We start from the raw sequence: 461,373 nt of genomic DNA, 5'->3' as shown, positions 1-461,373 counted from the left end.
AAAAACCAAATAAGAACAAAGTGATGTAAAGAAAGATAAGTTGCTGACCTGCCGCCAGGCAATATAACAGCAAGGCATACCCTATAATTGATATCAATGTAATGCCTTTGCTTCCGAACCTGTGTACACTCCAACCTGCGAAAGGCAATGCTGTAATGGAGCCCAGTGGTAACATGAAAAGAAGGGCTCCGAGCTCGGCTTCGTTCAGCGAAAATTTATCTTTTATTGCGGGAATACGCGCCGCCCAGGAAGAAAAAATCATCCCGCATAAAAAAAAGTATACGGAAATAGAAATCCTCATGTTTCTATCCTGGGCAGCTTTCAATATCTGTTTGGTATTAAAGAAGAAAAGCCCTCACTGGACAGGAGAGCTTTTCTTCGTAGAAAAAAATTAAATCAATTTTCAGTTGCACCTTCCACCAGCACGGTGACCTTGTTATTCAGGACCTCGATAAAACCTCCTCTTACTCTGAAATTGGTAACATTCGATCCCGTTTTATCCATCAGTAATTTGATATTTCCTGCACCCAGGGCACTTACCATCGGCGCGTGCTTTTCCAGTATTTCAAATGATCCGCTGATGCCAGGCAGCTGTATGCCGTAAACATCTCCGGCATAGAGCCTTTTCTCCGGTGTTAATATTTCAAGATGCATTTTGTACGTTTTACGTTTAACGTTGAACGTTCAACGCTAGACCCTGATAACTATAAACTATTCACTTATACTTCTCACTTCTTACCTCTAACCTCTTACCTGTATTCACTTCGACCTTCGCCATTCGGCCTTACACCTCAGCCTTTAGCTGCACTCAACATTTTCTTACCTTTTTCGATAGCATCTTCGATGGTACCTACCAGGTTAAATGCTGCCTCCGGATATTCGTCAACTTCACCGTCCATGATCATGTTGAAGCCACGGATCGTGTCTTCGATACTCACGAATACACCTTTCAGACCAGTGAACTGCTCAGCAACGTGGAACGGCTGGCTCAGGAAACGCTGTACGCGACGAGCACGGCTAACCACCAGTTTATCATCATCACTCAATTCATCCATACCAAGGATCGCGATGATATCCTGCAATTCCTTATAGCGCTGAAGAATACTTTTAACACGGTTTGCGCAATTGTAATGTGCTTCACCCACGATCAACGGAGTCAGGATCCTTGAAGTTGAATCCAATGGATCCACCGCAGGATAGATGCCAAGGTCAGCGATCTTGCGGCTCAATACCGTTGTCGCATCCAGGTGGGCGAATGTAGTTGCCGGAGCCGGATCGGTCAGGTCATCCGCAGGTACATATACCGCCTGTACGGAAGTGATTGAACCGTTTTTGGTTGAAGTGATACGTTCCTGCATCAGACCCATCTCAGTAGCAAGTGTTGGCTGGTAACCCACCGCTGAAGGCATACGACCTAACAGCGCTGATACCTCAGAACCTGCCTGTGTGAAACGGAAGATATTATCTACGAAAAACAGAATGTCTTTTCCTTTACCCTGGCCATCACCATCGCGGAAATATTCAGCGATCGTAAGACCAGAAAGTGCCACGCGTGCACGTGCTCCCGGCGGCTCATTCATCTGTCCGAATACGAAAGTTGCCTTAGATTCTTTCAGACCTTCCATATCTACTTTCTCCAGGTCCCATCCACCTTCTTCCATACTGTGTTTGAAAGCATCACCATATTTCATGATACCAGCTTCGATCATTTCGCGCAGCAGGTCATTTCCTTCGCGGGTACGCTCACCTACTCCTGCAAACACGGAAAGACCACCATATCCTTTCGCGATATTGTTGATCAGCTCCTGGATCAATACTGTTTTACCAACACCCGCACCACCGAAAAGACCGATTTTACCACCTTTTGCATAAGGCTCGATCAGGTCGATAACTTTAATACCTGTGAAAAGTACTTCAGAAGCAGTACTCAGGTTTTCGAACAATGGTGGTTTCGCATGGATCGCACGGCCGTTCTTTTTCGATACAGCTGGCAAACCATCGATTGGGTCGCCGGTTACATTGAACAAGCGGCCATTGATCAGTTCGCCGGTTGGCATAGCAATAGGAGCGCCTGTATCAATTACTTCAGCACCGCGGATCAAACCTTCGGTACCATCCATAGCCACACAACGAACGCTGTCTTCACCCAGGTGCTGCTGCACCTCCATAACAAGGTTTTCTCCGGAATCTCTTTTGATCTCCACTGCATTGTAAATTTCGGGCAACTGACCCTCAAACTGTACATCCACAACCGCGCCGATGATCTGTTTGATTTTCCCCTTGTTAGCCATATGAAAAAAATATTTAAAGTGACTTTGAATTAATGCCGCAAAGGTAATACGTGACGGTTTATTATCGTCATGCCCGGGCAAGTTTTTTCCGACGTTTTACGTTAAACGTTCAACGTTAAACGTCACTCGCGTGCATCGTTGATCTCGATCCAGTAACCGTCGGGATCTTTAAGGTAAAGCTGCTTCACACCATCTACCCTCGTCGTTATCGCGTAAGGTTTACCAGGCCAGTCTTCATAATAGATTTTTCTATCGTTAAGCTTTTTCGCGAAATCTTCTACTGATGCAACAGTAAAGCACAGATGTGTGTGCTTGTGGTGTTCGAATCTTTGTTTCCCGCCAACGATAAGATGCAAATGACTTTTGGGTCCGATGAGCAGCCAGGTATGGAGGCCATCATGAAAAGGCTCGGGTATCGAATCCAGCCCGACGAGATTCATATAGAAATCAGTACTGACTTTCAGGTCGGTCACATAAAAAGCAATATGGTTCAGCCGGGCTTTGGCTTCCTGCGCATAAACCTGTGTCGCGGAAAAGCAGAAAATGCTGATTGCAATTAAAACAGTACGCATAGACAAAAATTAAAACGTTGATAATCAAAATATCTTAACATAATCACCCCCGGGGGGTACCCAACCTTGGGGGTCTAAGACCTCCCAGGTTTAAGACCTCCCAGGTCTAAAAAACCTGCCAGGTCTTTAGACCTGCGAGGTTTAAAGAACCCGAAAAAGCTGCGCCGCCAAAACACCTCCTGCCAACGGACCCAGCACCGGTATCCAGGCATACGCCCAGTCAGTCGTTCCTTTACCGGGTATCGGCAAAATGGCGTGCATAAGCCTGGGACCAAAATCACGGATGGGATTGATGGCGTAACCCGTCGGGCCGCCGAGACTTAAACCGATCCCCAGCACAAGTAATGCAACCGGGAGTGCGTCCAGCGCGCCGATCTTCATCTCAGGCTTAGTAATCAATAAAATGCTCAGGATAAAAATGAAGGTCGCGATAACCTCGGTGACAAAATTATTCAAAGGATTTCTGATGGCAGGCCCCGTACAAAATACTGCCAGTTTTAAACCTGCATCTTCGGTGACTTTAAAATGAGGCATATATGCCAGCCAAACAAGTGTGGCTCCGATTGCAGCGCCCAACAATTGCGCCAATAAATACATGGGTACATCCTTCCAGGGAAAATCACCGAGTGACGCCAACGCAAACGTTACCGCCGGATTGAGATGTGCCCCGCTGGAAGGCGCAGAAGCATACACCCCTGTAAATACCGCTATCGCCCAACCGAAAGTAATGACGATCCAACCGCTGTTAAAGCCCTTGCTGTGTTTTAAAAGTACGTTGGCTACAACTCCGTCACCCAGAGTAATCAGGATAGCAGTTCCGATGCATTCACCAAGGAATGGACTCATAGCAGGCAATTTTGATTCTGTAATATGGCAAAAAATAATGAGCTTTTAATAAGGCAGGTATCCTTTTACAAGCTCTGAAAAACTTTCGAGTTCTTTTTTCTTCCAGTGTTCATCCCGACCAAGCCATTTCATCATTTCATCTGCTATTGCAGGCGCTGCTTCCAGCGCAGCTCTTGCATCAAGAAATAAAAGTCTCGTTCTCCGTGCCAGTACATCTTCCACCCTCATCGCCATCTCTTCTTCAACAGCCCAGAAAACTTCCGCCATGGTATCAGGAAATGAAGGATGAATTTTCTTTTTCAATTCCGGATCGTCTTCCAATGATTCAATTGCTGGTGCATCACTGCCATAGTTTTTAAGATAGGTCTCCGATTGAAAATTATCTGTCCACCCATGAATTTTGAGATTTTCTGTTACGCAATTCTGTGGCTTTAGTTTAGCAACAAAAACTGCATTGTCGACGGCATCCTTCGCCATCTTTCTGTAGGTAGTCCATTTTCCTCCCGTAATTGTTATCAATCCTCCGGTGGAAACAACGATCGTGTGGTCACGTGAAAGCATAGCTGTTTTTCCGGTGTTCGATGATTTTACCAGCGGTCGCAGGCCAGTGAATATGCTCCTGATGTCGGATTCGCCGATGTCTGCATTCAGGTATTTATTGAAATGATAAATGATAAAACTGATCTCCTCACGGAATGGCAAAGGCTCTCCTGCGATGTTGTCTACTGGTGTATCCGTGGTACCCACAACAACACGATTATACCAGGGCACTGCAAATAAAACACGTCCATCGGCAGTTTTTGGAATCATTAACGCAGCTTTCCCAGGAAAGAATTTTTTCTCCAGAACAAGATGTATTCCCTGCGAAGGCGAAACCATACCCGGCGATTCATTGTCTTCCATCCTGATAATTTCATCCACATAAACACCAGTTGCATTGATCACCGCCTTTGCCTGGATCTCATAATTCTTTCCGTTAACAGAATCAGTTGCAATAACTCCACTTACTTTTTTACCGGTCTTTATCAATTCTTTTACCGGAAAATAATTCAGCAGTACAGCACCTTGTTCAGCAGCGGTCTGCGCCATATTGATCGCCAGGCGTGCATCGTCGAACTGACCATCAAAATAGCCGATGCCACCGGAGAGTTTTGAATTCTCGGCTACGGGTATATGCTGGATTACTTCTTTTGACGACATGATCTTTGTTTTGCCAATGCCGGATTTACCGGCCAGCAAATCATAAAAAGTCAGGCCCGACCCATAATACCATTTCTCCCACCATCTGTAAGAAGGAACAATGAACAATTGTTTATGCGAAAGATGGGGCGCATTTTTTAGCAGGAGACTTCGCTCTTTTAATGCCTCTTTTACGAGGCCAATATTTCCCTGAGCCAGATACCGAACACCACCATGTATCAGCTTTGTGCTTCTGCTGGATGTACCTCCGGCAAAGTCTTTTTTTTCGAGTAACAAAGTGTTGTAGCCGCGGGAAGCAGCATCAATAGCAATGCCCAACCCGGTTGCGCCACCACCGATCACCAACAGATCCCACTGCCGGCTGTTACCCAGTATTTCGAGCATCGCCTCTCTTCTCATATAGTATCCATCTTCATTTAAACATCGGTCCAGGCCTTTGCCGCATGAACTGCCTTACTCCATCCTTTTAATAAAGTATCTCTTTCCTGTTCTTCCATTTCCGGTGTAAATTCTTTTTCTCTCTGCCATTGTTTGGCGAGGTCGGTAGTGCTCGTCCAGAAACCAGTAGCAAGACCAGCAAGAAACGCTGCTCCAAGTGCAGTTGTCTCGGTTATGCGTGGACGTACTACATGTACATTCAGTATATCACTCTGGAACTGCATGAGCAGATCATTGGCAGTTGCGCCACCATCAACCCTTAGCTCACGTATAGGAATACCCGCATCTGCTTCCATAGCCCTAAGTACGTCATGAGTCTGAAAGGCAATACTGTTAAGTGCTGCGCGGGCAATATGCGATCTGGTACTTCCCCTGGTAAGACCAACAATGGTTCCACGGGCATGCTGGTTCCAGTGAGGCGCACCGAGTCCGGCAAATGCCGGCACTACAAAAACGCCTTCCGCGGAAACCACTTCCCGCGCGAGCTTCTCTACATCTGCAGAACTGCGGATAATACCGAGCCCGTCCCTCAGCCATTGTACAACCGCACCCGCAATGAACACACTTCCCTCCAATGCATATTCAACTTTATTCCCCAGCTTCCACGCTACTGTTGTTAATAAATTATTTGTTGAAAAAATCGGTTTATCACCTGTATTCATCAGCATAAAACAACCGGTACCATAGGTGTTTTTTACCATCCCCGGCTCAATACATTGCTGTCCGAAAAGCGCAGCCTGCTGATCACCTGCAATTCCTGCAATCGGCACAGATGATGGTGCGAGAACGCGTTGCGTTATCCCGTATACTTCGGAGCTGCTTTTTACAAATGGCAGAACGTTTCGTGGAATATCAAACAGCTTCAAAAGATCATCATCCCAGTCCAGCGTTGTAAGATTGAAAAGCATAGTTCGCGACGCATTACTCATATCGGTAACGTGTACCTGTCCCTGGGTCAGCCGCCATAAAAGCCAGGTATCGACTGTACCAAAAGCAAGTTGGCCTGCAGACGCTTTTGCTCGTGCGCCAGGAATATTATCCAGTATCCATTTCAGCTTGGTTGCGGAAAAATAAGCATCGATTACCAATCCGGTTTTTTCCCCGATCATTTTCGCCAGGCCATCGTTTTTCAGCTGATCACAATAATCAGCGGTACGACGATCCTGCCAGACGATTGCATTGTACACCGGCTCGCCTGAGACACGATCCCAGACGATGGTTGTTTCACGCTGATTGGTTATTCCGATCGTATGTATATTCTTTATACTGATTCCCTTCCTTGAAATCACTTCAGCAGCAACACCCAATTGTGTGGCCCAGATTTCCATCGGATCATGTTCCACCCACCCGGGTTGAGGAAATATCTGCGTAAACTCTTTCTGGGCAACATCTGCAATGGCTCCTGAAGAATCGAAGAGGATTGCTCTGGAACTGGTCGTTCCCTGGTCAAATGACAAAACATATTCAGGCATAATCGTTTGGATTGTTTTGGCGTTCAGCAATTACAAGATAGGGCTTACAAGTTAGCCGATACCCGTTTCCAGTTGCCAAATTTTCTTAATTTGCCGCTTTATGGAAAAATTCATTGTTTCTGCGAGAAAGTACCGTCCCCAGAATTTTTCTTCCGTGGTGGGTCAGTCGCACATCACTACTACATTAAAAAATGCTGTCAGACAGAATCAGCTTGCGCACGCCTTTCTTTTTACAGGACCGCGAGGTGTGGGTAAAACGACCTGTGCCCGCATATTAGCGAAAACCATCAATTGTGAAAATCTGCGTGAGGATGGGGAAGCCTGCGATCAGTGCCAGAGTTGCGTCACTTTCAATGCTGGCACATCGCTGAACATCCACGAACTGGATGCAGCAAGTAATAACTCTGTTGATGATATCCGAACACTTACCGAGCAGGTAAGGTATGCTCCGCAATCAGGTAAATACAAAGTGTATATCATTGACGAGGTTCATATGCTGAGTGCGGCAGCGTTCAATGCGTTTCTTAAAACGCTGGAAGAACCTCCGCCATATGCAATTTTTATCCTGGCAACAACAGAAAAATACAAGATCCTTCCGACGATTTTGTCGCGTTGCCAGATTTTTGATTTCAGAAGGATTACAACGGAAGATACGGTCGAGCATCTCGAAGAAATTGTAGATAAAGAAGAACTTTCAGCAGAGAAATCAGCACTGCAGGTAATCGCTCAGAAGAGTGAAGGATGTATGCGTGATGCACTGAGCATTCTCGATAAGATCGTGAGTTTTACCGGCGGAAAAATTACTTATTCAAATACACTCGAGCACCTGAATATCCTGGATGAAGAATATTATTTCAGGTTGCTGGACATGCTTAATTCGCAGGATCTTGCCGGCGCCTTGTTGCTTTTCGATGAAATCAACAGAAGAGGTTTTGATGGCGAAATTGTAATCGCAGGATTCTCTGAATTTCTTCGGAACCTGATGGTCTGCCGTGATAAAAGAACACTCTCATTGCTGGAAGTGGTGGAAAGTTTCAGGGATAAATACCAGGAATCAGCGTCAAAAATTTCACTCGCATGGCTCATCAGTGCAGTAAACATGCTGAACGATGCTGATATCGGTTACAAACAGGCGAAAAACAAGAAGCTGCATATTGAATTATTGCTTGTGCGACTCGCTTATCTGCAGCAGGCATTAACGATCGAAAGTTCAGGCGAAGGCGCTGTCAAAAAAAAAAGGATTGATCAGTTCCGGGCAGTAAGCATTCGGAAACTCCAGGAAGCACCCGGTGCGCAAACAAAAGATGCAGCGCCAAAAACCAATTCGGCTCCGCCTCAGCAGGCAGGTGAGATGAAGGCCAGGCTGGTTGTGGAGACAGAAAAAGAAGTGAAATCTATCCAGGCATTTCCAAAAAAAGAAAATGCACCGGTTGAATCGGAGGCACCTGCCGAAAAAAAGGAGCGGCCAACTATGGGCGCACTTCAGAAGATCAGGGCGAAGATGGCCAACAAGTCGGGAAGAGAGGATAGCACGACGCCGCTGGATGGCGAAAATCTGAGAAAAGCCTGGGAGGAGTATATTGAGAAACTTACCGAAGACAAAAATCATTCAACTGCTGATAATTTCAAAAGGTCTGAGTTGGTGATTACCAGTGATAGTAGCTTTGAAATCTATACTGAAACCAATATCCAGCAGAAATTTATTGAACAGGAACGTGGGGCGCTGATCAATCATCTTCAACAGTTTTTTAATAACAGGTCACTCAATTACCAGGTGATCGTAAAAGCAAGCGAAGAGCCGGACACCCCGGTAGAGCGACCGCTCACTGCGCGTGAACAGTATTTAAAAATGATACAGGCTTATCCATTGATCCAGGAATTGAAAGAGAGACTGAACCTCGACCTGGACTACTGATTTTAAGGCGCTTTCCTTCAAGGGATGAATTGATCAATTTACCTTAATTTCGACCTTCCAAATCGATTTTAAAAACTATTAAACCGATAGCTTCTATATGGCAGAGGTGATACGAATGCCGCTCCTGAGTGATACGATGACTGAAGGCAAGATCGTGAAGTGGAACAAAAAAGTTGGTGATAAGGTTAAAAGTGACGATGTTCTCGCAGACGTTGAAACAGATAAGGCTACCATGGAAGTGGTAGGATATGCTGACGGAACACTGCTGTATGTGGGCGTGAACGAAGGTGATGCGGCGAAAGTGAATGATATTATAGCGATTGTAGGTAAGGAAGGTGAGGATTATAAAAAACTGCTTTCTGGTGATTCAGGAGGTTCAGCGCCTAAAAAAGAAGAAGCTCCCGCCGCAAAACCAGCTGAACCATCTGCAAAACCTGCCGCTCCCGCACCAAAAGGTCCTTCTGTTACTCCCGAGCAATTAGGTGTAACCGTTATTCGCATGCCTTTATTGAGCGATACGATGACCGAAGGAAAAATTGTTCATTGGAATAAGAAAGTTGGTGATAAAGTGAAGGCCGATGATAGCCTGGCTGATGTGGAAACAGACAAAGCCACAATGGAAGTTGTCGGCTATGCTGATGGTACTTTATTGCATGTTGGTATAAAAGAAGGTGAAGCTGCGAAAGTAAACAGCGTCATTGCCATTGTAGGTAAAGAAGGTACTGATATCAGTGGATTACTCAATTCACTGGATCAGCCTGGTGGTAGTGATGCAAAAGCTGAGGAGGCCGCACCCGAAGCTAAAGCTGAATCGAAGCCTGCCGAAGAAACGGGTTCACATGAATCAGACAATGCTTCTGAAAATGGCAGATTGAAAGCTTCTCCTCTTGCAAAAAGACTTGCCGAAGAAAAAGGTATCGATATTAAACAGGTACAGGGAACCGGTGACGGCGGAAGAATAATCAAACGTGATGTCGATAGTTTCGTTCCTTCTGCAAAACCGGCAGCAGCATCTGCAGCACCTGCTGCAAAAACTGCAGCAGTTCCTGCGTTCGCACCAGGCGGAAAAGAAGGATACACAGATACCCAGAATTCGCAGATGCGAAAAGTTATTGCCAAACGCCTGAGCGAGAGCATGTATTCGGCGCCGCATTTCTTCCTGACCATGGAAATTAACATGGACAATGCGATGGCGGCAAGAAAACAATGGAATGAAGTGAGCCCGGTGAAAATTTCTTTCCAGGATCTCACGATTAAAGCCTGCGCGATGGCTCTGCGTCAGCATCCAGCGGTGAACAGCAGCTGGATGGGTGATTTTGTAAGAACTTATCAGCATATTCATGTAGGCAGTGCAATTGCATTACCGGAAGGTTTGATTGTCCCTGTGATTCGTTTTGCTGATCAGAAAAGCCTCTCACAAATCGCAGCAGAAGCAAAAGATCTATACGATAAAGCGCGCAACAAAAAAATACAACCCAACGAATTCAGTGGAAACACTTTCACGATTTCTAACCTGGGCATGATGGATATTGATGAGTTCACTGCAATCATCAATCCTCCGGATAGCGCTATCCTTGCTGTTGGAAGAATCAAGGAAGTGGTGGTGAAAAAGGGAACCGGATTTGATGTTACCAATGTGATGAAAGTCACCCTCAGTTGCGATCACCGCTCTGTTGATGGTGCTGTTGGTGCGGCTTTCTTACAGACAGTGAAGAAGTACCTTGAGAATCCGGTAATTATGTTGGTTTAACGTTTTACGTATAACGTTAAACGTTAGTCTTCGCGATTGAGAAAGGTTGACGAAATTTAAAATAATAAAGGTGGTCATGGCCACCTTTTTTTATTTGTATTATCTCATTTTTCCCGCTGATTTTCGCTGAAAAGAGTCGTGCTGATGTCTGCGCGCATCTGCGTGTATTCAATCTGCGTTGATCTGCGGGAAAATGCGGATACTTCAAAGGCTCCCGCTGATTACGCAGATTAAAAGGCATTATGATTTTCGTTGAACACAATCAGTTGATATCTGCGCACATCTGCGTGTATTCAATCTGCGCTGATCTGCGGGAAAATGCGCATACTTAAAAGGTTCCCGCTGATTACGCAGATTAAAAGGCACGCTGATTTTCGCTGAAAAGAGTCGTGCTGATGTCTGCGCGCATCTGCGTGTATTCGATCTGCGCTGATCTGCGGGAAAATGCGGAGACCTCAAAGGTTCCCGCTGATTACGCAGATTAAAAGGCACGATGATTTTCGCTGAAAGAGTCGTGCTGATATCTGCGCACATCTGCGTGTATTCGATCTGTGCTGATCTGCGGGAAAATCCGGAGACTTCAAAGGTTCCCGCTGATTACGCAGATTAAAAGGCATGATGATTTTCGTTGAACACAATCAGTTGATATCTGCGCACATCTGCGTGTATTCAATCTGCGCTGATCTGCGGGAAAATGTGCATACTTCAAAGGTTCCCGCTGATTACGCAGATTAAAAGGCACGCTGATTTTCGCTGAAAGAGTCGTGCTGATGTCTGCGCACATCTGCGTGTATTCAATCTGCGCTGATCTGCGGGAAAATCCGGAGACTTCAAAAGTTCCCGCTGATTACGCAGATTAAAAGGCATGATGATTTTCGCTGAAAAGAGTCGTGCTGATATCTGCGCACATCTGCGTGTATTCGATCTGCGCTGATCTGCGGGAAAATGCGGAGACCTCAAAGGTTCCCGTTGATTACGCAGATTAAAAGGCACGCTGATTTTCGCTGAAAAGAGTCGTGCTGATGTCCGCGCGCATCTGCGGGAAATATTTGCATCTATCAAATTCTGACGAAAGAATACTTAATCAGCAGTCCATGTTTAATCTGCCGACAAAACAACCGTTGCTTTCCTGATTATAAATTCTCAGTGTAATAATTGCTTTAGAAACTCTACTTCATATTCGCTGAATGCGGTGCCGTCTTTTCTGTAGATATCATGAAACCAAAGTGTCGGTTCCTTTCCATCTTTTATTGGCGTATCCCAGGCGAAAATGGTGTTTGTTTTTCCACTGACAAATCCCCAGTTGATGGCCCCGACATTCTCCTTTTTCAGCAGGGGCGTTATCACCTGGAAAAGGCTTCCATTTCGCCTTGCCATATACTCAGTGCAAATTAATGGTCGGCCATATTTTCTTAGTGTATCTATATTGTATTTATGATTGTCTATGTATGAATAATTATGATAGGTTATAATGTCTGAATTTTCCAGTTGGAAGATGTTAAGCTCTTTGAAATTGGGTCCGTCTGACCAAACTCCCGCCGTCACTGGCTGTGAGGGTCCTACTTCTCTTGCCCATTGAAATACTTTTTTAAGCAGGGGTAAACTTTTCTGGAATTGTCCGCTGTTACCGGGTTCATTATACAGATCCCACATCAAGATTCGCTTGTCGTTTTTAAACGTACTCAAAATGTCCTTCACATATGCTTCCAGTGCCTTCAACGTGTCGGGATATCTGTAAAGCATGGTACCCGGATCCCGTACCCAACCTGAATTATGAACTCCGGGTTTAGGTGCGGGTTGTGTACCCACCCAGGCGGTATCGTTCCAGCAATCATCAAAGAACACAAACAGCGTTTTTATTTTGTGATTTGTGGAAATTGTAAGATAGGTGTTCAACCTTTTCTTAAACCCTTCTTTATCCGATGTCCATAATAAATGATGCAGGTAAACGCGCATAACATTAAAGCCCAGGTTTTGGGCCCAGCCCAGCTCTTTATTTATGGTTGCGGTATCGAATGTTTCCGCCTGGAACATTTCCAGCTGATTTATTGCAGTACTTGGCTGAAAATTACAACCACGAAGCCAGCCCTGTTGAGCATACCATTCTTTTGCTTTTGCTTCTGTCCATCTTGTATTCTGCGCAGAAACAATGTTCAGGAAAGACATCATTGCTGCTATCAATAAAAAAGATTTTTTCTTCATGCGGCTTTTGTTGGAATGGTTGTTTGATTGAAATAATACGGTTTGATTTTTTTCAGGCAGCAAGATAGCGGTTTCGTATTATTCAGCATCTGGTATATACAATGCATGTGTTGTCTACACTAAATGCCAATCTCTTGCATGCAGGAGGCTACAAACCGTATGCTCTTTCAGGAGCATGAGTGAACCAGCTATCACAACCAGAGGTGAATTCGGTTACCGGTTTCAGCCCAGGTTAACTTACCACCTAACACTTATAACTTATTCAGCCTTCGTCCTTAGGAATATCGGTCATTCCTCCACGGATACGCCGTATTCGAATAACCTCGTTCTTCCCAGAAACCGGGAATGTTATATCGGAGAAACTCAATTCTTTTAATCCATTTTGATCCCTTCCATGCATATAGCTGTGGCGTGATCATTCGAACAGGACCTCCATGTTCCTTCGGTAGCGGTTGCCCGTCGGCGTGATGTACGAGTAACACATCTGGTTTCAAAGCCTCTTCGAGAGAAAGGTTGGTAGAATAATCATCATATCCGTAACACATGATATGCGTTGCGTCGTCTGTGGGCATGGCGAGTGCAGCAATATCCATAAACCTTACTCCCTGCCATGGAATATCCAATCTGGACCATGTGGTCACACAATGAAAATCGGATACATCATCAGTTTGTGGAAGGGCCATAAAATCATCCCAGGTGAGTTCAAGTGGATTCTGAACCGCGCCGTCCACAATCAACAGCCATTGATCCAGCGGAATATCGGGTTGTATACCTAGATCCAGTACCGGCCATTTTTTTGTAAGGGTCTGACCCACAGGCGTAACCGGCATTCCATGACGGTTCAACGGTCCCCGTCCCATCGGCTTTCCATCTGCAACTGACGGAGTATTCTTCATCTTCTCCTCAAACCGGGCCTTTAATTTCATCCGTGCCTCCACGACGCGGTCAAGTTTATCATCTGCAGACATACCTGAAAATTTATGTTCAAAAATAACCCGAAAGCGATGATTTATAAGGATTGGTGCAACGGAAGCAGTATCATTCATGTCAACATCCGAAATGTCCCGTTATGAAAGGGTTTTTAGCAGTATTGATTTTGAGTTGGAGCCTGGTGGGAGCATGCAGGAAAACCAATCAATTTTCTGCAAAGCAGATTGGTTTGGCAGGCACCTGGAAGATGAAAGAAATCAACAGCAACGAATACTGGGGCGGTCCTTTGTCCTGGAAAACAATTGATGAAGATGTAGTTGTAAGGTTCACAGAAGAAGGTAATTATTATCGTAAACCTGCCGGGCAACCGAATTATATCCTCGAGGGTAAGTATGAGATACTTGCAGACAACCAACTGAAGATCATTGCTTCAGATCCACCAAACACGCAGACGATCGATTATACGATTGAATATTATTTTGAAGGCAATACACTTATCCTGGGTACGGGTCGTACGGAAACGGTAGTGCAGGAGAAGTTTGTAAGACTTTAAACATGGATGGTTCAGGAATATTAAGGCCCCCTGCAAAAAGCTGGGGGCTTTTTATTTATGTAAGGTGGAAGAATTGAAGAAAGGAATGACGGGTAAGAAATAATTGTATGAAGTGCGGGAATGGTCAGAAGATAGCAACCGTGTGGGGTTGATTCGGGCCTGATATTCTGCATTTTCAAATTGTTTTAAAATCCGGACGGATGGTTCATAACCCCAGGCAATCATTTGCCCTCACTTTTTTTAGTGCATGGAAAACCTTTTTCCTAATTTCGTAAATCTGAAAAAAGCACTGGGCATATTATTCTTCTGCATCTATCTCCTTTCTTATGGAGAGGGCCACCAGTTGCTGCGCATGCCATACCTGGTGAATCATTTTCAGAAACACCTGCTGGTAAATCCTGAGATGACGGTGGTTGAATTTCTCCGGATACACTATATCAGGCCCATTCAACCAACAGATGATTTTCAACAGGATCAGCAATTGCCGTTCAGGGCGATCGACTCCAACCTGATGAGCATCTCCCAGACCAGTATCGAGCCCATGCAGATGGAATTGCCGGAGATTTCTGCCCCACAACAGCAGTTCTTTTCTTTTAATGATGATAATCCTTCTTTCGAAAAAGGATATGATATTTTTCAGCCGCCCCGTATTGCCTGATCCATTTTTCCTGCACACTGATTTCATTTTTCAGGTTTAAAACATTTTCTCATGTTAAATGCGATTATTCGCTTTTCCGTAAGGAACAAGCTGATCGTTGGTGTATTTACACTGGGACTTTTGATTTATGGAGTTATTGAATTGTTCAGACTCCCTATCGATGCCCTTCCCGATATCACCAGCAACCAGGTCCAGGTAATTACTGTATCACCATCGCTAGCAGCTCCGGAAGTAGAACGACTCATCACTTTCCCTCTGGAACAGGCTTCGAGCAATATTCCTGGTATCAAGGAAATGCGATCGATATCCCGTTTCGGTTTATCCGTGCTTACCATTGCGTTTGATGATGACATTGACATTTACTGGGCACGACAACAGGTGAGCGAGCGACTATCCATGGCAAGGGAACAGATTCCCGCCGAAGCAGGACTGCCTGAACTCGGACCTGCCACCACCGGTCTGGGCGAAATCTATCAGTACGTTTTACGTCCAGCCAAAGGCTATGAAGCAAAATTTGACCTGGCAGAACTCAGATCCATACAGGACTGGATCGTACGGCGTCAACTATTGGGTACACCTGGTATTGCTGATGTGAGCAGCTTCGGTGGCTATCTGAAACAGTATGAAGTTGCCATTATTCCCGACAGGTTAAAGGGAATGAATGTGACTGTTGCTGATGTTTTTAATGCGCTCGAAAAAAACAACCAGAACAGCGGTGGCGCATATATTGAAAAGGGACCAACGGCGTTGTTCATCAGAACGGAAGGTCTTGCAGCATCCATTGCAGATATCGAAAAAATAGTTGTGCGATATTCTCCTTCCGGAATTCCGGTATATATCCGTGATGTTGCGGAAGTAAGATTAGGTCACGCGATCCGCTATGGTGCACTAACGTTCAGGGATAAGGGAGAAGTAGCCGGTGCCGTAGTGTTGATGTTAAAAGGCGCAAATGCATCGGAGGTAATTACCAGAGTGAAAGACAGGATCGAGCAGATCCGCAAAACACTTCCTGAAGGTGTGATACTGGAAACATTTTACGATCGCACAAAAATGGTCAATAACGCTATCGGCACCGTGAAAAAGAATCTGCTGGAAGGCGCCCTTATTGTGATTTTTGTACTCGTGATTTTTCTTGGAAATCTTCGGGCAGGATTAATTGTTGCATCTGTGATTCCGCTGTCGATGCTTTTCGCAATTATCATGATGAATTTCTTCGGTGTATCCGGAAATTTAATGAGCCTTGGCGCTCTGGATTTTGGTTTGATAGTTGACGGTGCAGTGATTATTGTTGAAGCTGTGCTTCATCGAATATCGAATAATAATACGATTAATGGCAGAGAAAACCGACTTACTCAGCTGCAAATGGATTCAGAAGTCCAGTCAGAGGCGGGCAGAATGATGAACTCAGCTGTTTTCGGGCAGGCAATTATTCTAATTGTTTATCTGCCCATTCTTACACTCACCGGTATCGAAGGGAAAATGTTTAAGCCAATGGCGCAGACGGTATCCTTCGCTTTGGTAGGTGCTTTTCTGCTTTCATTAACCTATGTGCCGATGGTCTCGTCACTCTTCCTAAGTAAAAAAGTCAATCATAAAGATTCATTTGCAGACAGGGGTATCAAATTTCTGCAACGCAGGTATCGCATCATTCTAAATAAGGCTTTAGGATTTCCGAAAACAGTTGTGTCTGTATCGATTGCTCTGTTTGGCTTTGCGCTTTGGATCATGTCAACACTTGGCGGTGAATTCATTCCTGAGCTGGAAGAAGGAGATTTTGCGGTTGATACGAGATTGATTACAGGTAGCTCGCTTACTGAAACCATTAAGACAACACAAAAAGCGGTTGCGGTACTCGAGGCCAATTTTCCTGAAGTGGAAAAGATTGTGACCCGTATAGGTGCCAGTGAAATCCCTACTGATCCCATGCCCATTGAAATGACAGATATCATGATCTCACTGAAGCCAAAAAGTGAATGGACAACTGCAAAGAGTTCTGATGAACTGGCCAATAAAATGAGTCGTGCACTGGAAGTGATACCAGGCATGAGCAGCGGGTTTCAGTTCCCTGTACAGATGAGGTTTAATGAACTGATATCGGGAGCCAGACAGGATATCGTCTGCAAAATTTTTGGGGATGACCTGGATAGCCTCGCCACTTATGCAAACAAACTGGGGAAAATAGTACAACAGGTATCGGGCGCCAAGGACATCTACATTGAAACCATTACAGGATTGCCGCAAATCGTTGTAACCTATCGTCGCGATGCCATTGCACTTTATCAATTGAATATCGCCGATATCAACCAGGTGATTCGTACCGCGTTTGCCGGCGCACCTGCAGGACTCATTTATGAAAAAGAGCGCCGCTTTGAACTTGTAGTCCGTTTGAACGAAAATCTGCGCAACGACCTCACAGATGTAAGACAATTGCTCATCCCCACCCCACAAGGCCAACAGATTCCATTGTACCAGGTGGCAGATGTACAGATAAAACAGGGACCTAACCAGATACAAAGAGAAAATGCACAACGTCGAATCATTGTTGGCTTTAATGTTCGCGGCAGAGATATTGAATCTGTTGTAGGAGAATTGCGCGACCGGGTTGATCAACACATACAACTTCCGTCAGGTTATTTCGTAAAATACGGTGGCCAATTTGAAAATATGGTAGAAGCAAAATCGCGGTTATCCATCGCCGTACCTGCAGCATTGCTCCTGATCCTGCTCATGCTTTATTTTGCCTTTGGATCTTTAAAATATGGTATCCTGATTTTTTCGGCTATTCCTCTTTCAGCCATCGGAGGTGTTCTTGCGCTTTGGGTGAGAGACATGCCATTCAGTATTTCAGCAGGCGTTGGATTCATCGCGTTGTTTGGAGTTGCTGTATTAAACGGAATTGTACTGATCACTGAGTTCAACCGACTCAAACAGGAAGGACTCACTGATACAAAACAAATTATCCTCGAAGGAACGGGTATTCGCCTGCGTCCGGTTCTGATGACGGCAGCTGTTGCTGCGCTTGGATTTATACCGATGGCTGTTAGCAATGGTTCCGGTGCAGAAGTGCAAAGGCCATTAGCCACTGTAGTAATCGGCGGATTAGTTACAGCGACATTGTTAACACTGATTGTTCTGCCAGTTTTATACACCTGGGCCGAAAGAAAACGACGTTCAAATGGCAAAGCCGGCATTGCAATTGTTTTTGTGTTGACGGCTTTTTTAAGCAACTCCTTAAATGCACAAACTTCTATGTCACTTGAGGAAATGACGAAAACTGCAGAACAACAAAACCTTACTGTACAGGGTTTGAAAAAACAGACTGAATACTGGAATGCGCTCCGGAAAGATGTATTTGATCCGTCGAAAACGGTTGTAGGCGGAGAGTTTGGCAATATCAACAGTGCAAAAAATGATACGCGTTTTTTTATTGGCCAGACACTAAGTCTTCCGCCGGTATACAAACGTCAACGCGCACTGTACGAAGCTGAAGGAACTGCGCAAATCGGGCTGGTTGCCTGGCGCACGGCAGAGCTTCAAAAGGAAGTAAAGATTATTTTTTACCAACTCGCAGCATTACAGGAAAGGAGAAAAAGACTGATTTACCTTGATTCTGTTTATGAGCGTTTCCTGCAGGCAGCAACAATCCGTTTGCAGGCCGGTGAAACCAGTCTTCTCGAAAAGACAACAGCTGAAGCGCAATTGCAGCAATTAAAATTATTGCAGCAACAATCAGACGCTGACCTGCTCATCACGCAGCAGCAACTGCAATTGTTGCTGAATTCAGAAAGTCTGATATTACCGGTTTATGAATCACTAAAACGAAAAACACCTATTTTGCCTGATAGTGCTCAAACAACGGAACATCCGCAACTGGCCTATAGTCGTCTGCTTCAGCAATCGGCATCAGCGCAAACAGAAACCGAGAAATCTAAATTGTTGCCTGACTTTACTGTCGGCTATAGTAACCAATCAATTGTCGGCTACCAGAGCCTGGATGGTGTTACACAGAAGTATTTCACCGCGGGCGACCGCTTTCATATTGTCAATCTTTCCGCAGCCATCCCGATTTTTAATAAAACAACGAAGGCAAAAGTGCGGGCAGGGCAAATCAATGAAGAAGTTGCACGGATCAATACTATGACGACTGAACTGCAGATCAGCAACAGGTTTAAACGACTTCATACCGAGCTGCTCAAACATCAGCAGAGTATCGATTATTATGAGAAATCAGGATTGACACAGGCCGCTCTTATGATAAAACAAGCAGACCTGGCTTACAGACATGGAGAGATCAGTTATCTTGAATGGACCGTTCTCATGAACAATGCTGTTCAGATTCAATTACAATATATCAATATCATCCAACAGTACAATGAAACTGTCATTGAACTGGAATACCTCACCGGAAAATAGAAAATCATGCGCACGTTAATAATACTCATTGTTATCCTGGTATCCGGCAGTTGTAAAAATAAACCACAGGAAACAGAACAGAAAAAAGAAACAGTAACCGACCGCGTTAGTATGAGTCCGGAGCAAATCAGCAAGGCTGGAATTGAAACTGGCGTTGTAACAAAACACAAACTGAAAAGCGAACTGGTCGTGAATGGTACAGTCGATGTACCTCCGCAAAATATTGTATCTGTCAGTTTTCCTTTAGGAGGTTATTTGAAAAGCACAAAACTGATTCCGGGAATGCATGTAAGTAAAGGAGAGGTGATTGCGATCGTGGAAGATCAGGCATTGATCCAGTTACAGCAGGATTACCTGGTAACAAGAAATAACCTGGCTTTCCTGGAAACTGAATTTAAAAGACAACAACTGCTGCACGACAACCAGGTGAACGCGGATAAAGTATATCAGAAAACAAAGTCAGAATTCGAAGGGCAGAAAATATTGCTTCGTGGCTTTGAAGAAAAATTAAGATTGGTTGGAATCAATCCTTCCAACCTGACTGATCAGAATATTTCGCGGAGTGTTGCTGTACATTCACCAATCAATGGTTTTGTTGCTAAAGTGAATGTAAATATTGGAAAGTTTATCAATGCTACTGATGTGTTATTTGAGTTGATCAATCCGGCAGATATACATGCGGCATTGACGGTATTCGAAAAGGATGTCTCAAAAGTAAAACCCGGCCAGAGGGTTATGGTTTCTTTTGTAGACAATCCGGATGAAGAGTATCCCTGCGAAGTACTTCTTGTTTCAAAAAATGTAGATGAAAGCAGGGGTACGTTAGTACATTGTCACTTCGAAGTACAACCAAAACAATTGCTGCCGGGCATGTTTCTCAAAGCACGTATAAGTATAACCGATGCTGAAGTAGTGGCAGTTCCTGAGGAAGCAGTGGTTCGGTTTGGTTCCGACGAATACGTCCTTGAACAGGAAGACAGTACTACCTTTCGGTTGATCCATGTACAGTCCGGAATCACTGACAGTGGTCTTGTCGAAATAAAAAGTACGCAGGATCTCACCGGTAAATCTATCATCACAAAAAATGCATATCCGGTAATGGCAAAGTTGAAGACATCAGAGGAATAAAAATTATTTGAATTATTTCGATGCCCAGCAGATTGGCAAAATGGCAGAGACAACGCATGTGTTGTCTCTGCCATTTCGCGACACGCACGGCCCAACCTTTTCACAGCAAAATATCCGCTATCTTTAGCTGCATGAGAAAACCTTTCCTGTTGCTGATAGTCCAGCTATTTTCATTTCAACTTTTCGCACAACCCAAGACTGATGGCTTCCTCGTTGATCTGTTAAAAAAACAAAATGACTCTATCCTGAAACTGGTGATGGCCAGTCCGGATAGTTTTAATTTTCAGATCATTTATACAAAAATTGATCGCGACAGAAGAAACCGGCCCTCCTTCAAAAACTATTATTACCATGTCGACAGCAAAAGATATTTCAATCCGGCTTCCACAGTAAAAATGCCGCTGGCATTTCTTGCACTTGAAAAACTGAATGAAATGAATCCACCATGGGCAGACATGAATTCGATATTGCAATATGATAGCGGCTATAATGCACAGACCAGGGAATACACCGATTCAACTTCTGAAACAGGTTTGCCTTCTATCGCTCAATATATCCGAAAGGTATTACTGGTTAGTGATAATGAAGCATACAACCGATTGTATGAATTTATTGGTCAGCAAAGCATCAATCGCAGATTACATTCTATGGGTTATCCTGAAACAAGAATTACGCGTCGTTTTGTACGTATGACACCAGAAGAAAACAGGTATACTAACCCGATATACATTACCAATCCAAAAACAAAGGAACGTATTCTGCAACCCATGGCCCGCAATACTGATTCATTTGATTTCAGTAACGTCCATAAAATGGGACGCGCGTACATTGATCGCGAAGGTAAACTCATTCCTGAACCCATGGATTTTACCACACACAATAACCTCCCGGTGGAAGACCTGCAACAATTGCTGCAGTCTGTTATGTTTCCTTCTTCAGTGCCAATGGAAAAAAGGTTCAGACTTACCCCTGCAGACTATCAGTTTCTTTATCAATATCTCTCGCAATATCCTTCCGAAACCAATTATCCCAAATATGATTCCTCACACTATTATGACAGCTACGTAAAATTTTATTTCACAAATTCCGGCAGAACAATTCCATTAAATATCAGGGTGTTTAACAAAGTTGGCTGGGCATATGGCTGCATGACGGATGTTTCCTATGTAGCGGATTTTGAAAATAAGATTGAATACATGATTACTGCCACCATCTATGTTAATAAGGATGGTATCATGAACGACGACAGGTACGAATACGAAACAATCGCGTTGCCCTGGTTTAATGCAATTGGAAAAGCCATATACGGGTATGAATTGAAACGCAAAAGACAGCACGCGCCAGACCTGAGTAGCTTTAAACTGAAATACGAAGTCAGAAAAAATGATGGCAGGAAAACAATCAGGGAAGTTGACAACTGACCGTTTTGGTGAAAATAAATTGACTTCACTCAATGATCATTTGATATTATACTTCCATGCCAGGTAAGGTGCAGTTGCATCCCGGCAAAATCAAACCCCCTTTCTCCGGATATTCCCAAATAGAATCTTTCATTTTGAAAATCATATTTTTAAGACGAACTTGGATATACCTGATAACCTTTTGGACACACCTTAATAAGTTGGTGGAGTTACTGATTAACATACAATTTCAAATGACTGAACAGGGATAACGACTGGTATTTCTGCTAAGTAATTGGAAAATTTTCATGGAAGGTTTTGGGTTGTAACAGATCTTTTTATTCGTGCCCTAATTCGATTCGCTTTTTTGAACTTCAAAATTTTCCAGAATGAATGTTTCGAAAATTCTAACTGAAAAACGGGCCAGGCGCAAACCTTTAGTTCTTCTTGGATTTGCAATTGTATTTATGCCAGGCATCTGCTACAGCCAGAAGGACTCCATTATTTTCAATAATGGCAATACAATGGTCGGGGAAATCAAAGCCTTGAACAATGGGGTTTTGACCATCGAAACACCATATTCAAAAAATGACTTTACTATCAAATGGAATGAAATTGCGCAATTGTATTCGCGGACACGTTTACTGATGACACTACATGATGGCAGGCGTATTAACGGAACATTGGCTTCTCTGCCTGAAAGAAATACAGTCCGGATTTCAGATTCAGGCATTAACGATCTGGATGTAAAACTTGATGATATCGTTTATCTCAAGGGATTGAAGTCAAAATTCTGGAGTCGCTTATCAGCGTATATTGATGTGGGCCTCAGTATTACTAAAGCAAACAATCTTCGGCAATTCTCAATAAGAAGCGGGGTTGGATATCTGGCAGACCGATGGCAGCTCAATGTTAGTTACAATGGTTTGAAATCAAGCCAGGATAGTGTCGCTTCAACTAACAGAACGGATGCTGCAATCAATTATAAATACTTTCTGCAACATGATTGGTATCTCGCTTCATCAGTAAGCTTTCTTTCGAATACAGAACAGGCATTAAACCTCCGGACTACAGCCAAACTTGGTGGAGGAAAATTCTTTGTGCACAGCAACAAAACATATTTTGGAGCGGGCGCAGGCTTCTCATACAATAATGAATCCTTCACCAACGAAACGCAGTCACGAAATAGTATGGAAGTGTACATCGCCAGCGAATTAAACCTCTTTGATATAGGCGACCTGTCACTGCTTACCAATATTTACATTTATCGTTCTCTCACAGAATCCGGCAGATGGCGTTCTGACTTTCAGTTTGATGCGAAATATGAATTCTGGGAGGATTTCTATGTGAAATTCGGCACCACGGTCAACTTTGATAATCGCCCCGCGGTAGCAGGTAAGGATTTTGACTATGTATTTCAGTTTACGGTGGGATGGGAATTATAGACCTTACAGGATTTTTTAAACCTATAGATCCGATTTGCTCTTCACCCGGTCGGAACACCATCCCAGGTGTACCAAACATTTTTATTTGAAGAATTATTACTGGCCCATCCCCTGATTCTTAGCCCCGTTGTAATCAAAAACATAGTTCTCCGGATTAACAACAAAAAATGATAAGTATTGTCACTTTTTTGCTGACGCAGATGCTTACACATTACGCTGCTGCAGAACTGCAAAACAACTGGAAGCGGCTTTCTATATGAAAACTTCAAAACGATATACTGTTTCACCGCCGACAGCAGGAACATTTGTTGAACATATTTCAGATGGCGGTGCAGGAAGGTGGAAAGAATGGGTATGAGATAGCAAACGTAGAAGAGAATAAATTAATTAAAGAAATCATCGAATCACAGTAAAGAAACAGGCTGCCATGCAAATGGACAGCCTGTTTTTAGATCAGACCTGGCAGGTCTGGTCTAATTCGCCATCAACGCTCTGCGCGCTTCGGCTTCAAGATCTTTATAACCGGCTTTTTCTACTGTAACACCCACTACCTGGATTTTTCCCCCCGTAAAAGTGCCCGGCGTTTTGTACAGACTACTCACGGCATCACCACTATCATAACCCACGCAGAGTCCGTCACCCGATAGAGTGAATTTTCCGGATTGTGTTTTCATCGGTCCCTGTGCAACCACCTGGTCATTTACATAGAGCTTCAGTGTTCCGATTGACTCACCGTATTTTCCTGTAGAGTCTTTTGTAAACTCAATACCAAAAGTATACTTGCCAGGTTTCAGTGGCTTTGATATGAATACATACTCTGGTTTTATACCCAGGAAATTATACACGTAGTATAATTTATGATCCTTGATAAATAACGAGTGTCCTCCAAATCTTGATCCGTGCGCAAATATTACCCCGGAAGCATTGGGTGAACTCAGCTCCACATTGGCCAGGATTTTATAAGACTGTCCGCGGACATTTGCTGCAACGCCTTCAGGGACCGGAGCAGTACCGGGATAATACAGGTATCTGTCCCTGGGTTTTTCTTCTGCAGGTCTTTCAATGGTAAGCAATTCGACGGCAGTACGATCATCTATCGGAAGTGCATTATTTTTCTTTGCTTCTTCAAGCCACAACGCCTGAAGTTCTTTTACTTTCTCGGGATATTTATCTGCAAGATTTTCAGATTCCGATCTGTCCACCGCAACATGATACAGTTCCCATTTATCCTGGTCAAAATGTCCTTTGCCGGTTAGAGGCGCATGTAACGCAGCGGCTTTCCATCCCTCTTTCCAGATACCGCGTGTTCCCAGCATTGCATAAAACTGTACATGCTTCCGGGTTGAATCATCCGGTTTTGCATCAAAAGTATAAAACATGGAAACTCCTGATAAAGGATACTGTTTTACGCCATGATAAACTTCTGGCATTTGTAAACCGGCTATTTCAAGAATGGTCGGAACAATATCCACAGAATGATGATACTGATTTCTTATTTCGCCTTTCGACTTTATTCCCCTTGGCCAGCTGATCACGAGGGGATCTGCAGTACCGCCTGCAAACTGGGCATATCTTTTAAACATCTGAAAAGGAGTAGAGAAAGCAACCGCCCAACCAGTGGGATAGTGATTATAAGTTTCCGGGCTTCCGAGTACATTGAAGTATTTCATATTTTCTTCAATGGCATCAGGATATCCGTTGAAGAATTTGTTTTCATTTACAGAACCACTCGGGCTTCCTTCTCCCGAAGCACCATTATCAGCACAATAAAATATTACTGTATTGTCAAACTGATCCGTTTGTTTCAGATAGTCAAGAAGTCTTCCCACCTGCGCATCTGTGTATTCTGAAAATCCTGCATATACTTCCGCCATGTGTGCAAACAATTTTTTCTCCTGGTCACTTAATGTATTCCAGGGACGCACATCATCTGCATGGTTAGCCACATCATTAGGAAGCGGATTGATCGGAGTAAGTCTGGTATCCTTTGGTACGATACCTTTCTCTTTCATTCGTCCCAACACCCATTCGCGGTAAGCTTCATAACCGTCATCAAATTTTCCCTTGTACTTCGCGATATAGTCTGCAGGTGCATGATGAGGAGCATGATTCGCACCCGGATTAAATGACATGTACCAGGGCTTGGATGGATTTGCTGATTTCTGGTTACGGATCATAGAAATCGCCTGGTCCGCAAGATCTTTTGACAAATGATATCCTTTGTCTGGTCCGTAAGGTTGTTCTGTGAACCTGTTATCTTCCGTCAAATCAGGAAACCACTGGTTTGTTTCACCACCGATAAACCCGTAAAATCTTTCAAAGCCCTGCGCCAATGGCCATTGTGTACGACCGGCACCAGATGACACATCCTGCTCCGGAACATTATGGTTTTTGCCCAGCCAGAATGTACTCCAACCGTTGTCTTTCAGAATATTTGCCAGTGTGGTACTTTCCAATGGAATTCTTCCGCTTGAACCTGGGAAACCGTTCGATCCTTCTGTGATCGCAGCCATTCCATTCAGTGTATGGTTTCTTCCTGTCAATAACGTTGAGCGTGTTGGTGAACAGAGGGCTACTGTGTGCCACTGCGTGTAGGTCAGACCACCTGCAGCCAATGCATCCATGGTTGGCATATTGATGCGGCCGCCATATGGTGACCATGCAGCGAGACCCGTGTCATCATACAGGATCACCAGGAAATTGGGTGCACTGTCCGGTGCTTTTTTAGGAATGAAAGGTTCCCAGTCGGCTTTGGAATCACGTACATCCAGTTCCATGGTGCCTTTGAAGCCAGGCGTAGATGTTTGTTCCGCAGAAGCTGCTGTGCTTGTTCCTGCATTCTGTTTGCACGAGGATATGACTGCCATGCACAGAACATAAATACAGAATCCACGGATTGTTTGAGTGGAAAATAAACGTTTCATAACTGCTCTTTTGTGAATAATAATATTGTTTGAAAAGATGATTCACCAATCAGAGAAAATGTTATGAATTCACAGGGAGGAGATCGCCGGCTTCATAATTCAACTAAGATGCATCTCAACAAATCAAAGCTTAAATCTTTCTTATCTTAAACGAAATAAAAACTAATGTAAACTTTTATTTTAAACCATTATACGGGATTGTGCTAAGGTTTAACAGGAGCGAATTAATCTCTAAAGTTGACGTAAAATCGGGCATGTGCGGAGTATTCCGCATTTTTCGGTTATACCTGTAAGTTATTTGCAGAAGATGACAAAATAGACCAGTATCGTACCTAATGCGGAAATGACTCAATCAATTTCCAAAAACGTACCCGATCTTTTTGCAGTATATATTTTCAGCTGAATCATTTTTGTAACAGGTAAAAACGTGAAAACAAATTAAACTCACGAGTTAGCTTAGTAACAGGATATAGGCGAGTTTTGAAGCACAGACAGATTACTTTTTGAGCTGTAAAAAGTCTTTCAGCACGGGTAGATGAAGATTCTGCAGTAATGAAAATCTGGGCTGAAAAAATGCAACACCGCACATGCGGTGTTGCTTGTCGAACTATTAAAACCAACCAACGAAACAAATTGATATTCGTCCTCATCCTGTTAAATAACCAGCATTGCCGGACAGCTCGTACAGTTTGCCTGATCTCTGATGCGGATAGGAAATAAGGCGATAATGCGCCATATGAATGCTACTAAAAGAGAATTTTCCAATTACGCAGGATCACTGAAGTTTTGCAGTGATAATGGTTGAATGCATCAACAGGACTTTTTATTTTCTGTTTTAGCGATACTCTTTTACAAAGGGCTGAACCAACTATTTGCTCAATGAGAACTGACGTGAATGGTACGCTAAGATACTGCCTATCTTAGATAAATTTGTAATAGATTTAAGGAATTCAATCAGCTAAAAACTGAATTTAACCTTTGTCTTTATTTTTAGATGTTGCAAAACAACTGTCCTGGATTTATTTATTGCAAATGATCTGTACTGATTTTTCCTGTATTTGATATCGTCAAATAGCTCAACTCTGTCCTGCCATAGTCTTTGGTTATGTTTATAGTGCCCTATCTACTCGATAAACTCCTGCTATGAAAAAAAGTATTTTTCTGATAGTGATGATATTGATTTCTGTATGCCTCCGCGCCCAGGAAGAAAATAATAAAGGAGGAGAAGCTGGATCAAAACATAGCATCGGGCTGACCATCGGGCACGAAAGCGTTTTCAATGGTCGTGACGAGAACGGAAAAAAGAAAACGCTGAAATTACCTTTCTGGGGCGTGGATTATAATTATCGTATCAATTCCAAATGGCTGATTGGATTGCATACAGATATCATCCTTGAAAGTTTTGAAGTGGAAAAAAACCTTAAATCAGGAACAGAAGAAGTTGTAGAACGGACCATACCTGTTGCCCCGGCGATTATTGGTATGTTCACTCCCGGGGAACATTGGAAATTTGGCCTGGGTGCCGGAGCCGAATTCGCAAAAGAAGCAACTTACTTTTTGAACAGGGCCGCAGTGGAATATGGGCAGGAATTTGGCAAAGGCTGGGAAGTTTTTTGCAGTCTTCAATATGATTTCCGCTGGAACGCGTATGATACATGGACAATTGGACTGGGCATATCCAAAACACTCGGAGGCAATGGAAAGAAAAAAGATTAGCAGCGCTATATTCGCCTACTGGTCAAAGTTAGTTGCTACGGTATGCTTCGTGATAATTACTGTATTATCTGCCGGAGGCCAAACAACAAAAAAAGACAGCACAAAATATGTTACACTCAAACACGGCGATAAAGGATTCGAGCTTAGGGCGGCAGACGATAAATACCTGATGGAAATAGCTGCGAGATTACAATTTCGTTTTGCAACCCCTGGTGATCAGAACCCAGTTACATTTGATGATTTCATTTCGGAAAAGAAAAGGATATTTAAGATCAATCGCGCACGCTTAAAAATCGGCGGGCATGCATACAAACCATGGTTGAAATATTATTTTGAATATGAACTTGCACAATCCAATCTGCTGGATTTCCGCGTCATGATCGAGAAATGGACATTTTTAAATTTCAAAGTAGGCCAGTGGAAATTGGAATATTCCCAGGAACGTTGCATCAGCAGCGGAGAACAGCAGATGGTTGACCGATCAATCATTAATCGACCGTTTACTGCTGATCGCCAGCAGGGAATCGAAGTATATGGGCGATTGAAGAAGGGCACTGTAGCCGATTTTAACTACTGGGCAGCGTTACTAACCGGCATGGGACGGGGTGAGACATCCAATGATGATGATAACCTTATGATTTTTGGAAGAGTTCAATGGAATCCTCTCGGGCGGCCTGTGGAGTTCGAGGGAAGTGATTTAGAAATTCACGAAAAACCGGCATTGAGTATAGCTTATGCTGCTTTCACCAACAGAAGTCCATACACCCGGTTTTCGCAGGCAGGCGGAGGTGACCTCGAGGGATTTGCCGCCGGGCTTCCGGGTCAGTACAGAGTGAATCAATATAATATCGAATCAGCATTTAAGTTTAAAGGCTTTTCCTGGCAGAGCGAGTGGCATCATAAAGAAATAATTGATAAGTTCGACAATGACGCCACTTCTAACCTCACAGGAATGTACGTGCAGGGCGGATACCTGTTTCATCAGCTATTTCATTGGTGGCCGCGACAAATGGAGCTCGCAGGCAGATTCGCATTATATCGACCGGATACCAGCATCAAAGAAAATAATGAAAAAGAAAGCGGAGGCGCGGTGAACTGGTTTTTTAACGGACATAAAAATAAGCTAACAGCAGAGCTCACATATTTTGATTTTACAAGAATTTCTGCGTCGGAACATGGCTGGCGGTTCCGTTTGCAGTGGGATATTTCTTTTTAAGTAGCAGACGTTTACAGCAGACAGTAGAAGTGATCAGCGTGACTGGAACCAGCTCGATAAGCTATAAAACACTTTGAAAATAACAGCAAATTATGAAATTTCGTACCCCTTGATTATTCATTATAAAAAGAATTAAAAAAGATGAACGTGAATAAATCATCGGACAAAACTTTTACAACGCGAATCATAGTTTTAATAATCCTTTTACATTCAGATATCCTTGTTGCGCAGGACACCCATTACTGGACCAACCAGTACGGGACCAAAAGCGTGCTGATGGGCGGTGCAGTTGTCGGTGGAATTAAGAATAACACTTCTCTTTTCTATAATCCAGGTGCTCTCGGATTTATCGATACTTCATCACTGAGTATTAACGCGAACGCATACTCGTCAACCAACATTACTTTGAAAAATGCACTCGGCCAGCAAAAAGATTTCAAGAGTGCAAATATTGCCGCAGTGCCTTTGCTGGTCGGTGGCATGTTTCGTTCGGGAAAAGAAAATAAATGGAAAATCGCCTATGGAATTGTGACCAATGTCGATTTTCATTTTAATGCAAATGCAAGGGTGGACCAGGAGCATCAGATCGTAGATGAAAGTGAAAGTCCGGGAAAGGAGGATTTCATTGCGCAAGCCGGGATAAATTCAAGGCTAAAAGAAATTACAGCAGGTGTTGGTGTTGCGAGAAAAATATCAGAAAACTGGTCCGTCGGTATTTCAGGTTTTGTCATAGTCAGGAACCAGGAATTTTTCCGTTATCAATATGCGCGAATGTATTTGAACGATAATACAGGAACGCTGGTAGCGACATCATTTGCGCGCAACCTCAAATTTTACAATGTTCGCTTCGCACCAAAAATTGGGATCGCTTATGAGAAAAATAATCTTTCCGCGGGATTAACCGTTTCTACTCCTGCACTGAATCTTTTCGGAAAAGGATCCATTGGGATCGATATTATCGGGAATAATATTGATACTGACACAGGAAGAATAAACTTCCTTGGGAACGACAGCCAGGAAAAATTAAAAACAAAATACAAATCACCATTCTCTGTTTCTGCCGGTGTCAATTATGACCTTCAAAAATCATCTCTTGGTATTTCACTTCAATACTTTGGTGGCATAGGAGTTTATGATGTGATGCGTGCTGCACCGTCAGCTTTTGTAAGACCGGCCTCATTGAACCAGGATCTCACCAGCGATCAATATCTGAGGCTGAAATCCGGAGCCAGGTCGGTGTTCAATGTTGCAGTCGGATACGAATACCGGTTTTCCGAAACACTTTCAATGCTGGCCAGTTTCAGAACAGACATGAGTTATTTTGACCAGGATGTAAAAGAATCCATTGGTATCAAATCTGAAATAACGACCTGGAATATTTTTCATTTCAATACCGGTGTTATCATTTCACGTGGTCGCAGTCAGCTCAGCATCGGTCTGCTTACTAGTTTTGGATCTGATAAAAACCGGAGCCAGGAAGGAAACCTGGACAATCCAAGTGAAGAAAACTATTTACAGGGTAGTACAACCATAGTTGGGGCAAATTATTTCTCTGCCGGGATACTACTGGGCTACACTCTTTCGTTCAAAAAATTCTAATCTCTGCACTGATCCTAATTTTACCGATGAAAACAAGATCAATAATCGTCTTTTTGTCCATTCTTCTACTGGCTATTGGATGTTCCAAATCAAATAATCCGGAAGCAATAAATCCACCGGTTGATCCATCAACAAAAGTGAACAAAATATTGCTGGGAGATTCGGCTGCCCTCCTTCTTCCTGATCAACAAATACAATTGTCTGTTGACATAACTCCTTCAACAGCAATAAACAAAAAGGTGCAATGGAAAAGCAGCAACACATCAATTGCAACTGTCGATGATAATGGATTAGTAAAGGCAGTTTCAAACGGTCGGGTTAGTATCACAGTAACCAGCCAGGATAATGTTTCAATCACTGATACTGCAAGATTGGTTGTACTGAAAAACTATGATGTACATGCCGTTGGTAATGGTGTTACGAGCCGGTTTTATTCACAGGCCGTATATTGGAATAACGAAACACCTAACGACCTTCCCGGTGGTCATACTGTTGGCATCAAAGCCAATGCGATTAAAATTGTTGGTAATGATATCTATATCGCAGGCGCAACTTCCAATGAAAATGGATGGGCCATTCCGACATTCTGGAAAAACGGATCTCCAACACAATTAACCGATCCTTCGAATCAGTTTGCACATTTTATAACCGGACTGGAAGTAAATAACCAGGATGTATATGTTACGGGATACGATTTCCAGATGGTTGGGTGCCCCAACTGTCAATATGTTTCTCATGGGCATTACTGGAAAACATCCGGTGGACATGTAACAGATGTTCCGCTTTATGAAGCCGGTGTTTCAACAGGTGCCATGGCTGTCCAGAGTATAAACTCAAAAATTTACGTTGCAGGCTGGCAGGCGAATGACAATTTCTTCCGCATGTCGAAATTATGGACCGATAATTTTTCAAGTCAGCTGGAATTTTCGAGGGGTTCATTTGCGTCAGGTAATACCATCGCAACAAAAGGTTCAACTATTTACGTGGGAGGTTTTGATGGATGTCCATATACCAATTGCAGCCAGATTGCAAAACTATGGAAGAGTGATGGAAGCAACCCGATACAGTTTACCGATGGTACTCACGAAGCAACGATAAACGCGATGGCTTTTCAGGATGATGATCTTATTCTGGCAGGTTATGAAAAAAATGCTGCAGGAAAATATGTTGCTAAATACTGGAGATTAAATGGTTCATCATTTACAACGCATACTATTGGATCTGGTGATACTGACTCTGGAATCAACGGACTCACCATTGTTGGTGATGAAATTTTCTTTGCAGGCTATGAAACTGACAAAGTGTATGGTTACAGGCAATCGATATACTGGCGTGTGATCGATAATCTCAGCCTCGCAATCACCCTTTATTCAGCAACACCTGGTTCCGGAAATGCCGAGTTAAATGGAATTGCAGTCAGGTAATCAGTCTGGAGTGATTAGGTGATTCAGCACATGAACGGAATAAAATAAAAAGCCGCAACATGTGCGGCTTTCATTTTTTTATAAATGATTTTCATTTAGTCAGACCCGACAGGTTCTAAAGACCTGTTAACCTCCTGAAGATCTCTATTCAGGATTTTGAATATCGATTCCTCTTATTGAACTCAAACTGCTCGGTAGTCCTTCCTTTATGATCAAATCTCCTCCACTTCAGCAGTTTCCCTGATTCGTCATAATAGCGCCATTCGCCATTAGGGTATCCATGATGGTAAGTGCCTACTGCCTTCACACCATTTTCTGAAAATTCTTCCCACATACCTTCGCGAAGTCCGTTAATATACATACCTGTCTTTTTTATTTTCCCCGATTCATAGTATTCGGTAAAATTCCCGTGAAGCAAAGCTTCAGTAAAAGGTGGCAGGTAACAATTCTCTTCATTTTCTTCTGTATTTTTTTCTACAATCTGTGGCAGGTGTTGCACCTCACGTGGTCTATGGTTGATTTGTCGGGAAAGAAACACAGAAGACCGTGTGGATGTCTTATGTCCGAAAATTCTTTCCGCGTTATAATAGGAAGCTGCTACCTCCGGGGATTTTGTAGCAATATAATAGAACTTTGTTTTAGGTTGGCGACGAAGTTCATCTTTCAATGCAGCAAGTTTTCTTGCGTTAAAATGATAAACGAATTTCACTTGTCCATTCGCATACCATCCTTTCCACTCACCATCCGGAATATTCTTCACCAGTCTTCCCGAATCACATAAGTTCCGCGTCGGATACCAGCTCCTCCAGTTCCCATTCAACTGACTCTGCTTTACGTTGCTGATGTATGCTGTGTCGCCGAATTTATTCAATCCGATAATTACTCCGGATTTAAGATTTTCATTTCTATCGAAAGCCGATGGATTCAACATGGAAAAAAGACTAAAAAAAGGAGTGGCCGTTTCTGCTTTGTAACTATTTGCAAATATCTGGAGCGAAGTGCCCAGGAATAAGAGAGAAAGGGTATAAAGTTTTTTCATGACAAGGAGTTTTGGACTGAGCTAACAGTCATGTATAACTGAAATCGCCAAAGCCGATCATTGAACTGTAAAATTAAAAACGAAATGCTTTGCTTGTGTCATTTATTGTGTTGATAATGAATACTTTTTTTAAGAGTTCTCTCAGGAGAAAATGGGAAAAATACACTCCCTTATAACTTCTCCATTTAATCAGAATATCTGTGCAAAATTTTGGTTGCGTTACGTAATAAAACCACCGGATTTTTAACCTTTCCATAGAATAAGTGAAGGTTTTTTAAGGAAAGAATATATATTTTTGATTTATATATTTAAACTTCTTTCTAATCACCGTTTAATCTGATGCCCTCTTTTATCACCTGATTACTCTATTTTTGAAAAAAGCCTGTTTCATGACTTTAAAATTCCATGCCTGTCTCAGAACAGGTTTGATTGTTCTTTCATTATTTTTTGTTCTTTTCCAGGGCTGCAAAAGCAGTCAGCCTACGGCCAGCGGTAATAATTTTCTGGCTCCGGGATATAAAAAAGAAGACTACAAAAAAATACTTGTCCTGGCGCTTGTTAAGCCTGAGAAAAACAAAAAACAAATGGAGGATGCGATTTCGGGAGATCTGAAGGACAGGCGATACCCAACCGTGCCTGCTTATAAGGATTTTCCTGAGGGGTCACAGATTGACACAGCATCCTTTCGTAAACGGGTAATCGAAGCGGGCTACGATGCAGCAATCGTCATTTCTTACCTCGGCCAGATTGAAAAAGTTCAGGAACACACACAATACGACGGAACTTTTTTCAGCATTTTCTACGGCTATTATTCGGTGATTGACGTAGGAACAAATATGGTTGGAAACGCTTTTTTCCAGGTAGACTTTTTTACCAGGGATAAGGTTGGCACTCAATGGCGCGCACCCATTCGTGTGAATACCACCAATGACCTTCCTTTATTGTTGCAGATGATTGCAAGAAATTTGCGGATACAGATTACAGGTGATAATATCATCTGATAATTTGTAGTTTGTAAGATGATACTCCGGTATTCAACCATCCAGTTACTCCGGTTTCCATTCTCGTTTTTCTTAATGCCGGTTTATTTTTTTGCATTAAGCCAGGTTCCACATATTCGCTGGAGTCACGCCTTAATCATATTTGTAATCCTGCATTTGCTGGTCTATCCTTCAAGCAATGGATACAATTCTTACATGGATAGAGACGAGGGTCCCATTGGAGGATTGAAAAATCCCGAACAGCCTACCAAACAATTACTATATGCTTCAATTGCAATGGACTTGCTGGCCGTTGCGCTGGGATTTCAGGTTCATTCCTTGTTCGCGCTGGGAACCGGAATATACATTCTTATGTCCAGGGCCTATAGTTATCGCGGAATACGACTTAAAAAGTATCCGGTAATCGGTTATCTGACGGTAGTAATTTTCCAGGGTGCGATGGTATTTGCCTTGGTATGGTTTGGCGCTTCTGCAGAAAAATCCATGGCTATCCCATGGCTCCCAGCCATGGCTGCAAGCGCGTTGATTGGTGGTTTCTATCCTCTAACCCAGGTGTACCAGCACGAAGCAGATGACAAAGATGGCGTTCGAACAATCAGCATGTTACTGGGGTTAAAAGGTACATTTTTATTTTCTGGTTTGATTTACACCATTGCTTTTGCATGCCTTTTTATATATTTCCGGAGCGAACATCGGCTGGCACAATTTTATGTGCTGACAACCTTATTGCTACCTGTTCTCGTATATTTTATCGGGTGGGCACGCAAAGTATGGATAGACAAGTCAGCATCGGATTTCAGACATTCTATGAAAATGAATGTGATTGCTTCCCTCTGTACAACTACGGCATTCATCATCTTATTAATCTGGAATAACATTGAGTAAAATCATTTCAATAGGTACCGCAGTCCCTCAATTCAGGCATGAGCAGGAGGATATTATGCACTTTATGAAAACGGTGTATGCTTTACCAGACACAGAATACCGGAAACTGAAATACCTCTATCATCATAGCGGTATAGATACCCGTTATTCTGTCGTCGGAGATTACAGCCGGCCCATGAATGAATGGAAATTTTACCCCCGTTCTGAAAACCTGGAACCATTCCCTAATATTGAAGGGCGCATGCAATGGTTTAACCGTTATGCAGCGCCACTTTCGGTTGATGCTATACGTAAGTGTCTTGAACAACGTTCAGAAAAGGAAATAACACACCTTATCACAGTAAGCTGTACCGGGATGAGTGCACCCGGTCTTGATCTTCAGATTATGGAGCTGATGGATCTTCCCAGGAATATCCAGAGAACTTCTGTTAATTTTATGGGGTGTTACGCAGCTATTCACGCCATGAAAATGGCCGATGCCATCTGCAGATCTGACATTCATGCGACTGTGCTGATCGTGTGTACGGAACTATGCACATTGCATTTTCAGAAGGGAGCTACTTTTGATAATATTGCTTCTTCACTTCTTTTTGCCGACGGTTCTGCAGCAATTTTGATTTGTCCTGACGATGTTCCTGTCAAAGGATTGAAGATTGAAAATTTTTATGCCGAGATCGTTCCGAAAGGGAAAAAAGATATGTCCTGGGAATTGTCTTCTTCAGGTTTCGTAATGAGTCTTAGCAATTACGTTCCGGATCTGATCAATGATGATATCGCACCGTTGATGCAAAGAGCTTTAGAAAAATCCGGGATAACTGAAAATGAAATCACGCACTGGTGTATTCACCCGGGTGGAAAACGAATTCTTGAAGCGGTGCAGAATGGCCTGGGGCTGGAGTCCGGACAACTGGATGCGAGCTACAGGATACTTCGCCATTTTGGTAATATGTCTTCGGCATCAATACTTTTTGTTCTGAAGGAAATAATGCAGCATGTACAGCATGGGGAATCAAACAGAATATTCGGACTTGCATTTGGCCCTGGTCTGACTATGGAAACATTCCTGGCAACTTCTGTATCCTGATTATTTACGTCATACTATCCTTGAATTTCTCTAACAGATCATATCAACAGGAATTACTCGACCAGACTGATATCCCATTTCCGGCAATCAGGAAAAACATGGAAGAGCTGGAAACCATTAATAAATGGCTTGGTGGGCATCGTATAACTATCCTGGGCCTCAAACATTTTATAAAAGCCGGGAAAAAATTATCAGTTTGTGAAATCGGCTGTGGTGGGGGCGATAACTTAAAAGCACTTTACCAGTATGCTCAAAAAAAAGATATCGAGATTGAAATGATCGGTATCGATATAAAAAAAGAGTGTATTGATTACGCAAAAGAGAATTGCGCTTCAATACCAAAGGTCAATTGGATTTGTTCTGATTATCGTCATGCACTCTTACCCTCGCGCCCTGATATCATTTTCTCTTCACTTTTCTGCCATCATTTTTCTGATGAAGGCGTTGTAGAAATCCTGAATTGGATGAAAGAAAACTCCCGTATCGGTTTTTTTGTAAACGATCTTCACAGGCACCCTTTTGCTTATTATTCAATAAAATGGCTGACAGCAATGTTTTCCAGGTCGTACCTTGTGATCAACGACGCGCCATTAAGTGTACAACGTGGTTTTTCAAGACAGGAGCTTGATAATATCATTCGTCGGATTTTAAATTCCGATAGTGAATGGACCTGTAATCTTTATTGGAAATGGGCATTTCGCTGGCTGATGATATTTTACAAAAACGATCCTTCTCCCTGGCATGATTGAAACTGAAATAAAACGCATTTCTGGATCTCCGACGGTGAAAAAAACTTCTGATGTTGTTATCATTGGTGGCGGGCTGGCAGGCTTGTGTTTATCCATTCAACTGGCAGTATCAGGATACGAAGTCATCCTCCTCGAAAAACATGAGTATCCGTTTCATAAAGTCTGCGGCGAATATATCAGCATGGAGTCCTGGCCATTTTTAACACGGCTTGGTCTGCCTCTCGATCAAATGAATCTTCCCCGAATAAATACAGTTGAAATCAGTTCGCCTTCCGGGACTTTGATAAAACATCGCCTCGATCTCGGAGGATTTGGTATCAGCAGGTATGAACTTGATTTTCGGCTCTCTCAGCTGGCAAAAATGTCCGGCGTAAGATTGTTCGAAAACACAAGAGTGACAGGAGTTGAATTCCATGGAAATGAATTCAATATAAAAGCAGGCAATGAACATTTCACCGGAAAATTGTGCGCCGGAAGTTTCGGAAAACGATCCAACCTGGACATAAAATGGAACCGGCCATTTATACAGAAACGGCATCACGGACTTAATAACTATCTGGGAATAAAATACCATGTCCGTTATCCGGTTGAACCGGGAGTCATTGCATTGCATAATTTCCAGAATGGTTACTGCGGAATTTCTTCCATTGAAAATGATAAAGCCTGTCTTTGCTATTTAAGTTCTGCAATTAACCTGCAACATCATGACAACGATATAAAGAAAATGGAAGCGGAATTGTTATCAAAAAATCCTCACCTGAGGAAAATATTTTCGGAAGCGGAAATACTTTTCAAAGAGCCGGAAGTGATTTCACAGATCAGCTTTGAAAAAAAATCACTGGTTGAAAATCATGTGCTGATGATTGGTGATGCTGCAGGAATGATTACACCTTTGTGCGGAAACGGTATGAGTATGGCAATGCATGGCAGTAAAATTGCGGCGTCATTAATGCATCAATTTCTGCAGGGAATATATTCCCGTTCAGAAATGGAGTCAGAATATATAAAAAACTGGAGCAAACAATTTTCTTCACGAATGGTTATGGGCAGAGGGGTCCAATCGTTGTTTGGGGATAGGTTCATCACGAATCTTTTTATTGGTGCGATAAAACCTTTCCCTTTTCTTATTGATATGCTGATCAAAAAAACACATGGGCAGCCGTTTTGAGTTATGATTTGGATAACAACAACCAATGGCGCTTTGCAGTAAATTTGGATAATGGAAAACAAAAAAAGTACGCTGGTTCTCGGTGCTTCGGATAACCCTTCCCGTTATAGCTTCCTGGCTTTGAATCGCCTCAGGGCCAAAGGTCATCCTGTAAACGCTATCGGAAAAAAGAAAACCAGGGTGGGTGATGTAGAAATTGCGGATACAAAATCAGAATTCAAGGATATTGATACGGTTACGCTATACCTGAACCCGACTAATCAGCAACCTTACTACGATTATATATTATCTCTTGCCCCGAAGAGAATTATTTTTAATCCCGGCACGGAAAATCCTGAACTCGAAAAGTTAGCCGAAGAAAAAGGAATTGAAACCATGGAGGCCTGTACATTGGTTTTGCTTTCAACCGGTCAATACTAGTTGCGCCATTCTGTTAATATATATTACTTTCTTTCTGCATTCGTCAGAGAATCATTTTATTGCACGATCCTGATAATTTTGAGGGCTTAAAAAGATATTCAAGAGTCTGCTTTGGAAAAATTCAGAATCGATATTTCAACAATACTGATAAAAATCATCTTTCAAAAAAGGGATAAAAAAAAATAAAAAATATATAATTCTGATCGCTCTGTAATTCAGCGCTTAAGATTCATTCTCTGGAGTTATGTTGAGTTTGTTCCTCAAAAATTTAAAATATTCCGTTTAATGACATCGTTATTCCCTGGTATCAGTTCCAATATCCAATATGTTGAAAAGCTACAAAGTCCTTCTGCTTTGTTTGGTGTTTACTGGCTTGCAAAAAATAGCAGCCGCGCAGGAAAAACTCCTGTTCAGCGAATATGCCGATTCAATCGAAATCACAGAAGATGAACTCATCAGCATATTCGAACTTAAACCCAAAGCGACAGCTGATCTCAAAATCGCCGAAGATTTCCACCTCAATACCATTGTCCTTTCTTCACTTCAGAAGTATGAAAACATGCGCAGCATGATTCTGCACTGCCGGAATTTTGAAGACGCGATTTTCTCTTTGTCGAAAATCACTGACGAGGAAAATCAGAGCGTATTCAAAGGACGCATACTGCACAGCGAGTACGACGATGGTTACGAGTTGAGAATAAACGAAGATGGCCTATACTACCTGAGAAAGATCAAGGTCAACAACTCCATCAGTGGCTGACCCGTTTTAATCCGTACCCCTTTTAATGTATTATTTGGGCCTCCCGCTTTCGGGAGGTTTTTTTTTCTGAAACACACCCAGCAGGTCTCGAAGACCTGTCAGGTCTGAGCCTGTTCGATCTGACTTAACAATCAATTGATATTCTGAACGATGGGCATTTCAAAGGGATTTTCGTATATTCGGAAAACCCATTATATATGTTACTACCACATCAGAACACATCAGGATTTTCTCCGGAAGGGGAAAAACGAAAACCATTCTGGCGAAGGTTTAATGGCGATTCCATTCAGCTACCGATCAAAGAGGCAGTAGAACAGGCCATCTGTAAGGAAACAGCATCCGGCTTCAAGCTAAAAGTCTGCATCGGCACCGATTCGCAAGTGAAGGGCGATGAAACGGAATTTGCCACGGTAATCGTATTTCTACGGGAAGGTCATGGCGGATTCATGTTTATTCATAACGAAAAGACACGACATCAGTATTCGATCAAAGAGCGCATGTTGGTAGAAGTTGCCAAAAGCATCGAGATCGCATATGAACTGTGCGATCTTTTTACTGTTTATGATGTTGACATGGAAGTGCATGCAGACATCAATACCAATCCTTCATTCAAAAGCAACGAAGCGCTCCGTGAAGCCATGGGATATATCCTGGGGATGGGGTTTGCGTTCAAAGCGAAGCCGGAAGCTTTTGCCAGTAGCTGCTGCGCGAATAAGGTGGTGAATTAGACAGACGGCAGACCGTAGGAGTAAACAGTAAATAGTATCAAGCATCCTGAATAACATTAAGGCAGATCCGATGGTGTGTCTGTTTATTGAAAATCCATGATGTGTAAGAGTTATCTGAGCTCTCCGCTTTTGGCTTTTGGTTGTTAACTCCCAGATTCCGATTAATGGCTGCTTACGGCTATTGGCTTAATATTTCATCGATCAGGCTTAATACCTTATCCACTCCGGTTCCCTTTTCTGCGCTGGTGACAAAAACAGGTGGCAATTCTGCCCATTGTTTTTTTAATGCCTGTTTGAATTCCTGGACATGCTGGCTGACTGTGCGCTGATTCTCTTTGTCAGATTTTGTAAATATGATGGAAAACGGAACCTTCCATTCACCGAGTTTTGCAATAAACTCCAGGTCAATCTTTTGGGGCTCATGCCTGGAATCAACGAGTACAAATATATTGGCCAGGTTTTCCCTTTCCAGGATATAGGTACGGATCATTTTTTCCCATTGCTTTCTTTCGTTCACTGAAACTTTTGCAAATCCGTAACCGGGAAGATCAACCAGGTACCAGTTGCCCAGGTCACTATCAACTTTAAAATGATTGATCAACTTCGTTTTACCGGGTGTTCCGGAAGTTTTGGCCAGGTTCTTTTTATTTACCAACGCATTGATCAACGAGGACTTACCCACATTACTACGACCAATAAATGCAAATTCCGGCTTATCCGGTTTGGGACAACCCTGAACGTTGGGACTACTGATGACAAAGCTGGCGTCTTTGATGTGCATGTGGGCAATTGTCGGCAAATATCGTAATTCGCTGAACGTTAAACGTTAAACGTAGAACGCTGGTTCCTAAGAATGTAATATTCACCAGAAAGGATAGTCCAGGTCAATATTAAACTTACAAAATCAGGGTCTAACATTATACGTTTAACGTTTAACGTTCCACGTTTACTGTACTTTTGCCTGCCGATGACAGAATTCGCTCACGATAAGATCGTACCGTACACAGAATCAACCCGATCTAAAAAAGAGCAGGTTGCGGGGATGTTTGATGACATCGCTCCGAAGTATGATTTTCTGAACAGGTTTTTGTCGGCGGGTATCGATATTTCCTGGCGCAGGAAGGCATTGTCCCAGTTGAAAGCAATTCAGCCTCAACAATTGCTCGATGTAGCTACCGGAACCGGAGATGTTGCCATTATGGCCGCCCGGATGCTGCACCCTGCGAAGATTGTTGGCATAGATATTTCAGAAGGTATGCTGGAGTTAGGCAGAAAGAAACTGTTAAATCTTAATCTCTCACAACAGATTGAGTTGCAACAGGGTGACAGTGAAGCAATAAACTTTCCAGATGCCTCGTTTGATGCAGTAACTGTGGCATTTGGCGTCCGGAATTTCGAGAACCTGGAGCAGGGACTGGCAGAAATGCTGCGTGTTCTTCGTCCCGGCGGCAAAGCTGTAATCCTTGAATTTTCAAAACCAAAAATAAAAGGCATACAACAACTCTACAATTTGTACATGGGTCTGGTCGCACCGAAAATGGGTGGACTGTTTTCAAAAAACAAAAATGCGTATCAGTACCTGACAGATTCCGTTCAGCATTTTCCGGAAGGGAAACATTTTACGGATGTAATGAACAAAATTGGATATAAGGAGACGACATGCAAAAAATTAAGTTTTGGAATCTGCAGTGTGTATTGCGGTATAAAGTAGTTCTGCTATTTATCTGTACCAGTTTTGCAATTCAATCGCTTCAGGCGCAGCTTCGTCAGCAGCTGAACCTGTCCGATCACGATGATAAACCCTACTATTTCGGGATAGTACTGGGTTATAACGTTTCTCACTACAACATCACGCTCGATCCCACTTATCTTCAGCGCGACACGATCATGAGTGTCAATTCTGAAAACGCCGGACGTGTGCACTTAGGCATCATGGCCAACTGGCAGGTGTCTGATCGCTGGGATATTCGTTTCTATCCGCTGAACCTCATCTTCAGTGAAAAAAAATTCCGCTATACGCAGAAATATCCGAATCCCGGCGATGATAAGCTCACCAGCACACAGAATATCGAAGGCATCGTCATGAGCTTTCCTTTACAGGTGAGATTAAAAAGTGATCGCATCAATAATTTCCGCGTGTATACATTGGCGGGAGTGAATTATAATTTCGACCTGGCCAGCAAAGCGGGAGCACGGAATGCAGAGACTTATATTAAAGTAAAAAAATCAGATTTTACTGCTGAAGGCGGTATCGGGTTTCAATTCTTTTTTAAATATTTTATTCTCTCTCCAGAAATAAAATTCAGTTATGGGTTGACAAACGTACACGCGCGTGACCCATCACTGAAATACTCTAATGTTATTGATAAAATGTACTCGAGGATGATTTTATTCTCCCTGCATTTTGAAGGCGGAGGACTGAGTTTCTAGTCAGAGACAACGCATGCGTTATCTCCGCAGGAAATGTCTTTTCATCGATTTATTTCAAAATCATATCTCCCAGGTTTGCATCGAGCTCGTCGATATTTCCTCGATAGATTATCTCCTCTTTTTCATTAACCACAAGAGTAGTCGGAAAAAATTTGATGTTAAACGAATCACCAAATCTCTTCTCGGTTAAAAAAAGATTTCCAAAGCTGTAGTTGAATTTTGTAATCATACTTTCGGACTTGGGTTCGTGTTCATCTTTGATGGGAACATTCACAGAATAAAAACTTACTCCTGAATTTTTGTATTTTTTATTCAATGAATCAAGGATCGGAAATTTTCTAAAACAAATTCCACAGGAAGTATTCCAGAAATCCAATACAGTAAGTTTTCCATGAAAATCCTGCCTGGAAAAGTCCGATTGACCTGGTATTTTCAATAAAGTAAACTGAGGTAATGTTTCGAGGACGCGGGGAGTAAAGTAACCAAAATTCAATTTGTTCAACCACATCTCATAACCTCGTGTTGACATAAAAATCGATGAAGCAAGCAGGAGACTGATTAAAGCGTATCCCAATGCACGGTTTTTTATTGACGTTAAACCCCCGGCAATCACTCCTAGAACTGCAAATAAACCTGACGGAAACGACATATCTGATTCCGAAAATTGATACACATTCAGGAACAGAAAGAATATCAGCGGTGGGAACATCACTCCCAAAACCATATTGAATTTACGGACTCCAGGCATCTTCCTGGTGAGTAAAACTACCAGCCCGAAATAAGCGAGGAAAGAGACAATGAGTTTTACGGCGTGACTGTAAGCCCCTATAGGAGCTAAAGCGAATAGCAATACCAGGGATATCGTGAAGGCGATTAAGAATTTCTTTGCCATTGGTTAGCTTTTAGGTGGTGTTCATAATAACACGAATACAAGACGAAGAATTCTAACTCTGATTTTTCTTCAGCTTAATCAAATAGATCCGGACTGATTTTATTTGGGATCCGCCAGCACTGTTAAATTTGAATACCTGACTGTATGCAAAAAATTCATCTCTGGTTGATATGAATGAGCCACTGGAGGATGCGTCACGGCCATGAGTGATAATAGTTTCAATGGAAAGTCGCTTCAACTTCCACATCGGGGTCTTTTCAAATGCCTTCAGGATTTTTTCAGCCCCGATTATTTCCTTCTTTCCGGCAATCTGGAAAACTGTTTGCGGTGACACCGATCTTGAAATTGTTTCAGAGTCTCCAGAAGCTATCGCAGTATTAAATTCCTTGATAAATTTTCTCCTCGGGGAATTACCACAATCGGGAGCAACATCAATTATTGGTTTGCTCATCTTCATTCATCAGGTTTTGGGAAGCATCTGAACCATTAAATTCATTGAAAATAGTAATTATATTTCCGCTGAACACTCGTTCGATTCGTCCTTCGACCCTCGTCCTTCATCCTTAATAATCGTATTCTCTCCGCTGCATATTCCACCGGATGCCAAATGAAGCAATCGTATTCATATCGGTATTGCTTCCTTTTCTGAAATACAGATTGCCCTCAATAAAGAAGTTTTCCATCAGCTCGTATGCCAGCCAGAAATTCGTGTTCATCCATTTCTGTGATTTTGCTGATCCGAAATTGAAACCATAATCCATCGGACGTGTATCGGTATCGCGGAAAATATTGTTACCAAAATTCACACCTGCTGTATCCGTCCCCGACTTCCAGAAATTCATTCGTACCTGCGCATACCATTTTGGCCATGGCTGATATCGCGCAATGGCAACAAACTCCTGGATATTGGACATCAATGGATGCGCCATTGGCTGGTTATAGTGAGTATAGTTCGCGATGGTGTCGTTATGCGCATAAGTAAACGGACGAACGAGATTCATTTCCGCCTGCAGATCAAGATTGTTTATGCCGAAGGCATCTATATATTTTGCGCCCATCTGCCAGGCCCATTTATTGGCCCACCAACCATCGTTCTTTTTTATTTCGCTCAGTTTAAACTCATCAAACATCACCTGTGTATATAGTTGCAGTCTTTTGAATAAAGTGGTTTTAATATCAAAACCTACAAACGCATTATCGCCACTGCCCAGGTTCTGTTCCATTGGCCTCAGGAAAATGATCGGGTTGAGATATGCAAATTCAAAATCATTCAATCTATCCCAAACAACTCCTTCGAAAATTCCAACGGTAAGCCATTTCGGGCCGCTGTAACTGATGTGATGTATAGTTGCGTATTTTTTAGGAAATAACGAATCGGTGCTTCCTCGTTTATACTGTGCCGTTAACTGAACTGTTTTACTTACATAATTCAATTTCCAGACCCTGAGATTGAGGTTAAGGAAAAGATGGCTATTGGCATAATCACTCAGGTATAAACTGCGATACCCGCTCCCTAAGAAAACTTTGTCGTAGCCGAATTGTACATCAAGAAATTTAGCAGCATTGAAAGTGATATAACCGCGACCGTCAAAATAGTCGACCCCGGTTGTTTTAAACGGTTTGTAAAATCCTGCACCAGGTACCGCACGAAACTGGTTGATCCTCTCCTGAACGAAAACCGGTGCGCGTTCCTGGTTTTCGGTGAGATAGGTGTATAAACCAATGCGTTTGGCAATCAACATTCTCGCCACAATACCGCGGGAATTGACAAAACCCACTTCATCGCTCCTGCTGTCGCCAATCACCGACAAATTCAATACAGGATTTACCGAAAGAAAGAAGTCAGGATTATCAACTTCCACCAGGTTGGCAGGAGTTTTATAAAATGTGTTCCAGAGATCTTTTTTGCTTTTGTAAATTTCTTTATCCCCAGTCACCCATTCAAGATTGTTGAGCTTTGAGCGGAAAATATTATACTTGTCTACCTTGCTCAGGCGTATATCTGTGGAATCAATATTGATATTTTCAAGAGCCCTTACCCACCATCTACGGTTAAACGGCTTTAAGAAATTAAAATTGAGTATACTGTCGCCGCCGGATTTTATCTCCAGCCTTTCCATCAGTATATTTTCTTTTGAGCCCTGCTGAAGATATACGGATTGAGAAGATGCATATAAAGGAAGGATAAAAACAAGGTGTCTTACAATCGATTTGATAATTTGCATCTGGTTAATGGATTTTACTAATGAGTCAAGTTATGCAAAAATATATTATTAAGAATATCCGCATCGTAAACGAGGGAAGTATTACTGAAGGTGATGTATTGATTAAAGATGGAAGAATTGAAAAAGTGGCAGGCATGATGTCTGATAGCAATGCCATTGAGATCAATGGCGAAGGGAAATACCTGCTGCCAGGGGTAATCGACGATCAGGTTCATTTCCGCGAACCGGGCCTCACACATAAAGCAAATATTTATACGGAAGCCAAAGCTGGTGTGGCTGGTGGTGTTACCAGTTTTATGGAAATGCCGAACACCAATCCACCGGCGCTTACGCAAGACCTGCTTGAAGAAAAGTACACCATTGCTTCGAATACCTCGCTGGCAAACTTCTCTTTCTTCATGGGAACCTCCAACGAGAATACCGACGAAGCTTTACGAACAAATGAAAAAAAGGATATCGTATGCGGGATTAAAATTTTCATGGGTTCATCCACCGGGAATATGCTTGTCGACAATTATCTTTCTCTCGGGAAATTGTTTCGTGAAAGTGAAGTATTGATTGCCACGCATTGTGAAGACGAAAAAATCATTAAAACCAATTACCAGTCTTTAAAAGAAAGGAAAGAGAATCTTGAACCATCGGACCATCCGGTAATCCGAAACGCGGATGCCTGTTTTGAAAGTTCATTTTCGGCTATTCAACTGGCGAAACAGAACAATACCCGCCTTCACATTCTCCATATAAGCACGGCAAAGGAATTGCAGCTGTTTACCAATATGCTGCCGCTGGAAGAAAAAAGAATCACATCGGAAGTCTGTGTACATCATTTGCATTTCACAGCAGATGATTATGCGAAACTGGGCTACCTGATCAAATGCAATCCCGCAATAAAAGCGCCTGAAAATAAAGAGGCACTTTGGGAAGCACTGCTCGATGACAGATTGGATATTATCGCTACAGATCATGCTCCTCATACCATGGCTGAAAAACAACCACCATACGAGAAAGCACATTCCGGGCTGCCATTGATACAGCACTCACTTCCGTTAATGCTGTACTATCATAAACAGGGTAAAATCAGCCTTGAAAAAATTGTTGAGAAAATGAGTCACGCAGTCGCGAAATGTTTCCAGATAAAAGAACGTGGCTTTATCCGGGAAGGATATTTTGCCGACCTGGTAATCGCTGATCTTGATAAGACTACATCGGTTACAAAGGAAAACATCCTCTACAAATGTGGATGGAGTCCATTGGAAGGATTTCAGTTTCCGGCGAGCATAGAATATACTTTCGTTAACGGCTACCCGGTGTATGGAAAAAATGGTTTCGATGAATCTTATCGTGGTATGCGCTTAAATTTTAACCGGTAATCCTGTAAAGCTGAAGAACAATGCAGATTGATGCTACTTCCTATACCGACCTGTCTATTTTTCATCCGGAAGAAGAATTTTCGGTTTTTCACAAACTCAATTTCACCCGCACTTCAGGAGGAAAGGATTGGCTGATCCGCTATTTTAAAGATCCTTTTCACCAGTTGTACCAGATAAAATCCACGCAGGATATACTGAGGCTGATGGGGGAGAAAATCAACAGCTGGCCCGAGCAAATCACCAACGGAACATTGCTGGTCATTGAAAGATTTCTGGATTACAATCTTGATCCTCTTCCCCGCTCTGCTGACCAGATGAACAGTTATCTCTATCGTCTGCTCCATTCACCGGATTTCTCGCTTGCACGTTTCTCATTGACTCATTTTGCAGACTTTATCAAAGGACTTCAGAAAATTGTAGAATTGTTCCGCGAAGTAAACGTGCCTGCTAAACTGGAAACGCTGCTTTCAAAAATCAGAATACTGCTGAAGCATCAGCAGATAACGGAACTGGTTAACCGGGCTGACAATAAGAATTTTTCGATACGTGAAACTGTTTACTATGGACAGTTTTTCCATGCTACTTTTCGCCAGCATGCGATGGATCTGATACAGATTTTCAGTCAGCTCGATGCATGGTATTCTATGGCTTATGCTGTGCGCCATTATGATCTGCATTTCCCCGAAGTCACAGAGCAGGAAGATCCTTTCTTTGAAGCGAAAGGTTTATACCATTTACTTCTGGATAATCCTGTTTCATACGATATCGACATGAATCCGAGTTCAAATTTTATTTTTCTCACAGGGGCGAATATGGCCGGTAAAAGCACATTCATCAAATCGGTGGGGCTTGCAGTTTTTCTAGCTCACACAGGAATGGGTGTACCTGCGAAATCAATGAAGATGACTTTGTTCGATGGGATCCTGAGTAATATCAATGTGGTAGACAATATAGCCAAAGGTGAAAGTTATTTTTTCAATGAAGTACAACGAATAAAAAACACGGTGCTGCGCATTAATGATGGAAAGCGCTGGCTCGTACTCATTGATGAATTATTCAAGGGAACCAATATCCAGGACGCCATGAAATGTTCGTCTACGGTTATCCGTGGTTTGATCAAGATCAATCATGCATTGTTTATACTCTCTACTCACCTGTACGAAATCGGCGAAGAGTTAAAAGAATATCCCAATATCAGTTTCCGGTTTTTTGAAACAAAGACGGTGGATGATCAGCTGGTGTTCAGTTATCAGTTGAAGGAAGGAATCAGTAATGATCGCATCGGGTATTTGATTTTGAAGAGGGAGAAGGTGGTGGAGCTGCTGGAAAGATTATAGGCAGGAGAATGGAGGCAGGAGATTTAGTGTGAAGGGTTTAGCAGAGTTCTATTTTGTAAGGGCCGATAGTTTCTAAAAAAGTTTTTTATACTGGTTTGTATTGCAGAGACAACGCATGCGTTATCTCTGCAATACAAACGGTTCACATTTTAAAAGAAGGATCATTACTTGAAAAAGGCAACTATACAACCCCTAAAGAAACAGTAATTAGTAAATAATCAACTTCACTGTGTAATATCTGTTGCCTGCTGCCTCTGCATAAACACTGGATTATTTTACGCCGGCTGTTCTGTCCTGCCTCCTCACTACTGCCTCCCGCCTCCCCGAAAAACCTCACATTAACAATGTTTTATTCTCCTCCGATTCTGGTCAATCACACATGGAATCGCATCCCCGGCGATTTACCTTCAAACCATGCTAGTAAAAACATTTGGCAGCGCAGTATTTGGAGTGGAGGCTATGACAATTACGGTTGAAGTCAACTGGAACAAACAGGGAGCTCATTATTATATTGTCGGACTGCCGGATGTTGCTGTAAAAGAAAGTTTGCAAAGAGTAGAGAGTGCAATAAAAACCAATAGCTATGAAATGCCCCGTACGAAGATTACGGTTAACCTGGCGCCGGCGGATGTGAAGAAAAGCGGAACCGCGTTTGATTTGCCAATCGCGATCGGTGTGCTGGGTGCATCTGAACAGATCAAGTGCTGGGAAAAACTGCAGGATTATCTCATGATGGGTGAACTGAGTCTTAATGGCGACGTTCGACCCATCAGAGGAGCCCTGCCGATTGCCATCCAGGCACGCAAAGACAAATTCCAGGGACTGATTGTACCACAGGCCAATGCGAAAGAAGCAGCAATGGTCAACAACCTGAAAGTATTTGGCGTCGGACATATCAGAGAGGTTATTGATTTTTTTGAAAATGATGATCATTTACTTCGACCGTTATCCATAAACACGCGCGAATTATTTTTTAATGAGCAGTTGTTGTTTGAAAATGATTTCAGTGAAGTAAAAGGTCAGGAAAATATTAAAAGGGCGCTGGAGATCGCCGCGGCAGGCGGGCACAATGTTATACTCATTGGCCCGCCTGGTGCGGGGAAAACAATGCTTGCCAGGAGATTGCCGACGATTCTTCCGCCAATCACTTTACAGGAAGCGTTGGAAACTACCCGTATCCATAGTGTTGCAGGAAAACTCCCGGAAAACAGTTCGTTGATTTCGCGAAGACCGTTTCGTTCGCCGCATCATACTATCAGTGATGTTGCTTTGGTTGGCAGAGGAGTTCTTGAAGTATTGAGGCAACCGATGGAAGAAAGAAAAGTCACCATCAGCCGCGCAAAAATTGCTGTTGATTTTCCGGCTTCTTTCATGCTGGTTGCATCAATGAATCCGTGCCCCTGTGGATTTTATAACCATCCTGAAAAAGAATGTACATGTCCCCCGGGTGCTGTACAAAAATACCTGAACAAAGTATCCGGTCCGTTGCTTGACAGAATCGACCTGCATGTGGAAGTGACACCTGTTAATTTCAATGAACTCACTACAACCGGTATCCAGGAAAAATCAGAGTCGATTCGCAGCAGGGTCATTAAAGCAAGAGATGAACAACTGTTACGCTTTTCAAAACATGATGGCATTTTTGCAAATGCACAAATGACCAGTAAATTGCTGACGGATATTTGTGTACTGAATACTGCATGTCATAGTTTATTGAAGTCATCGATGGAGAAGCTGAATCTTTCTGCCCGCGCTTATGATCGTATTTTAAAAGTGGCAAGAACAATTGCTGATCTGTCAGGCCATGCTGCAATACAACCCGAAGATCTTGCTGAAGCGATTCAGTTCAGAAGTCTTGATCGCGATTCGTGGGGGAAGTGAAAGTTGTCAATTGTGGCTACCTTACTTGTTTTAGGTTGAAAGTTAAATGTTTAAAATTCAGCTGCCTCAACACTAATCAATTCCTGCTGGTAGGTTTTGGAGAATTGTGCATATCCAAAATTTTATCAGAAAACGTTCTTCCAGTGGCTTTCCTTGCCGGCTTCCCGTCTACCGCTTGCCGATAGTATGATCAAAGAGATCTTCTAAAAGCTACCCTTATTAAAAAGTGATCCCCGGGAAAAATAACCCGTAAGATTATGGACAATAATACTTGAACGCAGATCGTCCTGTAAAAAATGGAGAACCACCCAACAAATCTCCGCCTACTGTCCATTCGATGAGATAACCATCGCTGGAATATTTATAATCACTGTAAGTAGAAGTAAGCGTACTATCTACATTTCCGTTTTCATCGTAGGTCGTAGCAACAACTTTCTTCACCAGGTTTCGGGAAGGTTTTCCAATGTTCAGGCCCATGATATATAACGAAGATTCAATTCCATCAGGATAAACGGGAATAAAATTTTTTGCAACAGCATTACCATCATACTCTAGGGACGCTTCGAATACTTTCTGATCAGATCCTGTAAGGTTTGAAACAGCTTTTACAGCAACCAGGTTTCCTCCCGACCAAGTATATGTGAAGACTGCAAGCGGAAAGGGAATACCCACCAGAAAAGCAGTTTTGCTTATAAGGTAGCCTTCACCGTTATAGGCATATGCAAAATAAGCGCTATCAATTGCCGAACCGGAATTATCAACTGTATGAAAAGCTTTTACCCGTTTCTGGGCATCTGTCAGGAATAGTTCTACCGGACTCACCCTGATTGTATCTCCTGTATAAATGAATGATGCTTCAAAATCCATCGTGGATGTTGTACTATCGAAACCTTCCACTTTCGTGGCGACACCTGCAGAATTGAATTGCGTATAAATGGAATAAAGACCCGCAGAGTTAGCGGGATTGATCGCGAGTATCTGCTGGAGTTTGCAATTATTCCCGATGGTACCGGTACCTCCAGGTGGAGGTATGATCGGAGTACCATCTTCGACACTAAGTTCCTTCTGGCATGCAGATAAAATAAAAATCAACCCTAACGGCAGGAGTAATTTTTTCATCTGTAAATTTTTGAAAGGTCTGAATTTTCTCAGGAAACCTGTACCTCATCATTTACTGTAGAGCTGGTTTCAACAGTCGGATGAACAGCTTGTTCCTTCGTATTGAAAAATCTTCTCTGAAAAATCAAAATCATCAGTACGCCCAGAGAAATCGATGCGTCCGCAATGTTAAACACGGGTCGGAAGAATTCAAATTGTTCACCACCCCAAACCGGAAACCAATTGGGGAACTTTGCATCTGTAATAATCGGGAAGTAGAGCATGTCAACCACTTTTCCATGCAGAAATCCAGCATATCCGCCGGTAAAATCTTTATTCATGAAAGAGTGTGCAATATTCTGAACATAAGGATCACTGTTCTCGAAAATAAGTCCGTAGAATAAACTGTCAATGAGGTTACCGATCGCACCTGCATAAATCAACGTCGCGCAGATGATAAATCCGTAGTGGTATTTTTTTCTGATGATGTATTTGAGATAGAATGTTCCGAATATCACTGCAACGAGCCTGAATAAGGTGAGCACCATCTTACCCCATTCACCGCCAAGTTTCCATCCGTAGGCCATGCCTTCATTTTCAATAAAGTGCATTTTAAACCACGGAATACCTGTGATAACATTATGTTCCTGGCCAAGGTAGTAATTGGTTTTTATAAAAACCTTTAAGGCCTGGTCAATTAAAAGAATCAGAAAAGTAAGCAGGAATACATGCTTTAATTTCACTCCTTCGGAATTTGAACAGCAAATATAAGGACTTTACCGGGGTTAATCGCTTTGTGAACCAGCACCAACGGGCCCCGGTTAACAGGGTTTTAACGATAAAAACGGTACTTATTTTATTCTATTCTTCAAAATAAACCCTTCTCACCCGGGGAGAAATTCCAGTTAACAGTTCGTAAGGGATGGTGCCCGCCCATTGGGCCAACCTTGATACCGACAGTTTCTCTCCGAAAATAATCACATCCATGCCCTCGGAAACGTCAACAGCATCTGTAATATCGATCATCGTCATGTCCATGCATACACTCCCGATCGTCGGAAATAGTTTTCCGCGGATCAATACTTTACCAGCACCATTGCCCAGCGCACGAGGATAGCCGTCAGCATACCCTATCCTTATGGTGGCGATCTTTGAATCCCGCAGCACTTTGCCTCTTCGGTTATAGCCCACTGTTTCTCCGGCGGGTACATCACGAATCTGCGCAATGGTCGTTTTCAGGGTGGACACTTCCTTTAATTCATGCTGAAATGGACGCGAGGGATCAACGCCATAAAGCCCGATCCCAAGTCGTACCATATCCATCTGCAATCCAGGAAAACGCCTGATCGTCGCCGTATTGGCAATATGTTTCAGAAATGAATATTGCAGTTTTGACTGCAGCCGGTCACATGCCTCGTTGAATAGCCCGGACTGGTGTAAAGTAAATTCGTCTTCTGCCGGATCTTCTCCAGCGACCAGATGACTAAACACCGATTGTACACGGAATGATCTTGTGTGTAAAATAAAATTCGCCAGCTGATCAATATCACCAGGAGAAAAACCAAGGCGATGCATCCCCGTATCCAGTTTGATATGCACAGGATAATCCTGGATTGCTTGTGCACGCAGCCAGAAATCAAAACTCCGCATCATCTCAAATGAAAACAATTCCGGCTGCAGATCATATCTCGTAAGTGTTTCATATGCCGCCTGGTCGGTGTTCATGACCATGATCGGCAGATTGATACCCGCCTTTCTCAATTCAGCACCTTCGTCAGTATACGCTACTGCGAGATAATCCACGTGGTGAAACTGCAAAAGATTAGCGATCTCATAGCTTCCGGTGCCATAGGAAAAAGCTTTCACCATGACCATGAGTTTTATATCCGGTTGCAGGATCTGCTGAAAACGTTTAAGGTTATGCGTTATTGAATTAAGATTGATTTCCAAAACCGTTTGATGGACCTGCTGCTCGAGTATATTACTGATGCGTTCAAATTCAAAACTTCTCGCTCCTTTCAAAAGAATCGTTTCATCCCTGAAATCAGAAGGATGAAACTGGTCGAGAAAGGAAAGTGTATCCAGAAAAAAACTGCAACGGATACCAGCATACTCAAAATGCTTTGCAAAGCTGCTTATGTCGGGACCAATGCCTACGAGTCGTGTAACTTCTTTTTGACGGAGAACTGCCGCAATATCCGGATAAAGACTTTCAGCATCCTTACCCGTCTGCGCGAAATCAGAAAGAATCACTGTCTTTGCTGTATCCTGTTGCTGGCGAACAAGAAAATCCAGGGCGATCTGAAGGGAATTCCAATCGGCGCTATAGCTATCATTGATCAATGAACATCCGTTGATGCCTTTTTTCAATTCAAGACGCATTGCGACAGGTTGAAGTGTGAGCATGCGTTCGGCAATCAATTCATTTTTATAACCAGCATAGAGCATATAACTCCAGCAATGGATCGCATTCTCTACCGATGCTTCGTCAGTAAAAGGAATGCTGATTTTTATTTCCTGCTCATTGAATCTTCCGGAAATGATCGCAGCTTTCGATTGATGATCGATTGAAAGAATCTGCAGATTCACTCCTTCCGAATGTCCCCATGAAAAATAAGTGATCGGCAGATCAACAGTGTTTAATGCTGAATACACCAGCAGATGATCACGACAATAGATCAATACTTCTGCATGCCTGAACAGCGTGAGTTTCTGCAACAGTTTTTCTTCTTTACTCCGGAATCCTTCATCATGCGCTTCGCCGATATTCGTAAAAATTCCGATGGTAGGTCGAATAATTTTCTCGAGTTTTTCCATCTCACCATGCTGGGAAATACCAGCTTCAAAAATGCCCAGCTGATCGGATTCATCCATAGGCCACACGCTCAACGGAACACCTACCTGGGAGTTGTAACTTTTAGGACTGCGTATAATTTTCAGGTCAGGTTCAAGCAAATGATTGAGCCATTCCTTAACAATGGTTTTTCCATTGCTGCCTGTTATTCCGATCACAGGAATATCAAATAATTTCCGGTGCCAGGTAACAAGCTCCTGCAACGCTTTCAGGGTGTCCCTGACAGTAACAAAAACGGCATCGCAAAATTCATCCTCCTTAAAATCATCGCTTATAATAAAGACCCTGACGCCACGAGCATAGAGATCTGGAATAAAATCGTGACCGTTTCGCCTTTCCGTTTTTATCGCGAAAAATGCAGAAGTTGCGGGGAACACCAGTTTTCTGCTATCGATCAGCAAATGTTCAACATCGTAGTCGTTTTCCGATCCGGAAACCTTTCCATGAACAACAACTGCAATTTTATGGATGGAATAGTTGGGCATGATTATTACACATCGCCGGTTTTACTTCTTATTGCTTTTTTCCGGTTGTGATTAACCGAATACAAAATTGAACCGGCGAGGCATAACACGATAACTCCGAGTGAAACAAAAATGGAAATTTTGATACCGAAATATTCAATCAGCATTTTCACACCTATAAACACCAAAACAATGGCAATACCTTGCTGCAGGAAATCAAATTTATCTACAGCGCCACGCAGCAGGAAGAACAATGATCTTAATCCCAACACGGCAAAAACATTTGAAGAGTAAATAACAAGGATATCATCCTGCGTAAAAGGAACATTTGCATCTTCGCGAACCAGCGAAACTACTGTGGGAATCGAGTCAAGCGCAAAAGCGACATCTACAGCACCCAGCATCAGCACAACAACAGAAAGATTGGTGAAATAAATCTTGCCGTGATGTTCAACGATATACCGGCCATTGGGTTCCGTCTCCGACAGACGAAGAAATTTTTTCATGAACCTGTAGATCTTTGTCTGACCGGGGTCAAATTCAGCTTCATCTTTCTGAAAGAATAATTTATACCCTGTCCAGATCAGGAATGCGCCAAATACATACAGTATCCAGTGAATTCTTTCTATCAGTTCAATACCGATCGCTATAAACAATATCCTGAAAGCGATGGCCAGGAGAATTCCAATCAGCAATGCCCGGGCAGAATCACTTTCTTTCACCTTAAAATATGTGAAGATCAGTATGAAAACAAAGATATTATCTATACTCAGCGACCACTCCATCAGGTAAGCGGTAAAATATTTTGTCGCTACCATTGGCGACTTTTCAAACCATAAAAACCCGCAGAAAGCAAGGGATAAAGTCACCCAGAAAATGGTTTGAAACAATGCCTTTTTGATGCTGATGGAAGTGTTCTTTTTACTCAGCAGACCAAGATCAAAAATGAGAGCAGCGATAATAACGACGATAAAAGTGAGGTAGCTTATCTGGTCTGGAGTCATATCTTCAATGGCTTATCTGGCCTGAGTTTTACGGCCGTTTCACTCAAACCCGGCAAAGATACGATAGGAAAGGATAATACTACTTCAGCACCTGCGCAAAGGCTGTACGACGTATATACTGGTAAATCCCGACAGCCATAATGATCAGAATGACCGGCACAAGGATATTTAATATCTGCCAGTAGTTTTTAGACTCTTCCACTTTTGTTTTATCCAGCAAACGGAGTGTATAATCTTTCGCCCTGGTTTCAAGTATTCCTGAATTATCCACAAGGGCCTCAATGGAGTTCAACAAAAACTCGCGGTTAGCATATTGTTGCTTGGTATAACTGTTCATTCCCATTTGCAAAGGACCTTCATTCTGCGTGACAGCATTCAGCAACAGATCACCATCAGCAGCCACGATCATCTTTCCCGGTTTATCGGCCATAGGTTTGAATGGCGTACCATAAAGCCTCGCTAAGGTATCTGCCATCGCAGAAGAAATGCGGTTGGCGAATATGGATTGGAACCTTCCTTCTAACAAAACAACTACCGGAAGATTTCCTTTATTGAAAGTATTGAGGTCATCCTGTGTGCGAATGCTTGCCCATTCCACTTTCGCAGGTGAAGGCAGTATGCGCGATTCTGGTGATGTACTGAGTAAAATTGTTTTTGTAATCCCTGGCGCCTTAACTGTATCGATCGATTGCGGAAACTGGGACAGTACATAGTCCAGGTTTTTTGCAATAGCATTACCAGACACATTTCTTAGTAACGGAAAATAAGGCCATGGAAGAACTTCGATCTGTGGTTTATCGCCCATCGAACCAATTACAGAAGGGATTTTATCGCTTTGCAGATCCTGCACAAGATCCTGGTTGATTCTTACTCCGTATTTGAAGAGTTGATCTTCCAGATTCAAACCCATATCAAACGCAATGAACTCTCCCTGGCTACGTTGTAAACTGTCCAGGCTTGCATATAGATTATCCACTGCCCAGATGACATTCCCCCCGTTCATAATGTACTGATCAATTTTCAGTTTTTGCTGTTCACTGAAGCGATGCACTGGTTTTACGATCAATATGGCATTAAATAAATTCGGTATTACAGGTACACTGTCGATTGGCAGAATCCTGAATCCATAATTTGGTCTGAGTGCATTCTCAATAAGATCATACACCCGATAGTCAACCGGCTCTCCATTACCTGTGAGGTAGGCAATCATCGGAATCGTATCAGCAGTGATCTTATGAATAGCATCAGCAAACTTGTATTCCAGAAGAGATTCCGCATTATTTAATGAATTGATTCCGTCAAGGCTACTCTGGCCCTGGAGAAAATCAATTCCAATTTCCCTGTCCGCATATTTCACAATGGCTCCCGGGAAAACAAGCGTCTCTTCCATTCCTTCTCCCTGTTTCGTTTGTGCCTTTACGTTTGTCGGGTTGATGCCCATCCGGCGCAGCGAATCATAAAGAGCAGCTTTTGCAGTATCTGCCAACCCTTCACCGGGACGAATAAATCGGTATCGGACAAGATTCGGAGAAATTGCCTTAAATGACTGAAGCATATCATCTGCACTTCCGGCAAGTTTGCGAAAACCTGCGGGCATGTCACCGTCAAGAAAAACAGTGATGTCAACAACGTCATCGAGATTTTTGATCAGGTTATTTGTCGGTTTCGAAATGGTATATCTTTTCTCCCCGGTAAGATCAACACGGAAATGAAAGAATGACAAAAGAATATTGACAACAACAAGTATCACTACCAGTATCAGCCATCCCCATTTTTTATTTAGCAATTGTTTCAACATGACTCAGCGTTTCAATAGGTTTTTGGATGTCAGGTAAAGGAATAACACAATCATGCTGAAAAAATATACGATGTCCCGGCTGTCAATTACACCGCGGCTGATGCTGCGGTAATGTGAATCGATACCTAACAGTTCGATGAAATAACCAGGGCCGGATTGAAATGCTGGTATATTACTTATGGCTGAAAATGCTGAGTAAATCACAAAACAGGAAAACGCGCTCAGCAAAAAAGCAACCACCGGGTTGGAAGTAATGCTGCTGCAAAAAACACCAATCGCTGTAAACACTGCCGCAAGAAAGAAAAGACCGATATATGATCCCATAATTCCACCGGTGTCGATGCCGCCTGTTGAAAGTTTATTGATGGTGATCACATAAAGAAATGTCGGCAGGATAGCAATCACAACAACGATCAGTGCGGCAATATACTTTCCAAAGATCACCTGGAACCGACTCAGCGGAAGGGTCTGAAGTATTTCAAAAGTTCCGCTTTTAAACTCATCGGCGAAACTCCGCATGGTGATAGCAGGTATCAGCAAAAGCAGCACCCAGGGAGCGAGTTCAAAAAATTTATCCATGGTCGCGTACCCATAGTCGAACAGGTTTGTTTCCGGAAAAACAAAAAGAAAAAGGCCATTCAGCAACAGAAAAAGCAGAATCGCCATATAACCCGTCAGATTACTAAAAAACTGTCTTAACTCTTTTTTACATAATGCCCACATAACGAACAGATTCTGCAAGATTACAAGAAGTCGGGAAAATAACGTCAAAAAATGGTGTTAAGTACTTCTTTACCCCTTCTTCGTGATACTAAATTGCCGGAGTGTGAATCATAAAAAATGAATCTGGTATGAGAGGGATAATTTTTACTTTATTGTTACTGATCACTATTGATCTGGCCGCGCAAAAAAAATGGGATGGTGAAGGAAATGACGGTCAATGGAGCACAGGATCTAACTGGTCGCCTGATGGTGTTCCGGCAACTTCTGATGATGTTGTGCTGGATCACAGTTTTATTCAATCCGATTACCTGGTTGTACTTCCTGCAGGAAATATAACCGTATCCGTAAACACCTTGCATATTGTGGCAGGGGGTGGAAACCCGGTACGACTTGAGTTACCGACAGCCAATACTATTGCTCCCGGACTTGTAATCACGGGCGATGGAAATGCTCTGGACATCGGCGCAGGTGGTGTGTTGATCAATTCTTCCGGCGCATCGTCGGGTGACGCTATCCGTGTAGACCACGGGTTCAGGATTCAGAATGAGGGTCGGTATATTCATCACACATCAAGAGGAAATGCATCATTGATCAATCAATTGGTAAGTAATGAAGGAACTGAGTCAGGTATTTTTGAATTTGATGTACCGGGCGCTGCAGGATATACGGTTTCTTTAACGGGAAATACTTTTGGAAGCCTGGTATTTAGTGCAGGAAACGGATCAAAATCATATAATGGCAATGGGGTTTCCACCTTGCATATCCGAGGAAATTTCATCGTCAATAATGGAGCTACCATTACCTCATCACTGACCGCTGATATTATTGTCGACAAAAACCTGGAAGTTAATGGGACGCTTCAATTACATCCGACTTCATCGGGATCGAATAACCGAAGTTTGGTTTTGACAGGAAATCCGACGGTAGTTTCAGGTGCAGGAAATATTTTCATGAATAACAACTTCCGGAAATTCACTCTTGCGCCAAATACACATTGTATACTTCGCCGTTCCCTCTCACTGGGTAACGCAAATAACACTTTTCAAATGCAGAATGGCGCTGTGATGACGATGCAATCCAACTTTATGGGAGGAAATGGGAGTTTCGAAATGACCGATGCAGCGAGGCTTGAACTGGATGCGCCGACAGGAATTCAACAATCGGGTAATGAAGCCAATATCCGGACCGCTAACGTGATTATTTCGCCAGGAGCGGAAATATATTTTACTGGTTCTGCATCGCAGAATACAGGAACAAATTTTCCATCTACTATTCAAAATCTGAAAGTCGATAATACAGGAGGAAATCTCCGACTTTCAAAATCATTAACAGTAACGGGGACTCTTATTTTGAATTCCGGGATCGTTTACAGTACATCATCTGCAAAAATGATTTTACAAAATGCGTCAATAGCCAGTCCTCAAAATCAGTATGGAAAACAAAACCAGGGTTGGGAGCAGAGTTATGTTGATGGGCCCGTACAATGGATCAGTGATGGTACCGGTGAATTCACTGCTCCGGTTGGCAAAAGCTACATGTTTGCTCCTGTAAGCTTTACCAAAACACAAAATGGTTTCAGCGCAAAGACAGTTGAATATTTCCCTTCCACATGCCCGACTCTTTTACCGGTTAATACTCTCGGGCTTCATCATATCAGCGCGCAGGAATACTGGATGATAGAAGATCATGGTTCAGCTTCAAAATCTATGTTTCTTTCTTTAAGCTGGAGAGCAAACAGCAAAGTGGCAGAAAATGCTGATGACCGGAAAGCATTAAGGGTGGCTTATTTTGGCGACACTGGATCCGGCAATCAATGGAATTCTGCGGGTACAGATGCAGATATCAACGGAAATGATCAGTTCGGAATGATTACCGCAAATAATTCTGCTGATAATTTCAGCTACCTGACAATTGGCACAGCGACAGCGTTGAATAGTTTACCGCTTCAACGAATTGTTCTGTCGCCAAAAGTGGAAAAATCCGGAATCGAGTTATCATGGGAAGTGGATCAGCCTCGTGAGGTAAAAGAGTTTATCGTAGAACGCAGCGAGACGGGGAACCGGTTTAAAAAAATTCATCATATCCAACTTCTGGCGGATACAAGTTCTAAGACTTTCAGTTTTACTGATCGTACACCGGTTTCAGGCGATAATTTTTACCGAATAGGAATAAAGTCAGCCGATGATCATTTGACGTATTCGGCCGTTACCAATGTGAAATTTATGGTCCCGACACAAATAAAATTGTTTCCAAATCCTGCCCGGGAAGAAATTTTTATATTTTTTCCCACATTAAGCAGCAAAACAATTTGCAATATTGTCCGGGGTAATGGATCGGTTGTTCGCAAAGGGATAGTGATAACGTCGCAGACAGAAAGAATACAGTTATCTGATCTTAGTCCGGGCCAGTACTATTTAACCGTTTCCCATAATAATCAGTTGATTGTTCAGTCCTTCATAAAGTATTAAACCTTGTAACCAAAACCAACTGCAATCAACGCTCCTTCCGGTTCTACCGGAAGGTTTTTTTTTATTAAGAGGTGAGAAAAAGAACTAGGTGATGGTTATTCGTTCATAGTTCATAGTTTGGGCACGCCCCTGTTCATGTGACAATTCCCACTGAAACCTTTAGTTAGGGCCTGCTGATCAAGTGAGGGCTGGCGGCGTTTTTCGCTCATCGTAGTTTGTTGAAGTGGTGTGATGTGTAGAACTGTGGAAAAAGGCGCTAAAAGTTTAAATCTGATGTGCAGGCTAACCAGATGCAAGGGTTTTTACGCTTTGACTATCACATCCATAAAGACATTAGCATCAAAATTCCTTTATAATTCAATACTCACCATGAATTGCGCAACAAACAACAGGCCGTAATGTGAAATATGCTTTACTTGATTTGTTTCTAAATTATTTTATGGAATTGTACAATGTTAGTATCTCAAAGAAAAACGCTTTATGAAAAGAGCAGTTATATTATCGTGCCTGGTTGTACTTGCAATAATTACTGTAAGCCAGGTTGTACCTAAACCACCAAATCCACCTGAAAAAATTCACATAACACCTCCGCCGCCGCCTCAAGCTCCAATACCTCCACCACCTCCTCCGGCTCCGGTTGAAAATGATCATGTACCTCCTCCGCCCCCACCGCCGCCGCCACCACCGATTGAGTCAGATGTAGTAATCTGACACACAGATTTAAAAAAGATCAAACCGATTCCTGGAAGTAGAAAAACTTCTTGAGGACATCCATATTGAGATAAATAAAAAACTCCTGATCCAACAAGCGATCAGGAGTTTTTAAAAAAGATATATTGAAAAAGACTAAACAGAAAAGCTTTCGCCGCATGCGCAAGTACGCGATGCATTGGGATTTACAAAATGAAAACCCTTACCGTTTAAGCCATCGGAATAATCAAGTGTTGTATTGAAGAGATAGAGCATACTCTTCATGTCCGTTACAATTTTTACCCCTTTATCAGAAAATACCTGGTCGGTTGGTTTTGTTGTATTGTCAAAATCCATTTTATAACTGAGCCCGGAGCAGCCACCACTCACTACACTCACACGGACAAAATAGTCCTGTCCTTTTCCTTCTTCATTCAACAACACATCCACTTTCTCTTTGGCTTTGTCGCTGATAAAGATGCCCATTCCACTGTCTGTAAAATTCATAGCTCAAATATTTAAACCCTTCGACTGATTAAGGTAAAGGCAAATTTACGAAATACCGGATTCTATCGCAAGCTGCTTACTTCAACGAAAGCTTAGCGGGAACTGAAGGATGATGCCATTCCACCTCATTTACAGCCTGTTCACAAAGTGATTTGAATGACGGATACTGTTCAGTTCGCACTTTTTCGACTGCAGATTTAACAATTTCTATGGCCGAAAGGATGTCTTTGCGGGTGGTAAATCTTCCCAGGCTGAACCTTATGGAAGCTGCCGCAGATTGAAGACCCAGCCCCATGGCCAATAGTACGTGAGACGGTTCTGGATTCGCGGATGAACAGGCAGAGCCTGATGAAACCGCGAGCTTTTTGTTTATTTCGTTCATCAGTAATTTGCCATCAGTAAATCTGAAACACAGGTTCGTAACCGTAGGTAATCGACTGACTTTATCTCCATTGATATAAACTTCAGGAAGTTTAAGTAATGCCGATTCCAATTGATCCCTCAGCTCTGATATATTCTTCCTCTCGGTTGACAGATTGCCCTTATAAACATTTACTGCTTTACCAAATCCGGCGATACCGGGAACATTTAACGTTCCGCTCCTAAGGCCTTTTTCCTGTCCTCCACCGTCAATCTGTGGTAATAGTCTTACTCTTGGATTTTTTCTGCGGATATATAATGCACCAACACCCTTCGGTCCATAAATTTTATGTGCAGAAAAAGAAAGCAACCCCGCACCCGAATTTTTGGCATCGATTTCAATCTTACCCAAGGCCTGTGTCGCATCACTAAAAAAAACAACATTATGCCTGTTGGCGATGTCCGCAAATTTTTCAATCGGATGTATTACACCGGTTTCATTATTTGCCCACATCAATGCGATGAGAATAGTATCATTTCTTATTGCAGCTTGCAACTGTTGTTCAGTTATGGCCCCCCTGTCATCAGTCTGCAGACAGGTGATTTCAAAACCTTTTTCTTCGAGCCTTTTGCAGCAATCCAGTACTGCTGTATGTTCTGTTTTTGCGGTGATGATGTGTTTACCTTTTGCAATATACAATTCAGCAACACCTTTTATGGCGAGGTTGATACTTTCTGTTGATCCTGAAGTAAACACAATTTCTTCCGGATCAGCATGGATAAACCCTGCGATTTCTTCTCTTGCCTTGTTTACTTCACCTGCGGCACGTAATCCGTATACATGTTGCCTGCTCGAAGCATTACCAAATTCAATTCCCAGCAATGGCACTACCACCTCAATCACTGCAGGATCGCAGGGCGTTGTCGCATGATAATCGAGATATATCGGATCTGAATTGTTCATTGGAATTTCATCAGTAAAAATACATTAAAGCTGAATAGCCGTAATTTCGGCGGAATTTGAAACGGTAAGCTATGGTAAAGATCGAACATATCGGAATTGCGGTTAAGAGTCTTGATACATCAATACCACTCTATGAAAAATTACTGGATACGAATTGTTATAAAAAAGAAGAAGTCGCGGGAGAAAATGTTCGAACTGCGTTTTTTAAAACCGGCGAAAGTAAAATCGAGTTGCTGGAAAACACTGCTTCTGGTGGCGTGATTGAAAAATTTATTGAGAAAAAAGGGGAAGGCATTCATCATATCGCTTTCGAAGTAAAAGATATCCATGAAGAAATTTCGCGACTGAAAAAAGAAGGTTTTGTTTTTCTCAACGAAACTCCGAAACGAGGTGCAGATAATAAATTGATTTGTTTTCTTCATCCGAAATCTTCGGGAAGTGTGTTGGTGGAGATTTGCCAGGAGATACTGTGAGTAGTAAGAGGTAAGTAGTCAGTAGGAGTTGTTAGTTGTTAGTTGTTAGTTGTCAGTTGTCAGTTGTTCGACAAGTTTGAAGATCTGGTTTTCTACTTTCAGTTTTCATTTCTGTGTCTTTCCCAGTATTCTGTTTTCAGTTTTCTGTTTCTGTTTTCTGTTTCCTCCTGTATTCTGTATTCTCTTCCCTGTTTCTAAAAATAATGCCCGCCCTTGACTGCACGCGCAGGGGGCGGGACTTGAAATTTCCGGTGATTAATTTTTTACAAGGCGCATGAGTTGTTGCTCACCACCAGGTGTGGTCATCTGAAGTAAATACATTCCAGATGAAAGACCTGAAAGATCAACCGGAATCAGCTGAATACCTTTTGGAACAGAAAGTTTTCTTACAGCCTGACCATTCATACTGAATATGCACAGACTTGAACCTTTTTCGGAGGTTTTTGAAAGCAACACTTTTGCTTCATTATGCGCAGGATTAGGATAAACTGTAAAGCTATTTTCGGTCTTCTCTATTTTGATCAGGCGAACGGCAGAGAAAACTATTTTGCCATCAGGATATCTGTGTTTTACACGGTAATAAACCATTCCTGATCCCGGCTGATTGTCGATGAAACTATAGATGTTCTGTGGACTGCTGATATTACCAACAGACTTCATTGTTCCGATCGTTGACCAGGTGTTCACATCATAACTTTTCTGGATCTCGAATGTGAGCGTGCCTGTTTCGTGGCTCGTTACCCAAACCATCTGGATATAATTTTCAGGAGTTCTTACAAGATTGAAATCCTGCCATACTGCGGGAAGTTTACCGAGGATGAAACCCTGCCCCGCTGCATCAATATCTCCGCTGGTTGTTGTTGCATAAGCCATGCCTTTCACAACTCCACTTGACCAGCCTGTATTAAAAACTTTACTTCCGCGATACTTTACCACATTACCGAGACTGATAAATGAAAGTGAACTCTGATCGGTTGAAACAATCACTCCCCCGGTTAAAATATTGATGACCGAACCTGCATCTAGTTCCAGTTTCTTTTGCGGACCAACTTCAAGCGTACCCATCACGCGAAGGGTAACATTATTCAATGAGATGTTCTGATCTAAAATTATATTATGTCCTGCAAGAACTACAATAACATCTCCCTCATTCGGAAGTCTTTGCTGATCCCAACTCATAGGGTCTGCCCAATTGCCGCTGGCTGCAGAATTCAGTGTGCTTTGAGCATGTACAGACAGGGCAGTAAATACCAGTAAAACAAAAAAGTAGAAAGTTTTCATACTCCGGGACGTTGTGTTTAGAGGGAGGGTGATTCCGGATAGAAGAGTACGAATTCAACTGTTGCAAAAATCAGCAACAGGAGTTGGATGCTTTAACAGGAAATGAATTTAAGTGGAGGATATTTGCCTGAAAACCGGCAGAAGGATCATGTAAATTTTGTCAGAAAAGTTGGAAAATGCAAGCAGGATGGCGGAGAATTTTAAAGATCCTCCGATTTAAAAACATAAGTGACTGGCTAACTGGAAATTCCGAGTTTTTCGACAGCTATCTGTGCTGCAATCTGACTTGCGTCTTTTTTATTGTACGCTTTCCCTTCGGCTATAAGTTCCCCATCCACCACTGCGCCTATGCGGAACAATCGACGGCCGTTTTCCATTTTCTCGTCAAGAGTTTCAAATTCCAGAGCCTTGCCATTTTTGTTCGCCCAGCCGTAGAGTTTGTTTTTATGATTGATCTCGAGCATTTCGAGATCCTCAATAAACAAATGCGGATTGACAATTCTTTCGTACACCCAATGTTTAGTACGATCATACCCTTTATCAAGATAGATTGCTCCTACAAGAGCCTCTAAAGTATTTCCAAATATCTGGCTGATCTTTAATGAACTGTCGCTCTTGTTGAAAAGTGTCACCTTTTTCAAACCCATTTTAACGGCGATCTCGTTGAGGGTCTGGCGGTTCACCATTTTTGAACGCATCTCAGTAAGAAATCCCTCGCCCTTATAGGGATATCTTTTGAAAAGATAATCAGCAACGATTCCGCTCAGTATTGCATCACCGAGATATTCCAGTCGCTCATTATTTTCATCGGCGCTTTCTTTCACCGAACGGTGACTAAGTGCGGTAGTATATAAATTCAGATGCCCGGGAGCGAAACCCAGTATATTACAAAGCTGTTTGTAATAGGCCCTGTCAGTTTTTTTTGTCCTGAGATATTGAATCCAAAAATGCACAGATTTGCATTTATAAGTTTGACTTAGAGAAACGGACGATATTGGTGCAGAGAATAGTATCAGTCACCGTTAACGCTAATTCAGTCAACAAATTTTTTTACGATCACCGAGGCGTTATGCCCCCCAAAACCAAATGTATTACTTAAAGCGGCCCGAACCGTTTTTTGTTGTGGTTTCCAGAAAGTAAAATTCAATTTGGGATCAAGTTCAGGATCCTGGTTGAAATGATTGATGGTTGGCGGAATCAAGTCGTTTACAACTGCATATACACATGCGATAGCTTCAATAACTCCCGCCGCACCGAGCAGGTGACCTGTCATCGATTTGGTAGAACTGATATTGATTTTATAGGCATGCTCACCGAACACACTCATAATCGCTTTTGTTTCAGCAATATCACCCAGCGGTGTTGAAGTACCGTGAACATTAATATAGTCAATGTCTTCCGGTTTCATTCCGGCATCTTCCAGAGTCGCACGCATAACGCTGAGTGCACCTAAACCTTCCGGGTGTGGTGCAGTGATGTGATGTGCATCTGCAGTAGCTCCGCCACCACCGATTTCACAATAGATTCTGGCGCCTCTTTTTTTGGCATGCTCCAGTTCTTCCAGGATCAAAGCACCACCACCTTCTCCCATTACAAATCCATCACGGTCTTTGTCGAATGGTCTGGAAGCTGTCTGAGGTTCGTCATTCCGTTCACTAAGTGCTTTCATTGCGTTGAAACCTGCAACGCCGGCATCACAGATAACCGCTTCGCTTCCACCAGCCACAATAACATCAGCCTTACCTAACCTGATGTTATTAAATGCTTCAATAATGGCATGTGTTGAAGAAGCGCATGCACTGACCACTGCGAAATTTGGCCCACGGAAACCATACCGCATGGAGATTTGCCCTGCCGCAATATCCAGGATCATTTTTGGAATAAAGAAGGGATTAAACCTGGGAGTACCATCCCCTCTTGCATAATTCATAACTTCTTCCTGGAAAGTGATCAGTCCGCCAATTCCGCTGGAAAAAATGACACCCGTACGATCAGGGTTAACCGAGCCATTGTCTATCGAAGCATCCTTTACAGCTTCATCTGCAGCAACGAGGGCCAGTTGCGTAAACCGGTCCATTTTGCGTGCTTCTTTACGATCAAATACTGCTACCGGATCAAAGTTCTTAACCTCGCAGGCAAAACGGGTTTTGAATTTCGACGCATCAAATAGGGTAATAAAACCAGCGCCAGATACACCTCCGGTTAAACCACTCCAATATTCCGGTGCGGTATTACCCACAGGTGTAATGGCGCCAATTCCTGTAACAACAACTCGTTTTAAATTCATATTAAACCAGGTATGCCCGGAAGCACTTAAGCTTATTTCGCGTGCTCCTCGAGGTATGCAACAGCCTGACCGACCGTAGTGATGGTCTCAGCCTGTTCATCAGGGATAGAAATGTTGAATTCTTTCTCAAATTCCATGATCAGTTCTACTGTATCCAGTGAGTCTGCTCCGAGGTCATTGGTAAAAGAAGCTTCAGGAGTAACCTCCGCTTCGTCCACTCCTAACTTATCAACAATAATCTTTTTTACCCTAGTTGAAATGTCTGACATGTTTGTAAAATTTGGTTATTACTGGGTGCAAAAATAGAGTTTTTGACATAAAAACAATTTTTGCCTTTCAGAGAGTTCTAAACATCAGTATAAAGATGATACCAGCCCGCGGATGTGCAGGCCTGGCAAGGGTTTCAGCGTATTAAAAAAATCGTTCAACCTATTGCCTGCCAACGGTTAAACGCAATTTTTTTTTATTTTTAATATAGGTGCCAAATTTCAATTATCTTGTTATTATGGCTTTAAAAATCATCGATCACGGCTCTCCGGAATACAAAAAAATGGTGGATCTGCGCTTCGAAATTCTGCGCAAACCGCTCGGCCTTTCTTTTACTCATGATGAACTTGACCGTGAAAAAGAAGACATCCTGATCGGAGCGTTTGATGATGATAAATTACTTGCCTGTTGCCTTATTACAAAGGTCGACCAGGCCACCTGCAAACTCCGCCAGATGGCTGTTCAGAACAGTCAGCAGGGTAAGGGTATTGGTTTTACCATGATGAATTTTGCTGAAAACATCGCACGAGACCGCGGCTTTAAAAATATGTCCATGCATGCCCGTAAAACCGCCATCGGTTTTTATGAGAAGCTCGGCTATCGCATCAACGGTAACGAATTCCTGGAAGTGACTATACCACATTATGTGATGGAAAAGAAACTGATCTGAAGACGTTTTTACGTTCAACGTTAAACGTCAAACGTTAAACGCCGGAACCCGCGAATTTACCAGATCATCGGTTTGCCATCGTCCTTAACCATCAGCATTGCCCAGGAAGAGCTTACGTTCTACGTTCTACGTTTTACGTTTTACGTTTAATTCCTGCTTTCATGATCTGCCTTGCGCGATGGACTTGATCGGAATCAGCGAAGGCGTCTTTGGGTAGAAGAAAGAAACTCCGCGGATCAAAATAGAGATGGAAGAAACCCGGGGTTTCGAAAAAATTACTGAACTCGCGCCAGGCGAAGGTTTTACGTCCCCGATCAGTATCAATAAACATATGGTTCTCTTCAATCGTGACTGTAAAAGAATCCTTGAAAGTTTTGCTGCGTCGATAAATCAAAGCTGGTAACCATACCCAGAATGCAAGCATCATCGCCAGCCAAAGCACTGAACTCATCAGGAACGGCAATGGCGTAATCATCTTAAATGCATATAGACCTACCGTCAGCAGGGCGAACACATTTACCAATACGACCATTGTTTTGATTTCAGGCTTGCTGATGAAATGGTATCTCAATGCCTGAATAACTGCGGGTTTTTTGTAGCTGACCTTCAATTCCATTAAAAATATTTCTCCGGTGCGTGGAAAAATGAAGATAGCAATTCCCTATGAATCAGATCGATGAAAACGAATAGGTAAAATAAAAAACCGGAGCACTGTGCTGATTTTATCCTGAGTATAAAGTGTCGCGCTGTGCTCCGGCGATGGATGGTTTCAGAAGGATATTAAGATCAGATTACTTGGATATTATGTTTGTCCACAACATAATGTCATTCAAATCCGGGGAAATGAATACTGCTGATGAGAACAGGAATTATCGGATGTTTTGGCAACGTTTGTAATTCTTATTTGCAGCCTCATATGGAGTAACTGAACGGCTACATGATGTCAGAAATACAACGATCGCGATGAAAGCCAGGATTTTTTTCATAAAGGTTTGTTTTCGCGTAGATTTCTGTCATCTAAAAATTTTAGGTTTCGGGATTAAAAAACGAGCCAGGACTGAAACGAACAAATCGGTTTTTAATTTGGTCAGCACTAAGATTTCTCTTCCTAAAAGAAATCAAAATGTTTTTCTCCAGGCGCACACGTAGCTAAGAAAAAATGATGCCAATTCTCTACAATTAAGGGAACAATTTTCTAACAGTATCAGGATCAGTGGATGTGATTATTCGAGAAAGTACGGAATAGTAATTTAGGTGGCAGTACGAGGTAAGAGAACTAGGTCCGGGATAAGAGGAACAAGCATTTCCTAGTCTTTTTCCCGATTATCATTCAACACCAAATTTCATTACCAGGACTTTTTCCGGAATAAAGCCGGGTACGATCTGCTGAACATTAGCCCTCCTGCCTCCCCACTCCTGCCTCCTGCCCTAAAAAGAAAGGTCACCCGCTTTCGCGAATGACCCTGGTTCATCAAAGTATTTCAACCGTCCGAACTTTGATTATCTTCTAGCTGCAACCCATACTGTTGCCGCAATTCATGCATTTATAACAGGTGCCGCTTCTTACTGTGATATGTCCGCAGGTATTGCATGAAGGCGCATCACTCTGCATGCTCTTCATATATTCCTGCGTGCTGTTCTCAGCTTTTACTGCTGCACGCTGTGGCTTTAAATTAGTCTGAATCGCACCTCCCGTTGGCGAAGGAATCACGCGCACATCTGAGAGCGCTGGTTTCTTACTATCATATTCCAGGCCAGGCACATCATCCCAATCATCAGTCCCCAGATTCATCACCTCCGGTTTGTCGAGTACATGCACGAGGTCAGTACGCCCGAGGTATTCATAAGCCAGGCAACGGAATACAAAGTCAACAAGAGAAGTAGTTGTCTTGATATTCGGGTGATCCACCATTCCAGAAGGTTCGAATTTGGTGAACACGAATTTCTCTACGAACTCTTCGAGAGGTACACCATACTGCAAACCAACGGAAACGGATATCGCAAAACAGTTCAGCAAGCTTCTGAGTGTTGAACCTTCTTTTGCTAGGTCGATAAAAATCTCTCCCAATGTACCATCAGTATACTCGCCTGTTCTGAGAAAGATCGCCTGGCCGTTCACCTTTGCTTTCTGTGTGAAACCTCTGCGTTTAGCCGGCAACGTTTTCCTTTCAACTATTCTTGACAGCTGTCGTTTCAGTTTTGTATCCGGAGACGCCTGCATGCGTTTCTGCAACTCTTCAAGCATTTCTTCAACTGTAAGTTTGCTTACATCAATCAATGGACTTGGAGTTGCGTCTTTCGCTGGTTCCTCTTCTTTTACTTTTTTATCGCTCTTATTGCTAAGGGGTTGACTCAGTTTGGAGCCATCACGATACAAAGCACATGCTTTCAGTCCCAGTTCCCAGCTCAGCATATAACAATCAGCTATTTCTTCTACAGAAGCTTCATTTGGAAGATTGATTGTTTTAGAGATTGCACCGCTGATGAAAGGCTGTGCCGCTGCCATCATGCGGATATGACCGTGCGCATGGATATAACGCTCCCCTTTCTTTCCGCATTTGTTTGCACAATCAAATACCGGATAATGCTCAGCTTTAAGGAATGGCGCACCTTCAACCGTCATGGTACCACACACATAGTCATTGGCAGCATCGATCTGTGCACCAGTGAAGCCCAATGCCTCGAGCATATTGAAATCAAAATTGAAATACTGCTCAGGCTTGAAACCAAGACGTTTCAAACACTCTTCACCCAGCGTATATACGTTAAAAACAAATCCGATTTCAAAAGCAGATTTAACCGCCTCATCAAGTTTCCTGATTTCATCTGCAATCAATCCTTTTTCGCTTAATGATTGATGATTGACATGCGGAGCACCTGCAAATGATGCAGAACCCACTGCATATTTAATGATCGCATCTTTTTCTTTTTCATTATAACCAAGGTTTTTCAGTGCCTGTGGTACGGATTGGTTGATGATCTTGAAATATCCACCACCAGAAAGTTTTTTGAATTTCACCAATGCGAAGTCAGGCTCAACACCGGTAGTATCGCAATCCATCACCAAACCGATGGTACCTGTTGGTGCAATTACTGTTGATTGTGCATTACGATAACCGTATTTCTCTCCCATCACAACAGCATCGTCCCATGCTTTGCAGGCTGCATTCAACAAATAGTCAGGGCAGTATTTTGCTTTGATACCCTGTGGATTGATGCTCAATCCTGAATATGCATCTTCAGCATCATATGCAGCGGCGCGATGGTTGCGCATTACCCGCAGCATATCTTCTTTATTCTCTTCGTACCTGTTGAAAGGACCAAGAATTTTTGCGATTTCTGCTGAAGTTTTATAAGAGACTCCTGTCATGATCGCGGTGATTGCGCCGGCAATTCCACGTGCTTCCTCGCTGTCGTAAGGGATCCCGCTCACCATCAGCATACTTCCCAGGTTGGCATAACCGAGCCCGAGCGTGCGATAATCATAACTCAGCTGTGCCACTTCTTTACTTGGGAACTGTGCCATCAATACGGATATTTCCAGCACGGTTGTCCACAACCTTACAGTATATTCAAATCCTTTTACATCGAAAGTGTTATTGTCTTCATTGAAGAACTTGCGAAGGTTTACCGATGCAAGGTTACACGCTGTGTTATCCAGGAACATGTACTCGCTACACGGGTTTGATGCCCTGATAGGTCCGCCTTTCGGACTGGTATGCCATTCATTAATGGTGGAATCATATTGTGTTCCGGGGTCAGCGCAACGCCATGCAGCATAAGCAATCTTATCCCATAATGCTTTCGCTGGAATTTTCTTCATCACATGCCCATCCATTCTTGCCCGCAGCTCCCAATCCTCACCATTTTTCAGTTTGTCGAAAAAGGAATTTGGAATACGTATAGAGTTGTTTGAGTTCTGTCCGCTTACTGTGCGGTATGCTTCACCTTCATAATCGCTTGGATAGCCTGCTGCGATCAGGGCACCCACTTTCTTCTCTTCTTCAACTTTCCAGTCGATGAAGTTTTCAATTTCAGGATGGTCGAGATCAAGGCAAACCATTTTTGCAGCGCGGCGGGTGGTACCCCCGCTTTTGATAGCACCTGCAGCACGGTCACCGATTTTGAGGAAGCTCATTAATCCTGAAGAAGTGCCGCCACCGCTCAGTTTTTCACCTTCGCCACGAACACTGGAGAAGTTAGTACCCACACCAGAACCATATTTGAAGATCCTCGCTTCACGAACCCAAAGGTCCATGATACCGCCTTCGTTCACGAGATCGTCGCTCACACTCAGGATAAAACAGGCGTGTGGCTGAGGACGTTCATAGGCCGAAGTAGATTTTTTCAGTTCGCCGTCTTTCTGATCTACATAATAGTGACCCTGTGGCTTACCGGTGATGCCATAGCTTTCATGCAAACCGGTATTGAACCATTGTGGAGAATTAGGAACGCAGGCCTGGTTCAGGATGCAATAAACCAGCTCTTCGTAAAAGATCTGTGCATCTTTTTCTGAAGCAAAATAGCCGTAACGCTCGCCCCATACTCTCCAGCAATTGGCCATACGATGCGCCACCTGCTTCACGGACGTTTCCCTGCCCTTACTGCCATCCGGCTGCGGAACACCTGCTTTGCGGAAATATTTTTGTGCAAGAATATCTGTGGCTATCTGGCTCCACTGCTTCGGCACTTCCACATTATTCATTTCAAACACGATTTCTCCGCTTGGATTGCGGATAACAGAAGTACGGTAATCGTATTCAAACAGGTCAAAAACATTCACTTCATCAGAAGTAAACTGACGTTTGAAACCTAACCCTTCTGCTCCATGGGTAGTAGTATTAACGGCAGACATGATAAAAAATAAGTTTATATATGGATTAATAATATTGTTTTCTTGCTCTCAGGTTTTTTTTGGCGGGAGAACGAAAATATTTTTCCTTATTGTTTTAACAAACCTGTAATTACTCACAGCATGTGGAAAACAGACCAAAACCCTTATAGAATGGGGAAAGATTGTTTTTACACAACTGAGGAAGAATTTTTTTTGGAATTGATATTAAAAAACAATAACAACAAATAGGTTGCCAGTCCTTCACGATACCTATTAATTTAAGATTATTTTTGTCGGTTTTAAATACTACTCAGAATAAAGGGATCATGATCGCAGGAAAAAAATGGATGCTCCTGGTATTAATAGTTTGTGCGTTTGTCACCGTAAAAGGACAATCAACAAAATTTTCAGGATGGTTTATGTTGATGAACACGAATAAAATTAACAAGCGATTCAGTACTCATTTTGATTTTCAGCTTCGTTCCGATGACCATTGGAAGAACACGGAAACGATCATTATACGACCGGGATTAAATTATCATTTGAATAACTCCATAATTGCCACTCTCGGCTATGCGTACAATTTAGCGTGGAGGCATATCGATGATGTACGCGGACCACTTGGCGAACACCGGATCTGGCAACAGCTTATTGTTCCGCAACATATCAATAAGTTGACGATCAACCATCGTTTCAGACTTGAAGAAAGATTTATACCAATTGCCGTAAAAGTGAACGATGAAATTGAAAAAGACGGATACAGGTATGTAACAAGATTCAGGTATTTTTTCAGATCAGTAATTCCGGTTCCGTTTAAAAAGAATTTCAGTAGCGGATTTTTTACTGCGATTCAGAATGAAATCATGTTCAATGTTACTGACGCAAATAACATCAACAATAAGTTCTTTGATCAGAATCGTTTTTATGCAGCTGCGGGATGGCGACTGCGAAAAGAACTTGATCTTGAAGCAGGATACATGAATCAGTTTGTTGAAGGCAGGGGTGAAACTTATGTTAACAATAACATTATTCAGCTGGCCATTTATCTTCGGTTATAACTGACTGTTTTGTTTGATTAAATAATTGAACCAGTCTGAGTGATAGGTGTTTATAGAAAAAAAAGAATATATTCAGGATTAGATCAACACATGATTAAAGAACCTGAAATCGTTGTTTTACGTAACTCAAATCGAAAAACTTTTTGCATTTTTGCAACAACGGTAACCGAAATCGAATGTCCCTAAAGACTTATTCTTCCATATCAGCCAGGAAAAAAAATGGTCAGAAATCTTTCGCCGTACTCATTGATCCTGATAAAGTAAATGAAGAGTCGATCGAAGAGATAACTTCAATGGCAGTTGATGCCAAAGTTGATTACCTGCTCGTTGGTGGAAGCCTGGTTGTTACCAATCACCTGGATGAAGTTGTTCAGCAGATTAAAAAAGAATGTGATCTCCCGGTAATTCTGTTTCCTGGCAGTCCTTCTCAGATCTCCCGATATGCAGATGCACTGTTGTATCTCTCTTTAATTTCCGGCCGTAACCCGGAATTGCTTATTGGTCAGCATGTAATTTCTGCTCCTTTTGTAAAACAAAGTGGACTTGAAATCATTTCCACCGGTTATATGGTTATCGATGGAGGCGCTCCTACCACGGTATCCTATATCAGTAATGCCAATCCCCTGCCGGCGGATAAAAATGAAATCGCCGTATGTACTGCCATGGCCGGGGAAATGCTGGGCATGAAACTGATTTATATGGATTCTGGCAGCGGTGCAAAACGTGCAGTATCTGAAAATATGATTGCCGCAGTAGCTGCGCGAGTCGAAGTTCCCATTGTTGTTGGCGGCGGGATCACTACTCCTGAAAAAGCATATCTTAATTGCAAAGCAGGCGCGGATATCATTGTTGTAGGTAACGCAATCGAAAAAGATCTCACGTTGATGAAGGAAATGAGCGATGCGATTCATTCAGGGCAGACAGTAGACAGTAGACGGTAGGGGCAATAGTAAAAGGCAATAGCCTGCCGGCCGGCAGGCAGAGCAATAGGAAACATCCGGCGTTGAAAGTTTAAGAAGATTGTCGCGGTATAAAAATCAAAAATCGTAGGGACGCCATGGATGGCGTCCCTACGATTTTGATAGAAGGCTGCCGGCCTGTGATTCCAGGCTGATCATATTGCCGGCATTCTACCAGTTATCGACTACTTCTATTCCTTCCAGATGCTCCAGTCTCGCCATAACTCCCCAGCCATAAAAATCATTGGAAATGCCGATGATCAGATCATTGTCCCCTTTTTGAAGTGGTAAGAGGAAACTGCTGTTTTCTATGGAAATCCTTCCATTCGGGCTTTTCCGCATATTCTGATAATAGATGTTTTTGTCTGTGTAAACAGGTCGCTGGTTCACAAAAACCCAGACTTCATCGCTGAAACCCAGTTTCATGGTTTGTACCTGGTTAAACTCTGACCTGATTTTCGCTGTAAGCCAGACATATTTTCGTTGACTGCTGAATCCGAATTTCCTGGACAAATTCACCAATCCCCGCCTTTCTGTTTGTACCTGATCCCAACCGGAATCTGTTTTGGGCAACATGAAAGCATTCAGTTCGTTCCCGTAATTGAGCGAGTCCGGCATAGAAACTTTCCAGTTCCTGATATACCGGGTATCATGTGCGGTAATATCTGCACCTGGCTTCGGTGAAAGACCTTCCGTTGCGCCAGGGGTCACAATGATATTTGCAAAAATAGCTTGTCCCGGGAAACCGGTGCCGATCCCAATCCGGCCATCGGAGGTATTTCCCTCCATGCACGGCACTTCCAACACCGGATCTGTATTGTTGTTTACATATACCTGCAATTGCTTTCCTGAAATGACCATCCTGACGTGGTTCCAGTCTTTTATTTTGATTTCTGCAGCGGTTTGAAATTCATGCTGCAAATCCCACAAGTTAACTCCCTTGATGATGCTCGCGTACTGCACTGCATCAAATGCGTTTCTTTTCCCCGCAACTCCTGTCCTCAGGTACACATGCTCGGTTTCATCTTTATCCTTCCAACGGAAATAAAGCGAAGGAAACGGCTGCGGTTGATTAACCTCCACATCAAATTCTATCGTACCATCAGAAAAGTTGAGATTTTTATAAAGCATGACACCGGATTTTTCATCCATCCTGATAGCAGCTACTCCGCGATGCTCGATAAAACTGACTCTTCCTTCCGCAAAGTCCCAGGCTTCCGCTTTTAAATTCAAACGGGTCGGAATCGGGACTGTGGATTTTACTCCGGTCTTTTTTGGTTGTCCGGAACTGATACCTGCGATCAGAAGAAAACAAAGCACAACGATCATCTTTTTCATAATCTTCTTTTTTAATTTTTTAATTGGCTGAGAACTGAGCCTGTCTGTATTGGCCAAACAACCTTTTTTCACAGCTTTAGCGCTGCTTTTTTGTTTTGTTGATTAGCTTTATGAAGATGATTTTCCGGATACGATAAAGCTGTTCAAACCCCTGCCAAGTTTGTACAAGTTTGAACCAGGCTTTTAAATGATCTGTAATGACTGACAAAAGGGAGGATGAAGCATTAAAAAACTGCCTTCTGCATATAGAGGACAGGTTACATCGTGGTCCGGGTTCCGGATGGACCAACTATGATTTTGAAAAACTGAGCTCGGAAATTGAAGAGAAAACAGGAGTACTTCTCAGCATAACCACTTTAAAAAGAATCTGGGGAAAAATCCGGTCTACGCACACGCCCACACAAACCACCCTTAATGCCCTCGCCCGTTTTCTTGATGCAAATGACTGGCGCGATTTTCTCAACCGCCAGACTTATCAAGCTGAAACTATCGAAATACCTGAACCGATTATCAAACCTGAAACTCTGCCCCAGGATCAGCGATCGAAAGGTTTCAGGCCTTCCTATGCGCTGATGATATTGTTATTCATATTTGGGATGGGCTTTTTGATTTTTTCCGGGCGCAAACAAAATGAAAACAGGATCGATGCTTCAAAATTTCAATTCAAAGCTGACAAGGTAGTTTCCAAAGGCGTTCCGAATTCTGTGGTGTTTACGTATGACGCCAGCGCATCAAAAACAGATTCCGTTTATATTGTACAGACCTGGGATATCCGAAGGAAAACACTTGTTTCAAAAAACAACACCAAACATTCCGCGATCTATTATTACCCTGGATTTTTCAATACAAAGCTCATCATCGACAGCGTGATTGTAAAATCGCACGACCTGCAGATCACCTCTGACGGATGGCTGGGTTTGGTGGAAAATGAAGGCATACCTATCTACTTTAAGAAAGAAGAGATACAGAAAAGCGAGGGTGTATCGATTGATTCAGCATTATTAAAAAAATATAATCTCACTTTACAACCTGTGCCACCAAGGATCCGCTTCTTTCACCAGGGCGATATGGGTGACCTGATGAATGATAATTTTGTTTTTGAAACGACCTTGCGCAACCGCTTTGATGATGGCAATAATGCCTGTCAGTTTATCCAGGTACTGATTCAATGTAAAGACGATATTATCATCATTCCGCTCTCTGCAAAAACATGTGCGGGTGATCTTTCCCTTTATGCAGCAGGAAAAGGGCTGGTTAGCAAAGAAGCGGATCTCACTGGCTTCGGAACTGATCTGAATGAGTGGACTACTCTCCGGGTAGAAACAGTTAATAAGAAAATGACATTTTTTGTTAACGGGAAACAAGCAGCTTCTTTCAATTTCCCTAACGAATCCACCGGAATTGTTGGTGTTCAATATCGCTTTAACGGAGCTGGTGATGTAAGATATGCATGGTTTGAAAACAAATCGGGAAAGCAGATACTGCAATAATTCAATACTCGATTGTGATTCTATTAAGTAATTTCTGATCCGGATTTTTTTGAAAACAACCTGAACCAGGTTTTATTAATTCAGAAAATTCATCTGTTATGAAAAAAGTTTTTGTAACGCTGCGCGACACTTTTATCGCAGGAATAATCTTCCTTTTGCCTCTCTTGGTACTGTTTGTTTTACTGACAAAAGTCTTCCAGTTTCTAACAGGCTTTACAAACAAAATTGCCGGACTTTTCGGACTGACAAAATTTGCAGGTATATCAGGTGGCACGATCGTGAGTACCATCGGGCTTATTATAGTTTGCTTGCTATGTGGATACCTGGTAAAAATTTCATTTTTCAGATCAGTAAGTAAGTGGGTCGATAAAAAAATGATGACGCATATTCCAGGATATTCGGTTTACAGGGAAATGGCCATGTCAAAACTGGAAGCGAGAGAAGAGACATTGCCCTATAAAACTGCATTGTGGCTGAAAAAAGACAATTTTCTACAACCCGGATTTCTTATGGATTATACCGACAATGGTAAATTGATCGTATTCATCCCCACAGCGGGTAATGTAAAAGAAGGTAACATTTTTACTGTTGACGATACGGACGTAATGCTTTCTGAAGAGAGTGATATGAAAGCATTCAAAAATGCTATCAGCAACCTTGGTATTGGCTTAAACAAAACACTCAGCAAAAAACAATCGTTAGATATAACGGTGCCGGTATAAAAAAAGCAGGAGTGACCTGATTACTCCTGCTCTTCTGTTTATTTCAATTTTTATTACTCAGGCAAACTCACTCTGGTTGGCGTAGCCTTGCCTGAACAAATGGCTTTACTGCTGATAGCAATGGCACGGATAATCTGTGTCATATTCTTCATATCCAGCGTTTCAAATTCATCATTTACTGTATGATAAAATTTTTCACTGTCCATTTTTGAGGTAGAGATGGTATGTGCCGGTACTCCGAGTCTCGCCAATGTCGCATTGTCCGAACGGTAAAAAAGATTCTGATCAGGATACGGATCCGGATGGAAAGTAAAATTGGATCCAACGAGATCTGCCTGCAATAATTGTCCAAAATCAGACTTTTCATACCCCGTGATGAAAGCGCTGTTCTTTCCCCATTTGCTGTCAGTTCCAATCATTTCAATGTTGAACATCGCCATGGTTTTCGCAGGATCCATTTGTCTTGAGAAATATGTCGCTCCGAATCCGCCGGATTCTTCCGCTGTGAATGCAACAAAAATCAATGTTCTTTCCTGCGGCCCGAGTTTTTTGAAATAAGATGCGAGCGTAATAACGGCCGTTGTTCCTGAAGCATCATCGTTCGCCCCATTAAAGATGGAATCATTTTCTACTGGTTTTCCAATGCCGAGATGATCGTAGTGTGCAGAAAAAATTACTACTTCATCAGCTTTACTTTTCCCGGGGATCATACCTGCAACATTGGCGTAAGCAATTTTCTTTACAGTTGATGTTGCTTCTGCCTGGAATCGGTAAACCGTTTCCTGTGAAAGAGCAACGATCACGTTACCGCCCCATCTTGAAGAACGAAAGCTTTTGAAACGATTAAAAATGCGGGAGAAAGAAGTATCAGCAATAAGTAAAACATTTCCTGAACTGTTGAACTCAGCAAAAACCTTTTGCCCGAAATTTTCACCAGCTTTAATGTATTTAATTTCAGCAGCGCCCGTTTCCCATTTGATATTTTCTTCACCGGCAAAAACCACAAACTCGCTGTTGTCGAGTTTTCTTCCATTGATTGTCAGTGACCTCGCGCTGGTCTCGGAACTGATCATATTAAAACGCTGGAGAAAATCGCTGTTGCCTTTCAAAGGTTGAAGCCCGGCCTTCTTGAACGCTGAAGCTATAAACGCAGCTGCTTTATCCATCGCTGGTGTGCCCGGGCGACGTCCCTGCATATCATCAGCAGAAAGGGTTTTGAGGACAGATGCCACCTGCTTTTCTTTTATCCATTGGTTGGGCTTCTGAGCAAATGTCGAAACTGTAGCGAAAGTCAAAAACAAAATCAGGAAAGACCGCATATTCAATTTTTTGGCAAAATAATGGAAACTCTCCCTTACCACTATATCGCAGATCAAAAGTTTAACTATAAACAATAAAAAAAATTGGCCAACTTATTGAAAAAAATACGTTTTTTGCATCGTAAATCTTTAGAGCCATTTACATCCAGACAGAAATGATTGAAAACCTGACAAATAGTTTCGCAGAGATGATCCCGACCTACGGGACCACGAAGCGTTGGGTTTTATCTGTTCTTCCCGGAACAGTTCCGTCTTTCCGCCCAAATCCCTTTTGGGTGCGACGTTGATCTCCTTTTACATAGGATCCGTTCATGCAGCGGGACTATGACTCCCCTGAGAAGGGCATCGTAACACCGGAATCACCGGGAATGGAATTTTCTTCAATTCAAGTAAAATGGACCAGCAACAAAAATTCAATTTATATATCGCAGATGAATCCCATTTTCATTTTGCGGAAACGATTGTAGAGGAAATGGCAGAGTCTGCCAAGGCCAGAGGAACAGGTATTGCCCGACGTAGTCCCGACTATATCCGCGACAAAATGCAGGAAGGCAAAGCAGTAATTGCGTTGACCGAGCAGGGCGAGTGGGCAGGATTTTGTTATATCGAAACCTGGAGCCACGGTGAATATGTGGCGAATTCAGGACTGATTGTTTCACCAAAGTTCAGAAAAGGCGGACTTGCCAAGGCAATCAAGAAACGCATTTTCCAGCTCAGCCGGGAAAAATATCCGGAAGCGAAAATTTTTGGTCTTACCACCGGCCTTGCCGTAATGAAGATCAATTCAGAGCTCGGTTACGAACCTGTTACCTATTCCGAGCTTACACAGGATGAGGCATTCTGGGCCGGCTGCAAAAGCTGCGTGAACTATGAGATCCTGATGAGCAAGGATCGCAAAAACTGTATGTGTACGGCGATGCTGTTCGACCCAAAAGATCACTATGAGCCTGCGGAAACGAAAGAGTTCTTCGATAAAAAATCGAAAGTGCTCGAGCGCCTGATGAATTTTAAACAATGGAAATTCCTGAGACCTTTCCTCAAAAGGGAAAATGGTTCGAAGAATATGGTGAGAGCGTTCATGAGTCATTTATTCAACTTATAGATTTAAATAAAGGATGGCAAAAAAAGTAGTTCTCGGATTCAGCGGAGGTCTTGATACTTCATACTGTGTCAAATACCTCACCGAAGACAAAGGATATGAAGTGCATAGTATCATCGTGAATACCGGCGGTTTCAGCGATGAGGAATTGAAGCAGATTGAGAAGCATGCATACGCACTTGGAGTAAACACACACACTACTGTCGATGCAGTAAAATCTTATTACGATCGCATTATCCGTTTTCTGATCTACGGGAACGTACTTAAAAACAATACCTATCCTTTAAGCGTAAGTGCAGAAAGACTTAGCCAGGCACTGCATATCGCAGAGCATGTACAAAAGCTGAATGCAGATGCGGTTGCACATGGAAGTACCGGGGCGGGTAACGACCAGGTTCGTTTTGATATGGTTTTTCATATCATGATTCCGGGTGTTGAGATCATCACCCCGATCCGCGATCTTAAACTGAGCCGCGAAGAAGAAATTGCGTACCTGAAAGGCAAAGGCGTTTCAATGAATTTTGACAAAGCTCTGTACTCTGTTAATAAAGGCCTCTGGGGTACCAGTGTGGGTGGTAAGGAAACACTTTCATCCAGGGGGATGTTGCCGGAATCGGCATGGCCTACACAGGTAACCGCAACTGGCACAGAAGAGGTAGCACTGGGTTTTGAAAAAGGTGAACTAGTTTCAGTGAACGACAAAAAATTTGATCATCCATCTTCCGCCATACAGTATCTGCAAACCATTGCCGGACCGTATGGTGTGGGGAGAGATATTCATGTCGGCGATACCATCATCGGTATTAAAGGACGTGTGGGTTTTGAAGCAGCGGCACCGATGATTATTCTGAAAGCGCATCATGCATTGGAAAAACATGTGCTTACCAAATGGCAGTTGCAATGGAAAGATACGCTTGCTCAGTTCTATGGTAACTGGCTGCATGAAGGCCAGATCCTCGATCCTGTGATGCGTGATATTGAGGCTTTCCTCGAACACTCACAGTCAACCGTAACCGGAAAAGCGTTTGTGCAGTTACATCCTTACTATTTCCAGGTAAACGGAATTGAATCAGTGCATGATCTGATGAGCAGCAGGTTTGGAAAGTACGGCGAAATGAATTCGGGCTTTACCGGAAATGATGTTCGTGGCTTCAGTCGTATTTTTGGCAACCAGACGGGGATATGGAACCAGGTGAATGAGACAGAAGGCAGGAGGCAGGAGGCAGAAGAAACAGCCTGGCAAAACCGTTGAAGGGGTCGATGCAAACAATGTTTGTGGTTTAATTAGATATTCAAGAGTGAGCATTTTAAACAGGTTGGAACTATAAACTAATAACTGGCTGTTCCTATTGCCTTCTTACTATTGCCTATTGCCTAAGAAACACACTGAATTAAAATAAAACTCAAATAAATGGCCGGTAAAATAAAAGCAGGGATTATTGGAGGTGCTGGGTACACAGGAGGAGAACTAATCCGTCTTTTACTTAATCATCCTGAAGCTGAGCTGTCTTTTGTACATAGTAAGAGCAATGAAGGAAATTATCTTCATCATGTTCACCAGGACCTGCTGGGAGATACCAATTTGAAATTTACAGGTAAACTTGGTGAAGCTGATGTATTGTTTCTTTGTCTTGGTCATGGCGAAGCAAGAAAATTTCTTGAGAACAATACCATCGATCCTGCCGTAAGTATTATTGATTTGTCGCAGGATTTTCGTTTGGAAGACAGTTCATCTTTTGGCGATCGTCATTTTATTTACGGTCTTCCTGAGCTTAATCGCGACAATATCCGCAAAGCAAAAAATATTGCCAACCCGGGTTGTTTTGCAACAGCAATTCAGCTTGGCTTGCTTCCACTTGCAAAAAATGGTTTGCTGGATGAAATACATACTACCGGCATAACTGGGTCAACTGGTGCGGGGCAGGGTCTTTCACAGACATCTCATTTCAGCTGGCGTGCGAATAATGTGCAGGCATACAAAACACTGAACCATCAACACCTTCGTGAAATTGGTGAATCACTTCGTCAGCTGCGTCCCGGACACAATATGATTTTGAATTTCATTCCCTGGCGCGGCGATTTCACGCGTGGCATTTTCATCAGCTCGCAGATCCATTGTGAAGAAAAAGAATCGACGATGAACGAGCTCTACGAAAATTTTTACGAAGGACATCCATTCACCATCTTAGGATCCGAACCTATATTTCTGAAACAGGTGATCAACACCAATAAGTGTATTATTCAACTGGAAAAAGTGGGAAGCAAACTGGTGGTGCATTCTATCATCGACAACCTTTTGAAAGGCGCCTCCGGACAAGCAGTGCAGAATATGAATCTGATGTTTGGGTTTGATGAGTGTGCGGGGCTTAAACTGAAGGCGGCAGCATTTTGAGGTTGAACGTAAAACGTTAAACGTTGAACGCAAAACCTGATTAAATGCTTGTTACCGGCTAACACGTAAAGTTTTTTTTAATTGCATACCAATTTCGAGCGAGTATGCAAAGTTACATGAGGCTGGAGGTGTGGAAAAAATCGCATCAATTCGTTTTGGATGTATATGAAGTAACTAAGGCGTATCCCAAAGAAGAACTATTTGCTCTTACCAGGCAAATTCGAAAGGCTGCCTTTTCGATCCCAGCGAACATTGCCGAGGGAACGGGGAAAAAGTCAATTAAAGATTTTTCAAATTTTCTAAGGATAAGCCTTGGTTCTGCCCATGAATGCGAATATTACGTTTTGTTGTCAAAAGACCTTTCCTACATAAATGGAATACAGTTTAGTGAACTCAATAATGACATTAACCGGATTAAAGCGATGCTGATTAGATTTCTTAAAAGACTTTCCGAATTCGAATAAGAATACTGAACAGGAACGGCCTGCGTTCAACGTTCCACGTTTAATGTTAAATCCAAAAACATTGCACAATGAATCTCTTCGACGTTTACCCCCTCAACAACATCACCATAACAAAAGCCAAAGGCTCATGGGTATGGGATGAAAATGACAATGAATACCTGGATCTGTATGGTGGTCATGCGGTGATAAGTATTGGTCATACGCATCCGCATTATGTGAAGCGTATAACGGACCAGTTGAATAAGGTTGGGTTTTATAGTAATTCTATTCATATTCCATTACAGGAAGAACTGGCGAATTTGCTGGGAGAGGTTTCGGGTAAAAAAGATTACCAGTTATTCCTGATCAATTCCGGAGCGGAAGCGAATGAAAATGCTTTAAAGCTGGCTTCTTTTCATACAGGGAGAAAAAAAGTGATAGCATTTAAAAAAGCATTTCACGGGAGAACATCACTTGCGGTGGCTGCGACTGATAATCCCTCATTATGGGCACCGGTCAATCAGACCGACAATATCATCTTTCTCCCTTTTAATGACAGCGAAGCACTCGAAGCATGTTTCAAAGAACAGGGTGATAAAATTGCAGCTGTTATTATTGAGGGCATCCAGGGCGTTGGCGGCATCAATGTAGCAAGCATTGACTTCCTTCAACATATTCGCAGACTTTGTGATCAATATGGAAGTGTGTACATCGCCGATAGTGTGCAGTGTGGTTATGGACGAAGCGGGAAATTCTTTAGTCATGATTTTGCCGGGGTGAATGCCGATATTTATTCCATGGCGAAAGGCATGGGCAATGGTTTTCCTGTTGCGGGTATTATTATCGCGCCGCACATCAAATCAAAACATTTTATGCTGGGAACAACGTTCGGTGGAAATCACCTGGCCTGTGCAGCTGCGATTGCCGTACTTGAAGTGATTCAGTCGGAAAATCTGGTGAGTAATTCGGAAAAAAGAGGTGTTGAAATTATGAAGCGTTTGAAAGAATTTCCCGAATTGAAAAATGTTCGTGGTCGTGGCCTGATGATCGGTTTTGATGTCCCGGAATCAAATGCATCACTCAAAAAAAATCTGTTATTCCGCGAACGGATATTTACAGGGGAAGCCAAACCCAATGTGATCCGCCTGCTGCCCTCAATGGCAATTGGCGATAAAGAGATCAACAGGTTTTTTGAAGCTGTACAGCAGGAGTTATCTATACCGCAACCAACGCACTAGTCAATACACATGAGAAAATTTATTTCTGTTGATGATGTTGCCGATATCAATGCACTGGTCGGCAAGGCACTTGATTTTAAAAAGGAACCCTGGAAAGACCAGGCTGTCGGAAAACACAAAAGGATAGGCTGCCTGTTTCTGAATCCGAGTATGCGTACACGATTGAGTACACAGGTGGCAGCGCAACAGTTGGGAATGGAGTCGATTGTGTTTAATGTTGGACAGGAAGGATGGGCACTGGAATTTGAAGATGAAGCCATCATGAGCGGAAACAAGGTGGAGCATGTAAAAGATGCTGCACCGATTTTCGGAAAGTACTTTGATATACTTGCTATTCGTACATTCCCTTCGCTTCAGAATAAAGCAGATGATTACAGTGAATTGTACATTAACCAGTTTATTAAATATGCGGGAATTCCGGTTCTGAGTCTTGAAAGTGCAACACTGCATCCATTGCAGAGTCTGACCGATGTAATCACAATAAAAGAAAGCCTGAACGCAAATCCGTTACCGGGAAAAAAGAAACCGAAGATAGTATTGAGCTGGGCGCCGCATGTAAAAGCTTTGCCGCAATGTGTTGCAAATAGTTTTTCGCAATGGATCAATGCATGGGGCGAAGCAGATTTTGTGATCACGCATCCCGAGGACTATGAACTGGATGAAAAATTCACCAAAGGCGCAACAATCATTCATGAGCAGGATGCAGCATTGAAAGATGCTGATTTTGTTTATGTAAAAAACTGGAGTACGTATGCTGATTACGGAAAAATTTATACAAATGATCCAGGCTGGATGTTGACACAGGAAAAATTGTCTGTGACAAATAATGCGAAAGTGATGCATTGTCTTCCCGTTCGTCGCAATGTCGAACTCAGTGACGAAGTACTAGACGGACCGAACAGTATTGTAACACAGGAAGCAGGTAATCGCGTCTGGGCAGCACAGGCAGTTTTGTCAGAAATGCTAAAATCAATCAGGTAACCGGAATGCAGGAACTCTATATTGTAAAAGTGGGAGGAAATATCATAGATGATGAAGCAAAGCTTTCGCATTTTTTGCAATCATTCGCTTCCTTGAAAGCAAAGAAGATCCTGGTACATGGCGGTGGCAAACTCGCCACAAGAATTGCTGAAGCACTCGCCATTCCTCAGCAAATGGTGGATGGCCGAAGAATTACAGATGTTGAGACTTTAAAAGTGGTGACGATGGTATATGCCGGTTATATCAATAAAAATATCGTTGCACAATTACAAGGTATGCAGGTTTCATCCATCGGTCTTTGCGGACCTGATGCAAATATTATTCTCGCACACAAGCGGGAAAATACAAATATCGATTATGGCTATGCCGGCGATATCGATGAAATTAATGTTGATGCACTTAGCAGTCTACTGGAACAGAATCTGAATCTAGTAATTGCCCCTATATCGCATAACGGAAAAGGACAACTGCTGAATACCAATGCTGATACAATAGCATCAGAGATTGCACGTTCGATGAGTAAAAATTATAAAGTCAGCCTGATTTATTCCTTTGAAAAAGCAGGTGTATTGCTGGATGTAGCTGACGAATCTTCCAGGATACCTGCGATTAATCCCGTATACTACCGCGAACTGAAATCAGAAAATAAAATTTTTGCAGGCATGATACCTAAACTGGATAACGCATTTAAAGCGTTGGACCAGGGTGTACATGAGGTAATTATCGGACCTGCTGAAAAACTGCATGAACTTGTTTCCGGTAAAGCAGGAACAAAAATCACGGCAGGAAATTAAATATCAGTATGGCATTATCGGTGAGTTTATATGAAAGTGCGAAAGGATTGCTTAAAGAGTTGATATCAACACCATCCTTCAGCCGCGAAGAAGATCAGACAGCAGGCGTTATAACGCGTTTTCTTGCATTACAGAGAATTGAACATGCGCGCACTGACAACAATGTGTATGCCTTCAATAAATATTTCGATCCTGCAAAACCAACTATACTTTTAAACTCACATCACGATACGGTAAAGCCAGCAAAAGGTTATACGCTTGACCCTTTCACGCCAATTGAAAAGGATGGAAAATTATTTGGTCTCGGCAGTAACGATGCCGGTGGCCCATTGGTGTCGCTTATAGCCAGCTTTGTACATTTTTATGACAGGCCTGACCTGAAATATAACCTGATTTTAGCAGCCACTGCAGAAGAAGAAATTTCCGGAAGCAATGGCGTTGAAGCACTGTTGCAGAAACCTTTTTTCCTCGAAAAACTGGAAGGAAAACAAATTGATGCTGCGATTGTGGGCGAACCTACTTTGATGCAGATGGCTGTAGCGGAAAGAGGATTGCTGGTGATAGATGCTATCGCACATGGTAAAGCCGGACACGCGGCACGCAATGAGGGTATCAATGCCATCAGTATTGCATTAAAAGACATTGAATGGATTAATGGATATCAGTTTTCGAAAGTCTCTCCATTGCTTGATAAGGTAAAGATGAGCGTAACGGTTATTGAGACAGAGAACAAAGCACACAATGTAGTACCGTCAACATGCAGATTTGTAATCGACACACGCGTTAACGAATTGTATTCTTTTGATGAGATTCTGAATACATTAACGAAAAATCTGCAATCAGAAATCCAGCCTCGAAGTACACGACTAAAATCAACGGCCATTGCACTTGAACATCCGTTGGTAAAAGCGGGAATCGAATTAGGAAGAAGTTATTATGGGTCTCCTACTACATCGGATAAAGCCCTTATGGATTTTCCTGCGCTCAAAATGGGGCCAGGTGATTCTGCAAGAAGTCATACAGCGGATGAGTTTATTTTTCTAACAGAAATTGAAGAAGGAATTGACTTGTATATTCGGCTCTTATCAAAACTGATGAATTAAAACCGGTGTCAATGAAACTCTGGAACAAAGAAAATACAGAAACAGCTGCACTCATCGAAGACTTTACTGTTGGCAGGGACAAAGAATTTGATATCGTGCTTGCGCCTTTTGATGTACTGGGTTCTATCGCTCATGTTACCATGCTGGGAGAAACAGGCCTGATGCCAAAAGAAGATGCTACAAAAGCGGTGGCCGAATTGAATAATATTCTCTCTGAAATAAAAGGCGGATCGTTCAGCATTGACGAAGGAGTTGAAGATATCCATTCACAGGTAGAATTTACCTTAACACAACGTATAGGCGAAATTGGAAAGATGATTCACAGTGGCAGGAGCAGGAACGACCAGGTGGCTGTCGACATCAAACTCTATTTGCGTTCAGAGATCAAAAATCTTAAATCCGGAACATTGGGTTTGTTTGATTTGCTTATTCAGCAAAGCAACAAATTCAAACACATTCTCATTCCCGGATATACTCATCTGCAAATAGCGATGCCATCATCAGCAGGCCTATGGCTGGGTGCTTACGCTGAAAGTCTGGTTGACGACATGGAAATGCTGGCTGCAGCATGGGCAGTTGCTGACAAAAATCCATTGGGTAGCGGCGCAGGATATGGCTCCTCTTTCCCACTCCACCGTGAACGTACCACCGAAATTCTAGGCTTCTCTACACTCAATTGGAATTCAGTATATGCCCAGATGAGCCGTGGCAAAACAGAGAAACTATTATCTATGGCCATGGCCTCGATAGCCGCAACATTGAGCAGGCTGTCCATGGACTCCTGTCTTTATCTCAGTCAGAATTTCGGGTTCATTAGTTTTCCTGAACAACTGACGACCGGCAGCAGCATCATGCCTCATAAAAAAAATCCTGACGTATTTGAACTCATACGTGCCAAATGCAACCGGATCCAGTCCATTCCCAATGAACTCACCCTGCTCATCAATAATCTGCCTTCCGGGTATCACCGTGATATGCAGCTGACAAAGGAAATTCTATTCCCCGCAATTGAAGAACTGAAGTCCTGTATACAATTGATGATCCTCATGCTTTCTCAGATCAGCTTCAGGGAGAATATATTACAGGAAGAAAAATATAAGTACATATTTAGCGTCGAAGCAGTAAATGAGCTGGTAAATAAAAATATCCCGTTCAGGCAGGCCTACCTGGAAGTAGGCAATACAATCAATAAAGGCGAGTTTCAATTTGATGCCAGTCAACCTTTGAACCATACGCATGCGGGGAGTTTGGGAAATCTGTCCAACGAGAAAATTCAGGCAGAAATGGCCAAAGCGGCGAATAAAATCGACTGAACTCGCTTAATTTTATCAGCTTTCGTCTCAATCCATCCGGGATTGGTCGATTCATTTTTCCCGGTCTTTTTAAACAAACTAGATTTAACAAAACGATTAACCGTATGACTTCTTCTCGTGTCGTGATGATCCGGAAATCCGGGTTTATTGCATTTGTGATGCTTGCCATTGCCCTCCCTTTAACATGGTTCGGATTTACTCTCCAAAAGGATCCGGCAGAAGATGTGAAGCCTGATGACAACCGTTTCACAAAAACTATTCTTGCTGAAAAATTCAACGAGCCAATGGCGATGACTTATCTCCCCGGCAGTAAAGTGCTTATCGTTGAAAGAAAAGGCGGAGTAAAAATGTATGACCCTAAATCGGATACTGTTAAGCTGGTCACCACTCTCGCAGTAAACACGCAATACACCAACAGGAAAGGACAAAAGCGTGAAGCAGAAGAAGGTCTGATGGGTGTTATTGCTCATCCGAAATACAAAGACAATAATTGGATCTATATGTACTATGCAGATCCTGATGATAAGAAACACGTACTGGCGAGATGGGAACTCGTTAATGATAAACTTGTTGAGTCATCAAAAAAAGTGATGCTGGAAGTACCCACACAGCGTGAAGAATGTTGTCATACAGGTGGTGGAATGGCATGGGATCCCCAGGGTAATTTGTATCTGACTATTGGCAACAATACTGTAAACCCACAATCAGGTACAAGCAATCTGAATGAAATGCCTGAAATGGAAAACTCAGATGATCAGCGTACTGCGGGAAACACCAACGACTTGCGAGGAAAGATCCTTCGCATTCATCCGGAAAACGATGGAACTTATACCATCCCGGAAGGAAATCTTTTCCCTAAGGGCACTGATAAAACAAAACCTGAAATCTATACCATGGGGCATCGTAATCCATGGCGCCCAAGCATCGATTCAAAAACAGGTTACCTGTATTGGGGAGAAGTTGGACCTGATGCATCAAACGATACAGAACTGGGCCCTCGTGGATATGATGAATTCAATCAGGCAAAAAAAGCAGGAAATTTCGGCTGGCCTTATTTCCAGGGTGATAATCTTCCTTATAACGACTACGACTATGCGACAAAAAAAACAGGTGCACCATTTGATCCTGCGAAGCCGGTAAATGATTCAAGAAACAACACGGGACTCAGAGAATTGCCACCAGCTCAAAAGGCATTCATCTGGTATCCCTATGGAATGTCAGAAAAATTTCCACTGGTCGGAAGCTCAGGTAGAAGCGCTACTGGCGGCCCGGTATATCATCGCTCAGATTTTCCTGATGCTGTAAGACCCTTCCCTTCTTATTATGAAAACAAATGGCTGATCGTAGAATTCATGCGCGGTTGGATAATGGCTGTAAGTTTTGATGAGAATGGTGATTATAAATCGATGGAAAGATTTCTTCCAAACGAGAACTTCAGCAGCGCCATTGATATGAGTTTTTCTCCGGATGGTGACCTCTATGTACTTGAATATGGAACTGCATGGTTCCGCGGAAACGATAATGCGCGATTGGTGAAAATCAGTTACCAGGCTGGTAACAGAAATCCAGTTGCAAAGATTTCTGCAGTAAAAACAAAAGGAGCTGTGCCAATGAAATTGCAGCTCAGTCCCGATCAGTCAACAGATGCAGACGGTGATTCACTGAACTATTCCTGGAAAATTACCGGTACCGGCTACTCGAAAACTTTCGCCCAGAAAAAACCGTCAGTTACTCTTGACAAACCAGGAAATTACAAAGTGACACTTACTGCTACAGATCCAAATGGTGGCTCTGCGTCAGAAACCATCACGGTACTTGCGGGTAACGAAGAACCTGATGTTAAATTCAAAATTATCAATGGAAACGAGACTTTCTATTTTCCAAAAGATACCATCAAATACCAGGTACAGGTAAAAGATAAAGAAGATGGTTCACTTGCTGGTGGCCAGATTAAACCATCACAGGTTGCAGTGACTATTGATTATTTACCGATCGGTTATGATCTCATTGAATCCTCACAAACGCATCGCAATGCCGATGTTCAGGCCTTCACTTCAACAGGACAAATACTGATCACACAAAATGATTGTAAAGCTTGTCACACGATGGACAAAAAATCTATCGGGCCATCCTATCAACAGATTGCTCAGAAATACAAAGGCAAACCTGAAATGGCAGACAAACTGGCATCCAAAGTCATCAATGGTGGTGTTGGTGTTTGGGGTGATCATGCAATGAGCGCGCACCCCAGCTTGTCAAAAAATGATGCGAAGTATATAGTTGAATATATTCTCAGCCTGGCTGAAAAGAAAACCTTCACATCACTGCCAACAAAAGGAAATTATCCTGTCGTATATCCGGATGGCGCAAAAGACAAAGGAACATTTGTAGTGCGTGCGGCATACCGCGATCGCGGCAAAGGAACAACACCTGCTATCATTGGTGAAGAGGTTCACATACTTCGTTTCCCGACTCTTGATCCAGAAAAAGCAGAATTTAAAAAAGGTGTGAGTCTGCAAACAACATTGTTCCGGGCAACTTATATGCAGGGCGATTCTGCCTATATCGGTTACCGGGATATCGACCTTACTAATATTGGTCAGCTGGTTATTGCGGTGTCAGCTGCTCCAAGGATCAACGCAGCTGGTGGTATCATTGAAGTAAGACTCGGTTCGCCAACAGGGCAGTTGCTCGCAACATCTTCGCCTGTGGCTGTACAGGAAAAACGCGAATCAAAAACTGTAGACATTCCTGCGACAACTGGAAAACATGATCTCTATTTTGTTTTCAGAAATGATAAAGCAGTTCAGGGTCAATACCTGATGCAGGTTTCATCAATTGAATTCAAGCAGTCGAAAACCGTGGCTATGGTCACAAAAAATTAATTACAGGTTATATGTTTAGAAGAGAATTTATTCGCAACGCTGGTATTGCAACTGTTGGTGGCTTAATGCTTCCGGGATTGAATTCATTGCAGGCATTACCAAAAGCGACAAAATATAAATATGGTGTTCAGCTGTTTACATTTTTTACCACGATCGACCAGGATGTAGAAGGAACGCTTAAGAAAATTGCAGATCTCGGATATACAGAAATTGAATCTGCGTTTAGCCGTAAAGGTGGATATTATGGGAAAACAGCGAAAGAATTTGCGGCTATGCTGAAAGCCATGGGCATGACATGGAAATCGCATCATGTAACAGGAATGCCTTTCAAAATGCCGGCAAATGCAAAGCCACCGGTAGATGCAAATGGTAATCCCATTACAATTCCTCCAATAAAAAATTTGCAGGACGATACCGATGTATTGGTGAAAGAACTTTCCGAAGCCGGAGTTCCATACCTTGTATGCGCCAGTACACCGGTAAAAACGGCAGAAGAGATAAAACAATCGAAAGAGATATTGCGGAAATCAGGAGAAGCAGCAAAAAAAGCAGGCATTACACTTTGTTTCCACAATCATGAAGCAGAGTTCAAATCAGTGGATGGCGTAACACCTTATGATGAATTTCTCTCGATCTCTCCGGATATTCTCAAGTTTGAACTGGATCTTGCCTGGGCATCGAAAGCAGGAGCGAATCCTGTTGAACTATTCAAAAAACATAAAGGTCGTTTCCCTCTTTGGCATGTAAAAGATATTGACGCGAGTGGCAAGCCCTGTGCGCTCGGCCAGGGCACGATTGATTTCAAACCAATTTTCGCAGCTGCAAAAGAAGCAGGATTAAAACAATTTTTTGTCGAGCACGATATGCCTTCAGATGCATTTGCAAGTTTAACAACAAGTAAATTCTATCTTGATAAATTATTAGGTTAAGGCAGGACGACAAACTGCTTGTCATAAAAGAGGCTGGCGTGGATATCGCCGGCTTTTTAATTAGGTTATAAGTTGTAGGTATTAAGTGGTAGGTCAACTGTTGCAAGAACAGTTTTCATTTCTGACTATTGCAGACATTCATAAACACGGTGCCCGACATCTGAATAATAAAAGAAGCCAGCGAGATTTTTCGCTGGCTTCTTTTCATCTATCAGTAAAAGTTGAGCATTTCTAAAAAATCAAATAACTGCTTTTTATCAAGCTGATTTGTGCGTCAGCACTTCTTACCTTTTACTTCATATTTCTCACTTCCTCAAAGACTCATCATCTCCTTAAACTTCACCGCCTGTCTCCTGCTCACTTCGATCTTTTCACCTCCTTTGATTTCGAGAAGTAAACCTCCATTAAAATAAGGTTCTACCTTTTCAATCATACGAAGGTTCACAATATGTTTTCTGTTAGCACGGAAAAAGATTTTTTCATCCAGGCGTTCTTCCAGCGCATTAAGTGATTTAAGAATTAATGGCTTGTTGGTGCCGAAAAATACTTTGGCGTAATTACCAACCGATTCAAATAACCTTATATCAGTAAGTTTTACAAACCAGCAACGTTCCCCATCTTTTACAAATACCTGGTCGTACTCACCTAGCGGACCCCGGGCAACATGTTGTACTTCATCTTCATCACCTTCCTTTTCATCCACATGCTCCAGTTTCTGAATCGCATCAGACAGACGTTTCGGTTCAACCGGCTTCAATAAATAGTCGAGCGCATTTACTTCGAAAGCTCTCAAAGCATATTCATCATAAGCAGTAGTGAAAATAACGTGAGGTGCACGCTCCAGTTCTGCAAGCATTTCAAATCCTGTTTTTCCCGGCATCTGTATATCAAGAAAAATAAGATCAGGATTAAACTCATCAATTCGTTGTATTCCTTCAGAAGCATTTGCCGCTTCAGCAACTACTTCAATTTCCGGATAGTCGGATAACAGTTTTTTCAGCTCATTGCGGGCCAGTCGCTCATCGTCGATGATAACCGCTTTCTTGACCATGTTCATGATATTACCTTGAATTGTTATTGTACGGGGATACTCACTTTCGCCTCGACCAGGTTATCGGTGGTATCGTGGATCTCAAACCTTGCATTATTACCAAACAGTAAACCGAGGCGGCTTGCTGTACTGTGTAAACCAAAACCACTCTTATTCATTCCGCCATTCAGCTTTCCTGTATTTTGCACGATCAGTTCATGATTCTTTCCACGGAAATCAGAAATGATTTTTACTATTCCCCCATTTTCATATTTGCTGATGCCATGTTTGATGGCATTCTCCACAAGCGTCTGCAGCATCATCGGAGGTACAGGCTGACTAAGTGTATCCTCATCAATTTCATACTGTACCTTCAACCTGTCTTCAAACCTGATATGTTCGAGAGCGAGATAATCTTTTACAATATTCAACTCTCTTTCCAATGGAACAGTCTCCTGGTTTTCCGACTGCATACTGCTGCGAAGAATATTGCTCAGCTCAGTTATTGCATCACGCGCTCTCGCAGGGTTTTCATCAATCAATGCGCGAATACTATTCAGAGCGTTGAAAATGAAGTGCGGATTGATATGTGATTTGATCGTTTTTAATTCGAGCTCTTTCACCAGCGCCTGCAGCTTTAAAGTATCAAACTGCTGACTTCTTGATTTATCGATATAATGATAAATAAAGTAAATACAGTTCCACATGAACAGGTAAACGAAAGCATAAAAAGAATGACTGATCACCATTTCGGTAGCGGTCAGTTCTTTTTCCTGTTCGATCAGAATATCAAAACTGCTCGTGAGAAGTGTATCAAGAAAACCAACTACGGCGGCAAAAAAAAGCGTGATCAACAGGAATCCGACCACCTGTTCGTTCAACGAACGTTGAAGGATACGGGTACGCTTGATCACATCGCGCATGATATGGGAGAAAATCAGGCCTATTCCCACAAACGTAATGAGCCTCCCGATAAAGTCCGTGTTATACCTGTCGAAGGTAATGGCGAAGAAGGTGTTTACAATGATAAACATCCCCCATCCTATTGCCTGAAAAATCCAGTAACTGGGTATTCTGTTCAGGAATCCTGGCATTGCTTAAGCTTGTACATCGGTCAAATCTAATATTTTACCTGCCTTAAGTTAAGCCTTTTGTATTAATGGCGAAATAGTCGGGTTGCCGGTCTAAATCCACAAGCCTGAATGAATAAACGTTTCTGTGTATATGGATGTGGGTGCGATCTTCTGAAAAATGTTACATAAGCTGAAAATTTATCCAGATGATATATTTAGATTACTGATTAAGAAGTCGTTAGAAAAATCTTATTCAGGCAAAAGGCAACAAATTGCACAATTTTCAGTTATAAATACCGAGAAATTGGCGTTGTCTCTCAAGCATCACCTGTTTTTGTTAATTTTACATTTGTTTATTTAACGAGCGTATGGAAATTCAGGCCGGACCCTTACTTCAGCAGATTAATAGCCCCGCTGATCTGAGGAAATTAGACCGTGAACAGTTGCACCAACTCAGTGATGAGCTCAGGCAATATATTATTGACGTTGTGAGTGTTCATGGAGGCCATTTTGGCGCCAGCCTTGGTGTTGTTGAGTTGAGCGTTGCTCTTCACTATGTTTTCAATACGCCTTATGATCAATTGGTTTGGGACGTAGGTCACCAGGCTTATGGTCATAAAATACTCACCGGCAGGAGAGATAAGTTTTCTACCAATCGCAAATACAAAGGACTCAGTGGTTTTCCAAAACGCAGCGAGAGTGAGTATGATACTTTTGGTGTGGGTCACTCTTCCACTTCAATTTCTGCGGCGCTGGGAATGGCCATCGCTGCCAAATACAAGGGTGAAAAGGATAAAAAGGCTATCGCGGTTATCGGAGACGGCTCAATGACGGCTGGCATGGCATTCGAAGCCATGAACCATGCCGGAGTATCTGATGCTGACCTCCTGATTATCTTAAATGATAACTGTATGAGCATCGATCCTAATGTCGGCGCGCTGAAAGAATACCTTACTGATATTACCACATCGCCTACGTACAATAAGATCAAGGATGATATCTGGAAAGCGTTGGGTAAACTCCCCGGTAAAAAATTTTCCAGGGAGATTGCCAGTAAACTCGAGCACAGTATAAAAGGTTTTGTAAACAAAAGCAGTAACCTTTTTGAGTCAATGAAGATCCGGTACTTCGGACCCATTGACGGGCATAATATCACCAAGCTCGTGGATACATTGAATGATCTGAAAGATATTCCAGGTCCAAAACTCCTCCACATCATAACGGTGAAGGGCAAAGGTTTTGAACTCGCTGAAAAAGATCAAACTAAATGGCATGCGCCTGGTTTGTTTGATAAAGTAACCGGTGAGATTTTTAAAAAGAAATTTGAAACACCGCAACCTCCGAAATACCAGGATGTCTTCGGACATACAATAATTGAACTCGCAGAAAAGAACGATAAAATATTTGGTATTACGCCTGCAATGCCATCAGGTTCTTCTTTGAAATTCATGATGGAAAAAATGCCTGACAGGGCGATTGACGTTGGTATTTGCGAGCAACATGCTGTTACATTAAGTACGGGTATGGCAACTCAGGGTTTGCGTGTATTCTGTAATATTTATTCATCGTTTATGCAGCGGGCATTTGACCAGGTGGTGCATGATGCTGCAATACAGGATCTGCCTGTCATCTTTTGCCTTGATCGGGCCGGCCTCGTTGGTGACGACGGTCCGACGCATCACGGCGCATACGATATTGCATATATGCGCTGCATTCCCAATATGATTATCAGTGCCCCGATGAACGAAGCTGAGCTCCGGGATCTGATGTATACTGCGCAACTGGATTCAAACAGACATCCGTTTGTTATCAGGTACCCACGAGGCGAAGGTGTTATGCCTGAATGGCGCACACCGATGAAAGAAGTTACTGTAGGAAAAGGAAGAAAATTAAAAGATGGCGATACACTTGCAATATTGAGTTTTGGCCATCCCGGGAATTTTGCTGCCGCTGCGATCCGCGATCTGAAAGCGGATGGAATTAATCCGGGACACTACGATATGCGATTTGTAAAACCACTGGATGAAGAATTACTTCACGAAGTTTTCTCAAAGTACTCAAAGATAATCACGGTTGAAGATGGCACCATCGTAGGTGGATTTGGCTCTGCAATAGTTGAGTTCATGAATGCTCATCAGTATAGTGCGCAGGTTGAAATGCTGGGCATTCCTGACCGTCTCGTGGAACATGGCACATTGAAAGAGCTTCATAACGAATGTGGCTACGATGCTGTAGGAATTGCATCCAAGGCAAGAGAAATGATGAGAGATCATGTTGCTGTAACTACACTATAACCCGGATCAGGCCTGCGGTTCGATCATGAATGCCGTAATAAATGCAATGATGGCAACTACCAATCCAAACATGAAAATGTTATAGGATATTCTTAGCAAACGATATTTTTTTCCCAGCACTACACCGAGAAAATAGATGTCCTTGGTTATGGATGTATAGAGATATTCCTTATCGTTCATCATTTGCTTGATTCCCCAGTCGTAATCGGCAAGTTTCATTTTATGGAAATTTCCGAAAAACAGAAGGTTGGCCTTTTTCGTCAGAATATCTTCTCTGGTAAAATATCCCTTCGTGAGATTGGGTCTTGTAGCTAAAACAGCAAAAATGATAGTCGACACATTGACTGCAAGCAGGATCAAAGTAGGTATGATATAGTACGGCATATCTTCCAGTCGCCTGAACATCACCGTTAGTACTACAGAAATGATGATGGAGTTGACAGAGATCATAATGTTTGCTTTGCTATCTGCCATGCCGCTCAGATCCATATGATTCCTGGACATCAGCCTGAACATCGTCTCGATACCACGCTTGGGTTTATCAAACTTTACAGGTTGTTGTTGTAATATTCCATCCGACTTAAGCTCAGGATCTTCGGGTGCAGATGTCTTGCCGGATTTTTTATGCTTTTTGTTTTCCTTTTCATTTAATTTATCTTCCTGCCTTTTAACCAGTAACTGCAGATTTTCAGTTTTGACCGGTTCCAGTTTTTCGAGAGCGTAATCGGTGAAATAATGATGCTCTCTTAAAAAATGTATGGTTGAGTTTCGCCATTCTGACCCTTTCAAATCTTTACCGGAAATGCGTTCAATTTCTTTACGAAGCATTTTTGTGCTTTCCATAAATTCCGGTCGGCCCAGGTGAAAAAGATCTGCATCGCATATGATTTCTTCTATTAAAGATCCAGGTTTTTGCGGCATACGCGTGGCCATGATGCATTTCTCGACCTTAGTAAGGAGAGCTTCAGATGCATTGTGTTTTTCGAGAAATACTACGGCCCGTTCCGCACTTCTCGTTTCATGATTTTCAGGTAGCCCGGACAGGTAGCCCACATCATGCCACCAGGCAGCGATCATCAATGCCTGATGATCTTCGTCAGGAACTTTATAATGTTCACTCATTCTCCTTACTGCTTCCACAACTTCACGTGTATGCGCAAGATTATGATACAACAGCGTCTGCGTTCCCATGGAATTAAATAAACTGCTGACAGTCTGTTCTGAAAGTTCAATTAGATTATCCATGGACCAGTGATGTAGAAATTAAATTACAATAATTAATCTGTACTTTTAAAATATGCAAATTTCGAAATGGATTGTGGTTTTTTGTTTTCTTTTTTCATGCCGATTTGCTGAAAAAAACGACAAATCCATCAAAAGCCCTGATGGTTATGATCTTTCGAAGTCTGAGAAGATAAGCCTTCCTGAAGAGCTGGACGAAATCTCCGGAATAGTTTACGACGAAGGTTCGGGTACGATTGTTTCATTGAATGACGAGGAAGGAGTGCTGTACCGTTTTAAGCCCGATAGTCCCAGGCAGTTTATTGACAGTCGCTTTCACAAAGGAGCTGATTTTGAGGACCTGCTCTCGGTTGGACCTTACTGGTACGCACTTAAAAGCAATGGACACCTGTTTAAAATTTCTGATGCATTTACTGATAACGTTCAAAGCAAGGGCTTTCCATTCAACCAAAAAGGTAAACATGAGTTTGAAGCAATGCTGTATGATAGCTCGCTGAACAGGATATACATTTTTTGTAAGATCTGCGGCAAGACGCCCTCTGTATCACCGGAAGCATTTTCATTTGATCTTGGGACGGAACAATTTGATTCCACTTCAACACTTACAATTCAACTGACCCGCGAACAGAAAAAAGAACTTAAGGATAATCAACAGGTCCAGATTTCCGCAGCTGCTATTCATCCGCAAACCGGAGACTGGTGGTTTGTTGCATCAGCCAGCGGCTTACTGCTGATTACTGATCATCAAGGCAATTGCAAAGAGCTTATTCCATTGAACAGAAAAAAGTTTAAACAACCTGAAGGTCTAACTTTCAATTCAGCAGCCGATCTTTTTATTTCCAATGAAGCCAAAACCGGCATTGCGAATATTCTCATCTTTCGTAAAAAATCCTGATCTGATTTACTCTTTAATCTTCCAGCTTTACAAAAAAGCGGATCGCTTTTATACCACTCACGCCCTGAACATCCTCGAGTTCAAGAATTTCTTTTTCTCCTTCAAGTAAATTTTTCTTTTTCAGAAAACTAAAATATTCATCAAACTCAGCCGCTTCCTTTTCGTGCGTATACACAACAGCTATTGTATTCGGTTGTGTAAGTCGCTCACCGGTCTTCCTGATTCGCGCTTTATCAAGTCTTTTCTTAAGAATTTCAAACCTTATACTATCTGAACCTTCCACATCAAATCTTCTTTCATCTTTTCTGAAACTTATGCAAATAGGATGGCCGTAGATCAAAATCAATTGTGTTGTCTGCAAAGGAATCGGAAGTTCCTTATTAAGTTTGTAGGTGATTCGCGCGATCTCTGCCATAGTCGACATCTGCCATAGCCTGATATTCTTCAGGTATATCATGTCAAATGCTTTCATTGGAGTAAATGACTCGCCGATATAAATATTATACTCGACGCCATCAGTTCTGAACTTCTCAAAATAATGCGGATAGAATTGTTGAATCTGGTGTCTTGCAGTTTCAAGATGCCTGGATATATTATTGTTCAGGATATGCAGGCTTTCGTCAAACTTCCGGCGATGCTGAAACAACTGGCCTTTTTCCGGATCAGCTGCGGCGAGATAATAGCGCGCAGGATCCGCTTCTTTTCCTCCGTTTGCAGAGAGATGCCGGAAGAAAACTTTCACCTCTTTCTCCAGGAAATCCTGTATCAACGATTCATCTTCCGCAATCAGGTTTTCGTTTATCCGTTCAGTTAAAGTTTGATTCTTTCTTGATATGTACTGTATATATTCATTCACTGCAGGCAGCATGTAATCATCGAAACTGCTGATCGTGGCTGTAAGAAAATGCAACTGATCGAGCAGATCCTTACGCATCCAATAATTTCTTTCTGTCGAGGAATTCCTGATATCAATTGCTCCAAAAACCGGGTACACTTTATCAAAACTCACAGTACCCATCTCGGGCTGCTGATGATAATCCCTCTTACGAAGATAGATCCAGGCTTCTTCCAGGAATTTCCATTCGACGATAGGTTGCAATGCAGTAAATCGTTCCTTGACAAGTGTTTCAATTTCATTACGGAACCGGTCGAGATAATTCCGGCAGGCCATTTCAAAAAATGCATATACAGGCTCAAGCTTTTTCAGCAATTCCGCATGCAAAGCATTGGCAACCGGGGCAGCAATTTCAAGCATACCTATCAACTCCCTGTTACTAAAAAGTGGCACAACGAGATAACTGTTCGCCATTGTCTTTTTCAAAAAACGAAGTAGGGGATCATTTTGTGTCTGCGACTGTTGCAAAAGATTACCAAAAATTACCGGGCCCTTTTCTTTATTCAGGAGAATGGCGAGTTGATTGTACACCATTTCCTTATAATCCATTTCCGGGATATGGTTAATCAACCAGCTTCTTCCGGAGTAGGCGTGAAAGAAAATATATCGTTCATTCAGACTCAGGAAAGGGCTGAGACTGATTTTTACATCGCGCAATCCAATAAGTGTTTCAACGGCTGAAATCAGTTTTTCATAACCGGGTTCAGGCAGGTTCGACTGCATTTCAATTAATGCATTTTTTATCAGCGTCACACATTCTTCCGCAGTAACATCAACGATACTTCTTCTCAGGAAAAATCCTTCGAAGCTGAACATATGCAGTGGCAATTTCTGCTTTAGTCCGTTGATATCTGATATAGTACTTGTGCTACGATCAATAAATTCTTCAGGGAATTCAGGAAGTTTTCCTTTCAATTTTACGTCGACAAAACTTTCGTCGATATGCAGGCGACTATACCGATGCAGCCCGGTCGATTTGTCCAGCCATCGGTTTGTTTTTCGTTCCGGAACCCTGATTTCCTTCTGATAAAATTTCCTGAATATCATCCGGTAGGCAAGCAACACATGCTCCTGTTCTATCTGACTGAATGGTCTTTCCGGATGAAATTTCACATGGCCATCATTATCCGGGCTGAAATAATCTGCGAAAGATTTTGAATAAAAAGGAATCTCAAATTTATAAGGAGTACTCAGGGAAAAATACTGTACATCCTTGTCCGCAGAAAATGGAAATAAGGAAGACACGACCATCTGGAATAACAACCCATGTTTTTCCAGCAACCGGAAATCGGTTATGGGTTCATGTAATTCACTGTGAATTTCAAACTCCTGAAGGATATATCTGTACAAGGACTCAAAAGGACTGTTGCCTTTTTCGAACTCTTTTTTGATCTGGCGATAATAGGGTTCAAAGGAGAATTTTGATTCAATTCCGCTGGACGATGGATAAAGCCCGGGATCAGGGATGAGAATTCTGAGTTCGGCTATTTTGTTTTCCACCTTGTTAAATTACAAAATAGTTCATAGTTCATGGTTCATAGTTCATAGTGTAAACAGCCGGACTCCCAGCCTGGCTGAACAATGTATTCCAGCATTTTCGGACTCTTAGTACCAACTATAAACCAATAACTATAAACCTGCCTGCCGGCAGTCAGGCTCCTACTTACCACTCACTACTCACTGCTTACTGAATATTCAGATCCGTCAAAGGCGCATCCTCTTCCCTGTTCTCATTGTACTCAATGATAAAATTGTTGCGTCCTTCGCCGGTGAGAATCGACATATAGCGTTGCTGTGCGAGTTCCAAAATGGTGAGGAATAAAAAGATCGCGTGTATGCGGTTTTCACATATCTCAAACACTTTTTCAAAGGCCATGGTCTTTTCTTCTTTCGCACGATGCAGCATGTATTCGCGACTTTCCTCCATCGTGTAGTTGTAACGATACACCACATGCTGTGGTTTATTATTCCTGTCGTACACTTTCTGCATCACACGTTCAAACACTTTCATGAGTTTGAACAAAGTGATCGTCTGGATCTCTGTTCCTTCAGCGTTTGTTTCGCCCAGTGCTGACAGCTCCTGGTGCAGGTTACCGCGTTTCACCATGTACATGCGTTCTGCTTCCATTTCTGCAAGTTTTGCAGAAGCTTCCTTGAATTTTTTGTACTCAAGAATTTTATCAACCAGTTCCTGGCGCGGATCTATTTCATTGCCCTGCTCATCCAGTTCTTTTCTTGGCAATAAAAGCTTCGCTTTAATGCGCATCAATGTCGAAATGAAAAGTATGAACTCACTGCTCAACTCGATATTAGCCTCTTCCGAGCCATGAAGAAACTCAAGAAAATCTTTGATGATTTTAGTGATGGGAATATTATATATATCCAGTTCATCTCTTTCAATAAAAAATAAAAGGAGATCAAAGGGACCTTCAAATTGCGGAAGTTTTATCTGGTATGTTGACGTATTCATTGGGCCTTGTTTTAAAAATGAACCGGGTTCACACAAAGTGGAACCCGGCAAAAATATAGATTATCAGGTAATCAAAGTCGTGCTGAGAAACCTACCGACAACAGTGATTTCAACTGCAAGGCGGGAGAGGTTCCATTATCTCCAAAGATACGAACATCATCGTCATATATCATATCTAAATTATACGTAACTGTAAGCCACTTATTGACTTTTAGGGCAATAATATTTGTCCAGAAAAGATCCACATTCTGAGGATTATGGAGGTAATTGCTATACAAATCAAGACGACTCTTATAGATCACGTTCTTCATAATTTCTTTATTGAAGTTGATCGACATAAAAGCGCCGAATTCAGACCTCCACTTTTTACCTGGATCGATGCTGTACAATTTCGTAAGAGAATCGATACCAACATATGTCCAGCGGGCAGATGCGGGAGAAAGAAAAATACTGAAATAATCAGTCGGTGTCCAGTCAATGCCCGGAGCAAGAGTCATGTAAGCCGGCGCAAAAAAAGATGAAGTGCGTTCTTTCGGAGTCTTGTTGTAATCATAACCATCAGTGAATTGAGTACGAAGATTACCGACAATACCAACTCCCCATTTCGGCTTAAACTTATAGGTGTACTTTGAAAAAAGATCGATCCTGTCGTCATTTTTTCTCGTGCCCTGAGATGCCGTTGTAATCTGCGCATAAAACAAATCGAGATTGTTTTTCCAGACATTTTTTCCTCGTTTGAGATTCGCAAACAGATTCACATAGCTGTTTACAGCAAAGGAATTTTTCTCAGCACCAGCCGCCCAGTTACTGGAGTTTCCCTGTGCAAGCCCAAGATTAAATAACGCTCCAACTTTCCATCCTTCTTTGTGAGAAGTATCATCAGCAAGATCTCTTTTGGCCGTAGCTTCAAGATCCTTCACCGTTTGATCCTGAGCAATAATTTCGAGAGTGGTGAAAAGTAAACTCAATAACAGTAGTTTCTTCATTCTTTTATATTGAATGTTTATGAATAATACAGGCACAGCGTCTCGTAAAAAACGCCGAACCAATATTGATAGTTCAATTATTTCTTCCGCAATTCATTGCGGATTTCTTCCAGTAAAACTTCAGTTTTTGTGGGCGGTGCTGGTGGTGGTGGCACGTCAGCTTTTTTCTCCTTAAGTCTGTTCAGACCTTTTACCAGCATAAATAATACAAATGCAATTATGATGAAATCCAGTGCGGCCTGAATCAGAACCCCGATTTTAATTACGCCAATCTGCCATTCGGAAAACTTCTTTGTATCTCCGATTAACAAACCGATGATCGGCATGATAATACTTTCAACAAGTGCAGTCACTATTTTATTGAAAGCAGCTCCAATAATCACACCGATAGCAAGATCCATTACGTTTCCTCTGACGGCGAATTCGCGAAATTCTTTCATGAAACCCATAGCAACATATTTTAGTTTCGATAATTTATCAAACTTAAGCGATTCCTTTAATTCAACCCATAGAATTAAATCGAATGTTTAAGAATTAACCGCGGATACAACTAAAAGGGTATTCGATTATAGTTATATTTAAATTTGCTTTTTTTTAGAAATTGAATCATTGAAAAATTCATGGATTAACTGGTTACTTTTTTTGCTGATCTGTATCATCTGGGGCAGTTCATTTATTTTGATGAAAGCCGGCCTGCAACGATTGAGTGCATTCCAGGTGGCTGCCATCAGGATTTCATCCGGCGCGATTGTGCTGGTTCCCTTCGCCTTTTCGGCACTAAGAAGAATTCCCTCATCAAAATATCCGCTGATTATTCTTACAGGTTTTCTCGGTACATTTTTTCCGGCATTTTTATTTTGTATAGCTGAAACAAGGATCGACAGTGCAATCGCCGGCATAATAAATGCATTGACACCTTTGTTTACACTGATCATTGGTGTGATGTTTTTCTCTGCGACAATCCCATTAAAAAAGTGGCTGGGTGTTGTTGTCGGTTTTGCTGGTCTCTGCTTTCTGCTTGCTTCCGGAGATGAAAAAATTAACTTCGGTTACCTGGGGTTTTCGCTGCTGGTATTGATCGCTACCATCTTGTATGGAACCAATGTTAACCTTATCAACAAATACCTGAAATCATATCGCTCACTTGATATTGCATCGATATCACTCCCCTCTCTTCTTATTCCCGCATTAGGTGTACTTTATTTTACAGGATTTTTCTCGCAGATCAATACTTCACCCGCATGGATTAAATCAACCGGCGCGTCTCTTGTACTTGGTGTGATCGGTACCGCTATCGGTACATTGGTTTTTTATAACCTTATTAAAAGGGCAGGACCTGTTTTTTCCTCGATGGTGACCTATGGTATTCCTTTCATTGCATTGGGCTGGGGCGTACTCGATGGTGAAGTGATTTTCCCATTGCAGATTGTTTGTATGATGATCATTCTTGCAGGGGTGTTCCTGGCCAACAGAAAATAAAAGAACCCGGCAAATTGCCAGGTTCTTTTTCATATTTTTTTATTTGCAACCCTGCACGCGTATACAAACAGGATGTTCCTGCCGGAACATGAACTTTACCTCTTGTCGCGGAGTTAGAGAAATTTAGCTCATGCTGAGGCTAACGTATAACTTCATCCGCCCTACGGGTGGCTACAAACAGGATGTTCCTGCCGGAACATGAACGTTACCTCTTGTCGCGGAGTTAGAGAAATTTAGCTCATGCTGAGGCTAACGTACAACTTACCACTTAAAACTTTAAACTCTAAACTCTTTCTTACTTCTTACTACTCTCTACTTACATTCCTCACACCGACATGATCTCTTTCTCTTTCTGCTGAAGATGTTTGTCCACTTTCAAAATGAAATTGTCGGTCATGGTCTGGATCTCCTTTTCTGCGTCACTTGCCAGATCTTCGCTCAAACCCTGCTTTTGCATTTTCTTTATATGTTCGATCCCTTCCCTTCTGATATTCCGTATCGCTACTTTTGAGTGTTCGCCTTCACCATTCACCCTTTTCACAATTTCTTTTCTTCTTTCTTCCGTCAATGGCGGTAAAAATATCCTGATGATGCTTCCATCATTTTGAGGAGTCACGCCCAGATTCGCAGCAATAATAGATCTTTCGATGGGCTGGAGCATGTTTTTTTCCCAGGGTTGTATAGTTAATGTGCGTGCATCTGCTACGGATATATTTCCCACCTGGTTGATCGGTGTTGGAGTTCCGTAATAGTCAACTACCAAACCGTCAAACATCTGGGGTGTTGCTCTTCCAGCACGGATTTTAACCAATTCTGCTTCGAGGTGGTTAATGGCTTTGTTCATGGATTCTTCAGTGTGTTCCACTGTCATCTGTAATTCTTCCGACATAGTTGGTTGCTGTTAAACCATGCAAAGCTAACAAAAGCAATCAAAAATTGATTGCTGCGTAACGAGAATGATTAATTGAAAACGACTCAGTTGTCTTCCGGAGAAACAAGCGCTTTCTTTCTGAACGAAAGAATTCGCTGGCTGTTGATGGATGGCCTGTTCTTGATATCCCCATTTGCGTATACGCTGATGCGCATGTTTGTGTACCACAAAACAAAGGTACCAACAGCGGCAACGCTTGCCATCGTAAGTATAATTATGGTTGCACCCCAGCTGCGCGCAAAAAATGCAAACGCAATGAAAAGAATATTGATTCCTACGCAGGTATAAGTCACCGCGGAGTGAGAAAGTCCTTTATCCAGTAAGAGGTGATGAATATGATTACGATCAGGGCTGAATGGTGATCTTCTGTTGAATATTCTCAATGCAAAAACCCGAAGAGTGTCGAATAAAGGAACCATCAGTATGGCAATACCAATTGCCGGTGACGCTGTCATCGGGAAAGCACTGCCAGGACGATCTGCGACATTGATAAACCTGATTACCATGATCGCATTTAAAAGGCCGACAAGCAGTGATCCGGTATCGCCCATAAAAATGCGTGCAGGTGAATGATTGAAAATCAGGAATCCAAGTAATGAGCCCCCAAGAATAAATGCCATGGCAGCATACGGAACCTGGTCAATGATATAGAAATAACTACCAAAAACGAATGAAGTCATTATACCCAGACTTCCTGCAAGTCCATCAACACCATCAATCAGGTTGAACGAGTTAATGATTACGATAACGGTGAAATAAGTAAGAGCAAGGCTCATGATATCCGGCAATTCGTATATACCCAGAAACCCATGCATACTCTTTATCTGTACACCGCCTTTGTAAATAATCAGGAAAGCCGCAATGAGCTGGCCGATGAATTTTTTAATCGGAGATATAACGAGAATATCGTCCTTAAGACCAAGGAAGAAAATTACAAGTGCTGCTGCGAAAAAGTATTGAAACTCAGAAGCTATATCAAGTGGTATGATGAAAAGACAAGCCAGGATAAAACCAGCAAAAATACCAAGACCGCCTAGTGACGGAACAGGTGAAAGGTGTACCTTTCTTTCATCAGGCAGATCAAAAAGCTTTTTTTTATCTGCGACCTGAATAATAACCGGAATAGCTGCAAAGGTAATTATGAAGGCAATTGAAGTGCCTAATAATATTTTGTCCATTAAACCCCGATTTAGGACCAAAAATAAATTGAATAAAGAAATTCAGTCTATTTGAGGAATTTACAAAATCAATATAAAGGCTTAGCACCGAGTAAATTCTGCACATAGATAACGACTTTTTTCCAGATGTTAGTATTTTTCAGGTACTTTATCTCAAAATAATTGCAACTGAGATTCATTACGATAAATTGAAATGTGATTGCATGAAAATTTACCCCTAGTTTTGCGCGGAAATACAGCTTACAATGGCAGAATTAACTGAGATAGCATCGCAAATCAGAAGAGATATCGTAAGAATGGTTCACGGATGTCAGAGCGGACATCCCGGCGGTTCTTTAGGTTGTGCTGACTTTTTTACAGCGCTTTACTTTAAAGTGATGAAACACAATCCCGAGTTTCAGATGGATGGAGCCGGGGAGGATTTGTTTTTTCTGTCCAACGGGCATATTTCCCCGGTTTTTTATTCTGCCCTTGCGAGAGCGGGTTATTTTAATATTTCAGAACTGGCAACTTTCAGAAAAATAAATTCGAGGCTTCAGGGTCACCCTACAACCCACGAACACCTCCCAGGCATTCGAGTGGCATCAGGTTCACTCGGCCAGGGTATGAGCGTGGCCATCGGAGCCGCACTCGCAAAAAAACTCAATAATGACGATCGCCTGGTGTACTCTCTTCACGGAGATGGAGAACTGGATGAGGGTCAGAACTGGGAAGCGGCCATGTTTGCAGCTCACCATAAAGTTGACAACCTCATTTCAACGGTGGATTGGAACGGTCAGCAGATTGATGGTACTACAAAAGAAGTAATGTCGCTCGGAAATATCCGCGCGAAATTTGAAGCATTTGGTTGGAAGACGATCGAAACTGACGGAAATGATATGGATAAATTGCTGGCATCGCTTGATGAAGCAAAATCTCTCTCAGGAAAAGGAAAACCAGTTGGAATCATGATGCACACAGTGATGGGTAAAGGTGTTGATTTCATGGAAAATAATCACAACTGGCATGGTGTTGCACCTAATGATGAACAACTGAAATCAGCTTTAAGCCAGTTGAAGGAAACACTCGGCGACTATTAGATCAGGTAAGAAGTGAGAAGTAAGAAGTAACCAGATTCAAATAAAAACCTGGACGCTTTATTATAAGGCCTGGCTTTTTGAGCCAGGTTTTTCATTTACGTGATCTATGATTGGTGATTGATTTGTCAAATCATTCCTTTCAATCTCCTCTTCAACTTTACACTTTCAACTTTACACTGGCTGCTCCCTACTCACTACTCACTAATTTCTCAGCTCAAACGGCTGCCTGGCTGCCCTCGCTGCAGGTACCCATGAAGCCAGCAAACCGATCACAAATACAGTGATCACCACAAGGAGGATATCGGTGAAAACAAGTTTTACGGGATAATAATCGATCAGAAAGGATTGACCCTGCAACGGCACGAGTTTGTAATTTGTTTGCAGATAATATAAAAGAAATGCGATGATCAAACCTCCGCCCGCACCGATCATTGCGAGTAATAATCCTTCGCTGAGAAATATTTTCCTGATCAGGCTTCGCTCTGCGCCCATCGCCTGCAATACCTGGATATCTTTCTTCTTTTCGAGCACAAGCATACTAAGTGCCCCGATCATATTGAATGCAGCGACTAAAAGTATGAGGGAGAAAATGGCATAGATCGCCCACTTTTCAAGAGTGATGGTTGAATACAAATTTCTATTCTGCTCATACCTGTTCTGTACAAGAAAGTTTTTGCCCAGATATGAACTGATCTCCGAAACAACCTGATTTTCTTTCCTGATATCACTTAATGAAAGTTCCATCGAGGTAAACTCATCTGGTTTGTAATTCAGGTATGTCTTTAAAAAATCAAGATTGGTGATTACGTATTTGTTGTCGAATTCAGATTGAATGGCAAAACTTCCTGCAGGCGACACCTGGCCCTGGCTCAATGAGGCCATCGGGTCGCCTGAACCCGCATCTTTCTTCGGGAGATAAACGGTAAGAGGAGTGATCGTTCTATCGGAAACAATGCCAATGGCATTTTCAATCCCCACACCTAAAACAAGTTTTGGAGCCTCTTCATTTCCGAGTGCGAATGTTCCCCGTACCATTTTCTCCGGTATGCCAGACAAGTTTGTGTAACCGGAGTCTACACCTTTAATCTGTATAATCGTATGTATATCGCCGTTAGTGAGCAGCGCATTTTCTTCCGCAGTGAGACTTGCGGCTCTTACACCAGGCCAATGGGCGAGCTTTTGTCTTTGTTCCGCATTAAGTTGAATGGTTTTCCCTTTTACAGCACTGATCCTGATATCAGGATAAAATGAAGAATAAAGTGATTTCACCAGGCTCTCAAAACCATTAAATGCACTTAGAATGATAATTAATGAAGCAGTACCGACAATAATTGCAATGACACTAACCCAGGCTATGATATTTATAGCATTGGTAGATTTTTTTGCTTTGAAATAACGCCAGGCGAAACTGAAATACATCAGAAATTTCAGGGCTTTTTATCTGCATTGATCTGCTTAAAAATCTCTTCCATCCTGAATACATGATCCAGCGTATCATCATTGAAGAATTTCATCTCGGGAATTCTTCTTAGCTGATGCTTCACCCTGCTACCCAGTTCTTTCTTGAGAAAACCGGTTTTCTCTTCGATATGTTTGAGAGCTGCCTGTTTATCTTCCACCTGGAAAAAACTCAGGTAGATCCTGGCTTCCAGAAGGTCCGGTGTAACCTTAACATCGGCAATGGAAACCATTCCTCCGTTCAGCATATTCAAACCATTGCGCTGAAAGATATCATTCAACTCATGTAAAATTACTCCGGCAACCTGTTTTTGTCTTTTACCCTCCTGCATAACCACAAACGTTTGTTGGCTGTAAAAATAACTACTTTTGGCCTATTTGTCTATTTAAGCAAAGCTGTATGAAAAGCCTGCGTACAATTTTCCGTTATGTCAGCAAATATCCAAAGCTGGTAGGTCTCTATTTCACACTCAACCTGTTATCAGCTTTTTTTTCTCTGATTTCGCTAACCTTGCTTGCGCCGTTCCTGGCGCTTATATTCGGAGTTCAGCAGGATAATAAGATCATGACATCGAAATTCAGGCTGGGAACAATTACCGATGATTTTTATGCTTTACTTACAAGACTAACATCCACCGACACAGGCAAAATAAAAGCCCTTGGATTTCTCTGCCTTATTGTACTGGCGGCTATCCTGTTGAAAAATCTGTTTCTGTATCTGTCAATGTATGTACTAACGCCGATCCGCAACCGCATCATAAATGATATGCGGGATGATATGTATAACAAGATACTTCAGCTGCCAGTAGGCTTTTTCAATGAGCAACGTAAAGGTGACATCATGAGTAAGCTCACCAACGATTTGCAGGATGTTGAATATTCCACGATCAGCTTCCTGGAATCATTTTTCCGTGAGCCGGTAATCATCATTTTGTACCTCACTGCAATGGTCAGTCTCAGTCCTCAGCTTTCCCTTTTTCTCCTGATATTTCTTCCTGTCTCAGGTCTGATTATAGGCAGAATTGGTCGTTCATTAAAACGTGTTTCAGGAAGAGTGCAGGAAAAATTAGGTGATATATTAAGTACCATTGAAGAGACGCTGGGAGGTATCCGCGTTGTAAAAGCCTTTAATGCGGAAGGTCAGCAATTGAGAAAATTCAAGAGAGAAAATCATGAACTCTTTACCATAAAAAACCAGGCAAACAGGAGAAGAGATCTTGCTTCACCGGTGTCCGAAACATTAGGATTACTCGCTGTTTGTTGCGTTCTGTTTTATGGCGGGCGCCTGGTACTGAATGAAAATTTTCTGAACGGTCCTGATTTTCTTGCCTACATCGCGATATTCACACAGATCATTAATCCACTGAAGTCTTTAACTACAGCATCTTACAATATCCGGAAGGGTGCTGCCAGCGTGGAACGCATCGAAGAGCTCATCACTCAAAAAGAAACCATCAGGGATCCTGAACATCCGATTGAAATCAGGAGGTTTGAAAATTGTATCGAGATGGTAAATGTAAACTTCAGTTATGGCGATACACCGGTGTTGAAGAATATTAATCTTACGGTCAAAAAAGGAAAAACACTCGCACTGGTGGGATCTTCCGGAAGTGGTAAGTCAACACTTGCGGATCTTGTACCACGGTTTCACGATGTAAGTGGAGGAGCGGTTTTACTCGATGGAAATGACATCAGGAAATATGCGGTTAAGGATCTCCGTAACCTGATGGGGATCGTAACTCAGGAGCCCATCTTATTCAACGAAAGTATTGCTTCGAATATCGCACTGGGAAACGAAAAAGCAACACCTGAAGAAATTGAACAGGCAGCAAAAGTGGCCAATGCGCATCATTTTATAACACAGAAAGAAGGTGGCTACCAATTCAATGTCGGTGACCGCGGAGGCAGACTCAGCGGTGGTGAGAAGCAACGCCTTACCATCGCCCGTGCCGTTTTAAAAAACCCACCCATTCTGATTCTTGACGAAGCAACATCTTCATTGGATACCGAAAGTGAAAAACTTGTTCAGGATGCTATCAATCATTTGATGAAAGACAGAACCAGCATCGTTATTGCTCATCGTCTTTCAACAGTAAGGCACGCCGATGAAATCATTGTTTTACAAAAAGGAGAAATCGTCGAAAGGGGAAAGCATGAAGAGTTGATTGCTATGAATGGATTTTATACACGTTTGGTGCAGATGCAGGAGGTGAAGTGACGTGAAACGTTAAACGTAGAACGTGGAACGTCAGAACCTGATTTGGAACGATTCCGACTAAATAAAAGAATTTAATTGTTGCAAAAAGGGACAAACATCAATACACCGTTTGGATCCTCTAAAACGAAGGATTCCAAATTCCCTTTAATATTCTTTTACCAAACAGACTTATCTCCTCTACCAGAGATACTGGAAAGATCAAATCCGCATAGGCCGACGTTTAACGTTTTACGTACTACGTTAAACCTTACTGAATATTCGGGTTCCTCGACATTCCCATCTTAGCCTCGATACTCAGTGTAGCATGTGGTACTGCTCTGAGACGTGCTTTGTCAATGAGTTTTCCGGTAACACGGCAAATGCCATATGTTTTATTTTCAATCCGGATAAGGGCTTTTTCGAGTTTATCTATAAAGTCGATTTGCCTGCTGGCCATCTGGCTCAACTGCTCACGCTCCATGCTCAGACTTCCGTCTTCCATAGTCATATAACGGTTGTCAGTTTCGTCGCCGCTCATCTCATCCTTGCGGGTGATCAGACCGTGCAGGTAAGAAAGTTCCTTTTTTGCTGCATCAAGTTTTCGGGCGATTAACTCTCTGAATTCCGCAAGTTCTGCATCGCTGTATCTCATAGTTGGTCCAGTATTTTCAACCGTCGGCTGGTCTAAAACCGATCTGGTAAATTCGGGTTCGTATTTACGTGATGTTGTTGCATTGATCTTAGGCATAACCACTGGCTTAGCAGGCTTTTTTACTTCCTGGGTTTTTATGACCTTCCTGATCTCTGCGAGTTTATTGACAGGTTTGGATTCTTCAACATGCGGCTCAGGTTTTTTCGGCTGAGACTTTACAGGCTCTGGCGCTTTTTTAACCGGAGCAGCATGTTTTACCGCAGCTTTTTCATCCTTATGATGTGCTAACGGTTTCGCATGATGTTTTTCGTCTTTGTGCGCAGGTGCATGTTTTACCGGCGCTTTGGCAACAGGTTTGGCAGCAGGCTTTGCAACTGATTTTTTAGCAGGGGGCTTGGGAGCAGGTTTCGCTGCTGGTTTTGCCGCTTTTGGTGCAGCCTTTTTCTGAACCGGCGCTTTTTTGGGTGCTGGTTTTGCCGCTTTTTTGGCTGGTTTTGCCGCTTTAGGTGCAGCCTTTTTCTTTGTTGCCATAAATGATTACCCTTTTTTTGAAACTAACACTTTGAGCTGAATGTCATTGACTTCAATCGCAGTTCCATCTGCAATTTCAGGCACCAATTCCAGTGTATCTGCTAAAATTTCGGCGCAAATATAATTATTAAATTGTGTAATGGCCGGAATCAGTTTTTCGTTCCCTGCCAGCTTCACATCTATCCGGTCAGTGAGCTCGTAACCCTGGTCCTTCCGGATTTTCTGTATCCTGTTGACCAGCTCCCTCGCATTCCCTTCCTTCTCTAATTCCGGACTCACCTGAATATCCAGTGCCACTGTCAATGCATTTTTTGAAGCGACCATCCATCCCGGAACATCCTCGCTTTGGATATCTACTTCATCTACCCTGATGATAATAGGCGTACCCTCAATCATCAGTTCGATCTCACCAGTAAGTTCAAGTTTTTTTATATCATCCTGGGTAAACCCGCCAATCGCAGCAGCAACCGCTTTCATCTTCGAGCCCATCTTCTTGCCAAGAGCAACAAAATTGGGTTTTACCTTTTTGTGTATAAAATCATTACTGCCTGAAAGATATTCCAAATCCTTAACATTCACTTCAGCTTTGATAAGATCTTCAACTTTTCTTATCTGCTCTTCCATATCTTTTCCATTCACCGGTACAAGCGCCTTCTGCAGAGGCTGACGTACACGTATATTCACTTTTTTTCTAATGGAAAGTATAAGCGAAGATATATCCTGCGCCATCTGCATTCTTTCTTCGAGAGCAAGATCAATTACTTCAGGATTTTCAACCGGGAAATCAGTATAATGTACTGACGCAACACCCAGCCTTCCCGTGACTTTATCTAGAATACGATAGATATAATCGGAGAAGAATGGAGAAACCGGAGCCATCAATCGCATCAAAGTTTCAAGACACTCATAAAGCGTTTGATATGCTGCAATCTTGTCTTTTTCATATTCACCTTTCCAGAATCTTCTTCTGCAAAGTCTCACATACCAGTTGCTCAGCAATTCATCTGTAAAATATTCGATGGCTCTTCCTGCCAGTGTCGGCTCATAATCATTAAGGTGTAGAGTTACTTTCCTGATCAGAGAATTCAGACTCGATAATATCCAACGATCTATTTCAGGGCGGTCTTTTACGGGAATATATGCTTCTTTAAATGCAAACCCGTCCACGTTTGCATACAGTGCGAAGAATTGATAGGTATTATAAAGTGTTCCGAAAAATTTACGCTGTACCTCACGGATACCTTCAACATCAAACTTCATGTTCTCCCATGGTGATGCATTCGTTACGAGGTACCAACGTGTAGCATCTGCGCCAAACTGACCAATGGTTTTAAACGGATCAACAACATTACCCAGGCGCTTACTCATTTTGTTGCCGTCTTTATCGAGCACAAGACCATTGGAGACAACGGACTTGTAAGCAACGCTATCAAAAAGCATTACGCCGAGTACATGCAAAGTGTAAAACCAGCCGCGGGTCTGGTCAACACCTTCAGCGATGAAATCGGCCGGAAATGCGCGCGCTTCTCCTTTTTCAGGATCAACCATATCCCTGTTCTCAAATGGGAAATGCCATTGCGCATAGGGCATTGCACCGCTGTCAAACCAGACATCGATCAGGTCCGGAACACGCTTCATCGGTTTCCCCGACTCGCTCACCAGAATGATATCGTCAACATAAGGTTTATGCAGATCAAGCAAACCTTCATGCAGGTAATGTTTATTGGTTTCACCACGCAATGCAGTACTTGCTTTTTTTATTTCACTGTTCAGTTCTTCAATAGATCCGATGCATTTTTCTTCTTCACCATCCTCCGTTCTCCAGATCGGTAACGGTGTACCCCAGAAACGACTGCGACTGAGGTTCCAGTCGACCATGTTTTCGAGCCAGTTTCCGAAACGTCCTTCTCCGGTAGATTTAGGCTTCCAGTTGATGGTTTTGTTGAGTTCAACCATCCTGTCCTTCAAAGCAGTCGTACGTATGAACCAAGCATCGAGAGGATAGTATAGGATTGGTTTGTCTGTACGCCAGCAATGCGGATACGCGTGCTCATATTTTTCAATCTTAAATGCCTTGCTTTCTTTTTTCAGCAAAACACAGATATCGACATTCACATCAACATAGTCAGCTTCGCTTTTATAATTTTTTACAAAGCGGCCACTGAATTCGCCCACACCGGGAACAAATTTTCCTTCACGATCTACGAGTGTCAGTATTCCGAGATTATTCTTTTTACCGGCTTTAAAGTCATCAGCGCCGAAAGCAGGGGCCATATGTACGATGCCTGTTCCATCTTCTGTAGTAACAAAATCACCCAAAATGACTTTAAATGGATCTGCTTCAGGTGTTATTTCGCGTACACGATCAAGCGAGTTTGCTTCGAAAGGTAAAAGCTGGTTGTATTTTAATCCATCTAACTCAGCTCCTTTGAATGTAGTGATCACCTTCCAGGGTAAAAACTTATCACCTTCCTTATGATCAGCAAAAGAAATGTCTTTACCTTCTTCTTTAAAATACTTCGGTATTAGCGCTGTCGCAATTATCACTGAAGAAGGCAGACCTGTATACGGATTGAACGTTTTTACAAGTGAATATTCCACATTGGGACCGACCGCGAGACCCAGGTTGGAGGGAAGCGTCCATGGCGTGGTCGTCCAGGCCATGATATATAATTTACCCGTCGGCTCCGAATCTGCACCTGGAGCTACAGCATCCGTCAGTTTTTTTAAAGATGAATGTGATGCATTCGCTTCTGACCCCCTTTCTCCTGCACTCAATGGAACGTGGAACAAAACGGTGGCGCTGGTGTCTTTTACATCTTTATAAGTACCAGGCTGGTTTAATTCATGCGAGCTTAAACCTGTGCCTGCAGCAGGTGAATAAGGCTGAATACTCACACTTTCGTACAGGTATCCTTTTTTATATAATTCTTTCAGACACCACCAGAGTGTTTCTATATAACTGTTTTCAAAAGTGATATAGGGATTATCAAGATCGACCCAATAACCCATTTTGCGGGTGAGGTCATCCCAGAGATCTTTATACCTTAATACAGCCTCGCGGCATTTTTGATTATACTCTTCAACAGAAATTTTCTTTCCGATATCTTCTTTGGTAATGCCCAATTCCTTTTCAACTCCGAGCTCGATGGGCAATCCATGGGTATCCCAGCCACCTTTGCGTTGCACCTGGAAACCTTTCATCGATTTATACCGGCAAACCAGGTCTTTCAGCGTACGGCTGATAACATGGTGGATGCCGGGCAGTCCATTGGCACTTGGGGGCCCTTCATAAAAAATAAACGGCTTAGCTCCTTCCCTGTTGGTCACACTTTTTTCGAATGCTTTGTCCTTTTCCCAGCTTTGCAGGATCTCCTTTTCTAGTTCAGGGAGATTCAGTTGCTGAAACTCATGATATCTGGCCTGCATAATTTTTAATAAAGTGGGCGAAGTTACGCAAATTCAGAAGGCAAAACTGTTTTACAGTGGCCACGGCCGGGAGTAATCGAAGTCGTTCCTGAAAGGCAGATAAAATCAAATCGCCGGAAAAATCCTCACAAAAACACAACAGAAAATCTGCAGTCGACCTGAAAAATGCCAGATGATATTTTTAAGGGAAATAACCAGAACCGGAAAAATATACTATTTCACAATTTTAGACTGTCAATATTGAGCAATAGCATATGTAAAAATTTAATTGACAATTCATTATTGCTACTGACATTATGACCCAAAATCTGAAGTAGTAATTTAGCCATACCGATTAACAAAATTTTTATACTAACCCTTACCCGGAGCCGTTATTGCTGATATTCCGACGTGATGAAATATGATTAGGAGTTATCCACAGAAACGACGGTTTGGCATAGTTTGTGAAAAATAAAACTGAAATCCTGTAACCATTTGAGAACAATCCAATACTTCCAATTATGAGAAATTCAACCGTTTCATTTATTTCCAAGCTGATAGCAGCCATTCCCGGCGCGGCATTTTTCGGAAAATCTCAATCAACGAAGCAGGTTTTTGGCAAGAAGGAACTGGCACAAATCAGTCGCCAGGAAAATCTGAACAGGATTTTTATGGTGAGACACAGGATCCAGCATCTATAGAATTTCGATCTACAAAGCACGAACAACGAATTAATAATGGCTCTGAAGACAGTTTTCAAACCTGTCCGGAAGGTATAACATATTGAACTATTTCCAGGGTTTAGGGATTAGGGATGGAGGGGAGCTTTATAGCTCCTCTTCACATTTAGGTACTACGTTAAACGTATAACGTAAAACGTACAACGTTGGACCCTGCAGATGATTGAATTCTACAAATCCGGAAGATTTAACTTGATGTGAGCCAGGCAAATACTTTGTGATCGGGATCTTCGTCCACCCCAATGCCCAAAAAAGCAGGAAAATTATCTTGTTTTAGGCTGGCGTTCAACGTTATACATTCAACCTTTTACCTTTAACGTATCAGAAGTTCACAAGGCTTCAACCCTGTATGTTTTTTAAAAGCCGTGGAGAAGTGGGAGATGGAGGAATATCCCAGGAGAGCAGATACTTCAGATACATTTTTGCCTTTTTCATACAACAGAAAACGGGCATGTTCCATGCGCTGATCCTGGTAAAAGTCAAAAATGGTTGAGCCAAACATTACCTTAAATCCTTTCTTCAGGTAACATTCATTAATACCTACCTTCCGACTGAGTTCTTTAATGGTAATCGGATCACCGATATGCTCGAGAAGAATTTCTCTTGCCAGCATGATCTTATCCCTGTCGTGATGATTGGCCAGGAATTTACAGGCGGGTACTTCTTCTTCCTGAGGTTCATCATCAAGTATTCCCTCCAATGCATACAAGAGCAGGATCTGCGTTTGCGCATTGACATAAATATTTTCGAAAGTATCAGTATAATTATGACCCAGAAAGGTCTCCAGGGTCTGCCTGATCTTATTTCCAATTGGAATAGATCTCGTAAAAGACTGTGTATTTCTGAAATTCAGCAATTCAAGCGTCGGTGTTTTTTTTCTCTGGCCTTTTACCAGGTGGGCCAGGTGTTCCGGCTCGAATCGGAAACTCACCACATCGAGCACGGGTAATCGCATTTCACAGCGTTTATCGGTTCCCTTCCGGCAGGCTTCACATGATGCATCATTTTCGTAACACCAGCTCATGCCGGCAATGCAAAAACGAAGTTCGAGATATCGCCCGTTTTGCGACCCCGTATTGTAATTATAAGTAAGCTCACCCGTGTCTTCTACCACCCAGTGTGATAATTTCTGATATCTGCGAATCTGGTATTGCCAGGTGCCTGGAATCTGTTTTTCCTTCTTTGAAAGAAGCACAAATTCATCCACCATCACGGGTTGATTCAATGCCTGACTTATGATATCAGTGGATTCGGACATACGATGTACAAATGTACATTCTTTTGATGTTTGAGCTCTTGTAACTGTCCCGGATGATAGCCGCTAATTGTGGAAATTATCTGCAAAACGAGACCCTTTTTAACGCTTTAAAATTGACGCTCAGCCTCATTTTCGTTAACTTTGCCCACTTCTCAGATGGCATAAAAAAACAACTGATTTGTGACGATTGTATGACAACAGAAACTAATGAAATGCTGGCAACAGCCGGAAATGGTTATGGAGCAGATAGTATTCAGGTTCTTGAAGGATTGGAAGCCGTACGTAAGCGTCCGGCGATGTATATCGGAGATATTGGAATGAAGGGATTACACCACCTGGTTTATGAGGTGGTTGACAACTCGATCGATGAAGCGCTTGCAGGTTTTTGCGATGATATCCGTGTCATTATTCATGAAGACAACAGTATATCGGTAAAGGATAACGGACGAGGCATCCCTACCGGCATCAACGTGAAAATGGGAAAGAGCGCCCTCGAAGTCGTAATGACCGTACTTCACGCGGGTGGAAAATTTGATAAAAACACATACAAGGTTTCCGGTGGCCTCCATGGTGTGGGCGTGAGTTGCGTAAACGCACTCAGTACCGTTTTACATGTAACTGTCGAAAGGGAAGGAAAAATCTTCGAACAGGAATACCATACCGGTATACCACAATACGATGTACGTGAAATCGGCGATAGTGAAAAAACAGGAACTACCGTCAGGTTCTGGCCCGATACAAGCATTTTTACAAGCACAGTTTACGTAAAGGATATTCTTGAAGGTCGTCTGCGCGAACTGGCCTATCTGAATAAAAAGATCCGGATCACGCTTACTGACGAGCGGGAAAAGGATGACAATGGCCAGATCTATACCAAAGAGTTTTACAGCGAGGGAGGCATAACCGAATTTGTGGAAATGCTTGACCATAACGGGAAACGCAGTCCGCTCATCCCGAGGGTTATTTATGTAGAAACCCATGACCCTGAAACGAACGTAGCTGTAGAAGTGGCTTTGACATATAATGATTCTTATAGCGAACACATCTTCTCCTACGTCAACAACATCAACACTATTGAGGGTGGTACGCATGTTGCAGGGTTCCGGAAAGCGATCACCAGGGTTTTCCAGGGTTACGGGAAGAAAGAAGGAATGTTTGAAAAGTCCAAGGTGGAAGTGGAAGGTGATGACTTCCGGGAAGGACTAAGCGCAATTATTTCGGTAAAAGTTCCGGAACCTCAGTTTGAAGGTCAGACGAAGACCAAACTTGGTAACTCAGAAGTGATAGGTATCGTGGATAGTGCTGTTTCAAAAGCATTAACGGCTTACCTGGAAGAGAATCCGAAAGAGGCGCGGAATATTATTAACAAAGTAATTCTTGCAGCACAGGCGCGCGCAGCAGCCAGGAAAGCAAGAGAACTTGTACAAAGGAAAACAGTATTAACCGGAGGCGGTTTACCCGGAAAACTTTCAGACTGTTCTGAAAGAGATCCGAAAAAATCCGAGCTCTTCCTCGTTGAGGGAGATTCGGCAGGTGGTACGGCAAAACAGGGAAGGGATAGGAACTTCCAGGCGATCCTGCCATTGAGAGGTAAGATTTTGAACGTGGAGAAAGCGATGGAGCATCGCATTTATGATAACGAGGAGATCAGGAACATGTTTACAGCGCTCGGTGTTAAGATCGGGACGCCTGAAGATCCAAAAGCGCTTGATTTGTCAAAGCTGCGTTATCATAAACTGATTATCATGACCGATGCTGATGTGGATGGAAGCCACATCGCGACGCTGATACTGACTTTTATTTTCAGGTATATGAAGGAGCTGGTTGAACAGGGCTACGTGTACATTGCACAACCGCCGCTCTACCTGGTTAAAAAAGGGAAAGATCAGCAGTATGCGTGGACAGAGGAACAACGCCGGGCATTTATTGAAAAGCTGGGTGCAGGAAAAGAAGATAGTGTTTCGGTACAGCGATACAAAGGTTTGGGTGAAATGAATGCTTCTCAGCTCTGGGATACGACAATGAACCCTGAAACCAGGACGCTGAAACAGGTGTCAATTGAAAGTGCTGCCGAGGCCGACAGAATTTTCAGCATGCTGATGGGTGATGAGGTGGCTCCGAGGCGTGAGTTCATTGAGTCACATGCAAAATATGCGAACCTCGATATCTAAATAAAATAACTGATAAATTCAAACATCATGTCAAATTCAAACATGCTTACAGCTTATAATGTTAAAACCAAAGAAAAGAATGTGCCCATCCTGGATGCTGTGGTAAGTCGCACGGCAAAAGGCGGTTATATTGCACAGGGTAACGATGGAAAAGGTAATAAACTGACAGCGCTGCTGAGCGAAGCAAAGGCCCTGGCTGCAATTGAAGCAGGGGTTGCTAAGAAAAACTGGTAATTCTTCTTATTTTTATAGCTGAACAGGCTATCCTGTGAGACATTCATGTTCCGGGGATAGCCTGTTTTGATTTTGTAAGTTGTTGTTTTGACCACCTTTACGAGCCTGGAATTCACCCCCTAAAAATTTTTCAACCGCTTTATATGAAAAAAACAGTTTCTGCTGTACTTATTCTTCTCAGTTTGGCATTTGCAGGTTGCTTCGATATCAAAGAAGAAATATTTCTTGAAAAGAACGGATCCGGGACCTATGTCTCTACCATCGATATGACACAGATGAAGGAGATGCTTAACATGATGAAATCCTTTATGCCTGATAGTCTTAAAGAAGGGAAAGAAGATGATCTCGAAGGTCTGGGATCGCTTGATTCACTTCAGAATCTGTGGAAGGATATTGATAAGGTGCCGGGAATCAGTAATGTGCAACGAGAAAAGAAAAGTGATATGATTTTTACGGTTTCTTTTAAGTTTTCTGATATGAAGGCGCTCAATACGGCAATGACTAAACGAAATCAGAAAAACGACTCTCTGCCCGCGACGATCAGTGGTGATTTCTATTCTTTCTCGAAAGGAAATTTCAGCTGTAACGATACCAGCTTCGGAGGACTTGGTGATGTAATGAAAGGTTTGAATGAAGGAGCAGAAGGAAATGATTCAACTGCCATGGCCATGAATATGCTAAAAGGTTTTATGGGAGACATGAAATATACAAGCATCTATCACATGCCTGGTAAGATCTCAGATTACTCAAATAAAAATGCGACACTTTCACCTGACGGCAGGACGATCACACTGGAAATCAATCTCAGTGATTCGGACAAACGACAGACACTGGAAAATAAGATCCGATACAAATAAATCGTAAGCCGTCGCCTTCATGCTTTATCTGCATACCCTTGTCATCCGGATCTTCCTGCCGATATTATTTTTTGCGATTGCCTCTATTGCAGAGGCACAGGTAAGTAATCCTTATTTTCTCAATGGCAATGCAACACAGGACAATTGCAACTGTTATACGCTGACGAGTCCTGTGTTGAATCAATCGGGATCTGTGTGGAATATTTACAAGATTGATCTGCGCGAAAACTTTGATTTCAAATTCAGTGTTTTTCTCGGTACGATTGATCAGCAGGGTGCAGATGGAATTGCTTTTGTACTGCAGCCGATAAGTACAAATATCGGATCTGTTGGCGGCGGCCTTGGTTTTGAAAATGTAACTCCTTCTGTGGGTGTTACCATCGATACCTGGCAGAACACCAACAACAACGACCCTGACTTTGATCACATCGCCATACAACGTGATGGGGATCTGAACCATAATAGTGCCAACAACCTCGCAGGACCAGTTACAGCGATCAGTAATGGCCCGAATATCGAAGATGGTCAATGGCATTTATTCCGGATTGAATGGAATGCTGCAACAAAAGTTTACAAAGCATCTGTTGATGGTGTTGAGCGGGTATCAACAAATATCGATCTGATCAGTACAGTTTTCAGGGGCGATCCGATGGTGTTCTGGGGGTTTACGGGATCAACAGGAGGATCTGTTAATCTGCAAAGATTTTGTACAGCATTAAACCCGGGGATCAGGAGTATAAGTAATAATGTTACCTGTTATGGAACGCCGATTCAATTTGTTGATAGTAGTGCTTCATTCGGAAAAATTGTAAAATGGTTCTGGGATTTGGGTGATGGGACAACAGATACTTTACAAACTATCCCTGCACATTTGTATTCTGCACCAGGGATATATAATGTCAGGTTGAATATTCTTGGAAATAACGGATGTATATCGGATACTTTTCGGCTACGGGTAATCGTTGGATCGGACCCGATTGCAAAACCAGCATACGAACCACAAAAACTTTGCGAAGGACGGCCGTTTCAATTGATGGATTCTTCAACGGTAGAATTTGGTACGATCAATAACTGGCAATGGAAAGTGAATGGTACAACCTATACAAGTCAGCATCCCGATTTTCCTTCGGGGATGCCGGTGGGGACTATACCGATTAGCCTGCAGGTAAAAACGGCTGAAGGTTGTGTATCAGATACGGCAACAAGAAATCTTAAGATTGATCCTGTGCCTGGTGTTTCTTTTACAGCCTCCAACGTCTGTGCAGGCGAGGAACTGAATCTGTACGCTACAAATATTACTTCTTCTGTTCCTGTCTCAAAATGGATCTGGTATTTTAACGGTGTTGCAGATAGCAGTGGGGCAAATATTCAATTGAGTTTTGATGCAGCAGGTACATATCCTGTAAAGCTGGAAGGCATTGCGGCCAATGGATGCAACTCTGATGTGTTTACAGAAAATGTAAATGTATTTGCAACCAATGCTTTTGCAGGTCGTGATACGATCGTTGCAATTGATCAACCATTTCAGTTACAGGGTTCGGGTGGAGTGAGTTACAGCTGGTCGCCACCTTTTGGTTTATCAGATCCGAATATTGCAAATCCCGTCGGCAGATTCAGCGATGATGCTCAATTGATCATGACTGCTTCTTCTCCTGCCGGTTGTGCCAGTTCGGACACCATCAGAGTAAGAGTATTCAAAGGACCGGAGATATATGTACCCACCGCGTTTACACCAAATGGAGACAATAAAAATGATGTTCTGAAAGCTTTCCCTGTTGGATTAAAATTTCAATTTTTGAAAGTTTATGATCGCTGGGGTAAATTGATTTTCAGTACTTCAGATTTCAATATAGGCTGGGATGGCCGTGTCAATGCCAGGCTTGCTGACAGCGGAAACTTCATTTGGGTAACGCAGGGAATTCAGAATGACGGCAAGTTGTTTAGTAAAAAAGGCATCGTAACTCTTATAAGATAGTTTTCTGCATTTGCTGACTGTGGTCAAACACCGAAAAGTAGTAAATTCCATTTTCAAAATCAATCAACAAAAACTTGCCAAGATGAGTGACTCACGTAGGAAATTTATTAAGAACTCAGCATTGCTGTCAGCAGGCATTGGATTGTCAGCTGGTTTCCCCGACCGCCTGATGGCCGGGATCACTCCCACCAGAATGTTCCAGGACAAGATCAGGGTTGGTGCGATCGGAATCAATGGCATGGGCTGGTCCGATCTGAACTCCATGCTGAAGAATAATCCTGAAGTGGTATGTACAGCGATATGCGATGTGGATTCGAATGTTGTCACCAAAAGGTTGGGGGATCTCGAAAAAAACTTCAGCATGAAACCGGCAACTTATGGTGATTACCGTAAGCTGCTCGACGACAAAAATGTAGATGTTGTAATCATCGGTACTCCGGATCACTGGCATTGCCTTCAGATGGTGGAAGCCTGCCAGGCCGGAAAAGATGTTTATGTGGAAAAACCTATCGCAAACTCTATTGCAGAAACAAGAGTGATGGTGGAAGCACAGAAAAAATACGGTCGCGCTGTGCAGGTAGGTCAATGGCAGAGAAGCAACGCACACTTCAAATCAGCTCTCGAATTTCTAAAAGGTGGCCAGCTCGGTAAGATAAGAATGGCGAAAACCTGGGCTTACCAGGGATGGATGAAAAACGTTCCTGTACAACCCGATGGCCCGGTTCCTGCCGGTGTGGATTATACAATGTGGTTAGGCCCTGCTACAAAAAGACCATTCAATCCAAATCGCTTTCATTTTAATTTCAGGTGGTTCTGGGATTATGCCGGCGGATTGATGACTGACTGGGGAGTACACCTGGTGGATTATGCTTTACTCGGTATGAATGCACAGGAACCGATTTCTGTAATGGCATCCGGAGGAAAAATGGCATACCCTGATGATGCATCAGAAACTCCTGACACACTTGCAACCGTGTATGATTATGGAGATTTCATCCTGCTCTGGGAACATGCACAGGCGATCAATAATGGCAACTACGGAAGGGATCATGGTATTGCATTTATCGGAAATAACGGTACGCTTGTACTCGATCGTGGCGGCTGGGTAGTTATTCCTGAGAAAGGAAAAATGGAAGCAGTTCCTGATGTAAAAAGATCGGATGATGGTTTAGGAAATCATACCAAGAATTTCATCGCCGCTGTAAAGTCAAGGGATTTCACACAGCTGACTGCACCAATTACAGCAGGAGCAAATGTTGCCCAGGTTTGCCAGATGGGAAATATCGCCTATCGTACCGGAAAGAAATTATTCTGGGACAAACAGAAAAATGGCTTCAATGATGCGAAAGCTGACGCCTATATCAAAGAGAGTTATCATAACAATTACAAATTGCCAAAAATCTAAACAATGAAAAAAACAGCGGGACTGTTGGTAGCGTTTTCGTGTATTCTTGCTGCTCAGGCGCAGCGCCAGGGGGATCCAAAACTTTCAGAATATTATGAGCCCGTACCTCCGGTAGTTACTCCGGGCAAAACGTCTGCAGATGCGCCTTCGGATGCAATCGTTTTATTCAGCGGAAAAGATTTTTCCAGCTGGAAAGCAGACAGAGGTACTGATATTAAATGGACAATTGCAGATGGCGCAATGACCGTAACAGGTGGCACAGGAGGAATTACTACAAAGGAAGGTTTTGGTGATTGCCAGCTGCATATTGAATGGAGAACACCTGCAGTTGTAAAAGGTGACGGCCAGGGTCGTGGCAACAGCGGTATTTTTCTGATGGGCAAATATGAGTTACAGGTGCTCGATAACTACAATAACAAAACGTACGTCAACGGACAGGCGGGAAGTATTTACAAACAACTCGTACCATTGGTGAATGCCTGTCGTCCTCCGGGAGAATGGCAGACTTACGATGTGATTTTTACAGCTCCACGTTTTTATGAAAATGGAATTCTGAAAAGTCCGGCAAGAGTTACTGTTTTTCAGAATGGTATTCTTGTACAGAATAATCGCGAACTCTGGGGCGGCACAGAATACATAGGTTCTCCTGAGTATAAAAAACATGGTGATAAAGAACCCATTTCATTGCAGGATCACGGCAACCCTGTATCCTATCGCAATATCTGGATCAGGCCAATGTAAAGGTTGAACGTAATACGTTGAACGTTAAACGTTGGGCGTAAAACGTAAAAAAGCTGTCATCTTGTGATGACAGCTTTTTTATTGACTCAACAACAAACTATTTTATAATTCTCCAGTTCATCGGGAACCTGTACAGCTTTAAATCACTGGCTTTTATTGCGCCAATGATACAGAAGATCAATACAAAGATGCCTGGCACCCAGAGAAAGAATATTCCAACAATGGATATAAAAAGAGCGATGTAAACTATCGAAATAGTTATCTGGAAATTCAATTGTTCTTTTGCATGAGCGGCGACAAATGGAGATTCATCTTTTTTTATAAGATAAATAATCAACGCAGGAAATAGCCAGAAAAAGATGGACAGGACATGCACAAGTATTGCCAGCGTGCGCTCGTCGCCGTTAGGTGTATACGTGGGTGTTGTTTCCGTACCCAAATATTCGGTGTTACCTGAATTTGTTGACATTGTTTTTCGTTTTTATTAAAATAATCAATTTCCGGTTAAATGCTAACGCGTTACGTTTTTAAATTGAAATTCCGGCCGAAAAATTCAGAATAATAAGATAAAGTCGCTGCTGGAAGGCATTTGGATGTATGACTTCAGGAAAAACGTGAAACGTAGAAAGTCGAACGTTAGATCATGCGAGTTTTGGAAGCTGATTTAATACTTGAATTCTACTGAGGGTCTGGTTGGTATTAATCCTGGACCAGGTCTCAGGCAACGGCATTGATTGAGGACTTCATCCTGGAAAGCAGAGTAAATAACTGCTGCATTGTTTTTACATCTTCTACGATCAGCATAAAATTCCGGCCGACTTGTTTGAGTTTTCCGGTGTTTATACGATGTTGAATAAAGTCCAGTATTCCCTGGAAAATAGAGGATTCAAAATAAGGGCTGTCGGGATTATTTACGAAGTAACAACGCAGCGTTTCCTGCTTAAGAACAAGACGTTCGAAACCGAGTTCAACCGCGGTCTTACGACATTTCACTGTGAGAAACAGATCTTCCACTTCGGACGGAACCGGCCCGAATCTATCTTCAAGCTCCTTATGAAATGCTTCGAGTTCTATTGCGTCTTTTGCATTGTCCAGGCGTGTGTACAGGGTGAGCCTTTCCGTTATGTTCTCTACATACGAATCGGGAATCAGTATTTCGAGATCTGTATCAATGGTACAATCCTGGACGAAATCATCTTCCTTACTGATCTCTTCTTTAAACACTTCCCTGAACGAAGTACGCTTCAGCTCGCGTATTGCCTCATCGAGTATCTTCTGGTACATTTCAAAACCGATCTCTACCATGAACCCACTCTGCTCGCCACCCAGCATATTTCCCGCCCCACGGATATCAAGATCGCGCATGGCAATCTGGAAACCACTTCCCAGATCACTGTGTTGTTCCAACGTCTGTAATCTTTTTCTTGAATCCGACGGTAGCGTACTCACCGGTGGTGCAAGCAGGTAACAGAATGCTTTTTTATTGCTTCTTCCAACCCTTCCTCTCAACTGATGAAGATCACTGAGACCAAACTGATGCGCATTGTTGACAATAATCGTATTTACGTTCGGAATATCTACTCCGCTTTCAACAATATTTGTACATACCAGAATATCATATTTTTTATCAATAAAATCCATGATGCGCTCCTCGAGTTCATGCCCTTCCAGCTGACCGTGCGCAAAACCAACGCTGAGATCCGGGCACAAATGCCTGATCAATGCGGCCATTTCAGCTAATCCCTGTATTCGGTTATGAATGAAGAACACCTGTCCTCCCCTTTCTGTTTCGAAATAGAGTGCGTCACGAATAAAGTCTTCATTGAAAACCTGTACTTCAGTTTGGATCGGCTGACGATTCGGTGGCGGCGTATTGATGATGCTGAGATCGCGGGCCCCCATCAAACTGAACTGAAGCGTCCTTGGTATAGGCGTTGCCGTAAGCGTAAGACAATCCACTTCCGTTTTTAGTGTTTTCATTTTCTCTTTATGACCAACACCGAACTTCTGCTCCTCATCTATTACTAATAATCCAAGTTCTTTAAATTTTACATCCTTCGCAAGCAAACCATGCGTACCGATAATGATATCAACTTTTCCTTCTTCGAGATTTTTCAGAATTTCCTTCTTTTCCTTTGCTGAACGGAAACGATTGACAAAATCAACCTTAACCGGGAAATCTCTTAACCTCTCACTGAAAGTTTTAAAATGTTGAAACGCAAGAATTGTTGTAGGTACTAATATAGCAGCCTGCCTGCCATCAATGCAGGTTTTAAATGCAGCGCGAACAGCAATCTCTGTCTTTCCAAAACCAACATCACCACAGACCAAACGATCCATCGGATGCGGACTTTCCATATCTTTTTTCACATCCGCAGAAGCCTTACTCTGATCCGGCGTATCCTCATACATAAAGGAAGCCTCCAGTTCAGTCTGCATATAATTATCCGGAGAATGTGCAAAGCCCGGCTGCGCTTTTCGTTGCGCGTATAATTTGATCAGATCGAAAGCGATCTGTTTAACCCTTGTCTTGGTTTTTTCTTTAAGTTTCTGCCATGCATCACTACCAATCTTATTCACCTTTGGTACATGCCCTTCCTTACCTGTATACCTGCTGATCTTGTGAAGGCTGTTGATATTGACATACAGAATATCATTGTCTTTATACAGAATCCTAACAGCTTCCTGGTACTTGCCACCAATATCCATTTTCTGCAGGCCACTGTAAACACCAACTCCATGATCGATATGCACAACATAGTCACCCGGCTGCAGCTCCTTCAACGCACGAATAGTTAGCGCTTTACTTTTATTGTAAGCCTGCTTGACCTTGTACTTATGATACCGTTGAAAAACCTGGTGATCTGTATAGCAAACTACCTTCAGATCTTCATCAATAAAACCCTCGTGAATTGCAACGGGAATTGGCGTGAAATTGATCTGCTGATTCAGATCGGTAAATATGCTGTGCAGCCTTTCGAGTTGTTTTGGGTTCTCCGCAAAAATGAAAGTGGCAAAATTCTTTTGCTCCCAGCCTTTCAAATCTTTTATCAATAAATCAAACTGCCTGTTGAAGGCCGGTTGCAATTTTGTATTGAATGCTATTTGTTCGTCAACAGAAGATAAAGTAGAGGCATAACCGAACTCTATCAAATGTCTTTTTTCAAATAACTGCAATAAAGTACCGGTATCAACAAGATCGTTTTCATTAAAATCTGACTGAACGCCATCTTCATCAGGCGGAGCCGCCTGCCGGCTTTCTTTTCTCTGTAGAAACAAATCAAGGTCCTCCTGCTGATCAAGTAATCGTTCCTTCAGAACACTCCAATCGTTGACCCACACCACTGTATTCTCCGGAAGAAATTCAGGAAGCGGAATCTTATCCGACTGATCAATATTCAATTCAATATTCGGAATGATATTGACCTGTAGTAATTTCCTTTCACTGAGCTGCGTTTCCGGATCAAAAATCCTGATCGAATCAACTTCGTTTCCGAACAACTCAACACGATATGGTTTTTCGTTTCCAAAAGAATAGATGTCAAGAATACCGCCGCGCATCGCAAACTGGCCAGGCTCATATACAAAATCGGTTCGTTCAAAACCATAACCGACAAACCTCTCCATCAGCTCGTCGATATTGAGAGTGTCATTGGTTTTTATACTGATGATATGACCCGTCAAAGTTTTGGGAACCACGACTTTCTCCTGCACTGCATCCGGATAGCTTACGATGATTTTTCGGTTAGATCCACCCGCGATTCTTGTCAACGCTTCCGTTCGCAGCATGATATGGCTGCTGTTCAGAACACTGAAATCCTTTTTCTTTTTAAATGAAGAAGGGAAGTAAAACAGATCAATCGGGTTGATCAGGCTTTCGAGTGTATTGTGGAAATAAGCTGCCTCTTCTGCGCTATCCAGGATAATAAGGTGGCTGTTGGGATAATGTTCCGGCTGATCGTAAACCGCGGAAAATACAAAAGCAGCAGCGCTTCCATTCAGGTACCGTAAATATATCTTTTTGGGATCAGGCAACAGGACTCCGGCCGCAATTGATTTTATGCGGTGATCTGCTTTATATTTTTCCAGCAATGTCTCCAGGTTCATTCGCTCATCATTCCGGATTTTGTTCCGGCTGCTTTTCTTTTGGAATCTGCAAAGATAGTGCAAGCGACGTGAATATTTCCAGTCCAAAACATTTAACAAGTCGCCTCATCCTGATTTGGGAACAGGTGATTAAAACTTAGGCCTTAATTTCGCAGAAACTTTTGAATGAACCCTCCACCCTGGAGACGAGGCGAAATTGTCCGTATAAAAGAAGAAGCTCCTCATACCCGACGGTTCTGGATAAAAATTCCGGAGCTGGAGTCATTTCAGTTCCAACCCGGGCAGCATATTACGCTGGAATTGCCTATAGACGAAAAGCAATCAAAGCGTATCCGCAGCTATTCCATCGCGTCCTGGCCCAACAACAGCAATATTTTCGAGCTGATCATTGTACATAACCAGGATATCGTTGCTTCAGAATATTTATTTAAGACCATCCAGGAGGGAGACGAAATCAGGGTTCGTGGTCCGCAGGGCAGATTTTTACTTCCACATGTTCTGGATAAGGATATATTCTTCATCTGTACAGGCACAGGCATAGCGCCATTCCGAAGCATGCTTCATCATATTGTCGAGAACAACTTAGCGCATAAAAACATTTATCTCATTTTTGGCACCCGAACGACTAAAGATCTGCTGTTCCATGATGAATTTTTAAAGCTTGCTGAAACCCTTCCCCAGTTTCACTACATGCCTGTACTTTCCAGGGAAGAATGGGCAGGAGAAACAGGTTATGTTCACGAGATTTACAAACGCATGGCTTCAACAAAAAAACCCGCCTATTTTTATCTCTGCGGTTGGAAACAAATGATTGAAGAAGCAAAACAACATATCTTAGAAATAGGATACGATCAAAAAGATATTCACCACGAGATGTATGGTTAAATAGGGATCTGAATCATCATATAAAATCCTTAGATTGTTTTTCATTGCAAAGCTTGTTGGTTACCTGCTCCATCCATTCGTTTGGATACTGATACTATTATTGCTTGCGTGGTTTACAAAAAACAAATTCAGAAGAAAAAGAATCGTTGGTATTACTTTAATAGTTGCACTCTTTTTTTCCAATCCATGGATTATTGATAATATCTTCTATCGCTACCAGTCAAAACCTGCATCACTTCCTGCCGATCGTCAATACCAATCGGGAATAGTACTTGGGGGTTTTATGAGTTATGATGAGGAAACCAGAGAAGCCTATTTCAACGAAGCTTCAGATCGTTTTATTCAGACTGTTCGACTTTTCCAGTTGAAAAGAATTCAGAAAATCATTGTCAGCGGTGGTAATGGTTCGCTGAATAACAATGATTTCAGGGAAGCCGATTTCATCCGAAAAAACCTGTTGGATGCAGGGGTTCCTGATCGTGATATCTTAATTGAATCAGAGTCAAAAAACACGATTGAAAACGGTCGCTTTGTAAAACGACTGACAGACAGCATCAATTACCACGACACCGCATTGCTGATCACTTCAGCATTTCATATGCCAAGGGCAACAAAGATTTTTGAAAAAGCAGGGTTGAAAGTAAAACCATATCCCTGTGCATTCATGGTTAAAAAAGTCCAGACAAAATTCACCCCAGCCAGCCTGCTACCATCATTTGATGCATTGGAACGTTGGCAACTTATACTACGTGAACTTGTTGGTAAACTTAAATCCTGAAATGTCTCTTTATCGCTTCTTCATGCACGCCGCCCTTGCACTGGCCCGGCAGAAGATGTTCCCGGCGACAACAGACTTTGTCTTCTGCTCAACAATTCCGCGCAGGGCTGTTTTACTTTAAACTTTACACCTTCCACTTTAAACTAAACAGGCGCTTACTTCATCAGCAGACCTACTTGATTTTCTCTTTCACGAGTTCTCTCACTTTTGCCAAAGCAATTCGTTCCTGCATCATGGTATCCCGATAACGGATGGTGACTGTCTGATCTTCCTTTGTCTGATGATCGATAGTGATACAAAAAGGAGTTCCCAATGCATCCATGCGACGATAACGTTTACCAATCGTATCTTTCTCTTCATAAAAACAGTAGAAGTCGCTGCGGCATTCGTGCATGATATCACGCGCTATCTCAGGAAGACCATCTTTTTTAACCAGCGGAAGTATAGCGAGTTTAATGGGTGCAATTTTGGCCGGAAGTTTTAGTACAACACGACTATCTTCCTTACCATCATCTTTTGTCCACTTCTCTTCAGTATATGCATAAGAAAGAGAAAGCAGGAACATACGGTCGAGACCAATCGAAGTTTCAATTACATATGGAACATAGTTCTGGTTGATCTCGTTATCGAAGTATTGAAGCTTTTTTCCGCTGTATTGCTGATGACTTGAGAGGTCAAAATCAGTTCTGGAGTGTATACCTTCCACTTCTTTCCAACCTATCGGAAATGCATATTCGATATCGACAGCCGCATCGGCATAGTGCGCCAGTTTAACGTGGTCGTGAAAGCGATAATTTTCAGCCGGTAAACCAAGACCTGTATGCCATTTCATTCTTTCTTCTTTCCAGTATGCGTACCATTCCTTCTGTGTGCCAGGGCGGATGAAGAACTGCATTTCCATCTGTTCAAATTCCCGCATGCGGAAAATGAACTGGCGCGCGACTATTTCGTTTCTAAATGCTTTACCAACCTGCGCAATACCGAATGGAATTTTCATGCGCGCAGTTTTCTGCACGTTTAGAAAGTTCACGAATATACCCTGAGCAGTTTCAGGACGGAGATAGATCTCATTGGCTTCATCTGAAACTGAACCCAGCTGTGTGGAGAACATAAGGTTGAACTGGCGTACATCCGTCCAGTTTCCAGTTCCGCTAACAGAACAGACAATTTTATTTCTTTCGATCAATCCTTTCAATCCACTGAAATCATTGGCTGCAAGAAAGCGATCCATATCCGCAATCAGGATATCAGCTTCATCATTTTTCCCATCGGCCACCAGTTTTTCTGCAAAGCCTTCGATCAGGTGATCCACGCGATAACGTTTTTTACTGTCTTTGTTGTCGATCATCGGATCGCTGAAATTGTCGACGTGACCGGAAGCTTTCCAGGTAGTAGGGTGCATGAAAATGGCGGCATCGATGCCCACAATATTATCATGCATACGAGTCATTTCATTCCACCATTGATCACGGATATTTCTTTTCAATTCGCTACCCCACGGACCATAATCATATACGGCACTGAGCCCGTCGTATATTTCACTGGACTGAAAAACAAATCCGTATTCTTTGGCATGCGAAATAATCGCCTGGAATTTCTGTTGGTCTGTGATCATCATAGCGCGCAAAGTTAAACGTTCTACGTTGAACGTTAAACGTTGAACCCAGAACTGTGGCAAAATTCAATATATATTTGAAATAATCTTAAGGTATGTTACGTGTTTCCGAATTATATATTTATCCGGTCAAATCCCTGGGAGGAATTGCAGTACAGGAAGCTAAAATGACCAGCCGCGGACTTGAATATGATCGCCGCTGGATGCTGGTCGACGAGAATGGAATTTTCATGACGCAACGAACCACGCGGGAAATGTCTTTACTGCAATGCGGGATATCCGGGGGCTATCTTATGGTTTATCATAAATTGAATCGTGATAAAAAAATCAGTATCCCATTGGATCAATACGGAGAAGAAAAAACAGAACATGAAGTTTGGGGTGATCTTTGTGTCGGAAGTAATGTCAGCAGTGAAGCTGACCAATGGTTCTCTGATGTACTGGGTTTAAAATGCAGACTGGTGTTCATGGCCGATGATTCCATCCGGCCAGTGGATACAAATTATACTTCTCATGGCGAGATCACTTCTTTCTCGGATGGATATCCGTCTTTAATTATCGGGCAGGCATCTCTGGATGATTTAAACGGTCGGATGGAAATTCCCATTCCGATGAATCGATTCAGGCCGAATATCGTTTTCACCGGCGGATCGCCGTTTGAAGAGGATACCATGAGGAAGTTCAGGATCGGTGCAATACTTTTCGAAGGAGTAAAACTCTGTGCAAGATGTGCTATCCCAACAATCAACCAGGACACCGGACAAATGGCCAAAGAGCCTACAAGAACACTTGCAAAATACCGGGCCAGAAATAATAATGTTTATTTCGGTCAGAACCTGATTCATTCAGGAGAGGGAATAATCCGGGTCGGTGATGAGATTGAAGTTTTGCAAACGATTGTTGGAGAATCATTTTAATTTATCGTTATCCAGATGACGATTTGCGTCGCGGATATTTTTCTTTTCGAAATTCTTCGTCAAAGCTTTAGTAAGATCAACACCCGTCTGGTTTGCCAGGCAAATCAATACCCATAATACATCAGCCATTTCATCCGGCAGATTTTTTTTGAGGTCTGACTTTTTAAATGACTGATCGCCATAGGTGCGGGCCATTATCCGTGCGAGCTCTCCTACTTCTTCGGTGAGGATAGCCATATTGGTTAGTTCGCTGAAATATCGAACACCTACTGTTTTTATCCAGGCATCGACCTGTTGTTGCGCTTCAGAAATTGTCATGTTTGCGTTGTTCGTTTTTCGTTGTTCGTTTCCGTCGAACAACCGGTTTATAGCTTAGAGGTGCATGATAATTATTCCACTACTTCAACTGCCAGAAATTATTTTGCATTTTGCCTTAATCAGAAACAGAATACCTGCCTGCCGGCAAGCACGCTGAATACAGAAAACAGGCTTGCACATACAGGGGTCGGCTGTTTCCTATTGCCTTCTTACTATTGCCTATTGCCTGTCTTTAGTATCTATCCAAATAGTAACAGGTCCATCATTAATCAGCTCTACCTGCATATCCCCACCGAAGACACCGGTTTCTACTTTTTTACCCAGGTCCCTTTCCAACCGAGTGATCATTTTCTCATACATAGGGATGGCAAAATCAGGTTTTGATGCCCTGATATAGGAAGGTCTGTTACCCTTTTTGACTGCCGCATGAAGAGTGAACTGGCTGACAAGCAAGATCCCTCCATCGACATCCCGTACGCTGAGGTTCATCACCCCTCCGGCATCTCCGAAAATGCGCAGGTTGACGATTTTTGCACTAAGCCATTCAATATCTTCCTGCATATCAGCATCTTCGATCCCCAGCAGCACCAGCAACCCCGTAGTTATCTTACCCGTAATATTTCCATCCACTTTTACCGAAGCAGATTTAACACGTTGTATAAGTGCCCGCATATAGAGAACAGAAAGGAATTTGTACTTTTAGTCGATGAAGATAGATATATCGGGGGAAATTGTTTTTCGGACAGCAAGGAGTGGCGGAAAGGGGGGCCAGAATGTCAACAAAGTAGAAACAATGGTCGAAGGATTATTCAATCCCGTGCAATCTTCCGTGTTGGATGAGCATCAAAAAAAGACGATCCTTGAGAAATTGCAGAACAGACTGAATGCAACGGGGAACATCAGTATACGGTCACAGAAAACGAGATCACAGCTGAGTAATAAAGAGGATGTTGTACATAAAATGAATGCACTGATAATGCAGACACTGGCGAAAAAGAAAATCAGAATTGCTACAGCACCATCCAGAAAATCCAAGGAAAACCGTATCAAGGAAAAGAAATTAAAAGCAGAAACAAAATCAGGTCGCAGAAAGTTTAACCTGCATGAAATTTAAACCCTGGTGCGAATGAAAATTCTTCGTGTAGCCGGAACAGTAATAGCACTCGTGCTGGTGTTCATTTCCTGTAAGAAGGAAGTGAGCAACGAAGGAAATCAGTACATGATCAGGTTAAAATTCACACCCACAGCTAACGGGGAGCCACTGGAATTTGGCAAACAATACCTGAACCCGCTTGGCGAAGATTTCAGCATTTCTGCATTCAAAATGTATATCGGCCATATTTCACTGGTTGAAGATGGAACCATTAAAGTAGCTGAGAATCGTGAAGCTTATTATTTATTGAATGCCGCTGAGCCTGCTTCATTCATAGTAGAAACAGGTCTGAATGGAAGAAAATTTACTCATATCGGATTTCAGATTGGCATCGACAGCATTTATAATGTAAGCGGAGCGCAAGCTGGTGTGCTGGATCCTGCGAATGGTATGTTCTGGACCTGGAGCACCGGATATATCATGGCAAAACTGGAAGGAAATTCTTCCTATTCCAATGAAGTGAATAATAATATCGTTTATCATATCGGAGGATTTAAGTCCAGTGAACAATCCATCAGGCAAGTAGTACTTCCATTGCCTGGTCAGCAAAGTTGGGCACTGGATACAAATACTGAAACTGAAATTGAGATAAAGATCGATATAGATAAATGGTTTTCATCTGTACATCAATTATATATTGCCGCTACCCCGGCGATCATGACGCCAGGGGCTGTTTCCATGCAGTATGCAGATAACTATGCGTCTCTTTTCAACACTGTTTCAATCAATCGTTATTAATGAAGAGAGGCCTGACTTTTTGCTGTATGCTGATATTCGTGGCTGTTTTTTCAGTCATCGGAAGCTGCAATAAAAATGATCACGCAGATTCTTCAGGAACAACATCAATAGTATTTAAAACTCCCGATGGATTTCCACCGCCAAATGACTATTTCAGTGGTAATCCGATAACAAAAGAAGGTTTTGAACTGGGCCGGAAATTATTTTATGATGGCAGATTATCCCGCGATGGCAATTTTCCATGTGCATCCTGTCACCAGCAATTTGCTGCATTTGCCACTTTCGATCATCCATTGAGTCATGGCATCGATAATCAGTTTACCACACGCAATGCGCCTGGCCTTTTTAATCTCGCCTGGAGAAAAGAATTGCACTGGGATGGTGGGATAAATCATATTGAAGTACAGCCGCTGGCACCGATAACTGCACCAAATGAAATGGGCGAAACCGTAAATAGTGTCATCAATAAACTCAACCAGGACGAACATTATCGCCAGATGTTTTCCAAAGCTTTTGGAACTGAAGAAATCAATTCGCAGAAAATGCTGAAAGCGCTTGCCCAGTTTATGCTGATGATGGTATCTGCAGATTCGCGTTACGACAAAATGAAAGCCGGGAAAGTTACGTTCACCGAAGCAGAACAAAAGGGATACGAAATTTTTCAGAATAAATGTGCTACCTGTCATAAAGAACCATTCTTTACTGATTTTTCTTACCGAAATACAGGATTATCTGTCAACCCATTTCTTAACGATTTCGGAAGAATGCGCATCACTCACAATGCAGAAGATTCACTGAAATTCTTAGTACCAAGTCTTCGAAATGTTTTCATCACTTATCCTTACGGTCATGATGGAAGATTTTATGCATTGAGCGGTGTAATTGATCATTATCGTTCCGGCGTAATAGATGCACCAGGTACAGATCCGCTTGTCAGGAACAAAATACCCATTTCCGACCTTGAGAAATATGAATTGCAACAATTCCTCAGAACGCTAACAGATTCGACATTTATAAAAGACACTAGGTTTTCTCAACCATCAGAATAGACTACCCGGAACTGGTAATGAAATTTTGAATTAAACCATCAGTAGCAACGAATATTATTTCTTTTTACACGTAAAAACACGGAATCCGTTAAATAATCAACTTCTGCTCTTGAAGCAGCTGTGAATTATGCGGATTGCATATTACTTTTGTCCCTTAACTTTTTTCAGGTTTGAGCAGTATAAAAAAACTGGCAGGTCAGACGTTCTGGTATGGCTTTAGCAATATTTTCGGCCGGTTTATCAATTATTTGCTTACACCGCTGCTGACAGGAATTTATTCGTCTGAACAGTACGGTGATATCTCCATTCTATTTGCCTATGCTTCTTTTTTAAATATTGTTTTCACCTATGGGATGGAAACTGCTTATTTCAGGTTCAATAATAATTTTCCAGAGAAAGAGGTTTACAATACCGGTCTCTTTACCTTAATTCTTACAACCATCATTTTCACCGCTGCCCTTATGGTACCTGTACCAGCGGTTGCTTCATTCATGAAACTGGGAGATCATCCTGAATTTGTAAAATGGGTCTTGTGGATTGTTGCGCTCGATACACTGGCCGTACTTCCCTTTTCTAAATTGAGATTTGAAAACCGACCACGAAAATTTGCGGCGATCAAGATTACCAATATCCTGGTGAATGTTGGGATGGTTTTGTTCTTCCTCGTACTATGCAAAGGCGATTACGAACGAAATGCAGATACGGCATGGGCGATCATTTATAATCCCAAAATCAATATCGGTTATGTATTCCTGGCTAACCTGATCGCCAGCGGAATCACCATTATTTTACTTGGCAAAGAGTTGCTTGCATTTAAGCCGGCAATGAATACAAAATTGCTGAGAGAAATGCTGATCTATACGGCACCGCTCATCATCGTTGGATTTGGTGGTATGATCAATGAAACGATTGACAGGTTCATGATCATCCAGCGATTTCCAGGATCGATTGCTGAGGCCAAATCTGCCAATGGTATCTACAGCGCAAACTATAAACTGGCATTGTTGATTGTGTTGTTTATCCAGGCTTTTCGAATGGGAGCAGAGCCTTTTTTCTTTAAACAGGCTGCTGCTGAAAATGCTCAGAAGACCTATGCGCGTGTGATGAAGTTTTTTGTACTGGCCTGTTGTTTTTGTTTTCTTGGCGTTGTTTTGTATCTCGATATCTGGAAACATTTTATGGGGATCAGGAATCATCCGGAATATCTCGAAGGTTTAAAAGTGGTACCCATCTTAATGCTTGCGAAAATATTCCTGGGTGTATATTACAACCTTTCCATCTGGTACAAGATCACCAACAATAATCTTATTGGCGCATATATTACCATCGGGGGAGCATTACTCACCCTCGTCATCAATTATTTCATGATTCCCTACTGGGGATATACGGCTTGTGCTATTGCTACGCTTGTCTGTTATGGATTTATGATGTTCACCAGCTATCGACTCGGTCAGAAATATTACCCGGTAAATTATCCATGGAGGAAATTGCTGTCCTATGTAGTGATTTGCTTAATTCTGTTTTTCGTTCACCAGGGTTTCAAAAGACTCTCCCCGGGTATCTGGTGGACGCACGGTTTTGCCGCATTGGAGATCCTCGCTTTCTTTCTTTTTGTCTCCAGGATTGAGAAAAAGGAATTCCAGAAACTGCCGTATATCGGAAGGTTTTTTGCCCTTGGGCAGCGTTAATTTTTATCCGGCAGCCTGTTGAGCGTCGGAGTTGCCGGTTGTCAGCTGTCCGTTGTCAGAACGGCCGCAGTCAGCATAACTAATTCTAAGCTTATTATAATCTGAAATTAAATATCCTCGTGACAGGCTCACAGCAATCTTGAAACCTGGTACTGATTTCTCCACGCTAAATCTCCTGCTCACTCCTGCCTTCCTTGTATTGTCTACCGTTTCCTGTTTACTGTCTGACAAACATATTGCTCTTCTTCTCCTTCCCGATCGTAGTAGCCGGTCCATGACCAGGTAGCACCGCAACCTCATCCGGTAAAGTATACAATACATTCCGGATACTGGCTTCCAGCTGCCTGGCGTCCCCACCAGGCAGGTCGGATCGGCCTATACTTCCCTGAAAAAGTGTATCTCCGGAAATTATAAATTTTTGACTCTCAGAATAGAAAGCAACGCTTCCTGGTGAATGTCCCGGAACAAAAAGTACCGTCAGCTCATCTTCGCCCAGCCTTACAGGTTGTTGAAGGTCAATGAAGTTGATCTTGCCAGCGTAGTTGTCGAAGGGGATGTTCCACATTAACCCGCTGGAAGGAGCCAGGTCAAACATCTTCTTCTCCAAAGGATGCATATAAAGCTCCAGGTGATAAGTTTCCGCTATGAATTTGTTACCAAAAATATGATCCAGGTGACAATGCGTATTGATGAGCAAAACCGGTTTTAACTGTTCTTCGTTTATGAATGTGGCAACTGCTTCTTTTTCCTCATCGTAATAACATCCGGGGTCTACTATTATACATTCCTTTTTTTCATTATAAAGCAGGTAGGTATTCTCTTGCAGGGGATTAAATAGGAAAACTTTAACGTGGAGCATAGAGGCTAATTTATACCTTAAAATCATTAATTTTATTGGTTCGGAATATCCTTTTCGTGCACTAATCCGGCAAGCTTACGAACATTTTTGAACATAGGTCTATGCAAAAACTATTCAGTGTCCTGTTATTCTTTTTTTCTCTTTTTGTTTTTGTTACTGCCGCCGATGCCCAGGTCAGTTCAGTAGAGTATGGCAAGAACAGGGTTCAGCATAAAAAATTCACCTGGAGATATTATCAGACCAGAAATTTCAATTCTTATTTCAACCAGGGTGGTCTTGCCCTTGGAAAATATGTAGCACAGCTTGCCGAAGATGAACTTCCCCAACTTGAAGAGTTTGTAGAATACGGAATGCAGCGTCGCGCCAATATAATTATCTACAACAATTTCAGTGACATGCAGCAATCCAATATCGGCATTGGAATTGACTGGCAGAATACCGGTGGTGTAACAAAGCTGGTCAACAATAAGATCCTTGTTTACAATAATGGGAGTTTAAATGACTTGCGCAGACAGGTAAGACAGGGTATAGCAAAAGTTCTTGTTGACAATCTTTTATTTGGTGATGATCTCGGCGAGTTTGCAGGCAACCAGGCCTTGCTCGATCTTCCGAAGTGGTTGACCGATGGTTATGTTGCTTATGCTGCGGAAAACTGGAGCCCGGCACTGGATGATCAATTAAAATCAAAACTACTTTCCGGTGATTATAAAAACTTCTACCAGTTTGCATTTAAAAATCAGGAACTCGCAGGTCATGCTTTCTGGAACTTTATAGCAAACAATTACCGCAAGGATAACGTCACTTATTTCCTATATCTCTCACGTATCTACAAAAGCACAAACCAGGCAAGTCAGCGCGTAACAAAAATGAAATTCAAAGATTTGTTACGTGAATTCATGGAAAAGGAAAGTGAAAGGTATCTCAACGATCTGAGAGGACGTCGTAACCAACCACGCGGAAATGTGGTTGCTGTTGAAGAACTCAAACGCGACCAGGATTATTACAGGTTCCAGGCAAATCCTATCCAGAGAAATAACACTTATGCCTATGTAAAATTTGACAAGGGATTGTACAAAGTAATCCTGGAAGATTTTTCTGAAAAAAGAAAGGTGTTATTGAAGGCAGGTGTCAGAAGCAATGTAAACGAGATGAATCCCAACTATCCATTGATGGCATGGGATTCAAAAGGGTCAAGACTATTGGTGATCTATACCGATAAAGGAAAGATCAGAATGTTTGTTTACGATGTTGTTGCAAAAATCAAAAGAAACAAACAAGGGATTGATGGTTTCCAGATTATCCAGGATGCCAAGTTCATGCTGAATGATAATACACTTATCCTGAGTGCAGTCAAAAACGGGCAGTCTGATATCTTCATGTACAAAATAAATGAGCAGGAAGTCACCCAGATTACGAATGATCCTTATGATGATCTCGATGCATCATTTGTAGCCTTCCCTAGTAAAACAGGTATCATATTTTCTTCTAACAGACCTGCGGCAAACGCTCCGAAAGGAGATACGGTTCTGCCTTCCCGGTATCCTTATAATATTTTCATGGTGAATAACTGGGCGAACCCTGAATTCAGCCAGATTTCCCAGCTATCAAAACTAAAATATGGACAGGCAAGATTTCCTCTCCAGTATAATGTGAATCACTTCACCTTTGTGAGTGATGAAAACGGTATCAACAACCGGTATGCAGGATTTTTTACAACCAAGCGTGCAGGACTTGATACGATTGTGAAAGTTGGTGAAGAATACCTCCGCAATCCTGAACCTGCCGATCTTGATTCAACATTAAAAGCATGGAGTAAAACAGAACCTGACTCTATTGGATTTTTATCGATTACGAACGATAGTTCTTACGTGTTCCCTATAACCAATTACCAGAGTAGTTTACTCGAATCACGTGGGGCCGGTGATAATAACCAGGTAAGTGAAACAAGGCGTGAGGGCGATCTGAAATTCCTGTACAAACTGCGCATTAATGAAGATGCATTAAAGCGCAGAAATGTGAATGCGAGACCGACTGATTATATGAAGAAGGTGATGGAGGAAGAAAGAAAACAGAAAAATGCTGCGACTTTTTATCCTCAAAACCAACAATTACCGGCTGTTGATACTTCAACGAAATCTGATTTGTTCCAGACAGAATTTGAAGCACAAAAAGACTCTGGCGTAAGAGCTGCACCTGTGGAAGCGATATCAGAGTCGCCAAAAGAATCAGTGCTTGGTAGTGCGAGACTGTATGATTACCGACTCAGGTTCTCTTCTGACTACGTTGTCGCAGGCTTCAATAACTCAGTTCTGGTTAACAGGTTCCAGCCCTATGGTGGCGGTGCAGGGCCAATCTATCTTTCAAATACTGATCTTTTGAATGGTATCATCAGGATGGGTATTTCAGATTTATTTGAGGATGTTAAATTCATTGGAGGTGTGCGTATTTCAACCAACCTGCGAGACAATGATTATCTCGCGTCATACCAGAACCTGCGTAAAAAAATCGACTGGGGTCTTACATACTATCGTTCAACACAGGAAAATTTCCCGATCTACGATATCAATGATATCAAGGGTCAGCTTTCCAATAAGCTTTATTCGAACTTATTCCAGGTCAATTTCACATTCCCATTTGATGTGATTCGGAGTGTCAGAATGATGCTTGGTTACCGATATGATAAAGTGGTGCTGAAAACCGATGCCAACTTCCCGCCAGCACTAACATATCCTGATACAGTACTTAACAATGCTCTGGCGAGAATTGAGTACGTATATGACAACACCATTAACCCTGCTTTGAATATATGGCATGGCCTGAGGTATAAGTTTTACGTGGACGTGAATTCAAGACTTGCACAGAAAGAACAGTCTGGCAGACTCACCTTCAACTTTGGTACGGATATCAGATACTATTACCCGATATATCGCAATTTTGTTTGGGCAGCCCGCGGTGCGGCAGATTTCTCCTGGGGAGATCAAAAGATGATTTATTACCTCGGTGGTGTTGATGGATGGATCGCGCCTAAATTCAATCATAACATACGGCCAAGCTCAGCCGAAACTTATGCTTTCCAGTCACTGGCGCTAAACCTGCGCGGACATAAGCAAAACGTCGCCAATGGTAACAATGCGATTGTGTTAAACAGTGAATTCAGGTTACCCATTTTTACCACCTTCTTCAACCGGCCTATCAATAATGCATTCATCAGAAATTTCCAGGTAGTACAATTTATTGACCTGGGTACTGCCTGGGCCGGACCCATCAGTGAAGTTGAAAGACCGAATATCGTTTACGGCACGCCGCCAGTAGAAGTGAAAGTCAAGACCGGAGGAATAGGTCCATTTGTTGGTGGATATGGCTTTGGTATCAGAAGCACATTGCTGGGTTATTTCTTAAGGCTGGATACAGGATGGCCGATGGGAGGATTCTTCCAGGGTAAACCACAATGGTACTTTGCGATGGGACTGGATTTCTGAGGATGAAGATGATTTGCGAAGGAGAAATTAAGACAGACATAGCAAAAAAATTTTATAAAAAAATCCGGTGATTGCCACCGGATTTTTTATTGAAGTAAACTAAAGTTCTTATTGCGTAGAACTCATTGTACTTGTTTTTTTTCCTTCTGTATTTGCCGGCGGTGATTTTGCGCCATAAGTTGATTCTTTCAATCTGAGATGAAAACCCGAAGGGCCACTTCTTGATTTCAAAGTTACAATAAATATATTGTCGTAATCATCATCAGGAATCTCTTTTATCGTCGGATCCAGTGAAAGTTCTTTGAGCATATTGATCGTTGTATTGCTATGCCCAACAATCAGGGTGTTTTTTCCTCTTTCTAAAACGTGATACAAAAATTTCTGTGCGGTATCATTCCTGTAATACTGAATGGGAATTTTTTCCATTGCGCTTGTTGGCTCTGCAGTCTGCACTGTGCGCTTTGTTTGCGTAGAATATATCGCTTTTATTTTTTTCTTTCGAAGATAGGAAGCCAGTTGCTGCGCTCGCTCCTTTCCTTCAGGTGTGAGATCGGGATCCTGGGAACCCGTTCCTTTTTCTGCATGCCTAACAAAATAAATTTTTGTACTGCTTGTACAGGAAATCAACACCGAATAAACCAAAGCGATGCACAGTAATTTTTTCATCGATAAGAAGGTTTGGTCTTATAAAGTTAAAACATCTCAATTATCATGGGCTATCACATTTCCTAACTGATGCGCCAAACGGTTTTCAAAGAGATTTTTCTGCATGCAGAAACGATTAATACCAGTCGTGGCAGCGCTCCCCGGTTTTAAATTTACTCATGAAGAAAAAGTATTCTGCACCCTGGAATGACAGTCCCTTCCTCAGGATACTTCCACCCTTTATCGCTGGAATTGTATTTCATACTTATCTTAACCTGTCTTCGATAATCCTTTTCACCGCGACCTTCATCTTCGTTATTCCGCTCATTCTTTTTATTTACGCGCCTTCGTGGTTTTCATGGAAGTATAGATTTATACAGGGCATCTCGGTACAGATACTGATCTTCCTGCTTGGACCACTGATGATTTCTCTTCAATTCAGAAACAAACCCCAGGGCCTTTACGGCACTAAAAATCCAGAAACAACATATCGGTATACACTACTCGAACCACCAGTTAAAAAGTCTTCCTTTTATAAGTCTATAGTGGGTGTCGAATTGAGAGAAGGTAAACATTGGCAGGAAGCAGGTATCGCGGTAGTATATTTCTCAATGTCCTTTAGTTTTGACGCTATTCTGTATGGTGATGCATTTATTGGAAAGGTAAGTCCCATTAAAATCACATCAGCAAAAAATCCGGGAGCCTTCGACTACAGGAAATATATGGCTGATAATGGAGTAGACTACCAGGTATTCCTCAGCCCGGATAAAGTTTTTGAAACGAAACTGAACAGAGGAAATCGCTTTTATCATTTCATCTTCGGAATTCGTGACCACCTGCTCTCCGTTTTAAAAACAAATATTTCAGACAGCATTTCCTGCGGACTTGCAGAAGCGTTGTTAACCGGGTACAGAAATGATGTGGATTCAGAATTGATACAGGCATATGTGAATTCAGGAGTTGTTCATGTGATTGCTATTTCCGGTTTACATCTGGGACTGATCTATCTCCTGCTATCGTGGTTTTCGGGTATACTTTTACGTGGAAGGAGCAAATTTTATGTTCAGCCTCTCCTGGTGATTTTGGCTCTCTGGATATTTACGTTTGTTTCGGGGGCATCCGCTTCTGTTGTACGTTCGGCAGTGATGTTCAGTTTATTCGCGCTTGGCAATATGCTGAGCAGAAGATCAAATCCGTTCAACACGCTCGCAGCTTCAGCATTTTTACTACTGGCTTTTAAGCCTCTCTGGATTTTTGATGTAGGATTTCAGTTGAGTTATACTGCAGTTGCAGGAATTCTATTACTCCACAGGAAGCTTTGTAATGCTATTCCATTTACTAATCCCGCGGCCATAAAATTATGGGAAGCGACTTGCCTTACACTTGCTGCACAGGTTCTTACTACGCCGTTATTGCTCCTGTACTTTCATCGTTTCCCTTTATTATTTCTGTTTACAAATCTGATTGCAGTACCATTAAGCAGCATTATACTGATTGTCGAACTTGTGTTGTGCAGCGTAAGTTTTTTTTCTCCTCTTGCATCTCTTATCGGCGAGCTCGCAGGCTGGCTGATCCGGATGATGAACAAATATGTTATCACGATGGATCAGATCCCGAACAGTAACCTGGAAAATGTTTTCATCTCACCCATACAAACCTTTTTGCTTTATGCATTGATTCTTTCAGCAATATTCATCAGAAAAGAAAACAGGAGCATATCCGCATTTGCTATCCTGTTTATCATTGCGGCTTTCTCTACTGAAAGATTGCGCTTTACCATAAAATCAGGAAATCAATCTCTGATCATTATACCATATACCAATAAAATTTCCACCATCGGATTTATTGAAAAAAGGAATGCTTTGCTTTTATCCGATAGCTTTAGCAACAAAAGCAAACAAAACTGGATACTTCCCCTCATGTACAGTTATCGCCTCCGTGAGCCTGTGTTACAAAAGAGGCCCGAAGCAGGCGCAAGCCTCATCTCGACATCTGCTCATTGTGTATTTCAGCTATCCGGAAGAATTATCAAACCACAAATTCCATACAGTAACCCAAAACCAGATGTGATTCTTCTGTCTAATAATTGCAACGTTAATTTTGGTTGGCTGGCGACAATTGGAAAAGATATCCCGATTGTGGCCGATGCGAGTAATTCTTTGTGGAAAATTCAAAAATGGAAAAAAGACGCTGAACGACTAAATTTGCGCTTCCATTCTGTGCCTGACCAGGGCGCATTCCTGCTTTACAGGGATTAGCTCGCCGATCCTGATTTTTGGGCAAAAAAGAATGCCCGGTCAACCTGATTATTTATGGAAAAAAAAATTCAATCCGCGTTAATTTCTGTTTTTTATAAAGACGGCCTTGATGAAGTTGTAAAAGTCCTGCACGAAAACGGTGTGAAAATCTATTCCACCGGAGGTACCCAGGCTTATATTGAAAAGCTGAACATCCCCTGCATTCCGGTGGAATCTGTTACTGATTACCCATCGATCCTGGGAGGTAGGGTCAAAACCCTGCATCCAAAGATTTTTGGGGGCATCCTCGGTCGCAGAAATGTAGATACTGATCTGCAGGAAATGAAAGATTATTCTATTCCGGAAATTGATATCGTGATTGTCGATCTCTACCCTTTTGAAGAAACGGTGAAAGAGACTTCTGACGAAAAAGCCATCATCGAAAAAATTGATATTGGCGGGCCATCAATGATCCGTGCAGCTGCAAAAAATTTCCGTGACCTGGTGGTGATTGCTTCAAAGGCAGAATATCCGTTAATTACAGAATTACTTTCCAAGCAAAACGGAACGACTACGATCGGGCAACGTAAACAATTTGCGGCGAAAGCTTTCGAAGTGGTCACGAGGTACGATATCGCCATTTCCGATTATTTCAATAAAGACAATCCTTCTGCATTCTTTATATCAGCAGGTAAACCATCAATCATGCGCTATGGAGAAAACCCGCATCAAAAGGGTGTTTTCTATGGCAATACAGATGAATGGATTGAAAAATTTCATGGAAAGGAATTATCGTACAATAACCTTGTTGATATGGATGCTGCCATTCAGCTCATCAGCGAGTTTAGTTTTCCGGGAAATGCTTCAACTCATGGGATTGTATTTGCAGTGATAAAACACACCAATGTTTGTGGAGTAGCGTCGAGAAATTCGGTGAAAGATGCATGGGATGCAGCATTGGCTGGAGATCCGGAAAGTGCGTTTGGTGGTGTACTTGTTTGTAATAGCGAAATTGATAAGGCAACAGCGGAAGCTATCAGCGAAATTTTCTTTGAAGTTTTGATTGCTCCGGGTTATTCAGAAGATGCACTGGCTATTCTTCAAACTAAAAAGAACAGAATTCTTGTGAAACAGAAAAAGCCGTTCGTACCTGAACAACAATTCAAATCAATATTAAACGGAGTTCTGCAGCAGGATTCTGACGAAGGAAATGTTGAAAAATGGGAAGAAAGTGGCGGAAGAGAATCATCAGAATCAGAAAAAGAAAATCTGTTGTTCGCCAATGTTATTTGCAAGCACCTCAAATCAAATGCGATTGCACTGGTTAAAGATCATCAGTTGATTGGCAAGGGTTGTGGTCAGACCTCAAGAATCGACGCCTTACGGCATGCGCTTGATAAGGCAAAACAATTTGGATTTGATCTGAACGGAGCAGTGATGGCGAGTGATGCATTTTTCCCATTTGATGATTGTGTACGCATGGGATTTGAAGCAGGAATTAAAGCATACATCCAGCCTGGCGGGTCCATCAGGGATAAAGATTCAATTGCTTTCAGCAAGGATAATAACCTGGTGATGATCATCACCGGCATGCGGCATTTCCGGCATTAAGAAAGAACAAAAGCGAGGATATGAGATCTGGTTTTGTAAAGACCAAGGCATTAATATATGACTTGTACGACACAGTCAGTACCTCTCTTAAACCACTAAGTCCCAGGAATCACAGCGAAAAAACGAAGGCACTTTTCGCTGTGGGGGTTGTAAGTATCCTTTGGGGTACAACGTGGCTTGCATCAAAAAAAGGAGTTGAATATATGCCTGCGCTTCAACTGGCAGGCATTCGTCAACTCTCAGGTGGAATTTTTTATATCATCTTCTTTAGTTTAAAAGGATATAAATGGCCCAGCTGGAGCCAGTTGATCCGCTTCACGTGGATGAGTGTACTTATGTTTGTCGTGAGCAATGGCTTCAGCACCTGGTCAGTACAGTACCTTCCGAGCGGTCTTGCATCAGTGATAGGTGCGATTTCCCCCATCTGGATCGCTATTTTTTCGCTTTTCGTTTTTAAGGATACGAAACTTAATCTCACTACCGCGCTTGGCCTGATCATAGGCTTCGGAGGAATACTGATCATTTTTTCTGATTATCTCGATGCAATCTTCAATTCTTCTTTTTCTACAGGCATTATGCTTGGACTAATTGCCACGATGACCTGGGCGGCAGGTACTTTATTTACTGTCAAACATGCCAAAGACTTAAACCCCTATTACAGTCTTGGGTGGCAAATGTTTCTAAGCGGGGTAATTCTTACAATCATCGCCTATTCACCCGGTTTAGCCATTCCTGTAAAGCAGATTCCAATGGTAAGCTGGTTGTCGATCGGCTACCTCGTAGTATTTGGATCGATCATTACGTTTGCAGCATTCATTTATGCATTGAAACGCCTTCCTGCAGCACAGGCTTCCGTTTATAGCTATATCAATCCTGTTGTTGCTGTGATCATCGGTTCGATGCTTAATCACGAGAAGCTGAATATACTTATCGCGGGCGGTACGTTGGTGACTTTACTTGGTGTGTATCTTGTTAATACTGGCTTCAAAAAATCAGCGGCCAAAGATGCTATAGAGGCTTCGGAAGAAAACGGTGATGCGGAAAAAATTTAATGGCTAAACCGCGGTTATACGTCCCAGTAAACTACTTCATTCAGGAATAATTCATAGACTTCCCTCCAGCCTTTGAATGCAGGATCGGTTCCAAAAAAATTATTATGCCAGATGGTGATCATCTGTCCATTTACTTTTTTAATTACCTGGTGATAATAGCTGAGTTCTTCATAAGCCTGCGCAGGTATATATTTTTGTTCGTATAATGAATTGGCATCCATAAAACACCATGGATGAATCATCATTTCAGTAGCCTTATTTTTACTAAGATCATACCACGGGAAAGGTGAACTGATAGAAGCCCGGAATCCATTGATGCTTCCATAACCCATGGAATATTCATCCTTAATCCCCATTGCCTCCAGCTGCTGATATGTTTCAGGAAGCGTCATCCTGATATAATGCTGCCGGCTTTTGGTAATAGCTATTCCGGAAATTTCCTCAAGCGATTTTTTTTCTGATTGAAAAAGCGCTTTGTCATCACCGCTCTGCCAGGAAGGATGGATACCGATCTGGTAACCCATGGCATGGTGAAGAATCAGGTCGATCATTGCTTTTTCTGTAGGCAGAATATTGCGGTCGTAAGCAAAACGTTTAGCTGCCACAAGGAAAAAATAAACCGGCTTTAACCGGTATTTTAAATGCAACGCATAAAGCCATTCATATACATCAAAAGGATCTTTCCTGTTTCCGGACAATACCTGTATACGATCGATCACGGCTTTGAAATCCATTTTTGAAATTGATTTCAAAGCACCGGCAAAATTGACCTGCCATCCTTTGTGGAGATAAGAATATGCGATATCGATATCATAGGTCGGAATGAACCTGAAATAGTTTTCGCGCGACCAGAGATTGGGAAACCAGATCAGGAGTTTCTTTTTTAAGCCAAGTACCCATTCATTGACGACTGGTCTGTGAAGAAATCCTTTTTCAAATGCGGCACTCGATTGATGCGGAAACCGACCATATTCATCCGGCTGAAATGGAAGGTATTCTTCGTAACGACTGACAAGATAAAACGCTGCGGCAAAAATATCGAATGGCCAGTTGCTCTCGATGGGAGACTGGAAAAACGCGGGGTATTCCTTCAGTTCGAAAACATCAATTACCTGTACCCGAATATCTGATTCATACAATAACCGGACGGGTATTATATGAAACTCATCTTCGGTTATCCGACGCTGGGAGTAGTTGATTTTGGGTCCGTTAAAATAAAGAAACTCTGATCGGCTATCCGTTAACCTGTACGTATAACCGCCCAGGTCTGAAAGGACCAGGTTTGCAGCATAGCGAATACGATCACCCGTTGCGTCGGAATATAACAGGAGCTCTTCAGTCATCAAATTGAAAAAGGAATATAAGCAAATCTGGAGCCGGAAATGCGTTTATTCATCTCCGTTTTTCTCTTTCCATAATTGATTAAACGTTTTGGCAGAAAACCGCAGACCAGAACGTCCTCTGGACCAGGACTTAAACATTGAATTGACTACTTTATTTTTCAGGCTCCCACTTCCCGTATTCATCAGTTTCCGGCTCAGCGATGCACGTTTCCAAAGCTTCCATGCCAGCTTTTCGGAAAGCGTACTGTAACCCTCTTCAACTGCCGTGTGCCGGTTATGCAGCAGTAGTTCGTGTAGATTGATTTTCACTGCGCATACCTCTGTACAATTGCCACACAAGGAAGAAGCATAGCTGAGATGCTTCCAGTCACCTTTGTCCTTCAGGTTGGGAGTGATAACACTTCCGATAGGTCCGCTGTACGTGGTTCCGTAACTGTGTCCTCCAATATTTTTATACACCGGGCAGGCATTCAGGCATGCCCCGCACCGGATGCAATACAAGCTTTCTCTTGCTTTCGCATCCGCAATAATATTTGTTCTCCCATTATCGAGAAGAATAACAATCATTTCTTCCGGTCCATCGGTTTCATCACTTTTACGAGGACCACTGACAATAGTATTGTAGACGGTCAATTGCTGTCCTGTACCATAAGTTGCAAGCAATGGCCAGAAAAAAGAGAGGTCATTTATTGAAGGAATTACCTTCTCGATACCGGTAATTACAATATGCGTTTTAGGCCATGCGGAACTCAATCTTCCGTTGCCTTCGTTTTCAGTAACAGCAATACTACCGGTATCAGCTATAATAAAATTTGCGCCCGTAACACCAATTTCAGCGGCAACGTATTTTTCTCTTAGTTTTTCACGGGCAACAAGCGTGAGCTGCTCCGGAGTAAGTGAAGGATCCGTATTCAGTTTTCTTGCAAAAAGAGCCGCAACGTCTTCCTTACTCTTATGCATAGCCGGAGTCACAATATGATAAGGAGGCTCACCATCCAGCTGCTGAATGTATTCTCCAAGGTCTGTCTCTATACTTTCAATATGCATGGATTCCAGAAATTCATTCAGGTGAATTTCCTCAGTAACCATGCTCTTACTTTTCACTATCGATTTGCATTTTTTTGCTTTACAAATCTCGCCCACTGCTGCACAGGCTTCGTCAGCATTCTCCGCCCAGATCACACGTACTCCGCGGGCGGAAATGTTTTTTTCAAACAGCTCCAGCTGCTGATCAAGAGTTTCGATCGCCCGCCATTTTGTGTTTTTTGCTTTCTGACGAACCCGGGTAAGATCGGAAAATTGTTTTTTACCATTGGGCACAACCGCATTGTACCTGCCTATGTTGAAGTTTATGGTCTGCCGGTGACCCAGGTCCTTTGCCTTCTCATTGCTCTTAACATTAAAAACTGATGAAGGTGAAACTGATGACATGGAAAAATATTTTGAATCTGCAGATTTAGTTTACGGGAGTACCTTTTTGTTCACATCGTGAGAATTCTCTGCTATCTGGTGGAGGACATTGTAAAACTCTTCTCCGAATTTCCGTGTGATGGCTTCTTTTAAAAACTGATATACCGGGACTTTTAATTTTGCTCCTAATGCACATCCCGGACTACACAACGATTCGCGCGGTTCATAGTTCACCATTTCGTGATCATTGTACCTGCTTTTTTTTGTTTTGATTGGATACAGGTGACATGAAATGGGCTTTTTCCAATCTATAAGGCCACGGTTCTTAGCCTCTTCAAAAGCACACCTGATTATTCCGTTCTTGTCATACGACCCATACGCACAGATCTTGCCTCCAACTGTCGGTGTTACCCAGCCGAACTCTTTATCGTACCTGTATAAACCTTTACGATTAATTTCCTCGAGCCCTTCCGGTGTAAGCAAGGGCTTTATGGTTTCAAAAACATCTGCAACAATATCCAGTTCATCCATAGTTAAAGGAGCACCTGCATCGCCATCTTCACAACAACCGCCTTTACATTTGTTCAGATCGCAGACGAATTGTTCTTCCACAACATCATCACTGATGAGTACTTTATCTATAACTATCATGCTGCAAAAATAAGATTTAGATTCCAGTCCGAGGGGCTGGAAATATGGCTATTTCCACTTCAACGTATTGATGAGGTGGGTCATGTCCTTTTCAAGAAATTCATTTACAACAGCGAGCGAGTCTGAGTTAGGGGCGGTATCAAAATAAAGAGCTCCGCGGAGAAAATGTTTAGTGCTGTCTGTGAGAAAAAATTGTTTGGAAGTGGCAGCATTGCCTTCCACATTGAAGTAAACACCGGAAATTCCATTAGCGGTACGGAAAGCAGAATCCTGAATTCCACTGGCTTTGAGGGAATGCTTAAACGTCATTCTGAACGCTTCATCTTTAAGACCATCAAATGTATTTTTTACAAGAGAATCTTTATATCCTTTATCTGTTTTGATCTTGTATACACTTGAACCACCAATGGTTTTGTAACTGAGATAAACGCGCCCTTTAAATTCGGGAAAGTCTACATTGATCCAGTATGCGTCATCGCCGGATTCATCAAATAAAGTACTGTCCTTCGATATTTCTGAGTAGACAGGATATTCAAAAGTATAGGGGAATCCGGGTCTGTCAAATTGCTGATAAGATCTTTCGGGAAAATTGATTTTGAAATAAGATCGTGGTTTGGGTGTAAAGGGACTATTACAGCTGAGAATAGTCAGAATTAAAAACAGGGAAAGCAGGTTCTTCATTACTTTTCATCTTGATTTACCGGACGGATAGTAACTTTTACTTTTTGTATCCTGTTCTTTTGCAATTCCTGCACCGCGAAGGTGAAATCGCCGGATACAATTTCCTGGTTCAGCTGCGGAATTTCGCCTGCCAGTTCCAATACCAGTCCCGCCATTGTTTCACTATCACCGCGGATACTATCAAAGGTATCTGATGGGATCCCCATCACACGGCATGCGTCCGAAACCATTTTACGACCATCGAATACAAAATTGAAATCATCCATTTTAGGATTCACATTGTCTTCATCATCAAATTCATCACGTATATCACCGATGATCTCTTCCATTATATCTTCAAGCGTCACGATACCTTCGGTTCCTCCGAATTCGTCAACCACAACGGCAAAGTGTATGCGCTTTGATTGAAATTCACGAAGGAGATCTTCACAAAGTTTATTCTCATGCACGAAATAGGGCGGCCTGATTAATGTATGCCAGTTAAAATCTTTCGCTTCGTCCAGGTAAGGAACAATGTCCTTAGTATGAATCATTCCTGTTACATTATCAAGGTTCGACTGATACACCGGAAAGCGTGAATAATTAAGGTCCTGCACCTTTCTGAGTAATTCATCGAAACTTGTTCCTGCTTCAATTCCATGAACGTCCAACCTGCTTTTCATAACGTGGCGAACAGTAACATTCCCGAAAGTCAGCACCCCCTTCAGAATATTTTTTTCCTCTTCAGAAGCGTCGGGAGGAGTTGTAAGATCGATGGCCTGGTTGAGTTGTTCAATACTGTAAGCGCTTGTTTTCCCGCCACCGAGCGCGCGCTCAATACGATCTGAAAAACCTACCATCCAGGCGCTGATTCCTTTGAAAATTTTATGAATTACAAAAACAAAGTAAGAAGAGTAATATGCGAAACGGAGATTATTCTGTGCAGCCCACACTTTCGGAAGTGCTTCTGCAAAAAGAATAAGTATAGTTGAAACGACAAAGATTTTGATAAAGAGTGTGAGCATGAAATTATCCATCATTGCCATCCACTCATTAACCAGAAAATTGCAGATGATGATGATCCCGATATTGGTTAGTGTATTTGAAATCAGTAACGACCCCAACAATAATTTCGGCTCTTCGAGAAGTTTCAGGATCCTCCTGGCAGAAGGCATCGGCTTTGTTTTCATCAGGTTAATGTCTTTGAATGACAATGAAAACAGAGCAACTTCTGCTCCGGATACAATGAAAGAAATAAATAACAGCAAAAGCAGAGCGAATACCAGGATGGTTGTGACGGTCTGAGGCAGTATCGCCAGGTACGTCGTGTTTAGATTAAACTGAAGTAACTGGTTTAATAAGCACTGATTCAAAAGTATCTTTTTGGTTATAAAAGCTTTCCGGCACCACAATCATAAAGGCAGGTCATAAAGGCCTGCCTGGATTGTTATGCAAACATAACAAAATCAAATTATCAATCAGAATGGTAAATCAGGAGAAGCGTCTGATATCGGAGGAATATCATCAGCGCCGGGGCCGTCAATACCAGGGGAATCTATTCCACCATGTCCATGCAGCCCCCCATCGTTTCGTTTATCCAGCATGATAAGATTATCCCCCACCACTTCTGTAGCAAATTTTCGATGCCCTTCTTTATCATCCCAGTTTCGGGTTCGCAGCCTTCCTTCTACATATATCAGGCTCCCTTTATGGAGATATTTTTGAGCAAGCTCAGCCAGTCCCCGCCAAAGCACCACAGTATGCCACTCTGTTTGACTGATTAACTTTCCTGTACGGTCCTTGTAGGTTTCGGTTGTTGCCAGGGGAAATTTAGCAACAGCGATATTGCCTTCCAGGTGTTGAACGTCCGGATCTTTTCCCAGATTTCCAATCAGCATGACCCTGTTTACTCCTCTCATATGAATTTGGTTTAGTCTTAAGTTTCTTTCGTTATCCTGTACAGCTATCTAAATTTACTTTTTTTCCTTTAAATATGAAAGGATATACCTTGGAAAGGGTAATTTCTCAAATTCAGATTTGTTGACCCATTGGTATCCTGATAGTGCATCCACCTTATTTTTTAGCGATACATGTGTAAAGATTCCACAAATCTGCTGATGTGTTAGTTGCTGCGAATGTTTCACGGAATAACGCAGACCACTAACTGAATCCGCAGGTATACCTATTTTTCTTAATAAAGGATTGATTTCCTTTTCGGATAATTCCTTCTCTGCTTCCACAAGTACAGGCTCATAAAGATGCTGCCAGATATCTTTTGTGACTCTTTCCCGGACCATTATCTCATCATCCTTCTCAAGAAAAAAATAATAAAAATACCTTGTGCGGCGAAGGAGCTTTTTTGTTTTTACCGGATAAGAATAAACAGTGTTATGCTTGTATGCATTGCATCGATCATGGAATGGACACTGATTACATAGTGGATTTTTAGGCTTGCATACAGTAGCACCAAAATCCATGATTGCCTGGTTGTATTCTGCTGAATTTTCTTTGTCCAGTAAATCTGTCGCCAGTGTATTAAAATGTTTTTTACCCGCGTCCGAATCTACTGGTATAGTGATTTCGAAAATCCTTGCGAGTATACGGTATACGTTACCGTCGACCACTGCAAACGGTTGATTATAGGCGAACGAGCAGATAGCTGCCGCGGTGTATGGGCCGACTCCAGGCAGGGAAAGAACATCTTTATAGGAATCAGGAAATCTTCCATTGAACTGTTCAACGATCGCCTGGGCAGCTTTCGTCATATTCCGGCAACGTGAGTAATAACCAAGTCCTTCCCACAGCTTAAATACCTCCTGCTGGGGTGCTGATGCAAGTTGGGACACTGTGGAAAATGAACTTATAAAACGTTCGTAATAAGCACGCCCCTGTTCAACACGTGTTTGCTGAAGAATAATCTCACTGAGCCAGATCCGGTAGGGATCTTTTTCTCCTTTCCAGGGCATCTGGCGATGATTTTCAAGCCTGTTCCAGTTTAAAAGGGTGCGGCTAAACCATGAATTCATTTATATTCAGAAGTTTATCTGTGAAATTTTAACATATTTATCGTAAATAATACAATTTTTGTAAAAATTACCCGTTCATTATATCCGGAAGGCGCGTATAATCGATTGATTTGATTAATTTTATAGGCGATAACCCGAACACAAAAAGAAATTCAATTTTTAAACCTGTAATATCCCATTTTTCCTATTAAATCGACCAAAATGAGAAAAGCCGACTTAATCAACAACATTGCCGAGAAAACCGGAATTCCTAAAGTGGATGTGCTCGTTGCCCTTGAGACCATGTTTAAGGAAGTAAAAGAAGCGCTCGCACAAGGCGAAAACATTTATATCAGGGGATTTGGGAGCTTCATCACCAAGAAAAGGGCAGCTAAAATTGGTCGTAATATCAAAAAGAACACTGCAGTTCATATACCCGCACATTTCATTCCCGCTTTCAAACCAGCTAAAGAGTTTGTACAGGAAGTAAAGAAATTGCAGATTGATGCCACGATTAATGAAGATGGTGCCGAAGAAATGATGGAAGCACGTTAATTTTGCTTCCTAAATTTTATCAATGTGAATAAGCAACAATGGTTTGTTGCCCTGACCGGTGTCATATTATTATTCAGCCTGTTTTTTTTTGGACGAACAAAGCCTGAAAGTAAAGGCATAAAATCTGTTGCACAGAAACCTGATGAGTCAGCTCATCAGGTGCTGAATGCAACAGATATTCTTTCTAAAGCACGTGAGTCATTAACCCCAGAACAATCAGCACGTGTTACCGCCCTCGAAAACGCTATTTCCCGAGGAGACCTTCAAACCCAGAAGATTTTGGTTTACGGACAGTTAGCGGCTTATTGGAGAGATTCGGTACAATCGACCATACCCTGGTTATATTATACTGGAGAAAAGGCTAAATTGGAAAAGTCTGAAAAAAGCCTCAACTTTGCCGCCCATTCTTATCTTGACAGGCTGAGAGGAGTGTCGGACCATTCACTTAAAACATGGATGGCAGTTCAGGCCAAAGATCTGTTTACCGAATCCCTGGCAATCAACCCGGCAAATGACTCAGCGAAAGTAGGATTGGGAAGTACCTGGTTTTTTGGAGCAGGTGGAGATGGACCTCCGATGGAAGGAATCATGAAGATTCGTGAAGTAGCAGAAAAAAACCCGGGAAACATGTACGCCCAGTTTATGTTGGGATATGGTTCGATGATTTCGGGTCAGCTTGATAAAGCGGCGGAAAGATTCCAGAAGGTAGTTGATCAGGAACCGGGAAATACTGAAGCGGTATTTCTTCTTGCAGAAACCTATGAGAACCTGGGTGAAAAGGCAAAAGCAGTGAAGTACTATTCAGAAGGCGCGAAAATGGTGGACAACCCCGACCTTCTTAAAGCGATTGAAGAGAAAATTAAATTATTACAATAAAAAAACATTAGGGTATGCCTTGTGGTAAGAAGAGAAAACGTCATAAAATAGCAACTCATAAGCGTAAGAAACGTCTTAGAAAGAACCGTCATAAGAAAAGAAGTAAATAGAATTTTCTCGTGAATGGCCCGCTCCGGCGGGCTAATTCATCGCTATTGCCCACCTGTAATCAGACTCCGATTCCCGATCGGTTGATATACCAGGTTTACGGTTGATAAACGGTGTTTTTACGCTTGAATAAAGAACTCATTATAAATGCTGCTCCACAGGGAGTAGAGATTGCTCTCCTGGAAGACAAGAAACTGGTTGAATTGCACAATGAAAAAGCAGATGCCAGTTTTGCCGTGGGAGACCTATATCTTGGAAAGGTTAAAAAACTTATTCCGGGCTTGAATGCAGCATTTGTTGATGTTGGCTTCGAAAAAGATGCGTTTCTCCACTACACCGATCTTAGCCCCTACGCCCGGTCGCTGATTAAATTCACGCAGCAGGCGATGAATGACAAATCCCCGGAAGGATTTGATTTCTCCAGATTCGAAATTGAACCTGAAATCGTCAAGACCGGGAAGATCAATGAAGTGCTTGGCCAGAGGCCAAACATTCTCGTTCAGATTCTAAAAGAACCTATTGCTGCAAAAGGTCCGCGATTGAGTTGTGAAATCTCACTGCCCGGTCGCTTTGTTGTACTGACTCCCTTCAATGATATCATCGCAGTTTCGAGGAAGATTCATTCCTCTGATGAAAGGAGGCGCCTGCAGAAAATTGTGGAAGCCATCAAGCCAAAAAACTTTGGCGTAATTGTGCGTACAGCCGCCGAAGGAAAGAATACAGCTGAACTTCACGAGGATCTTCTGAATCTCTTCAACAGCTGGAAGTCTTTACAGCAAAACCTGCGCGGAGCAACACCACCTGCAAAGATCCTGAGCGAGCAGACTAAAACAACAAGCATACTTCGCGATCTGCTGAATGAAGATTTCAACAGGATAATTGTTAATGACAAGGGCATTTTCAATGACACCAGGAATTATATTCAGAAGATAGCCCCCAACAAAACAGAGATCGTTTCTTACTACCATAACGGTTCTCCTATTTTTGATCAGTTTGGAATAACCAAGCAGGTCAAAGCGGCATTCGGTAAAACGGTCAACCTTCCAAGCGGAGCTTACCTGATCCTGGAACATACAGAAGCACTTCATGTTATTGATGTAAACAGTGGTTACAAAAGCGTCAGCAATAACCAGGAAGAAAATGCTTTGCAAACAAACCTGGAAGCCGCGGAAGAAATAGCAAGGCAACTGAGGTTGCGTGATATTGGCGGTATTATCGTTGTGGATTTCATCGATATGAAGCTGGTAGAAAACAAGAAACGGCTTCATGATGCAATGGAGAATTTCATGCGCCTCGACAGGGCAAAGCATGCTGTTCTTCCGATTTCAAAATTTGGCCTCATGCAGATTACGCGCCAGCGTATGAAGCCTGAGATGACCATCAATACCCAGGAAACCTGTCCTTCCTGCCAGGGCACCGGTAAAATTTCTTCAGCATTGATCCTTGAAGACGAGATTGAAAAAAATCTCAGTTACCTGGCCATGCAAAAACATAAAAGCCTCACAGTGGTGGTGCACCCTATTGTGTATGCCTACCTGACCAAAGGCTTTATCTCCAAACGTCGCCGCTGGAGCTGGAAATTCAAGCAGAAAATTCACGTCCGGGAAAATAATAACTATCACCTCACAGAATTCCATTTCTTCGATAAAAACGAAGAAGAAATCAGATTATAAATTGTGAAGGCCGGATGGCGGGGTTTTAACGTAGAACGTTAAACGTAACACGCAGGAACCTGACATTAGAATTTCATCGTTTCTTCAAATTATTTCTGAGGTTCATGCAGAATTATACATTTGAAATCCCGGAACTCCAGCTGATTGGCTTTTCGTAACCTTACATGGTATTATTCCACTTGTTCTGAAATATCCCATATCGTCGGCTTGTGTTTACTATTTGTTCGAATTTTTATCAGATGTAGTTCTGAGACATCGTACGCGTTGTTTCTGCTTCGTTACTCTTCCTTCGAACTCCGGCCTTTAGCTTTTGCTTCTGACCTCTTCAAAATTCAAAAGGCCCTCCCATTACAGGAGAGCCCTTTGCTATTCAGACATGAGAATCTGCGTTTCAATGTTCACTATGGCAGCGACATTGAATCATTTTGGATTTTTAACAGGAGCACTGCCGGCGCTTGGCGGATTGTATGCCAATTCATTATCAGGCACGTCCCAATAGTCTAATGCACCATATTCAATCTGCGCATTGGTATTGACAACGCCTGTTGTAGGAGCAACTACAATTACGCCCTTTCTTCCACCACCCTGCGCCAATGGATTGATGATACCTAAACGTCTTGCATCATAGAATGATAATCCAAGAAATGCAATAGCAACACGACGCTCTCTCCGTAATTCCTCTTTTGCCTGTGCAAGTGTCAATCCGGTACCACTAACAGCAGGCAAACCGGCGCCCTGGAAAACCCTGACTGCATCAACTGATGCAAGACCCTGATCAACCGATCCGGTATACATCAGTGCTTCTGCTTTCATCAGTTCATTTTCTTCATAACTGCCTGCGATATACAATTCATATTCTCCATCTGTTGAGCTTGAATAAATGATTACACCCGGCATATGATTGCTTCCATTGATCAGTGTAAATCTTGTATTGAAGGAATTCCCGCGATCAGAGTTTCCGATCCAGGTCTGTGTTTGTAATACATTATTTTCTTTCCGTTTGTCGCCATCCTTGAATTCCATTACCCAACGTTCGCTGAGTTTGTAAGTATTACCACCGGCAAGAGCAGCCTGAGCTTTCAGTGACACTGTTCCACCACTTGATGAAAGGAAATCACCAGTTGCATTTGTTCTTCCCGTAAAGATCTTATCATTCGCCTTGATACCATCATTCGTCAAAGTAAGGATTGACTGCCACTGCGCCGGTGACATTTCAGTCACGGTAGTATTCACCAGAATATTTCTCGCTTTCAAAGTATTGATATTGCGCTTCCACATATCCTGTGTGAGGATACCACCCTTACCTACCTGGTTGAAGCTGGGAATTAATCTTCCGAGAACGTCATTGTAAGCAGTGGTATTTGAGACAGATGAAATTGCTGAAGCTGCTTTATCCAACATTGAATTTGATTCGGCAATGATCTGTTCCTTCGTGACATAATCTCCATTTGTTGTTCCGGAAGAATTAGTGATCAAACCTGCATAGTAAATTGAACCGATGCGTGCATACGCATATCCTTTCCAGAAATACGCCCATGCCTGGAGCGTTGCTTTCTTGGAGTCACCATCATTTGCAAATTCAACTTTCTCACCTATCTCCAAAATTGAATTACATGCACTGATCATCGAGTACATATAAGCCCACTCATAATAGAGAAAATTGGCGCCGCGGTTTGCATTAAGGTTCACCTGGCGCACCAATTCTTTCTGTGTATTTGGCGCATTGGGATTCAGAATCTTGGTGCCATTATCCAGTATTACATAATCGGGCGTACTGATCTGGTTGATAAAACCATTGGCTGCTTCGGCCTGTACCACGTCAGCTAACATTTCATGAAAGCCCATGGCACCTGACCAGAACAAACCATAGATTCCATCACCATATTTAAGATCACGGAATCCATTAACATAAACACCGCCCTGTGCAAGGGAAATAATTCCATCTTCCGTAGCAGCACTTTCCGGAGTGGGTAGGTTCGGGTTCCTGATGTCCAGATCTTTTTTGCACGCAAAAAAGACGAGCATTACACCCACAAGAAGACTATATTTTTTTAACCTGTTCATTGCTTAAAATTTATAAGATTAAAAACCAAGACTAATACCGACCTGATAAGATCTGAGATTCGGAACAGTATTATGATCCACTCCACGGTCGAATGCAGAGTTGGCTGTACCTGAACTTACTTCTGGATCATAACCAGTGTATTTGGTAAAGGTTACCAGGTTGCGGCCGCTCAGCACCAGCTGCAAACGTTGCATTACCTTAATGTTGAATAATCTTGCGAAGTCGAGGGCAACAGAGAGGTTACGGAGACGCATGAACGAAGCATCTTCATAGAAATAGTTTTTAGTTCCGTTGGCCTGGCGTTGTGCATATACACCACGATAAAATGCAGTCCACGCACCTGTCTGACCGTTGATGGTTATTGGATTTGCATAATCACCATGGATACCATCACGATACATCCATTGTTTTGTCTGGTTGTAGATATGACTTCCTTCAATCCAATCCCACTGCATTGAAAAATTCAGGAAATTTTTAAACGTCAGTTCATTGATGAAAGAAATATTGAATTTCGGATTAGGGTCACCGAGGTTGTACTGGATCGGAGTAAAGTATGGTTGCTTTGTATCTTTGTTAGCCACCCAGCCATTACTTGCAAGCACATAATTTCCCTGCTGGTCTTTTGGAATATAAGGTTCGCCTGTATTTGGATTTGTTTGATTCACATCATGCAATCCGAGATATCCATAAAGCTGTCCGATTTTTTCTCCTGGCTTCAGGATATAGTTACTACTTCCTGCAGAGGAAATAACAACGATAGGTGGTCCGAGAAGGGAAGTGATTTTTGAGCTTTGTTTGCTGAAGTTCATCAGGTAATTCCAGGTGAAATTTCTGCTGGTGAGGATCTGCGCACTTAATGTTGCCTGGATACCTTTCGCGCCTAAACCAAATGCATTATCTTTTATCGTGCCGATACCTGTTGAAGGCGCAGCATCTACAGGATAGATTGCGTTTTCAGTTTTCCTGTCCCAGTAGGTAACAGAGAGATTGATTGTTTTAAGCCAGTCACCTTTCAGCACATTGAAAGTAAGATCAGCGCCGACTTCAAATTCTTTTGAAACTTCCACAGAAAGATCCGGATTGGAAAGCGTGGTAGGATATACAAACGCCACACTTGTACCCATGTTCCTTGTATTCAGTGTGATGTACCGATCAAATGCATTTGGCTGAATACCGGCCTCACCATATGCCGCTCTCACACGGAATTCAGGAATAATATTGTTAATCGCTGGCGCATCTTTCCAGAAATTCAATTGAGATATGCGGAGGTATACGTCTGCGCGAGGGAATGTAAATGGCTTGGAGCCACGTCCGAATGCAGATGAATAGTCACTTCTGAAACCACCGGACACGCCTGCAAAATCTCCGATTTCAAAACGCTGGTTTACGAGATAACCATAAGTATTAAAAGGTTCCTGGTAATCACGTTGAATTTTATAACTGCCCATCTGGCTTGCTGTGTACGGCAGATAAGAGGGAGCATCAACACCATAGGTGATGTATTGAGTGAAAAGACTTTTACGATAATCATAAGAAACCTGGGTAATACTTTTCAATGGAAAGTTCACCCCGAAATCATCTTTCAAATCAAAACGAAAAGTAGCTGATGAAAGAAAATTCTGAAAGGTCGATCTGTTGCGCCATTCGTTTATTTCACCTGTTGCATCTGCAGTACCTGGTGCGCCGTAGCTGGTAAATGGAGCATAGTATTCAAGCCAGTATTGCTGATAATCCGCGTTTACATTGTCTTCCTGGTTGGCAATTGAATTCCTGATATCCTGTGTCTGGTAATTCAAACCATACTTTACATCGAGTTCAACAAATTTCGGAAAGCGATAATTCAGGTTAAAGCTTTGAACGATATCGATTTTCTTATCATCTACTTTCCCATATTGATTCTGGTAATGTGGGTTGTAACCGTTCACCCCTACGGCATCGCCATAATAAGCTCCGTAATTTCCCATCGGATCACGATAATCATAGTTAGCAAACGGACGGGAATTGTTCAATGCGTATACGATTGTTCTTCCTGTCGGATCCAACTGTGTATTCTTGGTATATACCAGCTGAGTGATACTTCTGAACCGAAGGTTTTTTACAATTTCAACACCGATGTTGGAGATCATATTTGATCTTGAATAATCACCGTTGCCAACAAAATTTGTATTTTGTCGGTTATCCGATGCCGATATGTTGAAATCGACTCTGTCGCGACCGCCCGATACTGCGATTGCATTATTAAAAGTGTGACTTGTCTGAAAAAACATTTTATAATGGTCGTAGTACAAAAGGTTTTTATCATAAGGCTTATTCTGATTCGCAGCAGGATCAATCAGGTTTACCAAAACGTTTTCCTTGTAGGATACCAGGTCCGGATCAAGCGAGAGTGGATTACCGGAACTTCCGATCACTTCACCATTTGCATTTGTTGCGAAGCTGTGAAAATGGGATTTGTGAACATCACCAATGTTCAGCAATGTGTTTGAGGAAATGCTGGATGAAACATCAACATTGATTCTGCCTGCTTTTCCTTTCTTGGAAAACAACTGGATAACTCCATTAGCTCCCTGTGCTCCATAGATGGTTGCAGAAGCGGCACCTTGTACAACTTCTATTCTTTCGATTGCATTCACATCGAGTGAGTTCAGGTCAGTAGCTCTCACTTCAATACCATCAAGCAGGATCATCGGCATTGTTCCCCTGTTGATTGTATTGATACCACGAAGAAGAATATTTGTTGGAGATCCAGGTGACCCGTTGATACTGCTGATCTGTGCGCCTGCGATTTTACCCACCAATGCCTGATCGACTGAAGCGTTGATTGTTTTAGGAAGTTTGTCTGCAGTTACAGATTCAACCGCGATACCGAGTTTTTTTCTGCTTGTAGCTACACCCACACCCGTAACTACTACTTCGTTGAGGGCCGTGGTGCTTGATTGCAGTGAAATAGCCAGGGTAGGCCCGTTTACTTTTACATCCCGCGAAATAAATCCGAGGTAGGAAATTTCCAAAATGGCTCCTTGTTTTGTTTTTAGTGTGAAGGAGCCGTCTGCACCGGCGATGGTGCCATTTTTTGTTGCTTTTTCGACGATAGAGGCCCCGCCCACCGGGTTCCCGTAATCATCTGTGATTTTCCCGGAAACCTGAAGTTCCTGGGAGATGGCGGCATGGAATAGCAATACCATCCCTGCCATCAGGCATAGAAGTTTTCTCATGTGCGTTAGTTTTTGGTATAAACAGTAAAAAAATACAACTCTACTCAGGCAAGCAAACCTGAACAAGCAAGGCTGTGGGCAGTCTTAAATTGGGTCGTTATATGGAATCTTCTGATGCACTAAAACAGAACGCTGCAGTCCGGGGTCCTGTAGTTTCAGGTGATCACTCAGCTGTCAAAGCCTTAAATCCTGAAACCAATTTTTAATCTGTTTTAATTCAGCTCTACCCGAATGTAAGTAATTTTTTAAAACCACCAATAATCTTAAAAAAAAACCGCTCATCATAAAGAGCGGTTATATTGAAAGAGAGAATTTTTATTAACTATCTGATTATCAACAATTAATATTATTTCTAGAATTAAAAAATTGTTTAAATACTGTTAAATTTTTATTAAAATAAAATTAATAAATTTTCTTAATTCCTGTCCCGGTTGCCCAGAAAGATTAAAATATACTGCACTAAAGTGACTAAAGAAGCGATGGCAGCAACGAGATAAGTAAGTGCGGCCCAATGGAGTGCATCCTTGGCTTTTGGGTATTCTTCCCTTGTTGTGATACCAGCAGTATTCAGCCAGGCCAGCGCTCTTTTGCTTGCGTCAAACTCAACCGGCAGTGTGATGAGGCTGAACAGGGTCGTGACTGCGAAGAGTATAATACCAATAAGCAGTAATTGTGGAAACACTTTAATCAGCAGAATGCCTCCTAAAAGCACCCATTGAATTAACCCCGAACTGAACTGTACCACGGGTACCAGTTTACTGCGCATTGTAAGCCAGGGATATGCAGTCGCATGTTGTACCGCATGGCCACACTCATGAGCAGCCACTGCAGCCGAAGCTACATTGACTCCGCTAAACACGTCCGGACTAAGGTTAACCGTCTTGTTTAATGGATTATAATGATCACTCAGAAAGCCATCAACAGATACAACACTTACATCATATATCCCATTGTCGCGGAGCATTTTTTCAGCCACCTGTTTGCCACTCATACCGGAAAAAAGGGGTATGCGGCTATAAGTTGTGAACTTGCTTTTTAACCGGTAAGAAACCAGCATACTGATTCCCACAAAGAGCATTGACACCAGCCAGATTGAATTCATTTATCAGATTTTTTTTGAAATTGTAATGAACTTAAGCATCAAAAAAACTACCATTTTTGTTGTGTATGACAGGCTGTACATTTTTCAAAAATAATCGTCTTTTTGACAGCCCGTTTAGATTAAAACTGAGTATAAAAAGTCAAATTGACAATTAGATATATTTATTTTAAATCATGTGTTTTGTTTTGATTTTTCATGATTTAGGAACGAAATATGGCAGATTAAACATTTTTGGCAAAAGGTCATTTCAGGGCTCAAAAGTTATTCACACAGCCAAAAAATTATTTTGTTATGTGGGATCAATTTGTAATTTAGTGCAAGAATTTAATGGGTTAGTAAGTATTAAAGGGCCAGCGAAAGTTGGCCCTTTTACTTTCAAAAAAAATCATGACTTTTCTTCTGAATTTTTTCTTCATCATTTCTTTTTTTCGCGCTTAAGAATCCTTGCAACAGTAATTTTTTTTCATGAGCAAAATCAAAAAAGCTTTTTTCTGTACCAACTGCGGTTATGAATCTGCAAAGTGGATTGGAAAATGTCCTTCATGTCAGCAGTGGAATAGTTTTGTCGAAGAAATTATTCATCAACCTGATCAGAAAAATAAAATTGACTGGCGCGACGAAACAATTTCCGGACCGATCAGAAAAAGTCTGGCACTAGATGAAGTGGAACATGATGATGAAGAAAGAATTTTTACAACCGATCCTGAATTAAACAGGGTGCTTGGTGGTGGTATTGTAAAAGGAAGCCTGGTTCTTGTTGCCGGCGAACCCGGAATTGGAAAATCCACTCTTCTTCTTCAGGATGCTTTACGTCTTCAGCAACAAACCATACTTTATATCAGCGGAGAAGAAAGCGAGCAGCAAATCAAAATGCGCGCAAAGCGACTCGGAATTACGCATGATAATTTTTTTCTGCTGACAGAAATTTCCACCCAGACCATATTCCAGGAAATAAAAAAAATAAAACCTCACCTGGTAATTGTTGATTCCATTCAGACTTTACAATCGCCATATATCGATAGTGCACCGGGCAGTGTTTCGCAGATCAGGGAATGCACAGCAATTTTTCAACGTTTTGCAAAAGAATCTCATACTCCTGTTTTTCTTATCGGTCACATTACAAAAGACGGAAGCATTGCCGGTCCGAAAATTCTCGAGCATATTGTCGATACTGTTTTGCAATTCGAAGGCGATCAGCATTATGCCTATCGGATTTTGAGAACAACGAAGAACAGGTTCGGATCAACATCAGAACTCGGTATATATGAGATGACCGGATCGGGAATGAATGCCGTTTCCAATCCATCTGATATACTGATCAATCAGCATGACGAAGTACTCAGTGGCGTAGCGATCGGAACCAGCATGGAGGGCATGCGCCCTTTGCTGATCGAAGTTCAGGCACTCGTCACACCCTCTGTCTATGGAACTCCTCAACGAACAGTGAGCGGTTTCGATTTGAGAAGGTTACAATTACTCCTGGCTGTCCTTGAAAAAAGAGGGGGATTCCATTTTGGCACGAAAGATGTTTTTGCCAATATCGCGGGAGGTATCAAAATAGAAGATCCATCAATTGACCTGGCCATGGTATGTGCTCTGCTAAGTTCATTTGAGGATATTCCTCTTTCTCAAAAGATATGCTTCACTGGCGAAGTTGGATTAAGCGGCGAGATCCGTCCCGTCAACAGGATCGAACAAAGAATATCCGAAGCCGAAAAACTAGGCTTCGAAAAAATCATAGTTAGCCGTAACAACTTCAAATCAATTCCGACAACAAATTTCAAAATTGAAATTGTACAGGCAGGAAGGATAGAGGAAATTTATCGCCTCCTTTTCTGAAAAGAAAAAAATCATCGTTATCCGTTTTTATCCCTTCCCCGGGTCAAAAGGAAAATTCAAATTGCATTCAGCCATGGATGGGTAATGTTTCGGGTGATCATTTGAGTTATTGAAACCGCTCACAAAACCCATTGCTCAGCATGGATTCTGAATAAAATTTTAATAGTCCTGATGTATTTGCTGAAAGCACTGGAATCATTATTTTTTCCCAACTGCTGTGCGGGCTGTGGCAGGCAACTCAACTTTGCAAAACAATCCATCTGCCTGAATTGCCTGGCTATTTTGCCGGATACAAATTTTGTATCTCAGCCGGAAAACCCCATTGAAAAAATATTCGCTGGCAGACTTCCTCTCGCGGCGGCCTATAGTCAATTCTATTTCACGAGGTCTTCTGCGATTCAATCCATCATACACCAGCTTAAATACAAAGGCAATAAACAATCCGGAATCGACATGGGTAAACTGATGGGGCTGGCCATCAAAGATTCGGGACGGTTCAGCAATATTGATTTCCTGATACCGTTACCACTGTTTCCTGAAAAGGAAAAAATCCGCGGATACAACCAGGCGGAAATACTTTGCCAGGGCATTGCTGAAGTGCTTCAGATACCTGTTGAAAGAAACCTGGTGTTGAGAACAAGGGCTACGGCAACACAAACACACAAAAACCGGCTTGAGCGATGGCAAAATGTACATGAAGTTTTTGCTGTTGCAGATCCTCAAAAACCTGAAGGGAAAAAACTTCTGCTGGTCGATGATGTGATTACCACGGGAGCAACACTGGAGGCATGTGGCAATAGTATCCTTTCAGTCTGCAACGCCGAATTGTACATTGCTTCGCTGGCATTCGCCATGCAATAGTCAGGATATTGTATTTTTGAAATCTTACATGAAACCATTTTTTATTCTCTGTATCATCTTTTGTGGTTACCTGGTTTTTGCTTCCTGCAAAAAAGAAAGTCTCAATACAGATGCTGGGGCAAGAATTAGTTTCTCTGCTGACACATTATTTTTTGATACCGTTTTTACTCGCACAGGCTCCATTACCCATCAGGTTAAAATCTTCAACGCAAATCAAGGCCGGTTACATCTGGACGAAATACGAATCGGCGGAGGTAGTTCATCTCCATTCATGATGAATGCTGACGGAACTGAAGGCATAATAGTGAACGATCTTGATATTGCATCCGGTGATAGCCTGTATGTTTTTGTAACAGTAACGATTGACCCTAACAGCGATCAATTGCCCTTTATCGTGACGGATAGCCTGTTGATTGCATACAATGGCAGAGAAGAAAAAATTCAATTACAGGCTTTTGGCCAGAATGCGAATTTCCTGAGAAGTAATTTATTGCAGGGTTCTCATATCTGGAATAACGAACTGCCATATGTTATACTTGGAGGAATTCAGATCGACACAGGCGCAATGCTTACCATTGAAAAGGGTACAAGAGTTTATTTACATGCGGATGCACCTTTCATTGTCGATGGTACTTTAAAAATTAATGGAACTAAAACAGACAGTGTTGTTTTTGCAGGGGACAGGCTTGACAAAGAATATCGTGATCTTCCCGCAGGATGGCCCGGAATTTATTTCAGAGGAACAAGTAAGAATAATCAAATCACTTATGCCATACTGAAAAATGGCTACCAGGGTGTTGTAACTGATCAGCCTTCACCTAATGCTGAGCCTAAGCTGAGAATTCATGAGACGGTTATCGACAATATGTATGAGGCGGCATTAACCGGATTGAACTCCAGTTTTGAAGCCATCAACTGCAGAATAACGAATTCAGGTATCAATATTCTCATCCTTAAAGGGGGAAATTACGACATCAAACATTGCACAGCGGCCTCTTATTCGAACTTATTCATCACACATAAAAATCCTGTACTATACATTAACAACTGGGACAGTGTAGGTGGAACCGTTTACAGTTATAATCTCCTGGCAAGGCTGACAAACAACATATTTTGGAGTGATGATGGCATTGTGGAAAATGAAGTTGTTGTAAGTAAAAGAGGAAGCAATTCTTTCGACGTCACATTTGAAAACAATCTTTACAGGGCGAATGTGGATCCGGAAAATAGTTTCCTGATAAATAATCTCAAAAATCTGGATCCATTATTTGACAGCGTCAATGCCAGTGCACGATATTATGATTTTCATATAGGAAAATTTCCATCACCTGCAATCGACTACGGTGTGCCTGCCGGAGTTTTAATTGATCTCGATGGAAAAACACGGGGAGCAACACCCAGCATTGGATGCTATGAACCCAATTAGCATTATATTTAACAATAATGCCCGCTTTGTGGTATTCCAGTATTTCTGAACATTTGTAGCTTGCACTTTATCCAATCTTAAACAAACAATCAATATGATTCGCATTGCTATTACAGCAATTAGCTGGCTTTTGTTTTCAGTGGCATCCGTTTACACTTTTAAAGTGCCCGCACTTGATGGTTCAACCATCGACTTTTCAAAATTTAAAGGGAAAAAAATTCTGATAGTTAATACTGCTTCTGAATGTGGCTACACTCCACAATATTCAGACCTGCAGAAATTATACGATTCTTATAAAACAAAGCTGGTAATTGTGGGTTTCCCTGCTAATAATTTCGGCGGGCAGGAACCAGGGTCCAATACCGAGATAAAAGAGTTTTGTAAGAAAAATTACGGAGTTACTTTTCCAATGTCAGAAAAAGTATCTGTAAAAGGTGATGATATTCATCCTTTATTTAAATGGCTGACTTCAAAATCCGAGAATGGTGTAATGGATGCAGAAATCAAATGGAATTTTACAAAGTTCCTTCTTGATGAAAAGGGTCAGCTGATCGCGGTGTTTCCAAGCAAAGTAAACCCCACCAGCGAGGAAATCACTAAATACCTCAACTAAAAATTTATTGTTGTTTCTTGCTGATAAACTTCTGGATCAGTTCAATTCCTGCTGCACTGATCATAGCTTTTAGTTTTCGGTTACCCGTTGTGGCTTGCAGCCAATCGACAAATCCTCCATCGGCGATGTCAACCTGCATGCCTTTATGCTCAATATAAATTTTAAACTGAACACGCTGGTAATATCGATTTGCATCTGGTGGAACTATCGAACACTCCATATTGCTCCACACATTTGTTGATAAACTAAGCAGTGAGTTGAAATTCTGATCTTCTGTTTTCAGAAAAAATTTCAACTGCAGTTTTTTACCTGGAAGATATCTTTTAATCATCTCCAGATATAGACTGATATGTCTATTCAATTGATCTAACTCAAATTGAAATGCACCTTCATCATATCCACCGGATACCAGACTGAAAAGTGAAAAATGTGCGGAAAATTCAGGGTTTGAAAATTGTTGTGCCCGAACCATCCGATGTATAGTCGAATAATTAAGTTGAAGGCACCTGTCATTATTGTTCTTAAATACTGATGCCATATGTAAAAGCAAAACATTAGTAGCATCCGAAACAACTTCCGTTCCCCTGAGCGAGCTGATGATTTTGTTCTGACTCACTGCACCAAACGCAGTACATGTTCCAAGTGGCGTCAGTGGTGACAGTACCATTGGTTGAAAACTTTTCTCTCTTGCAGACTCCAGCCATTCCAGTTCCACTTGTCTTGTTTCAATGGCATCAGCTCCGGACGGCCTTACAAAACGATTTTCTTCAAATGCTTTCAAAACAGCTGCAGGAGAAACCGATTCTGCACGTCTCCGAAAAATTTCCAGCATCAGAGAATTAAATTCAGTACCTGAAATTTCATCAGCAATCTGATCGATAAATTTTTCCTTTGACAACTTTGAAATGATTTTATTCAGCAACTGGCTCATATTTTCCAAAAATAATAAAGTCGTACTCCTGCCTCTGATTTTTAAAATGATTTTGATTTCCGTTTTGTTTTGGATGATACTATTCGAATTCAACATCTGCTGGCTTAACTTCGGGCCATGCAATTCTCAGATATCCCCGGACATCATTTGGTGAAAGAACAATTGGTTTCGCTGGTGGCAAATAACAGGCTTAGTCACGCCCTGTTATTTTCAGGACGTGACGGAAGTGGAGCACTCGCAATGGCAATTGCATTTGCTCAATACCTGGTGTGCGAAAAAGTGAATAGCATACAATCCGAGAATTCGGCCGGAACATCGCTATTCGGAGAAGAAGACGCATCAGAAAATAAGGATACTATTCTGACGGATAGTTGCGGTGTTTGCCCGGCCTGTGTGAAAAGTACAAATATTGCTCACCCCGATATCCATTATTCTTTTCCTGTTATTCCACTAAAATCGGGCACGCCTCCCATCAGTGCCGATTATTTTTCGGAATGGCGAAGTTTTATCAGGGAGCATCCTTTTTCCAATACTTACGATTGGCTGACATCGATCAGCGCGGAAAACAAACAGGGGAATATAACTGCCCGCGAATGTGAAGATATCCTTCAGCAACTCAATCTGAAAAGTTTCGAAAGCGGCTATAAGATTTTGATTATGTGGGCGCCGGAATACCTGGGAAAAGAAGGTAATAAACTGCTGAAAATGATTGAAGAACCCCCGGCTGATACGCTGTTTATCCTGGTGGCTGAGGATGAATCCCAGATTCTGCCGACCATTCTTTCACGAACTCAGATTGTGAAGATCCCCCTTTTTGAAAATGAAGATATCGTCAGCATTCTAAAAAACAAGTACAAAATCAGTGGTGAGAAAGCTACCGCCATCGCAGCTTTCGCTGACGGAAATCTCAGGGAAGCCATCAGTTCCATCCAGGAAGCGGAGGAAGACTGGCTGAAATACGCAAGAGAATGGATGAATGGGGTTGTGAAAAACGGACCGGTAACACAGGTCAGGCTCGCCGATGAGCTCAATAAACTGGGCAGAGAAAAACAAAAACAGTTCTTCAGTTATATGATCCACCTCGTTGAACAGAGTATGCGCTTCGCTGCATTGAAAAAACACCAGGATCATCTGCAGGAAAAAGAACAGGAATTCACTGACAGGTTTTCAGTCATGACCAGCTTTTTCCAGCAGGAGGCCATCATCAGTGAATTAGAGAAAGGAATCTATTATATCGAGCGCAACGCCAATTTTAAGCTGCTTTTTGTAGCGATGTCCATTAAATTCTCCCACATCATTAAATACAATTCATTAATTTTGATAAATTGAGCAAGTGTCTGTGGGAGTAGAGTTTGTGGTTTGCCATAGTGAGAGAGTTTAATAAATAGCCATCATTCTCTTTATACGTTCTCATTTGAGAATATTTCTGTCTGTAAAAACATGATTTTTTTACACAAGCCGGTGTACATACCGGCATAAGCAGAAGCGTATCCCGCAGTTATACATGCCCTTTTTAACGGAATCATTGATTATCCGAAAGTTATAATTATTAACCAGCAGGAATATGGGGTGTACAAGTTGTGGGACGGCTAATGGAAAGCCGAATGGATGTAAAAGTAATGGCGGCTGCAGCACCGGCGGTTGTAATCGCATGAACGTGCATGACTGGTTAGCCAACCTGCCTTTTTCTGACCCCGAAGGTTCCTGCCGGGTAATCGAAATCAGTTTTAACAACGGATCAAGAAAAGAATTTTACAGAAATAATACGCTTCAGACTTTTCTGAAAGGTGATCTCATTACCGTTGAAGGTGTGAGCGGATTCGATGTAGGTACCGTCAGCCTGTCAGGCGAGCTCGTGAGATTGCAGATGAAAAAGCGCCGCGTTTCCGAAGACTCACAGGAGATGAAAAAAGTTCTTCGCAGAGCGACGGACATGGATATACAGAAATGGAAAGAGAATAAATCCCGTGAGGCAGCCGCTGTTATCAGGTCGCGCGCTATTTCCAGACAGTTGAAGCTGGAGATGAAAATATGCGAAGTCGAAATTCAGGCCGACGGAAGAAAGGCCACTTTCTTTTATACCGCCGATGATCGTGTTGATTTTCGTGAACTGATCAAAATCTATGCATCCGAGTTTCGCGTGAAAGTGGAGATGAAACAGATTGGCGCCCGCCAGGAATCCGGAAAAGTGGGTGGAATCGGAAGCTGCGGAAGAGAACTTTGCTGCAGCAGCTGGCTCACTGATTTCAAAAGTGTAACCACTACCATTGCAAGATACCAGAACCTGAGTATCAACCAGGCAAAACTGAGCGGCCAGTGCGGACGATTAAAATGCTGTCTGAATTACGAGCTGGATACCTATCTCGATGCGCTACAGAACTTCCCGGATAATGCAGAAACCCTGGAAACACAAAAAGGCAATGCTTCACTTGTAAAAAAGGATATTTTCAAGAACCTGATGTGGTACACCTTACCGGACAGCAACAGGCAATACCCTCTTACTATTGAAACAGTAAGAAAGATCTATTCCCAGAATGCCAAAGGAATAAAAGTTGACGATCTTGAAGTAGCTGATATGCAGCAGCAAGGTAAAGCGCGCCCCGTCGAACATCAGTTTGTTGATGTGGTCGGCCAAATCAGTCTTCGTACGCTGGAAAGAAATACGCAAAAAAGAAAGCAACGCGAAAGACAGGAAAGGCAGCAACCACAAGGTCAGCAGCAACAACATCATCCAAAAGATGGCCCCAGAAAAGATCCGCATCAAAATCAAAAGGATCGCCCGAGACCTAACACTCCTCCGCCACCAAATCGTAAACCTAAAAAATAGTCGATTTGTGTTTTTAAAGCGATAATTGCAGAAGAAATTTTTCTGCACAGGATTTTCATTTCCATGCATACACTCAAAAAACGAAGGTTCACTACTAAAAGAACGGTAATAGTTCTTGGTTCGCTTTTGATACTATGGCTTTTGTTTGCGCAAAGCTGCGTAAGTTTTCAGATCACCGATGCCAACGCGAAAAAGCAATTCAAACAAAAAGGTTTAATCTTAAAAACAGGAAGCCTCGAAATCGGAAGTCATGAAATTTATTACACCATGGTCGGTAACGACAGCCTTCCGACACTCATTTTCATTCATGGCTCTCCCGGGACCTGGAGTGCGTTCAGTGATTATATGGAAGATCCGGAAATGCTCTATCACTACAGGATGATTGCATTTGATCGTCCAGGATTTGGTTATAGCAGGAAAGGTGGCGCAATGAATCTTGCAGATCAATCCAAAATTCTTGAATCGGCAACGCGATATTTTAAAAACAACAGGCCAGTATATCTCGCAGGACATTCACTTGGTTCCCCGATTGCTATGCAGATGGCGGCAGACATGCCTGGTTATTTTTCTGCAATCGGACTAATATCAACGCCAATAGATCCGGCATTGGAAGAAAAAGAAAGGTGGCGAAGTGCTATGAGTATTTTTCCACTTAAATATCTTTTGCCTGGCGCTTTCAGACCGAGTAATGAAGAACTTTTATTTTTTAAAAATGATATTGTGACTCTTGGAAAACAACTGGACAAAATCGATTGCAGGGTAGTGCTTATTCATGGAAAAGAAGATCGATGGGTGCCGTTAGGAAATATTTATTACGCACAAAAAAAGTTGACGCACGCAAAAAAAGTCGATACCCTGATTGTTGAAGGAGCCAATCATTTTATTCCATTCACTCACAGAAAAGAAGTGAAAGCTGCTTTGATCAGCATGGCTGATTCTTCTGCATCAAATTAAAATAAATCACTGCATCGACTTATAAATCGCTTCGTGAATATTACTTCTTACGTTCATCTTTAATAATTTATTTCTTCCGTCGGGATATACCCTGTTGGAGAGAAATACATAGATCAGTTGCGTTTTTGGATCGACCCATACACAGGTTCCTGTAAAACCTGTATGCCCGAAAGTCAGTGGCGAAGTACTCAATGTCGGATATGGTTCAGGTCTCGTTGCATTGTCTTTTTCAGGTTTATCAAAACCGAGTCCGCGACGACTGATATCACTGGAGTATGCAGTAAACCTGCGAATCGTGCTGTCTGAAAGCAGCCGGATGCCATTCATTTTCCCATGATTGAGTAACAACTGCATCAGAACAGCAATGTCGTATGCATTACTGAATAAACCTGCGTGACCGGAAACACCGCCCAGCATAGCAGCACCAGGATCATGTACATATCCCCTGATCAACTGATTGCGGAATATTTTCTCCTTTTCGGTTGGGGCTATACGTGAGGTATCAAATCTTTGCCTGGGATTGAACCCCGCCGTGACAAGCCCCAGTGGACGATAAAATTCTTTTTGTACAAACTGATCCAGGGTCAAACCGCTGATCTCTTCAACAATTTTGCCAAGGAAGATAAAATCGTTATCACTGTACACGTATGTTCCGGGTTTTTCCAATGGACTTGCCAGAATTCTTCTTCTGATGGTATCCAGCCATGGCTTTGCCATGTAAAAACTATCGGCCACATGCACACTGTAATCATCATTTGGGCGCCTGGCATATATATTCGATAACGCCTGCCCTGATGAAGGATCAAGTGTTTCCTGGTAGAATGGAATAAAAGATTTTAACCGCGCCTGGTGCAGGAGGATGTCGCCGATCACAAGATTTTGTTTATCACTGCCCCTCACCCAGGGTAAATAGTCGCCGAGTTTTTTATCCAGCTTAATCTTCCCCTGGTCGTAGAGCTTCATTACAGACAAAGTCGTCGCACATATTTTGGTTACGGATGCCATATCATATAAACTCTCAAGACTAACAGATTGTGTACTATCATAGGTATAATAACCGAAGTTTTTATAATAAGCAAGTCTCCCGTTTTTTGCAACCAGCACTACGCATCCGGGTGTTGCCTGTTGACGAATTGCATCTTCAGCAAGTGAATCAATAATGGTAAGTTTATTCGGAGCAATGCCAAGAATAAATGGATCCGCTGGCGGGAGCAATGCATATCCAAGGCCGGTGCCGGAAGGGAGATCCGAACAAACAGTTACCGGCAATTTCCCTCTCGGACTTAGTCTTCCATTCAACACATCAGCAGCAATATCATGCGTGATGGGCTCATCCTCGTAGCAAACGATGATATCTTTCAGATCACAGAAGTATTTTACTGTGTATGGGTTTCCGAATGCAAAAAGTACGGATGGTTTTTCAGCTCCGATCTTCCTGACAAGATCGACTGCCGCCTGGCTTAATCCGAAATTTCCGGCTGGGAAACGGGATGTTTTATGGAGGCTGATCACGATTGATTTATATCCCGCGCCCAGTTTCTCCATCAGGTCAGGAATATCAGCTGCCGGCTGTTTAAAACTGAAATGAAAAACATCGGCATTATAATCACGGCGTAGTCTTTTTGAAAATGCATTATCTGTTTCCGTACCGATTGATACCAATGCTATTTTATTGTTCAATGAAACCGGAATCGGGAAAGCAGCGGAATCATTATAACGCGCAAGGGTAACTGCATTTTCAGCAATGAGTTCACGTATGGAAGCTGATTTGGTATTCAGATCACGCGTAAGACCTTCAATAACTACCGGAGTTACCTTATTCAGCCCCATCAGGTATTTTGCTCGCAGTACTTTTTTCACATGCAGATCCACCGTTTCCATTGTGATCCTTTTCCTGCGGATCGCTTCTTTTATTTTATGGAGTACCACGGGAACATCACCCGGCAGACAAAGCATATCGTTGCCTGCAATCAATGACTCTACAGCTGCCTGGCCATCGGGAAAATATTTGGCGACTCCCTTCATTTCCAGGGCATCTGTAAAAGTAAGTCCCTTGAAACCTAATTCGTTTCTCAAAACACCCGTTACTGTTTTTTCCGAAATGGATGTTGCCCTGTTTTCCGTATTATCAATTGCAGGAATATATAAATGAGCAATCATCGCGCTTCCTACACCCGCATCGATCAGGGCCTTAAACGGGTAGAGTTCCAATGAATCAAGTGCTGCTTTTGATTTGTTGATTACAGGAAGATCATAATGCGAGTCGACTGACACATCCCCATGACCGGGAAAATGTTTTGCGCATGCCAGAATTCCGACATCCTGCATTCCCCGCATATATGCAATGCCATGAGCAGCAACACGATTTTTATCTTCGCCAAACGATCGATCATTGATTACCGGGTTATCAGGATTATTATTAATATCAACAACAGGCGCATAATTCACCTGGATGCCCATCCGCTTACATTGCTCTCCTACCCAACGCCCATAATTATAAATGATCCGCGAATCAGTTACTGCTCCCATCATCATTTGTCTGGGTAATCCCTGCACACTATCCATGCGCATACCAATGCCATTTTCACCATCAATAGAAATCATGATGGGTGTTTTTGCCAGCTTCTGAAATTCATTGATGAGGAGGGCCTGCTTCACCGGATTTCCCTGGAACAAACAAATTCCCCCGACATTATATTCTGTAACAGCTTTTCTTACCTGCTCATCATAAAAAGTAATTTCGCGTGTGCGGGTATTGATGGAGGATAAACGAACAATCATGAGCTGCGCAATCTTCTGATCGTCAGAGAGACTTGCAAAAACACTATCTGCCCAGGCATCTGCACCTGCCTGATTCGTTTGCGCGATGGTTGGAAAAACGGAAAAAATGTAAATTAAAAGGAGAAGGATCTTGCTCTTCATATTCAGGCTTTGGATAAATCTGCGTAATTTTACAGGCTGATTAAAAATAAGAAGAATTGCCAGACCTGATACATTTACTCCCTGATAATATTGCTAATCAAATCGCTGCCGGAGAAGTAATTCAACGGCCGGCAAGTGCTGTAAAGGAACTTTTGGAAAATGCAGTTGATGCCGGAGCGACCCGTATCAGGATGATTGTACAGGATGCCGGTAAATCACTGATCCAGGTAATCGATAATGGCAAAGGCATGAGTGAAACCGATGCCAGGATGTGTTTTGAAAGGCACGCCACTTCAAAGATCAGCGGTATCGATGACTTGTTTAAAATCAGGACCATGGGCTTCAGAGGAGAAGCGCTGGCTTCCATCGCCGCAGTTGCCCAGGTCGAATTAAAAACAAAAAGGGCCGAAGATACGCTCGGTACCTATATAGAAATAGAGAACAGCGTGGTGAAAATCCAGGAGCCTTGCAGCTGGTCAGATGGCACAAGCTTCTCGATGAAAAATCTCTTTTTTAACATTCCTGCAAGAAGAAATTTTTTGAAAACGAATGCGGCTGAAATGCGGCATATCGTTGATGAATTTGTCAGGGTTGCTTTGGCATTTCCTGATATTTTCTTTTCGCTAACCAGTAACAATGAAGAGATTTTTCATCTTGAAAAAGGTACACTCAAACAACGTATACAACAGATTCTCGGCAACAACTATATTTCTAAGCTGGTAAGTGTAACCGAAAACACTGACTATCTCAACATTTCAGGATTTGTCGGCAAACCGGATACTGCTAAAAAAACCCGGGGAGATCAGTTCATTTTTGTAAACAATCGTTTTATCCGAAGCGCATACCTGAATCATGCAGTAATGAATGCATACCAGGATATGATCGCTACAGGAAGCTTTCCGATGTTTGTACTCTTCATCGATCTTGATCCTTCCCAGGTGGATATCAATGTTCACCCTACCAAACAGGAGATCAAATTTGAAGATGAAAAAATTGTTTACGCATTTGTCCACGCTGCAGTAAAACATGCATTGGCTCAGTTCAGCGTCGCCCCTTCACTTGATTTCGATCTTGATCCTGCCATTCAACAACTGGATGCAGTGAGCAAGCCGATTACAGAAGCAAAGCTCAATGAAACTTCCGCAGGAAACCTGTTCAGAACTTTCACCCAAAAATACCAGGCACATAAAGTTGAACCTGCTTCCAATATGCAGGATTGGAAACAATTCTTTTCCAAGCCGGAAACCTCATACCAGCCTTCATTGGGAGGAGTGGAAACAAATAACTATTCAGCCAGGCAACAGCCTGATGAAAACGAATCAGCCCTGTTTCCAAAAAACCGCAAACCGGGATTACCTGTGCCTGATGCCACCCAGGTGATGCAGGTACTCAACAGTTATATACTTTTCCGGGTACCGTCAGGCTTGATTATCGTTGATCAGCAGGCCGCCCATGAGCGGATATTATTCGAAAGATTTACAGGTTTTTCAAATTCTTCAGCAATTACCACGCAGAAATTACTCTTTCCAATTACGATAGAGTTCTCGCCCGGGGATGCTGCTGTTTTTTCTGAAATATTACCCGATCTTACGAATCTCGGTTATCATATTGAACCATTCGGGAAGATGGTTTTTATTATGCATGGTACGCCATCTGATTTACCATCTGGTGAAGAATCAGGCGTCATTGAACATATACTTGAAGAATATAAAAATTTCAATCCCGATATACGTTGCGGTAAAAGAGAAAAACTTTATCGCTCAATGGCTTATGCACGGAGTATCAAATCGGGAACTATTTTAACTTCTGGTGAAATGGTTGAAATGATCCGCATGTTGAGCGAATGTAACTTTCCCAACACTTCACTCAATGGTCAGCAGATCTATGTCGACTACACGCAGGATTTCTTCGATCGGATTTTTGGAAGGCGCTAATAACTATTATACAGGTTTAACAGCATTTCATTGATCGTAGTTCTGATCGATGCTGCCGTTTGCCTGTGATTATTGATCAGAACAGAAAACACCAGTTCTTTCCCTGATGCAGTCTGGAGATATCCACTCAGCGATAACACTCCGGTCAGCGAGCCGGTTTTAGCAAACAATTTATTTTTTAATGCACGATCGTAATAGCGAAGGGTGCCTTCTCCTGCTGTTGGGAATAATCCTCTGATTCTTTCCATGCCAAATTCATTTTTCATTTTTGAAAGAATCCAAACAAAATCCTGCGGCGAAAAAAGATTGAACCTGCTCAAACCACTGCCGTCGGCCCAGGTGGGCTTCTGAGGAAAATCTTTCAGATCGTTTTTCAGCATGCTGCTTATTGCAACGGATTCATTCATGTTTCCAATCCTATACAATGAGATCATCAACAACAATTGCTCTGCAAAAAAATTATCGCTCCGATGCATCATCGGCTTCAGCAATGAATCTCTTTTTACAGAAAGAATAGGTACAGGAAATAGGTTCTCCCCGATCGTTATAATCTCCTTAGTAAAAACATGAACTGGCTTATGAACTGAATCCTGTAACAACTCCAGCGCAGTATGAATTCCATGGGTTATGAATGGGACGTCCTTATATGTTTCCGTATTACCACCCTCATTTATTGTGAATGCATTTGTGCGCCAATCTCTTTCTACCTGAAACTTTCCTTTGGGTTCCGGTCTTCCAAATTCAACCGGCCAGTTTATTTCCGGATCAGAATAAATAAAACGATCGATGCTATCGGCAACGCTTAATGGATTCTCTTTTTTTGATACTGCCTGGTGCCACCTTATTACGTTACCATATACGGGGAAGGCGCTCCTCTCCGGCATATAATCTTCACTGTAATCATCCCAGCTCCAGCCACTACCCAGCGCAGTTGTCTTCCAGAAAATATCAGAAATATATACCGGCTTTTGCTGCTCTTTTATAAAATCAACTATGGCTTGCCCGGAAAAATCAGGATGTAAAAAACTCGGATCTCCCTGAGGATATATAACTATTGCAGTATCCAAATCGATCCAGGTAGCGCCAATCAATGAATCACCCAAATACTTCATGGCCGCATAACAGGTGATGATTTTGGTGTTACTCGCTGGTGTGAAATATTTGTCGGATTGATAGTCGATCACGACCTTCCCTGCAGCAGGCTCATACACATAAATACCAGTATGTGCGTATTTCAGCAAACTATCATTCAATCGCTTAATTACCGGTGAAGCGACATTTTTTTGAGTAGAACAGGAAACTGAAATGCAAACAGAAAAAGCCGATATAATACACAACAACAACTTTTCTGACTGCATAATTTTCAGGGTGATTTTATTAAAAACAGCTCAGCTCCTTTCCTGTGCACGCAACCAGCGTTCAGGAATTTCATTGCTGCTGGCCTGGATATAATCCTGGTAGGAACAGGCGATGTACGATTTATCAGGCAGCTGCATCCACCAGCGCCCGGTTTTTTTACTTTGAAGAAAAACAGTATCAACTTCAGCAAATGCGGTATGGAATTCAAAGAAATTATCTCTTTCGCTTAATAGTGATTCAGAAGTTCCTTTGTGACGACCATCAATAAAATACCACATCATCTGTGCAATCTGTTTAGCGCTCAATTGCTGTACATCACTTTCAACCGCATACCCGAAAAATCCCATCGTACTGAGATGAGGACTCATACCCGCATACCTTGATAACGTACAAACCTCTTCGCCGGATAATCCATTGGGTGAAGTATAATTCGATAACGCCGACGCATACTGCAAAGCTGCAATATCAAAACTCACCATGTGCGAACTACGGATGACAGGTTCCATTTCTTCGATACTTTCCTTCACCACTCCCACCCTGAAACAATCAAAGCGGAGTTTGTCCATGGTCTCCAGCATCTGCGGATTTACAAAATAACTTTGAAAACCAATATGATTATAGTGACGTACATAATTCGGTTCCCCGGTAAGCATCTCCATAAGGAAGTTCATGCTCTTCAGATGACTCTCCATCTTCAGGTTGATCAGTGAATCAATGCCGGTGACTTCAATAATCCTGTTGAGATACCTGTATGCATCGTACTGAGCCAATGTAAGATCATGAGATCCACCCAGTATTAAAACAGTTTTACCTGCTGAAATCAGTTCGGCAGTGACGGTCTTCAATGCAGCATAGGTATCATTCAGTGTTGCACCTGTACGTATATTTCCTGCATCAGCGAGTCTCACATTGGGATGCCAGTAGTATAGAGAATAAAACTGGTGACGGATGGCATTGGGTGCTGCGTTATCAAATCTGCCCGCACTGCTTCCTCTCTCTTCTCCGCAACCGAGTAATACAATATCGACGTCTTCAAGATCCGGGAATTCTTCGTCGTAAACCCGGATGTTCCGGCCAATCTGCCCCTCCATATATCCTTCATCGTGCGAAAGCTCATCCAGATTTAATGGTGAAAGAAAATCTGTAATATTAAACTGGTCGCTCATATCCGGAAATTTTCAGACAAACCTAAACCATTCAGTCTTAATACAATTCATAAAAACCCCAAAAAGTTGTACCCAGCTGTGTAAAAACAGCTGTAAGAAGCGAATCATTATCTTTGCCGTATGGAAGATATTCTGCAACAGATAGAAGATTATAAAAAAGAAATCAGTGCTGCGGAGCTGGACAATGCGGATAAACTCGAAGCTTTCAGGATACGGTTCCTGGGGGCAAAAGGTGTTGTTAAAAATCTGATGGGCAGTATGAAAGATATTCCTGCCGAGAACAGGAAATCGTTTGGGCTCATCCTGAATGGATTTAAACAGCTGGCAGAAGAAAAGTATGAAGCAGTAAAAGAACTTTCTTCGAATGGAAAGCCAAGTTCAGTTCCATTGGTGGATTATAGTCTTCCCGGAGACCCTATCGGGGTTGGAAGCAGGCACCCCATAACGCTTATGCGCAACCGCATAGTGAGTATTTTTCAACGCCTTGGTTTTGCTGTTGCTGAAGGTCCTGAAATCGAAGACGACTGGCACAATTTCACTGCATTGAATTTAGATGAAAATCATCCGGCCCGTGATATGCAGGATACATTTTATCTATCAAAAAATCCCGACTGGCTATTGCGCACGCATACAAGCAATGTACAGATCAGGGAAATGGAAAAAGGGAAATTACCTATACGAATCATTTGTCCTGGTCGCGTATACAGAAACGAAACTGTAAGCGCCCGCTCGCATTGTTTCTTTCACCAGGTCGAAGGTTTATACATCGCAGAAGAGGTTTCATTCGCCGATCTGAAACAAACCCTTTACTTCTTTGTGAAGGAAATGTTTGGTGAAGACATCAGGATCAGGTTCCGGCCAAGCTATTTCCCGTTCACCGAGCCGAGTGCAGAAATGGATATCAGTTGTCTTCTCTGCGGTGGCGAAGGATGCGCTGTTTGTAAACGCACCGGATGGCTGGAAATATTGGGTTGCGGAATGGTTCACCCGAAAGTGCTTGAAAACTGTAATATCGATCCCGAAAAATATTCAGGTTTCGCTTTTGGAATGGGCATTGAAAGACCCGCACTTCTTAAATACGGAATTACTGACATTCGCCTGTTCAGCGAAAATGATGTTCGTTTTCTCCGACAGTTTACTGCCGCCAACTGAGTTAGTTATTCCACAATCAACCGGTCGATTAAAATATACCTATGCAAATCCGATCAGTAGCCATATGTGGTGTAGGTACGATGGGCAGTGGGATTGCGCAGGCAATCGCGGTTTGTGGTTATACGACAATATTATTTGATATCAACAGCGCCGTTCTTGAAAAAGCACGCCAGTCCATTCAAAAACAGTTGAATGTAATGGTGGAGAAAGGAAAAATATCTTTCGAACAAAAGGAAAAAGCATTTGCAGGTATTCGTTTTACAAATGACATCAACGAATGCAGATCTGATCTGGTCATTGAAGCTGTTGCTGAAGTAATGGAAATCAAGACACAGCTTTTCCGAACGCTGACTTCCATAAACTCAACTGAAACAATTTTTGCGAGTAATACTTCTTCACTGTCTGTCACTTCCATTGCAGGTGCTACGAATATGCCCGAAAGATTTTGCGGACTGCATTTTTTCAATCCTGCTCCGGTGATGAAACTTGTAGAGGTGGTCAGAACAGAAAAAACAAAACCCGAAATCATTGAACAGGCAGTTTCATTCATTATCGATATAAAAAAAACGCCGGTAGTATGTAAAGACGCGCCGGGATTTATTGTCAATAGGGTTGCCAGGCATTTCTATTTAGAATCATTGAAGCTTGTAGAAGACCAATCAGTATCGATGTCCCGGCTGGATGCTCTGATGGAATCTTCAGGATTTAAAATGGGCCCTTTCAAACTGATGGATTTTATTGGTAATGATGTCAATCTCGCTGTTACGATATCGCTTTATAATTCTTTCGATCAGGCAATACGGTTTAAGCCTTCCGCTCTACAAATTGAAAAAGTAGAAAAGGGTGAGCTCGGCAAAAAGACTGGCAAAGGATATTATGATTACGGCAACTAAAAGTATATTCAGCAATTCAATTCCAATCAGGAGGGATGTCAAATAATATTGATGAAATAATTCTGGTCACAGGTGGTACAGGCTTACTTGGTAGCTACCTCCTGAAGGAACTTGCCGGCAAAGGCCAACCTATCAGGGCGATCTATCGGAATAAAATTCCCGAGTGGCTTGATATTCCGAAGGATGCAAATGTGGACTGGGTACAGGGAGAACTTGAAGATGTTTTATTTGTCGAAGATTGTATGCAGGGCATAGCAGAAATCTATCACTGCGCAGGCCTTGTTTCGTTTAATCCATCGCGTAAGAAAGAGTTATTGAAGACCAATGTGGAGTGTACTGCAAATATTGTAAATGCTGCACTCAGTGCCGGTGTCAGAAAAATGATTCATGTCAGTTCAGTATCGGCACTCGGAAGAAAGCGTGATTACATGACGGTGACGGAAGAGGTAAAGTGGGAAGAGGAGTCGGGGCTGTCAGCATACGGTCAATCAAAATATCTTGCTGAGCTCGAAGTATGGCGCGGGGTTGGTGAGGGACTTGAAGCCGCCATCGTGAACCCGACAGTAATATTAGGATTTGCAGGATGGGACAAAGGATCTGCAGCAACATTTAAAAATGCCTATGATGAATTTCCCTGGTACAGTGATGGATCCGGAGGATTTGTTGATGCAGCCGATGTGGCAAGGGCGATGTACCTGCTGATGAAAAGTGATATCTCGGGCGAAAGATTTATTTTATCTGCTGAAAACAGGTCGTATAAATCTCTCTTCGATACGATGGCTTCCGCTTTTAAAAAGCGCCCACCACGTCTTCGGGCTAATAAATTTCTTGCAGGCATTGTATGGAGACTCGAAGCAATAAAAAAATTATTCACCGGTAAAGACCCATTACTCACCCGCGAGACTGCTGAAATAGCACAACTTCATGTTAATTTCAGCTCAGAAAAAATCAAAAAATATTTACCTGGTTTTGAGTTCAAACCTCTCTCAGAATCCATCAGTCAGTATTGCAGTGAATATTTGGTTAAAATGACCAGGTAGAGCAATATTTGCGGGCATGAAGGGTTATTTTCTGTATATGCGATTCAAAATAATATTGACACTGATCAGCTGGAGCGTAGTCACCACGGTCGTCGGACAATCATTCGTTGCTACAGGGAAAGTTGTAGACAAATCAACCGGCGCAACATTACAGGGTGCGTCTGTATTTTGCCAGAATACCACTTTCGGAACGGCAACCAATGCAGAGGGAATATTTACGCTTTATTTACCCAATGGAGGATACGACCTGGTGGTTTCATTCAGTGGATATGAAACGATAAGTCAACGTATCAACTCTTCTACAGAAAATGTAAAAAACCTGGTGATTGAGCTTAAGCAAAAAGATAAGAGCCTCGAAGAAGTATCCATTACCGTTACCAATGAGGTAAAGGACGGCTGGGTGAAATACGGCGATTTTTTCAGGGAGCAGTTTTTAGGTTTGACCGAGAACAGCGCGAGCTGTAAAATTGAAAATCCGGAATCACTCCGGTTTTTCTTCAGCAAGAAAAAAAACCGTTTAAAAGTGAGTTCGAAAGAAGAGATCAGGATCATCAATAGTGCTTTAGGATATACCATCAGGTACCAGCTTGATTCGTTTATTCACGAGTATGGTTCGGGACTTACTCAAACCACAGGCTTTCCATTTTTTGAGGAAATGAAGGGAAGTGAGGAGGACAGCACTACCTGGGAGAAGAATCGTGAGAAAGCCTATTATGGTTCGGTACTGCATTTCATGCGTTGTTATTATGATAGCACCCTTAAAGAAAATGGCTATAAATTAGAGCTCATCCGCGCAGGGAATGAAAAGCCTCGTCCTCTGCTCAATCCTTATGATTCTGCCGTATATGAAGTAATGGACAACAGGGACGTGGAACTTCGTTTTCCAGGAAAATTGAGAGTCGTCTACAGCGAAGAAAAACCGGAAGCAAAATACCTGGTCGTAAATAAACTTGCTGCAGGTACAACCATACAGATTTCTGTAGTTGATTTTGCTGATGCGATCGTGATCGAAGAAAATGGATATTTCTATGATCAGAAAGATCTGCTATCCTTAGGTTACTGGAGCTGGGAGAAGCTCGCTGATTTTCTTCCGTACAACTACGAGCCGAAATAATATCAGATTTATTCTATCTGCGGGAGCAGGTATCTAAAAAAGAAAACTGGAAATTATCTTTCCAGTTTTTTTAATTTTTCCCATATCTCAGGAATTCGTTTGATCCAGACCAGCTCTCTTTTTTTGGTGATGGCATCTTCTGCCGGGTATCCAAAATAAACTTTATCACCGGGCAAAGAAGATGGTACTCCGGATTGTGCCATAAGAACAGCATTCTTTCCGATCGTGAGTGTCTTGCTGATACCCACCTGCCCCCAGATGACTACCCCATCCTCGATGTTAACCGCGCCCGCTATACCCACCTGTGCAGCGATAAGACAATTTTTTCCGATCACTGTATCATGACCAATGTGTACCATATTATCAATCCTGGTACCCCGACCAATGACCGTGCTGTTGGTCACACCTCTGTCGATAGTACATGAAGCACCGATCTCCACATCATCTTCAATGACCACATCGCCGCAGCTCAGCATTTTTTTATACCATACCTCCCGCTTCTTATCAGTGTTATAATAAAATGCATCTGAGCCAATAACAGTACCGGCCTGAATAACCACCCGGTCACCAATGATGGTATGATCAAGAATAGTAACCTGCGGATGAATGATACAATCTGAACCGATTTTCACATTGTTGCCAATCACTGCACCCGGATAAATTACTGTTCCTTCACCTTTTGTAAGATCTGGACTAACCGGTGTGGTAAGAGGAGTAAACGGTCTGAAATGTTTTACGATGGTAAGATAAGCTTCGAATGGTTTATCAACAACCAATAAAGCTTTTCCCTCGGGAAAATCAGTTACCGTATTGATGATGATAAATGTCGCAGCAGACTGAATGCATTTTGTATAGTACTTCGGATGATCAACGAATGCGAGATCTCCTTGTTCTACTTTATGAATTTCATTTATTCCTGTAACCAGACCTGTTGTATTGCCTTTCAATTCGGCCCCTATCAATCTGGCGATATCACTTACTGGAACTGGAGTAGGAAATTTCATGCGTTACTTTTTGAGTTGACAAAGTTAGGTTTGCTCTCTTTCAAAAAATGAGGATGACCATTTTAAATGGAAATCAAATTCTTTCCAATTAATCGTTATTGCATTTCATGCGAAGAAAGAAAAAGAAGGTAATGAATTCTGACACTTCAGAATGTTCTTCCTTATGCAATCGATCGTCCGAAATTCACACCTCAAAAAAAAATGTGCATAAAATTTATTAAAATATTTTTCTGAATAGAAAAATTTATTTTTAATATTGTGGAGGGAAATTTTTATTTCCCACTACTTACTAACCCATTCATATAACAAAGCTCAGTCAAAAACTGGGCTTTATTTTTTTTATACCGGTTAAGTTTCCTTCCGGATTGTCTATCAGCCATCAACTCTTCATCCAAAAAATTTCTGAATAAAAATTTCTTCCATTGCCCTGAAACACTGACTGGTACTAGATTTGATTAAATACGTCAAATCGTTCAAATTTTATTTGATGAATCTGTACCAGATTTTTTTATCGCAGAGCTTTAGAATTTTTTGTGGTATAAGTTCAGCACAGGACTCATCAAAGATTTTATTTCAGGAAGAAAATGAAGGCGGGCCGGAAGAGAAATATGGAATCAGAAACCGCCGGCCGGAAATAAAGGAAAGTAGATAAGGCGGGCTATTTCACTTACTTTGCAAAAAAACTTAAGGAACATATGTTAAAATCAATGACGGGTTATGGTAGGGCAGAACAGCAGGTAGGAGACAAAGTATTTCTCATCGAAATAAGATCACTCAATGGTAAGCAGTTCGAGATGCTCCTCAAGCTTCCTCAACTTCTAAAGCCCTACGAATTCGATATCCGAAATGTCATTTCAGAAAAACTGGTGCGGGGCAGTATTGAGTGTATTATTTCTCTGAAGCAGAACGGAGCGGTCAAACCAGTTTCTATCAATATGGATCTTGCCAGGTCCTATTTTAAACCTCTGCAGGAGCTGTCAGACGAACTTAAACTCGATTCTTCGCAGCTGCTCGCATCGATTTTAAAACTTCCTGAAGTGATCACTCCGTCGACGGATGTTTTCAATGAAAAAGAGTGGGCGGAGTTTAGGACTGTATTAGACCAGGCATTGGAAGCGATCAATCAACACAGGGTGATCGAGGGCGAAGCACTTGAAAAAGATCTTTCGTTAAGAATTCAAAATATTGGCATTCAACAGGAAGAAGTCATCCGGCAGGAGCCCCAGCGCAGGCAGAAGATCAGGGAGAACATTCTTAAACTTCTTGACGAACATGTGGGAGCAGAGAAAACAGATTCGAACAGGCTTGAACAGGAGATGATTTATTACATAGAAAAAATCGATATTTCTGAAGAGCAGGTGAGACTGAAAAATCACTGCGACTATTTTAAAACGTTGCTGGCTGAAAATGAAGATGTGAAAGGGAAAAAGCTTTCATTCATTTTGCAGGAGATCGGCCGTGAGATCAATACGACAGGTGCGAAGGCATACGATTCCGAAATCCAGAAATCAGTAGTACTGATGAAGGATGAACTGGAGAAAGCCAAAGAACAGGTATTGAATGTATTGTGACCAACCATGGCGGTAAGCTGTTCCTGTAGTAATATTGCAATAAATCCATCATCTTGAAATTTCAGATTTTAACCGCTCTTATCCTGCTGAGCTGCTTCGGGTGCAATTCCGTTGAAATTTTTGAAAAGAATGTTTTTGTTCCGGGCCATCAATGGAACGCTGACTTCAAACCTGAAATCAGTTTTGATATTACAGACACAACAGCGAGCTATAATATCTTTTTTGTTTTTCGACATACCGATGCATTCGGATGGAATAATATTTGGGTTAAGGCAACCAGCCAGGTTCCGGGCGATAGTACTTTGATGGCAGAACAATTTGACTTCCCACTGACCAATCAGAATAAATGGACGGGCTCAGGGATGGATGACATTTATGAGCACCGCATTTTATTTTATAATCAGCCCGTCAAATTCAGACGTGCGGGCAGGTATTCCATGAAGCTGGAACATATCATGCGTGAAAATCCGTTGCCACATGTACTAAATGTCGGGCTCCGGGTTGAAAAAGCAAAATCCTGATGTTCGGGATATATAAAAAGAAGCGCCTTGCTGTAACTACCGTCGTTTACTGGTTTCTGTTGTGCTATATCGTAGCAGCGCTGGCATGGTGGTATATTGAATTATGGAACCTGAATGAGGCAAATTTCGCCATCAAAGAAGGAATGCTGAATCCATCCGCAAACGATTATCGGCAGCAGCTGGATAATCTCCTCAGTCAGCGTTCCAGAAAAATTGCACAATTCGCCAGCGAGGGTATTACGTTCCTGGCCGTCACAATCGTTGCTGCAATATTTGTATATCGTTCGGTAAAAAAACAGATCACACTGAATGCCCAGCAGCAGAACTTTATGATGGCGGTGACACATGAATTGAAGACGCCCATCGCCGTCACGAAACTCAATCTCGAAACGCTCAGGCGTCACCGTCTCGATACCACTCAAGTTGATAATATCATCGGCAAGACCCTGGAAGAGACGAACCGATTGAACGATCTTTGTAATAATATTTTGCTGAGTTCACAACTTGAAGCGGGCTCTTTTCAGCTGACCAGTGAAAAACTCTCTTTAAATGATGTAGTCAATGAATCGGCCGGAGAATTTGCCCGTCGTTTTCAAAAAAGGGATATCCGGAAAGTAATGAATGAGGAGCTGTATGTAAGTGGCGACAGCCTGATGCTAAGGCTCGCTATCAACAACCTCCTGGAAAATGCACTCAAATACTCTCAACCTGCAGCTGCAGTAGAGATTCGTACAGCAAGGAATGGAAATAATTGCGTCATTGAAGTTGCTGATACCGGCAGTGGTATTCCCGATGCCGAAAAAAAGAAAATATTTGATAAATTCTATCGAATTGGTAATGAGAACACCAGGAATACAAAAGGTACCGGTCTTGGTTTATACCTGACAAGAAAGATTATTGAGGACCATGGAGGAAGTATCTATGTACGCGATAATCAACCTTCCGGTGTTGTTTTTGTTATCGAAATACCCGAGATAAATCATGAACGCTAAGAAAAAAGCAAGTATACTTTTAGTGGAGGACGAAGAAAATCTTCAGGAGGCATTGAAGCTGAATCTTGAACTGGAGAACTACGAGGTCAGTTGTGCTTCTGACGGGCCTGCAGCGTTAAAAAAAGTAGACCAGGAATATTTTGACCTCATCATCCTGGATATTATGTTGCCTGAGATTGATGGTATAAGCGTCTGCGAAAATATCCGCATAAAAAATATGCAGGTGCCCATCCTGATGCTGAGTGCAAAGAGTACAAGTGCCGACAGAGTGATGGGGTTGAAGAAAGGTGCAGATGATTATATGACCAAACCGTTTAACCTCGAAGAACTGTTGTTGAGAGTTGAAAAGCTCATCAACAAAAACAAACAGCTGCAGGAGAAGACAAATGTCGAGGACCTTTACCAATTTGGTGGCAACGTTATCAATTTCCGGGCACAGGAAGCAAAAAATGGTCGTGATGAAACAATCCCGCTGAGCAGGAAGGAAGTGATGCTGCTGAAGCTCCTGATCGAAAATAAAAATGAGGTAGTGTCGCGCGAAAGAATATTACAGGCGGTCTGGGGCTACCAGGTTTTTCCGACCACCAGAACGATTGATAATTTCATTCTGAATTTCAGGAAATATTTTGAAGCAGATAGTCGTGAGCCAAGATATTTTCATTCCGTTCGCAGCGTAGGTTATAAATTCACCGACTGACCGGATCTTTTTCCTGGAGTTTTTTCATCAGATCTGCTGCTCTGTCAAAATCATCTTTCATTTTCTCGTCGAGAACAACCGGAGAATAACTACTGATTTCACAATCTTCAAGAATATGTCTCAGGTCTGCAGCGTCATTTGCCGACACGTCGAGCTTTAATAATTTGCGTTCTATCTGTTCCGGGCTTTCAAGTCTGCTGATAGCGAATTGTTCATTAAGCATTCTCCGGATGGATCGATCGAGCGTTCGGTAAAAATCTGACGACTCTCCATTTTCAAGGAAAGGTCTTGCATCGTCCGGGGAAACAAAAATTCGCTGCGGGACGATGACTGGAGCAAGGGCAGTGGGAACTTCGTTTAAAGCTTTTTCAGGGAAAGGCATAATAGGAGCTTTCCTTCTTTGGTAAAGTCTGAACACAATGAAGATAAGTGCAAGGGCTACAAATACAGTAACTGCAATCCAGCTTGCAGGAACAGGTTTTTCAGACTGCAAAACTCTTTTCACTGCCTCAGGTTTTTTTGCAGGTTTCTTTGCAGGCGGAAGGACAACGATGCTGATCGGTTTACTGGCACTTGTTGCATAAGCTGCAGTTGCCGGATTAAAGCTCGTCAGTGAAATGGGTGGGAGGTCGAGCCTCCCCATTTTTGTTGGAGAAAAAGGAATGGTGAAAATCTTTTTCCCTGACACCGGCGTGGAAGAGTAATCTACCTGTTCGCGGATCTTTACATCATAGGTTTCGATATTTTCCGGCCAGTTAATTTCCGGACTTCCCAGCAATGGCAAATTACCGCTACCGTTTACCGTTAGTTGCAGATTCACCACATCACCTTCATGGATTTTTTGCTCAGGTATTTCTGCATCTATTCTGAAAACACCTACTGCTCCATTAAAGTTATTGCCCGTAGTAACCGGCGGAAGTGGTTTTACATTTATTGTAACCGGCAGCGAAGAAAGACTTACCGTTTCTCTCGTCCAGGCTTCAGGACTGATTCCCTCCTCCCCGACTGTTTTCAATTTTCTCCAGATCGTCTTTTCATCACCGGCAAAATCTTCCCGGATAAAACTCACGGTATTCTCAACATCCATCGATTCGAGCTCAAATTCTCCTTCCTGCAAGGGGAACAGTTGTGCTTTTCGAAGGATATAGACGTTGTATTCTTTCCCATGCCAGGTTTCATTATACACATCTCTTGATTCAGGATCAATCATATCCACCACACTGAATCCATTAAGGGATGGTCTCCGGGTGATCCTTGATTCCGAATTTAAGCGGGTATACAGTTTATAGGTGGCAACTATCGGTTCGCCGACAAACACCGATTTCTTATTTACATCAAGTTTTACAAAAACATTCTCCTGGATTTTCTTTTTTGCGGTTTCATTTTTCCTGAGGATAAATTCATCCAGAGATACATTTTCATCTTCTGTATCAACAGAAATTTTAGGAGCTCCATGATCATTGACGACAATACTTAAAGATGGCGATTGAAATAATTTTCCGTCGACAACAGCTTTTGCCGGTGGGAGCATAAACCGGCCCTTCTTTACCGGCTTTAAAATATATCCGAATGAAGTATAATGATTGACTGCGCCGTTGATGGTAAGCTGACCTGTAATTTGTTCAGGCCCCTGAACCTTGATAAAATCATTGAAAACAGGAGGAGTAAAAGAAGTTACGTCTTCTGCATTATCCAGGTGAAACTGAACCCGGATATAATCGTCGATGGCAACAATATTCTTGTCGGCAATAACCCTGAATTTTGTTTGAGCACCAACGGAACGACCGTAAAAAAGACATGTTACTAAGAATACCAGCTGTAGAAAATAACGCATGATAAAACCCAACCCGGTTAATTCTTCAGGCTCAAACAAAGATAAAGCAGCATTTTTTATCTCCCGAACAGAACGAGGCGACAGATAAAAATTCAATTGTTAAATTATACCTGAATCTTTAACAATTGACCGATACAATGAAGATTAATTTATCAGAGGTCTCCCAATTGCGGACGAACGATTATCTCTTCGACACAGGCCTGTGGAGAAAGCGTAGTAGCATTTTCAATAAGCTTTGCGATATCCTCTGCTTCCATGATTCTTTTTGGATCAACTCCAGCTCCTTTCCATGAATCAGTTAATGTAGCTCCGGGATGTATTGCAGTGACTCGGATGCCGGATTTCTTCAGTTCTTCTCTCAGATTATTGTTGAAGCCTAGTAGTGCCCATTTACTGATACTATAAGATCCGCCATTAGGATAAGCACCCAAAGCTGCAATAGAACAGATATTGAAAATGAACCCCTGTTTTCGTTTTTTCATTTCAGGTACCAGGGCCCTTGTAAGATGATATGCAGAATAGAGATTGATGCGCAATGTTCGTTCCAACACTCCATCTTCTTCTTCAAGCACGGATCCCGGTTCAAAAAAACCTGCATTATTGACAAGAACATCGATCTGATCTGATTGTTGTTTTACAAAAGATGCAAAGGCCATCACTTCTGCTTTTACAGAAAGGTCGGCATCAAATACAGATATATGGCAGCCAGTGTTTTTCTCAAGTTCATGGGGCCAGAATTGTTTGGTCAATGACCTTGAGGTGATTATCAGATGATTATTCTTTTTTGCAAAAATTTCTGTGATTGCGCGCCCGATTCCTCTGCTTGCACCCGTGATAACAACATTCATCTGTTCAAAATTTTCAGGTAATCCGTAAAGCTATGCTAAGTTTGCAAATACAATTAAAATGCTGCGCCAATGCGCAAATACGAACATATATTTTTTGATCTCGATCATACGCTCTGGGATTTTGAAACAAATTCCCGTGAGACACTCCGTGATATTTACCAGGAACTGGCATTACCCGCCTATGGCGTTGCTGATACCGAAATTTTCATCAGTACATATCACCATCACAACGAAATATTCTGGGACAGGTTCCGGAAGGGTTTTATTACCCGCGAAGAACTGCGATGGAAAAGAATGTGGCGCACCCTTCTTGATTTCAAGATCATGGACGAACCGCTGGCAAGGAGGATAAGTGAACGTTACCTCGAAATTCTACCTACAAAAAAAAATCTTTTTTCGGACACCGTTGAGATACTGGATTATCTCACGGGGAAAAAATATGTACTTCACCTGATCACAAACGGATTTGAAAAAACACAGCATGAAAAAATAAACAACAGTGGGATCGCTCATTATTTTACCCATGTGATCACCTCAGAAAATGCGGGAATAATGAAACCACATAAAGCTATTTTCGATTATGCGCTCGAGAAAGCTGGTGTACTTTCACACCAAAGTCTGATGGTAGGTGATACACTTGATGCAGATATAATCGGAGCCATCGGAGCAGGAATGGATTCTGTGTATTTCAATCCTGCCGTGCCTGCCACAGGTACCATTAAACCAACCTACACAATTGACAATCTTTCAGAATTGAAGAAATATCTGTAATGGCTGATATTAACTGATATCGCTGATAACGGTTACACCACCCTGAACCATATCACCAATTTTTACATTCACTTTTGAACCTACAGGCAAAAGAATATCAACGCGACTTCCGAATTTGATAAATCCGAGCTCTTCATTCTGAACTACCTTCTGACCAGGTTTCAGGTAATTGACTATCCTTCTCGCAACGGCACCAGCGATCTGTTTTACAAGAATAATCGTATGTGAATTCTGGAGAACTACACTGTGCCGTTCGTTCTCTGTTGACGATTTGGGATCCCAGGCTACCAGGTATTTCCCTTTGTGGTACTGGCTGTACAACACATCGCCATTGATGGGATTGCGGTTGACATGCACATTGGCCGGGCTCATGAATATACTGACCTGCAGACGTTTTGTTTTGAAATATTCCTCGTCATACATTTCTTCTATTACTACCACTTTCCCGTCAGCAGGCGCAATTACCGATTTTTCTCCATAAGTCATTTTTCTTGATGGTAATCTGAAAAATGAAATGATGAAAAGCAAAAAACCAAAAGTAATCACAAAGATTACCCAGGCGAGCCATGGTACATTATAGCTGAGAAATGAAAATGAAAAATAATTCAGTATGATGAATAACACCCCGATGATGGTGATGGTAGAATATCCTTCTTTGTGAATTGTCATAATTGTTCTTGGTCGGCAAAATTAATGCATTCGGCGCATGATGCCATAGGCTTTGCTAATTCGGTCATTGCCAGGCATTCCCGAGAAATCTCAAGACATTGCCATGCATAAAAGCTTTGATGGAATCTTCAGAATACCCTCTTTTGAACATCATTTCCGGAAACTTGCTGAGGTCGGCAATGGTTTCCATATCGAACAGGGACTGCTCCTTTCCAAAGCCACCGTCCAGGTCTGAGCCGATGCAAATATGATCGGTATTCCCGGCAAGCTGACAGATATGATCAATGTGATTCAGCAATGCTTCAATACCGCATTTCATTTTGAACGGATCTGAAACATTTTTTTCCCAATCCGGAACAATCATCCAGGCATCCATCGCTGCGCCGATAATGGCTCCACGCGAGATCAGTGCTTTTATTTGTTCGTCGCTGTACTGACGATTGTGATGAACAATCGACCGGCAGTTATTATGACTTGCCCAGACATGTCCATCGAAATTTTCCAGTGCTTGCCAGAATGCATCATCACAAAGATGTGTTGTATCAAGAATGATATTCAACTCTTCCATCTTGCGCAACAAGGCAATTCCATTTGCTTTCATTTTTCCCGTTGAGTTGGTGCCGTTGGCATACCGGCCAGGTCCATAATGTGCGGGACCAATCGCCCTTAAGCCATAAGCCCATGCTCTTTCAAGATATTCCGGTGTGAGTATAGAATCCGCGCCTTCGAGACTCAGGATATATCCGATGGGTTTTTTTTCTGCCTGATCTTTTTGCCAATGATTGAGATGGCCATTCAGGTCATCCAGGTTTTTTACCTGGAACATTTCTCCCTCTTCTTCCATCATTTTGTACCATGCCAGCTGACCTTGCGTCTGGGCCCAGGCCTGCTCAGGCGAATGCCATCCTGGAATTGCACTTCCCTCTTCTACAAACCGGGCTATCTGGGTTGCGACTACAATTGCGGTGTCTCCTCGTTTTAATTCAGGGAATGAAACCATTGAATTAGCCCTGCCAGGTAAATCTGTTTTTCCTGCTTCTCTTTTGTTGATAACGTTTACTGGTAACCGTAAATCCCTGTTCCATTCCATAGCATTCATGGAAAGGTCGAGATGGATATCAATGTTCAACATAATACTGAATCGGTAAGAAAAATTTCAGATGGTTATTTTACGATCCCTTGCTGTCACCCGCCATTCGCCTGTTACTTTTCCATCTTCAACGGTAGTCATTCGATCGTACATGGAAACAGTCGGACAAATATGAAATGGAATGCCGATCAGCAGATCTCCGATTTTGAAACCATGACCGGCGGCAGTTTCCATTACCAGGTGTTCTTCACTCTGCGCAACAGGCTTGAGTTCGGAAGCGCCTGGGAAATACACACGCCTGCCGATTTCATTTTCAGGAGCTACTGATTTATGACCAAGATCAAGCGTTATACGTTCCGGTGTGGGCAGGGATATTACACGCGTAAGCAGTACTGCAGCAGGAGTAAAGGGTTGTTCTGCACAGAGATCGCTGTAGCCCTTATCCCAGAATATGCATGTACCCGGGCTGCATTCAATTTTTTCACTTTTGATATGAACAGGAAAGGTGGGAGAGCCTCCGGCAATAATCACAGGCTCAGAAAATCCTTTTGATTTCAATACCTCCTGCATAACATATACAGCTTCAAAAGATGTCTTCGTCTCCTCTTTTCTTTTCGCAAAATCAGGATTTCGCTGATGACCATCATATGCATGAAGTCCTTTCGGAACAATACCCTTCATTTTACTGATGGACCCATATAATTCAATTACTTCAGCCCCCGGTACAATTCCCGATCTGTTCATTCCGGTATTGAGATCGATATAAACAGAAATTTTCAGGCCGGCTTCAGCGAACGCATCACTCATTGCAGAAGCAGATAGAATGTTGTCTGTGAGACAGGCCCATTCTGTACCGGGATACTTTTTAATCAGCTCAAGAAATCTCTTCAGCTTTGGACCACCGGGTTGATATGCGAGTACAACATCGGGAGCATTATTCAATCCGAGGAGTTCAGCTTCTGCAATAGTTGCACATTTGAACTTACTGATACCTGCTTTCATCATCAGCTGAATTCCCTCGGCGGTCTTATGGGTTTTTATGTGCGGACGTAAACGGCTCACATCATCAGCCATTGATACCAGGTGCTCAATATTTTTTTTTACCAATTCAGGAAATACTACGAGTGCGGGTGAATCAATTTTATCAGGTTCTGATATTTTGTAATTCATCTCGGAAGTTGAGAAATTATTAAATGAGGATCGAAAAGAAGTTCAATCATGTAATTCAAAAAGCCCTTCAATCTCAACAGGAATACCGTCAGGAAGTGAGCCCATGCCAACAGCGCTTCTTACACCAACGCCATTATCTTCACCCCAGATCTCGACAAATAATTCGCTGCAGCCATTGATCACGTGCGGATGTAAAGTGAAGTCGGGAACAGCATTCACCATTCCAAGAATTTTTATCACACGTTTTACCTTATCAAGACTGCCCAGCTGGTTTTTAATACTTGCAAGAATACACATACCTACATGTCTCGCTACTTTTCTTGCGCTATCCGCATCCATATCGGCGCCAACTTTTCCCTGTATTCTGGAACCATCAGGATTAATTGGCACGTGCCCGGAAACATAAAGATATTTTCCATCGATAAGGCAGGGTTTATAAATGGCTTTCGGTTTGGGAATTACAGGTAGTTCAACGTTGAGTTTTGCAAGATTTTGTTCAGCACTCATCATTCAGAATTTTAGCGCCCAAGTTACACAAACCTGTCGAGGATCAGTACGCCGATCAAACCAACTACCGCAACGATGGTTTCCATTATGCTCCAGGACCTGATGGTGTCTTTTATACTGAGATTGAAATACTCTTTGAACATCCAGAAACCGGAATCGTTAACATGTGAGAACATCAGGCTTCCTGCACCTATGGAAAGTACCATCAGGTTTGGGTCCACACCTGTCTGACCGATGACGGGTGCAATAATACCTGCCGTTGTTAAACCTGCTACTGTTGCAGATCCCATGGCGACACGTATTACAGCCGCAATCATCCAGCCCAGTATAAGTGGATGAATCGACCAACCCTGCAGCATAACCGCAATCTGTGCACTTACTCCGCTATCTGTAAACACCTGCTTAAGCGCACCTGCCCCGGAAACAATCAGCAATATGATGGAAACATCTTTTACTGCTTCCACATAAACATCCATGATCTTACCCACTTTCAGACCACTTCCTGTTCCAAGAGTGAATGTTGCAAAAAGTAATGCCAGCAACATGACGATCGAAGGCTCAGAAATGAATGTGAAAAAACCTGCCATCGACGGAGACGGAGGGAAAATAACCGGTAAAAGTGTTGTAAATGCAAGCAGAAAAACAGGTAGCAATGATGCGAGCAAACTTACTCCGAGACCAGGCAATTCAGATTCAGGACGAAGTTTTGGCTGAAATGTTGCGATAGGTTTTGCATCAATCTTCTTCAATGTTTTCGCGAAGACCGGTCCTGCAAGAATAATGGCAGGTACAGCAAGGATAAACCCATACAGTAATGTCAATCCCATATTTGCTTTGAACTGACCCACCAATGCTGAAGGGGAAGGATGTGGAGGAAGAAATCCGTGAGTAACGGACAAAGCGGCCAGCATAGGTACGCCAACATACACTGCAGGAAGTTTCAGCTGGTAAGTGACGGAAAAAATCAGTGGTACGAGCAATACAAATCCCACATTATAAAACAAAGGGATACCCACAACAAAGCCTGTGATCATTAGTGCCCACTGAATATTTTTTGTTCCGAATGCTTTAATTAATGACTGCGTAATTTTTTGCGCAGCTCCGGTTTCGGCTACAAGTTTTCCCAGCATAGCACCAAGCGCAATCACAATTACTAAAGATCCCAGGGTATCTCCGATTCCTTTCTGAACTGATAGTGTAACTTTTGAAAGCGGAATGCCCAGCAATAAGCCTGTAATAATCGAAATGATCAGGAAAGCGAGAAAAGCGTTGAATTTTCCCCAGGTGATCAGTAACACCAGGGCGAGTATACAAGCAAGAACAATAATCAATGTCATATGTGCAAATTAAGGTTGAATGAGCCATAGCAGCTCATTGGCAATCATCAGTTGCAACCGACGCTTTTCGTTTAGTGTTTAACGTTACAGGACTGGCATCAGCGCATAAACAAGATACAGAAAATCCAGTTGAAAGGTACAGCCACAAGCAGAGAGTCAAAACGATCAAGAAAACCTCCGTGGCCAGGCATAATCTGCCCACTATCTTTTATGCCCGCCATGCGTTTGAGCTTACTTTCAAGTAAATCACCGAAGGTACCTGCTATAGCTGTTATTGATGAAATGGCAAGAAAAGGCCCGGGTTCGGCTTTCAGAACATAGATACCAAACAACGTGACGGCAACAACACAAAGAATAATTCCACCAAGCGTGCCTTCCCAGGTTTTTTTAGGAGAAATTTTTGTAAGTGGAGTTTTGCCGATCAGTGATCCAACGATATAAGCCATCGTATCGTTGATCCAGAGCGAAGCAATAATAATCAGTGGCAGTACGAAGCCGGTGATTTTCGCAATCGACGTAGTAAGTCCGTTGAAGAAGCTGAAATCTTTAAGATCTGTTAGCCATGGCCGGCCGCTGCGCAGGTGTACGAGAAGCGCGAGACTTAACGAGATATAGATCAGCCCCAGAAATGAGAGCCCAATGTTTCTCAGGTCAATTTTTCTTGCAAAAAGCATTTCAACAATCGGTAATACGAATGCTGAAAGTAATCCGACCCAAAAGCCGATAGATGCAATACTGATCGGGCCCACTGTAAGTGAATGCCCTGTTGCAAAAAGCATCATACACCAACCCGCGATCATCACACCATAACTGTGAAAAGGAGTGATTTCGCCATATTCAGGATTAATCCTGGTGACGATTCTTTGGTATTCGCGCCAGCAACCAAAATGAATGATAGAAAATAACAGCAGGAAAGTCCACTCGTTCACAAGCAAACCGGCGAGCATTACTGCAACAAAAATGAGTGCGGTTAATGCCCTTGTTCTGAAAACGGGCCAGTTTATTGCCATCAGCTATTTTTTCGGTTATCCTAATTGGTTATCGCTCCATTGATAAGATCTGTGGCGAGATTTTTTAAATGAACAGGAACATATATTTCGATATCTCCCAGGAAAACATAACTCGAATCCTGCTTGTTCAGCAGTATCACTTCAATGTTATTTTCCTCCAGCAAATTTTTGATAATCTCTGCTTTATATGCTTCCGTTGTCGAAAGTATTTTATACCAATTCTCCATCACGCCATCCATTTTTCTTCAACTGCCCGATCCTCGGGAGGGAATTTCTCTTTTCTTTCCTTTTCGGCATTTTTTCGGAATACGATGAACAACGCCCACAGGACAACCAATCCGATGATCCCCCACCAAAGCGGCATCGTTTCATTCATCGAGTCCTCAATCGGTTTTCCTTTCACCGTCAGGTAGTAAATCTGTGTTACAATAAGACCGTTATGGAAAAAATGCGCGAGTATCGCTATCCAAAGACTTCCACTATACTGGTAAAGCAATCCGAGAATAATTCCCAATGCAATACGAGGAAGAAATCCATACCATGATCCATGTATCAAACTGAAAAGTATGCTCGTGATAATAATTGCCATTAGCGGATTTTTCATCCAGCGGGTTAAAATGTTCTGCATGCCTCCGCGAAAAAAAACTTCTTCAAAAATCGCAGGAGCTAAACCCATTACAATCAAAGCATAAATATAATCTGCGAAGCCTGTGATCTTGGACAATACCAATACTGTTTTGGAATATGCGTCTTCCAGTCCCTTGAAAGTTTTTTCAAGACTTGCCGGAAGTGGAATTATCTTATTTAATTCAGCAAGTGATCCGACAAGCGGCAATGCGGCGAGCATGATGGCAATAACAACAGCAAATTGTTTAGCCGAAAAATAAAAGTTAAATCCGAGGAATTTTCCCGGCTTTCTGTTGATGATCAAAGCTGTGAGATAGGCGGGCAGAAAAAACATAAAAAAAGTGCTGACCAGTTGTACAATACGGATGGCCTGGAGATTGGCAGGGTTTTGCATTTCCTTTTCGAACTGCCCCAGGCCTTTGCCGGTCATCGCAGCAAAAATTCCAAACCCCGCAAAACTGCCGATAATCAGGCCCGCACCCATCAATCCCAACAAAATAAAGAAGGCACCAAACCAGGAAATATTTTGCCTGGAATTCAGATCATAAGTCATGAAACAGCTTTATGGGCTAAATTAAGACGGATGCCGAACGCTGCCAAGTTTGTATTTTTGCCGTTTGATCATGGTGAAAATTGGTAATATAAATCTCCCCTCATTTCCGCTACTGCTGGCACCGATGGAAGATGTGAGTGATCCGCCATTCAGGGCGGTATGTAAAAGCAATGGCGCTGACCTGATGTACACGGAATTCATCAGCAGTGAAGGCCTGATCCGCGATGCCATTAAAAGCAAACAAAAGCTGGACATTTTTGAAGAGGAAAGACCCATCGGCATACAGATTTTTGGTGGTGATGAAGACGCTATGGCGATGAGTGCCAAAATTGTCGAGACTGTACATCCGGATCTTGTCGATATCAATTTCGGCTGCCCGGTGAAGAAAGTAGTTACGAAAGGCGCAGGTGCAGCAGTATTAAAAGATATCGATCTGATGAAAAAGCTCACAAAAGCCGTTGTTAAGTCAACTTCTTTACCGGTGACTGTAAAGACCCGATTGGGATGGGATTTCGACAGTATCAATATAATGGAGGTTGCGGAAATGCTGCAGGATGCAGGCGTTCAGGCTCTGGCTATACATGGCAGAACACGTAGTCAACTGTATAAAGGAGAAGCAGACTGGTCCCATATTGCTAACGTTCGTTCAAATCCGAGGATCAGCATTCCGATTTTTGGAAACGGTGATATTGATACACCAGAGAAAGCTCTTGAATACAAAAACAAATACGGTGTTGATGGGATCATGATCGGCCGTGCGGCAATCGGGTATCCATGGATTTTCCGTGAAATAAAACACTACATGCAAACAGGCGAACATCTTGCACCACCATCAATTGAAGAAAGAGTAGATGTTATACGAAAACACCTGATGGCAAGTATTCAATGGAAAGGCCTCATTCCAGGTATCAATGAAATGCGCAGGCATTATGGTAATTACCTGAGAGGACTTCCGAATATCCGCGAATACAGACAAAAACTCGTTACTGTAAACGAGGTGGAACATATTGAACCCATCCTCGATCAGATCGGGGCCAGTTACAAAGGTTATGTTTTTGAGAGAAGAACTGTTCCTATGGAAACAATGGCTAACGCCTGCGGATAGGCGAATAATTTTTTTTACAAAATATTCAGTTGTGTTCTGATTAACACCTTGGTTGCTACCCAGGCCTTTGCATAATTAGGAATTCTGATTCTTTTCTGCAACACGGAAGATGCTTTTGAGTTGCATATTTTTCTGAACAGGCTCAGATAGTATTTATAAGCCAGGTATACGCCAAATCTCGAATTGGCTGGAAGTTGCATAATTCCTTCATATGCATGTCTGAAGTCTGCGGCGATCTCATTTTCAATCCGCTGTTTATCATGCGCCGAAAAAGTATTGAAATTGATTCCCGGAAAATATAGCCGGCTCAAGTACTCCTGGTCGGATTTGATATCCCGGAGAAAATTAACTTTCTGAAAAGCTGCTCCGAGCGATTGCGCATGAGGCTTCAGTTTTTCATACAAACATGTTTTTCCCCCACAAAAAATATGCAGGCACATTAATCCCACTACTTCAGCGCTGCCAAAAATATATTCGCGAAACCCTGCCTCGTCGTAAACTTTTTTCTCCAGATCCCATTCCATGCTTTTAAAGAAAGCCTCAATTAAATCATTGGAGATATTAAAAGCATGTACAGTATTCTGAAAACTCTGAAGAATCGGGTTCAGACTTACATGCGCATCGATGGCTTTAAATGTATCAGTTTTAAAATTGCTGAGTAAATCAGCTTTATTGTGATCATGGAATGTGTCCACTATCTCATCTGCAAATCGCACAAAACCATAGATGTTATACACATGCTGCCTGATGTCTTTATGCAGCAGTAATATCGCTCCCGAAAAAGAAGTGCTGTAACGTTTCGTAGTAATCCTGCTGCATTGCTCACAGGTTTCAGCAAATAGCCGGAATGACATGCAGTAATTTTTTTAAAGATGGCTAATTATAATTCTTAAATATTCTGATCTGAAATGTTGCTATCATTTTCAATTAACCGAAACACCTGATTACTTCTTTTGCTACAATCTCTCCACTGATCAATGCCGGTGGCACGCCCGGCCCTGGTACGGTTAACTGCCCGGTATAAAAAAGATTTTTCACTTTCTTACTTCTACAGGATGGCTTCAGGTTTGCCGTTTGCATTAACGTATTGGCAAGACCATATGCGTTTCCTTTATAAGCATGATATTCATTTACGAAATCAGAAGGACCAAAAGTTTTCTTTAGTACGATGTGATTTTTCAAATCAAAGCCGGTGTGATGTTTAAATCTTTCAGAAACTATATCGAAATACTTTTCGCGCAAAGTGATATCATCTCCATCTAAACCGGCCGCCACAGGAATCAGGATAAAAATATTATCAAACCCTTCCGGCGCTTGTTCCGGATCTGTTGCTGTGACATTACTTACATAGAATAACGGATGTGTCGGCCACGATGGATTTTCATAAATGTCCCGTGCATGTATAGTAAAATCTGCATCAAAAAAAAGGGAATGATGCTGCAGACCCGGAACTTTCCTGTTTAATCCTATATAGTACAGAAGGCATGAAGGGGCCATCTTCCTGCTTTCCCAGTATTGTCGACTATAACTACGGCTTTTTTCTGGCAATAATTGCGTTTCGATAAAATGATAATCTGCCCCACCAATAACAACGTCTGCAAAGAATTCTTTACCATCAGACGCGATTACTGATTTTACCGATCCATTTTCAATATTTATTTTCCTGGCTTCTGTGTTGAAAACAAATTGAGCTCCCTGCTCCTCCGCGACCGCTTTCATTGCTTCAACGATTCTATACATTCCTCCCATCGGATACCAGGTACCCAGTGTAAGATCTGCGTAATTCATCAGACTGTAAAGAGCGGGAGTATGTTCAGGCAAAGAACCCAGGAACAAAACCGGGAACGAAAGGATTTGTTTTATCTTAGGATGTTGGAAATGACTTTCGATATGTTTGGTTATCGAAGAAAAAATATCTATTCTGAAAATGTTCCTGATAATCTTCCAGTCGAGTAGTTCCATTATTGATAAGCCCGGCCGAAACACCAATTCCTGCATGCCCACCTGATACTTATAAGCCGCTTCGTTCAGAAATTTATCCAGTTGCGCAGCAGCACCTTTTTCTATCGATTCTAAATACGATTTAAATTTTTCCGGGTTTGCGGGAATATCAACAGGACCATCATCAAAATAAATTCTGTAAGATGGATCAAGCCTTTTCAATTCGTACTGATCAGAAACCTTTTTGCCGAATTGATTAAAAAATCTTTCAAAAACATCGGGCATCCAGTACCAGCTGGGACCCATATCAAAATGAAATCCTTCGGCAGATAATCTTCTTGCCCTGCCCCCGGCCTGGTCGTGTTTTTCTAGAACCTGAACCTGCCAGCCGGCTTTTGCCATAAAGGCAGCAGCTGAAAGTCCGGCGAAACCGCTGCCGATTACGACAACTTTTCTGGGCAATTAACTATAATTAAAATTTACTGATCTGCGTTTTCAACAACCGCCGTGCAAAATGGATACGGCTTTTAATAGTTCCCAATGGTTCGTGCAGCACTTTCGCAATTTCATTGTACTTATAACCTTCAAAATAAAGCATAAAAGGCTGCTTGAAAATCTGGGGCAACTCGTATATAGCTGAATAAATCTCCTTAATCCGGAGGTTGGTTTCTGCCTCATTCTGAATCGCCGCCTGCTGGTAATTAATTAAAAATTCGTTCGGAGTACTATCAAAAATGGTATTCTGTTTAGCCTTTCTGCGGTAATTGTTGATGAAGATATTCCGCATGATTGTATATAACCAGGCCCGCACATTGGTTCCTACACTGTACTTTTCCTTGTTTGCCAGTGCCCGGTATAATGTTTCCTGCATAAGATCTTTCGCAGTTTCCTGGTCCTTGGTCAGGGTAATCGCAAATGGCTTTAAAAAATCCGCATTTTTAATCAGCATATGGTTGAACTCCAGGGTAGCCATATCAATTCTGTTTAATGATTCGTCAGTGTAATTTAAACAATATCTGTTTTCCGGCCAAAATTCTTTGTCTTTTTGAGAATTATTTTTCAAAATAAACCCAGGGTAAAGGCCGGACCTTCTGTGCTCTTTTCCTTGCAAATACCAGACCTGTGAAAATTTTAGTGTCTTTTGGTAAAAGAATACTGAAAACTCTGCTCCATACCGCCGTGAATTTCGAATATTTGCAACTTTATAAAAGCAAGTGATAACAAGATCATTTCAAAAGGCGTTATTGGCGGGACTTTCACTTATACGCATTTGAAATCAGTTCAATTCTATGTTGAAGAAGCTGGGCTATTTTTTAAGAAAACCTTTTTTTCTACCTGTTTACCTCTTCACCAAGTGGAACCCCCGGTTTCAGTTTTTATTTAATACCAGGGACTATATCGTCAAAGTGAATTTTGGATTCTGGTTCGTACAGAAGGTCCTGAATATTGGCGGCAACAAGCTCGCATACTGGCCGGTTCACTGGACCAGTACTGTTCACGACCCTGAGCACATCATTGTCGGGGTGGATTCATACCCTGGGTACAACGGTGGTGCCTATATCACCGGTATTGGTGGAATATACATCGGCAACTACTGTATTTTCGCGAAGAATATAGTAATGGTTACAGCTAATCATTCAAATTACGATTACCGCGAAAGGGTGATTGAGCCTATTCATATGGGTGATTATTGCTGGATGGGAGCAGGAAGCAAGATTATGCCGGGCGTGAGTGTGGGTGATCATACCATAATCGCCGCAGGCGCGGTAGTTACCAAATCCTTTCCTGAGGGTTACTGTATTCTTGCCGGCATCCCTGCACGAAAAATAAAAGAACTTGACCCGGCAAAATGCGTTAACTACGAACACACCAACAAATACCGTGGATATATAGCCGAAAAAGATTTCGACAGTTACAGGAAGAAACGATTAAAGAAATAGATGATGGGTACGCTACTGCTGAACATTTTCAGATTACTGCATAAAATTTTTAGAAAATCCGCCGGTACAGTTGACTACTATCGCGCATGGAATTATGCTTACAATATCAGTTTACCCGGCATCGGACACCAACAGGGGGTACATGTGGAGCACAATGGAGAAAATCTTGTTCTTAAAAACATTATCGAAGCCAATAAAAGTAGGCAGCAGGTAATTTTTGATATCGGAGCGAACAAAGGCGACTATACAAGACTGTCACTTCAGTTTGCAAATCAATACCAGGTGCCGGGTTTGCAATTGCATCTTTTCGAACCGTCTTCGGCAAATCACAGCTACATCAATAAGGTGATCACTGAAAATAACGTTCGAAATTATAGTGTCAAAGTAAACGCCCTGGGGCTTTCTGATAAACCGGGTACAATGACCCTTTATTCAGATCAGCAGGGTTCTGATCTTGGTTCATTGATCAATCTGAAAATTGCTGTAAGGGATTTTAAAGAGACGGCTTCAGAAACCGTACAGATTATTACGCTTGATCAATACGTTCAGGAAAACAAGATTGATACGATTGATCTTTTGAAGATGGATGTGGAAGGTTCTGAATTTAATATACTCAAAGGAGCGACAGAAGTATTAAAGTCCCGCAAAGTAAAAAATATGCAGATTGAATTCGGTACAGCAAATATTTCTTCACGGGTGTTTCTGTTTGATTTCTGGGAATTGTTGTCGAAAGATTATCATTTTAACAAAGTACTTAAAGATGGAATTGTAAGAGTTGACAAATATCACCCCAGGCTGGAGAATTTCATTACTTCCAATTATCTTCTGGTGTTAAAATAGATTTTCCGACTGGTAGTTTATTTCAACAATTGTGAAATATGGTCGGTCACTTCTGACAACGATTTTTTAAAAGTGATTTTATCCGGCAATCTTTTTTCATAGGTCGAAGCCAGCCGGCCTGAAATAATCATTGGGATTTCTCCGAATTTTTTCACCGCCTGCGTGATAAACCTGTCAAAGCTGAATCCATTTGATGCGGCTGTAATGTGCGTATACAGGAAGTCAGGGGTCTTCATTTTTACAACATACTCAATGTCGACCGCAGGAATATTAGCACCGAGGTAAATAACCCTGAACCCACGATTTTTTAAAAAATATTGCATGTACAGCAACCCCAGTTCATGGAACTCTCCTTCCGGTAAAAATAACAGTGCTGTTTTAGGCTGATGAATTACTGGTGAAAGGCTTTCTGTACCAACAAGTATTTTCTGCCTTACGATATTGGAAACCAGATGTTCCTGTGCAGGATTTATATGTCCGGCAAGCCATAACACACCGATCCGTTCCATAAATGGGAAAATGATCTGGTGTATTGTTTTCTCAATCCCTTTTACTTCGATATGTTTATTCAGCGTTTCTTCGAAAAGGTCGAGATCAAGACTAATCATTGATTGAATCAGGTCATGTATAATTCTTTCCTGCAAGGCCTGCAGCTGGCTTAACTGAAGAATTTTGTTATTGATTTCTTCATCATCCATCTTATCAATATGAGAAATCTTATAACCAAACTTATTCAGCAGCGATATATTGAGGATCTTTTTTAGCTCTTCATTGTTATAGTACCGGATATTGGTATCAGTCCTTTCGGGTTTCAGGAAATGATATCGCTGTTCCCAGATCCTGATGGTGTGAGCTTTTATACCTGTGAGATTTTCAAGGTCCTTTATAGTGAAGGCGTTCATGCGATGATAACAGACCAGTTCATTTTTTGTTTAAGAATATTTACTAATAAATCCACAGGGCTTTAACAGGAAGATTACCACAGGTTGGAATTCATCAACCCCTGCTCATCCAGAAGGGAAGAAAGCGCAGCGGTAGCATGCAATTCTCTGAGGTGATAGAGATGCTTTTCGTGGTGAAGGTCTGTACCTAAAAGATCGATCATCTTTTTCTGCACAAGCCATTCGGCGGCCTGCTTTACTCCAGAGCCATAATAACCCGAGAAGGATAACAGGTTGGATTGAAATAAACATCCCGCAGCCTTTATTTCAGCATATTCTTTAGTATGCTGATGATAAAAAGCATAACGCTCAGGATGGGCAAAGACCGGCTGATAGCCGTTCATCTGTAATTGGAACAGTAATTCTTTCAGATGAAGAGGAGGACTGGCAAATGAGATCTCTACCAGCACCATATTGTCTTTTAAGGTTTGAAGCTTTTCTTTTCTTTCAAGCAGGGAATCCACATTTCCATCCAACAGGTATTCAGCGGCAGGTCTTACATAGTTGGACAAGGCAGGAAATTCCGATCTCGATTTCCAGAGATTAAATGCTTCATTGATTGTGCCGGGATTGTTAGGATAAAGATCTTCCATAACATGCGGGGTCGTTATGAAATTGGAATATCCAAGATCAAGTAATCCTTTAAGAAGAAGTTCTGAAGTTTCAATACCGGGCGACCCATCATCAATTCCAGGGATGAGATGAGAATGCATATCCGTCACCAAACGGTGAAAAGGGAAAGGTTGCTGCTTTTTCCTGGAAAAAAATGAAAGCATAGAATTTTACAGATCGGTATCTCAGCCAAAGAAAGGTAAAATGATTTTACCAGTCAAGACATAATTTTTATTGATTGTGGTCAAACTGGTATTAACCTGATCCAGATGAGAATGTTGAATTTCCCCCTTCCGGACTACTTCAAAATTAATAACACTGATGACATTTCCGTCCATTAAATTTTTCTTATACTATACGAAGACATGTGACAGCGCTGTCGATATTATTTACCGATGCTGGTGATTTTTGATTTTTCGCGGAAGCTCTTTATCGTTGCAGCTATACCCTCTTCCAAAGAAATTTTATGATGCCAGCCAAGTGAGTGCAGTTTTGAAAGATCAAGTTGTTTCCTTGGCGTACCATCAGGTTTAGTCAGATCATGCTCAATCTCTCCCTGGTAGCCGGTTATCTTCTTTACCAGCCTGGCAATTTCGCGGATCTCCAGGTCTTTACCTGTACCTATATTTACAAAGCCTGGTTCATTATAGTTTCTCATCAGGAAAAAACAGGCATCGGCAAGGTCATCTGCATGCATAAACTCACGCAGAGGCGTACCCGTACCCCAGAGTGTTACGCTGGGAAGCTGCTGATCGACTGCCTCGCAGAATTTCCTTATCAGTGCAGGCAAAACATGTGATTGTTCCGGATCAAAATTATCATCCGGCCCATACAGATTGGTTGGCATCACGGATATGAAATTACAACCATATTGTGCCCGGTAAGCATCGCACATTTTTATGCCCGCAATTTTTGCTATAGCATATGGTTCATTGGTATGTTCAAGTTCACCGGTAAGGAGGTACGACTCCTTGAGTGGTTGCGGCGCGTGTTTCGGATAAATACAGGATGATCCGAGAAACAGAAGTTTTTTAACTCCTGATTTCCAGGCAGCGTGAATTACGTTTGTCTGGATCATCAGGTTGTCGTAGATAAAATCGGCCCGGTAAGTACTGTTGGCCAGTATCCCTCCCACTTTTGCCGCCGCATGAAAAACATAACTGGGTTTCTCTTCTTCGAAAAAAAGATTCACCTCCTGCTGATTTCTCAGATCAAGTTCAGCAGAAGTTCTTAATAAAAGATTGTTATATCCTTCCGACTGCAACTTTCTTACAAGCGCAGAACCAACCAGGCCACGATGGCCGGTGATCATTATTTTATCTGACAGATTCATTTAATAAAAGAATGGAGAAATAACGGCTTTGATTAACCGCATTTCTCCATCGATATAATTTTCAGTTGTTGCTATCAGACTGTAGCCAGTTTGCGGGCTTCAACCTGTGAACTTATCCATTTGTAAGTTGCTTCCATACCCTTGCGAAGCGGTTGTGTCGGGGCCCAACCTAATTTCTGCTGGATAAGATGGTTGTCGGAGTTACGACCGCGTACACCTGTGGGGCCTTTAATATTTTTAATACTCAGGTTTTTACCTGAAATATCAATGGCCATTTTTGCGAAATCATTAATAGAAATCATTTCTTCAGAACCGATATTCACCGGACCGGTAAAATCCGATTCCATCAGGCGGCGTACCGCTTCCAGGCACTCGTCGATATAGAGGAACGAACGTGTTTGTTTACCATCTCCCCAAACTTCAATAATGCCTCCTTCTTCAGCCTCAGCAACCTTACGGCACATGGCAGCAGGTGCTTTTTCCTTACCGCCGGTCCAGGTTCCCTGGGGGCCGAAAATATTATGGAAACGACCTACACGCACCTGGATTCCGTAGTTACGGAAATAAGAAAGGTACAGGCGTTCGCTGAACAGTTTTTCCCATCCATATTCGCTATCCGGATTAGCAGGATATGCAGACTCCTCAGAACATTTTGGATTGTCCGGATCCAGCTGGTTGTGCTCAGGGTACATACAGGCAGAAGAAGAATAGAATATCTTTTTTACACCTGAATCCTTTGCTGCATGCAGGACGTTAGCATTACACAAGACTGAATTATGCATAACATCGGCATCGTGATCCCCGGTAAAAATATAACCTGCGCCACCCATGTCGGCAGCCAGCTGATAAACTTCGTCAAAACCACCTTCGAGTGCCTTTTCCGCTGCGACATGATCCCTCAGGTCAGCAACGATAAAATCATCAGCATGTGTATTACCATACTCGTTCCTCTTCAGGTCAACTCCTCTTACCCAGTAACCTTCTTTTCGTAATCTGTTAACCAGATGACCACCGATAAAGCCACCTGCACCACATACTAAAGCTCTTTTTGCCATAAAATGATTAGTCGTTTAAAGTATTTAGAAAAGGATGAACCCAAACCTTATCCGGATCATCTATTTACATATTGTAGAATTTTGCGGAAAGGCTTCAGGAATAACGTAAAAAAGAATGGCTGTATTGCATTCATGCGCCATGCTTCCCTGTCTTCCCGGTTTGCTTTCAGGCGGTTGGAAAACGAAGCATTGCTCATCCCTCCTGTTCGCATCTTCACAATAACTTCCGGCAAATATGCCGGTTTTAATTTATGTTTTAGTAAAAACCTGAGCATTAATTCGTAATCAGCTGCACTACGAAGCTTGCAATTGAATTCTCCGAATTTTTCGTAAAAATGTCTGCGGATAAAAAAAGTGGGATGGGGCGGCATCCAACCGTAATAAAACTGGTTGGTGTTGTATTTGCCCGATCTCCAATAACGCACGACCTTATTTGTATTTTCCCGTTCCACATATTCGAGATCCGCATATACCGCATCTATCGACTCATCCTCAAATAATTCAGCCACTTTCCGCAGCACATCTGGATGAGCATAAAGATCGTCCGAGTTCAGAATACCTACAATATCTCCATTCGCCCGACGAATTCCCTTATTCATCGCATCGTAAATGCCACCGTCCTTCTCGCTGTCCACCCTCGCCACATGAGGAAAGCTCTTCACCAGCTCAATGGTGTTGTCTTTGGAGAGTCCATCAACGATAATGTGTTCCACTTCCACACCTTTCTGCATCGCGACGCTGGATAAGGTATCTTTTACTGTTTCTGCACTGTTATATGTAGGAGTAACGATAGATATCAACATGGAATTCTGGCCGGGTATGATTTCAGTTTGCAAAGCTATTTAAATACTTAAATGCCCGGAAGTTTTATGGGGTAAATTGAAGAGCAACAGTAAAGTTCTCCAAGAGCACTCTGCTCATATAAATCCTTGATGGCCCGGAAGATGCGTGATCAAAGTGACGCGGAACGGCCAATCTGTCCTGTTGGGTCATTTCTACAAAAAACGCAGTCTCATCTTTCACATTCGCCGACTTATTCTCTGAAGCCTTGATCGTCTTGCAATAAGGATCATCTTTATAAAAACATTGCGTGGTGATACCAGCAAATAAAGCCCTTCCATTAAAGTCAGGTCCAAGCGCGGAATTAATGTCTTTTTGGTAATAGATGTGAGCGTTCCAATATAGAAATTCCAGCTTTGGATTCTTTGGTTCAACCTTTATGCCGCCTTGCACATACATATTCATCAGACTGATTTTTCCCCGGAACTGATCTATGTCTACAATCGGCAGACTGTCAATTTTATGAGGGGCGATTTTAGCACCGTCGATAGTTAAATCTCCATCACCTTTTAAATATAGTGGTTTTGGGTTTTTGCCTTCCCACCAGCAATCTTTTGCTACAAACTGCGCATTGTGCCTTAGTTCCAGCTTGCTGAACTGCCCTCCAAAACAATTCATCTGTAATGACCCGTCCCCTTCTGCCTGTTTTTTTCCACCGATGATTACAGTGCCATCGGTCATGTAGGAATCATTCTTCTCGAAATAAGTATGATTGAACCTGTTGATGAAAACGGTCGTATCTGAGACCGAATACAACTGATCCATTTTTACAAAAGATCCTGGTTCATCGATAGCATCGAATTCAATCCCATTTCTTTTAGGCCCACCAGGTGCGCCAATCTGAATATCCCTGATGGTTATATAAGAAGGACCTTTAATCTTAAACAAACAATTTCCCTTAAATACGTCGGGTTTTGCGAAGCGGATAGTGGAAGAATAACGCATGCCGTCACCGATAATCTGTACATCCGATCCTGCGGGAATGACAACAGGCTGGTTGAATACATAAGTTCCAAATGGAAAATGAACAACAGGTCTGCTACCTTTAAGTTTTGCCGCCTGGTCTATCACTGCCTGTACCGCTCGATCATCATCACCTGGCTTCAACTCAAATATTTTTCTTTCAACAAAAACCGGGCACGATGGCATTTTTTTCAGGAAAGGTTTTGATTCAATAGTTCTCGCCTCTCTGAACACTACATCATCCTTTCTGAATATTTTCTGATTCTTGTTTGCAATCCTTATCGATGAATCCTGGCGATCAAATTTATTTCCGATGGAAAGAATCTGGTACGATGTATTGGGCCAGCTTTTCTGTTGAACTGCCGGCGCAAATTTTGACTTCTTTGTATTTGAAATCGTGTTGTCAAATAATGTTATTCTTCCGACATGGCTGTATTGTATGGCAGTATAGTTTGTGTTGATAATAGTGTTGCCCTGGAAAGTTCTTTTGAATGGATTACTACTCGCTCCGGAATCAACTGAAAATGCATTGGAATTTTCTGAATAGCAAAATCTGGCTGACGTATAATACCCCTGATTATTCACAATATCACAATAGCCCGATTCTGAAAAATAACTTCTGTATAAATGATAATTGCCCTGGAGTGAATTTACTCCTGAATAACACTGAAAAAATTTTGAATCCCAGATCCAGTACTCGAGGGCATTGTATCCCGTGATACGTACTCCCGCAAATGTGCATTGATTGAAAGTACATCTGCGTATCGTTACTTCGGAATCATTGTTTGCCGTACCGGAAGATGGCCCTCCTCTTGTTGTGCCGCCTCCGATTCCAATCTTTGGGTTCCCGACAAAATGAAGATCAGAAAGTTCCATGTAAACGCTGGCAAAACTTCTTGTTGCTGGTTTGTCTTTATCAGCACGAATATTCCATTTGTCTTTCCAATGCAGACCAATGCACTCAATCCCGGCAATACGATTCGCATTCCACGTGATCCTGCTGATTTTGAAATAAGCCGAACCATTCGACCAGAACATCGTATCATTTTCTTCCCCGGCCCAGGTAATCGTCGTTTGCTCCGGATCTTCTCCGATAATTTGCACACCAATTTTTCCGCGCATTACTAAAGTCTTACTGATCTTGTAATTTCCTTTCGGAAGATATAGAACAGTATATGCATTTTCCTTTGCGTTAAACGCGAGGTTGTTTACAGTGAGACTATCAATGGCAGTTTGTAATTCCTGGTAATCATCATGCTTACCGTCACCTTTTGCATGAAACCTTGTTTTCACATTCGCCCAACTCGCAAACGGTCCGTTAAACTCTTCTACTTCCTGGGCAATAGATTGTTGCCCAATACTTACCAAAAAAATAATGCGGAGGAATATTAATAACCTTGTTGAGAAAGTTCCTTTCATATAATGTTTGAACAAAAAATCTACAGAAAGTTTAAAGTTCTCTCAAAACCAGAATTATGCCATCTTGTAAAACTGTCTATAAAATAAAACTACCTGGAGAATACAGCCCAGATAGCGATCAGTGAAAGAATGATTGCAATAAATGCCAGGATACTACCAGCGTTGTTTCTCTGCACCTGGGCTGGAGCGGGAGATTGAACAATTGACGGAGCTGCATTTGGAGTTTCAGCTTTTGTAACCGGCTGTGCCACCGCAACGGCATAATTATCAGTATGTGAAATAGAAATATGTAAATCATTGAAAACAGGCTTACCTGATTCAAGGTGATGAATAGCAATTGAAGAAAAAGGAAGGCTTTTAAAAGAATTATTCACTTTGATTATTGCTTCCTTGGCTGCAAAAATTCCAGCGAATGAACTGTACGGATTGGGTTGAAGGATGCAGTAAGAAATTTCACCCGGCGAAAAATTCATCTCGTAAAATGGACTAGTTCTGAAATCAGAAACTACAGGTAATGCTGATATCTCTTCAATATCAATTCCAATTCCTTCAGCTTTATCTCCGGAAACAGGGTGAACTGCATTTACAGAATTATTTTTACTGATGCCAATGCCACTGTTTCCTGATTTAGACAGCAGATCACCAAAGGTTTTTACTTCCCAATAATCGTTAACAATAATATTTTCTTCCTTCAACCTGGCATACATCCGATGCAGTAAAATAGAATTTTTTACCACCGATCTGTCAATAGGAGTTGCACTATCAATCTGATCAGCCGGAATTTTTATAAACCCTGAAACAAGTTCTTTCAGCTTTTGTGCCATAATTAAAATCCTTTAAAACAACTCTGACAAATGTAGGCTTCTTCACCCGATGGAGTAAGAACTTTGGCAAAACCCGTGTCACTCAGGTCTTCTGATAACCTTTTTGCACATTTGAAACAGGTGATGGTAGACGTTAGTGTTTTACCGCCATTTCCCCGGTATGATTCCAACCTGTTTTTCAGATCCTTTAAAAATTGAGCCACGAGTTTTCCTTCCGTCACACGATGATCAAAACTCATACTAAGATAGAGTCGCTGAAGTTTCTGATCTATTGAAGACACACCTAGTATGGCACTATTCTGCATATTTACCAGCGGTCTGAAAAAACTCACATCCTCGCCTGAAAGATCTGTAATCGTAAAACTTATTTCAGTGAGTTCTTCAACAGCCAGTTTATCATCCAGGTATTTAGTAGATAAATCAACGATCTCATTTTCGATTATGCTTAATTGTTTCGTGTCGGCGTTCCTGACATTCAGAACTTTGAGTCCTTTGTCAATATCAATGGCGAAGCCGATGTTTACATCATTGTATAATATGATGCTGTCACCGGAAAAATATCCATTGAGCAAAGGATAGATTTTCAGCAATCTCGAAGTTTCATAAACAATAACCGGCAGTAAAGAGTTCTTTAGTACAGCCAGCGCATTGTTGATATGGATGAATATTCCATCTGTTTCAACATGCGTATTGATGGTACTCGTTAATCCTGTTGATTGAACTTTCCCCAGATATTCTATTTCTCTTTTCTTGGAACCTGTCAGTTTTACTTTTGTTGAATTTGCCGGCACGGGTAATTCCTGCTCTTTCGCAGAAACCTGTTTTGCCGCGGCCGTTTTTGGTGCTGCAGGTGTTTTCCTGATACCAAGTAATGATTCGACGTCTGTAAGATTGACAAAGTCCCGGCCAGCAAAAGCTTCTGTATTTAACTTACTTTCCTCCATGAGCTTTTTAGCTCCGTTAGAAAAAATGGTTATTCCTGTCCATGCAGCAGCGATTGTCTGGCCATTCTGATGATGAACTGCAGGTGGTTGCAATTCGGCTGGAGGAATAGTCGCAGTATCAGCTTCTTCTTTACCGCTGAATATTCTGGCAACAATATCATTTACCTCATAATCCGATCCCACTTCGCACAGGTAGTTAATGAAGCCATCGACCTCTGCTTCCACATTGTATGTTGTTTTGGAGGTTTCGAAAACCATCACCGTCGTCCCTTTCTGTACATGATCGCCATTCGCATGACTGATTTCAACAACGGTCAGACTTGTATCATTAACAGCGATCAGCGGAACTTTTATTTCCTGCAACAGACCCATACTCTTAATTGAAATTTTCTGCGATTTCCCTGATAATCCTGTTTTTATCGGGGAGAACAATATTCTCCAATGATTTCACCGATGGAATCGGCACAGGCAGGCTCGCAATTCTTTTTGCTTTTATATAATGATCAGACGATTCCATAATACTCGCGATCAGTTCACTTCCAATACCTCCGACCGGGCTTCCTTCTTCAATTACCACCAGGCTGCCTGTTCGTGACGCCGATTCTTTTATTACATCAATGGGGAGCTGAGAAATAAGGGTGGGAACAATCAATTCCGCTTTGTGATCAGTTTCAATAAATATCTGTTCCAGTATTCCTGCTACCATGTCCGCCATGCCGCCATAAGCGACAATGGTCAATGTAGGTTCAGATATCGCAGGACTAATCCTTACCACAGGGAAATCTGATTCACTTCTTTCGTACCGATAGTTCTTTAAAGCATTATGCAGGATCTTCTTGCCGTAGTCAACCTTATTCTCAATTACCACTACCGGATGCTCTTCACGATAAATCGACTTGTATACAATACCCGGATCGATAAATGTATTAAGTGCAACTGTTTTTACATTATCGATGCCGATCAGGAATTTATCGAGTGTTTGTGAGTGAGTAGGACCATATCCCCTGTTACCTCCCATCGGAGTACGTACCACTACGGGGCATTTGATCTTTTTATTGAACATGTGGTGAAACTTACTTGCATGATTCACAATCTGATCAAATGCAAGCGTAATAAAATCACCAAACATGATCTCCGCAATTGGCTTCAAACCATTCAGCGCAAGCCCATTTGCGATACCGGTAATTGCTGCTTCAGAAATAGGAGTTGAAAAAACACGATCGGGTTTCAGAAAAGAAAGATCTCTTGCAACTTTGAAAGCACCACCATACGGAGAAAGTATATCCTCTCCCAGGAAAACCATGCGATCATCGTTAACGATTTGCTCTTTGAAGAATTGATTCAATAACTCCACCTGGCGTTTCGCAATTGGTTCGATTTGTTGCCAGCGATCGTTCTTTACTTCATCCTGAACTTCAAAATAATCCTGTATCGGCAATTCTTCTTCCGCCAGGATCTCCGTCACTAAACCATCGATTTCTTCGGTTATGGTACCGTGATAGTTATTATAATAGGAAAGCGAATCGCGTTTGAACTGATTGATATAATCGCGTTCAGTATATGCTTTTACTTCTTCAGTATCCCTGTCATCATCGCCCTTGGAGTGCGCATTCAAACGATATGTCTCCACCAGGAAAAATCCGGGCTTCACTCCTTCCCTGACATAATCAATTGCTTCTGCAGCGGTTTTCATCAACTGGTCCGGGTTCCAGGTATCGCCTTTCCAGGTCTTGATACCAAAGGCCTCAGGTCGGGATAAGATATCTCCCGCGAGATTGGTTTTCTGAGCAGTCGATTGAGCATAAAAATTATTCTCACAAACGATGAGGAGCGGAATTTCCCATTTCGAGATGATGTTCATGGTCTCGTACAATGCACCTTCGCCAAGTGTGCCATCTCCGATAAAGACAACTCCAACCGCATTGGCCTTTTTCAATTTATTCGCCAACGCATATCCTGCAGCCACCGGAACAATACCTCCCTGGATCCCATTCGAGTAAAAATTATTATGACAGAGGTGCTGACTGCTTCCAATGCCACCGCAAGTACCTGACTTTTTACCAAGAAGTTCCGCCAGCAGTCCACGTACATCACCGGTAAAAGCGATGTAATGGCCATGGCATCTATGATTGGAAAAGATAAAATCCCTCTTTTTCAGCTGCCCCGCGAATGCGATCGCTGAAAATTCCTGTCCGACGCAGGTATGAACGGTGCCATTAAGTTTGCCCTCTGAAAAAAGCTGCAGAAATTTCTCTTCGACTGTTCTAATCCTCAGTGCAGTCTTCAACAATTTATGATTCACATCATTAAAATTCAGCGTATTATTCATGATGACTTATCTGACCTTTTCTTTATTACCGATAATAATGATTCGAAAAAACGGTACAACAAACCTCGCAATAATGATGGTAATCCCGACAGTTGGTATCCCGCGCAAAGGTACAGGGTTAGTCTTTTAATACCGAAACCGGCCATTCTGGGACGAACTAACCTTTATTAAGGAGTATTCAGTCGCATCAGAATCAGCCAGGATTTAAAGAATTTTGCCTTCTTATTGCTTATGACTGAAACGTTTAGAATCGTCAGTCCGTATAAAAAGAGCTCTATATTTTTGAAAATCAGGCTGTTTGTAAAACGAATCGGTAGCGCCTGGTAAGTATTGACTGTGTTGGGAGAGATATAGCAATGAACTAAGTATTGCCAGGAATTTTTACCCGGGGTGGACTACTCAATCACACGCTCGATCACTGGTACGGAAGGATTTCCTTTGTAAATCGTATATGGTTTAAGATCGGATTCAGCTACAGAGTTTATTCCAAGAATGCTATGGGTTCCGCAGGTTACATTTCCAAATACCACCGCTTTTGAACCTATCCATACGCCATCTTCAAGGACGATTGGAAAACTCAGATAATCAAAACTTGTTTTGGTATGATCATGACTGCCGGTAAGCAAAAGCGCGCCTTGCGATAAGGTAACGTTATTACCGATCACAACTTCAGAAAGATTATCAATCCATACACCTTCGCCGATCCAGGAATGGTTACCAATTTTCAATTTCCATGGAAACTTAATGTTGACCGCAGGTTTCACAACTACTCCAACTCCCAGTTCAGCGCCAAAAATCTTCAGCAGCAACACTTTTGAAGAAGAAATAATATTTAATGGATTCCTGAAAAAAATAACATTCGTCAGGTACCAGAGAATTTGTTTAATCCGGGAGGCCCCGATTTCGATGGTAACTTTATAAGTGGAATTATCTACAGTCTTCATGAAAAAAGCATTTGATATGCTTCGATTCTTTTTTGGTCTTTTATAAAAGCGGAACCAAATTGCCATGCAGATTTTGCATGCTCATCGAAATCCTCCTGTTTCCATCTCACAGATTCCTCAAGGCTCCGCAAAAATGCTGATTTATCTGCCAGTGGCAAATCCCAACCGATTCTTTTCTCTGTTAATTTATGCCAGGGAGTCTGATCACTTATCAGAACCGGCCTTCCGCTAAGGAAAGCGTCAAATATAGAATGTCCAAAATTTTCTCCTTCAGTAGGAAGAATAAATAAATGATGCTGGCGGATCAGTCCGGTAAGCAGGTCATTACTTTTCGGACCAAGAACATTCACTTTTATATGCGGGCCAAACTGTTTTATTTTTTCCCTGCACAGTTCCCAATAACCTGCATCTTCCATCGGACCAACGATTGTCAGTTCAATATTTCCCTGAAGATCTTTCATCACCTCTAGCAGGTACAAAAGATTTTTTATTGGAACAATCCTCGAAATGAAAATGCATTTCAATTCACCAGGTAGTTTTTCCAACCCGATATATGCAGGTTGATTTGACTTTGGCAGATTGTCAGCAACAATTATTTTACTACCCGGAAAAAACTTTTCAATTGCGTTCTTTTCTCTGTCATTTGTCGCGTGAAAAGTGATTCTTTTCTGAATTTTAAGCGTTTGCAGTAGCCACAGAAACGGATATTTTTTCCAGGGTTTCACCGCGAGGGCACTATTATATAATGCACCGCGGGGACCAACCATCATCTTGGATTTTAATTTCCCTGAATATTTCAACCACATCGGGTAGATTACAAACTTGGGAGAGAACATGTGATTCAGGTACACAAAATCAGCATCCTCTTTAATAATATGATTACGGATCTCATCCAGAGTTAAACCGGACTTACGCATATAATAACACTGAATTTCCGGATCAAGATTGCGGATCCATTTTCCCGATTCAACATTCGGATACGGTGTTGTTTCGCCGTGATCGGTATCGGTTGTTAATACTTTTATTTCGTATTTGTCTTTTAAAGCAAAAGCAAGATTCAATGTTGATTGAATCGGACCTCCGGCTTTGTAACCCGGATAAAACCAGTCGACAATTATCAGCAACTTTTTTTTTGAAGTCATTTTCGTACTCACTCGCCTATACTTTCCAATATTTTTTTATAAATCTGTTGATAAGACTCAGCAATAACTTCCGGTCGAAAACGCTGAACGTTTCTAAATCCTTCTTCCACCAATTTTTCGCGTAAAGATTTATCATTGATTAATTGCTGAACGCCGTGCCGGATGGATTCGATATTCTCCGGATCAACGATCAGTGCGCCATTACCTGCATTTGACCGCATTGGTTCAAGGCTGCTGGTAATGACTGGAATTCCCGAAGCCTGCGCTTCTATAATCGGCAATCCAAATCCTTCATAAAGAGATGCGAAGAGGAGCAAATCACTTTGATGATAAGTTTCGATCAACTCCTCCTCAGAAATATTAAAACGGTTGGTAAAGTCAACCTGGTTTTTATTCAACAGATCTGTTTGCTTATCATTTAATTTCCCGATGATGTGAAGCGTACAATTGATACCCTTCAGTGCCTCTGCAACACGTTCAAGGTTTTTATTCGACTTTACACCAATCTGTAAAATCCGGGGTTTTACATGAGCCGGCCTGACCGAACGCGGAACAAATGCTGCATCAACCGGATCGGGAATGACAATGATTTTATCCGGTGAACAACCCGAGAATTTCAGAATCTCTTCTTTTGATTTCTCAGAGATTGTCGTGATATACTTTACCCTTTTCGCAGGAAGTTTTAACCAAAGCCATCGCAGAAGAATTCTTTTGAACCTGTCAGGATGATAAAGAAAAACACAGTCATGAATCGTTAAAACAGTTTTATCTCCCGGCAAAAACATAGCGGCATAATGTACATCGCCAGTGATATGATACAAATCCGCACGTTGTTTTGAAAAATATCTTCCATTATTGAAAATACTTTTCGGGTCAGCTGATTTTGACAGCGCCTGTTTTTCAAGTATATTAATCCCTTTCAGAAAAGGCTTGATACTGCTGAATACTTTTTCAATACTAAAAAAAGTATCGCTTCTTTTTCTCCCGATCCAGCAAACCGTTGGTTTCTCACTCATCAAACAAGCAACCTATTTCTTACTCGCAAACAACATATAAAAACCAGTTGTGAGAATGTCATGCTGCAACACTTTTTTCCCATCTTCTATTTTATAAATTTTATACCCGGCATCGCGAAGAATTTTCTGGGATCCACCTGGTTCGACACCTGCCAGTTTTTCATTTCTGTCACTTGATTCAAACAGAATGTCCGGAGCATCTGGTCCTTTCAACAATTCCAGTCCACCTTTGAACGCAAAGTATTCGTAGCCTTCAATATCGATTTTTATAAAGCCAACTTTTTGAATCTTGTTTTTCTGCAGGAACGTATCCAGTTTTATCGAATGCACAAGAATAACATCTTCGGAAGAATTGTGCAGTGATAATGAGCCCTGGCCAAAATGATCTTTCGGACTGAGGAATTTCAGTTCCTGGTCGTCTTCGTCAAACAGCGCATAATTATGTGGGGTTATCCTGTTGTCAAGACTGTTCACACTGATGTTTTTTACCAGATATCCCATTACCCATGGCGAAGCTTCAATCCCAACAACTTTAATATCTGGCCTTGCTTTGCATAGCGGGATTGAAATTGATCCAATGTTCATTCCAAGGTCAAGAAATAATGCGTCTGGTGGAACAGTATCACGCAAAAAGCGAAATGTATCTTCCTCATATATCCCGTTAATAAAAATACTGAATGCTACATTTTCACGAATATTTGGAAGGCTATATCGACAGCCCATCTTCCCGGTTATCTCGATATCTCTTGCTTCGTTGATTTTGTTTTTAAATAAGAGGCGACCTAATCTTCGCTTCCCTTTAAATTCCGGTAATGCTCTGAAAAATTTACTCATGTGTTGAAGGATGAAATTTGATTTTCGTCCAGAGGTCTAATTATTTGCCGCAATCGTGTTTCTCATGGGTAGCACTGGTTTTGATACACCAGTTTTTTGTTTACCAAACCATGAAGGCAAAAAGCGGTAAATAAGATATATAAAAAATGATGTTTTAAACAGAGAGTTAAGGATTTGTAAAGTATCGGTTTCAGCGGAATAGGTTACCTGGTAAAAAAGAACAGGTAACCAAAGAATCAGCAACGGTGTTTTTATTCCGAGTTTGAATACTTTTTTATAAATCCATCGAATAAATAAACCCAATAAAAACATATAAATAATTCCGCCGCCGACTCCGAAATTTCCATAGGCTTCACCCAAGGGACCAATATTTGTTGACCATCCTTCAATCTTCAAACCTGCATAATACTGCATGTTGAATTTCCCCCCGGCTTCCGGTTTATCTGCCCAGAATAACCTGGGTATGACCGATGCAAAGGCAACGCGCAATAACTGCCGGCCATTTTCATATTCCCGTTGAGAAGGAATTTTTTTCAACACGTTGGAGATATTCCACCCCTGGTTCATGCGGATAAATACAAAGAAAAAAGCATCCTTTTCGATCAATGCATCGCCGCGGGTAAACTGATCGTATAAAATGCCGGCAAAAAGTTCAGCTTTATTTCCGGAGTACTGCTTTTGCATTACGTAAGTACGATATATACTTTTTGCATTTTGCAACACCAGGATAAAAACAACTCCTGCAAGAAATATGGTTATTTTTTTAAAGAGGCTTGCTTTGGATCCGATAAGAAAGAAAGAATAAACTGTCGCTCCCATATAGGCGATAACCGTAAACATCGCAGAATTCAGCGCGCTTACAAGGAGCACACCCACAAACAATGGGATCAGGATAATTTTGAGCTTTCGATTATCGGAATGATACACATAAAGTATAGCCGCGAAAGAAGAAAAATAAAACAGGTCACCTACAAATCTCAAAGATGATGGAAGCAATCGGGAAACAAACAGCATGACAATTCCCGTACAAACAATGACGATCCCGGGTTTGGGATTACGGTTATTGATCTGACGTATCCGGGCAAACTGTTTCATAATCGCAGCGCCCATATCTGTTGTCTGTTCCGATTTGATCGGCAACGTCATCGCGAAAACAAAAAGCGATATTGCCGGTAGTGCATAACTGAAATAAGTATGTTCTGAAACCTGCATGTATTTAACCAGAACACGTGAGAGGTAATGGTTATAATTATAAACTTCATAACCCAGGATAGGCATCACCACGCAGGTGATTACGTACATTAATGCAATTGATTCAAGCAATACTATCCCTTTACCGAGCTTATAAAGAATGGCAAGGATCAATGTAATTAATAGTGCATACCCTATTCCCCCATATGCGTCTGTTATTATACTGAACAGGAAGCAGACGAAATAAAGAGTCGAGAAAATATATTGGCTGTACTGTCTGATAATTTTTCTATAATAGTGTTTCTATACTTTCAGCCAGTTTAGTATACGAATACTCCTGGATTTTCTCATACGATTTGCTGCCCATAACGTTGGTATCATTCATGAACAACAAGTTGCTCAGCTTTTTTTTCAAATCAATCATATCACCCGACCTAAAAATAAAACCGTTCTGCCCATCATCCACAAGGTCCACTGCGCAACCCACTTTGTCACTGACAAGTACTGCTTTTCTGCAGGCCATGGCTTCATTTACTGCCAGTCCCCAGGTTTCACCCGGTCCGGCAGACGGCAGACAGAATATATCGCACAGTTGATAAATCAGTGGCATCCGCAGTTGATTCTGAAACGGTAAAATATGGATGCAGGAATTTTTTTCGGCTGAATTCTTTATATCCGATTCAAGTTCTCCATTGCCGACAAAAACCAGGTGAGCTTGCTTTGGGTTCAACTCATTGAATGCTTTCAGTAGCAGTAAGGGATTTTTTTTAGGCTGAAATTTTCCGGCAAAAACAATCACTTTCTCATGTGCAGAAATACCCATTGACTTTTTTAATTCATCGGCTTCATCTTTGAAATTTGCGGCAGCTTCTGCAAACCGCTCGTTATCGACCGCATGCGGACCGAATTTTAATTGATTACTCTTCAATCCGGTGGCCACAAAATAAGCCCTGTTATTTTCACCGGTATAGAGCGCTTTGTCAATTCCGTTATAAACCCAACTCAAAAATTTCCTCCGCAAAAACGATTTCAATCCGGGCTCTTCGTCAATCAATGTTGAATCACCACGGAAAATGACGGTTGCTTGCTTCCGGAAATAGTGCATGGCTCTCAGATGGCTGTAGTAATTCCACCCGTATACCATTATTGCATCTGGTGTCCAGTATTGAATTTCCTTTTCTAACGTAGGATTTTTAACGCCCCAGAAATCTTTTTTATCACTTCCGCCATTAGATACATATTGCCATTCGTAACCTTCCATCAATGGTAAATCCCATTCGATACTTTTGCCAAAATCACGATCGAACTGCACTGCTTTTTTTTCAAGCGTATAGAAAACCTTAACCTTAATCCTGGCGCGTTGGGTTAATAACCGGAAAAGTGGCGCGTTGTATTGGATAGGATGCGAACTTATAATAGCCAGTCTTTTCAAATTCATTGAAGAAATAAAAATATCAGGAACGAAATTCGTTCAACACATTATCAAAATAATCCGACTGGCGCCTTGTCATAGTTTCAGCTGAATACTTATCGAATGCAGTGCGGTTATAAGTAAAATGATGGGTTCGGGTTTGGATTAATCGTTTCAGAGATTCAGTAATTTCGTCAACAAGGGCGGGCGAGTCTTCCGTACTGGCAAAACTGATCACTTCGCCAACGCCGGTCTCCTTCAAAATATCCACCACTGAACTCTGCTTATTGAATATCGCCAGCAATGGCTTTTCCGCAAGAATGTAGGGATAGATCTTAGAAGCGGTATAACCTGCATCTGTTGAACCCGGTACGAAAAGTACATCTGCTGTCCGCATGAGCTTAAGCGTTTCGAAAAATGGTATGCGGTCAGTAATTTCTGTCACATTCTGCAAACCCATTTCACGAGCTACAGGCTCGATTGTTTTTTTCCCTTTGCCTGGCAGGGCATAGCTGGTTCCGATAAACCAGCATTGTATCCTGGAAAATGTTGGATCGTTCCCCTGCGACAATTTCCTTATCGCTTCAAAAAAATGTTTCACAACAAAATTCATATCATGCCCCCCCCGACCTATGTATACCAGGTTGATTTTGTTTTTATCCAACTGGATACCCGGTTGTATAGCAGAGTTTTCCATCACAGAAAAATCCATTACCGAACCACCAAAAGGAATGACTTTGCATTCCCTGTATTTCAATTTTTTATATCTCTCTTTGAACGTCTTGCAATATGAAACCGATACGCTGATTACACCGTCCGCCCTGGGAATGGTATATGCTTCCAGCAATTTGTCGATCGTATAGGCGAACCAGAATTTTTTCGGACGCTGACTGGCAGGTTTGTCAAGGTAAAAATCATTACGCCATGGGTCCTGTATATCAACAATGAAAGGGATTTTAAACCTTCGTTGCCAATAAGGTCCAAGCGCCATCACATGAAAAGCGGTTGTCGAAAAATAAACAAGATCAAATTTTTTCTTCTTCAGTAGTTCATTACCTTTTTTTCGGAACTGAAAAAAAGAACGCATACCGACATTACCGAGACCAAACTTTCTCGTTTTATTTATTTCCCATGCATCGACATAATGTACGGGTATATCTTTGGGAATTGTTTCAACCAAAAGTTGATCTATGCTGTATGACTCTACAAACTCAGGTTTTACAGTGATCACTTCCGCATCCCATCCAAAATTCCGAAAGTAGGGAAGACTATGCCTGATACGGTGCATATCTGCTGCATTGATGGGCGGGAAATGTGGAGATATGATCAAAACCCTTTTCAATCCTTGTATTTAATTTTCTTGCCAAGCAACAACGATGGATATTCTACCAGGCGGTAAAAAACCCAGGAGGCGAAAATGGTAACAGCAAGTGCAACAAGAATCGATAACCACACTTTCCAGTCTTCGTTTGCATAACGTCCTGCATAGTTCAAAACCCTTCCACCTATCGGCACATGCATAAGATATAGAGAGAAAGAAATTTTTCCAAGAAACTCCGTAATTCCATTGTTGAATCTTACCCAAACGATGGCAAGTGCTGTTGCAAGGCCCGTCAAAGACATTACAACATGCTGGCCACGACTAAGACTAACAGCAACGGACAGTAGTAAAATCGATAGATATAATGGTCGACTTATTTTGTCAAGCTTATATGCAGCTGTTGAAATTCCCATCACAAACAAAGGCATATAGCTGAATACATACAGGGGAATAAAATAGCTGAGAGTTAACCCGATCAGAAAACCTCCGATAAGTGTATAAAGATTTTTCCAAAGAAAAGGTAAAAACAAACCGATCAGAATGTAATAGTGGAATTCTGCTTCCAACGACCAATACACTGGTTGCAGCCATTTATATCCCAGGTGCTCGGGTAAATATGCGATGTGTGACAACACCTGGCCTACGCTCACTTTAAATTCAGCGCCCTTGTATCCCGGTGCATTCACGGAAAGATAACTCAGAACTATTACCAGCAAAACTGAAATCAGGTAGGGAGGTTCAATACGTGCACATCGCTTCGCAAAAAATTTAAAAAACCTGTTAAGCGTGTACTTGCTTTTTACCAGCGAGTAAACGATGATAAATCCGGACAACACGAAGAAAGCCTCAACACCAACCCATCCCCAGGTAAATACTGATTTAAAATACTGCGATGACCCTGAAAAACTGATATTCGTTTTTGTAAAATGAAAAAGACAAACGGCAAGAGCCGCAAAACCACGGATGGTTTCCACGATCTCAATTTTTTGCCCTCCGGGATTTCCGGACTCAACCTTTTTCCCGGTCTTTGTCAATCTTGAAATAAAAATCAAATCTGGGTTATTATAAGCAAAGAATTTCCGGTTTTTTATGCGCGAACTGTGAAATGACAGATTTCAGGTGTCCCTTCCCGAGGGTGTTTGCCTGTTTCAAAAACCTCGATTGATGAATATATGGGTTCGAGAAGTTCAAGACATTTTTTTCCTATAGCCGGAGAATGTACTTCAATCATCAATAATGGCTTTTTTGTACGCAACAAATTCAAAGCTCCTTTAAGTACAAACTCCTCGGCACCTTCCACATCGATCTTTATAAAGTCAGGCGCCGCATATCCTTTTTGCTGAAGATCATCTAATGCAACGCAGGTGACTTCCAGATCCTGCAATCCCTTTTCGCCTGCCTGGAACCCACTCGCCTCAAGCTTACCCATCGTTTCCTCCGGCATCAATTTAAAAATGGCCGTGCCGGATTTGTCGGAAACAGCCGCCTGTATTAATTCAATGGGCAGATTTTTGTTCTCATTGATCAGCTTCTGAATATTTCTGATGTTTGTTGGCATAGGTTCAAAGACCAATACCTTCGACGCCCCTTTCAATGCCATTACGCCTGCATAATATCCTTTGTATCCTCCGATGTCGTAACACACCATACCCTTCTGAATATTCGCAGCCAGTGCTTCCGAAAATTCAATTTCCCAGGTGCCGATCCACATCTGTTTATCACCAGGCATTCTTACAGGGAATTTCAATCCTTTTGCGGGGCCACCGGAAATCGTGGCAACAAATTCTTTGTCATTCATCATTCTCTTAACCAGAAAATTCTGCACTTGTTTCAGTACGGGAATTTTGCGGATCTTATCACGAAACCTGAATGGTACTAAATCAAGCGCTTTCTGTAGTATAGCTGACATGCAGAAATTTTTTTTGAATCAACTTTAATAATTTTTTCTCCTGAACTTCTCTCGAAAAAAGTTCCGTAAACCGTTTTTTGACCTGGCCAGAATCTACTTCTGTTTGTAACAATTTTGATACCCCATCGGCCCAGCTGGAAATATCATCCGAATTAACAATCGCAATATTTCCTGGAAATTGCTCCGCTACTTCAATCTGACCTTGTGTATCGGTCGCCATTATTTTCAAGCCTGCCTGCAGATACTGAAGAATTTTATTGGTAATGGTCACTTTTCGACTGTCGGAATTGCTCACTTCAACAGCGAGCCCGATATCAAATCCTGAAAGAAAAGGTATTAATTGTTTGTGTTCGATGAAATCATGAATATGTAACTCGTGGCCATCTGCCGATGGAAAGAGACTCTTGATCAGGTTAACATAATCAGGATCATTCATTCCCAATAAATGAAGTTCTACCGGATATCTCAGACGGGACACCATCTCTACCAGCTGTTCGATACCACGATCGGGTCCCAGATTTCTGCTGAACCAGATCAGCTTTGGTTTTGATTTACCCAACTTTTCAGCAGGAACTGCATCAATATTTTCATCACTGCTGAAACCGTTGTAAATGACAGTAACATCAGCATTTACCTGGCAGGATTTTTTAATTGCGTCTGCCATCGATTTACTCGCTGCTACACAATAAACGCCTTCCACTAATGCTGATTTCTCTAATGATTTGAGCAATTTTACAGGTCGCCCCGGAAGCAGATAATCTCTGCTATACCAATCTTCAAAATCAAAAGCTACTTTTTTTCCAGCTGCAGCAAGTTTTCTTCCTGCGTGAAATGCGCATTCCAGATGTGCGACATACAATTCTGCTTCTTCTTTCAGTGCAGCAGTATACATCAGGTCCGGCGCGTAACTGATTGCATAAGGAAGTTCTATTCCAATCCTGACTAACTCAGAGCACAACCTTTTGCGGGTGCGATAATAAAATGAACTGCTACCAGAAATTTCTCCTGGTATCAGGTTAAAATAAGGTTTATATTGAATCTTGTGTCCTTTCAAAATAGCGAAATCTCTTTCTCTTAATTCTGAAGAAATCCACATGGTTAGAATCACAACTTCAAAACCATGTTTCTCAAAAAAGAATGCATCTTTCCAGAGACGTGGGTTTATAGACACGTGATGATCAGACAGCAAACACACTTTTTTCACGGAACGCTCAGCCACTTTTCTGTTTTCAGTTTGCCTTTTTATTAATAATGTTTTCTACTCTGTGAATCTGCTCGAGATAGGTATTCTTTAAAGCAAATTCAATTCGTTTTCTCTGCAATTCTGTTTTCTCTCCTTTGCTGACCCTCTCCACAACGCGATCAAAAAGATCGGGAAAGCCGGTATTATCGTCGCCCGGCATCATATCCACCAAATCGCTGTCTTTGTACACATCCATATGATGAGTCACCAGCGGTTTGCCTGTGCTCAGGTACTCGAGTATCTTGTGCGGATTTGATCCATCCCACATCTTGCTCACGTTTAATTTCCAACATACCCAAAGCAGATCCACACCGGTGATTTCTCTACTGAGTACTTCCGGGTGCACAGGACCTTTGAGAACAACATTGGGTTGCTTTTTCAGGAAATCAATAAACTCAAATACAGAGTCATTATTAAACGCAACAAGTTGTCCCTGTCTTTCGTACTGTCCCCAAAAAATAAAATTTATTTCGGGATGCCTTTCAATTATAGTTTTCATGGTTGCTCTGTCGGGAGCTTCCATCAGGAGATTGCCAATATAACCTGCAGTAATTTTCTCAGGAATGATTTCAGAACTGCGCATTAACTCCGCTAAACGAGATTTAGCTCTGACAGCATAGTAATTACTCAATCCGTGGTTGATAAAAAATACCGGGCGGTGACCACGCTTTAACTGGTTGATTCTCGATTCAGAAAGTGCAAGAGAAAAATCAGCAGTCTCTGCTTCACCAGGAAGATAATCCAGGGCCAGCAAATCAGCGAGAAAAAATATTTTTACTTTAGCTTTAAACCAGTTCAGGTTACCAAAGCGATAAGGGTCAAAGCACCAAACAACATCGGGCGTAACTCCCGTTTCTTTCAAAAGTATTTTCACCTGCTCCTTCAATAATTGTTTGAATACAAAAGCAGGAAGAAATCTTTTACCACGATAGACTGGTTTGTAGGTGACTATCTTCAGGTTTTCTGTTTCTTCAGCACCTTTAATCTCAACACCCTTGCAGGAAATTTCCGGAGGATTAATGTAATAGACTTTGTTGCCCAGGCTTGCGAGCTCTAATGCATAATGATGTTTTGAAAACCGCATAACTCCCCATTTTTCAGGAGACAATATAAAAACAGTTTTATTTTGAAATTTAAAGCTCATACATCAATACCTCTTCAGACATCAATTTTTAAAGTAAACATCTTTCAGAGAAAGAATTGGTTTTTCAATGAACCTGTAAGAAAGTGACGCTACTCCGATGGTCAGGGCGGAAAATAGCGGAAGTTTTATTATCCATGAATGCCATCTTACAACACTAAGCCCGGGGATGACATTAAAATCTAAAGAAAGCCAGAAAGGGTCAAAAATATATTTAGAAAAATAATAAGCTATCGGCACATGGAACACATAGATCCCGTATGAGATTGTTCCTATATAGACGGCGAACTGACTCTTCAGCAAATTATTAATCCAGCGGACGTTAAATTCAGAATGAGAAGCCTTCAAAACCAGGTACAATGAAAACAGGCCGAGAAAAATATATCTGAAACGATAGGTTGTAACCAAACAAATGATTAGCAGGACATACACCCCATACTCTACGTACTTATTCTTAAAAATCTCAGTCGGAATTTTTTCAGTCTTATATAGAATTGCGCCCAGGGCACCAAATCCAAGCGATCCCATTCGGGTTAACAAACCCACGTAATTGTATGGATTTAAAGGCTCGATAATTGAAAAGGATAACTGAGCATAGGAGACTACTATCATCACGATGATAATAGATAACAGGACCTGAAGATTTTTCCGAAGTCCAAGAACTACAAATGGCCAGAAAATATAAAACTGTTCTTCAACGCAAAGCGACCAGAAATGATTGACAGGAGTAAATCTCAAATCAAAATAAATCAACGCATAGTTAAAAGTATAAGTGAGAAGATAGCCTATATATTCTCTGACTACTTCCAACTGCAATAGAAAAAGGACAAGAATAGTGAGGTAGTAAATGGGAAAAATTCTCAAAGTCCTTCGACCAAGAAAATTTTTATATGCTATTCCGAATTTCTTTTCGTCCGATTTTAGAAGAATATTTGTAATAAGATATCCGCTGATTACAAAAAATAAATCGACACCATAATAGCCAGCAGAAAAACGAGAGCCAATAAACTGAGCAAAATGTTCAATCAGCACAAAGGCAATAGCAATAAATCTTAGTCCGTCAACCTTCCGATAATATTGATTCACAATTAAGTTGTTTCTTTTATCTCTGCCTTTGATTTTAGATTGCTATTTTGAAATGCCGAATGATAGATTTTCTCGATGAGGCGAATTGTTTGCGAAGCCCCTACGCAATCATTCTTTAGATTCATTCCCTCGTTTATTGCGAAAACCAACTTTTCGTAAACTTTATCATGGTTACTCATCGAACCTGTATAATGGCCATAATCATTCGCTGGGTTGCCTTTTTCGAGCTTTCTTATTTCCTGTCCTTCCATTTTCTGGTATTCCAGTGTATTCAGATACTCACCACCAATTTTTATTGTTCCTTTTTCTCCGAATAAAGTAATGGAACCTTCCATATTGCGGGCAAAACTATTAATGGTAAAATGCAGGTTACCTATACAGGCGTTTTTGAATTTCAATATAACAACGCCCTGGTCTTCGAAATCAATGCAATTTTGATGGCCCGCGTTATTTGTTATTGCAAAAACTTCGTCTGGTTCACCTACCATCCATATCAACAGATCAAGAAAGTGACTGAACTGTGTGTACAGGCAACCACCATCCAGGTCCAATGATCCCCGCCATCCGTCGTTGAAATATTCTACAGGCCTGTTCCAGAAACAATTCACTTGTACGCTGTATAATTTTCCCAATCCACCTTCATCAAGAATCTTCTTTACAGCTAAAACGGGTGGATTAAACCTATTTTGCTTTACTATGTATAAAATCCGGTTTGCTTTTTCTGCGGCACCAATCATTTCTTCGCAATCACTGTAATGAATTGCCATCGGTTTTTCACAGAGTACGTGACAACCATGCTCCAGAGCCTGAATACTCTGTTGCGCATGTAAACCGTTTGGTGTACAAACGGCAAGTATATCCGGCCTATGCTCTGAAAGCAACATCGAATCGAGGTCAGTAAAAGCAACGGCACCATACTGTGTTGCAAGCTGTTCTGCCTTCGCATTTACAATATCGCAAACACCTGTTATGATTCCTCTCGCCGCCATCTGCTCTGCATGGCGTTGCGAGATTCTTCCGCAACCGACAATACCAAACCGAAGGGGAGATTTGCTCATGCTAAACTCAATCATTACTTCCAGGCCGATGCAAAGCGCATATATCTCTTCGCAGCAGACAATTTCATTTTCACAAAGGATCGCATTGCCTGCTTTTTATATTTATTTTTCAGATCTGCTGATATCTCTTGCCTCATTTCACCTGAAAGAGGATTAGAATGATCAAGTAAATGCTCTTTTCTTAATGACTCATAAACATCCAGGTATTTCTCATAATCTTTTACCTCCTGTTCTCCATGCCTGCGATACCAAACAATGCCATGCGGCATAAGTACGACCGGAAATTGTTTTGCAAGCCTGTGCCACATATCAAAATCACCCGCCATTCGGATTTCACGGAAACCATTTACCTGTTGAAAAACATCTCTTCTTATAATTGAAGAAAGTGGCGCCTTGTGAAAAAGTCCCGGGCCTTTGTAGTGATACAGGTAAGCTTCCCGCGGCGAAAGTATAAAGGGAAAAGGTGCTTTATCTGATTGATGAAGTGAACATAATCCCCACCCGGCGTCACTATACTTTTCCATGGCTTCCACCAACAACTGCAATCCCCAGGGATAGATATAGTCATCTGCATCAACATATTTCAAATACTTCCCCGAGGCGAGTTCCGCTGCACGGTTTCTATTGGGATAATCGCCGAGATTTTTTTCATTGATATGCAGTTTTACCCTGCTATCTGACTCGGAAATTTTTTTTACAATATCAACGGTTTTATCAGAAGAACGATCGTCAACAACTATCAGCTCCCAATTTTCAAATGTAGATGCACGTACGCTTTCAATCGCGGCTCCGATATATTTCTCCCTGTTATAGGCGGTCATAAGCACACTTACCAATGGGACTGACAAAATTGTTTCGTGTTTAAATTTTGTTGTTGCAAATTTAATTTATTTGCGCACCCTGTTTCTGGCGTGCTGTATGTTGCGGCGCAATTCCGCAATATTGAAAATGAAGCTGATCAAGTTGTGATTCGCCTTTCGTCAGCGCTTCGTGAAACATGGAAAATACTTTCATGCGAACCTTCCATCGCATCATATTATATTTCCACCAGTAAGATTGCTGACCTAAACTCAGCTTACCTGAGTGAAACACCAGTAACTTAAAAATTCTCAATTTTTTTTTAAAATTGAGGACATCCTTTGGTGGCAACGACCCGAAGTGTCTATACCTGAAATACCAGGTCGTAAGTAATCTTTTGAAAATATAATCTTCAGTTTCGTGGTGATAATGATAAACAAAAGCACCGGAATCATAAGCAATCTTTCTGTTGCTTTGCAATGCATCTTTTGCCCAGGCCATATCTTCTCCAAATACCAAATGCTGAAAGGGTATCTCAAGCAACTCGCTTCGCTTGTACATGGCATTTACATTATCCCAGCGACAGGCAAATTGCTTCTCTTCAGGAGATAACTTCTCAAAGCTGTTGTTGCTGTATTGAAATTTCTGTACCTGCAATGCAGAAATAGGTCTGTACCAATCGACCGGATTTTTATCGGAGTCATGTGGCACCGCCTGCCCGCCACAGACAGCCGAAACTTCAGGATCATTTTTAAAAACATTTACCATTCTTTCCATCCAATCCTTTCCCGCAGCGCGGGCATCCTGCACAGTCAGCAATACATATTCTCCTTTAGCCTCCCGAACACCAATATTCCTGGTACTTCCATGATTGAACTCAGCACCATTAATATGGATCAGCTTAAAGGGATACTGTGAAAGGATCGGTAAAGTGTTGTCCGTAGATCCTGAATCGAGAATCAATATTTCTATCTGATTGAATAAAGTCTGTTTCCGGATACCTGCAAGACAGGATTCAATCCATGTTTCTCCGTTCTTCACGGGAATTACAACTGATATCAATATGTTTTTGCTTTCGGGCACGTTTACTCAGGTATATTCCGGTTCAGCATCAAGCGGGACCCTCTGTAGCGTCTCACTCTGTGCGTTTTTAAAAAGTTTATTTACCTGCTGATCCGGGAAACGAAACCTGGGTATGATGCCCAGACTTAGTTTTTCCATGAGAAGGTTTTTATTCATAAGTGAATACTCGGCTGGAGTAATAACACTTTTATCGACACCAAAAAAAAGCACCTCTTTTGCAAGTGACTTGTTTCGGCTATGCAACGCCGTTTTCAAAACGGTAAACATCAAACTACGCAGGCTTGCCGGATCAATATTTTCAGCCGACAGTCTTTCTGCATATTTGTTCCAGAAATAAATTCTTGAACGGTTCTTTTCTTCGGTGTAATATTTTGTCCTGCTGATACTATCGGCAGAATTGCCCCGAACAAAGTAATCAACAGTCGATTCCCAAAAAACCTCATAGCCAGGCTTTAGCAGTAGTGCCTGGAGATGAAAATCGATATCCTGCCAGATACTGAGTGCAGGGTCCCATTCAAGTCGATGCGTTTCAAGAAAATCCTTTGTCCAGAGAACGCCGCTCGTTTGCCAGGTACTATCGAATGCGGCAAATCTTTGAAGGTCACTAATTCCCCTACTGCTTCTGACATTCCACATCACCGGTTTATGCTCTGTATCCGGGAAAATCACTGCGCCTGGGAAAACCCAGAAGTCGAGATTTGAATGTAACGAGGCTGCATTCACCCTTTGGTCCAGGCATGTATGGCAAAGCAGATCATCAGAATCAAGGAAAACTATATAACGTCCCCTGCTGGCCCGCATACCCGAATTCCTGCATGCATTGCCTCCTTTCATCCCAGACTCTCTTTTTATAATTCTCATCCTGTTGTCTTCTCGCGACAACATATTTACAAGGTCCTGGCTTCCATCATCTGAATTATCATCAACAAAAAGTATTTCCCAATTCGAATACGTCTGAGCCTGTACCGATTGTATTGTAGCGAGGATGGTGTGCGCCCTGTTGTAATTGGGTATCACTATTGAAATCAAAGGTTCCATCAATAAAACTTCGCTTTTAATTTTAATAGTGGCTTTTCAATCATATAAAAAGAAGCTGTCGCTATTATTATCGTCAACGCAGTAAAAGCCAGAAAAGACATTATCCAACTGTTATAGTATAGAAAATTGATTTTGCCTTTTATGATCGATTTCCACCAATTTGAAAATCTTCTTTCAAATAATACTAAAAGTACGAGGTGATATATATAAACACCGTAAGAAATTTTTCCAAGATACCTCACAGGTGCATGGTCTACTATTCTCGACCATAAAGTTGGCATATTCAATGCTCCCCATCCTACAAGATAAAATCCGATAATTGCACACAGTGTTGCACTAAAAGTCTGAAGTATCACACCCTGTGTTGGAAGAACAAGATTCAGAATGATAAAGAAAACCAGAACCAACAAAGGCAACCATCGATATGATAAGAGTTTTTTCAGGAACTCTATCCTGGTCAATTTTGTATGGGCAAGAAGTGCTCCAAGTCCTAATGAGTCCATACATGCCATCATTGCACTGTGATTAAATACTTCAAACTCCCGGAACTGAAATGTGGTGGTTAAAAATCTGAGCAGGATCGAAAGGCATATAAATGCAATAACGAAATATCTTTTCAGCAGAAGTGGAACAAGGATAAGAAGTAATGGCCAGATCAGGTAAAATTGTTCTTCAACGCAAAGAGACCAGAGATGACCCATGACTTCGCTGATTCCACCAAACCAAATGTCTTTAATATTGAGCGTATAAGTAAAACTCCAAACCACATCATGCCTGCTGTTTTGCACATCAAAAATGGTCAATAATGCAATCGTCAGGTAGTAAATCGGAAATATGCGCAGTACTCTTTTAACATAGAAATTCTTCAGAATTTCACCGGTTTTTTTCTGCGCATGAATTTCCCTGAGCAGAATTTCTGTGATCAGAAATCCGCTCAAAACAAAGAACAAATTCACACCCAAAAAACCTAAACGGAACACTTTTAACCCGGGAAAATATTTTACAACGATAAAATGGGATATCAACACCAGAAATACGGCGATTCCCCTAAGACTTTCTAATTGTACATAAAATCTTTGTGACCCCGTATCAGTCAATGGGCGATTCTTTTTTTTGCAGCAACAATTTTTGAAGTTGCTTTTTTACCCAACGCCAGGATAGCAAGTGTTTTCCAGGTGTTAATGTCCCTCCAACCTTCCCTTAGTGCAAGCATTGCTATTCGTGCAGAAGCCCGATAATCATGTGCGTTCAGATGAAGGGGAAGATAGTATAACAATAAATCCGACTGATAATTTCTACCAGCGGCTTTCTTTTCCTGTTTTACCTCCAACGGAGGCGAATCAGTTTCTGGTTCAACGCCCCGCTGCAGGTCATCTGTTTGTCGCTCAGCCCTCTGTTCAAAAAAACGAAATGCCAGGTTTCTGAAGATTTCGTTTTTGTTACCCAGTCTTTGTGTTGCTGAACTTTTATTCAATCTCACAAAATAATCACAGCGATGTATCACTGCCGCTTTGTGTTTCTGAATCAGGCGAAGCCACAGATCGACATCTTCCGCTGTTTTGAAAAATGTTCTGTACCCTCCAAGATCTTCTAACACTTTTTTTTCAATCAATACGGTAGCGTGCGTGATAGGACTATATGGCCTGAAATGCGATCTCCGGACGTCAATATATTCGTTACCTAAAAAAAAATTGTCTGATGGTTGTTTGTACGACTTTGCTACACAACCTTTTTCTGTCATAAAAGCGATTTGTGTTGAACACATTACAAACTCCTGATGCTGCGAAAGAAATGCTACCTGCTGTTCCAGTTTATCCGGAAGGCATGTATCATCCGCATCATGCCTCCATATCCATTTGCCTTTTGCCAGATCAATCGCGCGGTTTAATGTGGAAGCCACACCTCGATTCTCCTGTTCGAAAAACCTGATCCTTTCATCCTGAAAAGACCGTACGATTTGAGATGAGTTATCGGAAGAACCATCATTGATGACTATAAATTCGAAATCTCTGAAGGTTTGCTGAAGGATACTTTTCATCGCTGGCACCAGGAAAGCTCCTGCGTTATACACGGGCATTACAACCGAAACCAATGGATTCTCACGGGGCATGAATCAGCTATAATTAAATTTCCCTTTTAATTTATTGAAGGGCTTTTCAATAATAAAATATGAAAGACTCGCAAAAATCACCAGGTATATCACCCATATTGATTTTTTTAGTATTGGATCGAGACCTTCAAGCGAATTATACATTGTGAATCCTAATCCTATTTTGAGCATGATAAAATCAATAATACTTAGTATCAATGGAAATGGGCCGTGGAAAAGATAGATTCCGTAACTGATTTTACCGAGATAGATTGTTGCAGGATTTGAAAATAGCTTTCCTTTCCAACCAGTAACATTGTTGATTAATCCTTTAATCATATACACTGACAGCCAACAAAATATCGTAGGGAATATCAGATAGAATGCATAGGATTTCTTAAATAAAAGCAAAACGATACATACCGCCAGCAAAATTATTCCTGACACATTTTTCTTCATTAATTCAATCCACCTGGGAGCCTCATCTTTATACCTCATGAAATAAGCCAGAAGACCACCGGCCGCAAAGGAGTCGACACAGTTGGGCATCAACACACGCATGGAAAGTTCCGGTTTCGGATCGGCAGAAAACATTGATGCTGCTTCAATTGATAAAAGCCTGAACAACGGGGCTGCAGCGAGGCATATATAAAAAAAAGCAGGAAGTTTCTTAACAGGTATTACCAGGATAAGTAGCGGCCAAATTAAGTAAAACTGTTCTTCGACCGCCAGTGACCACAGTGGACCAATCATTCCATCCCAGTGTTGCTGCTTATAGGTAAGAAGGTTTGAGGCATACAGTGCATACCAACCCATCTTCTCACGAATATGCTCAAACGAAAATATAAAAAGAAAAGCCAGTAGAAAATAATAGATCGGGAAAATCCTTAAACTTCTGCGGACGTAGAATGTTTTTAATATTTCACGTTTTGAAACCTGGCCCGTATCGAGTGATTGTTTGTTTCTGAGAAGTATCCCGGTAATCAGAAATCCACTTAATGTGAAAAATATTAAAACGCCCAGAAATCCAAAGTCAAAAAGATGACTTATACTAGATGCAAACCAATGTTCAAGGATTACCAAACCCACTGCCAAACAACGCAATGTATCCAGCTGCTTATAGTATGTACCGGTATGAGCCTGGGGAACACGTTCAACGGTTGCTACAGACGAAGAAGCTATGGTGTTTTGCATGGAATTAGTCCTGGCTGAAAAGAACGTCCTGGTAAAACTTGTTGTATTTCGCCTGTAAAATTTTTCCGCTGTTGTAAACGTCTGTCATTACCAGGTTAAAACGTACAAGATCCTTGTACAGGTAAGAACGGCGGAGTTCCACATCGCCGAAATAAAAGTCGATGATATATTCTTCATTGCCGAAAAGTCTGAATTCAGGAAACTCAAATCTTATCACGCCATTCGTCTCATTATTCTGTATTTTCTGACCGAGGTGATTGGTATCAACTTCAAAAACGAATTCCTCCTGGCTATTCTTCACCATAATACCAAACTCCCTCATTTTACTTCCCCTGTTTAAGGTATACCTGAATTCAAAAGCTACTTTTGATCCGGTGACTAAGGTGTTGGTTTTAACTCCATCACAAAATAACTGAGCACCTGTGACCTGTATGTTTAAAGACTTGTCATTGAAATCTGTAAGGTCGTAGAAACCATCTTCCTCACTGGTCTTCGCACCTGAAGTTGCCGATTTGTTATATAAGCGTATTGTATCATCAATATCGCCTTCAAACTTGATTCCTCCATTCTGCATATAGATTCCTTTGTTGCAGAGTGAAGCAATGCTTGCCATATTATGACTTACAAACAAAACCGTTCTTCCGTCATTCTGGCTAACAGATTTCATTTTTCCGAGAGCCTTTTTCTGAAATTCTGCATCACCCACTGCGAGCACTTCATCCACGATAAGGATTTCGGGTTCAAGATGCGCTGCAACGCCAAAGGCCAGGCGAACATACATTCCACTGCTGTATCTTTTCACAGGAGTATCTATATATCTCTCCACACCGGCAAAATCGACGATCTCATCAAACTTTCTTTTGATCTCGTGTTTGGTCATACCAAGGATCGCTCCATTCAGGAATATATTATCCCTACCGGTAAGCTCGGGATGAAATCCTGTGCCTACTTCAAGCAAACTGGCGATCCTTCCTTTTGCAGAAATAGATCCTGTTGTTGGCTTTGTCACCCTTGATAGAATTTTCAACAGTGTGGATTTGCCCGCACCATTTCTTCCGATGATACCTACAACATCTCCCTGGGCAATTTCAAAATTGATATCCTTTAATGCCCACACATATTCGTCGCCTTTTGCATCCCGTTTGTTTTCCTGGCCCAGTCGCAGATAAGGATCATTCTTACCCCTGATTCTATGCCACCACCTGTTCAGGTCATGACTTAATGTACCGGTTCCCACTTCTCCAAGACGATAGAGCTTGGAGATATTTTCAGCATGTATGATGATGTTCTTTTCCACTTTATACAGTATCCATGAAGCTTTTCTCGACCTTATTAAAAACTAAAATTCCGACCATAACCAACACTATGGTTACTATTGTTGAATAACCCAATTGCGTCCAGCTGAAAGTTCCCGTTCCCAGGAACATATATCTGAAGGTTTCAATGATGGGTGTTATGGGATTGAGTTTGATAATCCAACTGTATGTTTTATTCATTGCTGACAACGGTAGAATTACCGGTGTCGCAAACATGAGTAACTGAACGCCAAAAGCAAGCAAAAAACGCAGGTCCCGGTATTTTGTAGTAAGTGATGAAAATATAATCCCCAGGCCAAGTGCCAGGCCTGCCATCAATAGTACTAACAATGGCAATAAAAGGACATAAATATTGGGATGAATCTTATCCGTCCCGATCATATAAAAAAGCCACACCGCAAGAAAAAGGCAAAACTGGATTCCAAACCTGATGAGGTTTGAAATCACAATTGACAAGGGAATGACTAACCTGGGAAAATAAACCTTTCCGAAGATATTAGCATTCGCGATAAAAGTATCGGATGTCTTTGTAAAAGACTCTGAGAAATACATCCAGCAGGTTACACCTGACAAATAGAAAAGCATCGGAGGTAACCCATCCGTACTCAGCTTTGCCATCCTGCTGAAAACAATCATGAATGTGAGTGTCGTCAGTAGAGGTTGAATGAAAAACCAGATAGGTCCTAGAATTGTTTGTTTATAAAATGCCACAAAGTCGCGACGTACAAGTAGCCAAAGTAAATCACGGTACTGCCATAGTTCTCCGAGATTAATTTCAAAAATGCCGGACTCTGGCTTGATTTGCGTATCCCATTTCTGTATTGCCTGTGCCTTCATTTCAATAAAACAAGCAGCCTTCACAGGACTGCTTGACGTATAATGTTATAGATATTTAAGACTTATTCTTTGAAAAAATTTTCTTCAGCCAGTTCTTTTCAGTCAATTCTACTTCATAGTATCCTTCGCCATAGCCTTGTCCATATCCGCTTCCATATCCTGTATACGTCTGATAGTTTCCGTATCCGCCTTGTGCTGAAATATCATTGATGATCAACGACAAATTTGGTAATCGTTTCTGATGATATAACTCATCAATTAATTTCAGCTGTTTCTTAAACGTATAATTATGCCTGAGGATATATAAAGTTGCGTCAGCAAATTTGCCGAGTGTAATGGCATCACTCACGAGTCCTACAGGGGCTGTATCGATTATTACAACATCAAAAGCCTTTTTCAATTCTGCGAATAGCTCCTGCAATCTTTCGCTAAGCAGAAGCTCGGCGGGATTCGGCGGTATCGGACCGCATGGAATAATATAAAGGTTTTCAGTTTCAGGCACCGGGATAGGAAGATCCCGGAATTCAGCTTTACCAATTATGAAATTGGAAATACCTGTTGTTTGTTTGAGTTTTAAATTCTGTGAAATCTTTGGTTTTCGAATGTCAAATTCAAGTACAACAGTTTTCTTTCCTGTCAGTGCCATCACCGCACCCATATTAACACTGATAAAAGACTTTCCTTCTCCCGAAAACGAAGAAGTTACCAGTATAATGGGATTGGATGTTTTTGGCAGGAAGTATTGCGTGTTTGTTCGGATAATTCGGAACTGCTCAGCAATAAATTTGCGACTGTTCCTGCTCACCACCAGGGATTCCTTGTATTTCGAATGCCCGATCTCCCCCAGTATCGGCGCATCTGTACCTTTCTCTATATCTTCTCTTATTCGAACTTTATCATTAAGGAATTCGATGAGGAATATAATAGCTCCCGGTATTGCTATCCCTAACAAAAATGCAGTCAGATAAATTGTTTTTCGGTTGGGCTTCACCGGTACTCCGGATGACATTGCTGTTTCAATCACACTTGAGTTGGGGAGTGTCGATTTACTTCCGATAGAAGTTTCCAGTTTTTTCTGCAACAGGAAAGAAAACAACTCCTCATAAATCTTTTGTTGCCGCGTAATGTCGAGCAGCTGTTTTTCTTTTTGTGGAATGGTTGAAATCTCTGAATTATTTCTCAAATCCTGCCTTTGTAAATCCTTTTGAACATTCAACGCTGAAGTTCTGATCGACTGCAAATTTGAAAGGATGTCATTTCTTAGTTTAAGAATAGCTGTTTCTATGTTGATGACAGCAGGGTTTGACGCAAGTGTGGTTTTGAGTAACGTTTCCCGTTGTACCTGCAGCTTGTTATATTCACCAATCTGATATTGCAAAGTTGGCTCTTCAATACCCAGAGAACTTAAACCAGATTTATAAATATTCTTATTGTCCTGAACATAATTTATCAGGTATTCTAAAACTTTTAATCTTACGTTGTTTTCAGTGGCCTTGGTTTCGAACTCCGTTACTTTGCTGAATACAATGCCGGATTGCAACTCTGGGTTATAAATCCTGTTTTTCTCACGAAAACCCATCAACCTGCCTTCGACCTGGCTTAACCTGAGACGAACCGAATCAAGCTGGTCATTGATAAAATCAAGAGTGCCTTTCGCTGTCAATCTATTTTCTTCAAATCCTGCCTCACGATACTCTTCCATAAATTTGTTTACAACATCGACACCTGTTCGTGGATTTTGAGTTTCATAACTTAACGTCAGAATATTACTTGCGTCCACAGAGAGCCCGACTTTAAGAGCACCCAGCAATTCAATCGCTCTTTTTTCTTCAGGTTGCCAGTTTATAATAAGCGGGGGTCCAATATATGAGGCAATGGGAAAATCTTTCCTGTTAATTTTGAAAATACCGGCTGATACTTCAAAAGCCTTTCCGAAGTATACCGGTGACTTCAGGTCGCCAAAAGTAAATTGCTGATCGTCGAGAATCTGTATCTGGAGATTAAATCCTTTTGTTGAATCTTTCAGGTAAATAATTTCAAGTTCAACCGGGCACTGACTGCTGTGGATAATTGAAGATCTCACTTTTCCCTGCACATAATAAATTGTTTGCATGTGCAGGCTTTTTACAACACGGGATGCCATTTTCCGCGAGCGAATGATTTGAATTTCGTCGCTCAGGCTCCTTTCAGGTTGCATAAAGAAAATATCATCAAACTTGCCACCGCCTGATCCTCCAAACGCATTGGGATCTTTAATCAGAATATTGCCTGTTACATTATAAATTCGTGGAGAATATCTCAGGTTTAGAAATGCTATTGTAAGGGAAATCGCGAGAGACAATAATATCCATGGTAAGAAATGGAGATAGCGCATCAAAAACTCCCTTGGGGTAATTTTTGAATTTATTTTATTGTCCTGGAGTATATGTTCAATTCCGTTTTCCATATTGTTAGAATCGCAATGCTAAGTTTGCCAATAATGCAACAGTTGAAATAATACTTAGAGCGATAGTAAGATTTCTGAGGTTCTTCTGATCAATAACTGTTTCTTTTCTTGGGTCAGCGTCCACTATCAACACATCATTCTGTTTAAGAAAAAAGAAGGGAGAAGTTATAGCTGATGCCTGAGTAAGGTCCAATTTTGCATATTCCCTTTTTCCCTGGTCTTCACGCATAATCAATACATTATCTTTTCTGCCATAATCAGTAATTCCTCCAGCCAGCCCGATCGCTTCCAGTACGTTAGCCTGTTCATTGGCCATGGTAAATACACCCTGGCTATTTACTTCTCCAAGAACAGTAATCTTGAAACTTGTAAATCGTACAGCGCAGTAAGGGTTTAATAACGCCTGCAGACTTTTCAACTTGCTGGTAATGGTCGAATCAAGTTCTTTTTTTGTCAGTCCTTCAGCGTGAACCAGGCCTATGGCATGCAAACGTATATTGCCATCATTGTCTACGAGGTAAGTAGGGGTGGATGTGGTTATTGCGGAGGCTGTTCCAGACGACGCAGAAGCAGTTCCCGCCTGATTGAAAATTGCTGTCGCTTCAATATTGTCGCTGTAAATCACAATGGAAAGGATATCCCCCTTCTGAACAATCGGGTCCGGAATTACATATTTTGAATATGCAGAAGAATCGAGCTGGCCCTGCAGATAAGGGATAGGTTTAGATGTTTTACAGGCGCTAAAAAACAGGACACCAGATATGAGTAAAAGAGAACAGAATGAAGGAGAGACGCTATTTTTAAAAAACTGGATTTGCTTTATCATTTAGGAATCAGATCTTGGTTTTATGAACTGGGGCAAGGCTTTTCTTATCAAATCGGGCTACCAGTTTGTACCCCAGACTTTCCAGTACTACTTCGGCAGAATTCTGCATTACTTTTTGAATCATCCCCGTCTGCCCGATGAGTACTCCACGGTTCACCATCACTTCATCAAAAGGTTTCAGGTCGAGCGCAACAACTTCAACATCTTCGAATTCGGACATGAATTTTTTGATCTGCATGATTTCCTCATCCCGAATGCGGGCAGGCTTATTCTGCCAGTATACAAAATTCAGCACTCCATCAATGTATCTCACTTTCTGCAAATCTTCCTGGGCAACCTGTACAAACACGTACGATTTAAACAAAGGCTCCTCTATTACTTTCAGCCGGTCACTCCATTTCCTGCTCACTTTATTTAACGGGCAATAGCTTTCTATACTTTTTTGCTGAAGCAGTTTGAAAACTTTCTTCTCCCAACGTGGCTTTGTATAAACGGCATACCAGTATTTTTCTTTTTCCATCGGTTGAGTAATAAAGATGGCTTCGCCACCTCAGTCACATAATAGTAAGGTGACTGTCACTAAAAATGCTGCCATCTGTACGGCGCCTGAACATATCGATTCCTTTTTTAATCAGTTTAATGATAATTAGAAGGTAAATCAATAGGTTGAATCAGGCTAAAGCGCCGCAAATATAAAACTTAATACTACTTTGATTCCTATCTGATCGTAGATGAATTGATCTCTTCCAACCGGATAAAAAAATGATTTTACCGGTCATCCCTTACAAAGCCGAGGCTACTGGTAACTGCCGAAACTGCTTTATCCTTTAACTGATATCTGACCTGCTCGGTTTCGCACCAGGCAATATTTTCATTGTTAAACTGAAGCTTCTCTCCACTTTTACTCATCCATCCTTTTTGTCTTGCAGGGTTCCCGACCATCAGAGCATGAGATGGAACATCCCTCAATATCACCGTCCCCGCTCCGATAAATGCATACATCCCGATTTCAACACCACAAACAATCGTAGCGTTTGCACCAATAGAGGCACCTTTTCGAACACTCGTTAGTTTATACTCCGACTTCCTTTCAATAAAGCTTCGGGGATTGATCACATTCGTGAAAACCATGGAAGGGCCGAGGAAGACATCATCCTCAATAGAAACACCATTGTAAAGGGAAACATTATTCTGAATCTTCACCCTATCGCCCACAATTACATTATTATCGATAAATACATTCTGGCCGATATTGCAGTTTTCACCCACTTTTGCCCCCGGCATTAGGTGGCTGAAATGCCAGATCCTGGTGCCTTTTCCAATATGCGCACCACTATCCACCACAGAAGAAGGGTGGACATAATAGTCTGTTGTCATCAATTCTCTTTAATAGATTGGTTTCTAAAGCAGTACTATAACGGGCAAATTACACATTTTAGTGTTTAGTAAGATATTTAACTCCTGCACGAAGTGTTGATACTTAACATTTTTTGCTTTATTTCCACCACTTTTCGAAACGAAAAACGCTGCCTTTTTACTCATCAGATTGCCTGCCCGAGGATTTCTATCTTTTTCGCTGACTTTATTCTTTCTGTCACAAAAGGTAAGTCTTTGATATAGATAGTATTGAGATGACCGAATGTGTCCAGGGGAAAAAGGGTTCGGGCAAAAGGGTCATACCTGAATGGTTTGTAGCCATATCCCAATAATGTATCATGAATCTTTGATTCATCATAGCCGAAATTTGCTCCGGCGCCATTGAGTTCAATAATAATGGCTTTTAAAGATGGTTTTGATAACACTTCGCTTCCACCTGCGAGTACTTCCGTTTCATACCCTTCCACATCAATTTTCGCAAGGTGGGGATTTCTCTCCCCAATGAGGTGATTCAGCACACCAATCGGAACATCAATAGTTTTATCATCCCGGGTTTTTGCGACATGATTAATCGCATCAAAAGATGACGTAAAAGGAATGGTACCCTCAGAAGATCCAACGGCAACATTTAATGCGGTGACACGTGACTCCATTTTATTCAGACGCACATTTTCCTGCAGCAGCTTATAAGTAACGGGGACCGGTTCAAAGGAAATGGAATCCGCTTCACAATGTCCTGATGCGAGGATGGTGTAACTGCCCACATTCGCCCCGATATCCAGGAACAGGTCTCCACGTCTGAGGAAATGCAATAGAAAAGACATATCCTCGAAATCGTGAAGCCCGCAATAAATATTTCCGGTTACTCCTGCAAGGCCTTTCCTGGCGAAAATTTTTGCCTTTGGTGTGAACTGGTGAACGACAGGTGCAGTATTGAGCCGTGCCCGGATTTGCCATTTTACAAACCGGGTCAATGCACCCAATTTGTTATTCTTATTCAAAGGATGATTCAGGATAAATTGTAAGGTTCTCTTAAGGCCCATAGCCTGTATTGAATTTTGAGCTGCAAGAACGGCTAAAAAAATGAAATATGAATAGATCCGGTTATGAATGAATGAAAATTACCGTGTGCAAAAATTATCCGTATATCCGTATGAACACCCGGCTATAATTTTTTTAAATGATTTTGATTCTTTTAACAAACGTAAAGGACTGTGGCCTGTCATATGCATAGAGAAGACATATCCGAACCTTAAAATTTCGATTTATGTGGATCATTTTAGTAGGAATTTTCGCAGGACTGGTATACGAAGCATTTAGACAGCACAGAGAATTAAATGATTTCGTAAACAAACACAGCAAAGAACAGAAAGCAGGTATTGAATAATCCGGCCCGTTGCTTAATCGCCCGGACTATACTGTAATTAGTATAGCCTTCCTCTTATTTTGTTTTTTATGTTTCTCAAATATGGCTTAAGTTCAGGCCATGCGATTCTCCATTTCTCATCTTCATCGTAACGGCTGGGATAGCATCCATCTGATAGATTCTGAAGAACGATGTTATGCTGACATTGTTCCCGAAGCCGGTGCTATCCTAAACGGACTTGGATCTGACAACGGACAGAATTCATTGGGTGTTATTGCAGGCTATCAAAGTAAAAATGATTGGGAAACCTCTCGCCAGGAGTTTTACCGAAGTGCAAAACTGACCCCCTTTGTTTGCAGAATAGCCAATGGCAAATTCCACTGGCACGAGCAACAGTTTCAGCTGAAAACTAACCCATCTCACGGACATGCAATGCATGGCTTGGTCGCTCACGAACGTTTTTCCGTAATTGAAGAATCAGCCCATCCAGAATTCGCCGAAGTCACGCTCCTCAGATCCTATCATGGCACAGATCCCGGTTTCCCGTTTTCATTCGATTGTTTTGTGAGGTACAGGCTAAGTCCGTCAAAGGTGCTTTCTGTGCATACTGCTATCCATAACCGTTCTCCCGTCACGATACCGGTGGCTGACGGCTGGCATTGTTATTTCCGGTTGGGCGACAACGTAAATGCTCTCAGGCTGACTATCCGGTCCAAAGAAAAATTTGAATACAACGAGGATCTGGTACCTACCGGCCGGTTCATTGCCGACGATCGTTGGTATAACGGAAAAGAGATAGGTGACACTGTACTGGATAATTGCTATGTACCCGATGCTTTTGCTGGTCAACCTGTTTGTTCCTTAAAAAATCCCACTACCGGTCAAGAAGTGGAAGTGTATCCGGGCAAAGGATATCCGTTTCTCCAGGTGTATATTCCTCCCGACCGCGATTCTATTTCAATTGAGCCACTCAGCGCGCCACCGGATGTATTCAACAATAGTATAGGCCTGATTTCTCTTGATCCGGATCATACGGCAACCTTTGATGTTGAATACAAACTAAAACAGGTCTGATCGAATGTTACTTCACTTCAAAAAGCTCTTCCCATCGCGTGGTGTAACGGTTACTGCGGAGATCCTGGCGCATCCGCCAGTGCCTGGTGAGGCCTGTCGCGCCGTACCTGACCTTATCGCCACGCATACTGAAATTGACATTATCCATCACTTCCATCAGCTTATTTGCTTTAGGTGCGGAGATCTCTGAAAAAAGATTTGCCTGGACTGAATTCTCAGGTACGATTCCGCCAAGGATCACTCCCGCTTTCAGGTATTTTACGCCCTCGCGGAAAAGTTCGTCCACCAGCGGCATTGCATAACCGATAAGTTCATGTGTAACCGAACTCGGACTTGGCAGGTTAAAATAACGATGGTCAGTCTTTGGATGATACTCGTACAATTGGTCATCTGATCCATTCGTTACCACGAAAATGTCTATTGATGACGCAGCTGAATGCTGACGCCGCAACTTTTCAGCTGCGCGCGCAGTATAAGTCGCCACAGCTTCTTTTAAGGGCTGGAGGGTTTGCACACGCGCACCAAACATTCTGGTAGTCGCGATCATCTTTTTCTTCTCCAGTGGATCCTTCATTTCCAGCGCAGGCTCGCCACCCAGTTCCCTTAAAAGACGCACACCAACTACTCCTCCCAATTGTTTTCTTGCCCACTCTTCCGGTACATGTCGCAATTGCCAGGCGGTAGTTATTCCAAACTCCTCTTTTAGTTTTGTTGCATAACGACCACCAATACCCCAGATACTTTCAACATATGTCGATTCGAGTGCGTCACGGATTTCTTTTTCCGTCTTTAAAATCAGTACACCTCTGCTGCTTCCGGGATTTTTCTTCGCAAGTCTGTTAGCCGTCTTGCTGAGCACTTTGGTGGGCCCAATGCCGACGGACACACGAATACCTGTCCACTGTTCAACAACTGTTTTTAACCGGTGTGCATATTCATTCAGAGAAGTATCGGGAATATGATCGAGGCGGATGAAAGCTTCATCTACCGAATACACTTCCACACGATCTTCAACACCTTCATTGACAATAAACCGTAAGGTGTCCATCACTCTTCGGCTCATATCTCCATAGAGATAATAATTGGAAGAAAATACGGCGACACCTGCCTTTTCGATCTGCGTTTTATATTGATAATAAGGCACCGCCATCCCGATTCCTGCAACCTTGGCTTCGTCCGTGCGCGAAATGATACAACCATCATTATTGCTTAATACAACAACCGGTTTGGTTTGCAGGTCCGGCCGAAAAACCCGTTCGCAGGAGCAATAAAAACTATTACAATCGACTATGGCGTACATATAAAGTATCAAAGGCGATGAATAACATAAGTGACAACACCCCACACCGTAAAATCGGCGAAAGGGTCAACTTCGATGGGGGCAAGATTTTTTGTTTCGGGTAAGAGCCTGATTTTATTAAATGATTTTTCAAATCGCCGTATCAGCATTTCTCCGTCGAGAGCAGCAATAATCACCTGGCCCGAATGTGGGGTAATGCTTCTGTCAACAATGACAACATCACCTGCAAATATTCCGGCGCCCGTCATCGCGTCACCTGACACACGCATAAAAAAAGTTGCCGGTTTATTCCTTATTAATTGCTCATTCAGATCGATATCTTTTTCGGCATAGTCGTCGGCAGCGGCGCCAAAACCTGTTGCATTTGCTGTGTGAACCTGCTGCTGCCTGAATGTTTTCGTGCCTGAAAAGGCTGCACTGTAAATGATTTCTCCATTCATAAAAAACAAATTTTGAAAATGCTAATTTCTTTAGTAAATTTATACTAAATAATTGATCAGGTAAACTTTTTCTATGGTAAATCTGTCTAAAAAATTACAGGTAGATCCGATTACCGGAGTACCTGCCAGCTTCCGTCTGTTGCCTTCTATCGCTTTATACTCTGCTTATAAACTGGTGATATTTCCTGAAGGAGATGGCGGCGCAAGGATCAGGGATCTGGCAAAGTCAATTAAGGGAAATAGTCCTTCCGGAATGAACATACTCGCTCGCCCCTATATCGAGGTTGCGTCTTTTGAAGGTCGCGAATTGATGGAAGATACTTTGATCCGGTGGATACAAAGAGTATGCAACAGTCATAACCGATTCGATCTGCAGTTGAACAATTTCGGTTCGCATCCGAATCATCCACTCTACCTGCGCGTGATGAATCCCGAACCGGTGACGAAACTGATTAATAGCATGCAGGTGATTGAAAATTATATAGTGACTAACGGTTCCGGATACCTCAAATGGACAAAAAAGCCGGTTTGCTTTTTAACGAATGGAGAATCCCGTCGGGAATGGACTGACTTCATCCGCCAACAGTTGTCAGAAGATTTTTTTGATTCTTTTACTGTCTACAACCTGGTGTTGATAAAACTGACGGGAGCTGGTGATGCATCAGAAGAAATCGTAAATGTGTTTCCGTTGTATCCATAAACAAAGCCGCAGCAATAATGCTACGGCTCTGTCAGTCCTGGTTAGACTATTTTGAAAAACGTTCATTAACTTTTTTCCAGTTCACTACGTTCCAGAGGGCTGCCAGATAATCCGCACGTTTGTTCTGATATTTCAAATAGTAAGCATGCTCCCATACATCTGCGCCGAGAATCGGTGTTCCTTTTACTTCAGCAACATCCATCAGTGGGTTATCCTGGTTTGGTGTTGAAGTCACTTCAAGTTTTCCATCCTTTAAAATGAGCCATGCCCAACCACTTCCGAAACGGGTCATGCCTGCATTATTAAATTTTTCTTTAAAAGCATCGAAAGAACCAAAATCTTTCACGATTGCATCCACAACAGCACCCGAAGGAGCAGCACCTGTTGGCGCAGTGAGTGAATCCCAGAAAAATGTGTGGTTCCAGTGACCGCCACCGTTATTGCGTACTGCAGGAGAAATAGTACCCGCAACCGCAATCAGCTCTTCGAGTGATTTATTTTCATTTGGCGTTCCGGCGATGGCCTTGTTCAAATTGTCAACATAAGCCTGGTGGTGTTTATCATGATGGATCTTCATCGTCTCAGTGTCGATATGCGGTTCCAGCGCTTCATATGCATAAGGCAGTGGTGCTAATGTAAATGGCATAAAATAAAATTTATCAGTTGATGAATTACTAAATAACAGTCAGCAAAATTAATGTCAGAAATGATAAGATCGCCAATAAATAATGATTAAGTTCCATTGGTAAGCAATAACCTGGGAATCGGTTACGCTGCCATTGCCGGTGTTTGACTATCAAAATCGAACTGTGTAAATAAATCCGCAGGAAATAAGAACATCAGCGACGTGCTTTAAAAAATGCTTTCATCAGTTCACTGCACTCATCTGCCAGTACACCCTTCCTTACTGACGCTTTCGGATGAAAAGGGCTATTCATTCCCGTTACCCTTGCAAAACCATTTTTCTCATCATCTGCGCCCCATACTATACCCGAAATCTTACTCCAGTACATTGCGCCAGCGCACATCAGGCAGGGTTCAACAGTGATATATACTGTTGCTTCAGGTAGGTATTTTGCACCAAGGGAATTAAATGCCGAAGTAAGCGCAATCATTTCGGCATGAGCAGTGGTATCCTGCAGTTTTTCTACCATATTTGAGCCCCTGGCAATGATTTGTTCACCGATAACTACAATTGCGCCAATCGGCACCTCACCGGCTTCCATAGCCTTCATCGCTTCTTTAAGCGCTATTCGCATAAAATACTCGTCGTTCATAGCGGAAATATATACGAATATAGCTCTAACAGCAGGCAAAACATTTTCAATGCCGCCTTTTGATTTGGTACCTTAGTATGATATAAACGGGTTCAGATGTGTTTCTATAATGGGATAATTGTAAAACGTGCCGAGCATATCAGGCTGAATAAAATTGAAAAAGAAATTCTGCAGTATGATATTCAGCTGAAAATTCCAATGCAAAGCGGTTTTGCATTTGGTAACTGGCCAGTTATAAAATTGAAGGAAGGTGGTGGTGACTTTGAATTGGTGATGATGCACTGGGAGCTGATTCCGTTTTACCTTAAAACACAATCAGAGCTTGAACATTTTCGGAAAGGCGGGTTGAATCCAAAAACGGGAAAAATAGATCCGCCAAGAAACACATTGAATGCCATTGGTGAAGAAGTGCTTGACAAAGTCACCTACAAACAGGCTGTTCTGAAAAGAAGATGTCTTGTACTTTCTTCCGGATTTTATGAGTGGCGGCATTATAAAAGTCCGGGAGCAAAAAAAGAAAGTACTTATCCTTACCGCATTACGCTGAAGGATAAAGAGTATTTTTTTATGGCAGGAATCTGGCAGCCGTGGACGGACCAGGAATCAGGTGAGATGATCAATAGTTTTGCCATTCTGACTACGGCCGCGAATCCTTTGATGGAGCAGATCCATAACAAAAAGAAAAGGATGCCAGTTATCCTGCCGGATGAACTTGCATGGCAGTGGATACAGGAAGGCCTAACCGAAAATCAGATCAGGGAACTGGCCAGATATCAGCTTCCGGAATCAGCAATGGAAGCATATACGATAGCGAAAGATTTCAGAGAGAGTGAAGACCCGACAGCACCTTATTCATATCCGGAACTTTCCCAGCCGCAACAGAGCCTGTTTTGAATCTCACAATCATCATGGTAAACCCAACCTGTAAAATTCAGACCCTGATATAAATCTTTTTCCTATCCATCCACCATCCTGCTACCCAACAGGTAAGCATAACCGCAAGAGCGAAGAACAACGCACCCCAGGCTCCCGGTGCTATTTTCTGGAAGAAATTTTTGTTGACCAGCTGATACCATGATCTGCCATCCTTATTGGTAAATGTGTATAAAAGAATTGCAATCAGTTCGGAAAGGATATAGATCGCCAATGGGTTCTTACCAAACACTTCAAAAAATCCTGTCCATTTTTTTCTGTTCCTGATCTCGATAATATAAATCAAGGTCCCAAGTATCAGAAGATCAAGTCCGCAGGTATAAAATACAAAAGGGCTGGTCCAAAGCTTTTTATTGATGGGGAAAAGCAAGTGCCAGAAATAAGCAATCGCTACCATCGAGGCACCCGTGATCATCAGACGACTGACAGTAAAATCAGTGTTGCCATGTTTCCGGATAAACACACCCGCATAATAGCCGATGATCACGTTTACAACAGAAGGTATTGTGCTTAATATCCCTTCCGGATCAAATGCAATTCCCTCACCATGATACATATGTGCATCTCCGAGAATCAATTTGTCAAGTTTCAGCCCTGCATTTCCAGTAAGTGTGTAGTCACCCCAGGCAGCCATAATCACCCAATAGCCAAGCAGGAAAAGAATGCTCAATCCCCAAACCGCGCGGGTGGAAAGAAACCTGATCATCAACGAAGCAATCAAATAGCAGATACCAATTCTCTGTAATACACCCAAAATTCTTGTATGACTGATTGGTTTTACATGCCAGCCTTCTTTTGAATGAGCAACGAAAGGAAACCAATATATCAGGTAACCAAGAAGGAAAATTATACATGCCCTTTTGGTAAATTTCCAGATCGCCTGGCTATTACTCATCATTTCAGACTTGCCCATAGAAAATGCCATTGCATTTCCCACGACAAAAAGAAATGTAGGGAAAACGAGGTCTGTCGGCGTAAATCCATGCCAGGTCGCATGTTCCAGTGGACTGAAAGGCGCTGCCCCGGAACCCTGGGTATTTACGATAATCATGAAACAAACAGTAAGACCGCGCAGTACGTCGAGCGCGAGGAAACGTGGAGCAGAAGACTTTCTCATGCAATCAGGATTACTGCAATATAATTAAAGCTGGTATTCGCAGCAATCTTAAATGCAGATGATCCCGGTGAAACATCCAGACACCGGGACCATCCTGCATACTCCTGATCAGAAATGAATTCCTTCGATTTTGATCGAATGTACCAACCACTCTTCCGCATCATTTTGGGTAAAATCGACCTGCCAGCTACCTCTTGCGATAAAGCAATGATTGCCCGTGCAAAGACCGGTTTCGTGGTAACCTTTTACAGTACAGTGGTTTCCTGCGAGGTAAGTTTTTTTTACGTCCAGTTGAATACTGTTGATTGATCTGAATTTCCTTCTGAACCTGGCAATCTGGTCGAAGAAAATTTCCCGGCCTGTTTCCGGCTCCTCATTCAGACTGATAAATCTGTCGATAGGGATAGCCTGAAAATCATTTTTTTCTCCGATAATTCGAAGCAGGCATTCATTCAAAGCAATTTGTTCATTTTCATAGTGGGGATCAGGATGAAATTCGTCATACACCAGGCAAAACATGCCGGGACTGGGATGATCATACAACGTTAGTTGCGGCAACTCCTCAGTCATAAAACGATACAAATCTGCAGGAGTTACATTAGGACTCATCACAGAGAAATAAATCCCGTTCTCCATCAGGAGTTCCTGCAGGTTTTCTATCGCTTCGGGAATCTGAGCTTCATACAACTGGTGGAGTTTTGGAATATTTTCCGGGCAACCGATCTTCTCCCATATCGTTATCTCCCGGGCTGTTTTCCAGTTGTTTTCAAATTCCCTGATGTGTTGCAAAAACTGATGTTCTATTTCAGGATCCAGTTCGGGTGCACCAGCAGGAGTATAGAATTCGGCACCATACTCCAACATCATTTTCATCTTGAGGATATCATTCTCGGTACGGAGTTCGTCAGGTGAAAAATGGGAAGGCATAGAAATATGATTTCTATAAATATCACAACCTTCGAGGCTAAAACCCGGTGTAATCGGCGGTTGAAACGAGAGATTTTTCTTCCAACTAATGTTGAAAAAACGCAGTCAATCTTTTAGCTGAAGAATTTATTTCCCTAAAGCATTGGAAAGATCTTCAATCAGATCATCTGGATCTTCAATACCAACGCTTAACCTGATTAATGAATCTCTTAATCCATTCTTTATCCTTTCCTCACGCGGAATAGAAGCATGAGTCATTGTAGCGGGATGATTGATAAGGGATTCAACACCGCCGAGACTTTCCGCAAGAGAAAATAATTTTGTTGATGACAGTAATTTTTTTGTTTCAGCGATATCTTCAACTTTTAATTCAAAGCTGATCATTCCGCCAAAATCCCTCATCTGCTTTCTGGCAATTGTATAATTGGGATGATCACTGAATCCTGGCCAGTACACCTTTTTTACCTTGCTGTGATTACTCAGAAATTCTGCAATTCGTTTCCCGTTTTCACAATGCTGTTTCATGCGAACGCCAAGTGTTTTGATTCCTCGCAGAACAAGAAAACAATCCATCGGACCAGGTACAGCACCGCAGCTTTTCTGCAGAAAGTAAAGCTGCTCTCTTAACTTTTCGTCTTTCATCACCAATGCACCCTGGATCACATCACTATGTCCGCCTAAATATTTTGTAGAAGAATGCATCACCAGGTCAGCGCCGAAATCAAGTGGATTCTGCAAAAAAGGAGATGCAAAAGTATTATCCACGCACAGCAATGCATTGTTGCTTTTGGCAATCGTCGCAACAGCAGCAATATCTGTAATATTCATCAACGGGTTTGTTGGTGTTTCAACCCAGATCAATTTCGTTTTAGCACTTACAAACTTATTTATGTTTTCCACATGCGTCATATCGACATAATGGAACTTAATTCCAAACTTTTCAAAGACTTTTGTAAACAATCTATAGCTACCACCATACAAGTCATTTGAAGCAATTACTTCATCTCCCGGGGATAATAATTTTATTACGGCATCGGTTGCAGCTACTCCACTTGAAAATGCAAGTCCGAATTTTCCATTTTCAATTATCGCAAGGGCTTCTTCCAGTGCGAATCTGGTAGGGTTCTGTGAACGCGCATATTCAAACCCCTTGTTTTTGCCTGGTGCCTCCTGCACAAAGGTGGATGTCTGGTATATCGGAGTCATAATCGCTCCTGTGGAAGGATCAGGGTGAGAACCGGCGTGAATATATTTTGTAGCTGCTTTCATTTTTTATAATTGAGTGCTCAAAGTTAGTTAACCACAACTATGCGGCAAGAGCTGTCCGGATCAATATTTATAGATAATACCTGCCATCCAATAACGCCAATCCTGGTTGTCCTGTTCGAAAGCCGACCTGGGAACGATTGGCTTTTTGAGAACTTTCGCTGAAAGTATTTTACGTTCGACCAGTATTTCGCGGGACGAGCTTATCATTTTTTGTACTTCAGGGTCTTGCATCCATTTTTTCTGTGGAGTTTCAAAACCGGTTTTACCTTTTCTCCAGGTAATATTTTCAGGTAGCCGATCACGATAGGTGTTCCGCAATATCCATTTTGTAAAGCCATTCCTCATTTTAAAAGCCGAAGGAAGAGAAAAAATGTATTGCACAAGATCATGATTGAGATACGGCAATCTTACTTCTCTTCCCCATGCCATTGAATTTCGGTCGGCATAATGCAGTAGTTCCTGCAACGGCCCCTGCATAGTATCGAAGTACAAAATGTCATTCAGTTTTCCAATAAATGGTTTTCCGATCAGGGTTCTTTCATAGTTAGCTTCCAGAAACCCGGGAGCAAAGTCCGTAGCGTACTTCTGTTTTTTTGCTACCCTGCGCTCCAGCATATAACTGGCAATTCCTGGCATTTTTGCTGCAACATAATTCCTGTATCCCCATTCAGGCAGAAATCCGTTTTCAGCTAAAGCAGCAGATTCTTTTTTTGCATTTGCAAACTGATTCTTTGCAATCAGTGCCTGGAGAAACCATTTTGAATACCGATCATATCCGGAGAAGACTTCATCCGCACCCTGGCCATCCAGCAGAACTGTTATGCCATTTTCCATTGCCAGCCGATAAACCATAAACTGTGCAAATGCGCTTGACGACCCTACAGGTTCTTCCTGGTGATACATCATTTTCTCTATTCCATTGACCAGATCAACGGATGTTGGAGTAACTGTTGCTGATCTGAGATGAAATTCTGATGCGACTTCTTTTATATATTCTCTTTCATCTTTTTCAAAACCGGGAAAGACAGCACTAAAACTGTTATGACTAAACCTTGTATCCTGCGAGTCTGCGCATAGTGCTGCAATGATGGAACTATCGAGCCCGCCGCTGAGACTTGTGCCTAATGAAACATCACTTCTCAGTCTGCGGTTAATGCTTGTCGTAAGTAAATGTTGCAACTGCTCAGCGGCTTGCTTAACACTTGTTTCGACTATCGTTTCTTTATCAAGATCCCAGTACTGCTCAAAAATGGGTATTATCGAATCAGCATTCAATTCAAAACAGCCGGCAGGAACAAGTTGAAAAATCTGTTTATAAAATGTTCGTTCCGGTTGCCACACAATTTTGGCAACTCCCGTAGTCAGATATTGCAGTAGTACCTGCTGATCCGGTTCCCGTTGAACACCTGCGGCCCACAATGCTTTCATTTCAGAAGCAAAAATCAATTCCTGGTGTTCCTGGTCAATGTGGTAATAGAAAGGCTTTTCACCAAACCTGTCTCTCGCACAGAAGAGCTTGTTTTCCAGATTATCCCAGATGGCAAATGCAAACATTCCATCAAAATGATCAACACAGTTTTTTCCAAAGTAGTGGTATGCTGCGGCAATAACTTCAGTGTCGCTATTGGTAAAAAAGTTCAGGCCTTTTGACTGGAGTGCGGATCGGACCTCTATGTAATTGTATATTTCGCCATTGTGAATAATAGTGTACCTGTCGAGATACTGCATTGGCTGTATGCCTGCACTACTTCGATCAATTATTGCCAGCCGACGATGAAGAAATCCAGTTTCAAAAGGACCAGACGAAAATCGCCTGGTGTACTCCCCATCTGGTCCACGATGCTGAAGAGCTTTGCCCATGGCTTGCAAACGATCATGTTGTACACGACCAGGTTTCAATGAAATGATACCTGCAATTCCGCACATGATTATTGATTTTCTTAGTTAAAAGTATGGCGGAATATGTTGAAGCCTTGTTTATTGATATTAAAATACAAAAGGAATGGCCACTTTATAATGATCCCAGTAAACATTTAAAAGTACAGATGTACTGTTAGATCCTTTTTCAAAATACATGGAAAAATCCTCTGCTGCCTGTGTTTGCACTTCAGCGCTAACATCGATTCTTGCAACATCTTTTGATGCATCATACTTGAACGCCCCCCAGGTATCGGTTTCTTTATTGACAATGATTGTCCATTTGCCTGTGCTGGGAATTGCATAAAGTGAATACCTGCCTTTTTTAATTTTAGCATTCCCCAGCTTACAGTCTTTGAACAGTTCCAGCTCGGTAGCTTCATTGGCACCAAGACGCCAGATCTCTCCAAAATCAATCAGATCACCAAATACTTCGCGGCCATTTTTCTGTGGTCGACTATATATTACCCTGGCCAGCAATGGTTCAACAGCCTTATCCTGGATTTTCAGGATCGGATAGTTGGGAGGATAATAAGACATATCCATCGGCGATTTATCAACCGGTGGTAGCTTTCCATTCTGGGCCTGGAGTGTCATGGTGGTCAGGCAAAAAATCGATGCAACAATCAGGATTTTCATTTGTATAAATTAACCTCGCAAAAATATACAATTGAGTCTGTCCTTTCAACTGCCGCATCTTTTACAGAAAGTTAAAGACGCGTTAGTTCGTTAAACTGCTGACGTGCAAAAAGTTCAAGTTCAGGATAAAAAAGCTGGTAGAAATTTTTCAATGCGCTGTAATGCTTCCTGAAAAGCCGGAAAGCAGTTTCGCTTTCATCCATATAAAGCGCGCGATGCACCAATCCCTGAAAACTTCTCTGAACGCCTGATTCTAACCGGTAATTGTAAAGCCAATCCTGTTTTTGCATATATGGAAACATCCCAGCAAAACGAAGGGGAAAAACAGGTTCAAAAGTTGAAAGTGTTTTATAGGTAACAGAGGAAAAGAATTTTAATTTGTCCTCGGGATACCTTTCTTCATCTGTTGCCAGGAAATGATCATAAAGTACATCCAGGAAAGCACCGCTATACAGGCGATAGTGTGGCTGAAAAATTTTTTTTGCCTCATGATTCACCGGATGCTGATCTGTAAAATTATCTATCGACCTATGAAGATTAATTCCTTTCCGAATTTCTTCGCTGTAAGAAAATTTATCCTTTCCCTTTACAAAATCACTGATCATATTCCCGACAAGAATTTCAGGATGATCAAAAGAGAGAGAGGCATGAGCGAGGTAATTCATACGGGAAGTTAGGTTTTAGCTGAGTTTCGGCAATGTTGAAAGTTTAAAGTTGAAAGTTGAAGGTGAAAAGGGAGTACATTTTAGGTCAGTTTATCTTAATATTAATGCTCGTCCCCAGTATCTGCCGGCTGCTGCCTATTACCTAACGCCTATTTTTATTTCCCTATTTTTGCCGACCATAAATATTGATTATGAACAAGGGACCGATATCAGCATTCATACAACACCACTATCGACATTTTAATGCCGCAGCCTTAGTTGATGCAGCAAAAGGTTATGAACAACATCTTCTCGAAGGAGGCAAAATGATGATCACTCTTGCAGGTGCGATGAGTACTGCTGAACTGGGAGTGTCGCTTGCGGAAATAATCCGCCAGGGAAAAGTGGATATCATTTCCTGTACCGGTGCAAATCTTGAAGAAGATATCATGAACCTTGTAGCGCACACGCATTACCAGCGGATTCCTAACTGGCGTGATCTGACTCCACAGGAAGAATGGGGTTTGCTTGAAAAAGGATTGAATCGTGTAACAGATACCTGCATACCTGAAGAAGAAGCATTCCGTAAAATCCAGCATCATATTCAGAAATTATGGAAAGATGCCGACGCAAAAGGCGAAAGATATCTTCCGCATGAGTTTATGTACAAGTTGTTGTTAAGCGAAGTAATGAAACCCGATTATGAGACCGATCCTAAAAACAGCTGGATGATCGCTGCGGCTGAAAGAAATCTGCCGATCGTTGTTGGAGGCTGGGAAGACAGTACGATGGGAAACATCTTTGCTTCCTACGTGATAAAAAATGAAGTGAAAGCCACTACAATGAAAAGTGGTATCGAGTATATGGTGATGCTGGCTGACTGGTATCGCAACAACAGCGGAGGAAAAGGAGTTGGGTTTTTCCAGATTGGTGGCGGTATTGCGGGCGACTTCCCGATTTGCGTAGTGCCGATGATGTACCAGGATCTCGAATGGCACGATGTTCCGTTCTGGAGTTATTTCTGCCAGATCAGTGACTCAACAACATCTTATGGATCTTATTCCGGTGCTGTACCTAACGAAAAAATAACCTGGGGTAAACTCGGAATCGATACTCCAAAGTATATCATCGAAAGCGATGCGACAATTGTTGCCCCGCTGATTTTCGCCTATTTGCTGGGATGGTAAATTTTTTCGCCAGGTATCCGATACTTGCAAGTATCGGATACCTGGGAACTTTCACGAAGTTCAAAACAGATCCTGAAAAAATCAAGTGTTTTTTCTGCTATCGCAACAGAAAATTCTTTTGAAAAAATAAAAAAAGCCGGAAAAATTTTCCGGCTTTTTTTATTATCAACTAATGACTAATGAGAATCGGGTAAAGTGAGATCGCGCTTCATCATACTGTCCCGGTTGGCCATATCCCATGCGGTGTAAAATACCAGCTGCGCTCTTTTTGCGTACAAAGGATAGTTGATCTTATCCGGAGTATCTGTTGGTTTATGGTAATCTGCTTTCAGCATTCCATCATAATAGAAAATGATGGGTACACCTTTGCGCGCAAAGTTGTAATGGTCGCTGCGATAGTAAATGCGTTCTTTATCGTTTGGATCATTGAATTTGTAATCCAACGTAAGCCTGGTGAATTTTTTATTTGCAGCCTCGCTTGCTGGTTTCAGTTCGGTACTCAGTTTATCATCTCCGACAACATAAATATAGTTGAGTGAATCAGCTGTTGTTCTTTCTGTATCGACTCTTCCGATCATGTCAATATTGAGATTCGCAGTAACTTTTTCAAGATTGAGTGTCGGATGTTCTGAATAATATTCTGACCCCCACAATCCTTTTTCTTCGCCGCTCACTGTCATAAACAGAATACTTCTGCGGGGACCTTTACCATCGGCTTTTGCTTTTGCAAATGCTTTTGCAATTTCAAGAATACCAACCGTGCCGGAACCATCATCATCAGCACCATAGTAAATCACATCGCCTCTTTTTCCAAGGTGATCGTAATGTGCAGACAACACAAGCCATTCATCTTTTTTATCTGATCCTTCGATATATCCGAGCACATTTGTGCTTTCAAGTTTAGAAACTGTTTTGCTGAACATCAGTTCTGCATCAGTTTTTAGAACTGTAGGCTCAACTTTTTCATTGGATTGTTTTTTCAGATCTCCCCATTGTGCACCAGCAATTGATTCAGCAATTTTTTCAGAGATAAAATATGAGTTTGCGTACTGTGCGGGTCTGTACAAACTGGTGTACATATTTGATGAACCTGGTGTTGCTTTGCGAGGGAAACCCTGACCGATCATCAGCACCGCCGCCGCGCCTTTGTTTCGTGCATTAATCAGTTTGCCGAAAGTTCCTGCAGGCGACATCATGCCTCCTGATTTCGGTTTAAACCCCGAAGGAACCCCATCCATAATAAGAACAGCTTTTCCTTTTACATCCACATTCCCATAATCATCCCAGCTGGAATCAACGATACCATGACCCACAAAAACAATTTCTGAAAAATATTGATCAGCAGAAATGTTGAGTTGGGTCACCGGTTGAAATTCTGCATTCAGTTCCGCGGCTTTTCCATTGATTACTACTTTAGTCCCGAGCAATGAATCTTTATACACAGGAAAACCGAGTTGATAGTTTCCATTATTTCCGGGAATCAATCCAAGCGCTTTGAACTGTCCCTCGATATAAGTTGCAGCTTTTCTCTGACCTTCCGTTGCTGTTTCTCTTCCTTCCATTTCAGCACCTGCAATGATGTACAGTTGTTTCTTCAGATCAGCCTCAGTAATCAACGCAGCGTAGGGCTTGGGATTGGCCGGCTTCGGTTTCTTTTGGGCATAAACATTTAATGTTCCGGCAAAGGCCAGAAATAAAAGCGTTTTTTTCATGTATGTTTTTGATTTATTCAAAAAAAGCAGGCAAACTTATGGGCAAAACATAAGTTGTCCAACTTAAATCCATCAGTGGTGGAATTTATCTAAACACAGGCAATTTTATCGACCCTTACGGAATGTCTTCCACCCTGGAAGTTTGTTTCAATGAATTTATCAATCATTTGTTTAGATAAATCGACCGATACATAACGGGCCGGTATACAAATCACGTTCGCATTATTATGTTCTCTTGCCAGCTGTGCAATAGGTACATTCCAGCAAATGGCAGCCCTGATCTCCTGGTGTTTGTTTGCAGTGATTGCAACACCATTTGCTGAACCGCAAAATAGTATGCCCATACTGCATTCACCAGTGGCAACTGCATTTGCTACCGCATGTGCAAAATCAGGATAGTCAACGGAGTCGCGCGATGCCGTTCCGAAATCCTTCACATGAAAACCTTCTGCCTGTAAATAATGCAACAACTCTTCTTTATAATCAAACCCTGCATGATCGGAACCTATCGCGATCGGCATAAAAAGATTGAATGAATTATGTACAGTATGCATAACAGATGATTTTTACAAAGCTAGAAAAAAGCTGTGTGGTGTCAGGATGACTTAACAGTATTTTATCCCCTTATTTTCCGTCCTGTTACAGTCTTAAAATCAGATTAACTCCATTCAGCATCTGCCTTATCGCGGTCTTTTTTGACCCTTGCAGAAATGAAGATGGACATTTCATATAGCAGCATAAGTGGAACCACGACAATCATTAAACTACCGATGTCTGAAGATGGTGTGATTACTGAGGCAACAATGAGCAAAATTACATATGCGTATTTACGATAGGTACGGAGAAATGACGGTGTAATGATTCCCATTTTCGACAACACCCAGGAAGCCATCGGCAATTCAAAAGCCAGACCCGCACCAAGAGTAATATCAATCAATGTGTCAAGATAATCAGCTAATGTAGGACGATAATCCAGCATTCCGATATCTCCAATCGTGTAGTTTGCAAGAAAATTAAAAGTAAAAGGGGCAAGTAAAAAATATCCGAATGCAGCGCCAATAAAAAAGAACAGGCTTACCCAGAAAATTACTCCCCGAGTGTATTTAAGTTCACTTGGTTTAAGTGCGGGTCTTACAAATTTCCAGATCTCATAACAGAGATAAGGAACAGCTATTACAATTGCCGAAACAAACGCAATACCCAGGCTGGACATAAAAGTTCCGCTGACGCTGGTAACCTGGAGACTCATTTTAATCGGGGGAAGACAAATCGAATCACCGAGATTCAGCCAATGACTAAGAGAGCAAAGTGCGCGATAAGAAATAAAGTCATTCCGTGTCGGGCCCATGATCACGTTTGCGAAAATGGGGTCAATGAAAATGAAAATGACAATGGCGGCTACGATAACAAAGATCAGGGACCGCACGATATGCCAACGAAGCGCCTCCAGATGATCAATAAAGCTCATTTCTGCTTCATCCTCAGCTGCTTTGCCACGAATCTTTTGGAAAAAAGACTTTCTATCGGAAACGTTCTCTGCCAGAAAGAAAAATTTTTAGAGTGCCAAAGTTAACACTTGTACCCTTACCAGACTGAACATCTTTGCCTTTGAAGGGTGATATCTTGTTAAAAATTCAGGTGATCAATGAAAAATAATGATCATTTAAGAATTTTCATTTTAACCGTTTCAATTCGGGTTTCACTCACGTTCAGCACTTCAAATTCGTATTTACCGATAAAAATCCTGTCCCGCTGGCGTGGAATAGTTTCGTGCTGATTAATGATATAACCCGAAAGTGTTTCAGATTCATGAACCGGGAAATCAAAATCGTATTTCTCATTCAGGTAATCCAGCTCAAGTCTTCCTGAAAAAATATACTCCCCCTCAGCAATCTGCTTCTCAACAAACTCTTCAACATCATATTCATCTTTGATTTCACCGAAAATTTCTTCGAGGAGATCTTCCATCGTGATGATACCTGAAGTGCCTCCGAATTCATCCACCACCCAGGCAATGCTTTTGCGTTCGCGGGTAAATTTATTGATCAGATCGGTTGCGCTCATGCTTTCCGGCACAGCCGGAATCGGCAGCAGGATCGATTGAATTTCGGCAGGGTTTCTGAACAAACCCAGCTGGTGTACATAGCCCGCGATGTTATCGATATTGCTATCATATACGATGAGCTTACTCAGTTTTGTATCGATGAATTTCTTTTTCAGATCGACGATACTGGTTTTAATATCAACGGCTTCCACCTCTTTTCTTGGTACCAGGCACTGTCTGATCCTGATATTAGGGAGTGATAGTGCAGCCTCAAGCAATTCCGTATTCAACTCAGCATTTTCTTCAGAATGTTCTTTTGACTGCTGTATAAATTGCTCGAGGTCAACGCGGTTAAACGCGTCCTTTTCATCGTGCAAACGGATATTAAAAAGATACTTCAGCACCCATTCAGAAATGGATACAAAAACGGCTGCGATCGGGTATAACATCCCATAAAAGAAATTGATCACGGGAGCAAAAAACATGAGCAGCGTGTCATTTTTTGCCCGGAAGACTGCCCTGAAGAAAAACAGCATGATCAATGTAAAAATCGTTGAAATTATCGTTTCAAAAGTGATGCGGAACAATGGGATGTAGCTGGCAAGGTCATCATTGATCCGTTTTTCCACACGCTCCCAGGCCGGCGTAAGTATATCACCAATGAGTAACCCGTAGATCACAAGACTGACAATCAACCCGACCATAGTGGTGCCAATGAACTTGGCGGGAGAGTCCATGAATTCCGAAAGAATTTTTCCGCTGCGAAGACCCTGTTTCTTTTTGAGTTCGATGGGCAATTTATTCGCTGAAACAAACGCCACTTCAATACCGGAAAAAAATCCGACGAGCACAAACGCGATGATAATTCCAATCAGGATGATAAGCTCCATAAGGGAACAAATATAAGTAAGAAGTGAGAAGTAGGAAGTAAGAAGGACCTTCGTAAAATGACGTGTATTTTAACCGTATTTCCTGCGATAAACGAGTTTTTTATTGCAAATCATTGCTTTATAAATGATGAAATGTGCTTTAGAGCTTCCCGGCAGGCTTTGGAGAGTTCGTCATTAAGAATGATCGCATCAAACTGATCCTTGAAACTTAGTTCATAAGAAGCTTTATTTACCCGGGCTTCCAGGGATTCAGTCGTTTCGGTTCCGCGGGATAATAATCTTTCTCGTAAAACAGCAACTGAAGGTGGTTCGATAAACAGACTGAGGCTGGTTTCGGGAAACTGCTGCTTCACATGGATTGCACCCTTCACATCGATATCCAGTAAAGGAATTTTGCCCTGGTCCCAGGTTTTTTGCAATTCAGATCGAAGCGTTCCGTAATATTTTCCTTCATACACCATTTCCCATTCCACAAACGCATTTTCCTGGATATTCTGCCTGAAAGATTCCGGGCTCAAAAAGAAATAATCGACGCCATTCTTTTCGTAGGCCCTGGCTGCCCTCGTGGTAGCTGAAACCGAAAACGCGAGTTTATCCGGAATCGTTTCCAGCAGATAGCGTGTAATCGAAGTTTTACCGGCGCCCGACGGTGCGGTTATGATGATAATTTTATTTTGAAAAGTGCTCATGGGAAATGAAAACTTCCAGGTTCACTAAGCATTGATGCGTGTTATTGATGCTCCGAGCTTTGTGAGTCGTTGATCAATATACTGGTAACCGCGATCGATCTGTTCGATGTTCTGAATTACACTCCGGCCCTCGGCGCTTAGTGCTGCAATCAGCAAAGCGACGCCGGCACGAATATCAGGACTGCTCATGGTTATACCTCGTAATTTCTGTTCACGCTCGAGACCAATAACTGCAGCCCTGTGTGGATCGCATAGAATTATTCTTGCGCCCATGTCGAGAAGCTTATCTACAAAGAATAAGCGACTTTCAAACATTTTCTGATGAATTAGAACACTTCCTTTTGCCTGCGTGGCAACGACCAGTACAATACTCAAAAGATCGGGTGTAAATCCTGGCCATGGATGATCGTAAATGGTAAGTACAGATCCATCCAGGAAAGTTTTTATCTCATATATATCCTGTTGAGGAATGTAGATATCATCTCCACGAAATTCCATATTGATGCCGAGCTGACTGAATTTCTCAGGTATTACACCGAGATGTTCTATGCCGGCATTTCTAATTGTAATCTCACCCTGTGTCATGGCTGCAAGCCCGATGAATGATCCTATCTCGATCATGTCTGGTAACATCTTGTGCGTTGTACCACCCAGTGCATCAACACCTTCAATCCTGATCAGGTTGGATTTTATGCCGCTGATTTTTGCGCCCATGCGGTTCAGCATGTTGCAGAGCTGTTGAATGTAGGGTTCACAAGCTGCATTGTAGATCGTGGTAACGCCTTCTGCCATCACCGCAGCCAGGATAATATTTGCTGTACCGGTCACTGATGGTTCATCCAGCAAAAGGTTGGCCCCTTTTAATTTTGATGCTTCCAGATGAAAGAATCCATCTTCAGTATCATAGGTAAAGTTGACGCCTAGTTTTTCAAATCCGATGATATGTGTATCTAATCGGCGACGACCAATTTTATCACCACCCGGCTTTGGAATAAATGCTTTTCTGAACCTTGCGAGCAACGGGCCTGCGATCATAACGGAGCCGCGCAGGCGCCCGCTTTTTTTCATGAAAGTTTCACTGCGGAGATAATCGATATTAATATCATCGGCTTTAAAAATACAGGTATGCCTGTCGGGCCTGGAAATTTTTACACCCAGGTCGCCGAGTAATTCTATCAACAGATTAACATCGAGGATATCAGGAATATTGCCGATCGTTACTTCTTCCGAGGTAAGCAATACTGCACTAATGATTTGTAAAGCTTCATTTTTGGCGCCCTGAGGTGTAATCTCACCTTTCAGTTTTTTGCCGCCGTAAACTTCAAATGACTGCATGATTGAACAGGTAAGAACGGAGAGCGGTTTTATTTAAATCTTTTCTTTCCGAATTTTTGTTGCGGTCTGTTTTTGTTTCCGCCATTGTTATTACGCATTCCACCACCGCCACTACGCTGCTGGAAATTGCCGCCTTTGGGTCTTTTTACAAACCTGTCGTCACGCTCGCGATAAGCCTTTACAAACGGAGTATTCGTAAACTCCAGCTGGCCCTGTGTTATGGAGTTGAGTTCACTGCGGATGGCATCATCATGTACCAGTTCTTTATGCCAGTTATTATAAGCAAGCTTCATATAATAGGCAATAGCATTGGCGAAGCCAGAACGTTTCTCAGGCTGCTCTTCTTTCAGCGCTTTATTTATTACCGTCTCCAGATTCTTACCGAGATGAGAGTATTTCGGGTAACGCTTGGGGTAAGGTAAACGCTTGGGCTTTACTTTGAGTGATTCCCTTGTAGGAATCGGGTAAGGACTATTCACGTCCAGTTTAAAATCAGAAATGAGGAACAGGTGGTCCCAGAGTTTATGACGAAAATCTTCAACATTCTTCAGGTGTGGATTCAGGAATCCCATCAATTCAATAACAGCCTGCGAATTACGCTGCCTTCTCTCAGGATCTTCAATCGTAAGCAGGTGATCGATCATTTTCTGAATATGGCGCCCGTATTCCCGCATCGCGAGGTGATTCCGCGTAGTATTATATTCCATTTAAAGTTATTGGGTAAAAAACAAAAGTAATGAAATTAGGCAAAAGGCAACAGTAAGAAGCCAAGAGGAACAGCAAGTCTCTCATTATGATAGATTTTACCTTAAAGCCGGTTTTGACCGTTGGCTGGCTCAATCCTCCGAATCCATAATTGATTGCCGGCCTAAGGCTATTGGGTGTTTCCTCCTGCCTACCACCTGCCGCCGCCCCTAAAAAAGAGGCCACCCTAAAAAGAGCGGCCGGTATCGGGGAAAAGAAAATAACAGGTTTATTGCAGGGAAAGACGCGTCACGGTCTGTTCACCAGTCTGACGGTTTCGTACCCTCAGCCAATACACCCCCTGCTTCTGTCTTTTTGTGAGAGAAAGCTTGAGCGTGGTAGCTTTTGCACTCTGCATGACATGCTGTTCCAACACCTGGCCTGCAGTATTGACCAGCTGAATGTCCAGGTGTCCGGTTTGTGGACTTGCAAAATTGATTGTCAGGTTCTGCATTGCGGGATTGGGAAACACAATCGTGTTCATCACCGCATTTTCTTTAAATGAAAGAGCCTTTACAACTGAATATTTTGATTTTCCTTTTGAGTCAACCTGTCTTATACGAAAGAAATGTTCACTACCGGAAGTTCCCGGCTGAAAACTGTAATTGTAATAATTGGCCGCAGTGCCCTTAGCCACTTGCTCATTGATTGCATGAAAGTTTTTCCCGTCACTGCTGTATTCAACCCTGTAAGTTCTGGCATCACCATCATTGGATGTGTACCATTGAAGGTTGATGGTATTTTCATTTCTGAGTACTGAGAATCTTTCAATAGAATTTGATAATACGATATTCGGGCACCAGTAATAAACAAGACGGGAAAGCACCTGGCTTCTTGCAGCAGCGATCAGTCGGAAATTATCATTTCCCTGTGTCATCAGATAGCTACCGTTGTTGTAGTAGTTCAATGTGATATTATCTGTTCCGATATAAGGCACCACATTGGAGGTTGTCTGCGCCAGAAAACGACTGCGAAAAATAGTATCCGGCCCAATTGCTACCGCTGTATCGGGATCATATGCAGCCTGGCCAAGATCGTAGGGACCATATACCCTGTTTTCTGAAGAACCGACTGAAATCCCGGGACCTGTGAAATTGGTTACCCTGGTGTAATTCATCTCATATATGATGCGTGATGTACTGTCTCTGTTCACCAGGTCCATATTTAAGATGGTGGTTACCGATCCTGAAAGTCTTACACAGGATAAGAGTCCGACTGCAGGATCAAATTTTGCAAACACCAACGGTGTATTGAAAGGAAGAATACCACTTCGGTTTGCTGTTTGCACTACGGAATCAATCGGATCGCCGTTAGGACAGGAACATTGCGCGTGAGAATGTAAAGGGACGCCGGCACTGCATAGAATTACAGCAGAAATAATTATTGTGTACCATTGTTTCATAGGACGTAGATTGTGTGTTCATTGGATTAGATACGGATAACAGAGTAAAAGTAATACCCACTTTTTCCAATGTCAAGCTTTTTGTTTCCTTTACATATTATTAAAGTGGAAATACTAAAAAAAACTTCCTAAGGACCTGAATATCCAAGACAAATGAATATAAAATATTTATATTTTATAGTAATTATATAAGCATCTGACTATCATGCATGTTATCATAGATGCAGTATCAAATAATAGATTTGATCAGCAGTTGAATCCTGGTTTTTTAAAAAATTTGTTGAGCAACTGGACAGTTATTTTTCCTGATGACAAGCTATCTGTTGTAACAAATAATGGTATCGAACCAGAAACTGAGCAGGTTAAAATTTACCCGGTCCCTGGTAAAAAGAGCAGGTTCGGAAAGAAAAACATTTTCGGTCAGTCGATACCGTCATTGTGCATTGAATTAAAAGCAGATATTTTATTTTCACCTTTTTTAAATACTTCGACAGAAGTTGATATCCCGCAGATTTTATTTATTTCTTCTGATCTTGTTTCTGCCATCGAAAATTTTTCTGTGCCGAAAAGATGGCTGGAATTGGCAGCCTTAAAAAAGCAGATTGCTAATGCTGACTATTTCATTTTTTCCTCACATTATCTGAAGAAAAGGATCAGTAGCTTTCTTCAGATTCGGGAAGAACGAAGCACTGTTATTCATGAAGCTGTTGCGCAAAATACGGTTGTCGAATTAACTGCTAATGAACGGATCAAAGAGAAATATACTGGTAGTCGTGAATATTTTTTATACTGTGGCAATAGATCAGATAATGAAGCAATCATAAATATGCTTCGTGGATTTTCCGCCTTTAAAAAACGCCAGCAGACAAATATGTTGCTTGTATTTGCTGATCACCAACCCGGAACTCCGAAGTTCACTGAGTTGATCAATACTTATAAATTCCGCGATTCTATTGTAATTACCAAAGAATTGGACGAAGACGAAATCCGGATGCTTAGATCCGCGGCGTATGCAGCAATATTTCCTTTACTGGACGATAGTTCAGAATCAGCACTTATAAGAACTGCAGGCGTGGGCATCCCTGTGCTTTGCGCAGATATTCCCGGATACCGGAACCTGGATATCTTTTCGCCACTTTATTTTAATCCTGATCAACCAGAAGATATCAATCAGCAAATGGGATTAATTTTCAAAAATGAGAATAAAAGGAAAGAAATGGTGCAGCAAGGCATAATGGCTGGTGCAGATTTCAACTGGCCCGGCCGGGTAACCAGATACCGGGAAATTTTCGGGAAGCACCTCCATCGGGCGGGCATTCCTTAACTTTGGCCTTTTTACAGAATAAGATTCAACAATGGATGTCTCTACGATTACTATAGATGTTGCGCTGGACCAGAAAAAAATTCCCGAACAGATCCTTTGGAACGCATCACAGTCAAACTCCTCTGATCAGCAGGATGCTAAAGCCATGATGCTGGCATTCTGGGACGGAAAAGAAAAAGCTGCTCTCCGGATCGATCTCTGGACGAAGGAAATGATGGTCGACGAAATGGCTGACTTTTATTACCAGAATCTGATGACTATGGCCGATACCTTTGAACGGGCGACCCACCAGAAAGAACTGGTGGATGATATGAAACGTTTTGCAAAGAACTTTTTTGCTAAGTTCAAAGAATTGCAGAATAAAGCTATCGAGGAAGGCAGGTAGGCCTAGCCGGAAGGTTGTGAAGAAAAGTTGTAATTACACAATACTTAACAGGATTTTATGTCACTGGAATTAACCGTTAATGATCAGATTAAAAAAGCTATGCTGGCCAAAGATGAAAAAGGCTTGCGTGCGCTGAGGGCAATTAAGGCCGCTATTTTGCTGGCTAAAACTTCCGAAGGTGCAAAAGATAGTTTGAGTACAGATGATGAAGTAAAATTATTACAGAAGCTGGTGAAGTCCCGTAAGGATTCGCTTGAAATTTATGAAAAGCAAAATCGTGAAGACCTGGCTGTGAAGGAAAGAGAGGAAATTGAAGTGATTGAGAAATATCTTCCTGCACAGATGTCGGAAGAAGAACTGATGGAGGCCGTTAAACAGATCATTGCAGAGACCGGAGCATCTTCTCCCGCAGACATGGGAAAAGTTATGGGTCTGGCAACAAAAAAACTTACCGGGAAAGCTGAAGGGAAAGCGATATCGATGGTTGTAAAAACACTACTTGCAAAATAGATGGGATGGCTGTAGATATCGTTTATGTAATCATACTCGCAATGGCCTTGTTCCGTGGATTTTCCAGGGGTTTGATTATGGCGGTATTTTCTTTCATCGGATTTTTTATCGGCCTGGCTGCAGCTTTGAAATTATCGGCAACCGTAGCCAACTATATGCGGGAAAGCACAGATAAAGTACCGTCACAATGGTGGCCGGTGATTGCCTTTATTCTCGTTTTTTTATTAGTTGCGGTAATAGTCAGAATGATTGGCAAACTGGTGGAGAAAACGGTTGAGCTGGCTACGCTGGGTTGGATAAACAAAATAGGTGGCTTTCTGGTGTACGCTGTTTTGTACACTTTAATTTATAGCGTAGTTCTTTTTTTTCTGAGAGAGATGAGATGGTTGAGTGAGGAAACTATCGCCAAATCGGTTGTCTATACTTATATTGAACCCTGGGGACCATGGGTTATCGCTGCAATTGGCAGACTCATTCCCGCGTTTAAAGATATATTCGCTGATTTGCAGGAATTCTTCGGCGAAGTGAATAATCAAATAAAAAAATAAACTGCTGATTAACAAAGCATAATGAATAAAATAAGGTATAGTGTCCGGTTTTTATTTTCTTTGCGGCTGGGCCTTAATTGAATAGAAAAAATTATTTTAGCATTTGACGATTTGTAACCGCCATTCAAACTGATGTTGTACGAGATAAAACAGGACGCTAAATTTAAATTTATTGAGGAGGGCGAAGGTGAACCGTTAATTCTGCTTCACGGGCTTTTTGGCGCATTAAGCAATTTTGAAGGAATAATCGAATTTTTCCGACATCAAAAGAAGGTTATTGTTCCTTTATTGCCCCTCTTTGATCTTGATTTACTGCATACGACGGTAGGCGGGCTGGAAAAGTATGTTCATAAATTCATTGAACATCGCGGTTACACTAATATTCATCTTCTTGGAAATTCGCTGGGCGGTCATGTGGCTTTGCTTCATGTGCTGAAACATCCGGAGCGGATTCGATCCATAATACTTACAGGAAGTTCAGGTCTTTTTGAAAACGGAATGGGTGATACCTATCCCAAACGTGGTGATTATGAATACATCAAAAAGAAAACTGAACTGACATTTTATGATCCCCGGTCGGCGACGAAAGAATTGGTGGATGAAGTGTACGGGATTGTGAATGAACGGTTGAAAACCATTAAGATCATTTCCCTGGCTAAAAGCGCAATTCGCAACAACCTTGGTGATGAACTCAGCCAGATTAAACAACCCACTTTACTGATCTGGGGAAATAATGATGCGATCACCCCGCCTTTTGTCGGGCATGAATTTCAAAAGCTCATTCCCAACAGTGAACTATACTTCATCGATAAATGCGGACACGCACCAATGATGGAAGTACCAGACGAATTTAACAGGATTTTACACCTCTTTTTACAGAAACTGAACGAGCCAGCAGCAGTTACGAAATAATTGTGGTCTACATTTGTTTCAGACACTGTCGGAACTACAATGTTTTGCGGACAACTTATATCATCAGAAGTGACCCCGAGGTCTTTAAGAGATTCGGTGGGCTATGTTTTAGCCCAGATGGATGAGCTTAAGCTCAGTCATTTACCCGTTATGGATGGAGAAAAATATCTTGGTCTTATCGCGGAAGATGACCTGCAGGATTCCGGGACCGAGACTTTACTCGAGGAACTCCAGGATTATTTTATCCATTCTTCTGTACAGGTAAACGACTATTTTCTGGTAGCAGTTAAGGTTGCTCACGTTATGCAGATTGATATCGTTCCGGTGATGAATGAGAAAAAAGAAATGGAAGGGGTGATCCGGCAGGATAGTCTGTTCCGGGAGCTGGCACATCTCACAGGAGCTGAAGAATATGGTTCTATGGTCGTCGTGGAGATGGATCAGAAAGATTATTCGGTTGGAGATATCAACCGTCTTGTGGAATCAAATGATGCAATCATTACACAACTTAATACCTGGTTCGATAAAGCATCCCATACCCTTACGGTGGTATTACGGATCAATAAAGAAGAAATTTCTGATATTGTGGCTTCTTTTCAGCGCCACGAATATACCGTAAGATATTATCTGGGAGAAGAGCTTTTCCGCAATGAACTGCAATCCAACCTGGACCACCTGATGAATTATCTTAATATCTGATTGACCTTTTCTAACCTTCAGCTGACTGAGCCAACAAACCCCTGCATCAATTCGTTTTGATACCGGGTCTGAAAATTGTTATTGCCCTAATTAAAAGAGATTCCCTATTTTAACATTTATGCCTGGACCGTGGAAATATGCCTTTGTTGTTGCGCTGGGGGTCCTGTTTTGCAATTGTATAAAAGCACAGGAAACGAAAGAAGAAGTTTTTGAGGATGACAAGATCTTAAAGAAGTCCTACCTCACCATCAGGGAGATTTTCATAAAAGGAAATAAGAAGACAAAAAGTTATATCGTCGAAAGAGAGGTAAAGCTGGTTCGTGGACAGGCTTATGCCATTTCTGACATCCTTGCCAATATTCGCACGAGCCGGCAAAACTTAATGAATACCTCACTTTTTGTGGATGCAACGGTTGATTTTACCAACTGGGTTAACGACTCTCTCGATATCGTTGTTGATGTGAAAGAACGTTGGTACTTTTTCCCCGTTCCTTATTTCAGACCGGTGGATCGTAACTGGAACGTCTGGATCAACCAGTATAAAGTAAGTTTTGATCGTGTCAATTATGGTATAAAATTCAACTGGAACAACGTTACCGGGCGTAATGATAAAATAAACATATTTCTGATCAACGGGTACACAAGGCAGATAGCGGCCAACTACTACAACCCGTACATCGATAAGAAACTCGTTCATGGTCTCGGTGCCGAAATATCTTACGGACAAACGAGGGAAATTAATTATACGACCCGGGCAAATCAGCAGGAATTCTTCAAGGATGAAAACAAATTCATCAGGGAACAAATGTATTTCGGCCTTTCCTACTCATACCGCAAAGGGTCCATCGCACGGCATTATGTAAAAATCGGTGTAGCAATGGATCGTGTAGCCGACACCGTTGTAAAACTGAATCCAAAATATTTTGAGTACCAGAGAAGCAGTATGATATTCCCGGAAATAAGATACCGCTATCAATATCTGAACGTTGATTATATTCCTTATCCCAGCAAGGGTTATACTTTCGAGTTTGATTTTCTCAAACGAGGTTTTGGAAAAGACAATATGGACCTCTGGCAATTCCGTGTAAGAGGATCTAAATATTTCCCGCTTCCATGGAAACTCAATTATGGGATTATGGCGGAAGCCAACCTGAAACTTCCTTTCGATCAGCCCTTCTATAATCAACCATTACTCGGATATTCAGACTCCTATCTGCGCGGCCTTGAATATTATGTTGTTGACGGCGTTGCAGGAGGATTTATACGTAACACCCTGAGAAAAGAACTCGCTTCATTTAAATGGAAAACAGGACTTAAATCAAGAACATACGGTTCGATTCCATTTAAAATTTATGCGAAATTTTATGGTGATGCAGGTTACGTATACAACAAAAACAACGTCACCGGTAATATGCTGACAAATAAGTTTATGTATACCGGAGGCTTCGGAATTGACATCCTTACTATTTATGATGTGGTTCTTCGTTTAGAGTATAGTTTTAACCAACTCAATGAAAGAGCTTTCTTCTTTCATAAAAATGATTTCTGATCCTGACCTGGTGTTTATCAATTTTCTTAACGGCCGATCCGTTCTGATTTAATTAAAGATGCTTACTTTCAATTCCTTTTTCTTCCCGCCTGCAGCCTGTTTCGTCCGCAGGTGCATAAAACGAAATTAAAGCCAGTAATTAATGAAGATTGCAATTTATAGCCGTGGTGGTGAGCATATACAGCTGGCGGATCTGCAGAATTTAACCGATGCACTCAATGCTGTCAAAGTGAATCCCGTTGTACACGAAGATATTTTTAACCAGTTCAGAAATGAGCTGACTAACGTAGAGGGATATACGACTTTCGCCGATTCTGAAGACCTTGATGATTCGTTCGATTGCCTGATCAGTCTGGGTGGTGACGGTACCATGCTTGATACAGTTACACTGGTGCGTGATAAAAACATTCCTGTTCTAGGTGTAAATTTTGGCAGGCTGGGTTTTCTTGCCAGCCTGGGTAAGGAAAACCTTGAAGCTGCAGTGCAGGCTTTGGTCACCCGGTCTTATGCCGTTGATAAAAGAACGCTTGTGCACCTGGACGCAAATATTCCGATGTTTGGTGAAACTCCCTATGCACTTAATGAATTTGCGATTCACAAACGGGAAACATCGCCGATGATAAAAATTCATACCTATCTCAATGGCGAATTTCTAAATACCTATTGGGCCGATGGCCTTATCGTTTCAACACCTACCGGCTCCACAGGTTATTCGTTGAGTTGTAACGGCCCCGTTGTTTTTCCTGAATCGCAGAGTTTTGTCATTACGCCTGTAGCACCGCATAACCTTAATGTGAGACCTATTATCGTACCTGATAACAATATCATTTCCTTTGAGGTAGAGGGCCGTACGGACCAGTTCATTTGCGCACTGGATTCACGGAGGGAAACAGTCGGTAAACAAGTGCAGCTCGCCGTTAAAAAAGAAAATTTTACCATTAGCCTCGTTCGACTGCATGAAAAGAATTTTCTTCAGACCCTCCGCGAAAAGCTCGCCTGGGGCTTTGACACGCGTAACTGATGAAGTTATAAGTTATAAGTAATAGGTTTTATGTAACAGCAATCGAATGTCTGACCATCCCTTACACTTAAAACACACTACTCCACCAGGTGGTAGATTGCTGGGTAAGGTACCAGGGAAGATACTGCGGCTGTTTACCTGTATCAATCCACTTAAAACGTACAACCTGGCATAGCCTGCTAACCTATAACATAATACTTAAAACACAACAACTTTGAATTTAGGCTTTCATTAAGGAAGAAATAAATAGTACTTTCGTTATTTTCACCATCATGAGATTCTTAAGCCTGATCTGTATTCTACTCTGCTGGCAAATGAAAACTCTTGCTCAGCCACAATCTTTTGTTAATGAAGGAGAGGTGGGTGTATCCATCGGTGCTGCTCATTACTTCGGGGATCTTAACAATCGGGCCGGGTTGAACAGACCTAAATTTGCAGCCGGCATCTTTTTCCGCAAACAGTTTGGAGACTATGTCGCTGCACGTCTTGCAGGCCATTATGCTCAGCTCGGTTACTCTGATATCTACAGCGATAACGAATTTCAACGCCGTCGTAATCTCAGTTTCAATACCAATCTCTGGGAACTGAGTCTCCAGGGTGATTTCAATTTTTTCCGTTTTGTTCCGGGCAATCCTGAATATATTTTCACTCCATATGTAACCATGGGTATCGGTCTTTTTAACTATGATCCCTATGCTTACCTGGATGGTACGAAATATTTCCTGAGACCATTGGGAACGGAAGGACAGAATACAAATCTCCCGGATCGTCCGAAAGCTTATAGTAATATGGGCATTTGTTTCCCTATTGGTATGGGTATTAAATACAATCTGACAAGTAATATTAATGTTGGTTTTGAAATCAGTTATCGGTTTACAAACACAGATTATATTGATGATGTAAGTACAACTTATGCCGGTGCAGATAAATTCACGCCAAACTCACCAGCTTTTCTGTTACAGGACAGATCATACGAAACCGGCACTCCTATCGGTACTGAAGCAGGCAGACAACGTGGTTTCAGCGGCCAGCGTGATCAGTATGTGATGGCTGAAGTAACCGTTGCTTTTTCGATAACTTCCTACCGTTGTCCTAAGCCTAAACTGTAAAATAATTTGTTCTCAGAATATTTTGATCCGCCGGGCATCCGGCGGTTTTTTTATTGATATGACAGGTGAAGACGTTTGTGAAAAAAATTGTTTAATCACGAAACGGATAACGATTTTTCCCTTCCTGTTAATTGCAATACCTGATGGCATAATCGATCTCATTTCCAAATCTGGAAAAATTATTCGTAGATTAATTGTCCTGTTTTACCCGATATAAATCAATGATCATGCTTTATCTTTTTTCCAGGAAGAGCATTTACACAGCAGTTTGTTTTTTACTGATGTGTTTTTTTGAAACTACAGCACAAACGGATACGGTGATATTTAAAAAGCATATTCTTTCAAATGATTTTATTTCTGAAGGTGTTGCTGTTGGTGATGTAAACAACGATGGAAAGATTGATGTACTCGCTGGAGATTTTTGGTTTGAAGCACCGAACTGGAAAAAACACACGATTGCCAATGGCAAGGTGTACAGCGTTAAAACAGCCTACGCAAATTCTTTTCTGAATTTTTCACTGGACGTAAATCTGGATGGCTGGGTCGATCATATTGTTTTGGATTTCCCTGGTGAATCCGCATTCTGGTATGAGAATCCGAAAGGCAAGGATCAGTACTGGAAACAGCATGTGATTTATAAAACCGTAGGCAATGAATCACCAGCTTTTGAAGATGTGGATGGAGATGGAAGAAAGGATCTCATTTTTGCAGATCCTGCACGAAAGCAAATGGCCTGGATGAGTGCACCAACGAAGAAAGGTGATACAGCATGGACATACTATCCTATCAGTGAAAAAAATGTTGCGCCAAGAAGATGTTACCAGCACGGACTGGGATGGGGTGATATGAACAATGATGGTCGCGCAGATCTGATTACGGTTGCAGGATGGTGGGCAGCACCTCTTGATCCTAAACAATCCGACTGGGAATATCATCCCGGATATATTGGAGAACCTGCTTCGCAGATGTTTGCAAAAGATGTTAATGGCGATGGTAAAACGGATGTGATCAGTGCATCAGCGCACAAGTTTGGTATTTGGTGGCATGAGCAAACAACTGATGACCTTGGTCAGCAGGATTGGGCATACCGTACCATAAGCTTTGTCACTTCACAAACGCATGCTGTTTCATTAGTTGATCTCGATGGCGATGGCAGTTCTGACTTTGTCACCGGCAAAAGATATTTCGCTCATCTTGAAAGAGCGAATAATCGCAGCACAATTGATCCAGGCACATATGATAGGCCTATACTGGTATGGTTCAAACATACTCCAGGGAAAGCACCTTTCTGGAAAGAGATCGTAATCGATGACGACAGCGGGGTTGGAATAAATATTGTAACACAGGATATTATAGGAAATAAGAAACCGGATATCATTATTGCGAATAAGAAGGGAGTGTTTGTTTTTGAGAGTAAGTAGTAAGTAAGTGAGTAGTAAGAAGAAGAAGGAGTTTATAGTTTATAGGAACAACCGGCTGTTCTGTTGTCTTTTGCCTCCTGCCTTTTGCCTTGTTGTTTGCTACGACCTTCGGCCTTTTTTCTCCTATCTTTGCGGAATCGCGTAAATTACAAAGACGCAAACATCAACTTACCAGAAATGTCGCTGAAAGAACAAATCGATATGTCAAGGCTACCCAGCCACATCGCAATAATTATGGATGGAAATGGCCGTTGGGCTCAGGAAAAAGGCCAGGACAGGTTGTATGGGCATTTTCATGGTGTTGAGAGCGTTCGTAACATCGTTGAAGGAAGTGCTGAATTGGGTATTGAGTATCTTACGCTATACGCTTTTTCTACTGAAAACTGGGACCGCCCGGTCACAGAAGTAACGGGCCTGATGGAACTGCTGGTGGAAACAATCAGGAAAGAAGTTCCTACGCTGAATAAAAATAATATTCGTTTACACGTGATCGGTGATATGTCAATGCTTCCTGAGTATGCAAAAAATGCATTGAATGAAGCACTTGAGATGACAGCGGTAAATACCGGCTTGAACCTGGTGATGGCATTGAGTTATAGTTCCCGCTGGGAACTCGTGCAGGCTGTTCGCCGGATAGGCGAAGATGTAAAAAAAGGCCTGGTTGATCCGGATACCATTAATCATGACACTTTACAAAAATACCTGACTACCAGTGCTTTCCCCGATCCACAGCTGATGATCCGGACAAGCGGTGAATTCAGAATCAGCAATTTCCTCCTTTATCAACTTGCATACGCTGAATTGTATTTTACATCTATCCGGTGGCCCGATTTTAGAAAAGAACATCTTTACGAGGCCATTATCGATTATCAGAAAAGGGAACGCCGTTTCGGAAAGACCAGCAGCCAACTGCAGGATGAAATGACTGCGGGCACAGAAACCCTAAATAATTAGGGCTTTCTTTAACAAACCTTTTCACAAAAAGCCTTTATTTTGCCCCCCGAAAATCAACTGATGAAGCGCATCTGTACGTTCTTTTTATTCCTGGTAGCCGTGATTGTTGCAGATGCCGGGGCTTATGCTCAACAAAATGATACCATTCCCGCAAAACTTCCTGCGGATACAATACCTCCGGTTACTGATACTGTTCCGGGAAATGCTTCCGTAGACCCGGCTTTATTGGGCCTCTTCGATGCGAAAAATCCGCGCAAATACGTAATTGCAGACATTAAAGTAATTGGTAATAAAATATTTGACCCAGCAATTGTAATTTCTGTTAGTGGCCTTGCAGTTGGTGATGAAGTTACCATACCAGGTGGGGACCAGTTCGCAAAAGCGATCATGAAACTCTGGTCGCAGAACATGTTCACCAATATCAATATCTATATAACCAAACTGGAAGACAGAAATATCTGGGTCGAGATTGATGCCGTAGAAAGGCCGATGCTTTCCGACTTCAAATTTAAAGGAGTAAAGAAAAGTGAGCAGGATGATCTCGCTGAAAAAGTTGGCCTGTTCAAGAGTCGTGTGGTAACGGATAATATGCGCATGACCGCAGTAGAGAACATCAAAAAATATTATCTGGAAAAAGGCTATACAGGCGCAGAAGTAGAAATTCAGGAAGTTTCAGACCCCAATGCACCTGGCAAAGTGATTCTGAATTTCTTAATTACAAAAGGTAATAAAGTAAGGATTGATGAGATCCATTTCTTTGGAAATGATAATGTTTCTGAACACAAACTCAAGAAACAGCTGAAGGGAACGAAAGAGAAAACGCACGTATCTCTTTTTGCCGATTCAGATTCTACTCCTTACGGAAATATCAAAAGAAAAACCTGGAAGGAATTTGTGCACGAGAAAGCATACCTGAAACCCTCGAAAGCAATTCAATACCTCGATCCATGGTTCAGGTTCAGGTTCTTTGCTTCAGCTAAATTCAACGAAAAGAAATACCTCGAGGATAAAGAAAAAGTACTCTCCTATTACAACTCGCTCGGTTTCCGTGATGCAATGATCGAGAAAGATACACAATACATGACCAAAAAAGGGAACATGGATATTGTGTTGAAAGTTAACGAGGGAAGAAGGTATTATTTTGGAAATATCACCTGGAGAGGAAATACAAAATATTCTGATTCTATTCTTACAGTTCTTCTTGGTATAAAACGAGGAGACATCTACAATATTGAAACACTGGAGAAAAAGCTTGGTAAACAACTTGCTCCTGAAGGCGGTGATATCAGTTCCCTTTACATGGATGATGGATATCTGTTTTTCCAGGTGGATCCGGTGGAAACTTCCGTTTACAATGATACCATCGATCACGAGATCCAGATTCGTGAAGGGCCCCAGGCGAATATCAAAGCCGTAAATATTACTGGCAATACCAAAACCAAGGAGCACGTAATCCGCAGGGAATTGCGTACTATTCCGGGCGAGAAATTCAGCCGCCAGGACCTGATCCGTTCACAGCGCGAGATCGTGAACCTGAACTATTTTGACCAGGAAAAAATTGGTCTGCAACCTGTTCCTAACCAGGATGATGGTACAGTGGATATCAATTATTCACTCGTTGAAAAATCATCTGATCAGCTTGAGCTGAGCGCAGGATGGGGTGGTGGAATTGGTTTGACAGGTACTATTGGTGTTACCTTTAACAACTTCTCCATCAAGAATATTTTCAATAAAAAAGCATGGGATCCATTGCCTGCAGGTGATGGTCAGAAACTGAGTCTGCGTTTTCAGTCGAACGGTCGCTATTTCCGAACGATCAACTTCTCATTCACTGAGCCGTGGCTGGGTGGTAAGAAAAGGAACAGTTTTACATTCAGTGTGTTCAACTCACGTTTCTCAAATGCATACAATCCGCAGACGGGTTTGTTTGATAAGAAATATTCTGATTCATCATACCTGAGCACAACGGGTGCATCAATAGCATTGGGTAAACAGTTGAAATGGCCGGATGACTTTTTCACTCTCGTTTATACACTGAGCTTTATCAATTATAAGGCAAGGAACTACCCGATCTTCCCTGGTTTCAGTACAGGAAACTCAACCAACGTCAACCTTAAAATTGCGCTGGCCCGTTCTTCTGTGGATCAGCCGATATTCCCCCGCAGTGGTTCTAACTTCCTTTTGAGTGGAGCATTTACACCACCATGGTCAGCCATCAGGGGTATTGATGAGGCGGATATATTCAAACTTGTCGAGTACCATAAATGGCGTTTGAATATGGAATGGTTTGTTCCCATCGGAAGGGGAACAGGGGCTGATAAATCACGCCAGTTTGTATTGCGCGTGGTTGCGAAATATGGCTTTATTGGTCGCTATACTAATAAACTTCCGGTATCTCCATTCGAACGTTTCCAGGTGGGTGATGCGGGCCTTACAAACAACTATGGAGTACTTGGCTACGACATCATCGCGCATCGCGGATATCCTGTGTACGAAAGTTCTGATCCTACAGTAAACCCTGACAAACAACAGGCGTCTCAGTTCTTTACGATATTCAACAAATACACCATTGAAATGCGCTATCCGTTCGTAACGAATCCGAGCAGTACCATATTTGGTCTTGCTTTCTTTGAAGCGGCAAATGGTTGGTATAGTTTCAAGGAATGGAATCCGTTCCGTTTACGGAGATCCGTTGGTTTGGGTGTACGTTTCTTCCTGCCAATGTTTGGCTTACTTGGATTTGATTATGGTATCGGTCTCGACAGGATTACACCAAATGGAAGATTACGTGATGCAAGCCGGTTCACATTCATGCTTGGATTTGAACCTGAATAGGACTTTTTTGAAATTCTCATAAATGTCTCGCATATGAAAAAAATCATTTTATCCGCCATAATTCTTTTCCTGGCATTCCAGGTAAATGCACAGAGATATGCGGTTATCGACACAAAATATATACTCGATAAAATCCCTGATTATAAAGAAGCGCAGAAAAAGCTGGATGAATTCAGTACACAGTGGCAGAGAGAAATTGATGGTAGACAAGGAGAATTGGACCAGATGTACAGAAATTTCGAGGCTGAGCAGGTGATGTTAAGCGATGAGCTTCGCAAAAAAAGAGAAGACGAATTATTTAACAAAGAGAAAGAGTTAAGAGATCTGCAGAAGAAAAGGTTTGGTTTTGAGGGAGATCTGTTTAGAAAGCGCCAGGAATTGGTGAAACCCATACAGGACAAGGTGTACAATGCGGTTCAAAAAATAGCCGTTGCGAGGCAATACGACTTTATTTTAGATAAAAGTGAAGGAATTACAGTTATCTTTGCCGACCCAAAACTGGACAAGAGTGATGATATACTGAGGGAATTGGGTGTTAAATAAACGCAAAACAGGTTAAGGCATACAACGCGATAGTCATCCCTAACAACTATAAAATTCAAAACAAAAAACAAATGAAAAGAGTAGCATTCCTGGCCGTGATGATGATGGGATTGTTTTCAGCCAGCCAACTTTCTGCACAAACAAAAACTGCATTCATCAGCGTAGACGAAGTTGTTCAGCTGATGCCGGAATATAAAAAAGCAATGGCTGACATGGCCCAGTTTGACAGCTCTTTGCAAATCAACTATGCTTCGACTGTACAGGAGCTCAATCGCCTGGATAGTACAATTAAAGCTGACTCACTGAAATGGTCACCTGCCGTTAAAAATGCGCAGAAAGACAAAATGAAAAAATTACTCGTAGACCTCCAGGGTTATGAGCAATCATATCAACAGCAGATGCAACAGAAACAGGAAGAATTGCTGACTCCTGTTGCACAGAAAGCCAATTCCCTGATCAGTGATGTAGCCAAGACCAACGGATTTACTTATGTTTTCCGTAAAGAAGCTTTGCTGGTATTTCCTGACGGCGATGATCTTCTTCCATTGGTGAAAAAGAAGCTTGGCGTGGCCACTACAGCTCCTAAACCAGCTGGTGTAAAATAGTTAGTTCAACCTCGATTATATTCAGTGAGCCGGCCTTGAGCCGGCTTTTTTATTAGGCAAGAGGCAGGTGATTGGAGGCAGGAGAATAAGTGCATTTCTTTTGTTAATACTGGTTGTCAGTTATCAGACCTGATGAAGGCTGTCCAGATATAGCGGTCGTTTTTTATTTTCATCCTGTTTTCAGTTCCTGTTTTCAATTTCGAATAAGCAGCGGGCAACAGGTACTAAGCAATTAATCAAAGAGGTGGCAAGCCCCTACAGCATTGTGGTGGCAACAGATACTATACAGTTAACCTGAAGTTTGTGTTACCGTTTTCTGTTACGATACTGAGGCAGCTGTCGGCAGATATTTCTTAGTGATTTTCTGTTTTCTGTTGATGATGTTGGTTGTCTGAAACAGCCAGTTTTCGGTTGTTATTTGTAAATCGCTGATTGTTCCGGTTTTCAGTTTTCGCCTCTTCCAGTATTCTGTATTCAGCAACCTGTATTGTTTCCTTAAGTTTCTCTTTCTGTTTTCTGTTGCTCCCCTGTGTTCTGTATTCCATATTCTGTATCCTGTATTCTCCTATTACATTTAATTTTACAAAAAAACTGAATGACTGAAACACGTTCTGGCGGCCCTATCGGAATTTTTGATTCTGGTTACGGCGGCCTGACAGTGATGAAAGAGATCGTAAGTGTATTACCAGAATATGACTATATATATCTTGGTGATAATGCCCGCGCGCCTTACGGGCCCAGATCTTTTGATACGGTTTATCATTACACTCTGGAATGCGTGCGTTGGTTTTTTGAGCAGGGTTGTCCACTGGTTATTCTTGCATGTAATACTGCATCTGCAAAAGCTCTCAGAACAATTCAACAGAATGATCTTCCCAACATTGCGCCCGACAAGAGAGTGCTTGGCGTAATCAGACCTACTGCTGAAATTATTGGGGAGTACACACATTCCAAAAAGATCGGAGTGCTGGGAACCCGGGGAACAGTGCAATCGGATTCTTACCTGATAGAAATTAATAAATTCTTCCCGCACGTAAATGTCTTTCAGCAGGCTTGCCCGATGTGGGTTCCCATCGTTGAAAATCAGGAATATGATCAGCCGGGAGCGGATTATTTTGTAAAGAAATCGATCGGTGAATTACTTCAAAAGTCAGATGAAATAGATACCATTTTACTTGCCTGTACACATTATCCTTTGCTGTTACCCAAGATTATCGAAAATGTTCCTGAGGGTATGCGGGTGATCCCGCAAGGTGAAATTGTTGCCAGGAGCCTGCAGGACTATCTACGGCGTCATCAGGAGATGAACAAGAGGTTGAATTTTACTACAATTGAAGGGAAACGCAGCTTTTTTACTACGGATTCGCCAGAAGATTTTGATCGCCAGGCCAGTGTGTTTTTCGGCGAAAAGGTCATTTCAAAACATGTGGAAGTGCAGCATTTCTGAGGGTTTCACTTGAAAAGATGGTTTTAAATCATTTGAAAAAAACCTTCCATGCTTAGCTATATTTCCTTACCTTTGCCGTCCTTTCACAAATTTACGGGTGTGGTGACCTGTAGATGATTGAAACCTGGACCGCTTCTCCCGGTTCGTATTTCAGAAAAAGTGAAAAAGAAAATATTATGAAACGTACATTTCAACCGCATCGTCGCCGCCGTAAAAGCGTTCATGGATTCCGTAAACGTATGGCTACAGCGAATGGCCGCAAGGTATTGGCGAGCAGGCGCAGGAAAGGCCGTAAAAAACTCACGGTTTCCAGCGAGAACAAGCAGAAATAATCCGGCGGTATCAGCATACTGCTGAAAGAAATAATTGAATAGCTCGGCCTTGCGGCAGGAGCTATTTTTGTTGATAGTAACCTTCCATCTTTGAACCGGAAATTCACTTTAGGAAAACATGAACGACTGAAAAGTCGCAAGGCGATTTCAGCTCTTTTCAGCAAAGGAAAAAAGCTGAACATTTCCCCATTGCTGGCTTACTATACACTTCATCGAATCGATAGCGACAGTAGCAAAACGGTGCCGGTATTAATGGGTGCCGGTGTTAGGAACAAGTATTTCAAAAGTGCGGTTGACAGGAACAGGATCAAACGTTGTATCCGCGAATCTTACCGGCTTCAATCTTTACAACTAAAAAGTCTGTTCCAGGAAAAAGGATGGCAGCTGCATGTTTTTTTCATTTTCACCGCAAAAGAGATCGGTCAATTAACAAATATCTCGGCTAAAATGAACCTAATTTTGCAACAGCTGGAATCAGTGATTACCGATCATGCCTGAGCAAACATCAAATTCATTTTTACAACAACTCTTGCGGATACTTGCATATCCCTTCATTCTGCTCATACGTTTGTATCAGCTGATCATCTCTCCTATCCTTGGTCCCAAGTGCAGGTTTGAGCCCAGCTGTTCTGCTTATGGAGTCGAAGCATTAAAAAAACATGGATTGATCAGGGGAACCTGGTTAACCGTAAGAAGAATTGCACGCTGCCATCCCTGGGGCGGTAGCGGATATGACCCTGTTCCCTGATGGTTTCAGCAACACAACGATACAAACGTAAAGACGAACAATCGCGCCTGGAAGAATTTCTTCATCGAAAAGCTGACGAGTACAATCGTCCTGAATTCATTTTAGCCGATCCGATATCAGTGCCTCACACTTTTTCCTTGCAGCAGGATATTGAAATCGCCGGGTTTTTTGCTGCCCTTTTTGCCTGGGGAAATCGCAAAACGATCATCGCAAAATCAAAAGAGTTAATGAAACTTATGGATGACAGTCCGTATGATTTTGTACTCAATCACCGTGATAGTGATTTAAAGGCGATGGGTTCGTTCAAACACAGGACTTTTAATTCCGAAGATCTTTATTACTTCATCGAATTTTTGCAGGGACATTATTCAGGAAGTCTCCGATATAATGCCAATATAGAACTTATAAAATTCAATCCGGAATTTCCAACATTGGAAACTGCTTTCACCATTGGGTTGAGGGCTGATCATTCATCAACAGAGGATGTGTTACGGAACTTCTTCAATTACTTTTTCTCCATCGCCGATTCTCCAAAACGTACCAGAAAACACATATCAACTCCGGCGAAAAATTCTGCATGCAAAAGGCTCAGCATGTTCCTGCGTTGGATGGTAAGGTATGATAAGAATAATGTTGATTTCGGAATATGGCACTCGCTTCAGCCTTCGCAGCTGGTTTGTCCGCTGGATGTACATGTTGCGAGAGTTGCCAAAAGATTTGGATTGATTAAACGAGAACAAACTGATTGGGCCGCAGCTATCGCACTAACGGAAACGCTGAAACGATTTGATCCTAAAGATCCGGTCAGGTTTGATTTTGCTCTGTTTGGACTTGGTGCGGAAGAGAAGTTCTGAATTCCCGCGTGAAATAGCCATCTACCCAAAGTTTTATTCTTCTTCCAGCTGAGGTTTTACACTTGTTTTCGAAAAAAATGCATCCGAAATTGCTGAAAGCCCCCAGGTATCCGATACTTGCAAGTATCGGATACCTGGCGCAAAAATTTTGAAAATGCATTATTTGAAAAACGAATTATATCACATTTACAATCGGGGAAATCAGAAACAGAAAATATTTTTCGAACTGGATAATTACGAATACTTCGTTCGGAAAATGAAGAAGCATCTTGTTCCATGTTGCGACATCCTGGCCTGGTGCCTGATGCCAAATCATTTTCATTTTTTGATACATGCCAATGAACTTTCTGTGGCTCCGGTAAACAAAAAAGGAATTCCATATCAAAACCTGTCAGACGGATTCAGAAAACTACTGAGCTCATACACGAAAGGCATTAACTCAAAATATAGAATGACGGGCAATCTGTTTCAACAACATACAAGAGCCAAATCTTTGGTGAATGATGCTGGCAATTACAGTTTAACAGCATTCAATTATATCCATCAAAATCCATGGAAAGGAAATCTTGTGCGTCAGGTGGAAGACTGGAAATATTCATCGCTGCGGGACTATATCGGTAAAAGAAACTCCGGAATATGTAATATGGAACTTGCAAAACAAATACTCGAACCAGGTTCAATTGAGAACATATTAAATTCTGCAAGGCAATTTGAACTGTCGGATATAGCTCAAATTTTTCAATCTGAACCTAAGATTTCCTCAAAATTAATCTTCGATAATTCGGAAAAAATACCTGATTTTGAAATAACAGAGATTTTACTCAATGGTTAAGTCTTTAAACTGCATCAGCGATTCAGGATTCTTCATCGTTCCTGGCACAGCAACTTTTTTAAAATCCTGCCCCATCAGTATTTTTTTTACAGGCATTTCCATCTTCTTGCCACTGAGGGTATAAGGAACCGTTTTTATTTCCAGTATTTCATCCGGCACATGCCTGGGACTGTATTGACTGCGAAGCTTTGAATTGATCTTTTGTTTCAGTTCCTTAGTTAGTTGAATGCCTTCTTTAAGTACAACAAATAATGGCATATAATATCTGCCACCGGGTTTTTCGACGCACACAACGAGGCTGTCGGTAATTTCCGGCAGACTTTCAACAGCACTGTAAATTTCGGCTGTACCTATACGTACACCATCGCGATTCAGCGTTGCGTCGGAACGACCATAGATTATGATGGTGTTTCTTGACGTGATGCAGATCCAATCACCATGCCGCCAGATACCGGGATAATTTTCAAAATAGCTGCTGAAATATCTCTGGTTTCCCGGATCATTCCAGAAGAATACAGGCATACTTGGCATGGGTTTCTTAATAATCATCTCACCCAACGTGTCACGTACAGGTTTGCCGGAATCATCGACAGAATCCAGATCACAGCCGAGTAATCTGCATTGTATTTCACCAGCGTATACCGGCGACAAAGGATTACCCCCAACAAAACAGCTGCATATATCAGTACCTCCACTCAGGGAAATCAGCCATACATCTTTTTTTATTCCGGAATAAATCCATTCAAATCCCTCTGGCGGAAGTGGCGAGCCTGTTGATCCGATAGTACGTAAGTCAGGAAAATGATCAGGCGCAAAGTGCAATCCCGATTTCATACAAGCGATATAATATGCAGCGCCGCCACCAAAATGATTCACTCCGACTTTCTCTGCATAGTCCCAGAGCTGATGCAAATCGGGATAACCCGCAGCACCTTCATAAATGACCAATGTAGTACCGCATAGCATGGAAGCCAATGCATAATTCCACATCATCCATCCGGTGGTCGAGTACCAGAAATATCTTTCTCCAGATTTTACATCCTGGTGAAGACTCAATGCTTTAAAATGCTCTATCAACGATCCTCCGACTGAATGTGTAATTGCTTTTGGCTTACCGGTGGTTCCAGAAGAAAACAAAACCCATAAAGGATCATTGAACGGAACACGAGCGAAGGAAATTTTTTGATGGTGAAAACTTACTACTTCATCCCAGCCGACTGTACCGGGCACACGGGAATCGGGCTTGAGGAAGGGAACAAGGACTGTAGTCTGCAATGAAGGAATTGCCGAAATTAATTCCGATACAACTGCAGTCTTGTCAAATATTTGTCCATTATAAGTATATCCATCTGAAATAAATAATAAAGAAGGCTGTATCTGTTCAAACCTGTCTATGATACTTGCATTGCCAAAGTCCGGAGAACAACTGCTCCACACGGCACCCACACTGTTAGCTGCAAGAAATGCAATAACTGCTTCAGGAATATTTGGCAAAACTGCACAAACACGATCACCTGCTTTTATTCCCTGTCCAGTCATCCACCACGCAAGCGAAGCCACTTTCTCCTCCAGATCATGCCATGATAATTCGCTTTCCTCCTTTAGTTCAGATTTATAAATTATTGCAGGCGCACTGCCATTTTTATTTCTGAAAATATGCTCAGCATAATTCAACTTCATTCCCGGAAACCATTTTGTGCCGATCATTCCATCTGCCGGCAACACAATGGCATCCGAATCGTTGCCATCATATGATATATCAAACCATTTGACGATTGTCTTCCAGAAAATACCAGGCTCATCAGTACTCCATTTCCACAAGCCATCATAATCTTCAAATGCCAGTCCATAATTTTCTCCCAACCATTGCATATATCGTTTCAGGTTGGAGTCCCGGATCAATGTTTCCGATGGGGACCACAATGGCATTTTTGTTTCCATAAATTATCGTGATTAAAAATAATGAAATTGATTTCATCCATTCATTTAAATTAGATGTGATGGAATCGGAAGAATCAATAATGCTGGAAAATCTTATACGTGCAGATTGGAAAATCGAGCTGAAAAAATCGGCAACGGAAGAAGATTTGTTGAATGCGCTTGCCTTTGAAATTAACAGAATGATTCAAACTGATTTTTCCCGGCTTATACAGCTTCTTTACCGCATCGATATTTCAGAAAAAAAACTCAAAGAGCTTCTGCATAAAAACAAACAGTCGGATGCAGGAAAAATAATTGCTCATATGATTATTGAACGTCAGAAAGAAAAAATACGATACAGAAACGAACATCCGCCTGGAAAGGAAGATTCTTCAGGCGAAGAACGTTGGTAATGAAGTCGAAACAAAATCATAACAATCAAGTCCTGCATCTTTTGCACCGACAATAAAGTGGGGACCTCTTGCCTTTTGCCTATCATTACCTATTTTTACGATCCACAAAAGCATTCCCGATGAAATTGGTTTCTTATCTGCTGGACGGTCATGATCAGCTCGCCATTTTAATCGATGGTCATTTGTACAACACAGATAAGCTGAACCCGGAGCTTCCTTCTTCCATGATGATGTTCCTGAATTATTGGGATGATTATCTGCCAATTGCACTGTCATGTGAAGAATCTATAAAACAAGGACGCATTTACAGCACCACCGGACTACCCATAGGTGCTGCAGAATTGCTGGCACCGATTCCTTATCCGCCAAGTTGCAGGGATGCTTACGCTTTTCGTCAGCATGTTGAATCGGCCAGGCGTAACCGTGGTGCGCAGATGATTTCTGAATTTGATCAATACCCGGTTTTTTATTTCACCAATCATCATGGCATACAGGGTCCGGGTGATGTTATCTGCATGCCGGATCATTTTGAGCAACTTGATTTTGAGCTGGAAGCTGCCATCGTTATCAGTAAACATGGTCGTAATATTCCGGCATCAATGGCGGACCAATACATCGCGGGATTGATGATCATGAATGATTTCAGCGCCCGTCGTTTACAGATGGAAGAAATGCTGCTGAACCTTGGTCCCGCAAAAGGAAAAGATTTTGCAACTGCTATTGGCCCCTGCCTCGTAACCCTTGATGAACTTGAACAATTTGAAGTCCCCTGCAAAGAGGGACATGAAGGCAAAACCTGGAGCCTCCCGATGACTTGTCGTGTAAATGGCGAAATGGTGAGTTCAGGCAATCTTCGTGATATGGACTGGACTTTTGCAGAGATCATCGAGCGTGCATCGTATGGCGTCAATTTACTTCCGGGTGATATTATCGGCAGTGGTACAGTCGGCACAGGGTGCTTTCTCGAACTCAATGGAACCGCAAAACTGAAAGACCCATCTTCAGTACCTGTATGGCTAAACGAAAACGACACTGTTGAACTCGAGATCGAAAACCTGGGTAAACTGACGAACAGGATCATCAGAGAAGAGTCAGATATGTCGCTCCTCGCGCGGAAGAAGCGGACTAATTTATAGGTATTAAGTTTTAAGTTATAGGTTAGCGGTTGCGGTATCAATGTTTTTCTTATTGTTCGGGATATTTTTCAATTACCATCCACCTAGGAATTTATCACTCGCATACGCTTACTTATAACTTCCTCCCTATAACCCACAACTTTAAGCGCTTTCAACGCCATGCATCCTGCGACGAATGAGCAGCTCAGCCGTTTTCAACCATTCTTCGTTTTCATTCAGGGCCGGAACCATCGCAAATTCTTCTCCACCGCTTTCCAAAAATAATTCCCGGCCCTCAACTTCAATTTCCTCCAGTGTTTCAAGGCAATCACTGACAAAGGCGGGGCAAATGATGACCAGTTTTTTAATGCCTTGTTTAGGAAAATTTGCCAGCTGAGTCACCGTGTAAGGCTTCAACCATGCATCTGTACCCAAACGACTCTGAAATGAAAAACTGAACTGGCCCTTTTTTAATCCCAGTTCTGCCGCAACTCCTTCTGTTGTTCTGATGATCTGGTGGCGATAGCAGAATGCATGCGCAGTCGAAGAAGTCGAGCAGCAATCATTCGTCATCAGGCAATGTGATTTTGTCGGATCTGTTTTTTTCACGTGACGTTCAGGAATTCCGTGATATGAGAAAAGAAAATGATCCGGGCGGGATTCCATATATGGCCTGATGGAAGTGGCAAGTGCCTTTATATAGTGCAGATCTGCAAAAAACGGTGGTACAATTTCCAATGAGGAACGATAGCCTGCAACAGTATACTGCTCCTGCACCTGTACGACAGCCGTTTCATAGCTGCTCATCGCATAATGCGGATACAATGGAAACAGAATGAGATGTTCCAATTGCGGATTTTCCTTATGTATTCTTTCCAGTACCGAAGCTGTATCCGGACTTCCATAACGCATACTGTAATACACCGGTTCGTCAAACCTTTCCTGGATCAGTTGCAATAATTTTTTGGTGTGTACGACCAATGGAGATCCTTCTTTCGTCCAGATGCTTTTATATTTTTCAGCGCTTTTAGAAGCCCTGAAAGGCACGATCAATCCTTTAACTACGATTGACCGAAGCAACCCGGGCATATCAATAACACGTTTATCCATCAGAAACTCTGTCAGATAGGGTTTCAGATCCTTACTTGTCGGTGAATCGGGCGATCCCAGGTTCATTAAAAGAATAGCGGTATTACTCATTCTGCAAAAATATTATCGTGAATCTTCAGGATTGCATTAAAAGATGTTTTGACGATAATATGACACTAAAAATATAATTAACGTGAACTTTGTGCGTCCCGTTTTCAGACCTAGTTTACGATGACAGAACAGCTTATTTCGAGGTTTTTTGTGGCAGGGATCAGTTACCGTACCGCTGACGCCGTACAAAGGGGTCAGTTTGCCATTTCTGAAAGTGCCTATGCACTAATGCTCGAAGAAGCGAAATCTATCCATGTCCGCAGCTTATTTGCTATTTCCACGTGTAACAGGTCCGAGATCTATGCATTTGCGCCTGATGAACAAATGGTTAAAGATCTTTTTCTGAAATATTCCGGTGGCTCAACAAAACTGTTTACCGAAGCAGGATTCATCAAAAAAGGTGCCGCGGCCTTTGAGCATTTATTTTATATGGCCGCTGGTATTGACTCCCAGATTTTGGGTGATTATGAGATCCTTGGTCAGTTAAAGAAAGCTGTTGCTTTCAGCAGAAATTATGGAATGATCGGACCCGTAATGGATCGGAGCATTAATATCGCTCAGCAGGCTTCAAAAACAGTAAAAACAAAAACTGCGTTCAGTTCAGGAACCGTGTCTGTTTCATACGCTGCCGTTGAATGGCTGAAAGAACATGAGAATATCAACAAAAAGAGTATTCTCCTTTTTGGTACCGGCAAATTCGGAAGAAATATTGCCAAAAATCTGAAGCATTATTTTACATCAGATGTAACGGTCATCAATCGTACTGATGAAGTTGCAAAACAATTTGCGGAAGATAACGGAATCGAATGGCAGCCTTTTGTTTCTCTGAAAGAAAATATCCGCAAGGCTGATATCATCATCGTTTGTACAAACGCAGGTCACTATACAATTCTCCCTGAATATTTCTCCGGTGACAAACACCAGTGCATTATGGATATTTCCGTTCCGGTGAACGTACATCCCGGAGTAAAAAATATAGAAGGGATATCTGTTGCAGGTATCGATGAAATTTCAAAAATTCTTCAGTCTACACAATTCAAAAGATTGTCGGAATTACCAAAAGCCAAAGCCATCATCGCTTCACACCTGGAAGAATTAAATGCCTGGCTTGAAATGCAGAGATATACTCCCATTATACGTGAATTAAAAGCGAAGCTGGAACACCTGGGTGATCATATTCATCAAAACGAATCACCATTGAGTTTCCGCGTAAATAAAACCATCAGTAAACTTGCAGTCAATCTTCGCCAGAAGAATGAAAAAGGATGTGTGTACATTCACGCATTCAAGGATTTTCTGCAACCCGGAATTATAGAATGAACAAACCTGTTCGCATAGCTACCAGGGAGAGCAGACTTGCTGTCTGGCAAGCACATTGTGTGCAGCAAAAACTAGAGGCGGCTGGCATATCCACTGAAATTGTTTTTATTAAAAGTGATGGTGATATCAATCTTACTACACCTTTATACGAATTGGGCGTACAGGGAATATTTACACGTTCACTGGATCTCGCATTATTGAATGACCAGGCAGATATTGCTGTACATTCTTTTAAAGATGTTCCTACGCAGCCAGCGAAAGGATTACATGTTGCCGCTGTTTTAAAAAGAGGAAATCACCAGGATGCATTGGTTATAAGAAAAGAAAACGATACAGAAGATCCGGCTTCGATGAAAGTGATTGCGACAAGCAGTATCCGCCGGAAAGCGCAATGGTTATATCGCTATCCCGGTACTGTGATTGAAAATATCAGGGGAAATGTGAATACGAGATTGCAGAAGCTGAACAGTTCCCATTGGAATGCAGCCATTTTCGCTGCAGCAGGTTTGGAACGACTCGAATTATTTTCAGATGAGACAGGTCCGCAGGTATTGCTGGATTGGATGATCCCGGCACCGGCACAGGGCGCAATCGCTGTTGTTTGCCGATCAGGTGATGAAAAGATGCAAGAATTTTGCAGCATTCTGCATCATGAAGAAACATTTGTTTGTACTCAGGCTGAACGAGAATTTCTCCGCTTTTTACAGGGAGGATGTTCGACGCCCATCAGTGCATTCGCCTTTATTGATGGTGGGAAAATTCACTTTCGTGGAAATGTTACGGCAACAGATGGGTCTGACCGGATCGATATTTCTTTCGACGCAGATGCGGATGACAGAACTGTTTCGAAAAAAGCAGCGGATGAAATGATAGGTCAGGGATTCAAAAAACTGATTTCCCTATGAAACACGAACCAATAATTTTATCAACAAAAGTTTTACGGCCGGATGTGCAGCTGGCTGCTTCACAAAACGAAGTTGAACTGCTGATGGCGGATTTTATCATGATTGATTTTATAGATCCCGGTGAATCGGCAAAGGAAATTCTTTCTTCTCACCATCCGCTAATTCTCACCAGTCAGCAAGGAGTAAGGGCTTTGGAAAAAATTTCATACGATGGCAAAACCGGTTTCAAAAACCGGGATGTCTATTGCATAGCAGGTGAAACCCGGAAAGCAACCGAGCTGATACCATCCTTATATATCATTGGCACGGCAGTAAATGCGGTGTCACTTGCAGAGTTGATCATTGATCAAAACAGGTCGCAGACATATCATTACATATGTGGTACCAGCAGACGCGACGCTTTACCCGAATTATTAAAAGCTGCGGGCAAAGCAGTGAAAGAATACCCACTGTACCGTACAGTGCTTACCGGTTCCAAAATCACAACATTTTTTGATGCAGTTCTTTTTTTCAGCCCGAGTGGCGCCGACAGTTTCTTCCAGTCGAATCTTCTTTCTAACGATGTTCCGTGTTTTTGTATAGGAGAAACAACAGCGGCAGCAGTCGAGGGGCACGGTGGTCGCGTGGCTGGAATTGCAGCAGAGCCTGATCAGCGTAAAGTGCTGGAAACAGCCATTTCTTATTTTAAAAAATCCAGAAAAAAACAGCGTTTATGATAACAACAACCCATAACCGCGAAACTATATCAATGCAATCATTAAAAAATGATTTATTGCTGAAAGCGCTTCGTGGTGAAAAAGTTTCCAGGCCTCCCGTATGGATGATGCGCCAGGCAGGTCGCTACCTGCCCGAATACCAGGAGCTTCGAGCGAAATATGATTTCTTTACCAGGGTACAAACTCCTGAACTTGCCGCTGCGATAACTATTCAACCGGTCGATATTATCGATACTGATGCCGCGATTCTTTTCAGTGATATCCTTGTCGTTCCGCAGGCTATGGGCTTAACTGTTGAAATGATCGAAGGCCGTGGTCCGGTGCTGCCAAAAACAATCAAATCCTTTGAAGATGTAAATGCATTAGTGGTTGAAGAGGCGGCTTCGCAATTACAATATGTATACAACGCAATTAAAGTAACAAAACAACAATTGAATAATCGTGTTCCTTTGATTGGCTTTGCGGGAGCTCCATGGACGCTTTTCTGTTACATGGTTGAGGGAAAAGGAAGCAAGACATGGGACAAAGCAAAAACGCTTTGCTATACCCAGCCTGAACTTGCGCACGCTTTACTTCAAAAGATTACTGATGTTACCATTGCTTATCTAAAACAACAAATTGTTGCCGGTGCAGATTGTGTGCAGTTATTCGATAGCTGGGCTGGCGTATGGGACAAACAGGATTTCCTGACCTATGCACATCCCTACAACAAACAAATTGTTGAAGCTGTGAAAAACGATGCTCCCTTTACTTTGTTCGCAAAAGGAGTATGGCATAGTCTGGTTGAAATGCAGGATACCGGCGCAAATGCACTGGGCCTTGACTGGGCAAACACAGCAGCTTTTGCACGCGGGCTTACAGGCAATAATATTACCCTACAGGGAAATTACGATCCTGCAAAACTGATGCAGTCACCTGAAAAAATCACAAAAGATGTCCACCAGATGATTAATGATTTTGGTGTACAACGCTATATTGTAAATCTTGGTCACGGCATAACTCCGCAAATACCGGTTAGTCATGCCCGTGCTTTTATTGATGCTGTGAAGTCATGGAAGGAATAAAAGAAAGATTCACTGTTCATATTCATGATCTGCAGGACAGGATCTGTGCTGCTCTTGAAGAAGTTGATGGTAAATCAACCTTTGCCGAAGATCAATGGCAAAGGCCGGGTGGTGGCGGAGGAAGAACCCGTGTTATTGCAAACGGGAATGTTTTTGAAAAAGGAGGCGTGAATACCAGTGTGGTTGAAGGCGAAGTTACAGCGGCGATGAAGCAGCAATTGCAAATGAACGGCGACTACTTTTTTGCTTGTGGAATCTCCCTGGTCATTCATCCGTATAACCCGTTTGTTCCCACGGTGCATGCCAATTTCAGATTCTTTGAACTCTACGATGCACACAAAAAACCCATTGATCAATGGTTTGGTGGTGGTGCCGATCTGACACCATATTATTTGTTTGAAGAAGATGCAATTCATTTTCATCAGACGTTGAAAAATGCATGCGACGAATTTGATATAACCCTGTATCCAAAATATTTCAAACAATGCAATCAATACTTTGTCAATCATCATCGCAACAAAGAAGCACGTGGGATCGGTGGGATTTTCTTCGATTATCTGCGATCAGAAAGCGATATCACTCCGGAAGACAGATTTAATTTTGTAAAAGCGAGCAGTGAAAGCTTTCTACCGGCATATATTCCCATCGTTGAAAAAAGAAAATCAACTCCGTTCGGAGAGCATCATAAGTACTGGCAGGAAATAAGAAGGGGAAGATATGTAGAGTTTAACCTGATCCATGATCGCGGAACTCTGTTCGGTTTAAAAACCAATGGCAGAACAGAAAGTATTCTGATGAGTTTGCCGCCCACCGTGCGTTTCGACTACGATTATCATCCGGAGCCCGGTTCTCCGGAAGATCAGTTGTATCAAGTTTGTTTACATCCAAAAAACTGGTTATGCATTTAATTAAGCGCGGACGAATACTCAGAAAATCTGCAGCAGTGAGGCAGATGGTTTCGGAAACCACTCTTCAGCCGTCTGATTTTATCGCGCCCTTGTTCATCATTGAAGGAGAAAAAGTCCAGGAAGAGATCATTTCAATGCCGGGATATTTCCGGAGAAGTCTTGATCTCACCATTGACGAAGTAAAACATCTTCACAGCATCGGCATTCCCTCTGTTTTACTTTTCATCAAATGTCCTGATCATCTTAAAAACAAAAAAGGTTCAGAAGCAATAAATCCCGATGGCCTCATGCAGCGTGCTGTCAAAGAAATAAAAAATGCTGTTCCTGAAATGTGTGTGATGACGGACGTGGCGCTTGATCCATACAACAGTGATGGACATGATGGCCTTGTCGAAAATGGCGAGATCCTGAATGATGAAACGGTAGAGGTTCTGAGTGCGATGAGTTTAAGTCACGCGAAAGCAGGTGCCGATTTTGTTGCTCCCAGTGATATGATGGACGGACGAATTGCTGCCATCAGGAAAGCTTTTGAAGAAAATAATTTTAACAGAACCGGAATACTTAGCTACAGTGCGAAATATGCATCCTGTTTTTACGGTCCGTTCCGTGATGCATTGGACAGCGCTCCGGGATTTGGCGACAAAAAAACATACCAGATGGACTACGCCAATCGCATCGAGGCGGTAAAAGAAACGCTGATGGATATAGAAGAAGGTGCTGATATTGTGATGGTGAAACCGGCACTGAGTTATCTCGATATCATCAGGGAAGTTAAAAACCAGGTATCCGTTCCTGTTGCTGCATACCAGGTGAGTGGTGAGTATTCTATGATTAAGGCAGCCGCTGAGCGTGGTTGGCTTAATGAGGATAAAGCAATACTGGAAACGACCACTTCAATCAAAAGAGCGGGTGCAGATCTGATTGCAAGTTATTTTGCAAAAGACATTGTGGGACTGATCAGTTAGACCATCTTTAATCTCATCAATCAGTAAGAATGAAATATACTCAGAGTGAAACTTTGTTTGCGCGGGCAAATGAATCCATACCGGGAGGAGTTAACTCGCCGGTACGTGCATTCAGAAGTGTAGGAGGAACGCCTCTGTTTATCCAATCGGCTAAGGGCGCTTATTTAAAAGATGCTGACGGTAATGAGTATATCGATTATATTAACAGCTGGGGGCCGATGATCCTGGGTCATGCCTATGAGCCAGTACTGAAAGCAATACAGGACCAATTGCAATACTCATTGAGTTTTGGTGCACCAACGGAACTTGAAATTGAAATGGCCGAACTGATCAAACAGATGGTTCCGAATATTGATCTTGTTCGTATGGTCAATAGTGGAACGGAGGCCTGTATGAGTGCACTTCGCCTTGCACGCGGTTATACAGGAAAAAACAAACTCATCAAATTCGAAGGTTGCTATCATGGTCATGCTGATAGTTTTCTTGTAAGTGCCGGCAGCGGTGTAGCGACATTAGGTATTCAATCCGTACCTGGCGTAACATCTGAAATTGCAAACGATACTTTAACTGCATCCTATAACAACCTGGCTGAGGTTGAACAACTGGTTGAAAGAAATAAAAATCAGATCGCAGCGATTATTATCGAACCTGTCGCGGGCAATATGGGCTGTGTACCTCCGCAACATGCATTCCTTCAGGGGCTTCGTGACCTCTGCGACCAGGAAAATATTGTTTTGATTTTTGATGAAGTCATGACTGGTTTCCGCCTCGCACCTGGAGGTGCACAGGAGTTTTTCGGCATTGCGGCTGACCTCGTTACCTATGGAAAAATTATTGGAGGCGGACTTCCGGTAGGTGCATATGGTGGCAAAAAAGAAATCATGAACATGGTAGCACCGACCGGAAAAGTGTACCAGGCGGGGACATTGAGTGGGAATCCGCTTGCGATGCGTGCGGGATATACGATGCTGAAAACACTGAACGAACAACCGGAAATATATGATCAACTGGAAGCCACAACAGCAAAACTGGAAGCTGGCCTTCTCGAAATTTTCACCAGGAAAAAAGTGCCGGTGACGATCAACCGCGCAGCGAGTATGATCAGTGTACATTTCAGTGATCATGCAGTTGTGGATTTTACATCAGCCATCGCAGCTAATAATGATCTCTTCAAAAAATATTTTCACGCCTCCCTTGCCGAAGGTGTTTATCTGCCCCCCTCTCCTTTTGAAACCTGGTTTATCAGTACTGCGATCGGAGAAAAAGAATTGAATCATACCTTCCATGTGACCGAAAAATTCCTTTCGCATTTATAGATATGGAAGCCGGATATATTAAAGCCCTGCATATCATTTTTATCGTCACCTGGTTTGCAGGTCTTTTTTATTTGCCACGATTAATGGTATATGCAGCGGAAGCCAACCAGCTCCCCGACGAAAAAGCAAAAAGCATTTTGCAGTCGCAATATCAGCTTATGAAAAAAAGACTGTTGTTTGGCATTACATGGCCGTCAGCAATTATAACACTCCTGCTTGGTGCAAGACTTCTTATGATTTTTCCATTGACCGGCTGGCTGAAATTAAAACTGGTTTTTGTTGCTCTACTCTATCTCTATCATTTCAGCCTGCAGGCGATATATACTCAGCAAAAAAATAACGAGTTTAAATACAATGGACAACAACTACGGTTGTGGAATGAAGTACCCACTGTTATACTATTCGCAGTCGTGTTTCTCGTTGTGATGAAAAACACGCTTGACCTTTGGTATGGACTTGCTGGCCTGGCTGCACTAATTCTACTCTTGACTTTGGCTATTCGTATATACAAATCGATACGTAAAAAATAATCTGAAGGAAGTGGAATAAATTTTAACAGACTAACTTTTCACGAGTTATGTCCTTTTGCTTTTTGCCTCCTGCCTTTTGCCTATTTTTGATTTTATATTGATTGGCTATGTCTCTTCGTCAGTTTATTTCCGCGAGAAAATTTCTACGATCATTTTATTCAGTTACCGATTCCGTTGTGCTGCGCTGGAAGGAATTTGCTGCGCTGTTTGGTCTGCACGATGATGTATTCTTTGATTCACGTCATAAAAAGTTGACGACTCCCGTAACAGCGATCCTGATCGGCGCCGGTCATCGCGGAAATATTTATGCGTCTTATGCTGCGAAATTTCCATCGGAATTAAAAATTGTTGGTGTTGCAGATTCAAATCCGGAAAGGAGAAAACGGATCGCAGCAACCCATGGTATTCCCGAAAAATTCTCTTTCAATGATTGGAAGCAGGTGTTCAGATCGGGAAAAATTGCTGACGCGGTAATTATTGCTACGCCTGATCATTTACATACAGAACCCTGCCTTACTGCACTGGATGCGGGTTACAATGTTCTGCTTGAGAAACCGGCTGCACCGACTGAAAAAGAGTGCAGGGAAATTTTGAGCAAGGCAATGGAAACAAAGAAAATTGTCGGTGTCTGTCATGTACTTCGTTATTCACCTTATTTCCGTGAATTGAAAGAAGTTATCGATGCGGGACTGATCGGTGATATCATCAGTGTGCATCACATGGAGCCGATTGAACATATTCATATGAGCCATTCCTATGTACGCGGGAAATGGCGCAACAGTAAAATGGCGACACCGATCATTCTTGCCAAATCCTGTCATGATACCGACATCATTCGATGGCTGGTGAACAGTCCTGTGCATGATGTCCATTGCTTTGGTAACCTGCGTTGGTTTACCAATGCCAATGCTCCTGCCGGAAGTACTGAGCGGTGTACAGATGGATGCAAAGTAGAAAGCAGTTGTCCCTATTCGGCATTGCAGATCTACTATCGCGACAGAAAAAGACTGTATGTTTTTGATCTTCCGGAAGACAAAGACAAATGGGATGAACAGATCCTGCATGCATTGAAGACTACTGATTACGGTCGCTGCGTTTATCGTATGGATAACGATCAACCCGATCATCTTACAGTAAATATGCTTTTTGAAAATGGAGTTACAGCGGCATTCTCAATGGAAGCGCATGTTTCTTATGAAGGTCGCAGAACACGTATCATGGGTTCTAAAGGAGATATCGTTGGTGATATGGAAACCTTCACGTTAACGGAATTCAGGAATAGAAAACAAACTACCTGGAGCATGAAAACGGATGCTCATGGTGGCGGTGATTTTGGACTTGTTCGTGATTGGGTACAGGCTGTTGCACAGAATAATCCAACCCTTCTGAGTTCTTCAATAGATATTTCTGTTGAAAGTCACCTGGTGGCTTTTGCAGCTGAAAGAAGCCGACTGAACAGATCAATCGAAGATGTGCGACTGTTGCCACCGGAAATTGCTGCTACCTGATATTCTGATTAAATTACCGCCAGATGAAAAGTGATTTTACCGATCGCCTCAGATTGAAGGACGAGAAAGAAAATCCGGAAATAGTAAATAACAATATTCAATCTGGTATTGTATTTCGTGGCACCAATCTCTGGATTCTGGTTTTTGCGATTTTCGTCGCGTCACTTGGCCTTAATGTAAACTCTACTGCTGTCATCATTGGAGCAATGCTTATTTCTCCTTTGATGGGGCCGATCATGGGCATTGGATATTCTGTTGGTATCAACAACGCAACCATTCTCAAAAAATCAATTTACAATTATCTTGTTGCTACGTTTACGGCTCTTACCACTTCGACGATCTATTTTCTGATCACACCCCTTTACGACGCGCACTCAGAAATTCTTGCAAGAACAACGCCCACAGTGTATGATGTAGTCATTGCGTTGTTTGGCGGATTCGCTGGTATGCTGGCCACGGCCAGTAAAATCAAAGGCAATGTTATTCCGGGCGTTGCAATAGCTACAGCCCTTATGCCGCCTTTGTGCACTGCCGGATACGGCATCGCTACACTTCGCCTGAATTTTTTCCTTGGAGCCATCTACCTGTATATCATCAACAGTGTGTTTATTGCTGTTGCCGCTTTCCTGGTGGTCAAGTCCCTGAGATATCCCCGGATACATATGGCAACTTCCAATCTGGAGATTGTCGCTAAGCGTACAATTTACCTGGTCGTTTTAATTACACTCATCCCGAGCGTATATTTTGCTTACGACCTTGTCAAAAGGGATGAGTTTAATAAAAATGCAGAAAAATTTATTTCAATTGAAGCGAATTTCCCAAACGATTATCTGTTGAATAAAAAGATTGACAGCAAGGAACGCCATATAACTTTAATCTATGGCGGACGTGAGATATCCGAAGCAGAAATCAAGACATTGAAAGGAAAATTAAAAAATTATCATCTCCAGGATACTAAACTGAATATAAGACAGGGATTTGCGTATGACAATGCAAGAGATGAAAGCTCCGACAAAACCGGTGATCAAACTTTCCAGCTTCTTCAACAGGCCAGTTTTGAACTTAATGAATACAAGCGAAAAGATGACAGCCTGCGGAAACTAACCGAACTTGGCAAAGACATCCATTCGGAATTAAAAATCATTTATCCTTCACTGATTTCGTCAATATTACAGCCTGCTATAAAGTTCAATAAAGATTCCACACCTGCTTCAACTTTCCTGGCAGTCTTAAAATATAATGGAAAATTACAAAAGCCCGATCTTCTGAAAATTGAAACGCTCTTAAAAAAAAGGTTGAAAACAGATTCGGTACTATTGATATTGGAATGATGTATTGAAGCATCCTGCCCAGTTGAAGCATTTTTCTGCATGTTTTAAGATTGATGTTTGAAAATGAATTATTCTGCATAATTTCTTGTGCTGAAATATTGTCATCATAAGAAATGCAGAACGATAAATACGTCATCACAACCCAAACCATCCAGGAGCCACCCAAAGGCATTCTTAAGAGTCTGAAATTTTTAGGGCCCGGTTTTATTCTTTCCGCTTCCATTGTTGGATCGGGAGAACTGATCGCGACAACCGCACTCGGAGCGAAAGCAGGCTTCGCTGCATTTTGGGTTATCATCGTTAGTTGCCTTATTAAAGTAACGATCCAGCTTGAATTTGGGAAGCATACTATTCAGACTGGCGAGACCATCATGCAATCGTTCCGCAAACTTCCCGGCACTAAAAAGAGCGGCGGCAAATGGTCAGTCATCCTGGTATTTATCCTTACTCTGCTTAAGAATATTCAGCTTGGAGGTATACTGGGCGGATCGGCATTGGTGCTGAAGATGTTATTTCCTTCAGTCCCGCTGGAACTGCATGTCGTATTTTCCGCATTTATAGCAGCAGTATTTATTTACAAGGGGTGGTACTCTGTAGTGGAGAAACTTTCCCTGATTATGACGCTTGCCTTTACGATACTAACTCTGACCTGCCTTTGGTACGTTCGATATACGCCCTATGATTTTACTTTTAGTGAAGTGATCCGTGGAATGCGTTTCGATTTACACGGGCAGATGCTGGTAATCGCACTCGGAGCATTCGGAATAACGGGTGTTGCCAGTGATGAAATACTCGCTTACACGTATTGGTGCCTGGAAAAAGGATATGCTGCATATACCGGCCCGAGAGAAAATACACCGGAATGGATCAACCGGGCAAAAGGCTGGACCAAAGTAATGTATCTCGATGCCATCGTTGCCATGATCATTTATACTTTGGTAACTGCAGCATTTTACCTGCTGGGTGCATCAATCCTCCATAAGCAGGGACTCGTTCCCACAGATACTGCGATGGTAAAAACCCTCGCCAGCATATACACATCCGCGTTAGGGTCAAATGTTGAATATATTTTCCTGACAGGGGCATTCTTCGTTCTTTTTTCGAGTGTATTTGCCACCGTTGCCTACTGGAGTCGTTTATTTACTGATATCGCCGGTCAGTTCAGATGGATTGATTTTTATAATCCGGTACAAAGAGGAAAATCGATAAAATTCGTTACGATTGTTTTTCCGATCATTTGGATATTCACTTTCCTGTTTTTAAAAATGCCGGTGATGATGATCATATCAGGCGGCATTGTTGGCGCGGTTTTGCTGATCCTTGTAGCTCTCGCTGGTTTATATTTCAGGTACAAACGTCAGCAACTGATCCCATCTTCGGGATTTTATGATCTTGCACTCTGGATAAGCGTGATCTCTGTGATGTTGGTAGCGATGTATAGTTTAATTCAGGTGTTTAAATAGGCATTGCTGATTAAATGAAAACTGGCGGTGCACTTCGCTCATCGTTGTTCCTTGTTCGTTGAACTGCTCAACTTTGCAGAAACGCCGAATAAAGGGATAAGATTTTTAACCGAAAGCGGAAGTAAACCTGGTGCAGGGAATTTCACGCTTTGACTTTTACATCCGTGTAGGCGCTGACACCAGGCTTCCTTTCTAATTCAATATTGAATGTCATTTCTCCGGTCTCATCATCGGGAATAACAATACATCCTGTATTGATGACTGCCCGGTTAGCAGCATACAAATTCTGTCGATACCGAACCCAATACCCGAGGTTGGCGGCATTCCATATTCCAGTGCGCGTAAGAAATCGTAATCAATAAACATCGCTTCATCATCGCCTCTTTCCATCAGGGCTACCTGCTCTTCGAAACGTGCACGCTGATCGATCGGATCGTTTAATTCAGAATATGCATTTGCGATTTCTTTTCCATTCACCATCAGTTCAAATCTTTCAACAAGACCTGGTTTGCTGCGATGTTTTTTTGTCAGCGGACTCATCTCTACAGGATAGTCGATGATAAAAGTCGGCTGAATAAAATGATGTTCACATTTTTCGCTGAAAAGTTCGTCAATCAGTTTTCCTTTACCCATGCTCGGTTCAACATGAATATGCTGTTGCTTACATACTTCACGGATCTGATCTTCATTCATTCCGCTGATGTCAATACCAGTATATTGTTTTATTGCATCATACATCGTGATGCGCGCAAACGGCGCTTTGAAGCTGATCTGCTTTCCATCAACTTCACAGGTTGAATCTCCGTTAACATCGATCGCTGCTTTTTCGAGTAGCTGTTCTGTTGTTTCCATCATCCACAGATAATCCTTGTAGGCAGTATAAAATTCGAGTACAGTGAATTCCGGATTATGGGTACGATCCATTCCTTCATTACGGAAATTGCGACTGAATTCATATACCCAGTCAAAGCCCCCAACAATCAGTCTTTTCAGATAAAGTTCATTGGCAATGCGCAGGTACATCGGTATATCCAGCGCATTATGATGCGTTGTAAAGGGACGGGCTGCTGCACCGCCAGGAATGCTTTGCAGAACGGGAGTATCTACTTCAATAGCGCCGCGACTGTTCAGAAATTCGCGCATCGAGTTGATCAGTTTTGAGCGCTTAACAAAAGTTTCTTTCACCTGCGGATTCACGATCAGGTCTGCATACCGCTGACGATACCTGAATTCAGGATCGGTAACGGCATCAAAAGTTTCACCTTCTTTTTCCTTTACAACAGGGAGTGGTTTCAATGACTTAGTAAGAAAAACAAGTTCCCTGACGTGAATGGAAGTTTCACCCGTTTTTGTGGTGAATACGTATCCTTTTACGCCAATAATATCACCCATGTCAGTAAGGTGTTTCCAAACCTTATCATAAAGCGTCTTGTCTTCCCCGGGGCAGATCTCATCTCGTTTCACATACAGCTGAATCTTGCCCGTACTGTCCTGCAATACAGCAAAACTTGCTTTGCCCATATCACGGATGCTCATCACACGACCGGCTAAAACGACCTCAGCAAAATCAGCCTTATTTTCTTCTCCCTTGTAGTTGGCCTTGATATAGGCAGCATTGCTGTTCACCGGGAAAAGCGGTGCGGGGAAAGGATCTATTCCCAGCTGGGCAAACTCTTTCAATTTCTCTCTGCGGATAATCTCCTGCTCTGACAAATGCGCGATATTCATGTGTTTCTGCTAAAATTCCGGCAAAGGTAATGGAAGAAGGCCGAAGAGGGTTAAAAGTTAAACGTTGTACGTTGTACGTTAGCCTAAGCTGGTGCACGACGCCCTCCTCTTTGGACCAGAATCAGGTCGTTGCAAAATTGACAAACAGAAAGGCCAGCTAGTTTTACGCCTTATAAATGCCTCAATATCATAGTAATTTCCCCATATCTCCTCCTGTTTTCTTTGTTTAGTTTTCAGAAACCCGTTTCCCTCCTGCATCCTGTGTTTTGTATTCTCTGTTTTCTGTTTCCGTTCTCTGTTTCTGTACTAATTTGCCTTGTTTTCATGTGGCACTAAATATGCATGATAAATGAACAGCTATGGCCATCGATAAAAATCTGATCATTACTGACTCTGTTATCATCAATGCACCAGCCTACAAAGTTTGGCAGGGCCTCACCGATCCGGCACTGGTCAAACAATATTTTTACGGAACGGATGTACAAACAAGTTGGAGCAAAAACAGTCCCATAGTATTTCGTGGCGAATGGGAAGGCAAAACCTATGAAGAAAAAGGGGAAATTCTCGACATTGAAAACAATAAGCTCATCAGCTATAGTTACCTCACTACCGGACTCCAGGATATACCTGAAAATTATGCGATCATCACCTACCTGCTGAATGACAATCACGGACATACGACGATGCGGGTTAAGCAACAGGGGTTTCGTAATGAAGAAGCAATGGAACATTCGATCGCCGGATGGAAACAGATTCTATCCGGATTGAAATCGCTTGTTGAATCATTATAATCCGACGGCAGTTCTATTCTTTTTTCTCAGACCTTAATGTCGCAGGGCAACTCAGTCGGAGCAACCGCCATTGCCCGCGAAAATCAATAAAAGCGCAGACGATAAAACAATGAACCACGGAAGTACATATTTCCTTTATCGCTGACTACTGTTTCTGTGTCCTTCCCTCCAACCGATTCGCCACCCATGCGGAGCTTTCTGAATACAGAGTACCCGGCCTCAAGATTAAAAATCAGCTTTGGTGTAGGTAGAAATCTGCAAAAGCACCTGCCTGTATATCTGTAATGCGATAGTAATCGAGTGTGTTTTGAGGACCTGTCGGTTCAATGCGGTATGAGTTGGGAAAAGTCCTGAAAGAAGCTCCTAGTGAAACCCTTTTAGTGATCCTGTTCTCGTAAATCAGTGAGTTTGGTAAGTTCCCGAAAAGATTACTCCTTTGATTGATTTTCCACTCGATACCTATTATAGGAATGAAAAAGTTTCCGAAAAACTCCCTATTGTAATATAACCCTGCCCGCAGAACCAGTTCAGGATTGAACCTGCGGGAAATATAGAACAGGCCTCCCAATTGAAACCCTTTGGAAAAAAGCAACGACGACACACCGTTCCACCGCGGAATAATACCTAGAGTCAATGACCAGGTGGGGTTGAATTTCTTTGTGTAGGTCAGCACAGTAAAAAGACTTTGCACTTTTATTAAAGTCGATGACTCTTCTGCTCTTAGCGTTCGGATTTCAAAGGATGGACTGATAAGAAATACACTGCTGTCTTTTTTACTGACCAATGGGATATTTAATTGTGATCGGAAATGATTGAACCTGTTCAGTGAATTATTTTCATTGATGCCTTTTCCGGGACTGTAAGAATAATACACATTGACGAGATCGATATAAGGCTGTGCTTCGGCAAATGCTGCAATGATTATCACAACGTTGGTAATGAGGGTGTACTTGCGCATAGGTTTATTTTTAACAGCCGGGCTCCTGATTCAGGAATAGAATAACTATCTGGTAAATTAAGGATACCGGTGAATCAGAGAAAGGTGAAAATTCTTGCCGTGATGAGGATCTAATGCCGTTGTTTACAAGTGGGGCGGAATGAACAGCAACTACAAAGCCGGAGTGATAAACAAACCTATTATTTTTCCTACCCAATAGGAAAAATAAGTTGTTATAAAAATCACATATTGATTTATTCTGAAATGACTCAAAGGACTAACGGTTACTATCAGGTTTACCGGGAATCAGCATCTGTTGACAGTAGCCCGATCCATCTTTTAAAACAGCTGAGCGCCCCGGTTAACAGTAAATGATTCCGATGATAAAAATCTGTTATACCTGACTTTCAGATTTCGATAGATTCAGGTTAGCTTAAACCTGTCGTCATGTATAACAATGTATTAGTGACAACCGTACTCATTACCTTGCTTAGCGCATGTGCAAGAAAAGAGAATACGAAAATCAATTATGCAGGGGAGCTTCCACCTGGCGACACTGCGATAATCTTTGCGCCTGGATTGATCACTACAAACCAATATGAACATAGCGCCCCCGCATTTTCGCCTGACGGTAATCGTGTATTATGGACAGTAGTAGACAAAACTTATCGGGGTTCATTGTACGAAATGATTTTTGAAAACGGAAAATGGTCGGCGCCGCATCGCCCATCTTTTGCTGATAGTACTTCGGATGATTATTACCCGGGTTTCTCTCATGACGGCAAAAAACTTTATTTCAGTTCGCGCAGAAAAATGCCTGCGGGTTATGCTGACACAAAAGATATGCGCATATGGGAAGTTCAACGAACCCGGGATGGATGGTCCACTCCTCTCCCTATCGATACAACGATTTCCAGCGGCAAAGAATATGCGCATTCCGTTTCCGCTACCGGAAATATTTTCTTCTCTGTGCCGATCACTGGCGGAAACAATATGGACATTTTTACTTCTTCAATAACAACCGATCAGAAATTATCGCCTGTACAACTTCCCTATAATCTAAACAGTATTGGATATGAAGACGGACCTTTTATTGCACCTGATGAAAGGTTTATCATTTTTGAATCCAACAGACCTGAGGGTATCGATGGTAGCATCGATCTGTACATATCATTTAAAAATGAAAATGATTCATGGACGCTGCCTGTGAATATGGGACCAAAAATAAATTCACCTGCTGCTGAAAGATTTGCAAAACTCTCTCCGGACGGTAAATATCTCTTTGGTTCCAACCGGAATATGTCTGATTCGAATTGGGGATTTGATATTTACTGGATTGATGCAAAAGTGATTGATGAAGTAAAATCAGGGACTAAAAATACACCGCAGATTTCTGATACACTTGGAAACAGTATTCTGAACAACATGAATAGTCAGAATTCTGAAGCTCTGAGTACAGGCCTCAGAGACTGGTTATCAGAATATCCAAATAGTCTGGATGCCATCATCATGTACAGTTCAGCACTACGTACACAAAAAAAATATGCAGAAGCAGAGCAATTGCTGGGAAACGTTAGTTCCGGATTCAAAAACAATCCGGCAATTATTCTTGAAACTGGTTTAGTAAAAATAGGTCTGAATGACACATCTGCTGCAAATGCATTATTCATGCCGATAGTTGCCCCTGGCCCAAGACAGGTTGAAAGATTGGAGTACTTGTCGAAAGGATTTTTGGATATGGAACGGTTCGAAGAAAGCGAAAAATATTTTGATCAATCAATGCAATTGCAACCCAACCCATACCAATACCTGCGAAGAGCAAGAACATATGCCGCGTTGGGCAAAAACCAAAAGGCATTAGTATATGCAGGGAAAGCGGCCGATATGGGTATTAATTCCAGAATCGATTACGAAAATGATACGGACCTGCAATCGTTAAAAAAAGATCCGGGATGGAACATGCTTCTGAAAAAATTAAAATGAATTTCGTTTAAGGCGATTCAGAATGATTTAAATTGTTGTAACTACCATTTACAATTTCAATCGTTCTGAATGAGAAAAGCATATTCTATTTTTATTCTCTTATTGATATCTGCAATTTCAGTTCATTCGCAAAACACAATTATAAAAGCCGGGCATTTATTTGATGCGCGCACCGGCAAAATGCTGGACAATCAATTTATCCTTGTACAGAACGGAAAAATAAAAGAGGCTGGGGCCAATATCAAACATGGTAAAAATGATTCAGTAATTGATCTTTCAGATTCATGGGTCTTGCCGGGATTAATGGACTGCCATGTGCATATCACCAGTAATAATACCTACAGAAATCTTGTGGTGAACGAAACCTATACCAACGAAAGCAATGCGTTCCGCGCTTTGCGTGGTGCTATGGTAGCCAAGCAATTACTAGAAAACGGATTTACAACAATAAAAGAAATCGGCACGATGCCGAATATGCTTCTGCTGATGTGATCAAAGCCATCAAAAACGGGTGGGCTCCGGGACCAACGATCATTTATGCAGGGCAGATCATCGCTCCTTTTGGAGGTCAATCAAGAGGCGTCAATCCTGAGCACGAGCATTTCTGGAAATGGGAATATCTTGATGCCGATACTCCGGATGAAATTAAAAAGGCCATCAGGAGAAATGTATACTTCGGCGCTAATGTAATTAAAATGGTTACAGGCGATAATGGAATTTATAATACAGAAGATATCAAAGCCGCAGTTGATGAGGCAAACAAATTCGGAATCAAAGTCACTGTGCATGTTGCTTTTTCTGAGCCGGCCGCAGCCAACGTAATAAACGGAGGCGCTGCTGCCATTGAACATGGCTTCGGTCTTACCGATCCTCAGTTACAGGCAATGAAGGATAAAAACATTTTTCTCGTTGGCACCGATTTTTCTTTTGACAACTGGTTTGCTTATGGAATGGATTCAGCAACCGCAAAACAGTTGTCAGATATGGTGGTCGATCGCCTTAAACGTGCGTATAAAATCGGAACTAAAATGGCTTTTGGTACCGATATTATTATTGATCTTCCAAATCAGAATCGCATCCAAACCAATCTTCAGGTTTTAAAATCATGGAAAGCCGCTAATATTCCGCCTTCTTATATTCTTCAAACCATGACGATCAATGCAGCGGAGTTACTGGGCATCGACAATGAACGTGGTGTGCTTGAGCAGGGGTATGCTGCTGACATCATTGCTGTGAAAAGCAATCCAATGACAGATATCGATGCAGTAAAGCAAGTGAAGTTTGTTATGAAAGATGGAAAGATCATCAGGAGAAACTGAGTTTTCCTGCTTCGTAGGTCTGACTTAATGATGAAAGGAAGGATCGCCTAATCTCTTGATTTTTGTTTCATTGAAAAAATTACCTTTCCCTAAAATACCAGCCATGCGAGCCATCCAGCGATTGTTTTGCATTGTATTGTTCTGTTGTGTTTCTTCTATAAAATCACAGGGTCAGGCAGGATACGAATCTGAAATAAAACAGTCCGCAATTCAGCTTTACAATTCTTTCAGTAAGATGCAGGTTCACTCAGGTGAATTGCAATTTACTGATACTTCAAGAGTCATGTGGAATAACCTTCCGGTAGGCCTGCGAGCACGTTCAGGAACGAGTATTGGTAACATGACTGTTGAACAACGCAAACTTGTGCACCGGATTTTATCTGCAGCGCTTAGTTCACAAGGTTATCTGAAAGCAACCAGCATTATGCATCTCGACGATCTGCTCAATCGCTGGATGGATACTATGTTCTACAACAAAACCATAAATGAAAATTTGTACAACCGACTGATGGATCTGAAATGGTCGCATCGGAATTTTTATTTTGCTTTTTATGGAAAGCCCACGGACGATACCTGGGGCTTTAAATTAGAGGGACATCATTTGTCTGTCAACTTTACTTTCTCTGCAGGAAAAATCGCAGTTACCCCATTCTTCATCGGTACTGATCCTGCAGAATATCCTGAAACTGCCTATGCAGGCTGGCGTGTATTGGGGCAGGAGGAAGATCTGGGACTGAAACTGATCAGCGTTTTATCTACGGAGCAAAAGAAGAAAGCAACGCAGAGTACGGCAGTTCCCGGCGACATTATCACTGCTGCTGAAAGTGGGAAAAGGCTTATCGATTCCTGGGGAATTAAGGCATCCGAATTTAACCAGGAGCAGAAAGATCTGCTAATCTATATAGTCAGGGAATTTGTATTCAACCTCGAATATGATAAAGCAGTGATGGAGTACAACAAGATCCTGAAAGCCGGTGTTGATAATATTTATTTTGGATGGATTGGAGAATACGAAGAGAAGAAACCGCACTATTTCGTGATTAACGGGCCGGGGTTTTTAATTGAATTTGACAATAACGGCGGACCGAGAAATGAGGCCAATCATATACATGCCATCTGGCGCGAGAAGGGAAATGATTTTGGCGAAGATGTATTGAAAAATCATTACCAGGCAGTAAAGCACAAATAGCATATAACAGGAATATCTTGTTTTAGCCTTATGAAGCTGAGAGACGAAATTTTAAAGGAACACTCAAAAGCGCAGGCAACGAAAATTGTCTCTTATGTCGGAGAAGATCAGAATCGTTTTGATCAACTGGTCGATCTTTTTCTTCACGATGAATACCGGGTTGTACAAAGAGCAGGCTGGCCGCTGAGTACTATCACTATAGCTCACCCGAAACTGGTAAAGAAGCATCTCAAAAAAATTGTTTCTTACTGTACAAAAGAAGGTTTGCATGGTGCAGTAAAAAGAAATATAGTAAGACTGTTGCAGTTTGTAACCATTCCAAAAAGCATGCAGGGTGAAGTAATGGATACCTGTTTCAGATTTGTGGAGTCTCCCGATGAAGCTGTTGCAGTTAAGGCGTTTTCACTGACTGTTCTTTGTAACCTTGCAAAAGATCATCCGGAAATAATTCCGGAGATAAAAATGCTTATTGAAGATCAGTTGCCACATCAGACGGCAGCGTTTGCTAGTCGTGCGAGCAAAGTGTTGCGGGAAATGGAGGGCGACAAGGCTAAAGTTAGTAGGCAAAAGAAGTTGTGAGTTGTCGGTTGTCGGTTGTCACCCTGGTGGAGCTTTGCAGAATAGTTATATGCTTATTTTTTTATCCTGATTATCTTTCGCTGCTAAAATTTGCCTTTTGCCTTAATCAGAAACAGAAAATTGCATACAGAAAACAGGCCTGCCCATACAGAGGCCAGCTGATTCCTATTGACTTTTGCCTGCTGCCTTTTAAATGTATTCCGCATTCTGTCTTCTGCGCCCTCACTTCTCAGTACATCAACAACACCTGCCATGCCTCGGCTACTTTTCCCTCATCAAGTAATCTTCCTGCGTGACGGTGCATTTCAATTTCCATTTCATCAGGATTGTTTGAAAAATACTGAACGATTTCTTTTACATGAGGATCGTAAAACGCAAGTTCTGCTTCAGGGATGCCCGTCACATTTGCGAGTTGACCCAATTGATTTCCGGTGAGGATCTTACTTCTTCTAATTGAATCTGGTAACTGATCGAAACCAATGCCGAGGTGAACATTTGGTTTTTCTACCTGGAAAATACTTTGCTCATCTACCTTACTATACCAGTTTCCACCAAGCCTTGCCGCATGATGAAGTTTCCTGTGATCGATCATTGTTCCAGCTTCGTTCAAAATATCTTCGGAGACATGCATGATCAACACTTCGCAAAGTGCCAAATTTCCGGAACCGCCTTCATGACCCAATGGTATGATCTGTACAACGCGGCATTCCATCTGTACTTTGCTTTCGGCGACACGTGGCGGTCTTACGATTTCAGATTTTAATGGCGTGAATCCTGCTTTAACAAATTCATCAATATGCTTAGGATACTCGCAACTCGCCAAAGAAACCTGCTGCACCATAAGCACATCAACAATATTTATGGTTACCTCGGGTACTTCTTCCATATTGGTAAGTGTATGCTTTACCGAACCATCACGTAGTCGCCTCGAAGGTGAAAAAACCAGGATAGGCGGTTGCGTCGAAAATAAATTGAAAAATGAAAACGGACTTAAGTTGACAGCGCCTTCTTTGTTAACAGTCGATGCGAAGCAGATAGGACGTGGTGCAACGGCGTGTTGAAGCCAGCCTTGTTTTTCAGATGTGGGGATGGATGCGAACTCGATTCGTTTCATCAGGCAAAAGTAAGGAGGCGAAAGGCAAAAGGAGTTGGCTGTTGTCGTCACGCCTGCCCTGGCTACCGGACTGGCAGGTTGCCTGTTGTCAGGGAAAGCAGCAGGCAGCAGATTGGGCGCAGTGCATTTTTTTATGTGGAACAACGCTTCTCGTTGGTCTTTTACCTAGGCCAGCATCAGAAACTGTAACTGAAAAAGAAAAAGGTCCACCAACACAACGGCTGGCTCCTGCTTACAACTTACTGCCGATTACTTACTCTTCCGCCTTAATTAAACCTTTCCTTCCTTCATCAGTCCAACCGCTGACAATAAATTTTATTACCATGAAACGCAGGACGATTCGTACACTTTTAATTGCGGGCCTGTTGACAGGCAGCCAGTTAGCCATCCATGCACAGGACAGAAATCCTGGAATGCCAGGAGATCAATTCAATCTTTACGGTGCTTTGGAAGCTTTCAAGAAATCGAATTCCCCCGAAGCATTTGAAAGAATGTTGAACCAGGATGGAAACAGCATTAATAATCTTGATTTGAATGACGACGGAGAGATTGATTACATCAGAGTTATCAACAAAAGAGATAATGATGTACAGTTGTTCATTCTGCAGATTCCGGTAACCCAACGGGAGAATCAGGATATTGCTGTAATCGAACTTGAACGGACCGGTTATGAAGAAGCAGTAATTCAGATTGTCGGCGACAAGGATATTTTCGGCGAAGAAGTGATCATCGAACCAACTGATGCGGAAGAAAGAAATTATTTCGACGACAATGATCGCGAAAGACGTGGACCATCTGCGTATAATACGAATAACAATGGAATTTTTGTTAACGTGTGGGGCTGGCCAGGTGTGAGATTTGTATTTGCTCCGGGATATGTTCCCTGGGTTTCAACGTGGAGTAACTATCGTCCGCCATATTGGTATGCACCACGTAGAACAGTTGCATGGTCATCCTGGCATCCACAAAGGAATTATTACAGCAGGTACTATGCTCCATGCACGAGGCATCGCATTGCATATGCACCAAGATACTATCAGCCTTATCGCAATACTTCAGTGATCGTTTATAATCGTTATCGCCCGGCAATAACACATTATCCCACGTATCGAAAACCAGCTCCGGTGTATAGAAACCCTGGTCATTCAAATCCACGCGGACATGCATACGGACACGGCAGAAGAGTAATCGTAAGAGGAAGAAGGTAATAAGATTGTTTTTTTTATCCCTACCATGTGAGCCGGTCTGTTTTCAGGCCGGTTTTTCTTTACATAATTCTTTCAGCAACTGCAAAAGAATCATAAATAAAGACTCACATATGTCATTCGTGGTTCTATTAGTTTGTACAGAACTGAGATCAATTCCATCCCCCACCCAATGATCGGTAGAGATCAACTGCACTGAGGTAAATGTCTTTTTTTGAAATAGCGAGTTGCAACTCTGCTTCGAGAAGACTTTTCTGTGCAGTAATGATTTCAAGATAATTCGCGTAGCCGCTTAGGTAAAGATCACGCGCCGTTAGGGCTGCCGTTGACAGTTCCTGGAACTCCTGGTTTTTAAGTTGAAATATTCTGGAATTGTTCTGCATCCTGTTATACTGAGTAACCACTTCTGCATAACTATGATAAATTAATTTCTGATAGTTGTAAACCGCCTGGCTGTTTTCTGCATTTGCAACCTGGTAATCGGATCTGATTCGCCATCCGTTAAAAATGGGTGCGGTGATGCCTCCTATCAGGCCATAAACAATAGACGAAGGATTAAATATTACATTCCCCCGAAAAGCATTGAAACCAGCATAAGGCGCGATAGTGAGTGAGGGCAGGAATGCTTTTCTCGCAGCAAGCACATTGGCTTTTGCGGCTTCCAGCTCATACTCCGCCTGTTGTATATCCGGTCTTCTCAGCAAAAGATCTGAAGGCACACCGGTATGCATAACCGAAGGCAATGGTAACTCCATCAGGGAAGTGTCTCTTTTGATCTCTATCGGGAACCTGCCTGCCAGTGCATTGAGTTGTAATTCTATAGCCACCATTTCCTGCCGTGTACGAAACTCAAGAGCCTGGGTATTCAACAACTGAGCGGCAAATTGCCTTACTGCAAGCTCTGTTGCTCTTCCTCCTTCCTTTTGAACTTTGATGATCTCCAGTGCGCGCTCCTGTAACCCTACATTCTTCTTCACTATTTTCAATTCATAGTCTAGCGCCATGAGTTCGTAATACATCGACGCCACTGAAGCAACAAGGCCCGTTACCAGGTATTGCCGTCCCCTTTCAGTGGCGAGCCATCCTGCGATTGCCGCCTTTTGCTGTTGTTTAAGTTTTCCCCAGATATCAATTTCCCATGTGCTTCTGAATCCGATAAAAAAATCCGGCGTGAACCCTGTTGCCACTTTCTGTCCCTCAGAAATATTTGATGAAAGATTTGTATCAAAATTGCCAACACCCGTCATCGTGTATTTTCCATAGTGATCGCCGCTTGCCGTAACCAATCCATTCACTTGCGGTAACAATGCCCCTTTTCTTATCGCTACAGTAGCACGGGCAATTTCCACCTGTTGCAATGCAATACCCAGGTCGGGATTATTCTTCAGTACACTATCGATCAGTTGCAACAGGTATGGATCTGTAAAAAATTGCTTTAAGGGCAATGACGCTATTGTCCCACCGGACAATGAATCACCATATGAAGCAGGTACGACAGGAACCGGCGGCATTTGTACTTCGCGTGCAGCTTTGCATCCGCTAAATACGAACGCTGCGCAACAGAAAAAAATCAAACATATAATCAGGTTCCTCATCATATTCATTTTTCCATTTTCAGGTATATCGCTAAATAGTTAATCAGGCAGGGAGTTCTTTTAATTTTTCTGGCGGGCGATTCAATTGAGTTTTTATTCGTCTTTTGAACCGACCAGATTCAGCCATTTTCGCAAAAACAACATACAGCCCGGGTACTACAATTACTCCAATCACTGTTCCGAGGAGCATTCCTCCTGCGGAAGTCATACCGATCGTTCTGTTTCCGATGGCACCTGCACCTGAAGCAATACACAGCGGAATCAATCCTGCAACAAATGCAAACGATGTCATCAGGATCGGACGCAACCTTGCTTTTGCCCCCATCTTCGCTGCATGCACAATTGACAAACCACGCTTCCTGTCCTGTATCGCGAATTCAACAATAAGGATGGCATTTTTACCAAGAAGTCCTATCAGCATAACCATTGCTACCTGTGCATAAATATTATTTTCGAGTCCGCCCAGCCAAAGGAAAAACAGAGCACCAAAAATTCCGACAGGTAACGAAAGAATAACAGGTAGCGGTAAGAGAAAGCTTTCATACTGCGCTGCGAGCAACAGATACACAAACAAAAGGCAGAGCATGAAAATCCAGATGGCCTGGTTGCCGGAAAGGATCTGTTCACGCGTCATACCACTCCATTCATAATCATATCCCGCTGGCAACTTTTTTGTCGTTTCCTGGATCGCTGTAATAGCCTCGCTCGTACTGTTACCTGGTGAAGCATCACCATTGATCATCGCCGCATTGTACATATTGTACCTGGTGATCTGCTCAGGACCAAGTATTCTTTCCAGCCTTGTAAATGTTGAAAATGCAACCATCTCTCCGCGTTCGTTTTTCACATATAGTTTCAGCAGATCATCCGGTGTGCGCCGGTATTCCGGAAGTGCCTGCAACATTACTTTATACATTTGTCCGAAACGAATAAAGTTGGTCGCATAATAACTTCCCATCAGCGTCTGCAATGTGTTCATTGCATTTTCAACAGTCACTCCTTTTTTCGCTGCCATTTCCTGGTCGACGTGAATAATGTACTGTGGAAAGCTTGGATCAAAACCGGTGAAAGCACCACCGATTCGCTTGTCTTTATTTAATTCCTCCAGAAAGTTTTTTGTGACGACCGCCATCTCTTCGAGATTACCGCTTCGGTTTTTATTCAGTAAACGAAATTCAAATCCGCTCGCATTACCAAATCCCGGCACGGACGGTGGCGCGAAATATTCTATCGTCGCATCACTGATACCGGAAGTATTTTTTGCAAAATGGGCGATCAACTCTTCCACTGATTCTTTTCGTTCTTCCCATCCTTTCAGATTGATCATCGCCATTCCATAGGAGGCGCCAGTGATTTCACTCATCAGACTATAGCCCGCGAGGGTACTGATATTATCTACACCAGCCAGTTTTCCGAGTTTCGATTCAACTTCATCCAACACAAGCTCTGTTCTTTCAAGAGTCGACCCGGCGGGTGTTGTTACGTTTACATAGATGATACTCTGATCTTCTGTTGGAATAAACCCTGAGGGAAGTGCACGCAAAAGGAACCAGCTTCCGAGTACAAAAAGAAGAATAGCTCCGAGTGTGATGATTTTTTTCCGTGCAATCTTCGAAACAATTCCGGTATATGCATTTTCGGTTTTGTTATAAGCCTTATTAAATCCATGAAAGAATCTTGCCAGCAGGTTTCGTCTCGTATGCGCAGGCGAATGTGGTTTCAACATAAGGGCACACAGGGCGGGAGTAAGCGTTAATGCATTTATTCCCGATATAACAATTGAAATAGCAAGCGTGATGCTGAACTGCCGGTAAAAAACGCCAACAGGACCAGAAAGGAATGCAACAGGTATAAATACCGCTGACATTACCAATGTAATAGCAATGATCGCTGAAGTGATTTCCTTCATAGCAGCAATGGTAGCTTCCAATGGCGGCAGTTTATCCTTCTCCATCTTCACGTGCACAGCCTCTACAACTACAATTGCGTTATCCACCACAATTCCAATGGCCAGTACCAATGCAAAAAGGGTCAGCATATTTATGGAAAAATCCAGTGCAAGCATGAACGCCAGCGTTCCTACCAATGCAACCGGAACCGCCAGAGCCGGAATCAGTGTTGATCTGAAATCCTGCAGGAAAATAAATACAACAACAAATACCAGAACCATCGCTTCAATCAGCGTACGGATTACTTCATGAATACTGGCATCAAGAAAACGTGAAACGTCGTATGCAAAATTGTAATCCATCCCGGGCGGGAAAACCGTAGACTTCAATTCTCCCATTTTATCCTTGATGTTCTGAATGACTTCACGCGCATTGCTTCCCGGGCGCTGTTTGATCATTATCGATGCGGAAGGACGACCATCGGTTTTTGAAACCATATCGTAACTGAACGTACCGAATTCAATATCAGCAATATCTTTCAACCGAAGAACAGATCCATCAGCCTGAGCTTTCATTACAACATCACCATACTGTTCAGGCGTATTGAATTTACCTGTGTACTTCAATACATATTGCTTCACCTGCCTGTCCTTTCCTGAATTCTCTCCTGCCACGCCCGGTGCTGCATCTATATTCTGCGCCCTTAAAGACTTTATTACTTCATCCGTTGATATATTATATGCAAGCATCCTGTCCGGTTTTAACCAGACGCGAATGGAATAATCGCGTGCCCCCATGATATCAACAAATCCAACACCTTCGATTCGTTTCAATTCATGAAGAACATTGATATCGGTAAAGTTGTAAATGAATTCCTCATCGGCATCATCATTTGTACTCACGATGTTCAGGTAGAGCAGCATACTATTTACCTCCTTCTCCGCCTGCACACCAGCCCGGATAACTTCTTCAGGAAGTTCATCGAGCACGGTCGTTACCCTGTTTTGTACATTTACCGCGGCCTGGTCAGGATCAGTGCCTACTTTAAAAAAGATCTGGATAAGCGTCACACCATTGTTACTGCTTACCGTGTTCATATAAGTCATACCAGGCACACCATTCACTGCCCGTTCAATCGGGATGGCAACAGCGTTGGTACACACTTCTGCATTAGCTCCATTATAAGTAGCCGTAACAACAACTGAGGGCGGCACAATATCCGGGAACTGGGTGATCGGCAAACTGAATAGCGCCAGCACACCAAGTAAAGTGATGATGATAGAAATGACTAATGATAAAACAGGTCTGCGTATAAATGTCTCAACCATGATCTGTTTTTAAAAAGATAGATTCAAAGGACAATTTTGCAATCTCCTTTCAGGCATTTACACCTGCAGAATCAATCGATATTATTTTCCGGAATTCAATGCAGGCAATTGATCTGCATCCAAATATTGTGGCGTTATTCTGGTTCCTTCCTTTATGCTCTGTATTCCTTCATAAACAATAGTGTCGTGTTCTGTAAGGCCAGACTGAACGACAATAAATTCATCCATTCTCGTTTTCGGTGAAAAACTTTTCATCCTCACCGTGTTATCCTTATTCACGATGTACACAAAACTTTTATCCTGGATTTCCATGACTGCTTTCTGCGGAATGATCAATGCATCTTCCACTGCTGCGCTTAAAATTATTTTACCGCTGGCACCGTGTTTGAGAAATTTTTCGGGATTGGGAAATGTTGCACGAAAGGCGATAGAACCGGTATGACTATCAAATTCACTTTCCATAGCTTCCACTCTTCCATTATGCTGGTAAGCAGTACCGTCGGAAAGAATTAATTTGATATTATCATAGTCGGTGGTATTCTTTTCTTTTTTAGACCGACTAAAGCGGAGATATTCATTTTCTGAAACTGAGAAATAGGCGTAGATCGTTGCCAGATCTGAAATGGTAGTAAGTAAAGTTCCTTCATCCACGAGGCTTCCTCTCTTCATTGGAATCCTGTCGATTATTCCACTGAATGGAGAAAGGATCCGTGTATAGGAAAGCTGTATCTGGGCATTTGTATAACTTGATTTTGCTTCATCTACACGTGCTTCAGCAGATTTCAATCTTGATTGAGCAAGCTCATATTCCGAAGATGAAATGACATTTTTATCTACGAGTACTTTTATCCTCTTCATTTCAAGTTCAGCACCTTTCGCCTCGGCTGTTGCATTGTTCAATACAGCCTTTGCTTTTGATACATCTGCCTGAAGCTCTTCATCATTAAGAATGAATAACGGCTGACCCTTGGTCACTTCCTGTCCTTCATCAACAAGAATTTCTTTTATGAAGCCCTGTATGCGGGATCTGATTTCGACGTTTTTTGCAGCCTGGATATCTGCCACATATTCCTGCTCGATAACAGTGTCCCGGGCTTCTATTTTCAACACTGGAATATGTACTGCTTTGGAATGTTCATCCTCCGTTTTGCCACTGACATTACAAGCCAGTTGAAAGAAAAAAAATGAAGCTGTCAGACTTGCCAGAAATGGTCGCATGATCCCTTTTTTTTAGAGTTATTGAATTGGCTGGCAATCAGATTGAAAACCTGAAATTGATCAGGATGCAGGCAATCGGGGGACAGAGATTTGCTGGCAAGAGTTGAAGAAGGTGACTGAAGATAAACGAGACACCAATTTTATATTTTCAAAGGTGCAGGTCGGTTATTTCAAATATAATTCAAAAATGCCAGAAAACCTTGTCGCGATTAACAGCCAATAGGGTTTGCGGGCGAAAATAGACCATTTAGAAAGTGACCCTGTTTAACAAGACGTTAATATAAATTTTTCTAACTGTATTCTAACAGGCAGGAGTAAGGAGAAAGGAGGCAGAAGAAAACAGCCACACTTTAAGGAGAAAAATTAATCGCATTCTAATTGTCGTTTTGTATTCTTTGAGTTGTTAATTGCCCGTTGTCATAACAGAAGAATTCAACACAATGAATAGCATTCTTTCTCCCTTTTCGCAATTTTTAGTTTTTCTGCACCCGCCTTCCTGTTCTCTTTTTTTTTGCCCTGACTCTGTTTCCTGTTTCTCTCCTTACGGTGCTAATTTTTCTTCCTGGTTAAAGTATCCATTATAGCTTGCTTCCGACTCAAGCCAGTCGCCGATCATCTTCCATAAATTTTCCGGAAACTTTGCATTGAAAAAAGCATTCTCATCATTGGGTGTGTCGGATAAGAGTGTGTCAGGAAGATGCATCCAACGGATACGTGCAGCCGAATATCGAGCGAGTAATGCGCGTATAGCTTTTAGTGGAATGTCTGAATTTCCCTCGAAACTTATACTGAGTAATGGTATGCGCAAACGGCAATAATTATTATCGGGGAACTCGTCAAAAAGACCGTTCTCACTGTTACACCAGCCGACCCAATCACGCATTACGCCGCCCGGTATATTCGTGAGATACCTTATTCTTTTACCTGGAAAATAACCATAGAAAAATAATAACAACGTGATGAGTTTTTTCATCACCGAGAGGCGCATACGAACACGCCAGGGCCTGAGTTTAGCGCAGGTCAGGCCCGCACTGATCATGATCATCCTGTTGATGTATGTACTCGCCGGAGCAATACCGGCAATTTCTCCACTGATGCCATGTGCGAGAAAAATAATTTCCTTTTTAGGGAAATGTTGTTTTGCAAAAAGCAATGCAGTATTCAGATCCTGTAATGCCCAATGTTTCATTCCGGCATTCGCTTTTTCCGGGCCGAGCCAGTAACTTTCGTCAAGTCCCCGATAACTGAAAGTGATCACCGGATACCCGCTCTTTGACAGGAATTCTGCAAATACATTATAATCTGATTGATGCATCATTACTCCCTGCCCGATCACTATAACAGAGTTGTTCTCCTTCTGAGGATTAAAAATGCTGATCCCCATCTCCCTCCCATCCCTGGTTTTAACCATTTCCGTATGCGCCATAGTTCACCTTTCAGTAACGGAACAGACAGCTTCATTCCATCGAAGCTGATAACAATACAAAACTTGGAATTCTTTCGCTGGAATAAAAGTTCATTTGATCAATCACCTGTTCCTGTTGAGTAGTTCAGAGTAACTGACTCATCAGTTCGTCCTTTTTGCTTTTCGAAACAGGGATTTTCATTTTGTTTTTCATCACCAGGAAGCCTCCATCGCCACGGATAAACTCTTTTACTTCAGAAAGATTGATAAGGTGAGAATGATGTGGCCTGAAAAAATGGAAGGGTACGAGCATATCCTCAAACTCCTTTAATGTTTTGCTGATCACTTTCTTCCTTCCATCTGATAAATAGACTTCAGTATAGTTGCTGTTAGAAGTGCATACGATAATCTCTTCCGGATTTACAAATTCAATAATATCTCTCGACGCAAGCGCGATCTTTCCCGTTTTCCCTCTTTTCTCAGCATGTACATTTTCCATTAATACTTCCAATTGCCTGTTAGGTATGTTTGGCTGAGCCTTTCTGAGATGCTTTTCTATTGCTTCTTTTAATTCTTTATTCTGCACTGGTTTCAACAGGTAATCAAGCGCACTGAATTTTACAGCCTGTATTCCAAAATTATCATAAGCAGTGATAAAGATTACATCAAATGTTATCGACTGTCCTACTTCTTCCAGCACATCAAAACCATTCAACATAGGCATCTCGATATCCAGGAAAAGAATGTCGATTTCATTCTGCTTCAGAAATCTGACTCCCTCCGCAGGATCTGTAAAAGAGGCAATCACCGTCACATCCGGACAATAATTCTCCAGCTTCCATTTTAATGTTTCGATGCTGTGTGTCTCGTCGTCAATAATTACTGCCCTGGTCATTGTCTTTAGTTGTCGGTTGTCAGTTGTCGGCCTGCCCGGTAGGCAGGGCAGGCAGGTTATCAGATCTGGTGGAGTCAGCTGATAAATAGAATTCGTTTTCAATTCCTGCTTTCTTCACGGTTTTCAGTTTTCAGCCCGAAGGGAATCAGCTTCATGAACAGAGGTCATGATCACTTTCTTCCTGTTTCTGTTTCTCTTTCTGTCCGCTGTTTCAACTTTCCTCCCCGTTTTCTATGTTCCGTTTCTGCCTCTTCCTGTATTCCGTATTCCACACCCTGCATTCTCACCCTGGTATCGTCAGCTCCACTCTCGTTCCTTCGGCCGCTCCTGTATCATCCATCAGATCTTCAATAAACACTTTAGTATCGGTATTGTACAGTTTATTGATGATCTCAATTCTATCTTCTGTTATCCGCATTCCCATCGACTTACGGCTTCGTGTACCTGTTTTTGAACTGATTGCTGCTGCTTTCTCACGGCCTATTCCATTGTCCTCGATAATACATATAATTCCTGTTTCTGTTTTTTTGATATGTATCGATACCTTACTCTTTCCTTTGTTCGCTTCTTTGTGCATCAGTCCATGCCAGATAGCATTTTCAACATAAGGCTGAACCAGCATCGGCGGTATATTTACCATAGTAGTGTCTATATCTTCATCAACAAGAATCTCATATACAAAACGGTCTTTGAATCTCAGATTTTCCATCTGCAGATAAAGATCAAGTGTCTCCAGTTCTTCTTTCAGCGTGATGTAGTTACTTCTTGAATTATTGAGAATAAGGCGCATCAGTCGCGCAAAACTATTGAGGTACTCGGAAGCTTTCTTCGATTCATTACGGATGATATAGCTATCGATCGAATTAAGACTGTTGAATAAGAAGTGAGGATTCATTTGGGCCAGCAAGGCACTCATCTCCACATTGGCCAGTTTCTTTTCGAACTCAACTTTTATTCTTGTTTTCTCACGTACCTGTTTCAATCTCATCTGGTATAATTGCCATATGGCATATGCAATGGCTAAAACTGCAAGCGTCTGGAATATCCACATGTTCCACCAGGCAGTGGCAACATGAACGGGTAATGTACTTATCTCTTCGTTCCATACCCCTTCGTTATTAGCGGCCTGTACCTGGAAAGTATAATCACCTGCGGGAATATTTGTATAGTTTACAAAATTCCGATCAGTGGCTTCAATCCACTGATCTTCAAAACCAGAAAGGCGATATCGAAATCGAACAGCGTTTCCCAGCGTATATGCTTTTGCTGAAAAAGAAAATGAGAAAAAGTTCTGCCAGTATTTAAGATACAGCTGACTGGTATCGACGGTCACCATGGTGATGGTATTCGGCTTTTCCAAAACCTGGATCTGTGTTATATATGGTACAGGCTTTTCCGTGTTTCTTCTTAGCTGTTTTGTATTTGCGAAAACAACATCATTCCTTCCGCCAAACACAGCAATGTCATTGGAAATAATATTAAACGAATAAAAATCCGGTTCCCTTAATCCATAACTGAAATCAAACTGATCCGGTACTAAAGTCTTGGGGTCAATTCTGAACAGACTCTTTTTCGTATATCCCCAGATATTACCTTCATTATCTGAGCTGATCTTGGGGAAATCTGTCAGTCCGAATTTTGTATAATAATCCATCACAGAGGTGAGTCCCTTCTCCGGTTGATTTATCCATCCGAATCCGATTTTTCCATCTGCTCCATTCACCCACACACGTCCTTCGGCATCTTCTGCAAAACCTTTAATAATTGAAATTGTATTGGTGGAATCATGATCAGCGAGGAAATGCATGAACTTTTGCTTAGACTGATCAAAATACACATAGCCATTGTTTCTGCTGATCCAGATATTCTTACGACTGTCTTCAAACAATGAAACCAGCGTATTAAATGGTTGTTTTGTGTCAGGCAGATTAAGTTCATCCATATAGTGTTTAATAGTTCCGGTAGCAGGGTTCCAGACGAATAAGCCGTTGCCATAAGCCGAAAACCACAGTTTGCCTGAACTGTCCCAGATTAATTCTCCATATCGGTAATCATCTGCGTTTTGAAGCAGGTGCAATGGACGCATGTCTCCTGTTGCATCATTATAAGTAAAAAGCCCTTCATCCGTGGCTATAGTGTAAAGTCCACCCGTTGCTTTTGCGAAACCCCTGACCAGGAATCGTTCAAGTCTTCTGTTTTTTGGAATGGAAAGATTTTGTGTACGCCAGGTCTTTTCTGTCAGGTCGAAATGATGGATCTTTCCGCCGACTCTCGGAAGAATGACCAATTGATTTTTGATTTTGTCTTCAATGATATAAAAGTTAAATCCCCATTGATTATTTGCGGGATTTTCGCGGGCCCAGACATTAAATTGTTGCACCACGGGATCAAATACATATACGCCGTTGGTGGAACCTTCCCAAATCCTGTTGCTCTCATCAATGAAGTCAACCCCGTAAAAAAGTGAATTGTTAAAATCGTTTTTCTGCCTGTATGTAATCTTCTTTTTGTCGGTATCCCAAACGGCTACTCCCATTCCCGATGTAATCCAGATTTCATTTCGGGATTTACGAAGCAGTTTCCTTATACCGGTTTCAATAACCTCTTCTCCGGGGCCTCCCTGGTTTTGTAACGGGATCAGTTTACCGGTTAACGATTCAAAAATGTGCATGCCTGTGGACCAATTACCGGTATACAGGAGTCCGTCATCATGATAATATATTCTCCGGAATGCATTCAATGCGTTTTCATATTTCTTTTCCGGATGCTTAAAAAAATGTCTTTTGATGGAATGGGTATACCTGTTCATTTCCAGCAGACCAGCAACAGTACCTGCATAGATGATACTGTCATTGTCATTATTAACACATATGCTCAGGATATGATTATAAACAAAGTTCTCCGGTATACTATCTGGTCGCTTCCAATAAAAGCTATCAAACTTTCCTGTTTTCGGGCTGTACCGATGTACTCCCTGGTTACGAGTGCCGATCCATATGTCTCCACTTCTATCGGCGTAAATCAGGTTTGCACCAAACCCCTGCTGACGTAATATGGTTGGTAATGTCCCGTCTTCGTTGAACTGAATATTTGTAAAGCGATTGTTTCGGGTATTCAATATCGATAGGCCCAGGTCTGTCGCTGCCCAAATACTATCCCCTACAGCAAGTACACAATTGATACGGTTATCAGCAATCGAGTTGCTGTCAGAAGGATTATGCTGGTATACTTTAAACCGGTTACCATCAAAACGACAAATACCATCACCCGTACCTATCCATATAAAACCGTTCCGGCATTTATCAATTGATCGTACTGAGTTGGATGAAAGCCCCTGATCTGTCGTGAAAATGGTCGGTCTATGAAAAACAGTTTGTGCTTCAGCAGCGCTATACCCTAAGGTAAAAGCCGCCAGGATGGTCATTTGCTGAACAAAACCGAATACCCGCATAAAGTATCTGATAGGCTTTTAAAATATACGAATATTTCCTCAGGCAGAAATATGCAGAAAGCTCCTCATTTCCCCGAACATTAAAAATACTGACTGATTATTTAGCCTGTTCTGATGCGCAGTTGACTATTCCTGATGAGTAGAGGATTTTAAGTCATGCTAAGATGACTTTTACCCTGGTGAAAAAACGGTGCAGGAACATTCTTCTCAACAGGATTTAACAGGTACGCATTCAAACAATACAACCGATAATATGCTGATGGCCCCGCAAAACAATCAGTTTAGTTTTGTGTCGGAAATGGAAGAAGAGAAGTTTAGGAATTAAGAAAAGAGAATAATGATGATAAAGTTTATGATGGTATTTGTTTTCATGCTTATCGGTTATCTGGACAGTGCATCAGATCCATGTAAACAAAAACAGGAAGTTGAAATTGAAAAAAGGATTAAAGGCGCAGCAAAAGAACAAATGGAAAAGACATTGTTGCTGGCGGAAAACAGGTTCCCCTTCCGTTAATTCAAATTTGAAAACATAAGGCAAGATGAAAGCTGCGACCCGGTTGAATAATAACGAGACAAAAACTAACACGATGAAAAGGCTTTTATTTTTTGGGTATGGTTGTTTGGCTTATGGGATATTCTGCTTCAGCCTGATGTATTCCTTTCTCTTTATCGGCAATTTTATCAATAACGACACTGAATTGATCGGAACAGGAACGAATGACGCGAACGCACTTTTTATCAACCTGATTCTGCTGGGATTCATTTCCATGTTTTACCAGTTTTTCCTGCGTACAGAAGCGTGGAACAATTTTAAAAACAGTATCCCGCAGCCACTACGCCGCAGCACTTTTGTTTTACTCTGCAGTCTTTGTGCAATACTGTTCAACGTTTGTTGGATACCTATGGATCAAAAGCTTTGGATGATAAAACAAGGGTTATTGCACGATGTACTTATTATACTTTTCATTGGCGGATGGATGCTTGCGCTGCTCAGTACATTCCTGATCAATCATTTCGATTTTTTCGGAGTAAGGCAGACATGGCTATACTTTCAGAGACGCAACTACTTCGCTCCTAAATTCAAAACTGCGTTGATTCAGAAGATAGCCTACCATCCGATGTATCTCGGGCTGATGATAGGTTTCTGGGTAACGCCGGTAATGACCGTATCTCATTTTCTTACTTCACTACTCGTGAGTTTCCTGGTGCTCGCGGTAGCAAGTAATAATGAATTCAATTTGTTCAGCCAGGTTGGTAATCGTTACAAAAATTACATTAACAATATTCCGGTATCAATGATGAACAGCAGACGAAAAAGGGCGGCATAAAATAGAAAATGAGTGGATGATTTAACAAATACGGTTCTTTTTATTACGCATAATCCCGCTGCCGGTTCCCCGGCGGCGGCTTTTTATAAAGGCTGAATGAAAGTAAGTAGGAAGTAGTAAGTGAGTAAGTTTAAGTGTAAAGTTGAAGATTGAAGATTGAAGATTGAAAGTTAGTATACAGTTTATAAGAATTGTTGGATTTTTTGACAAAAAATATTTAAACTGTCACTCTCAATCGCGGGCTGTTCCCTACTTATTACTTACTACTTACTTCTTACTATTTTCGCATCATGAACATTAAAGTAATCGCCTTCGATGCCGATGATACGCTTTGGGTAAACGAACCTTATTTCCAGGAGACTGAACAGAAATTCTGTTCTCTGCTTGAAGATTATCTCCCTCATCATAGTGTTGGCCAGGAATTGTTTAAAACAGAAATGCAGAATTTGTCACTCTATGGGTATGGCGTGAAAGGATTTATGCTGTCCATGGTGGAAACGGCATTGCGTGTTTCGAACAATACCGCAAGCCTGGATGTTATTGAGAAAGCCATTGGCTTCGGAAAAGATTTACTGGGCAGGCCTATCGAGTTGCTGGAAGGTGTTGAAGAAGTTTTAAGAACCCTGCATGGTAAGTACAGACTTGTCGTGGCTACAAAAGGTGATCTGCTTGACCAGGAACGAAAACTGAAGAAGTCGGGGATCGAACATTATTTTCATCACATCGAGATCATGAGTGATAAACAGGAAGCCGATTATAAAAAGCTGATCAAACACCTGGACATTCCGGCGGATCAGTTTCTGATGTTGGGAAATTCATTAAAATCCGACGTACTGCCCGTACTGGCTATTGGCGGTCACGCATTTCACATTCCTTATCATACGACCTGGGCTCATGAAAAAATCGAACACCATGTGGATCATCCCAATTTCAGGCAACTGGAATCCATAACCGAAGTTATTTCCGCAATACCTGTGCAGGTTTGAATTGATACAGGATATGTTGAACGATACCCATAGATTCCCGCATTTCTTTTTCATTCATGGATGCAAAGCCCATGCGTAAACCATTGTAATTTGTTTTTTCAGAATTATAATAAAGGCCGTCACTCATCTGCAGGCCGGCGACTGCTGCCAGAGAAGAAATCTCCGGAAGAGGGAACTGTTTTGCAAACCTCACCCAGAAAGCAAGCCCTCCGGACGGGGTTTTGAAACTGATCCTGTCCCCCAGCATCGAAGTTAACAGGGCCGCAAAAACATCCCGTCGCTGGTGGTATAGTTTCACGGACTTCTTCAAATGCCGCTGCATATCTCCCTTTTCAAACAAATATGCAAGTGCTTCCTCGAGAACATGATCACCACGTATGTCAATCAGCCTACGGAATTTAGATGCATTCTGAATAAAACTTTCTGCACCGATCATGTATCCCACACGAAAACCCGGCGAAAGTGATTTTGTCAAAGAACCGATATAAATGACCAATCCATCATGATCGGAGCTGGCCAGTGGAAGAATTGGGCTGCTGCTGTAATGAAAATCAAAATCATAGTCGTCTTCGATCACTGGTATCTGATACTTTACAACGAGATTCAGAAGAGCCATTCTGCGGGCAGCCGTCAACGTTACCGTAGTGGGATGATGATGGTGAGGAATGATGTAGATCAGATCCGGGCGCTGCTTTGAACAATAATTACTGACCCAATCGATGTCCATTCCATTTTCGTCGACGGGTACACGAACGAGCCTGGCTCCTGATGTTTTAAAAGTAACGTCAGCCAAGTGATAATTCGGATCACCGGCAAGTACTACAGAGCCGGGTTTTACCAAAAGTTGCGAAGCAAGATAAATTGACATCTGCGCGCCACGCGTGATCATCACGTTTGCTGCTGACAAACGGAGGCCTCGCGTTTCTGAAACAAATCCCGCCAAAACTTCCCGCAGAGAATATATACCTGCAGGATCTGCAGCTCCGCTGAATTTTTTTCGCTTCGATTGAATAATCAGGCTTTTGTATTCGCGTAACAGTAATTCTGTCGGAGCAATTCTGTGATCAGGATAACCATCATTGATCGATAACCTGAATCGCTGGCCGGAAGGAACCGATGTAAGAATATCCGGGAAGGAAGATATTCCAGGCGACTTTTTTGAGCTATAACCAATCGCCTGTGAAGAAGTGTTGAAATTCCGCGGTTTGGTTAACGGTAGTTCGTTCGAAACAGTTATTCCACGGCGTGGATTGGTTTGTGCCCAATCCTGCGAAACCAGTTCATCATATGCTGCCACAACCGTTTTCCTATGGAGTTGAAGAATTTCCGCCATTTCCCTGCTGGCCGGAAGTTTTGATCCCGGCTGGATATTTCCCTTCCGGATCAATGTTATGAGCTGGTTGGCAACCTGCAGGTACACCGGCGTGCCAACCTTCCGATTGATGATGATCAAGCTGCTGAATGGAAGCATCTGGACTACTTATTATATTAAATCTGGACTACTAAGGTAGTCCAAATCAATTTTAATTTTGGTTGTCACTAAATAATGAACCTATTATGATTACGAATACGGCAGTCATCCGCGAAGCGAAAACAGATGATGAAATCATTTTTTGCTGGGAAGTGGTTGAAGCGTTAAGGCCTCATCTGGAAAAAGAAAACCTCATATCCCAGGTGAAAGAAATGATGAAGGAAGGATACCGGATGTTTTTTGTTGAAGCGGGTGGAAAGGCGGTGTGCTTCGCGGGATTTCGTGAAATGTATATGCTGTATTGCGGAAAAATTATTTATATCGATGACCTGAGTACACTGCCTGATCATCGCGGTAAAGGATACGCTGGAATGTTACTGAATCATATACATCAGCTGGCAAAAGATCTCGGGAAAGCAGCGGTCCATCTCGACAGTGGCCATCACCGACACACGGCACATCGCCTTTACCTGAATAAAGGATACGTTATTACCTCCCATCATTTCGCTAATACTTTTACCCGATAGACAGGCCAACGAATCTTATGGATCGGATGTAAAACAGAAGGCCTTTACCGGTGGGTAAAGGCTTTATTCTGTTCAATTACTTGTAAAGCTCAGACCAACGGAACTGATCTGGACATACCATACCTGTTCGGTAAAACCGTCATTTTTGTTTCCCAATCATTCTCCAGTTAACTAAACTACGCGTACGTGTTTGCCGGTCTGGAGGAAGTTTGCCACAATGTCTTTGTGATTTTCGTCGTTGGCGGAAACCATTACCAGGTCAATACTGGCGTCCGATATCAGATCTTCAATATTGCTGGCTACGGTAGCCTCCGGAAATTGGGTCTGAACCCAGTCTGGCATTGATTTTTTCTGAGGCAATATTTTTATCAGGCGATATCCGTTTTTACTATTGATTCCTGCGATTCTGAATGATTTTCCCGCTACACCTTTCTCAATTGCACCGATGTTATTAAACGTTTCCATGATTAATAATTTTACGTTCTCACTATACGTTTACACTGCAAATCTAGCTATTTTTGTTTAAACGATTAAACATTGCCAATTATTGTGCCGTAATCGGTTGTAATTGAGTCTTTTACCGGCACAGTCAACAATATATAGAGTTATCTGTTTGATAAACAACTATTTGCAAATTATAAACGAATTTTGTCCAGGATTGCTAAGTGAATATGAAAAAGAAGCCAGGATTGAAAGACATTGCCCAGGAAGCCGGCGTTTCTACCGCCCTGGTATCCTATGTGCTGAACAATAAAAAAGAGGGCAGAATCAATAAGGATCTGGCGCAGAAAATCAAACAGATTGCCCGCAGCCTGAACTATCGCACCAACCAGATTGCACGCAGCTTAAAGACCAACAGAACGCATACGATCGGATTGATCGTTGCTGATATCTCCAATAACTTTTCATCGAGCCTGGCAAGAATTATCGAAGATGAAGCTGATCATCATGGATACACTGTACTCTTCGGAAGCTCGGATGAAAACGATGCGAAATTCGAACGGATACTCGACACGCTCGTTACACGCCAGGTCGATGGTTTGATTATGGCGCCACCCGAGAATACCGAAAACCAGGTTAGAATTCTCCAGCAACAACAAGTTCCTTTCGTGTTGTTTGATCGCTATTATCCCGGATTTCAATGCAATTATGTAGCGTTGGATAATTTTGGTGCAGTTTACAAGGGCGTCACCCACCTGATCAATAAGAATAGAAAAAAGATCGGATTGATCACCTACAGAAGTTCCTTGTTTCATCTGCAGGAACGTGTGCGGGGCTATGTCGAAGCTTTAAACGACAACGGGATAGGATTTAACCCTGAGCGATTGAAAGAAGTGGACATCATTTACAGAAAAACCGAGATCGAAACTGCGATTGATGATCTCCTCTTTCATAAAGATCCGGTTGATGCGATAATATTTGGCTCGAATAGTATCGCACTGAACGGACTGAAACATATCCTGAAGCGGAATATCTCTGTACCCGATGCACTTGAAATCGTAAGCTTCGATGAAACGGATGCGCAGGATCTTTTTAATGCTTCAATGACTTTTTTGAGACAACCTATGTTAGAGATGGGGCAAACTGCTACCAGGATTTTATTGGATCAAATGAACAAATCAAAGACGCCACAGGAGATAATACTGCAGGCGGAAATGATTCACGTCGAACGTTAAACGTTAAACGTCGAACGTTGAACGTCGACCTCTGACGATGGAAAAGCCTGATTGTTTGATAAATTTTTTCAAAGAGTTTAAGAGGCAGAATTGACCTATTGCTAATTACAATTAGCCATTTTTCTGCAAACTAAATTTGAATTCTGAATACTTACTTTTCGGGATGCATCCTGCACCCGAAAGTGCTAACGTTGAACGTAAAACGTTCAACGCGAAACATAATGCTCGAGCGGCTGCCTGTTTTGCAGACTTCTGGCGAGCGTCATTTCATCTGCATATTCCAGTTCACCTCCAAAGGAAATTCCTCTGGCGATAGTGGTGATCTTGAGTTTGTCCTGTTGCAGTTTTTTCTGGATATAGTAGATTGTTGTGTCGCCCTGTATGGTCGGGCTCAAAGCAAAAATCAACTCTTCTGCCGGAATTGTTTTTACCCTGTTATGAAGAGATTCAATTTTCAATTGATCCGGACCGACACCGTCCAGAGGTGAAATCACTCCACCCAAAACATGGTATACGCCGTTGAATTGTTGTGTGCTTTCAATAGCAATGACATCGCGGATGGTTTCCACTACACAGATCATTTCCTTTTTGCGTGAAGGATTGCTGCAAATGGAACAGATTTCTGTATCGGAAATATTAAAGCACATGGAACAGAAACGGATATTTTTCCGCATTGAGGCAATTGTCTCACTGAATTGTTCTACCTGGGAATTTTCCTGTTTAAGCAAATGCAATACAAGACGCAGAGCTGTCTTCTTCCCTATCCCGGGCAGTTGTGCAAAAGCATTTACTGCCGACTCCAATAATTGCGATGAAAACTGCATCCTGCAAATGTACTGCTAGTTATTTACGTCGGAGAGATCGATGATAAATTCGTTATCCCAGTTTGGCCTCACATTTAATTTTTGTTTGCGGGCGACGACCCTTTCCGGCTGAATTTTTTTCCAGTAGTCACCTGTGTCCCAAACACCGTTATTATTGCGATCGTATAAAATTCTTATCTCGTACTCGCCCGGTCGGAAAAGTGGTATCTGAACCCGCTGATTATTTAATTTCAAAGACATTTCCTCATTATCTCCTTTAAAAAACATAAGTCTGGGGTGGTCGGTTGTATCCAGATTTTTAATGTCCAGCCTTACTGATCCATACTCGCTCGCTGCTTTTGCAGCAAATGGAATCGTATCTGTTTTCATTATCGAATGACCCAGTGAATCAGCTGCAAAATCTTTCACTAGGACCAGGTTATATTTTTTATCGGCTACCCATTGATGCGTGAGGATAAGTTTTTTCGGAATGGTATCCTGGCGCAGTGTATATGCTCCTGCCGGATTAAATGTTTCATCTGTAAGAAGCAGTTTCGAAGAATCCCACCTCGACAATGGATTTTCAAAATTCAATTCAAGGTTGCCGAGTATATCCAGTTTGCCACCCTGTAAATTGGTAGAATATTTCAGACGCTTATCGTCTTTGTCTTTGTCCTTCTGATCTTTGGGTTTTGCTGTTGTCGATTTTTTTTCAATCTCCTCTTCTTTGTATGGTTCCTCAAAAGCATATAATACAGGATTTGCAGCCTGCCCTGCCTGAACAGGTCCATCCAAAAAACCGATAAGTTCACTTGATTGATCAAATTTTCTGCCGCCGTCAACATCTCTTAAAGCATATATATGGTAACTACCGGCAGCCAGGTGAGTTAAACTGAAATTACCATCCCTATCAACCCTTGTGTAATAGCGGGGTGTTTGTTTTGCAACAGTCGAATCGTCCACAGGATCACGGTACAATGTAACAATCATCGTACTATCTGTTTTCCCGGTTTCAGCTATAAATACTCTACCATGAAGCGTAAGTGAATCGATATAAGATCCGGTGGAAAAAGTATAATGGAAGTTTCTGAGGATGTTATTTTCATTGATATCCTTGATCGCATTTCCGAAATCGATACTGTATGTGGTGTTGGGCTCGAGTGTATCCTTCAGCCTGATGATCACTGTTTTCAGTTTGCCCTCAACAGATGGCACCACTTTAGGGACAGGCGAATAAATGAGTTTCTCAAATGGGTTATCCAGCGCAACGTATTCATCAAATTCAAGCACGATCCTGTTTCCCTGGAAATTGATTGTATTCTCGCCAGGAGCAGCCTTTACAAGTACGGGAGGCAATGTATCCCGCGGGCCGCCGGTTGGAGGAAGTGGCTGACCACAGCCGTAAACCAAAAGGAAAAACATCAATAGTAAACATGCGGATCCACCAATGCGGGAGAACAATTTTAAACTCATGGTTTTCACGAAGCTGCAAACTTAGCTTGTTTTATCTGCCTGAAGGCACAGTCCTGATGCTGAAACCGGATTTTATCTAAACTTTTTCAAAATCACCAACAGCGACACTAATTTTCTTCGTCGTCCGCGTCCTGTTTTATTTCATGTAGCGCGACAGCCATATTGTTTGTTTTTACAAAATTGCACCAATGGCAATCTTCCTTTCCACAGCCGGTATAAAAGTCATGGGCCTGGATCTTGTTCCAGACAGTGCTGATCTGAGCAGCCACTGTTGTGGTATCCTCAGGCCTGATAGCTATTTTGCTTCTCCGATAATTCTTTTTCTTATCAGGTTCGATAAAATCAAACTCCGTACTCACCACCCGCCAGTCTTTTGATTTCTCATTATCCACCAACAATTTGTAAAATACGGCCTGCCGCCAGTAGTCGCCACCGTTAGGTTCTTTGTCTGATGGGCCTTTTAATTTTGGTTGAGCTTTATCAGGATCACCAGTTTTATAATCTACCACATTCACTTCCTTACCATCAAACTCAAGTTTATCAATTTTCCCTTTGATGGGAACGTCATTAATTACCACATTGTTAATGTTTCGCTCTATACTCACTATCGTGTTGAAACTGTCGATATACTTTTCGTAATAATTGGTAAGAACTTCCTGGCCATATTCCAATCGTCGGTCAAATTGCTCGCGTGTAAAACTTTCCCGATGACGGTGCATATACCAGTCGAAATCATTGATGAATTCCGGTAACGATGGAAATCGCCCGGTATCCGTTCTTTTTCTGAATAATTGTTCCAACGCATAATGAACGGAGGAACCAAATTCTGTTGCTTCATTTTTTGGCGACGGAATCCTGATCAGGTTTTTAAAATAGAATTCCAGTGGACAGCGCAGGTAATTATTTAAGGCTGTTACATTCATCTTAAATCCCGCCAGCATTCTGTCCACAAAAACCTTCTCCATTTTTTCAATCTCCGGAGCAGCTACTGTAAACTCCAGCATGGTAAACTGATCCATCACTTCGTTGTCCAAGGCAACAGTTATTGCTTTCAGGTGAGGGTTCGCATCCAGGATTTCCACAATAAATTTAGATGGCTCCTGTTCTTTACCATCATCCTTGAATTTCGCGTAAGAAATAAGTAAATGTAATTCCGCCCTCGTGAGTGCGACGTAAAACAACCGCCTCAACTCTTCTTCATTTTTTGATGCCGGCAGAGAATTGAAAATGGTATCCGGAAAACTGTATCCGCCTCCGGGTTTTCTTTTTTTCTCCCAGATTCCTGCATTGCATCCCGCAAAAAAAACATAGCTGAACTCCAGGCCTTTCGAGCCATGTGCAGTCAATAAATGAATACCATCTTCATTACCATTCACCTGCACCAAAGGAATTCTTATCCCCTCTTTTTCCATAAGATCAAAAAGAGAAACCAGCTCGTGCAGATTCATCGATGGTTTGCGCCTGGTTTCTTCTTTGATGAAATTGAAAAGCGAAGTGAGTATCTGGAACCCGGCATGCTTATCCGGACTTCGCATAATCACATTCAGTACTCCTGCTTTTCTGATCACCAATTCGAACAAACCCTGCAGTGTAAGATTAGGAACTGCCTGGATGAGTTCTTCTAAAATAGCAGATACATTTTTTATATTTTCAGGAAGCGCCGGAGTAAATAAATCTTTTGCCGGCTGTTGGCTTTTTTGGATCAACTGCTGCCGCAAACTGGTTTTAACTTTGTCAGATTTTTTCTCATAGGTTTCATAAGTAAGCTCCGCTATGGTTACCGGAGGAACATTGAACCAGTCAAAATGCAGAAGTTCGAAAAGTAATTCTTCGCCTCCGAATGGTTGATCGTGCTCTGCATCAAGATAGCGGAGAAGGGTCAGTATTTTTTTTGCAAGTGGAAGTTCAAGAATATTCAGGAATCGTTTAGTGTAGGCCGGTAGTCCCAGTTTACTGAAAACATCCATCAACGATTCTCCATACTTGTTTTCCTTATAAATGATTGCGATCCGGCCAGGCTTCACACCTTCAGAAATCAGTCGTTGTACTTCCAGCACAATTCCCGCCATTTCATCCCGCTGGGTGTTATATTCCCTGATGATTGGCTGATGATCGAGGTTATTGATTCTTGTATTTGATGATACGAGGTCTTTGCTTAATCCAGGCAATCGTTTTACCAGGCGTTCATCATTTCGGTTAATCAATGATCCTGAAATATTGAGAATCGGCTGTACAGAACGGTAGTTGCTGGTCAACACAACGCGGAGTAAATCATCACTGTACTGGTTGGCAAAATCCAGCATGTTTTCAACGTTGGCGCCCTGGAAACGAAATATGCTCTGATCGTCATCGCCCACTACAAAAATGTTTGGTCTGTCCCAATAATTGATCAGTAGCTGTACTAAGCGATTCTGTGTTCCGCTGGTATCCTGGAATTCATCCACCAGGATATAAAGAAATTGTTCCTGGTACCTGTTAAGTAAAACAGGGTCTTCAACAAATGCCTTTATGACCCAGTTGATCATATCATCAAAATCATAGCGGTTATTGGCCTTCATGATTTTTTCATACTCACGCGAAAGCTCAACCGCTGCACGGAGCTTTGCCATTTTCTCCTTTTCCGCTTCGATCTGGTCCTTTTTCAGATCCCCCGGGAGATTGTCTTTGTATTTTCTTTTATAGATGAATTCATCTCTATTTGGAAGATCATTGATATACGCATCGATCCTTTGATTGATCCATTCCGGTGTCCATCCTTCTTTTTTCATTACACTGAACAACGGTGCGAGATTGGTGATCTCATAGTAAACATCGCCACGGTAGCGTTTTAAAGGATGATTTTTGGGTAGATCATCGATCAGCTGTTTCAGAAACCCGATCTTTTCCAGTTCGGATACAGGATCCAAAGAGGTCTTTTCAAAATGAGAAAGGTTTTCCTGGATTACATCATTACAAAAAGCATGAAAAGTATAAATATTAACCTGGTATGCTTCCGGTCCGATGAACTGAAGTAGTCTTTTACGCATCGCAACAACACCGGCATCTGTATAGGTAAGGCAAAGAATATTTTCGGGTGAGGTATCCGTTTCCAACAGGATTTTTCCAATCCGACTCGCAAGAATCTGGGTCTTCCCGGTACCCGGACCTGCAATCACCATCACCGGCCCTTCGATCGTATCCACCGCCAGTTTTTGTTGTTCATTCAACCGCTGATATTCTTCCTGGAACTTAGATCGTAATTTTTCCTTTGACAATGCCATTATGATCGAACTTTTGTTTCCTGTGCCTGTTTATCGCCAATAGATTTGCCAACTTCAAATATCCGGAAATGTCAGTGCATTCATTTCAACGTGTACAAAACTTTACAGCTCCCCTGGAGGAAGTCTGGAATTTTTTTGCCAGCCCTTCAAACCTTGCAGTACTCACACCAGAATATCTTAATCTGAATTTCACAAACAAGATTTACGGCTCAGCTATGTATCCTGGCCAGATCATCACTTATAATGTGAGGCCCTTGTTTGGTATTCCTTTTTTCTGGATGACGGAAATTACGCAGGTCAGGCCAATGGAATACTTTATTGACCAGCAGGTGCGCGGTCCTTTTAGTTTGTGGCATCATCAGCATCATTTCCGTGAAACGGATTCAGGCGTTGAAATGACCGACCTGATACACTATAAAATTCCGTTAGGTATGCTGGGTTCAATAGCAGCACCAATCGTGCAAAAAAAACTCAGGGAGATTTTTGGTTACCGTTTTCGGAAAGGAGAAGAATTGTTCAATGTTAAACGTTCAACGTTGAACCTGCCTTAGCCGGCAGGCAGGCGCTTAACGTTAGCCCCTGATAATCAACGTCGCGGTGATTAATCAACGATCTTCACCGAGGCACTTCTCTCTTCTAATTCCCGCCTGAAAATTACCCTGTTTGGGGTATTGGTTGTGACATTTCATAATTTTAATTTGCATTCATTCTGACAAGGCAGCCTTGTTAACCAGCAAAATGTAAAGCATTGCAATGCATGATTTTCGGACTTCCCAAATTACCTAACCAGGGTCCGGAAATTAAAAAGCCCCAATACCACGGGGCTTTTTTATGTGTTAAGTTTTAAGTTGTAGGTTTTAAGTACGCTCTTGATTGATTCAGGCCCTTACTTAGAACTTACTACTTATCACCTATAACTTATCCAGGCATCCTGGAAATGTACTTCTCAATCTGTTTGATCTGATCAACGACTTGTTGTGCGGTAGGTTTTTGTGCTTTCGCTTTGCGGAAAAAATCTTTTGCAGCGCGGAACTCTCTTTTCTGGATCATGATCTGGCACATCTGCAGGTAGGCGAGCGCCAGACTTTCTTTATCCGGGATACCGGCTTTGATGGCCTGGCGGATCATGCTTTCCCCCTGGCGCATATCGCCTTTCTGAAGCGCCATCATTCCCAGCTGAAGTTTGTTCGATCCTTCGGCTTCTTTCATCGCAGAGCCCAGGGAAAGGCTTTTCTTCATATGTTTTTCAGCAGAATCAAAATCCTGTTTCATCATCGCCAGGTTCCCCTTAAGTGTGTAATACACCGAACGAACAGGTTTGTACAACAGGTTGGGGAACCAGATGGTTGACAGCACCTTTTCTGCACCCTCGAAATCACCGCTTTCCAGGTGATCCTGGATCAGGCGGAGCGGTCCGATGAAAAAATGTGTGAACAAAAGAATAACAGCGATAATATATAAAGCCAGTGAAGGCCAGAACCCGCTGGACAGATTAATAGCGATTGCACCAAGGAGACACACAATACCCAGCCAGAACCGATATTTCAAAAAGAGATTAAGCCATTTCATGGTCAAAAAATTGGATGGCAAAGATAGGCGCGAAGTACGAAGTACGAGCGCCGAAAGCTGAACTAAGACACTTTTTTGCCGGAATCCCTTATTTTTGCAACCCGTTTGAAGTAAAATAGGCAAAAGGTAATAGGCAAAAGGTAATAGGCAAAAGGTAATAGGTAATAGGCAATAGGCAATAGGGGAAAGTTGAAGGTTAAAGGTTTTCGATTCGCCTTCGCATTTCGGCCTTCGGCCTTTATAATGGTCCCGTAGTTCAATGGATAGAATAGGAGTTTCCTAAACTCTAGATACAAGTTCGATTCTTGTCGGGACTACTAAATTTTTTCTGTGTTTTTGCCTACGTACTAAAAATTCTCAATCAGGATTTTTATGCAAAGGGCATGGTCAGGATCTCCAAAAATGATTGGGTCAATACAATTCAGGCATGACCCGGTCTGTCAACCCTTATCTTCCTTTTACAATCGTGTATTGCGAACAATTTGCCACAGAACAGGAAGCTATTGCATGGGAAAAATAACAATAGCCTAAAACCTTTGCGGCATTGAATTTTCCAGGCTAAGCCTTCCCAATACTGCTGAAAAATAGATGATTCTCAGCATTCATCACCCGTCTGTCAATCATCAATCAAATGCTTGTTTTTAACACACCTGTAATAAATACCTTAACCTTATTCGGATTTTCTGAAAAAATCGGAATCGTTTTAAATGTTCAGCTGGTAAGCAGTTATGTGAAACGCCCGTTGCGGATGTTATCGCAACTGCTTGAAAAACATTTTATTTTAAAGCCGCCCGGGAACGCCAAACCTCAATTAAGCAAATCATCAAGTGGAATGGCATCCAGGTAAGGGTACAAAGGTTCCATATGAGTAAACGCCCGGAATTCTGTTATGGACTTGTTTTGCATGTTGCAATAGGATTCCACATAATAGTCGGGGAACTGAAATAAAAAGACTACGCAGTCTTCCCAGGTTCTTTTGCCAACAAGTACCCCTTCATGGAGCAGGTTACCTTTTTTTTGTTCCTCATCAAGCAAGATAAATTCAGAAAGCTTCATTGTTACCATTTTTACGTGTGAACGAATTGATGCTTACGAAAACCTTTTCCGAACTATGAACGATGTACTAAAAACGAAGGACAGTAAATCTGTAGCTGAAATGACCTGTAACTACTGTGGGGTCGCAAAAAATAAACATGAGACAAATAGAAAAATCTTTGCAGACCCGTGAGGCGGAGTAAAAATAGCAATTTTGTTTGAAAGTTATAGAAATTTAGTTTTCCAAGATAAGTACACAAAAAAGTATGGCTGTATTAATGGCAGGAAATCCTATCGTGCCTTCTGATAGAAAATTCCTCCAGCGGTCCATTCAACCAGCGTAAATTAAAATGGCGTTCTGTCTGAACGCCATTTTAATTTACGCTGACTATTTTTTACTGAATTCCCAGATTCATTTTCTTCTTCCAGAAGTAATAAGACAAAATCCCCGGCACAATCCAAATCAACATGAACATCATCATTGGGTCAACTTTTCCTGACAATGCAATTCCCGAATATACAACGGCAATCAGGTCGAAAAACAAACCGGCATAGGCCCACTCTTTTATAGTTTTTAGTCCTGGAATCAAAATGATGATCGATCCGATAATTTTCGCATAACCCGTAAATGGAATAAAATAAACCGGATACCCCAGCTGATCATGTATCAGTGTTTTTGCATCTTCATTAACAAGTATGCTTCCATAAGATGAAAATATCATCAATGCTGCAAATAAAATAGTAAATACCCAGTAAAGAATGTTGATGGTTTTCGGTTGCATGTTGCCTTTTTATATTTAAATGTTAATATAAAAAAAGTTTTGGAAAGCTGTTGTGATCTAACGTTGATAAAATCAGCCAGACGGCATTTTTAAAAATACTTCATTCGGTGTGCAGGGCCCCCACCAGATCTATTGTTCCCTGAAGGCAGTCTATCGGATGCAGTGTGTATGATTTGAAACTTTCTATCTGAATATTATAACCGCGAAGTATTAATGATCACTTCCAAAGAGGCACACCCTCTGTAAAACTCTTCATTATCAAAACCTGCTTCTTACTAATCAAGCGACGCCTTCGGAATACCAGTTATTTCGTTTATTATATACCGTTAGTCTTGTCGATAACTGCGATGAAAATTCTAAATATTTCATTTCATCAAAAGACTGTCCGATCGATAGCCGGACTATCTTAAAGTATTAAACTGCAAGATGAAGAGTAAAGAAAGCACCTGATAAGGTTAAAACGCGGGAGTTGGGGAGATAATACCGCACTTTTAACGTAGGTTATCGCGATTAAGTTGTTACATTACACTAATGAATTTTCAACCTTCCACTAGGCCGACCCATCTTTTGCTTGCTGATGACGATAATGATGACTACGAAATTTTCAAAGTTGTTGTAAATGATATTCCAGTTGCAACCATTCTGTCCCGTGTAGAAGATGGCGAGAAGTTGATGGAGTTTCTCAAAAATGAAGTCCCGGATATTTTGTTCCTCGATATAGGCATGCCGTGTAAAGATGGCAGAACCTGCATCAAACAACTAAGAGCAGATTCGCGCTATGATTTTCTTCCCATCATCGTATATACTTCCTTTGTACAGAAAAACGAAATAGAATATTTTTTCAGACAAGGAGCAAATCTGTATTTAGAAAAACCGATTTTCTACGAGGATTTGAAACAGCTTTTAGAAGAAATCCTCGCTACGAATTGGAAACACGAGATCTCCTATCCACCTATGGATTCGTTTTTTAAACCGTCCAGGTATAAAAAATAATTTCCTGTAAGCAGGTACACTAGTTATCACAACTCATCCTGATGATTGAACTAACTGTCAGCCTTGCTATTTTACATCTGAAAAAATCTGCTGAAAAGATCATGAGCGATGCGACTACTTCCTGGCCTCGCTGATCAGCGCACTCATCGAAGCTTTCATCGGTGCCGCACCAAATTTTTGGGAAAGTTCATTCTCAAGTTTAGCCTTTATCTCATCGATCGATTCGGGGTGTTGTTGCCTGATTTCTCTAAAAATTAATCCGCCATCAACCAGGCCACACGCTGCTTTCTTTGCGGTTTCACAAACCGAATACATTTCTGCTATTTCAATTGATATTCCTGAGAACCCTGTTTTTTTCAGAAGTTCTTTTATCTCCACTTCATCATGCATAGAAACCGGAAGATCGTATGTTGTGGAAATGGGTTCATGTAAATAATTTTCAGCCAGTTTCCTCGCCGTATGAGATGCTGTGTTTTTCTCAAGTTTATCCCAGGTCGTAAACAACAACTTACCGCCTGGTTTTAATACACGATAAGCTTCTGTGAACGCTTTACACTTGTCCTGAACAAACATATATCCGAAGCAACAAATAATCAGGTCGATACTCTCATCACTAAATGGGAGTTGTTGTGCATCGATAATCTGCCATTCAACTTTAAAATGTTTCAATTTTTTCTTTGCTTCAGCGAGCATTTCTTCGTCAATATCTGATGCTATAAACTTCGCTGAAGCCGGTATATTTTTCAGTATACAGAGTGTAACGATACCTGTACCCGCTGCGATCTCCAGCACAACAGAATCTCCGGCAACATCTATACGGTTTGCAACTTCTATCGCATAAGGCTCAAAATACAAGGGACCAAAAAACTGGTCATAATGAACAATTCGGTTCACGGGCTGTTCAGATGGTGCCGATTCAGTTGAGGGATCATTCATACAATCTTTGTTTGTGGAACCGTATTGCTAATCTCCAAGACAAGGACATCAAAACCGCCTCTTAATTCTCTGATGTCAATTACAATGCACTGATCCCGCAGATCAATCCTGTATTTAACACAAAAGTTTTCACTGCGCTTTTACCGGAACGACAAACCGTGTATCTGACCATTCAAAAACAACGTTAACACCACCGTCTGCTTCAATCATGGAAATGGTATACTGCTCTACAGGATGTTCACTATGCGTGACCGGAACTTTTGTATGCAAAACATCCAGGCTCTTATCAGGTTCAAACGCTCCCCATTTGCCCAATTCAGAATTTAAAACGATCTCAAATGCATCACTCCCCGGAATGGCATACATTCTATAGGTCCCCGCTTTTACAGGTTCACCATTGAACAATACATCTTTATTGACGGTGATTTCGGTGGATTCATTCGCGCCAAGCCGCCAGTACTTTCCATAAGGCTGGAGCGCTTTCTCTTTATCGGTGCCAAATATCAGCCGCCCGCGAACTGACGGTCGGCTATAATTTATCAAAACAGTCAGTCCGTTGACTGTCAACTCCGTTTTCCCCGGAGGACTTAAGGTCCGGCCACGGTAGTTCAGATAGGCAAACCCGATGGCCAGCAATACTACCAGGGAAAGAACACCGATAATAATTTTCTTTTTCATACCGAATATTTATTTCTTCTTTCTGACAATTACTTTAATTGTCTTTCGATTTGATTTTCTATGAAAGAGTACCTTATGGTTTTCGGGGAATATTGTAATCTATAAAAGAAAAACATCTGAAACAAATTGTCATCTGGAAACTAATTTAATCAGCATCTGCAGTTTATTGCCACTTTTCGATAACTCAGTACATTTATTATTACAGTCCGGATAGTCATGCTGAAGCCCATATCAGATTAAATGCCTGGCGACTTCTCAGGAATAAATCCGGAAAGGCTTAGCAGTACCGGGTCAAAGTTCATTTCTTTGGAGATCGGTTTTTAAGTGGATTGTTGATTTTGACTTTTGTCAATGTTTATCCCGGCAAAGAGAGATTTCTTTGACTCATTAAAAAATGTTTATGGAACATCAATCTCCTTTAAGCATGCTTTATCACTGGGAAAAAACAAACCCTGATAAGATCTACCTGAAACAACCTGTTGATAATGTATGGCAGACATGGACATGGAAACAGACAGGAGAAGAAGTACGAAAACTTGCATCAGCCATTAAAGCTCTTGAATTACCTGACGGCAGCAACATAGCATTGCTCTCCAAAAACTGCGCTCATTGGATCATCTGCGACCTGGCTATAATGATGGCTGGACATGTATCTGTCCCTTTGTATCCGAATTCGCAGGCAACAACTATACAGCAAATTCTCGGACATTCACAAGCAAAACTCTTGTTTGTTGGCAAGCTGGATAACTGGCATGTGATGAAAGAAGGAGTTGCGGATGATATTAAATGTATAGCCCTCCCATTTTGCGATCATGAAGAATGTGAAAGCTGGAAAAGTTTTACCAGTGCATCGGCTCCGGTGCAGAATGATGTAAAAAGAAATGGCGATGAACTCTGTACAATTATTTATACTTCGGGAACGACAGGTATGCCGAAAGGTGTAATGTTTACTTTTGATAGTTTTGATTTCGTTGCACAAAATGCAATTGATTATCTCAGTTTCAAATCCAGTGATCGGTTTTTCTCCTATCTGCCACTGTCACATATCGCTGAACGTGTTTTGGTAGAAATGATTAGTCTTTACACGGGCGCAGAAGTTTCGTTTGCAGAATCATTGCAGCAGTTTCCGCATAATCTGCGCGAAGCAAGGCCGACCGTTTTCCTGGGCGTACACAGGATCTGGAGTAAATTCCAGGAAGGTATTCTTACCAAAATTCCACAGAACAAATTAAACCTGATTTTAAAAACCCCAATCCTTTCGGCAATTGTAAAAAGAAAAATAAGGAAACAGCTTGGACTCATTGATGCCAGGCTTGTTATCACCGGCGCATCTCCTACACCTGTTTCACTTATCGAATGGTTCGCGAAGATTGGCATTGCTATCCAGGAAGCTTATGCTATGACAGAAAATTGTTGCTATTCTCATATCAATCCAAAGGATAACATCAAAAAAGGTTTTGTTGGGCAACCTTTTCCTCATTGCGAGGTAAAACTGAGTCATGAAAATGAAATCCTGGTAAAACACGATGCGTTGATGAAAGGATATTACAAAGAGCCTGCAAAAACAGCGGAGGTATTTACAAACGATGGCTTCTTAAAAACAGGTGATGAAGGATTTATTGACCAGGAAGGATTTTTAAAAATTACCGGAAGAGTAAAAGATCTTTTTAAAACAGCAAAAGGAAAATATGTGTCTCCCTCGCCGATTGAAATGAAATTACTTTCCAACACAGATATGGAACAGGTTTGTGTTGTTGGTTCCGGTTTACCTCAACCACTTGCTATTATTACTTTATCCGCAATAGGAAAGAAAAGACCTTCAGAAGAAATTGATTCCCGAATGAAAGAGACAATCAGAATTGTAAATTCCCATCTCGATGCACATGAAAAAGTATACAAAGTAGTAATTGTTCAGGATGAATGGACTGTTGAAAATGCATTACTCACGCCTTCATTCAAAATAAAGCGCAATCTTCTGGAAAGAAAATATGGTGCTCTATATTCCGAATGGGATAACTCCAAATCCATGCTCATCTGGCAATCATAAGGGGTTTTCGTTTCAATCTTTTAAAAATATAGCCTGGATGCCATTTGAGCCGGGGAACTATGTCTGTTTCAAAAATGAACGAATAATATTTTGCTTCTCCCCTTTAATGCAAAGAGCCAGAGTAATTCTCTGGCCCTGACGAGTGATCGTCAGTTTTTCACAGATAAAGTTCGATTGCAAAAACATGGGTGTATATTTTCCCGGTCCCCACTAATCGTAACCTGGAATTCTAAAACTAAAAAGCATCGGCGGTAGCCAACGCTTTTTGTGGTAGATAGGTAAGAAGATTATCGGAAAACTGTGCTGTTTATCCGATGCTTGCAAGAGTACACCCTTTCTCCGGAATTCCAAGAACCGCCGGCGGATTTAGAAAACAGTTATACGAACCTCATTTTACTACAACTCGTCTAATCAGATTCCGATTTTTTGAAAAATTAATATTGTCTCGGTTGCCGCCGGAACTATCAAATTATAATTAAATCCAGAATAGAAATTCCTCCCTGATGAACTAAAACCTACTCTCCAGGTTTTCGAAAGTCAGATGTTGATTCAGTACAGCCGGTAATCAGCTTGTCAACAAAGCATTAAGGAAAAGTCGAGCGAATATTACAAGCTTCTTTCCAATTGAAAAGATGTGTTTCCTTAATGAATGTTTGTGCATTTGAGCCCTGGCAGATCGTGTCGAATCTATTCTTCATCAAAACTTAACATTGGATCGAAAAAATATTCAGGTTATTTGCGGGCGTTTTGGTCGTGGAAACAATTAATCTCTACATCGAATTTTCACTCAGTGGCATCAAATATTCTGGCCTTGTTTTAAGAACCAGATTTTCTGAAGGTCAGATCATATATCGTCTGGAAAAACTTGATCCGGACAGACTTCCCCATGATAAGGTTTTTTACATTGTCAGATCCGAAAACTTCAGCGGATTCAGTTACAGCGAAACAAAATTGAATGATGCCATCGCCGATGCAATCAAGAAGTCATGCCTTGAACTGGAGATCAGCTGGTATAGGTAGGCAATAGGCAGCAGCAGCGGGCAGCAGAAACTACACCCTGTGGTTGCATTTCATTATAAAAAACACTGCCTCTCTGATCCGGAATTTCGTAGGCAAACTGTGTTCTATTGCCTTCTTACTATTGCCATGTATTCACTGTTTCTGTTTTTCCACCAGCCAGCAGATATTTCACTGCGTCATTTTTTTATGTAAAACACCCAGCTTGTTTCAATTTATACAGGTGTTGAAATTTCCTGGAATTTCTAACGTCGGCTGTTCCCTTTTGCCTTTTGCCTTCTTACTATTGCCTTGTATTCCCAAACTTGCAGAGATCAGTTGCAATAAGTACATTTAGAAAACAACTATTGCTTTTTAAATGAATACCACCAGAGCCGTGCTATCAGTAATATTTTCCATCGCAACTTTTATTTGCTTAATTCTGTTATACCGGTCATATCTTAACGGCATGAGCGCTTTCATGCTCAATGCTCTGATAGTTCTCGGATTGTTTCTTATGTTCATTCATCTTAGGTTTATACTCTATACCGGCAAAGTATCGCTCAGGTATTTAATGATTTTTATCTTTTTTATGTCGATTGCCGGCGCAGCCGCATATGTGAAATACGGACCATCTTCAGAGGTAAAAAATCCTGCCAGGACTTATATAGGTCATTAAGTTTCTCTTGTTTCAACAGTGCGGTCATGACCCCAAAATAATTTCAGACAAGCTTATCCGAATGATTTTTTGATATAATAAAATAAAACTATATTAGAGTTGCCGTAATTTACAGATCTCAAATCATCTGTAATTGCTGGCTTAAAGGCACAAATCAGTAGCCCAAATGCGCACTGCCAGGCACTAAAATCCCACCCTGCCCTGATTCACTTTTAGTAAAGTTTTCCTCCGATAAACGATACGTCGTTTAAAGTTGTGGTTTTGATTGAATTCCTGAACTCATAGAAAGATCGATGCAATTTTTCTATTCATTTATCTAAACAGGTTTTATGACAGATCATACCCGGGACAATCTTGAAGATGATGCGTTCAACAAAGTCAGCAGACGTTACCTCATACGCAATTCGTCGATTGCAGCTGCAGGCATGTTCATCATGCCCACATTTATACCGCGTTGCAGGAAATACGACTGGCCAACTGATGACGGAAGCGAACCTATTAACTTACCCGCTGCAGCTGCTAATCTGGCGAATTTGCGCGCCTACCTGGATGACCTATATACATCAACGATCGAGTATGAAAATGCAGTTTTCCTTGCATTAGAATCGACCAACAACAGCGACTGGTCTAACTTTGATAGTGATATTTTGATTGATCTTTTTTATGCGCTTCTCATTGCAGCAGCGCTCGCGACCGGTGGAGAAGCTGCGATACCCGCCATAGCTATTTTATCCGCATTTCTGCACGACTGGGCAAATGGCGATAAGCCAAAGCCACCAAATATTGATCAGGTTTTTGCGCAGTTTGAGTTTGGACACAACCAGATGCATGTTGCGATGAATGAACAACTGACATTACTGGAAAGTCCGGCCAATAATTATGCGAACCTCGTGGCAGCCTGGAATAATCCGATTCAGTTTAATGGTAATACCTATACCATCGGAGATCTTGCATCTTCAAATTTTCCGACGAGTACCACCGGCGGTGCTGCATACAACGCAATTTACCAGGCCGGGGTTACCTCTTTTCAACAAATGTTGTGGAATCTGGCGATCATGAAGTGCTGTACTTTCGGAGAACCTGACACTGAATCAATTTACACAGCCAGCGAACCCGGTGGAGTATTATTGACACATTTCCGGCAAACGGTGTACCCCAATAATAAAGGAGTGTATTATAGAGCGAAAATGACCGACTATGATCCGCCTTGGATTTATTGGGATATTACCAAGTATACACTCGGAATCAATGGCAACCCATTACCCGATGCCGCAGCTGCGGTGTTATTTATTGACGACACACCCGGGAATGTGATTAATTCCCAGGGCCTGTTCAACCGCAGTTATGTTTTCGAGCAATTCAGTTTTACTAAACCTGTATTTCCCTTCGGCGATGAACTGGGCACCGACGCAATCGGTAATACGAATCCCGCAGCTAATGACTGGAATTTTACAGGTGGGCAATTCCCAGGTCTTGTAGTTATCTGATCTTCACAGATAATCAGACTGACAGTATGCAATCAATGATGTCATTTAAGATGATACAACCGGTAATATTATAAATCCGGACGGCCTATTCATTCGCCGCTATGTGTTTCAGCAGATGAGTATTAAAAAGTCAGTGTTAGAATATGGCAGTAGTTAGGATCAGTTAATTCAGGAGAAGAAATCAATGAGACTTACGATTGGAATTTTACCGATGTTGAATTCCCATCATTCATTAAAGTATGATATACATTTTACATTGCATATCGTAATCGAAATTTGTAAAAACAAAATCAGTTTTCCATAGAGCAAGGCCACATTGAATATTTCAGTTGTGGCCATTTTATTTGAACGCATCCGTGTTATTGTAATTCGAAAGATGATTAATATCACATTAAGAAAATCTTCACTTTTCAACCAGCAATAACATGATATTTTTTTATGACCTGTAAATACATGTTCTTTTATGAAAAACAACAGGAAAACGGGTATTAATTATTTGCTTCACAATATCCTGAAAGTTATATCCGTTAACTGCCTGATTAAAAAATCTAATGCTATGAAAAAACTCGGTATGGCTTTAATCGCCATAGTTATGATTGGTGCATCAGTCACCAGCTGCAAAAAAGAAAAAACACTCGATTGTAACGCTGTAACAAAAAAAGTAAGTGATGCTGCTTCTGCTTACGTCCAGAGTCAATCGTCAACGAACTGCAAAAATTACAAGGCTGCTTTGCAGGAGTATTTCAACAGTGAATGCTATGGGGATCTGACAGCAGAAGAAAAAGAGCAGTACCAGACCATCGTGGACATGCTCTCATGCCCTGAGTAATTTATTCAGACAAAAAAAATTCAGCGCTTTTGTTTTTACAGAAGCGCTTTTTTTTTCGGTAGTCTTTAAAAGGCTATAATTGCGGATGACACTGCAAATTGGATTTGTTAATTCACGCGTTGCATCTCTTCCTCTGCTCCGCTGCTGCGTTTCACTGCTTTTAAAGGTTTACCAAAACGATAAGTAAATGCAAGCGTAAGTACCCGCGTATCACGTTTTATTTTGAAGTATTCATGCGCAGATTGAAAAGTTGTATTCCCAGCCATAATCTGTGTGTGAAACAAGTCACGCAGACTCAACTTCAGTGTTCCTTTTTTCTTCAGCACATTTCTTGCAACACCAATGTTCAACTGACCCGTAGGAAGCAATGATTCCTGTAAGTCGTTACGTGCCGGCCCGGTAAAAAAACCGGAAAGCTCTGCGGTGTAATTTTCACCGATCACAAACTGGTTGTTCGCGCTGATATTGAATTGCCAGACGGAAGATTGAAAATCATTCCAAACATATCCCTGGAAGTTTTTATAGTTGAGCAAGGCCTGTCCACTCAAACTCCACCAGGGGAATAATTTAAGACTGGTGCTAACTGACAATCCTGCAATATGTACTCTCCCGACATTCCCCTGTGAGTAATAAAGAATTCCGCTGCTATCCGTAAGGAATAGCTGCGAAAAATAATCTTTGATGACACTGTAAGACAAAGTTGTGGTGAGCGCATTTTTAAACTGATGTGTCAGTTCAAAATTCCAGCTGTATTGCGGTTTGAAATAAGGGTTTCCTGTTTCGTAGGTGTATTTGTTTATGATGAAAACAAACGGATTGAGTCGCTGAAATGCAGGACGGTCAATTCGGCGTCCTGCCGTGATTGTAAAACTATTTATGGAATCTGCCTGCCAGGTGATATTACCTGATGGGAACAATCCACCATACTGGCGCGAAAAAGAAGAATCTTTCCTGACCGGATTTCCTAACTGATCTGCATCATAGCTCGTGTTTTCATAACGCAGGCCTGCCTGGAAAGAAAATTTTTCCCAACGTTGATCCATACTCGCATATACGGCCTGGATATTTTCATTGTATAAAAACTGGTTTGTTTTACCATAATCCGGCTGCCATCCTGATCCGTCGTTGTATTCGTAAATAGCTTTATTATCGGTTTCAATATGTGATAGTTTGAAGCCAGCTTCAAACCGCGGTCCGCTGTTAAGCTGATGCGAATAGTCAGCTTTTGCTGTTGCTATTTTTAAAGTACTGGGAATATCTCCGGTGGATGCATCATTTTTCCCTCCAGGTGTGAGGAAAGTATTGATGAACATCTGGTTGTTGTGAATATCATAGGTCAATCCGTCGAGATCAATCGAAAATTCCTGTTTGGCCGAAAATGCATGTCGCAAACTTAAGGTAACCCCACCATTCTTCAACTTGTAATCAGTATGACTAATGGTTGTCAGACTTGAATCGACGGTATCGTCTTCACCTAACCAGGATGCCATTGCTTTATTATCGCTTTCACGCTTGGTCCAGGTCCCGATTCCGCTAACGCTTAAAGTCGTTTTTGTCGTTGCAAAAAAATCAACACCTGCTCGGATTGTATTGTTCAGAAAATGACCGCCGAAATAGGTTGGCTGATCAAGCTTTGCAATCGGTTTTCCAGCCTGGTCGTAGTAAGTCCTCAGCGCATAGAGATCATTGTAGTACTTGTTATAGTTGATATTATAGTTAAGCCAGGTATTGAATTTTCCATCGCGGTAATTGAGTGAAAAACTGTTGTTTGTTTTTGGATAACGCCCCTGTCCATAACTCAGATTAACATTACCATTGAAACCACGTTGTCGGTTTCTTTTTGTTTTTATATTGATGATACCTGCATTTCCGCTGGCATCAAATCGGGCAGGAGGATTTGTGATCAGCTCCACCTGGTCTACTTGTGAAGAGCTCATACTGCTGAGCAGGTTAGCAAGATCCGCTCCCGATAAATAAGTCAGCTTGCCATCAACCATGATCATCACGTTGGACTTTGCTTTCAGGCTGATATTACCATCCTGGTCAACAGTGACGCCAGGCATCTTTTCCAGCAGTTCCATAAGACTTGTTCCAGCATTACTTGGTGATGCATCCGGATTTACAACAATATTTCCTTTATCAAACTGAACGAATGGCTTTGTTGCGCGTACGACAACTTCCTTCAGGTTATCACTTTGCGGTGCCAGTTTAATGCTAAAACTTTTTAAAGGCTCATCAGCAATAGTGAAAATCGCTGTTGTATCCGAACGATGACCTATAAAACTGATTTCAAAAAAATATTGCCCTTCAATAATTCTTGTGAGAATGGCAAGTCCACTGTTATCTGTTAATTCGGTTTTGACAATTGAGCTATCCTTTGCACTATGCAACGTAACTACCGCTGATGGAAGTGGTTCATCACGCATATTCTTTACCGTTACTGAAATTGAAAATGTGTCTGGCCTTGATGACGCCAACGTGAGATTTGAAATAAAAATATATACCAGCAGCAATGCTGTCGTCCTCATGAAAAACATGGCGCCAAATTAATAACGACCGTCAACAGTAACGAATAAATTTGGCTTAACGGCAAAGGGAAGGGATAAAAGTTTTCACAAAACGCCAGTATCAGGAAAAACTGAATTCGTAGTTTTCACTTTTGTAAAAAACCCTAGCAGAAGTTTCAGGATTGTCTTTTATTCCACCGCCGGCCAGTAATTCCGTTTCATTTAATGGTAATGTTTTGCTCAAACCAAAAAGCCCGATACCCTGAAGAATATTCCTTCTCATCATATGTTGAAGTTTATCATAAATACTGAAATGACGAGTTCCTATATTCCCGGGGTAAAAATTATACCTGGGGACAAGTTAACGTTGAGCGTCAGTTAAATTAAAAATTTCAGGATACGGGAGAATGAAAATCCGGTATTCGTTTTTTTGCAGTTACTCAAAAATACCTGCTTAGCTCGAATGATGGTGGCAGCTCCTGGAATTGAACTTTAAAAAATACCGGACAATTATCAACCAACACGAATTGTTTGAAATTTATAATCATTGGTTTGAAACCTGATATCTTGAAAACGACGCCTGTTAATACATTTGCCCGGAATTCCTGAAACCATTGGTCAACCGAACTATTGCATTCATTTTTTCAGGGTTAACAAATTCCCTTTTTAAATGTTTCTATTTTTTAATAGGCTTTATCTGGCTTTAGTTCCATAACACAAAATAGTTACAATGAACACATACACAGTAAATGCATTTGGTACCGCTTCGCCCAAAGCCGATCTTAAACAAATAAATATTCAACGCAGGGAGCCGACAGCAAAGGACGTTGAAATAGATATTCTTTTTTGCGGGGTCTGCCATTCCGACCTGCATACAGCAAGAAATGATTGGGGCGGAACAATTTATCCGGCAGTTCCGGGGCACGAAATTGTTGGCCGCGTAACGCGGACAGGTGCTGAAGTCTCCAGATTTAAGAAGGGGGACCTTGTAGCAGTAGGCTGTCTCGTAGACAGCTGCCGTACCTGTGATAGCTGCAAGCAGGACTTCGAGCAGTATTGTTTAACTGGTTTTACCGGAACCTACAACGGGAAAGACAAACATCTGAATGGACATACGTTTGGAGGTTACTCGGAGAAAGTTGTTGTTGACGAACATTTTGTTTTAAAAGTTCCGGAAAACCTGGACCCGGCAGCAGTTGCTCCGGTTCTCTGCGCAGGTATAACTACCTGGTCACCTTTAAAACACTGGAATGCAGGTCCCGGTAAAAAAGTTGGAGTGATAGGCCTGGGTGGTCTTGGACATATGGCTATTAAACTTGCCAAAGGCCTGGGTGCTGAAGTCACCTTGTTCTCAAGAACGCCGGGCAAAACATCAGATGCAAAAGAACTTGGTGCACATGACGTGATCATTTCAACCGATGATCAACAAATGAAATCGGTACGCGGAAAATTCGATCTGATCATCGACACCGTTCCTAACATTCATGATGTCAATCCGTACATTGGGACACTCAATATCAGCGGCACAATTGTTCTGGTTGGATATTTAGGTCCGCTGGATCCGATGCTGAACACTGTCCCCATGATCATGGGAAGGAAATCAGTTGCCGGCTCACTGATCGGCGGTATCGCCGAAACACAGGAACTGTTGGACTTCTGTGGTGAAAAAAATATTGTCTCTGATATTGAAATGATCAACATACAGGACATCAATACAGCCTACGAACGCATGATTAAAAGTGATGTACGATATCGTTTTGTAATTGATATGAGTTCACTGAAAAATTAAATTTCCGGCGAAACTCGCCAGGTATCCGATCCGCCGCGGCGGATCGGATACCTGGGAGATTTCATGAAGCTGAAAAATCATTCCGGGAAAAACAAGTGTTTTTTCTCTTTCAGAAATGTATTTTTCTAATTGGCAATGAGAATTTTCTACCTGATAAAAAACCAAAATCCCCTCCGAAAAATCGGAGGGGATCAACACAAACTACTACTCATCAATAATATTCAAAAATGGTTCTGATCGTGTATACTTCCTGCTGACCATCATATTCCCTGTACTTCACGAACAGCTGTGTCGGGTACCCGTCAGCGTCGTAGGTATACCTCCAGTCCATGGGTACGAATATGGCGTTTGGAGTCGACCATGTTTTAGATTGTCTCGTCAGGTTATGTTTTGAAATTTGCGAGAGAAACATGTCCGGAATCGCCAGGTGTGCATATGGATTGATATTGAAATCATAGTCATATAATCCTTCTTCGAAATTTCCGTGACTGGTACTGACCGTCTCTTTCAGAACGATGCCGCCGTACATCAGTTTTGACAAATATGTTTTGTAGTAACGATCAGTATGTGAAAATTCAGCACCTATACTGTATAGTTTTCCGGTCCCTTCGTCGTCTTGTACAGGCAAATAAGTATAAGCACCCGTGGTTTTCTGACCTTGAAATGCCTGTTCAAATCCAGTTACCCGACCCTCGTTATCATAGCTAAAAGAAGAATTCATCGACAAAGCACCCGATTCATTATACCCCTGGATACCTGTGATCCTTGAATTTGTATACTGAAACAAATCTTTCCGGATAACATAATTCGACCCGTCTTCCTTTTTACCCAGCCAGGTTAACTCTTTCAAATCACCATTAGGCTGATAACGGTATTCAAAACGCTGGAATGCCTTCGACCTTCCATTTTCAATTCTCACATCGGTTACATTCTTAAGTAGTTTTGCACCCTTGTTACCACCTAATATATAAACTGAATTCTCCTGGATATCACCCTTTGTCAGCGTCATTTCATCATAGGTATTCCATTTGGAAACGGATAGCTGATATTTCACAGCACCGGCCGGCAGGACAACCGGCTGCATTCCGGCTAGAAGTGAAAGCGCTTTGTAACTCATATTATTCTGCTCATCCCAGCTCTTCAGTACCAATTGTACAGGGACGCTGTCGTACACAATGTCCCCCACCTTGATCATTGGCTTTACAAATATCCTGGTGTCTGTTGGCAATTCCGGATCCGTTGTTCGATCACCAAAACTTCCTGCGGGATAACCAAAGCTTTCGGGTGTATCAGTATCAGATACAGGTAATAATTCTACCTCGATTCTTTTCTCCTCCTTTGCATCCAGTGCCATCGTGATATTCAATGGTTTTGCCACTCCGTTCGCCCTGGCTGAACCTTCGATCGGAGCCGCGAACTTTACGTTGGAATTACCCTCTCTCACCAGCACACCTGTTAAACTGTAAATGCCCTTTTGCAATATCACTGTATCTGTAAAATATTGCTGATCATGCTGAACCGCGAGCTTTTTGGAACGCACCGCACCATTTCGGCTATCCTTAATTGTTACCAGGGTATTGTAATTGGCATTCACGGGTTGTGCGGGAAGATTTTTAAGCGTAAGGCGGATTACCCGTTCGAGTGAACCTTCGCCCGGTTTTGGCCCGGTGGGAGGATCCACCGGGTCCTTTTTACATGCAAATAATACCAGCATCAAAATAAAGCCTACCAAACGAAAGCTAATCTGTTTCATAAAAAATTGTTTAGAGTTTGATTATTGTTGTTTGTGCAAATCTCCTGCGTGTTTTCAAGATCGACCTTGATTGAAATCAAGAATCCCGGAGCCGGCTGAGGACTTTAGTTGTCATACGAAGAAAAGGCTGTATTCCTCATCAGCACTTTCCCGAATACAATCGTACTTCTCCATAACAAACGGCTTTGTCGTTCAGTAATCGTGAAATTCAGCAGGCCGATTTTCCGATCTATCGACTGAGTGACTATTGATTTCATTTTTTTCGTGTATCCCAGCAGGTTATGACGTTTTCTCCCGGGCATAGAAATGCTGTCCGGCATGTGGCCGGTCTTTAACCAACAAATTTTTTTAGTGGATAATCCTTACAGTTGTGAACGATCAAACGATCCGGTCTTTCAAAGCTTTTGCAACAGCTTCGCTTTTGGAATTCACCTGTAACTTTTCATAGATACTCCTGATATGCGTGCGTACAGTATCAATTGATATCTTTAGTGAAGCAGCCACCATCTTGTAACTGTTACCGTTAACCAATGACTGCAACACTTCTTTTTCTCTTTCTGAAAGATCATAGTCTTTACCTGCCGGCGACATCCCCGCAAACATTTTCAACACCTGTGTTGCAATAGAAGAATTCATCGGAGCACCGCCATTGTGAACATCATTAATCGCATCAATGATTGCCTGCGGTGAACTCTTCTTTAACACATATCCATTCGCACCAAAACGGATGGCATCGTACACGTTCTTGTTATCATCAAAAACCGTAAGCATAATAATTTTTACTGACTGATTACTTTCCCGGATCGATCTCACTCCTTCAATGCCTGTTTTACCGGGCATATCGATATCCATCAGCACGACATCCGGATGTAATGTATCAATATCCGTAGCGGCGGTTTCGCAGTTGTCAAATTCACCAACCACCTCAAAGCCTGGCGTTTTGCTTAGCAATAAAGCCATCGTTTGTCTCAGCTGGTTTGAATCGTCGTATAGTAAAATCCGTATCATAATCTTTTGATACAACAAATATAACTACAGCACGAGGGGTGCGACAACGCATATTCATGCGATGGGCATAGCAATCCTCAGGCGGGTACCTTTACCTGGCTCAGAATCTATTGAAATACTGCCATTTAAGTTCTCTGTCCGCTTTCTCATATTCTTTAATCCATTACCCCTTGTCGATGGTGTTCTGGCTTCCGCGTCGAAACCTTTCCCGTCATCTTTTATCGTCAATACAAAATCCCCTCCGTCTTTTTTCAAAGTAAACAGCACATTATTACATTGCGCGTACTTCACAATATTGTTCAGCGCTTCCTTGAAAATCAGAAATATTTCGCGCCGCGACTCCATGGAAAAATTTACTCCCATCACATCCTCATCAACCTGGAAACGATATTCCACATGAATTGGTTCAAGCACGGAACCTGCAACTTCCTTCATGCGCGCAAGTACTTTTGCCATGCTATCATTTACAGGGTTAATGCTCCAGACAATATCATCCATCGCTTCCATCATCTGACCAGTACTCGAGTTGATGGTACTCATATATTCCTTACTGGTTTTTTCATCCAGCGGAGTTTGCTGCAATGCGATATTGCTGAGGATATTTACAGTACTCAATGTTGAGCCCATATCGTCATGAAGATCTCTTGCAAGACGACTACGCACTTTTTCAATCTGCAGTAATCGCTCAAGCCGTAAGCGATGGAGATAAAATAACACAGATGCTATAATCGCTCCCATCAAAAGATAGAACCATGGTGTTCTCCAGAACGGGGGAACAATGCGTATGGCGATTGAAGTTGTTTGTTTCGAATACTGCCCTTCATCATTTTTTGCACGAACAAGAAAAGTATAATTGCCCGGGGGCAGAAAATTATACTTCACAGGAACAACTGTTTTCAGTGTTGTCCATCCTGCATCAACGCCTTCGAGTTTGTATTCGTAAGTGAGTTTACCCAGCAGTGAAAAACTGATCGAGGCAAATTCTATACTGAAAGAACTATTTGTATAAGGCAGCCTGATTCTATTTAATTGTTGTAATGAATCTGCTGGCAGATATCTGTTGTTCAACTGAAAGCCGGTGATGGTAACATCAGGTGGTGATTTCATTACCCGATAATCATCCGGATCAAAAACAAGCAGGTGCTGGTTTCCCGCAAAAACCAACCTGTTATCATCCATACGGAGACTTGTTTCGGGAATATAGCTATTGTTATGAACCGTGATCAATCCATCGTACTGTGAATATTTTGTAAGCGATCCTGTTTTCGGATTGTACTTGAAAAGACCGTTTGAACTTCCAATCCAGCAATTGCCATTCACATCTCTTTGCAGTGTTGAGGCATTGCCGATGGAGAGGTTATCAATAGTGCCGGAAAATTCTACAATGGAAGAATTCACGTTCAATACACCTACCTGTCCCGCTGCCAGCAGCCAGGTTGAATCGGTCAGTTGCAGGATGTCTTTAACCTCAGTGATCCATTGCGCATCCGAATTGCTTCCATCAAAAGACCTGAGAATTTTTCCGGCCTGTGTATCAAAAAGGAAAATTCCTTTTCCTTCAACGGCGACCCATAGTTGGCTTTCATTGATAAAATATAATTTGCTTATCCCCCCTTCAAAAGCCCATACTTTCTGAAAAGACGAGTCACTGGGAGTACCTGCCGGATTGGTGTTCTGCAATAATGTACCATCACTCAGCCCAATCCACATCGAACCATTCCTGTCTTCGACTATTTGTTTAAGATGTTTATCCTTGAATACAGTGAAATGATGAAGAGAAGCTTTGTCACTGTTAGTATCATAGATCATTAATCTTCCAAGCTCGCAACCGAACCATATGCGACCTGATGTTTTGTCCTCACAAATTGACCAGTTCAGTTTTGAGAGACTGTCGGAAAACTGGAGCTGTTGTGGTTTTGCTACCTGCGGATAGATTCCCGGGTTTGTTGTGATGGTAAAAATGCCTCTTCCCCAGGTACCGATCCATAATTTCTGCTTTGAATCTTCGATCACCGATTTTACAAAGCTCCTGAATTTTTCCATCTGGAATATCGCATGGATATTTCTACCGAGTGTGCCCAGCGTATTGTAAAGCCCATCATCTGTAGCAATCCAGACAATTCCCTCACGATCTTCGATAATGGCAGACACTACATTGAAATATATTCCATAAGGATTATGTCCCCGTGTATCGCGCAGCTCCTGGAAAGAGCCACCGTTGTTAATCCGGAGGCAATTCAAACCGTACACTGCAATAACAGAATCATGATACTGTGTAAATCCCTTCACTTCAAAATGACTTCCATTACCCGCATCAGCCAGACCGGTAGTGTCGCTCGTAAACTGATTTTTTACAGCATCATAGCAAAAGAAATTTTTAGTGGAATTGTTTTCTGATTCGATCCAATACCTGTTCGATGCGTCGATAAAAAAATTGACGATGGTTTTGGAAAGTAACTTACTTGCGAGCAACGGATCTTTTTGTAGATTGTTACCTGCCGAATAAAATGAAGTTGTTTTACTATCCCAGTAACCGAGGCCCTTTTGCGAAATGATCCAGTAACGCCGCCGCTTTTTGTCTTCAACTACATTTATTATGGAGATTGAGTCCGGAACTATGAACGGATTATTTTTTTGACTGAAAGATTTTTTGCTGTCATCGAAATACTGGCAACCTTTTTCATTGATGATGAAAACATTCCCGGACGCATCTTTTCGCAGATTTGGCGCTTCTTCATGCCCGCCAGTATTCCCCGGCTCGTAAATGACGTTCACAAGTGAAAAATTCGTTGGGTTGAAGATTCCCAGTTTTTTACCTGAACGAATCCAGATGCGATGAGAAGAATCGGAAATAATCTGATCAATCCGTTCATTGAGAATCACCCTGAAAAAATTTCCATCATATCGCTGCAATCCATTCTCTGTACCCAGCCATAAGTAACCGGAACTATCCTGTACCATGGACAATATGTTATTTGTCAGCAAACCATCCTTTGTAGAGAACCTGTTGAATATATAATCCTGGGAGCGAGCGGTTTCTATCGCAATAATCGAAATCACTAAGGAAAATAACAGTCTCAAAAACATGGGACTAAATTTAGCTGATCTTTTTTAACCGTATTATGCGTCTTCCTCTGCGAAACGACATCAAACTATTTTTTTACACCCGTCTTCCCTAACTCTTCCCATGTCCAGGGTCTGTTCCTTGTTTCATTTTTCTTCCTGATTTTCTCAACATCTTCCGGTTTTACAATCATCCAGTTCATAAAACCTTCTGACATTTTAGGAAAGCTCCGGAGACAAAGATCAAACCTGATAAAGCTGCATACGGAAGCTATCCATTCATTGTCATTGGCCTTCATCGGTGGCATGATATCGGGATAAGTTTTTCCATCAACTGGTCCACTGAGACCATGCAGCAATATTTTTATCAGTTCTTCTTTCTTCTCGACCAATTTAAATTTACTGACCAGCGGAGGTGCAACCTGTGTTGGAAGGCCTTGCCCCTCAGAGCCGTGACAACTGGCACATAGTGATGAAAAAATCGCTGCCCCGTTTAATACTCTTTTTCTGTCGGCTTCTTTGAGCACCACCAGTGTAGATCCATATTTTTTTGTTTCAATATTTTTTTCAAACATTTTATTAATTGCGGAAAACATCAACGTGTCTTTGCCAGCCGACATAATTTGTGCTGCAACCGAATGAAGATCTTCATGGTTGGATTTGTTCATTGTCAGAACCAGTTGTTCACGTACCAGGTAGCTTTCATCATCTGCCAGATCTTTCAATTTCGAAATCAGTTCCGTATTTCCGGTATTGAGCATGTGCTCACTGATCCAAACCGCTTGTTTTCTCAGTTCAGGTGATCGATCGTTCAACACAGAAATAAGCAACTCTTCATCAAGTGCATTCAATCCTTCCAATGTCCATAATGCGTGTATACGACCAAGTATTGAAACCGCTGATCCGGTGGAATTAGATTTTCCTGACACCATTTCTTTCAGATTCGTTACAACAGATTTATCGCCGCGGATAACTAATTCTTTCTGCGCATTGTCCCGCCACCAGCCATTGGGATGTGTAAGAAAAGCAACCAGTGAATCAGATGGGAGATGCAACATATTCGGCTTTGGCCCTCTTTTGAAATCATCATGTACAAGACGGTATATTCTACCCCGTGAAATATTCTTATCCAGGTTTTTTTGTTTGATCTGGTCAAACAAATAAGTTCCTGGCTGAGCCCAGGTAGATTCCTGGATAATGCCACGGTACATATCCACGATATAGAGGCACCCATCCGGACCTGTATAGGTATTCACCGGCCGGAAATTCATATCGGATGAAGCAATAAACTCGTCCTGTTCGTATACTTTTTTAAGGCTTACCCTGCCATGATTACTGATAATTTTAGCCCTGCGTATAATTCTACCTACTGGCTCAGCAGCAAAATAGTCTCCGCGCATATTCACAGGTAAACGGTCGCCGCGAAAAACCGATTGCCCGCATACAGATGTAAAACGCTCTAATGTACTGTCCGGCCGAAGCCCGGCAGGCCCACCATTGACATCAGCGTTATTGCCAATCGGCCAGATAACACGGAAAACAGAATCTTCATATTTATTTTCCTTCTCCAGCTGGCCGTATGACGGATTGATCTCAAACCCGGTTGCAGCCAGACCTGCTGCTGCGCGGCTGAAATACAACCTCCCGAAATCATCATGTGTCAGCCCCCATTGACCATTATTTCCATAGAAGAGCGTATCGGCTACCAGTCTCCCGTTTACATAACGGAAACGCACAGGGTCTGTTGTCAGGTAAATATAATTGTCCAGGTTCCAGTCGAATCCGCTTCGTTGATGTTCAATATTTCCGTAGGAATTTTTTCCCGGATTGTACACTGCACGTTTGATATCGGCCCGACCATCATGGTTTGTGTCACTGTATGCAAAAACGTCAAAACTGTTTGTTTCATTTACGAGTAATTCTTTGCCGACACAAAGTATCATGCGAGGAGCCATCAGTTGATCTATAAACACAGAACTCATATCCATCCGGCCATCATCATCTGTATCCTCCAAAAGCATTACCCGACTTCGTGCTGTGTATTGATCCTTTGCATCGATGGTTTGCATATAGGTTTCCATCTGGGCTACATACATTCTGCCATTTCCGTCCCAGGCAATTGCAGTAGGCTCTGATATCATCGGTTCGCTTGCTACCAGCTCCAGGTGATATCCCACCGGTATCCGGAATGTCCTCAAACTTTCTTCCGGCGATAAAGGAACTGTGTTGGATTGCTGATTTACTACCCGCGGAGAATTAAACCCAGGCTCATTCATCTCGGGTGTTTTTGTTCCTTTCTCAACATCATCATTCGCCGGAACACTGCATAAGGTTAAAGAAAGAATGATCAATAGCAACACTGAAAACACGATCTGCAACCTGTTCATGGAAAATCATTTAAGCCCTTTCAAAAATATTGAGCCTGTTCAATGATAATGAATAAATTATTTCCGGGCGAGTAATAATAATTATGTCTGTACCCGGACCCCGGGCAATGAAGACATAAGTTACCGGCCGTCATTTTTCATCAAAAATCTCTTGCAGGAATCAGTTTCATCTATTAACTTTGAATTGCAAAGTACTTTTTGAAAAGTCTTTGCGTTATTATAACCGGCAACTTAAACAACAGAAACAGCCACATGCCGAACCAAAAAACAACACTATATATGAAAGATGAAATTCTTTCCAATATGGGAAATCCCATACAGCTGGAAAAGCTTTACAGGTCGGATAAAACAGCATTTAAAAACGCTTTTAATGTACTTTATCCCGAACTGGTAAATAGCAGCGCCACCACCTTCTGGCATGCGCGGCTCAACTTTTCACGCGAAGAAATTTCCTGGGGTAACAGAAAGGAACTGATTTTTATTATCCTGGGTTGTATCCTGGCAGGTGTCATTGCAAGAATTCCTGACATCTTCCAGATTGACAAGGATTATTTTTATCCGCGTAATGTAGGCTTTATCGTTTTTCCTGTCCTGTCCGCGTTCTTTGCATGGAGGAATAAATTATCTGCAGGCAAATGCGCATTTATTGGAGCAGCCACATTAGCGGGTCTGATCTTCATTAACTTATTACCCAATAATGGCCACAGTGATACAGTAATTTTATCCTGCGTGCATTTGCTTTTATTTCTCTGGTCGATACTTGGCTTTTCATTCGTTGGTGGTAAACATAATGATGTTGAAAAACGCCTCGGTTTTCTGAGTTATAATGGTGATCTGATTGTAATGACCACATTGATTGTAATTGCAGGTGCGATTATGACGGGAGTAACGATTGGGTTGTTTTCTCTTATCGGTTTTCAGATTGAAGAGTTCTACTTTGAAAATATTGTTGTGTTTTTACTTCCTTCCGCTCCCATTCTCGGAACATTTCTTACACAAACCAATCCTCAGCTGGTAGGAAAAGTTTCACCAGTGATTGCAAAAATATTCAGTCCGCTGGTATTGATCATGCTCGTCATATATCTTGTCGCTATTCTTTACTCAGGAAAAGATCCATATAACGACAGAGAATTTCTCTTCCTGTTTAATGCCTTGCTGATCGGTGTTATGGCGATAATATTTTTCTCTGTGGCAGAAGCCTCACGGTCAGGTAAAAGTCAGATGGAACTCTGGGTTTTGTTTCTTCTTTCGGCTGTAACGATTATCGTAAATGGTATTGCCCTCTCCGCCATCATCTATCGCATTTCAACGCTGGGAATAACACCGAACCGCGCTGCTGTTTTTGGAGGAAATGTTTTAATCATGATTAATCTATTGCTGGTGACTTTTCAGCTATTAAGGGTATTGAGAAGAAAAACAGAAATTCCAACTGTCGGATCAGCGATCTCTGCTTATCTACCCGTATATGCAGCGTGGACAGTCGTCGTGACATTCATATTTCCTTTTCTTTTCGGTATGAAATGAATAAAGATGGAGGTCTGTGTTGTCAACGGATTTCTTTTTTGTTTTTACACTTTGTTTTTCAAAGTGCTTTGATTTGATAATAATAATAAATAACTATCGAATTCAATAAAAATCAGATGAAAAAGATGCTTCACGAACAACATGCAAACCCAGTTCATGATTGTACCGGGTTTCGCCGGGCAAGTAATTCCCGCAATCATTTGTTACTTCTGCTTCACCTGGCAGTTATAGTAGTTGCGTTGTTAGCCGCTGCCCGATCAACTGCTCAGGATAAAGCCGCTGAGGTGGACAAAATTTTCGACTGGACAAGTCCTACATCTCCTGGTTGCGTGTGCGCAGTTTCGCAAAATGGAACGGTTGTAATAAACAAGGCATATGGTTCTGCTGACCTGGAGCGTGATGTTGCGCTGACACCCAACGCTGTTCTCGATGCCGGCTCTTTGACAAAACAGTTTGTTGCTGCAGCCGCACTGATACTGGTTGAAGAGAAGCTCATTTCACTTTCTGATGATGTCCGGAAATACATTCCTGAACTTCATGATTATGGTCAGAAAATCACTATCGACAATTTGCTTACGCACACTTCCGGCATCCGCGACTGGACAGGAATAAAACCACTTTCCGCATCCAACGATGAGGTACTTAAAATCATACTTCGTCAGCGTAGTCTCAATTTCAACCCCGGAGAAGAATGGTCCTATTCAAACAGTGGGTTTGTCCTGATGAAAGAAATCATAGCGCGGGTGAGTGGAAATTCCTTCTCTGCATATACAACTAAAAAACTTTTTGAACCGCTGGGGATGAAGTCGACAAAATATGTCGAAGACATGCGTGACGTGATTCCCAACCGCGCCCTTGCTTATGATAAAGATGGAGGTCGATGGAAGATAGCGATGCTGATGGATAATGAACGCGGTGGCGGCGGAATACTGACTACAGCCTCAGATCTGTTGATCTGGAATGAAGCAATAGCCGGGAAAAAAATCAGTGCTTTTGTAAGTGAAAAAATCCAGGAACCAGCTCAGCTGAATAACGGCAGAAAACTTAGCTATGCACGTGGGTTGTTTCTGGATTCGACAGATCAGGGTACTGCATTCTGGTGGCACGGCGGAAGCGCGGATGGATATAAATCAGTATTGGTTCGTTTTCCTTCCGAAAAGATTTCTATAGCGATCATGTGTAATTCCGGGGATAACACCGACCGGATTGGATTCGCTCGAAAAATTTATACTCTCTATGCGCCAGCAAAGACAGCATCTGGCAAAAATAAGGTTGTTCCACCAGTCGTAATCAATGGTGCTGACACGACAATTATCAAAATCGACGATAAAGCAGGTCTGTTTTTTAATGATGTCACTGGTGAACCATTGCGGATCGGGGTTTCCAATAATAGTCTGCGCATAGCAGGAGGACCGCGCATGACCACCGTTACAAAAGATCATTTTAAATCGAATGGAACAAATATTGAATTTATGTCCAACGACGAATTCGATTTAAAATTTATTAGTTCGGATAAACTGGAATTAAAAACAAAAGAAGGGAAAATAAAATCCTATCACAGGTCAAAACCCTTGACTTTGTCGGAAACTGATTTGAAGACATTTGCCGGAAGATTCGTAAGCGATGAAATTGGTGCAGCATTCCGGATTGAAGTAAAAGGAAAAGCATTGTCTCTTCATCTCGAACACGGGCCCGGACGTACACTTGAGTTTACATCTGTCGATACCGATACATTCCAGGCCAATCGTATGTTTCTCCGCTTTCAAAGAGACAAATCAGGAAAAGTGATCTCGCTGGAATATACCAATCCGGTTTTGAGGAATGTAAAATTCGTCCGGTTGAACCAGCAGAACATGAACACTGGTTCAGTGGGTTTTAATTAGGGCCTGCTGATTAAGTGAACGCAGCCGGCGTTTTTCGATTGTTGTTGTTCGTTGAAAAGGTGTGATTTGCAGAAATGTCTAATACAGAATCCGGAGTATAAATCCGAAGTGAGTGCCAACCAGATGCAAAGGTTTCACGCTTTGACGTTTACATCCTTGCAGACACGGACAGCAAAATCCTTTTGTAATTCAATATCCGCCAGGATTTGAACAACAAATAGCTATCCCGAATTAGTAACAAAACACAAACGTGTAGTATTCAATCTTAATATAGAATAATGACTTACAAAACTGAGCTGACATTAAAATATAATACCTTAATCGGGAACTTTGTCAGCTGCACATTTGGAATGATCGCAGCCGCTATTGGTGTACTGAATATGTTCTGGGGCAATGATCCTTTTTTTGGAATTTTTATTTTTTTCCTTGCATTTCTATTCTTTCCCCCGCTAACACAACTGATTAAAAGGATTACAGGATTTTCGCTTTCTCCGCTGGCGAAAATGATTCTGGCGCTTTTTATTCTATGGATTTCACTTGGAGTGGGAGAGCTTTTGGGTAAAATTGATCTGATGTTAAAAGACTTTTAATAAATCGGAAATGAGTTTACTGGTGGAATTATGCCAGTTAAATTCTTTCACCGGATTTTTCCAGAACCAGGTCTTTGTTAAAAAAGTGGATAAAACTGATGCTAACAATTTCGTTTCAATAAAAAAAGGATAGTTTAATCCAATACTTTCAATAACTCATCGATCAGGCTGTGGTATCCTTCTGTATCTGAAGGTTTATCCATAACAAGTACTGCGCCTGAACTTAAACCCAGTTTTACCAGGCTTGAATCTATATATGTGGAATAAATCATCACGGGGATATGTGCATGGTACCCACTGCTTTTTAATATCTGCAGTGTTTGTAGTCCATTGCATTTAGGCATATTCTGATCAAGTATAATAGCATCAGGCAAATCGATGTTTCCTGAAGCCTGGCGGAGACGTTCCAGCAAAACTTCGCCATTTTCAACAGGCGGTAATAAATCAATATCTGTTCTATCTGAAAGGAATTCAAAGAATAATTCCTGGTCATCGGGATCATCCTCAGCCAGTAAAATTTTTTTACGCATGTCTTTATTCAATTCATTCCTGTTTTAACGGCAGGAGGAGAAGAAATTCTGCTCCCTGCCCCGGGTTACTTCTCGCTGCTACAAGGCCGTTATGTTTTTCAACTATTTTCTTTGTAATAGCAAGTCCGATGCCGGTTCCTTCATAAGCATCTTTAGAATGCAGACGCTCAAACAATTCAAAGATATGTTTACCATATTTCTTATCAAAGCCTATCCCTTCATCCCTGATACTGATGAGGCAATAAGGACCATCTTTCTTTTCCGGGCTTTCAAAGCTTTTGCTGGCAAGTCTGCGGGAATGAATATCAATAACCGGGGGCATTCCTTTTTTTGCAAATTTCAATGCGTTTGAAATTACATTCTGAAGTACCTGTCTGATCTGACCTCGGTTGGCATCCAGTACCGGTAAGTCTGCAATTCTAATTTCTGCCTTTTTTTCCTGGATGATAAGTTCGAAATCTTCAAGTAGTTCTCCGAGAACTTCCCGTATGTTCACCTGTTTTATTTCCTGTTCACGTGCAGAAAGTTTTGAATAATTCAGTACATCGACTACGAGCGATTTCATCCTGCCTGCCGATTCAATGATTTTACCGATGTACTTTTTCCCTTCCGCCGTAAGATCCTGGTTATATTTTTCAAGTAACAATTTCGAGAAAACCTGAATCTTTCTCAATGGTTCCTGCAAATCATGCGAAGCTACAGAAGCGAACTGCTGCAGATCTCTATTGCTTACTTCCAGATCACGGTTGATTTTACCGAGTTGAGTATTTGCATTCTCCAATTCCTTCTGCGCTTTTTTCTGGGCAGAAAGGTTATTAACGATTACACTAAGGGCGGTAGTTGTTTCAAGCCGAAGTGCAGCCAAAGATATCTGAACCGGCGTTTTATCATTGCCTGCCTTAAGCATGAGCTCAGTTTTCGCAGGCGCAGTCCAGCTTGTTTCAAGAATATTCCTGAAAACATCCAGGTCTTCAGGACTTATAAAATCAAACAAAGAACTTCCAATGATGTTATTCAAAGGAAACTGCACCATTTCCGCAAACTGCGAGTTACAATAAAGTATCAGCCCTTCATTATTGATTGTAAGTGCACCTTCAGTCATTTGCTCAATAAATACCCTATAAGCCAGATCGGCAGACTTCAAAGTATAAAGCGCATTACCTGTGTCACTTTCAACAACTATTGCGTCAATCATACCCAAACGAATTGCTTCAATGGTTTCCCTGGCTTCAAATAACTGATGGCGGAGTTCCTCCATCTCCTCTTTAAAACTGATCTTTTCACTTTTATGATTCTGCATATATGCCCAGCATTTGCAATACCTTTCTGGTATCTGATAAATCGCCTATGCATCTCCGTTCAGGCAGAGGTGCTTTTTTAATCAACAATGGAAGAGCCACGAGCTGTTCGTCTTTTGCAATGGTCGGTTGCTGATAAACATCTACTACCTGGTATTTATATCTTCCTTTCAGATATTTGTCACATATGTTTTTCAGGTTGATGATTGCCGTGGTTGAATGTGGTGATGCACCTGTTATAAAAAGTATAAACACAAAAATATCTGCTGTTAAAGATTTTTCTGAATCGGGGTGCAGTGGTTTTTTTTTCATTTTTATTTTTTAAGTGGCCTGAGATTAAGGCCAACCAATACTCTCTCCTCGTTTGAAAGATCCCCGATAATTTTCCGTATTGGAACGGGCACTTTGCGAACCAGGGTAGGAATCGCGAGTATCTGATCTCCTGCTGCCAACTGCGGTTGTATCAAAAGGTCAATAACTTCCAGTGAGTACAACCCCCGCAGATGTTCCTCACAATATCTTTTCAGATTCTCCAGGGCCGTCATCGACTTCGGCGTGTTCCCGGCAATGTATAGCCGAAGTTCCCACCGTTCCGCTGCTGGAGACGATTTTTTCACAGCCTTTTTTTTATTTGTTTTTACCATTATCTTTTCTTTTTTGTATTAACTTTTTACGGGCCTTTTCCAGCACATCCTTTTTAAGATCCTCTTCGATATAAACACGATTCAGGTCGTCCCTGACTGAGTCAAACTCTTCGTTTAGAGCAGCAATCTTTGATTCGAGCACTTTACGTTTTCGATCTATCGCCTTGTTATTTCTGCTCAATGCGTAACCTCGCAATTCGCTTCCAGTTTCATTTAACAATTCCTGCGACTCGCGTGCGCTTCCGGTGAGGACGCCTTCGGGACCGATAAAAACATCCACCAGTGTCAGGCCTTCATCGGTTATCACAAATTCACGTATGCGGTTGGAATGTTTCATACCGCGCGACTTCATTATGTACAAACCTTTATTACGTTCTCCATTAGTTTCTATATCCTTTACTGTTATCCAGGCATCCACAAGAGATGATACTCCTTCATCACTTTTCTCAGTAATAACAGAATTCAGATTCAATGCAGTGAACATACCGGTAATGCCTTTGGATTGCAGGTAATCGAGCAGGCGCATCAAAAATAATTTTACGTCGCCCAATATTCCGGTAGTGAGGAGATTACTGATCGGGTCTACAATCACCAGCTTTGGATTGTATTCCTGGATTTTCTTATGCATGTTGACAAGGTGCATCTCAAGACCATACACAGTAGGTCGCGTCGCACTGAAGACAAGTAAGCCGGCATCTACATGTTTTTGAAGATCCAGCCCAATAGACCTCATATTCCTGATGATCTGCTGCGGAGATTCTTCAAATGCAAAAAATAAACAGCGTTCATTTCTGTTACAGGCCGCGTTAACAGTAGTGGCAACAATACTTGTTTTCCCTGTGCCGGCTGTACCGGAAACAAGAATAGAACTTCCCTTGTAAAAACCTTTTCCTCCCAGCATTTCGTCAAGTTCGGGTATGCCTGATGAGACCCGCTGTGTGGATACTTTATTTTCAAGCCTGAGAGAAGTAACCGGTAAAACAGATATACCATTTTCATCTATCAGGAAGGGATATTCATTTGTTCCATGAATCGAGCCCCGGTATTTAACCACCCTTAACCTTCGTGTTGAAATCTGATTTTCTACACGATGATCCAGCAGGATCACACAATCTGAAACATATTCCTCGAGGCCCTGCCTTGTTAAAGTGCCATCACCTTTTTCAGCTGTAATAATTGTAGTGGCACCGATTTGTTTCAGCCAGTTAAACAATCGCCTCAGTTCCGCCCTTAGTATTCCGTCGTTCGTCAAACCGCCGAAAAGATTTTCAATCGTGTCGAGCATCACCCGTTTTGCACCGACAGTATCTATGGCATGTTGAAGTCGAATAAACAATCCGTCAAGGTCATATTCACCCGTTTCTTCAATTTCATTCCGTTGAACATGTACATGATCAATAAAGATCTTCTTCTCTTTCTGCAACTTTTTCAGATCAAAGCCCAACGATGCTACATTTGTTTCCAATTCCTCCGCTCTCTCTTCAAAACTGATAATTACACCAGGCTCGTTGTAGTCCATTGCTCCATGCACTATAAAGCCAACTCCAAACAAGGTTTTACCGGCACCTGCAGCGCCACAAACGAGCGTTGGTCGTCCTAAGGGAAGCCCTCCTTCGGTAATTTCATCCAGGCCTTGTATACCAGAAGGGGTTTTACGAAGAAGCTCTCCTGTAGTTTTGGTATTTTTTTTCAAATTCATATGCACCGGGTATTTGAGTAATACACAGCACATAAAATATATGCCGCAACAGCTAATACCAGGGCTGATATTTAAAAATTGGCCGAACTTTTACATCGAAATTGTGGAAACCGTGGCAAAATTTCCACCCGTAGATCAGATTCTACAACTGGTATGTTAATTTCCGGTATGCTGTAAAAAATTGTCAGAGTATTGCGTCGATGTTAGATCACGACAAGACCTAAAACTGGTATTTCACACCAAGCGTGGTATAAATTTTCATTGCATCCTTTTCAATCAAATTATAAAATACATTGGCCCTTGTTCCAACCGACCATCTTTTTTTAATATTCCACCAGAATTGCGGATCGCCAAAAAATGCAAATTTTTTACCCGATAACATCGGCATATCGCCTTTGTTTTTGTTTTCAGTCCAGAATACGAAACTTCCTGCCGTAAAAAATTTCCAGTCATATAATCCCCGGCCAAAATAAAAAGTGAATTGCGGATCATAACTGGGTTTGTCAAACGCATTGTACCTCACGGAAATATTTGCTGACATCCAGGCACCTTTCCATTCAAAAGGATATGACAATCCTATGCCGTAAGCATTGGCGATATTGAAACCAAAACCTGTTAGCGTAATCCCCAGTCCTCCACTGTAATTCAGGTACACATTTAATTTTGGTTTCCAGAAGCACAGCGTTTGTGAAAGCTGGGTGAAGATCTGCCCGATATTTCCATCTATTCTATTGAAATCGGCCTGCATCTTGAAAAGGAAAGCACCTGTACCATTGGTGTCAACGAGTTTGAAATATTCGAAACTGAGCGATGGGAAATTCTTTTTATTGAACTCCGTTGAACCCGCCTTCTGCATGAATCCCGTTGAGAAAATCATTCAAAGTTTGTTCTGTCTTCAGCTGTAGCTTTTTTCTGAGCCTGTACCTGCTGATCTCAACACCGCGAACAGAGATGTTCATCAACTGGGCAATTTCTTTGGAAGTAAGTTTCAATTGCAGATATGTACAAACTTTAAGATCTGTAGTGGTGAGATTTGGAAATTTTGATTTCAATGTTTTGATAAAATCATTGTTTATTTCATCGAAATGTGCGGCAAACTGTTCCCAGCTGGAATTGTTTTTTTCAATTTCATTCACCAGCTGGATCGCCCTCTTTACATCATGATCACCGCCTGTTTTTTTATGCAGACGTTGTAATTCATCTTTCACTTTCACAAGCGCATCACTTCTTTCCACCAGGTGCATACTGACGTCTGCGAGTTCTTTATTCTTATAGATCATTTCATTTACCAGTTTTTCATTCTGTAGTTGAATGATCTCTTTTTCATTTTTCTCTTTTTCCAACTGGTGTATATAAATAAGACGTGCCTGTTCTTCCTGAAATTTTAATTGTTGCTGCTGAAACTTTTTTGTTTGCCACTGATATAAAACATAGAATATTCCGAAAGCAATCAATAGATATCCAAGGTAGGCCCAAACTGTTTTATACCAAGACGGATTAATCATAAAGTGGTAACTTATCGTCTTGGATTCATTACCCAGGTTATCAAATGCCTTCACCATAAAAGTATAAGTCCCTTCCGGCAGATTGGTATACTCCTTTTCAGTTTTTGATGTGGGTGCTGACCAGCCGGGGTCGTATCCTTCTAACTGGTACCGGTACTCGATATTACTCTGTAACCCAAATGAAGGCGAACTGAATTCAAAATGAAAAGAATTATTGCTGATAGGAAAATCGGGTATATGATCAGGTTCTGCCTGTTCCGTACTGTCTTTACCAACGGCAAAGTATCCTCCAAAAATCAGGCTGTCAGTTTTTCCTGAACTCCTGACCTGTGTTATTAATATTTCTGGTTTTGTCTTCGCTCTTATATACTTACTGTAATTCAGGTGAATAATTCCTGTGTTGGAAGCGATGAAAACATTTTCATCATTATAAGGATAGATGTTTTCAAAACCCGACAATATTTTGCCCGTTAATTCCGGGAAATAAGTGAGTTGAGGTGTTTTTGTTTTTCCTGGAAAATTCAGAACACCAATTTTTTTTCCTGAACAAAACCAGATGTTACCGTTTGCATCTTCATTCAGGTATTGCAGAACAATTGTACCAAACCGATCAAACAGTAGCGGTGATTTTATAAATTTTTTTGTTGATGCATCAAACTCATACACCCCTTCTTCAGTAGCAAACACAACCCTGTTTTTTATCCGGAACACATTATTTCTGAAAGTGGAGGGCAGTCCATCTTTTTCTGTAAAAAGCTCATAACTGTAAGAATGCTGATCTTCAGAAAGTGTAATTCTGTAAACTCCTCGATATGGATGTGATGCCCAGATAATGCCATTGTTATCCATCGCCATAAACCTTAGCGATTCGTACATTCCCCTGATCTCACCGCGGTTGATGAATTGTTTATTATCACCAAACTCGATCATGGTGAGACCAGCATAGGTTCCGGCGAGAATGTTTTTAGCTGGCGAAATCCGGGTGATCGGCATAAAAAGCCAGGCACCGGCATTATCGGTTAGTCTTTCCGCAGTGTTGTCATGAACAAGATAACTTCCATTATGATGACCCAGCAAAAGTTGCTGATTGACTTCGTCCAATCGCCAGGCCTGTCCGCTGCTGTTCTTCAATTTTTGAAAATCGCCTTTGGAAAAACTCAGGTCTTTTGCAACTCCCGCCAGTGGCGCAAAATAAGCTCCATCAGAAGTTGCGATATACAGTTTGTTTTCAAAAACCCGCGACGAGTAACCGGCGAGCTCATCGGGTTTCGATGGTTTGATGTATTTAATAGATGAGTTATAAGCGATAAAGCTGATCCCATTATCAAGTCCCGCCCATAGATTGTTTTCCCTGTCCAGAAAAACAGAGAGGATATTGTTGTTCTGCAATCCTTCCGAACGTGAAATTTGTTGTACCAGCTGACCAGCTTCATTTATAATTATACAGCCCTGTGATGTTGTGCCCACTACAAATTCGCCCGCGTTGATCTGATCGAAACAATAGATATGTCCGTGGATAAAAAGATTATCCGCATCGGTTTTCTTCCGGATCAAAGTTCCCTTATAATACAGATACAGGCCATCGTTCGGAGAACTGATCAGTATACTATCATTACTTAAAGCGACAATCCCGGTGATCTCAAAAGGAATTGGAGTTGGGGTTCCATCAAGTGGCTGCCATTGGTTGGAAACAAATTCCATGAGACCGAGCGTTTTATCCTGGGCTATCAGTTTATTTCCGGTTTTCTTCATGATCTGCCATCCATTGGTCGCCGGATAATTCTGGATCACCCCATCTTTCAATTCAAAAATCCGGTCCCATGTTCTGAAAAAAGCAGAACGACCAAATACTTCGATATCCCAGACATCAGTAAAGGAGTTGTATTTCTCAGGAATGAGCTTTTTTAGTGATGTATACTTCAAAATACCCTGTACATCAGGTGAAAAATAACCTAACTCATCCTGTCCTCCCGCATAAATCCTGTTGCCGTCTATAGCCAGCGATCTGAGAATACTCCGGTTTGGTTGGGGATATAGCTTCCAGTAATTGCCATCATAAACAAGAAGACCTTCATTGTTTGCGAAATACATCCGGCCGGATGAGTCCTGCCGCACATCCCAGCTCTGTGTGCCTCCCTGGAAATGACTGTTATTAGTGAAGTTGAGGATCTGTGGTAAGCCGATAGTATTCTGGCCCCGGCCGGTTAGCGAAGCAAGCAAAATCAAACAAGCCGAAATCCAGGTTTTCATAAAAAGTAAAGGTAAACATTGCTATGATGTAGTAAAGATGTAGTTAAAAAACATTGTTAATCAAAAGTTTAAGTTTTTCTGATGTAGTAAAGATGTAGACTTTCATTTCAATGTACGAGGTATGTGCGGGTATTTTTGTACTTGCTTATTTATTTTTTGCCTCGCTTAATTTAAAACTACTTGCATATGAAAGGACTCTTAAGGAGGGTACTACTCCCCCTACTCCTCCTCTTTTCCACATTGTCGTGGGCTCAAAGTCAAAAAACCATTTCCGGAAGAGTACTTGACGAAAATTCTGCTGGCCTTCCAGGCGCATCAGTAATGGTCAAGAATTCTTCTGTTGGTACCACAACAAATGAAAAGGGCGAGTTTACTTTATCCGTGCCGGCATCGGCGCAAACCTTAGTTATCAGTTCTGCAGGTTATCAAACAACCGAGATCTCGGTTTCCGGTAACCTCTCATCGATTGCCTTGCAAAGAACCGCAGCTGCCCGGCTTGATGAGGTGGTGGTTGTAGGTTATGGAACACAGAAAAAAAGTCTGGTTACCGGTGCGATCTCCAGTGTTAAAGCAAAAGACCTGGAAAATGTCCCGAACGGACGTATCGAACAAGCTTTACAGGGTCGTGTTTCCGGTGTTACCATTCTCCAGAATTCCGGACAGCCTGGCTCAACTTCAACCATCCGTGTTCGTGGTATCACGACATTCGGTGCCGGTAACAACAACCCACTTTGGGTAGTTGACGGTGTGGTAGTTGATGCCGGTGGTATTGGCTTCCTTAATCAGTCGGATATCGAATCCATTGAGGTTTTGAAAGACGCTGCATCTTCGGCGATTTACGGTACACGTGCTGCTGCAGGTGTTATCCTGGTAACCACTAAAAAAGGTCGCGCTGGTAAAATCAACGTGAGCTTCAACGGATTTTATGGTCAGTCTGCTCCGGCCAAAAGAATGAATTTACTGAATGCTACCCAATATGCAACACTGATGAACGAAAGATCGGTTGCTTCCGGTGGCAATGTTCTTTATCCGGATGTCGCTTCCTTAGGAAAAGGAACCGATTGGCAGGATGCGATATTCAACAACAGCGCAATGCGTTACCTCGGCGAGGTGAGCATGAGTGGTGGTAATGAAAGATCAACTTTCTATCTCTCTGCAGGCTTGCAGGAGCAGGATGGTATCGTTGCTACAGAAATTTCCAATTACAAAAAGTTCAACGTTCGCTTGAACTCAACACATAAGATTTCTAAGATCTTCACATTCGGGCAGACTTTAGGTTATACTCACCAGAAAAGCACCGGACTTGGTAACACCAACAGTGAGTATGGCGGTCCGCTCAGCTCTGCTATCAACCTGGATCCGATCACCAAACTGGTGATCACTGATCCGATTGAAGCAAATTCTGCCCCCTATAGTGTAAACCCTGTTATCCGTGATCCATTTGGAAATCCTTATGGTATTTCATCTATCGTTGGCCAGGAAATGACAAACCCGCTGGCTTATATCCAGACACGTTTAGGCGGTTATAACTGGTCCGATGATTTCGTTGGAAATGCTTACCTGGAAGTAAACATTCTCCCAGAACTTAAATTCCGTTCGACAGTGGGTGCGAAAATGGCGTACTGGGGCGGACAAGGCTTTACGCCGGTGTTCTATCTGAATGCAACAAATGTTGTTAGTCAGAATAATTACGGTAAAAGCGAAAACAAAGGTTTCAACTGGAATATTGAGAATACACTCACCTACAGCAAATCAATCAAGGATCACAGCTTCACTATACTCTTAGGTCAGGGTGCATATGTTGAAAATATTGGTGGTGGTTCTGGTCTTACATTATTCAATCTTCCGATCACCAGGTGGCAGGATGCGTCATTTGGTTTCGACATTCCGCAGACCAGCCGCACATCAGGTGCTTATGATGCTGTAGAGCACAAACTTTCTTCTTTGTTTGCACGCGCAAACTATAGCTACCAGGATAAATATTTGTTTACAGGTATTGTTCGCCGTGATGGTTCTTCCCGTTTTGGCAGCAGCAATAAATTTGGTGTGTTCCCATCCATGTCATTGGGATGGAATATCAGTAAAGAAAATTTCTGGCCCGAAAATGATGTAGTGACTTCTCTGAAACTGAGAGGAAGCTATGGTGTTGTTGGTAGTGATAACCTTGCTGATTTCAGGTATCTCGCAACTGTTGGTGGTGGTTATAATTATGCTATCGGAAGCGGCGCTGATGTTACCACAGGTTACTCACCAAGAACACTTGATAACCCGAATCTTCGTTGGGAAGAAACAAGATCATCAGACATTGGTTTTGATGCGGTTCTTTACAGCAACCTGAATCTTACAGTGAATTTATTCAAGAAGAAAACATCGGGAATTCTGAGGACTGTAAATATTCCTGGTTATGTAGGTGTACCTGAATTGCCATGGGATAACATTGCTGACATGCAGAACATGGGTGTTGAAGTTGAACTTGGATACCGCAAACGTTTTGGTGATGTAAACTTTTCAGCAAATGGTAACGTAACCTACCTGAAAAATGAAGTGACTTATATTTCCTCTGATGCCGATTTCATTCCTGGAGAGGCAGGTTTTCAGTCCATGGGTAATGTTACACAGATCCGCACTGGTTGGTCTTACAATGCTTTCTATGGTTACAAAACCAATGGCATCTTTCAGAACGAGTCAGAAGTTAATGCTTACAAAAATCCAAGCGGACAATTGCTTCAGCCAAATGCACGTCCTGGTGATTTCCGTTGGACAGATATGAATAATGATGGTGTTATCAATGAAGATGATAAAACCAATCTCGGTACCAATCTTCCGAAATGGACCTATGGCCTTACATTGAATGCTGAATACAAAGGATTTGATCTGATGGTATTCACGCAGGGTGCTGCTGGTGCTAAAATTTTCCAGGGCCTCCGTCGTCTCGACATCCTCAATTCAAACTACACCGATAAAGCGATGAGTCGCTGGCATGGTGAAGGCACTTCAAATGATTATCCAAGACTGGTGTTGAACGATCCTAATGGAAACTTCAGCAATATGTCTGATTTCTATCTTGAAAAAGGTGATTACCTGAGAATAAAACTGGTTACCATCGGTTATACGTTGCCAAGACAACTGTTTGGAAATATCCCTGTATCGAGGCTTCGTTTCTATATTACCGGAGAGAACCTGCTGACTTTCACCAATTACTCCGGATATGATCCTGAAGTTGGTGGTGGTGTTTATGGTATTGACAAAGGTCAGTATCCACAGGCGCGTTCAATTCTTGGTGGTCTCCAAATTCAATTTTAATTCTTTCAACATTCTCATATGAAACATATAAGAAAATATTCACTGCCTGCTATAGCATTCTCACTGTTGCTGGCATCCTGCGGTAAGGATTTTGTTACCGTGGAACCGCGCGGGCAATTTCTTTCTGAAAACTATTATTCAACTGCCGGCCAGGCTTATGATGCTCTGGTGGGTGTTTATGATGTATTGCGCAAAAACGCTGGCGGATTTGAAAACATGATCACGATGATGAACGCAGGTTCTGATGATCATTTCGCTGGTGGTGGTGGTGCATCTGATGGTGCGGGTATCCAGGGTTTTTCAAACTATACCCTCAATTCCAACATCATGCCCGGTAGTTTCTGGAATGATCACTACCAGGGTATTTATCGTGCAAACATGTTACTGTCACGCATAGGCGCGATCAGTATGGACGCTGCAACAAAAGCAAGGTATGAAGCTGAAGCAAAAGCACTTCGTGCGATTTACTACTTCAACCTTGTACGCATGTTCAAAAACATTCCATTACTGCTGGAGCCCTTGACAACCGGCAACATGTATGATGTTGAACAAACCAGTCCTGAAGCAATTTATGCGCAGATCGAAAAAGATCTTACAGAAGCCATAGCTGTTTTACCAACAACTATTACCCTGGAAACTGAAGCTGGCCGATTGACAAAAGTTGCCGGCCAGGCCATGCTGGGTAAAGTGTATTTATATGAAAAGAAAAATGCTGAAGCAGCAGCCATACTTGCAGAGGTAAACGGAACTCCCGGACAAACTACTGCTGCAGGTAAACGCTTACTGACTAATTTTTCTGATCTCTGGGTTTTCACCAACAAGTTCAACAGCGAATCCATCCTCGAAGCAACGCACACAAACAAAGCAAACTCTGACTGGGGTTTCTGGGGTTCAGGTGCTGATGAAGGAAATACCGTTAACCAGATGGTGGGACCAAGAAGTTATTCAAGGCCTGCTGGTTCACCTGCACCTGATATACCATCAGGATGGAGCTTCAATGTAATCACACAGGAATTGTATGATCTGCTGAAAAGTGATCCGCGTTTTGCGTCAACCGTTCTCGATATGAAAGCACTTAAAGCTGCTGGTCAGGCGGATTATATTGAAGGGTACCAGAACACAGGTTACTTCCTGAACAAGTTCATTCCACGTCGTTCAGACATCACTTCTGGTGGGGGTTCAGTTGAATTGAACTATCAGCAGAACGATTATATCATTCGTCTTGCGGATACTTACCTGATGGAAGCAGAAGCATTGGGTGGAACAGGTGCAAGGGCGCAGGCGCTTCTCAATGCCGTACGGGCAAGAGTTGGATTGGGGTCAGTTCCTGTTTCACTGAGCGCGATTAAAACTGAACGCAGACTCGAACTCGCAGGTGAAGGACATCGTTTCTTTGACCTTGTTCGGTGGGGTGATGCACCGGCAGCATTGGGAAGCAGGGGATTTACCGCTGGCAAAAGCGAGATCTTCCCGATTCCTTTCCGTGAGTTGCAGGGTACCAAACTTGTTCAGAATCCTAACTACCAATAAACCCTTAGAACATGAAGAAAATAACAATCATATTCAGTTTAACGGCTTTGCTGGCAGGTGCGGGTTGTCAGAAAGAAGGTATTGATGACGACCTTTCATTTCTGAAGTCCGCTAAGACCAATAACAACAACAAAGTCTTTGATATAACAAATGACAATTCCGGAAGAGTAACCATTACTCCCACAGGTGAAGGCGCTACATCATATATCGTGAATTTCGGACATGGAACAGGGGCGGATGCATCTGCAACTGTTAGCCCGGGTAATAGTGCAACGCATGCTTATCCTGAAGGAAATTATACCGTAACGATAGTTTCAAAAAGTATGTCTGGAGAGGAATCTTCTGCAGATTATCCTTTGCAGGTGACTTACCGCGCACCAGAGAATATAAATGTCACTACAACAACAAACGTTCATAACATCAAAGTGAAAGCTGATGCGCTTTATGCAGCATCATACCTGGTCTACTTCGGTGATGTTGCAAACGAAGCAGGAACACCGCTAGCCGCGGGTGCTGAAGTTTCTCACGATTATGCAACCGCAGGAACCTACGACGTGAAAGTGGTAGCATTAAGCGGTGGTGCTGCGAAATCAGAAAAAACAACACCGGTAGTTATCTATGATGCATTTGGTTTGCCAATCAGTTTTGATGAAAGCACAATCAATTATTTCTTTGGCACGTTCGGCGGAGGCCAGCAATTTGCAACGGTTGATAATCCAAGTAAAACTGGAATTAACACAAGCGATAAAGTTGGAAAATTCACCCGCGGGTGGGAAAACTGGAGTGGTACCTACAGTCCGCTGAATACGCCCATTGACATGGCACAGGGCAAGGTAATAAAAGTGATGGTATACAACCCTGATCCCGCTTTGATCGGTAAGAAACTGAATGTTGAACTCGAGTGGGGACCTATTGACAATGGAATTGCTGTTAAGAAAACCGCAATCACAAAATCCGGTCAATGGGAAGAACTCACCTTTGATTTCAGTGATATCGCGGCAATTCCTGGTAATGCAAAATTCCCGCAGCTGGTACTCAGGTTCGCTGATGATGTAACCGGTGAGGGTGCAGGCGGTGTGAATTCTGTAATCTACCTGGACAATTTCAGACAAACCAATTAAACAATTTATTACCATGACACGATTCATAAAATATTGTTCAGCACTGTTGATGATCGCTTTGGTGATTTTCAGCTGCGACAAACAGGATTATAAAATGGGCGACCTCACTGCTCCTTCCAATGTGGCCATCAATACAACTATTGTCGGCCAGGATGCAACACATCCGGATGGTGATGGTTCCGGCGATGTAATTATTGAGCTCACTGGCAGCAATGTTCTTTCCTATAAAATCGACTACAATGCTGCGGATGGAATTGCGCTTGAATTTCTACCCACAGGTAAAACAACCCGTAAGTACACTTCAATTGGAGTGAACACTTATCGCATCACTGTTGTTGCCTACGGCCCGGGCGCTACGCCAACAACAGTAACAAAAGACATCCAGGTGAGAAGTGACTTTACACCTGATGCTTCTGTAGTCGATTACCTGACCGGTGGTTCTTCAAAGGTTTGGAGAGTAAATAAAGATATCCCTGCCCATTTTGGAGTTGGTCCGTGGAGTTCAACTTCGGTTACCCCTGAATGGTGGTCAGCAAACCCAAATGAAAAAGTAGGATGCTGCAATTGCTTTTACACAGCAACATTCACTTTCACCAAACAGGCAAACGGAACATTCTCTATGGAATCTAAAACACCGGATGGTGCATTTACAAAAACAGGTTCACTGGCAGGAGGTCTTCCGGGTATTCCTGCGTCAGGTGATGAGGCTTGTTACGCATATTCCGGTGGTACATCTTCATTTTCATTTGTGCCTTCCGGTTCAGGTATTGCGGCTTCAACCCCTTCAACGAAGACCGCAATCCTGTTGGGAGGTAACACAACATTTATCGGGTATGGCGCATTGTTGAAAGAATATGAGATTCTTTCCATCACCGAAGACGAGTTGTATCTCAGGGCTCAGGGAACAGAAACCGGCAACGCCTGGTACCTGAAATTAAAAGCTGACTAGGATTTATCCGAATATTCGTTTCGTTGCAAGCAGTAAGCAAAGGCGCGGGGCATTTTTGCCCTGTGCCTTATTTTCTCTCCTGATTTTTCTACGGTCAATAATTCCTGATTAATTTATCCTGAACAATAATCATCCCAGATGAAGAAAAAAAACCTTTACCTGTTTTTGTTCACCAGCGGATTTTGCTTTTTACTGTTGAACTGTAAGAAAGATGAAGATCTTCCGCCACCCGTAGTACCTGTAATTAAAGTGGAAGGATCGAGTGTTGAAAGAACTACATCACCAGGCATTTTGCGTTTTGTAGTTTCCCTCAATAAGACAACCACAGTTCCTGTTTCCGTAGATTATCAATTGGCCGAGGGAACAGCAAAAGCACCAGCTGATTTTACTATGGCAAATGGAACAATTACTATTCCGGCTAACCAGGTACAAAAGGAGATTGAAGTAAATATTGCAGGCGACCCGAATAATAACCGCGGCAAAAATCTTGAGTTCCAGGTACAGCTCAGTAATGCAAAAGCTGGTGCCATCGGCGTGAATTCTGCAACAGGGATAATTGTTACCGAAAATGGTACAAATCTTACCACGGATAATGCCGGCTATAGCACACCGTTAGACTACCCAGGTTATACCAGGGTCTGGAATGATGAATTTGCTGGCAATCTCCTTGACCAGAGCTTCTGGAATTATGAATCAGGAAATGGCAGCAATGGATGGGGAAATAACGAACTGGAATATTACACCAACAGCCACAAAAACAGTTTTCTTTCCAACGGCAATCTCATCATTGAAGCACGCAAAGAAACAGTAAGCGGTTTTGAGTTCACTTCTGCAAGGCTCACTACGCAGAATAAAAAACAATTCACTTTCGGTCGCATAGATATCCGCGCGAAGTTGCCTGTTGGTAAAGGAATCTGGCCTGCACTCTGGATGCTCGGCGCAAATATCAATACCGTTTCCTGGCCCGCCTGTGGAGAAATCGATATCATGGAACTGGTAGGCACTTACCCCGCAAGAACGCATGGTACTTTGCATTGGAAACCGGTGAATGGAACAAACACATCCAAAGGCAAAGAATACAACCTGAACTCCGGAGACTTTTCAAAAGAGTTCCATGTTTTCAGTATCATCTGGAAGGAAAATTCCATTGAATGGCTGGTGGATGATAATCTTTTTCTCGTGATCACAAAAGCCGATGTTGATCCCGCTAATTATCCATTCAATGCCCCGCAGTTTTTCATTTTCAATGTAGCTGTAGGTGGCAACTGGCCCGGGCCTCCTGATGCAAACACACCGTTCCCGCAAAGAATGTTTGTTGATTATGTACGCGTATTTCAGCAGTAATTAATGCTCTTTTGAAAACCGGTTTGATAAAACGATTGCTATGCGATTGATATTATTTTTATTAATGCCTGCTATGTTATTTGCAGGTTCAGACCCTTCCAAAAAAAATAAGAAAAAGAAAAAGTGGAAACTGACCTGGAGTGAAGAATTCAATTATAATGGTATGCCCGACAGCGGCAAATGGACCTATGATACAGGCGGTCATGGCTGGGGCAACAACGAACTGCAATACTATACCGAAGCATCTCCAAAAAATGTACAGGTAAGCAATGGTACATTGAAGATTAATGCGATTAAAGAAGAAAAGGACGGAAAACAATACACCTCCGCCCGGCTCATCACGAGAGGAAAAGCTGGTTTCACCTATGGTAAAATTGAGATCCGCGCAAAACTTCCACCAGGTCGTGGATTGTGGCCCGCCATCTGGATGCTGGGAAACAATATAAACACAGTAGACTGGCCGGAATGTGGAGAGATAGACATTATGGAACATGTTGGTTTTGAAAAAGATTCCATCTTTGGTACGGTTCATACCAAAAGTTATAACCATGTGATCGGGACTCAGAAAACAAAGAAGGCGTTCATCAAAGATCCATATGGAAGTTTTCACGTGTACTCAATAGAGTGGACACCTGAAAAAATGGACTTTTTACTGGATGGAAAAGTATTCAATCATTTTGCAAACGAGCATAAAACCATTTCGGAATGGCCTTTTGATTTTCCTTTTTACCTTGTTCTGAATATTGCAGTCGGTGGAAACCTGGGCGGTATGAAAGGTCTTGACGAAAATGTGTTCCCTGCGACGATGGAAGTGGATTATGTCCGTGTATATTCTAATCAATAGTGGAGAGTAGATATTGAACATCATTATGAAACTGAGAAAAAAAATATCAGCACCTGTGAAACGATTTTTCATTACCACCCTACTGACATTTACTTTACTGAGTTGCGGACAAAAATCTGATCCGCCACCACCGGGGCCACCAGATCCGCCGCTTACCAACGAAGTTGATTTCTGGCTAACGAAAGGTGATGAGACTGTTAAACTGAAAAAACAAACAGATATCCTCGCATTCAGAACAACGGTTAATCAATATCCAACGATTGAAGTAGATGAGAATTCAAAATTTCAAACCATCGATGGATTCGGATATACATTAACCGGTGGTAGCGCAGAGGTAATCAATTCTCTTACTGCAGACAAACGAATCGAATTACTCGAAGATCTTTTTGGATCAGCGGCAAATTCGATCGGTGTAAGTTACTTACGCATAAGCATAGGCGCATCCGATCTGAGTTCTGCTCCTTTTACTTATGATGATGTTCCTGCCGGCGAAACAGATATCAACCTGGATAAGTTCAGCCTGCAACCCGACAAAGAACATCTCCTCCCGATCCTTAAAAAGATTCTAGAGATTAATCCATCGATAAAAATTCTTGCAACTCCATGGACACCACCGGTATGGATGAAAGACAATGGAAGTTTTATCGGTGGCAGTTTAAAGACACAGTACCAGGGAGTATATGCTCAGTATTTTGTGAAGTACATCAACGCGATGAAAGCAGAAGGTATCACCATCGATGCGATTACCCCGCAGAACGAACCGTTGCACCCGGGAAACAATCCAAGCCTTTTGATGACAGCTGCACAACAGGCAGACTTCATAAAAAACAATCTGGGACCCGCATTTCAGGCAGCAAATATTTTCACCAAAATCATCATCTACGATCATAATTGCGACAAACCAGAATATCCGATCTCGATTTTAAACGATAATGCTGCGAAAGCTTTCATTAACGGATCGGCATTCCATTTGTACGCAGGCGATATCAGCGCACTCTCAGCTGTTCGTGCAGTACATCCTGACAAGGCAGTATATTTCACAGAGCAGTATACAGCATCGAATGGAAATTTTGGTGGCGATTTAAAGTGGCACCTGAAAAATGTAATCATTGGTTCTATGAGAAACTGGAGCCGTAATGCGCTCGAATGGAACCTCGCGAATAATGCGGCATTCGGTCCACACACACCAGGTGGTTGTACCGTTTGTAAAGGAGCTATCACCGTTGAATCCGGTTCAGCTTACACCAAAAACGTGGCTTACTATATCATTGCTCACGTTTCCAAATTTGTTCCACCCGGATCCATCCGCATATCCAGCACCGTTACCGGAAATCTTCAGAACGTTGCGTTTAAAACTCCTGATGGCAAAAAAGTTTTAGTGGTCGAAAACGATGGCTCAAATACTGAGCTCTTCAATGTCAAATACAACGGTAAATGGTTTGTGGCGTCTTTGCAGGCCGGTTCTGTGGCGACTTTTGTCTGGTAGACCTGGCAGGTCTTAAACCTGCCAGGTTGGGGGGTAGCCCATAAACCCAATTTTTGCTGGTCGTCGGGCTGTCTACAGGCTAAAAAATGCCAACCTGAGAGGTCTTAGACCTCCCAGGTTGGGGGTTCCAAAAAACTTTAAAATCAGCCGATTTCCATCTTCGCCGGTAATGTGAACCTGGCAGGTCTTAAACCTGCCAGGTTTTTTTAGCAAGGTAGCTGCACCCGGAAGGTAGTTCCCATACCCGGTTGACTTTCCGCAGTAATTGTACCTCCATGATTTTATACTACTTTTTTAGCGATCGATAAACCAATGCCTGTTCCGCTGAAGGCAGTTTTACTGTGCAGGCGGATAAACATCTGGAAAATCCAGGTATCCGGGAAATACCTGGACCTGACGAAGTGGTACTTTCAGATCATGGGAAGCAGCATACGCAAACTATTCGAGAATCCTGTTGTAACGTTCCGGTTACTCAAATTTTTCGTTTAAGCTCAGGTTGAAAATTTTTCGGCTTTATAAAATCATAAAAATGCAAACCCACTTGAATGAATGATTTTGTAAAAATTCTGACACCATCACGTAACCGGAATTAACTATTTGTATAACCTTTTGATAATTTTTCGCGGATCATTTTTTCTTTCTCTTTAACGGCCCTATCCTCGTCTTCAAATGTTTTAATTTGGGTCTGACCCCTGGTCCCGATTTTTCCAAAACGAACAACCAGTTTTTGTTGATCAACTGCAACTTCCCAGAATTTACTACTTCCCCCTTCTGTACTTATCAACCGTACATATTGTAGATGGTCATAAGCTCCGGCCGGTTTTAAAGTCGGGTCCGGTTTGTTTTCAACAAAAAGTTTAGCGCGATCTTCGGTCAGACTTTCTGTTCCGACAAATACAGGTTCTTCTTCCTGCATTCGTTTAATGATCTGCTCGATTACTCTTGAAGGATGATGCAACCAGTCTTTTGCAAACACAGTAATCGTTTTCCATCCAAACACCCTCAATATTTCAGGTCGCTGGTAATACTGTTCCATCAGATTCTCATTACTATAATGCAGGTCATCATCAATCAGTATACTTAAAGAATATTTATCTGGTTCGGTATCTGAAACAATGGCAAGTGAACATTTAAATCCTGATTGCCCGATATTTTCCATCACCTGGTATCCTCTTGCAACCAATACCTGCTTTATCTCTTTTGCAACAATTGAAGTTGAATTTGATTGAACTTTTTCCTTTTTCAGAATAAGACTATCCAGGATTGTCCTGGCCATTTTCATATTGCCTCTGCTCACTTCTTCTGCATAATGTAAAAATCTGCGGAAATAACTGGCACCTTCATTATACTCATTCGTTATTTGGTGGTGATGAATACTGCTCACAATCGCCATGTGCTTTTTAGCCCTGCTGAAAATTACATTCAATCTTTTCTCTCCGCCCTTCTTATTGATGGGCCCGAAATTCATGATCATCTTTTTCCGCGAATCGGGTCCATAACAAATGCTCATGATAATGATATCACGTTCATCACCCTGGATGTTTTCGAGATTCTTCACAATCAAACCGACATACTGATCATTCTCGGTTCGATTATATGCTTCTTCCAATAATTGTTCGAACTCTTTGTCAGTCGCGGCTAGGGTAGAAAGCGCATCTTCAATGGTCTGCTGCTGTTCCTGACTGAAAGCCACGATACCAATACTTTCATTAACTTTTCGTTTCAATAACTCGCAAACCAACCCGGCTATATATTCCGCTTCACCTGCATTTGAACGCTTTTCATAAACGCTGTTGGTTTGAAAATGAAATGAAATACTGCGATCAAAAATCGCATCTGTATTTTTTACTGCTTCCGCAGGTTGACTTACTTCAATATCCTGCTTATCCTTGTGATGAATTACCTGGTCGGGGATGGTCAGCAGATCAGCTTCATAAAAGGCGTGATTGCTATAGCTGATTAAAGTTTCATAGCGACTGCGATAATGCCATCCAAGCATAACACTTTTCATTTTTCGCGAGCCTTGCGAAAGCAGGCTATCAGTATCGTTATTCAGCAGGTCATCTATTCCAGTATCCGCTGTGTCGAGATCATCGGGGTCTTCAGCCTTCGCAGAGAAAAAATTTGTCGGTGGCATTTGTCTCTCATCTCCAACAATAATGGTTTGCGGCGCACGATACAAAGCAGGAACGCCTTCTTCGAGAGTTATCTGGCTGGCTTCATCAAAAATGACTACATCAAAATAGCTGGTATCAACAGGTAAACTATCACTCACACTTAAGGGACTCATTAACCAGATAGGTTTCAGATCTTTTAGTACCTGTCCGCTTTCCTTCGCAGCAAGATCCCTGATGCTCTTGAATCGCATGCTTTTCCCAAATTCGTTCTCCAGAATTTTTCTGCCCTCTGTATACTCCTTTTTAAAAACACGTTGCTCAGGATTCAATTGGCTCAGGGCCATATTACTCAGATCGAGGTGATTGAGAAAATTCGTTCTTGCACGCGCACGAATAATTGCGGCGTTCAATTTCAGCAGATCGTTGTAACAGTTTTTTAATTGTAATGCGGAGTGCTCAATTGTTTGTCCATCGCTGTTTTCAAAGTGTTTCTTATGCTGGTAAAAGTGCCTTAGGGTTTTGTTTGCCATTGCCGCTTCCATTTGTTTTGGAGCTAAAGGCAATGTTCTAAGCGACCGTTTCATCTGCTCCGGAAAACGTGCATATTTTTTCAAAGAAGGAAGCAGGTCTGGAAGATTATCCAGATTCGCCTCAATATTTTCCAGGTCGTCCTTAAGTTCAGTTATGGTTTTCTGATCATAGTGCAGCAATAATTCAGTAAGGCAAGCTTCCAGTTGCCAAATCGTTGAGTTGATGCCGTACAATGCCCTGATCAGTTTTTCAGAAGAATCTGAACCGATTAAAAAGTCAACTTCCGGATCACCTTTTTTTGACCGGATCCGCTCAATACCTACGTAGCTCATATCAAGATTCAGCAAACCAAATTTCTGTTCGAGTTTGTATTCCAAAGCCGAAACATCTTTTTGAAGAGCATATGCTCTGATTAACTGCGTGAGGATCTGAACATATTTCGGTCTAACCTGGTGTGAAGAGAAATTATAGGATTGATTGAGCGTCTTCTTCAGTTTTCTCCAATCACCATTAAAAAAACTGAAAAAAGATTTTTCATTTTGCTCCGCAATCTGCAATGCACGTTGAGCATCCGTTTCTGAAAGTTTGACATTCCAACCTTTATTCTCATCAGTGGACTGCACCAATTGTCTGCGCAAATCCTTCAACAACTTATAATCCTGTTCAAACTCTCTGGATTCAATACTGCCAAAATCAACCAATTTGATATTGCCCGTTTCGGCAAGTGGATACAACAAAACAGCATCTTCAACCAATGCTTTCATTGAACTGAACCTCAACATCTGTACAGATGTGATATCCGCGTTTTTATATACTACTGAAATCTCTTCAAGCAATCCTGAAGCATGTCTGACGAGTTTTGCAATCTGTCCCTGTGGATCCATATGCAGGAAAATGGCATCCCGAAGCATATTAAAGGGATGTTCAGCAAAACCAGGAGCAGCAGCAGATTCTTCAAGAAGCCGACTTAGCTCATCAATGGTTACACCACATTGTTGCCATTCGAGATAATGTGGCAATAATTCTTCATCGGCTTTTGAAAGATTCGTAAGATGTGGTTTCAATTCAATCAGCCGCTCGATTAATTTACGCAGCTCAATTCCGCCATGGTCAGCAAGATTCGAATTTGTAAGATGGTAATCGCGGATAATTGAAAGATGATGGACTAATTTTTCAATTACTGCAGCACGGGATTTTTCAATCTTCTGCAGATCCGCTTTCTGTTTTATAAAATCTTCGTAAGTAGATTTTAAGTTTTTCACGAACTCGCGCTTGTCACCCTGGCTGTCGTGAATATAACAGCAGAGTTCGTCCAGACCCTGTTGTTTCAAGCGATGAAACACCACATCAAGTGCGGCTCTTTTCTCGCAAACGAAAAGTACACTTTTGCCCTGGCCAGTGAAATCAGCAATCAGGTTGGTTATGGTCTGACTCTTTCCGGTGCCAGGAGGACCTTGTATTATATAACTCTCGGTTGTTCTTGCCTGCAGGATTGCTTTTGTTTGCGTAGGATCTGCTGCGATAACATGGTACCATGGTTCAGGGATGTTCAAGTCATAGCGATAATCGGCATAACGCTTTGGCTCCTCACTGAATAAATGTTCAAATACATGGTGCGGCACTCCTTCATCGATTACTTTATTGTAATCCCTGACCAGGCTCATCTTTTTATAATTGAAATTGCCCAGTACAATATTACACACATCAAAATCCCAACTGTACGGATTTTCTTCGCTTTCCACGATCTCGTATAGCTGCCGCTCTTTATCCCCGGTCAATTGATGTGAGCTGATTTTTATTTCATCATTGATCAGAAACTCCAGCATTGTTGCCTTGGGTTCAACATATTGCCTGAAAATCTCAAGACCTAATGGTTTATAACTATCATACTGGTAACTATAAGAAAGATTTTTATAACTCTCCGAAATCCCTTTGTTTCTCCGCAATCTTTTTTTGTAATTGCTCACCGTCTGGCGTGCAACACTATGTACAATTTTGATACGGGGCTTATCGATATAATGAATGACAATACCCTGGTTGGCATGATCAATCTGTTCTTTCAGTTTCTTAAAAAAAGATTCAAGCGTCGTATCATCGAGATCTATAAAGTCCGGAAGCTGTATTCCATATAACTCACGAAGCTGGTTGGACAACACAGGGTTTATTTCGGCCTCGTTGGCGAGGATTCGCATCACATAATGATCTTCCTTCAGCTTCTTATTTTTTTTGAGTTCAACCGGGATCAGCAGCAACGGACTTTGTATTCTCTCATTTTTATCGTCTTTCAGGTTATGCCAGTTCAGGAATGCAATAACAAGCTTTAACTGGCTGAATCCATATTCCTGGATATCATGCTGCGCTTCAGTACGAATTTTATCTAATGAAGAACCGAGGTATTGGTGATCTTCAAAACGCAGGTATTTATTCAATACAATCTCTTTCATATCTCTCACCCTGCCTGAAATTTCTGCGTTCCATGTAAATAAAAGTTCGGGCCGGATACTTTGATAATGCAATACCATCGGAACACTGCTCACTGTCAGATTCACAAAACGCATATTCGGTTTATAATAAAGCAAGCGATTGCGACGACTGGTATCAAAAAGACGATTGCGAAGTTTACTGAGAATATACTGACCTTTACTAATGATTTCTTTTGTCTTCCAGCCCGCAACCTTAGTTAAATCTACCTGACGTTCGCCATCAAAATCACGATAATTTTCGAGCCGGGAAATGACATCATATAAATCCTGCGACCTTCTGCTTCGGTTGAGTTCGGTCATTTCAGTGATGAGCGTACTGATCGTTGGATGGATCCTGTTGTTGTAATAAGCCGGATTTTTTCTGTAATTGACAAATAATTCGAAATCGCTTTCATCATATAAATCCAGCGAAAGCGACATAGAACCCAACACAAGACCCAGGCAAAAAATATCTGTCAGATCATCGTGATGACCAGCCAGCATTTCGAAACACTGATATCCCGGAATATATGCCGGGGTCCTCATAGGTTTTGTTGTATCAAGGTGAATCTGCAGATCTTCCACTGTTTTCGTTCCCTGATCCACATCAACATCTACACGAACATTACCGACGATATCGAAATTTTTCGATCGTCCCTGTTCAAATAAAGAAGTGACTGATGAAATTGATTTTACCGGAGCATGTGCAAAAGATTCATCAATATCAAGCACATGATCGTTTACAGATAATGTCTCTTTATTTTCAAATGGAGCCGTTAGTCCATCTTCATGAAATCCCAGTACTTCTTTGAAAAGCGGTAATACAAACGCGATAACATCATCAGTTGAATAATCACCCTGATCAAAAGCAGTTTCAATAAATTGACTAAAGGGAATTTTTGTTTCCATCGGATAATACATTAATCCTGGTAAATCTGTTCAGATGCAGATTCCTTCACTGCGTAATATGCTTCCAGTGATTTTTGTTTATGCTGCTGTAGTTTTTTCAGACTGTATTTAAACTCTCTAGTGACTATTTCATCGAATGTTTTTTTAAGACCAATTTCTTCTGCAAACTGAAATCCCCATCCGAAAGGAACAATTTCCAATGACTGATCCACCAATATAAAATCCAGCAGTAAATAGCACAGGTATTCTTTTATTGAATGATGAGATGCTTCGACCTGATCAAGAATCTCCGGTGCGAACAGCGCCTGTTCATCACCTGCAAAATCAGGAAAGAATTGCAGTGCCTGGTTCTTTACAACATTGGTACGAAACCATTTCGGTTTCAAAAACAGCTGGAGGAATTTCCGGGTCAGTTTACTTAATTCAATCTGCTTAAGTATGTCCAACTGGTCGAGATCAGCAACACCTTCAATCATCCGGGTGATTTCTTTCTCTGCAGTTTTTGGCCCGGTATGCCAGAGGTGTATTGCCCGTGCCCTTATAAAATTTTCAGGATGCGAAACCGTTGCTGCTTTTGTATTCTTTTCTGTTGTAAATATTTCTTCTGCCTGCCTCACATAACTTTCCGCATTCACCTTATCGAGGCTGGTCGCAATTTTGACAAGCGAAGTGATTACGGGTTCAGTCTTGCCAAGAACAATCAACGCGCCACGATCACAAAAAATTTCTGTATACAATTTGAATAACCTGGCGGTCTCGAAATAAGATCCCTCACTTTGAGGATTATTCGCAATTGCGGTGATGATCCTGTCGGTTATTTCAAGGTCGCCGCTGAGCAGATTGTACAATTGAATATGACTCAGTTCATGAGCAATCACCGAGAGCAACTCGTCGTCATTCAACATGCGGAGAATCGGACCGCTGAAAACGAGACAGGCTTCGTTTTCAAAATAAACCACCGAAGCATTCACTTCTTCTGTATTCTGGGACTGGTACACGGTTACCTGCAGCAGATCCAGGCGCAGAGCGGCCTTCACCCTCTCTACTTTTTCATATATTTCTTTCTCTGCAGAAGGATCAAACTTGTAGCAATTTTTAAGCAGGTCAATTTTGTATTCGTTGATCTGCTCCTTTTTTGTCTTTGCAGAAGCAAAAAACTCCCAGGTCTTTTTCTGTCCGAAGAAATAATCACGAATTTTCAGATGATATATAAGTGGTTCGTGCATATATTTTTTGCTGAGATATGAAAAGGAAATTTACCTAAAATAATTACACCCAGATGAACGGAATTATCGGGGTTCAATGATGCTGCAATTGATAAGTTTTTGCTAAAAATATTGAACGATGGGCAACAAAAAAACCAGTCGGGCCGAGCCCTCCTGGTTTTGTTAAACGCTGTGACCTAAACTATTTTATCCTGACGAGATTGCCATCGGCCAAACCGGTGGTAATCGCTTTCGCATTGGCAAAAAATGAGTTTCTGAAATTTACAGATGCCGTAAATTCTTTCAGCTCATTATTGATCTTCGTCTGAACCTTATCAAAGCTAAGTTTCGAGTATATAGTGTCTGCCAGGGGATAATACTTCATCCTTGGTTCGAAGTCAATATTAAATGCCCATTCAGAGTTATCTACGTCATACTCTTTTGAACCGATCAGGTATAATGAATAACCATTATCAATTTGGATCAATCCAAAATTATAAGCAATCACTTTCGGGTCGGGGCTTTCAGTTTCGCAGATCCGGTGGATCCATTCGCGGATAGTAAGTCGATCGGTTTCCTTAATGATGGAAGCCTGAAGCGAAAGACTGTCGGGGGAACTAATCACCGGTAGTTCATTTTCTGCGACATCGGTTTTGATACTGCAGGAAAATGAGCTTAACAAAACCGGTAGAATTAACAGGTAAAGGTTTCTCATAAAAATGATAAGGAATTTTGGAAAAGGGATGATCAGATAGCACGCGCAAGATTCAGCACCATATACAAAATACAAAATAGAATCTCCAAAGTCAAGAGGGGGTAAAAGCAATTTCGACTTCGCCTGATGGTCACTGTCGGTCATTTTGCAAAGGCTTCATTTTAAACTATATAAATTATGGTGAGCAGCATCTGCTTTAAAAGCTACGTGGTAAGAATACGGATATAGTCAGGAAAAGCTGAAGCTATCAGGTAAAGTTATTCGTTAAAACAAGTGCGGGAATAAGTTAACAATTGTCAATAAAAAAATCCAAAGCCCCTGCATACCAGCATAAAGCTTTGGATGAATTTTATGTAGCGTTTTCAAAAAGTGAAAGTGGGTGATGGAATTTTTTCATCCAGTACCCTGGGCAATTCTTTTTCGGGTGTTTTTGAAAACAATGGCTGTGTAGAAGGATTCGCCGGATATTTTGAACCATCATATTTTAAGAGATGCATCGTAGGTTTAGCAGCACCACTGGTTACAATAAGATCCAGCCAGCGATTGGTTGCTGTTGGTGCAATGATGATCGGATACTCGGTAACAGAAAACTTTGTTATTAATTTTCCTGAGGATGAAAGTAACAATGGGGAGCAACCACCCGAACCACAGAAATAAGGCCCTGATAATTTCACGAAAACCTCTTTTTGTCCATCACCATTGAGATCAAATTCGTGAAACGAAAACTTCCTGCTTTCTTTGCCGATGGATGCGAGGTCTGCTTTGAAAATATCATTAGCCAGTGCATTGCGTACAAGTTCTGCCGTTATTCTGGCGGATGTATTGAAGTTATAATCGTCACCTCCAATACTATCAGTCGGATCAGGGTCGTGCGTTACTGTTTTCGTAGTATCAACGGTACCAACAGAAGAACTCGTATCAAAGGAAACAGTTTCTTCTTCTTTTGATGAATCACCGGAATTACAAGCGATACTAAACATCAACAGAAATGTCGCGGACAGAAGTAAGAAAAATTTCATCGATGGTTTGTTTTAAATAAAAATCCCGGCAAAGAAAATGCGTTGCCGATGAATTGAGGGGGAAAGAGTTTCTTAACTCAATTCGGCTCCTACTTTTTCGACGAGTTTTTTTGTTGCCAGTACGCCTTCGGCATTGGGAAGATAAGATTCGTCTTTTCCCATCGATCTGTACAAACCGCCTTCGTACTCGATGCCAACATATCCTTTAAACCCGGATTTTTTTATGATGGTAAAAAGTCTCCTGAAATCAAGATCGGCGTCTTCACCATCTGCTTTAAACTTATGTGTTTTTGCACTGACACCTTTTGCATAGGGCATCAACTCTTCGACGCCTTTGTATACATCGTATTGTTCTTCGCATTTGGTAGAAAGCCACCCCGCAATATCGTTCGTCACAGGTTTGGAACGTTTAATACAAAAGTTTCCGAAATCAGGCAGTACACCCGCACGAGGATGATTGACTTTTTTCATAATACCCGCAAGCCAGGCTGCATTGCAGGAACGTCCCAGGTGATTTTCAACGATGATGTTGATTCCGGTTTTGTCGCCGTATTCCAGCAACCGGCTGTATCCGTCAACCGAAGCATTGAATTCATCGTCTGATGTTCCCGGCATATCCATCGCTCCGAGGTTAACGCGGATAGCCGAACAACCAAGTGTTTTTGCTGCATCCACCCACGGATAATGTGATTCCACAGCTTTGATTCTTTTCGCCTGGTCGAGATCAGAAATATTCGCACCATCCACCATGATCAGGTTATTTTTTATACCCTCATCAGCGGTTCTTTTTTTCAGATCATTCATGTAGGTGGCGTCAGTGTGTTTGCCGTTGAAGAACATCGAGACATACTCAACCACATTCACACCAAAATCCTTTTTCGCCCTGATCGGAAATTCGAGATTGGTCATTTTCCCACCAGTCAGGTCGCTGAAAAATGAAAACTCGGCAAGAGAAATCTCAAAAAATAAAGGAGGAGATTTAGTTATTCCGGTTTCTGCAAAAATCGAATTACCTGCCAACAGCCCTGCAGCAGAAAAACTCATTTGTTTCAGGAATTCGCGACGATCTCTTTTCATATAGCGCGGTTGATTTTATTGATGAGTTGATATCAGTGTCTAAATATAGAAAAATGAGTGAACGGAAAATCATTTGCATGCCTTTTGAACAAACTAATTCTTTCTACTGCTTTATTCAACCAGATTCTGTGCGCTGTTTCATTCAGTAAATTTATAAGACAATTGAATTTATGTCAGGAAATGAAAATGATGACTCCCCGGTGATGATGCACCTGGAACCTGTGCTGCCGGTACAGGATATCAATGCAACGATTGACTACTGGATGAATGTGCTGGGTTTCCCTTCCCGGTGGAAATGGGGTGATCCTCCCGTGCATGGCGGGGTTGCCGCAGATGGCATACAGGTACAATTTTCGCTCAATCCTCAAGCTGCCGAAAAACATAAAGAATATCTGTGGATACGCGTGAAAAACATCAAAATATTATACGGGTATCACCAGCGGAAAAACGTGGAGATCGTTGAAGAAATGAGTGTAAAACCCTGGGGAATGACGGAATATGTAGTTAAGGAAATTAACGGCCATTTTCTATGTTTTTCTGAAGCTGTAAAGGAACGCGATAAAAAATCGGAATCGCTTCCAGCCGAAGTCCGTATCGTTTCAAGAACACCTGATACAGAAGAATACCGGGCACTGATAAGGTCCGTCGGGTGGCTACCATCAGAAAATGATGAAGTTGTCAGGAAAACACTTTCTGCGCCACTGTATGCTGCGGTAGCGGAAGAGACAATAACAGGTCAGCCCATTGGATGTGCTGTTCTTCTCGGTGATGGCGCAAGTTTTTATTATGTAAAGGATGTTGTTGTAAGCCCCGAATGGCAGGCGAAACATGTAGGCAGTGCGTTGATGAAGGCTATTGACAAATGGCTTGAGCAAAATGGCGAGCCTCATGCGATGGTAGCTTTAATCACCTCGGAAGGATTAACCTCTTTTTATCGTCAGTTTGGATACGAGCCTTCATACAGTATGCAGAAAAAAGTAAAAAGAAAGGAGTAGTTGAAAGTTAAAAGTTTTAGGTGGCAGGTTAAAGTTTGACCTCCGCATGAGCCAAATCATCTTTAATTGCGATAAGAGGTAACGTCCCGGTTCCGGAAGAACATTTTGTTTGTAGCTGATTATAGTGTTTGGATGTATATAATAAAAATCTGATTATTGAAGGTAATAGGTGGTAGGTGATAAGTTAGCTTTTGCGATGGCCATATTCAGCTAAAATTGCGAAAAGATGTAACGTCATGCACCGGCAGGAGCATCCAGTTTCTAGTTGTCGGCAACGCGATGATGTAGAGGATACAATTTTTTGTTTGATAACGTTTTGCAGAGGCAGCGCATTCGTTGTCTCTATGAAAATATGCCGCAATAAATGCAACTGACACAAATGCATTTGATCAAGCAATTACCCCAATTGAGCAAGTATACCTTCCGGAAAGTGTAATCGACCTCGCGGCATTTGATCCTGTTACTAATTTTGTATCAGCATTGATGATTAAATTCTTCGAACATGAGCTTTTTATTCTTTTTACTTCTGAAGATATTCATCGTCGTTCCCGAAACAAGTCCCGATCTCTACGGATACTTTGCCGCATCTACTCCCTGTTCATCGGAATTAAAAACATTTCTGAAAATTCCCGCAGCTGAGAAATGCGACCAGATCAAATGGAAAATCTATTTGTACAATCGCCCTGGAACCCAAACACCTGAAAAATTCAGAATTGTCCGTGAGTTTATTTATTATGTGGATAACAGGACGGATAAAAATATGGGCACCGCTACAATTGAAGGTCACTGGAAAGTGGAGCAAGGGCAGGCCTCCGGTAAGGCTGCAACTATACTTCAATTAACAAGTACGGATGGTTCGGTTATCCGGTTCCGTAAGCTGGATGACAACCTCCTGCATTTACTCAATAATCAAAACTACCTGATGGTAGGCGATGCGGGCTACGGATACACTTTCAGTCGTATTAAAAATTGAGCCCATGACCGTTTTAATCACTTTGCTTGCGCTGATTATCAATTCCTCTCCGATCAAATCTATCTATTTTAAAGGAGCTGAGTACCAGGGAAGATTTCCATGCCACCAGGCCCTGATGCAGCTGCACAATAAAAAATCAGACTGCAACCGCATCAAAGCAGCGCTAAGGATTTTTGACAATCATAAGTTCGAGTTGGACATGGTTTATGTCGGCGATGACGATAACAAGTATAAAGCTTCTGGCAAATGGTCAGTGACAAAAGGAACAAAGACCGATGCTGTTGCAGATGTGTATGTTCTTGAATTTGAAAACCAGGAAGGTAAATTGTATTGGATGAAAGGCGACAACAACGTTTTGTTTCTTCTTGATGAAAACAAAAATCTTGTTGTGGGTGACGCGACGTTTGGATATACGTTCAACCGGGTAAAAAACTTATAAAATGGCTTGATCTTTGGCCGGAATGAAATTTTCCTAATTTTATCCGGTAAATCAATTTGCCATCTGTGTCTTCAAATACCCCTGGTATTAATGATGATTTCCTCTTGCTGCAGCAATTAAGCTCCGGTGATGCAGATGCTTTTTCGGCCATTTACAGGAAATATTACAAATCTGTTTTTAGCTGGACATACAACATTCTCCGGGATAGAAATCGCTGTGAGGATATTCTGCATGACATCTTCCTCAACATCTGGGACCGGAGACATACACTGGTTATTGAGAAATCTTTGAGATCATATCTTTTTTCCGCTGCCAGGTTCCAGGTTTTGAATCTAATCCGTGATGGCAAAGTCCGGGAGGCCGCATATGAAAATCTTGAGTTGCGTGTATGGGGATCTCAAACACCGGAAAACATCCTGTACCAGAAAGAGCTGCAATCGGGCATCATAGAAATAATTGATTCCCTGCCAGACAGAACACGGGAAGTCTATCTTCTGAGCAGGGAGGAGCAATTAACATACAGACAAATTGCTGAAAAGCTTTCAATATCCGTAAAAACCGTTGAATTTCACATGGGTGAAGCGTTGAAACGAATCAGGATTTCCTTCAGTAAAATTCTCGCCGTAGTACTTCATTTTATTCCCTGAAAAATATTTTCTGTTCCACCCGGGGTATCTGTTGAGTTATGTTACTTAACATGTATAAGCCACGAATATTGGAAAAACAAGATTTTATCGAACTCCTGAAGAAACATATCCAGGGGGAAACAAGCGAAGTTGAAGAAGCATTTCTGAAAAATTACCTGCAGAGTTTCCAGGATGAAAATGTTGCAGGTGAAATCAATCTGTCGGCATTACAGCACAGCGAAGACAAAGTTTTCGATCGGATCAGACAAGAAGCGAAAAATTTCAATTCGGAAGAAAAAACAAAGGTTCGGAAAATCTATCCCCGCGTTTTGGTGTGGGCTGCGGCTGTGGCGGCCATCTCCCTGGGCTTACTATGGTTTTTCGCGGACAAAAAGCAGGAAAGTCAACCGCAACCGGCGATAGCTGTCAATGAAAACAATCCATCGGACTATAACCGGGCAACGCTGACTCTCAGCACTGGTCAAAAGGTTGAACTTAATGCTGATAGTCTTCAGCAATTTTCGGACAACGGTATTGACATCAGTAACCAGCATGGAACTATCTATTACCCTGGTTCTGATGTGTCCGTATTAAATACCATGAGTACCCCGAGAGGTGCTCAATTTAAATTGATGCTTTCCGACAGCACACTGGTATGGCTGAACGCAGAATCCTCCATTACTTACCCCACTGCATTCAATGAAAGCGAACGTAAAGTGGTTGTTACGGGTGAAGCATATTTTGAAGTAAAAAAGAACCCCGCAAAACCATTCAAAGTTGAGGTTCAGGATATGGTCGTTGAGGTACTTGGCACGCATTTCAACGTGATGGCATATGCCAATGAGAAAAATATCCTGACTACACTACTGGAAGGAGAAGTGAAAGTACATCATGCCTTTGCATCTGTACAATTAAAACCAAGTCAGCAGGCAAGTCTCACGAGATCTGATCAGCAACTGAAGCTGATAAAAAATGTTGATACCGATGAAGCCACCGCCTGGCTTCGTGGCGAAATGAATTTTGATCATTCTGATATTCAATCGGTAATGACACAACTATCACGCTGGTATGACATCGATGTGAAGTATGAGCTGAATGCTGAAGACATTCTCATTTCTGGAAAAATCTTTAGAAAATATACACTGCCACAGGTATTGGAAATTCTTGAAGGTACACACACTGTAAAATTCAGCACCAATGGAAAGCAGGTAACCGTCAAATCATTTAATAATTAAAAACCAATTCATAAATCAAAACATACGCTTATGTAGTCCTTTCTAAAAACAAACCGGAAGTGCTGCTACACTCCCGGTAAAATTTGGGTCATAGTACTCAAGCCAGTCAAGACTTAAACTTTTTAACCCAATCAACACAAATCTATGAATTCGACGATGCTTCGCCAAACCATGGCCAGACTTCGCATGCCTACCCAAATTCGATTAATGATGAAGCTGACAGTCTTTCTTACAATTGTTCTCTCCTTGAATGTCTCATCGAAGTCATTCTCGCAGAATATTACACTGACAGGGAAAGATATGCCGCTGTTAAAAGTGTTCAGAACGGTGGAAAAACAATCGGGGTATTCTTTTGTCTACGAACCACGCATCCTGAAAAATGCTGTTCCCGTAACAGTTGATGTACGAAATGGTACGCTTGCTGAGGTATTGGAAATCTGTCTGAAAAACCAGAATCTCTCATGGGAAATAAAATACCAGACAATTATCGTACGGCAAATCGAAAAGCCGAAAATAGCGAAGGAAGAAACTCTTCTTCCACCGAAAGAGATCACCGGAAAAATTACCGATGAAAGTGGTAGTCCTCTCGGTGGTGTAACTATAACAATAAAGGGTACACGAAATGCGGTGATGTCCGACGATGCGGGGAATTATACAATCACTGTTCCGGACGAAAAATCGATCCTGATATTCACTTATGTCGGCTTCAATGCGGTGGAACATTCCGTAGCTGGAAAGTCGGCCATTGACATTCGTTTGGGAGAAAAAGAAAAAGATCTGAACCAGGTTGTTATTGTCGGTTATGGAACGCGTTCCAAAAGATCGCTAACCGGTTCTATAAGCTCAGTACGATCGGATGATCTTAAAGTAACGCCCATTGCCAATCTTGCCCAGGGCTTACAGGGTCGCGTGGCAGGTCTTGATATGCGTCAGAATTCCGGCCTCCCGGGAGGAAACATAAGTGTCCGCATCCGCGGAACCAATTCTATCAATGGAACTTCCGAGCCTCTGTATGTTATTGATGGTATACAGATATCTGCAACATCCGCAGTGAATGCAGCCAATCCATTATCACAATTAAACCCTTCGGATATAGAATCCGTTGAAATTTTAAAAGACGCGGCTGCGACAGCCATCTACGGAGCACGTGCGGCAAATGGTGTCGTTTTAATTACAACGAAAAGAGGAAAAGACGGAGTAGCACGTGTTACCTATGATGGATACTATGGATTCCAGGAGGTATCAAAACAACCGGATATCCTCAATGCAACTGAATTTGCAAAACTGGAAAACGACACCTACAGTCCGAATGTTATTTATGCAGATCCTGAAAGTCTCGGTGAAGGCACGAATTACCTGGACATGATTTTCAGAAGAGGTGCCATACAAAATCACCAGGTTTCAGTTACGGGCGGAAATGAAAAAACTCAGGTGGCATTGGGTTTAAACTATTTTGACCAGGAAGGCGTAATTAAAAACAGTGATTACACCAGGTATGCAGTTCGCCTGAATATTGATCAACGCATCAACGACCGGGTAAAGGTGGGCACCAGCCTGTATTATACCCACACCCAGGAGAATCGAGTGCGCGCAGGCGGTACCGGAGTGAATGTAACGAGCGCACGCGAAGGCATACTCGGTCGCGCGGTGGCGGCTCCTCCCAATTTACTTCCTTACCGGGCCAATGGCTTGCCATATCCTTTCGCCGACCAGATGAACGGTCGTTACCGTGAAACAATCAATCCCATGGCAGAACTGGCAAAGAAAGATTACACGACAACGAATCGTTTTCTTGCCAATGCATATCTTGATGTGCGCATCATTAACGGCCTTACCTATCGCGCGAGCTTTAATGCAGATGTTGCATCTTCATTAAATGAGCTTTATTCACCACGGTATATCGTGGATTCACTAACCCTGGCCAATCCTGCAGCAATCAATGGCAGTGCATCAAACAACAGTTTTTATAATACATCATTGTTGCATGAAAGCATACTGACTTACAAAAAGTCAATCGCAAAAAATCATTCTATCAATGCGACTGGTGTTTTTGCCATTCAGAGCGATCAGCTGCAGACCAATAATCAAACTGCGTCCGGTTTTGGAAACGATTTCACCGAAAACTGGTCGACAGGTACGGCAACCAACTATTCTGTGTCGAGCTCAAAAGCAAAAAGCGATCTCATATCATATTTACTGCGGCTGGGTTACGGTTTTAAGGATCGTTACTTCCTTGACGCATCTGCAAGGGTCGATGGATCCAGCAAATTCGGCGCAAACAACAAGTACGGATTTTTCCCTTCGGTATCCGCAGCATGGCGAATTATCGATGAACCTTTCATGAGTAAAGTGGATTTCCTTAGTGATTTAAAACTGCGTGGGAGCTGGGGAATTACAGGAAATGCCGGCGCAATCGGACCTTATGGATCACTGGCTACAGTAACAGCTACCGGGGGATACAATTACAATTTCAATAACGTTACACAGATAGGCACTTACCCAAGTGGCATTGCCAATCCCGATCTTCGCTGGGAACAGGCTACGCAGGTCGACGTGGGTCTTGATATGTCATTCTTCAGAAACAGGTTGAATGTTGTTGTAGACTATTATAACAAAAGAACAGATGATCTTCTGTTTTCCAAATCGCTTCCAATGTCATCCGGGTATACCAGTATCACCGGTAACTATGGTTCCATTGAGAACAAAGGTTGGGAGCTTTCATTAAGCGGAAAAATTCTTACCGGGGCATTGACATGGGAGGCATCCGGCAATATAACATGGAATAAAAATAAAGTACTGGGGCTCGATGGTGTTCGCGATGAGATTCAGCAATCGAGTTATTCTATCCTGAAAAAAGGATATCCACTGGGCGTTTACAGAGTATACATTATTGATGGTATTAATCAGACTGGAGAACCATTTTTACCTGGGTATGACGCACGCACCGGCGGTTTCAAACTCAAGGATCTGAATAAAGATGGTAAGATCAGCAATGAGGATCTTGCCCTGGTGGGCAATGCACAACCCAATTACTTTTTTGGATTTTCCACCATACTTCGTTATCGTCATTTTGATCTGAGTACATTGATCCAGGGTGTACAGGGCAGCAGACTGTTTAATGCTTTCCGGTTCACGTTTGAAACACCTTCCGGGCAGGTGAATCTCTTAAAGCAAATGGTTGACCGGTGGACGCCGACAAACCCCAGCAACGATTATGTAAAAGGTGCACAAGGAACCAATCTTCCTATTGGTGATCGGTGGGTAGAAGATAACTCTTATGTGAGGATCAAGAATATCACATTGGGTTATACGATACCCCCACAGAAATGGATGCGTTCATTGCGGGTATACGCCAGCGTTACCAATCCTTTTACTTTCACCAAGTACCAGGGCTGGGATCCGGAATCCAACAGTTACGGAAGTTCAAATTCATTGTTTTACGACAATGGAACCTATCCGGCTGCTGTCTCGTATGTGTTCGGCTTACAGGCCAGTTTTTAATTCAAATCTTTACTATCATGAAACGAAATAATCAATTTCAGATATTCATCATATTCCTCTTCGTGTGGTGCGGCAGTGCGTGTAATAAAATGGATGAAACCGTCTATTCGAATGTAATGGTAGATAACTATTATAAAAGTGCAGGTGACGCTGAAGCCGCACTGGTAGCCGCTTATGCCCCGCTCGCCGATCTTTATTCATTGTCTGCAAATCTTATCTCCGCGGACTTCCAGGACGACCAGACCTGGGCAAAACCTGTTGTTGGTCGTAATGTATATCCTCTCTTTACCTATGATCCTGACTATTCTGCGCAAAAGAGTTTTGGTCGCGAACTTGAAGGACCCTACGGCGTATGGAGATATTGCTACAAAGGAATTGAAAATGCAAACTGGGTTCTGGAAAAAGTACCAGCCATCGATATGGATCCCGTGAGGAAGGATGCAATTCTCGGAGAGGCACTTTTCCTGCGTGGCTATTATTACTTTACGCTGGGACGGGCATTTGGCGACGTTGTATTGCGCACAACAGTGAGCAGAAAAGAAACCGACACTTATGTACCTAAAAGTTCCCAGGCCGAAGTTTTCGGGCAGGTGATGGCTGACGTACAATCCGCTGCTTCGAAATTACCCAGCTATGGAGTGGCCACAGTGAAAGGCCGGCCAACAAAAGAAGCAGCCATTGCTCTTCATGCAAAAACTGCCCTCTATGCTGAAAACTGGCAGCTTGCGAAAGAAAAAGCACTCGAAGTAATCAATTCAGGAAAATATGCTCTTCTGCCGAATGTGGTTGACCTGTACGATGTAAACAAGGAAGATCTTGCACGCCTCGAAGTTATGTTTGCATTTGAAGGTGATAACGGAAACATCTCTGAGTACAGCAATATGATGGGCCTTTGCGGACCGGCAAACAGCGCGGGCAGGGATTATGGCAACTCAACCTTCGGGTCGATATTTGCTTACCAGGTTTTCTTCGATTCATTTAATCCATCAGATGAGCGCAGACTTATGCTGGACACTTTCTTCGTCAACCGCGCAGGTGTTGTTGTGCATCAGAAAGACATCATACCCTTTTCGCCAAATGCGGTACTCATCAAAAAGTACATGGATAAAAACTCCAATGGTGCCCGCTGCAGAAATAATGTTCCCATCCTTCGACTTGCAGATATGTACTTAATTGTAGCAGAAGCTGAAGCAAGGCTGAATGGTCCGACGTTACTCGCTTATCAAAACATCAACATTGTTCGCTCGCGGGCAAGCATACCCGATCTGGATCCCTTGTTGAACAAAGAACAGTTTATCGAAGCCGTTTTGCAGGAACGCGGATGGGAATTTTTTGCGGAAGGTGATCGCTGGTATGATCTTACAAGAACAAATACATTCATGACTAAAATTCCACTGGCAGTGGATGTGGTATACCCTGTAAGAACACCACAGCCCAAGCATCGATATTTTCCGATACCACTGGATGAAATCCGTGCCAACCCGGTACTGGAACAGAACCCCGCCTGGAATTAATATCGTTATACATCGTTAGGGAGTTGGTTTTTATACCTGCCTGTGTTTTGCAGGCAGGTTTTACTTCAAACATTTTTTATGAAAATCTATATAAAGCTGGTATTCATTTCATCCCTGGCTTTTATTTCTGCAGGAATAAACACACCGGGCCATGAAGAACCTTCGCCAGCCAGGCTGTTGAAAGCAGAAAAAAACATCGAGAAAGCGCATACGGAAATCTGGAAAAAATTTATTGATCAATATAATGTTCTGATAGACTTTACTGACGTCGATGGTAGTTATGACAGACCAACCAGGGAAGAGTTTCTTGAAAATAAACCAAATGCACTTGCATGGTGGACACCTGTCGAAAATGGCTCTATGTTCAACGGTCTTTACCTCGATGGAATTTGCGAACGCTGGATGCAGACGAAAAACAAATCTGATAAAGAAAAAGCAGCCCGCCTGGTGAAAGGCCTGCTTTTTTTAGCATCGGTGGGTGATACCCCTGGTTTTATTGCGCGAAGCGTGGCAACCGATGGAAAAACACCGCCGGCAATGGGTTCTAATGATCAATCATCGCCATGGTTTTATGGCTTATGGAGATACCTGCAAACCTCTATGCCGGATAAAAAAGAGCGGGAAAAAATAATTGCTAAGATGACAGAAGTTGCCAACGTTTATATCAGTACCGACTGGAAAATACCTGCCACAAGTTATTCGCCGTCTAAATTCCGTAATTCGTTTGCAAGTTTCAATTGGGAAGGAGCTCCCCGGATTCTCTTTATCTCGAAAGCATTGTATCAGCTCACTAGCGACGGGAAATGGAACTCTATTTACAAAAAAGCAATGCACGAAGCCGGAGGTGAAGAAAATAAAACACGTTTGCAGCTTTGCAGGGAAGGAATGCACTTCGAGAAAAATAAAGTAAACCGATGGACAGGCGTTTCCGGAGTTGTTGATCTGCACGCCTTGTGGGAAATGGAAACCGATCCTGAATTGAAAAGAATATATGAAGAGGGATTAAATGCGAGCGCAAAAAGCGCTGCTGAAGGATTGAAACTCTGGCATCAATTTGACAGTAACAATCAGCAGAAATTTGAAAAAAACTGGAGGCTGCTCAATCAATGGTGGAAACCGCAACGAAGCGAACAGGATGCTCTTGATGTTGCTGACACACAAGTAAAAGAACTTGTAAAGATGTCGCCAAGAAGAGTACAGGAACTTCACTATATGCGGGAACCAATATGGATGTCGTGGATCGTAACGATGGCCGCTGATAAAAATATTACTGCGCAGCACAAATCTGAAATAATCGATATGCTGGGCTATTTCGACTTCCCGCAGATGCGGTATTCACAATTCTTCCCTGTCGAAGTTGTTTGGTACCGACTCAAACTGTAGCGGGTTTTTCCGTTCGTCATTTAGACACATGCGGCAGAAAATTTTGATTAAATTGAGATCAAAGTTTTTTGCCGCTTGGACTTTCATGTATTGAATGGTGATGCTTTAACTGACCGTTTCCTGGCGCTCCGCCTGGAAGGAAAAGTGATTGTCACACGTGAAGCGTTTATCAGTGGCAGTCTTGAAGGCATCACACTTGGAGAATTGTATAAAACCCGTGCAAACTATCTGATTGGTCCATCAGCATCTGATCTTCAACAGTACTACGCCTTCACAGTTGCTGAATTTGATAAGATATGTACAGCGAAAGAAGGCGATCGCTTTTTTCTTTGGTTTGGATATGATCTGTTTTGCTTCATCAACATGCTGTTCATTATTTCAAGGATCAGTTCGTTAAATATACCGATCGAGATAAAGATTGTATATCCATCATTTCTATCTGAAGAAAAAGCCTGGGATGATTTCGGTAGGGCAGGCGTTGATAAACTGAGGTATAGTCTTGATCATTCGATCAAATTATCTGAGGAAGACCAGGTACTTGCCGGTAAATTATGGACGGCATTGCGTGAAACTAATTTTGAATTGATTGATGAACTTTCACGCCGTCAATCAACTGCATTCCCTTACCTCAGGGTAGTGTGCAAGGCACACCTTGACCGGTTCCCGGGTCACGGAAGATTGGGTAAACCTGAAAAAATAATTAATGAAATCATCAGGAACGGAAAGAAAGACTTTTCATCTTTATTCGTCGATTTCCAGAAGAGCGAAGGAGTTTATGGATTTGGCGATGTGCAGGTAAAAGAAATTTATGATCGCGTTATTGGCGATCATAAAAAGTGAAATCACCAATAACTCCATATGCGTTTTTTATTTTTCGTTATCGCTGTATTTTCTTTTTCATCCTGCTATTCTCAAACACTTAAAGACGAAATCAGTTCCATTCTCAGCAAATACAAAATACCCGGTATTTCTCTGGCATATATTCAGAATGGAAAGGTGAGCCAGGAACTTTCATTGGGTAAAGCAAATAAAGAGAAAGGCCAGAACGTAACAACCAATACGGTATTTTCCGCTGCATCGCTCAGCAAACCTGTTTTTGCGTATGCAGTGATGCAGATGGCAGACAAAGGCCAGATCCACCTCGATACACCGCTGTATAAATATTTTACCTGGCCTGATATAGCTTACGATCCAAGGAACAAACAGATCACAGCGCGAATGGTATTGAGTCATACCAGTGGGCTGCCTAACTGGCGCAAGCGAAACGACACACTTCGATTTCAGTATGAACCGGGAACAAGATTCAGGTATTCCGGGGAAGGATATGTTTACCTCTCCAAAGTGGTAGAAAAAATTACAGGTCAGCCGATCGAAGAATATATGCAGGCAACAATATTTCAACCATTGGGAATGACGCGTTCGGGATATATATGGCGCAAAAGTTTTGAACCGGATTTCGGCGTACCGCACAATGACGATGGTGACGCAGAAGAAAATTATTTTCCCGAATCAGCAAACCTGGCGGCAAGTCTGCAAACTACCGCCAGCGATTACGCGAAATTTTTAATTGCTTTAATGAACAGCCGGAATTTGTCAGCAAACGTGTACAAAGAAATGTTCACACCACAACCTCTTGCCCGTATGCAAAAAACCGGCGATGAACTGTTCTGGGCTCTCGGATTAGCAAGTCAGCATACAAAAGAAGGATTAGCGTTCTGGCAATGGGGAGATAACGGCAACTGGAAAGCATTTGTAATGATCTATCCGGACCGAAAAGAAGGGTTGGTATACTTCACCAACAGCACACGCGGAATGGATGCTGCATCGGAGATATTATCACTCTTTTTTAAAGGCAAACAGCCTTCATTGGAATGGCTGAGATCACTCTAAGTTTATTTTTTTCCCAATGTGATCAGGTCCCTGCCCTCAATGATATTTTTTTCAAATCCCTTACTGAGGTTGATCATCGCCAGCGCAAGTTCTTTCATAGTAACAAAACCTGCAGGATATAATTTCCTCCCGATAGGGAAAACCCAACCGAAATAATTGTACAGTTTATTTGTTTTTGTCAGACCGGGAACCGCTTTGATGAATCCGGGTCTTATCGCGTACACATGCGCAAAAGGAAGCTTCATCAAATCATTTTCCGTTTTGCCTTTTACTCTCGCCCATCGGCTTCTTCCCTTTTCCGTAGTATCGGTTCCCGCGCCGGAGATGTAGCAGAAATACATTTCCGGATTCAGTTTGGAAAGAATTTCCGCAAAGTATAAGGTCAGCGTGTAGGTGGTTTTAAAATAATCTTCTGCAGAAATTCCAATACTGGAAATGCCCAGGCAAAAAAAGCAGGCATTATATCCTTTCAAATCCTGAAGTATCGGGCCCAGGTCATAGAAATCCTTGTGAATAATTTCTGTCAGCTTTGGATGTGAGAGGCCGAGAGGTTTTCTGTTGATGATGAGGATCTTTCCAACATCGGGATGTTGCAGGGCATAATGCAGTACACCTTCGCCCACCATACCTGTAGTACCGGTGATGATCAGCCTAAGCGGAACGTTGTCCATAAATTGAAATGTTATTTAAAGTTAGTAATGAAGCAAATACCGGTTCCCTGTTTCGGCCACATTTTCTCATTGCAACCATTGTGCCCCGGTCTTGCGAACAGGGGATTTTCCGGGTACAGGTTCTGAAAAAATTAGGTACATTCACCTCTCTTTGTATGTGACCATCCGATCTGTGAGGCTTCCCGACTGCGGGATTTTTACTTGCTCTTCATTCTGATCAGTAGCTGCATTACTCTGTTAAACGCATAGCTATGCCAGCGCGAACACTCTACGCCACAATTATAGGAATAGACAACTATCCTCAGACGCCCCTCTATGGCTGCACACGGGATGCGTTGAACATCGACTTGTTTTTCCGTCAGTGGTGTGAACAGCAAAAAGAAAAACTCATCTACAACCCTGCGTATTTTCTTTCGCCGGGCAAAGTCGGAGAAGCAAGACTTGAGAAGTACAAAACAGAGCGTAACTATACCGTCGATTACCAGCAAGCCAGTTTTGAAAATATTACAACAAAGGCTTTTGCTCATTTAAAATCTGCAAAAGAAGGCGATTATTGCCTGTTATATTACAGTGGTCACGGCTCGCAAACCGATGCTCCGGAAGAATTTCAATACGCAAAATCAGATCGGAAGAATGAAACCCTTGTTTGCGTTGATAGTCGGGATATGCAAAAACCAGAGGCACGCGACCTTATTGATAAAGAAATTGCCTTTCTGTTATGGGATGCTTTGAAAGATAAAAAAGTTCATTGCCTGATCATCATGGACTCCTGCCATTCCGGAAATAACACAAGATCTTTTACCGAAGGCATACAGTATCGGCATATCGGTTCTTCAAGAAACAAGATACCTCTGGAAAAATACATCGGTTACGATACTGACAGGGATTTTTATAAAAAAGAAGGCGGACAGGTCAGCTTTCCGATTGCTAACTATGTACATCTTGCTGCTGCACTCGATTTCGAAAAAGCGCAGGAGAGCGAAGATGGTGGATTATTTACCTCTAAACTGGTAGAAGTTTTACGAAGCGGAGGCACTGCGAAATCTTATCGCGATCTGATGCAACAGGTCGTAATTGCTGTACACAATCGCAATGCTGCTCAGACGCCGGTAGCATTTTCAGCTGATGACAAAAATCTTGATCTTGGATTTTTGCAACAGGATCGGATTGCTTTCAAACCTGTTTATGAAGTTCGGTTTGATGTCAGCGCTGCAGTATGGAAATTGCATGCAGGCACAATGGATGGACTCACTTCCGATGGAACAACCGGACATACAACCATACGCATCGCTGGATCTGAAAAAGAAATAAAGGTTACAAAAGTATATGCAGATTTTTCTGTTCTCGATGAAGCACAGATGTCTGGTTTCGACAAAACAAAAGAAAATTACCAGGCTGTACTTGCATCGGCAGCTGCAAAAAAACTTAAAGTCGGTATTTCAAAAGCCCTGGCAAATGAGAACGATATTGTGAATGCTTTGAAAGAAGCAGCGAATAAAATCAAGCCGATCTTCATCGATATATTGTTCGAACAAAACGGAACACCTGACTATCTGGTCCAGTTAACTGATGAAAATTCCTATGTGCTGACAGCTGCCGATGGAGCTGTTCCTTTATTCAGAAGAGAAAAAGATGCATTTTCTTTTTTGAACAATACCGAATCGGTTGCCAAATGGATAAACACGAGTGATCTTTTTAATGAAAACAGCATTTATCGCAAAGAGGATTTCATATTTAAAATAGAAAAAATTGAAGGGCAGGTTTTAAAATTACAAACGCTCGATCTTTTAAAAGGAACGGAACAACTGGTAAATCCGGAAGAAGAAATTGTTCTCAGTTATCGTCAGGGAATACAGCCTGCATTCAGGTTCTCCATCAGTATTGCCCCGGATTCAAATGTTCAGAAATGCTTTATAGGTGCGTTGTACCTGGATAGTAAGTACGGAATCTCACACGAACTCATTTCAGCAGGAACAACACTTGTAAAAGGCGGAACCCCGGTTTATCTCAAGACAATTCTTAATAACTACGAAACGAAGACGCTGCCGTTGGTTATCGACAAAAATTATAAGAATTACAACATCAATGAGACTACAGCATTTCTGAAAATCTTTGTTTCAGACAGTTCATTGAATCTTGAACGATTCAACCAGGAATCACTTGAATTGGATGACGCAGTATCGAAAAATTTCCGAGGTACTGATCAGTTCCAGATTGATACTTCCCATGACAGTGTGGTCAAGGAAGCAGAATGGAATGTTTTTACAAACAGGATCAGGATTGTTGGACCAGCAAAAGAGAAAGAACTCGATGCAGCAAAAGAAGCCGACTTTACCGCTTTTCGGGTTTCTGTTCCGGAGGGTATCAGCGCAAGAGCCATCGCTGTAACGGGTGATGATCTGCAAAGAAAAATTCAATCTTCTTCCATGCGTAGTGTGGATGGTCAGGCAGATCAATTGAAATACCAGGTTATTCCGCCCGACTATATATGGGGGGACACTCTTGTAGACCAGATGCCTTTTACAAGTGGGCTTAATCCGTCTTCCAATAATGGTGTGGTAATGCTGGAAATTTTACCACCCGGAGATCAGCCATTAAAAATTCCAGAGGGCAAAGAAATCGAAGTGAAAATCACGCCTCCTGTTGCAAGGACGCGTTCTGCGGATAGCACTGATCTTGAGGAAACAATTGTGCCTTTCGGCTTTGATGATGAAGCCGGTATATGGTTTCCTCTTGGGTACTGTGATGATACCGGAACCATACATATCCAGGAGTTGCCGCCACCTACGCCAGGAAGAATTTCTGATACCACGTTACCGCTTAACCGAAGTCTTGGCGGTTCCATAAAAATGTTCTTTAAAAAGATATTCCGAAGGAATGAACGGTTGAATACATTAGTGCTTTACAGTTTTGCAACGGATGGGTCATGGAAGAAAGAATCTGAGGAGCCATCCAAAATGAATACGATACTGAAAGAAAGGACAGCTGCAAAAGCTGCATTATTGATTCATGGTCTCACAGGTGACACCAAACATATCGTGGCATCTTTAAAAGACATGAAAGACCTGAATTCGAAACTGGATTATGTTCTGACGTATGATTATGAAAACCTGTCGACCCCGGTTACTGATGTTGCAGCTTCACTCGGCAAAGATTTAGTAACTGCCGGATTTGGGAAAGACAGTTCGCCTTCGCTGATCATTATTGCTCACTCACAAGGAGGCATGGTCGCACGTTGGCTGGTAGAAAAAGAGAATGGAAACCAATATGTGAAAAGACTGATACTGGTAGGTGTGGCAAGCGCAGGTTCAGAACTCGCCAAACTCGGATCAGGTTTACTTGGATTAATTACCCATGCGCTTAATGGACCTCCGGTAGTGAAGCTGGTAATTACAGGATTGTCATTTGTTCTTAAAAAACTTAAACTGGATCCCGGCCGAACGCTGAAGGACACGGAACCAAATTCTGATTTCATAACCAAGCTCCGTACAAACTTCATGGCCGATGGTGTTGAATATTCACTCATCGGCGGCGACATCTCTCTTTTGAACGATTATACCGGCGATGATCCGTTTTTCCAACGCTTGAAAAAAATGTTGCTGAAAGAAATTGTTTTCCCCGGGATCATCGGACTGGTATATCATGGTAAAAAAACCGATATCGCCGTAACTCTTGAAAGCATGCAAGCCATCAATGGTTATGATAAAACGAAGCTCATAATTGTTCCGAGTAATCATCTTTCCTATTTCAGGGAAAAACTCATTCAAAATGAACTGAAAGAACTCCTCAGTTGACGTGGGGTTCAACTTACCAAAAGAATAAAACGCTTACATATGTCAAAAGGATTATCACTACATATTGGAGTCAATATTGTAGACAAAAAACATTATGGTGATATAGTTGAGTTGAAAGCGGCAGTGAATGACGCAAAATTCTGGGAGGGTTTTGCCAAAAAGATGGGTTACAAAACAAAAAGTCTTCACAACGGAAAAGCAACATCAACAGATGTTCTGAAACAACTCAAAGAATACAGTACCGTTGTAAAACCAGGGGATATATTGCTGCTCACCTATGCGGGTCATGGCGGTTCTATAAAAAATGACAGGCCATCCTCTGAAGATAATGAACAATATGACCAGACCTGGTGCCTCTATGATCGTCAGCTGCTTGATGATGAGTTGTATGAATCATTTTCAGCTTTTCCAAAAGGGGTAAGGATTACCGTGGTATCAGACAGTTGTCATTCCGGCACGGTAATAAAAGCTGCCGGAGTTGATCTTAGTGAACTACTCTCCGAAGGGATTGCCGATTCTGCCAAGATGAGAGGTATGCGATCAAGAAAACTCAGTAAGGAGGAAGAAGCGCTGATAGCGATGAATTTTAAGGATACTGTTTACAGGCCTTTGCAGGATAAATTTAAATTAAGTTCCAAAGGCAAGGGCGTTCAGGCTTCAGTGAAATTGCTGGCCGCCTGCCAGGATGACGAAGAAACGCTTGATGGTGATAAAAATGGAATTTTTACCGAAGCATTTATGGATCTGTTTAAAGATCCGGATTTCAAAACAGCGAACGGAGAACGATTAATTGCAGGTGTTCGTCAACGTTATTACTTCCCGGTTCCCGGATTTTTCGAGTATGGCGGAGTGATTCCATCCTACGACTACAGTTCCCCGTTTGCAATAAAAATTGCAAATGCAGATAAAGTTGATGGCTATCGGAAACCTGATCTTTCTTTTACAAAAGTGAGAACGATGCCACCGATGTTAGCTGAAACAGATCTGAGTATTATTGAAACACAAGAGCCCGCTGTCTTGCTCATTGAAACGACAAATGATATCGGAGATGATGTATTTGGGGGAAAGGACCTGGTGGTCATCAGCGATAAAAAATCCGGTGGCAGCAGGCAGATCACCGTTTCTCTACCCGAAATTTCTCACCAGTTTGCCTGGAGCGCTGCGCATGCGTTGCAAACTTCTCTGAAGAAACGCGGTATTGAGGCTTCTGTTGAACCACAACTTACAATCAACCCCGCGCAGAAACCCAGGATAAGTCGCGAAGGAGATGCGAACAATCCCGATTATATGAAAGAATGGCCGCCATCATTACAACAAGGCGCTATTGGTATCGGATGGCACCTGGATGAACAGCACTCGCAGCTGGCCGCAGCGGTGAAAAAAGTACAGACGGAGAAGCCGGATGCGCATGTTACAGTTGTACATGTAGATACTGGTTATAATCCTGACCACAAATCATTACCACCAAAATTGCGCGTAGATAAGGCACGAAGCTTCGTCGACAAAGACACTAATCCAAACCAGGCCTTAGATCTTGCAGGATCCGGTGGTCAGGAAGGTCATGGACTTGGTACGCTTGTGCTGTTCGCAGGAGGAATGGCGACAAAGGAGCAAACATTCAACGAATTCGAAGGAAATATTGGCGGTGTTCCCTTTGCGGATGTTGTGCCTGTTCGTGTGTCCGAATCCGTGGTCATATTCAACGATAAAAATTTTGCTGCTGCAATTGACTATGCAATCGAGCAGGGTTGCGAAGTTCTATCCATGTCTATGGCAGGAAAGCCTTCACGGCGAATGGCGAAAGCAGTTAATCGTGCTTATGAAGCGGGACTTGTACTTGTTACTGCGGCGAGCAATTGCTGGTATAAAGGTTTAGGAGCAGCATTACCAAAATGTGTTTTGTTTCCGGCAGCATATGAACGCGTGATTGCTGCAACGGGAGCTATGTTTGATCACCGCCCATACGATGTCAATTTCCTGCAGAAGAGCAGGTTCAACATCGGTACGAAATATATGCAGGGGTCATGGGGTCCGCCTTCCCGCATGAATCGTGCACTGGCAGGTTATACACCTAACACGCCTTGGGCATCTTCTCATTTTGCATTTTTACGCAGTGGTGGGGGAACTTCTTCTGCAACACCACAGGTGGCCGCAGGTGCAGCCATCTGGATTGCATACCACCGTGACGAACTTGAGGCGAAAGGTTATTACTCTCCGGGAAATCAATGGAAAAAAGTGGAAGCGGTTCGCAACGCACTGTACACATCCGCTGCAAAAGATAACGTGTTCGGTGAATGGAAAAAATATTACGGCAATGGAATCCTTCGTGCGTTGGATGCATTATCGGTACCTGTGGCAGAAGAAAGTCAATTGAAAAAAGCACCGGATGCCGAAGCAACCTGGAGCGGAATTACCGAGCTAATCGGTTCTTTTCTGGTTCGCGGACCATTCCGGAGTAATGCAGTTAAACCGGAAAAAGAAGCCCTCGCAACTGAATTGATTCATCTGCTTCAAACAGACCCGCAGTTTTATAGTTTGTTCTCCAACCTTGATCTTTTCGATGAAAAAGAAATGGAGAAGTTGTTGAAATCGAAAAAATTCCGTCAGCAGGTAATGAAATCACCTTATTCATCAAACTACCTGAAAGAAGCGATGATTGAGTAACCTGCATTTGTATTTTTATACCGGTAATTTAAAAGTAGTGATGTGGCTGTTTAACTTTCAACTTATTAATGATACCATCTTACTTTTTCAGATAAGGGAACGATCCTCGTGCCTGCTTTTTGAAAATCGGAATAGCCGAGACATATGATGCCAAGGATGTGATCGTCTTCGCCAAGTTGCAGGTATTCTTTCATGGCAGGATGATAGGTCATGCCGCCGCTGCCCCAGTAGGCGGCGATACCTGCAGCCTGTGCGCCGAGTAAAAAGTTTTGTACAGACGCGGCGACGGAAGCCATTTCTTCCTGCACCGGAATTTTTGGATTGGCACCTCGTTTCATTGCAGCAACAATCATATGCGATGCAAGATCTCCCTGCTGAAATAATTTTTCTTCAGATGCCAGCAGGTATTTTTCTTCCGGAGTAAACATGCGATACATGTTGGCATGATCAGCGCAGAACTGTTTCACCGCATCGCCGGAAAAAACAAAAAAACGCCAGGGTTCTGTATGTCCGTGGGTCGGTGCCCAGTCGGCGAGCTCAAGCAGTTTCTGCACATCTGCATCATCGATTTTTCTTCCATTCATTTGCTGGGGCTTTATTGTTCTTCGGTTGCTGATCACGGATGCGAGATATTCTGCACTCATTAGGGATGTTTTATTCGGCGCGAAGTTAGGACAGTAAGCAGTAAGTAGTGAATAGTAAGTAAGAGTTTAAAGTTAAAAGTTGAAAGTGGGCGCAGGTGTCGTATGCTTTTCACCAGTGCTATACCCCATACTATTCAGGGATCATCTCACCATACTCAACCGCCGGCTGTTTTCCTACTTACTACTCACTACTCACTATATTTGCCCCATGAAATACAGAACCCTCAAAGGAACCGATCTTCATCTTTCAGAAATCAGTTTTGGTGCCTGGGCTGCCGGTGGCTGGATGTGGGGTGGCAATGAAAAAACAGAAGCTATTGAAGCCATCAAAAAGGCATGGGAACTTGGCGTAAATAATATCGATACGGCAGCAGTATATGGCCAGGGCGATAGTGAAATCATCGTTGGTGAAGCCATAAAGGGAATTCCGCGCGATAAAATTTTCCTGCTGACGAAATTCGGAATGCGTTGGGATCTGAAAAAAGGTGATTTCGCCTTCAATAGTAAAATGAATACAGGCGAAGCGATTGAAGTATATCGCTATGCAGGGAAAGAAAGTGTTATCCTCGAGTGCGAAAACAGTCTGAAAAGATTAGGAACCGATTATATCGATCTTTACCAGATACATTGGCCCGATACAACAACACCGGTGCAGGAAACAATGGAAGCTGTATCAAAATTAATCGAGCAGGGAAAAATACGTTATGCAGGTGTATCGAATTACTCGGCAGCACTCGTAGCCGAAGCACGGAAATATGTAAACATCGTTTCTGACCAGGTGCCCTATAGTATGGTGAAAAGGGAGATTGAAAATGAACTCGTCCCTTACTGTATTCAAAACGATGTATCAATTCTCGCATATAGTCCTATGGAACGAGGTCTTTTAACCGGGAAAATAAAACCGGGTCATCATTTTGCCGATGGCGATCACCGCGTAAATCTTTTCTATTTTAAAGATGAAAACATCCGAAGGACAAATGCCTTCCTCGAACAGATAAAACCGCTTGCTGATGAGAAGGGTGTTTCACTTGGGCAACTTGCATTGAGATGGACACTTGATCAGCCAGGAATTACCATCGCACTTGCAGGCGCAAGGAATGCGCAACAGGCGGAACAAAATGCAAAAGCTTCTGATATCACACTATCTGCAGATGATATCACCTGGATCAATGAGCGGTTGAATAAACTGGAACTGGTCAAATAAAGATAGCAGGTGGTAAAGTGATAAGTGATAAATAAGATCCTGCTGTTTGTTGTGCAAATCCCGGTGGATATTGAATTTCAAAAGAATTTTGATGCCAGATCCTGTATGAATGCATCAGGCTTTGAATACATCCGGGTTTCGCCTGGTGGTCACTGTTAGTGTGGTGTTCCTGAGGGTTTGATCATAGGCGTCCTTGGTAAAGGTTTTCCGAAATCAGGTCTTCCATCCTGGGTCCAGGTGAACTGTTGAATATAAGGAGCTCTTTTATTTCCACAGCCATCCTTTTCATTTTTATTCGCATGAAAAATGATCCAATCTTGTCTCCCATCCGGTGAAATAAAAAATCCATTATGCCCGGGGGCGAAAACCGCGTTCTCCCGTGATTGTACAAAAACAGGTTCAGGATGTTTCTTCCAGCTTGTTGCCGATAAAAGATTACTTCCCGTATCCGCTTCAAGCAGACCCATACTGTAATCAAGCCAGCAGGCGTTTGCAGAGTAGGTTATGAAAACTTTGCCGTTGCGGACAATGAACTCAGGACCTTCATTCACCAGCACTTTTGGTACTTCACCATTTCTCTGCCAGTCTTCAGGAACATCCCCATGCAACTCCCAATCAAACTGAGGTTTTGCAATCTCCACGCGGTCTCCTTTCATAGTCCAGGGATCGCTGAGTTCGGCTATATATAACCGTTGCATGCCATTGACATATCCATCCCACCCGGACCACGCGGCATACAACCGCTCATTATGTTCGATTACAGTAAGGTCAATTGCCCAGTGATCGCCGGGATCAGCAAGCTTTCCTTTCATAACCCACTCTCCCGTCAACGGGTTTTGCGCTTCATTTTCGAGTACATAAATGCGATGATTTTTATTGTCTCCGTTATCTGCAGCATAATACAGGTACCATTTGCCGCGTACATGGTGCAGTTCAGGTGCCCAAAGTTGCCTGGAATACATACCGGTTGGAGGTGGCGTGTACACAACTTTCTTTTCAGCTGATGCCAGGCCGGTAATATCATGTGTTTTCCTGATTACAATGCTATTGCCTGTTGTACTGGTAAAAAAGTACAGTCCATTGCGCTGGATGACCCAGGGATCCGGACCGGACTCGAGTAATGGATTTGTAAAGGTCGATTGTGCACATAAAGGTTGTGAACTGCCGAAAAGAACAGTGATCACGATCAATCGGAAAATCAATGGAAATGTGTTTAACCTCATCAGCAAATAAACTGAATACGCAGGTGTCATCAAAATAGATCAGGACACAAAAGGAATCACAATATTTTTTGCATTAAACCCGGCTGTAGTTCCGCTGGTTACATCGAGAGTTACGCCTGTTATTTTATCTGCGAGTGCAGACGCAGCAAATACAGCTACATTCGCGATATCATCTTTCATAGGTAATGATTTGAGCATAGTATCCTGGACCAGTGCCTTCAAAAAAGTTGCCGTTCCTTTTTCGTCGCTCTTTAAAGCTTCCTGGAATGGTTTTGTATCCGGAGAACCTGCGGATCGAAGGTTCACTACGCGTACTCCAAAAGGCCCGATCTCTGTGGCCAGGTCACGCATAAACCCTTCCAGCGCGCAACATGCAGGACCGAAGCCGCCAACAAGCGGATATGCCAACACGGCAGGGGTTGCAGTGATGGAAAGAATAACACCACGACCTTGTTTTTTCATTACTCTTCCTGCAGCTGTAGCAGTGAGAAATGCCGTTTTCATTCCGATATGGATGGGTTGGTGGAAATCTTCCCAGGTCATATCAACAAGTGGAATATTCTGAACGTCTTTCGTATCGATACCATTGAACGTAATGTCCACACTACCGGCCGTTTCTACCACTTTATTCAGACATTCTTCTATAGCGTTTTTATCCAACGCATCTACGATTGCATAAGAAGCATGGCCACCTTCAGCAGTGATTTCATCAGCAGTCTTTTTGATGGAATCTTCACGATGCCCCGTTACAAAAACCCGTGCACCCTGTTTTGCGAATGCTTTTGCAATAGCTCCGCCCAGCGATCCGCCGCCACCGAATATTACCGCATTTTTATCTTTCAGTAACATGTAGTCTTAAATTTAATGTGAGGTCAAAGGTTGAACGTTGTACGTTTTACGTTCAACGTTTAACGTATAGCTAGCTGTTGGTAGTGACGCCCGGAGGCAAGGGATTGAGCGTTATATTTTGTCGTTGGTGCCAGTATGGATAAATCGGATCATTATAACTTGCCTTATTGAGCCTTTGCATGTGCTCATCACTCAACTGCCAACCTATAGAGCCAATATTTGCCTTAAGCTGTGCCTCGTCTCTCGCCCCGATAATTATACTGGAGACCGTTGGTCGTTGAACGATCCAATTAATTGCAATTTGTGCGACAGTTTTTTCTGTCTCCTTTGAGATTTCATCAAGCACATCCAGAATTTTAAACCAGATTTCTTCATTGATCACTTTATCCGGTACCGGACTACCGCCCTGGGCTACCCGACCTTCAGCAGGTTTCTTATTTGCGCGGCTATATTTGCCTCCCAATCTTCCGGCAGCTAACGGTGACCAAACAAGTGCACCAATATGCTGATCAATTGCCAATGGCATCAGCTCCCATTCGTATTCCCTGTTCGCCAGTGAATAATATACCTGGTGCGCAACATACCTGTTCCATCCATATCTTTCTGAAACAGACAATGATTTCATCAGCGCCCATCCTGAAAAATTGGAAGCGGCGATGTATTGAATTTTTCCGCTCGTGGTAAGATCGTCCAGCGCGCGCAAAGTTTCTTCAACAGGCGTGTTGCCATCAAAACCATGCATATGATAAATATCGATGTAATCCGTGCCCAGCCGCTTCAGGCTTTCTTCCACTTGTCGTACCAGATGAAATCTCGATGATCCCTGGTTGTTGGGCCCGTCGCCAAGCGTGAATGTTGCTTTTGTTGAAATCAGCAATCTGTTTCTTTTTCCCTTTATTGCCTTACCGAGAATTTCTTCTGATAAACCGTCGCTGTACACATTTGCCGTGTCAAATAAATTGACACCCGAATCAAGACAGATATCAATCAGCCTGGATGCACCTTCTGCCTGTGTGTTGCCCCAGGCTTTAAAAAATGAATTTCCTCCGCCAAATGTGGCCGTGCCAAAACTTAGCAAGGGGACTTTCAAACCTGAGCGGCCAAGAAATCTGTATTCCATAGTTCAATAAAGCTTGGTCATTTTTTAAATTGTTCTGAACCTCAAAGTTTCTCCTTTTTCATAATCCCTTTTTGCTCATTGAGACGACCCATGCATTGTCTCTACCCACTTTCCACCACCATCTGTAAACTACCTTTTACCTGATGCCACCCTTCGGGCGGGCTTTAATCAACATGTTTTTACGGGAACATGGTCGTTACATCTGATCGCAATCTTAGATGCATTGGCACTTGCAAAAGCTAACTTACAACCTATCACATACAACCTTCAACTTTCCGCCTCCCTACAATTTACAACAAAAAAAGTTGCCTGTTCAGCACAGGCAACACAACCAACTATCAATCTGTACCAAAACTATTTTGCTCTAACGCTTACGGACACACGTCGGTCTTTTGCACGCACTTCATCAGGTGCATCAGCAGCAGCTTTTGCAAACTGTGATCCATACCCTTCCGAGCCTTCCACCTGGCCGCCAACACCGGCAGTCTTAAGTTCGTTTTCCACAGCTTTTGCCCTGTCACCGGATAATTTGAGATTACTATTCTCATCGCCGACTTTATCGGTATATCCCCCTATTTTGATTTTTGCTTTGGGAAATGCTTTTAGTATTTCCACGATGTTTACAATTTCACCACGACTTTCCGGAACGATTTCAGCAGTACCGAACGTAAAATTCAGATCACTGAAATCAAACCAGATGTCTTTACCCGGAACAGCAGCTGGATCCTTGAGAAATGTTACGAGCTGATCTTCTATCCCACCTTTGTAAGCATCGATTTCTTTACCATTCGGTAAAACCACTTTTACAGACTCACGTGCAGTAGTCATCGCAGGTTCGGTTGCCGGTTGAACGACCTGGCTGTCTTCAACCACCGCAGCCGTTTCTTTGGGCGCATTACAGGTTTTCATTAACCACCACAACAGGAGAATTGCTGCGAGAGCGAGTAGCAAAGGAACCAGCCATTTGTTTCCTGATTTTACTGGTTCTGCCGTGGATCTGTTCGGAACAGCAGCTGTTCTTACAGCAGATCCTCCCAGCATATTGGAAAGATTAAGACCTGCAGGTATTGCCGACAACACAGAGTTCTTCATTCCTGATAAAAGCGAACCAATTGCACCAGGAGTAGAATTCGTATCGGTAGCATGCTTACCCAGGGCAGCGAGCGCTAACGGTACCACAGAACCGAAAAGTGATGAGGCGGTTGTACCTTTTGATCCTGTGAATGATGATATCATGTTGGCAATTGATCCGAATTTATCCCCGAACAAACTCGTGATTAATGACGGGCCGATTGCGGGTACACCACCTCCCGCGGAACTGAATGTATCTCCCAGCTTTGAAAGTATTCCACTTCCCAGTGCTTCCTTACCCATATTGATCAGGGATTCTATATTTCCATCTTCAGCTTTTTGAATAATGCCCGCCAGTGAAACCGGGATAACTGCATCAAGCCCTTTTTTTATCGTCCCTTCAGACTCACCAAGATATCCGGCAGCTTTGCTGACCATCTCATTGTTGAAAAATCCTTTTACTGTATCCAGAAGATTAAATGACATAATAATGGGATTTAATTGTCAAGGAAAATTGATTGACTAAATACCTGTTTTACCCAGGATCTGTGCTTCCTGGTAACGTTCTCTTGCGAGCCTTGAACGACAAACTGAATTTACAGGGTATCAATTACCGGGGTATAGGGGAAGATGAAAACACCGGTCGGCAAAATAACAATCGTCTTGGATTAAATCCTTTCTGTCAGAAAAAGAAAGGTACGGAGAAATAGGTGTGAAGAAAAAAGTTTCCGCAAACCTGCTGCGGAAACTTTTTTGTGAAATAGGGTAATTACTGAACTTTTACTTCAACCCTGCGATTGAGCGCGCGGCCTTTCGCAGTTTTATTATCACCTACCGGGTTGGCAGAACCGAAACCCTCAGACATTATCCTGTCATCAGCAATGCCTTTACTCATCAGGTATTTTTCTGCGGCTGCCGCACGGTTTAACGACAATGGGTTGTTTACTTTATCAGTACCTGTATTGTCCGTATAACCTTCCAGTTTAATTTTTACATCAGCATTTTTCTGCAGGAAATCAACTACTACATCCAATTCTTTTTTCCCTGATGCAGTAAGTACAGATTTGCCGGTTGCGAAAGTCACTTCATGTGCCTGGAAGGTTGCGATTTTCGGACAACCTTTCATTTCAGGAACACCTGCTACAGTAGGGCAACGGTCATCATCATCATTGATACCATCACCATCTGTATCGGGCACAGGGCAACCCTGATATTTTGCAACACCTGCCTGAGTCGGACATTTATCTTCTTCATCATTGATACCATCACCATCTGTATCCGGAATCGGACAGCCGTTGTATTTAGCAAGACCAGCCACCGTAGGACATTTATCCTGCTCATCATTTACACCATCTTTATCAGTATCCGGAACAGGGCAACCTTCATATTTTGGAAGACCAGCCACTGTAGGACATTTATCCTGCTCATCATTTACACCATCATTATCGGTGTCCGGAATAGGACAGCCCTGGTACCTTTCAAGACCGACCTGTTGCGGACATTTATCTTTTGGATCAGGAATGCCATCACCGTCAGAATCAGCAGGAATGAATCGACCAAAAAGTTTCAGCTTTAACCCCGCCTGTATTTGTTGGTTGTAAAGTGTAATTGATGTACCTGAATTCTCTGGTTTGTTGAAATCATTTAATCCATACAGATAACGCGCGAAAATGGCAAGGCGTCCATGGGGATTAAATTCCACACCGGCTGTTGCTGCTACACTTGTTTCATCAAAATCATCTTCAAATAAAAGATTGTTTTTGTCACTCACATTTTGTTTGATATCCAACTGTGGACCAACGGTGATAGCAAATTTTTCTGAAACATGTAATTTGAATAACAACGGAACAGAAATGTATCCGATGTATCCATTCATATTCTGATTTACATTTTGTTTAGGCTCGTACGAATATTGAGAATACAACAACTGTGGCTCAAGGGAAACGAAATTGGTCAGAGGAAAATTAACCCATGCGCCAGCTGACCATCCGAATTTCATGTTGAATTTCAGATCCTGCGGATTATTTCCACCAGTACGGAAATTACCGTAGTTAGCCGCTCCGAGAAGGCCGGCTGATGTTGTGTAACGACCTTTTGTAATGCTTTGGGCAAATAAGCCGTAAGAGATAAACAGAAGTAGCTGTAGTGCTATTACTTTCTTCATAAGAGATATATTATTGTCAATAAAAATAATCCGAGATTGAAGCATAATGTAATTGTCCAATGGAACCAGAAAATACCCAGAAACCAACGTGACTATCTAATTATTATGCCAGCTTAGGAATTAAACGCTGCGAACATGTCAGACTGTCCAGACAATTAAACTAAACATCTACAAATCAGGAAAGGCTTAACCAGGAAGGGAACTTGAAAACTGCATCAGCAGTAAATTATTTTTTTGCTGAATGCAGCGGCGAAGTTAGAAAACACCGTGAAATGAACAAAATTATTTATTGTACGCGGGATGTTTGTTCATCGTTTTTGAATTTATTATTTGGAGTATCCTTTCATGTTAGCCTCACTAACGTCGACGATCAGCCGAATTTGTTTTATTTATTTAAGGCTGATAAAATTCTGACTGTTTTTTGACCGTCTCTTTATTCAGATCAAAACTTCAGCATTATTTAACTACACATTGAACTTTAAAATGTTTGGAAAATCAGTCCGGGACCAACAAAAATTCGCCGATCCGGCGTTTGCACAATCGTTTAACCGGGTAGTCACCCCTTTTGGTGATAGAAATACCACAAATGGGGCATTATTCCAGTCACTGGTAATTCTACCTTTATAAAAACCTTTATTTATGCAAACGCATGATCTTAACGAAAATTCAAGACGTCAGTTTCTGGGTTCCCTGGCCACCGGAACTGCTGCTTTAACTATGGCGGGTTTATTTGCGCCGCTACAAAAAACCACAGCTGGAGAAACAATTCTTTCAGAGCATGCCATGGATGCTGAGCAATGGTTCAAAAAAGTAAAAGGCAAACATCGTATCGTTTTCGACATTACCAGGCCACATGAGATTCTTCCTTTTGCATGGCCCCGGGTATTTCTTCTCACCAATGAAGCAACAGGTACACCTTCGAGTGATTGTGGTGTAGTAATGGTGCTTCGTCATGATGCAATACCTTATGCAATGAAAGATGAATTATGGACAAAATACAAATTTGGTGAAGTGTTTAAAGCCGATGATCCGAAAACAAAAGCGCCTTCTACACGCAATCCGTTTGCTTCTCCCGCGAAAGGAGATTTTGTAGTGCCGGGTTTTGGAGAAGTGGCCATCGGCCTTAATCAGTTACAGGAAAGTGGCGTAATGGTTTGTGTTTGTGGCGCAGCTATGAGTGTTTATAGCAATGCCCTGGCTGCAGGAATGAACATGAAAGCAGAAGATATAAGAAAAGAATGGGTAGCCGGATTGTTACCTGGAGTTCAGGAAGTGCCTTCCGGCGTATGGGCAGTCGGACGCGCGCAGGAACACGGATGCGCATATTGTTTTGCAGGCTGATTCATTAAAAACTAAATAGTGTTTCCATTTTCAAAAGTCCGCTCAAAGCGAACAAGGATATTTATTTTGGTAATCCTTTCGGTCCTCTTACTGGGAACACTGTTGTTTTTTCAAAACCGGATAGAAAAAAAGCCTGTTGTTGTTGAATCACGGAAGGTTTCAACCCAATTTAATTGGATTGCGCCTGACTCTATTATGATGGATAATGAAAGTAATGCAGACCTGATAAGATATGGCCGCGCACTGATTGCAAAGACTGCTTTTTATTTCGGTCCGAAAGGATCTGTTTTGAAGATGAGCAACGGCATGAACTGCCAGAATTGTCATCTGGAGGCAGGAACTAAACCCTGGGGAAATAACTATAGCGCAGTATTTTCTACATATCCAAAGTTCCGGGCAAGAAGCGGATCGGTTGAAAACATCTACAAAAGAGTGAACGACTGTTTTCAAAGAAGTCTGAACGGATCAGCGCTGGATACCAACAGCCGCGAAATGCAGGCCATGGCCGCTTACATTAATTGGGTAGGCAAATCAGTTCCGCGTGAAATCAAGCCAGTGGAATCAGGGATTACCGACATACCGCTTTTGTCACGTGCAGCTGATCCTACACAGGGAAGCGTGATTTACCAACAGAAATGTGCGCTCTGTCATGGGCAGAACGGGCAGGGACAGGCAGACTCCGCAAACATTGCTTACGTATATCCGCCTTTATGGGGCACCAATAGCTATACGACAGCTGCAGGGCTGTACAGAATAAGTCGCCTTGCCGGATTTGTGAAAGACAATATGCCTTTTGGCGTAAGGCATGATAGTTCAGTGGTTACAAATGAACAGGCCTGGGACATTGCTGCTTTTGTAAACTCGCAACCGCGACCTGAAAAAGTTTTTGAACAGGATTGGCCGGACATTACAGGCAAACCTTTCGATCACCCCTACCCGCCCTTTGCTGATGGCTTTTCAGCCCAGCAACATAAATATGGCCCCTTCGGACCAATCAAAGAATGGATCAGCAGAAATCAAAGCAGTGCAAAAAAGTGATTTTTAAAACCTTTCTGATATGAGAGCGAAAGTTTCGGTCTTGGTTTGGTTACTGTTCTTTTGTATTTTTTTTACCAAAACACATGCACAAAAATACCAGGTCGTATTTGACATGACCAGCAACGACGCAGTCAATCAGCAGGCATTGATCCGCCAGTTGTCTGGCATCAGGGAATTAAATTCATTGGCAAAAATGGAAATAGTCATCTACGGGCAGGGACTATCGCTTGTAAAAAAAGACAGCCCTGATACGCAAGATGCAATAAAAAAGTTGATTGCAGAACCTAATATCACATTCAAAGTATGTGCCATTACGATGAAGAGAAATAACATCGACAAAAGCCAATTGCTTGATGGTGTACAGGTAGTACCTGACGGGATCTATGAGATTGTAAAACGACAACAGGAAGGTTGGGGCTATATCAAGGTTGCCCACTGATTGAACTGCAAACAAATTAAAAATGCCGTTTCATACGGCATTTTTTCATTTTCATACACAACAGGATTTCAGTTGCCGAAAACCAGGAGTACTATTACAGCAGGAATTACCGGCAATTGTTAAAGCCGGTGGTGAAAATCAGTTGTGAGATATGATTAAAGATCTGCCGGGGCAGATAAACCTGGTGTTTATACTGACCACCATTGTATGTTGTATTCTTTTTCTGAAAGCCGCCAGATACAATCCGATACTTGTATTGCTCATAGCCGGCATATTGCTATTTGAATGTGTCCTGGGATTAACAGGTTTCTACACCGATCCGGATTCCGGAAAGTACAGGCTTCCCTTTCTGATATTGCCATCGCTTTTAATGATCGGGATTGTATTTATGACCAAAAGCGGAAGAAGATTTACGGAGCGGCTTTCACTGAAATCACTTACATGGATACACGTAGTTCGTATACCTGTAGAATTTGTTTTGCATTGGTTGTTTTTAAACAGAATGGTTCCGGATGTGATGACATTTGAAGGCGCTAACTACGATATTCTTTCCGGGCTTTATACACCAGTGATCATCATGTTTGGTTTCAGAAAAAGATTTGGCAGAAGAAGATGGCTCATCATCTGGAACTGCCTGTGTCTTGCGCTTTTGTTGAATGTCATTATTCTTTCGATCCTTGCAGGGCCCGCAACTTTTGCGCATTTTGGATTTTCTCAGCCCAATAAGGCTGTGCTTTTCTTCCCCTTTGTGTGGCTTCCTTCGTGCATTGTGCCAATCGTTCTTTACGCTCACCTGGCTGCATTGTTCAAACTGGTAAGGTACCGGGGTGATTTTGTAAGCTAATCAGATTGTTTGTCGTAATCTGCTATTAAAAATGACGGATCTGCACCGTTCCGTTGATTTTCGGCATGAGTAAGTTTGCTGATGAACTTTACAACTTTTACACATATACAGGAAAATGATCTTCGACTACTATGCAAAAGAGTTCCTGAGTTTCCAGCAAACATTGACCAGGCATTTCTGGAAATGGAAAGAGTATTTGCAGATTACGTAAGAGATGGTTACTACGGCATTTCCTGGATGGAAGGAGAGAAGGTGATCTATCATGCGTGTGCACCCGTCCCTGAAAATATTCCTGACGGAAATTACGATCCATTTATTTTGAAAAAAGGTAATTATATCGCCGTTGAATTGAAAAACTGGATGCAACAGTTGCCAATGATTAAAGAAGCATTTATGTTTTTAATGAAAGACCCACGCTTTGATTATAATTATCCATGCGCAGAATGGTACAAATCAGATGATGAAATGCTGATCATGGTTAGAATGAAGGAAGAAGCAAACGGAAGCGGATACGTGTTGTAGATTGTGCATTGAATTTGGAAACAATGATCAATGCATACCTGAGTTTCAATGGAAATGCGATGGAAGCATTTCAGTTTTACAGGTCAGTTTTTGGTGGGGAATTTCAAACCCTGCAGTATTTCAAGGATCTGCCTGCTGAATACCTCGATGAAAAAGAAAGTCATCGCATATTGCATGTATCCCTTCCCGTTGGTAAACATAGTTTGCTTATGGGTTGTGATACTTCTGAACATTTCGGAAATAAAGTGAACATCGGAAATAACTTCACTCTCTCGTTCACTACGGAATCAACGGAAGATGCTGACCGGATATTTTTATCACTTTCCAGGGGTGGAAAAGTAAATCGTCCCATGCAAAATGAGTTCTGGGGTGCTTATTCAGGAATGTTAACAGATAAATTCGGTATCAACTGGATGATCAGCTTTGAACCAACTGCATAAGCGGTTTTTGTAACTTTAAATGGTCAATTTCTATTTATGATCGAAGTTTTTAAAACAGGAGTTTGTCAGCAGCGGGAGGCGGAAAGGCTTATCAATGAAATCACTGATTTATTTCCCGGATACAAAGCAAATTTTGATCTTGATGATTGTGATCATATCCTTCGTATTGAATCCATTTCACGAAAGATCGAAACAGAAAAAGTAATTTCTCTGCTGAATAAAACGGGCTATGAAGCGGAAATCCTTGACGATAAAATCATTCCTTTTTCACATCGCGAAGTTTGTCCGCACCACCATGCAGAAAATCCCGGCAATACCGAACGAATCGCAAATATCTGCGTCCATCTGCAAAGCATACACGAGAATTGATTTCTGATGGTCAATTTTAATATCTCAATACCTGATTACGAAGCATTTTTCCCGAAGCCAGCCCAAGCGACACCGGCAACCTCTTTTTGTCATTCTTCGTATTGATTCCAACAGATTTTACACTCCGGCAAAAGTTTAAGGAATTTTTTCAATATCCGCTAGACTGAATTGTTTGTGGTACAACAATTGAGTAATGATCCTAAATTTCATTTCATGCTGAAAATAGTCCGGCTCGTTATAGCCCTGGGTTTTGTTTCTCTTTTATCCTGTTCAAAAAATGATGATCCTGCAAATGGCAATAATGGCTCGATCAGCGGACAATGGGTGATCCATTATTACTGGGATGAAAAAAACGAAACCAGTGATTTTGCGGGCTATGTATTCGAATTTCTAGGTAACGGCCAGCTGAAAGCCAAAAAGGGATCAACTACGGTAACAGGAAGCTGGCAGGAAACATCAAGTAAGTTTATTATAAATTTCGGAAATGACCCTGTACTTGAAGAGATCAATGATGACTGGGAAAAAATCGAGCGTACCAGTACTTTGATTCACCTGGAAGATGATAATCCGGGGCAGGATGACGAGTTGCATTTTGTAAGACTGTAGACAGCAGATGGGAGACGGTAGAGGCGATGGGTAGGAGGTTGGAGGCAGTAGGCACAACAGCCGGAGTAAGGAGCTCAAAATCTTCAGAAGAACAGACATTAACCCAAAACAACCCTGCAAAAAGTACTTGCCACTATTCTCTGCCGGCTAAATCTCCTGCTATATGGCTTTTTTTGCCACGAAGACGGCAAGACTTTTAGGAGATTTACTTCGAGCAATCTTTGCGTCTTCCAGCTTTTGAGGCTGTCACTGGGATATTTTTGATAGGTTATTGCTAAAAAGACATTAGCGTTTTTGCCAATAGTGAAACTCCCTTCCTTACCGTTGCCGGATATCTGTAATAACCGTTAAAAAAATATGGTGCTATCAAACCCCAAAACAACCCTGCATAAAGTGCTTGTCACTATTCTCTGCCCTCTGAATCTCCTGCCTCCCCACCTGCCTGCCTGCCGGCAGGCTCCTGCCTCCCTACTATTTTGCCATCATCATTCAAGTCCCTAATTTTGCACTTCTCCGCGGGCGGATTTGTTTATTGTTCAACCCGCGGCAGGTAGTATGGCCACAGCCAAATGAACTAATAAACAGCAGGGCGTAACCCGGCATTCACTCCCCACTGGTTATTATCTTTTGTACTGTACCGACACTACCTATAGTTTTTCAACGTTTTAAGTGCGAATTTTTAAATGCTTACAATATGAGCAGTATAAACGAATTATTGAACAAACGTATCCTGATCATCGATGGTGCCATGGGTACTATGATCCAGCGATACAAACTGGCAGAGGAAGATTACAGGGGAACCCGTTTTGCAGATTACCCTACTGACCTGAAAGGCAACAATGACCTGTTGAGCATTACCCAGCCGCAAATCATCAAGGCTATTCATCTGGAGTATCTCGAGGCAGGAGCAGATATAATTGAAACCAACACTTTCAATGCGCAGGCCGTATCCATGGCAGACTACAATATGAGTAGCCTTTCACCCGAGCTGAACCTCGCTTCGGCAAAATGTGCGCGTGAGGCTGTCGATGAGTTTTTGGTGCGCCATCCGGAAAGACGAAACGAACCAGGGCCATTTGTCGCTGGCGCGATAGGGCCGATGAATAAGACCCTTTCACTATCTCCTGACGTAAACAACCCAGGCTTCAGGTCCATCAGTTTTGATGAAGTAGCAGAGGCTTATTACGAGCAGGTAAAGGGACTGGTAGAAGGCGGTGTTGATCTTTTACTGATTGAAACAATTTTTGATACATTGAATGCGAAAGCTGCCATCTTCGCCGTGAAAAAATATTTCCGCGATACAGGGAAACCTGAACTTCCCCTGATGATCAGCGGAACAATTACTGATGCATCAGGAAGAACACTCAGTGGCCAGACGCTTGAAGCATTTTACACCTCCGTTCAGCACGCGAACCCTTTGAGTATCGGTTTGAATTGCGCACTCGGTGCCGATCAGATGAGGCCGCATATTGAAGAGCTATCACAGATTGCCAGCTGTTATATATCTGCGTATCCGAATGCAGGTTTGCCAAATGCAATGGGTGAATACGATGAGCTTCCTTCACAAACCGCTCATTTCATAGAAGAATGGGCCGAAGAGGGATTTGTAAATATAGTTGGTGGCTGTTGCGGAACAACTCCGGATCATATCAGGCATATTGCTGATTATGTAAGAAAAATAAATCCAAGACCTATTCCTGTTATTGAAGAATCACTTACTGCCTGAGAAAAGGTATTCCATTCTGAATCATTATGAGAGAAGCAATTAATATCAAACCATATCTGAGATTGTCAGGACTTGAGCCGTTGGTGGTTCGGCCTGAAACCAATTTTGTTAATATCGGTGAGCGTACCAATGTCACAGGTTCGAAAAAATTTGCCCGTCTTGTCAGGGAAGGGCTTTATGAAGAAGCGCTTAGTGTAGCAAGACAACAGGTGGAAAATGGAGCCCAGGTGCTCGATGTCAATATGGATGATGCGTTGCTGGATGGTGAAGTGGCGATGGTTACTTTTCTGAATCAATTGCAGAGTGAACCCGATATCGCGAAGATTCCGGTGATGATCGATTCATCAAAATTTTCCATCATCGAAGCAGGATTGAAATGTGTACAGGGAAAATGTATAGTGAACTCCATTTCACTGAAGGAAGGTGAACAGAAATTTATAGAGCAGGCTGTTATCTGCAGAAGCTATGGAGCAGCAGTGATCGTAATGGCTTTTGATGAAAACGGACAGGCTGACAATTTTCAGAGACGTATTGACATTTGTAAACGCGCATATAAAATCCTCACTAAACAATTGGGTTTTCCGCCGCAGGATATCATTTTCGATCTGAACATATTCGCTATTGCGACTGGGCTGGAAGAGCATAATAACTACGCTGTTGACTTTATCCGTGCAACGAAAGAAATAAAGGCACTGATGCCTTTGGCTAAGATCAGCGGGGGCGTCAGCAATCTTTCATTTTCGTTCCGTGGCAATGAACACGTGCGGGAAGCCATGCACTCGGTTTTTCTGTACCATGCTATCAAGGCGGGAATGGATATGGGTATTGTAAACGCCGGTCAGCTGGTGGTGTATGATGAAATAGATCCTACACTGCGCCAGTTATGCGAAGACGTTATCATGAACCGGGGTAATGAAAACAATGAGGCGACGGAAAAACTGATTGCTTTTGCAGAAACGGTGAAAGCGAAAGGCAAGGTGGTCGAGCGCGACGAGTCGTGGCGCAATAATTCTGTGGAAGAAAGATTAAAACACGCGTTGGTCAATGGAATTACCGAGTACATCGACCAGGATACGGAAGAAGCAAGGTTGAAATATCCGAAACCTCTCGAGGTTATTGAAGGTCCTTTGATGGCCGGCATGGATGTAGTAGGCGATCTTTTCGGAAGTGGAAAAATGTTTCTGCCACAGGTAGTGAAGAGTGCGCGTGTAATGAAAAAAAGTGTTGCTGTACTTACGCCTTACATCGAACTGGAAAAATCAAAAGCCTCGTCAGCAGGAAAAATCCTGATGGCAACAGTAAAAGGTGACGTCCACGATATTGGCAAAAATATTGTTGGCGTTGTGCTGGGTTGTAATGGTTATGAAATCATTGACCTTGGTGTTATGGTACCCGCTGATAAAATTCTGGAAGAAGCGCAGAAGCATAACGTTGATATCATTGGCCTCAGCGGCTTGATCACGCCTTCACTTGATGAGATGGTGCATGTGGCTCATGAAATGAAAAGAAGGAAAATGCATCAGCCGTTATTGATTGGTGGTGCCACTACTTCACGGATGCATACAGCAGTAAAGATTGCCGGGCAGTATGACAATGGTGTCGTCCATGTGCTGGATGCTTCACGCAGTGTGACTGTTGCAGGTAGTCTTTTAAACCAGGAACAAAAACCAGGTTTTCTGAAACAAATCGACAGCGAATACCAGAAACTGCGAGAGGATTTTGCATCTAAAAAAACTTCCAAGCAGTATATTTCTTACGAAGCTGCAATTGAAAACAAATCTAAAATTGATTGGTCTTTATTTACTCCGGTTGCACCTAAACAAAAAGGAGCTTTAACATTCAGAAACTTTTCGTTGAAAGAACTGATTCCATTTATCGATTGGAGCCCGTTTTTCATTGCGTGGGAGCTGGCTGGAAAATTTCCTGCTATCCTTGAAGATAAAGTGGTAGGCAAAGAAGCAACAAAATTATTCAACGATGCGAATCAGTTGCTGAACCAGATCGTAGAAGAAAAATGGTTAGATGCCCACGGTGTTATCGGCTTCTGGCCGGCAAACAGCAATGGTCGTGATTCCGTTTCCGTGTTGAATGAAAATGGTGTTGAAGGAGAAGTTGTACATCTCCAGTTTTTACGTCAGCAGATTAAAAAAGCTGCCGGTCAGCCAAACCTTTCCCTGGCAGATTTTATTTGTCCTGAAGGAAATAACAAACAGGATTATATCGGTGCTTTTGCAGTATCCATTGCCGGTATTGAGCCTCATATCAAACGTTTTGAGTCTCAATTTGACGATTATAACAAGATCATGCTGCAGGCACTTGCTGATCGACTGGCAGAAGCTTTTGCTGAATGCCTGCATCAACGAGTGAGAAAAGAATACTGGGGTTATGTCCCACAGGAAAGCCTGGACAATACTGCGCTGATAAAAGAAGAGTACCAGGGAATTCGTCCGGCTCCTGGATATCCTGCTTGTCCGGACCATACAGAAAAGCATAAATTATTTCACCTGTTGAATGCCACAGAAAATACAGGCATCTCTCTCACAGAATCTTTAGCCATGTATCCTGCAGCTTCTGTCTGCGGTTGGTATTTTGCACACCCGGAATCAAAATATTTCGGTGTTGGTAAAATTGAAAAAGACCAGCTCGCAGATTATACACAGAGAAAAAATATGGATGCGGAAGTTGTAGAGCGCTGGCTGAGGCCCGTTCTGGAATAAGATTTAAACTTCTGTATAAATTGCTTTAATTGATGCGAGGAGTACAAAGCGTAGTTCCCTCACGTGAGTTAGTATTTCCCATATATATATTGTAGCTCACTTGAGAAAAGGTCTTTCATTTCCTTTATTAAGAGCTTTGGCAGTTTTGGAAAGTTGAAGAAAAAAATATTTAGCTTTCACTTACTTGCCAAAAATTGATAAAGTATGAAACCTTCTATCTTTTACAATATTGATCCGGCAATATTATGCGGGATATTATTTGCCGGATGTATTTTGATGGTTATTGCCGGGAAAGTCACACGTAATAAATTTCTCAAAAAGGATGAATCAGATTCACCGGGAGGTGCTGGCCCTTTGCTTGGCGCTTTATTTGGTCTTTGGGGATTTGTGCTGGCAATTACATTCGGAAATGCTTCAAGCCGGTTTGAAAATTTCCGGGCTGTAATGATTGATGAAGCGAACTCTATCCGCAACGCGATCCTGCGATCAGAAACGCTATCCGACAGTATGCAAACTTCTTTTAATGATGAATTAAAAAGATATCTCGAATTAAGAATTGAATACTACAACAAATCACAGGATCTTTCTGAGTCTGCAAAATTGCAGCAGGAAGGAGCTGAAGTGGGTGTACGCTTGTGGCGCATGGTAACAGATCTTTCCAAGCAACCTGGATACGGTCCGGCGGGTGCAGCACTTTTAGCAACATTGACAAATATGTTCGACATCGCAGCGAGAAGAGATGCGCTGCTGGTCACCGGTGTTCCACTTCCAATTTCAGTAATGTTATTTTCCCTGGCGCTCTTCGTCAGTTTCCTCGGAGGTTTTACTTCGCCAATGCTTAAAACCAAAGACTGGGTAGTGATCGCCGGCTTTATTTTACTGGCCTGCATCATCATCTATATTACTATTGATCTTGCGCGACCAACTGCCGGATTTATTGCGGTTGACAGCGGAGAAGATAAAATTGTTCAGCTGCTCACCCTGTTCGATAAATAAAATGTTTCACCAGGATGACCTGCGTGTACAAACAGAATCAATCGCCTTTTTCCATACTTTAGTCGTATGAGAATCATCAGTTATAACCTGAACGGAATTCGTGCTGCGCTAAATAAAGGATTTCTGGATTGGTTGAAGACCGATCCGGCAGACATTATTTGTATCCAGGAAACAAAGGCCCATAGAGATAATGTTCCTCATCAGCAGTTTACTGACCTGGGCTATCATGATTATTGGTACAGTGCGCAAAAGAAAGGTTATAGCGGAGTTGCCGTTCTTTCAAAATTGAAACCCGATAATGTGGTGTATGGATCAGGCCACCAGGTGAGCGATGAAGAAGGCCGCGTAATTCAACTTGATTTCGGACCTGTCAGGTTGATCAATGCATATTTTCCTTCGGGCACTTCAGGCGATATTCGCCAGACATATAAATATCAATGGCTCGAGGAATTTTTCGATTACCTCAGCAACCTTCGAAAAAAAAATCCGAAACTGGTTCTCTGTGGCGATTACAATATCGCCCATAAAGAAATTGATATCCACGATCCGAAAGGAAATAAAAATTCATCCGGATTTCTTCCTGAAGAAAGAAGCTGGATGGATAAATTTTATGCAAGCGGATGGATTGATAGTTTCAGAGCGATTCATCCGGAGCCGGATCGTTATTCGTGGTGGAGCCAACGTTTCCCTTCAGTTCGTTTACAGAATAAAGGATGGCGCATAGATTATATCAATGTCACAGAGCCATTAAAAAAAAGCATTCAAAACGCAGATATCTATCCTGATGTAAAACACAGTGATCACTGTCCCGTATTTCTCGATCTTAAATTGTAGTAGTTATTTGTTGTTATTAAAAATATTTTAGCATGTACATTTATAATGTTACTGCAAAAGTGGATTTGGCCGTACACGAATCCTGGCTGCGCTGGATGAAGGAAGTACATATCCCCGATGTTCTGTCGACAGGTTTATTTACTCATCACAGAATTCTTCATTTACTAGAACAGGATGAGAGTGACGGTGTGACTTATGCGATTCAATATTTCTGCAGTCATCTTGATCACTATCACACTTATATACATCAACATGCGCCTTTAATGAGACAACATGTAATTGATGCATGGGGAGAGCAGGTTTACTTATTCCGCACAATAATGGAGGTTATTAACTGACTGTGGAAAATATGATATATTAACTTTTCCCACTGAAAATTAATAGTATATTCTTTTAGAAGCCGCAGCAGTTCAGTATTTCAGGCCATCATGCTGAAAATCAACAGCCATAAGGGTTTCAGCCGTCGATGTAAAAATTACACAAAAATCAATTTTGATCGATAAGGCTGCAATGCAGGCAGGACGCGGCTTACAGCCCAATCTATTAATCAAAAAAAATTTTGTGATAAATGAAAAGCCTATAAATTTGTCGACGTTTAAAATTTTTTAAAAAATTCTACTATGAACAAAGCTGAATTGATTGCCAAAATTGCTGATGACGCTGGCATTACAAAAACACAGGCTAACGCTACCCTGGATTCTTTCATTGAAGCAGTTACTAAAACTTTGAAAGGAAATGGTAAAGTTACCCTGGTAGGTTTTGGCACTTTCTCTGTTTCAAAAAGAGCAGCACGCAATGGCCGTAACCCTCAAACCGGAGAAGTAATTAAAATCAAAGCTAAAAAGGTTGCCCGTTTCAAAGCTGGTAAAGAACTGACAGCTAAATTATAATCGCAACCCAACGCATTAAAAAAGCAAGTCTGCAGTATTTGTAGCTTGCTTTTTCTATTTTTGTACGAATTAAAAATCACATCATGGGAAGAGGAGATAAAAAATCAAAAAAAGGAAAAATCTTCAAAGGTTCTTTTGGAAAATCACGTCCTGCACGCCCGGCGAAAAAAGCAGCGCCAAAAAAATCGTCTGAGAAATAGTTGAAAGTTTAATGTGTAAGCTTGAAAATTAGACACTGCAATGGCAGGAGTCTAAATATAATAAACGAGAGTATTTTTAGTACAGATGAACGTTCAACGTATAACGTGATACGTTAAACGTTGAATGTTCATCTGCTTTTTCTATGCAACACATCCACCCACTGTAATCCGGCAGGGTCATTAATAATCAATATTTCCGGTTATCCGGGTCCCGTCTTTTCTGAATGCATCAACATATAATGCAATCCTTTTTTTTGCCTCCATCGGATCTGAATTATTCAGATTGATGTTCAGTAAATCTATAAACCACGGCAGTTTGGATTCACTGCTGATATATGTTTCCACTATCGAGCGGGCAATCGGTAAAGTGGTTTGTTTTGAATGCTGATATACATCTTTGTCATCCGCTTCAAGCAACTTCTGATATTCTTCATCAAGTAATTTTTCAAATAAAGCCATCGTAAAAACGTCTCCTGCGCGAGTCCCTGTCTGTTGATCGTGCACAGTGATTTCAGCTTTTTTATGTATCCATTCCCATAGTATACTCAAACGGATTTCACCCGTTGCCATATCTTCCATCAGGTACAGAATGTTGTCATCTTTGAAGAAATCCGCCGGTTTGATGGCTGCTGCCTGCATTCCCTGACCGAATGCATTTGCATATTGTAATGCGACACTGATAAGATTTCTGGCGCCCCTGATCGTACGCTCTGATGGTTCAATCACCGAAAGCTTTTCTGCATCTTCCGGTGTATATGTCAATGGCGCAAAATTGCGTCCTAACTGATTGTCATTTTTGATTTTTTCCCATACCGGCCTTACAATATGAACCATCTTCCAATGTGCCACCCATTTCCCGCTGGCCCCTTCTCTTTGTTCCCTTTCTGCTCCGGCAAGCGCTTTCTTCATACCCGCTGCAACACCCGCAGCAGAACCAACAGGGATATTAGGTTCCATCCCGCCCTGCCATAACGCATAGTTTCCGTTGACGTCCGGCGTGTTTACTGCTCTCCGTACCCGGTCCTCATAATACCTCATGTAACCATAAGTCATCGTAATAGATTCAATGTCAGGATTGATGAACGCCGGATCCCACGCCAATGCATCCGAAACACTGTTGATATAATCCCATCTTCCTGTGTTGTATCCAACAAAATGTTTTCCTAGTGCAGCACGGATTTCCATGAGTTGAAATGTCGCTTCAAGCTGCTCCACGAGAACATATACTTTTATCGTCCCCTTTGGTAATTCCAATTTCTTTTCAAGCGCATTAAGCAGTTTGTTCCATATTGCAGCCTCACCTGCTTTCTGAATTTTAGGCAGATACAATACAATAGATGAACCTGTTTTCATTAACTGCCTGTAGTTGTTTACCACATACATGGAGACATCAACAATGGATGCAGCCATCTGAATTCCCTGGGCGTCCCGGATATGCCGGTCATCAAGATGCAATCCACGCGCACGGAAAATTTTTGTCGTGAAATTCAACTGCTCTTTCCAATCAGTAATCATATCGTAGCCCAGAAAACTCCTGGACCAGTTATTCATTTCACCCGCCACCTGTTCTGCGACTTCAAGGAAAACCGGATCGTTGTGAATGGCCAGTTTCAGATTTCGTTGATTATCCAGGGACATCGTGGTAATCTGCCCCAGCGCATCTTCTCCATCAAACATCCAGCCATCGGCGCCTGACAGCAACGCATAGGCGACGTTACGGATGCTGCTTTTTAACTGCGCCTTGGGTTTTGCCGCAGGGCCCGTTCCCTGGATCCATTGACGCCGAAGGTCTGCAGGTATAACAGCTCCTTCAAATTTTCCCTCTCTGGCATCACTTACAAGGATATTTGTATTAGGAATATGGGAACCAGGATCAGAAAATGCGATCCGCTTCTTTTGCAGAAATCTTTCATTTCTCTGACGGATGCGTTCACTCATTGCATCTTTGATCACACCATTAAAACTGGACAGCTCTGACAGAACTTCAAGCACTTCAGGTGTCAATACATCACTATATAATTCTGCGAGATTGTTTCTTATAAAAACATTTGTCAATTCCATAAATGGTTGTTAGGTGTTATATTCTACGGATAAATTAACTGATTGGAATAATCCGACATGCTGTAGTCGTTACTGTTTCACACTTTTTACTTTTCCGTTCTGAGAAATAAGAATTGCTGACACTACCGAAAGTAAGACGACCATTCCTGCAAGTATCAAGTAACCTGTCCAGGCAGAACCGGGAGATACTGTCTGAACAGCTTCAGATGTTGAATAGTCCGGAACGATCCATTTAAAAACATAGGCCTGGAGCACGGTAAGCACGCAAATGACAAACAACATGATAAAGCTGTGTTTGACCGTAAATCTGAAAAGATTGGCTTCCTTGCCGATAAGGCCGACTGCAGCGGATCCGATAGCGATGGATTGCGGTGAAATCATTTTACCGGTCACTCCGCCCGATGCATTTGCGCTTACTGTTACCAAGGGGTCAACTCCGATTACTTCAGCTGAATTATACTGAAGTTTGCAGAACAACGCATTGGATGAAGTGTCCGATCCAGTAAGAAAAACACCGAGCCATCCGAGTATCGGTGAAAAGAAAGGAAACATAAATCCAGTGGCAGCTAAAGCCATGGCCATTGTAATTGACATACCGCTATTATTGGCGATAAATGCGAATGCTACAACCGATGAAATAGTTATCAGAGGAAATCTGAGTTGGCTGAGCGTTTCGAGATAGATACGCAGGCCACTTTTAAAGCTCAGGCCGAGCAATGGCAGAGAAATCAATCCGGCCAGCAACAAGCCGCTACCGGGGGTAGAGAGGAAGTTCAGTTCGAAAGGTTTAATGGGCAAAACCGATCCATTCGCTTGTATTATCGAATTCTCCATTCCGGGTAAATGAAATTTGACATGGCCAATTGAATTTAATGCATCTTTTACAGAAGGTAAGCCCCAGGCGATTACTATTATTGTCATTACAATAAATGGCGACCATGCTCTGAATATTTCAAGGTTAGTGTATTTGCGTGACATATCAATTGTTTGCGGCGGCTCTTCATTAAACCGCCAACAGGTTTGGGGTTTCCAGCATTTCAGTAAAAGCAGCATTGCAATGATGGATGCAAGCCCTGCCACCACATCCGGCAACATCGGGCCCAGGTAATTTGATGAGTACCATTGAAAAACTGCAAACGTGATTCCCGAAACCAGGATGGCTGGCATCACCTCAACCGAACGTTTAAAGCCGGTCATCAATACCACCAGGTATAGTGGAACCACGATCGACAGCACAGGTAATGTCCTTCCTACCAATTGCGATATCGCCATGGCAGGAATATCGCTCACTTTCGCAGCCGCGATAATTGGCGTTCCGATAGCACCAAATGCCACGGGTGCCGTATTTGCAATCAGGCAAATTCCAGCTGCGTATATCGGTTGAAATCCCAGGCCAACGAGCATAGCGGCACTGATAGCGATAGGAGCGCCGAAACCGGTAGCCCCTTCGAGGAAAGCGCCGAATGAAAATGCAATAAGTATGGCCTGCAACCGTCGGTCAGGCGTAACCGAAGCCATAAAAGACCTGATCACTTCAAACTGTCCGCTTCTTACCGTCATATTAAATAAAAAAACAGCGCCAATGATAATCCAGCAGATCGGGAAAAACCCATACATAGCCCCGTACAAAGCAGATAAAAGAGCTGTACCTATCGGCATGCCATATGCGAAAATTGAAACTGCAAGAGCAACTATGGCTGTCAGCAAACTGGCCTTGTACCCTTTCATCTTTTTTATGATCAATGCCCAGAAGATAAATATGATGGGCAACGATGCCACCAGTGCGGATAAAACAAGATTTCCAAACGGATCTGTAATCTGTGTATACTTCATACCAAACCTGGTTAAAAGATAGTCAGGGCTTCCTGATCAGGTGATAACAGCCGGCGTTTTTCGTCATCGTTGTTGTTCATTGAAGAGGTGGGACTTGTAGAAATGCAGAATAAAAAAAAAACAGCTTTCTGAAAAGAGACCACGACCATTTAGGACATGATAAATTAATGTCCGAATTTCAGACTACATTCCCAGGCCACTCACCTGAATATACAAACCCTAATTCATTTTTCTGCCGAGACCAAACTGATCTCCCGCTCGTATGGCTTTGCCGTCTTGTAAATGAATTTCAATCATCTTCTCACTGGCTACATTATTGAATTGCTCATCCTGCAGTTGAAGAAGGATCTTTCTTGTTCGAGTATCAATGACTTCTCCGCTTGATGGATACGCATATTTACCGTCGAGACTAAACATTATCCAGCCAGGCATATCCTGCAGCGGAATTGTAGTGAGTTGTTGCCATGGCTTTTCAGCTGAAAACACATGCATCCGCATATTATATCCATCGGCCAGCCAGATTTCCTTTTCATCAGGCGTTAGCGCGATTCCATGACTTGGATTACCATGTCTTCTTACAGGACCTTTATTCCAACCCTGGACTATGACCCGACCCAATACCTGGTTTTTGTCAAGATCTCCGACTTCAAATCCAAGCAGGCTGTCAACTGTTACAAATACCGTTGTCTCTTTTCCGTTGACAGTAAATGGCCGGATGAAATTGCTAAAGGGGCCGACGCGTTTTACAATTTCGTGTGTGGATGGATCTGCAACATGCAGCAGCGGAGAAGCGATATCTGCCATGTACACGGCTTTTCCGGACAGGCTGTAAACAGTATTGTGCGCTCGTTTTACAACAGTGATTTTTTTAATAATATCACCCGTTTTACAATCGACCACATTCCAGAAGTCTTTTTCCATCGAGGGCAGGTACATGGTCATACCATCGGGAGAAATCGCCAGGCGATCACAACCGCCTTCCACTTTTTTCTCCCAGACAATTTTGTCATTTGCCAGATCGATTCGCTGCAATCCCTCTATCGTGGTGATATACACACTATTTAACGCAAGGGAAACCGCGATGCCCTTCACATTCGATGGCGTCCCGTCCGGATGAAATCCCTGTGTAGCAATCCTGCGTACGAACCGGTGATGATTGTCCATATCAAAAACAAGTATCCCATGACCACCATAACCCAGGTAGTCGCGAATGCCCGGAGTAGCGACATACAGGTATCGCTTTGTTTTCTGACTTTGCGCATATGCGTCACCGCCAGTTGGTAGGTATATGAACATCAGCATCAGCAAAAAGGCAGTTCGGTGCGGCAAAAATATCCGGTGTAGCATAATCAGCAGTTTATGAATTGAAGGAAAACGTCAGCACTTCATCAGTTGGCGTTTTGTGATAAAGTCAGGATCGAAATCAATTCCAGGGACCGGGCCTTTTGGATACTTCGGCCACCCATCTTCATTTCCACCAAAATAGCAATTATCTGGTTGAACAATTTTGACGGCCTCAATAACTATCAGCAAAAGAAAACCACGTACAGTGATTTCCTGGTCAGATTTAAATTAGTAAAATTCTGCTTAGGAAAGTTTATCTATGGACTTAGTCTGTTGATATTCCAGGAAGCGTCAATATCAGCAGTATACAGAATCCGGTCATGCAGTCTGCCGGGCCGGCCTTGCCAGAATTCTATCTTATCGGGAACTACCCGGTAACCTCCCCAATGAGGTGGGCGGGGAATTTCAACTTCCTTAAATTTTTCTTTCGCCTGGTTGAATTGCATTTCAAGTTGCTCCCGACTTTCAATTATTTTACTCTGAGGTGAAGCCCATGCTCCGAGTTTACTTTCTTTCGGCCTTGATGCAAAATATTCATCACTTTCTTCAGTGCTTACCAACTTCACAGAACCTTCTATCCGAACCTGCCTTTCCAGTTCTTTCCAGAAAAAAAGCAATGCAACTACAGCGTTCCCGCTGATCTCAGTTCCTTTACGGCTAAAATAATTCGTGAAAAACACAAACCCTTGACCGGTATATTCTTTCAGTAAAACAATCCGTGCAGAAGGCCGGCCATCAGCAGCAACAGTAGCCAGCGTCATGGCATTTACTTCATCTATTTTTGCAGCAACAGCTTCTCTCCACCACTTGTCAAACTGAATTATCGGAGAAGGATCAACCTGGTCTTCCGACAAACTTGCCATTTTATATTCCTTGCGAATATCAGCGATGCTCATGAGAAAAAGTATTTGAATAAACCGGCGACTTATTTCACAAGCGTTCCCACTTTCTCGCCCATCACTACCCTTTTCAGGTTTTCGTTTTTATTCATATCAAAAACAATGATGGGAATATTGTTTTCCATACAAAGGGTGAAAGCGGTGAGATCCATAACGCGGAGATTTTTCTCCAGGCATTCTTTGTATGTTATGGTCTCGTATTTTGTGGCAGTAGGATCTTTTTCGGGATCCGCAGTATAAATGCCGTCAACACGTGTTCCCTTCAGAATCACATCCGCGTTGATTTCGACGGCACGCAGTGAACCTGCTGTGTCAGTGGTAAAATAGGGGTTGCCTGTTCCTGCGCCGAAGATCACAACACGATGTTTTTCCAGGTGCCTGATCGCACGTCTGCGAATATATGGCTCTGCCACCTGTTCCATTTTGATGGCGCTCTGCAAACGGGTATATACTCCCAGTTTTTCCAGCATCGCCTGCATGGCCATTCCATTGATTACGGTGGCAAGCATACCCATGTAATCACCATGAGCACGCTCTATTCCCGTTTCAGATTCGTTCATGCCCCTGTAAATATTTCCGCCACCGATTACAACGGCAACTTCCACACCAAGGTCAACGATTGTTTTAATTTCCTGGGCATACTTACTGATAACTGAAGGATCAAGTCCGAAACTATTTTGCCCCATTAATGACTCACCGGAAAGCTTCAGAAGAACACGTTTGAAAACTGGCATGGCGCGAAGATACAAAAGGAAGGATGAAGTACGAAGTGAAGGACGAAGTAGTTGAAAGTGGGAAGTGGAAGGTTGAAAGTGTTAGGTTACAGGTGAACTGTTCTGCGTGAATCTGCGTGTATCAGATCAGCGAGCATCTGCGGGAACAGAAAAATTTCAATCGCAATCGCCGGCTGTCCGAAACTGTACTGTCAACTACTCAACCGTGAGCTGTTCTGCGTGAATCTGCGTGTATCAGATCAGCGAGCATCTGCGGGAACAGAAAAATTCAATCGCTATCGCCGGCTGTCCGAAACTGTGAACTGTCAACCACTCAACCGTGAGCTGTTCTGCGTGAATCTGCGTGTATCAGATCAGCGAGCATCTGCGGGAACAAATAAATTCAATCGCAATCGCCGGCTGTCCGAAACTGTGAACTGTCAAACACTCAACCGTGAGCTGTTCTGCGTGAATCTGCGTGTATCAGATCAGCGAGCATCTGCGGGAACAGAAAAATTCAATCGCAATCGCCGGCTGTCCGAAACTGTGAACTGTCAACCACTCAGCCGTGAGCTGTTCTGCGTGAATCTGCGTGTATCAGATCAGCGAGCATCTGCGGGAACAGAAAAATTCAATCGCAATCGCCGGCTGTCCGAAACTGTGAACTGTCAACCACTAAACTGTGATCTAAAAAAGCTAAATTCAATTCATCTTAACCATCAAGAATTGCATATGCCGAATCGAATTGCTTCAATATTATTTTTCATTTTGCTTTCCCGATTTGTGTTTCTGCACACGCTCACCCTGAAGACACTTCGATCGTCACCCGAAAACAAGCAGAAAAAATTCACCTTTTCTCATTGGCAGATGTGCGTATTACCGGGGGGGCTTTTAAAAATATTATGGACCTCAATCACGAATACCTGCTTTCGCTTGATCAAGACAGGATTGCATCCTGGTTCCGAAGAGAAGCAGGCCTTATCCCGAAAGCGCAGCCATATCCTTTCTGGGAATCAGAAGATGTCTGGGGAAAAGGTCCGCTGGCCGGACACATCATGGGATTTTATTTATCATCAATGGCGATGATGTACCAGAGTACCGGCGATGAGAAAATTATCGAAAAACTAAACTATACATTATCAGAACTTGAAGAATGTCAGAAAGCTGGAAAAGACGGATACCTTCTCGCGACGATTAATGGCCGACATGTTTTCCAGGATGTGGTGGAAGGAAATTTTAAGACATCCAATCCACTGATTAATGACACATGGGAACCTGTGTACATTATGAATAAAATCATGCTGGGTTTAAACAGTGTTTATACCAGGTGTGGAATTCCAAAAGCAGGAGCTATTTTTTTAAAGATGGCCGATTGGTTTGGAGACAGTGTATTGAATAAACTTACGCATGATCAGATACAGGAACTTCTGGTATGCGAGCATGGCTCAATCAACGAATCCTACATCGATGCGTATAAATTATCCGGTGATAAAAAATATCTGCAATGGGCAAATATGCTGAATGATGAAGACATGTGGGTGCCGCTTTCACAAGGAAAGGACGTGCTTAATGGTTGGCATGCAAATACTCAGATTCCAAAGTTCACCGGATTTGAAAACATATATCAATATACCAGTGATCAGAAATATACAGACGCTGCAAGATTTTTCTGGAGCACCGTGGTTTCAAAACACACCTGGTCGATTGGCGGTAATAGTACTGGCGAACATTTTTTTACCACCAGTGAATTTACTGAAAGGCTTCCATTGATCGGTGGACCTGAATCATGCAATTCAGTGAACATGTTGAGACTTACGGAAGTGCTTTATAAAGATTATGCAGAGCCTGAAAAAATTGATTACTACGAGAAAGTGTTATTCAATCATATTCTCTCCAACTATGATCCGGATAGTGCGATGTGTGTGTACTATACTTCAATGCGACCAGGCCACTATAAAGTTTACGGTACAAAGTATCATTCGTTCTGGTGTTGTACCGGAACGGGAATGGAAAGCCCTTCGAAATTTGGCCAGATGATTTTTGCTTACGATGAATCTTCGTTGTATGTAAATCTCTTTCTGCCTTCGGAATTAAACTGGAAGGATAAAAAAGTCAGGATCACACAGAAAACTTCTTTTCCTGATATTGAATCATCTACCATCGTTATAACAACAGAGCAGCCAGTAAAATTCAACTTAAAAATCAGGCAGCCTAAATGGTTAAAATCAGCAATACCTGATATCAAGGTAAATGGCAAAAAAATAAGCATTAAAGCGTCACCGGATGGTTATGTTGCGATTGAGCGGGTTTGGAAAAATGGCGACGAAATCATAGTAGGTCTTCCTGGAAAAATCAGCATAGAAAGTATACCAGGGGGTAACGAATATATTTCTGTTTTATACGGCCCAATAGTACTTGCTGCGAAAATGGATAATCAAGGTTTAAATGCAAATGATTTCAGAAATGCACGTGATGTTGTTGCGAGAAAAATAATTCCCTTGTCTGATGCGCCAACATTTGCCGGCAACTACGACAACATCACTAAAGGCATCACCAGGAAACCCGGCAGCGTTGCTTTGTTTCAATCTGTTTCCGACAAGAATCTTGAATTGGTTCCTTTCAACACTATTCATTACAGCAGGTATGCAGTTTATTTCCGGCATTTTGAAAATGATGCTGCCTATAGCGGATATAAAAAGAATCTGGAAGATGAAAATACATTTATGAAAAGTATTTCTGCCATGACGGTTGATCGGGTAATTCCTGGTGATACCGAAAGCGAGAAGGCACATAAACTTGAATTCATTTCTTCATCAAAAACAGATAATGGAGTAAAAAAGTCGAGAAGTGCAAATGATGGTGGTTACTTCATGTACGAACTGCAACGCGTAAAAACGGGAGAGCAATTGATTTTTGTTGTTGATGCGGGCAAGGATGAGAAGGCTGTGTATGATATTTTTCTGAACGGTCGTCTAGCTGCAACTGTGGATCATGGAAGGTTTGATGGTAAGAAAGGAAGTGGTTTGATCATCCAATCCATTCCGTTTGCCAGAGGTGTGCTGGTTGACAAATCAATTACCGTAAAGTTTCAGGCAAGGAATAATTCCCGTGTTGCGGAAATTTATGATGTACGAATGATAAGCAATGATGGGAAAGAGGATCTTGCCAACAAAAGAATTCAACTCTTTTAGATAGCTGGTACGATTATTTGCTTTCCGGAAATTCATAAAAGACGGGCATCGCTCTTAATCAATATCACAAATTCTAAATTCAATTAGGCCTTCGCAATTCGAAATTCATCATTTAAAAAAAAGGTCCCGGAAAAATCCGGGACCCATATCTTAATTAGATTTTGAAATTAACCTAATGCTATACGTTTGAAGCCGATTACTTTAAGATCCTTGTCAACAGATTTGATATAATCTCCAACAGTCACACCGTTATCTTTCACATAAGCCTGTGCAAGCAATGTGCTTTCTTTGAAATATGCGTTCAGTTTACCTTCAGCGATCTTGTTGATCATCTCTTCAGGTTTGCCCGCCATTTTAGGATCAGCTTTGATCTGCTCAGTAACGATAGCTTTTTCACGTGATACAACATCAGCAGGAACAGCAGCAGGATCAACAGCTACAGGATTCATTGCAGCGATCTGCATAGCGATATCTTTTCCGGCTTCAGCTGCAGGTCTGTTCAACCCAACCAGCACGCCCATACGATTTGCGCCATGGATATAAGAAGCAACGTAATCAGCATCGATTCTTTCGAATTTTGAAACAGCGATTTTCTCACCGATACTCGCCAGTTTATCATTCACCAGGTCTGCAATTTTTGCACCGTTGATTGATGCACTATTCAATTCATCTACAGTCTTCACATTTGCACCAATCGCAGCATCAATGATGCTCTGGGCGAAAGCTACGAAGTCAGCGTTTTTGCTTACAAAATCCGTTTCGCAGCTCAGGCAAAGAGCAATACCCGTTTTGTTATCGGCAGTTGTTTTTGCCAATACCACACCTTCTTTTGCTTCACGATCATTGCGCAATGCGGCAACTTTCTGTCCTTTTTTACGCAGCCAGTCGATAGCAGCTTCAAAATCACCATTGGTTTCCGTAAGAGCTTTACGGCAATCCATCATGCCAGCGCCAGTCATCTGACGAAGCTTATTTATATCAGCAGCGGTAATTGTTACAGTACTCATATTTTTCTCCGGCCCTGCAAAAGCTAACCCTGCAGGGCGCTTTTTTTATTTGTTTAATCAATCAGGCAACAAGCCCGAAAACGAAATCAGAATTATCTTTTTTGTGCTGGCTTGCGACCACCGGCACCAGGACCAGGAACACGGCGTTTAGGCTGTGGTTTTCCTCTCCTGTTACCACCTTTATCTTCGTCTTCTTCAAGAGCGAAACGTGGTGATTTTTCTGATGTGTCTTCTTCAGTTTCTGACTCTTCAGATTTTTCAACCTGGCGCTCAGCCAATCCTTCAGCAATTGCTGCAGTGATATAGTTTGCGATGATAGCAATTGATTTTGTTGCATCATCATTGGCAGGTACAGGGAAGTCAACCTTGTTGGGATCACAGTTGGTATCCACCATACCGAAAGTTGCGATACCCAGGCGTTTTGCTTCAGCCAGGGCGATGTGCTCATGACCGATATCGATGATAAACAAAGCAGCAGGTACGCGTCCCAGTTGTGCGATACCACCCAGAACCTTTTCCATCTTCTCTTTATCACGGCTCAGCTGAAGGCGTTCTTTTTTAGTGATATTGTCGAAGCTGCCATCACCAAGCATTTTTTCGATGCTCTGCATTTTCTTCACACTTTTTCTTACTGTGTTGAAGTTGGTAAGCATACCACCTAACCAACGTTCAGTAACAAAAGGCATATTGATGCGCTGAGCACATTCAGTGATGATTTCTTTCGCCTGCTTTTTTGTTCCCACAAACATGATCTTCTTACCGCTTTTAGCGATGCTTTTCAGGGCTGCTGCAGTTTCCTGCAGGCATTCTACTGTTTTATTAAGATCGATGATGTGTATGCCTTTTTTCTCAGCATAGATGTAAGGCAGCATCTTGGGATTCCACTTCTTACGCAGGTGCCCGAAATGAACACCGGCTTCTAATAACTGCTGTTGTAATGAAGTGTTATTTTCCATTGTATGATTTGTATAAATATGGTTTTAAAAATTGCTTTTCCATCGCTGCAGTAATCCGCAGGAAGAAAATATTCCTTAACGTTTACTGAACTGGTAGCTTCTTCTGGCTTTCTTCTTACCAAATTTCTTTCTCTCCACAACTCTTGAATCGCGATGAAGCAAGCCTGCTGCTTTCAACGCCGGGCGCCATTCAGCATTCAGCGTGATCAAAGCACGGGCAATACCCAGTTTAGCAGCTTCTGCCTGGCCTTTTTTCCCACCACCAGCAGCATTGATCTGGATGTCGAATTTTCCATTGCCATCAATAGCAGCAAAAGGAAGTTCCAACTGGTTTTGCAGGTATACCTGAGGAAAATAAACTTTATAATCCAGGTCGTTCACGGTGATTTTACCATCGCCTTTACTCAGGAAAACCCTGGTAACAGCTTCTTTACGACGGCCAACCGCGTTTTTTTGTTTTTCCATTTATCTTTTTTTTGGAATAGTTTTTAATCAGAATTTCAGTTCAGCTGGTTTCTGCGCGCCATGCGGATGCTCGGCACCTGCATAAACAAACAGCTTTTTATACATCTGCCTGCCGAGGCGATTTTTCGGCAACATGCCTTTGATCGCACGTTCGATAATCAGCTCAGGACGACGTTTGATCAGGTCTTTTGCAATCTCGATCTTCTGACCGCCAGGATAACCAGTCACGTGTTGATATTCCTTCTCTTCCAGCTTGTTACCGGTAAATTTTACTTTATCGGCATTGAGAAAAATGATATAGTCTCCGCAATCCACATGAGGTGTGTAGTAGGCTTTGTTCTTGCCTTTCAGAATAGCCGCAATACGGCTACATACACGCCCCACAGTTTGATTGGTCCCGTCAACAACGTACCATTTACGCTGTACGGAAGCTGCATTCGCATGCTTTGTGGTAAAATGAAGTTTACTCATACTTTTTGTTTTACAGGCCTGCGCCCGTGTTTTTAAAATATTTCATCACCGCCATCCCGGCAATGAACCCAGATTTAATTAGGGAGCGCAAAGGTAGGAGAATACATGACTACAATCCAAAAAATGGGTACACTATTTTTGAGTGCACCTTTGTAATGAATTGATTTTCAATAATAATTTTGAACAAATATTTTCAAGCACTGCTCAAATTCAGTTCCGGCGGGCATTCCTGCTGGTTACCAGGCTAAAAATACGAGTGAATCGTTGTTCCGGGCGAAGATCAGGCCGTTTTTTCCACCTGCAAGACGGATCTGTTTTATGTCCCTTATTTCACCGCGGATCACCATCTGCTTTTCGATCGGTAGCTTTCGGGAAAAATTACCTGTTCCATCTCCCTCACAAAATGACGGCAATAATGCATCGTATCTGCCCTCGAATGGAAGCACCCCACCAAAATTGCCGGCGGCAATCAGATCCATTTTTCCATCACGGTTGAAATCACCGGGAAGTATCGCAAAAACCGGAGCGGTTTGCATCAGCAAAGGGAAAGAGATGGATGAAAAATTTCCTTTTGAATCATTTAGAAATGCTGTTGAAGAAAGCGATGTTACCCGAAGAATTTTTGCATTATCGAGATGATCCCCAAATATTTCGCGGATATTCTTCCCGGCAAAATCCCCATATTTTAAATACTTCTTCTTGATGGAAGGAATCTGGTGTTCAAGCTCATCCTTTCCAAGGAATGTATAATAGGTGTCACCCTTCCTGTATGCAATGAGCTGTTCAGTTACGCCATTGTTATCATAATCAATCATATACATCAGTAATGCACGATCCGGGTCAGCTGTGAGTTTCGAATTTCTGCCATAGTTCCCCGCGAGAATATCCGGGAATCCATCTCCATTAATGTCACTTACAGCAAGTGTCTGCCACCATCCCGGAACCTCGGGAATTTTTAGTTTATTATGATTTAATGAAAACCTTCCCTGGGTATTTTCAAATATTACCGGGGACATCCATTCGCCGGCAAGTAAAAGATCCGGGTCACCATCCTTGTCCATGTCAGCAAACAATGCTGTAGTAATGATACCCGGAGATTTAAGTTCCCGATTGTTTGCAGAATCCGAAACATAGAATTTTCCGTGACCATCATTGATCAGCAAAAACGAATTGCCCACGAGTCCATAACTTTTTTCATCAGCGCCAGCGCCAACAAAAAAATCGATATCACCATCCGCATCAATATCGGCAGCTGCAATACAGTTCTTATTTGTTCTGATGCCGGGAATGGCAGCCGATTTCACAAAATTTCCCTTACCATCGTTGAGGTATAACCGATCATTTAATTCGGAAGAACCTTTTCCATATTCGCCACCACCACTGACTACATAAAGATCGGGATCGCCATCGTTATCTACATCAGCAAAAACAGCATCAACATCTTCACAAGAAGCATCGCCAATGAATAATTGCTCATTGGAAGAAATGAATTTTCCTCCTTTTGTTTGCAGGAACAATTCACCTGGCTGGTTTTTTGCACCGCAAACATAAAAATCATCAAGCCCGTCCTTATTTACATCTGCAACAGCGAGTTTAGGCCCACGAAGCGATTGCATATGTGGGATAAGTGGCTGCCTCACAAAATCAATAAAATCATTTTCGCGATGACGGTAGTTCAGTTGTATCTCTGCGGTGATATCTGCAAACACTGATGTTGTCCTTGCAGCAAAATCATCACCGCCAACCGTTTTTTTCTTAAGTGCCGGAGTAATTTCAACTTTCCTTTTCCTGATTAATAATCTTTGATTGGCCTTTACCTGGAATAAACTATCCTTGGTTCCATCTGGCCAGATGACGAGGATGGTATCAATAAATTCATGTTTGTTCAAACCGAAATGCAGTACCGGTTCTGAAGAACTCATGAAACCTCTTGCAGGATACAGTTGTTGATACTGGATACTGTCTTTGATTTTCAGATATAGTTTTGTACCATCAGCAAAAGGAGCAGAGCTGTCAGATTGAAGGTGAATTGATAGGTAATTGTTCCCTGACTTTTCCCTTGACATGTTTTTATACAACAGCGCCTCACTGTTGATATTGTTTGTGACAATCTCCAGGTCACCATCATTATCGAGATCGGCAAACACCGATCCTGTTGAAATATTTTTTCCTTCAAAGCCCCAGGCGTCCGATTGATTGGTAAATAGCAGGCTGTCGCTTCCACTGAACATATAATTCTGCGCCTCTCCGGGGGGTAGCATATCTATTACGGATTTGTCGAGCTTCCTGGAATTCTTCAGGCTGTTTCCAAGATTAGCATCAGCATAAAAACGTATATAATCCAGATCTGTTAAACGTCGAAGAATGCCATTACTGAAAAACAAATCCTTGTGACCGTCATTGTTGTAATCCGCTGCGAGCGGAGCCCATGTCCAGTCAGTTGCCGCAATACCCGAGAGCAAACCAATATCACTAAAATATTCCCCACGAGCTACATTCAGTTGAAACGCATTTCTCGCATATTGATGATAGTAACCGTATTTGTATTTGAGAGTATAAATATCAAGTCCATCATCCCCATTAGAAGATTTCAGTTCTTTCTCTCCTTCTGGCAACATGTCCGTCGTAATCAGGTCGGGCCATCCGTCATTATTCATATCAGCAACATCATTACCCATGCTGAAGCGGCTCGTATGTCCAAAACTTCCACGAATGTTTTCCGAAAAAGTGCCGTTACCATTATTCAGATAGTAATAATCATTTTCATGAAAATCATTCGAAACATAGATATCATCCCATCCGTCATGATTAAAATCACAAACTGCAACACCAAGTCCATACCCGATAGAACTGCTGATGATTCCACTGCCTGATGTGACATCAAAAAAATGACCATTATCATTACGGAAAAGTTTATCGCCACTTTCCGCGCTGAGCTTGCTTCTAATGGAGCTGTCTCCATAATTTTCATTGGAGTGAACCGAGTGGTTCAGCAGAAACATATCCGGATCACCATCCTTATCATAATCAAAGAATACAACCTGTGTCGAATATCCTTCATAATCTAGACCATACTCAGCTGCCTTTTCTGAAAAGGTCATATCGCCATTATTGACGAACAATTGATTTTTTCCGCGGATTGTTTTTCCATTGGAAATCAGTTTTGCACCAACTGTTGAAAGATAAATATCCAGGTAGCCATCACCGTTTACATCAGTCATGTTCACACCCGTGTTCCATTCCCCGCTTCCCGCAACGCCTGCTTTCGCAGTGATATCTTCAAACTCGAGATTGCCTTTGTTGAGATAAAGTTTATTCGGTTCAAGATTACTGACAAAATACAGATCAACAAGACCATCGTTATTTATATCCCCGGCTGCTAAACCTGCTCCATTATAATAATAGAGATAGTCGAGAATATTCAGACTGTCTGTATCCGTTACATTGTTTCTGAAATAAATTCCTGAACTGGTGGAGGGTATCGATGTAAACAATGTATCGGCCGATGGTTTGTCGGTGCAGCTGATACCAATGAATATAGCGATCACTGCAGGAAAAAAATATTTCCGGCAAAGCAGAGAGATGCCAGGTATTTTGAATGAAGAGCGTGTCAGATATTTCCTTTTTTCAATTCACTGTACGCAAAATCTGCAGCTCTTGCTGTCAAAGCCATATAGGTGAGAGAAGGATTCTGACATGCACTTGACGTCATACAGGCTCCATCAGTAACGAATACATTTTTGCAATCCCAGACCTGGTTATGTGCATTGAGTACAGATGTTTTTTGATCTTTACCCATTCTTGCTGTTCCCATTTCGTGGATGCCTTGACCGAGCGCATAATTTTTATCCCAGGTGGTTATTTCCTTTACACCTGCTGACTCAAACATGGCGACCAGTTCCGCAACAATGTCTTTACGCATATTCAATTCGTTCTCTTTCAGTCCTGCATCCATTGCAAGTACCGGAAGTCCCCATTTATCTTTTACATTTTTATCCAGGCGAATTACGTTTTCGTGATAAGGTAACACTTCACCAAATCCTGTGGCACCAATTTGCCATGCACCTGGCTCGGTCAATGCTTCTTTAAACTCTGCGCCGATATTTAACTCCGCAATTTCCCTGCTCCATCCTTCACGACTTGCGCTTCCCTGGTAACCATAACCCCGAATAAAATTCCTTTGTTTATCTCCGGGCATATTTGCAAAACGAGGAATATAAAATCCATTGGCACGTCGGCCGTAGTAATACTTATCCTCAAACTCTTCAAATGTTCCCTGTGCACCAAGCATATAATGATGATCCATCACGTTATGACCCAATTCACCACTGCTGCTACCCAATCCATCGGGCCAAATGTCTGTCGCTGAATTCATCAATATCCATGCACTGTTCAGTGCAGATGCATTCAGAAAAACAACTTTCGCATTATATACATACGTTTTATTATTCTCTGCGTCGAGTACTTCAACTCCTGTAGCTTTCTTGCTGTTCTTATCAAAAATGATTTTAGTAACAATCGAATAAGGTCTTACCGTAAGATTTCCTGTTGCGGTTGCTGCAGGTAAGGTAGATGATTGTGTGCTGAAATATCCGCCGAAGGGACACCCCTCCCAGCAGCGATTACGGAACTGACATTGAGTTCTGCCCGGTATGGCAGCCGTAAGATTCGCTACTCTTCCAATGAACATATGCCGCTGTTCCTTATAAGCTTTCTTTATCCGGTCTGCAATTTCTTTTTCAACGCAGTTCAATTGCATAGGCGGAAGAAAATGACCATCAGGCAAATGCGAAAGTCCTTCGCGTGAGCCGCTGATACCTGCAAATTTTTCAACATAATCGTACCAGGGAGCCATCTCACGGTAACGTATAGGCCAGTCCACTGCAATCCCATCTTTTACATTCGCTTCAAAATCCATATCACTTAAACGATAAGACTGACGGCCCCATAAGATAGAACGGCCACCCATCTGGTAACTGCGCCACCAGGCAAAGGGTTGCACTTCGATATATGGACATTCTTTTTCATTTACCCAATAGTCTGCAATCGCTTCCTGCGCTGCTGTGCCATACATCGCCCAGTCACGCGAAATGTTCGGATTATCTTTTTTATACTGCGCAGTTGCTCTTCCTCTGTGCGTGAACTCCCAGGGATTTTTTGAAGCGGATTTATAATCTTTCAAATGCTCAAAAGGACGGCCACGTTCGAGCATAATGGTTTTAAGTCCCTTTTCTGTGAGCTCCTTCGCCGCCCATCCCCCACTGATACCTGAGCCGATAACAATAGCATCGTAGTTATTGTTCTGGTTGGTATTGATATTTACTTTTGCTGTGTCCTGTGGCATAAAATAATTTTTTCGGTTACCCGTCCTGCTTATAGCTGTGCAATCTCCACTTTCCTGTAAAAAATTTCGGCACCTTCAGATTGAATAATTATTCTCCCGCTGTTTATTGAAGGGTTGGTTCCTTCATTCACTTTTACTCCATTTACAATATAAATGATGTTACCGCGATTGGAGATAATCTCGACAGTATTCCATTCTCCGGTGGGCTTTTCTCCATCTTTCTTTTTCTGTGCGCGCTGATAGTCTTTCGGTATCGTACGCGCTCCATCAAATTCAATTGTTGCACTATCTATCATCCAGAAATCCCCCACATCTCCCTCCTGTATCTGGCATTCAATCGACTTCTGCCAGACTTCATCTTTTGCATCAACCGGAACATAAAACAGGATGCCATTATCCCTTCTGGTTGTATCTGCGTCGCGTGGCGGCCATTTTTTTGTACCCCATCTGAATTCCAGACGCATATAGAAGTTACTATAACTTTTTTCTGTTGCAATGTATCCAAACTCTTTTCCGGTAATATGTATCAATCCATCCTTTATATTGAATACAGAATCCGGATCAGCATTCTTTCCCTTTGTTGGAAGGTAACTGTACCAGCCCTTGAAATTTTTTCCATTGAACATCGGTTTAAACTTCAGCTTCTTCGGATCGATTTGCGATTGAGCAGAAATCTGAAGACTAAAACACGTACAAACAAAAAGAAAAATTAATCTCATGTTTCTTATTTTAGAAAATATGGCGCTGCATTATTCAATGCAAAAATGATCCTTCGATTTTTTCCTTTGTTCAGGACTTTTATATCTCTCACTGCCCCTCTGATACTGATGCCGCTGGTGTCTGCATCCACTGACCGGAAGTTTCCTTTACCGTCGCCCTTCAGCAACACACCATAGCTCCCATCATAGATCCCTGTCTCCGGTTTGCTCTCGTAAAAATTTCCTCCCATCAGGATGTCTTTCTTTCCATCTCCATCATAGTCCATCACCTCTATCCCGTACATCACACTCAGTTGTGCCTCCGCTGGTAAGGGCTGTTTACTGTATCCTCCCCTACCATCACTCAGCATCACACAACTTCTCATTTCATAGGCTGTCAGCTCCAACGCTTCCTTCAACTGATCCTCTGTAAATATATCCTTCACCTGCTGACGCTGGTACGCCTCGTACTTCAGGTATTTCTTCTTCAGGTAAGGCAGCACGTTCACCAGGTCATGTCTTAGGGCCATCGGGTAACTGGAATCTCCATTATAGCACGTTACCACCTGTTCCACACTGCCGTTCTTGTCAAAATCACTCACGTACATCTTCACCGGTTTGTTCTCTGAACATCTAAACCGGCTGTTCTCTCCATGATTGGCCAGCACCAGGTCCTCTCTCCCGTCACCGTTCACATCCGATACCTCCACACGATTCCACCAGCCGTTACTGTTCCTCAGGCCCGCTGCATCCGTCACTTCCTTCAACGTCTTGCCGCCCTCGTTGCGGAACACACGCACCGGCATGTATTCTCCCACCACCACCAGGTCCTTTCTGGTGTCTCCATCATAGTCGAACCACCTGGCATCCGTCACCATACCTGCTGTCAGCAGCGGGGCACACACTTTCTCCGTTACATCGGTGAACTTACCTCTGCCATCGTTGTTCAGTACATAACCTTTGCACGGATAACCGTAAGCAAAGGGTTTTAATCTCACACCCACAAACAGATCCTGGTCGCCATCACCGTCATAATCAGCTGCTGCTACACAACTCGCGCTCTCAAATAAGGTTGCAGAAGGAAGCAGTTGCGGGGATTTTTTCAGCTTCCCTTTTCCTTCATTGATGTACAAGCGGCTGATCAGCTGTGTCGAGTTCGGAGAAAACTCATTGCCACCGCTGCACACAAACAGATCCTGGTCGCCATCACCGTCGGCATCAAAAAACAACGCATCTGTGTCTTCACTCTCTTTATCTGCTTCCAGTATGGCTTCGTTAGTTCTTTTATAACTGCCGCCCGCCTGTTGCATATACAGTGCGCCTGCCTGGCCACGGGCTCCGCAGATGTACAGATCCTCTCTGCCATCACCATTGACATCACCTGTCGCCATTCTCGGACCTTCCGTACTCAGCATACGAAAAATCAGTTTATCACGGTTGAAGTCCACAAACTCATTCTCCTTATGTACAAAATCGATCCCGTTATTGTCAGCCGCGGCGGTGAACAGAGTCTTCACCGGTGCCGGGGGTACTGCTGAGGCGGCTGTTGCATCTTTCTCTTTTAACACCAGCAATGTATCCATCGCTACCGTCGTCAGCGTCTGCACTTTACCGCTATTCCACTCCACTTTTACTGAATCGATCTTCCCTGTCTTACCCAATCCAAAGTTCAGCCGCGCATCCACCGTACTCTGGAACCCGCGCATCGGCATCTGCTCCTGGTAAAACTGTTTTCCTTCCCCATACACCGTCACCTTACTGCCAATACCATAACGATTTTTCCCTTCGCCTTCAAAGGACACCTTCAGATAGTGCAGCTCCCTATGCAAATCACGGCTACGGTTACGGTACACAAAGCAAGGCATGTTCACATTGTTTACCACCAGGTCCAGGTCCCCGTCATTATCCAGGTCTCCATAAGCACTGCCATTACTAAAGCCCGGTGTTCCCAAACCCCAACCCGCTGCCTCATTGGTAAACGTAAGGTCACCATTGTTCCGAAACGCATAGTTCGATAACGCATTCGATGGCATAAGGTCGATCAGCTTCTTATAACTTTTCTTACCAGCGTCTTTCACAATCGATACCATCACTTCTTTGTTCGAGATATACTGAATGAAGTCTTCATTCGTGAGATCCTGGTAGATGCCATTAGACACGAAAATATCTTTTAGTCCGTCATTGTCAAGATCGGTAATCAATGCACCCCAGCTCCAGTCCGTTGCATGAACCCCAGCATAGCGCGCAATATCACTGAATGTTCCATTACGGTTATTCAGCTGCAACATATTTCTTGTAAACTGGTGATAATAACCAAAGCGAAGATTCAACTGATATTTATCCCAGTTTTCAAACGTGGTATTCATCTTGATCCTGCCCTCATCCTGCGGTAACATCTCTGTTACAAAAATTTCAGGATAACGATCATTGTTGATATCAGCCATATCTGCACCCATCGAAGCATTGCTGATGCTTTGCATTTCATCTTCCAGAACCTCTTTGAATGTTCCGTTTTTATTATTGATGTAGAGATAATCTCTCTCAAAAAAATCATTCGACACGTACATATCCTGCCAGCCATCATTGTTAACATCGCCAACAGTAATACCCAATCCAAATCCGATCACACTTCCATAAATACCGGCCTGTTCACTGATGTCGGTAAAATGATTGTTGTCGTTCCGGAAAAACTTATGGCCTCCAAGAGAATCACGCTTCTGGCGTTCATTCATTTTTAAATCAAAACTTCCGATGGCTTTAAATGAATTGTTGAGGAGAAACATATCCAGATCACCATCTTTATCAAAATCAAAAAATGCAGCGTGCGTAGAGAATCCTATTGAATTTAATCCAAACTCTTCCCCGCGTTCTGTAAATGTATTGTTGCCATTATTGATGAAAAGTTCATTCTCTTTATTATCGCCTTTTACATCACCACTGTTACAAACATATATATCGATAAATCCATCTCCATTAACATCAGCCATGCTTACCCCAGTGGACCACTTCCCTTTTTTTACAATGCCTGCCTTATCGGTGATATCTTCAAATTGAAAATTTCCTTTGTTTAAATAAAGCTTGTTGGGCAACATATTGGCAGTGAAAAAAACATCAGCAAGTCCGTCGTTGTTGATGTCCCCTATTGCAACCCCACCTCCGTTGTAATAATTACGATAAGTGAATATGTTGAACTGATCATCATAAGTAAGTTTGTTTTCAAATCTGATATTGGTTGAGTTGTTATCCAGCTTCTGGAAAAGGGTATTGGATGCGATTGGTGGCTCTTCTTCCTGTAATTTTGGATTTGAACATCCATACAGGAAGAAAAGAAGCACACCTGCAACTGCGCAAACTTTCATCAAACAATTAAAATCAAAAAATTCAGTTCGCTTCATTTTTCCTGCTGGCTTTTAAAATTTCATCTTCAACAGTCAAATCCGTGAAATCCGCCTTCACAATACGCTCATCATACCTTCCAATAACGATTCTCCTGTTACCATCCACTTTTACGTAGATCGTTCCTTTTACGCTGTCAGTTATTTCCAGGAAAGGATTTCCTCCCGGAAACCAGGTTTCAAAATAGTCAACAACATCCGGCAGTAAACTATCAGCATACATTTTCTTATTCCATGGAGCCCAGGCATCATAAGCAAACTCAGCACGCATTTTGAAGATTCTTTCCTGGTGAAACTCAGGAAAAAAATTCATCGATCCCGGTTCTTTTAACTGATTTTCCCGTAAACCATACACAATGAAAATATTATTCACTCCGTCCATTACTTTTTTCTTGCGGTTCAATTCCCAGCTATGTTCATAAAATTCTTTACGAGGCATTCCAAAATAATATCCAAAGAAAATAGAATCCACACGAATGTTTTTCGCACGTTCAGATCTGACCAGGTCTGAGTACTGTGCTTTTGGATCCTTTGGACTACAGCCAGACAGTACCAATAAAACGACAAGAGTTACGATCAATAATCTCATAATTAAAGTCTTCGGTTAATAGTTTTTTATCTCGAGCAGACCATTGTTCCTGGCCACTAATATTTTCTTTTTTGTTCCTGAATGCAAAGTTTTTATATCTCTCACTGCCCCTCTGATACTGATGCCGCTGGTGTCTGCATCCACTGACCGGAAGTTTCCTTTACCGTCGCCCTTCAGCAACACACCATAGCTCCCGTCATAGATCCCTGTCTCCGGTTTGCTCTCGTAAAAATTTCCTCCCATCAGGATGTCTTTCTTTCCATCTCCATCATAGTCCATCACCTCTATCCCGTACATCACACTCAGTTGTGCCTCCGCTGGTAAGGGCTGTTTACTGTATCCTCCCCTACCATCACTCAGCATCACACAACTTCTCATTTCATAGGCCGTCAGCTCCAACGCTTCCTTCAACTGATCCTCTGTAAATATATCCTTCACCTGCTGACGCTGGTACGCCTCGTACTTCAGGTATTTCTTCTTCAGGTAGGGCAACACGTTCACCAGGTCATGTCTTAGGGCCATCGGGTAACTGGAATCTCCATTATAGCACGTTACCACCTGTTCCACACTGCCGTTCTTGTCAAAATCACTCACGTACATCTTCACCGGTTTGTTCTCTGAACATCTAAACCGGCTGTTCTCTCCATGATTGGCCAGCACCAGGTCCTCTCTCCCGTCACCGTTCACATCCGATACCTCCACACGATTCCACCAGCCGTTACTGTTCCTCAGGCCCGCTGCATCCGTCACTTCCTTCAACGTCTTGCCGCCCTCGTTGCGGAACACACGCACCGGCATGTATTCTCCCACCACCACCAGGTCCTTTCTGGTGTCTCCATCATAGTCGAACCACCTGGCATCCGTCACCATACCTGCTGTCAGCAGCGGGGCACACAC

The 461,373-nt window shown here is 42.1% G+C and carries 382 protein-coding genes and 1 tRNA gene (2 of these 383 only partly in view); 186 read left to right on the top strand and 197 right to left on the bottom strand.

Annotation, left to right across the window (positions count from 1 at the left end):
* The 7 genes from P2W82_RS08170 to glpK form a co-directional block, all read right to left on the bottom strand.
* Window positions 1-301, bottom strand: the 5' portion of a protein-coding gene (locus tag P2W82_RS08170; protein ID WP_336515372.1) for an MFS transporter. 821 nt of this gene lie to the left of the window's left edge; 301 of the gene's 1,122 nt are visible here — the first part of the coding sequence; the start codon lies at window positions 299-301; its stop codon lies beyond the left edge, outside the window.
* A 95-nt stretch (window positions 302-396) separates the two neighbouring features.
* Window positions 397-654: an ATP synthase F1 subunit epsilon gene (gene atpC / locus P2W82_RS08165; RefSeq protein ID WP_336515371.1), complete on the bottom strand. Its 258-nt coding sequence runs from the start codon at window positions 652-654 to the stop codon at window positions 397-399.
* Between the two features lie 137 nt (window positions 655-791).
* Window positions 792-2,291: a F0F1 ATP synthase subunit beta gene (gene atpD / locus P2W82_RS08160; protein WP_336515370.1), complete on the bottom strand. Its 1,500-nt coding sequence runs from the start codon at window positions 2,289-2,291 to the stop codon at window positions 792-794.
* 122 nt (window positions 2,292-2,413) lie between these two features.
* Window positions 2,414-2,863: a VOC family protein gene (locus P2W82_RS08155; RefSeq protein ID WP_336515369.1), complete on the bottom strand. Its 450-nt coding sequence runs from the start codon at window positions 2,861-2,863 to the stop codon at window positions 2,414-2,416.
* Between the two features lie 141 nt (window positions 2,864-3,004).
* Window positions 3,005-3,709, bottom strand: a complete 705-nt coding sequence (locus P2W82_RS08150; RefSeq protein WP_336515368.1) for an MIP/aquaporin family protein — start codon at window positions 3,707-3,709, stop codon at window positions 3,005-3,007.
* 45 nt (window positions 3,710-3,754) lie between these two features.
* Window positions 3,755-5,308, bottom strand: coding sequence for a glycerol-3-phosphate dehydrogenase/oxidase (locus P2W82_RS08145; RefSeq protein WP_336515367.1), 1,554 nt, complete (start codon window positions 5,306-5,308; stop codon window positions 3,755-3,757).
* A gap of 17 nt (window positions 5,309-5,325) precedes the next feature.
* Window positions 5,326-6,819 carry a glycerol kinase GlpK gene (glpK, locus tag P2W82_RS08140; protein ID WP_336515366.1) on the bottom strand — a complete coding sequence of 498 codons (1,494 nt, stop codon included), beginning with the start codon at window positions 6,817-6,819 and terminating at the stop codon, window positions 5,326-5,328.
* A 100-nt stretch (window positions 6,820-6,919) separates the two neighbouring features.
* Here glpK and P2W82_RS08135 point away from each other — a divergent pair, with 100 nt between their 5' ends.
* On the top strand, window positions 6,920-8,734 hold the full coding sequence (locus P2W82_RS08135) for a DNA polymerase III subunit gamma/tau (protein ID WP_336515365.1): 1,815 nt from the start codon (window positions 6,920-6,922) through the stop codon (window positions 8,732-8,734).
* 97 nt (window positions 8,735-8,831) lie between these two features.
* Window positions 8,832-10,484, top strand: a complete 1,653-nt coding sequence (locus P2W82_RS08130) for a pyruvate dehydrogenase complex dihydrolipoamide acetyltransferase (protein ID WP_336515364.1) — start codon at window positions 8,832-8,834, stop codon at window positions 10,482-10,484.
* A 1,143-nt stretch (window positions 10,485-11,627) separates the two neighbouring features.
* On the opposite strand, the gene P2W82_RS08125 is transcribed toward P2W82_RS08130, so the two are convergent.
* Both P2W82_RS08125 and P2W82_RS08120 read right to left on the bottom strand, forming a co-directional pair.
* On the bottom strand, window positions 11,628-12,686 hold the full coding sequence (locus P2W82_RS08125) for a cellulase family glycosylhydrolase (protein ID WP_336515363.1): 1,059 nt from the start codon (window positions 12,684-12,686) through the stop codon (window positions 11,628-11,630).
* A 275-nt stretch (window positions 12,687-12,961) separates the two neighbouring features.
* Window positions 12,962-13,654 carry a sulfite oxidase-like oxidoreductase gene (locus P2W82_RS08120; RefSeq protein ID WP_336515362.1) on the bottom strand — a complete coding sequence of 231 codons (693 nt, stop codon included), beginning with the start codon at window positions 13,652-13,654 and terminating at the stop codon, window positions 12,962-12,964.
* 101 nt (window positions 13,655-13,755) lie between these two features.
* Here P2W82_RS08120 and P2W82_RS08115 point away from each other — a divergent pair, with 101 nt between their 5' ends.
* The 6 genes from P2W82_RS08115 (at window position 13,756) to P2W82_RS08090 (ending at window position 23,213) form a co-directional block, all read left to right on the top strand.
* Window positions 13,756-14,169, top strand: a complete 414-nt coding sequence (locus P2W82_RS08115) for a hypothetical protein (protein WP_336515361.1) — start codon at window positions 13,756-13,758, stop codon at window positions 14,167-14,169.
* 247 nt (window positions 14,170-14,416) lie between these two features.
* Window positions 14,417-14,827, top strand: a complete 411-nt coding sequence (locus P2W82_RS08110) for a hypothetical protein (protein ID WP_336515360.1) — start codon at window positions 14,417-14,419, stop codon at window positions 14,825-14,827.
* A 51-nt stretch (window positions 14,828-14,878) separates the two neighbouring features.
* Window positions 14,879-19,240 carry a CusA/CzcA family heavy metal efflux RND transporter gene (locus P2W82_RS08105; protein ID WP_336515359.1) on the top strand — a complete coding sequence of 1,454 codons (4,362 nt, stop codon included), beginning with the start codon at window positions 14,879-14,881 and terminating at the stop codon, window positions 19,238-19,240.
* 6 nt (window positions 19,241-19,246) lie between these two features.
* Window positions 19,247-20,368 (top strand): efflux RND transporter periplasmic adaptor subunit, encoded by a 1,122-nt coding sequence (locus P2W82_RS08100; RefSeq protein ID WP_336515358.1) that lies wholly within the window; start codon window positions 19,247-19,249, stop codon window positions 20,366-20,368.
* A 131-nt stretch (window positions 20,369-20,499) separates the two neighbouring features.
* The gene (locus P2W82_RS08095; RefSeq protein ID WP_336515357.1) at window positions 20,500-21,789 is read left to right on the top strand and encodes a serine hydrolase; all 1,290 of its coding nucleotides are present in this window, start codon (window positions 20,500-20,502) and stop codon (window positions 21,787-21,789) included.
* A 368-nt stretch (window positions 21,790-22,157) separates the two neighbouring features.
* Entirely contained in the window at window positions 22,158-23,213 is a 1,056-nt protein-coding gene (locus tag P2W82_RS08090) for a DUF481 domain-containing protein (RefSeq protein WP_336515356.1), read from the top strand.
* A gap of 473 nt (window positions 23,214-23,686) precedes the next feature.
* Here P2W82_RS08090 and P2W82_RS08085 read toward each other — a convergent pair whose 3' ends face one another.
* Window positions 23,687-26,080 carry an arylsulfatase gene (locus tag P2W82_RS08085; protein ID WP_336515355.1) on the bottom strand — a complete coding sequence of 798 codons (2,394 nt, stop codon included), beginning with the start codon at window positions 26,078-26,080 and terminating at the stop codon, window positions 23,687-23,689.
* A 1,200-nt stretch (window positions 26,081-27,280) separates the two neighbouring features.
* Between P2W82_RS08085 and P2W82_RS08080 the strand changes: the two genes are divergently transcribed.
* The 4 genes from P2W82_RS08080 to P2W82_RS08065 all read left to right on the top strand — a co-directional run bounded on the left by P2W82_RS08080 (window position 27,281) and on the right by P2W82_RS08065 (window position 32,092).
* Complete coding sequence (locus P2W82_RS08080) at window positions 27,281-27,853, top strand: hypothetical protein (RefSeq protein ID WP_336515354.1); 573 nt, start codon at window positions 27,281-27,283, stop codon at window positions 27,851-27,853.
* Window positions 27,834-29,069: a porin gene (locus P2W82_RS08075; RefSeq protein WP_336515353.1), complete on the top strand. Its 1,236-nt coding sequence runs from the start codon at window positions 27,834-27,836 to the stop codon at window positions 29,067-29,069. The genes P2W82_RS08080 and P2W82_RS08075 overlap by 20 nt, the downstream gene beginning before the upstream one ends.
* Window positions 29,070-29,216: 147 nt before the next feature.
* A complete protein-coding gene (locus P2W82_RS08070) occupies window positions 29,217-30,668 on the top strand; it encodes a hypothetical protein (protein WP_336515352.1) in 1,452 nt (483 codons plus the stop codon).
* 26 nt (window positions 30,669-30,694) lie between these two features.
* Window positions 30,695-32,092 carry an Ig-like domain-containing protein gene (locus tag P2W82_RS08065; protein WP_336515351.1) on the top strand — a complete coding sequence of 466 codons (1,398 nt, stop codon included), beginning with the start codon at window positions 30,695-30,697 and terminating at the stop codon, window positions 32,090-32,092.
* Between the two features lie 148 nt (window positions 32,093-32,240).
* On the opposite strand, the gene P2W82_RS08060 is transcribed toward P2W82_RS08065, so the two are convergent.
* Entirely contained in the window at window positions 32,241-33,131 is an 891-nt protein-coding gene (locus tag P2W82_RS08060; protein WP_336515350.1) for a toxin-antitoxin system YwqK family antitoxin, read from the bottom strand.
* A 389-nt stretch (window positions 33,132-33,520) separates the two neighbouring features.
* Between P2W82_RS08060 and P2W82_RS08055 the strand changes: the two genes are divergently transcribed.
* The 8 genes from P2W82_RS08055 (at window position 33,521) to P2W82_RS08020 (ending at window position 39,926) form a co-directional block, all read left to right on the top strand.
* Window positions 33,521-34,132, top strand: a complete 612-nt coding sequence (locus P2W82_RS08055) for a hypothetical protein (RefSeq protein ID WP_336515349.1) — start codon at window positions 33,521-33,523, stop codon at window positions 34,130-34,132.
* Window positions 34,133-34,150: 18 nt separating this feature from the next.
* On the top strand, window positions 34,151-35,017 hold the full coding sequence (locus tag P2W82_RS08050) for a UbiA family prenyltransferase (protein ID WP_336515348.1): 867 nt from the start codon (window positions 34,151-34,153) through the stop codon (window positions 35,015-35,017).
* Entirely contained in the window at window positions 35,010-36,101 is a 1,092-nt protein-coding gene (locus P2W82_RS08045; protein WP_336515347.1) for a type III polyketide synthase, read from the top strand. Before P2W82_RS08050 ends, P2W82_RS08045 begins: the two co-directional genes overlap by 8 nt.
* Before the next feature lie 20 nt (window positions 36,102-36,121).
* Entirely contained in the window at window positions 36,122-36,850 is a 729-nt protein-coding gene (locus P2W82_RS08040) for a methyltransferase domain-containing protein (protein WP_336515346.1), read from the top strand.
* A gap of 34 nt (window positions 36,851-36,884) precedes the next feature.
* On the top strand, window positions 36,885-38,018 hold the full coding sequence (locus P2W82_RS08035) for an NAD(P)/FAD-dependent oxidoreductase (RefSeq protein WP_336515345.1): 1,134 nt from the start codon (window positions 36,885-36,887) through the stop codon (window positions 38,016-38,018).
* A gap of 51 nt (window positions 38,019-38,069) precedes the next feature.
* The gene (locus P2W82_RS08030) at window positions 38,070-38,438 is read left to right on the top strand and encodes a CoA-binding protein (protein WP_336515344.1); all 369 of its coding nucleotides are present in this window, start codon (window positions 38,070-38,072) and stop codon (window positions 38,436-38,438) included.
* Between the two features lie 325 nt (window positions 38,439-38,763).
* Window positions 38,764-39,198 carry a hypothetical protein gene (locus tag P2W82_RS08025; RefSeq protein ID WP_336515343.1) on the top strand — a complete coding sequence of 145 codons (435 nt, stop codon included), beginning with the start codon at window positions 38,764-38,766 and terminating at the stop codon, window positions 39,196-39,198.
* Window positions 39,199-39,395: 197 nt separating this feature from the next.
* Window positions 39,396-39,926 (top strand): ribonuclease H-like YkuK family protein, encoded by a 531-nt coding sequence (locus P2W82_RS08020; RefSeq protein WP_336515342.1) that lies wholly within the window; start codon window positions 39,396-39,398, stop codon window positions 39,924-39,926.
* 178 nt (window positions 39,927-40,104) lie between these two features.
* Here P2W82_RS08020 and yihA read toward each other — a convergent pair whose 3' ends face one another.
* Window positions 40,105-40,707 carry a ribosome biogenesis GTP-binding protein YihA/YsxC gene (gene yihA / locus P2W82_RS08015; protein WP_336515341.1) on the bottom strand — a complete coding sequence of 201 codons (603 nt, stop codon included), beginning with the start codon at window positions 40,705-40,707 and terminating at the stop codon, window positions 40,105-40,107.
* Window positions 40,708-40,893: 186 nt separating this feature from the next.
* Between yihA and ubiE the strand changes: the two genes are divergently transcribed.
* Window positions 40,894-41,637: a bifunctional demethylmenaquinone methyltransferase/2-methoxy-6-polyprenyl-1,4-benzoquinol methylase UbiE gene (gene ubiE / locus P2W82_RS08010; RefSeq protein ID WP_336515340.1), complete on the top strand. Its 744-nt coding sequence runs from the start codon at window positions 40,894-40,896 to the stop codon at window positions 41,635-41,637.
* The gene (gene porT, locus P2W82_RS08005; RefSeq protein WP_336515339.1) at window positions 41,622-42,356 is read left to right on the top strand and encodes a type IX secretion/gliding motility protein PorT/SprT; all 735 of its coding nucleotides are present in this window, start codon (window positions 41,622-41,624) and stop codon (window positions 42,354-42,356) included. The genes ubiE and porT overlap by 16 nt, the downstream gene beginning before the upstream one ends.
* A 49-nt stretch (window positions 42,357-42,405) precedes the next feature.
* Here the strand turns inward: porT and P2W82_RS08000 are convergent, their stop codons facing one another.
* The 3 genes from P2W82_RS08000 to P2W82_RS07990 all read right to left on the bottom strand — a co-directional run bounded on the left by P2W82_RS08000 (window position 42,406) and on the right by P2W82_RS07990 (window position 45,473).
* The gene (locus P2W82_RS08000; RefSeq protein WP_336515338.1) at window positions 42,406-43,248 is read right to left on the bottom strand and encodes a TlpA family protein disulfide reductase; all 843 of its coding nucleotides are present in this window, start codon (window positions 43,246-43,248) and stop codon (window positions 42,406-42,408) included.
* A 52-nt stretch (window positions 43,249-43,300) separates the two neighbouring features.
* The gene (locus P2W82_RS07995) at window positions 43,301-43,699 is read right to left on the bottom strand and encodes a hypothetical protein (protein ID WP_336515337.1); all 399 of its coding nucleotides are present in this window, start codon (window positions 43,697-43,699) and stop codon (window positions 43,301-43,303) included.
* 112 nt (window positions 43,700-43,811) lie between these two features.
* Window positions 43,812-45,473, bottom strand: coding sequence for a hypothetical protein (locus P2W82_RS07990; RefSeq protein ID WP_336515336.1), 1,662 nt, complete (start codon window positions 45,471-45,473; stop codon window positions 43,812-43,814).
* Between the two features lie 32 nt (window positions 45,474-45,505).
* Between P2W82_RS07990 and P2W82_RS07985 the strand changes: the two genes are divergently transcribed.
* From P2W82_RS07985 to P2W82_RS07975, 3 genes are all read left to right on the top strand, one after another.
* Window positions 45,506-46,843 (top strand): dihydroorotase, encoded by a 1,338-nt coding sequence (locus P2W82_RS07985; protein WP_336515335.1) that lies wholly within the window; start codon window positions 45,506-45,508, stop codon window positions 46,841-46,843.
* A gap of 20 nt (window positions 46,844-46,863) precedes the next feature.
* Window positions 46,864-48,180, top strand: a complete 1,317-nt coding sequence (locus P2W82_RS07980; RefSeq protein ID WP_336515334.1) for a MutS-related protein — start codon at window positions 46,864-46,866, stop codon at window positions 48,178-48,180.
* A gap of 414 nt (window positions 48,181-48,594) precedes the next feature.
* Window positions 48,595-50,061, top strand: coding sequence for a YifB family Mg chelatase-like AAA ATPase (locus P2W82_RS07975; RefSeq protein WP_336515333.1), 1,467 nt, complete (start codon window positions 48,595-48,597; stop codon window positions 50,059-50,061).
* Window positions 50,062-50,316: 255 nt separating this feature from the next.
* Here P2W82_RS07975 and P2W82_RS07970 read toward each other — a convergent pair whose 3' ends face one another.
* From P2W82_RS07970 to gldF, 6 genes are all read right to left on the bottom strand, one after another.
* Window positions 50,317-51,180: a hypothetical protein gene (locus P2W82_RS07970; protein ID WP_336515332.1), complete on the bottom strand. Its 864-nt coding sequence runs from the start codon at window positions 51,178-51,180 to the stop codon at window positions 50,317-50,319.
* A gap of 29 nt (window positions 51,181-51,209) precedes the next feature.
* Window positions 51,210-51,902, bottom strand: a complete 693-nt coding sequence (locus P2W82_RS07965) for a lipoprotein signal peptidase (protein ID WP_336515331.1) — start codon at window positions 51,900-51,902, stop codon at window positions 51,210-51,212.
* A 118-nt stretch (window positions 51,903-52,020) separates the two neighbouring features.
* Window positions 52,021-54,498 (bottom strand): bifunctional UDP-N-acetylmuramoyl-tripeptide:D-alanyl-D-alanine ligase/alanine racemase, encoded by a 2,478-nt coding sequence (locus P2W82_RS07960; RefSeq protein ID WP_336515330.1) that lies wholly within the window; start codon window positions 54,496-54,498, stop codon window positions 52,021-52,023.
* Between the two features lie 5 nt (window positions 54,499-54,503).
* Window positions 54,504-55,481: a TerC/Alx family metal homeostasis membrane protein gene (locus P2W82_RS07955; protein WP_336515329.1), complete on the bottom strand. Its 978-nt coding sequence runs from the start codon at window positions 55,479-55,481 to the stop codon at window positions 54,504-54,506.
* 79 nt (window positions 55,482-55,560) lie between these two features.
* The gene (gene gldG, locus P2W82_RS07950) at window positions 55,561-57,279 is read right to left on the bottom strand and encodes a gliding motility-associated ABC transporter substrate-binding protein GldG (protein WP_336515328.1); all 1,719 of its coding nucleotides are present in this window, start codon (window positions 57,277-57,279) and stop codon (window positions 55,561-55,563) included.
* A 3-nt stretch (window positions 57,280-57,282) separates the two neighbouring features.
* Entirely contained in the window at window positions 57,283-58,002 is a 720-nt protein-coding gene (gene gldF / locus P2W82_RS07945; protein ID WP_336515327.1) for a gliding motility-associated ABC transporter permease subunit GldF, read from the bottom strand.
* A 128-nt stretch (window positions 58,003-58,130) separates the two neighbouring features.
* Here gldF and P2W82_RS07940 point away from each other — a divergent pair, with 128 nt between their 5' ends.
* Together P2W82_RS07940 and P2W82_RS07935 are read left to right on the top strand one after the other, a co-directional pair.
* A complete protein-coding gene (locus P2W82_RS07940) occupies window positions 58,131-60,470 on the top strand; it encodes a T9SS type A sorting domain-containing protein (protein WP_336515326.1) in 2,340 nt (779 codons plus the stop codon).
* A 480-nt stretch (window positions 60,471-60,950) separates the two neighbouring features.
* The gene (locus P2W82_RS07935) at window positions 60,951-61,181 is read left to right on the top strand and encodes a hypothetical protein (RefSeq protein WP_336515325.1); all 231 of its coding nucleotides are present in this window, start codon (window positions 60,951-60,953) and stop codon (window positions 61,179-61,181) included.
* Between the two features lie 135 nt (window positions 61,182-61,316).
* On the opposite strand, the gene P2W82_RS07930 is transcribed toward P2W82_RS07935, so the two are convergent.
* Both P2W82_RS07930 and P2W82_RS07925 read right to left on the bottom strand, forming a co-directional pair.
* Complete coding sequence (locus P2W82_RS07930) at window positions 61,317-61,667, bottom strand: HesB/IscA family protein (protein WP_336515324.1); 351 nt, start codon at window positions 61,665-61,667, stop codon at window positions 61,317-61,319.
* Window positions 61,668-61,743: 76 nt separating this feature from the next.
* Window positions 61,744-62,991 (bottom strand): cysteine desulfurase family protein, encoded by a 1,248-nt coding sequence (locus P2W82_RS07925; protein ID WP_336515323.1) that lies wholly within the window; start codon window positions 62,989-62,991, stop codon window positions 61,744-61,746.
* A 71-nt stretch (window positions 62,992-63,062) separates the two neighbouring features.
* Here P2W82_RS07925 and mce point away from each other — a divergent pair, with 71 nt between their 5' ends.
* Window positions 63,063-63,464, top strand: coding sequence for a methylmalonyl-CoA epimerase (gene mce / locus P2W82_RS07920; protein ID WP_336515322.1), 402 nt, complete (start codon window positions 63,063-63,065; stop codon window positions 63,462-63,464).
* Between the two features lie 255 nt (window positions 63,465-63,719).
* Here the strand turns inward: mce and P2W82_RS07915 are convergent, their stop codons facing one another.
* The 4 genes from P2W82_RS07915 to P2W82_RS07900 all read right to left on the bottom strand — a co-directional run bounded on the left by P2W82_RS07915 (window position 63,720) and on the right by P2W82_RS07900 (window position 67,301).
* Entirely contained in the window at window positions 63,720-64,745 is a 1,026-nt protein-coding gene (locus P2W82_RS07915; protein WP_336515321.1) for a T9SS type A sorting domain-containing protein, read from the bottom strand.
* 236 nt (window positions 64,746-64,981) lie between these two features.
* Entirely contained in the window at window positions 64,982-65,698 is a 717-nt protein-coding gene (rnc, locus tag P2W82_RS07910; RefSeq protein WP_336515320.1) for a ribonuclease III, read from the bottom strand.
* Window positions 65,699-65,778: 80 nt separating this feature from the next.
* On the bottom strand, window positions 65,779-67,032 hold the full coding sequence (gene fabF / locus P2W82_RS07905; protein WP_336515319.1) for a beta-ketoacyl-ACP synthase II: 1,254 nt from the start codon (window positions 67,030-67,032) through the stop codon (window positions 65,779-65,781).
* A 32-nt stretch (window positions 67,033-67,064) separates the two neighbouring features.
* Window positions 67,065-67,301, bottom strand: a complete 237-nt coding sequence (locus tag P2W82_RS07900) for an acyl carrier protein (RefSeq protein WP_336515318.1) — start codon at window positions 67,299-67,301, stop codon at window positions 67,065-67,067.
* Between the two features lie 236 nt (window positions 67,302-67,537).
* Here P2W82_RS07900 and P2W82_RS07895 point away from each other — a divergent pair, with 236 nt between their 5' ends.
* Window positions 67,538-67,969 carry a GNAT family N-acetyltransferase gene (locus tag P2W82_RS07895; RefSeq protein WP_336515317.1) on the top strand — a complete coding sequence of 144 codons (432 nt, stop codon included), beginning with the start codon at window positions 67,538-67,540 and terminating at the stop codon, window positions 67,967-67,969.
* Window positions 67,970-68,102: 133 nt separating this feature from the next.
* Here P2W82_RS07895 and P2W82_RS07890 read toward each other — a convergent pair whose 3' ends face one another.
* The 3 genes from P2W82_RS07890 to P2W82_RS07885 all read right to left on the bottom strand — a co-directional run bounded on the left by P2W82_RS07890 (window position 68,103) and on the right by P2W82_RS07885 (window position 72,824).
* Window positions 68,103-68,585 (bottom strand): YcxB family protein, encoded by a 483-nt coding sequence (locus tag P2W82_RS07890; RefSeq protein ID WP_336515316.1) that lies wholly within the window; start codon window positions 68,583-68,585, stop codon window positions 68,103-68,105.
* 253 nt (window positions 68,586-68,838) lie between these two features.
* On the bottom strand, window positions 68,839-68,955 hold the full coding sequence (locus P2W82_RS24800) for a lipoprotein (protein ID WP_419555709.1): 117 nt from the start codon (window positions 68,953-68,955) through the stop codon (window positions 68,839-68,841).
* A 521-nt stretch (window positions 68,956-69,476) separates the two neighbouring features.
* Window positions 69,477-72,824 (bottom strand): vitamin B12-dependent ribonucleotide reductase, encoded by a 3,348-nt coding sequence (locus P2W82_RS07885; protein ID WP_336515315.1) that lies wholly within the window; start codon window positions 72,822-72,824, stop codon window positions 69,477-69,479.
* Between the two features lie 305 nt (window positions 72,825-73,129).
* On the opposite strand from P2W82_RS07885, the gene P2W82_RS07880 reads away from it, so the two are divergent.
* Window positions 73,130-73,861, top strand: coding sequence for a DUF2490 domain-containing protein (locus P2W82_RS07880; protein ID WP_336515314.1), 732 nt, complete (start codon window positions 73,130-73,132; stop codon window positions 73,859-73,861).
* Window positions 73,862-74,037: 176 nt separating this feature from the next.
* Window positions 74,038-74,802 (top strand): phosphoglycerol geranylgeranyltransferase, encoded by a 765-nt coding sequence (locus tag P2W82_RS07875; protein WP_336515313.1) that lies wholly within the window; start codon window positions 74,038-74,040, stop codon window positions 74,800-74,802.
* A gap of 189 nt (window positions 74,803-74,991) precedes the next feature.
* Here P2W82_RS07875 and P2W82_RS07870 read toward each other — a convergent pair whose 3' ends face one another.
* On the bottom strand, window positions 74,992-76,158 hold the full coding sequence (locus P2W82_RS07870; RefSeq protein ID WP_336515312.1) for a hypothetical protein: 1,167 nt from the start codon (window positions 76,156-76,158) through the stop codon (window positions 74,992-74,994).
* Between the two features lie 197 nt (window positions 76,159-76,355).
* On the opposite strand from P2W82_RS07870, the gene P2W82_RS07865 reads away from it, so the two are divergent.
* Window positions 76,356-77,648, top strand: coding sequence for a hypothetical protein (locus tag P2W82_RS07865; RefSeq protein ID WP_336515311.1), 1,293 nt, complete (start codon window positions 76,356-76,358; stop codon window positions 77,646-77,648).
* Between the two features lie 98 nt (window positions 77,649-77,746).
* Entirely contained in the window at window positions 77,747-78,370 is a 624-nt protein-coding gene (locus P2W82_RS07860; RefSeq protein ID WP_336515310.1) for a DUF502 domain-containing protein, read from the top strand.
* 53 nt (window positions 78,371-78,423) lie between these two features.
* On the opposite strand, the gene P2W82_RS07855 is transcribed toward P2W82_RS07860, so the two are convergent.
* Window positions 78,424-79,689 carry a M28 family peptidase gene (locus P2W82_RS07855; RefSeq protein ID WP_336515309.1) on the bottom strand — a complete coding sequence of 422 codons (1,266 nt, stop codon included), beginning with the start codon at window positions 79,687-79,689 and terminating at the stop codon, window positions 78,424-78,426.
* Window positions 79,690-80,083: 394 nt separating this feature from the next.
* Here P2W82_RS07855 and P2W82_RS07850 point away from each other — a divergent pair, with 394 nt between their 5' ends.
* The 11 genes from P2W82_RS07850 to P2W82_RS07800 all read left to right on the top strand — a co-directional run bounded on the left by P2W82_RS07850 (window position 80,084) and on the right by P2W82_RS07800 (window position 92,866).
* On the top strand, window positions 80,084-80,791 hold the full coding sequence (locus tag P2W82_RS07850; protein ID WP_336515308.1) for a GNAT family N-acetyltransferase: 708 nt from the start codon (window positions 80,084-80,086) through the stop codon (window positions 80,789-80,791).
* Window positions 80,792-80,804: 13 nt separating this feature from the next.
* Window positions 80,805-82,040 carry an argininosuccinate synthase gene (locus tag P2W82_RS07845; RefSeq protein ID WP_336515307.1) on the top strand — a complete coding sequence of 412 codons (1,236 nt, stop codon included), beginning with the start codon at window positions 80,805-80,807 and terminating at the stop codon, window positions 82,038-82,040.
* 159 nt (window positions 82,041-82,199) lie between these two features.
* Entirely contained in the window at window positions 82,200-83,180 is a 981-nt protein-coding gene (gene argC, locus P2W82_RS07840) for an N-acetyl-gamma-glutamyl-phosphate reductase (RefSeq protein ID WP_336515306.1), read from the top strand.
* Window positions 83,181-83,284: 104 nt separating this feature from the next.
* On the top strand, window positions 83,285-83,644 hold the full coding sequence (locus P2W82_RS07835) for a four helix bundle protein (RefSeq protein WP_336515305.1): 360 nt from the start codon (window positions 83,285-83,287) through the stop codon (window positions 83,642-83,644).
* A 68-nt stretch (window positions 83,645-83,712) separates the two neighbouring features.
* Window positions 83,713-84,861, top strand: a complete 1,149-nt coding sequence (locus P2W82_RS07830) for an aspartate aminotransferase family protein (protein ID WP_336515304.1) — start codon at window positions 83,713-83,715, stop codon at window positions 84,859-84,861.
* Between the two features lie 9 nt (window positions 84,862-84,870).
* On the top strand, window positions 84,871-85,842 hold the full coding sequence (locus P2W82_RS07825) for a Rossmann-fold NAD(P)-binding domain-containing protein (RefSeq protein ID WP_336515303.1): 972 nt from the start codon (window positions 84,871-84,873) through the stop codon (window positions 85,840-85,842).
* A gap of 5 nt (window positions 85,843-85,847) precedes the next feature.
* Window positions 85,848-86,636, top strand: coding sequence for an acetylglutamate kinase (gene argB / locus P2W82_RS07820; RefSeq protein ID WP_336515302.1), 789 nt, complete (start codon window positions 85,848-85,850; stop codon window positions 86,634-86,636).
* Between the two features lie 8 nt (window positions 86,637-86,644).
* Complete coding sequence (locus P2W82_RS07815; RefSeq protein WP_336515301.1) at window positions 86,645-87,739, top strand: M20 family metallo-hydrolase; 1,095 nt, start codon at window positions 86,645-86,647, stop codon at window positions 87,737-87,739.
* Between the two features lie 11 nt (window positions 87,740-87,750).
* On the top strand, window positions 87,751-89,052 hold the full coding sequence (gene argH, locus P2W82_RS07810; RefSeq protein ID WP_336515300.1) for an argininosuccinate lyase: 1,302 nt from the start codon (window positions 87,751-87,753) through the stop codon (window positions 89,050-89,052).
* A gap of 104 nt (window positions 89,053-89,156) precedes the next feature.
* A complete protein-coding gene (locus P2W82_RS07805) occupies window positions 89,157-91,937 on the top strand; it encodes a PQQ-dependent sugar dehydrogenase (RefSeq protein WP_336515299.1) in 2,781 nt (926 codons plus the stop codon).
* 11 nt (window positions 91,938-91,948) lie between these two features.
* Entirely contained in the window at window positions 91,949-92,866 is a 918-nt protein-coding gene (locus tag P2W82_RS07800; RefSeq protein WP_336515298.1) for a sugar phosphate isomerase/epimerase family protein, read from the top strand.
* Between the two features lie 313 nt (window positions 92,867-93,179).
* Here the strand turns inward: P2W82_RS07800 and P2W82_RS07795 are convergent, their stop codons facing one another.
* Together P2W82_RS07795 and P2W82_RS07790 are read right to left on the bottom strand one after the other, a co-directional pair.
* The gene (locus P2W82_RS07795) at window positions 93,180-93,917 is read right to left on the bottom strand and encodes a LytR/AlgR family response regulator transcription factor (RefSeq protein ID WP_336515297.1); all 738 of its coding nucleotides are present in this window, start codon (window positions 93,915-93,917) and stop codon (window positions 93,180-93,182) included.
* A 23-nt stretch (window positions 93,918-93,940) separates the two neighbouring features.
* The gene (locus tag P2W82_RS07790; protein WP_336515296.1) at window positions 93,941-94,990 is read right to left on the bottom strand and encodes a sensor histidine kinase; all 1,050 of its coding nucleotides are present in this window, start codon (window positions 94,988-94,990) and stop codon (window positions 93,941-93,943) included.
* A gap of 347 nt (window positions 94,991-95,337) precedes the next feature.
* On the opposite strand from P2W82_RS07790, the gene dxs reads away from it, so the two are divergent.
* On the top strand, window positions 95,338-97,263 hold the full coding sequence (dxs, locus tag P2W82_RS07785) for a 1-deoxy-D-xylulose-5-phosphate synthase (protein ID WP_336515295.1): 1,926 nt from the start codon (window positions 95,338-95,340) through the stop codon (window positions 97,261-97,263).
* Between the two features lie 6 nt (window positions 97,264-97,269).
* On the opposite strand, the gene P2W82_RS07780 is transcribed toward dxs, so the two are convergent.
* Window positions 97,270-98,508, bottom strand: coding sequence for a Pycsar system effector family protein (locus P2W82_RS07780; protein WP_336515294.1), 1,239 nt, complete (start codon window positions 98,506-98,508; stop codon window positions 97,270-97,272).
* Window positions 98,509-98,560: 52 nt separating this feature from the next.
* Between P2W82_RS07780 and P2W82_RS07775 the strand changes: the two genes are divergently transcribed.
* Complete coding sequence (locus tag P2W82_RS07775; RefSeq protein ID WP_336515293.1) at window positions 98,561-99,400, top strand: SdiA-regulated domain-containing protein; 840 nt, start codon at window positions 98,561-98,563, stop codon at window positions 99,398-99,400.
* Window positions 99,401-99,413: 13 nt separating this feature from the next.
* Here P2W82_RS07775 and P2W82_RS07770 read toward each other — a convergent pair whose 3' ends face one another.
* From P2W82_RS07770 to mscL, 4 genes are all read right to left on the bottom strand, one after another.
* On the bottom strand, window positions 99,414-101,795 hold the full coding sequence (locus tag P2W82_RS07770; protein ID WP_336515292.1) for a hypothetical protein: 2,382 nt from the start codon (window positions 101,793-101,795) through the stop codon (window positions 99,414-99,416).
* 184 nt (window positions 101,796-101,979) lie between these two features.
* A complete protein-coding gene (locus P2W82_RS07765; protein ID WP_336515291.1) occupies window positions 101,980-102,765 on the bottom strand; it encodes a segregation and condensation protein A in 786 nt (261 codons plus the stop codon).
* Between the two features lie 71 nt (window positions 102,766-102,836).
* Window positions 102,837-103,751, bottom strand: a complete 915-nt coding sequence (locus P2W82_RS07760) for a DUF3078 domain-containing protein (RefSeq protein ID WP_336515290.1) — start codon at window positions 103,749-103,751, stop codon at window positions 102,837-102,839.
* 77 nt (window positions 103,752-103,828) lie between these two features.
* Window positions 103,829-104,200: a large conductance mechanosensitive channel protein MscL gene (gene mscL / locus P2W82_RS07755; protein WP_336515289.1), complete on the bottom strand. Its 372-nt coding sequence runs from the start codon at window positions 104,198-104,200 to the stop codon at window positions 103,829-103,831.
* Between the two features lie 160 nt (window positions 104,201-104,360).
* On the opposite strand from mscL, the gene P2W82_RS07750 reads away from it, so the two are divergent.
* Window positions 104,361-105,230, top strand: a complete 870-nt coding sequence (locus tag P2W82_RS07750) for a DMT family transporter (RefSeq protein ID WP_336515288.1) — start codon at window positions 104,361-104,363, stop codon at window positions 105,228-105,230.
* 325 nt (window positions 105,231-105,555) lie between these two features.
* Here the strand turns inward: P2W82_RS07750 and frr are convergent, their stop codons facing one another.
* Complete coding sequence (gene frr / locus P2W82_RS07745; protein WP_336515287.1) at window positions 105,556-106,119, bottom strand: ribosome recycling factor; 564 nt, start codon at window positions 106,117-106,119, stop codon at window positions 105,556-105,558.
* Window positions 106,120-106,205: 86 nt separating this feature from the next.
* Window positions 106,206-107,339, bottom strand: a complete 1,134-nt coding sequence (locus P2W82_RS07740; protein WP_336515286.1) for an MraY family glycosyltransferase — start codon at window positions 107,337-107,339, stop codon at window positions 106,206-106,208.
* A 245-nt stretch (window positions 107,340-107,584) separates the two neighbouring features.
* Here P2W82_RS07740 and P2W82_RS07735 point away from each other — a divergent pair, with 245 nt between their 5' ends.
* Window positions 107,585-108,418 (top strand): transketolase, encoded by an 834-nt coding sequence (locus P2W82_RS07735; protein ID WP_336515285.1) that lies wholly within the window; start codon window positions 107,585-107,587, stop codon window positions 108,416-108,418.
* Window positions 108,419-108,619: 201 nt separating this feature from the next.
* On the opposite strand, the gene P2W82_RS07730 is transcribed toward P2W82_RS07735, so the two are convergent.
* Entirely contained in the window at window positions 108,620-109,837 is a 1,218-nt protein-coding gene (locus P2W82_RS07730) for an FtsX-like permease family protein (RefSeq protein WP_336515284.1), read from the bottom strand.
* A gap of 8 nt (window positions 109,838-109,845) precedes the next feature.
* The gene (rbfA, locus tag P2W82_RS07725) at window positions 109,846-110,208 is read right to left on the bottom strand and encodes a 30S ribosome-binding factor RbfA (RefSeq protein WP_336515283.1); all 363 of its coding nucleotides are present in this window, start codon (window positions 110,206-110,208) and stop codon (window positions 109,846-109,848) included.
* A 68-nt stretch (window positions 110,209-110,276) separates the two neighbouring features.
* Here rbfA and P2W82_RS07720 point away from each other — a divergent pair, with 68 nt between their 5' ends.
* A complete protein-coding gene (locus P2W82_RS07720; protein ID WP_336515282.1) occupies window positions 110,277-112,094 on the top strand; it encodes an ABC transporter ATP-binding protein in 1,818 nt (605 codons plus the stop codon).
* Between the two features lie 247 nt (window positions 112,095-112,341).
* Here the strand turns inward: P2W82_RS07720 and P2W82_RS07715 are convergent, their stop codons facing one another.
* Both P2W82_RS07715 and ileS read right to left on the bottom strand, forming a co-directional pair.
* Window positions 112,342-113,256, bottom strand: coding sequence for a TraR/DksA family transcriptional regulator (locus P2W82_RS07715; protein ID WP_336515281.1), 915 nt, complete (start codon window positions 113,254-113,256; stop codon window positions 112,342-112,344).
* Between the two features lie 6 nt (window positions 113,257-113,262).
* Window positions 113,263-116,685, bottom strand: coding sequence for an isoleucine--tRNA ligase (gene ileS / locus P2W82_RS07710; protein WP_336515280.1), 3,423 nt, complete (start codon window positions 116,683-116,685; stop codon window positions 113,263-113,265).
* A 500-nt stretch (window positions 116,686-117,185) separates the two neighbouring features.
* On the opposite strand from ileS, the gene P2W82_RS07705 reads away from it, so the two are divergent.
* Window positions 117,186-117,365, top strand: a complete 180-nt coding sequence (locus tag P2W82_RS07705) for a hypothetical protein (RefSeq protein ID WP_336515279.1) — start codon at window positions 117,186-117,188, stop codon at window positions 117,363-117,365.
* Window positions 117,366-117,717: 352 nt separating this feature from the next.
* Here P2W82_RS07705 and P2W82_RS07700 read toward each other — a convergent pair whose 3' ends face one another.
* Complete coding sequence (locus P2W82_RS07700; RefSeq protein WP_336515278.1) at window positions 117,718-118,662, bottom strand: helix-turn-helix domain-containing protein; 945 nt, start codon at window positions 118,660-118,662, stop codon at window positions 117,718-117,720.
* A gap of 191 nt (window positions 118,663-118,853) precedes the next feature.
* On the opposite strand from P2W82_RS07700, the gene gyrB reads away from it, so the two are divergent.
* The 6 genes from gyrB (at window position 118,854) to P2W82_RS07670 (ending at window position 126,045) form a co-directional block, all read left to right on the top strand.
* Window positions 118,854-120,833 (top strand): DNA topoisomerase (ATP-hydrolyzing) subunit B, encoded by a 1,980-nt coding sequence (gene gyrB / locus P2W82_RS07695; protein WP_336515277.1) that lies wholly within the window; start codon window positions 118,854-118,856, stop codon window positions 120,831-120,833.
* Between the two features lie 27 nt (window positions 120,834-120,860).
* Window positions 120,861-121,067, top strand: a complete 207-nt coding sequence (locus P2W82_RS07690) for a hypothetical protein (RefSeq protein WP_336515276.1) — start codon at window positions 120,861-120,863, stop codon at window positions 121,065-121,067.
* Window positions 121,068-121,210: 143 nt separating this feature from the next.
* Window positions 121,211-121,924 (top strand): hypothetical protein, encoded by a 714-nt coding sequence (locus P2W82_RS07685; protein WP_336515275.1) that lies wholly within the window; start codon window positions 121,211-121,213, stop codon window positions 121,922-121,924.
* Between the two features lie 19 nt (window positions 121,925-121,943).
* On the top strand, window positions 121,944-123,899 hold the full coding sequence (locus P2W82_RS07680) for a lectin-like domain-containing protein (RefSeq protein ID WP_336515274.1): 1,956 nt from the start codon (window positions 121,944-121,946) through the stop codon (window positions 123,897-123,899).
* An 82-nt stretch (window positions 123,900-123,981) separates the two neighbouring features.
* Window positions 123,982-125,304, top strand: a complete 1,323-nt coding sequence (locus tag P2W82_RS07675) for a Gfo/Idh/MocA family protein (protein ID WP_336515273.1) — start codon at window positions 123,982-123,984, stop codon at window positions 125,302-125,304.
* A 3-nt stretch (window positions 125,305-125,307) separates the two neighbouring features.
* Entirely contained in the window at window positions 125,308-126,045 is a 738-nt protein-coding gene (locus P2W82_RS07670; RefSeq protein WP_336515272.1) for a 3-keto-disaccharide hydrolase, read from the top strand.
* Between the two features lie 97 nt (window positions 126,046-126,142).
* Here the strand turns inward: P2W82_RS07670 and P2W82_RS07665 are convergent, their stop codons facing one another.
* Entirely contained in the window at window positions 126,143-126,514 is a 372-nt protein-coding gene (locus P2W82_RS07665) for a DUF4870 domain-containing protein (protein WP_336515271.1), read from the bottom strand.
* A 248-nt stretch (window positions 126,515-126,762) separates the two neighbouring features.
* Window positions 126,763-130,152: a transcription-repair coupling factor gene (mfd, locus tag P2W82_RS07660; RefSeq protein ID WP_336515270.1), complete on the bottom strand. Its 3,390-nt coding sequence runs from the start codon at window positions 130,150-130,152 to the stop codon at window positions 126,763-126,765.
* Between the two features lie 165 nt (window positions 130,153-130,317).
* On the opposite strand from mfd, the gene P2W82_RS07655 reads away from it, so the two are divergent.
* Window positions 130,318-131,037: a ferredoxin--NADP reductase gene (locus P2W82_RS07655; protein ID WP_336515269.1), complete on the top strand. Its 720-nt coding sequence runs from the start codon at window positions 130,318-130,320 to the stop codon at window positions 131,035-131,037.
* 34 nt (window positions 131,038-131,071) lie between these two features.
* Window positions 131,072-131,815, top strand: coding sequence for a YdcF family protein (locus tag P2W82_RS07650; protein WP_336515268.1), 744 nt, complete (start codon window positions 131,072-131,074; stop codon window positions 131,813-131,815).
* A gap of 172 nt (window positions 131,816-131,987) precedes the next feature.
* On the opposite strand, the gene P2W82_RS07645 is transcribed toward P2W82_RS07650, so the two are convergent.
* Window positions 131,988-133,433 carry a glycine--tRNA ligase gene (locus P2W82_RS07645; protein ID WP_336515267.1) on the bottom strand — a complete coding sequence of 482 codons (1,446 nt, stop codon included), beginning with the start codon at window positions 133,431-133,433 and terminating at the stop codon, window positions 131,988-131,990.
* 92 nt (window positions 133,434-133,525) lie between these two features.
* On the opposite strand from P2W82_RS07645, the gene P2W82_RS07640 reads away from it, so the two are divergent.
* Window positions 133,526-134,347, top strand: coding sequence for an MOSC domain-containing protein (locus P2W82_RS07640; protein WP_336515266.1), 822 nt, complete (start codon window positions 133,526-133,528; stop codon window positions 134,345-134,347).
* On the opposite strand, the gene P2W82_RS07635 is transcribed toward P2W82_RS07640, so the two are convergent.
* Entirely contained in the window at window positions 134,339-134,665 is a 327-nt protein-coding gene (locus P2W82_RS07635) for a nucleotide pyrophosphohydrolase (RefSeq protein ID WP_336515265.1), read from the bottom strand. The genes P2W82_RS07640 and P2W82_RS07635 overlap by 9 nt on opposite strands.
* A 219-nt stretch (window positions 134,666-134,884) precedes the next feature.
* Entirely contained in the window at window positions 134,885-135,337 is a 453-nt protein-coding gene (dtd, locus tag P2W82_RS07630) for a D-aminoacyl-tRNA deacylase (protein ID WP_336515264.1), read from the bottom strand.
* 34 nt (window positions 135,338-135,371) lie between these two features.
* Between dtd and arfB the strand changes: the two genes are divergently transcribed.
* The 4 genes from arfB (at window position 135,372) to P2W82_RS07610 (ending at window position 139,293) form a co-directional block, all read left to right on the top strand.
* Window positions 135,372-135,779 (top strand): alternative ribosome rescue aminoacyl-tRNA hydrolase ArfB, encoded by a 408-nt coding sequence (gene arfB, locus P2W82_RS07625; protein WP_419555708.1) that lies wholly within the window; start codon window positions 135,372-135,374, stop codon window positions 135,777-135,779.
* Between the two features lie 12 nt (window positions 135,780-135,791).
* Complete coding sequence (locus tag P2W82_RS07620) at window positions 135,792-136,556, top strand: MbnP family protein (RefSeq protein WP_336515263.1); 765 nt, start codon at window positions 135,792-135,794, stop codon at window positions 136,554-136,556.
* Window positions 136,556-137,605: a cytochrome-c peroxidase gene (locus tag P2W82_RS07615; protein ID WP_336515262.1), complete on the top strand. Its 1,050-nt coding sequence runs from the start codon at window positions 136,556-136,558 to the stop codon at window positions 137,603-137,605. The genes P2W82_RS07620 and P2W82_RS07615 overlap by 1 nt, the downstream gene beginning before the upstream one ends.
* A gap of 170 nt (window positions 137,606-137,775) precedes the next feature.
* Window positions 137,776-139,293, top strand: a complete 1,518-nt coding sequence (locus P2W82_RS07610) for a lipopolysaccharide biosynthesis protein (RefSeq protein WP_336515261.1) — start codon at window positions 137,776-137,778, stop codon at window positions 139,291-139,293.
* Window positions 139,294-139,510: 217 nt separating this feature from the next.
* Here P2W82_RS07610 and P2W82_RS07605 read toward each other — a convergent pair whose 3' ends face one another.
* Window positions 139,511-140,152, bottom strand: coding sequence for an MBL fold metallo-hydrolase (locus P2W82_RS07605; RefSeq protein WP_336515260.1), 642 nt, complete (start codon window positions 140,150-140,152; stop codon window positions 139,511-139,513).
* Window positions 140,153-140,253: 101 nt separating this feature from the next.
* Here P2W82_RS07605 and P2W82_RS07600 point away from each other — a divergent pair, with 101 nt between their 5' ends.
* Window positions 140,254-143,631: a hypothetical protein gene (locus tag P2W82_RS07600; protein ID WP_336515259.1), complete on the top strand. Its 3,378-nt coding sequence runs from the start codon at window positions 140,254-140,256 to the stop codon at window positions 143,629-143,631.
* Window positions 143,632-143,739: 108 nt separating this feature from the next.
* On the opposite strand, the gene P2W82_RS07595 is transcribed toward P2W82_RS07600, so the two are convergent.
* Window positions 143,740-144,297: a phosphoglycerate mutase family protein gene (locus tag P2W82_RS07595; protein ID WP_336515258.1), complete on the bottom strand. Its 558-nt coding sequence runs from the start codon at window positions 144,295-144,297 to the stop codon at window positions 143,740-143,742.
* Between the two features lie 158 nt (window positions 144,298-144,455).
* Here P2W82_RS07595 and P2W82_RS07590 point away from each other — a divergent pair, with 158 nt between their 5' ends.
* The 3 genes from P2W82_RS07590 to P2W82_RS07580 are packed head-to-tail and all read left to right on the top strand — an operon-like array spanning window position 144,456 to window position 149,176.
* Window positions 144,456-146,534 carry a ComEC/Rec2 family competence protein gene (locus tag P2W82_RS07590; protein WP_336515257.1) on the top strand — a complete coding sequence of 693 codons (2,079 nt, stop codon included), beginning with the start codon at window positions 144,456-144,458 and terminating at the stop codon, window positions 146,532-146,534.
* A 54-nt stretch (window positions 146,535-146,588) separates the two neighbouring features.
* On the top strand, window positions 146,589-148,124 hold the full coding sequence (purH, locus tag P2W82_RS07585; protein ID WP_336515256.1) for a bifunctional phosphoribosylaminoimidazolecarboxamide formyltransferase/IMP cyclohydrolase: 1,536 nt from the start codon (window positions 146,589-146,591) through the stop codon (window positions 148,122-148,124).
* A 20-nt stretch (window positions 148,125-148,144) separates the two neighbouring features.
* A complete protein-coding gene (locus tag P2W82_RS07580) occupies window positions 148,145-149,176 on the top strand; it encodes a DMT family transporter (RefSeq protein WP_336515255.1) in 1,032 nt (343 codons plus the stop codon).
* A gap of 14 nt (window positions 149,177-149,190) precedes the next feature.
* Here P2W82_RS07580 and P2W82_RS07575 read toward each other — a convergent pair whose 3' ends face one another.
* The 7 genes from P2W82_RS07575 to mutY form a co-directional block, all read right to left on the bottom strand.
* Entirely contained in the window at window positions 149,191-150,519 is a 1,329-nt protein-coding gene (locus P2W82_RS07575; protein WP_336515254.1) for a polysaccharide deacetylase family protein, read from the bottom strand.
* Between the two features lie 45 nt (window positions 150,520-150,564).
* Entirely contained in the window at window positions 150,565-151,950 is a 1,386-nt protein-coding gene (locus P2W82_RS07570) for a LutB/LldF family L-lactate oxidation iron-sulfur protein (RefSeq protein WP_336515253.1), read from the bottom strand.
* A gap of 30 nt (window positions 151,951-151,980) precedes the next feature.
* Complete coding sequence (locus P2W82_RS07565) at window positions 151,981-152,580, bottom strand: DUF3109 family protein (RefSeq protein ID WP_336515252.1); 600 nt, start codon at window positions 152,578-152,580, stop codon at window positions 151,981-151,983.
* 48 nt (window positions 152,581-152,628) lie between these two features.
* Complete coding sequence (gene gldD / locus P2W82_RS07560) at window positions 152,629-153,261, bottom strand: gliding motility lipoprotein GldD (RefSeq protein WP_336515251.1); 633 nt, start codon at window positions 153,259-153,261, stop codon at window positions 152,629-152,631.
* Entirely contained in the window at window positions 153,261-154,613 is a 1,353-nt protein-coding gene (gene gldE / locus P2W82_RS07555) for a gliding motility-associated protein GldE (RefSeq protein ID WP_336515250.1), read from the bottom strand. The genes gldD and gldE overlap by 1 nt, the downstream gene beginning before the upstream one ends.
* Window positions 154,614-154,718: 105 nt before the next feature.
* Complete coding sequence (locus tag P2W82_RS07550; protein ID WP_336515249.1) at window positions 154,719-155,159, bottom strand: single-stranded DNA-binding protein; 441 nt, start codon at window positions 155,157-155,159, stop codon at window positions 154,719-154,721.
* Between the two features lie 54 nt (window positions 155,160-155,213).
* Window positions 155,214-156,266 carry an A/G-specific adenine glycosylase gene (gene mutY, locus P2W82_RS07545; RefSeq protein ID WP_336515248.1) on the bottom strand — a complete coding sequence of 351 codons (1,053 nt, stop codon included), beginning with the start codon at window positions 156,264-156,266 and terminating at the stop codon, window positions 155,214-155,216.
* Between the two features lie 201 nt (window positions 156,267-156,467).
* On the opposite strand from mutY, the gene P2W82_RS07540 reads away from it, so the two are divergent.
* The 3 genes from P2W82_RS07540 (at window position 156,468) to P2W82_RS07530 (ending at window position 159,457) form a co-directional block, all read left to right on the top strand.
* Window positions 156,468-156,800, top strand: a complete 333-nt coding sequence (locus tag P2W82_RS07540; protein WP_336515247.1) for an HU family DNA-binding protein — start codon at window positions 156,468-156,470, stop codon at window positions 156,798-156,800.
* A gap of 159 nt (window positions 156,801-156,959) precedes the next feature.
* Window positions 156,960-157,676 (top strand): tetratricopeptide repeat protein, encoded by a 717-nt coding sequence (locus P2W82_RS07535; protein WP_336515246.1) that lies wholly within the window; start codon window positions 156,960-156,962, stop codon window positions 157,674-157,676.
* A gap of 233 nt (window positions 157,677-157,909) precedes the next feature.
* Window positions 157,910-159,457, top strand: a complete 1,548-nt coding sequence (locus P2W82_RS07530; RefSeq protein WP_336515245.1) for an Rne/Rng family ribonuclease — start codon at window positions 157,910-157,912, stop codon at window positions 159,455-159,457.
* A gap of 420 nt (window positions 159,458-159,877) precedes the next feature.
* Here the strand turns inward: P2W82_RS07530 and P2W82_RS07525 are convergent, their stop codons facing one another.
* From P2W82_RS07525 to P2W82_RS07515, 3 genes are all read right to left on the bottom strand, one after another.
* On the bottom strand, window positions 159,878-161,521 hold the full coding sequence (locus P2W82_RS07525; RefSeq protein ID WP_336515244.1) for a RagB/SusD family nutrient uptake outer membrane protein: 1,644 nt from the start codon (window positions 161,519-161,521) through the stop codon (window positions 159,878-159,880).
* Between the two features lie 18 nt (window positions 161,522-161,539).
* Window positions 161,540-164,737, bottom strand: coding sequence for a SusC/RagA family TonB-linked outer membrane protein (locus P2W82_RS07520; protein WP_336515243.1), 3,198 nt, complete (start codon window positions 164,735-164,737; stop codon window positions 161,540-161,542).
* A gap of 415 nt (window positions 164,738-165,152) precedes the next feature.
* A complete protein-coding gene (locus tag P2W82_RS07515; RefSeq protein WP_336515242.1) occupies window positions 165,153-165,839 on the bottom strand; it encodes a zinc metallopeptidase in 687 nt (228 codons plus the stop codon).
* A gap of 465 nt (window positions 165,840-166,304) precedes the next feature.
* Between P2W82_RS07515 and radA the strand changes: the two genes are divergently transcribed.
* From radA to P2W82_RS07495, 4 genes are all read left to right on the top strand, one after another.
* Entirely contained in the window at window positions 166,305-167,678 is a 1,374-nt protein-coding gene (gene radA / locus P2W82_RS07510; protein ID WP_336515241.1) for a DNA repair protein RadA, read from the top strand.
* Between the two features lie 171 nt (window positions 167,679-167,849).
* A complete protein-coding gene (locus tag P2W82_RS07505) occupies window positions 167,850-168,539 on the top strand; it encodes a ComF family protein (protein ID WP_336515240.1) in 690 nt (229 codons plus the stop codon).
* A 28-nt stretch (window positions 168,540-168,567) separates the two neighbouring features.
* On the top strand, window positions 168,568-169,965 hold the full coding sequence (locus P2W82_RS07500; RefSeq protein ID WP_336515239.1) for a hypothetical protein: 1,398 nt from the start codon (window positions 168,568-168,570) through the stop codon (window positions 169,963-169,965).
* Window positions 169,966-170,059: 94 nt separating this feature from the next.
* Window positions 170,060-170,578 (top strand): glutathione peroxidase, encoded by a 519-nt coding sequence (locus P2W82_RS07495; protein WP_336515238.1) that lies wholly within the window; start codon window positions 170,060-170,062, stop codon window positions 170,576-170,578.
* Window positions 170,579-170,582: 4 nt separating this feature from the next.
* On the opposite strand, the gene P2W82_RS07490 is transcribed toward P2W82_RS07495, so the two are convergent.
* Complete coding sequence (locus P2W82_RS07490) at window positions 170,583-171,509, bottom strand: hypothetical protein (protein WP_336515237.1); 927 nt, start codon at window positions 171,507-171,509, stop codon at window positions 170,583-170,585.
* 117 nt (window positions 171,510-171,626) lie between these two features.
* Here P2W82_RS07490 and P2W82_RS07485 point away from each other — a divergent pair, with 117 nt between their 5' ends.
* The 3 genes from P2W82_RS07485 to P2W82_RS07475 all read left to right on the top strand — a co-directional run bounded on the left by P2W82_RS07485 (window position 171,627) and on the right by P2W82_RS07475 (window position 175,290).
* Window positions 171,627-172,838 (top strand): DNA polymerase III subunit, encoded by a 1,212-nt coding sequence (locus P2W82_RS07485; protein WP_336515236.1) that lies wholly within the window; start codon window positions 171,627-171,629, stop codon window positions 172,836-172,838.
* Window positions 172,839-173,073: 235 nt separating this feature from the next.
* Window positions 173,074-174,336: a PSP1 domain-containing protein gene (locus P2W82_RS07480; RefSeq protein ID WP_336515235.1), complete on the top strand. Its 1,263-nt coding sequence runs from the start codon at window positions 173,074-173,076 to the stop codon at window positions 174,334-174,336.
* A gap of 63 nt (window positions 174,337-174,399) precedes the next feature.
* On the top strand, window positions 174,400-175,290 hold the full coding sequence (locus P2W82_RS07475) for an alpha/beta fold hydrolase (RefSeq protein WP_336515234.1): 891 nt from the start codon (window positions 174,400-174,402) through the stop codon (window positions 175,288-175,290).
* 6 nt (window positions 175,291-175,296) lie between these two features.
* Here P2W82_RS07475 and P2W82_RS07470 read toward each other — a convergent pair whose 3' ends face one another.
* Window positions 175,297-178,212, bottom strand: a complete 2,916-nt coding sequence (locus P2W82_RS07470; protein ID WP_336515233.1) for a serine hydrolase domain-containing protein — start codon at window positions 178,210-178,212, stop codon at window positions 175,297-175,299.
* A gap of 56 nt (window positions 178,213-178,268) precedes the next feature.
* Here P2W82_RS07470 and mutL point away from each other — a divergent pair, with 56 nt between their 5' ends.
* On the top strand, window positions 178,269-180,146 hold the full coding sequence (gene mutL / locus P2W82_RS07465) for a DNA mismatch repair endonuclease MutL (RefSeq protein WP_336515232.1): 1,878 nt from the start codon (window positions 178,269-178,271) through the stop codon (window positions 180,144-180,146).
* Here the strand turns inward: mutL and dacB are convergent.
* On the bottom strand, window positions 180,143-181,504 hold the full coding sequence (dacB, locus tag P2W82_RS07460) for a D-alanyl-D-alanine carboxypeptidase/D-alanyl-D-alanine endopeptidase (protein WP_336515231.1): 1,362 nt from the start codon (window positions 181,502-181,504) through the stop codon (window positions 180,143-180,145). The two genes, mutL and dacB, sit on opposite strands and share 4 nt — an antisense overlap.
* 30 nt (window positions 181,505-181,534) lie before the next feature.
* Complete coding sequence (locus tag P2W82_RS07455) at window positions 181,535-182,671, bottom strand: formimidoylglutamase (RefSeq protein WP_336515230.1); 1,137 nt, start codon at window positions 182,669-182,671, stop codon at window positions 181,535-181,537.
* Between the two features lie 120 nt (window positions 182,672-182,791).
* Between P2W82_RS07455 and pheS the strand changes: the two genes are divergently transcribed.
* Genes pheS through P2W82_RS07435 form a run of 4 tightly spaced genes read left to right on the top strand, consistent with a single transcriptional unit; the run spans window position 182,792 to window position 186,870 of the window.
* On the top strand, window positions 182,792-183,823 hold the full coding sequence (gene pheS, locus P2W82_RS07450) for a phenylalanine--tRNA ligase subunit alpha (protein ID WP_336515229.1): 1,032 nt from the start codon (window positions 182,792-182,794) through the stop codon (window positions 183,821-183,823).
* Window positions 183,824-183,864: 41 nt separating this feature from the next.
* Window positions 183,865-184,716 (top strand): 3-hydroxyacyl-CoA dehydrogenase family protein, encoded by an 852-nt coding sequence (locus P2W82_RS07445; RefSeq protein ID WP_336515228.1) that lies wholly within the window; start codon window positions 183,865-183,867, stop codon window positions 184,714-184,716.
* A gap of 35 nt (window positions 184,717-184,751) precedes the next feature.
* A complete protein-coding gene (locus P2W82_RS07440; RefSeq protein ID WP_336515227.1) occupies window positions 184,752-185,756 on the top strand; it encodes an NAD-dependent epimerase/dehydratase family protein in 1,005 nt (334 codons plus the stop codon).
* Between the two features lie 37 nt (window positions 185,757-185,793).
* Complete coding sequence (locus P2W82_RS07435; RefSeq protein ID WP_336515226.1) at window positions 185,794-186,870, top strand: carboxypeptidase-like regulatory domain-containing protein; 1,077 nt, start codon at window positions 185,794-185,796, stop codon at window positions 186,868-186,870.
* A 53-nt stretch (window positions 186,871-186,923) separates the two neighbouring features.
* Here P2W82_RS07435 and P2W82_RS07430 read toward each other — a convergent pair whose 3' ends face one another.
* Window positions 186,924-187,874, bottom strand: a complete 951-nt coding sequence (locus P2W82_RS07430; RefSeq protein ID WP_336515225.1) for a UDP-3-O-(3-hydroxymyristoyl)glucosamine N-acyltransferase — start codon at window positions 187,872-187,874, stop codon at window positions 186,924-186,926.
* Window positions 187,875-188,569: 695 nt separating this feature from the next.
* On the opposite strand from P2W82_RS07430, the gene P2W82_RS07425 reads away from it, so the two are divergent.
* Genes P2W82_RS07425 through P2W82_RS07410 form a run of 4 tightly spaced genes read left to right on the top strand, consistent with a single transcriptional unit; the run spans window position 188,570 to window position 191,655 of the window.
* Window positions 188,570-189,445, top strand: a complete 876-nt coding sequence (locus P2W82_RS07425; RefSeq protein ID WP_336515224.1) for a YicC/YloC family endoribonuclease — start codon at window positions 188,570-188,572, stop codon at window positions 189,443-189,445.
* Between the two features lie 53 nt (window positions 189,446-189,498).
* Window positions 189,499-189,966, top strand: coding sequence for a gliding motility lipoprotein GldH (locus tag P2W82_RS07420; protein ID WP_336515223.1), 468 nt, complete (start codon window positions 189,499-189,501; stop codon window positions 189,964-189,966).
* On the top strand, window positions 189,966-190,958 hold the full coding sequence (locus P2W82_RS07415; RefSeq protein ID WP_336515222.1) for a sensor histidine kinase: 993 nt from the start codon (window positions 189,966-189,968) through the stop codon (window positions 190,956-190,958). The genes P2W82_RS07420 and P2W82_RS07415 overlap by 1 nt, the downstream gene beginning before the upstream one ends.
* Complete coding sequence (locus P2W82_RS07410) at window positions 190,948-191,655, top strand: response regulator transcription factor (RefSeq protein WP_336515221.1); 708 nt, start codon at window positions 190,948-190,950, stop codon at window positions 191,653-191,655. The genes P2W82_RS07415 and P2W82_RS07410 overlap by 11 nt, the downstream gene beginning before the upstream one ends.
* Here P2W82_RS07410 and P2W82_RS07405 read toward each other — a convergent pair.
* Together P2W82_RS07405 and P2W82_RS07400 are read right to left on the bottom strand one after the other, a co-directional pair.
* Complete coding sequence (locus P2W82_RS07405) at window positions 191,645-193,585, bottom strand: BatD family protein (RefSeq protein ID WP_336515220.1); 1,941 nt, start codon at window positions 193,583-193,585, stop codon at window positions 191,645-191,647. The two genes, P2W82_RS07410 and P2W82_RS07405, sit on opposite strands and share 11 nt — an antisense overlap.
* 56 nt (window positions 193,586-193,641) lie before the next feature.
* Window positions 193,642-194,337 (bottom strand): SDR family oxidoreductase, encoded by a 696-nt coding sequence (locus P2W82_RS07400; protein ID WP_336515219.1) that lies wholly within the window; start codon window positions 194,335-194,337, stop codon window positions 193,642-193,644.
* Window positions 194,338-194,406: 69 nt separating this feature from the next.
* Here P2W82_RS07400 and P2W82_RS07395 point away from each other — a divergent pair, with 69 nt between their 5' ends.
* Complete coding sequence (locus P2W82_RS07395; RefSeq protein ID WP_336515218.1) at window positions 194,407-195,108, top strand: YjjG family noncanonical pyrimidine nucleotidase; 702 nt, start codon at window positions 194,407-194,409, stop codon at window positions 195,106-195,108.
* A gap of 9 nt (window positions 195,109-195,117) precedes the next feature.
* Here P2W82_RS07395 and P2W82_RS07390 read toward each other — a convergent pair whose 3' ends face one another.
* The 8 genes from P2W82_RS07390 to P2W82_RS07355 all read right to left on the bottom strand — a co-directional run bounded on the left by P2W82_RS07390 (window position 195,118) and on the right by P2W82_RS07355 (window position 202,071).
* On the bottom strand, window positions 195,118-195,777 hold the full coding sequence (locus P2W82_RS07390; RefSeq protein ID WP_336515217.1) for a phosphatidylserine decarboxylase family protein: 660 nt from the start codon (window positions 195,775-195,777) through the stop codon (window positions 195,118-195,120).
* Between the two features lie 64 nt (window positions 195,778-195,841).
* Complete coding sequence (locus P2W82_RS07385; protein ID WP_336515216.1) at window positions 195,842-196,909, bottom strand: dipeptidase; 1,068 nt, start codon at window positions 196,907-196,909, stop codon at window positions 195,842-195,844.
* 24 nt (window positions 196,910-196,933) lie between these two features.
* Window positions 196,934-198,037 (bottom strand): D-TA family PLP-dependent enzyme, encoded by a 1,104-nt coding sequence (locus P2W82_RS07380; RefSeq protein ID WP_336515215.1) that lies wholly within the window; start codon window positions 198,035-198,037, stop codon window positions 196,934-196,936.
* Between the two features lie 42 nt (window positions 198,038-198,079).
* The gene (locus P2W82_RS07375; RefSeq protein WP_336515214.1) at window positions 198,080-198,544 is read right to left on the bottom strand and encodes a RidA family protein; all 465 of its coding nucleotides are present in this window, start codon (window positions 198,542-198,544) and stop codon (window positions 198,080-198,082) included.
* A 23-nt stretch (window positions 198,545-198,567) separates the two neighbouring features.
* Window positions 198,568-199,881 (bottom strand): gluconate:H+ symporter, encoded by a 1,314-nt coding sequence (locus P2W82_RS07370; protein WP_336515213.1) that lies wholly within the window; start codon window positions 199,879-199,881, stop codon window positions 198,568-198,570.
* A gap of 98 nt (window positions 199,882-199,979) precedes the next feature.
* Window positions 199,980-200,891 carry a phosphatidate cytidylyltransferase gene (locus tag P2W82_RS07365; protein WP_336515212.1) on the bottom strand — a complete coding sequence of 304 codons (912 nt, stop codon included), beginning with the start codon at window positions 200,889-200,891 and terminating at the stop codon, window positions 199,980-199,982.
* Between the two features lie 20 nt (window positions 200,892-200,911).
* Window positions 200,912-201,118, bottom strand: coding sequence for a putative signal transducing protein (locus P2W82_RS07360; protein WP_336515211.1), 207 nt, complete (start codon window positions 201,116-201,118; stop codon window positions 200,912-200,914).
* Window positions 201,118-202,071: a CPBP family intramembrane glutamic endopeptidase gene (locus P2W82_RS07355; RefSeq protein WP_336515210.1), complete on the bottom strand. Its 954-nt coding sequence runs from the start codon at window positions 202,069-202,071 to the stop codon at window positions 201,118-201,120. Before P2W82_RS07355 ends, P2W82_RS07360 begins: the two co-directional genes overlap by 1 nt.
* A gap of 70 nt (window positions 202,072-202,141) precedes the next feature.
* Between P2W82_RS07355 and dusB the strand changes: the two genes are divergently transcribed.
* The gene (dusB, locus tag P2W82_RS07350) at window positions 202,142-203,176 is read left to right on the top strand and encodes a tRNA dihydrouridine synthase DusB (protein WP_336515209.1); all 1,035 of its coding nucleotides are present in this window, start codon (window positions 202,142-202,144) and stop codon (window positions 203,174-203,176) included.
* A gap of 14 nt (window positions 203,177-203,190) precedes the next feature.
* Here the strand turns inward: dusB and P2W82_RS07345 are convergent, their stop codons facing one another.
* The 3 genes from P2W82_RS07345 to P2W82_RS07335 all read right to left on the bottom strand — a co-directional run bounded on the left by P2W82_RS07345 (window position 203,191) and on the right by P2W82_RS07335 (window position 206,090).
* The gene (locus tag P2W82_RS07345) at window positions 203,191-204,030 is read right to left on the bottom strand and encodes a phytoene/squalene synthase family protein (protein WP_336515208.1); all 840 of its coding nucleotides are present in this window, start codon (window positions 204,028-204,030) and stop codon (window positions 203,191-203,193) included.
* Between the two features lie 73 nt (window positions 204,031-204,103).
* Window positions 204,104-205,579: a phytoene desaturase family protein gene (locus P2W82_RS07340; RefSeq protein WP_336515207.1), complete on the bottom strand. Its 1,476-nt coding sequence runs from the start codon at window positions 205,577-205,579 to the stop codon at window positions 204,104-204,106.
* Between the two features lie 10 nt (window positions 205,580-205,589).
* Window positions 205,590-206,090, bottom strand: a complete 501-nt coding sequence (locus tag P2W82_RS07335) for an RNA polymerase sigma factor (protein WP_336515206.1) — start codon at window positions 206,088-206,090, stop codon at window positions 205,590-205,592.
* A gap of 316 nt (window positions 206,091-206,406) precedes the next feature.
* Between P2W82_RS07335 and P2W82_RS07330 the strand changes: the two genes are divergently transcribed.
* Both P2W82_RS07330 and P2W82_RS07325 read left to right on the top strand, forming a co-directional pair.
* Window positions 206,407-207,057: an acyltransferase gene (locus P2W82_RS07330; protein WP_336515205.1), complete on the top strand. Its 651-nt coding sequence runs from the start codon at window positions 206,407-206,409 to the stop codon at window positions 207,055-207,057.
* Window positions 207,058-207,897 carry an FkbM family methyltransferase gene (locus P2W82_RS07325; protein ID WP_336515204.1) on the top strand — a complete coding sequence of 280 codons (840 nt, stop codon included), beginning with the start codon at window positions 207,058-207,060 and terminating at the stop codon, window positions 207,895-207,897.
* 17 nt (window positions 207,898-207,914) lie between these two features.
* On the opposite strand, the gene P2W82_RS07320 is transcribed toward P2W82_RS07325, so the two are convergent.
* The 35 genes from P2W82_RS07320 to P2W82_RS07150 form a co-directional block, all read right to left on the bottom strand.
* Window positions 207,915-208,799 carry a MerR family transcriptional regulator gene (locus P2W82_RS07320; RefSeq protein WP_336515203.1) on the bottom strand — a complete coding sequence of 295 codons (885 nt, stop codon included), beginning with the start codon at window positions 208,797-208,799 and terminating at the stop codon, window positions 207,915-207,917.
* Between the two features lie 74 nt (window positions 208,800-208,873).
* Complete coding sequence (locus P2W82_RS07315; RefSeq protein ID WP_336515202.1) at window positions 208,874-209,614, bottom strand: tyrosine-protein phosphatase; 741 nt, start codon at window positions 209,612-209,614, stop codon at window positions 208,874-208,876.
* A 221-nt stretch (window positions 209,615-209,835) separates the two neighbouring features.
* The gene (locus P2W82_RS07310) at window positions 209,836-210,783 is read right to left on the bottom strand and encodes a GDP-L-fucose synthase family protein (protein WP_336515201.1); all 948 of its coding nucleotides are present in this window, start codon (window positions 210,781-210,783) and stop codon (window positions 209,836-209,838) included.
* Between the two features lie 74 nt (window positions 210,784-210,857).
* Complete coding sequence (locus tag P2W82_RS07305; RefSeq protein ID WP_336515200.1) at window positions 210,858-211,838, bottom strand: NAD-dependent epimerase/dehydratase family protein; 981 nt, start codon at window positions 211,836-211,838, stop codon at window positions 210,858-210,860.
* A 56-nt stretch (window positions 211,839-211,894) separates the two neighbouring features.
* A complete protein-coding gene (locus P2W82_RS07300) occupies window positions 211,895-212,641 on the bottom strand; it encodes a glycosyltransferase family 2 protein (protein WP_336515199.1) in 747 nt (248 codons plus the stop codon).
* Between the two features lie 64 nt (window positions 212,642-212,705).
* Window positions 212,706-215,060 carry a right-handed parallel beta-helix repeat-containing protein gene (locus tag P2W82_RS07295; RefSeq protein WP_336515198.1) on the bottom strand — a complete coding sequence of 785 codons (2,355 nt, stop codon included), beginning with the start codon at window positions 215,058-215,060 and terminating at the stop codon, window positions 212,706-212,708.
* Between the two features lie 89 nt (window positions 215,061-215,149).
* Entirely contained in the window at window positions 215,150-215,884 is a 735-nt protein-coding gene (locus P2W82_RS07290) for a holo-ACP synthase (RefSeq protein ID WP_336515197.1), read from the bottom strand.
* Window positions 215,885-215,886: 2 nt separating this feature from the next.
* Window positions 215,887-217,200, bottom strand: a complete 1,314-nt coding sequence (locus tag P2W82_RS07285; protein WP_336515196.1) for a 2-oxo acid dehydrogenase subunit E2 — start codon at window positions 217,198-217,200, stop codon at window positions 215,887-215,889.
* 4 nt (window positions 217,201-217,204) lie between these two features.
* Window positions 217,205-219,157, bottom strand: a complete 1,953-nt coding sequence (locus P2W82_RS07280; protein WP_336515195.1) for a dehydrogenase E1 component subunit alpha/beta — start codon at window positions 219,155-219,157, stop codon at window positions 217,205-217,207.
* Window positions 219,158-219,552: 395 nt separating this feature from the next.
* Complete coding sequence (locus P2W82_RS07275; RefSeq protein WP_336515194.1) at window positions 219,553-220,101, bottom strand: WcaF family extracellular polysaccharide biosynthesis acetyltransferase; 549 nt, start codon at window positions 220,099-220,101, stop codon at window positions 219,553-219,555.
* Window positions 220,098-221,255, bottom strand: a complete 1,158-nt coding sequence (locus tag P2W82_RS07270; protein WP_336515193.1) for a glycosyltransferase — start codon at window positions 221,253-221,255, stop codon at window positions 220,098-220,100. The genes P2W82_RS07275 and P2W82_RS07270 overlap by 4 nt, the downstream gene beginning before the upstream one ends.
* The gene (locus P2W82_RS07265; protein ID WP_336515192.1) at window positions 221,252-222,259 is read right to left on the bottom strand and encodes a glycosyltransferase family 4 protein; all 1,008 of its coding nucleotides are present in this window, start codon (window positions 222,257-222,259) and stop codon (window positions 221,252-221,254) included. Before P2W82_RS07265 ends, P2W82_RS07270 begins: the two co-directional genes overlap by 4 nt.
* A 12-nt stretch (window positions 222,260-222,271) precedes the next feature.
* Complete coding sequence (locus P2W82_RS07260) at window positions 222,272-223,093, bottom strand: FkbM family methyltransferase (protein ID WP_336515191.1); 822 nt, start codon at window positions 223,091-223,093, stop codon at window positions 222,272-222,274.
* Between the two features lie 36 nt (window positions 223,094-223,129).
* Window positions 223,130-224,458, bottom strand: coding sequence for a hypothetical protein (locus P2W82_RS07255; protein ID WP_336515190.1), 1,329 nt, complete (start codon window positions 224,456-224,458; stop codon window positions 223,130-223,132).
* Window positions 224,459-224,573: 115 nt separating this feature from the next.
* On the bottom strand, window positions 224,574-225,722 hold the full coding sequence (locus tag P2W82_RS07250; protein WP_336515189.1) for a glycosyltransferase family 4 protein: 1,149 nt from the start codon (window positions 225,720-225,722) through the stop codon (window positions 224,574-224,576).
* Between the two features lie 16 nt (window positions 225,723-225,738).
* Complete coding sequence (locus P2W82_RS07245; RefSeq protein ID WP_336515188.1) at window positions 225,739-227,037, bottom strand: glycosyltransferase family protein; 1,299 nt, start codon at window positions 227,035-227,037, stop codon at window positions 225,739-225,741.
* Window positions 227,034-228,068: an acyltransferase family protein gene (locus P2W82_RS07240; RefSeq protein ID WP_336515187.1), complete on the bottom strand. Its 1,035-nt coding sequence runs from the start codon at window positions 228,066-228,068 to the stop codon at window positions 227,034-227,036. The genes P2W82_RS07245 and P2W82_RS07240 overlap by 4 nt, the downstream gene beginning before the upstream one ends.
* Before the next feature lie 35 nt (window positions 228,069-228,103).
* On the bottom strand, window positions 228,104-228,925 hold the full coding sequence (locus P2W82_RS07235) for an FkbM family methyltransferase (protein ID WP_336515186.1): 822 nt from the start codon (window positions 228,923-228,925) through the stop codon (window positions 228,104-228,106).
* Entirely contained in the window at window positions 228,897-230,144 is a 1,248-nt protein-coding gene (locus tag P2W82_RS07230) for a glycosyltransferase (RefSeq protein ID WP_336515185.1), read from the bottom strand. The genes P2W82_RS07235 and P2W82_RS07230 overlap by 29 nt, the downstream gene beginning before the upstream one ends.
* 10 nt (window positions 230,145-230,154) lie before the next feature.
* Window positions 230,155-231,252 (bottom strand): glycosyltransferase family protein, encoded by a 1,098-nt coding sequence (locus tag P2W82_RS07225; protein ID WP_336515184.1) that lies wholly within the window; start codon window positions 231,250-231,252, stop codon window positions 230,155-230,157.
* 81 nt (window positions 231,253-231,333) lie between these two features.
* Window positions 231,334-232,395, bottom strand: a complete 1,062-nt coding sequence (locus P2W82_RS07220; RefSeq protein WP_336515183.1) for an acyltransferase family protein — start codon at window positions 232,393-232,395, stop codon at window positions 231,334-231,336.
* Between the two features lie 2 nt (window positions 232,396-232,397).
* Window positions 232,398-233,453 carry a Gfo/Idh/MocA family protein gene (locus P2W82_RS07215; RefSeq protein WP_336515182.1) on the bottom strand — a complete coding sequence of 352 codons (1,056 nt, stop codon included), beginning with the start codon at window positions 233,451-233,453 and terminating at the stop codon, window positions 232,398-232,400.
* Window positions 233,454-233,467: 14 nt separating this feature from the next.
* The gene (locus P2W82_RS07210) at window positions 233,468-234,301 is read right to left on the bottom strand and encodes a glycosyltransferase family 2 protein (protein WP_336515181.1); all 834 of its coding nucleotides are present in this window, start codon (window positions 234,299-234,301) and stop codon (window positions 233,468-233,470) included.
* Between the two features lie 34 nt (window positions 234,302-234,335).
* Window positions 234,336-235,313, bottom strand: coding sequence for a glycosyltransferase family 2 protein (locus P2W82_RS07205; protein WP_336515180.1), 978 nt, complete (start codon window positions 235,311-235,313; stop codon window positions 234,336-234,338).
* A 27-nt stretch (window positions 235,314-235,340) separates the two neighbouring features.
* Complete coding sequence (locus P2W82_RS07200) at window positions 235,341-236,372, bottom strand: glycosyltransferase family 2 protein (RefSeq protein WP_336515179.1); 1,032 nt, start codon at window positions 236,370-236,372, stop codon at window positions 235,341-235,343.
* Entirely contained in the window at window positions 236,372-237,469 is a 1,098-nt protein-coding gene (locus tag P2W82_RS07195) for an acyltransferase family protein (protein ID WP_336515178.1), read from the bottom strand. The genes P2W82_RS07200 and P2W82_RS07195 overlap by 1 nt, the downstream gene beginning before the upstream one ends.
* Complete coding sequence (locus P2W82_RS07190) at window positions 237,466-238,482, bottom strand: glycosyltransferase family 2 protein (RefSeq protein ID WP_336515177.1); 1,017 nt, start codon at window positions 238,480-238,482, stop codon at window positions 237,466-237,468. The genes P2W82_RS07195 and P2W82_RS07190 overlap by 4 nt, the downstream gene beginning before the upstream one ends.
* Window positions 238,483-238,485: 3 nt before the next feature.
* Window positions 238,486-239,655, bottom strand: coding sequence for an acyltransferase family protein (locus P2W82_RS07185; protein WP_336515176.1), 1,170 nt, complete (start codon window positions 239,653-239,655; stop codon window positions 238,486-238,488).
* A gap of 4 nt (window positions 239,656-239,659) precedes the next feature.
* Window positions 239,660-240,952, bottom strand: coding sequence for an ABC transporter ATP-binding protein (locus P2W82_RS07180; RefSeq protein WP_336515175.1), 1,293 nt, complete (start codon window positions 240,950-240,952; stop codon window positions 239,660-239,662).
* A 1-nt stretch (window position 240,953) separates the two neighbouring features.
* Window positions 240,954-241,832, bottom strand: coding sequence for an ABC transporter permease (locus P2W82_RS07175; protein WP_336515174.1), 879 nt, complete (start codon window positions 241,830-241,832; stop codon window positions 240,954-240,956).
* Between the two features lie 31 nt (window positions 241,833-241,863).
* Window positions 241,864-244,254, bottom strand: a complete 2,391-nt coding sequence (locus P2W82_RS07170; protein ID WP_336515173.1) for a GumC family protein — start codon at window positions 244,252-244,254, stop codon at window positions 241,864-241,866.
* A 4-nt stretch (window positions 244,255-244,258) separates the two neighbouring features.
* Complete coding sequence (locus P2W82_RS07165; RefSeq protein WP_336515172.1) at window positions 244,259-245,080, bottom strand: polysaccharide biosynthesis/export family protein; 822 nt, start codon at window positions 245,078-245,080, stop codon at window positions 244,259-244,261.
* A gap of 7 nt (window positions 245,081-245,087) precedes the next feature.
* Window positions 245,088-245,600, bottom strand: coding sequence for a transcription termination/antitermination protein NusG (gene nusG / locus P2W82_RS07160; protein ID WP_336515171.1), 513 nt, complete (start codon window positions 245,598-245,600; stop codon window positions 245,088-245,090).
* A 248-nt stretch (window positions 245,601-245,848) separates the two neighbouring features.
* Entirely contained in the window at window positions 245,849-246,457 is a 609-nt protein-coding gene (locus P2W82_RS07155) for an acyltransferase (RefSeq protein WP_336515170.1), read from the bottom strand.
* 164 nt (window positions 246,458-246,621) lie between these two features.
* Window positions 246,622-247,500: an FkbM family methyltransferase gene (locus tag P2W82_RS07150; protein WP_336515169.1), complete on the bottom strand. Its 879-nt coding sequence runs from the start codon at window positions 247,498-247,500 to the stop codon at window positions 246,622-246,624.
* Between the two features lie 443 nt (window positions 247,501-247,943).
* Between P2W82_RS07150 and P2W82_RS07145 the strand changes: the two genes are divergently transcribed.
* A complete protein-coding gene (locus tag P2W82_RS07145) occupies window positions 247,944-248,897 on the top strand; it encodes an aldose 1-epimerase (protein WP_336515168.1) in 954 nt (317 codons plus the stop codon).
* A 7-nt stretch (window positions 248,898-248,904) separates the two neighbouring features.
* Here the strand turns inward: P2W82_RS07145 and P2W82_RS07140 are convergent, their stop codons facing one another.
* A complete protein-coding gene (locus P2W82_RS07140) occupies window positions 248,905-250,197 on the bottom strand; it encodes a Y-family DNA polymerase (protein ID WP_336515167.1) in 1,293 nt (430 codons plus the stop codon).
* Between the two features lie 8 nt (window positions 250,198-250,205).
* On the bottom strand, window positions 250,206-250,637 hold the full coding sequence (locus P2W82_RS07135) for a LexA family protein (RefSeq protein ID WP_336515166.1): 432 nt from the start codon (window positions 250,635-250,637) through the stop codon (window positions 250,206-250,208).
* Between the two features lie 73 nt (window positions 250,638-250,710).
* Here P2W82_RS07135 and P2W82_RS07130 point away from each other — a divergent pair, with 73 nt between their 5' ends.
* Window positions 250,711-251,337: a hypothetical protein gene (locus P2W82_RS07130; protein WP_336515165.1), complete on the top strand. Its 627-nt coding sequence runs from the start codon at window positions 250,711-250,713 to the stop codon at window positions 251,335-251,337.
* 46 nt (window positions 251,338-251,383) lie between these two features.
* On the opposite strand, the gene P2W82_RS07125 is transcribed toward P2W82_RS07130, so the two are convergent.
* Both P2W82_RS07125 and P2W82_RS07120 read right to left on the bottom strand, forming a co-directional pair.
* Window positions 251,384-251,983, bottom strand: coding sequence for a superoxide dismutase (locus P2W82_RS07125; RefSeq protein WP_336515164.1), 600 nt, complete (start codon window positions 251,981-251,983; stop codon window positions 251,384-251,386).
* Between the two features lie 193 nt (window positions 251,984-252,176).
* The gene (locus P2W82_RS07120) at window positions 252,177-252,614 is read right to left on the bottom strand and encodes a nucleoside deaminase (RefSeq protein WP_336515163.1); all 438 of its coding nucleotides are present in this window, start codon (window positions 252,612-252,614) and stop codon (window positions 252,177-252,179) included.
* A gap of 96 nt (window positions 252,615-252,710) precedes the next feature.
* Between P2W82_RS07120 and P2W82_RS07115 the strand changes: the two genes are divergently transcribed.
* Window positions 252,711-253,508, top strand: a complete 798-nt coding sequence (locus P2W82_RS07115) for an SOS response-associated peptidase (protein ID WP_336515162.1) — start codon at window positions 252,711-252,713, stop codon at window positions 253,506-253,508.
* A gap of 37 nt (window positions 253,509-253,545) precedes the next feature.
* Here P2W82_RS07115 and P2W82_RS07110 read toward each other — a convergent pair whose 3' ends face one another.
* The 6 genes from P2W82_RS07110 to P2W82_RS07085 all read right to left on the bottom strand — a co-directional run bounded on the left by P2W82_RS07110 (window position 253,546) and on the right by P2W82_RS07085 (window position 260,081).
* Window positions 253,546-254,664 (bottom strand): acyltransferase family protein, encoded by a 1,119-nt coding sequence (locus P2W82_RS07110; RefSeq protein ID WP_336515161.1) that lies wholly within the window; start codon window positions 254,662-254,664, stop codon window positions 253,546-253,548.
* Between the two features lie 108 nt (window positions 254,665-254,772).
* Window positions 254,773-255,591, bottom strand: coding sequence for a hypothetical protein (locus P2W82_RS07105; protein ID WP_336515160.1), 819 nt, complete (start codon window positions 255,589-255,591; stop codon window positions 254,773-254,775).
* 126 nt (window positions 255,592-255,717) lie between these two features.
* Window positions 255,718-256,860: a cystathionine gamma-synthase gene (locus tag P2W82_RS07100; RefSeq protein WP_336515159.1), complete on the bottom strand. Its 1,143-nt coding sequence runs from the start codon at window positions 256,858-256,860 to the stop codon at window positions 255,718-255,720.
* Window positions 256,861-256,920: 60 nt separating this feature from the next.
* Window positions 256,921-258,786, bottom strand: a complete 1,866-nt coding sequence (asnB, locus tag P2W82_RS07095) for an asparagine synthase (glutamine-hydrolyzing) (RefSeq protein ID WP_336515158.1) — start codon at window positions 258,784-258,786, stop codon at window positions 256,921-256,923.
* A 60-nt stretch (window positions 258,787-258,846) separates the two neighbouring features.
* A complete protein-coding gene (locus P2W82_RS07090; RefSeq protein ID WP_336515157.1) occupies window positions 258,847-259,416 on the bottom strand; it encodes a DUF2911 domain-containing protein in 570 nt (189 codons plus the stop codon).
* Between the two features lie 71 nt (window positions 259,417-259,487).
* Window positions 259,488-260,081: an acyl carrier protein phosphodiesterase gene (locus P2W82_RS07085; protein WP_336515156.1), complete on the bottom strand. Its 594-nt coding sequence runs from the start codon at window positions 260,079-260,081 to the stop codon at window positions 259,488-259,490.
* 191 nt (window positions 260,082-260,272) lie between these two features.
* On the opposite strand from P2W82_RS07085, the gene P2W82_RS07080 reads away from it, so the two are divergent.
* The gene (locus tag P2W82_RS07080; RefSeq protein WP_336515155.1) at window positions 260,273-261,247 is read left to right on the top strand and encodes a deoxyhypusine synthase family protein; all 975 of its coding nucleotides are present in this window, start codon (window positions 260,273-260,275) and stop codon (window positions 261,245-261,247) included.
* Window positions 261,248-261,423: 176 nt separating this feature from the next.
* On the opposite strand, the gene P2W82_RS07075 is transcribed toward P2W82_RS07080, so the two are convergent.
* The 8 genes from P2W82_RS07075 to P2W82_RS07040 form a co-directional block, all read right to left on the bottom strand.
* Complete coding sequence (locus P2W82_RS07075) at window positions 261,424-262,959, bottom strand: M28 family peptidase (protein ID WP_336515154.1); 1,536 nt, start codon at window positions 262,957-262,959, stop codon at window positions 261,424-261,426.
* 89 nt (window positions 262,960-263,048) lie between these two features.
* Complete coding sequence (gene rpiB, locus P2W82_RS07070; RefSeq protein ID WP_336515153.1) at window positions 263,049-263,513, bottom strand: ribose 5-phosphate isomerase B; 465 nt, start codon at window positions 263,511-263,513, stop codon at window positions 263,049-263,051.
* 104 nt (window positions 263,514-263,617) lie between these two features.
* Window positions 263,618-264,427, bottom strand: coding sequence for a twin-arginine translocase subunit TatC (gene tatC, locus P2W82_RS07065; RefSeq protein ID WP_336515152.1), 810 nt, complete (start codon window positions 264,425-264,427; stop codon window positions 263,618-263,620).
* A gap of 191 nt (window positions 264,428-264,618) precedes the next feature.
* Window positions 264,619-265,893 carry a hemolysin family protein gene (locus P2W82_RS07060; protein ID WP_336515151.1) on the bottom strand — a complete coding sequence of 425 codons (1,275 nt, stop codon included), beginning with the start codon at window positions 265,891-265,893 and terminating at the stop codon, window positions 264,619-264,621.
* Between the two features lie 110 nt (window positions 265,894-266,003).
* Window positions 266,004-266,582, bottom strand: a complete 579-nt coding sequence (gene gmk, locus P2W82_RS07055) for a guanylate kinase (RefSeq protein WP_336515150.1) — start codon at window positions 266,580-266,582, stop codon at window positions 266,004-266,006.
* Between the two features lie 24 nt (window positions 266,583-266,606).
* A complete protein-coding gene (gene murA / locus P2W82_RS07050; protein ID WP_336515149.1) occupies window positions 266,607-267,917 on the bottom strand; it encodes a UDP-N-acetylglucosamine 1-carboxyvinyltransferase in 1,311 nt (436 codons plus the stop codon).
* A 29-nt stretch (window positions 267,918-267,946) separates the two neighbouring features.
* Window positions 267,947-268,624, bottom strand: a complete 678-nt coding sequence (locus P2W82_RS07045; protein ID WP_336515148.1) for a DUF4290 domain-containing protein — start codon at window positions 268,622-268,624, stop codon at window positions 267,947-267,949.
* Between the two features lie 266 nt (window positions 268,625-268,890).
* On the bottom strand, window positions 268,891-270,063 hold the full coding sequence (locus P2W82_RS07040; protein WP_336515147.1) for a T9SS type A sorting domain-containing protein: 1,173 nt from the start codon (window positions 270,061-270,063) through the stop codon (window positions 268,891-268,893).
* Window positions 270,064-270,268: 205 nt separating this feature from the next.
* Between P2W82_RS07040 and P2W82_RS07035 the strand changes: the two genes are divergently transcribed.
* The 20 genes from P2W82_RS07035 to P2W82_RS06940 all read left to right on the top strand — a co-directional run bounded on the left by P2W82_RS07035 (window position 270,269) and on the right by P2W82_RS06940 (window position 288,691).
* Complete coding sequence (locus tag P2W82_RS07035) at window positions 270,269-271,387, top strand: glycosyltransferase (protein WP_336515146.1); 1,119 nt, start codon at window positions 270,269-270,271, stop codon at window positions 271,385-271,387.
* A 31-nt stretch (window positions 271,388-271,418) separates the two neighbouring features.
* Window positions 271,419-271,772, top strand: a complete 354-nt coding sequence (gldC, locus tag P2W82_RS07030; protein WP_336515145.1) for a gliding motility protein GldC — start codon at window positions 271,419-271,421, stop codon at window positions 271,770-271,772.
* Between the two features lie 57 nt (window positions 271,773-271,829).
* Window positions 271,830-272,282 carry a GatB/YqeY domain-containing protein gene (locus P2W82_RS07025; RefSeq protein ID WP_336515144.1) on the top strand — a complete coding sequence of 151 codons (453 nt, stop codon included), beginning with the start codon at window positions 271,830-271,832 and terminating at the stop codon, window positions 272,280-272,282.
* Window positions 272,283-272,287: 5 nt separating this feature from the next.
* On the top strand, window positions 272,288-272,830 hold the full coding sequence (locus P2W82_RS07020) for a CvpA family protein (RefSeq protein ID WP_336515143.1): 543 nt from the start codon (window positions 272,288-272,290) through the stop codon (window positions 272,828-272,830).
* Between the two features lie 132 nt (window positions 272,831-272,962).
* Complete coding sequence (locus P2W82_RS07015) at window positions 272,963-273,742, top strand: alpha/beta fold hydrolase (protein ID WP_336515142.1); 780 nt, start codon at window positions 272,963-272,965, stop codon at window positions 273,740-273,742.
* A gap of 69 nt (window positions 273,743-273,811) precedes the next feature.
* Window positions 273,812-274,441, top strand: a complete 630-nt coding sequence (locus P2W82_RS07010; protein WP_336515141.1) for a CBS domain-containing protein — start codon at window positions 273,812-273,814, stop codon at window positions 274,439-274,441.
* A 118-nt stretch (window positions 274,442-274,559) separates the two neighbouring features.
* Window positions 274,560-275,990: a POTRA domain-containing protein gene (locus P2W82_RS07005; protein ID WP_336515140.1), complete on the top strand. Its 1,431-nt coding sequence runs from the start codon at window positions 274,560-274,562 to the stop codon at window positions 275,988-275,990.
* A gap of 142 nt (window positions 275,991-276,132) precedes the next feature.
* On the top strand, window positions 276,133-277,011 hold the full coding sequence (locus P2W82_RS07000; protein WP_336515139.1) for an NAD kinase: 879 nt from the start codon (window positions 276,133-276,135) through the stop codon (window positions 277,009-277,011).
* A gap of 272 nt (window positions 277,012-277,283) precedes the next feature.
* Complete coding sequence (porG, locus tag P2W82_RS06995) at window positions 277,284-278,120, top strand: type IX secretion system protein PorG (RefSeq protein WP_336515138.1); 837 nt, start codon at window positions 277,284-277,286, stop codon at window positions 278,118-278,120.
* Between the two features lie 227 nt (window positions 278,121-278,347).
* Complete coding sequence (locus P2W82_RS06990; RefSeq protein WP_336515137.1) at window positions 278,348-279,541, top strand: FG-GAP-like repeat-containing protein; 1,194 nt, start codon at window positions 278,348-278,350, stop codon at window positions 279,539-279,541.
* Window positions 279,542-279,718: 177 nt separating this feature from the next.
* Window positions 279,719-280,495 carry an isoprenyl transferase gene (locus P2W82_RS06985; RefSeq protein WP_336515136.1) on the top strand — a complete coding sequence of 259 codons (777 nt, stop codon included), beginning with the start codon at window positions 279,719-279,721 and terminating at the stop codon, window positions 280,493-280,495.
* A gap of 60 nt (window positions 280,496-280,555) precedes the next feature.
* Window positions 280,556-283,330 (top strand): BamA/OMP85 family outer membrane protein, encoded by a 2,775-nt coding sequence (locus P2W82_RS06980; RefSeq protein WP_336515135.1) that lies wholly within the window; start codon window positions 280,556-280,558, stop codon window positions 283,328-283,330.
* A gap of 33 nt (window positions 283,331-283,363) precedes the next feature.
* A complete protein-coding gene (locus P2W82_RS06975; protein WP_336515134.1) occupies window positions 283,364-283,873 on the top strand; it encodes an OmpH/Skp family outer membrane protein in 510 nt (169 codons plus the stop codon).
* A 71-nt stretch (window positions 283,874-283,944) separates the two neighbouring features.
* Window positions 283,945-284,478, top strand: a complete 534-nt coding sequence (locus P2W82_RS06970; protein ID WP_336515133.1) for an OmpH/Skp family outer membrane protein — start codon at window positions 283,945-283,947, stop codon at window positions 284,476-284,478.
* A 595-nt stretch (window positions 284,479-285,073) separates the two neighbouring features.
* Window positions 285,074-285,925: a glutamate racemase gene (gene murI / locus P2W82_RS06965; RefSeq protein ID WP_336515132.1), complete on the top strand. Its 852-nt coding sequence runs from the start codon at window positions 285,074-285,076 to the stop codon at window positions 285,923-285,925.
* 176 nt (window positions 285,926-286,101) lie between these two features.
* Window positions 286,102-286,257: a 50S ribosomal protein L34 gene (rpmH, locus tag P2W82_RS06960; protein ID WP_336515131.1), complete on the top strand. Its 156-nt coding sequence runs from the start codon at window positions 286,102-286,104 to the stop codon at window positions 286,255-286,257.
* Window positions 286,258-286,347: 90 nt separating this feature from the next.
* Window positions 286,348-286,755, top strand: a complete 408-nt coding sequence (locus tag P2W82_RS06955; protein WP_336515130.1) for a ribonuclease P protein component — start codon at window positions 286,348-286,350, stop codon at window positions 286,753-286,755.
* Window positions 286,748-287,005: a membrane protein insertion efficiency factor YidD gene (gene yidD / locus P2W82_RS06950; RefSeq protein ID WP_336515129.1), complete on the top strand. Its 258-nt coding sequence runs from the start codon at window positions 286,748-286,750 to the stop codon at window positions 287,003-287,005. Before P2W82_RS06955 ends, yidD begins: the two co-directional genes overlap by 8 nt.
* Window positions 287,005-287,859, top strand: coding sequence for a TIGR02757 family protein (locus P2W82_RS06945; protein WP_336515128.1), 855 nt, complete (start codon window positions 287,005-287,007; stop codon window positions 287,857-287,859). The genes yidD and P2W82_RS06945 overlap by 1 nt, the downstream gene beginning before the upstream one ends.
* A gap of 163 nt (window positions 287,860-288,022) precedes the next feature.
* The gene (locus tag P2W82_RS06940) at window positions 288,023-288,691 is read left to right on the top strand and encodes a transposase (RefSeq protein ID WP_336515127.1); all 669 of its coding nucleotides are present in this window, start codon (window positions 288,023-288,025) and stop codon (window positions 288,689-288,691) included.
* Here P2W82_RS06940 and P2W82_RS06935 read toward each other — a convergent pair.
* A complete protein-coding gene (locus tag P2W82_RS06935; protein ID WP_336515126.1) occupies window positions 288,677-290,632 on the bottom strand; it encodes an acetoacetate--CoA ligase in 1,956 nt (651 codons plus the stop codon). The two genes, P2W82_RS06940 and P2W82_RS06935, sit on opposite strands and share 15 nt — an antisense overlap.
* A 59-nt stretch (window positions 290,633-290,691) precedes the next feature.
* Here P2W82_RS06935 and P2W82_RS06930 point away from each other — a divergent pair, with 59 nt between their 5' ends.
* The gene (locus tag P2W82_RS06930; protein ID WP_336515125.1) at window positions 290,692-291,024 is read left to right on the top strand and encodes a hypothetical protein; all 333 of its coding nucleotides are present in this window, start codon (window positions 290,692-290,694) and stop codon (window positions 291,022-291,024) included.
* A gap of 119 nt (window positions 291,025-291,143) precedes the next feature.
* Window positions 291,144-292,160 (top strand): fumarylacetoacetate hydrolase family protein, encoded by a 1,017-nt coding sequence (locus tag P2W82_RS06925; RefSeq protein ID WP_336515124.1) that lies wholly within the window; start codon window positions 291,144-291,146, stop codon window positions 292,158-292,160.
* Between the two features lie 141 nt (window positions 292,161-292,301).
* Here the strand turns inward: P2W82_RS06925 and hemH are convergent, their stop codons facing one another.
* Window positions 292,302-293,339 carry a ferrochelatase gene (hemH, locus tag P2W82_RS06920; protein WP_336515123.1) on the bottom strand — a complete coding sequence of 346 codons (1,038 nt, stop codon included), beginning with the start codon at window positions 293,337-293,339 and terminating at the stop codon, window positions 292,302-292,304.
* Between the two features lie 120 nt (window positions 293,340-293,459).
* Here hemH and hemA point away from each other — a divergent pair, with 120 nt between their 5' ends.
* From hemA to P2W82_RS06865, 11 genes are all read left to right on the top strand, one after another.
* On the top strand, window positions 293,460-294,659 hold the full coding sequence (hemA, locus tag P2W82_RS06915; RefSeq protein WP_336515122.1) for a glutamyl-tRNA reductase: 1,200 nt from the start codon (window positions 293,460-293,462) through the stop codon (window positions 294,657-294,659).
* The gene (hemC, locus tag P2W82_RS06910; protein WP_336515121.1) at window positions 294,656-295,564 is read left to right on the top strand and encodes a hydroxymethylbilane synthase; all 909 of its coding nucleotides are present in this window, start codon (window positions 294,656-294,658) and stop codon (window positions 295,562-295,564) included. The genes hemA and hemC overlap by 4 nt, the downstream gene beginning before the upstream one ends.
* On the top strand, window positions 295,561-296,280 hold the full coding sequence (locus P2W82_RS06905; protein ID WP_336515120.1) for a uroporphyrinogen-III synthase: 720 nt from the start codon (window positions 295,561-295,563) through the stop codon (window positions 296,278-296,280). The genes hemC and P2W82_RS06905 overlap by 4 nt, the downstream gene beginning before the upstream one ends.
* Complete coding sequence (gene hemE / locus P2W82_RS06900) at window positions 296,277-297,344, top strand: uroporphyrinogen decarboxylase (protein ID WP_336515119.1); 1,068 nt, start codon at window positions 296,277-296,279, stop codon at window positions 297,342-297,344. Before P2W82_RS06905 ends, hemE begins: the two co-directional genes overlap by 4 nt.
* Window positions 297,332-298,252 carry an oxygen-dependent coproporphyrinogen oxidase gene (hemF, locus tag P2W82_RS06895; protein WP_336515118.1) on the top strand — a complete coding sequence of 307 codons (921 nt, stop codon included), beginning with the start codon at window positions 297,332-297,334 and terminating at the stop codon, window positions 298,250-298,252. Before hemE ends, hemF begins: the two co-directional genes overlap by 13 nt.
* Complete coding sequence (gene hemB, locus P2W82_RS06890; protein WP_336515117.1) at window positions 298,243-299,217, top strand: porphobilinogen synthase; 975 nt, start codon at window positions 298,243-298,245, stop codon at window positions 299,215-299,217. The genes hemF and hemB overlap by 10 nt, the downstream gene beginning before the upstream one ends.
* A gap of 29 nt (window positions 299,218-299,246) precedes the next feature.
* Window positions 299,247-300,533, top strand: a complete 1,287-nt coding sequence (gene hemL, locus P2W82_RS06885; protein WP_336515116.1) for a glutamate-1-semialdehyde 2,1-aminomutase — start codon at window positions 299,247-299,249, stop codon at window positions 300,531-300,533.
* Between the two features lie 2 nt (window positions 300,534-300,535).
* Window positions 300,536-301,063, top strand: coding sequence for a CopD family protein (locus P2W82_RS06880; RefSeq protein WP_336515115.1), 528 nt, complete (start codon window positions 300,536-300,538; stop codon window positions 301,061-301,063).
* Between the two features lie 107 nt (window positions 301,064-301,170).
* Window positions 301,171-302,571: a Gfo/Idh/MocA family protein gene (locus P2W82_RS06875; RefSeq protein ID WP_336515114.1), complete on the top strand. Its 1,401-nt coding sequence runs from the start codon at window positions 301,171-301,173 to the stop codon at window positions 302,569-302,571.
* Window positions 302,572-302,594: 23 nt separating this feature from the next.
* Window positions 302,595-303,902: a DUF389 domain-containing protein gene (locus P2W82_RS06870; protein WP_336515113.1), complete on the top strand. Its 1,308-nt coding sequence runs from the start codon at window positions 302,595-302,597 to the stop codon at window positions 303,900-303,902.
* Window positions 303,903-304,015: 113 nt separating this feature from the next.
* Window positions 304,016-305,365, top strand: a complete 1,350-nt coding sequence (locus P2W82_RS06865; protein ID WP_336515112.1) for an Nramp family divalent metal transporter — start codon at window positions 304,016-304,018, stop codon at window positions 305,363-305,365.
* A gap of 210 nt (window positions 305,366-305,575) precedes the next feature.
* On the opposite strand, the gene lysS is transcribed toward P2W82_RS06865, so the two are convergent.
* Window positions 305,576-307,093, bottom strand: coding sequence for a lysine--tRNA ligase (gene lysS / locus P2W82_RS06860; protein WP_336515111.1), 1,518 nt, complete (start codon window positions 307,091-307,093; stop codon window positions 305,576-305,578).
* 359 nt (window positions 307,094-307,452) lie between these two features.
* On the opposite strand from lysS, the gene P2W82_RS06855 reads away from it, so the two are divergent.
* Window positions 307,453-307,884 (top strand): SRPBCC family protein, encoded by a 432-nt coding sequence (locus P2W82_RS06855; protein WP_336515110.1) that lies wholly within the window; start codon window positions 307,453-307,455, stop codon window positions 307,882-307,884.
* A 232-nt stretch (window positions 307,885-308,116) separates the two neighbouring features.
* Here the strand turns inward: P2W82_RS06855 and P2W82_RS06850 are convergent, their stop codons facing one another.
* Window positions 308,117-308,842: a hypothetical protein gene (locus tag P2W82_RS06850; protein ID WP_336515109.1), complete on the bottom strand. Its 726-nt coding sequence runs from the start codon at window positions 308,840-308,842 to the stop codon at window positions 308,117-308,119.
* Window positions 308,843-309,268: 426 nt separating this feature from the next.
* Between P2W82_RS06850 and P2W82_RS06845 the strand changes: the two genes are divergently transcribed.
* From P2W82_RS06845 to P2W82_RS06825, 5 genes are all read left to right on the top strand, one after another.
* Window positions 309,269-310,804: a hypothetical protein gene (locus P2W82_RS06845; protein ID WP_336515108.1), complete on the top strand. Its 1,536-nt coding sequence runs from the start codon at window positions 309,269-309,271 to the stop codon at window positions 310,802-310,804.
* A 69-nt stretch (window positions 310,805-310,873) separates the two neighbouring features.
* Window positions 310,874-311,296 carry an amidohydrolase family protein gene (locus tag P2W82_RS06840; protein ID WP_336515107.1) on the top strand — a complete coding sequence of 141 codons (423 nt, stop codon included), beginning with the start codon at window positions 310,874-310,876 and terminating at the stop codon, window positions 311,294-311,296.
* Window positions 311,293-312,123, top strand: coding sequence for an amidohydrolase family protein (locus tag P2W82_RS06835; RefSeq protein ID WP_336515106.1), 831 nt, complete (start codon window positions 311,293-311,295; stop codon window positions 312,121-312,123). Before P2W82_RS06840 ends, P2W82_RS06835 begins: the two co-directional genes overlap by 4 nt.
* A gap of 103 nt (window positions 312,124-312,226) precedes the next feature.
* Complete coding sequence (locus P2W82_RS06830) at window positions 312,227-313,312, top strand: DUF3500 domain-containing protein (protein ID WP_336515105.1); 1,086 nt, start codon at window positions 312,227-312,229, stop codon at window positions 313,310-313,312.
* A gap of 30 nt (window positions 313,313-313,342) precedes the next feature.
* Entirely contained in the window at window positions 313,343-313,891 is a 549-nt protein-coding gene (locus tag P2W82_RS06825; RefSeq protein WP_336515104.1) for a hypothetical protein, read from the top strand.
* 229 nt (window positions 313,892-314,120) lie between these two features.
* Here P2W82_RS06825 and P2W82_RS06820 read toward each other — a convergent pair whose 3' ends face one another.
* The gene (locus P2W82_RS06820) at window positions 314,121-315,005 is read right to left on the bottom strand and encodes a flavin reductase family protein (RefSeq protein ID WP_336515103.1); all 885 of its coding nucleotides are present in this window, start codon (window positions 315,003-315,005) and stop codon (window positions 314,121-314,123) included.
* A gap of 323 nt (window positions 315,006-315,328) precedes the next feature.
* Here P2W82_RS06820 and P2W82_RS06815 point away from each other — a divergent pair, with 323 nt between their 5' ends.
* Window positions 315,329-316,213 carry a hypothetical protein gene (locus P2W82_RS06815; protein WP_336515102.1) on the top strand — a complete coding sequence of 295 codons (885 nt, stop codon included), beginning with the start codon at window positions 315,329-315,331 and terminating at the stop codon, window positions 316,211-316,213.
* Between the two features lie 149 nt (window positions 316,214-316,362).
* Here the strand turns inward: P2W82_RS06815 and P2W82_RS06810 are convergent, their stop codons facing one another.
* The 6 genes from P2W82_RS06810 to P2W82_RS06785 form a co-directional block, all read right to left on the bottom strand.
* A complete protein-coding gene (locus P2W82_RS06810; RefSeq protein WP_336515101.1) occupies window positions 316,363-317,814 on the bottom strand; it encodes a TolC family protein in 1,452 nt (483 codons plus the stop codon).
* A 34-nt stretch (window positions 317,815-317,848) separates the two neighbouring features.
* The gene (locus tag P2W82_RS06805; protein WP_336515100.1) at window positions 317,849-321,022 is read right to left on the bottom strand and encodes an efflux RND transporter permease subunit; all 3,174 of its coding nucleotides are present in this window, start codon (window positions 321,020-321,022) and stop codon (window positions 317,849-317,851) included.
* 81 nt (window positions 321,023-321,103) lie between these two features.
* Window positions 321,104-322,240, bottom strand: coding sequence for an efflux RND transporter periplasmic adaptor subunit (locus P2W82_RS06800; protein WP_336515099.1), 1,137 nt, complete (start codon window positions 322,238-322,240; stop codon window positions 321,104-321,106).
* A 541-nt stretch (window positions 322,241-322,781) separates the two neighbouring features.
* Window positions 322,782-323,666, bottom strand: coding sequence for an alpha/beta hydrolase family protein (locus P2W82_RS06795; protein WP_336515098.1), 885 nt, complete (start codon window positions 323,664-323,666; stop codon window positions 322,782-322,784).
* 124 nt (window positions 323,667-323,790) lie between these two features.
* Window positions 323,791-324,540 (bottom strand): LytR/AlgR family response regulator transcription factor, encoded by a 750-nt coding sequence (locus tag P2W82_RS06790; RefSeq protein WP_336515097.1) that lies wholly within the window; start codon window positions 324,538-324,540, stop codon window positions 323,791-323,793.
* Window positions 324,541-324,823: 283 nt separating this feature from the next.
* Window positions 324,824-327,991: a sensor histidine kinase gene (locus P2W82_RS06785; protein ID WP_336515096.1), complete on the bottom strand. Its 3,168-nt coding sequence runs from the start codon at window positions 327,989-327,991 to the stop codon at window positions 324,824-324,826.
* 337 nt (window positions 327,992-328,328) lie between these two features.
* Here P2W82_RS06785 and P2W82_RS06780 point away from each other — a divergent pair, with 337 nt between their 5' ends.
* The 3 genes from P2W82_RS06780 to P2W82_RS06770 all read left to right on the top strand — a co-directional run bounded on the left by P2W82_RS06780 (window position 328,329) and on the right by P2W82_RS06770 (window position 330,305).
* A complete protein-coding gene (locus P2W82_RS06780) occupies window positions 328,329-328,505 on the top strand; it encodes a hypothetical protein (protein ID WP_336515095.1) in 177 nt (58 codons plus the stop codon).
* A 73-nt stretch (window positions 328,506-328,578) separates the two neighbouring features.
* Window positions 328,579-329,319 (top strand): hypothetical protein, encoded by a 741-nt coding sequence (locus tag P2W82_RS06775; protein WP_336515094.1) that lies wholly within the window; start codon window positions 328,579-328,581, stop codon window positions 329,317-329,319.
* 290 nt (window positions 329,320-329,609) lie between these two features.
* Complete coding sequence (locus tag P2W82_RS06770; RefSeq protein ID WP_336515093.1) at window positions 329,610-330,305, top strand: HAD family hydrolase; 696 nt, start codon at window positions 329,610-329,612, stop codon at window positions 330,303-330,305.
* Here P2W82_RS06770 and P2W82_RS06765 read toward each other — a convergent pair.
* On the bottom strand, window positions 330,277-331,776 hold the full coding sequence (locus tag P2W82_RS06765; protein WP_336515092.1) for an aminotransferase-like domain-containing protein: 1,500 nt from the start codon (window positions 331,774-331,776) through the stop codon (window positions 330,277-330,279). The two genes, P2W82_RS06770 and P2W82_RS06765, sit on opposite strands and share 29 nt — an antisense overlap.
* 86 nt (window positions 331,777-331,862) lie before the next feature.
* Here P2W82_RS06765 and P2W82_RS06760 point away from each other — a divergent pair, with 86 nt between their 5' ends.
* The gene (locus P2W82_RS06760) at window positions 331,863-332,303 is read left to right on the top strand and encodes a GNAT family N-acetyltransferase (protein ID WP_336515091.1); all 441 of its coding nucleotides are present in this window, start codon (window positions 331,863-331,865) and stop codon (window positions 332,301-332,303) included.
* Between the two features lie 171 nt (window positions 332,304-332,474).
* On the opposite strand, the gene P2W82_RS06755 is transcribed toward P2W82_RS06760, so the two are convergent.
* Window positions 332,475-332,768, bottom strand: a complete 294-nt coding sequence (locus P2W82_RS06755) for a Gfo/Idh/MocA family oxidoreductase (RefSeq protein WP_336515090.1) — start codon at window positions 332,766-332,768, stop codon at window positions 332,475-332,477.
* A gap of 206 nt (window positions 332,769-332,974) precedes the next feature.
* Here P2W82_RS06755 and P2W82_RS06750 point away from each other — a divergent pair, with 206 nt between their 5' ends.
* The gene (locus tag P2W82_RS06750) at window positions 332,975-333,979 is read left to right on the top strand and encodes a LacI family DNA-binding transcriptional regulator (RefSeq protein ID WP_336515089.1); all 1,005 of its coding nucleotides are present in this window, start codon (window positions 332,975-332,977) and stop codon (window positions 333,977-333,979) included.
* Window positions 333,980-334,185: 206 nt separating this feature from the next.
* Here P2W82_RS06750 and recR read toward each other — a convergent pair whose 3' ends face one another.
* From recR to P2W82_RS06735, 3 genes are all read right to left on the bottom strand, one after another.
* Window positions 334,186-334,803, bottom strand: a complete 618-nt coding sequence (gene recR, locus P2W82_RS06745; protein WP_336515088.1) for a recombination mediator RecR — start codon at window positions 334,801-334,803, stop codon at window positions 334,186-334,188.
* Window positions 334,804-334,818: 15 nt separating this feature from the next.
* Complete coding sequence (locus P2W82_RS06740; protein ID WP_336515087.1) at window positions 334,819-336,255, bottom strand: Ig-like domain-containing domain; 1,437 nt, start codon at window positions 336,253-336,255, stop codon at window positions 334,819-334,821.
* A gap of 107 nt (window positions 336,256-336,362) precedes the next feature.
* A complete protein-coding gene (locus P2W82_RS06735) occupies window positions 336,363-339,515 on the bottom strand; it encodes an ATP-dependent helicase (protein ID WP_336515086.1) in 3,153 nt (1,050 codons plus the stop codon).
* Window positions 339,516-339,583: 68 nt separating this feature from the next.
* On the opposite strand from P2W82_RS06735, the gene P2W82_RS06730 reads away from it, so the two are divergent.
* On the top strand, window positions 339,584-340,066 hold the full coding sequence (locus P2W82_RS06730; RefSeq protein ID WP_336515085.1) for an SRPBCC family protein: 483 nt from the start codon (window positions 339,584-339,586) through the stop codon (window positions 340,064-340,066).
* A 367-nt stretch (window positions 340,067-340,433) separates the two neighbouring features.
* Here the strand turns inward: P2W82_RS06730 and P2W82_RS06725 are convergent, their stop codons facing one another.
* Complete coding sequence (locus P2W82_RS06725) at window positions 340,434-341,084, bottom strand: tetratricopeptide repeat protein (protein WP_336515084.1); 651 nt, start codon at window positions 341,082-341,084, stop codon at window positions 340,434-340,436.
* Window positions 341,085-341,329: 245 nt separating this feature from the next.
* Here P2W82_RS06725 and P2W82_RS06720 point away from each other — a divergent pair.
* Window positions 341,330-341,401 (top strand) — tRNA-Arg (locus P2W82_RS06720).
* A 490-nt stretch (window positions 341,402-341,891) separates the two neighbouring features.
* Here the strand turns inward: P2W82_RS06720 and P2W82_RS06715 are convergent.
* Together P2W82_RS06715 and P2W82_RS06710 are read right to left on the bottom strand one after the other, a co-directional pair.
* On the bottom strand, window positions 341,892-342,140 hold the full coding sequence (locus tag P2W82_RS06715) for a hypothetical protein (protein WP_336515083.1): 249 nt from the start codon (window positions 342,138-342,140) through the stop codon (window positions 341,892-341,894).
* 374 nt (window positions 342,141-342,514) lie between these two features.
* Window positions 342,515-342,901 (bottom strand): DoxX family protein, encoded by a 387-nt coding sequence (locus P2W82_RS06710; protein ID WP_336515082.1) that lies wholly within the window; start codon window positions 342,899-342,901, stop codon window positions 342,515-342,517.
* 531 nt (window positions 342,902-343,432) lie between these two features.
* On the opposite strand from P2W82_RS06710, the gene P2W82_RS06705 reads away from it, so the two are divergent.
* Window positions 343,433-343,894 carry a response regulator gene (locus tag P2W82_RS06705; protein WP_336515081.1) on the top strand — a complete coding sequence of 154 codons (462 nt, stop codon included), beginning with the start codon at window positions 343,433-343,435 and terminating at the stop codon, window positions 343,892-343,894.
* A gap of 114 nt (window positions 343,895-344,008) precedes the next feature.
* Here the strand turns inward: P2W82_RS06705 and P2W82_RS06700 are convergent, their stop codons facing one another.
* Window positions 344,009-344,830 (bottom strand): class I SAM-dependent methyltransferase, encoded by an 822-nt coding sequence (locus tag P2W82_RS06700; protein ID WP_336515080.1) that lies wholly within the window; start codon window positions 344,828-344,830, stop codon window positions 344,009-344,011.
* A 129-nt stretch (window positions 344,831-344,959) separates the two neighbouring features.
* Window positions 344,960-345,508 carry a DUF2911 domain-containing protein gene (locus P2W82_RS06695; RefSeq protein ID WP_336515079.1) on the bottom strand — a complete coding sequence of 183 codons (549 nt, stop codon included), beginning with the start codon at window positions 345,506-345,508 and terminating at the stop codon, window positions 344,960-344,962.
* 400 nt (window positions 345,509-345,908) lie between these two features.
* On the opposite strand from P2W82_RS06695, the gene P2W82_RS06690 reads away from it, so the two are divergent.
* Together P2W82_RS06690 and P2W82_RS06685 are read left to right on the top strand one after the other, a co-directional pair.
* Complete coding sequence (locus tag P2W82_RS06690; RefSeq protein ID WP_336515078.1) at window positions 345,909-347,555, top strand: AMP-binding protein; 1,647 nt, start codon at window positions 345,909-345,911, stop codon at window positions 347,553-347,555.
* Between the two features lie 747 nt (window positions 347,556-348,302).
* Window positions 348,303-348,575: a hypothetical protein gene (locus P2W82_RS06685; RefSeq protein WP_336515077.1), complete on the top strand. Its 273-nt coding sequence runs from the start codon at window positions 348,303-348,305 to the stop codon at window positions 348,573-348,575.
* Window positions 348,576-348,926: 351 nt separating this feature from the next.
* Here the strand turns inward: P2W82_RS06685 and P2W82_RS06680 are convergent, their stop codons facing one another.
* Complete coding sequence (locus tag P2W82_RS06680; protein WP_336515076.1) at window positions 348,927-349,076, bottom strand: hypothetical protein; 150 nt, start codon at window positions 349,074-349,076, stop codon at window positions 348,927-348,929.
* A gap of 483 nt (window positions 349,077-349,559) precedes the next feature.
* Here P2W82_RS06680 and P2W82_RS06675 point away from each other — a divergent pair, with 483 nt between their 5' ends.
* Window positions 349,560-350,717 (top strand): hypothetical protein, encoded by a 1,158-nt coding sequence (locus tag P2W82_RS06675; protein WP_336515075.1) that lies wholly within the window; start codon window positions 349,560-349,562, stop codon window positions 350,715-350,717.
* A gap of 556 nt (window positions 350,718-351,273) precedes the next feature.
* Window positions 351,274-351,546, top strand: coding sequence for a hypothetical protein (locus P2W82_RS06670; RefSeq protein WP_336515074.1), 273 nt, complete (start codon window positions 351,274-351,276; stop codon window positions 351,544-351,546).
* 107 nt (window positions 351,547-351,653) lie between these two features.
* Here the strand turns inward: P2W82_RS06670 and P2W82_RS06665 are convergent, their stop codons facing one another.
* Window positions 351,654-354,083, bottom strand: coding sequence for a TonB-dependent receptor domain-containing protein (locus tag P2W82_RS06665; protein WP_336515073.1), 2,430 nt, complete (start codon window positions 354,081-354,083; stop codon window positions 351,654-351,656).
* 91 nt (window positions 354,084-354,174) lie between these two features.
* On the bottom strand, window positions 354,175-354,339 hold the full coding sequence (locus P2W82_RS06660; RefSeq protein WP_336515072.1) for a hypothetical protein: 165 nt from the start codon (window positions 354,337-354,339) through the stop codon (window positions 354,175-354,177).
* Between the two features lie 444 nt (window positions 354,340-354,783).
* Here P2W82_RS06660 and P2W82_RS06655 point away from each other — a divergent pair, with 444 nt between their 5' ends.
* Window positions 354,784-355,842 carry an NAD(P)-dependent alcohol dehydrogenase gene (locus P2W82_RS06655; RefSeq protein WP_336515071.1) on the top strand — a complete coding sequence of 353 codons (1,059 nt, stop codon included), beginning with the start codon at window positions 354,784-354,786 and terminating at the stop codon, window positions 355,840-355,842.
* A 211-nt stretch (window positions 355,843-356,053) separates the two neighbouring features.
* On the opposite strand, the gene P2W82_RS06650 is transcribed toward P2W82_RS06655, so the two are convergent.
* The 5 genes from P2W82_RS06650 to P2W82_RS06630 form a co-directional block, all read right to left on the bottom strand.
* Entirely contained in the window at window positions 356,054-357,595 is a 1,542-nt protein-coding gene (locus P2W82_RS06650) for a hypothetical protein (protein WP_336515070.1), read from the bottom strand.
* 104 nt (window positions 357,596-357,699) lie between these two features.
* The gene (locus P2W82_RS06645) at window positions 357,700-357,915 is read right to left on the bottom strand and encodes a hypothetical protein (RefSeq protein WP_336515069.1); all 216 of its coding nucleotides are present in this window, start codon (window positions 357,913-357,915) and stop codon (window positions 357,700-357,702) included.
* A gap of 58 nt (window positions 357,916-357,973) precedes the next feature.
* On the bottom strand, window positions 357,974-358,603 hold the full coding sequence (locus tag P2W82_RS06640; RefSeq protein WP_336515068.1) for a response regulator transcription factor: 630 nt from the start codon (window positions 358,601-358,603) through the stop codon (window positions 357,974-357,976).
* Between the two features lie 54 nt (window positions 358,604-358,657).
* A complete protein-coding gene (locus P2W82_RS06635; protein WP_336515067.1) occupies window positions 358,658-361,690 on the bottom strand; it encodes a sensor histidine kinase in 3,033 nt (1,010 codons plus the stop codon).
* A gap of 65 nt (window positions 361,691-361,755) precedes the next feature.
* Window positions 361,756-364,053 carry a DUF7133 domain-containing protein gene (locus P2W82_RS06630; protein ID WP_336515066.1) on the bottom strand — a complete coding sequence of 766 codons (2,298 nt, stop codon included), beginning with the start codon at window positions 364,051-364,053 and terminating at the stop codon, window positions 361,756-361,758.
* 252 nt (window positions 364,054-364,305) lie between these two features.
* Here P2W82_RS06630 and P2W82_RS06625 point away from each other — a divergent pair, with 252 nt between their 5' ends.
* From P2W82_RS06625 to P2W82_RS06615, 3 genes are all read left to right on the top strand, one after another.
* Window positions 364,306-365,577: a hypothetical protein gene (locus P2W82_RS06625; protein WP_336515065.1), complete on the top strand. Its 1,272-nt coding sequence runs from the start codon at window positions 364,306-364,308 to the stop codon at window positions 365,575-365,577.
* 116 nt (window positions 365,578-365,693) lie between these two features.
* Window positions 365,694-367,460: a serine hydrolase domain-containing protein gene (locus tag P2W82_RS06620; protein WP_336515064.1), complete on the top strand. Its 1,767-nt coding sequence runs from the start codon at window positions 365,694-365,696 to the stop codon at window positions 367,458-367,460.
* Window positions 367,461-367,738: 278 nt separating this feature from the next.
* Window positions 367,739-368,050 carry a hypothetical protein gene (locus P2W82_RS06615; protein ID WP_336515063.1) on the top strand — a complete coding sequence of 104 codons (312 nt, stop codon included), beginning with the start codon at window positions 367,739-367,741 and terminating at the stop codon, window positions 368,048-368,050.
* Window positions 368,051-368,184: 134 nt separating this feature from the next.
* On the opposite strand, the gene P2W82_RS06610 is transcribed toward P2W82_RS06615, so the two are convergent.
* The 7 genes from P2W82_RS06610 to P2W82_RS06580 form a co-directional block, all read right to left on the bottom strand.
* A complete protein-coding gene (locus tag P2W82_RS06610; RefSeq protein WP_336515062.1) occupies window positions 368,185-368,580 on the bottom strand; it encodes a response regulator in 396 nt (131 codons plus the stop codon).
* 13 nt (window positions 368,581-368,593) lie between these two features.
* On the bottom strand, window positions 368,594-369,880 hold the full coding sequence (locus tag P2W82_RS06605; RefSeq protein WP_336515061.1) for a sensor histidine kinase: 1,287 nt from the start codon (window positions 369,878-369,880) through the stop codon (window positions 368,594-368,596).
* On the bottom strand, window positions 369,867-370,190 hold the full coding sequence (locus P2W82_RS06600; RefSeq protein WP_336515060.1) for a circadian clock KaiB family protein: 324 nt from the start codon (window positions 370,188-370,190) through the stop codon (window positions 369,867-369,869). The genes P2W82_RS06605 and P2W82_RS06600 overlap by 14 nt, the downstream gene beginning before the upstream one ends.
* Window positions 370,191-370,192: 2 nt before the next feature.
* Complete coding sequence (locus P2W82_RS06595; protein ID WP_336515059.1) at window positions 370,193-370,522, bottom strand: circadian clock KaiB family protein; 330 nt, start codon at window positions 370,520-370,522, stop codon at window positions 370,193-370,195.
* Window positions 370,506-372,221 (bottom strand): circadian clock protein KaiC, encoded by a 1,716-nt coding sequence (gene kaiC, locus P2W82_RS06590; RefSeq protein ID WP_336515058.1) that lies wholly within the window; start codon window positions 372,219-372,221, stop codon window positions 370,506-370,508. The genes P2W82_RS06595 and kaiC overlap by 17 nt, the downstream gene beginning before the upstream one ends.
* 220 nt (window positions 372,222-372,441) lie before the next feature.
* Complete coding sequence (locus P2W82_RS06585; protein WP_336515057.1) at window positions 372,442-373,077, bottom strand: DUF5020 family protein; 636 nt, start codon at window positions 373,075-373,077, stop codon at window positions 372,442-372,444.
* Window positions 373,046-375,976: a ligand-binding sensor domain-containing protein gene (locus tag P2W82_RS06580; RefSeq protein WP_336515056.1), complete on the bottom strand. Its 2,931-nt coding sequence runs from the start codon at window positions 375,974-375,976 to the stop codon at window positions 373,046-373,048. The genes P2W82_RS06585 and P2W82_RS06580 overlap by 32 nt, the downstream gene beginning before the upstream one ends.
* Window positions 375,977-376,162: 186 nt before the next feature.
* Here P2W82_RS06580 and P2W82_RS06575 point away from each other — a divergent pair, with 186 nt between their 5' ends.
* The 7 genes from P2W82_RS06575 to P2W82_RS06545 all read left to right on the top strand — a co-directional run bounded on the left by P2W82_RS06575 (window position 376,163) and on the right by P2W82_RS06545 (window position 386,553).
* Entirely contained in the window at window positions 376,163-379,279 is a 3,117-nt protein-coding gene (locus P2W82_RS06575; RefSeq protein ID WP_336515055.1) for a SusC/RagA family TonB-linked outer membrane protein, read from the top strand.
* Between the two features lie 18 nt (window positions 379,280-379,297).
* Window positions 379,298-380,809 carry a RagB/SusD family nutrient uptake outer membrane protein gene (locus P2W82_RS06570; protein WP_336515054.1) on the top strand — a complete coding sequence of 504 codons (1,512 nt, stop codon included), beginning with the start codon at window positions 379,298-379,300 and terminating at the stop codon, window positions 380,807-380,809.
* An 11-nt stretch (window positions 380,810-380,820) separates the two neighbouring features.
* The gene (locus P2W82_RS06565) at window positions 380,821-381,930 is read left to right on the top strand and encodes a hypothetical protein (RefSeq protein ID WP_336515053.1); all 1,110 of its coding nucleotides are present in this window, start codon (window positions 380,821-380,823) and stop codon (window positions 381,928-381,930) included.
* A 13-nt stretch (window positions 381,931-381,943) separates the two neighbouring features.
* Entirely contained in the window at window positions 381,944-382,879 is a 936-nt protein-coding gene (locus tag P2W82_RS06560) for a hypothetical protein (protein WP_336515052.1), read from the top strand.
* A 138-nt stretch (window positions 382,880-383,017) separates the two neighbouring features.
* Window positions 383,018-384,223, top strand: a complete 1,206-nt coding sequence (locus tag P2W82_RS06555) for a family 16 glycosylhydrolase (protein ID WP_336515051.1) — start codon at window positions 383,018-383,020, stop codon at window positions 384,221-384,223.
* 40 nt (window positions 384,224-384,263) lie between these two features.
* Window positions 384,264-385,067 (top strand): glycoside hydrolase family 16 protein, encoded by an 804-nt coding sequence (locus tag P2W82_RS06550; RefSeq protein ID WP_336515050.1) that lies wholly within the window; start codon window positions 384,264-384,266, stop codon window positions 385,065-385,067.
* Between the two features lie 25 nt (window positions 385,068-385,092).
* Entirely contained in the window at window positions 385,093-386,553 is a 1,461-nt protein-coding gene (locus tag P2W82_RS06545) for a glycoside hydrolase family 30 protein (protein WP_336515049.1), read from the top strand.
* A gap of 589 nt (window positions 386,554-387,142) precedes the next feature.
* Here P2W82_RS06545 and P2W82_RS06540 read toward each other — a convergent pair.
* The 5 genes from P2W82_RS06540 to P2W82_RS06520 form a co-directional block, all read right to left on the bottom strand.
* Window positions 387,143-392,572 (bottom strand): AAA domain-containing protein, encoded by a 5,430-nt coding sequence (locus P2W82_RS06540; protein ID WP_336515048.1) that lies wholly within the window; start codon window positions 392,570-392,572, stop codon window positions 387,143-387,145.
* Window positions 392,573-392,583: 11 nt separating this feature from the next.
* Complete coding sequence (locus P2W82_RS06535; protein WP_336515047.1) at window positions 392,584-393,798, bottom strand: M48 family metalloprotease; 1,215 nt, start codon at window positions 393,796-393,798, stop codon at window positions 392,584-392,586.
* 181 nt (window positions 393,799-393,979) lie between these two features.
* Window positions 393,980-394,492: a hypothetical protein gene (locus P2W82_RS06530; RefSeq protein WP_336515046.1), complete on the bottom strand. Its 513-nt coding sequence runs from the start codon at window positions 394,490-394,492 to the stop codon at window positions 393,980-393,982.
* Window positions 394,493-394,854: 362 nt separating this feature from the next.
* Window positions 394,855-395,511 carry a hypothetical protein gene (locus tag P2W82_RS06525; RefSeq protein ID WP_336515045.1) on the bottom strand — a complete coding sequence of 219 codons (657 nt, stop codon included), beginning with the start codon at window positions 395,509-395,511 and terminating at the stop codon, window positions 394,855-394,857.
* Between the two features lie 72 nt (window positions 395,512-395,583).
* A complete protein-coding gene (locus P2W82_RS06520; protein WP_336515044.1) occupies window positions 395,584-396,588 on the bottom strand; it encodes a sugar phosphate isomerase/epimerase family protein in 1,005 nt (334 codons plus the stop codon).
* A gap of 170 nt (window positions 396,589-396,758) precedes the next feature.
* Between P2W82_RS06520 and P2W82_RS06515 the strand changes: the two genes are divergently transcribed.
* From P2W82_RS06515 to P2W82_RS06470, 10 genes are all read left to right on the top strand, one after another.
* Window positions 396,759-397,583 (top strand): GNAT family N-acetyltransferase, encoded by an 825-nt coding sequence (locus P2W82_RS06515; protein WP_336515043.1) that lies wholly within the window; start codon window positions 396,759-396,761, stop codon window positions 397,581-397,583.
* A 502-nt stretch (window positions 397,584-398,085) separates the two neighbouring features.
* Window positions 398,086-398,556, top strand: a complete 471-nt coding sequence (locus P2W82_RS06510) for a hypothetical protein (protein WP_336515042.1) — start codon at window positions 398,086-398,088, stop codon at window positions 398,554-398,556.
* A 4-nt stretch (window positions 398,557-398,560) separates the two neighbouring features.
* Window positions 398,561-398,995 (top strand): copper resistance protein NlpE N-terminal domain-containing protein, encoded by a 435-nt coding sequence (locus P2W82_RS06505; RefSeq protein WP_336515041.1) that lies wholly within the window; start codon window positions 398,561-398,563, stop codon window positions 398,993-398,995.
* A 65-nt stretch (window positions 398,996-399,060) separates the two neighbouring features.
* Window positions 399,061-399,642 (top strand): RNA polymerase sigma-70 factor, encoded by a 582-nt coding sequence (locus P2W82_RS06500; protein ID WP_336515040.1) that lies wholly within the window; start codon window positions 399,061-399,063, stop codon window positions 399,640-399,642.
* A gap of 68 nt (window positions 399,643-399,710) precedes the next feature.
* Window positions 399,711-400,856 (top strand): FecR family protein, encoded by a 1,146-nt coding sequence (locus P2W82_RS06495; protein WP_336515039.1) that lies wholly within the window; start codon window positions 399,711-399,713, stop codon window positions 400,854-400,856.
* A gap of 207 nt (window positions 400,857-401,063) precedes the next feature.
* Window positions 401,064-404,357: a TonB-dependent receptor gene (locus P2W82_RS06490; protein ID WP_336515038.1), complete on the top strand. Its 3,294-nt coding sequence runs from the start codon at window positions 401,064-401,066 to the stop codon at window positions 404,355-404,357.
* Window positions 404,358-404,374: 17 nt separating this feature from the next.
* On the top strand, window positions 404,375-405,871 hold the full coding sequence (locus tag P2W82_RS06485; protein ID WP_336515037.1) for a RagB/SusD family nutrient uptake outer membrane protein: 1,497 nt from the start codon (window positions 404,375-404,377) through the stop codon (window positions 405,869-405,871).
* 78 nt (window positions 405,872-405,949) lie between these two features.
* Window positions 405,950-407,254, top strand: a complete 1,305-nt coding sequence (locus P2W82_RS06480) for a hypothetical protein (RefSeq protein ID WP_336515036.1) — start codon at window positions 405,950-405,952, stop codon at window positions 407,252-407,254.
* A 75-nt stretch (window positions 407,255-407,329) separates the two neighbouring features.
* Window positions 407,330-408,094 (top strand): hypothetical protein, encoded by a 765-nt coding sequence (locus P2W82_RS06475; RefSeq protein WP_336515035.1) that lies wholly within the window; start codon window positions 407,330-407,332, stop codon window positions 408,092-408,094.
* A gap of 18 nt (window positions 408,095-408,112) precedes the next feature.
* Entirely contained in the window at window positions 408,113-409,144 is a 1,032-nt protein-coding gene (locus P2W82_RS06470) for a serine hydrolase domain-containing protein (RefSeq protein ID WP_336515034.1), read from the top strand.
* Window positions 409,145-409,146: 2 nt separating this feature from the next.
* Here P2W82_RS06470 and P2W82_RS06465 read toward each other — a convergent pair whose 3' ends face one another.
* Window positions 409,147-409,815 carry a Rossmann-fold NAD(P)-binding domain-containing protein gene (locus P2W82_RS06465; protein WP_336515033.1) on the bottom strand — a complete coding sequence of 223 codons (669 nt, stop codon included), beginning with the start codon at window positions 409,813-409,815 and terminating at the stop codon, window positions 409,147-409,149.
* 251 nt (window positions 409,816-410,066) lie between these two features.
* On the opposite strand from P2W82_RS06465, the gene P2W82_RS06460 reads away from it, so the two are divergent.
* Together P2W82_RS06460 and P2W82_RS06455 are read left to right on the top strand one after the other, a co-directional pair.
* Entirely contained in the window at window positions 410,067-413,609 is a 3,543-nt protein-coding gene (locus P2W82_RS06460) for a caspase family protein (protein WP_336515032.1), read from the top strand.
* Window positions 413,610-413,648: 39 nt separating this feature from the next.
* On the top strand, window positions 413,649-416,273 hold the full coding sequence (locus tag P2W82_RS06455; RefSeq protein WP_336515031.1) for a S8 family serine peptidase: 2,625 nt from the start codon (window positions 413,649-413,651) through the stop codon (window positions 416,271-416,273).
* Between the two features lie 65 nt (window positions 416,274-416,338).
* On the opposite strand, the gene P2W82_RS06450 is transcribed toward P2W82_RS06455, so the two are convergent.
* Window positions 416,339-416,917 (bottom strand): nitroreductase family protein, encoded by a 579-nt coding sequence (locus P2W82_RS06450; protein WP_336515030.1) that lies wholly within the window; start codon window positions 416,915-416,917, stop codon window positions 416,339-416,341.
* A 208-nt stretch (window positions 416,918-417,125) separates the two neighbouring features.
* Between P2W82_RS06450 and P2W82_RS06445 the strand changes: the two genes are divergently transcribed.
* A complete protein-coding gene (locus P2W82_RS06445; protein ID WP_336515029.1) occupies window positions 417,126-418,121 on the top strand; it encodes an aldo/keto reductase in 996 nt (331 codons plus the stop codon).
* A gap of 155 nt (window positions 418,122-418,276) precedes the next feature.
* Here P2W82_RS06445 and P2W82_RS06440 read toward each other — a convergent pair whose 3' ends face one another.
* The 5 genes from P2W82_RS06440 to P2W82_RS06420 form a co-directional block, all read right to left on the bottom strand.
* Window positions 418,277-419,344 (bottom strand): glycoside hydrolase family 43 protein, encoded by a 1,068-nt coding sequence (locus tag P2W82_RS06440; RefSeq protein WP_336515028.1) that lies wholly within the window; start codon window positions 419,342-419,344, stop codon window positions 418,277-418,279.
* A 39-nt stretch (window positions 419,345-419,383) separates the two neighbouring features.
* Window positions 419,384-420,193: an SDR family NAD(P)-dependent oxidoreductase gene (locus P2W82_RS06435; RefSeq protein ID WP_336515027.1), complete on the bottom strand. Its 810-nt coding sequence runs from the start codon at window positions 420,191-420,193 to the stop codon at window positions 419,384-419,386.
* A 70-nt stretch (window positions 420,194-420,263) separates the two neighbouring features.
* Complete coding sequence (locus tag P2W82_RS06430) at window positions 420,264-421,313, bottom strand: aldo/keto reductase (RefSeq protein ID WP_336515026.1); 1,050 nt, start codon at window positions 421,311-421,313, stop codon at window positions 420,264-420,266.
* 354 nt (window positions 421,314-421,667) lie between these two features.
* The gene (locus P2W82_RS06425; protein ID WP_336515025.1) at window positions 421,668-422,870 is read right to left on the bottom strand and encodes an OmpA family protein; all 1,203 of its coding nucleotides are present in this window, start codon (window positions 422,868-422,870) and stop codon (window positions 421,668-421,670) included.
* 283 nt (window positions 422,871-423,153) lie between these two features.
* The gene (locus tag P2W82_RS06420; protein ID WP_336515024.1) at window positions 423,154-424,548 is read right to left on the bottom strand and encodes an OmpA family protein; all 1,395 of its coding nucleotides are present in this window, start codon (window positions 424,546-424,548) and stop codon (window positions 423,154-423,156) included.
* A gap of 639 nt (window positions 424,549-425,187) precedes the next feature.
* Between P2W82_RS06420 and P2W82_RS06415 the strand changes: the two genes are divergently transcribed.
* The 15 genes from P2W82_RS06415 (at window position 425,188) to P2W82_RS06345 (ending at window position 437,510) form a co-directional block, all read left to right on the top strand.
* Window positions 425,188-425,889: a hypothetical protein gene (locus P2W82_RS06415; protein WP_336515023.1), complete on the top strand. Its 702-nt coding sequence runs from the start codon at window positions 425,188-425,190 to the stop codon at window positions 425,887-425,889.
* Between the two features lie 195 nt (window positions 425,890-426,084).
* Window positions 426,085-426,927 (top strand): c-type cytochrome, encoded by an 843-nt coding sequence (locus tag P2W82_RS06410; protein WP_336515022.1) that lies wholly within the window; start codon window positions 426,085-426,087, stop codon window positions 426,925-426,927.
* Window positions 426,928-426,946: 19 nt separating this feature from the next.
* Window positions 426,947-427,366, top strand: a complete 420-nt coding sequence (locus P2W82_RS06405) for a DsrE family protein (RefSeq protein WP_336515021.1) — start codon at window positions 426,947-426,949, stop codon at window positions 427,364-427,366.
* 151 nt (window positions 427,367-427,517) lie between these two features.
* Window positions 427,518-428,210 carry a hypothetical protein gene (locus tag P2W82_RS06400; protein WP_336515020.1) on the top strand — a complete coding sequence of 231 codons (693 nt, stop codon included), beginning with the start codon at window positions 427,518-427,520 and terminating at the stop codon, window positions 428,208-428,210.
* Window positions 428,211-428,291: 81 nt separating this feature from the next.
* Window positions 428,292-428,732 (top strand): hypothetical protein, encoded by a 441-nt coding sequence (locus P2W82_RS06395; protein WP_336515019.1) that lies wholly within the window; start codon window positions 428,292-428,294, stop codon window positions 428,730-428,732.
* Window positions 428,733-428,755: 23 nt separating this feature from the next.
* The gene (locus P2W82_RS06390; protein WP_336515018.1) at window positions 428,756-429,172 is read left to right on the top strand and encodes a VOC family protein; all 417 of its coding nucleotides are present in this window, start codon (window positions 428,756-428,758) and stop codon (window positions 429,170-429,172) included.
* A 36-nt stretch (window positions 429,173-429,208) separates the two neighbouring features.
* Entirely contained in the window at window positions 429,209-429,541 is a 333-nt protein-coding gene (locus P2W82_RS06385; RefSeq protein ID WP_336515017.1) for a hypothetical protein, read from the top strand.
* Window positions 429,542-429,754: 213 nt separating this feature from the next.
* Window positions 429,755-430,147: a hypothetical protein gene (locus P2W82_RS06380; RefSeq protein ID WP_336515016.1), complete on the top strand. Its 393-nt coding sequence runs from the start codon at window positions 429,755-429,757 to the stop codon at window positions 430,145-430,147.
* Between the two features lie 694 nt (window positions 430,148-430,841).
* Window positions 430,842-431,873 (top strand): homocysteine S-methyltransferase family protein, encoded by a 1,032-nt coding sequence (locus P2W82_RS06375; RefSeq protein ID WP_336515015.1) that lies wholly within the window; start codon window positions 430,842-430,844, stop codon window positions 431,871-431,873.
* A gap of 26 nt (window positions 431,874-431,899) precedes the next feature.
* On the top strand, window positions 431,900-434,590 hold the full coding sequence (gene metH / locus P2W82_RS06370; RefSeq protein ID WP_336515014.1) for a methionine synthase: 2,691 nt from the start codon (window positions 431,900-431,902) through the stop codon (window positions 434,588-434,590).
* Between the two features lie 204 nt (window positions 434,591-434,794).
* Complete coding sequence (locus tag P2W82_RS06365) at window positions 434,795-435,586, top strand: bestrophin-like domain (RefSeq protein ID WP_336515013.1); 792 nt, start codon at window positions 434,795-434,797, stop codon at window positions 435,584-435,586.
* Between the two features lie 66 nt (window positions 435,587-435,652).
* Window positions 435,653-436,420 (top strand): exodeoxyribonuclease III, encoded by a 768-nt coding sequence (locus P2W82_RS06360; protein WP_336515012.1) that lies wholly within the window; start codon window positions 435,653-435,655, stop codon window positions 436,418-436,420.
* A 32-nt stretch (window positions 436,421-436,452) separates the two neighbouring features.
* Window positions 436,453-436,758: a DUF4286 family protein gene (locus tag P2W82_RS06355; protein WP_336515011.1), complete on the top strand. Its 306-nt coding sequence runs from the start codon at window positions 436,453-436,455 to the stop codon at window positions 436,756-436,758.
* 282 nt (window positions 436,759-437,040) lie between these two features.
* A complete protein-coding gene (locus P2W82_RS06350) occupies window positions 437,041-437,310 on the top strand; it encodes an HU family DNA-binding protein (RefSeq protein ID WP_336515010.1) in 270 nt (89 codons plus the stop codon).
* 83 nt (window positions 437,311-437,393) lie between these two features.
* Entirely contained in the window at window positions 437,394-437,510 is a 117-nt protein-coding gene (locus P2W82_RS06345) for a 30S ribosomal protein THX (RefSeq protein WP_336515009.1), read from the top strand.
* Window positions 437,511-437,690: 180 nt separating this feature from the next.
* Here P2W82_RS06345 and P2W82_RS06340 read toward each other — a convergent pair whose 3' ends face one another.
* The 5 genes from P2W82_RS06340 to pyrH form a co-directional block, all read right to left on the bottom strand.
* Window positions 437,691-439,571, bottom strand: a complete 1,881-nt coding sequence (locus P2W82_RS06340; RefSeq protein WP_336515008.1) for a malate synthase — start codon at window positions 439,569-439,571, stop codon at window positions 437,691-437,693.
* 69 nt (window positions 439,572-439,640) lie between these two features.
* A complete protein-coding gene (locus P2W82_RS06335) occupies window positions 439,641-441,404 on the bottom strand; it encodes an L-lactate permease (RefSeq protein WP_336515007.1) in 1,764 nt (587 codons plus the stop codon).
* A gap of 219 nt (window positions 441,405-441,623) precedes the next feature.
* The gene (locus P2W82_RS06330; protein ID WP_336515006.1) at window positions 441,624-442,751 is read right to left on the bottom strand and encodes a YncE family protein; all 1,128 of its coding nucleotides are present in this window, start codon (window positions 442,749-442,751) and stop codon (window positions 441,624-441,626) included.
* Between the two features lie 254 nt (window positions 442,752-443,005).
* A complete protein-coding gene (gene pdxH, locus P2W82_RS06325) occupies window positions 443,006-443,644 on the bottom strand; it encodes a pyridoxamine 5'-phosphate oxidase (protein WP_336515005.1) in 639 nt (212 codons plus the stop codon).
* Window positions 443,645-443,673: 29 nt separating this feature from the next.
* A complete protein-coding gene (gene pyrH, locus P2W82_RS06320; RefSeq protein ID WP_336515004.1) occupies window positions 443,674-444,381 on the bottom strand; it encodes a UMP kinase in 708 nt (235 codons plus the stop codon).
* 848 nt (window positions 444,382-445,229) lie between these two features.
* Between pyrH and P2W82_RS06315 the strand changes: the two genes are divergently transcribed.
* Window positions 445,230-447,551: a beta-L-arabinofuranosidase domain-containing protein gene (locus P2W82_RS06315; protein ID WP_336515435.1), complete on the top strand. Its 2,322-nt coding sequence runs from the start codon at window positions 445,230-445,232 to the stop codon at window positions 447,549-447,551.
* A gap of 167 nt (window positions 447,552-447,718) precedes the next feature.
* Here P2W82_RS06315 and tsf read toward each other — a convergent pair whose 3' ends face one another.
* The 10 genes from tsf to P2W82_RS06265 form a co-directional block, all read right to left on the bottom strand.
* Window positions 447,719-448,558, bottom strand: coding sequence for a translation elongation factor Ts (gene tsf, locus P2W82_RS06310; protein WP_336515003.1), 840 nt, complete (start codon window positions 448,556-448,558; stop codon window positions 447,719-447,721).
* Window positions 448,559-448,650: 92 nt separating this feature from the next.
* Window positions 448,651-449,514: a 30S ribosomal protein S2 gene (gene rpsB / locus P2W82_RS06305; RefSeq protein ID WP_336515002.1), complete on the bottom strand. Its 864-nt coding sequence runs from the start codon at window positions 449,512-449,514 to the stop codon at window positions 448,651-448,653.
* Between the two features lie 75 nt (window positions 449,515-449,589).
* Window positions 449,590-449,979 carry a 30S ribosomal protein S9 gene (gene rpsI, locus P2W82_RS06300; protein WP_336515001.1) on the bottom strand — a complete coding sequence of 130 codons (390 nt, stop codon included), beginning with the start codon at window positions 449,977-449,979 and terminating at the stop codon, window positions 449,590-449,592.
* Window positions 449,980-450,006: 27 nt separating this feature from the next.
* A complete protein-coding gene (gene rplM, locus P2W82_RS06295; RefSeq protein WP_336515000.1) occupies window positions 450,007-450,450 on the bottom strand; it encodes a 50S ribosomal protein L13 in 444 nt (147 codons plus the stop codon).
* A 236-nt stretch (window positions 450,451-450,686) separates the two neighbouring features.
* Window positions 450,687-453,998: a VCBS repeat-containing protein gene (locus tag P2W82_RS06290; RefSeq protein WP_336514999.1), complete on the bottom strand. Its 3,312-nt coding sequence runs from the start codon at window positions 453,996-453,998 to the stop codon at window positions 450,687-450,689.
* A 62-nt stretch (window positions 453,999-454,060) separates the two neighbouring features.
* Window positions 454,061-455,794 carry a GMC family oxidoreductase gene (locus tag P2W82_RS06285; RefSeq protein WP_336514998.1) on the bottom strand — a complete coding sequence of 578 codons (1,734 nt, stop codon included), beginning with the start codon at window positions 455,792-455,794 and terminating at the stop codon, window positions 454,061-454,063.
* A 29-nt stretch (window positions 455,795-455,823) separates the two neighbouring features.
* A complete protein-coding gene (locus P2W82_RS06280) occupies window positions 455,824-456,513 on the bottom strand; it encodes a 3-keto-disaccharide hydrolase (protein ID WP_336514997.1) in 690 nt (229 codons plus the stop codon).
* Between the two features lie 5 nt (window positions 456,514-456,518).
* The gene (locus P2W82_RS06275; protein ID WP_336514996.1) at window positions 456,519-459,887 is read right to left on the bottom strand and encodes a VCBS repeat-containing protein; all 3,369 of its coding nucleotides are present in this window, start codon (window positions 459,885-459,887) and stop codon (window positions 456,519-456,521) included.
* Window positions 459,874-460,476, bottom strand: coding sequence for a hypothetical protein (locus P2W82_RS06270; protein ID WP_336514995.1), 603 nt, complete (start codon window positions 460,474-460,476; stop codon window positions 459,874-459,876). Before P2W82_RS06270 ends, P2W82_RS06275 begins: the two co-directional genes overlap by 14 nt.
* A gap of 15 nt (window positions 460,477-460,491) precedes the next feature.
* Window positions 460,492-461,373 carry the end of a VCBS repeat-containing protein gene (locus P2W82_RS06265; RefSeq protein ID WP_336514994.1) on the bottom strand. Its footprint extends 2,526 nt past the window's final position, so 882 of the gene's 3,408 nt are visible here — the last part of the coding sequence; the start codon falls outside the window, past its right edge; it ends in the stop codon at window positions 460,492-460,494.

Source organism: Pollutibacter soli (assembly GCA_029269725.1).
GTDB classification, from domain to species: Bacteria; Bacteroidota; Bacteroidia; order Chitinophagales; family Chitinophagaceae; genus Pollutibacter; species Pollutibacter soli.
Note: the sequence above shows the minus strand (reverse complement) of the source record. Positions and strands in the feature narration are given on the sequence as shown.

Excerpts from the sequence above, each read along its gene's own strand:
- P2W82_RS07140 (WP_336515167.1), bottom strand. The coding sequence starts at position 250,197 with ATGTACGCCATAGTCGATTGTAATAGTTTTTATTGCTCCTGCGAACGG.
- P2W82_RS07090 (WP_336515157.1), bottom strand. The coding sequence starts at position 259,416 with ATGAAAATCCTGATTGTTGCATCGATTTTTTGCCTGACCACCATGACA.
- P2W82_RS07925 (WP_336515323.1), bottom strand. The coding sequence starts at position 62,991 with ATGAACAATTCAGATCCGATATATCTCGATTATCATGCGACAACGCCC.
- P2W82_RS08025 (WP_336515343.1), top strand. The coding sequence starts at position 38,764 with ATGTTGAAAAGCTACAAAGTCCTTCTGCTTTGTTTGGTGTTTACTGGC.
- P2W82_RS06585 (WP_336515057.1), bottom strand. The coding sequence starts at position 373,077 with ATGCAGAAGGCGGGTTCAACGGAGTTCAATAAAAAGAATTTCCCATCG.
- P2W82_RS07400 (WP_336515219.1), bottom strand. The coding sequence starts at position 194,337 with ATGAATGTTGTTATCACGGGTGCAAGCAGAGGAATCGGGCGCGCAATC.
- P2W82_RS08145 (WP_336515367.1), bottom strand. The coding sequence starts at position 5,308 with ATGAGAAGAGAGGCGATGCTCGAAATACTGGGTAACAGCCGGCAGTGG.
- P2W82_RS07355 (WP_336515210.1), bottom strand. The coding sequence starts at position 202,071 with ATGACTTATGATCTGAATTCCAGGCAAAATATTTCCTGGTTTGGTGCC.
- P2W82_RS07550 (WP_336515249.1), bottom strand. The coding sequence starts at position 155,159 with ATGAGAGGAGTAAACAGGGTCATGCTGATTGGAAATCTGGGAAAAGAT.
- P2W82_RS07565 (WP_336515252.1), bottom strand. The coding sequence starts at position 152,580 with ATGATAGTTATAGATAAAGTACTCATCAGTGATGATGTTGTGGAAGAA.
- P2W82_RS06620 (WP_336515064.1), top strand. The coding sequence starts at position 365,694 with ATGAAAAAGATGCTTCACGAACAACATGCAAACCCAGTTCATGATTGT.
- gldF (WP_336515327.1), bottom strand. The coding sequence starts at position 58,002 with ATGTGGGCATTATGTAAAAAAGAGTTAAGACAGTTTTTTAGTAATCTG.
- P2W82_RS06365 (WP_336515013.1), top strand. The coding sequence starts at position 434,795 with ATGAAACCTTCTATCTTTTACAATATTGATCCGGCAATATTATGCGGG.
- P2W82_RS06875 (WP_336515114.1), top strand. The coding sequence starts at position 301,171 with ATGTCTCTTCGTCAGTTTATTTCCGCGAGAAAATTTCTACGATCATTT.
- P2W82_RS07780 (WP_336515294.1), bottom strand. The coding sequence starts at position 98,508 with ATGGATAATCTAATTGAACTTTCAGAACAGACTGTCAGCAGTTTATTT.
- P2W82_RS07365 (WP_336515212.1), bottom strand. The coding sequence starts at position 200,891 with ATGGCAATAAACTGGCCCGTTTTCAGAACAAGGGCATTAACCGCACTC.
- gldD (WP_336515251.1), bottom strand. The coding sequence starts at position 153,261 with ATGAAGAACCTGCTTTCCCTGTTTTTAATTCTGACTATTCTCAGCTGT.
- P2W82_RS07515 (WP_336515242.1), bottom strand. The coding sequence starts at position 165,839 with ATGAATTCAATCTGGCTGGTGTCAATGCTCTTTGTGGGAATCAGTATG.
- P2W82_RS06275 (WP_336514996.1), bottom strand. The coding sequence starts at position 459,887 with ATGAAGCGAACTGAATTTTTTGATTTTAATTGTTTGATGAAAGTTTGC.
- P2W82_RS06740 (WP_336515087.1), bottom strand. The coding sequence starts at position 336,255 with ATGAGTTTAAAATTGTTCTCCCGCATTGGTGGATCCGCATGTTTACTA.
- P2W82_RS07075 (WP_336515154.1), bottom strand. The coding sequence starts at position 262,959 with ATGAAAAAAACGCTTTTATTTCTGGCCTTTGCCGGAACATTAAATGTT.
- rplM (WP_336515000.1), bottom strand. The coding sequence starts at position 450,450 with ATGAGTAAACTTCATTTTACCACAAAGCATGCGAATGCAGCTTCCGTA.
- P2W82_RS07765 (WP_336515291.1), bottom strand. The coding sequence starts at position 102,765 with ATGAATACGTCAACATACCAGATAAAACTTCCGCAATTTGAAGGTCCC.
- P2W82_RS07415 (WP_336515222.1), top strand. The coding sequence starts at position 189,966 with ATGTTCGGGATATATAAAAAGAAGCGCCTTGCTGTAACTACCGTCGTT.
- P2W82_RS06485 (WP_336515037.1), top strand. The coding sequence starts at position 404,375 with ATGAAACGAAATAATCAATTTCAGATATTCATCATATTCCTCTTCGTG.
- P2W82_RS06445 (WP_336515029.1), top strand. The coding sequence starts at position 417,126 with ATGAAATACAGAACCCTCAAAGGAACCGATCTTCATCTTTCAGAAATC.
- P2W82_RS07470 (WP_336515233.1), bottom strand. The coding sequence starts at position 178,212 with ATGAAGAGCAAGATCCTTCTCCTTTTAATTTACATTTTTTCCGTTTTT.
- P2W82_RS07385 (WP_336515216.1), bottom strand. The coding sequence starts at position 196,909 with ATGTTGAACATTGATATCCATCTCGACCTTTCCATGAATGCTATGGAA.
- P2W82_RS07675 (WP_336515273.1), top strand. The coding sequence starts at position 123,982 with ATGAGTGACTCACGTAGGAAATTTATTAAGAACTCAGCATTGCTGTCA.
- P2W82_RS07040 (WP_336515147.1), bottom strand. The coding sequence starts at position 270,063 with ATGAAACAATGGTACACAATAATTATTTCTGCTGTAATTCTATGCAGT.
- gyrB (WP_336515277.1), top strand. The coding sequence starts at position 118,854 with ATGACAACAGAAACTAATGAAATGCTGGCAACAGCCGGAAATGGTTAT.
- P2W82_RS08105 (WP_336515359.1), top strand. The coding sequence starts at position 14,879 with ATGTTAAATGCGATTATTCGCTTTTCCGTAAGGAACAAGCTGATCGTT.
- P2W82_RS07015 (WP_336515142.1), top strand. The coding sequence starts at position 272,963 with ATGTTGTACGAGATAAAACAGGACGCTAAATTTAAATTTATTGAGGAG.
- P2W82_RS07525 (WP_336515244.1), bottom strand. The coding sequence starts at position 161,521 with ATGAACAGGTTAAAAAAATATAGTCTTCTTGTGGGTGTAATGCTCGTC.
- P2W82_RS06790 (WP_336515097.1), bottom strand. The coding sequence starts at position 324,540 with ATGACCAGGGCAGTAATTATTGACGACGAGACACACAGCATCGAAACA.
- P2W82_RS07670 (WP_336515272.1), top strand. The coding sequence starts at position 125,308 with ATGAAAAAAACAGCGGGACTGTTGGTAGCGTTTTCGTGTATTCTTGCT.
- glpK (WP_336515366.1), bottom strand. The coding sequence starts at position 6,819 with ATGCCTGAATATGTTTTGTCATTTGACCAGGGAACGACCAGTTCCAGA.
- P2W82_RS07170 (WP_336515173.1), bottom strand. The coding sequence starts at position 244,254 with ATGGAAAACGGAATTGAACATATACTCCAGGACAATAAAATAAATTCA.
- P2W82_RS06930 (WP_336515125.1), top strand. The coding sequence starts at position 290,692 with ATGGAATCGGAAGAATCAATAATGCTGGAAAATCTTATACGTGCAGAT.
- P2W82_RS07835 (WP_336515305.1), top strand. The coding sequence starts at position 83,285 with ATGCAAAGTTACATGAGGCTGGAGGTGTGGAAAAAATCGCATCAATTC.
- gmk (WP_336515150.1), bottom strand. The coding sequence starts at position 266,582 with ATGAGCACTTTTCAAAATAAAATTATCATCATAACCGCACCGTCGGGC.
- P2W82_RS07690 (WP_336515276.1), top strand. The coding sequence starts at position 120,861 with ATGTCAAATTCAAACATGCTTACAGCTTATAATGTTAAAACCAAAGAA.
- P2W82_RS06765 (WP_336515092.1), bottom strand. The coding sequence starts at position 331,776 with ATGCTTCCATTCAGCAGCTTGATCATCATCAATCGGAAGGTTGGCACG.
- P2W82_RS06735 (WP_336515086.1), bottom strand. The coding sequence starts at position 339,515 with ATGGCATTGTCAAAGGAAAAATTACGATCTAAGTTCCAGGAAGAATAT.
- P2W82_RS06580 (WP_336515056.1), bottom strand. The coding sequence starts at position 375,976 with ATGAAAACCTGGATTTCGGCTTGTTTGATTTTGCTTGCTTCGCTAACC.
- P2W82_RS07305 (WP_336515200.1), bottom strand. The coding sequence starts at position 211,838 with ATGGCAAAAAGAGCTTTAGTATGTGGTGCAGGTGGCTTTATCGGTGGT.
- P2W82_RS07570 (WP_336515253.1), bottom strand. The coding sequence starts at position 151,950 with ATGTCATCAGTTTCACCTTCATCAGTTTTTAATGTTAAGAGCAATGAG.
- P2W82_RS06785 (WP_336515096.1), bottom strand. The coding sequence starts at position 327,991 with ATGCGGGTATTCGGTTTTGTTCAGCAAATGACCATCCTGGCGGCTTTT.
- P2W82_RS06925 (WP_336515124.1), top strand. The coding sequence starts at position 291,144 with ATGAAATTGGTTTCTTATCTGCTGGACGGTCATGATCAGCTCGCCATT.
- rbfA (WP_336515283.1), bottom strand. The coding sequence starts at position 110,208 with ATGCAGGAGGGTAAAAGACAAAAACAGGTTGCCGGAGTAATTTTACAT.
- P2W82_RS07580 (WP_336515255.1), top strand. The coding sequence starts at position 148,145 with ATGAGATCTGGTTTTGTAAAGACCAAGGCATTAATATATGACTTGTAC.
- P2W82_RS07085 (WP_336515156.1), bottom strand. The coding sequence starts at position 260,081 with ATGAATTACCTCGCTCATGCCTCTCTCTCTTTTGATCATCCTGAAATT.
- P2W82_RS07265 (WP_336515192.1), bottom strand. The coding sequence starts at position 222,259 with ATGAGTGAGAAACCAACGGTTTGCTGGATCGGGAGAAAAAGAAGCGAT.
- P2W82_RS07975 (WP_336515333.1), top strand. The coding sequence starts at position 48,595 with ATGCTAGTAAAAACATTTGGCAGCGCAGTATTTGGAGTGGAGGCTATG.
- P2W82_RS07825 (WP_336515303.1), top strand. The coding sequence starts at position 84,871 with ATGAGAAAATTTATTTCTGTTGATGATGTTGCCGATATCAATGCACTG.
- P2W82_RS06695 (WP_336515079.1), bottom strand. The coding sequence starts at position 345,508 with ATGAAAAAGAAAATTATTATCGGTGTTCTTTCCCTGGTAGTATTGCTG.
- P2W82_RS07850 (WP_336515308.1), top strand. The coding sequence starts at position 80,084 with ATGGACCAGCAACAAAAATTCAATTTATATATCGCAGATGAATCCCAT.
- pheS (WP_336515229.1), top strand. The coding sequence starts at position 182,792 with ATGGAAGATATTCTGCAACAGATAGAAGATTATAAAAAAGAAATCAGT.
- purH (WP_336515256.1), top strand. The coding sequence starts at position 146,589 with ATGGAAAAAAAAATTCAATCCGCGTTAATTTCTGTTTTTTATAAAGAC.
- P2W82_RS07800 (WP_336515298.1), top strand. The coding sequence starts at position 91,949 with ATGTTTAGAAGAGAATTTATTCGCAACGCTGGTATTGCAACTGTTGGT.
- tsf (WP_336515003.1), bottom strand. The coding sequence starts at position 448,558 with ATGAGTACTGTAACAATTACCGCTGCTGATATAAATAAGCTTCGTCAG.
- P2W82_RS07830 (WP_336515304.1), top strand. The coding sequence starts at position 83,713 with ATGAATCTCTTCGACGTTTACCCCCTCAACAACATCACCATAACAAAA.
- argB (WP_336515302.1), top strand. The coding sequence starts at position 85,848 with ATGCAGGAACTCTATATTGTAAAAGTGGGAGGAAATATCATAGATGAT.
- P2W82_RS06990 (WP_336515137.1), top strand. The coding sequence starts at position 278,348 with ATGCTTTATCTTTTTTCCAGGAAGAGCATTTACACAGCAGTTTGTTTT.
- P2W82_RS07475 (WP_336515234.1), top strand. The coding sequence starts at position 174,400 with ATGCATACACTCAAAAAACGAAGGTTCACTACTAAAAGAACGGTAATA.
- P2W82_RS06520 (WP_336515044.1), bottom strand. The coding sequence starts at position 396,588 with ATGAAAAGAGATCGTCGCGAATTCCTGAAACAAATGAGTTTTTCTGCT.
- pdxH (WP_336515005.1), bottom strand. The coding sequence starts at position 443,644 with ATGAGCATCGCTGATATTCGCAAGGAATATAAAATGGCAAGTTTGTCG.
- P2W82_RS07865 (WP_336515311.1), top strand. The coding sequence starts at position 76,356 with ATGACTGACAAAAGGGAGGATGAAGCATTAAAAAACTGCCTTCTGCAT.
- P2W82_RS07045 (WP_336515148.1), bottom strand. The coding sequence starts at position 268,624 with ATGGAATATAATACTACGCGGAATCACCTCGCGATGCGGGAATACGGG.
- P2W82_RS06605 (WP_336515061.1), bottom strand. The coding sequence starts at position 369,880 with ATGCAGAATCATAAAAGTGAAAAGATCAGTTTTAAAGAGGAGATGGAG.
- P2W82_RS07640 (WP_336515266.1), top strand. The coding sequence starts at position 133,526 with ATGTTACGTGTTTCCGAATTATATATTTATCCGGTCAAATCCCTGGGA.
- P2W82_RS06775 (WP_336515094.1), top strand. The coding sequence starts at position 328,579 with ATGAAAAGGCTTTTATTTTTTGGGTATGGTTGTTTGGCTTATGGGATA.
- P2W82_RS07895 (WP_336515317.1), top strand. The coding sequence starts at position 67,538 with ATGGCTTTAAAAATCATCGATCACGGCTCTCCGGAATACAAAAAAATG.
- P2W82_RS07890 (WP_336515316.1), bottom strand. The coding sequence starts at position 68,585 with ATGGAATTGAAGGTCAGCTACAAAAAACCCGCAGTTATTCAGGCATTG.
- P2W82_RS06690 (WP_336515078.1), top strand. The coding sequence starts at position 345,909 with ATGGAACATCAATCTCCTTTAAGCATGCTTTATCACTGGGAAAAAACA.
- P2W82_RS07635 (WP_336515265.1), bottom strand. The coding sequence starts at position 134,665 with ATGACAATTTCTGAAGCGCAACAACAGGTCGATGCCTGGATAAAAACA.
- P2W82_RS07435 (WP_336515226.1), top strand. The coding sequence starts at position 185,794 with ATGCGATTCAAAATAATATTGACACTGATCAGCTGGAGCGTAGTCACC.
- P2W82_RS06655 (WP_336515071.1), top strand. The coding sequence starts at position 354,784 with ATGAACACATACACAGTAAATGCATTTGGTACCGCTTCGCCCAAAGCC.
- P2W82_RS06625 (WP_336515065.1), top strand. The coding sequence starts at position 364,306 with ATGCCGAACCAAAAAACAACACTATATATGAAAGATGAAATTCTTTCC.
- P2W82_RS06795 (WP_336515098.1), bottom strand. The coding sequence starts at position 323,666 with ATGGCGCATACGGAAATGGTTAAAACCAGGGATGGGAGGGAGATGGGG.
- P2W82_RS07285 (WP_336515196.1), bottom strand. The coding sequence starts at position 217,200 with ATGGGTCTGTTGCAGGAAATAAAAGTTCCGCTGATCGCTGTTAATGAT.
- argC (WP_336515306.1), top strand. The coding sequence starts at position 82,200 with ATGGCCGGTAAAATAAAAGCAGGGATTATTGGAGGTGCTGGGTACACA.
- P2W82_RS07955 (WP_336515329.1), bottom strand. The coding sequence starts at position 55,481 with ATGACTCCAGACCAGATAAGCTACCTCACTTTTATCGTCGTTATTATC.
- frr (WP_336515287.1), bottom strand. The coding sequence starts at position 106,119 with ATGTCGGAAGAATTACAGATGACAGTGGAACACACTGAAGAATCCATG.
- P2W82_RS06640 (WP_336515068.1), bottom strand. The coding sequence starts at position 358,603 with ATGATACGGATTTTACTATACGACGATTCAAACCAGCTGAGACAAACG.
- P2W82_RS07225 (WP_336515184.1), bottom strand. The coding sequence starts at position 231,252 with ATGCGGTTTTCAAAACATCATTATGCATTAGAGCTCGCAAGCCTGGGC.
- P2W82_RS06600 (WP_336515060.1), bottom strand. The coding sequence starts at position 370,190 with ATGAAAAAAAAACCACTGCACCCCGATTCAGAAAAATCTTTAACAGCA.
- P2W82_RS06375 (WP_336515015.1), top strand. The coding sequence starts at position 430,842 with ATGAGCAGTATAAACGAATTATTGAACAAACGTATCCTGATCATCGAT.
- P2W82_RS07375 (WP_336515214.1), bottom strand. The coding sequence starts at position 198,544 with ATGAGTGCTGAACAAAATCTTGCAAAACTCAACGTTGAACTACCTGTA.
- P2W82_RS07760 (WP_336515290.1), bottom strand. The coding sequence starts at position 103,751 with ATGAAGAAACTACTGTTATTGAGTTTACTTTTCACCACTCTCGAAATT.
- P2W82_RS07295 (WP_336515198.1), bottom strand. The coding sequence starts at position 215,060 with ATGAAAGGAACTTTCTCAACAAGGTTATTAATATTCCTCCGCATTATT.
- gldC (WP_336515145.1), top strand. The coding sequence starts at position 271,419 with ATGGATGTCTCTACGATTACTATAGATGTTGCGCTGGACCAGAAAAAA.
- atpD (WP_336515370.1), bottom strand. The coding sequence starts at position 2,291 with ATGGCTAACAAGGGGAAAATCAAACAGATCATCGGCGCGGTTGTGGAT.
- P2W82_RS07855 (WP_336515309.1), bottom strand. The coding sequence starts at position 79,689 with ATGCGGTCTTTCCTGATTTTGTTTTTGACTTTCGCTACAGTTTCGACA.
- P2W82_RS07700 (WP_336515278.1), bottom strand. The coding sequence starts at position 118,662 with ATGTCCGAATCCACTGATATCATAAGTCAGGCATTGAATCAACCCGTG.
- mutY (WP_336515248.1), bottom strand. The coding sequence starts at position 156,266 with ATGAATTCATGGTTTAGCCGCACCCTTTTAAACTGGAACAGGCTTGAA.
- P2W82_RS07025 (WP_336515144.1), top strand. The coding sequence starts at position 271,830 with ATGTCACTGGAATTAACCGTTAATGATCAGATTAAAAAAGCTATGCTG.
- P2W82_RS06645 (WP_336515069.1), bottom strand. The coding sequence starts at position 357,915 with ATGCCGGACAGCATTTCTATGCCCGGGAGAAAACGTCATAACCTGCTG.
- P2W82_RS06825 (WP_336515104.1), top strand. The coding sequence starts at position 313,343 with ATGAAGCTGAGAGACGAAATTTTAAAGGAACACTCAAAAGCGCAGGCA.
- mscL (WP_336515289.1), bottom strand. The coding sequence starts at position 104,200 with ATGGGTTTCATGAAAGAATTTCGCGAATTCGCCGTCAGAGGAAACGTA.
- P2W82_RS07135 (WP_336515166.1), bottom strand. The coding sequence starts at position 250,637 with ATGAATGGAGAAATCATTTACAGTGCAGCCTTTTCAGGCACGAAAACA.
- tatC (WP_336515152.1), bottom strand. The coding sequence starts at position 264,427 with ATGAGCTTTATTGATCATCTGGAGGCGCTTCGTTGGCATATCGTGCGG.
- P2W82_RS07970 (WP_336515332.1), bottom strand. The coding sequence starts at position 51,180 with ATGAAAAAATTACTCCTGCCGTTAGGGTTGATTTTTATTTTATCTGCA.
- P2W82_RS06800 (WP_336515099.1), bottom strand. The coding sequence starts at position 322,240 with ATGCGACCATTTCTGGCAAGTCTGACAGCTTCATTTTTTTTCTTTCAA.
- ubiE (WP_336515340.1), top strand. The coding sequence starts at position 40,894 with ATGACAGAATTCGCTCACGATAAGATCGTACCGTACACAGAATCAACC.
- P2W82_RS06710 (WP_336515082.1), bottom strand. The coding sequence starts at position 342,901 with ATGCAACCGAAAACCATCAACATTCTTTACTGGGTATTTACTATTTTA.
- mfd (WP_336515270.1), bottom strand. The coding sequence starts at position 130,152 with ATGAACCTGGAGACATTGCTGGAAAAATATAAAGCAGATCACCGCATA.
- rpsI (WP_336515001.1), bottom strand. The coding sequence starts at position 449,979 with ATGGAAAAACAAAAAAACGCGGTTGGCCGTCGTAAAGAAGCTGTTACC.
- P2W82_RS07590 (WP_336515257.1), top strand. The coding sequence starts at position 144,456 with ATGAAGAAAAAGTATTCTGCACCCTGGAATGACAGTCCCTTCCTCAGG.
- P2W82_RS07215 (WP_336515182.1), bottom strand. The coding sequence starts at position 233,453 with ATGAGCAAATCTCCCCTTCGGTTTGGTATTGTCGGTTGCGGAAGAATC.
- P2W82_RS07860 (WP_336515310.1), top strand. The coding sequence starts at position 77,747 with ATGAAAAAAGTTTTTGTAACGCTGCGCGACACTTTTATCGCAGGAATA.
- P2W82_RS06755 (WP_336515090.1), bottom strand. The coding sequence starts at position 332,768 with ATGGAAACGTTTAATAACATCGGTGCAATTGAGAAAGGTGTAGCGGGA.
- P2W82_RS07260 (WP_336515191.1), bottom strand. The coding sequence starts at position 223,093 with ATGAGTAAATTTTTCAGAGCATTACCGGAATTTAAAGGGAAGCGAAGA.
- P2W82_RS06830 (WP_336515105.1), top strand. The coding sequence starts at position 312,227 with ATGCGAGCCATCCAGCGATTGTTTTGCATTGTATTGTTCTGTTGTGTT.
- P2W82_RS06425 (WP_336515025.1), bottom strand. The coding sequence starts at position 422,870 with ATGTCATTTAATCTTCTGGATACAGTAAAAGGATTTTTCAACAATGAG.
- P2W82_RS07730 (WP_336515284.1), bottom strand. The coding sequence starts at position 109,837 with ATGTATTTCAGTTTCGCCTGGCGTTATTTCAAAGCAAAAAAATCTACC.
- P2W82_RS06985 (WP_336515136.1), top strand. The coding sequence starts at position 279,719 with ATGTCGCTGAAAGAACAAATCGATATGTCAAGGCTACCCAGCCACATC.
- P2W82_RS06380 (WP_336515016.1), top strand. The coding sequence starts at position 429,755 with ATGCTGAAAATAGTCCGGCTCGTTATAGCCCTGGGTTTTGTTTCTCTT.
- P2W82_RS06660 (WP_336515072.1), bottom strand. The coding sequence starts at position 354,339 with ATGATGAGAAGGAATATTCTTCAGGGTATCGGGCTTTTTGGTTTGAGC.
- P2W82_RS06535 (WP_336515047.1), bottom strand. The coding sequence starts at position 393,798 with ATGCACGAACCACTTATATATCATCTGAAAATTCGTGATTATTTCTTC.
- P2W82_RS06880 (WP_336515115.1), top strand. The coding sequence starts at position 300,536 with ATGGAAGCCGGATATATTAAAGCCCTGCATATCATTTTTATCGTCACC.
- P2W82_RS06715 (WP_336515083.1), bottom strand. The coding sequence starts at position 342,140 with ATGAAGCTTTCTGAATTTATCTTGCTTGATGAGGAACAAAAAAAAGGT.
- lysS (WP_336515111.1), bottom strand. The coding sequence starts at position 307,093 with ATGAATATCGCGCATTTGTCAGAGCAGGAGATTATCCGCAGAGAGAAA.
- P2W82_RS06780 (WP_336515095.1), top strand. The coding sequence starts at position 328,329 with ATGATGATAAAGTTTATGATGGTATTTGTTTTCATGCTTATCGGTTAT.
- P2W82_RS07120 (WP_336515163.1), bottom strand. The coding sequence starts at position 252,614 with ATGAACGACGAGTATTTTATGCGAATAGCGCTTAAAGAAGCGATGAAG.
- P2W82_RS07380 (WP_336515215.1), bottom strand. The coding sequence starts at position 198,037 with ATGAATTACAAAATATCAGAACCTGATAAAATTGATTCACCCGCACTC.
- P2W82_RS07990 (WP_336515336.1), bottom strand. The coding sequence starts at position 45,473 with ATGCAAATTATCAAATCGATTGTAAGACACCTTGTTTTTATCCTTCCT.
- P2W82_RS07805 (WP_336515299.1), top strand. The coding sequence starts at position 89,157 with ATGACTTCTTCTCGTGTCGTGATGATCCGGAAATCCGGGTTTATTGCA.
- P2W82_RS06760 (WP_336515091.1), top strand. The coding sequence starts at position 331,863 with ATGATTACGAATACGGCAGTCATCCGCGAAGCGAAAACAGATGATGAA.
- P2W82_RS24800 (WP_419555709.1), bottom strand. The coding sequence starts at position 68,955 with ATGAAAAAAATCCTGGCTTTCATCGCGATCGTTGTATTTCTGACATCA.
- P2W82_RS06330 (WP_336515006.1), bottom strand. The coding sequence starts at position 442,751 with ATGCTACACCGGATATTTTTGCCGCACCGAACTGCCTTTTTGCTGATG.
- P2W82_RS06455 (WP_336515031.1), top strand. The coding sequence starts at position 413,649 with ATGTCAAAAGGATTATCACTACATATTGGAGTCAATATTGTAGACAAA.
- P2W82_RS07740 (WP_336515286.1), bottom strand. The coding sequence starts at position 107,339 with ATGGACAAAATATTATTAGGCACTTCAATTGCCTTCATAATTACCTTT.
- arfB (WP_419555708.1), top strand. The coding sequence starts at position 135,372 with ATGAAGATAGATATATCGGGGGAAATTGTTTTTCGGACAGCAAGGAGT.
- P2W82_RS08155 (WP_336515369.1), bottom strand. The coding sequence starts at position 2,863 with ATGCGTACTGTTTTAATTGCAATCAGCATTTTCTGCTTTTCCGCGACA.
- P2W82_RS06435 (WP_336515027.1), bottom strand. The coding sequence starts at position 420,193 with ATGTTACTGAAAGATAAAAATGCGGTAATATTCGGTGGCGGCGGATCG.
- mce (WP_336515322.1), top strand. The coding sequence starts at position 63,063 with ATGGTAAAGATCGAACATATCGGAATTGCGGTTAAGAGTCTTGATACA.
- P2W82_RS07100 (WP_336515159.1), bottom strand. The coding sequence starts at position 256,860 with ATGAAAGCAGCTACAAAATATATTCACGCCGGTTCTCACCCTGATCCT.
- P2W82_RS07310 (WP_336515201.1), bottom strand. The coding sequence starts at position 210,783 with ATGAATCTGTCAGATAAAATAATGATCACCGGCCATCGTGGCCTGGTT.
- P2W82_RS08060 (WP_336515350.1), bottom strand. The coding sequence starts at position 33,131 with ATGAAAAAACTTTATACCCTTTCTCTCTTATTCCTGGGCACTTCGCTC.
- P2W82_RS06905 (WP_336515120.1), top strand. The coding sequence starts at position 295,561 with ATGAAACACGAACCAATAATTTTATCAACAAAAGTTTTACGGCCGGAT.
- P2W82_RS06610 (WP_336515062.1), bottom strand. The coding sequence starts at position 368,580 with ATGCGTAAAAAAATTTTACTGGCTGAGGATGATCCCGATGACCAGGAA.
- P2W82_RS06810 (WP_336515101.1), bottom strand. The coding sequence starts at position 317,814 with ATGAATATGATGAGGAACCTGATTATATGTTTGATTTTTTTCTGTTGC.
- nusG (WP_336515171.1), bottom strand. The coding sequence starts at position 245,600 with ATGGAAAAAGAAAAATACTGGTATGCCGTTTATACAAAGCCACGTTGG.
- dxs (WP_336515295.1), top strand. The coding sequence starts at position 95,338 with ATGGAAATTCAGGCCGGACCCTTACTTCAGCAGATTAATAGCCCCGCT.
- gldG (WP_336515328.1), bottom strand. The coding sequence starts at position 57,279 with ATGTTGAAACAATTGCTAAATAAAAAATGGGGATGGCTGATACTGGTA.
- P2W82_RS07880 (WP_336515314.1), top strand. The coding sequence starts at position 73,130 with ATGATCGCAGGAAAAAAATGGATGCTCCTGGTATTAATAGTTTGTGCG.
- P2W82_RS08125 (WP_336515363.1), bottom strand. The coding sequence starts at position 12,686 with ATGAAGAAAAAATCTTTTTTATTGATAGCAGCAATGATGTCTTTCCTG.
- P2W82_RS07200 (WP_336515179.1), bottom strand. The coding sequence starts at position 236,372 with ATGGAACCTTTGATTTCAATAGTGATACCCAATTACAACAGGGCGCAC.
- P2W82_RS06575 (WP_336515055.1), top strand. The coding sequence starts at position 376,163 with ATGAAAGGACTCTTAAGGAGGGTACTACTCCCCCTACTCCTCCTCTTT.
- P2W82_RS06750 (WP_336515089.1), top strand. The coding sequence starts at position 332,975 with ATGAAAAAGAAGCCAGGATTGAAAGACATTGCCCAGGAAGCCGGCGTT.
- P2W82_RS06430 (WP_336515026.1), bottom strand. The coding sequence starts at position 421,313 with ATGGAATACAGATTTCTTGGCCGCTCAGGTTTGAAAGTCCCCTTGCTA.
- P2W82_RS07345 (WP_336515208.1), bottom strand. The coding sequence starts at position 204,030 with ATGTCATTCCGGCTATTTGCTGAAACCTGTGAGCAATGCAGCAGGATT.
- P2W82_RS06530 (WP_336515046.1), bottom strand. The coding sequence starts at position 394,492 with ATGAGAAACCTTTACCTGTTAATTCTACCGGTTTTGTTAAGCTCATTT.
- P2W82_RS06345 (WP_336515009.1), top strand. The coding sequence starts at position 437,394 with ATGGGAAGAGGAGATAAAAAATCAAAAAAAGGAAAAATCTTCAAAGGT.
- P2W82_RS07000 (WP_336515139.1), top strand. The coding sequence starts at position 276,133 with ATGAAGATTGCAATTTATAGCCGTGGTGGTGAGCATATACAGCTGGCG.
- P2W82_RS06845 (WP_336515108.1), top strand. The coding sequence starts at position 309,269 with ATGTATAACAATGTATTAGTGACAACCGTACTCATTACCTTGCTTAGC.
- P2W82_RS06400 (WP_336515020.1), top strand. The coding sequence starts at position 427,518 with ATGATTAAAGATCTGCCGGGGCAGATAAACCTGGTGTTTATACTGACC.
- P2W82_RS06945 (WP_336515128.1), top strand. The coding sequence starts at position 287,005 with ATGGTTTCAGCAACACAACGATACAAACGTAAAGACGAACAATCGCGC.
- P2W82_RS06570 (WP_336515054.1), top strand. The coding sequence starts at position 379,298 with ATGAAACATATAAGAAAATATTCACTGCCTGCTATAGCATTCTCACTG.
- P2W82_RS06335 (WP_336515007.1), bottom strand. The coding sequence starts at position 441,404 with ATGAAGTATACACAGATTACAGATCCGTTTGGAAATCTTGTTTTATCC.
- P2W82_RS06675 (WP_336515075.1), top strand. The coding sequence starts at position 349,560 with ATGACAGATCATACCCGGGACAATCTTGAAGATGATGCGTTCAACAAA.
- P2W82_RS07430 (WP_336515225.1), bottom strand. The coding sequence starts at position 187,874 with ATGAAATTTCCTACTCCAGTTCCAGTAAGTGATATCGCCAGATTGATA.
- P2W82_RS07960 (WP_336515330.1), bottom strand. The coding sequence starts at position 54,498 with ATGCCCAACTATTCCATCCATAAAATTGCAGTTGTTGTTCATGGAAAG.
- P2W82_RS06730 (WP_336515085.1), top strand. The coding sequence starts at position 339,584 with ATGTCAGTGCATTCATTTCAACGTGTACAAAACTTTACAGCTCCCCTG.
- fabF (WP_336515319.1), bottom strand. The coding sequence starts at position 67,032 with ATGAATTTAAAACGAGTTGTTGTTACAGGAATTGGCGCCATTACACCT.
- P2W82_RS06550 (WP_336515050.1), top strand. The coding sequence starts at position 384,264 with ATGCGATTGATATTATTTTTATTAATGCCTGCTATGTTATTTGCAGGT.
- P2W82_RS07620 (WP_336515263.1), top strand. The coding sequence starts at position 135,792 with ATGAAAATTCTTCGTGTAGCCGGAACAGTAATAGCACTCGTGCTGGTG.
- dusB (WP_336515209.1), top strand. The coding sequence starts at position 202,142 with ATGGTGAAAATTGGTAATATAAATCTCCCCTCATTTCCGCTACTGCTG.
- rpiB (WP_336515153.1), bottom strand. The coding sequence starts at position 263,513 with ATGCATACTGTACATAATTCATTCAATCTTTTTATGCCGATCGCGATA.
- P2W82_RS06560 (WP_336515052.1), top strand. The coding sequence starts at position 381,944 with ATGACACGATTCATAAAATATTGTTCAGCACTGTTGATGATCGCTTTG.
- P2W82_RS07185 (WP_336515176.1), bottom strand. The coding sequence starts at position 239,655 with ATGCAAAACACCATAGCTTCTTCGTCTGTAGCAACCGTTGAACGTGTT.
- P2W82_RS08000 (WP_336515338.1), bottom strand. The coding sequence starts at position 43,248 with ATGGCAAAGAAATTCTTAATCGCCTTCACGATATCCCTGGTATTGCTA.
- P2W82_RS07110 (WP_336515161.1), bottom strand. The coding sequence starts at position 254,664 with ATGAGAAAGTCTTCTGCTCCACGTTTCCTCGCGCTCGACGTACTGCGC.
- P2W82_RS06270 (WP_336514995.1), bottom strand. The coding sequence starts at position 460,476 with ATGAGATTATTGATCGTAACTCTTGTCGTTTTATTGGTACTGTCTGGC.
- hemA (WP_336515122.1), top strand. The coding sequence starts at position 293,460 with ATGACAGAACAGCTTATTTCGAGGTTTTTTGTGGCAGGGATCAGTTAC.
- P2W82_RS07395 (WP_336515218.1), top strand. The coding sequence starts at position 194,407 with ATGCGCAAATACGAACATATATTTTTTGATCTCGATCATACGCTCTGG.
- P2W82_RS07665 (WP_336515271.1), bottom strand. The coding sequence starts at position 126,514 with ATGTCAACAAATTCAGGTAACACCGAATATTTGGGTACGGAAACAACA.
- P2W82_RS08030 (WP_336515344.1), top strand. The coding sequence starts at position 38,070 with ATGGAAAACAAAAAAAGTACGCTGGTTCTCGGTGCTTCGGATAACCCT.
- P2W82_RS07985 (WP_336515335.1), top strand. The coding sequence starts at position 45,506 with ATGCAAAAATATATTATTAAGAATATCCGCATCGTAAACGAGGGAAGT.
- P2W82_RS06855 (WP_336515110.1), top strand. The coding sequence starts at position 307,453 with ATGGCCATCGATAAAAATCTGATCATTACTGACTCTGTTATCATCAAT.
- P2W82_RS06650 (WP_336515070.1), bottom strand. The coding sequence starts at position 357,595 with ATGAAACAGATTAGCTTTCGTTTGGTAGGCTTTATTTTGATGCTGGTA.
- P2W82_RS07575 (WP_336515254.1), bottom strand. The coding sequence starts at position 150,519 with ATGACTGAAGAGCTCCTGTTATATTCCGACGCAACGGGTGATCGTATT.
- P2W82_RS07815 (WP_336515301.1), top strand. The coding sequence starts at position 86,645 with ATGGCATTATCGGTGAGTTTATATGAAAGTGCGAAAGGATTGCTTAAA.
- P2W82_RS06615 (WP_336515063.1), top strand. The coding sequence starts at position 367,739 with ATGACTTACAAAACTGAGCTGACATTAAAATATAATACCTTAATCGGG.
- P2W82_RS06865 (WP_336515112.1), top strand. The coding sequence starts at position 304,016 with ATGCAGAACGATAAATACGTCATCACAACCCAAACCATCCAGGAGCCA.
- P2W82_RS08065 (WP_336515351.1), top strand. The coding sequence starts at position 30,695 with ATGAAAACAAGATCAATAATCGTCTTTTTGTCCATTCTTCTACTGGCT.
- P2W82_RS07280 (WP_336515195.1), bottom strand. The coding sequence starts at position 219,157 with ATGAATAATACGCTGAATTTTAATGATGTGAATCATAAATTGTTGAAG.
- P2W82_RS08050 (WP_336515348.1), top strand. The coding sequence starts at position 34,151 with ATGATACTCCGGTATTCAACCATCCAGTTACTCCGGTTTCCATTCTCG.
- P2W82_RS06525 (WP_336515045.1), bottom strand. The coding sequence starts at position 395,511 with ATGAAATTTTTCTTACTTCTGTCCGCGACATTTCTGTTGATGTTTAGT.
- rpsB (WP_336515002.1), bottom strand. The coding sequence starts at position 449,514 with ATGGAAAATAACACTTCATTACAACAGCAGTTATTAGAAGCCGGTGTT.
- P2W82_RS06545 (WP_336515049.1), top strand. The coding sequence starts at position 385,093 with ATGAAACTGAGAAAAAAAATATCAGCACCTGTGAAACGATTTTTCATT.
- P2W82_RS08130 (WP_336515364.1), top strand. The coding sequence starts at position 8,832 with ATGGCAGAGGTGATACGAATGCCGCTCCTGAGTGATACGATGACTGAA.
- P2W82_RS06815 (WP_336515102.1), top strand. The coding sequence starts at position 315,329 with ATGAAACGCAGGACGATTCGTACACTTTTAATTGCGGGCCTGTTGACA.
- pyrH (WP_336515004.1), bottom strand. The coding sequence starts at position 444,381 with ATGCCAGTTTTCAAACGTGTTCTTCTGAAGCTTTCCGGTGAGTCATTA.
- P2W82_RS06465 (WP_336515033.1), bottom strand. The coding sequence starts at position 409,815 with ATGGACAACGTTCCGCTTAGGCTGATCATCACCGGTACTACAGGTATG.
- P2W82_RS08055 (WP_336515349.1), top strand. The coding sequence starts at position 33,521 with ATGACTTTAAAATTCCATGCCTGTCTCAGAACAGGTTTGATTGTTCTT.
- P2W82_RS07685 (WP_336515275.1), top strand. The coding sequence starts at position 121,211 with ATGAAAAAAACAGTTTCTGCTGTACTTATTCTTCTCAGTTTGGCATTT.
- P2W82_RS07005 (WP_336515140.1), top strand. The coding sequence starts at position 274,560 with ATGCCTGGACCGTGGAAATATGCCTTTGTTGTTGCGCTGGGGGTCCTG.
- P2W82_RS06280 (WP_336514997.1), bottom strand. The coding sequence starts at position 456,513 with ATGAGATTAATTTTTCTTTTTGTTTGTACGTGTTTTAGTCTTCAGATT.
- hemB (WP_336515117.1), top strand. The coding sequence starts at position 298,243 with ATGCATTTAATTAAGCGCGGACGAATACTCAGAAAATCTGCAGCAGTG.
- P2W82_RS06565 (WP_336515053.1), top strand. The coding sequence starts at position 380,821 with ATGAAGAAAATAACAATCATATTCAGTTTAACGGCTTTGCTGGCAGGT.
- P2W82_RS07390 (WP_336515217.1), bottom strand. The coding sequence starts at position 195,777 with ATGACAATTCACAAAGAAGGATATTCTACCATCACCATCATCGGGGTG.
- P2W82_RS06390 (WP_336515018.1), top strand. The coding sequence starts at position 428,756 with ATGATCAATGCATACCTGAGTTTCAATGGAAATGCGATGGAAGCATTT.
- P2W82_RS07250 (WP_336515189.1), bottom strand. The coding sequence starts at position 225,722 with ATGAATTTGAAAAGACTGGCTATTATAAGTTCGCATCCTATCCAATAC.
- P2W82_RS06515 (WP_336515043.1), top strand. The coding sequence starts at position 396,759 with ATGTCAGGAAATGAAAATGATGACTCCCCGGTGATGATGCACCTGGAA.
- dtd (WP_336515264.1), bottom strand. The coding sequence starts at position 135,337 with ATGCGGGCACTTATACAACGTGTTAAATCTGCTTCGGTAAAAGTGGAT.
- P2W82_RS08110 (WP_336515360.1), top strand. The coding sequence starts at position 14,417 with ATGGAAAACCTTTTTCCTAATTTCGTAAATCTGAAAAAAGCACTGGGC.
- P2W82_RS08120 (WP_336515362.1), bottom strand. The coding sequence starts at position 13,654 with ATGTCTGCAGATGATAAACTTGACCGCGTCGTGGAGGCACGGATGAAA.
- P2W82_RS06395 (WP_336515019.1), top strand. The coding sequence starts at position 428,292 with ATGAACTTTACAACTTTTACACATATACAGGAAAATGATCTTCGACTA.
- P2W82_RS07645 (WP_336515267.1), bottom strand. The coding sequence starts at position 133,433 with ATGATGATCACAGACCAACAGAAATTCCAGGCGATTATTTCGCATGCC.
- P2W82_RS07020 (WP_336515143.1), top strand. The coding sequence starts at position 272,288 with ATGGCTGTAGATATCGTTTATGTAATCATACTCGCAATGGCCTTGTTC.
- P2W82_RS07930 (WP_336515324.1), bottom strand. The coding sequence starts at position 61,667 with ATGAATTTTACAGACAGTGGAATGGGCATCTTTATCAGCGACAAAGCC.
- P2W82_RS07335 (WP_336515206.1), bottom strand. The coding sequence starts at position 206,090 with ATGGCTACCCTGGAGTTCAACCATATGCTGATTAAAAATGCGGATTTT.
- dacB (WP_336515231.1), bottom strand. The coding sequence starts at position 181,504 with ATGCAGTCAGAAAAGTTGTTGTTGTGTATTATATCGGCTTTTTCTGTT.
- P2W82_RS06980 (WP_336515135.1), top strand. The coding sequence starts at position 280,556 with ATGAAGCGCATCTGTACGTTCTTTTTATTCCTGGTAGCCGTGATTGTT.
- hemE (WP_336515119.1), top strand. The coding sequence starts at position 296,277 with ATGATAACAACAACCCATAACCGCGAAACTATATCAATGCAATCATTA.
- P2W82_RS07410 (WP_336515221.1), top strand. The coding sequence starts at position 190,948 with ATGAACGCTAAGAAAAAAGCAAGTATACTTTTAGTGGAGGACGAAGAA.
- P2W82_RS07720 (WP_336515282.1), top strand. The coding sequence starts at position 110,277 with ATGAAAAGCCTGCGTACAATTTTCCGTTATGTCAGCAAATATCCAAAG.
- P2W82_RS07505 (WP_336515240.1), top strand. The coding sequence starts at position 167,850 with ATGTATTTGCTGAAAGCACTGGAATCATTATTTTTTCCCAACTGCTGT.
- P2W82_RS07290 (WP_336515197.1), bottom strand. The coding sequence starts at position 215,884 with ATGGCACAAAAGCTGAAAGAACTTGTTTCAGGGTTTATAAAAATTCCG.
- argH (WP_336515300.1), top strand. The coding sequence starts at position 87,751 with ATGAAACTCTGGAACAAAGAAAATACAGAAACAGCTGCACTCATCGAA.
- P2W82_RS06340 (WP_336515008.1), bottom strand. The coding sequence starts at position 439,571 with ATGGAATTGACAAATGTTTTTATAAGAAACAATCTCGCAGAATTATAT.
- P2W82_RS07900 (WP_336515318.1), bottom strand. The coding sequence starts at position 67,301 with ATGTCAGACATTTCAACTAGGGTAAAAAAGATTATTGTTGATAAGTTA.
- P2W82_RS07445 (WP_336515228.1), top strand. The coding sequence starts at position 183,865 with ATGCAAATCCGATCAGTAGCCATATGTGGTGTAGGTACGATGGGCAGT.
- murI (WP_336515132.1), top strand. The coding sequence starts at position 285,074 with ATGACTGAAACACGTTCTGGCGGCCCTATCGGAATTTTTGATTCTGGT.
- P2W82_RS06770 (WP_336515093.1), top strand. The coding sequence starts at position 329,610 with ATGAACATTAAAGTAATCGCCTTCGATGCCGATGATACGCTTTGGGTA.
- P2W82_RS07980 (WP_336515334.1), top strand. The coding sequence starts at position 46,864 with ATGCAGATTGATGCTACTTCCTATACCGACCTGTCTATTTTTCATCCG.
- P2W82_RS07145 (WP_336515168.1), top strand. The coding sequence starts at position 247,944 with ATGCGATTCTCCATTTCTCATCTTCATCGTAACGGCTGGGATAGCATC.
- P2W82_RS06470 (WP_336515034.1), top strand. The coding sequence starts at position 408,113 with ATGCGTTTTTTATTTTTCGTTATCGCTGTATTTTCTTTTTCATCCTGC.
- asnB (WP_336515158.1), bottom strand. The coding sequence starts at position 258,786 with ATGTGCGGAATTGCAGGTATCATTTCATTGAAACCTGGTCGTGTACAA.
- P2W82_RS07440 (WP_336515227.1), top strand. The coding sequence starts at position 184,752 with ATGTCAAATAATATTGATGAAATAATTCTGGTCACAGGTGGTACAGGC.
- P2W82_RS07060 (WP_336515151.1), bottom strand. The coding sequence starts at position 265,893 with ATGGAGCTTATCATCCTGATTGGAATTATCATCGCGTTTGTGCTCGTC.
- P2W82_RS07795 (WP_336515297.1), bottom strand. The coding sequence starts at position 93,917 with ATGGTCAAGAAAGCGGTTATCATCGACGATGAGCGACTGGCCCGCAAT.
- P2W82_RS06595 (WP_336515059.1), bottom strand. The coding sequence starts at position 370,522 with ATGGTAAAAACAAATAAAAAAAAGGCTGTGAAAAAATCGTCTCCAGCA.
- radA (WP_336515241.1), top strand. The coding sequence starts at position 166,305 with ATGAGCAAAATCAAAAAAGCTTTTTTCTGTACCAACTGCGGTTATGAA.
- P2W82_RS07320 (WP_336515203.1), bottom strand. The coding sequence starts at position 208,799 with ATGAACGCCTTCACTATAAAGGACCTTGAAAATCTCACAGGTATAAAA.
- P2W82_RS07600 (WP_336515259.1), top strand. The coding sequence starts at position 140,254 with ATGCAAAAACTATTCAGTGTCCTGTTATTCTTTTTTTCTCTTTTTGTT.
- P2W82_RS08080 (WP_336515354.1), top strand. The coding sequence starts at position 27,281 with ATGAAAAAAAGTATTTTTCTGATAGTGATGATATTGATTTCTGTATGC.
- yihA (WP_336515341.1), bottom strand. The coding sequence starts at position 40,707 with ATGCACATCAAAGACGCCAGCTTTGTCATCAGTAGTCCCAACGTTCAG.
- P2W82_RS06680 (WP_336515076.1), bottom strand. The coding sequence starts at position 349,076 with ATGAACATAAGAAACAATCCGAGAACTATCAGAGCATTGAGCATGAAA.
- P2W82_RS06420 (WP_336515024.1), bottom strand. The coding sequence starts at position 424,548 with ATGAAGAAAGTAATAGCACTACAGCTACTTCTGTTTATCTCTTACGGC.
- rpmH (WP_336515131.1), top strand. The coding sequence starts at position 286,102 with ATGAAACGTACATTTCAACCGCATCGTCGCCGCCGTAAAAGCGTTCAT.
- P2W82_RS07495 (WP_336515238.1), top strand. The coding sequence starts at position 170,060 with ATGATTCGCATTGCTATTACAGCAATTAGCTGGCTTTTGTTTTCAGTG.
- P2W82_RS07705 (WP_336515279.1), top strand. The coding sequence starts at position 117,186 with ATGAGAAATTCAACCGTTTCATTTATTTCCAAGCTGATAGCAGCCATT.
- P2W82_RS06975 (WP_336515134.1), top strand. The coding sequence starts at position 283,364 with ATGAAAAAAATCATTTTATCCGCCATAATTCTTTTCCTGGCATTCCAG.
- atpC (WP_336515371.1), bottom strand. The coding sequence starts at position 654 with ATGCATCTTGAAATATTAACACCGGAGAAAAGGCTCTATGCCGGAGAT.
- P2W82_RS07155 (WP_336515170.1), bottom strand. The coding sequence starts at position 246,457 with ATGACAACAGACTATTATGTCCACCCTTCTTCTGTGGTGGATAGTGGT.
- P2W82_RS07500 (WP_336515239.1), top strand. The coding sequence starts at position 168,568 with ATGAAACCATTTTTTATTCTCTGTATCATCTTTTGTGGTTACCTGGTT.
- P2W82_RS06440 (WP_336515028.1), bottom strand. The coding sequence starts at position 419,344 with ATGAGGTTAAACACATTTCCATTGATTTTCCGATTGATCGTGATCACT.
- P2W82_RS07105 (WP_336515160.1), bottom strand. The coding sequence starts at position 255,591 with ATGCCTTCCCATTTTTCACCTGACGAACTCCGTACCGAGAATGATATC.
- P2W82_RS08100 (WP_336515358.1), top strand. The coding sequence starts at position 19,247 with ATGCGCACGTTAATAATACTCATTGTTATCCTGGTATCCGGCAGTTGT.
- P2W82_RS08075 (WP_336515353.1), top strand. The coding sequence starts at position 27,834 with ATGGAAAGAAAAAAGATTAGCAGCGCTATATTCGCCTACTGGTCAAAG.
- P2W82_RS07520 (WP_336515243.1), bottom strand. The coding sequence starts at position 164,737 with ATGAGAAAACTTCTATGCCTGATGGCAGGGATGGTATTGCTATTCCAT.
- yidD (WP_336515129.1), top strand. The coding sequence starts at position 286,748 with ATGCCTGAGCAAACATCAAATTCATTTTTACAACAACTCTTGCGGATA.
- P2W82_RS06410 (WP_336515022.1), top strand. The coding sequence starts at position 426,085 with ATGATGGATAATGAAAGTAATGCAGACCTGATAAGATATGGCCGCGCA.
- P2W82_RS07325 (WP_336515204.1), top strand. The coding sequence starts at position 207,058 with ATGATGGGTACGCTACTGCTGAACATTTTCAGATTACTGCATAAAATT.
- P2W82_RS06630 (WP_336515066.1), bottom strand. The coding sequence starts at position 364,053 with ATGAACAGGTTGCAGATCGTGTTTTCAGTGTTGCTATTGATCATTCTT.
- hemF (WP_336515118.1), top strand. The coding sequence starts at position 297,332 with ATGGAAGGAATAAAAGAAAGATTCACTGTTCATATTCATGATCTGCAG.
- P2W82_RS06505 (WP_336515041.1), top strand. The coding sequence starts at position 398,561 with ATGACCGTTTTAATCACTTTGCTTGCGCTGATTATCAATTCCTCTCCG.
- P2W82_RS06970 (WP_336515133.1), top strand. The coding sequence starts at position 283,945 with ATGAAAAGAGTAGCATTCCTGGCCGTGATGATGATGGGATTGTTTTCA.
- P2W82_RS06460 (WP_336515032.1), top strand. The coding sequence starts at position 410,067 with ATGCCAGCGCGAACACTCTACGCCACAATTATAGGAATAGACAACTAT.
- P2W82_RS07775 (WP_336515293.1), top strand. The coding sequence starts at position 98,561 with ATGCAAATTTCGAAATGGATTGTGGTTTTTTGTTTTCTTTTTTCATGC.
- P2W82_RS07360 (WP_336515211.1), bottom strand. The coding sequence starts at position 201,118 with ATGGAGAATTGGTATAAAATACTTTCGACAACGGAAGCATATAAAGCA.
- P2W82_RS06805 (WP_336515100.1), bottom strand. The coding sequence starts at position 321,022 with ATGGTTGAGACATTTATACGCAGACCTGTTTTATCATTAGTCATTTCT.
- recR (WP_336515088.1), bottom strand. The coding sequence starts at position 334,803 with ATGCAGTTTTCATCGCAATTATTGGAGTCGGCAGTAAATGCTTTTGCA.
- P2W82_RS07300 (WP_336515199.1), bottom strand. The coding sequence starts at position 212,641 with ATGTTGATATCTATCGTTACTCCTACATATAACAGTGCAGAAACAGTA.
- P2W82_RS08020 (WP_336515342.1), top strand. The coding sequence starts at position 39,396 with ATGTTACTACCACATCAGAACACATCAGGATTTTCTCCGGAAGGGGAA.
- P2W82_RS07125 (WP_336515164.1), bottom strand. The coding sequence starts at position 251,983 with ATGCCATTTACATTAGCACCACTGCCTTATGCATATGAAGCGCTGGAA.
- P2W82_RS06415 (WP_336515023.1), top strand. The coding sequence starts at position 425,188 with ATGCAAACGCATGATCTTAACGAAAATTCAAGACGTCAGTTTCTGGGT.
- porG (WP_336515138.1), top strand. The coding sequence starts at position 277,284 with ATGAGATTCTTAAGCCTGATCTGTATTCTACTCTGCTGGCAAATGAAA.
- P2W82_RS07915 (WP_336515321.1), bottom strand. The coding sequence starts at position 64,745 with ATGAAAACTTTCTACTTTTTTGTTTTACTGGTATTTACTGCCCTGTCT.
- P2W82_RS06285 (WP_336514998.1), bottom strand. The coding sequence starts at position 455,794 with ATGCCACAGGACACAGCAAAAGTAAATATCAATACCAACCAGAACAAT.
- P2W82_RS07540 (WP_336515247.1), top strand. The coding sequence starts at position 156,468 with ATGAGAAAAGCCGACTTAATCAACAACATTGCCGAGAAAACCGGAATT.
- P2W82_RS08115 (WP_336515361.1), top strand. The coding sequence starts at position 13,756 with ATGAAAGGGTTTTTAGCAGTATTGATTTTGAGTTGGAGCCTGGTGGGA.
- P2W82_RS06635 (WP_336515067.1), bottom strand. The coding sequence starts at position 361,690 with ATGTTTTTGAGACTGTTATTTTCCTTAGTGATTTCGATTATTGCGATA.
- P2W82_RS07370 (WP_336515213.1), bottom strand. The coding sequence starts at position 199,881 with ATGACATTGATTATTGTTCTTGCTTGTATACTCGCCCTGGTGTTACTG.
- P2W82_RS06820 (WP_336515103.1), bottom strand. The coding sequence starts at position 315,005 with ATGAAACGAATCGAGTTCGCATCCATCCCCACATCTGAAAAACAAGGC.
- P2W82_RS08150 (WP_336515368.1), bottom strand. The coding sequence starts at position 3,709 with ATGAGTCCATTCCTTGGTGAATGCATCGGAACTGCTATCCTGATTACT.
- hemL (WP_336515116.1), top strand. The coding sequence starts at position 299,247 with ATGAAATATACTCAGAGTGAAACTTTGTTTGCGCGGGCAAATGAATCC.
- P2W82_RS06935 (WP_336515126.1), bottom strand. The coding sequence starts at position 290,632 with ATGGAAACAAAAATGCCATTGTGGTCCCCATCGGAAACATTGATCCGG.
- metH (WP_336515014.1), top strand. The coding sequence starts at position 431,900 with ATGAGAGAAGCAATTAATATCAAACCATATCTGAGATTGTCAGGACTT.
- P2W82_RS08085 (WP_336515355.1), bottom strand. The coding sequence starts at position 26,080 with ATGGCAGTCATATCCTCGTGCAAACAGAATGCAGGAACAAGCACAGCA.
- P2W82_RS07655 (WP_336515269.1), top strand. The coding sequence starts at position 130,318 with ATGAACCCTCCACCCTGGAGACGAGGCGAAATTGTCCGTATAAAAGAA.
- P2W82_RS07190 (WP_336515177.1), bottom strand. The coding sequence starts at position 238,482 with ATGCCCCGTGAGAATCCATTGGTTTCGGTTGTAATGCCCGTGTATAAC.
- P2W82_RS07455 (WP_336515230.1), bottom strand. The coding sequence starts at position 182,671 with ATGAGCGACCAGTTTAATATTACAGATTTTCTTTCACCATTAAATCTG.
- P2W82_RS07790 (WP_336515296.1), bottom strand. The coding sequence starts at position 94,990 with ATGCCAGGATTCCTGAACAGAATACCCAGTTACTGGATTTTTCAGGCA.
- P2W82_RS06385 (WP_336515017.1), top strand. The coding sequence starts at position 429,209 with ATGATCGAAGTTTTTAAAACAGGAGTTTGTCAGCAGCGGGAGGCGGAA.
- P2W82_RS06850 (WP_336515109.1), bottom strand. The coding sequence starts at position 308,842 with ATGCGCAAGTACACCCTCATTACCAACGTTGTGATAATCATTGCAGCA.
- P2W82_RS07150 (WP_336515169.1), bottom strand. The coding sequence starts at position 247,500 with ATGGGCCTTAAGAGAACCTTACAATTTATCCTGAATCATCCTTTGAAT.
- P2W82_RS06705 (WP_336515081.1), top strand. The coding sequence starts at position 343,433 with ATGAATTTTCAACCTTCCACTAGGCCGACCCATCTTTTGCTTGCTGAT.
- hemH (WP_336515123.1), bottom strand. The coding sequence starts at position 293,339 with ATGAGTAATACCGCTATTCTTTTAATGAACCTGGGATCGCCCGATTCA.
- P2W82_RS07480 (WP_336515235.1), top strand. The coding sequence starts at position 173,074 with ATGGGGTGTACAAGTTGTGGGACGGCTAATGGAAAGCCGAATGGATGT.
- P2W82_RS06405 (WP_336515021.1), top strand. The coding sequence starts at position 426,947 with ATGAGAGCGAAAGTTTCGGTCTTGGTTTGGTTACTGTTCTTTTGTATT.
- P2W82_RS06840 (WP_336515107.1), top strand. The coding sequence starts at position 310,874 with ATGAGAAAAGCATATTCTATTTTTATTCTCTTATTGATATCTGCAATT.
- P2W82_RS06355 (WP_336515011.1), top strand. The coding sequence starts at position 436,453 with ATGTACATTTATAATGTTACTGCAAAAGTGGATTTGGCCGTACACGAA.
- P2W82_RS07715 (WP_336515281.1), bottom strand. The coding sequence starts at position 113,256 with ATGGCAACAAAGAAAAAGGCTGCACCTAAAGCGGCAAAACCAGCCAAA.
- P2W82_RS08090 (WP_336515356.1), top strand. The coding sequence starts at position 22,158 with ATGAATGTTTCGAAAATTCTAACTGAAAAACGGGCCAGGCGCAAACCT.
- P2W82_RS06450 (WP_336515030.1), bottom strand. The coding sequence starts at position 416,917 with ATGAGTGCAGAATATCTCGCATCCGTGATCAGCAACCGAAGAACAATA.
- P2W82_RS07845 (WP_336515307.1), top strand. The coding sequence starts at position 80,805 with ATGGCAAAAAAAGTAGTTCTCGGATTCAGCGGAGGTCTTGATACTTCA.
- P2W82_RS08135 (WP_336515365.1), top strand. The coding sequence starts at position 6,920 with ATGGAAAAATTCATTGTTTCTGCGAGAAAGTACCGTCCCCAGAATTTT.
- P2W82_RS07425 (WP_336515224.1), top strand. The coding sequence starts at position 188,570 with ATGTTAAAATCAATGACGGGTTATGGTAGGGCAGAACAGCAGGTAGGA.
- P2W82_RS06665 (WP_336515073.1), bottom strand. The coding sequence starts at position 354,083 with ATGTTTTTCATGAGGACGACAGCATTGCTGCTGGTATATATTTTTATT.
- P2W82_RS07605 (WP_336515260.1), bottom strand. The coding sequence starts at position 140,152 with ATGCTCCACGTTAAAGTTTTCCTATTTAATCCCCTGCAAGAGAATACC.
- murA (WP_336515149.1), bottom strand. The coding sequence starts at position 267,917 with ATGCAGTCATTTGAAGTTTACGGCGGCAAAAAACTGAAAGGTGAGATT.
- hemC (WP_336515121.1), top strand. The coding sequence starts at position 294,656 with ATGAACAAACCTGTTCGCATAGCTACCAGGGAGAGCAGACTTGCTGTC.
- P2W82_RS07735 (WP_336515285.1), top strand. The coding sequence starts at position 107,585 with ATGGCAGAATTAACTGAGATAGCATCGCAAATCAGAAGAGATATCGTA.
- P2W82_RS07165 (WP_336515172.1), bottom strand. The coding sequence starts at position 245,080 with ATGATAAAGCAAATCCAGTTTTTTAAAAATAGCGTCTCTCCTTCATTC.
- P2W82_RS07595 (WP_336515258.1), bottom strand. The coding sequence starts at position 144,297 with ATGAAAAAATTACTGTGCATCGCTTTGGTTTATTCGGTGTTGATTTCC.
- P2W82_RS07680 (WP_336515274.1), top strand. The coding sequence starts at position 121,944 with ATGCTTTATCTGCATACCCTTGTCATCCGGATCTTCCTGCCGATATTA.
- P2W82_RS06725 (WP_336515084.1), bottom strand. The coding sequence starts at position 341,084 with ATGAAATGGCTTAATCTCTTTTTGAAATATCGGTTCTGGCTGGGTATT.
- P2W82_RS07115 (WP_336515162.1), top strand. The coding sequence starts at position 252,711 with ATGTGTTTCTATAATGGGATAATTGTAAAACGTGCCGAGCATATCAGG.
- P2W82_RS06700 (WP_336515080.1), bottom strand. The coding sequence starts at position 344,830 with ATGAATGATCCCTCAACTGAATCGGCACCATCTGAACAGCCCGTGAAC.
- P2W82_RS07870 (WP_336515312.1), bottom strand. The coding sequence starts at position 76,158 with ATGAAAAAGATGATCGTTGTGCTTTGTTTTCTTCTGATCGCAGGTATC.
- P2W82_RS07275 (WP_336515194.1), bottom strand. The coding sequence starts at position 220,101 with ATGAAGACTGTAGATAATTCCACTTATAAAGTTACCATCGAAATCGGG.
- P2W82_RS07940 (WP_336515326.1), top strand. The coding sequence starts at position 58,131 with ATGAGAGGGATAATTTTTACTTTATTGTTACTGATCACTATTGATCTG.
- P2W82_RS07235 (WP_336515186.1), bottom strand. The coding sequence starts at position 228,925 with ATGTCAGCTATACTACAGAAAGCGCTTGATTTAGTACCATTCAGGTTT.
- P2W82_RS07315 (WP_336515202.1), bottom strand. The coding sequence starts at position 209,614 with ATGCTTTCATTTTTTTCCAGGAAAAAGCAGCAACCTTTCCCTTTTCAC.
- P2W82_RS06670 (WP_336515074.1), top strand. The coding sequence starts at position 351,274 with ATGAAAAAACTCGGTATGGCTTTAATCGCCATAGTTATGATTGGTGCA.
- P2W82_RS07490 (WP_336515237.1), bottom strand. The coding sequence starts at position 171,509 with ATGAGCCAGTTGCTGAATAAAATCATTTCAAAGTTGTCAAAGGAAAAA.
- P2W82_RS07615 (WP_336515262.1), top strand. The coding sequence starts at position 136,556 with ATGAAGAGAGGCCTGACTTTTTGCTGTATGCTGATATTCGTGGCTGTT.
- P2W82_RS06510 (WP_336515042.1), top strand. The coding sequence starts at position 398,086 with ATGAGCTTTTTATTCTTTTTACTTCTGAAGATATTCATCGTCGTTCCC.
- P2W82_RS06490 (WP_336515038.1), top strand. The coding sequence starts at position 401,064 with ATGATGAAGCTGACAGTCTTTCTTACAATTGTTCTCTCCTTGAATGTC.
- ileS (WP_336515280.1), bottom strand. The coding sequence starts at position 116,685 with ATGCAGGCCAGATATCATGAGTTTCAGCAACTGAATCTCCCTGAACTA.
- P2W82_RS07885 (WP_336515315.1), bottom strand. The coding sequence starts at position 72,824 with ATGTCTGCCGTTAATACTACTACCCATGGAGCAGAAGGGTTAGGTTTC.
- P2W82_RS06360 (WP_336515012.1), top strand. The coding sequence starts at position 435,653 with ATGAGAATCATCAGTTATAACCTGAACGGAATTCGTGCTGCGCTAAAT.
- P2W82_RS06540 (WP_336515048.1), bottom strand. The coding sequence starts at position 392,572 with ATGGAAACAAAAATTCCCTTTAGTCAATTTATTGAAACTGCTTTTGAT.
- P2W82_RS07130 (WP_336515165.1), top strand. The coding sequence starts at position 250,711 with ATGGTAAATCTGTCTAAAAAATTACAGGTAGATCCGATTACCGGAGTA.
- P2W82_RS08095 (WP_336515357.1), top strand. The coding sequence starts at position 20,500 with ATGAGAAAACCTTTCCTGTTGCTGATAGTCCAGCTATTTTCATTTCAA.
- P2W82_RS07330 (WP_336515205.1), top strand. The coding sequence starts at position 206,407 with ATGTTGAAGAAGCTGGGCTATTTTTTAAGAAAACCTTTTTTTCTACCT.
- P2W82_RS07035 (WP_336515146.1), top strand. The coding sequence starts at position 270,269 with ATGCATGTTATCATAGATGCAGTATCAAATAATAGATTTGATCAGCAG.
- P2W82_RS07080 (WP_336515155.1), top strand. The coding sequence starts at position 260,273 with ATGAACAAGGGACCGATATCAGCATTCATACAACACCACTATCGACAT.
- P2W82_RS07995 (WP_336515337.1), bottom strand. The coding sequence starts at position 43,699 with ATGAGCAAACCAATAATTGATGTTGCTCCCGATTGTGGTAATTCCCCG.
- P2W82_RS07935 (WP_336515325.1), top strand. The coding sequence starts at position 60,951 with ATGAAAAGAGCAGTTATATTATCGTGCCTGGTTGTACTTGCAATAATT.
- P2W82_RS06480 (WP_336515036.1), top strand. The coding sequence starts at position 405,950 with ATGAAAATCTATATAAAGCTGGTATTCATTTCATCCCTGGCTTTTATT.
- P2W82_RS06555 (WP_336515051.1), top strand. The coding sequence starts at position 383,018 with ATGAAGAAAAAAAACCTTTACCTGTTTTTGTTCACCAGCGGATTTTGC.
- P2W82_RS06870 (WP_336515113.1), top strand. The coding sequence starts at position 302,595 with ATGAAAAGTGATTTTACCGATCGCCTCAGATTGAAGGACGAGAAAGAA.
- kaiC (WP_336515058.1), bottom strand. The coding sequence starts at position 372,221 with ATGAATTTGAAAAAAAATACCAAAACTACAGGAGAGCTTCTTCGTAAA.
- P2W82_RS07875 (WP_336515313.1), top strand. The coding sequence starts at position 74,038 with ATGTCCCTAAAGACTTATTCTTCCATATCAGCCAGGAAAAAAAATGGT.
- P2W82_RS07485 (WP_336515236.1), top strand. The coding sequence starts at position 171,627 with ATGCAATTCTCAGATATCCCCGGACATCATTTGGTGAAAGAACAATTG.
- P2W82_RS06350 (WP_336515010.1), top strand. The coding sequence starts at position 437,041 with ATGAACAAAGCTGAATTGATTGCCAAAATTGCTGATGACGCTGGCATT.